The 455,201-nt window shown below is 67.1% G+C and carries 396 protein-coding genes, 6 tRNA genes and 5 pseudogenes (2 of these 407 cut by a window edge); 191 read left to right on the top strand and 216 right to left on the bottom strand.

The genetic code is table 11. The features are described from left to right. The 9 genes from flgG to ACZ50Q_RS03820 all read right to left on the bottom strand — a co-directional run. A protein-coding gene (gene flgG, locus ACZ50Q_RS03860) for a flagellar basal-body rod protein FlgG (RefSeq protein WP_464080614.1) crosses the window boundary here: on the bottom strand, window positions 1-119 show its 5' portion. Its footprint begins 664 nt before the window's first position; 119 of the gene's 783 nt are visible here — the first part of the coding sequence; its start codon is at window positions 117-119; the stop codon falls past the left edge of the window. Window positions 120-129: 10 nt separating this feature from the next. Further along, window positions 130-852, bottom strand: coding sequence for a flagellar hook-basal body protein (locus ACZ50Q_RS03855; protein ID WP_464081945.1), 723 nt, complete (start codon window positions 850-852; stop codon window positions 130-132). 52 nt (window positions 853-904) lie between these two features. Further along, window positions 905-2,986, bottom strand: coding sequence for a flagellar biosynthesis protein FlhA (locus ACZ50Q_RS03850; RefSeq protein ID WP_464080613.1), 2,082 nt, complete (start codon window positions 2,984-2,986; stop codon window positions 905-907). Then, window positions 2,983-4,083 (bottom strand): EscU/YscU/HrcU family type III secretion system export apparatus switch protein, encoded by a 1,101-nt coding sequence (locus ACZ50Q_RS03845; RefSeq protein ID WP_464080612.1) that lies wholly within the window; start codon window positions 4,081-4,083, stop codon window positions 2,983-2,985. The genes ACZ50Q_RS03850 and ACZ50Q_RS03845 overlap by 4 nt, the downstream gene beginning before the upstream one ends. Then, window positions 4,062-4,826 (bottom strand): flagellar biosynthetic protein FliR, encoded by a 765-nt coding sequence (locus ACZ50Q_RS03840; protein WP_464080611.1) that lies wholly within the window; start codon window positions 4,824-4,826, stop codon window positions 4,062-4,064. Before ACZ50Q_RS03840 ends, ACZ50Q_RS03845 begins: the two co-directional genes overlap by 22 nt. Window positions 4,827-4,833: 7 nt before the next feature. Beyond that, entirely contained in the window at window positions 4,834-5,100 is a 267-nt protein-coding gene (gene fliQ, locus ACZ50Q_RS03835) for a flagellar biosynthesis protein FliQ (RefSeq protein WP_464080610.1), read from the bottom strand. After that, entirely contained in the window at window positions 5,090-6,136 is a 1,047-nt protein-coding gene (locus ACZ50Q_RS03830) for a hypothetical protein (RefSeq protein WP_464080609.1), read from the bottom strand. Before ACZ50Q_RS03830 ends, fliQ begins: the two co-directional genes overlap by 11 nt. 163 nt (window positions 6,137-6,299) lie before the next feature. Beyond that, window positions 6,300-6,893 (bottom strand): putative 2OG-Fe(II) oxygenase, encoded by a 594-nt coding sequence (locus ACZ50Q_RS03825; RefSeq protein ID WP_464080608.1) that lies wholly within the window; start codon window positions 6,891-6,893, stop codon window positions 6,300-6,302. Window positions 6,894-7,029: 136 nt separating this feature from the next. Continuing rightward, a complete protein-coding gene (locus tag ACZ50Q_RS03820) occupies window positions 7,030-7,869 on the bottom strand; it encodes an IclR family transcriptional regulator (RefSeq protein ID WP_464080607.1) in 840 nt (279 codons plus the stop codon). Between the two features lie 172 nt (window positions 7,870-8,041). On the opposite strand from ACZ50Q_RS03820, the gene ACZ50Q_RS03815 reads away from it, so the two are divergent. After that, complete coding sequence (locus tag ACZ50Q_RS03815; protein WP_092580911.1) at window positions 8,042-9,031, top strand: Bug family tripartite tricarboxylate transporter substrate binding protein; 990 nt, start codon at window positions 8,042-8,044, stop codon at window positions 9,029-9,031. Window positions 9,032-9,098: 67 nt separating this feature from the next. Next, window positions 9,099-11,450, top strand: a complete 2,352-nt coding sequence (locus ACZ50Q_RS03810) for a cytochrome P450 (protein ID WP_464080606.1) — start codon at window positions 9,099-9,101, stop codon at window positions 11,448-11,450. Window positions 11,451-11,601: 151 nt separating this feature from the next. Here ACZ50Q_RS03810 and ACZ50Q_RS03805 read toward each other — a convergent pair whose 3' ends face one another. The 17 genes from ACZ50Q_RS03805 to ACZ50Q_RS03725 form a co-directional block, all read right to left on the bottom strand. Then, the gene (locus tag ACZ50Q_RS03805; protein WP_464080605.1) at window positions 11,602-12,906 is read right to left on the bottom strand and encodes an ABC transporter substrate-binding protein; all 1,305 of its coding nucleotides are present in this window, start codon (window positions 12,904-12,906) and stop codon (window positions 11,602-11,604) included. A 36-nt stretch (window positions 12,907-12,942) separates the two neighbouring features. Further along, complete coding sequence (locus ACZ50Q_RS03800; RefSeq protein WP_092580905.1) at window positions 12,943-14,067, bottom strand: zinc-dependent alcohol dehydrogenase family protein; 1,125 nt, start codon at window positions 14,065-14,067, stop codon at window positions 12,943-12,945. 14 nt (window positions 14,068-14,081) lie between these two features. Next, window positions 14,082-14,834 carry a glucose 1-dehydrogenase gene (locus ACZ50Q_RS03795; protein WP_076516964.1) on the bottom strand — a complete coding sequence of 251 codons (753 nt, stop codon included), beginning with the start codon at window positions 14,832-14,834 and terminating at the stop codon, window positions 14,082-14,084. Window positions 14,835-14,861: 27 nt separating this feature from the next. After that, window positions 14,862-16,298 (bottom strand): aldehyde dehydrogenase family protein, encoded by a 1,437-nt coding sequence (locus ACZ50Q_RS03790; protein WP_464080604.1) that lies wholly within the window; start codon window positions 16,296-16,298, stop codon window positions 14,862-14,864. 18 nt (window positions 16,299-16,316) lie between these two features. After that, on the bottom strand, window positions 16,317-16,973 hold the full coding sequence (locus ACZ50Q_RS03785) for an ABC transporter ATP-binding protein (RefSeq protein WP_092580901.1): 657 nt from the start codon (window positions 16,971-16,973) through the stop codon (window positions 16,317-16,319). A 3-nt stretch (window positions 16,974-16,976) separates the two neighbouring features. Beyond that, entirely contained in the window at window positions 16,977-17,717 is a 741-nt protein-coding gene (locus ACZ50Q_RS03780) for an ABC transporter ATP-binding protein (protein WP_076516970.1), read from the bottom strand. A 2-nt stretch (window positions 17,718-17,719) separates the two neighbouring features. Further along, the gene (locus ACZ50Q_RS03775; protein ID WP_092580899.1) at window positions 17,720-18,700 is read right to left on the bottom strand and encodes a branched-chain amino acid ABC transporter permease; all 981 of its coding nucleotides are present in this window, start codon (window positions 18,698-18,700) and stop codon (window positions 17,720-17,722) included. Continuing rightward, complete coding sequence (locus ACZ50Q_RS03770) at window positions 18,700-19,605, bottom strand: branched-chain amino acid ABC transporter permease (protein ID WP_464080603.1); 906 nt, start codon at window positions 19,603-19,605, stop codon at window positions 18,700-18,702. Before ACZ50Q_RS03770 ends, ACZ50Q_RS03775 begins: the two co-directional genes overlap by 1 nt. 281 nt (window positions 19,606-19,886) lie before the next feature. Continuing rightward, on the bottom strand, window positions 19,887-20,477 hold the full coding sequence (locus ACZ50Q_RS03765) for an electron transporter SenC (RefSeq protein WP_464080602.1): 591 nt from the start codon (window positions 20,475-20,477) through the stop codon (window positions 19,887-19,889). Beyond that, window positions 20,474-21,853: a GldG family protein gene (locus ACZ50Q_RS03760; RefSeq protein WP_092580895.1), complete on the bottom strand. Its 1,380-nt coding sequence runs from the start codon at window positions 21,851-21,853 to the stop codon at window positions 20,474-20,476. Before ACZ50Q_RS03760 ends, ACZ50Q_RS03765 begins: the two co-directional genes overlap by 4 nt. Further along, window positions 21,850-22,563, bottom strand: coding sequence for an ABC transporter permease (locus tag ACZ50Q_RS03755; RefSeq protein ID WP_076516979.1), 714 nt, complete (start codon window positions 22,561-22,563; stop codon window positions 21,850-21,852). Before ACZ50Q_RS03755 ends, ACZ50Q_RS03760 begins: the two co-directional genes overlap by 4 nt. Further along, on the bottom strand, window positions 22,560-23,519 hold the full coding sequence (locus ACZ50Q_RS03750; RefSeq protein WP_464080601.1) for an ABC transporter ATP-binding protein: 960 nt from the start codon (window positions 23,517-23,519) through the stop codon (window positions 22,560-22,562). Before ACZ50Q_RS03750 ends, ACZ50Q_RS03755 begins: the two co-directional genes overlap by 4 nt. Window positions 23,520-23,528: 9 nt before the next feature. Beyond that, window positions 23,529-24,389: an N-acyl homoserine lactonase family protein gene (locus ACZ50Q_RS03745; protein ID WP_076516983.1), complete on the bottom strand. Its 861-nt coding sequence runs from the start codon at window positions 24,387-24,389 to the stop codon at window positions 23,529-23,531. 322 nt (window positions 24,390-24,711) lie between these two features. After that, window positions 24,712-26,691 (bottom strand): aconitase family protein, encoded by a 1,980-nt coding sequence (locus ACZ50Q_RS03740; protein WP_464080600.1) that lies wholly within the window; start codon window positions 26,689-26,691, stop codon window positions 24,712-24,714. Between the two features lie 10 nt (window positions 26,692-26,701). Then, window positions 26,702-27,676 carry a tripartite tricarboxylate transporter substrate binding protein gene (locus tag ACZ50Q_RS03735; protein ID WP_464080599.1) on the bottom strand — a complete coding sequence of 325 codons (975 nt, stop codon included), beginning with the start codon at window positions 27,674-27,676 and terminating at the stop codon, window positions 26,702-26,704. 147 nt (window positions 27,677-27,823) lie between these two features. Next, the gene (locus ACZ50Q_RS03730) at window positions 27,824-28,726 is read right to left on the bottom strand and encodes a LysR substrate-binding domain-containing protein (RefSeq protein WP_464080598.1); all 903 of its coding nucleotides are present in this window, start codon (window positions 28,724-28,726) and stop codon (window positions 27,824-27,826) included. A gap of 72 nt (window positions 28,727-28,798) precedes the next feature. Continuing rightward, complete coding sequence (locus ACZ50Q_RS03725) at window positions 28,799-32,338, bottom strand: indolepyruvate ferredoxin oxidoreductase family protein (protein WP_464080597.1); 3,540 nt, start codon at window positions 32,336-32,338, stop codon at window positions 28,799-28,801. 113 nt (window positions 32,339-32,451) lie between these two features. Between ACZ50Q_RS03725 and ACZ50Q_RS03720 the strand changes: the two genes are divergently transcribed. The 9 genes from ACZ50Q_RS03720 (at window position 32,452) to ACZ50Q_RS03680 (ending at window position 42,221) form a co-directional block, all read left to right on the top strand. Further along, window positions 32,452-33,357: a LysR family transcriptional regulator gene (locus ACZ50Q_RS03720; RefSeq protein ID WP_464080596.1), complete on the top strand. Its 906-nt coding sequence runs from the start codon at window positions 32,452-32,454 to the stop codon at window positions 33,355-33,357. A gap of 147 nt (window positions 33,358-33,504) precedes the next feature. Beyond that, entirely contained in the window at window positions 33,505-34,440 is a 936-nt protein-coding gene (locus ACZ50Q_RS03715) for a TagK domain-containing protein (protein WP_092580883.1), read from the top strand. 13 nt (window positions 34,441-34,453) lie between these two features. Beyond that, complete coding sequence (locus ACZ50Q_RS03710) at window positions 34,454-35,296, top strand: type VI secretion system accessory protein TagJ (RefSeq protein ID WP_092580881.1); 843 nt, start codon at window positions 34,454-34,456, stop codon at window positions 35,294-35,296. Next, complete coding sequence (gene tssE / locus ACZ50Q_RS03705) at window positions 35,283-35,795, top strand: type VI secretion system baseplate subunit TssE (RefSeq protein WP_076516999.1); 513 nt, start codon at window positions 35,283-35,285, stop codon at window positions 35,793-35,795. The genes ACZ50Q_RS03710 and tssE overlap by 14 nt, the downstream gene beginning before the upstream one ends. A gap of 2 nt (window positions 35,796-35,797) precedes the next feature. After that, complete coding sequence (gene tssF / locus ACZ50Q_RS03700; RefSeq protein WP_464080595.1) at window positions 35,798-37,675, top strand: type VI secretion system baseplate subunit TssF; 1,878 nt, start codon at window positions 35,798-35,800, stop codon at window positions 37,673-37,675. Between the two features lie 2 nt (window positions 37,676-37,677). Further along, the gene (gene tssG, locus ACZ50Q_RS03695) at window positions 37,678-38,715 is read left to right on the top strand and encodes a type VI secretion system baseplate subunit TssG (protein WP_464080594.1); all 1,038 of its coding nucleotides are present in this window, start codon (window positions 37,678-37,680) and stop codon (window positions 38,713-38,715) included. A gap of 14 nt (window positions 38,716-38,729) precedes the next feature. Then, window positions 38,730-39,758, top strand: a complete 1,029-nt coding sequence (locus ACZ50Q_RS03690) for a type VI secretion system protein TssA (protein ID WP_464080593.1) — start codon at window positions 38,730-38,732, stop codon at window positions 39,756-39,758. Between the two features lie 43 nt (window positions 39,759-39,801). Next, window positions 39,802-40,809 (top strand): fimbrial protein, encoded by a 1,008-nt coding sequence (locus tag ACZ50Q_RS03685; RefSeq protein WP_464080592.1) that lies wholly within the window; start codon window positions 39,802-39,804, stop codon window positions 40,807-40,809. Window positions 40,810-40,829: 20 nt separating this feature from the next. Then, window positions 40,830-42,221: a GlcNAc-transferase family protein gene (locus tag ACZ50Q_RS03680; RefSeq protein ID WP_464080591.1), complete on the top strand. Its 1,392-nt coding sequence runs from the start codon at window positions 40,830-40,832 to the stop codon at window positions 42,219-42,221. Between the two features lie 16 nt (window positions 42,222-42,237). On the opposite strand, the gene ACZ50Q_RS03675 is transcribed toward ACZ50Q_RS03680, so the two are convergent. The 19 genes from ACZ50Q_RS03675 to tssH all read right to left on the bottom strand — a co-directional run bounded on the left by ACZ50Q_RS03675 (window position 42,238) and on the right by tssH (window position 69,348). Then, complete coding sequence (locus tag ACZ50Q_RS03675) at window positions 42,238-45,555, bottom strand: DUF6531 domain-containing protein (protein ID WP_464080590.1); 3,318 nt, start codon at window positions 45,553-45,555, stop codon at window positions 42,238-42,240. A gap of 10 nt (window positions 45,556-45,565) precedes the next feature. Beyond that, window positions 45,566-45,838 (bottom strand): PAAR domain-containing protein, encoded by a 273-nt coding sequence (locus ACZ50Q_RS03670; protein WP_076517013.1) that lies wholly within the window; start codon window positions 45,836-45,838, stop codon window positions 45,566-45,568. Window positions 45,839-45,880: 42 nt separating this feature from the next. After that, window positions 45,881-48,271, bottom strand: coding sequence for a type VI secretion system Vgr family protein (locus ACZ50Q_RS03665; RefSeq protein WP_464080589.1), 2,391 nt, complete (start codon window positions 48,269-48,271; stop codon window positions 45,881-45,883). Between the two features lie 11 nt (window positions 48,272-48,282). Next, window positions 48,283-49,023 carry a type VI secretion system-associated protein TagF gene (gene tagF, locus ACZ50Q_RS03660; RefSeq protein ID WP_464080588.1) on the bottom strand — a complete coding sequence of 247 codons (741 nt, stop codon included), beginning with the start codon at window positions 49,021-49,023 and terminating at the stop codon, window positions 48,283-48,285. Beyond that, complete coding sequence (gene tssM / locus ACZ50Q_RS03655) at window positions 49,023-52,901, bottom strand: type VI secretion system membrane subunit TssM (protein WP_464080587.1); 3,879 nt, start codon at window positions 52,899-52,901, stop codon at window positions 49,023-49,025. Before tssM ends, tagF begins: the two co-directional genes overlap by 1 nt. Before the next feature lie 37 nt (window positions 52,902-52,938). Then, entirely contained in the window at window positions 52,939-54,270 is a 1,332-nt protein-coding gene (tssL, locus tag ACZ50Q_RS03650; protein WP_464080586.1) for a type VI secretion system protein TssL, long form, read from the bottom strand. Further along, a complete protein-coding gene (gene tssK / locus ACZ50Q_RS03645) occupies window positions 54,267-55,616 on the bottom strand; it encodes a type VI secretion system baseplate subunit TssK (protein ID WP_464080585.1) in 1,350 nt (449 codons plus the stop codon). The genes tssL and tssK overlap by 4 nt, the downstream gene beginning before the upstream one ends. A gap of 3 nt (window positions 55,617-55,619) precedes the next feature. Next, window positions 55,620-56,159, bottom strand: coding sequence for a type VI secretion system lipoprotein TssJ (gene tssJ, locus ACZ50Q_RS03640; RefSeq protein ID WP_464080584.1), 540 nt, complete (start codon window positions 56,157-56,159; stop codon window positions 55,620-55,622). Window positions 56,160-56,293: 134 nt separating this feature from the next. Next, window positions 56,294-56,776 carry an Hcp family type VI secretion system effector gene (locus tag ACZ50Q_RS03635; RefSeq protein WP_076517027.1) on the bottom strand — a complete coding sequence of 161 codons (483 nt, stop codon included), beginning with the start codon at window positions 56,774-56,776 and terminating at the stop codon, window positions 56,294-56,296. 108 nt (window positions 56,777-56,884) lie between these two features. Beyond that, window positions 56,885-58,387, bottom strand: coding sequence for a type VI secretion system contractile sheath large subunit (tssC, locus tag ACZ50Q_RS03630; protein WP_076517029.1), 1,503 nt, complete (start codon window positions 58,385-58,387; stop codon window positions 56,885-56,887). A 41-nt stretch (window positions 58,388-58,428) separates the two neighbouring features. Next, window positions 58,429-58,965, bottom strand: coding sequence for a type VI secretion system contractile sheath small subunit (tssB, locus tag ACZ50Q_RS03625; RefSeq protein WP_076517030.1), 537 nt, complete (start codon window positions 58,963-58,965; stop codon window positions 58,429-58,431). 149 nt (window positions 58,966-59,114) lie between these two features. Continuing rightward, window positions 59,115-60,620, bottom strand: coding sequence for an OmpA family protein (locus ACZ50Q_RS03620; RefSeq protein WP_464080583.1), 1,506 nt, complete (start codon window positions 60,618-60,620; stop codon window positions 59,115-59,117). Continuing rightward, the gene (locus ACZ50Q_RS03615; protein ID WP_464080582.1) at window positions 60,613-61,140 is read right to left on the bottom strand and encodes a DotU family type IV/VI secretion system protein; all 528 of its coding nucleotides are present in this window, start codon (window positions 61,138-61,140) and stop codon (window positions 60,613-60,615) included. Before ACZ50Q_RS03615 ends, ACZ50Q_RS03620 begins: the two co-directional genes overlap by 8 nt. Beyond that, entirely contained in the window at window positions 61,137-61,697 is a 561-nt protein-coding gene (locus ACZ50Q_RS03610; RefSeq protein WP_464080581.1) for a fimbrial protein, read from the bottom strand. The genes ACZ50Q_RS03615 and ACZ50Q_RS03610 overlap by 4 nt, the downstream gene beginning before the upstream one ends. A 3-nt stretch (window positions 61,698-61,700) precedes the next feature. Next, window positions 61,701-64,391, bottom strand: coding sequence for a fimbria/pilus outer membrane usher protein (locus ACZ50Q_RS03605; RefSeq protein ID WP_464080580.1), 2,691 nt, complete (start codon window positions 64,389-64,391; stop codon window positions 61,701-61,703). A gap of 38 nt (window positions 64,392-64,429) precedes the next feature. Further along, on the bottom strand, window positions 64,430-65,170 hold the full coding sequence (locus ACZ50Q_RS03600; protein WP_231952213.1) for a fimbrial biogenesis chaperone: 741 nt from the start codon (window positions 65,168-65,170) through the stop codon (window positions 64,430-64,432). Between the two features lie 83 nt (window positions 65,171-65,253). Further along, window positions 65,254-65,793, bottom strand: a complete 540-nt coding sequence (locus tag ACZ50Q_RS03595) for a fimbrial protein (RefSeq protein ID WP_464080579.1) — start codon at window positions 65,791-65,793, stop codon at window positions 65,254-65,256. Between the two features lie 231 nt (window positions 65,794-66,024). After that, window positions 66,025-66,669 carry a response regulator gene (locus tag ACZ50Q_RS03590; protein WP_464080578.1) on the bottom strand — a complete coding sequence of 215 codons (645 nt, stop codon included), beginning with the start codon at window positions 66,667-66,669 and terminating at the stop codon, window positions 66,025-66,027. Between the two features lie 12 nt (window positions 66,670-66,681). Further along, window positions 66,682-69,348: a type VI secretion system ATPase TssH gene (gene tssH, locus ACZ50Q_RS03585; RefSeq protein ID WP_464080577.1), complete on the bottom strand. Its 2,667-nt coding sequence runs from the start codon at window positions 69,346-69,348 to the stop codon at window positions 66,682-66,684. 369 nt (window positions 69,349-69,717) lie between these two features. Between tssH and ACZ50Q_RS03580 the strand changes: the two genes are divergently transcribed. From ACZ50Q_RS03580 to prpF, 4 genes are all read left to right on the top strand, one after another. Then, a complete protein-coding gene (locus tag ACZ50Q_RS03580; RefSeq protein ID WP_464080576.1) occupies window positions 69,718-70,410 on the top strand; it encodes a response regulator in 693 nt (230 codons plus the stop codon). 174 nt (window positions 70,411-70,584) lie between these two features. Next, window positions 70,585-71,295 carry a GntR family transcriptional regulator gene (locus tag ACZ50Q_RS03575; RefSeq protein ID WP_092580841.1) on the top strand — a complete coding sequence of 237 codons (711 nt, stop codon included), beginning with the start codon at window positions 70,585-70,587 and terminating at the stop codon, window positions 71,293-71,295. After that, window positions 71,295-73,910, top strand: a complete 2,616-nt coding sequence (acnD, locus tag ACZ50Q_RS03570; RefSeq protein ID WP_092580839.1) for a Fe/S-dependent 2-methylisocitrate dehydratase AcnD — start codon at window positions 71,295-71,297, stop codon at window positions 73,908-73,910. The genes ACZ50Q_RS03575 and acnD overlap by 1 nt, the downstream gene beginning before the upstream one ends. Window positions 73,911-73,980: 70 nt before the next feature. Beyond that, window positions 73,981-75,165 (top strand): 2-methylaconitate cis-trans isomerase PrpF, encoded by a 1,185-nt coding sequence (gene prpF / locus ACZ50Q_RS03565; protein WP_464080575.1) that lies wholly within the window; start codon window positions 73,981-73,983, stop codon window positions 75,163-75,165. 58 nt (window positions 75,166-75,223) lie between these two features. Here the strand turns inward: prpF and ACZ50Q_RS03560 are convergent, their stop codons facing one another. The 3 genes from ACZ50Q_RS03560 to ACZ50Q_RS03550 all read right to left on the bottom strand — a co-directional run bounded on the left by ACZ50Q_RS03560 (window position 75,224) and on the right by ACZ50Q_RS03550 (window position 81,646). Then, window positions 75,224-75,526, bottom strand: a complete 303-nt coding sequence (locus tag ACZ50Q_RS03560; protein ID WP_464080574.1) for a hypothetical protein — start codon at window positions 75,524-75,526, stop codon at window positions 75,224-75,226. A 733-nt stretch (window positions 75,527-76,259) separates the two neighbouring features. Continuing rightward, window positions 76,260-76,739: a hypothetical protein gene (locus tag ACZ50Q_RS03555; RefSeq protein ID WP_464080573.1), complete on the bottom strand. Its 480-nt coding sequence runs from the start codon at window positions 76,737-76,739 to the stop codon at window positions 76,260-76,262. 41 nt (window positions 76,740-76,780) lie between these two features. Further along, window positions 76,781-81,646, bottom strand: coding sequence for an RHS repeat-associated core domain-containing protein (locus tag ACZ50Q_RS03550; RefSeq protein WP_464080572.1), 4,866 nt, complete (start codon window positions 81,644-81,646; stop codon window positions 76,781-76,783). A 464-nt stretch (window positions 81,647-82,110) separates the two neighbouring features. Between ACZ50Q_RS03550 and ACZ50Q_RS03545 the strand changes: the two genes are divergently transcribed. Then, window positions 82,111-83,955 (top strand): methyl-accepting chemotaxis protein, encoded by a 1,845-nt coding sequence (locus ACZ50Q_RS03545; RefSeq protein WP_464080571.1) that lies wholly within the window; start codon window positions 82,111-82,113, stop codon window positions 83,953-83,955. A 48-nt stretch (window positions 83,956-84,003) separates the two neighbouring features. On the opposite strand, the gene ACZ50Q_RS03540 is transcribed toward ACZ50Q_RS03545, so the two are convergent. Both ACZ50Q_RS03540 and ACZ50Q_RS03535 read right to left on the bottom strand, forming a co-directional pair. Continuing rightward, entirely contained in the window at window positions 84,004-84,474 is a 471-nt protein-coding gene (locus tag ACZ50Q_RS03540; RefSeq protein WP_464080570.1) for a PaaI family thioesterase, read from the bottom strand. Between the two features lie 4 nt (window positions 84,475-84,478). Continuing rightward, entirely contained in the window at window positions 84,479-85,279 is an 801-nt protein-coding gene (locus tag ACZ50Q_RS03535) for an IclR family transcriptional regulator (RefSeq protein WP_464080569.1), read from the bottom strand. 167 nt (window positions 85,280-85,446) lie between these two features. Between ACZ50Q_RS03535 and ACZ50Q_RS03530 the strand changes: the two genes are divergently transcribed. The 4 genes from ACZ50Q_RS03530 to ACZ50Q_RS03515 all read left to right on the top strand — a co-directional run bounded on the left by ACZ50Q_RS03530 (window position 85,447) and on the right by ACZ50Q_RS03515 (window position 90,518). Further along, window positions 85,447-87,024, top strand: a complete 1,578-nt coding sequence (locus ACZ50Q_RS03530; RefSeq protein ID WP_464080568.1) for an acyl-CoA synthetase — start codon at window positions 85,447-85,449, stop codon at window positions 87,022-87,024. A gap of 41 nt (window positions 87,025-87,065) precedes the next feature. After that, window positions 87,066-88,211 (top strand): FAS1-like dehydratase domain-containing protein, encoded by a 1,146-nt coding sequence (locus ACZ50Q_RS03525; RefSeq protein ID WP_464080567.1) that lies wholly within the window; start codon window positions 87,066-87,068, stop codon window positions 88,209-88,211. 31 nt (window positions 88,212-88,242) lie between these two features. Next, window positions 88,243-89,487, top strand: coding sequence for a CaiB/BaiF CoA transferase family protein (locus ACZ50Q_RS03520; protein WP_464080566.1), 1,245 nt, complete (start codon window positions 88,243-88,245; stop codon window positions 89,485-89,487). A 65-nt stretch (window positions 89,488-89,552) separates the two neighbouring features. Beyond that, the gene (locus ACZ50Q_RS03515; RefSeq protein ID WP_464080565.1) at window positions 89,553-90,518 is read left to right on the top strand and encodes a Bug family tripartite tricarboxylate transporter substrate binding protein; all 966 of its coding nucleotides are present in this window, start codon (window positions 89,553-89,555) and stop codon (window positions 90,516-90,518) included. 2 nt (window positions 90,519-90,520) lie between these two features. On the opposite strand, the gene ACZ50Q_RS03510 is transcribed toward ACZ50Q_RS03515, so the two are convergent. Then, complete coding sequence (locus tag ACZ50Q_RS03510; RefSeq protein WP_464080564.1) at window positions 90,521-91,939, bottom strand: MFS transporter; 1,419 nt, start codon at window positions 91,937-91,939, stop codon at window positions 90,521-90,523. Window positions 91,940-92,082: 143 nt separating this feature from the next. Between ACZ50Q_RS03510 and ACZ50Q_RS03505 the strand changes: the two genes are divergently transcribed. Continuing rightward, window positions 92,083-92,985 carry a LysR family transcriptional regulator gene (locus tag ACZ50Q_RS03505; RefSeq protein WP_464080563.1) on the top strand — a complete coding sequence of 301 codons (903 nt, stop codon included), beginning with the start codon at window positions 92,083-92,085 and terminating at the stop codon, window positions 92,983-92,985. A gap of 39 nt (window positions 92,986-93,024) precedes the next feature. Here ACZ50Q_RS03505 and ACZ50Q_RS03500 read toward each other — a convergent pair whose 3' ends face one another. Then, window positions 93,025-94,539 carry an argininosuccinate lyase gene (locus ACZ50Q_RS03500; protein WP_464080562.1) on the bottom strand — a complete coding sequence of 505 codons (1,515 nt, stop codon included), beginning with the start codon at window positions 94,537-94,539 and terminating at the stop codon, window positions 93,025-93,027. 137 nt (window positions 94,540-94,676) lie between these two features. Beyond that, window positions 94,677-95,753, bottom strand: a complete 1,077-nt coding sequence (locus tag ACZ50Q_RS03495) for a sensor histidine kinase (RefSeq protein ID WP_092581586.1) — start codon at window positions 95,751-95,753, stop codon at window positions 94,677-94,679. 82 nt (window positions 95,754-95,835) lie between these two features. Here ACZ50Q_RS03495 and ACZ50Q_RS03490 point away from each other — a divergent pair, with 82 nt between their 5' ends. After that, window positions 95,836-96,516 carry a LytR/AlgR family response regulator transcription factor gene (locus ACZ50Q_RS03490; RefSeq protein ID WP_464080561.1) on the top strand — a complete coding sequence of 227 codons (681 nt, stop codon included), beginning with the start codon at window positions 95,836-95,838 and terminating at the stop codon, window positions 96,514-96,516. 14 nt (window positions 96,517-96,530) lie between these two features. Here ACZ50Q_RS03490 and ACZ50Q_RS03485 read toward each other — a convergent pair whose 3' ends face one another. The 6 genes from ACZ50Q_RS03485 to ACZ50Q_RS03460 form a co-directional block, all read right to left on the bottom strand. After that, window positions 96,531-98,999 carry a TonB-dependent siderophore receptor gene (locus ACZ50Q_RS03485; protein WP_464080560.1) on the bottom strand — a complete coding sequence of 823 codons (2,469 nt, stop codon included), beginning with the start codon at window positions 98,997-98,999 and terminating at the stop codon, window positions 96,531-96,533. A 140-nt stretch (window positions 99,000-99,139) separates the two neighbouring features. Beyond that, window positions 99,140-100,132, bottom strand: coding sequence for a FecR domain-containing protein (locus tag ACZ50Q_RS03480; protein WP_464080559.1), 993 nt, complete (start codon window positions 100,130-100,132; stop codon window positions 99,140-99,142). Then, window positions 100,129-100,662: a sigma-70 family RNA polymerase sigma factor gene (locus tag ACZ50Q_RS03475; protein ID WP_083714193.1), complete on the bottom strand. Its 534-nt coding sequence runs from the start codon at window positions 100,660-100,662 to the stop codon at window positions 100,129-100,131. The genes ACZ50Q_RS03480 and ACZ50Q_RS03475 overlap by 4 nt, the downstream gene beginning before the upstream one ends. 145 nt (window positions 100,663-100,807) lie before the next feature. After that, window positions 100,808-101,584, bottom strand: a complete 777-nt coding sequence (locus tag ACZ50Q_RS03470) for an SDR family oxidoreductase (RefSeq protein ID WP_464080558.1) — start codon at window positions 101,582-101,584, stop codon at window positions 100,808-100,810. Between the two features lie 63 nt (window positions 101,585-101,647). Beyond that, entirely contained in the window at window positions 101,648-102,562 is a 915-nt protein-coding gene (locus ACZ50Q_RS03465) for a beta-keto acid cleavage family enzyme (protein ID WP_092581582.1), read from the bottom strand. A 10-nt stretch (window positions 102,563-102,572) separates the two neighbouring features. Beyond that, entirely contained in the window at window positions 102,573-103,790 is a 1,218-nt protein-coding gene (locus ACZ50Q_RS03460; protein ID WP_464080557.1) for an ABC transporter substrate-binding protein, read from the bottom strand. A gap of 148 nt (window positions 103,791-103,938) precedes the next feature. Between ACZ50Q_RS03460 and ACZ50Q_RS03455 the strand changes: the two genes are divergently transcribed. Together ACZ50Q_RS03455 and ACZ50Q_RS03450 are read left to right on the top strand one after the other, a co-directional pair. Then, on the top strand, window positions 103,939-104,733 hold the full coding sequence (locus tag ACZ50Q_RS03455; RefSeq protein ID WP_464080556.1) for a Crp/Fnr family transcriptional regulator: 795 nt from the start codon (window positions 103,939-103,941) through the stop codon (window positions 104,731-104,733). A gap of 224 nt (window positions 104,734-104,957) precedes the next feature. Further along, entirely contained in the window at window positions 104,958-105,920 is a 963-nt protein-coding gene (locus ACZ50Q_RS03450) for a tripartite tricarboxylate transporter substrate binding protein (protein ID WP_464080555.1), read from the top strand. A 68-nt stretch (window positions 105,921-105,988) separates the two neighbouring features. Here ACZ50Q_RS03450 and ACZ50Q_RS03445 read toward each other — a convergent pair whose 3' ends face one another. Together ACZ50Q_RS03445 and ACZ50Q_RS03440 are read right to left on the bottom strand one after the other, a co-directional pair. Next, window positions 105,989-106,786 (bottom strand): flavin reductase family protein, encoded by a 798-nt coding sequence (locus ACZ50Q_RS03445; RefSeq protein WP_464080554.1) that lies wholly within the window; start codon window positions 106,784-106,786, stop codon window positions 105,989-105,991. A gap of 11 nt (window positions 106,787-106,797) precedes the next feature. Beyond that, entirely contained in the window at window positions 106,798-107,862 is a 1,065-nt protein-coding gene (locus tag ACZ50Q_RS03440; RefSeq protein ID WP_464080553.1) for an LLM class flavin-dependent oxidoreductase, read from the bottom strand. A 108-nt stretch (window positions 107,863-107,970) separates the two neighbouring features. Between ACZ50Q_RS03440 and ACZ50Q_RS03435 the strand changes: the two genes are divergently transcribed. Beyond that, on the top strand, window positions 107,971-108,918 hold the full coding sequence (locus tag ACZ50Q_RS03435; RefSeq protein ID WP_092581579.1) for a LysR family transcriptional regulator: 948 nt from the start codon (window positions 107,971-107,973) through the stop codon (window positions 108,916-108,918). Between the two features lie 16 nt (window positions 108,919-108,934). Here the strand turns inward: ACZ50Q_RS03435 and ACZ50Q_RS03430 are convergent, their stop codons facing one another. Beyond that, window positions 108,935-109,813 carry an SMP-30/gluconolactonase/LRE family protein gene (locus ACZ50Q_RS03430; RefSeq protein ID WP_464080552.1) on the bottom strand — a complete coding sequence of 293 codons (879 nt, stop codon included), beginning with the start codon at window positions 109,811-109,813 and terminating at the stop codon, window positions 108,935-108,937. 289 nt (window positions 109,814-110,102) lie between these two features. Between ACZ50Q_RS03430 and ACZ50Q_RS03425 the strand changes: the two genes are divergently transcribed. From ACZ50Q_RS03425 to ACZ50Q_RS03395, 7 genes are read left to right on the top strand one after another with little or no spacing between them, the layout of a single operon-like run. Beyond that, entirely contained in the window at window positions 110,103-110,873 is a 771-nt protein-coding gene (locus tag ACZ50Q_RS03425) for an enoyl-CoA hydratase/isomerase family protein (protein WP_092581577.1), read from the top strand. Between the two features lie 2 nt (window positions 110,874-110,875). Further along, the gene (locus tag ACZ50Q_RS03420; RefSeq protein WP_464080551.1) at window positions 110,876-113,008 is read left to right on the top strand and encodes an acetate--CoA ligase family protein; all 2,133 of its coding nucleotides are present in this window, start codon (window positions 110,876-110,878) and stop codon (window positions 113,006-113,008) included. Window positions 113,009-113,016: 8 nt separating this feature from the next. Beyond that, window positions 113,017-114,222 carry an acyl-CoA dehydrogenase family protein gene (locus ACZ50Q_RS03415; RefSeq protein WP_464080550.1) on the top strand — a complete coding sequence of 402 codons (1,206 nt, stop codon included), beginning with the start codon at window positions 113,017-113,019 and terminating at the stop codon, window positions 114,220-114,222. Beyond that, on the top strand, window positions 114,219-115,163 hold the full coding sequence (locus ACZ50Q_RS03410; RefSeq protein ID WP_464080549.1) for an acyl-CoA dehydrogenase family protein: 945 nt from the start codon (window positions 114,219-114,221) through the stop codon (window positions 115,161-115,163). The genes ACZ50Q_RS03415 and ACZ50Q_RS03410 overlap by 4 nt, the downstream gene beginning before the upstream one ends. Before the next feature lie 9 nt (window positions 115,164-115,172). Beyond that, the gene (locus tag ACZ50Q_RS03405) at window positions 115,173-115,931 is read left to right on the top strand and encodes an SDR family NAD(P)-dependent oxidoreductase (protein WP_464080548.1); all 759 of its coding nucleotides are present in this window, start codon (window positions 115,173-115,175) and stop codon (window positions 115,929-115,931) included. Continuing rightward, window positions 115,931-117,112: an SDR family NAD(P)-dependent oxidoreductase gene (locus tag ACZ50Q_RS03400; protein WP_464080547.1), complete on the top strand. Its 1,182-nt coding sequence runs from the start codon at window positions 115,931-115,933 to the stop codon at window positions 117,110-117,112. Before ACZ50Q_RS03405 ends, ACZ50Q_RS03400 begins: the two co-directional genes overlap by 1 nt. Continuing rightward, window positions 117,100-117,837: a carboxymuconolactone decarboxylase family protein gene (locus ACZ50Q_RS03395; RefSeq protein ID WP_464080546.1), complete on the top strand. Its 738-nt coding sequence runs from the start codon at window positions 117,100-117,102 to the stop codon at window positions 117,835-117,837. The genes ACZ50Q_RS03400 and ACZ50Q_RS03395 overlap by 13 nt, the downstream gene beginning before the upstream one ends. Before the next feature lie 16 nt (window positions 117,838-117,853). Here the strand turns inward: ACZ50Q_RS03395 and ACZ50Q_RS03390 are convergent, their stop codons facing one another. Then, window positions 117,854-119,263: an amidase family protein gene (locus tag ACZ50Q_RS03390; RefSeq protein ID WP_464080545.1), complete on the bottom strand. Its 1,410-nt coding sequence runs from the start codon at window positions 119,261-119,263 to the stop codon at window positions 117,854-117,856. A gap of 27 nt (window positions 119,264-119,290) precedes the next feature. Next, window positions 119,291-120,277, bottom strand: coding sequence for a Bug family tripartite tricarboxylate transporter substrate binding protein (locus ACZ50Q_RS03385; RefSeq protein ID WP_092581570.1), 987 nt, complete (start codon window positions 120,275-120,277; stop codon window positions 119,291-119,293). A 144-nt stretch (window positions 120,278-120,421) separates the two neighbouring features. Here ACZ50Q_RS03385 and ACZ50Q_RS03380 point away from each other — a divergent pair, with 144 nt between their 5' ends. The 4 genes from ACZ50Q_RS03380 to ACZ50Q_RS03365 all read left to right on the top strand — a co-directional run bounded on the left by ACZ50Q_RS03380 (window position 120,422) and on the right by ACZ50Q_RS03365 (window position 124,948). Then, entirely contained in the window at window positions 120,422-121,330 is a 909-nt protein-coding gene (locus ACZ50Q_RS03380; protein ID WP_092581569.1) for a LysR substrate-binding domain-containing protein, read from the top strand. A gap of 171 nt (window positions 121,331-121,501) precedes the next feature. Then, a complete protein-coding gene (locus ACZ50Q_RS03375) occupies window positions 121,502-123,346 on the top strand; it encodes an ABC transporter ATP-binding protein (RefSeq protein ID WP_464080544.1) in 1,845 nt (614 codons plus the stop codon). A 145-nt stretch (window positions 123,347-123,491) separates the two neighbouring features. After that, window positions 123,492-124,094 (top strand): hypothetical protein, encoded by a 603-nt coding sequence (locus ACZ50Q_RS03370; RefSeq protein WP_092581567.1) that lies wholly within the window; start codon window positions 123,492-123,494, stop codon window positions 124,092-124,094. Window positions 124,095-124,399: 305 nt separating this feature from the next. Next, window positions 124,400-124,948, top strand: coding sequence for a helix-turn-helix domain-containing protein (locus ACZ50Q_RS03365; RefSeq protein ID WP_464080543.1), 549 nt, complete (start codon window positions 124,400-124,402; stop codon window positions 124,946-124,948). 374 nt (window positions 124,949-125,322) lie between these two features. On the opposite strand, the gene ACZ50Q_RS03360 is transcribed toward ACZ50Q_RS03365, so the two are convergent. The 5 genes from ACZ50Q_RS03360 to ACZ50Q_RS03340 all read right to left on the bottom strand — a co-directional run bounded on the left by ACZ50Q_RS03360 (window position 125,323) and on the right by ACZ50Q_RS03340 (window position 129,815). Beyond that, window positions 125,323-125,396 (bottom strand) — tRNA-Gly (locus ACZ50Q_RS03360). Between the two features lie 106 nt (window positions 125,397-125,502). Beyond that, window positions 125,503-126,489: a Bug family tripartite tricarboxylate transporter substrate binding protein gene (locus ACZ50Q_RS03355; RefSeq protein ID WP_464080542.1), complete on the bottom strand. Its 987-nt coding sequence runs from the start codon at window positions 126,487-126,489 to the stop codon at window positions 125,503-125,505. A 162-nt stretch (window positions 126,490-126,651) separates the two neighbouring features. Further along, a complete protein-coding gene (locus tag ACZ50Q_RS03350) occupies window positions 126,652-127,602 on the bottom strand; it encodes a hydroxymethylglutaryl-CoA lyase (RefSeq protein WP_464080541.1) in 951 nt (316 codons plus the stop codon). Further along, window positions 127,599-128,792, bottom strand: a complete 1,194-nt coding sequence (locus tag ACZ50Q_RS03345; RefSeq protein ID WP_464080540.1) for a CaiB/BaiF CoA transferase family protein — start codon at window positions 128,790-128,792, stop codon at window positions 127,599-127,601. Before ACZ50Q_RS03345 ends, ACZ50Q_RS03350 begins: the two co-directional genes overlap by 4 nt. A gap of 126 nt (window positions 128,793-128,918) precedes the next feature. After that, the gene (locus ACZ50Q_RS03340) at window positions 128,919-129,815 is read right to left on the bottom strand and encodes a LysR substrate-binding domain-containing protein (RefSeq protein ID WP_092581563.1); all 897 of its coding nucleotides are present in this window, start codon (window positions 129,813-129,815) and stop codon (window positions 128,919-128,921) included. 128 nt (window positions 129,816-129,943) lie between these two features. Here ACZ50Q_RS03340 and trmB point away from each other — a divergent pair, with 128 nt between their 5' ends. The 4 genes from trmB to lysM all read left to right on the top strand — a co-directional run bounded on the left by trmB (window position 129,944) and on the right by lysM (window position 132,668). Continuing rightward, the gene (gene trmB / locus ACZ50Q_RS03335) at window positions 129,944-130,768 is read left to right on the top strand and encodes a tRNA (guanosine(46)-N7)-methyltransferase TrmB (protein WP_464080539.1); all 825 of its coding nucleotides are present in this window, start codon (window positions 129,944-129,946) and stop codon (window positions 130,766-130,768) included. Then, complete coding sequence (pip, locus tag ACZ50Q_RS03330) at window positions 130,768-131,709, top strand: prolyl aminopeptidase (RefSeq protein WP_092581561.1); 942 nt, start codon at window positions 130,768-130,770, stop codon at window positions 131,707-131,709. The genes trmB and pip overlap by 1 nt, the downstream gene beginning before the upstream one ends. Window positions 131,710-131,720: 11 nt before the next feature. After that, on the top strand, window positions 131,721-131,921 hold the full coding sequence (gene thiS, locus ACZ50Q_RS03325) for a sulfur carrier protein ThiS (protein ID WP_056559414.1): 201 nt from the start codon (window positions 131,721-131,723) through the stop codon (window positions 131,919-131,921). A gap of 300 nt (window positions 131,922-132,221) precedes the next feature. Further along, on the top strand, window positions 132,222-132,668 hold the full coding sequence (gene lysM, locus ACZ50Q_RS03320; protein WP_076517132.1) for a peptidoglycan-binding protein LysM: 447 nt from the start codon (window positions 132,222-132,224) through the stop codon (window positions 132,666-132,668). Window positions 132,669-132,914: 246 nt separating this feature from the next. Here lysM and ffh read toward each other — a convergent pair whose 3' ends face one another. Then, window positions 132,915-134,321, bottom strand: a complete 1,407-nt coding sequence (gene ffh, locus ACZ50Q_RS03315) for a signal recognition particle protein (protein ID WP_092581559.1) — start codon at window positions 134,319-134,321, stop codon at window positions 132,915-132,917. A gap of 106 nt (window positions 134,322-134,427) precedes the next feature. Here ffh and ACZ50Q_RS03310 point away from each other — a divergent pair, with 106 nt between their 5' ends. The 5 genes from ACZ50Q_RS03310 to ACZ50Q_RS03290 all read left to right on the top strand — a co-directional run bounded on the left by ACZ50Q_RS03310 (window position 134,428) and on the right by ACZ50Q_RS03290 (window position 139,243). Next, window positions 134,428-135,270, top strand: a complete 843-nt coding sequence (locus ACZ50Q_RS03310; RefSeq protein ID WP_092581558.1) for a cytochrome C assembly family protein — start codon at window positions 134,428-134,430, stop codon at window positions 135,268-135,270. 1 nt (window position 135,271) lies between these two features. Next, window positions 135,272-135,541 carry a PP0621 family protein gene (locus tag ACZ50Q_RS03305; RefSeq protein WP_464080538.1) on the top strand — a complete coding sequence of 90 codons (270 nt, stop codon included), beginning with the start codon at window positions 135,272-135,274 and terminating at the stop codon, window positions 135,539-135,541. Between the two features lie 99 nt (window positions 135,542-135,640). Next, window positions 135,641-136,219 carry a 1,6-anhydro-N-acetylmuramyl-L-alanine amidase AmpD gene (gene ampD, locus ACZ50Q_RS03300; RefSeq protein WP_464080537.1) on the top strand — a complete coding sequence of 193 codons (579 nt, stop codon included), beginning with the start codon at window positions 135,641-135,643 and terminating at the stop codon, window positions 136,217-136,219. 18 nt (window positions 136,220-136,237) lie between these two features. Continuing rightward, window positions 136,238-136,861 (top strand): glutathione S-transferase family protein, encoded by a 624-nt coding sequence (locus ACZ50Q_RS03295; RefSeq protein ID WP_076517141.1) that lies wholly within the window; start codon window positions 136,238-136,240, stop codon window positions 136,859-136,861. A 237-nt stretch (window positions 136,862-137,098) separates the two neighbouring features. After that, window positions 137,099-139,243 (top strand): hybrid sensor histidine kinase/response regulator, encoded by a 2,145-nt coding sequence (locus ACZ50Q_RS03290; RefSeq protein ID WP_464080536.1) that lies wholly within the window; start codon window positions 137,099-137,101, stop codon window positions 139,241-139,243. Window positions 139,244-139,252: 9 nt separating this feature from the next. On the opposite strand, the gene ACZ50Q_RS03285 is transcribed toward ACZ50Q_RS03290, so the two are convergent. Continuing rightward, on the bottom strand, window positions 139,253-140,074 hold the full coding sequence (locus tag ACZ50Q_RS03285) for an IclR family transcriptional regulator (RefSeq protein WP_464080535.1): 822 nt from the start codon (window positions 140,072-140,074) through the stop codon (window positions 139,253-139,255). 275 nt (window positions 140,075-140,349) lie between these two features. Between ACZ50Q_RS03285 and ACZ50Q_RS03280 the strand changes: the two genes are divergently transcribed. The 6 genes from ACZ50Q_RS03280 to ACZ50Q_RS03255 all read left to right on the top strand — a co-directional run bounded on the left by ACZ50Q_RS03280 (window position 140,350) and on the right by ACZ50Q_RS03255 (window position 145,427). Then, a complete protein-coding gene (locus tag ACZ50Q_RS03280; RefSeq protein WP_092581554.1) occupies window positions 140,350-141,357 on the top strand; it encodes a 2-dehydro-3-deoxygalactonokinase in 1,008 nt (335 codons plus the stop codon). Between the two features lie 8 nt (window positions 141,358-141,365). Continuing rightward, window positions 141,366-142,019 (top strand): 2-dehydro-3-deoxy-6-phosphogalactonate aldolase, encoded by a 654-nt coding sequence (locus tag ACZ50Q_RS03275; RefSeq protein ID WP_464080534.1) that lies wholly within the window; start codon window positions 141,366-141,368, stop codon window positions 142,017-142,019. After that, the gene (gene dgoD / locus ACZ50Q_RS03270) at window positions 142,016-143,164 is read left to right on the top strand and encodes a galactonate dehydratase (protein ID WP_092581553.1); all 1,149 of its coding nucleotides are present in this window, start codon (window positions 142,016-142,018) and stop codon (window positions 143,162-143,164) included. The genes ACZ50Q_RS03275 and dgoD overlap by 4 nt, the downstream gene beginning before the upstream one ends. Before the next feature lie 26 nt (window positions 143,165-143,190). After that, window positions 143,191-144,501 carry an MFS transporter gene (locus ACZ50Q_RS03265; RefSeq protein WP_092581552.1) on the top strand — a complete coding sequence of 437 codons (1,311 nt, stop codon included), beginning with the start codon at window positions 143,191-143,193 and terminating at the stop codon, window positions 144,499-144,501. 297 nt (window positions 144,502-144,798) lie between these two features. Further along, complete coding sequence (locus tag ACZ50Q_RS03260; protein WP_464080533.1) at window positions 144,799-145,122, top strand: type II toxin-antitoxin system RelE/ParE family toxin; 324 nt, start codon at window positions 144,799-144,801, stop codon at window positions 145,120-145,122. Beyond that, window positions 145,119-145,427, top strand: coding sequence for a helix-turn-helix domain-containing transcriptional regulator (locus tag ACZ50Q_RS03255; protein ID WP_464080532.1), 309 nt, complete (start codon window positions 145,119-145,121; stop codon window positions 145,425-145,427). Before ACZ50Q_RS03260 ends, ACZ50Q_RS03255 begins: the two co-directional genes overlap by 4 nt. Before the next feature lie 56 nt (window positions 145,428-145,483). Here the strand turns inward: ACZ50Q_RS03255 and ACZ50Q_RS03250 are convergent, their stop codons facing one another. Further along, window positions 145,484-148,651: an autotransporter outer membrane beta-barrel domain-containing protein gene (locus ACZ50Q_RS03250; protein WP_464080531.1), complete on the bottom strand. Its 3,168-nt coding sequence runs from the start codon at window positions 148,649-148,651 to the stop codon at window positions 145,484-145,486. A gap of 251 nt (window positions 148,652-148,902) precedes the next feature. Here ACZ50Q_RS03250 and ACZ50Q_RS03245 point away from each other — a divergent pair, with 251 nt between their 5' ends. Continuing rightward, window positions 148,903-149,604: a PAS domain S-box protein gene (locus ACZ50Q_RS03245; protein ID WP_464080530.1), complete on the top strand. Its 702-nt coding sequence runs from the start codon at window positions 148,903-148,905 to the stop codon at window positions 149,602-149,604. A gap of 102 nt (window positions 149,605-149,706) precedes the next feature. Here ACZ50Q_RS03245 and ACZ50Q_RS03240 read toward each other — a convergent pair whose 3' ends face one another. The 3 genes from ACZ50Q_RS03240 to htpG all read right to left on the bottom strand — a co-directional run bounded on the left by ACZ50Q_RS03240 (window position 149,707) and on the right by htpG (window position 153,434). After that, a complete protein-coding gene (locus ACZ50Q_RS03240) occupies window positions 149,707-150,906 on the bottom strand; it encodes an MFS transporter (protein ID WP_464080529.1) in 1,200 nt (399 codons plus the stop codon). Between the two features lie 153 nt (window positions 150,907-151,059). Beyond that, the gene (locus ACZ50Q_RS03235; protein WP_464080528.1) at window positions 151,060-151,395 is read right to left on the bottom strand and encodes a helix-turn-helix domain-containing protein; all 336 of its coding nucleotides are present in this window, start codon (window positions 151,393-151,395) and stop codon (window positions 151,060-151,062) included. Between the two features lie 140 nt (window positions 151,396-151,535). Then, on the bottom strand, window positions 151,536-153,434 hold the full coding sequence (gene htpG, locus ACZ50Q_RS03230) for a molecular chaperone HtpG (RefSeq protein WP_464080527.1): 1,899 nt from the start codon (window positions 153,432-153,434) through the stop codon (window positions 151,536-151,538). Between the two features lie 200 nt (window positions 153,435-153,634). On the opposite strand from htpG, the gene ACZ50Q_RS03225 reads away from it, so the two are divergent. Beyond that, window positions 153,635-155,026, top strand: coding sequence for a uracil-xanthine permease family protein (locus ACZ50Q_RS03225; RefSeq protein ID WP_076517162.1), 1,392 nt, complete (start codon window positions 153,635-153,637; stop codon window positions 155,024-155,026). A 166-nt stretch (window positions 155,027-155,192) separates the two neighbouring features. Then, window positions 155,193-155,277, top strand: a tRNA-Leu gene (locus tag ACZ50Q_RS03220). A 98-nt stretch (window positions 155,278-155,375) separates the two neighbouring features. On the opposite strand, the gene ACZ50Q_RS03215 is transcribed toward ACZ50Q_RS03220, so the two are convergent. The 4 genes and pseudogenes from ACZ50Q_RS03215 to ACZ50Q_RS03200 form a co-directional block, all read right to left on the bottom strand. Next, window positions 155,376-155,597, bottom strand: a complete 222-nt coding sequence (locus ACZ50Q_RS03215; RefSeq protein WP_464080526.1) for a hypothetical protein — start codon at window positions 155,595-155,597, stop codon at window positions 155,376-155,378. Between the two features lie 67 nt (window positions 155,598-155,664). Beyond that, window positions 155,665-156,105: a lysozyme inhibitor LprI family protein gene (locus tag ACZ50Q_RS03210; RefSeq protein WP_464080525.1), complete on the bottom strand. Its 441-nt coding sequence runs from the start codon at window positions 156,103-156,105 to the stop codon at window positions 155,665-155,667. Then, entirely contained in the window at window positions 156,093-156,836 is a 744-nt protein-coding gene (locus tag ACZ50Q_RS03205) for a LysM peptidoglycan-binding domain-containing protein (RefSeq protein WP_464080524.1), read from the bottom strand. Before ACZ50Q_RS03205 ends, ACZ50Q_RS03210 begins: the two co-directional genes overlap by 13 nt. A gap of 315 nt (window positions 156,837-157,151) precedes the next feature. After that, window positions 157,152-157,333 (bottom strand): annotated as a pseudogene (locus ACZ50Q_RS03200) (transposase domain-containing protein); the annotation flags it as partial. A 48-nt stretch (window positions 157,334-157,381) separates the two neighbouring features. Between ACZ50Q_RS03200 and ACZ50Q_RS03195 the strand changes: the two are divergent. Continuing rightward, window positions 157,382-158,200 (top strand): hypothetical protein, encoded by an 819-nt coding sequence (locus ACZ50Q_RS03195; RefSeq protein ID WP_464080523.1) that lies wholly within the window; start codon window positions 157,382-157,384, stop codon window positions 158,198-158,200. A 232-nt stretch (window positions 158,201-158,432) separates the two neighbouring features. Continuing rightward, entirely contained in the window at window positions 158,433-159,062 is a 630-nt protein-coding gene (locus ACZ50Q_RS03190; RefSeq protein WP_464080522.1) for an HAD family hydrolase, read from the top strand. Here the strand turns inward: ACZ50Q_RS03190 and ACZ50Q_RS03185 are convergent. The 3 genes and pseudogenes from ACZ50Q_RS03185 to ACZ50Q_RS03175 form a co-directional block, all read right to left on the bottom strand. Further along, window positions 159,059-159,365: pseudogene (locus ACZ50Q_RS03185) on the bottom strand (DUF1153 domain-containing protein). The gene ACZ50Q_RS03190 and the pseudogene ACZ50Q_RS03185 overlap by 4 nt on opposite strands. Before the next feature lie 386 nt (window positions 159,366-159,751). Beyond that, window positions 159,752-160,291, bottom strand: a complete 540-nt coding sequence (locus tag ACZ50Q_RS03180) for a hypothetical protein (RefSeq protein WP_464080521.1) — start codon at window positions 160,289-160,291, stop codon at window positions 159,752-159,754. Continuing rightward, on the bottom strand, window positions 160,288-160,926 hold the full coding sequence (locus tag ACZ50Q_RS03175) for a hypothetical protein (protein ID WP_464080520.1): 639 nt from the start codon (window positions 160,924-160,926) through the stop codon (window positions 160,288-160,290). The genes ACZ50Q_RS03180 and ACZ50Q_RS03175 overlap by 4 nt, the downstream gene beginning before the upstream one ends. A 276-nt stretch (window positions 160,927-161,202) precedes the next feature. Here ACZ50Q_RS03175 and ACZ50Q_RS03170 point away from each other — a divergent pair, with 276 nt between their 5' ends. Both ACZ50Q_RS03170 and ACZ50Q_RS03165 read left to right on the top strand, forming a co-directional pair. Next, complete coding sequence (locus ACZ50Q_RS03170) at window positions 161,203-163,368, top strand: laminin G domain-containing metallophosphoesterase family protein (RefSeq protein WP_464080519.1); 2,166 nt, start codon at window positions 161,203-161,205, stop codon at window positions 163,366-163,368. 197 nt (window positions 163,369-163,565) lie between these two features. Continuing rightward, window positions 163,566-164,393, top strand: a complete 828-nt coding sequence (locus tag ACZ50Q_RS03165; protein ID WP_464080518.1) for a hypothetical protein — start codon at window positions 163,566-163,568, stop codon at window positions 164,391-164,393. Between the two features lie 49 nt (window positions 164,394-164,442). Here ACZ50Q_RS03165 and ACZ50Q_RS03160 read toward each other — a convergent pair whose 3' ends face one another. Both ACZ50Q_RS03160 and ACZ50Q_RS03155 read right to left on the bottom strand, forming a co-directional pair. Then, the gene (locus ACZ50Q_RS03160; protein ID WP_464080517.1) at window positions 164,443-164,727 is read right to left on the bottom strand and encodes a hypothetical protein; all 285 of its coding nucleotides are present in this window, start codon (window positions 164,725-164,727) and stop codon (window positions 164,443-164,445) included. Window positions 164,728-165,063: 336 nt separating this feature from the next. After that, a complete protein-coding gene (locus ACZ50Q_RS03155) occupies window positions 165,064-165,273 on the bottom strand; it encodes a hypothetical protein (RefSeq protein WP_464080516.1) in 210 nt (69 codons plus the stop codon). 626 nt (window positions 165,274-165,899) lie between these two features. Here ACZ50Q_RS03155 and ACZ50Q_RS03150 point away from each other — a divergent pair. After that, window positions 165,900-167,084 (top strand): chymotrypsin family serine protease, encoded by a 1,185-nt coding sequence (locus tag ACZ50Q_RS03150; RefSeq protein ID WP_464080515.1) that lies wholly within the window; start codon window positions 165,900-165,902, stop codon window positions 167,082-167,084. A gap of 76 nt (window positions 167,085-167,160) precedes the next feature. Next, complete coding sequence (locus ACZ50Q_RS03145; RefSeq protein WP_092581540.1) at window positions 167,161-167,457, top strand: hypothetical protein; 297 nt, start codon at window positions 167,161-167,163, stop codon at window positions 167,455-167,457. Window positions 167,458-167,898: 441 nt separating this feature from the next. On the opposite strand, the gene ACZ50Q_RS03140 is transcribed toward ACZ50Q_RS03145, so the two are convergent. The 3 genes from ACZ50Q_RS03140 to ACZ50Q_RS03130 form a co-directional block, all read right to left on the bottom strand. Then, on the bottom strand, window positions 167,899-168,585 hold the full coding sequence (locus ACZ50Q_RS03140; RefSeq protein WP_464080514.1) for a 4-carboxy-4-hydroxy-2-oxoadipate aldolase/oxaloacetate decarboxylase: 687 nt from the start codon (window positions 168,583-168,585) through the stop codon (window positions 167,899-167,901). Next, window positions 168,582-169,301, bottom strand: a complete 720-nt coding sequence (locus ACZ50Q_RS03135) for a PIG-L deacetylase family protein (RefSeq protein WP_464080513.1) — start codon at window positions 169,299-169,301, stop codon at window positions 168,582-168,584. Before ACZ50Q_RS03135 ends, ACZ50Q_RS03140 begins: the two co-directional genes overlap by 4 nt. A 66-nt stretch (window positions 169,302-169,367) precedes the next feature. Then, window positions 169,368-170,375 (bottom strand): tripartite tricarboxylate transporter substrate binding protein, encoded by a 1,008-nt coding sequence (locus tag ACZ50Q_RS03130; RefSeq protein ID WP_464080512.1) that lies wholly within the window; start codon window positions 170,373-170,375, stop codon window positions 169,368-169,370. 114 nt (window positions 170,376-170,489) lie between these two features. Between ACZ50Q_RS03130 and ACZ50Q_RS03125 the strand changes: the two genes are divergently transcribed. Together ACZ50Q_RS03125 and ACZ50Q_RS03120 are read left to right on the top strand one after the other, a co-directional pair. Beyond that, the gene (locus tag ACZ50Q_RS03125; RefSeq protein ID WP_464080511.1) at window positions 170,490-171,383 is read left to right on the top strand and encodes a LysR family transcriptional regulator; all 894 of its coding nucleotides are present in this window, start codon (window positions 170,490-170,492) and stop codon (window positions 171,381-171,383) included. Window positions 171,384-171,429: 46 nt separating this feature from the next. Further along, window positions 171,430-172,275: a DMT family transporter gene (locus tag ACZ50Q_RS03120; RefSeq protein ID WP_464080510.1), complete on the top strand. Its 846-nt coding sequence runs from the start codon at window positions 171,430-171,432 to the stop codon at window positions 172,273-172,275. 90 nt (window positions 172,276-172,365) lie between these two features. On the opposite strand, the gene ACZ50Q_RS03115 is transcribed toward ACZ50Q_RS03120, so the two are convergent. Genes ACZ50Q_RS03115 through ACZ50Q_RS03105 form a run of 3 tightly spaced genes read right to left on the bottom strand, consistent with a single transcriptional unit; the run spans window position 172,366 to window position 175,534 of the window. Then, complete coding sequence (locus ACZ50Q_RS03115; protein WP_464080509.1) at window positions 172,366-172,917, bottom strand: GAF domain-containing protein; 552 nt, start codon at window positions 172,915-172,917, stop codon at window positions 172,366-172,368. Further along, a complete protein-coding gene (locus tag ACZ50Q_RS03110) occupies window positions 172,914-174,269 on the bottom strand; it encodes an MFS transporter (RefSeq protein ID WP_464080508.1) in 1,356 nt (451 codons plus the stop codon). The genes ACZ50Q_RS03115 and ACZ50Q_RS03110 overlap by 4 nt, the downstream gene beginning before the upstream one ends. Window positions 174,270-174,304: 35 nt before the next feature. Further along, window positions 174,305-175,534 (bottom strand): metal-dependent hydrolase family protein, encoded by a 1,230-nt coding sequence (locus ACZ50Q_RS03105; protein WP_464080507.1) that lies wholly within the window; start codon window positions 175,532-175,534, stop codon window positions 174,305-174,307. A gap of 200 nt (window positions 175,535-175,734) precedes the next feature. Here ACZ50Q_RS03105 and ACZ50Q_RS03100 point away from each other — a divergent pair, with 200 nt between their 5' ends. Beyond that, a complete protein-coding gene (locus ACZ50Q_RS03100) occupies window positions 175,735-176,676 on the top strand; it encodes a LysR substrate-binding domain-containing protein (protein ID WP_464081944.1) in 942 nt (313 codons plus the stop codon). Between the two features lie 5 nt (window positions 176,677-176,681). Here the strand turns inward: ACZ50Q_RS03100 and ACZ50Q_RS03095 are convergent, their stop codons facing one another. Continuing rightward, window positions 176,682-177,662: a D-2-hydroxyacid dehydrogenase gene (locus ACZ50Q_RS03095; protein WP_464080506.1), complete on the bottom strand. Its 981-nt coding sequence runs from the start codon at window positions 177,660-177,662 to the stop codon at window positions 176,682-176,684. Between the two features lie 192 nt (window positions 177,663-177,854). Between ACZ50Q_RS03095 and ACZ50Q_RS03090 the strand changes: the two genes are divergently transcribed. Then, window positions 177,855-178,841 carry a LysR family transcriptional regulator gene (locus ACZ50Q_RS03090; RefSeq protein ID WP_464080505.1) on the top strand — a complete coding sequence of 329 codons (987 nt, stop codon included), beginning with the start codon at window positions 177,855-177,857 and terminating at the stop codon, window positions 178,839-178,841. A gap of 54 nt (window positions 178,842-178,895) precedes the next feature. Here the strand turns inward: ACZ50Q_RS03090 and ACZ50Q_RS03085 are convergent, their stop codons facing one another. Continuing rightward, on the bottom strand, window positions 178,896-180,020 hold the full coding sequence (locus ACZ50Q_RS03085) for an FUSC family protein (protein WP_464080504.1): 1,125 nt from the start codon (window positions 180,018-180,020) through the stop codon (window positions 178,896-178,898). Between the two features lie 201 nt (window positions 180,021-180,221). Here ACZ50Q_RS03085 and ACZ50Q_RS03080 point away from each other — a divergent pair, with 201 nt between their 5' ends. The 3 genes from ACZ50Q_RS03080 (at window position 180,222) to ACZ50Q_RS03070 (ending at window position 183,958) form a co-directional block, all read left to right on the top strand. Beyond that, window positions 180,222-181,238 carry an amino acid ABC transporter substrate-binding protein gene (locus ACZ50Q_RS03080; protein ID WP_464080503.1) on the top strand — a complete coding sequence of 339 codons (1,017 nt, stop codon included), beginning with the start codon at window positions 180,222-180,224 and terminating at the stop codon, window positions 181,236-181,238. Window positions 181,239-181,357: 119 nt separating this feature from the next. Continuing rightward, entirely contained in the window at window positions 181,358-183,499 is a 2,142-nt protein-coding gene (locus ACZ50Q_RS03075; protein ID WP_464080502.1) for a UvrD-helicase domain-containing protein, read from the top strand. A 177-nt stretch (window positions 183,500-183,676) separates the two neighbouring features. Then, the gene (locus ACZ50Q_RS03070; protein WP_059373949.1) at window positions 183,677-183,958 is read left to right on the top strand and encodes a peptidylprolyl isomerase; all 282 of its coding nucleotides are present in this window, start codon (window positions 183,677-183,679) and stop codon (window positions 183,956-183,958) included. Between the two features lie 94 nt (window positions 183,959-184,052). Here the strand turns inward: ACZ50Q_RS03070 and ACZ50Q_RS03065 are convergent, their stop codons facing one another. From ACZ50Q_RS03065 to ACZ50Q_RS03050, 4 genes are all read right to left on the bottom strand, one after another. Next, window positions 184,053-184,793: an ATP-binding cassette domain-containing protein gene (locus tag ACZ50Q_RS03065; RefSeq protein ID WP_076517202.1), complete on the bottom strand. Its 741-nt coding sequence runs from the start codon at window positions 184,791-184,793 to the stop codon at window positions 184,053-184,055. A 17-nt stretch (window positions 184,794-184,810) separates the two neighbouring features. Further along, window positions 184,811-185,770, bottom strand: coding sequence for a sugar ABC transporter substrate-binding protein (locus ACZ50Q_RS03060; RefSeq protein ID WP_076517204.1), 960 nt, complete (start codon window positions 185,768-185,770; stop codon window positions 184,811-184,813). Window positions 185,771-185,787: 17 nt separating this feature from the next. Beyond that, window positions 185,788-186,729, bottom strand: a complete 942-nt coding sequence (locus tag ACZ50Q_RS03055) for an ABC transporter permease (RefSeq protein ID WP_076517206.1) — start codon at window positions 186,727-186,729, stop codon at window positions 185,788-185,790. A 159-nt stretch (window positions 186,730-186,888) separates the two neighbouring features. Beyond that, entirely contained in the window at window positions 186,889-188,388 is a 1,500-nt protein-coding gene (locus ACZ50Q_RS03050) for a xylulokinase (RefSeq protein ID WP_464080501.1), read from the bottom strand. A 358-nt stretch (window positions 188,389-188,746) separates the two neighbouring features. Between ACZ50Q_RS03050 and kce the strand changes: the two are divergent. From kce to ACZ50Q_RS03035, 3 genes and pseudogenes are all read left to right on the top strand, one after another. After that, window positions 188,747-189,679 (top strand): annotated as a pseudogene (gene kce / locus ACZ50Q_RS03045) (3,5-dioxohexanoate:acetyl-CoA acetone transferase). A gap of 27 nt (window positions 189,680-189,706) precedes the next feature. Beyond that, the gene (locus ACZ50Q_RS03040) at window positions 189,707-190,906 is read left to right on the top strand and encodes an ABC transporter substrate-binding protein (protein WP_092581520.1); all 1,200 of its coding nucleotides are present in this window, start codon (window positions 189,707-189,709) and stop codon (window positions 190,904-190,906) included. Window positions 190,907-190,945: 39 nt separating this feature from the next. After that, window positions 190,946-191,740: an SDR family oxidoreductase gene (locus tag ACZ50Q_RS03035; RefSeq protein ID WP_076517213.1), complete on the top strand. Its 795-nt coding sequence runs from the start codon at window positions 190,946-190,948 to the stop codon at window positions 191,738-191,740. A gap of 21 nt (window positions 191,741-191,761) precedes the next feature. On the opposite strand, the gene ACZ50Q_RS03030 is transcribed toward ACZ50Q_RS03035, so the two are convergent. From ACZ50Q_RS03030 to ACZ50Q_RS03015, 4 genes are all read right to left on the bottom strand, one after another. Beyond that, entirely contained in the window at window positions 191,762-192,691 is a 930-nt protein-coding gene (locus ACZ50Q_RS03030; protein ID WP_076517215.1) for a LysR family transcriptional regulator, read from the bottom strand. 11 nt (window positions 192,692-192,702) lie between these two features. Continuing rightward, window positions 192,703-193,722: a DUF1254 domain-containing protein gene (locus ACZ50Q_RS03025; protein ID WP_464080500.1), complete on the bottom strand. Its 1,020-nt coding sequence runs from the start codon at window positions 193,720-193,722 to the stop codon at window positions 192,703-192,705. A gap of 226 nt (window positions 193,723-193,948) precedes the next feature. Next, entirely contained in the window at window positions 193,949-194,506 is a 558-nt protein-coding gene (locus ACZ50Q_RS03020) for an ureidoglycolate lyase (RefSeq protein ID WP_464080499.1), read from the bottom strand. Next, entirely contained in the window at window positions 194,503-194,736 is a 234-nt protein-coding gene (locus ACZ50Q_RS03015; RefSeq protein ID WP_092581516.1) for an Arm DNA-binding domain-containing protein, read from the bottom strand. Before ACZ50Q_RS03015 ends, ACZ50Q_RS03020 begins: the two co-directional genes overlap by 4 nt. Before the next feature lie 99 nt (window positions 194,737-194,835). On the opposite strand from ACZ50Q_RS03015, the gene ACZ50Q_RS03010 reads away from it, so the two are divergent. Continuing rightward, window positions 194,836-195,216: a cupin domain-containing protein gene (locus ACZ50Q_RS03010; protein WP_076517224.1), complete on the top strand. Its 381-nt coding sequence runs from the start codon at window positions 194,836-194,838 to the stop codon at window positions 195,214-195,216. 14 nt (window positions 195,217-195,230) lie between these two features. Here the strand turns inward: ACZ50Q_RS03010 and ACZ50Q_RS03005 are convergent, their stop codons facing one another. Beyond that, the gene (locus ACZ50Q_RS03005) at window positions 195,231-196,472 is read right to left on the bottom strand and encodes an MFS transporter (protein ID WP_464080498.1); all 1,242 of its coding nucleotides are present in this window, start codon (window positions 196,470-196,472) and stop codon (window positions 195,231-195,233) included. Between the two features lie 260 nt (window positions 196,473-196,732). On the opposite strand from ACZ50Q_RS03005, the gene ACZ50Q_RS03000 reads away from it, so the two are divergent. Further along, window positions 196,733-199,873 (top strand): WG repeat-containing protein, encoded by a 3,141-nt coding sequence (locus ACZ50Q_RS03000; RefSeq protein WP_464080497.1) that lies wholly within the window; start codon window positions 196,733-196,735, stop codon window positions 199,871-199,873. Between the two features lie 2 nt (window positions 199,874-199,875). Continuing rightward, window positions 199,876-202,764, top strand: coding sequence for a WG repeat-containing protein (locus ACZ50Q_RS02995; protein ID WP_464080496.1), 2,889 nt, complete (start codon window positions 199,876-199,878; stop codon window positions 202,762-202,764). Here ACZ50Q_RS02995 and ACZ50Q_RS02990 read toward each other — a convergent pair. Continuing rightward, on the bottom strand, window positions 202,758-203,618 hold the full coding sequence (locus ACZ50Q_RS02990) for an isocitrate lyase/PEP mutase family protein (protein WP_464080495.1): 861 nt from the start codon (window positions 203,616-203,618) through the stop codon (window positions 202,758-202,760). The two genes, ACZ50Q_RS02995 and ACZ50Q_RS02990, sit on opposite strands and share 7 nt — an antisense overlap. 102 nt (window positions 203,619-203,720) lie before the next feature. Between ACZ50Q_RS02990 and ACZ50Q_RS02985 the strand changes: the two genes are divergently transcribed. After that, window positions 203,721-204,611: a LysR family transcriptional regulator gene (locus ACZ50Q_RS02985; protein WP_464080494.1), complete on the top strand. Its 891-nt coding sequence runs from the start codon at window positions 203,721-203,723 to the stop codon at window positions 204,609-204,611. Between the two features lie 6 nt (window positions 204,612-204,617). Here ACZ50Q_RS02985 and ACZ50Q_RS02980 read toward each other — a convergent pair whose 3' ends face one another. The 3 genes from ACZ50Q_RS02980 to ACZ50Q_RS02970 all read right to left on the bottom strand — a co-directional run bounded on the left by ACZ50Q_RS02980 (window position 204,618) and on the right by ACZ50Q_RS02970 (window position 207,242). Further along, on the bottom strand, window positions 204,618-205,433 hold the full coding sequence (locus ACZ50Q_RS02980) for a siderophore-interacting protein (protein WP_464080493.1): 816 nt from the start codon (window positions 205,431-205,433) through the stop codon (window positions 204,618-204,620). A 27-nt stretch (window positions 205,434-205,460) separates the two neighbouring features. Continuing rightward, entirely contained in the window at window positions 205,461-206,234 is a 774-nt protein-coding gene (locus tag ACZ50Q_RS02975) for a PadR family transcriptional regulator (protein WP_464080492.1), read from the bottom strand. 129 nt (window positions 206,235-206,363) lie between these two features. After that, on the bottom strand, window positions 206,364-207,242 hold the full coding sequence (locus ACZ50Q_RS02970; protein ID WP_464080491.1) for a helix-turn-helix transcriptional regulator: 879 nt from the start codon (window positions 207,240-207,242) through the stop codon (window positions 206,364-206,366). 96 nt (window positions 207,243-207,338) lie between these two features. Here ACZ50Q_RS02970 and ACZ50Q_RS02965 point away from each other — a divergent pair, with 96 nt between their 5' ends. Continuing rightward, window positions 207,339-208,793 carry an MFS transporter gene (locus tag ACZ50Q_RS02965; RefSeq protein WP_464080490.1) on the top strand — a complete coding sequence of 485 codons (1,455 nt, stop codon included), beginning with the start codon at window positions 207,339-207,341 and terminating at the stop codon, window positions 208,791-208,793. Between the two features lie 36 nt (window positions 208,794-208,829). Here ACZ50Q_RS02965 and proC read toward each other — a convergent pair whose 3' ends face one another. Next, window positions 208,830-209,636, bottom strand: coding sequence for a pyrroline-5-carboxylate reductase (gene proC, locus ACZ50Q_RS02960; RefSeq protein ID WP_464080489.1), 807 nt, complete (start codon window positions 209,634-209,636; stop codon window positions 208,830-208,832). A gap of 531 nt (window positions 209,637-210,167) precedes the next feature. On the opposite strand from proC, the gene ACZ50Q_RS02955 reads away from it, so the two are divergent. From ACZ50Q_RS02955 to dapA, 5 genes are all read left to right on the top strand, one after another. After that, window positions 210,168-211,595, top strand: coding sequence for an FAD-binding oxidoreductase (locus ACZ50Q_RS02955; RefSeq protein ID WP_464080488.1), 1,428 nt, complete (start codon window positions 210,168-210,170; stop codon window positions 211,593-211,595). A gap of 44 nt (window positions 211,596-211,639) precedes the next feature. Next, window positions 211,640-212,722, top strand: coding sequence for an ABC transporter substrate-binding protein (locus ACZ50Q_RS02950; RefSeq protein ID WP_076517242.1), 1,083 nt, complete (start codon window positions 211,640-211,642; stop codon window positions 212,720-212,722). Between the two features lie 61 nt (window positions 212,723-212,783). Next, window positions 212,784-213,872 (top strand): ABC transporter ATP-binding protein, encoded by a 1,089-nt coding sequence (locus ACZ50Q_RS02945; protein WP_464080487.1) that lies wholly within the window; start codon window positions 212,784-212,786, stop codon window positions 213,870-213,872. Window positions 213,873-213,876: 4 nt separating this feature from the next. Beyond that, window positions 213,877-215,652, top strand: a complete 1,776-nt coding sequence (locus ACZ50Q_RS02940) for an ABC transporter permease subunit (RefSeq protein ID WP_464080486.1) — start codon at window positions 213,877-213,879, stop codon at window positions 215,650-215,652. A gap of 33 nt (window positions 215,653-215,685) precedes the next feature. Beyond that, window positions 215,686-216,588: a 4-hydroxy-tetrahydrodipicolinate synthase gene (gene dapA, locus ACZ50Q_RS02935; protein WP_464080485.1), complete on the top strand. Its 903-nt coding sequence runs from the start codon at window positions 215,686-215,688 to the stop codon at window positions 216,586-216,588. 109 nt (window positions 216,589-216,697) lie between these two features. On the opposite strand, the gene ACZ50Q_RS02930 is transcribed toward dapA, so the two are convergent. From ACZ50Q_RS02930 to ACZ50Q_RS02915, 4 genes are all read right to left on the bottom strand, one after another. Then, window positions 216,698-217,525: an IclR family transcriptional regulator gene (locus ACZ50Q_RS02930; RefSeq protein ID WP_076517249.1), complete on the bottom strand. Its 828-nt coding sequence runs from the start codon at window positions 217,523-217,525 to the stop codon at window positions 216,698-216,700. A 173-nt stretch (window positions 217,526-217,698) separates the two neighbouring features. Continuing rightward, the gene (locus tag ACZ50Q_RS02925) at window positions 217,699-218,469 is read right to left on the bottom strand and encodes a phytanoyl-CoA dioxygenase family protein (RefSeq protein WP_464080484.1); all 771 of its coding nucleotides are present in this window, start codon (window positions 218,467-218,469) and stop codon (window positions 217,699-217,701) included. Window positions 218,470-218,576: 107 nt separating this feature from the next. Further along, window positions 218,577-219,689, bottom strand: coding sequence for an AI-2E family transporter (locus tag ACZ50Q_RS02920; RefSeq protein WP_076517251.1), 1,113 nt, complete (start codon window positions 219,687-219,689; stop codon window positions 218,577-218,579). Window positions 219,690-219,855: 166 nt separating this feature from the next. After that, on the bottom strand, window positions 219,856-220,923 hold the full coding sequence (locus ACZ50Q_RS02915; protein ID WP_076517253.1) for a LysR family transcriptional regulator: 1,068 nt from the start codon (window positions 220,921-220,923) through the stop codon (window positions 219,856-219,858). Between the two features lie 388 nt (window positions 220,924-221,311). Here ACZ50Q_RS02915 and ACZ50Q_RS02910 point away from each other — a divergent pair, with 388 nt between their 5' ends. From ACZ50Q_RS02910 to ACZ50Q_RS02900, 3 genes are all read left to right on the top strand, one after another. Further along, on the top strand, window positions 221,312-222,514 hold the full coding sequence (locus ACZ50Q_RS02910; protein ID WP_175493226.1) for an efflux RND transporter periplasmic adaptor subunit: 1,203 nt from the start codon (window positions 221,312-221,314) through the stop codon (window positions 222,512-222,514). 25 nt (window positions 222,515-222,539) lie between these two features. After that, complete coding sequence (locus ACZ50Q_RS02905) at window positions 222,540-225,755, top strand: efflux RND transporter permease subunit (RefSeq protein WP_092581500.1); 3,216 nt, start codon at window positions 222,540-222,542, stop codon at window positions 225,753-225,755. A 72-nt stretch (window positions 225,756-225,827) separates the two neighbouring features. Next, on the top strand, window positions 225,828-227,306 hold the full coding sequence (locus ACZ50Q_RS02900; protein ID WP_464080483.1) for an efflux transporter outer membrane subunit: 1,479 nt from the start codon (window positions 225,828-225,830) through the stop codon (window positions 227,304-227,306). A gap of 51 nt (window positions 227,307-227,357) precedes the next feature. Here the strand turns inward: ACZ50Q_RS02900 and ACZ50Q_RS02895 are convergent, their stop codons facing one another. After that, window positions 227,358-227,906, bottom strand: coding sequence for a hypothetical protein (locus ACZ50Q_RS02895; RefSeq protein ID WP_464080482.1), 549 nt, complete (start codon window positions 227,904-227,906; stop codon window positions 227,358-227,360). Further along, window positions 227,903-228,838 carry a LysR family transcriptional regulator gene (locus ACZ50Q_RS02890; protein ID WP_076517264.1) on the bottom strand — a complete coding sequence of 312 codons (936 nt, stop codon included), beginning with the start codon at window positions 228,836-228,838 and terminating at the stop codon, window positions 227,903-227,905. The genes ACZ50Q_RS02895 and ACZ50Q_RS02890 overlap by 4 nt, the downstream gene beginning before the upstream one ends. A 183-nt stretch (window positions 228,839-229,021) precedes the next feature. Here ACZ50Q_RS02890 and gtdA point away from each other — a divergent pair, with 183 nt between their 5' ends. The 12 genes from gtdA (at window position 229,022) to ACZ50Q_RS02830 (ending at window position 240,277) form a co-directional block, all read left to right on the top strand. Then, the gene (gene gtdA, locus ACZ50Q_RS02885) at window positions 229,022-230,089 is read left to right on the top strand and encodes a gentisate 1,2-dioxygenase (RefSeq protein ID WP_464080481.1); all 1,068 of its coding nucleotides are present in this window, start codon (window positions 229,022-229,024) and stop codon (window positions 230,087-230,089) included. 43 nt (window positions 230,090-230,132) lie between these two features. Further along, a complete protein-coding gene (locus ACZ50Q_RS02880) occupies window positions 230,133-230,831 on the top strand; it encodes a fumarylacetoacetate hydrolase family protein (protein WP_464080480.1) in 699 nt (232 codons plus the stop codon). Between the two features lie 15 nt (window positions 230,832-230,846). Further along, window positions 230,847-231,485, top strand: coding sequence for a maleylacetoacetate isomerase (maiA, locus tag ACZ50Q_RS02875; RefSeq protein WP_464080479.1), 639 nt, complete (start codon window positions 230,847-230,849; stop codon window positions 231,483-231,485). A gap of 2 nt (window positions 231,486-231,487) precedes the next feature. Continuing rightward, a complete protein-coding gene (locus ACZ50Q_RS02870; protein ID WP_092581496.1) occupies window positions 231,488-231,865 on the top strand; it encodes a chorismate mutase in 378 nt (125 codons plus the stop codon). Continuing rightward, window positions 231,858-232,883, top strand: a complete 1,026-nt coding sequence (locus ACZ50Q_RS02865) for a Bug family tripartite tricarboxylate transporter substrate binding protein (RefSeq protein WP_464080478.1) — start codon at window positions 231,858-231,860, stop codon at window positions 232,881-232,883. The genes ACZ50Q_RS02870 and ACZ50Q_RS02865 overlap by 8 nt, the downstream gene beginning before the upstream one ends. Before the next feature lie 53 nt (window positions 232,884-232,936). Further along, the gene (locus ACZ50Q_RS02860; RefSeq protein WP_464080477.1) at window positions 232,937-234,289 is read left to right on the top strand and encodes an FAD-dependent oxidoreductase; all 1,353 of its coding nucleotides are present in this window, start codon (window positions 232,937-232,939) and stop codon (window positions 234,287-234,289) included. A gap of 19 nt (window positions 234,290-234,308) precedes the next feature. Further along, window positions 234,309-235,544 (top strand): 3-hydroxybenzoate 6-monooxygenase, encoded by a 1,236-nt coding sequence (locus ACZ50Q_RS02855; protein ID WP_464080476.1) that lies wholly within the window; start codon window positions 234,309-234,311, stop codon window positions 235,542-235,544. A 97-nt stretch (window positions 235,545-235,641) separates the two neighbouring features. Continuing rightward, a complete protein-coding gene (locus tag ACZ50Q_RS02850; RefSeq protein WP_464080475.1) occupies window positions 235,642-236,817 on the top strand; it encodes an ABC transporter substrate-binding protein in 1,176 nt (391 codons plus the stop codon). Between the two features lie 61 nt (window positions 236,818-236,878). Further along, entirely contained in the window at window positions 236,879-237,793 is a 915-nt protein-coding gene (locus ACZ50Q_RS02845) for a branched-chain amino acid ABC transporter permease (protein WP_083714200.1), read from the top strand. Between the two features lie 80 nt (window positions 237,794-237,873). Next, the gene (locus ACZ50Q_RS02840; RefSeq protein ID WP_464081943.1) at window positions 237,874-238,836 is read left to right on the top strand and encodes a branched-chain amino acid ABC transporter permease; all 963 of its coding nucleotides are present in this window, start codon (window positions 237,874-237,876) and stop codon (window positions 238,834-238,836) included. Continuing rightward, entirely contained in the window at window positions 238,833-239,585 is a 753-nt protein-coding gene (locus ACZ50Q_RS02835) for an ABC transporter ATP-binding protein (RefSeq protein ID WP_464080474.1), read from the top strand. The genes ACZ50Q_RS02840 and ACZ50Q_RS02835 overlap by 4 nt, the downstream gene beginning before the upstream one ends. Continuing rightward, on the top strand, window positions 239,585-240,277 hold the full coding sequence (locus tag ACZ50Q_RS02830; protein ID WP_076517287.1) for an ABC transporter ATP-binding protein: 693 nt from the start codon (window positions 239,585-239,587) through the stop codon (window positions 240,275-240,277). The genes ACZ50Q_RS02835 and ACZ50Q_RS02830 overlap by 1 nt, the downstream gene beginning before the upstream one ends. A 22-nt stretch (window positions 240,278-240,299) precedes the next feature. Here the strand turns inward: ACZ50Q_RS02830 and ACZ50Q_RS02825 are convergent, their stop codons facing one another. Next, window positions 240,300-240,668, bottom strand: coding sequence for a glyoxalase superfamily protein (locus tag ACZ50Q_RS02825; RefSeq protein WP_464080473.1), 369 nt, complete (start codon window positions 240,666-240,668; stop codon window positions 240,300-240,302). 52 nt (window positions 240,669-240,720) lie between these two features. Between ACZ50Q_RS02825 and ACZ50Q_RS02820 the strand changes: the two genes are divergently transcribed. After that, entirely contained in the window at window positions 240,721-241,080 is a 360-nt protein-coding gene (locus ACZ50Q_RS02820; protein ID WP_464080472.1) for a hypothetical protein, read from the top strand. A gap of 518 nt (window positions 241,081-241,598) precedes the next feature. On the opposite strand, the gene ACZ50Q_RS02815 is transcribed toward ACZ50Q_RS02820, so the two are convergent. From ACZ50Q_RS02815 to ACZ50Q_RS02795, 5 genes are all read right to left on the bottom strand, one after another. After that, complete coding sequence (locus ACZ50Q_RS02815; protein ID WP_464080471.1) at window positions 241,599-242,615, bottom strand: Bug family tripartite tricarboxylate transporter substrate binding protein; 1,017 nt, start codon at window positions 242,613-242,615, stop codon at window positions 241,599-241,601. Window positions 242,616-242,846: 231 nt separating this feature from the next. Then, entirely contained in the window at window positions 242,847-243,587 is a 741-nt protein-coding gene (locus ACZ50Q_RS02810) for an amino acid ABC transporter ATP-binding protein (RefSeq protein WP_056320495.1), read from the bottom strand. A 61-nt stretch (window positions 243,588-243,648) separates the two neighbouring features. Further along, the gene (locus ACZ50Q_RS02805) at window positions 243,649-244,749 is read right to left on the bottom strand and encodes an amino acid ABC transporter permease (protein ID WP_092581488.1); all 1,101 of its coding nucleotides are present in this window, start codon (window positions 244,747-244,749) and stop codon (window positions 243,649-243,651) included. 1 nt (window position 244,750) lies between these two features. After that, complete coding sequence (locus ACZ50Q_RS02800) at window positions 244,751-245,941, bottom strand: amino acid ABC transporter permease (RefSeq protein WP_464080470.1); 1,191 nt, start codon at window positions 245,939-245,941, stop codon at window positions 244,751-244,753. Between the two features lie 169 nt (window positions 245,942-246,110). Beyond that, window positions 246,111-247,127, bottom strand: coding sequence for an amino acid ABC transporter substrate-binding protein (locus tag ACZ50Q_RS02795; protein ID WP_076521832.1), 1,017 nt, complete (start codon window positions 247,125-247,127; stop codon window positions 246,111-246,113). A gap of 292 nt (window positions 247,128-247,419) precedes the next feature. On the opposite strand from ACZ50Q_RS02795, the gene ACZ50Q_RS02790 reads away from it, so the two are divergent. From ACZ50Q_RS02790 to ACZ50Q_RS02765, 6 genes are all read left to right on the top strand, one after another. Next, on the top strand, window positions 247,420-248,175 hold the full coding sequence (locus ACZ50Q_RS02790) for a cell division ATP-binding protein FtsE (protein ID WP_464080469.1): 756 nt from the start codon (window positions 247,420-247,422) through the stop codon (window positions 248,173-248,175). Then, complete coding sequence (locus tag ACZ50Q_RS02785) at window positions 248,172-249,080, top strand: cell division protein FtsX (protein ID WP_076517297.1); 909 nt, start codon at window positions 248,172-248,174, stop codon at window positions 249,078-249,080. Before ACZ50Q_RS02790 ends, ACZ50Q_RS02785 begins: the two co-directional genes overlap by 4 nt. A gap of 359 nt (window positions 249,081-249,439) precedes the next feature. Further along, entirely contained in the window at window positions 249,440-250,327 is an 888-nt protein-coding gene (gene cheD / locus ACZ50Q_RS02780) for a chemoreceptor glutamine deamidase CheD (RefSeq protein WP_464080468.1), read from the top strand. Between the two features lie 64 nt (window positions 250,328-250,391). Further along, window positions 250,392-250,922 carry an RNA 2',3'-cyclic phosphodiesterase gene (thpR, locus tag ACZ50Q_RS02775; protein WP_092581484.1) on the top strand — a complete coding sequence of 177 codons (531 nt, stop codon included), beginning with the start codon at window positions 250,392-250,394 and terminating at the stop codon, window positions 250,920-250,922. 36 nt (window positions 250,923-250,958) lie between these two features. Further along, the gene (locus ACZ50Q_RS02770; protein WP_464080467.1) at window positions 250,959-251,519 is read left to right on the top strand and encodes a 5'-3'-deoxyribonucleotidase; all 561 of its coding nucleotides are present in this window, start codon (window positions 250,959-250,961) and stop codon (window positions 251,517-251,519) included. Window positions 251,520-251,600: 81 nt separating this feature from the next. After that, window positions 251,601-252,938 (top strand): NAD(P)H-dependent oxidoreductase, encoded by a 1,338-nt coding sequence (locus tag ACZ50Q_RS02765; protein ID WP_092581482.1) that lies wholly within the window; start codon window positions 251,601-251,603, stop codon window positions 252,936-252,938. Between the two features lie 25 nt (window positions 252,939-252,963). On the opposite strand, the gene ACZ50Q_RS02760 is transcribed toward ACZ50Q_RS02765, so the two are convergent. After that, a complete protein-coding gene (locus tag ACZ50Q_RS02760) occupies window positions 252,964-253,710 on the bottom strand; it encodes a FadR/GntR family transcriptional regulator (RefSeq protein WP_076517307.1) in 747 nt (248 codons plus the stop codon). Window positions 253,711-253,861: 151 nt separating this feature from the next. Beyond that, complete coding sequence (locus ACZ50Q_RS02755) at window positions 253,862-254,599, bottom strand: SDR family NAD(P)-dependent oxidoreductase (RefSeq protein WP_076517310.1); 738 nt, start codon at window positions 254,597-254,599, stop codon at window positions 253,862-253,864. A gap of 503 nt (window positions 254,600-255,102) precedes the next feature. On the opposite strand from ACZ50Q_RS02755, the gene ACZ50Q_RS02750 reads away from it, so the two are divergent. The 11 genes from ACZ50Q_RS02750 (at window position 255,103) to ACZ50Q_RS02700 (ending at window position 267,243) form a co-directional block, all read left to right on the top strand. After that, window positions 255,103-256,338, top strand: coding sequence for a branched-chain amino acid ABC transporter substrate-binding protein (locus ACZ50Q_RS02750; protein WP_092581481.1), 1,236 nt, complete (start codon window positions 255,103-255,105; stop codon window positions 256,336-256,338). A 146-nt stretch (window positions 256,339-256,484) separates the two neighbouring features. Beyond that, a complete protein-coding gene (locus tag ACZ50Q_RS02745) occupies window positions 256,485-257,426 on the top strand; it encodes a branched-chain amino acid ABC transporter permease (protein ID WP_464080466.1) in 942 nt (313 codons plus the stop codon). Beyond that, entirely contained in the window at window positions 257,423-258,703 is a 1,281-nt protein-coding gene (locus ACZ50Q_RS02740; RefSeq protein ID WP_464080465.1) for a branched-chain amino acid ABC transporter permease, read from the top strand. Before ACZ50Q_RS02745 ends, ACZ50Q_RS02740 begins: the two co-directional genes overlap by 4 nt. Continuing rightward, window positions 258,700-259,452: an ABC transporter ATP-binding protein gene (locus tag ACZ50Q_RS02735; protein ID WP_464080464.1), complete on the top strand. Its 753-nt coding sequence runs from the start codon at window positions 258,700-258,702 to the stop codon at window positions 259,450-259,452. Before ACZ50Q_RS02740 ends, ACZ50Q_RS02735 begins: the two co-directional genes overlap by 4 nt. Beyond that, a complete protein-coding gene (locus ACZ50Q_RS02730; protein WP_076517323.1) occupies window positions 259,449-260,168 on the top strand; it encodes an ABC transporter ATP-binding protein in 720 nt (239 codons plus the stop codon). Before ACZ50Q_RS02735 ends, ACZ50Q_RS02730 begins: the two co-directional genes overlap by 4 nt. A 48-nt stretch (window positions 260,169-260,216) precedes the next feature. Then, on the top strand, window positions 260,217-261,032 hold the full coding sequence (locus tag ACZ50Q_RS02725) for an SDR family NAD(P)-dependent oxidoreductase (protein WP_092581477.1): 816 nt from the start codon (window positions 260,217-260,219) through the stop codon (window positions 261,030-261,032). A gap of 43 nt (window positions 261,033-261,075) precedes the next feature. Then, window positions 261,076-263,259 carry an alpha-ketoacid dehydrogenase subunit alpha/beta gene (locus tag ACZ50Q_RS02720; protein WP_464080463.1) on the top strand — a complete coding sequence of 728 codons (2,184 nt, stop codon included), beginning with the start codon at window positions 261,076-261,078 and terminating at the stop codon, window positions 263,257-263,259. Next, window positions 263,256-263,744, top strand: coding sequence for a VOC family protein (locus tag ACZ50Q_RS02715; protein WP_464080462.1), 489 nt, complete (start codon window positions 263,256-263,258; stop codon window positions 263,742-263,744). Before ACZ50Q_RS02720 ends, ACZ50Q_RS02715 begins: the two co-directional genes overlap by 4 nt. A gap of 10 nt (window positions 263,745-263,754) precedes the next feature. Continuing rightward, a complete protein-coding gene (locus tag ACZ50Q_RS02710; RefSeq protein WP_464080461.1) occupies window positions 263,755-265,074 on the top strand; it encodes a pyruvate dehydrogenase complex dihydrolipoamide acetyltransferase in 1,320 nt (439 codons plus the stop codon). A gap of 8 nt (window positions 265,075-265,082) precedes the next feature. Next, window positions 265,083-266,480 carry a dihydrolipoyl dehydrogenase gene (lpdA, locus tag ACZ50Q_RS02705; protein WP_464080460.1) on the top strand — a complete coding sequence of 466 codons (1,398 nt, stop codon included), beginning with the start codon at window positions 265,083-265,085 and terminating at the stop codon, window positions 266,478-266,480. Between the two features lie 121 nt (window positions 266,481-266,601). Continuing rightward, window positions 266,602-267,243 carry a hypothetical protein gene (locus ACZ50Q_RS02700; protein WP_464080459.1) on the top strand — a complete coding sequence of 214 codons (642 nt, stop codon included), beginning with the start codon at window positions 266,602-266,604 and terminating at the stop codon, window positions 267,241-267,243. A gap of 83 nt (window positions 267,244-267,326) precedes the next feature. Here ACZ50Q_RS02700 and ACZ50Q_RS02695 read toward each other — a convergent pair whose 3' ends face one another. The 5 genes from ACZ50Q_RS02695 to ACZ50Q_RS02675 form a co-directional block, all read right to left on the bottom strand. Continuing rightward, window positions 267,327-268,208 carry a LysR substrate-binding domain-containing protein gene (locus ACZ50Q_RS02695; RefSeq protein ID WP_464080458.1) on the bottom strand — a complete coding sequence of 294 codons (882 nt, stop codon included), beginning with the start codon at window positions 268,206-268,208 and terminating at the stop codon, window positions 267,327-267,329. A gap of 19 nt (window positions 268,209-268,227) precedes the next feature. Next, the gene (locus ACZ50Q_RS02690) at window positions 268,228-269,583 is read right to left on the bottom strand and encodes a type II toxin-antitoxin system HipA family toxin (RefSeq protein ID WP_464080457.1); all 1,356 of its coding nucleotides are present in this window, start codon (window positions 269,581-269,583) and stop codon (window positions 268,228-268,230) included. Between the two features lie 2 nt (window positions 269,584-269,585). Next, window positions 269,586-269,846: a helix-turn-helix domain-containing protein gene (locus ACZ50Q_RS02685; RefSeq protein WP_464080456.1), complete on the bottom strand. Its 261-nt coding sequence runs from the start codon at window positions 269,844-269,846 to the stop codon at window positions 269,586-269,588. 197 nt (window positions 269,847-270,043) lie between these two features. Beyond that, window positions 270,044-271,912, bottom strand: a complete 1,869-nt coding sequence (gene ilvD / locus ACZ50Q_RS02680; RefSeq protein ID WP_464080455.1) for a dihydroxy-acid dehydratase — start codon at window positions 271,910-271,912, stop codon at window positions 270,044-270,046. 162 nt (window positions 271,913-272,074) lie between these two features. Continuing rightward, window positions 272,075-272,974: a LysR family transcriptional regulator gene (locus ACZ50Q_RS02675; RefSeq protein ID WP_464080454.1), complete on the bottom strand. Its 900-nt coding sequence runs from the start codon at window positions 272,972-272,974 to the stop codon at window positions 272,075-272,077. Window positions 272,975-273,132: 158 nt separating this feature from the next. Here ACZ50Q_RS02675 and ACZ50Q_RS02670 point away from each other — a divergent pair, with 158 nt between their 5' ends. Then, window positions 273,133-273,678: a GNAT family N-acetyltransferase gene (locus ACZ50Q_RS02670; protein ID WP_076517349.1), complete on the top strand. Its 546-nt coding sequence runs from the start codon at window positions 273,133-273,135 to the stop codon at window positions 273,676-273,678. Next, the gene (locus tag ACZ50Q_RS02665; protein WP_464080453.1) at window positions 273,675-274,913 is read left to right on the top strand and encodes an MFS transporter; all 1,239 of its coding nucleotides are present in this window, start codon (window positions 273,675-273,677) and stop codon (window positions 274,911-274,913) included. The genes ACZ50Q_RS02670 and ACZ50Q_RS02665 overlap by 4 nt, the downstream gene beginning before the upstream one ends. 171 nt (window positions 274,914-275,084) lie before the next feature. Here the strand turns inward: ACZ50Q_RS02665 and queC are convergent, their stop codons facing one another. Beyond that, window positions 275,085-275,804, bottom strand: coding sequence for a 7-cyano-7-deazaguanine synthase QueC (gene queC / locus ACZ50Q_RS02660; RefSeq protein WP_092581466.1), 720 nt, complete (start codon window positions 275,802-275,804; stop codon window positions 275,085-275,087). Between the two features lie 177 nt (window positions 275,805-275,981). Here queC and ppc point away from each other — a divergent pair, with 177 nt between their 5' ends. The 5 genes from ppc (at window position 275,982) to ACZ50Q_RS02635 (ending at window position 283,166) form a co-directional block, all read left to right on the top strand. After that, complete coding sequence (ppc, locus tag ACZ50Q_RS02655; protein ID WP_464080452.1) at window positions 275,982-278,831, top strand: phosphoenolpyruvate carboxylase; 2,850 nt, start codon at window positions 275,982-275,984, stop codon at window positions 278,829-278,831. Window positions 278,832-278,854: 23 nt separating this feature from the next. Continuing rightward, window positions 278,855-279,253: a VOC family protein gene (locus tag ACZ50Q_RS02650; RefSeq protein ID WP_464080451.1), complete on the top strand. Its 399-nt coding sequence runs from the start codon at window positions 278,855-278,857 to the stop codon at window positions 279,251-279,253. Between the two features lie 705 nt (window positions 279,254-279,958). Then, window positions 279,959-280,894: a 3-hydroxyacyl-CoA dehydrogenase family protein gene (locus tag ACZ50Q_RS02645; protein ID WP_076521833.1), complete on the top strand. Its 936-nt coding sequence runs from the start codon at window positions 279,959-279,961 to the stop codon at window positions 280,892-280,894. A gap of 175 nt (window positions 280,895-281,069) precedes the next feature. After that, window positions 281,070-282,410: a short-chain fatty acid transporter gene (locus ACZ50Q_RS02640; RefSeq protein WP_464080450.1), complete on the top strand. Its 1,341-nt coding sequence runs from the start codon at window positions 281,070-281,072 to the stop codon at window positions 282,408-282,410. 27 nt (window positions 282,411-282,437) lie between these two features. After that, window positions 282,438-283,166 carry an SDR family NAD(P)-dependent oxidoreductase gene (locus ACZ50Q_RS02635; RefSeq protein WP_076517365.1) on the top strand — a complete coding sequence of 243 codons (729 nt, stop codon included), beginning with the start codon at window positions 282,438-282,440 and terminating at the stop codon, window positions 283,164-283,166. A gap of 53 nt (window positions 283,167-283,219) precedes the next feature. On the opposite strand, the gene ACZ50Q_RS02630 is transcribed toward ACZ50Q_RS02635, so the two are convergent. After that, window positions 283,220-284,002: an IclR family transcriptional regulator gene (locus tag ACZ50Q_RS02630; protein ID WP_076517367.1), complete on the bottom strand. Its 783-nt coding sequence runs from the start codon at window positions 284,000-284,002 to the stop codon at window positions 283,220-283,222. Window positions 284,003-284,195: 193 nt separating this feature from the next. Between ACZ50Q_RS02630 and ACZ50Q_RS02625 the strand changes: the two genes are divergently transcribed. From ACZ50Q_RS02625 to ACZ50Q_RS02600, 6 genes are all read left to right on the top strand, one after another. After that, window positions 284,196-284,885 (top strand): 3-oxoacid CoA-transferase subunit A, encoded by a 690-nt coding sequence (locus ACZ50Q_RS02625; RefSeq protein WP_008167144.1) that lies wholly within the window; start codon window positions 284,196-284,198, stop codon window positions 284,883-284,885. Beyond that, window positions 284,882-285,526: a 3-oxoacid CoA-transferase subunit B gene (locus ACZ50Q_RS02620; protein ID WP_076517368.1), complete on the top strand. Its 645-nt coding sequence runs from the start codon at window positions 284,882-284,884 to the stop codon at window positions 285,524-285,526. The genes ACZ50Q_RS02625 and ACZ50Q_RS02620 overlap by 4 nt, the downstream gene beginning before the upstream one ends. A 108-nt stretch (window positions 285,527-285,634) precedes the next feature. Then, window positions 285,635-285,910, top strand: coding sequence for a muconolactone Delta-isomerase (catC, locus tag ACZ50Q_RS02615; RefSeq protein WP_076517370.1), 276 nt, complete (start codon window positions 285,635-285,637; stop codon window positions 285,908-285,910). Window positions 285,911-285,922: 12 nt separating this feature from the next. Further along, window positions 285,923-286,219, top strand: coding sequence for a YciI family protein (locus tag ACZ50Q_RS02610; RefSeq protein WP_076517371.1), 297 nt, complete (start codon window positions 285,923-285,925; stop codon window positions 286,217-286,219). Between the two features lie 52 nt (window positions 286,220-286,271). Continuing rightward, window positions 286,272-287,051 carry a 3-oxoadipate enol-lactonase gene (gene pcaD, locus ACZ50Q_RS02605; RefSeq protein ID WP_092581460.1) on the top strand — a complete coding sequence of 260 codons (780 nt, stop codon included), beginning with the start codon at window positions 286,272-286,274 and terminating at the stop codon, window positions 287,049-287,051. Window positions 287,052-287,056: 5 nt separating this feature from the next. Further along, window positions 287,057-288,097: a cyclase family protein gene (locus tag ACZ50Q_RS02600; protein ID WP_076517375.1), complete on the top strand. Its 1,041-nt coding sequence runs from the start codon at window positions 287,057-287,059 to the stop codon at window positions 288,095-288,097. Window positions 288,098-288,252: 155 nt separating this feature from the next. On the opposite strand, the pseudogene ACZ50Q_RS02595 reads toward ACZ50Q_RS02600, so the two are convergent. The 3 genes and pseudogenes from ACZ50Q_RS02595 to ACZ50Q_RS02585 form a co-directional block, all read right to left on the bottom strand. Beyond that, window positions 288,253-289,419 (bottom strand): annotated as a pseudogene (locus ACZ50Q_RS02595) (PDDEXK nuclease domain-containing protein). Beyond that, window positions 289,416-289,703, bottom strand: a pseudogene (locus ACZ50Q_RS02590) (tyrosine-type recombinase/integrase); the annotation flags it as partial. The pseudogenes ACZ50Q_RS02595 and ACZ50Q_RS02590, both read right to left, overlap by 4 nt. Before the next feature lie 263 nt (window positions 289,704-289,966). Further along, window positions 289,967-290,293 carry a PsiF family protein gene (locus ACZ50Q_RS02585; RefSeq protein ID WP_464080449.1) on the bottom strand — a complete coding sequence of 109 codons (327 nt, stop codon included), beginning with the start codon at window positions 290,291-290,293 and terminating at the stop codon, window positions 289,967-289,969. A gap of 242 nt (window positions 290,294-290,535) precedes the next feature. Here ACZ50Q_RS02585 and ACZ50Q_RS02580 point away from each other — a divergent pair, with 242 nt between their 5' ends. From ACZ50Q_RS02580 to ACZ50Q_RS02570, 3 genes are all read left to right on the top strand, one after another. Further along, a complete protein-coding gene (locus ACZ50Q_RS02580) occupies window positions 290,536-290,886 on the top strand; it encodes an FxLYD domain-containing protein (RefSeq protein ID WP_092582824.1) in 351 nt (116 codons plus the stop codon). Window positions 290,887-291,069: 183 nt separating this feature from the next. Next, on the top strand, window positions 291,070-291,720 hold the full coding sequence (locus tag ACZ50Q_RS02575) for a carbonic anhydrase (RefSeq protein WP_076517384.1): 651 nt from the start codon (window positions 291,070-291,072) through the stop codon (window positions 291,718-291,720). A 112-nt stretch (window positions 291,721-291,832) separates the two neighbouring features. Further along, complete coding sequence (locus tag ACZ50Q_RS02570) at window positions 291,833-292,432, top strand: glutathione S-transferase (RefSeq protein ID WP_464080448.1); 600 nt, start codon at window positions 291,833-291,835, stop codon at window positions 292,430-292,432. A 66-nt stretch (window positions 292,433-292,498) separates the two neighbouring features. Here the strand turns inward: ACZ50Q_RS02570 and ACZ50Q_RS02565 are convergent, their stop codons facing one another. Next, window positions 292,499-293,467 carry an AraC family transcriptional regulator gene (locus tag ACZ50Q_RS02565; protein ID WP_464080447.1) on the bottom strand — a complete coding sequence of 323 codons (969 nt, stop codon included), beginning with the start codon at window positions 293,465-293,467 and terminating at the stop codon, window positions 292,499-292,501. Between the two features lie 102 nt (window positions 293,468-293,569). Here ACZ50Q_RS02565 and ACZ50Q_RS02560 point away from each other — a divergent pair, with 102 nt between their 5' ends. Next, entirely contained in the window at window positions 293,570-294,433 is an 864-nt protein-coding gene (locus ACZ50Q_RS02560) for an oxidoreductase (protein ID WP_464080446.1), read from the top strand. Between the two features lie 125 nt (window positions 294,434-294,558). Next, entirely contained in the window at window positions 294,559-295,140 is a 582-nt protein-coding gene (locus ACZ50Q_RS02555) for a hypothetical protein (RefSeq protein ID WP_464080445.1), read from the top strand. 67 nt (window positions 295,141-295,207) lie between these two features. Here the strand turns inward: ACZ50Q_RS02555 and ACZ50Q_RS02550 are convergent, their stop codons facing one another. Next, the gene (locus ACZ50Q_RS02550; protein WP_076517413.1) at window positions 295,208-296,545 is read right to left on the bottom strand and encodes a DUF3100 domain-containing protein; all 1,338 of its coding nucleotides are present in this window, start codon (window positions 296,543-296,545) and stop codon (window positions 295,208-295,210) included. A gap of 290 nt (window positions 296,546-296,835) precedes the next feature. Between ACZ50Q_RS02550 and ACZ50Q_RS02545 the strand changes: the two genes are divergently transcribed. The 3 genes from ACZ50Q_RS02545 to ACZ50Q_RS02535 all read left to right on the top strand — a co-directional run bounded on the left by ACZ50Q_RS02545 (window position 296,836) and on the right by ACZ50Q_RS02535 (window position 300,269). Continuing rightward, entirely contained in the window at window positions 296,836-297,771 is a 936-nt protein-coding gene (locus ACZ50Q_RS02545) for a LysR family transcriptional regulator (protein WP_092582829.1), read from the top strand. Between the two features lie 211 nt (window positions 297,772-297,982). After that, complete coding sequence (locus ACZ50Q_RS02540) at window positions 297,983-299,725, top strand: nitrite/sulfite reductase (RefSeq protein ID WP_076517417.1); 1,743 nt, start codon at window positions 297,983-297,985, stop codon at window positions 299,723-299,725. Continuing rightward, complete coding sequence (locus ACZ50Q_RS02535; RefSeq protein ID WP_464080444.1) at window positions 299,718-300,269, top strand: DUF934 domain-containing protein; 552 nt, start codon at window positions 299,718-299,720, stop codon at window positions 300,267-300,269. Before ACZ50Q_RS02540 ends, ACZ50Q_RS02535 begins: the two co-directional genes overlap by 8 nt. Window positions 300,270-300,307: 38 nt before the next feature. Here the strand turns inward: ACZ50Q_RS02535 and ACZ50Q_RS02530 are convergent, their stop codons facing one another. Then, on the bottom strand, window positions 300,308-301,102 hold the full coding sequence (locus tag ACZ50Q_RS02530; RefSeq protein ID WP_464080443.1) for an IclR family transcriptional regulator: 795 nt from the start codon (window positions 301,100-301,102) through the stop codon (window positions 300,308-300,310). 102 nt (window positions 301,103-301,204) lie between these two features. On the opposite strand from ACZ50Q_RS02530, the gene ACZ50Q_RS02525 reads away from it, so the two are divergent. From ACZ50Q_RS02525 to ACZ50Q_RS02510, 4 genes are read left to right on the top strand one after another with little or no spacing between them, the layout of a single operon-like run. Next, on the top strand, window positions 301,205-302,194 hold the full coding sequence (locus ACZ50Q_RS02525; RefSeq protein WP_464080442.1) for a Bug family tripartite tricarboxylate transporter substrate binding protein: 990 nt from the start codon (window positions 301,205-301,207) through the stop codon (window positions 302,192-302,194). Between the two features lie 21 nt (window positions 302,195-302,215). Further along, on the top strand, window positions 302,216-303,721 hold the full coding sequence (locus tag ACZ50Q_RS02520) for a class I adenylate-forming enzyme family protein (RefSeq protein WP_464080441.1): 1,506 nt from the start codon (window positions 302,216-302,218) through the stop codon (window positions 303,719-303,721). Then, complete coding sequence (locus tag ACZ50Q_RS02515) at window positions 303,718-304,506, top strand: citryl-CoA lyase (protein ID WP_092582834.1); 789 nt, start codon at window positions 303,718-303,720, stop codon at window positions 304,504-304,506. The genes ACZ50Q_RS02520 and ACZ50Q_RS02515 overlap by 4 nt, the downstream gene beginning before the upstream one ends. Further along, a complete protein-coding gene (locus ACZ50Q_RS02510) occupies window positions 304,503-305,315 on the top strand; it encodes an SDR family NAD(P)-dependent oxidoreductase (RefSeq protein ID WP_464080440.1) in 813 nt (270 codons plus the stop codon). Before ACZ50Q_RS02515 ends, ACZ50Q_RS02510 begins: the two co-directional genes overlap by 4 nt. Before the next feature lie 56 nt (window positions 305,316-305,371). Here ACZ50Q_RS02510 and ACZ50Q_RS02505 read toward each other — a convergent pair whose 3' ends face one another. After that, window positions 305,372-306,364, bottom strand: a complete 993-nt coding sequence (locus ACZ50Q_RS02505) for a Bug family tripartite tricarboxylate transporter substrate binding protein (RefSeq protein WP_464080439.1) — start codon at window positions 306,362-306,364, stop codon at window positions 305,372-305,374. Between the two features lie 66 nt (window positions 306,365-306,430). Beyond that, window positions 306,431-307,528 carry a mandelate racemase/muconate lactonizing enzyme family protein gene (locus ACZ50Q_RS02500; RefSeq protein WP_464080438.1) on the bottom strand — a complete coding sequence of 366 codons (1,098 nt, stop codon included), beginning with the start codon at window positions 307,526-307,528 and terminating at the stop codon, window positions 306,431-306,433. Window positions 307,529-307,633: 105 nt separating this feature from the next. Between ACZ50Q_RS02500 and ACZ50Q_RS02495 the strand changes: the two genes are divergently transcribed. Beyond that, window positions 307,634-308,587 (top strand): LysR family transcriptional regulator, encoded by a 954-nt coding sequence (locus tag ACZ50Q_RS02495; protein WP_464080437.1) that lies wholly within the window; start codon window positions 307,634-307,636, stop codon window positions 308,585-308,587. Between the two features lie 10 nt (window positions 308,588-308,597). On the opposite strand, the gene ACZ50Q_RS02490 is transcribed toward ACZ50Q_RS02495, so the two are convergent. Further along, window positions 308,598-309,392 carry a MetQ/NlpA family ABC transporter substrate-binding protein gene (locus ACZ50Q_RS02490; protein ID WP_464080436.1) on the bottom strand — a complete coding sequence of 265 codons (795 nt, stop codon included), beginning with the start codon at window positions 309,390-309,392 and terminating at the stop codon, window positions 308,598-308,600. A 171-nt stretch (window positions 309,393-309,563) separates the two neighbouring features. Between ACZ50Q_RS02490 and ACZ50Q_RS02485 the strand changes: the two genes are divergently transcribed. Beyond that, entirely contained in the window at window positions 309,564-310,637 is a 1,074-nt protein-coding gene (locus ACZ50Q_RS02485; RefSeq protein ID WP_464080435.1) for a DUF6817 domain-containing protein, read from the top strand. Between the two features lie 19 nt (window positions 310,638-310,656). Here the strand turns inward: ACZ50Q_RS02485 and ACZ50Q_RS02480 are convergent, their stop codons facing one another. The 5 genes from ACZ50Q_RS02480 to hemA form a co-directional block, all read right to left on the bottom strand. Next, the gene (locus ACZ50Q_RS02480) at window positions 310,657-311,217 is read right to left on the bottom strand and encodes a UbiX family flavin prenyltransferase (protein ID WP_464080434.1); all 561 of its coding nucleotides are present in this window, start codon (window positions 311,215-311,217) and stop codon (window positions 310,657-310,659) included. Window positions 311,218-311,225: 8 nt separating this feature from the next. After that, complete coding sequence (gene grxD / locus ACZ50Q_RS02475; RefSeq protein WP_076517441.1) at window positions 311,226-311,552, bottom strand: Grx4 family monothiol glutaredoxin; 327 nt, start codon at window positions 311,550-311,552, stop codon at window positions 311,226-311,228. A 193-nt stretch (window positions 311,553-311,745) separates the two neighbouring features. Next, window positions 311,746-312,579 carry a peptide chain release factor N(5)-glutamine methyltransferase gene (gene prmC / locus ACZ50Q_RS02470; RefSeq protein ID WP_092582839.1) on the bottom strand — a complete coding sequence of 278 codons (834 nt, stop codon included), beginning with the start codon at window positions 312,577-312,579 and terminating at the stop codon, window positions 311,746-311,748. A gap of 10 nt (window positions 312,580-312,589) precedes the next feature. Then, window positions 312,590-313,672, bottom strand: a complete 1,083-nt coding sequence (prfA, locus tag ACZ50Q_RS02465; protein WP_076517446.1) for a peptide chain release factor 1 — start codon at window positions 313,670-313,672, stop codon at window positions 312,590-312,592. Between the two features lie 85 nt (window positions 313,673-313,757). Next, entirely contained in the window at window positions 313,758-315,032 is a 1,275-nt protein-coding gene (hemA, locus tag ACZ50Q_RS02460) for a glutamyl-tRNA reductase (RefSeq protein ID WP_464080433.1), read from the bottom strand. A gap of 330 nt (window positions 315,033-315,362) precedes the next feature. On the opposite strand from hemA, the gene ACZ50Q_RS02455 reads away from it, so the two are divergent. From ACZ50Q_RS02455 to ACZ50Q_RS02445, 3 genes are all read left to right on the top strand, one after another. Beyond that, a tRNA-Phe gene (locus ACZ50Q_RS02455) sits at window positions 315,363-315,438 on the top strand. Window positions 315,439-315,589: 151 nt separating this feature from the next. Then, window positions 315,590-315,665 (top strand) — tRNA-Phe (locus ACZ50Q_RS02450). Window positions 315,666-315,880: 215 nt separating this feature from the next. After that, window positions 315,881-318,343, top strand: coding sequence for a mechanosensitive ion channel family protein (locus ACZ50Q_RS02445; protein ID WP_464080432.1), 2,463 nt, complete (start codon window positions 315,881-315,883; stop codon window positions 318,341-318,343). A gap of 17 nt (window positions 318,344-318,360) precedes the next feature. On the opposite strand, the gene ACZ50Q_RS02440 is transcribed toward ACZ50Q_RS02445, so the two are convergent. Continuing rightward, complete coding sequence (locus ACZ50Q_RS02440; RefSeq protein WP_076517452.1) at window positions 318,361-318,831, bottom strand: Lrp/AsnC family transcriptional regulator; 471 nt, start codon at window positions 318,829-318,831, stop codon at window positions 318,361-318,363. A gap of 194 nt (window positions 318,832-319,025) precedes the next feature. On the opposite strand from ACZ50Q_RS02440, the gene ACZ50Q_RS02435 reads away from it, so the two are divergent. Together ACZ50Q_RS02435 and ACZ50Q_RS02430 are read left to right on the top strand one after the other, a co-directional pair. Then, window positions 319,026-319,670, top strand: a complete 645-nt coding sequence (locus tag ACZ50Q_RS02435; protein WP_092582841.1) for a LysE family translocator — start codon at window positions 319,026-319,028, stop codon at window positions 319,668-319,670. A gap of 48 nt (window positions 319,671-319,718) precedes the next feature. Continuing rightward, a complete protein-coding gene (locus ACZ50Q_RS02430) occupies window positions 319,719-320,624 on the top strand; it encodes an EamA family transporter (RefSeq protein ID WP_092582842.1) in 906 nt (301 codons plus the stop codon). A 45-nt stretch (window positions 320,625-320,669) separates the two neighbouring features. Here the strand turns inward: ACZ50Q_RS02430 and ACZ50Q_RS02425 are convergent, their stop codons facing one another. The 4 genes from ACZ50Q_RS02425 to ACZ50Q_RS02410 form a co-directional block, all read right to left on the bottom strand. Beyond that, window positions 320,670-321,245 (bottom strand): hypothetical protein, encoded by a 576-nt coding sequence (locus tag ACZ50Q_RS02425; RefSeq protein WP_464080431.1) that lies wholly within the window; start codon window positions 321,243-321,245, stop codon window positions 320,670-320,672. A 131-nt stretch (window positions 321,246-321,376) separates the two neighbouring features. Continuing rightward, window positions 321,377-322,360 carry a Bug family tripartite tricarboxylate transporter substrate binding protein gene (locus tag ACZ50Q_RS02420; protein ID WP_464080430.1) on the bottom strand — a complete coding sequence of 328 codons (984 nt, stop codon included), beginning with the start codon at window positions 322,358-322,360 and terminating at the stop codon, window positions 321,377-321,379. A gap of 28 nt (window positions 322,361-322,388) precedes the next feature. Continuing rightward, the gene (gene otnI, locus ACZ50Q_RS02415) at window positions 322,389-323,174 is read right to left on the bottom strand and encodes a 2-oxo-tetronate isomerase (protein ID WP_076517458.1); all 786 of its coding nucleotides are present in this window, start codon (window positions 323,172-323,174) and stop codon (window positions 322,389-322,391) included. Window positions 323,175-323,257: 83 nt separating this feature from the next. After that, on the bottom strand, window positions 323,258-325,282 hold the full coding sequence (locus tag ACZ50Q_RS02410) for a TonB-dependent receptor domain-containing protein (RefSeq protein WP_464081942.1): 2,025 nt from the start codon (window positions 325,280-325,282) through the stop codon (window positions 323,258-323,260). A gap of 489 nt (window positions 325,283-325,771) precedes the next feature. Here ACZ50Q_RS02410 and ACZ50Q_RS02405 point away from each other — a divergent pair, with 489 nt between their 5' ends. From ACZ50Q_RS02405 to ACZ50Q_RS02375, 7 genes are all read left to right on the top strand, one after another. Then, complete coding sequence (locus tag ACZ50Q_RS02405) at window positions 325,772-328,618, top strand: type VI secretion system Vgr family protein (RefSeq protein ID WP_464080429.1); 2,847 nt, start codon at window positions 325,772-325,774, stop codon at window positions 328,616-328,618. Further along, window positions 328,615-333,450, top strand: a complete 4,836-nt coding sequence (locus ACZ50Q_RS02400; protein ID WP_464080428.1) for an RHS repeat-associated core domain-containing protein — start codon at window positions 328,615-328,617, stop codon at window positions 333,448-333,450. Before ACZ50Q_RS02405 ends, ACZ50Q_RS02400 begins: the two co-directional genes overlap by 4 nt. Before the next feature lie 546 nt (window positions 333,451-333,996). Then, window positions 333,997-334,302 (top strand): RHS domain-containing protein, encoded by a 306-nt coding sequence (locus tag ACZ50Q_RS02395; protein ID WP_464081941.1) that lies wholly within the window; start codon window positions 333,997-333,999, stop codon window positions 334,300-334,302. Between the two features lie 418 nt (window positions 334,303-334,720). After that, window positions 334,721-335,005, top strand: a complete 285-nt coding sequence (locus ACZ50Q_RS02390; protein ID WP_464080427.1) for a hypothetical protein — start codon at window positions 334,721-334,723, stop codon at window positions 335,003-335,005. 174 nt (window positions 335,006-335,179) lie between these two features. Then, window positions 335,180-335,620 (top strand): hypothetical protein, encoded by a 441-nt coding sequence (locus ACZ50Q_RS02385; RefSeq protein WP_464080426.1) that lies wholly within the window; start codon window positions 335,180-335,182, stop codon window positions 335,618-335,620. A gap of 40 nt (window positions 335,621-335,660) precedes the next feature. Continuing rightward, window positions 335,661-336,182 (top strand): hypothetical protein, encoded by a 522-nt coding sequence (locus tag ACZ50Q_RS02380; protein WP_464080425.1) that lies wholly within the window; start codon window positions 335,661-335,663, stop codon window positions 336,180-336,182. A gap of 9 nt (window positions 336,183-336,191) precedes the next feature. Beyond that, entirely contained in the window at window positions 336,192-336,809 is a 618-nt protein-coding gene (locus ACZ50Q_RS02375; RefSeq protein ID WP_464080424.1) for a hypothetical protein, read from the top strand. A gap of 92 nt (window positions 336,810-336,901) precedes the next feature. On the opposite strand, the gene ACZ50Q_RS02370 is transcribed toward ACZ50Q_RS02375, so the two are convergent. From ACZ50Q_RS02370 to ACZ50Q_RS02330, 9 genes are all read right to left on the bottom strand, one after another. Next, the gene (locus ACZ50Q_RS02370; RefSeq protein ID WP_076517464.1) at window positions 336,902-337,951 is read right to left on the bottom strand and encodes an ABC transporter substrate-binding protein; all 1,050 of its coding nucleotides are present in this window, start codon (window positions 337,949-337,951) and stop codon (window positions 336,902-336,904) included. An 89-nt stretch (window positions 337,952-338,040) separates the two neighbouring features. Beyond that, window positions 338,041-339,024 (bottom strand): CobW family GTP-binding protein, encoded by a 984-nt coding sequence (locus ACZ50Q_RS02365; RefSeq protein WP_464080423.1) that lies wholly within the window; start codon window positions 339,022-339,024, stop codon window positions 338,041-338,043. Beyond that, window positions 339,024-340,682 carry an amidohydrolase family protein gene (locus ACZ50Q_RS02360; RefSeq protein WP_464080422.1) on the bottom strand — a complete coding sequence of 553 codons (1,659 nt, stop codon included), beginning with the start codon at window positions 340,680-340,682 and terminating at the stop codon, window positions 339,024-339,026. Before ACZ50Q_RS02360 ends, ACZ50Q_RS02365 begins: the two co-directional genes overlap by 1 nt. Before the next feature lie 5 nt (window positions 340,683-340,687). Beyond that, the gene (locus tag ACZ50Q_RS02355; protein ID WP_464080421.1) at window positions 340,688-341,935 is read right to left on the bottom strand and encodes a metal-dependent hydrolase family protein; all 1,248 of its coding nucleotides are present in this window, start codon (window positions 341,933-341,935) and stop codon (window positions 340,688-340,690) included. Between the two features lie 28 nt (window positions 341,936-341,963). Next, window positions 341,964-342,845 carry an ABC transporter permease gene (locus tag ACZ50Q_RS02350; protein WP_464080420.1) on the bottom strand — a complete coding sequence of 294 codons (882 nt, stop codon included), beginning with the start codon at window positions 342,843-342,845 and terminating at the stop codon, window positions 341,964-341,966. 8 nt (window positions 342,846-342,853) lie between these two features. Next, window positions 342,854-343,900, bottom strand: a complete 1,047-nt coding sequence (locus ACZ50Q_RS02345) for an ABC transporter ATP-binding protein (protein ID WP_092576351.1) — start codon at window positions 343,898-343,900, stop codon at window positions 342,854-342,856. Window positions 343,901-343,903: 3 nt separating this feature from the next. Continuing rightward, the gene (locus ACZ50Q_RS02340; RefSeq protein ID WP_464081940.1) at window positions 343,904-344,662 is read right to left on the bottom strand and encodes an ABC transporter permease; all 759 of its coding nucleotides are present in this window, start codon (window positions 344,660-344,662) and stop codon (window positions 343,904-343,906) included. 350 nt (window positions 344,663-345,012) lie between these two features. After that, complete coding sequence (locus tag ACZ50Q_RS02335) at window positions 345,013-346,107, bottom strand: M14 family metallopeptidase (protein WP_464080419.1); 1,095 nt, start codon at window positions 346,105-346,107, stop codon at window positions 345,013-345,015. 2 nt (window positions 346,108-346,109) lie between these two features. Then, a complete protein-coding gene (locus ACZ50Q_RS02330) occupies window positions 346,110-347,453 on the bottom strand; it encodes an MFS transporter (protein ID WP_464080418.1) in 1,344 nt (447 codons plus the stop codon). 186 nt (window positions 347,454-347,639) lie between these two features. Between ACZ50Q_RS02330 and ACZ50Q_RS02325 the strand changes: the two genes are divergently transcribed. Beyond that, entirely contained in the window at window positions 347,640-348,593 is a 954-nt protein-coding gene (locus tag ACZ50Q_RS02325) for a LysR substrate-binding domain-containing protein (RefSeq protein WP_464080417.1), read from the top strand. Here the strand turns inward: ACZ50Q_RS02325 and ACZ50Q_RS02320 are convergent. From ACZ50Q_RS02320 to ACZ50Q_RS02305, 4 genes are read right to left on the bottom strand one after another with little or no spacing between them, the layout of a single operon-like run. Further along, the gene (locus ACZ50Q_RS02320; protein ID WP_464080416.1) at window positions 348,493-349,626 is read right to left on the bottom strand and encodes a hypothetical protein; all 1,134 of its coding nucleotides are present in this window, start codon (window positions 349,624-349,626) and stop codon (window positions 348,493-348,495) included. The genes ACZ50Q_RS02325 and ACZ50Q_RS02320 overlap by 101 nt on opposite strands. A 15-nt stretch (window positions 349,627-349,641) precedes the next feature. Next, window positions 349,642-349,980, bottom strand: coding sequence for a DMT family transporter (locus ACZ50Q_RS02315; RefSeq protein ID WP_464080415.1), 339 nt, complete (start codon window positions 349,978-349,980; stop codon window positions 349,642-349,644). Window positions 349,981-349,982: 2 nt separating this feature from the next. After that, window positions 349,983-350,873 (bottom strand): decaprenyl-phosphate phosphoribosyltransferase, encoded by an 891-nt coding sequence (locus ACZ50Q_RS02310; RefSeq protein ID WP_464080414.1) that lies wholly within the window; start codon window positions 350,871-350,873, stop codon window positions 349,983-349,985. Next, the gene (locus ACZ50Q_RS02305; RefSeq protein ID WP_092576373.1) at window positions 350,870-351,493 is read right to left on the bottom strand and encodes an HAD-IB family hydrolase; all 624 of its coding nucleotides are present in this window, start codon (window positions 351,491-351,493) and stop codon (window positions 350,870-350,872) included. The genes ACZ50Q_RS02310 and ACZ50Q_RS02305 overlap by 4 nt, the downstream gene beginning before the upstream one ends. A gap of 394 nt (window positions 351,494-351,887) precedes the next feature. Here ACZ50Q_RS02305 and ACZ50Q_RS02300 point away from each other — a divergent pair, with 394 nt between their 5' ends. Together ACZ50Q_RS02300 and ACZ50Q_RS02295 are read left to right on the top strand one after the other, a co-directional pair. Continuing rightward, window positions 351,888-352,271 (top strand): SecDF P1 head subdomain-containing protein, encoded by a 384-nt coding sequence (locus ACZ50Q_RS02300; RefSeq protein WP_092576376.1) that lies wholly within the window; start codon window positions 351,888-351,890, stop codon window positions 352,269-352,271. Window positions 352,272-352,455: 184 nt separating this feature from the next. Beyond that, window positions 352,456-354,546: a PhoX family protein gene (locus ACZ50Q_RS02295; protein ID WP_464080413.1), complete on the top strand. Its 2,091-nt coding sequence runs from the start codon at window positions 352,456-352,458 to the stop codon at window positions 354,544-354,546. 163 nt (window positions 354,547-354,709) lie between these two features. Here ACZ50Q_RS02295 and ACZ50Q_RS02290 read toward each other — a convergent pair whose 3' ends face one another. The 13 genes from ACZ50Q_RS02290 to ACZ50Q_RS02230 all read right to left on the bottom strand — a co-directional run bounded on the left by ACZ50Q_RS02290 (window position 354,710) and on the right by ACZ50Q_RS02230 (window position 372,380). Beyond that, window positions 354,710-355,678 carry a glycosyltransferase family 9 protein gene (locus ACZ50Q_RS02290; RefSeq protein ID WP_464080412.1) on the bottom strand — a complete coding sequence of 323 codons (969 nt, stop codon included), beginning with the start codon at window positions 355,676-355,678 and terminating at the stop codon, window positions 354,710-354,712. A 73-nt stretch (window positions 355,679-355,751) separates the two neighbouring features. After that, on the bottom strand, window positions 355,752-356,960 hold the full coding sequence (locus tag ACZ50Q_RS02285) for a pectate lyase family protein (protein ID WP_464080411.1): 1,209 nt from the start codon (window positions 356,958-356,960) through the stop codon (window positions 355,752-355,754). A gap of 11 nt (window positions 356,961-356,971) precedes the next feature. Then, window positions 356,972-358,891 carry a tetratricopeptide repeat protein gene (locus ACZ50Q_RS02280; RefSeq protein ID WP_464080410.1) on the bottom strand — a complete coding sequence of 640 codons (1,920 nt, stop codon included), beginning with the start codon at window positions 358,889-358,891 and terminating at the stop codon, window positions 356,972-356,974. Then, window positions 358,884-359,915 carry a KpsE/RkpR family capsule polysaccharide export protein gene (locus ACZ50Q_RS02275; RefSeq protein WP_172805905.1) on the bottom strand — a complete coding sequence of 344 codons (1,032 nt, stop codon included), beginning with the start codon at window positions 359,913-359,915 and terminating at the stop codon, window positions 358,884-358,886. The genes ACZ50Q_RS02280 and ACZ50Q_RS02275 overlap by 8 nt, the downstream gene beginning before the upstream one ends. A 121-nt stretch (window positions 359,916-360,036) precedes the next feature. Beyond that, window positions 360,037-360,753, bottom strand: coding sequence for an ATPase (locus ACZ50Q_RS02270; RefSeq protein ID WP_076517495.1), 717 nt, complete (start codon window positions 360,751-360,753; stop codon window positions 360,037-360,039). 9 nt (window positions 360,754-360,762) lie between these two features. Next, window positions 360,763-362,100: an ABC transporter permease gene (locus tag ACZ50Q_RS02265; protein ID WP_092576391.1), complete on the bottom strand. Its 1,338-nt coding sequence runs from the start codon at window positions 362,098-362,100 to the stop codon at window positions 360,763-360,765. Window positions 362,101-362,107: 7 nt separating this feature from the next. Continuing rightward, window positions 362,108-363,265 (bottom strand): polysaccharide biosynthesis/export family protein, encoded by a 1,158-nt coding sequence (locus ACZ50Q_RS02260; RefSeq protein WP_076517499.1) that lies wholly within the window; start codon window positions 363,263-363,265, stop codon window positions 362,108-362,110. A 59-nt stretch (window positions 363,266-363,324) separates the two neighbouring features. Further along, window positions 363,325-365,382 (bottom strand): glycosyltransferase, encoded by a 2,058-nt coding sequence (locus tag ACZ50Q_RS02255; RefSeq protein WP_464080409.1) that lies wholly within the window; start codon window positions 365,380-365,382, stop codon window positions 363,325-363,327. Next, a complete protein-coding gene (locus ACZ50Q_RS02250) occupies window positions 365,379-367,859 on the bottom strand; it encodes a hypothetical protein (protein ID WP_464080408.1) in 2,481 nt (826 codons plus the stop codon). Before ACZ50Q_RS02250 ends, ACZ50Q_RS02255 begins: the two co-directional genes overlap by 4 nt. 38 nt (window positions 367,860-367,897) lie before the next feature. Then, window positions 367,898-369,157: a nucleotide sugar dehydrogenase gene (locus tag ACZ50Q_RS02245; RefSeq protein WP_083714209.1), complete on the bottom strand. Its 1,260-nt coding sequence runs from the start codon at window positions 369,155-369,157 to the stop codon at window positions 367,898-367,900. Between the two features lie 684 nt (window positions 369,158-369,841). Further along, a tRNA-Pro gene (locus ACZ50Q_RS02240) sits at window positions 369,842-369,918 on the bottom strand. A 146-nt stretch (window positions 369,919-370,064) separates the two neighbouring features. Continuing rightward, entirely contained in the window at window positions 370,065-371,030 is a 966-nt protein-coding gene (ispB, locus tag ACZ50Q_RS02235; protein ID WP_076517504.1) for an octaprenyl diphosphate synthase, read from the bottom strand. Between the two features lie 180 nt (window positions 371,031-371,210). Next, complete coding sequence (locus ACZ50Q_RS02230; RefSeq protein WP_464080407.1) at window positions 371,211-372,380, bottom strand: fumarylacetoacetate hydrolase family protein; 1,170 nt, start codon at window positions 372,378-372,380, stop codon at window positions 371,211-371,213. 141 nt (window positions 372,381-372,521) lie between these two features. Between ACZ50Q_RS02230 and ACZ50Q_RS02225 the strand changes: the two genes are divergently transcribed. The 5 genes from ACZ50Q_RS02225 (at window position 372,522) to proB (ending at window position 376,696) form a co-directional block, all read left to right on the top strand. Further along, a complete protein-coding gene (locus ACZ50Q_RS02225) occupies window positions 372,522-373,280 on the top strand; it encodes an IclR family transcriptional regulator (RefSeq protein WP_464080406.1) in 759 nt (252 codons plus the stop codon). A 281-nt stretch (window positions 373,281-373,561) separates the two neighbouring features. After that, complete coding sequence (rplU, locus tag ACZ50Q_RS02220; protein ID WP_006216228.1) at window positions 373,562-373,873, top strand: 50S ribosomal protein L21; 312 nt, start codon at window positions 373,562-373,564, stop codon at window positions 373,871-373,873. Window positions 373,874-373,907: 34 nt separating this feature from the next. Then, a complete protein-coding gene (rpmA, locus tag ACZ50Q_RS02215; RefSeq protein ID WP_006389959.1) occupies window positions 373,908-374,168 on the top strand; it encodes a 50S ribosomal protein L27 in 261 nt (86 codons plus the stop codon). A gap of 199 nt (window positions 374,169-374,367) precedes the next feature. After that, window positions 374,368-375,504, top strand: a complete 1,137-nt coding sequence (gene obgE / locus ACZ50Q_RS02210; protein WP_464080405.1) for a GTPase ObgE — start codon at window positions 374,368-374,370, stop codon at window positions 375,502-375,504. 55 nt (window positions 375,505-375,559) lie between these two features. Then, window positions 375,560-376,696 (top strand): glutamate 5-kinase, encoded by a 1,137-nt coding sequence (gene proB, locus ACZ50Q_RS02205; RefSeq protein ID WP_076517508.1) that lies wholly within the window; start codon window positions 375,560-375,562, stop codon window positions 376,694-376,696. Here proB and ACZ50Q_RS02200 read toward each other — a convergent pair. Continuing rightward, window positions 376,693-377,412, bottom strand: coding sequence for a winged helix-turn-helix domain-containing protein (locus tag ACZ50Q_RS02200; RefSeq protein WP_464080404.1), 720 nt, complete (start codon window positions 377,410-377,412; stop codon window positions 376,693-376,695). The two genes, proB and ACZ50Q_RS02200, sit on opposite strands and share 4 nt — an antisense overlap. Window positions 377,413-377,466: 54 nt before the next feature. On the opposite strand from ACZ50Q_RS02200, the gene ACZ50Q_RS02195 reads away from it, so the two are divergent. Further along, window positions 377,467-377,916 (top strand): helix-turn-helix transcriptional regulator, encoded by a 450-nt coding sequence (locus ACZ50Q_RS02195; protein ID WP_175493077.1) that lies wholly within the window; start codon window positions 377,467-377,469, stop codon window positions 377,914-377,916. A gap of 72 nt (window positions 377,917-377,988) precedes the next feature. Here ACZ50Q_RS02195 and ACZ50Q_RS02190 read toward each other — a convergent pair whose 3' ends face one another. Beyond that, the gene (locus tag ACZ50Q_RS02190; protein WP_464080403.1) at window positions 377,989-378,552 is read right to left on the bottom strand and encodes a SecDF P1 head subdomain-containing protein; all 564 of its coding nucleotides are present in this window, start codon (window positions 378,550-378,552) and stop codon (window positions 377,989-377,991) included. 404 nt (window positions 378,553-378,956) lie between these two features. On the opposite strand from ACZ50Q_RS02190, the gene thiC reads away from it, so the two are divergent. After that, window positions 378,957-380,870, top strand: a complete 1,914-nt coding sequence (gene thiC, locus ACZ50Q_RS02185; RefSeq protein WP_076517514.1) for a phosphomethylpyrimidine synthase ThiC — start codon at window positions 378,957-378,959, stop codon at window positions 380,868-380,870. A gap of 467 nt (window positions 380,871-381,337) precedes the next feature. Here the strand turns inward: thiC and ACZ50Q_RS02180 are convergent, their stop codons facing one another. The 5 genes from ACZ50Q_RS02180 to ACZ50Q_RS02160 form a co-directional block, all read right to left on the bottom strand. Further along, window positions 381,338-382,300 carry a Bug family tripartite tricarboxylate transporter substrate binding protein gene (locus ACZ50Q_RS02180; RefSeq protein ID WP_464080402.1) on the bottom strand — a complete coding sequence of 321 codons (963 nt, stop codon included), beginning with the start codon at window positions 382,298-382,300 and terminating at the stop codon, window positions 381,338-381,340. A gap of 88 nt (window positions 382,301-382,388) precedes the next feature. Next, window positions 382,389-383,105, bottom strand: coding sequence for a 3-oxoacid CoA-transferase subunit B (locus tag ACZ50Q_RS02175; protein ID WP_092576418.1), 717 nt, complete (start codon window positions 383,103-383,105; stop codon window positions 382,389-382,391). Window position 383,106: 1 nt separating this feature from the next. Continuing rightward, on the bottom strand, window positions 383,107-383,772 hold the full coding sequence (locus ACZ50Q_RS02170; protein ID WP_464080401.1) for a 3-oxoacid CoA-transferase subunit A: 666 nt from the start codon (window positions 383,770-383,772) through the stop codon (window positions 383,107-383,109). Then, window positions 383,773-384,741, bottom strand: a complete 969-nt coding sequence (locus tag ACZ50Q_RS02165; RefSeq protein WP_464080400.1) for a Bug family tripartite tricarboxylate transporter substrate binding protein — start codon at window positions 384,739-384,741, stop codon at window positions 383,773-383,775. 125 nt (window positions 384,742-384,866) lie between these two features. Next, the gene (locus tag ACZ50Q_RS02160; RefSeq protein WP_464080399.1) at window positions 384,867-385,769 is read right to left on the bottom strand and encodes an NAD(P)/FAD-dependent oxidoreductase; all 903 of its coding nucleotides are present in this window, start codon (window positions 385,767-385,769) and stop codon (window positions 384,867-384,869) included. Window positions 385,770-385,891: 122 nt separating this feature from the next. On the opposite strand from ACZ50Q_RS02160, the gene folB reads away from it, so the two are divergent. Continuing rightward, the gene (gene folB, locus ACZ50Q_RS02155) at window positions 385,892-386,251 is read left to right on the top strand and encodes a dihydroneopterin aldolase (protein ID WP_008164827.1); all 360 of its coding nucleotides are present in this window, start codon (window positions 385,892-385,894) and stop codon (window positions 386,249-386,251) included. Between the two features lie 2 nt (window positions 386,252-386,253). Further along, entirely contained in the window at window positions 386,254-387,222 is a 969-nt protein-coding gene (gene ttcA / locus ACZ50Q_RS02150; protein WP_076517526.1) for a tRNA 2-thiocytidine(32) synthetase TtcA, read from the top strand. A gap of 57 nt (window positions 387,223-387,279) precedes the next feature. Here the strand turns inward: ttcA and ACZ50Q_RS02145 are convergent, their stop codons facing one another. The 6 genes from ACZ50Q_RS02145 to apaG form a co-directional block, all read right to left on the bottom strand. Next, the gene (locus ACZ50Q_RS02145) at window positions 387,280-387,789 is read right to left on the bottom strand and encodes a hypothetical protein (RefSeq protein ID WP_464080398.1); all 510 of its coding nucleotides are present in this window, start codon (window positions 387,787-387,789) and stop codon (window positions 387,280-387,282) included. A gap of 147 nt (window positions 387,790-387,936) precedes the next feature. Then, window positions 387,937-388,896, bottom strand: coding sequence for a D-2-hydroxyacid dehydrogenase family protein (locus ACZ50Q_RS02140; protein ID WP_464080397.1), 960 nt, complete (start codon window positions 388,894-388,896; stop codon window positions 387,937-387,939). 66 nt (window positions 388,897-388,962) lie between these two features. Beyond that, a complete protein-coding gene (locus ACZ50Q_RS02135; protein ID WP_092576437.1) occupies window positions 388,963-389,751 on the bottom strand; it encodes a DsbC family protein in 789 nt (262 codons plus the stop codon). Window positions 389,752-389,887: 136 nt separating this feature from the next. Beyond that, window positions 389,888-391,057, bottom strand: coding sequence for a UbiH/UbiF family hydroxylase (locus tag ACZ50Q_RS02130; RefSeq protein ID WP_464080396.1), 1,170 nt, complete (start codon window positions 391,055-391,057; stop codon window positions 389,888-389,890). Then, window positions 391,054-392,358 (bottom strand): murein transglycosylase A, encoded by a 1,305-nt coding sequence (mltA, locus tag ACZ50Q_RS02125; protein ID WP_464080395.1) that lies wholly within the window; start codon window positions 392,356-392,358, stop codon window positions 391,054-391,056. Before mltA ends, ACZ50Q_RS02130 begins: the two co-directional genes overlap by 4 nt. A 54-nt stretch (window positions 392,359-392,412) precedes the next feature. Further along, the gene (gene apaG / locus ACZ50Q_RS02120; protein WP_076517538.1) at window positions 392,413-392,787 is read right to left on the bottom strand and encodes a Co2+/Mg2+ efflux protein ApaG; all 375 of its coding nucleotides are present in this window, start codon (window positions 392,785-392,787) and stop codon (window positions 392,413-392,415) included. 129 nt (window positions 392,788-392,916) lie between these two features. Here apaG and rpe point away from each other — a divergent pair, with 129 nt between their 5' ends. The 6 genes from rpe to trpC all read left to right on the top strand — a co-directional run bounded on the left by rpe (window position 392,917) and on the right by trpC (window position 398,637). Then, window positions 392,917-393,645 (top strand): ribulose-phosphate 3-epimerase, encoded by a 729-nt coding sequence (gene rpe, locus ACZ50Q_RS02115; RefSeq protein WP_076517540.1) that lies wholly within the window; start codon window positions 392,917-392,919, stop codon window positions 393,643-393,645. A 15-nt stretch (window positions 393,646-393,660) separates the two neighbouring features. Continuing rightward, window positions 393,661-394,368, top strand: coding sequence for a phosphoglycolate phosphatase (locus ACZ50Q_RS02110; RefSeq protein WP_464080394.1), 708 nt, complete (start codon window positions 393,661-393,663; stop codon window positions 394,366-394,368). Window positions 394,369-394,658: 290 nt separating this feature from the next. Then, entirely contained in the window at window positions 394,659-396,179 is a 1,521-nt protein-coding gene (trpE, locus tag ACZ50Q_RS02105; protein WP_092576447.1) for an anthranilate synthase component I, read from the top strand. Between the two features lie 62 nt (window positions 396,180-396,241). Further along, window positions 396,242-396,808, top strand: coding sequence for an anthranilate synthase component II (locus ACZ50Q_RS02100; RefSeq protein WP_076517547.1), 567 nt, complete (start codon window positions 396,242-396,244; stop codon window positions 396,806-396,808). A gap of 12 nt (window positions 396,809-396,820) precedes the next feature. Next, window positions 396,821-397,852 carry an anthranilate phosphoribosyltransferase gene (trpD, locus tag ACZ50Q_RS02095; protein WP_092576453.1) on the top strand — a complete coding sequence of 344 codons (1,032 nt, stop codon included), beginning with the start codon at window positions 396,821-396,823 and terminating at the stop codon, window positions 397,850-397,852. Next, a complete protein-coding gene (trpC, locus tag ACZ50Q_RS02090) occupies window positions 397,849-398,637 on the top strand; it encodes an indole-3-glycerol phosphate synthase TrpC (RefSeq protein WP_464080393.1) in 789 nt (262 codons plus the stop codon). The genes trpD and trpC overlap by 4 nt, the downstream gene beginning before the upstream one ends. 42 nt (window positions 398,638-398,679) lie before the next feature. Here the strand turns inward: trpC and ACZ50Q_RS02085 are convergent, their stop codons facing one another. Continuing rightward, on the bottom strand, window positions 398,680-400,554 hold the full coding sequence (locus tag ACZ50Q_RS02085) for a sigma-54-dependent Fis family transcriptional regulator (RefSeq protein WP_464080392.1): 1,875 nt from the start codon (window positions 400,552-400,554) through the stop codon (window positions 398,680-398,682). Between the two features lie 265 nt (window positions 400,555-400,819). Between ACZ50Q_RS02085 and adh the strand changes: the two genes are divergently transcribed. Both adh and ACZ50Q_RS02075 read left to right on the top strand, forming a co-directional pair. Next, window positions 400,820-402,349 carry an aldehyde dehydrogenase gene (adh, locus tag ACZ50Q_RS02080; protein ID WP_076517554.1) on the top strand — a complete coding sequence of 510 codons (1,530 nt, stop codon included), beginning with the start codon at window positions 400,820-400,822 and terminating at the stop codon, window positions 402,347-402,349. A 76-nt stretch (window positions 402,350-402,425) separates the two neighbouring features. Beyond that, on the top strand, window positions 402,426-402,803 hold the full coding sequence (locus ACZ50Q_RS02075) for a DUF779 domain-containing protein (protein ID WP_464080391.1): 378 nt from the start codon (window positions 402,426-402,428) through the stop codon (window positions 402,801-402,803). A gap of 26 nt (window positions 402,804-402,829) precedes the next feature. On the opposite strand, the gene ACZ50Q_RS02070 is transcribed toward ACZ50Q_RS02075, so the two are convergent. From ACZ50Q_RS02070 to ACZ50Q_RS02060, 3 genes are read right to left on the bottom strand one after another with little or no spacing between them, the layout of a single operon-like run. Continuing rightward, entirely contained in the window at window positions 402,830-403,003 is a 174-nt protein-coding gene (locus ACZ50Q_RS02070; protein WP_464080390.1) for a hypothetical protein, read from the bottom strand. Beyond that, window positions 403,000-403,674, bottom strand: a complete 675-nt coding sequence (locus tag ACZ50Q_RS02065; RefSeq protein WP_464080389.1) for a DsbA family protein — start codon at window positions 403,672-403,674, stop codon at window positions 403,000-403,002. The genes ACZ50Q_RS02070 and ACZ50Q_RS02065 overlap by 4 nt, the downstream gene beginning before the upstream one ends. Then, window positions 403,674-403,949 (bottom strand): DUF2917 domain-containing protein, encoded by a 276-nt coding sequence (locus ACZ50Q_RS02060; RefSeq protein ID WP_464080388.1) that lies wholly within the window; start codon window positions 403,947-403,949, stop codon window positions 403,674-403,676. Before ACZ50Q_RS02060 ends, ACZ50Q_RS02065 begins: the two co-directional genes overlap by 1 nt. Window positions 403,950-404,119: 170 nt before the next feature. Between ACZ50Q_RS02060 and ACZ50Q_RS02055 the strand changes: the two genes are divergently transcribed. Then, window positions 404,120-405,037, top strand: coding sequence for a LysR substrate-binding domain-containing protein (locus ACZ50Q_RS02055; protein ID WP_092576466.1), 918 nt, complete (start codon window positions 404,120-404,122; stop codon window positions 405,035-405,037). A gap of 28 nt (window positions 405,038-405,065) precedes the next feature. On the opposite strand, the gene selD is transcribed toward ACZ50Q_RS02055, so the two are convergent. Beyond that, window positions 405,066-406,127 carry a selenide, water dikinase SelD gene (gene selD, locus ACZ50Q_RS02050; protein ID WP_464080387.1) on the bottom strand — a complete coding sequence of 354 codons (1,062 nt, stop codon included), beginning with the start codon at window positions 406,125-406,127 and terminating at the stop codon, window positions 405,066-405,068. Window positions 406,128-406,266: 139 nt separating this feature from the next. Between selD and ACZ50Q_RS02045 the strand changes: the two genes are divergently transcribed. Both ACZ50Q_RS02045 and ACZ50Q_RS02040 read left to right on the top strand, forming a co-directional pair. Beyond that, window positions 406,267-407,367: a transglutaminase-like domain-containing protein gene (locus ACZ50Q_RS02045; RefSeq protein ID WP_464080386.1), complete on the top strand. Its 1,101-nt coding sequence runs from the start codon at window positions 406,267-406,269 to the stop codon at window positions 407,365-407,367. A 25-nt stretch (window positions 407,368-407,392) separates the two neighbouring features. Further along, window positions 407,393-407,932, top strand: coding sequence for a TlpA family protein disulfide reductase (locus ACZ50Q_RS02040; RefSeq protein WP_464080385.1), 540 nt, complete (start codon window positions 407,393-407,395; stop codon window positions 407,930-407,932). Window positions 407,933-408,214: 282 nt separating this feature from the next. Here the strand turns inward: ACZ50Q_RS02040 and ACZ50Q_RS02035 are convergent. The 7 genes from ACZ50Q_RS02035 to fdnG form a co-directional block, all read right to left on the bottom strand. Next, a tRNA-Sec gene (locus ACZ50Q_RS02035) sits at window positions 408,215-408,307 on the bottom strand. A 12-nt stretch (window positions 408,308-408,319) separates the two neighbouring features. Next, complete coding sequence (selB, locus tag ACZ50Q_RS02030) at window positions 408,320-410,275, bottom strand: selenocysteine-specific translation elongation factor (RefSeq protein ID WP_464080384.1); 1,956 nt, start codon at window positions 410,273-410,275, stop codon at window positions 408,320-408,322. After that, window positions 410,272-411,702: an L-seryl-tRNA(Sec) selenium transferase gene (selA, locus tag ACZ50Q_RS02025; RefSeq protein WP_464080383.1), complete on the bottom strand. Its 1,431-nt coding sequence runs from the start codon at window positions 411,700-411,702 to the stop codon at window positions 410,272-410,274. Before selA ends, selB begins: the two co-directional genes overlap by 4 nt. 24 nt (window positions 411,703-411,726) lie before the next feature. Further along, a complete protein-coding gene (fdhE, locus tag ACZ50Q_RS02020; RefSeq protein WP_464080382.1) occupies window positions 411,727-412,659 on the bottom strand; it encodes a formate dehydrogenase accessory protein FdhE in 933 nt (310 codons plus the stop codon). Window positions 412,660-412,785: 126 nt separating this feature from the next. Continuing rightward, window positions 412,786-413,418, bottom strand: a complete 633-nt coding sequence (locus ACZ50Q_RS02015) for a formate dehydrogenase subunit gamma (RefSeq protein ID WP_092576487.1) — start codon at window positions 413,416-413,418, stop codon at window positions 412,786-412,788. Further along, on the bottom strand, window positions 413,411-414,310 hold the full coding sequence (gene fdxH / locus ACZ50Q_RS02010) for a formate dehydrogenase subunit beta (protein WP_092576489.1): 900 nt from the start codon (window positions 414,308-414,310) through the stop codon (window positions 413,411-413,413). Before fdxH ends, ACZ50Q_RS02015 begins: the two co-directional genes overlap by 8 nt. Window positions 414,311-414,320: 10 nt before the next feature. Then, window positions 414,321-417,389, bottom strand: coding sequence for a formate dehydrogenase-N subunit alpha (gene fdnG, locus ACZ50Q_RS02005; protein ID WP_464080381.1), 3,069 nt, complete (start codon window positions 417,387-417,389; stop codon window positions 414,321-414,323). A gap of 278 nt (window positions 417,390-417,667) precedes the next feature. Between fdnG and ACZ50Q_RS02000 the strand changes: the two genes are divergently transcribed. After that, window positions 417,668-419,218, top strand: a complete 1,551-nt coding sequence (locus ACZ50Q_RS02000) for a DUF1254 domain-containing protein (protein WP_464080380.1) — start codon at window positions 417,668-417,670, stop codon at window positions 419,216-419,218. Window positions 419,219-419,295: 77 nt separating this feature from the next. Then, window positions 419,296-419,802: an acyl-CoA thioesterase gene (locus ACZ50Q_RS01995; protein WP_092576500.1), complete on the top strand. Its 507-nt coding sequence runs from the start codon at window positions 419,296-419,298 to the stop codon at window positions 419,800-419,802. Window positions 419,803-419,894: 92 nt separating this feature from the next. Here ACZ50Q_RS01995 and ACZ50Q_RS01990 read toward each other — a convergent pair whose 3' ends face one another. The 5 genes from ACZ50Q_RS01990 to ACZ50Q_RS01970 all read right to left on the bottom strand — a co-directional run bounded on the left by ACZ50Q_RS01990 (window position 419,895) and on the right by ACZ50Q_RS01970 (window position 425,216). After that, complete coding sequence (locus tag ACZ50Q_RS01990; RefSeq protein WP_464080379.1) at window positions 419,895-420,902, bottom strand: sterol desaturase family protein; 1,008 nt, start codon at window positions 420,900-420,902, stop codon at window positions 419,895-419,897. A gap of 2 nt (window positions 420,903-420,904) precedes the next feature. After that, window positions 420,905-421,669 carry a polysaccharide deacetylase family protein gene (locus ACZ50Q_RS01985; protein WP_092577273.1) on the bottom strand — a complete coding sequence of 255 codons (765 nt, stop codon included), beginning with the start codon at window positions 421,667-421,669 and terminating at the stop codon, window positions 420,905-420,907. A gap of 61 nt (window positions 421,670-421,730) precedes the next feature. Beyond that, entirely contained in the window at window positions 421,731-422,711 is a 981-nt protein-coding gene (locus ACZ50Q_RS01980; protein WP_175493096.1) for a YVTN family beta-propeller repeat protein, read from the bottom strand. A gap of 184 nt (window positions 422,712-422,895) precedes the next feature. Beyond that, entirely contained in the window at window positions 422,896-423,744 is an 849-nt protein-coding gene (locus ACZ50Q_RS01975) for a DUF2950 family protein (protein ID WP_464080378.1), read from the bottom strand. Window positions 423,745-423,767: 23 nt separating this feature from the next. Next, complete coding sequence (locus ACZ50Q_RS01970) at window positions 423,768-425,216, bottom strand: DUF3300 domain-containing protein (protein WP_464080377.1); 1,449 nt, start codon at window positions 425,214-425,216, stop codon at window positions 423,768-423,770. A gap of 242 nt (window positions 425,217-425,458) precedes the next feature. Between ACZ50Q_RS01970 and ACZ50Q_RS01965 the strand changes: the two genes are divergently transcribed. Further along, window positions 425,459-425,896, top strand: coding sequence for a universal stress protein (locus ACZ50Q_RS01965; RefSeq protein ID WP_076517598.1), 438 nt, complete (start codon window positions 425,459-425,461; stop codon window positions 425,894-425,896). 63 nt (window positions 425,897-425,959) lie between these two features. Here the strand turns inward: ACZ50Q_RS01965 and ACZ50Q_RS01960 are convergent, their stop codons facing one another. The 4 genes from ACZ50Q_RS01960 to ACZ50Q_RS01945 all read right to left on the bottom strand — a co-directional run bounded on the left by ACZ50Q_RS01960 (window position 425,960) and on the right by ACZ50Q_RS01945 (window position 430,643). Then, window positions 425,960-426,967 carry a 2Fe-2S iron-sulfur cluster-binding protein gene (locus tag ACZ50Q_RS01960; RefSeq protein WP_464080376.1) on the bottom strand — a complete coding sequence of 336 codons (1,008 nt, stop codon included), beginning with the start codon at window positions 426,965-426,967 and terminating at the stop codon, window positions 425,960-425,962. 11 nt (window positions 426,968-426,978) lie between these two features. Then, window positions 426,979-427,458, bottom strand: coding sequence for a GlcG/HbpS family heme-binding protein (locus tag ACZ50Q_RS01955; RefSeq protein WP_092576512.1), 480 nt, complete (start codon window positions 427,456-427,458; stop codon window positions 426,979-426,981). Window positions 427,459-427,486: 28 nt separating this feature from the next. Next, the gene (locus ACZ50Q_RS01950) at window positions 427,487-428,947 is read right to left on the bottom strand and encodes an aldehyde dehydrogenase family protein (RefSeq protein WP_464080375.1); all 1,461 of its coding nucleotides are present in this window, start codon (window positions 428,945-428,947) and stop codon (window positions 427,487-427,489) included. A 166-nt stretch (window positions 428,948-429,113) separates the two neighbouring features. Continuing rightward, on the bottom strand, window positions 429,114-430,643 hold the full coding sequence (locus tag ACZ50Q_RS01945) for a hypothetical protein (protein WP_076517604.1): 1,530 nt from the start codon (window positions 430,641-430,643) through the stop codon (window positions 429,114-429,116). Between the two features lie 231 nt (window positions 430,644-430,874). Between ACZ50Q_RS01945 and ACZ50Q_RS01940 the strand changes: the two genes are divergently transcribed. Then, on the top strand, window positions 430,875-431,618 hold the full coding sequence (locus ACZ50Q_RS01940) for a sulfite exporter TauE/SafE family protein (RefSeq protein ID WP_464080374.1): 744 nt from the start codon (window positions 430,875-430,877) through the stop codon (window positions 431,616-431,618). A gap of 123 nt (window positions 431,619-431,741) precedes the next feature. Next, window positions 431,742-432,464 carry a GntR family transcriptional regulator gene (locus ACZ50Q_RS01935; RefSeq protein WP_464080373.1) on the top strand — a complete coding sequence of 241 codons (723 nt, stop codon included), beginning with the start codon at window positions 431,742-431,744 and terminating at the stop codon, window positions 432,462-432,464. 95 nt (window positions 432,465-432,559) lie between these two features. Here the strand turns inward: ACZ50Q_RS01935 and ACZ50Q_RS01930 are convergent, their stop codons facing one another. The 4 genes from ACZ50Q_RS01930 to ACZ50Q_RS01915 all read right to left on the bottom strand — a co-directional run bounded on the left by ACZ50Q_RS01930 (window position 432,560) and on the right by ACZ50Q_RS01915 (window position 434,337). Further along, the gene (locus tag ACZ50Q_RS01930) at window positions 432,560-432,904 is read right to left on the bottom strand and encodes a 2Fe-2S iron-sulfur cluster-binding protein (RefSeq protein ID WP_076517610.1); all 345 of its coding nucleotides are present in this window, start codon (window positions 432,902-432,904) and stop codon (window positions 432,560-432,562) included. Between the two features lie 4 nt (window positions 432,905-432,908). Then, window positions 432,909-433,235, bottom strand: a complete 327-nt coding sequence (locus tag ACZ50Q_RS01925; RefSeq protein ID WP_092577276.1) for a ferredoxin — start codon at window positions 433,233-433,235, stop codon at window positions 432,909-432,911. 5 nt (window positions 433,236-433,240) lie between these two features. Further along, the gene (locus ACZ50Q_RS01920; RefSeq protein ID WP_092576526.1) at window positions 433,241-433,540 is read right to left on the bottom strand and encodes a 2Fe-2S iron-sulfur cluster-binding protein; all 300 of its coding nucleotides are present in this window, start codon (window positions 433,538-433,540) and stop codon (window positions 433,241-433,243) included. Window positions 433,541-433,605: 65 nt separating this feature from the next. Further along, on the bottom strand, window positions 433,606-434,337 hold the full coding sequence (locus tag ACZ50Q_RS01915; protein WP_056319353.1) for a TenA family transcriptional regulator: 732 nt from the start codon (window positions 434,335-434,337) through the stop codon (window positions 433,606-433,608). Window positions 434,338-434,582: 245 nt separating this feature from the next. Here ACZ50Q_RS01915 and ACZ50Q_RS01910 point away from each other — a divergent pair, with 245 nt between their 5' ends. Continuing rightward, window positions 434,583-434,798, top strand: coding sequence for a hypothetical protein (locus ACZ50Q_RS01910; protein WP_076517616.1), 216 nt, complete (start codon window positions 434,583-434,585; stop codon window positions 434,796-434,798). A 55-nt stretch (window positions 434,799-434,853) separates the two neighbouring features. Here the strand turns inward: ACZ50Q_RS01910 and ACZ50Q_RS01905 are convergent, their stop codons facing one another. Next, on the bottom strand, window positions 434,854-435,285 hold the full coding sequence (locus tag ACZ50Q_RS01905; protein WP_464080372.1) for a ribosomal maturation YjgA family protein: 432 nt from the start codon (window positions 435,283-435,285) through the stop codon (window positions 434,854-434,856). A gap of 288 nt (window positions 435,286-435,573) precedes the next feature. Here ACZ50Q_RS01905 and ACZ50Q_RS01900 point away from each other — a divergent pair, with 288 nt between their 5' ends. From ACZ50Q_RS01900 to ACZ50Q_RS01890, 3 genes are all read left to right on the top strand, one after another. Then, on the top strand, window positions 435,574-437,703 hold the full coding sequence (locus tag ACZ50Q_RS01900) for a site-specific recombinase (RefSeq protein WP_464080371.1): 2,130 nt from the start codon (window positions 435,574-435,576) through the stop codon (window positions 437,701-437,703). Window positions 437,704-437,835: 132 nt separating this feature from the next. Further along, window positions 437,836-439,245, top strand: coding sequence for an MFS transporter (locus ACZ50Q_RS01895; RefSeq protein ID WP_464080370.1), 1,410 nt, complete (start codon window positions 437,836-437,838; stop codon window positions 439,243-439,245). A gap of 216 nt (window positions 439,246-439,461) precedes the next feature. Next, a complete protein-coding gene (locus tag ACZ50Q_RS01890; protein WP_464080369.1) occupies window positions 439,462-441,084 on the top strand; it encodes a methyl-accepting chemotaxis protein in 1,623 nt (540 codons plus the stop codon). A gap of 111 nt (window positions 441,085-441,195) precedes the next feature. Here ACZ50Q_RS01890 and ACZ50Q_RS01885 read toward each other — a convergent pair whose 3' ends face one another. Beyond that, the gene (locus ACZ50Q_RS01885) at window positions 441,196-441,798 is read right to left on the bottom strand and encodes a HutD/Ves family protein (protein ID WP_464080368.1); all 603 of its coding nucleotides are present in this window, start codon (window positions 441,796-441,798) and stop codon (window positions 441,196-441,198) included. 123 nt (window positions 441,799-441,921) lie between these two features. Between ACZ50Q_RS01885 and ACZ50Q_RS01880 the strand changes: the two genes are divergently transcribed. Beyond that, window positions 441,922-442,212, top strand: a complete 291-nt coding sequence (locus ACZ50Q_RS01880) for a metal/formaldehyde-sensitive transcriptional repressor (RefSeq protein WP_076517629.1) — start codon at window positions 441,922-441,924, stop codon at window positions 442,210-442,212. Window positions 442,213-442,230: 18 nt separating this feature from the next. Beyond that, complete coding sequence (locus ACZ50Q_RS01875; protein ID WP_056319378.1) at window positions 442,231-443,340, top strand: S-(hydroxymethyl)glutathione dehydrogenase/class III alcohol dehydrogenase; 1,110 nt, start codon at window positions 442,231-442,233, stop codon at window positions 443,338-443,340. Here ACZ50Q_RS01875 and ACZ50Q_RS01870 read toward each other — a convergent pair. Continuing rightward, window positions 443,279-444,454 (bottom strand): glycosyltransferase, encoded by a 1,176-nt coding sequence (locus tag ACZ50Q_RS01870; RefSeq protein ID WP_076517634.1) that lies wholly within the window; start codon window positions 444,452-444,454, stop codon window positions 443,279-443,281. The two genes, ACZ50Q_RS01875 and ACZ50Q_RS01870, sit on opposite strands and share 62 nt — an antisense overlap. Then, window positions 444,451-445,449 (bottom strand): hypothetical protein, encoded by a 999-nt coding sequence (locus ACZ50Q_RS01865; protein ID WP_464080367.1) that lies wholly within the window; start codon window positions 445,447-445,449, stop codon window positions 444,451-444,453. The genes ACZ50Q_RS01870 and ACZ50Q_RS01865 overlap by 4 nt, the downstream gene beginning before the upstream one ends. A 339-nt stretch (window positions 445,450-445,788) precedes the next feature. On the opposite strand from ACZ50Q_RS01865, the gene ACZ50Q_RS01860 reads away from it, so the two are divergent. From ACZ50Q_RS01860 to ACZ50Q_RS01850, 3 genes are all read left to right on the top strand, one after another. Continuing rightward, entirely contained in the window at window positions 445,789-446,898 is a 1,110-nt protein-coding gene (locus tag ACZ50Q_RS01860; protein ID WP_092576553.1) for a YcjF family protein, read from the top strand. Between the two features lie 194 nt (window positions 446,899-447,092). Continuing rightward, the gene (locus ACZ50Q_RS01855) at window positions 447,093-449,201 is read left to right on the top strand and encodes a putative bifunctional diguanylate cyclase/phosphodiesterase (protein ID WP_464080366.1); all 2,109 of its coding nucleotides are present in this window, start codon (window positions 447,093-447,095) and stop codon (window positions 449,199-449,201) included. 139 nt (window positions 449,202-449,340) lie between these two features. After that, a complete protein-coding gene (locus tag ACZ50Q_RS01850; RefSeq protein ID WP_092576559.1) occupies window positions 449,341-449,553 on the top strand; it encodes a DUF1059 domain-containing protein in 213 nt (70 codons plus the stop codon). Window positions 449,554-449,654: 101 nt separating this feature from the next. Here ACZ50Q_RS01850 and ACZ50Q_RS01845 read toward each other — a convergent pair whose 3' ends face one another. Further along, on the bottom strand, window positions 449,655-453,041 hold the full coding sequence (locus ACZ50Q_RS01845) for a TM0106 family RecB-like putative nuclease (protein WP_464080365.1): 3,387 nt from the start codon (window positions 453,039-453,041) through the stop codon (window positions 449,655-449,657). A 220-nt stretch (window positions 453,042-453,261) separates the two neighbouring features. Here ACZ50Q_RS01845 and ACZ50Q_RS01840 point away from each other — a divergent pair, with 220 nt between their 5' ends. Next, complete coding sequence (locus ACZ50Q_RS01840) at window positions 453,262-453,420, top strand: hypothetical protein (RefSeq protein WP_464080364.1); 159 nt, start codon at window positions 453,262-453,264, stop codon at window positions 453,418-453,420. Beyond that, window positions 453,417-454,196, top strand: coding sequence for an SIR2 family NAD-dependent protein deacylase (locus ACZ50Q_RS01835; protein ID WP_464080363.1), 780 nt, complete (start codon window positions 453,417-453,419; stop codon window positions 454,194-454,196). The genes ACZ50Q_RS01840 and ACZ50Q_RS01835 overlap by 4 nt, the downstream gene beginning before the upstream one ends. Before the next feature lie 16 nt (window positions 454,197-454,212). Here the strand turns inward: ACZ50Q_RS01835 and ACZ50Q_RS01830 are convergent, their stop codons facing one another. Continuing rightward, a protein-coding gene (locus ACZ50Q_RS01830) for a helix-turn-helix transcriptional regulator (protein ID WP_464080362.1) crosses the window boundary here: on the bottom strand, window positions 454,213-455,201 show its 3' portion. Its footprint extends 64 nt past the window's final position; only the last 989 of its 1,053 coding nucleotides appear in the window; its start codon lies beyond the right edge, outside the window; its stop codon occupies window positions 454,213-454,215.

The raw sequence follows: 455,201 nt of genomic DNA, 5'->3' as shown, positions 1-455,201 counted from the left end.
ACCACGTACGACTTCTTGTAGCCGGTCGTGTTCATGTTGGCCAGGTTTTGAGCCACTACGTCCACGCCGGTCTGCTGAGCGTGCATGGCGGTCGCGCCGATATACAGGGAATCAATCATTGCGGTCCTCTCAGAATTCGCCAAGTTTCTGCACAGCGCGGCCGGTCATCTCGTCGACGAACTGCGCCGTCTTCTGTAGACTTTCAAAGTGACGCATGACCTCGATCATCCCCACCATCTCTTTCGCCGGATCCACATTGGATCCCTCGAGGTATCCTTGCAGCACCGAGAATGTGCCGTCCTGTGCCGTCGAGCCGCGCTCTTTCTCAGCGAGGTAGACGCCGCCGCCCAACCGTTCCATTTTTTCTGGCTCCTTGAACGACGCCATGCTTAGCTTGTCCACGAAGCGACCCTGGTCATAGACGTTACCCAAGTGATCAATGCGCGGCGAGCTCGACACCAGTCGGATTTCTCCGCCCAGCCCCATCACCAGATCGCCCTGTGCGCTCACCAGACGTCCCTGGCTGTCCGTATGCATTGCCCCCTGCCGGCCGTATAGGGTCTTACCCTCACGAGACAATTCGAGAAATACGTTCTCGCCTGTCAGCGCAACATCCAAGGGACGGCCTGTGTATTGAACCCCGCCGAGTCGCAGGTCCGAATAGGATGCCGATGCTGTCGGCGCGGAATCCACGCCCGAAGCGCGCCGCTCCAGCGCATGCATCTGGGCCTCGAAGTCGACGCCATTGACCAATTCCCGCTTGTAGGCGGGAGTGCGGACGTTGGCCAGGTTGACCGCAATCGCGTTCAGACGCGCCTGGTCCACCCCCATTCCCTGCGCAATGAAACTCATGATTTCCAAGATTGGCTCTCCGTTCACTCTGACTGATGGAAGGTCACGCGCGTCAAGCGGCCGCAGCCTCGTGCATTGCCGCGACGGAAATCGCCGAGAACGCCTTGAGGTCAATACTGTTGGGGACCTCGGACATCGACAGCACCCGCAAATGAGGAAGCACACGCTCGGTCAGCATCCGCATATGTCGACGCAGGTCCGGCGAGCACAGCAACACAGGAAGCAAGTTCGCCTTCATCATTCCTTCAGCCTGCTGCACAAGGCTGCCGACCAACTGATCCGCGAACCGCGGCTCGATCGCCAATCGGCCGCCAGTCTCCGAAGATGTTCTCAAGGCATGCCCGATATGCGCTTCCGTCAGCGGATCCAGCGTAATCACGTGTAAGGTGCTGGTTTCGCCGGAAAGCGAACGGCAGATTGCCTGCCCAAGACGCTGCCGCACCTGTTCCGCCAGCAGGCCGGTATCGTGTTGGTGCCTGCCTGCGTCGGCAAGCACCTCCAGAATCGCCTCCAGATTGCGCACGCTGACCTTCTCGCGCACCAGCGCCTGCAGGACTTTCTGCACTTCGGTCGTCGACAGAATTCCGGGGATTAACTCTTCGACTAGCCCAGGTTGATCCTGCCGCACCCTTTCCAGCAACTTGTCTGTTTCTGCGCGTGTCAGCAGCGTGGCAGACTCTCGGCGCAATACCTCGGTGAGATGTGTCATCAGCACGGTCAGGCCGTCGATGAGCGTGTAACGGCCCTGCTGCGCATTCGCCTTCTCGGCCTCCTCGATCCACACTGCCGGCAGGCCGTAGGTCGGATCACGGGTCTCGATCCCGCGCACGGTCTTGGTCACGCCCGCGGGATGAATGGCAAGCCAGCGATCCGCCAAAACGTGCCCTTTGGCCACGGGAACGCCGTGTATCAGGATCTCGTAATCATCGGGGGCCAGACGTGTACTGGCTCGGAAGCGCACAGCGGGAAGCACCAGGCCCATCTCCAGCACGTACTGATTCCGAAAAACGGCGATCCGATCCGAGAAGCCACTATGATCCACCACCGAAGGCAACAGATTCGCGCCTGCCTGGATCTCGATCGGTTCGACCTTCAATGCCTCGTACGGATTCCCGGACTCCGGCGCCACGGGCAGGGCTTCCGATGTATCGGCGGCGCCGACTTTTTCACCCGCAGCGAGCATCGCCCGTCTTGCTGCCCAGCCCACGCCCAGGGCAACCAACGCCAATACGAACGCCGGCAACGCTGGAATTCCAGGCAGCGCCATCAACGCGAACAGCGCGGCACAAACGAGAAACAGCGTCTTCGGAAACAAAGTGATCTGGCGCGCGACTTCCTGACTGAAATTTCCATCGGATGCTGAGCGGGTAACGATAATGCCCGTGGCCACGGCGATCACCAGCGCCGGCACCTGCGTCACGATGCCGTCGCCAATCGTCAGCAAGGTATAGATGCGGATCGCTTCGCTCCAGGGGATTCCAAGCTGCATCACACCGATAACCAAGCCGCCAACGATGTTGATGGCCATGATCAGGATGCCGGCTATGGCGTCGCCCTTGACAAATTTGGACGCGCCATCCATGGCGCCATAGAATGCAGCCTCCTTTTCAAGCGTCTTGCGCCGTAGTTGAGCCTGCTCCTGGGTGATGAACCCCATGTTCAGGTCCGCGTCGATGCTCATCTGCTGACCAGGCATGCTGTCCAGCGTGAATCGCGCCGCGACTTCCGACACTCGTTGGGCTCCGCTGGTCACCACGACGAACTGCACAACGATCAGAATCAGGAAGACGATAAGGCCGATCACGTAGTTCCCGCCCACGACATAGCCGCCGATCGCAGAGATGACGCTCCCGGCATTCGCCTCGGACAGGATAAGCCGGGTCGCCGCGACGTTCAGCGACAGGCGAAACAGCGTGGCTATCAACAGCAGCGACGGAAACGTGGAAAACTCCACCGGACGCGTCATGTAGAACGTCAGCAGCAGGATGAGGAACGCAAAACTGAAATTGGCCAGGATCAGGAAATCCAGGGCCCAGGGGGGAATCGGCAGGAACAGGACGATCAGCACGCCCATCACAACGAGGACCATGATGACGTCCCGGTTGCTTGCCAACCACAGGGATATCCGGTTCATGGAGCACCCCGCAATGCCGTACGCGCATCGCGCTGCGCCAGCAGCCACACCATGACGCGGGCAACGTCCGCAAAGAGCGAGGCTGGAATCGTCTGGCCCATGTCTCCCTGAAAGTACAGGGCGCGAGCCAGTGGGGGATTGCGCACGATGGTGACACCGCAGCGCGAGGCCTCCGTCCGCATCCGCGCCGCCAGCGACCCCGCGCCTTTTGCCAGCATCACAGGCGCCGCCATTTCACCCCGCTTGTACTCCAGCGCGACGGCCAGATGCGTGGGGTTGACGATCAACACGTCCGCTTGGCCAACGTGTCGCACCGATGCAGCCTTCTGCAGCATTTCCACGCGCAGGCCGCGCAGCCGAGAGCGCACTCGAGGATCGCCTTCGCGATGCTTGACCTCGTCCTTGACGTCGCGACGGCTCATGCGCATCTTGCGCTTGAACTCGAATCGCGTGTAGCCCAGATCCAGCAGCGCCAGCATCAGGGCAACGAACGCCAGTTTCAACGCCATCGCCCCCAGCATTGCCATCAGATCGCTCAAGGCATCGAATGGCGAACGCTCGCCCAGCAGATATAGCGCTGGCATGAAGTCCCGCACGATCACATACAGCACCCAGCTCAATATGGCGACCTTGATGACGCTCTTGAACGCATCGTAGATGGTGCGCATCGAGAACAGTCGCTTAAGGCCGGTGACAGGATTGATGCGCGTCAGGTCCGGCTTGAGCGGAAAGAGGCTCCAGACCAGACCTGTCTGCGCCAGGCTGGCCAACAACGCCGCAGCGCCGACGGTCAATGCAAAGGGCGCAACGACATGGAGCGCGCCTGCGCCGATGCGCCCCACCAGCGACACCACTGAAACCGCCGTCAGATCCATGGCCAGGCCCTGTATCAGCGCCGCGCGTGCCAGCGCCATCATCGCCTGCATCGCGTCCCGACCCCACGCGTAGAGCGCCGCGGCAGCGGTCAATAGCGCCACGGCGCCCGTCAGGTCAGGGCTGCGGGCAACCGACCCGCGTCGACGCGCCTGTTGCAGCTTGTAGGGAGTGGCGGCTTCGCTCTTGTCGAATTCCTGCATCAGCGCACCGCCCCATTCCATACGTCTGACGTCAGCCCGAAGATGCGCGACAGGCCAGATGGCATGAATTTCACCCACACGCCCAGAGCGGCCAGCCCAACCATGATCTTGATCGGCAACGCAATCACGAAAACATTCATTTGGGGCAGCCCCCGCGCCAGCACCCCCAAGCCGAGTTCCACCAACAACAGGATCGCGGCGACGGGCGCAATCAGCATGAAGCCGAACGCGTACACGTTGCCCCATGCCGCCAGCACGGCACGCAGATTCACATCCTGAATCGAGAATCCTCCGACGGGGACGACCGTCAGGGTGTAAGCGATGCCCCGCAGCAACGCGTGATGCCCGTCTGTCAGGAAGAACAGCAATACGCCGGCGTAAAGGAAGATGGACGTAATGATGGGCACTTGTGTGCGGCTGACGGGATCGAATACCTGGCCGATGCCGAAGCCGATCTGGATATCGAGCGCGCGGCCCGCGAAGGCGATCGCCGAAAATGCGCAGAATATGCCGCAGGCGAGCAACAGGCCGAACGAGAACTCCAGGGCCGCGCTTTGGATGAATGCACCCGCGGATGAGGGCCCCGGGAGCCCGGCGGCGGGCAATGCCGCGGCGGCCGCGACCGACAACATCGCCACCAGCAGGACCCTGGCGGTTGCGGGAATGGGAAGCATGGTGAACACCGGCGTGAAGGCCAACATCGTCCCGATCCGGATCGAGATCAAGAGGACTGTCGTGACCGCGGATATCTGGAAAGCAATCATGGAAATCTCACCGCAGGCCCGGCACATCGCGAAGCAGCGTCGTTGCGTATTGCATGAGGGTGCGCAACATCCAAGGGCCAAACATCACCATCGCGACAACTGCGGCCACGATCTTGGGTATGAAAGTCAGCGACATCTCCTGGACCTGCGTGACGACCTGCAAAATGCTGATCGCGACGCCGACCGCCAGCGTCAGCAACAAGACGGGCGCACAGATCAGCAGCCCCGTCCAGAACAGTTCGCTCATCAGCTGGATGGCAAGGTCAGGCCGCATGATCTGTCTCCTCCTCGGGCTCGGATACGGCCGGGGAAGCCGTACCCGTCGCCTGATCCGACTCCGGATCCGACGATTCGCCATTGGCGAATATCGACTCCAGCATTCTCGGATAGACATTCGGGTGAATCATTGGATGGCTGTTCATCTCCAGGAGCCAGACCTTGTCGTCGTCGTCGATTACGGCGTCCAGCGTGAACACGGAGTTACGTCGCACGCTTTCAGCAATGCCACGCTGCAGCAGCGGCCCGGCATAACAAAACTGTGCCGCGACCTGGGGCGGCGTCTGATCCCAGACATCGCGATTCTTCAGCGTCACGCGGTCGTGCGGTGTCATGTAGCGAAAGTCCAGCATGACATTGACACCCAGTGGCACGACGTCGTCGAGCTGGTAGCCTTGCCAGGCCAATATCTGGACTGAGTCCTCCAGATTCATCACTACATCGAAGTTTCCGCGCGGTTGTGCAGCGATCTCGCGCAGCGTGCGACGCCCATCTCCTGTGATCTGTGGAGGACTGAGTACTTCCAGAGCCACCGGCTCCCCATTCCAGAACCAGGCCTTGGCGCTGCGGCCGCGAATAAACTGTTCACAGAATTCCCCTCCCCGCAGGGCAGCGCCTTCATTCAGCGGCGCAAGCGGTCCGAACGGCCCACGGATTCCGGCGCCGAAGGATCCAATAGCGGGCTTGATAATGAAATCCGGCGTCAGCGGTTCGCCTTCCGTCCAGCTTGCCGTCACCCTTAGACCGTTTTCCAGCGCGTAAGTCTTGAACAAGGTCTTGTCGGTGGATAAGGGCCAGGATTTAACCGGATAGGGCATCCATCCGATGAAGTCTCCGTCACCCGCAAAATCACGCTGATAAATAGTCCGACCTTCGTATTCGCGAACGAAGCGCGGAATCAACACAACCCGGCGCCCACCGAAATTAATCGAAAGCTCAAAAGTTTCCGGCGCAATCAGCAAGTCAGCGCCATGTGCAAGCGCCCATTCACGGATCGGATGCAAATGCTTGACGGGGCGGAACAGGTAATACATGAATGCGCCGAATGGAAAGCCAAAAGCCGGAAAAGAGATATTCGGCGGAGTTTAGGAGGCCATTTCAAAAATTACAATAAGAAACTAGTAACAACCAAACATTTCATTTGAAACGAAAATGAATCTCAAGTCTCCATAGAAGAAACTCGATTTTTCGGCTGTTTCAGGCCGCTCTTTCGTATTTGACGCTGCCAGCGATCACCCGTCTCGTTACATTATCTGAGTTTGGGGTCGTGTAATGCATCAAGTAGCGGGGGAACATGATCAAATCGCCTTCACGCGGTTGGATAATTTTCACCAACGCATGGCGGGGAACGACAAATCCACCCCGCCCCACCGTTCCTCTCGGGTCCATCAATACCAATTGTCCGCTGCCGTCCCTCGGCATGGTCAGGTAATAGACAAATGCGAGGTCGGAGCCTTCGTGATAATGCGCGTGAACCGCGTCGTTTGCTTCGCCCGAGCGCTGAACTACAAACCAAATCGTATGGTGTCGCTCTGCCTGCCGAATCTGGTCACCGAAGACTTCCTGGGCATAGTTATCGCATTCCGCCAGCAGCAGTTCGCGTATCGCCTTCAGTTGGGGATTCCGGGTACGCTTGAAAATACCCGTGTCGTATCTCGTGTACAACGTTTCGAGCGTCGCCGACCGACGTTCGTCATTCAGCAGGCGGCTTTGATTCCGCTCCGAATACGTCTGCAGAGCTTCATGCAGATCCGCGCCCACCTGGCCGCTTTCGCGCAGGTTGTAGTGCATGATCGGAGTGGGCCATAACCATTGAATTTCGCGAGACATGGATAAGCAGAGGCAGTTGGGCGGCGCGCCTTTCGGCCGCTACATTCCCAAGTTATCCATCCGGCCGCGATCCGGTTTAGGGGTATTTCAAAAAAAATTACCCCGCCACATACCCCAACGCCACACTAGCCGCCAGCGCCTCCCGCTTCACCGCCTCGACCACCGCCCCGTCCGCCGACACGTCGAACCCGCCCGTCGCACCCAACGCGGTCAATACCGCGCAGACCCGTCCGGTATGGTCATACAGCGGTGCGGACACCGCGCTGATGCCGCGCAGATTCGTGTCCTTGACGGTGGCGCACCCCGATGCCCGCACCTCGCGCCGCAGGGCGCCGACGGGGTCGTCGCGGTCCAACAGCGCGCGCTGCTCGGGCGGGGCGTCGGCCAACTCGGCTTGCGCCAGCGCCTGCACGGACGCCTCGTCCAATAGCCCCAGGAACGCGCGGCCCGTCGCCGACCACAGCATCGACAGCACCGACCCGACGCGCACGTTCACGGTGACCGGCAGGCCGGGTTCCTCGAAGCGCACGATGGTGGGGCCTTTGTTGCCCATGACCGCGATGAAGCAGGTGACGGCCAGGCTTTCGCGCAGGCGCACGAGCGCGGGTTCGCCGATGCGCAGGGGGTCGGCCTGGCGCATGGCGGCCACGCCGACATACAGGGCTTCAAGGCCCAGGTGGTATTGCTGGGTGGCGACTTCCTGGTCGACCAGGCCTTCGGCGATGAGGCTCATCAGGTAGCGGTGCACCTTGGCCGGGCTTTCGCCGACGTGGGCGGCCAGGGTGGTGAGGCTGGCGCGGCCGCCCAGGCGGGCCAGGCCCTTGAGCACCGACATGCCGGTTTCGGCGGCCTGCACCCGTTGACGGCGCTCACGCGGGCGGGCGGACGAATCGGGGACGGGTTCGAGGCCGGATTCAGGGGGGAGGGTTTTGCTCATGAGGGGTGCGACTCCAGGACTTCAGGACGGCGCCCGCAGGCGGTCGTCAAGACCCAGCGCCTGGAGCGGCATCAAGGTTAACCCTTCTTCAAAAATTACGCATTGCGTATATGATTTACGCAAACGCAAACAAGGAATGCAGTTTTGACATTCCTCAACAAGGAGACTTCCCATGCGCAGTGTTAAACACCATGTCCTGGCCGGCCTGCTGGCCCTGCCCCTGCTGGCCGGCGCCAGCGCGTTCGCCCAGCAGCCGGCTGCCGACTATCCTTCCAAGCCCGTGCGCTGGATCGTGCCTTACGCCGCGGGCGGCGGGTCGGATTTCCTGGCGCGCAGCATCGGACAGGGGCTGACCGGCCGCCTGGGCCAGCCCGTGGTGATCGAGAACAAGCCGGGCGGCAATACCGCCATCGCGGCGTCGGAAACGGCGCGCGCCCCGGCTGACGGCTACACCATGCTGTCCGCCGACAACGGCACGCTGGTGTTCAACCCCGCGCTCTACAAGAAGCTGTCGTACGACCCGGCGAAAGACCTGGCGCCCGTGACGCTGATGGGACGCTTCCCGATGATCCTGGTGGTCGGCCCCGCCATGAAGGTCAATACCGCCAAGGAATTCCTGGCGGACGCCAAAAGCCGCAAGGAAGGCCTGGATTACGCCTCGGCCGGCGCCGGCAGCCCGCATCACCTGGCCATGGAATTGCTCAAGGTCGAGGCGGGCCTGACGATGACGCACGTGCCGTACCGTGGCGCATCGCCCGCGCTGGCGGACGTGGCGGGCGGACAGGTTCCCGCCATGATGGTGGACCTGGCCGCGGGCGCCGGTTTCATCAACGGCGGCAAGGTGAAGGCGTTGGCCGTCGCCAACCCGACGCGCCTGCCCCAGTTGCCCGACGTGCCGACCTTCGCGGAACTGGGCCTGAAGAACGTGGAAGCGTCCGCGCAAGTGGGCGTGGTGGTCCCGGCCGGCACGCCCAAGCCGGTGATCGACGCGCTGAACAAGCAGGTGGTCGCCACCATCAACGATCCCGCAACGCGCCAGCGCCTGGTGGAGTTCGGCATCGAGCCGGTGGGCAACACGCCCGCCCAATACGCCGAGATGCTGACGAGCGAACGCGCCCGCTGGCAGAAACTGATCAGCGACCTGGGCATCACGCTGGATTGAGCATCGCCCGCCCGCCGCGCGTTGCCCCGCGCGGCGGGCCCGCAAGACGAACACACGGAACATCGCCATGAGCCAAGCAACCGCCTCCCCGCGCCCGACGAGCTGTCCCATCGACCACGCCGCGCTGGCCGCCGCGCAGAGCCCCACCGGCTGTCCGGTCAGCGCGCGCGCCGCCGCCTTCGATCCCTTCGGCGACGGCTATCAGCAGGATCCGCCGGAGTACGTGCGCTGGGCGCGCGAACAGGAGCCGGTGTTCTACAGCCCGCAACTGGGTTATTGGGTGGTGACGCGCTACGACGACATCAAGGCGATCTTCCGTGACAACATCACGTTCAGCCCGTCGATTGCGCTGGAGAAGATCACGCCGACCGGGCCCGAGGCCAACGCGGTGCTGGAATCGTATGGCTACGCCATGAACCGCACCCTGGTGAACGAGGACGAGCCGGCGCACATGCCGCGCCGCCGCGTGCTGATGGACCCGTTCACGCCCGAGGAGCTGAAGCACCATGAACCCATGGTGCGCCGCCTCACGCGCGAATACGTGGACCGCTTCATCGACGACGGCCGCGCCGATCTGGTGGACCAGATGCTGTGGGAAGTGCCGCTGACCGTGGCGCTGCATTTCCTGGGCGTCCCGGAAGAGGACATGGACCTGCTGCGCCAGTATTCCATCGCGCACACCGTGAACACCTGGGGCCGTCCCAAGCCCGAAGAACAGGTGGCGGTGGCGCACGCGGTGGGCAACTTCTGGCAGCTCGCGGGCAAGATCCTGGACAAGATGCGGCAGGACCCGTCCGGCCCGGGCTGGATGCAATACGGGCTGCGCAAGCAGCAGACCCATCCGGACGTGGTGACCGATTCGTACCTGCATTCCATGATGATGGCCGGCATCGTCGCGGCGCACGAGACCACGGCCAATGCCTCGGCCAATGCGATCAAGCTGCTGCTGCAGCACCCGCAAGCCTGGCGCGACATCTGCGAGGACCCGGACCTGATCCCCAATGCGGTCGAGGAATGCCTGCGCCACAACGGTTCGGTCGCCGCGTGGCGGCGGCTGGCCACGCGCGACGTGGAGATCGCGGGCGTTTCCATTCCGGCCGGCGCCAAGCTGCTGATCGTGACCTCGTCCGCCAACCATGACGAAGGCCAGTTCGCCGACGCCGACCTCTTTGACATCCGCCGCGAAAACGCCAGCGACCAGCTCACCTTCGGCTATGGATCGCACCAGTGCATGGGCAAGAACCTGGCGCGCATGGAGATGCAGATATTCCTGGAAGAGCTGACGCGCCGCCTGCCGCACCTGAAGCTGTCCGAGCAGACCTTCACGTATGTGCCCAACACGTCATTCCGCGGCCCCGAACACCTGTGGGTGGAATGGGATCCCGCGCAAAATCCGGAGCGCGCCAATCCGGCCCTGCTGGACGGCATGCATCCCGTGCGCATCGGCGAGCCGTCCTCGCACGCCATCACCCGGCCGATGGTGGTGCAACAGGCGGAGCTGGCCGCCGAGGGCATCCTGCGGCTGCGTCTGGCCTCGCCCGACGGCAAGCCCCTGCCCCGCTGGACGCCGGGCTCGCACATCGACGTGGAGTGCGGCGACACCGGCCTTTCGCGCCAGTATTCGCTGTGCGGCGACCCCGCCGAGACCGGCGTATTCGAGATCGCGGTGCTGCGGGAAGCCGACGGCCGGGGCGGCTCGGCCTGGATGCACGCGCATGCCGTGCCGGGCGCGCGCCTGCGCATCCGCGGCCCCCGCAATCATTTCCGGCTGAACGAATCCGCTGCCCGGCTCATCCTGATCGCGGGGGGCATCGGCATCACGCCGATCAGCGCCATGGCGCGCCGCGCGCGTGAACTGGGCCTGGACTACACGCTGCACTACAGCGGGCGTTCGCGGCGTTCCATGGCGCTGGTGGACGAACTGGCGGCGCTGCACGGCGATCGCCTGCACCTGCACATCAAGGACGAGGGCGGGCGCGCGGACTATGCGGCCCTGCTCGCCCAGCCCACGCCGGGCGCGCAGGTGTACGCCTGCGGCCCGCAAGGCCTGCTGGACGCGCTGGCGGGCTGCTGCGCGGCGTGGCCCGAGGACGCGCTGCGCGTGGAACACTTCCACTCGACGCTGGGCACGCTGGACCCGACCAAGGAGCAGCCTTTCGAGGCGGTGCTGAAGGATTCCGGCATCGTCATCACGGTGCCCGCCGACCAGACCCTGCTGACGGCGCTGCGCGGGGCCAACATCGACGTGCAGAGCGATTGCGAGGAAGGCCTGTGCGGATCGTGCGAGGTGCGCGTGCTGGAAGGCGACATCGATCACCGCGACGTGGTGCTGACGCGCGCGGAGCGCGAGGCCAACAACAAGATGATGGCGTGCTGCTCGCGGTCTTGCGGAGGGAAGCGGGTCGTGCTGGAGCTGTAGACGGTGTCTGACACCCGGCAGCGTTGGCTTCGGGTGTGTCGCGGTGCTTCAGGGGTGTCAGACACCTGAAGTGCGCACAAAAAAACGCCCCGGCGATTCACGCCGGGGCCATCCCTGCACCACACACTGCTGCTTGCTCAATCCTTCCCGATCAGTTCGGGAACACCTTGATCTGGTCGCTCTTCAGGACGTCGGGGGTCAGGCTCTTTTCGATCCAGGCCATCGACGTGTCCGTCACCCCCGGCGTCACCAGCTCGGCCGGCACGATGGTGATGTCGGCCAGCACCTTGAAGGGGTACTTGTCGCTCTTCTTGGTCACGCCGAAGAGCTGCGCTTCCAGCGCCTGGCCGTCGGCGCGGTGCATCTTCACTTCGCGGCCGTAGCCCTTGAAGCTCACGTCATGCATGGCGGCGGCCACCTGTTCGGGCGTGGGCCAGTTGCCGCCGTTGTCCTTGATGGCTTTCTCGTAGCCCGCCTTCAGGCCGTTGATGCCCTGCACCATGTGGTAGACGGAATAGATCGGGTAGGCGCCGGTCTTGTCGTGGAATTTCTTCACGAAGGCCTGGTGCTTGGGATCGTCCTTGGTTTCCGGATGCAGGAAGTAGTGGTCGCCGCGCGCGCCGACCAGCACGCCTTCGGGCAGCGCGTTGCCCAGGCGTTCCAGCGAGCTTTCCGCCAGCGACAGCACGAAGGTCGAGTTCTTGAAGAGGTTGCGCTGCGAGGCCTGGCGCACGAAGTTGTCCAGGTCGCCGCCCCACGAGGTGGAGACGATGACGTCAGGGCGCAGGGCCTGCAGGCGGCTGATTTCCGTGGAGAAGTCCGCCGCGCCGAACTTGGGGAACATCTCGGCCACGACCTTGACGTCGGGCTTGAACTTCTTGAGCGCGGCCAGGAAGATGTCGCGCGAATCGCGGCCCCAGGCGTAGTCCTGGTTGACGATGGCGATGGTCTTGAAGTCGGGCTTGACCTTCATCAGGTACAGCACCTGCGCGACCATTTCGGTGGTGGCGTTGGCCTGCGTGCGCACGACATATTTGTAGTTCTTGCCTTCCAGCGCCTTTTCGGTGCCGCAATCCCACATCACGTTCAGGACCTTCAGGTCCTCGGCCACGGGCGCGACGATGTTGCAGTGGCCGCTGGAAATGGCCGACAGCATGACGCGCGTGCCGCCCTCGGCCAGGCGCCGGTACTCGGACAGCAGCTTTTCGCCGCCGCCGCCTTCGTCGATGTAGCTGGGCACGATCTTCACGCCGTCGATGCCGCCGTTGGCGTTGATCTCTTCGATCAGGATGTCGGCCGCGTCGCGCGCCGGCACGCCGAACACCGAGGCCGATCCCGACAGGAAGGTCGAGATGCCGATGTTCAGTTCCTTGGGCTTGTCGGCGGCGATCGCCAGCGTGGCCAGGCCCGACAGCAGGGTGGCGCCCAGCAGGGCCGCCAGTCGTGAGGTCTTCATGGTGTTGTCTCCAGTGTTGTAGTCGGGTCTGTGCCCTTAGAAAACGATGGCGTCGCGCAGGCTGCCGCCGGTGGCGAGGTGATCGAACCCCTCGTTGATCTGGTCCAGCGAAAAGGATCGGCCCATCATGCGGTCCACCGGCAGCCGCCCGGCCTTGTACAGGTCGATGTAGCGGCTGATGTCGATGGCCGGCACGCCCGACCCCAGGTAGCTGCCTCGGATCTCGCGCTCTTCGCCCACCATCTGCGACAGCGACAGCGGGAAGCTGAACTTGGGATTGGGCAGGCCGGAGGTGACGGTTGCGCCGCCGCGGCGCGTCAGCTTGTAGGCGGTTTCAAAGGCAGGCACCGCGCCGGCCATGTCGAAGCCGAAGTCCACGCGCCCGCCCGCCAGGTCCATGAGGTCGTCGTCGGTCTTGACCTGTTTCGGGTTGACGATGTGGGTGGCGCCCAGTTCCCTGGCCAGCGCCAGCTTGTCGTCGCTGAGGTCGATGGCGACGACGCGGCGCGCGCCCGCCGCCACGGCGGCCAGCAGCGCGCTCAGGCCCACCCCGCCCAGGCCGACGATGGCGGCGGTATCGCCCATCTTGATGCGCGCGCGGTTGATGACCGCGCCCGCGCCGGTCAGCACCGCGCAGCCGAAGAGCGCCGCCTCGCGGTGGCTGAGTTCGACGTTGACCTTGACGCAGGAGCGCCGCGACACCACGGCGTACTCGGCAAAGCACGATACGCCGGTGTGGTGGTTGATGTATTCGTCGCCGATGTGCAGGCGCCGTTCGCCGCCCAGCAAGGTGCCCTGGGTGTTGGCGGCCGCGCCGGGCTCGCACAGGGCGGGACGGCCTTCCATGCAGGGGTTGCAGCAGCCGCAGCTGGGCACGAAGACCATGGCGACGTGGTCGCCGGCTTTCAGGTCCGTGACGCCGGGACCGGTCTCGACCACCTCGCCCGACGACTCGTGGCCCAGCACGATGGGCACGCCGCGCGGCCGGTCGCCGTTGATGACCGACAGGTCGGAATGGCAGAGCCCCGCCGCCTTGATCCTGACGAGCACTTCGCCGAACCCGGGCGGGTCCAGTTCGATGTCCGCGATGGTCAGGGGCCGGGTCTGCGCATAGGGGCCTTCGACCCCCACGTTCCGCAATAGCGCCGCTTTGATTTTCATGCGCAGCCCCTTGCCTAGACGGTGCGGCCGCCATCGACCGGGAATTCCACGCCGGTGATGAACTCGGCCGCATCGCTCGCCAGGAACAGCGCCGCCGCGGCCACGTCGGACGGCTGGCAGAAGCGGCCCAGCGGAATCGTCGACACGAATTTCGCGCGGTTCTCGGGGGTGTCCGGCAGGCCCATGAAGAGCTCGAACATGCCGGTGACGCCCATGACCGGGCAGATGGCGTTGACGCGGATGCCTTCGCCGCCCAGTTCGACGGCCATGGACTTGGACAGCACGTTGACCGCGCCCTTGGACGCGTTGTACCAGCTGAGGCCCGGACGCGGACGGATGCCGGCAGTGGAGCCGATGTTCAGGATCACGCCGCGCTTCTGCTTGCGCATGACGGGCACCACGGCCTGCGCCATGTGGTAGATGGACTTGACGTTGATGTCGAACATGCGGTCGAAGGTGGCCTCGTCCACGTCCAGCATCGGCTGGTTCTTGTGGGTGATGGCGGCGTTGTTGACCACGATGTCGACGGCCCCGAACTTGTCCAGCGCGGCGCGCACCACGTTGTCGATGTCGGCGCGGCTGGACACGTCGGCCTTCACGGCCAGCGCGGCGTCGCCGATGTCCGCGGCCACGCGGTCGGCGGCTTCTTTATTGATGTCGGCGATGACCACCTTGGCGCCTTCCTTGGCGTACAGCTTGACGATGCCCTCGCCAAAACCATTGCCCCCGCCCGTGACGATCGCAACCTTGCCTTGCAACTGGCTCATTTTTTGTCTCCGTATGATGCGCGGCGATCACTCGCCATAGAACTGAATCAGGGTCTTGGTCGTGCTCATTTCTTCCAGCGCGATGAAGCCTTTCTCGCGGCCGTGGCCGCTCTTCTTCACGCCGCCGAAGGGCAGCTCCACGCCGCCGCCCGCGCCAAAGCCGTTGATATAGACCTGGCCGCACTTGATGCCGCGCGCCACGCGCTGCTGGCGTCCGCCGTTCTCGGTCCAGACCGCGCCCAGCAGGCCGTAATCGGTGGCGTTGGCCAGGCGGATGGCCTCGGCCTCGTCCGCGAATGGCAACGCGACCAGCACCGGCCCGAAGATCTCCTGCGTCAGCAGGTCGCTGTCGTGGCTGGTGGCGGCAAAGAGCGTGGGTTTGACGAAGAAGCCGCCCTTGGGCACGCCGTCGGCGATGCCGCCCTCGGCCGCCACCGTCAGGCCCTCGGACAGTCCCTTGGCGATGTAGCCGTTGACGCGGTCGTACTGCGCCTTGTTGACGACGGGCCCGCAGGTCAGGTCCATGTCCGGCGTGCCGGCGCGCACCTTGGAGAACTCCTCGCCCAGCGCCTTCATGAAGTCGGCGTAGATGCCCTTCTGCACCAGCAGGCGGCTGCCCGCCGTGCAGGTCTGCCCGGTGTTGTGGACGATGCCCTTAACGATGGCGGGAATGGCCAGCTTGTAGTTGGCGTCGTCAAAGACGATGTGCGCAGACTTGCCGCCCAGTTCCAGCACGCACTTGACCGCGTTGAGCGCGGCGGCCTGCTGGACCAGCACGCCAACCTCGTTGGAACCGGTGAAGGTGATGAAATTGATGCCCGGATGCCGCGACAGCGCCGCGCCGGCCTCTTCGCCCAGGCCCGTCACAATGTTCAGCGCGCCCGGCGGAAAGCCCACTTCCAGCGCCAACTCGGCCACGCGGATGATGGACAGGCAGGCGTCCTCGGCGGGCTTGACGACGGCGGCGTTGCCCATGGCCAGCGCGGGCGCCACGCTGCGGCCGAACATCTGCGCGGGATAGTTCCACGGGATGATGTGGGCGGTGACGCCCAGCGGCTCGCGAATCAACTGCACCGAATAGTCTTTCTGGAACGGGATGGTCTGGCCGTGCACCTTGTCGGCCGCGCCGCCGTAGAACTCGAAGTAGCGCGCCAGCACGGTGATGTCGCCGCGTGCGGTGGACATGGGCTTGCCGGTGTCGCGCGATTCGAGCTGCGCCAGTTCCTCGTGATGCGCCAGCACGCTTTCGCCCAGGCGCATCAGCAGCCGGCCGCGCTCCAGCGCCGTCATGTCGCCCCAGGCGCTCTCCAGCGCGTCGCGCGCCGCCTGCACCGCCGCGTTGACGTCGGCCTGCTGGCCGCGCGGGATGGTGGTGAACACGTCACCGTCTACGGGGGAAACGACCTCGATCGTGCGCCCGTCCTGGGCGTCGACCTGGCGGCCGCCGATAATCATCTGCGTCATGGAATGTCTCCGTGGAGTTCAGTTCAGCGTGATCGAGCCGCGCTCGATCGTCCATATCTGGTCGGGAATGTCGCCCAGCAACTTGACGTTGGATTCGGTGATCACCACGCACAGGTCGGGCTGCATCTCCTTCAGCCGTCCCAGCGCCTCGGTGTAGTCGCGCGCCAGCTTGGGCGCGAGGCCCTGGAAGGGCTCGTCCAGCATCAGGAGCCGCGTGCCGACCATGACCGCGCGCGCCAGCGCCACCATCTTGCCCTGCCCGCCCGACAGCGCGGAGCCCGAGCGCTTGAGCATGGGCTCGATCTGCGGCACCACTTTCAGCACCGTATCCATGCGCGCCTGAATCTCGGCCTTGGACTGGCCCTGCACCTCGCAGGGCAGATGCAGGTTTTCCTCGACCGTCATGGTCGGGAAGATGACGCGGTCTTCGGGTGCGTAGCCCACTTTCATGGCAGCCCGCCTGTGGCCGGGCAAGGCAGTGAGGTCGGCGCCGTCGAAGGCGATCGTGCCGGAGCGGATGCGCGTCAGGCCCATGATGGTGCGCAGCAACGTGGTCTTGCCCGCGCCGTTGCGCCCGACGATGCCGATGGTGCGCGAGGATTCGAAATTGGCGCTGACGTCGCGCAGGATGCGATTGCCCGCCAGGTCGACATTGATGGCCGATAGATTCAACATGGTTCAGGCCCCCAGCACTTCGCTTCTGATCTGCGGATTGTTCAAGACCTCGTCGGGCGATCCGTCCGCGGCCACCTTGCCCGCGATCCAGGCCGCCACGCGCGTGGCGTAGCGCGACACGATGTCCACGTCGTGTTCGACGAACCAGCTCGTCACGCGGCGTTCGTCCAGCGCATGCATCACGGTTTCCATCAGCCCGAACTTGTCTTCGGACGCCACGCCGCTGGTGGGCTCGTCCATGATCAGCAGCTTGGGCTGCAGCGCCAGCGCCATGGCCACGTCCAGCAGCTTGCGCTTGCCCTCGGGCAGCTCGATGCAGGCCTCGTCGGCGTCGGGCAACAGGCCCACCAGGTCCAGGGTGGCGTCCACCTCGCGCCCGTCGATGGTGCTTTCCAGCGAGCGGAACCAGCTCAGTTCCTTGTTGCGGCGCGCGGCGGCGATCTGCACGCACTGGCGCACGGTGTGCTCGGTAAAGAGCTGCGGAAGCTGGAACGAACGCCCCATGCCCAGCCGCACGATCTTGCGCGGCGCCATGGCGGTGACGTCCTTGCCGTCGAAGTACACCTTGCCCTTGGAGGGCGTGAGGTAGCCCGTGCAGATGTTGATGAAGGTGGTCTTGCCCGCGCCGTTCTGCCCGATCACGGCCAGGCGTTCGCCTTCGTGCAGTTCGAAGTTGATGTTGTCGGCGGCCACCACGCCGCCGAAGGCCAGGTACAGGTCGGTGGTTTGAATGAGGGGTTTCATCGTCAGTTCCTTGCCGCGACCTGCACGGGAGCCTGGGCGCGGCGCTGCGCGCGCTCGCGCGACTTGATGCGCTTGGTGATCTGGCCGACAAAGCCCGTGGGGAACATGAAAATCACCAGGATGAGCGTGAGGCCCAGCAGGAACTGCCACAGTCCCGGGAAATACGCCGCCGAGATCAGCTTGACGGACTCAAAGCCCACCGCGCCCAGGAATGCGCCGGCGGCATGGCCCGCGCCGCCCAGGATGGTGATGAAGACGAACTCGCCGGAGCGCAGCCACGAACCGATTTCCGGCGTGACCAGCCCCTGCATCAGGGCCAGGATGGCGCCCGAGAAGCCCACGACCACGGCCGACAGCAGGTAGCCCTTCCACATGATGAAGTAGGCGGAGAATCCCAGGTATTCGATGCGCGTTTCGTTGGTCTTGATGGCCGACAGCGCCTGGCCGCTGCCTGAGCGGAAGTAACGCTGCACCCACCAGCCCAGCGCCAGCGACAGGACGAGCGTCAGCACCAGCAGCGCGCGTTCGAAGGATTCGCGCTCCATGGCGATGCCGGCCAGGGTCGGACGCACGATGCGCATTCCGTCCGAGCCGCCCGTCAGCGTGTAGAGCTTGCCCAGCAGCGCGAACAGCACCATGCTGAGCGCCAGGTTCAGCATGCCGAAGAAGATGCCGCGGTAGCGCACCACGAACAGGCCGATGACGACGGCGGCGGCGAAGCTGGCAGCCACGCCGGCCAGGATCAGAACCAGCGCGTCCAGGCCCGGCATGGCCTTGGCCAGGAAGGCCACGGTATAGGCCGAGATGCAGGCGAACATGGCGTGGCCGAAGGAAATCTGCCCGGCGCGCGCCATGACCGACACGCCCAGCGCGGCGATGGCGTAGGTCAGCCCGATGACGATGGGCGTGATGGTCCAGGAATAGGTGTAGCCGAGGAACAGCGTGAACAGCGCGGCCAGCAGGCTGAGGACGGGGACTTTCATCAGATCGTCCTCGCTTGGGCAACGGTGAACAGGCCATGCGGACGGATGATCAGCACCAGCACCATGATGATGTAGGGAATCGCCACTTCCAGTTCGGGCGCGGTGTACACGGCGATGGCGCGGATGATGCCGATGAGCAGCGCCGCGATCAGCGCGCCGGTGATCTGGCCCAGCCCGGCGGTGGCGACCACGGCGAACGACAGCACCGTCATGTCCGTGCCCGCGCCCGGCACCAGCGAGGTGGTGGGCGCAGCCAGCGCGCCGCCCAGCGCCCCCAGGATGGTCGCGATCACGAAGGTGACGTAGCCGATCTTCTTGGCATTGATGCCGAGCGAGGTCGCGACCTCGCGGTTGTGGGTCGTGGCCACGGTCTGCTTGCCCAGCTTGGTGTGGCGCAGGAAGTATTCCAGGCACACGTAGGCCAGCAGCGCGGTGACCGGCACCACCACGAGCTGGTAGGTGGTGTAGGTGATGTCGCCGATTTCAATGTTGCCCAGGCGGTTCACGACTTCGCTCGCGCTGTAGGGCTGCGCGCCCCACAGCAGGCGCTGGATGTCTTCCAGCATCAGGAATGCGCCGAAGGTGAGCAGGAGCTTGAGGATGGGGTCGTAGTTCTGGGCGCGGCGGATCAGGACGAACTCCATGATGCTGCCCAGCGCCAGGCCCACCGCGATGGCGGCCAGGAACAGGGCCGCGAACAGCAGGAAGGGAGAGTCGGTCTTGGGCGCCAGGAACATGACGAAGCTGGCCGCGGCATAGCCGCCGAAGGCGTAGAACGCGCCGTGGGCGACGTTCAGGATGCCCATCACGCCGAACACCAGGGTTAAGCCCATTGATACCAGGAACAGCAGACTGGCGTAGGCCACGCCGTCCACCAGGGCGAGAGGCAGTAGATCCAAGGTCAAGCGTCTTCTCCCAATACGCTGAGCACGGGCGCGGCGATGATCGAATGCGCCGCGCGGCGTGCGGGCTTGCGCCCTGGACGCGCCCGGCGCGTCCTTGTCTCGTTGTCAACCTTGCCGTGCCCGCTGCGCGGTGCGTGTATTTGCTGCGTGCTGCGTACTGCGTGCTGCGTGCGCAAAGGGCCGGAAGGCGCTTTATTCAGGCTGTCGGTTCGCCCCGCCAAGTCGCCGGGCAAACCCGCCTGGGTATGTGTGCGAAGTATAGGTAGGGGTTTATCGGCCAGCTATTTATCTTTGTGCAAGGCGGGTTTAACAAGCGGTGGAGTGGCCGCCGGCTGCGGCCCGGCCGCCCCCAATGCGGCCAGGGGCGCCCGCGTCTGATAGTCCGGGATAATCCGGATCTGCGCCTCGTCCGGCAGGCGTACATAACGGCCTAGTCCATCGGGCGCAAGCGCCCCCACGTCCAGCAGGGCCAGGCGTTCGCCCGCGGCGTCGCGCACGTCGATGCGCAGTTGCGGCGGCGCGAGGCCATAGTTCTCGCCTTCCTGCGGCGTCAGCGTGCGGTCGCTGCGGGCCTGGGAAAACAGCGCGACGAAGCCGGCCGCGTCAAATTCCGCCGCCTGCCCGGGCGGCGTGGCGGCCCATCCCTGCGGACCGCGTGTCAATTGGACTGAGCCGGCGGCCGAGGCCAGCGTCACCTGCGCCGCGCGGCCGGCGTCCCAGGCATAGAGCCGTGCGGGTTTGCCGCTGTCGTCATGCAGATGGGTGTGGCCGTGGTGCTGCGCCGGCGATTCCTCGGCCTCGTGCCATTGCCACGCCGACAGCGCGATGCCGGCCGCCAGCAGCGCGGGCCAGATTGCGCGCGCGGCGCTCACCGACGCCTCCACCACAGCAGCAGCCCGGTCAAGAGCGCCAGCAAGGGCAAGGCCACCGTGCTGGTCCAGAACACCGCGCGCATCTGCCGGTTGGTCAGCTCGACGCGGCGGTTTTCGTAGTGGCGCGGGCGGATCGACAGAAGCGCATCCTCGCCCGCCAGCAGCGTGACGGCGTTGGTGAACAGCGCGCCGTTGCCCAGCGTGGCGAAGTGGCGGTTGATCGCGAAGTCGCTGTCGCCCGCCACCAGCAGCGTCGGCCGTGCGGCGCCGTCTTCGCGGGCGGCCTGCGCACTACGCGTGGCCAGCGCCATCAGCGTGTAGCGCGACGGCGGCTGGCCGGGCGGATGGGCCTGGGCGGAGGTCTGCGCCAGCGGCGTCACCACCACGCCGGGCGGCAGGCCGTCGCCCGCCGGTTCCAGCCCCGCGGCCCCCGGAAAGAAGCTCAGCGGCAGGCCGCGCGTCATCTTGTGGCGCGTGTAGTCGCTGACGGCCGGGCTGCCGGGATCGTTGCGGTAATGGCTGCCAGGATCGCTCAGCGCCCCCGGCGCCAGCGCAATCCCGAAATCGGCCAGCAGATCATCCAGGCCGTGCCGCGTGTCGGGCTCCAGCAGCAGGAGCGTCTTGCCGCCCGCGGCGGTCCAGCGGCGCAGCGCCTGCGCGTCGTCCTCGCCGAACGCCGTGCGCGGTCCGGCGGCCACCACCACGGCGCAGCGCGGCAGGGCCTGCGCCAGGCTGCCCGCGCCGACGGCGCGCGTGGAGAACCCCAGCGTCTGCAAGGCGTTGCGCGCCATCGCCATGCCGTGCTGCTCGTGCACCTCGACGCGGGCCACCAGGTTCTCGTCGTGGTCGTGTTCCTCCAGGTCGTCCAGCGAAGTCAGGCTGTCCAGCATGGCCTCGCGGTGGCCCTGCGTGAAGCAGACCGTCTGCGCCCCATTCTGGCTGATGCGGATGAGCGCGTTGGTGAAGTCGGTCTCGGTGCCGCCGTTGATCGTGGTGCGCCGCTCGCCCGAGGCCAGCACGGCGCTGCCCGCGAACTGGATGCCGGCGGCGCGTGCCTCGGCCGGACGCAGGGCGGGATCCACGCCGCGCACGCGGATCAGCGGGTTCTCGCGCTCGTACTGCCGCAGCAGTTCCAGCGCGTCGACCATGCTTTTGTTGCGCAGGTCGTAGAACCACGTCACCTCGACGGGCTGGCGCACCTGGCGCGCAACCTCCAGGCTTTCCGGCGCCAGGCTGTACACCCGCTGCGCGGTCAGGTCGATGCGGCCCAGATGGCGCGACGCCCACAGATTCAGCGCCAGCAGCAGCGCGGCGACGGCCAGCACGGGCAGCCACAGCGACAGCCGCCGCCCGGCGCGGCGCAAGGCGGGGCTCATCGCAGCCTCCAGCGCTTCAGGTTGACCGATGCCACCATCAGGGCCAGCACGGCCACGCTGGCCAGCGTGACGGTCGCGGGCCCGGGCAGCACGCCCCGGATGAAGTCCACGTGCTGGGCCGACAGCGACAAGGCCTGGAAGAACGGCGACAGCGCCGGAAACGCGTCCAGCGCGGCCGGGTAGTCGATGAACCACAGCAGCACCAGAATGCCCCAGGTGGCGCTGGCGGCCACGATCTGGTTCGCGCAGGCGCTGGACACGGCGATGCCGATCGCCAGGAACAGCGCGCCGTACAGGAAGACCCCGATGTAGCCGCCCACGATGGGGCCGTAGTCCGGCTCGCCGTACCAGGCCAGCGGCAGCACCGCCGACATGGTGCCCGCCAGCATCAGCGCCAGCATGGTCAGCCCGGCCGCGTACTTGGCCGCGACCAGCGTGAAGTCCGACAACGGCAGGGTCAGCAACAGTTCCAGCGTGCCCTGCCGCGCCTCTTCGGCAAACGCCCGCATGCTGACCAGCGGCATCACCAGGATCAGCAGGATGGTCATGTTATGGAACGCCGTCACCATCTGGCCGGTGCTGACGAAGAACAGGTTGAAGCTGAACAGGTAGCCCGACAGGGCCCAGAACACCGCGACGACGGCCAGCGCGACGGGCGAGCCGAAGTCGGTGCGCAATTCCTTGCGGTACAAGGCCGCGAATCCTTTCATGCGCGTCTCCGTAGCGGGGGATCGTTGGGCGCCAGCGCCGCCAGCAGGCGGGCCTCGACGGCTTCCTGCGCCGGCAGCACGGCGCGCAGTTCGGCGTGGGCCAGCGCCACGCGCATCGCCGCGTCGCACGCGGCCGCGCCGGCGGCCGGGGATTCCCAGGCGATGCGCCACTTGCTGTGGCCGCCATCCAGCAGGGAAATGTCCACGGTCTTGACGCCCGGGCAGGCGGACAGGGCCGCGTGCAACGGGCCGTGCCGGGCCGTGGGCAGGGCGAGTTGCAGGTGCAGCGCCGTGCGCGATTCGCCCAGCGCCTGGTCCTGCACCAGCAGGCCCTCGCGCAGGATGGCGATGCGCGAACACAGCGCCTCCACTTCCTGCATCAGGTGGCTGCTGAACACCACCGCCCGGCCTTCGGCGCAGCGCCGGATCATCGCGCGCGCCTCGACGATCTGTAGCGGATCCAGGCCGTTGGTGGCCTCGTCCAGCAGCAGCACCGGCGGGTCGTTAAGCACGGCCTGCGCCAGTCCCACGCGCTGGCGCTGCCCCTTGGACAACCGCCCGATCACCGAGCGCGCCACGCCCTGCAGATCGAAGCCGTCGATGGCGCGCTCGATGGCCAGGCGGCGCGCGCGGGCGCCGCCCTGCACCTTGACCCCGGCGCCGAACTCCAGGTATTGCGTCACCGTCAGGGCGTCATACAGCGGCGCGCGCTCGGGCAGATAGCCGATATCGGCATTGCCCCGGCCCGGCGCGGGCGCGCGGCCGCGGATGGTGATGCGCCCGCTGTCGGGCGTGTAAAAGCCCGCCATCAGGCGCAGCGTGGTGGTCTTGCCGCTGCCGTTCGGTCCCAGCAGGCCCAGGATCTCCCCCGGCCTGACGGACAGGCTGAGGGAATCCAGGACCTGGCGCGGCCCGAACGACTTGCAGACCTGGTGCAAGGCGACGGCGGGCTCCATGGCGCGCGCTCAGTCGAAGACTTTGGTCTTGGCGTTCTGCGCGTGCTGCTCCGCGTCGTGGCTGTACCAGAGCTGGCCCTGGCGCGCGTCGCGGATCTGCTTGAGGCGGTCGATGGCCTGCATGGACGCCGCCGTGTTCCAGGTGATGCCGGGGATCACGCCCGCCTCGTTCTCGCCGGTGTAGATGGCGTCCGCCGCCAGCAGCACGGTGCCGGTCTTGGGCAGCTTCACCTGCAGGGACTGGTGGCCCTGCGTGTGGCCCTTGGTGTCCAGCAGCACGATGGTGCCGTCGCCGAACAGGTCGAAGTCCCCTTCCACCTGGATGAAGTCGTAGTCGCGCGTGGTGTCGAAGTCCTTCATCACGTAGGCGGCGCGCTGGAATTTCTCGGGCCACCAGGCTGCGCGCAATTCGGCCTTCTGCACGACGTGCTTGGCCTTGGGGAACATCTTGATGTTGCCGGCGTGGTCCAGGTGGAAGTGCGAGTAGACGACGTACTTCACGTCGCTCACGTCAAAGCCCGCGGCCTTGAGCTGGCGGTCGATGACCTCGTCGCGGCCCTGGATGGAATTGAAGGCGCCGCACAGGCCCTGTCCCCAGTAGTTGGCGCAATTGCCGTCCGCCGTGGCCTGGTTCATGCCGGTGTCGAACAGCACCAGGCCGCGCGGGTGCTGGATCACGTAGGCGGGAACCGGAATCTTGATCTTGGTGCCCACGTCGACCATGGCGGTCATGAAGCCCTTGTCCAGCTCGATCTTGCCCACCGACAACTGCATCAGCTTCACGTCGGTGGGCGGCGCGTCGGCGGCTTGCGCCCATCCGCCCGCCATCACCGCCACCGCCCCAACCATTGCTTTCCAGCTCTTGCTCATTGTTGTCTCCTCGGACCAACAGGGGGAAGCCGCAGCCATGGCGGCGCGGCCAGTCAGCAAGCTCCCGGTGTGTCCCGGGTTCACATCGTCGACAGGGTGTTTCCCGTGCAAGGGCGCCTTGCGGCAGGCCGCAGCGCGCGCGATCGGGGCGCTCGGCCGAAACGGCATCTGGCGGCCGTTTTCTCTGTTGCGCACTCTGACGCAGGCGCGAAGGGCTGCCAATTAAGGATTGATTAAGCAGGGCTTCGCCGCCGGCGAAGTGGGGGGAACCCTAGTAGCCGGACGGCGGGCCCGCGCGAGGCGGGCGGCCAGGAGTCGAAATTCAATCGGCCGCGTGGCGCGCCTGCAATTCCGCGAAGGACACCAGTTCCCCCGCCAGCGCGCTGGCCATGACCGTGGGCGGACTGGCCAGCCAGACGCTGCCCGGTCCCGACCGGCCGGGGAAATTGCGGTTGATGGCGCTGATCGTCACCTGCGAGGCGTCGGTGGACGATCCGGGTCCGCAGTTGGCGCAGGCGCCGCACGACGGCTGCAGGATGCGCGCGCCCACCGCGGCAAAGGTCTTGTCGTAGCCCTGCGCCACGCAGTAATCCCGCACCGCGGTCGTGCCGTACTGCAGGAACAGCGTTACGCCCTCGGGCAGCGTCAGCCCGCGCGCCACCGCCCAGGCCAGGACCTGATGGTAGTGATCGAAGTCCTCGCGCTTGCCGGCGGTACAGGAGCCGCCATAGGCGATGTCGATGCGCGGCCGCGCCGTGAGGGTCGACAGGGGCACGCCGTTGCCCGGATCGCCCGGCGCGGCCACCAGCGGCGACAGCGCCGTGCAGTCCACGCGCAGGATGGCCGCGTATTCGGCGCCCGGATCGCTACGCATCCAGGGTTCGATGCCGGCGTCCACGCCGCGGCGCTCGCGCAGGAAGCGTGCGGTCTCGGCATCCGGCGCGACGATGCCCGTCAGCCCGCCCAATTCGGCGGTCATGTTGGTCAGCGTGGCGCGCTCGTCGATGGACAGGCCGGCGATGGCCGCGCCCGCAAACTCGAACACCTTGCCCACGCCCGCGCCCGCGCGGATTTCCGGCAGGGCCAGCAGGTGCAGCACGATGTCCTTGGCCGTGACGCCGGGCGGCGGCGCACCGTCCAGCTCGATGCGCAGGCTGGCCGGCAGCGTCAGCCGCACCGCCCCCGTGACGAAGGCATTGGCCATGTCGGTCGTGCCCACGCCGAAGGCCACGCAGCCCAGCGCGCCGCTGTGCGGCGTGTGCGAGTCCGTGCCCACCACGACCTGTCCCGGCAGCGCGTAGTGCTCGGCCATCATGGCGTGCGAGATGCCGGCCACGTTGGCGCCACCGTCGCGCGCCGCCTCGGCCTCGGTCAGCGTGCGGTGCTGGCGCAGCGCATAGGCGTCGGCGAAATCGCGCTGCGCCTGGCACATGGCGCGCACGTTGGGGACGATGCCCGCGCGCACGTGGTTCGGGCTTTCGTCGACGTACGAGGTGTGGTCCTCGAACACCACGATCCGTTCCGGGTCCACCAGCCGCAGGGGCCGACCGAACCGCGCATGCAGCATATGGGCGGCCATGCCGGTGTAGTACTCATGGATGAAGCGCCAGTCCGCGCGGATGAAGACGCCCGCGCCCTGCACCGGATCGGTCGCCGTCGCCGGCGTCTGCAAGAGATGGCGCAGCACGATTTTTTCGAACAGCGTGCGCGGCGCCGGCCCTTCCCGTCCAGCCGCGGGCGCAACGTCGCGCAACTGCGCCTGTCCGAAGGCCAGCAGCCCGCCCGCCCTGACGATGGCCGCGGCCAGCGCGTCACGGCCCGCGACGATCTCGTCGACCGTGATGCGCTCGCCCCGTTGCAGGCGCGCCACCAGGCCCATGTCGGTGCTGGTGTAGAGCCCGATGTTGTCGGCGTTCTGGCGATAGATGCGCTCGAAGCTTTCCGCGATGACCAGCCGCACGCCGGCCGACTTCTCGGCCATCGGGCTGTGCTCGCGCGAGGACCCTTTGCCATAGCGCTTGCCCGCGACGACCACGTTGATGCCCGCCTGCCGGACCGCGTCGATGCCGATGGGCAGCGCGCCATCCGCCCGAAAACCGGTGTACGGATAGCGGCCCAGCTTCTCGTCGAAATGCGTCAGGATCGGCACCGGCGTGATCTCGTCGGTGGAAATGTCGTCGCGCAGCGGCGCGGCCGCTTCCTGCGACAGCGCCGCGCCGTCGAGCTGCGCGGCCACGCGGGCCGGGTCTTGCGACAGAAAGAGCAGGCGGGCCGGGGCGTCAAGGATGGTGGCGGCAGTCATGGCAATACGGTCATTCGATGGTGACGCCAGCCGCCTTGACCAGCGCCTGGCTCTTGGTGAGTTCCGCGGCGAGCGTCTGGGCAGCCTCGCTGGCGCTGGTGCCCTGCGCCACGAAGCCCTGCGGCGACAGCGCCTTGAGCACCGGGGCCGACTGCATGGTCTGGCGGGTCGCGGCCTGCAACTTTTGCACGATGTCGGCGGGCAGCCCGGCCGGCCCGATCAGCGCAATCCAGGCGTCGTACGAATAGCCCTTTACGCCGGCCTCGTCCAGCGTCGGCACGTCCGGCAGGACCGCCAGGCGCCCGGGCGTGCTGACGGCCAGCGCCCGCAGCTTGCCGGCCTGCACCTGCGCCAGCACCGAGGGGGTCGCCAGGAAGGCGACCTGGATCTGTCCCGACATCACATCGGTAATCAGGGCATTGCCGCCCTTGTACGGGATATGCATCATGTCCACGCCCGCCTTGGACTTGAGCAGCTCGCCCGCCAGATGCAGGACGCTGCCCGTGCCCGACGAGCCGTAGTTGATCTTGCCGGGTTGCTCGCGGGCGGCCTTCAGCAGGTCGCCCATCGTCTTGTACGGCGAGTTTTCCCCCACCACGACCACCAGCGGCGTGGTGCCGATGACGGAGATGGGCGTGATGTCCCGAACCGTGTCGTAGGGCAGGCTCTTGTACAGGCTGGGATTGATGGCGTGGTTGGACGACACGATGCCCAGCGTGTAGCCGTCCGGCTTGGCCGACACGAGCTGGCGCGTGCCGGGGATGCCGGCCGCGCCCGCGAGGTTTTCGACGATCAGGGGCTGGGCCAGCGCCTTGCCCAGGTTTTCGGCCACCACGCGCGCCACCACGTCGGCGGTCGAGCCGGGCGAGGTGGGCACGATCAGCCGGATGGGGCGGTCCGGATAGCCGGCTGCCGCGGCGGTCGACGCCGCGCACAGGGCGCCAAGTGCGAGCGCACAGCCCGCAAGGATTCTGGTGGGGGTCATGGTGTCTCCGTATAGGACGCAGCGGGGTCTGGATGCCCCGTACCGGCGATGAACGCGCCTTGACTATACGAAGACCGCGGACAATGCCGAAGTGTCATCTCGGCAGTCCCGCCATCGCGAATGGCGACGGCGGCGGGGCGGCGCGGGTCAGCCCTGCTGCGCCAGGAACTTGACGAGGGTGCCCGCGGTGGCCGACAGCTGCGCCTGGCCGGGAAACACGATGCACAGCTCGCGGCGCGCCCAGTCGTCCGACAGCGGCCGCACCACCACATCCAGCGCCTGCAGGTACAGTTCGGCCACCTGCTGCGGCATGACGGCGATGCCCAGGCCGGCGTGCGCCATGCGGCACAGCGCATCCAGGCTCGCCACGCGGATCTTGACCGACAGCGTCTTGCCCAGCGCCGCGGCCCGTGCGGCCAGCAGTTGGGTCAGTGCGCTGTTCTCGCGCAGGCCCACGAAGGTTTCTCCGGCTATGTCCTCCAGGCTGAGCTGGCGCGCCGCCGCCTTGGGATGGCCGGACGGCAGCATGACGGCAAGCCGGTCGCGGCGGTACGGCAGCAGCGTCAGCCCGTCCGCGCCCGCGATCCGGTTGCAGATGCCGAAATCGGCGGCGCGCTCGCGCACCAGGCGCAGGACGTCGGGGCTGTGCTGCTCTTCCAGGTCGATGTCCACATCCGGAAAAAGGCGCTGGAACGCGGCCACGTCCTCGGGCAGGAACTGCACGATGGCCGACAGATTGGCCACCACGCGCACGCGTCCCTTCACGCCTTCGTAGAACCGCGACAGCTCCGCCCCCATGGCCTCGACGTCGCCGATGATCTGCCGCGCGTGGCGCAGCACGGTCTGCCCGGCCGGCGTCACCGTCACGCCGCGGGTGTGCCGGGCGATCAGCGGCAGGCCGATCAGCGATTCCATGTCGGCGATGCGCCGGCTGACGGCGGACGGCGCGATGAACTCGCGCTCGGCGGCCCGCGCGATGCTGTTTTCCTGGCACACCGCCACGAAAAGGCGCAGCGAGGTCAGGTCGAGTTTGCGGAGGATGCTTTCCATGGCGAGGGAGGACCGGGCGGCGGGAAGCGCCCGGCATTGACGGGGGATCGTACACCACGCCCCCCGGCGCGCTCAGGCCGCCCGTTGCGCCGGCGCGGCCCCGCGATACCGCTCCCACAGGGCGGCCTGGCGCACGCGCGCCGCTTCCACGCTTTTCTCCTTGACGTGCCCATACCCGCGGATCGCGTCCGGCACATTGGCCAACTCCAGCGCCGCATCGCGGTTGGCAGCGTCCAGCGTGCGGGCGAACTCCTCGGCCAGCGCGAAGTAGTCGGCCGCGAGCTGGCGCTCCATGCGCCGCTCGGCCGTCCGGCCGAACACATCCAGCCAGGTGCCGCGCAGGCGCTTCATGGGCGCCAGCGCGCGAAACGCCCATTCCATCCACGATCCGTACGCGCGCTTCTGCAGGCGCCCCCGCGCGTCGCGCCGCGCGAACGCGGGCGGCGCCAGGTAATAGCGCACCTGGTAATCGCGGCCCGGTTCGCCCTCGAACTGCGCGCGCAGCCGGTCCTTGAACGCGGGATCGGCGTGCAGCCGCGCCACCTCGTATTCGTCCTTGTAGGTCATGAGCTTGGCGAGGTTGCGCGCGACGGCGCGGGTGACGTCGCCGCGCTTGTCCCCGAGCGCGAATTCACGCGCGCGCACCGCGTCCACGGCGGCGAGGAAACGCCGCGCATAGGCCTCGTCCTGGTACGCCTGCACGTGCGACGCGAGTCGCTTGACCAGGGCATCCAGGGACTCCGGCAGGCTCACCACGCGCTCGGCCGCCGCGGGGCGCAAGGCGTCCACGCCGCGATGCGCCGCCTGCCGGCCCAGCTCGAACGCGGCCAGGTTCTTGTCCACCGACACGCCGTTGATCTCGATCGCGCGGCGCAAGCTGGCGAGCGACAGCGGCAGGCCGCCCTTCTGCCAGGCATAACCCAGCAGCAGCGGGTTGGCGTAGATGCTGTCGCCCAGCAGCGCCTCGGCCAGCGGACCGGCCTCCAGGAAGTCGCAGTTGCCGCCGGTGCTCTGCGTCAGCGCGTCCTGCGCCTGCGCGCCGGGAAAGCGCCAGGCCGGCTGCGACAGGAACGTGGCCGTGGGCGCGGCGCTGCTGTTCACCACGGCGCGACCATGCTCGGGCCGCAGGCGCGACAGCACCTCGGGCGACGCCGACACCAGGGCGTCGCAGCCGATGACCAGGTCGGCCTCGCCCAGCGCCACGCGGGTGGCGTGCAGGTCCTGCGGCCGGTTGGCGAGCTGCACGTGGGACAGCACCGCACCGCCCTTCTGCGCCAGCCCCGCCATGTCCAGCACCGTCACGCCCTTGCCTTCGATGTGCGCGGCCGCGCCCAGCAGCGCGCCGATCGTCACCACGCCCGTGCCGCCCACGCCGGCGACCACCACGCGGTAGGCCGCGCCCGCCGCGATGTCCGCGCGCTCGGGCAGGGGCGCCTCGGGCAGCGCGGGTGCGCCGCCGCCCTTGCCGGGCTTGCGCGGGACCGCGCCCTCGGCCGTCACGAAGCTGGGGCAGAAGCCCTCCACGCAGGAGAAATCCTTGTTGCAGGACGACTGGTTGATGCGCCGCTTGGTCCCCATCGGCGTGTCCAGCGGTTCGACGGACAGGCAGTTCGACTGCACGGAGCAATCGCCGCAGCCTTCACAGACCGCCTCGTTGATGAAGGCGCGCCGGGGCGGATCGGGATACTCGCCGCGCTTGCGGCGGCGGCGCTTCTCGGTGGCGCAGGTCTGGTCGTAGATGAGCACCGTGGCGCCCTCGATCTCGCGCAGCGCGCGCTGCACGTCGTCCAGCGCCTTGCGATGGTGGACGTCCACCCCGGCCGGCAAGGCCTGCGCGCCCGTGTACTTGTCCGGCTCGTCGGTCACGACCACTGTCTTGACCACGCCTTCGGCCAGCATCTGCGCGGCGATCCGGGGCACGGTCAGCACGCCGTCCACAGGTTGCCCGCCGGTCATGGCGACGGCGTCGTTGTAAAGGATCTTGTAGGTGATGCGGGCGCGCGCCGCGACCGCCGCGCGGATGGCCAGCAGGCCCGAATGGAAAAACGTGCCGTCGCCCAGGTTGGCGAAGATGTGGCGCTCGGCGGTGAAGTCCTTCTGGCCCAGCCACGCCACGCCCTCGCCGCCCATCTGGCTGAAGGTGTCGGTGTCGCGGTCCATCCACATCGCCATGTAATGGCAGCCGATGCCGGCCACCGCGCGCGAGCCCTCGGGCACGCGGGTGGACGTGTTGTGGGGACAGCCAGAACAGAACCAGGGCTTGCGCTCTTCCACCAGCGTGGGACGGTTGGCCTCGCGCTCCTTGGCGTCGATCACGGCCAGGCGGGCCGCGATGCGGGCGCGCAGGGCCTGCGAAAGGTCGGCCTTCTCCAGGCGCGCGGCGATGGCGCGGGCGATCAGCGCGGGCGACAGTTCATAGCGCGCGGGCAGCAGCCACCCGCCGCGCGGCGTGGACCATTCGCCGCCGCCGTTCTCGCGTTCGTCGAACTTGCCGTACACGCGCGGACGCACGTCGTCGCGCCAGTTGTACAGCTCTTCCTTGAGCGCGTATTCCAGGATCTGGCGCTTTTCCTCGACGACCAGGATTTCTTTCAGTCCGGTCGCGAATTCGCGCGCGTCCTGCGCGTCCAGCGGCCAGATGCAGCCCACCTTCAGCACGCGGATGCCGGCCTGCGCACAGGCCGCTTCATCCAGGCCCAGGTCGTTGAGCGCCTGGCGCACGTCCAGATAGGCCTTGCCCGCGGTCATGATGCCGAAATGCGCGTGCGGCGAGTCCAGCACGACCCGGTTCAGCCGGTTGGCCCGCACGTAGGCCAGCGCCGCGTACCACTTGTGGTCCAGCAGCCGCGCTTCCTGCGCCAGCGGCGAATCGGGCCAGCGGATGTTCAGCCCGCCCGGCGGCACGCCGTCCTGGGGCAGCACGATTTGCACGCGCGACGGGTCCACGTCCACCGAGGCGCTGGATTCCACGACATCCGTCACGCATTTCATCGCCACCCACAGCCCCGTGTGGCGGCTCATGGCCCAGCCGTGCAGGCCGTAGTCCAGGTATTCCTGCACGTTGGACGGGTACAGCACCGGAATGCCGCTGGCGATCAGCACGTGTTCCGACTGGTGCGCCACCGACGACGACTTCGCGGCATGGTCGTCGCCCGCCAGCATCAGCACCCCGCCATGCGCGGACGAGCCCGCCGAGTTGGCGTGCTTGAGCACGTCGACCGACCGGTCCACCCCGGGCCCCTTGCCGTACCACATGCCGAAGACGCCGTCGCGCTGCGCGCCGGGAAACAGATTGAGCTGCTGCGAGCCCCAGACCGCCGTGGCCGCCAGGTCTTCGTTCAGGCCGGGCTGGAACACCACGTCGTTGGCCTTGAGATGGCCCTTGGCCTTCCAGAGCGCCTGGTCCAGCCCGCCCAGCGGCGATCCCCGGTACCCCGAGACGTAGCCCGCCGTGTTCAGGCCCGCCTGCAGATCGCGCTGCTTCTGCATGAGGGGCAGGCGCACCAGCGCCTGCGTGCCGCTGAGGTAGACGCGGCCGGTGGGCTGCGCGTATTTGTCGTCCAGCGACAGGCCATGGGTATCGGCCACGCCAGGGGGTAAAGGGGCGTTCATGGGGGCTTGTCTCCTGCCATCCGCGGTATGGGAATCGGGTGTTTTCCGCAGTGTAGGTAGGGCCATTGCCATCGTATATTCATATATTCGTGTAACTGGTATCTGAAAAACGCATGGCTAATGACGTCACCCTCCGGCAACTGCGCTACTTCGCCGCCGCCGCCCGGACCGGGCGGTTTTCCATGGCGGCGGCCGACGAGCACGTGTCGCAGTCGGCGGTCACCAACGCGGTGCTGGCGCTGGAATCCCAGCTCGGCGTGCGCCTCTTCGACCGCCACCCGCACGGGGTCACGCTGACGCCCGAGGGCCACAATTTCCACCAGCGCGCGCGCGACGTGCTGGACGCGCTGGACGATGCCCTGCGCGAACCGGGCTTCCAGCGCTATGCGCTGCGCGGCTCGGTGCGGATCGCGGCGTCCTATACCGTGCTGGGGTACTTCCTGCCCGATCTGCTGGCGCGCTTTCGGCGGCGCTATCCGGACGTCGTGCTCGATCTGGTGGACCTGGACCGGCCGGAGATCGAAAAAGCCGTGGCCAGCGGCGACGTGGAGCTGGGCGTCGCGCTGCTGTCCAACGTCGACCGGCGCGAGCGCTTCGGCCATCAGGTGCTGGTGCGCTCCCGCCGCCAGCTCTGGACGGCATCCGGCCATCCGCTGACCCAGGCCGCGGCGCCCTCCCTCGCCGACATCGCGCGCTATCCGTACATCCTGCTCGAAATGGACGAGGGCGAGCGGTCCACCCTGGCCTACTGGAAGACGCACGGCCTGCAGCCCGACATCGCGTTCCGCACGCGCTCGATGGAAGCGCTGCGCGGGCTGGTCGCGCACGGCTTCGGCATCACGATGCTGTCGGACATGGTCTACCGCCCCTGGTCGCTCGAAGGGCGCAAGATCGAGGCCGTGCCCATCACCGACGCCGTGCCGCCCATGGAGGCGGGCCTGCTGTGGCACCCGCGCGCGGCCATGGCCAAGCCGGCCGAAGCCTTCCGGCAATTCATGATCTACGCCTGCGGCGTGTGATCCGGCGGCGCCCCGCCCGGGGAATCGTCCGTCTTTCTGCACATATCAGACAGCGCCGATAGCAGGCGCGCGAGCCCCTTCCTACCATGCGTCATCGCCCACTTTTCCCTCCCCCGCGGGAGGAAGGCCCCGTCTCGCGCCCTCGCCATGAATCAAACCGCCGCCGCCGAACCCGCGCCCGTCGCCTGGGGAATCTGGATGTCCGCCCACGCCGGCCACCCGATCCCGGGCATGCGCGTGCACTCCCTGCACGAGCAGCCCCTGTGCCTGCGCGCGGCGTCTGGCGCCCTCGTCCCCCATCGGGCCGCTGAAGCCGACGGCACCGAGCACTCGGTATTCGGCGTGGGCGAGGACCGCCGCGCCTGGATCCAGAACGCCTGCGCCACGCTGTCCTGCCGCGTGAACGGCGCCGAAATGCGCCCCGGCGAACGCTGGCCCCTGTCCGACCGCGACGACATCACCATCGGCCTGACCCGGCTGTCGGTGGTGCAGGCCGATTCGCCCCTGCAATGGGAAGCCTGGGACGGCTGCCGGCCGGGCGACGCCCTGGACGACCAGGCCGCGCTGCTCGCCCTGCGCGCCCTGAACGACACGGACACGCACGCCGTGCCCTTCCTGCCCGAGGACCGGCGGCACAGCCGCCGCGGGGCCGACCCGGATGTGCTGCCGCAGGACGCCAGCGATCCCCTGGCGTCGCTCGCCACGGAATTCGACCAGGCCATCCAGGGCACGCACCAGGGCCTGCGCGCCTTGCACAGCCCCGCGCCCGGCCTGCCCGGCAGCACCCTGCCCCCGCCGCCCGATCCCTTCGAGGCCCCCGCCGCCGCCCCCGCCACGCGCATGCTGCTGGAGGGCCTGCTGCCCGAGGCCACCGACATCGACAGCATCCTCGCCGACATGAATGCCTTCGACGAATCCCAGTTGTTCGCGCCACCGCCCGCCCAGGACGTGCTGCGCCTGCTGGCGGACCAGGCGGGCGCCAGCGCGCCGTCCCGGACGATCGCCTCGCTGGCCCGCCGCGAACACCACGACCTGTCCATCGACAGCCATTTCCAGCAAGACCTCTCCGAATCCGCGCAATGAGCCGTAGAAAACCATGTTGAAAACCGCCGCCTCCCCTGCCGATCCCCGCGATTCGCTGCGCCAGTTGCTGCGCGGCCGCACGCTGGAGTGCGCCATTGGCGACGCCACCGGCAACATCCAGCGCCAGCCGGCCGACGTCGACCTGCGCTGGGTGCTGTTCCAGCTGCTCTGCCTCAAGGGCGACTGGGTGCGCGCCCTCAAGCAGCTTCAGATCTGGGCCAGCCTGAACAGCAGCCATCTGCGCATGGCCCAGATGCTGCGCGAGCTATTGCGCGCGGAAGCCTACCGCGACGAAGTCATGAAAGGCCACAAGGAACCCGGATGGCTGGATGAGCCCGCCGACTGGTCCAGGCAGCTCACGCAGGCCATCCACGCGCTGGAATCCGGCAATCCCGCCCGCGCGGACGTGTTGCGGCGCCAGGCCCTGGACGTCGCGCCGGAAGTGCCCGGGCACGCCAACCCCGGGGCCGGCTTCGCCTGGATCACCGACACCGACACCCGCTTCGGACCGAACTGCGAACTGATGTTCTCCGGCGGCTACCGCTGGATTCCCTTCTCCCTGATCGCCCGGCTGTCCTTTCCGCCGGTGCAGGGCGCGCTCGACCTGATCTGGCGCCAATGCAAGATCACCCTGCGCGACCAGACCGAGCTCAGCGCCTACATGCCGACCCGCTATCCGCTGCTGCGCGACCAGACCGACGCGCAGAAGCTCGCCACGGTCACCACCTGGGCCGACCGAAGCGACACCACGGTCACCGGCGCCGGCCAGCGCACCTGGCTGACCGATACCGGCGAGATCGCCATGCTCAGTGTGCTCAGCATGCACTTCGAGGGGCAGTCCGTTGAATGCGCGTGAAGCCTTTCCCAAGGTCCGCTACCTGCCCTCGCTGTTCGACCGGCTCCGCGATCACGATCCCCGTTCGCCCCATGAACGGCCGGACGCGTATGCGCCCGATGCGGCGGCCATGCAGCGCCTCATCCAGCGCGACCTGGCCCTGTTGCTGAACACCAGCAACCTGGGCGCGGCGCTGGACGCGGCGCGCCACCCGCAGGCCGCCCGCTCGGCGGTGAACTACGGCCTGCCGCCGCTATCGGGCAGCCTGCGGGCGCAGCACAACGCGTCCAGCATCGAAAAGCTGGTGCGTGAAACCATCGTGGCCTTCGAGCCTCGCCTCATCCCCGAAACCCTGTCGGTGCGCGTCCTGCCCCCGGCGCAGCCGGGCTCCTACAACGTCATCCACCTCGAAATCAAAGCCTTGATGCACTGGTCGCCCTACCCGCTGGAGTTCCTGGTCCAAACCCGGTACGACCTCGAGTCCTCGCATGCGTCGGTCGACGGCCGGAGCGGCTTCTGACCATGGATCCCCGGCTGCTCGACTACTACAACAGCGAACTGACCTACCTGCGCGAACTCGCCGGCGAATTCGCCGCGGCCCACCCGAAGGTCGCCCGCCGGCTCGGCATGCAGGGCGTGGAGGTCGCCGACCCCTACGTCGAACGCATGATCGAGGCGTTCTGCTTCATGGCGGCGCGCGTGCAGCTCAAGCTGGACGCAGAGTTTCCGCGCTTCACGCAGCGGCTGCTTGAAGTCGTCTACCCTAATTACGTGGCGCCCACGCCGTCGATGAGCGTGGCCCGGCTGCACCCCGCCACCCGCGAGGGCGACTTCAGCCGCGGCGTGCGCGTGCCCCGGCACAGCGTCTTTCGCTCGGGCATCACCCCCGGCGAGCAGACCGCGTGCGAATTCCGCAGCAGCCAGGACGTGGTGCTCTGGCCGATCGAGATCGCCAGCGCCTCGCTGACCATCGTGCCGCCGGACCTTCCCGACATGCGCCGCCACCTGGCCACCGGCCAGAACCTGCAGGGCGCGCTGCGCATCCGCCTGCGCACCACCGGCGACATCAAGTTCTCGCAGCTGCGCGGCCTGGACGAACTGTGCTTCTACATCACCGGCGACGAACGCATCACCTCGCATCTCTTTGAACTCATCCACGTCGGCTGCGTGGCCGCGGTGGTGCGCGGGGCCGACGACGATCGCGGCGGCCACGTCATCACGCAGGGCGCCGTCACCCATGCGGGCCTCACCGCCGCGCAAGCCCAGCTGCCCACGACCTGGAACGGCTTTCACGGCAACAACCTGATCCAGGAGTACTTCGCCTTCCGCCAGCGCTTCTACTTCTTCAATGCGACGCAACTGGCGCGCGGCCTGGCATCCGCCGACGGCCAGGAAGCCGAGATCATCCTGCTCCTGGACCGCCTGCCGCAGGCCCTGTCCACGCACGTCAATGCCTCCCGCTTCGCGCTGTTCTGCACGCCCATCGTCAATCTCTTCGAAAAGCGCACGGACCGCGTCGAAGTCGACCGCGCCAAGACCGAACTCCACCTCGTGCCCGACCGCAGCCGCCCGCTGGACTACGAAGTGTTCTCGGTCCAGCGCGTGGTCGGCCAGCAGGCCAAGAGCGCCAGCGAGGTGGTCTTCAATCCGCTTTATCACACGCTGCACAGCGACCTTGGCAACAACGGCCGCTACTTCTCCGTCAACCGCGAGCGCCGCGTCCTGTCCGACAACGCCCGCAAGTACGGGACACGCACGCTGTATGTGGGCACCGAGGTGTACCTGTCCCTGGTGGACCAGTACGAAGCGCCCTATGGCGCAGACATCCGCTACCTGTCCGTCGATGCGCTGGTGACCAACCGCGACCTGCCCCGGCTCATCCCGGTCGACGGCCACAACGACCTGTCCATGCGGGAATCGATTCCCATCGAACGCGTGTCGCTGCTGCACCCGCCCAGCATCCCGCGCGAACCCTACGCGCAGGGCGAAGCCGCCTGGCGGCTGATCCGCCAGCTGAGCTTCAACTACATCCCGCTGGCGGACCTGAACGAAAGCGACGGCGGGCAGGCCCTGCGCAACATGCTGCGCCTGTTCCTGCACGCCGGCGAGACCGATCTTTCCAACCAGATCGATGCCCTGGTGGGCTCGCGCATCACCCGCGTGACGCGCCGCCTGCCGCGCCACGCGCTGATGGTCTACGGCCGGGGCATCCATTGCGACCTCACCGTGGACGAGACCGGCTTCTCCGGCGTCAGCCCCTACCTGTTCGGCCTGATCCTCGAGCAGTACATCGCGCGCCATGTCTCGATCAACGTGTTCACCGAAACCTCGTTGCGCTCGATCCAGCGCGGCGACGTGGCCCGATGGGCGCCCCGCCCGGGCGGCCGCAGCGTGGTCTAGCCATGGAACCGCTTCCCCACCCCGCCCCGCCGGCGCCCGCGCTGCGCGAATGGTTCGACCCGGCACAGCCGTGGAAGACCAGTTTTCTCGGCCTGATGCGCGCGCTGGCCGCGCAGATGTCCGACGCGCCGGTGCCCGGCGCCGCCCTGCTGCCCAGCGAGGAATCGCACCGGATCGGGCAGCGCGCCAGCCTGGTGTTCGCCCCCAGCGAAGTCGCCGCGGTCGAGCACGACGGGGCCCGCATCCACGTGCAGTTGCACAGCCTGGGCATGTGGGGCCCGCAGGGCCCGATGCCGCTGCACATGTCCGAGCAGGCGTACACGCGGGTCGAAAGCCACCACGACCGCACGCTGACCGACTTCGCGGACCTTTTCCATCATCGCGCCCTGTCGCTCTTTTACCGCGCGTGGGCGGCGGGGCAATCGACCGCCTCGCTGGACCGCCCGGCCGAAGAGCGGTTCACGTTCTACATCGGCAGCCTGATCGGGGACGATCCCCGCGACAGCGCCGCGCTGCACCCGGCCACCCATGCCCGCTACGCCGCGGCCTCGCATCTGGTGCGCGAGGCCCGCAATCCCGAGGGCCTTGCGCGCGCCTTGTCCTTCTATTTCGGCGTGGACGTCGAGGTCGAGGAATTCATGCCCAACTGGATTGGGCTGGACCTCGCCGGCCGCGGCATCCTGGGCGTGCCGTCGCCCGCCGCCATTCTGGGCGGGCAGGCCACGCTGGGGCACTCCATTCCCGACTGCCAGCACCGCTTCCGCCTGGTGATGGGACCGCTGACCCTGGAGCAATACCTGCGCCTGACGCCGCACGGCGACGACCTGCCCACGCTGGTGGACTGGGTGCGCACCTTTGTCGGCTACGAATTCGACTGGGAACTGCAACTGCTCATCAAGCCGCGGGCGGCGCCGTGCGCGCGCGCACGGGCCGACCATCGCCTCGGGTACTCCACCTGGCTCGGCGAAGCGCCGACCGACGCGCCCGTGACCGGCATGGTGTTCGAGCCCGAGCACTACCGCGACCCCAAGGCCCCCTGAACGAGCGCAACGCCATGGACACCGCCACGCCCGCCGACCTCGGCCCCGATTCCGACCTCCTGCAGCCGCTGGAAGGCCCGTTGCCCTGCGGCCCGGACCTCGAATACGACCCCGACTTCGTGGTCCTGCACGCCAACGTCGCGCCGCGCGGCGACGCGCAGTACGGCGATTTCGTCGACGCCGCACCCGCCATCAACTGGGCGGACGCCGAACGCGACTGCCGCGCGCTGCTGGCACGCAGCAAGGATCTGCGCCTGCTGATCGTCCTGGCGCGCTGCCGCGTGCGGCAGGCCGGCGCGGCGGGATTGCGCGCGGCGCTTGCGCTGATCGACGCCATGCTGCGCCGCTATCCCGGCGCGCTCAATCCCGTTCCCCTGCTCGATGGCGAACCTGATCCGCTCATCGTTTCCAACGTCCTGGCCGCGCTGGCGGACCCGGACGGCCTTGCGGCGGACGTGCGCGACATCGGCCTGCCCAAGAGCATGGGCACGCCGCTGAGGGTCCGCGACATCGAGCGCGCACTGGCCAGGACCCGCGCCAAGGATGCGCTCTCGCCGGAGGCCGCGACGCGGCTCGTGTCCGACCTGCACGACCGGCGCGATCCCGTGGTCACGGCCCTGTCGAGGGCCTTTGCCGCGCTCGGCCGCATCCAGGACTGGGCCGCGCAGCACCTGGACGGCGCCCGGCCGGACCTGGGCGTGCTGGTCCAACTGCTGCAGCCGTTCCACGCGCCGACGGCCGCGCCGCCGGTGCAGACCGGGCTGGCCGCGGCCCCGGCGCCGTCCGAACCGTCCGCGCCCGGCGCCGCGCTGCCCTTGGACCCGGCCGCGCCGGCCGCCGCGCTTCCCGGCGCGGCCGTCACCCGCTGGGACATGCTTGAAACGCTGCGCAGCGCCCGCCAGTGGTTTGAGTTCCACGAACCCAGCAGCCCGGTCAGCGTGTTGCTCAAGCAGGCCGAACGCATGGTCGGACGGCGCTATGCCGAGCTGCATCGCATGGTTCCGGCCGACCTGCTGGAGCAATGGGACGCCCCGCAGGATTGATCCACGTGCCCTCTCGAATGATGTCGAAACAGGAGTAAGACCCATGAAACGCATATGCGCGGCAGTTGCCCTGGCGGCGCTGTTCCAGTTCCAGAACGCCCACGCCGATTGCCGGAAGATCGTTCCCGGAGACTATGACAATTGGCTGACCATGGAGAATCCGACCCCCGGTGTGATCGACTACAACGCCGAACATGTAGTCACGTTCGGAACCGGTCTCATCGACGTCGAGGCGACGCTCCCTGTCGGCGACACCATCGCGACCGGCGAATCGGCGCCAACGGGACACACCTACATCCTGCGTTGCGACGACAACGTCGGGACGATCCGGTTCGAGCTGACCCCCGATAACGGCGCGAACATCCAGCCTTCGGGTGTGGATGGGATCGGCTACCGCGTCTACTACAAGCGCGCCAGCGGTACGTCGACGCAGCTTCCGTACACCAACAATTGGACCGCGGACCGAACCGAGTATCCCGCCATCCCGGCCGGCAACATCTTCCTGATCGAACTCGTCAAGACCGGCCCCATGCAAAGCGTATCGACCCTCAATCTGGGACAGGTGGCGCGCATTGCCGGCGGCCTCGACGGCGTCACCGCCCTCAAGGTGCTGGCCAACCCGGTCACCCTGCGCGTGCTGCCGCATTGCCAGGTCACCGGCGATAAGCCTTTGCTGGTGGATTTTGGCCAGTTCGGTCCAAGCGAGGTGTCCGCGATCAGCGGCCCGACCCAGCCGGTGACGATCAACGTGGCCTGCGATGGTCCCACCCCGCCCAACACGGTGTCGGCGACGCTGGCGGCGCAGCCCGACCCGATCGTCAGCGATTTCATCAAGAACGACGGCACGGCTTCCGGCCTGGCGATCCGGCTGCGTGACGCCGCCACGCAGGTGGTGCTCAAGCCGCAGATTCCCACCAGCGTGCTGACCCAGAGCTCGCCGGGCTACAGCACCGCCTTCAATCTGGAAGCCTCCGTGCTGCGGGTCGGCGCCGCGGCCGCCGTCCCCGGCACGATCGACGCCCAGGCGGTCGTCACCCTGACTTTCCTCTGACCCCCACCCCCCGCACCCGCATGAGCCAGACGACTTCCACCATCTTCGTCCAGATCGCCAGCTACCGGGATCCGGAACTCATCCCCACGCTGCGCGACCTGATCGGCAGCGCGGCGTTTCCGGACCGCCTTCGCATCGTGGTCTGCTGGCAGCACGGGCCCGACGAACATGTGGGCATCTTCCTTAGCCAGCAATTCCTGCAGTGGGAGCTGCAACCCGGGTCGCCGTTCAACCTGCATACGTTTACGTTCGGGGGTGCGCGCATCGAGCTGATCGACGTGCCCCATGAACAGTCGCAGGGCGCCTGCTGGGCGCGCAACCAGATCCAGCAGCGATACCGCGACGAAGCCTATACGCTGCAACTGGACTCGCATCACCGCTTCGTGGCCGATTGGGATACCGCGGTGATCGGCATGCTGGAACAACTTCGGCCGCGCAGCCCCAAGCCGCTGCTCACGGCCTATCTGTCGTTCTACACCCCCCCTGCGCCCGACACGCCTTTCATCAAGAAAGAGGAGCCTGCGCTCGGCATGCGCTTCGACAGGTTCAGCCGGGGGGGTCCGATCCTGTTCCGCTCGTTCACGCTGCCCAACTGGCAGACGCTGCACGAACCGGTCCCCGCACGTTTCTACAGCGGGCACTTCGCCTTTGCCGATGGCGCATTCGCGCGGGAAGTCCAGCACGACCCGGACTACTTTTTCCACGGCGAGGAAATCTCCATCGCCGTGCGCGCCTTCACGCACGGCTATGACCTGTACCACCCGCACCGCACCCTTGCCTGGCACGAGTACGTGCGCGACGGCCGGCGCAAGATATGGGACGACCACGACAAGACGGCGCGCGACGACGGACGGATCCGCCTCACCTGGAGCGAGCGCAATGACCTTTCGATGGCGCGCAACCGCGTGCTGTTCGGCATGGAACCGGAGGCCGGGGATACGGAACTGTCCAAGAACGATCCGCGCGGCAGCGCCTACGGCTTCGGCACGGCAAGATCGCTGGCGGACTACGAGGTCTACGCCGGCGTCAGTTTTCGCGACCGCGCCGTGCAGCCCGAGGTGCTGGCGCATGCGCCTCCCGACCTTGGCGCCGTGAGGCCCGGCGCGACGCTGGATCGCGCCACGCTGCGCCGCTCGAACGACGTGCGGGTGGTCGCCCATCACACGTCCATCGACGTCGCCGCCTGTCCACGCGCCACGCGCTGCACCGTCCAGGCGCTGCGCGACGACGGCACCGTGATGCACGAAGACGACGCCGACATCGAGGCCGCGCGGCAGCACTGCCATGGGGAATGGTTCGACCGCGACCTGGCGTTCATGAGCGACCTGGGCGTAAAGCCCGCCGCGTTTCGCATCGTGCTGCGCGATGCGCACGGCGAAACCTTGAAGGCATTCACGAGCGCCGTGGGGTAAGGGCGCGCCCGCCCGGCTACGGAATGCGCGCGCCGGGCGGCAGCGCGCCGGCCCACAGGATCGGCGCGCGCTCCGGAATCGTGATCCCCGCGCGCGCGCCGACACCCGGCGCGCCCACCGCCAGGCCGGTGGGGTTGGCCTGCATCGCGGGCGCGCCCACGTAGCGATACGGGCTGACCCCGGGCGGCGCGTCGCGGTCCGGACTCAGGTAGCGGGCGGTGAGCGGGTCATAAAAGCGACGGCCATTCCAGCAGATCGACACGTCCGGGTCCATCCAATGGCCGGCAAAGCCCGGCGGCGCGGGCGTGTCCACCACGGGTGGGCCGATCCGTTCGCCCCAGGCCCGTATGCCGCCAAGCCAGACAACGCCGCCGTCGCCGTCCAGGACCGCGCGCACCCGGCCCGCCGCGTCCACATACAGATATTGCGCCTGCGGCGCGGCCCAGCCGGCCGCTTTGTGGGGCCGCCGCTGGATCAGCCGGGCGACCGGGGCATAGGACAGGCAGCCCGGACGCGCCGGCGCATAGAGGTAGGTGACGCGCAGCAACGGGGTGCGCTCCTGCATCAGGCGCAGCCCGTCCCACACGAAGCGATGGGTCCAGGCATCGCCCGCCTGCGCGAGACGCCGCGCGGCCAGCCGGCCGGCCGCGTCGTACGCATACGCGACGGCCACGCCGTTCTCCCGGGCCTGGATGAGCCGGCCTGCCGCGTCCCACTCGAATGACGCGCGGGACAAAGGGCCGTCGCGCCGCAGCACCCGCCCCCAGGGGTCGTACGCCAGCGCGTGCCGGCCGACCCGGGCGGGACGATGGTCGGGCGCGGGGCTGGGCGGTGCCCACCCCGCGCTGTCCAACGCAATGACGTTGCCGCCCGCATCCCAGGTGGTGTAGACCATGCCGGCCTCGCCGAGGCTGCGGACCAATTGACCACGCCGGTCGTAGTCGTAGAGCCGGCGCCCCAGCGCGTCCGACTCTTCGACCAGCCGCCCCGCCGCGTCCCGCCGTTCGCTCCGGTCGAGACCGTCGATCCGCGTGAAGCCGCCGACCACCCGCGCCGACGTCTCCGACCGCGTCCCCGCCGTCTCGTCGATGACGATGGCGCGCTGCACGCCGCCCGCAATACGCATCGTCTCGCGGCCAGCGCCATCGTAGATCAGCGTGACCAGCGTCACGGTCTCTCCCTCCAGCGCATAGCTCAGTTGCACGGCCCGCTGTCCGGGGTCGCGCGCCGCGTACAGGGCCAGGCCGCAAGGCAGCCGGTACGCGGCCACGTGGCCCTGGTCGTCGATATGCCGCTGCAGCGTGCCGCGCTCGCCGGTTTCCCCAACCACGCGGCCATGGGCGTCATAGGCGAACACCAGGCGGGATGTCTCCCCATCGCCTTCAGCGCGGACCTCGGCCAGCCGGCCGTGGTCATCGTGCTCGAACGCCCAGCGCAGGCCCGCGCGCTCGCGGCTGGCCAGGCGTCCCTGCGCGTCGTAGCCGAACTCGGTGTCGGCGCGCATCGCGCCGGCGATGTCCGCCTGTTTCGTGACGCGGCCCGAGACATCCAGGCGGCGTTCGATGGTCACCCTGTCCGCATCGCGCCGCGCCCACGCGCGGCGCCCCGCGTCCATGATCCAGCGCTGCGTGCCGCCTCCCGGCCCTTGCACCTCGAGGCCATGGCCTGTCGCATCCCGGGCATGGCGCGTGGTGGCGCCCTCTTCGTCCGTGAGCTGCGCCAGCGCCCCTTGCGCGTCATAGCGCCAATGGCGCGTGTGCCCCGCGGCATTGGCCAGCGAGACCAGGCGTCCCCCGGCGTCATACACGGCCAGCCGCGCCCGCGTGCCGTCGCCGACGCGCACCTTGAGATTGCCGACGTCGTCCCGCTCCCGCACTTCCAGCGGATGGCCGGGCCCGCCCCGTGCGCGCAGTTGGCCATCATCGGTCCAGGCGTACCGGAACTGCGCGCCGTCCGCGCCTTCACGCACCAGCAGCCTGCCCGCGTCGTCATGCCCATGGCGGGTTGCGACGCCGTTCTGGCGCACCACCCGCCGTGCGCCGGTTTCCGGGTCATATTCATAGTCCGTGATGACGCCCCCCGGCGCGCGCCGCTGCTGCGGGCGCAGGTGGGGATCGCGCAGCCAGAACCAGTTCCGCGCGCCCTCGCGCGACAGCATGAGGGGAATCGACGTGGAAAAGGCGTAGCCCACGCGCCGCACCCGTCCATGGGGCGCCGTCTCTCGGACCACGCGGCCAAAGCCGTCGTACTCGAATTCGAACGCCCCGTCGGGCGCGTCCACCCGCGCGAGCCGCGAGCCCTTGTCGTAGTGCGCCTTGTAGACGGCCCCCTGGGCATCGCGGTAGGCCACGACCCGCCCTTGCGCATCGAAATGCCAGTGCAATTCGGCGCCGTCCGAGGCCTGCATCCTGACGCGGCGGGCCTGCGGCTCGCGTCGCACCAGCCACATCCGCCCCCCCGGCAGGCGCAATCCGGCCACCTGCGGTCCCGCGTCCGATCCGAGCCAACGGATCGACCGCTCCCCGGCCGCCTCGGCGATGTCGGCAAGCAGGCCATCCTGGTAGCCGTACCGGCCTATCGGCTTGCCGCGGGACGATTCCACCCGCGCCAAGCGTCCGTCGGTCCCGTAGGCATACGCCGCGCAGGGTTCCGCTTGGGGGCCGCGCGCGACGGCGCGTATCCTGCCCGCGTCGTCCAGGTCGAACCACAGTCCCGCGCCGCGCTCATTGCTGACAGACCGGATGGCGCCGCGCGGGTCGCGCGCAATCGTGAATAGCCTGCCGTCCAGGAACTCCAGTGCGTCCAACCGGCACGTGCCCGCTTCGTCCGCGGGCAGAAAGCGCATGCAGGCCGGCCCCGCGTCCGCGATCACATACTGGCCGTCCTCAAGGCAGGCCAGATTGAGCGAGGCCGCGGCAACAATGACCTGGGTGCCGGGTTCCGGCCGCGGCACCGTCAGCGCGCGCCCCCATTCGTCCCGGTAGACGAGCGATTCGCCTTGGACGCGCAGCGTCATGTCCCAGCGCGTCCGCCAACCTGGCCCCAGGCACCCGGCCTCCTCGATCCGGCTGTCGTAGATGCGGTCGAATCCCAGCGCCAACGGCCCCGCCGGCACGACGTCGCGGCGCCGCGAAACATTGCACAGGAGCTGCCCGCTGCGCACGTCGACCCCGCCAGGGCCCAGGCCCGCCAGCGCACTGGCCGGCAGCTTGCGCAGGAACACGCCGCTTTCGCGGCGCCGCCACCAGTCCGGCGCGCGAGGAAGGTCGTCGCCCTCGATCAACCGTCCCGTAAGGCCCAACAGGACCCCCGCCACCCCCGCCACTGCCGTCATGCCGCTGCGCTCACACGCCGATGAACACGTCGAGGGACGCCGTGGCGGCGGGCGAGCCGCAGGACGAACAACTGGCCTTGTGCGCCGCCTTCAGTCCATTGATGAAGACCGTCGGCGCGCCGGAGGCGACCGCCTGCGCCGACACGTGCAAGCCGCAGCAGACCGCCGAGGCCCCGCAGAAGGCCGCGGGCAGTTTATTGATGAACACATCGGGCGATCCGGTCAGGATGCTTCCGCCGTGGGCGATCAGGTCGCCGGCGCGTACCGCGGGAAACGAAGTCATGCAGTCCTCCTGTCATTGGCCGGACGGAACGGGCCGTCTGGGTCAGCCGTCGATCATTGCCGAGAGCTCCGTGGGCCCCGGCGGCTTGGTCGTCGGCGGCGGTGTGACGGGCGGCGTCGGTGGCGGCGGCGTCACCGGTGGCGTGGGCGGCGGCGGCGTCACCGGCGGTGTTGGTGGCGGTGGTGTCACCGGTGGCGTCGGTGGAGGCGGCGTCACCGGCGGTGTCGGCGGCGGTGGTGTCACCGGCGGCGTGGGCTGCGGCGGCGTCACCGGCGGTGTAGTCACCGGCGGTGGCGTCACCGGCGGTGTCGGCGGTGGCGGCGTCGTGGGCCGCGGCACGTGCTTGTCGTGCCCGCCAATCGGCAGCTCGATCGTCGGCAGGAACACCGGCGGCACGCCCGCGCCCAGGCCGAAACTGACGATGTCGCCATCGGCGCACGGATTCAGCTGCAGCGGCTTGCCCTGCACGACCACCTCGTCCGAGCCGATGATCGAGATCTTGTTGCCGATCAGCGCAATCGTTCCGTCGTGCAGCAGGTTGATCCCCGCCTTGCCGCAGGTGATCGCGACGGCGGCCCCCGCGTTCATCAACAGGCCCGCCCCCACGTTCAGGTTGGCCGCCGCCCCCACGTTGACCGCATAGGCGCCGCCCACGTTCAGCGCGCACAGGCCGCCCACCTGGGTGGAGTGTGCCAGCCCGACGTTGTAGGACGCAGTGCCGGCCACGGTGCTGCTGAGCATGCCGCCGACGGCGGTAGAGTGGTTGATGCCCACGGCCTGGCCATAGGTCAATGCCACCGTGTGCATCTCGGCGCCCTTGGTCAACCGCACCATGTCGCGTTCGGCCTGCACGTAGAATTCTTCGAGGCCCGGCTTGTCCTCGAAGCGGATGCCGTTGTAGTTCTCCCTGCCCCCCTCCAGGCTGCGGGTCTTGATGCCGCTCTTGGTGGCTTCGGCCGGCAGGTCCCAGGGCGGGCGGGTCACGCTGTTGTACAGGCCGCCCAGGATGATGGGACGGTCAGGGTCGCCGTTCATGAAACCGACCATGACCTCCTGCCCGATCCGGGGGATATACATCCCGCCGAAGTTCGACCCCGCCCAGGCCTGGTTGACGCGCACCCAGCAGGAATCGGACGCGTCATTGCGCGCGTAGCGGTCCCACAGGAACCGCACCTTGACCCGGCCGAATTCGTCCGTCCAGACCTCCTTGCCTTCCGGTCCCACGACCAGGGCCGACTGCGGCCCGCTGACGACCGGCTTGGGCGTCACCCGCGGCATGCGGAACACTTCGCCGGTCGGCTGCACTTCAACTTCATTGGCGCAGTCGTAGATCACCCCGGTGCCGGTCTCTTCCGGAATTTCCGACAACGACAGGTTCGAGGCCAGCACCAGGTATTCCCGATTGGCCTTCTCGTACAGATGGCCGGTCAGATTGAAGGTCTGGCCGACCGCCACGCCACGGACATTGCCGAAGCCGCGCGAACGCACGCCGCGCGCGCGGCGCTCTTCCATGCGAATCCGGCTGATGAGCGCGCCATGCTTGGCGTCGGTATAGTCGCCGGGCCATTCGAAGATTTCCCCTTCGGCCCAGCTCGTTTCGCGCGGCTGGTGGCTGGACGTGGCCAGCAGCATGCGCGGCCGCGTGAAGTCGAAATCATCCACCACCACCCGCCCGGGAAACAGACGTTCATCGACGCCGAACTGGTGAAAGACATCGCAGTCCACGTGCCCGCCCTGCGCGTGCATGGGAATGTGCTGATAGGCCGGACTGTCCGGCGGACGATGGGCTCCGACGTGGTCGCACAACACCAGCCTGTGGGTGCCTTCGGTGTGCTCGAAGAACCAGTAGATGCCCCACTCCTCCATCAGCCGCTGGATGAAGTCGAAATCCGTCTCGCCGTACTGCACCTGGAAATTGCGCGGCTCGTTGGTGACGCTTTCCGGCAGGATCGCGTACTTTTCGATGTCCAGCCGCTTCTCGACCGGGTACGGATAATCCTTCAGCACCTGCTCGATGATCTGGACCACGTTCTGGTCCTGGAAGATCTTGTAGTCGGTGGTCAGCGTGGCCAGCCACAGCCAGGGGCGCAGCGTGACGCGGTAGAGGTTGTGGTCGCCTTCCTGGCGCACGAACCCGGCCTTCACGACCAGGCCGGAGATCTCGCGGCGGCCGCCATCGGACAGCTGGACCGACACGGTCAGCTCCTTGCCGATCATGCCCGTCAGGTCCAGATTGGCCGACACCGACAGCGGCACCTGCGTGTCGTTAGGCGTGCGCAGGATCACCTCGTAGCTGAACAACTCGCCCATGCGCTCCTGGCCGTCCAGCGACTGCAGCCGCAGCATGGGAAGGCCCATCGCCGACGGCAGGCCCGCCCCCCGGATTTCCACCGTGCGGGCTTGATTCGAAACTGAATTACTCGCAATGGCCATCTTTGACTTCCTCAGGCAAGATCGGCCGGTTCAGCGGCCGTTACCGATAAAAAACTCACATACCCGGCTTGCACATCCTGTTGCCAGTACCAGGCCTGGCTCAGGTCTTCGAACACGGTCGCGGGCCAGTTGCGCCATGGCGCGTGCGGCACGCCCGCCAGGCCGTCCTCGCGGGTGTCGGACGGCCAGCCATCGGCCCATCCGCGCGCGGCGGCGAAGTCCGGCGCGTCCTTGCGGCGCCGCAAGGCGCCCAGGACGCCGGCGCGGCCGGGCCGCCAGAGCCGGTTGATCTGATCCACCAGGGCCGGCCTGCGCGGCGTAGTGAGGCCCGACGCAGTGACGCCCGACGCAGCAACGCCCGACGCAGCGACGCCCGACGCGGCCAGATGCCCATGCAGCAGGCGCGCCAGGCAGAACAGCGGATTGTCATGCGTGCTCAACAGCGCCGACACGCTCGCCGGCGCCAGCAGGAACCACATCAGGAAGGGGTGTTCCCGGCCGAACTTGTCCTGCGATCGGGCGTACACCCCCGCCACATAGCGGTCGCCCGAGAACCGCAGGCATCCAGGCCGCAGCACGAAGCTCCACGGCAGGGCATGGGCCTGCGCCAGGCCCGACGCCAGCCAGGCCTCACGCAGCGGGCCTTCCAGCCACTGCCGCCAGGCCTGCTGCACGTCCAGGGGCGCGCCTTGCCGCAGGAAATCGCCATACGCCGGAAGCTTGCCCCAGTAGGCGGGGCGCGGCAGGTTCATCACGCGCCCCCTGGACAGCGAAAGCCGCGCAACAGCGACCCGGTCAGGAAATTCCCCTTGCGGCCGCCGCCGATCTCCAGCACGGCGTGACGCCCGTCGAAATCGAAATCCACCAGCGCCCTGCCGGACGAGGCCGTGGCGGTGACACGGCCGTAATTGAGCAGGCGCAGCGGCGCCCACGGGCCCGACAGATGCACGCCCGACGACTCCGCGGTAACCCTCGGCCTGGCCGACAACTCCAGGTAGCTGCCGCTGCGCGGCCCCGGCCAGGCGAACGAAAACGGAGAGACCGGGCCATGCATGTAGCGCAGGCTGTCGCCGTCCACATCCAGCAGCAGTTCGGTGATGGCCGGATCCACAGACACGATGCTGCCCGTCAGGCGGTAGTTCAGGCCCTTGGCGCCGCTGCCGTCGAAGAATGCCTTGCGGATCTCGGCGGCGCGCTCGAAGGGCTGCAGATCGGGGCCCTGGATGGGCCGCATGCCGGGGCTGGCCGGCTTGTAGCGCCAGGGACTGGAACTGGTGTCCACGTGCATGGCCAGCGACCGCTGGAACGTCGCGTCGAACACCCCGCCCGCGCCGAAGAGCTGGACGAAGTCGTCCGGATCGACTTCCTGGGACGACTCGGCGAAGGGGAACTTGCCGGAGATGGCCGTGCGGCAGATCCCGCCCACGGCGGCGTTGACCTGTTCGGCCAGCAGCAGTCCGGTCTCGCGTCCCAACTGGCTGGCCGCGCGCTGCGACAGCCCCGCCAGGATGCGCTTGAACGGCGCGGGCAGCGTCTCGGCCGTCAGGAACAAGGCCGCACTGGCGTCCTGCGGCGGCGGCATGCTGGCCGAGGCCAGCGCGCTGCTGGCGACCGCCATCTGCGTGTACTGCTCGTTGATGCGCTGCAGGATCTGCTGCATCTGCGCGCCCGGCTTGACCGGGTCGATGCGCCCGGGGTTGGGCGATCCCGTCACCACTTCGCGCAGCGCCGAGAATCGCTTGTCGACCAGTTCTTCGGCCAGCTTGTCCTGGTCGAAATCCGCCGCCAGCCGGGTCAGCGCGTCGGAGGCGCGCGCCACCGCCGAAGAGCGGCGCTGGGCCGTTTCCGCGGCAAGCTGCGCCGCGGCGGAGTCGGCGGGATTGTCGGCATCCACGTCGGACGAGAGCGTCGTCTGACGGGACAGCGCCACGCCCAACCGCGCCAGCGGCGAATTCGCGGCGGCCAGCGCGCGCAGGGTGGCCACGTCGACCGACAACGGCCCGTCCCCGGCGCCGGCGGTGGAGACCAGCCGGATCTGATCGATGTACCGCTCCCAGCGGGCGGCGTAGTCGCGCAGGAACAGCGTATAGACCTCGCGCTCGATGCGCTCCTTGTCGCGCCAGGCGCGCCGGGCGTCCTGCGCCTCCGACAGCGCGGAGCCGTCGCCGCCCTCGCGCCCGAGCATCCAGCTCTCGCGCGCCCACACCGTATCGATGTACGCCCCCACGCGCTTGCGGAACACGTCGCGATAACCGGCGTGGGTGAAGAGCCCGGGCACGCCCGGGTCCCCGTCGGCCGCCTGATCGCTGAACAGGGCGGCATCGCTCGCGCCCAACACCTGGTGCAGCGTGAAACGCGGCGGCGCCGCGGCCTCCAGCGCACGCATGGCCCGGTCATACATGCGCGTGGCGTCGGGACGCTCCTGCAGCAGCGCGCGGGCCTGTTCGACCACGGCGGCGTCGCGCTCGGCCTCGGGCAGCGGCTCGTAGCCGGTGTCGAACAGCGAGTGCAGGTGCACCGCCAGCTGGGACTTCTCGCGCTCGCTGTCATGGCGGCTGCGCGCCCACTGCCGCTGCACCCATTCGATCAGGACATCGGACTCGAAATAACGCGTGTCGTACAGCGACAGGTACAGGCCCAGCGTCGCATAGAGACCGTCGGCGTCCTTGCGCGCGATCTGCGTGCGCAACGCGCCTTCCAGCGTCTTGCCCACCTGGGGCAGCAGATGCTTGCGCAGCATGCGCGCATAGGTGGCCTGCGCGGCCGCGTCGACGGGAGGCGCGGCATACAGGCCATAGCGGTAGTCCATCGGCGGCGCGTCCAGGTCCAGGCCCTCGACCTGGGCCAGCGTCGCGGCGTCCGTCAGCAGGCGCACGCCCTGTGCATCCAGCACGCCCGCCGGCACGTCGCTGGCCTGCTGCGTCAGCCCGTCGGCCTTCTGGCCGACGGCCCCCAGATACTGCGCGTTGTTCGCGCGGCTGGCCACCATGCCGCTCACCAGCCACACCATCAGGCCCGCCGACGCGAGATGAACGCCCCAGCGCGCCGCGCCCTGCGCCAGGATCCATTTCCGGTTGGGCTGCACCAGGTGCGACTCCGGAATCATGACCTGCTTGAACAGGTTGCGCAGGAAGTAGCTGCGATGCGCCATCAGCGCCGGCTCGCGCCCGCCCGACAGCAGCGCGACATCCTCGCCGCCGTACAGCCGGCCCAGCGTGCGCCGCAGGCGCTCGAACAGCGAGTTCCGGTCGGCATTGACCACCCGTTCGGCCTGCTGGGCGCTGCTCAGATAGACGCCGCGCAGCATGCGCTGGATCTGCACATCGTCATAGCGCGAATCCAGGAACACCTTGGACAGCAGATCGGAAAGCTCCGCCGCCAGGCTGCGGAACTCCTGCGGAAACGGGTACAGGCGCTTGCGCCGGGCCGCGCCGTACTCCTCGACCAGCCGCGCGTTCAGGCCGTCTTCCAGGCGCCGTTCCAGCAACTGGAATTCGCTGGCGAAGCGCGCGCGCAGGTCGAACGGCTGCGCATCGGACTCGCGGCGCGCGTAGTCCAGGGTGAATCCCCAGACCTGCGACCGCCCCTCCGCCGTCATGGCCTGGAAGTACTCGTCAAAGCCCGGCAGCAGATCCAGCTTGGTCACCAGCACATAGACGGGAAAGCGGATGCCCAGCGCCTGGCGCAGGTCCGCCAGGCGGGTGCGCAGAATCGACGCCAGCATGCCGTTGTCGCCCGGCCGCTCCAGCAGCTCGGCCACGCTCACGGCCAGGATCACGCCGTTGATCGGGGCGCGCGTGCGGTGCTTGCGCAGCGCGCCCAGAAAGCCCTGCCATTCGGCGGCGTTCACGCTCGCGGCCTCGGCATTGCCCTGTTCGTCCTGGTCGCTGTATCGGCCAGCCGTGTCGATCAGGACCGCGTCGTTGGTGAACCACCAGTCGCAGTTCACCGTGCCGCCCGCGCCGGGCAGGCTGGCCACGCCCATCTGCTCGGCCATGGGAAAGTCCAGCCCCGAATTCAGGATGGCCGTGGTCTTGCCGGCGCCGGGCGTGCCGATGATCATGTACCAGGGCAGGTCGTACAGATAGCGCTTGCTTTCGAGCAGGCGGCGCCAGCCCTGCGGTCCGCCGCGCAAGCGCTTGAGCTGCCCCACCGCCTTGGACACCACCAGCCGCACGGCCTTCACCTCCGAGGACGCATCCCGCTGCGCCTCGTCGCTCCTGGGAGCCAGGATGCGGCGCAGCAGCGCCTCGTCGGTCCGCAACAGCCGCAACAGCCGGTAGGCCCCGTACAGGGCCGCCAGCAGCACGATGACGGCGATCACGCCGATGCGCACGCCGGCGTCCGCCAGCGGACGCTGTTCCCCGATCGCCGCCATCGGTCCGCCAAACCAGACCAGCGTGCACAGCGCCGCCATCGACACGATCCACAGCGGCCAGCCCACTAGCCAGAACGCCAGCGCCGCGACCAGCAGGCCGATCAGCGCCACGCGCACGACGACGTCCTCCAGCGGCCGCAGTCCGCCCAGGTCGACCATCGGCCCGACCATCCAGACCATCGCCGCAAGCAGAACGCAGACCACGATGGCGCCAAAGCGCCATGAAAACAGAAAGCCCAGCAATCGTTTCATTGTTTGATCATCCATTGCGTGCCGGCCGGCACGCCCATCAGTACGAGGTCACGTACAGTTCGACGCGACGGTTCTGCGCGCGGCCTTCCGGTGTTGCGTTGTCGCCCAGCGGGCTTTGCTCGCCCCGGCCGGCGGCGACCGCCTGCTGCGGCGTCAGTCCGCGCTTGAGGAAGATGTCGCGGACGAACTCGGCCCGCTTCTGCGACAGCGTCTGGTTGTCCGGGAACTGGCGCGTGCGGATCGGCTGGTTGTCCGTGTAGCCCACCACCTCGATCTTGCCGTCCACGCGCTTGACCTCGTCGGCCACGCGCTCCAGCACCGCGACCATCGGGGCGTACACGTCGCTGCGCCCGGACACGAACATCGTGTCGCCCGGGAAGGTGACGAGCGTGCGCTTGGGTTCCTCGCGCAGCTTCACCAGCCCGCGCGCGATCTCTTCTTTCAGCAGTTCCGCCAGGCGCAGCCGCGAGGCGACCGGCGCCTGCGCCGCCACTGCCGGGGTCGCGACGCTTTCCTGGGGCAGCGGGTCCAGTCCGACCTGCAGAATGCGATGCGCCAGGGTGTCGCGCTGCGTGCCGACCTCGTCGAGCAGGTAGCCGAAGACCGCGGCGCAGACCAGGAACGCGAGGGACGCGCTGAGCCAGGCCGGGAACACGCGGCGGGCGCCGCCGGAAATCGGGCCCTCGCCGCGCCAGTTCACCGACAGCTCGCTCGTCGCCGAATCGCGCGCCCGCGCCACCAGGGCCGCCAGGCGCTGCCGGATCTGCTCCAGATGGCGGTGGCCATCGGCCACCACGCTGTAGCGGCCTTCGAATCCCAGGCCCAGAATGTGATACAGGACCTCCAGCGTGCCGGCGTACTCGTCCGGATCGCTCGCCATCCGGCCGATGAGCAGGAAGAACTTTTCCCCGCCATCCACTTCGCCCTCGAAGGCAATCAGCAGGCCCTGCGCCGCCCAGACGCCGCCCGCGCCCCAGGCGCTGCGGTTGGCGGCCTCGTCCAGGGCCGTGCACAGGCAGTAGCGCGCCACGGCCACCTGCTTCCAGGGCACCCCCGCCTTGTCGCACAGGTTCTGGAACTGCCCGATCTCGCGCATCAGCAATTGGCGCAGCGCCAGGATGGCGGTCTGGTCGGGCAGGTTGTCCGGCATGGAGGCCAGCAGCCGCAGCAGCGGCCCGGCCGCCTCGAGCAGCGGATTGTGGGCGGCCTTAACCGCGTCCAGCCGGCTTGCCAGGTCGGCAGCCGCCCCCTCGTCATCCAGCGCGATCTCCACCGCCTTGGGCGGCTCAGGCGGCGCGCTTGCCGGCCTGCCCGCGGCCGTGCCGGTCAGCAGGTCGAACGTCCTGACATCAAATCCGGGCGCATTCATCGGCTTCGAACTCCCCACAATTCAAGTTTCAGTTCGGGAAAATGCCCGGCAATATGCAAGGCCAGCCCGCCTTGCCGCGCGATCTGGTCCCATAGCGGTCCGGAGCGGCTCAGCTCGAAATACACATTGCCCGCGGCGAACGGAATCTGGCGCGGCGGGACCGGCAGCGGCGACAGCCCCACGCCCGGCAGGTGCGAGCGGATCAGCTCGGGCAAGCGGTGCGGGTGCGATATCTTGGTCTGCGACACGAACTGCTGCAGCAGCTGGTCCGGCGCCATCTGCGCGCTGACGGCAAGCACCAGGTTGGCGTAGCCCTGCAGTTCAGACGGCATGAGCGTCGCCGTGCGGATGCCATGCGCCTGCTCCACCAGCGCGATGGGCTGCGCGCTGCGCACCAGCACCTGATTGAGCAGGCTGTGCACTTCGGCGACCAGCGGCTGGATGCTGGGATAGAGTTGCGCATGGTCGTATCCCGGCGCGGGCTGCGGCCGCCGCGACTGCGGCCGGACATAGGTGGCCAGGTCGCCCGCCAGCATCGCCAGCGTGGTGTACAGGGTTTCGGGCGGCGTCTCGCCAACCCGGCAGATGTGATCCATCAACGGGTCGTAGCGGTTCAGGATCTGCAGCAACAGGTAGTCCGACACTTCCGCGGCCGAGGTCACGCTGCCCTGCCCGCTGGACAGCCGGCTGGCCAGCGCATCGGCGCGCAACTTGATCAGCCCCTGCAACTGCTGTCCCCACTGCACGAGGAGCGGGTTGGCCGCGCAGGCGCTGACCGGCGGAATGAAGTCGCCATCGTGCAGGGTCACCGAGCCATCGGCCAGGATCGACTTGACGCGCCCCACCGCCACGCCGATCCACGACTGCGTCAGTTCCTTCTCGGGCAGCAGCCGCAGCTGCAGGTGCGCAAGCTGGACTTCCTTGGGGCCCTGGCCGGTCACATTGCTGTCGGCCATTTCCTTTTGGAATGCCACGTAGCGCGCCATCGATCCCGGATCCGGCCGGAACATCGTTTCGTCCACGTCGGGCAGGCGCAGCGGGACGGCCAGGAAGATGCGCTGGTTCAGATGCTCCGGCAGCACCGTCAGCGGCGCCGGCGGATGCTCGTGGGCGGGAATGTCGAAGGGCGTGCCGTCGGGAAACACGCCCGCCCCCTTTTGCAGGGCAATCTTGCCGAACGACAGGGCTTCATGGTCGATCTCGTACCGCGAGAAACCCCAGAAGAACGGCCCCGCCGGCGCGGCGCGCTTGTGCGCGAAGAACTCCAGGTAGCGTTCCTGCTGCTGGAACAACTGCGGAATGAGGAACAGGCCCTCGCTCCAGACGACTTTGCTGTAGAGGCTCATTGCTCAGTCCGCTTGCGTGACGGCGACGGTGTCGGCGCCGGCCTTGATCCGCACGCGCACCGTCTGGCTGGACGAGCTGTACCAGCTCTGGGCTTGCCGGGGCGGCATCGTGAAGGTGGCGCGCCACACACTGCGCCCCAGGTCGCGGTAGCCGGCCACCACGCCGATGGCCACCGTCTCGGGGTCGGCGCGGCGCTGGATGCGCTTGGCGTCGCCCGGCCGCAGCACCAGGTCGTCGGATTCGGCCAGATCGCCGCCCAGCACCTGGCGCGGCTTGCCCTGCAGCGAAAAGAAGTCGGCTTCCTCGAAGACCGACCGGGACTTCAGCTCGAAGACGCGGACCTGGATCGGCGCCGGGCGGCCCTGCGCATCGGCGTTCACGCGCGCGTCCGCCTCGATCAGGATATCCAGGCTGACCGTCTTTTCGGGCACATCGCCCTGGCTCGCGCACGCCGACAGCGACATCGCGAGCAGCACCGACGCCAGCACGCCCCATGGCCGCGCACGACCGGCCAAACAGCGGAAAATCTCGGTAGTGTTCATAAGCTCAGCAAGCCGGCGAACCGGCGCGCCTTCGCGGGACGGCCCGCAAAGGCGCAATGATCGGTACAAAAAAGGACGGATAACCGCGCGCCCAGGAAGCGCCGTCCGTCCCGTAATCAAGCGTCGCGCCGGCCTCAGGCCGCGTTCTTCTTGATGTCGAAGGTTGCGGTGACGGCGCCGCCGCTGCCGCCCTGGGCGTTTTGCAGGATGTATTCCTGCTTCATGCTGGAGAACGACAGGCTGACGCGTTCACGCGGACGCGACTCGTCGGTGGCCACGCCCTCGGGGTTGACGCGCGTGACCATCACGTCGTTCATGGTCAGCTTCAGGTATTCAAGCGGGTTGCCGCCCGACTTGCGCACCACCAGCTGCGCCTGCTTGATGTGCTTTCCCAGCAGGCAGTACTGGACCAGGTTCGGCGTGGCGCGGTCGATGTAGTGCTCGAATGCCAGATCGTCGACCGTGGCCTTGCCCGCGCCGCCGCCCGACCCCATGTGCATGTTGGACTGTTGCGACACGCCCCAGGACCAGCTCAGCACTTCGATTTCATTCTTGTGCGTTGCGTCCTCGGCCTCGCCTTCGATGCCATCGATCTTCAGGAAAATATCGTGTGCCATTGAAAATCCTTTACATCATTTGTTGTTGCGAAAATGGCCGGACGGTTTTGAAGAGCATTCCGGCCGCCTGCTCCGGCGGAAGATCCGCCACACTCAACCTTTATTCGCCTACGCCGCCGCCTTGACGGTAGGCAGCTTGGCGACCAGGCGCAGCGATACGGTCAGGCCTTCAAGCTGGAAGTGCGGCCGAAGGAAGAACTTGGCCTGGTAGTAGCCCGGGTTGCCCTCCACGTCCTCGACCACGACTTCCGCCGCCGCCAGCGGACGGCGCGCCTTGGTCTCCTGCGAGCTGTTGGCCGGATCGGCGTCGACGTAGTTCATGACCCACTCGTTCAGCCACGACTGCATCTCGTCGCGTTCCTTGAACGAGCCGATCTTGTCGCGCACGATGCACTTCAGGTAATGCGCGAAGCGCGAGCAGGCGAACAGGTACGGAAGCCGGGCCGACAGATTGGCGTTCGCGGTGGCGTCGGCGTCGTAGTATTCGGCGGGCTTCTGAAGCGACTGGGCGCCGATGAAGGCCGCGTAGTTGGTGCTCTTGCGATGAATCAGCGGGATGAAGCCGTTCTTGGAGAGCTCGGCCTCGCGGCGATCGGAAATGGCGATCTCGGTGGGGCACTTCATGTCCACGCCGCCGTCGTCCGTGGGGAACGTATGGCAAGGCAGGTTGTCGACGACGCCGCCGCTTTCGACGCCGCGGATCAGCGTGCACCAGCCGTATTCCTTGAACGAGCGGTTGATGTTCACCGCCATCGCGTAGGCCGCGTTGGACCACACATACTTGCGGTGATCGGCGCCGTCGGTCGCTTCCTCGAAGTCGAACTCGTCGACGGGGTTGGTCTTGGCGCCATAAGGCAGGCGCGAGAGAAAGCGCGGCATCGCCAGGCCGATGTAGCGCGCGTCCTCGGAATTGCGCAGCGCATTCCACGGCGCGTATTCGAGGTTCTGCGTGAAGATCTTGGTCAGGTCGCGCGGATTGGCCAGCTCTTGCCACGAGTCCATCTGCAGCACCGAGGGCGCCGCCCCGGTGATGAACGGCGCATGCGAAGCGGCCGCCACCTTGGCGATCGACCCCAGCAGATCGACGTCGTGCGGCGTGTGGTCGAAGTAGTAGTCGGCCACCAGGCAGCCGTAGGGCTCGCCGCCCAGTTGCCCGTACTCTTCTTCATACACCTGCTTGAAGATCGGGCTTTGATCCCACGCCAGCCCCTTGTAGCGCTTCATGGTGCGGCGCAGGTCTTCCTTGGACAGATCCATGAACCGGATCTTCAGCTTTTCGTCGGTCTCGGTGTTATTGACCAGGTGATGCAGTCCGCGCCAGGCGCTTTCCAGCTGCTGGAACTCCGGATGATGCAGGACCAGGTTGATCTGCTCGGACAGCTTCCTGTCGATTTCACCGATGATGGCCGCGATGCTCTTGTAGGCATCGTCGGACACGCGCACGACATTCTGCAGCGCCTGCTCGGCCAGCGTCTGCACGGCGCGCTCGACGGCGGCGCGCGCCTGATCGGTCTTGGGCTTGAACTCGCGCGCCAACAGGTTGGTGAAGTCAGAATGCCCGGCTTCGGGTTGGGGAGCGACGTTGTCGGCGATTTTTTGCTTGACTGCCATTTCTTGATTTCCCAGTTGCTTACATGCGTTGCGGCGAGCCGTTAATCGGCTTCGGCCTCTTCGGGCGCTTCGGTCCTGGCTTGCGGCTTGGGCGTTTTGGCCAGCGTCTGCAGCAGCGCGGGATCGCTCAGGACTTGATTGATGAGGGTCTCGGCGCCCGCCTTGCCGTCCATGTAGGTCTGCAGGTTGGCCAACTGCGTGCGCGCTTCCAGCAGCTTGGACAGCGGCTCGACCTTGCGCGCAATGGCGGCGGGCGAGAAGTCATCCATGCTTTCGAAGGTGATGTCGACCATGATCTGGCCATCGCCCGTCAGGGTGTTGGGCGCGGCAAACGCCACACGCGGCTGGATCGCCTTCATGCGCTCATCGAAGTTGTCGATGTCGATGCTGAGGAACTTGCGTTCGCCAACGGCGGGCAGTGCCTCGATCGGCTTGCCCGACAGGTCCGCCAGGACGCCCATCACGAAAGGCAGCTCGACCTTGCGCTCGGATCCGTAGATCTCGACGTCGTATTCGATCTGGACCCGAGGTGCGCGATTGCGCGAAATGAACTTCTGTGAACTATTGGAAACCGCCATGTTTTCTCCGACGCAGGCTGAGGGGGTACGAATGCGCACAGCTTATGCAAGGCTTTCTGTGCGAGGAATCAGACTTGTCCTAGTCCGACAGGTTTGTTTGCGCGGACCGCTCCCGCCGCGCCGGCGAATGCCACGTCGACGCATGCCCGTCACCCCGCCGGCGGGGCGTCGCCCCCCATTGCGCCGCACGCGAAATGCGCGGAGGGAAGCGGCGTGAGCGTGATATCCACCCGCCGGTTGCGGGCTCTGCCGGCCGCCGTAGCGTTGTCGTCGACCGGCTGCGACGCGCCGCGCCCCGCCGTCTCGAACTGGGCCAGGGGCGTGCCGCTCATGGCGACGAGCTGGTCGCGCACGGCTTGCGCGCGGGCCAGGGACAATGCGAGGTTTCTTTCGGGGCTGCCCGTCCCGTCGGTATGGCCGACGATCCGCACGTGCAGATCGGGATTCGCGCGCAGCAGCTGCGATGCGGGGTCCAGCAGGCGGGCGGCGCTGGCGCGGATCAGGGTGGCGCTGCCGCTTTCGAACACCGCCATGCTGTCCAGCCGCAATGCCGTCTGCGGCGGCGTATACGCGGCGATCGCTTCCGACATCGCCGCCTGGACCCCCTGTGCGCCAGCCTGGCGATAGATCCAGGATCCGACGCCGTCATCGGCGAGTTTTTTGCCCAGTTGATCGTGCTGGGCGCGCAACTGCAGCAGCGCCGCGCACTTGTCGAACATGCGCGCCGGGGCGATGGCCCCGTAGGCGCGCAGGCCGTCTGCGTAGCGGTCCAGTTCGTCCTTGGCGCGCAGGTACGGCACGCACGCCAGCAAGGCCGGGATCAGCGCCAGCGCCCCCAACATTGCGGCGACGCGCAGACCGCGGGCCCGCGGCGAGCGCGGCGGCGGGACGCTGTCGTTCCAGCCGGGTCCCTGGCGCTGCGCATCGAAGGCCAACGGCGGCAGAGGCAACGCGCCGTGCCGGGGCGGCGGCAGCGACGGGCTCAGCCCCGTGCGTCCGATGAGCCACCGCATCCACCCGGCCATGTCCGGCAGCGTGGTACCCGCGTCCACCAGGAATACGCCCCCCAGGAACAGCGGCGGCGTGTTCGCGATGTCTTCCATCAGGGCCAGCAGCGCGGCTTCCGCCGCCCAGTCCACGAAGGACAGGGCCAGGCGTTCGTGCAAGGTCCCCGCCCCGGGCGGGCGCCGCATCGCGCCTTCGCGCAGCGCGTTGAGCGCGTGGCGCAAGCTGACCCGGCCCTGCCCCTGCGGATCGACGGACAGCCCGCTGCTCAGCGTGACGGGGTCGCCGTGCGCCGGGCCGAGGCACGCATAGACGGCCGCGTAGACCGGAATGGGCCGCTGTCCCAGCACGGCGCAGCCGGCGACGGCGCGCTGCCATTCCCGCCATTCCCGGCGCATCGCCAGTTCGTCGCCGCCCGCGGGCACCAGCGGCAATAGCAGCGCGCAAGGCGCGCCGTCGCGTGGCGCGTCCTTCAGGATGCGCAGCAGGTCGTCGGGACTGGCCGCAAGCAACCATGCCGCATTTCCTCCCCAGCGCTTGCGCGCGGTATCGCGCACCGCGCCGTCGTCCTGCCTGTCGAACAGATGGCTGGCGTTCGGTCCGGCCACGATGACGGTCGCGACGGTGTTGCGCTGCATGGCGTCAGTCACTTCCCTGCTCCTCGCCGCAAGCCCACGGCCATGCTTCGCGCAGCCGTTCGTTCACCTGGCGGCAGCGCTGGATCGCGTCTGGACGCCGCCGCAACAGCCCCGCGGCGAAGAGCCGCGCGTACCAGTTCAGCCAGGCCCCGCCGCGGTCCGGATGGCGCGCCAGGGCGTCCAGGTGCGCCAGCACCACGTCCGCCGCATCGGGTTCGCCCAGTTCGATCCGGCACAGGGTGGCGTCTTGCCATTCCTTGCGCATCGGCTCGGGACAGGAGGCCAGCGTGGCATCGTCCAGCAGCAGCGCATGCGACAGGCGCAGGCGGTGCGCCTGCTCCGGCGTCACGCTGCGCGCCAGCAGCGCGCTATCGACCTCGGCCATCAGGGCGACGCAGCGCGCGCGCCAGGCGTGCAGGGGACCGAGGCGGGCATGCCGGTCCAGCACCGCCAGGTGCAGCAAGGTCTCGTCCAGCATCGGCGTATGCAGGAACAGGTCCGGATCCGCGCCGGCACGCACGGCCTGCGTCATGGAATATCGAGCACGTAGTTCACGTAGGTGCTGACCTGGCCCGCCGTGGCGCCGCCCGTGCCGTAATAGCGCGCGTAGTAGACGAGCAGCAGCGGACCGCTGACGCCGTCGGCCTCGATGGGCGTCACGCTGTCGCGGTCGCCCACCCGGATCACGCTGCCCGATTCGTTCAGCAGCTCGACTTGCACACCCTGCGCCGCGACGCCGGGCGACACGGCCTGCGGGTTCAGGCGTCCGGTCATGTCCGAAGTCGGTCCCGACTGGAAGTACGCGCGCACGGTGGCGCGCGTGCCCACGCACTCGATGGGTATCTCGAACCGCGTCGATCCGGCGGTGTCGCCGGGCGCGGACAGGGACTGGACCGACACCGTGGGCAGGGTCACCGTCATGGTCTCGGCGCCGGCCTGCACGGTGCAGCTCAAGGGCACGTAGCGTCCCGTGAACTTGATCTGCACGTCTTCCGTGGCGGCGCGCGCCGCGTCCGACGCCAGCGCGGCCGTCAACGCCGCTGCGGCCAGCGCGAGCCAGGAACGCATTCCTAACGTTTTCAGTTTCATGGATCACCCTTTCTTGCCTGGCGCCGCGGACACCGCGGCCCCCGATACGCGGCACGCCGCCTGTACGCGCACGATGCTGGCGATGCCCGCCTTGGGCTGCCCCGCGACGGCGGGCGCTTGCGGCGGCAGCGTGTATTCGGCACGGCACTGCTGGTCCGGCGCCTGGCCCCAACGAATCTGCACCGCGCCCTGTTCCGCCAGCCCGCGCACCAGCGCGGCGCCGCCTTGGCCCACCGTGCCCAGGGCGGTGCCGTCCGCCTCCTGGAACACGTCGGCGCCCAGCGGCACGGCTTCGCCGTCCTCGCGGCGCAGCCGCAGCAGCACCGGCCGGCCCTGGGTCGTGCGCATTTCCACCAGCACGATGGCATCCAGCGTGGGCACGATCTCTTCGGAGGTGTTGTCCAGCTCGACGTCCATGCCGAGGCTGGAGGGGTCGAGCATCACGTTGTTGACTCGGTACGGTGTCAGGGACGGCACGAACGCGTAGCCGTTCGCATCGATTTCCGCGCCCTGGCCGTTGATCAGCCGCGCGCCGGTGGCGCCCTTGGCCTGCACCAGCGCGCCGGCGCGGCCCAACGAGGGCCCGGCCGTCAGGCCGCCGCTGTGCGCGACCACGGCGCCGCGCGCACCCAGCCCCACCTGCTTGGACCGGTTGCCGATCGACGCGTTGGCCGTGTAGGTGCCGAACGGCGCGCGGTAGGCGCCGTAGCCGCCCAGGGTGTTGACGCTGGCGCTCGATTCGCTGTTCTGCGCGGTGGTGGCGGTCAGGCCGAACGACACGGGCAGTTCCGTGCCCCCGCTGCCGCTGGCCGACGCCTGGACCAGGTGGTCGCCCCGGGAGCTGCGGCTGATGCTGGTGCTCAGGCTGTTAAAGCCCGGTCCGGCGTCGATCGCGTTGCGGCCCAGGGGAATCGACAGCGTCAGCATGACCTGGTTGCTCATCGTCGCCGACTCGCCGCTGCGGCTGCGCTGCGCGTAGACCGCATAGGTGAGCTGGCGATACCCGCCGCTGTAACCGATCTGGAACTGCAGGTCATGGCCGGAATCCTCGCGCCAGTAGTTCTGGCTGCTGCCGGTGACGAACAGGTTGCCCCGGTCGCCCACGGGCTGCGACACGTTCACCTGGAACCGCTCCTTCACGCGGAAATTACGCCACGCGTAGCCCGGATCGTCCTCGCTGCCGCCACCGCCTTCGCGCGCATAGATGGCATCGCGCAGGGAATAGAAGTTGGAGGTGGAATAGCGGTAGCCGGCCATGGAGAAGCGCGTGCCGGTGTCCTGCAGAATGTTCGAGTAGTTCAACCGGGTGCTCAGGCCCTTGTGCGACGCGCCGCCGATCTGGGTGCGCGCCCCGGTCACGTCCAGCGAGAACGCGCCGATGGGCGTATTCAGGGCGGACCCCAGCATGAGCGAGGCATAGCCCTCGGACGCCTGCGTGCCCGCGTAGGCGGTCAGCCCGTCGGTCACGCCGTACTGGTAGGTGCCTTCGGCCATCCAGGGTTCGCCGTCGGACTCGGCGTTGCGATACTTCCCCACGCCGGCGCTGTAGCGGTGCACGCCCTGGCGCAGCAGCAGGGGCACGGTCGAGAACGGCACGCTGAACGTGCTTTGGCGCCCATCCGCTTCCTGGACGGTCACTTCAAGGTCGCCGCCATAGCCGGCCGCCGGCATGTCGGCCAGCTCGAACGGCCCTGCCGGCACGTTCTGTTCGTGGATGACCCGTCCGCCCTGGCGCACCGTGACGACGGCGTTGGTGTCGGCGATGCCGCGCACGATGGGCGCGTAGCTGCGCAGCGAATCGGGCAGCATCCGGTCATCGCTGAAGAGCCGCACGCCGCGCAGGCTGGACGTGTCGAAGAGTTCTCCGCTGGTGTTGCTGTCGCCCAGCACGAGCTGGCCGCGCCAGGGCGCGATGTCCCGCTGGGCATAGGTCTCGATGCTGTCCCAGCTGGAATTGCCGCGACTGGACCAGCTTTTGCTCGACCGCTGGCGCAGGCGCCACGCGCCGAGATTCACGCCGGACGTCAGGCCAAGGTACAGATTGCTGAAATTCGTGCCTATGGTGTTGGTGCGGCTGGAGTACGCGTTCAGGCTGTAGTCCAGCAGGCCGACGGTGGCGCCCTCGTTCCAGCGCGACGAATCGACCCATCCGCGGACCCGCGTGTGCATGTAGGCCTGCGGCACGCTCAGGTCCAGCAGCAGGTCGCCCAGGTTCATGTCGGCGCGCGAACCGGGCACCGCCACGCTCAGGGGCTCGCAGCCGGCGGCCTCCCCAAGGGAGGCGTCCCGCGTCGGCGGCGCCTCACCCGTTCGGGCGGCCAGCAGCCGCGCGGTGTCGATGCCCAGTTGCTCAAGCTCCATCAGGCTGAAGCAGGGTTCGGTGAAGCCCGCGGCGTCGACCGCCTGGAAACGCACGTCGAACGTGCCCACCCGCTGGCCGTTGACCCTGACGTCGGTCGCGTAAAGGCCCGGCAGCACTGCGTTGCCGCGGCTGAATCTTGCCAGGTCCATCGACGTCCCGAACAGAAAGCGGGGATCGAAATCGACCTGCGCGTAACGCGGCGGTGCCTCGGCCGGCGACGCCGCGCCGGCCGCGCAAGGCAGCATGAGCGCCGTAATGGCCGCCTGCCGCCATCGGCCGCGTCCCGCATTCGCGGCTGTGCCCGAGAGTCCGGCCGCCCATGACTTGTGCATCTTCACGCAACCTCGCAGCATCATTTTTTCCTTTGCACCTAGGGACGCGGCCTGATTTCCGCCTGCGTCTGGACTTCCGCGCCGTAGTCATTGATGACCCCGAAGCGCACCTGATTGGCGGCAACCGGCTGCCTGTCGGCCGCCTTGCCCGCCGCGCGCTTCAAGACCAGCGTGCCGAACGGCGCGACCATGTCCTGCGCGAAGAAGACCTGCGATCCGGCGATGTTGGCCTGCACGCGGCTGAAGGTGACGTAGTACGGGGTGGGATTGCTGACCTGCAGCGCGCCTTTGTCGCCCAACTGCCAGGTCAGGGCCTGAGGCGCCTCCTCGACCAGCGCCGTCAGGCCGCCCGGACGCATGAACAGCTTGAGCCGCGTGCGCACCGCGAGCTGCATGTAGTTCTCGTTTTCCTTGCGCTCGGCTTTGGGCGGGACTTCCAGCACATTCAGGAAGTAGAGGGATTCGCGGTCGCGCGGCAGGTCGGCGCCCACGTAAACGATGCGCAGCGTCTGCCCCTTGCCGGGCTCGACCCGCGACACCGGCGGCGTGACCAGGAAAGGCACGTCCAGCGCGCCAGGGGTGGAATTGATGTTGCCGTCATCGATCCATGACTGGACCAGCAGCGGCTTTTCATCGGCGTTGCGCATCCGCAGGCTGACCTCGCGGCTGCCCTCGGGATACACGACGCGGGTTCCGGTGATGACCACACCGGCATTCACACTTGCGGCAATGCATGCCAGAAGCGCGGCAAGCGCCGCGCGCAGGTAGACGAAGAACACGGTAGTCCTTGATCGGGAAACGCGGATATCGATCCGCCGGGGCGGCACGCCCCGGCGGAAGTTCAAGCTAGGCCAGCCGATGCTTACGGATAGGCCAGCGTGAACTCGGCGAACGTCTTCACGACACCCGAGGTGGCCCCGCCCAGCGAGAAGTACTGGCCGCCGTAGACCAGGGTTGCGCCGCGCGTGGCGCCGGCGCCGGTGACCGGGAACGCAGTGCCCGCCGAGCCCGCCTGAATGGGAGTCCCGTCCGCCTCGAGGAGCTGGACCGTGACGTTCTGGGCGCCAGTGGATTCCAGGTTCTTCAGCGTGCGGTATTTCGGTTCCATGTTGGTGATCTCGAAGTGCGCCTGGACCTCGTCGATGGTGTCGGGGCACTCGATGACGTCGATTTCGAACGCCCTGGAACCCGCCGTATCGCCCTCGGTGATCAGCGATTGGGTCGACACCGTCGGCAGCAGGACGGTCTGGTCCTCCGAAGCCGGAGCGACCTTGCAGGTGTCGGGAATCAGGGTGCCTTCGAAGTTGACCTTGCCCGTGCCGACCTGCTGGGCGCTGGCCGGCAACGCGGCGGCAGCGGCCAGCGCGGCGGCGATGGAGATGCCGAGAATGCGGAGTTTCATCTTAAGTTCCTCTGTTTGGATATCGAAGTGAGAACGCGTGGCCAGAACTCAAAACACGGAAGCGGGATCCGCTGGTCCATCTTCTGACACGACCACGGTCAGTCTAGGTAGCGCCCGCGGGTTCGCACATCAGCGCTGTCCGATACGGAGGAAATAAGCCCGGTGTGATTGCAGTGCGCGGCGACAATAAGACGAAATCCGGCCTTTGCTGCCCGAGCCGGATGTCGCTCATCAGGTCATGCCGTTGCGCACGCCATACCTGACCAGTTCGCTGTCCGAATGCACGTCCAGTTTGCGCATCGCGGCGCGCTTCTGCGCGCTGACCGTCTGCTTCGAGCGCGAGAACTTCTCTGCGATTTCGCCGACCGTCAGGCCGGCGAGAAACAGGCGCACGACCTCGACTTCGCACGGCGTCAGTTTGCTGGCGCGCTCCGCGCCCGCGCCGCCCGTCCCCGCCTCGAGCGCCCCGCGTATACGCGGGGAGCGATACCGGTCGCCGCGCCAGGTGGCCTGTATCGCATGGCGCAGGTGTTCGGTCATGTCGGACTTGCTGACGATGCCCTGCACCCCCAGCCGTTCCACCGCCTGCAGCACCAGCGGACTGTCGATCGACGTCAGCACGATGAGCTTGAGCGCCGGATGCCGCTGCTGGATCAGCGTCAGCATGCCCAGGCCGTCGCCGAAGCTCTCGCCCGACATGACGTAGTCGCTCACGAGCACATCGCACGGCTGGCTCAGCAGCACGCTGAAGAGCTGCGTCGAGTTCTGGGCGCTTGCGACGACCCGGGCATGGCTCATCTCCGCGACTTCGACCTGCACGCCTCTGACGCAGACGGGATGACCGTCGGCCACGATGACTCGGATCGGATTGGACATTGGGCGGCCCCTTCAGTTTGCGTCCACCAGATGCGGTTGAAACGAAAAAGCGGCTTCCGGCGCCGCGTCCTTGTCCTGGACCAGGATGTCCACGCGCGCCAGCGTCTTGCGGTCGGCCATGGCATCCATCCAGAGTGACGCCAGGCGCGGCAGGATGTGCTGTTCGAGATGGCCGATCAGCGCGCGGGCGCCCGTCTGGTCGACCCGGCACGCGGCCACCACATAATCGACCACGTCCTGCTCGTAGGAAAGCCGAGACTTCAATGTTTCGGACATACGGCGCACTACGCGGTCCAGGTGCAACCGCACGATGCTGGCCAGCGCATCGCTGCGCAACGGCGCGTAGGGGATGACGGTCAGGCGGCCCAGCAGCGCCGCCGGAAAGCGCGCCAGCAGGTCGGGCTCGATCGCCTGGCGCAGGCCGTCGAACGCGGGCGGCGCGTCCTCGTCCGCGCAGAGCGTGGCGATCAGCTCGCTGGCCACGTTGGTCGTCAGCAGGATGACCGTGTTGCGAAAGTCGATGTAGCGTCCGTCGCCGTCTTCCATGTAGCCCTTGTCGAACACCTGGAAGAACAGTTCGTGCACGTCGCTGTGCGCCTTCTCGACCTCATCGAGCAGGATCACGGAATAAGGCCGGCGGCGCACCGCTTCGGTCAGCACCCCGCCTTCGCCGTAGCCCACGTACCCGGGCGGCGCGCCGCGCAGGCCCGACACGGTGTGCGCTTCCTGGTATTCGCTGAGGTTGATGGAGATGAGATTCTGTTCGCCGCCATACAGCGCTTCGGCCAGCGCGAGCGCGGTTTCGGTCTTGCCCACGCCCGAGGGGCCGGCCAGCAGGAATACGCCTTGGGGCTTTTGCGGATCGGACAGGCCCGCGCGGGCGGTGCGCACCCGCTGCACGATGCGCTCGATGGGCTGCTCCTGCCCGATCACCCGCGCGCGCAGCGCGCCTTGGAGATTGCGCACGGCCGTGATCTCGTCGGTGAGCATGCGCCCCACGGGAATGCCGGTCCAGTCGGCGACGATCTCCGCCACCGCGCTGTCGCTGACCTCCGGATGCACCAGCGGCGTTTCGCCCTGCTGCGCACGCAGGGCCTGCGCGGCTTGCGCCAGCGCGGACGCCGATTCCGGGTCCGCGCCGTCCGGCCTGCCCTCGAGCGCGGCGGCGCGCCGCTCCAGGAGGGCTTGGACCTGCGCGCGCTGCTCGCGCCAGTCGTGCTCGATGGCCGCCTTCTCGTCCCGCAGCGCCGCCATGCGCGCGTCGATCTCGGCCAGCTCGGCGGCATCGCGCAGGCCGACCGTTGCCTCCGCATCCAGCAACGCGCGCTCGGACTCGCAGGCCAGCATGCGCTGCTGGACGTGCTCGAGCACCTTGGGCGGGGCGTGCTGCGACAGCGCCACCCGGGCGCAGGCGGTGTCGAGCAGGCTGATCGCCTTGTCCGGCAGCTGCCGCGTGGGCAGGTAACGCTGCGACAGGGTCACCGCCGCCCGCACCGCGTCGTCGCGGACCAGCACGCCGTGGTGGCGCGCGAAGCTGGGCACCAGGCCACGCACCATGGCCACGGCCTGCTCGATCTGCGGTTCCGCCACCTGCAGCATGTGGAACCGGCGCGTCAGCGCGGGATCCTTTTCGATGTAGCGCTTGTACTCCGCCCACGTCGTGGCCCCGATCACGCGCAGGTCGCCCCGCGCCAGCATGGGCTTGAGCAGGTTGGCGGCGTCGCCCGTCCCGGCCTGGCCGCCCGCGCCGATCAGCGTGTGCATTTCATCGATGAAGAGGATGGTCATGGCGGCCGAGCGCTTGGCCGCGTCCAGCAGGCCCTTCAGGCGCGATTCGAACTCCCCCTTCACGCTGGCGCCCGCCAGCATGGCGCCGATGTCCACGTTCAGCACGCGCGCGCCCGCCAGCATCGGGGGCACGACCCCCTGCGCGATGGCGATCGCCAGGCCCTCGACCACCGCGGTCTTGCCCACGCCTGCCTCGCCAGTCAGCAGCGGATTGTTCTGGCGCCGGCGCATCAGCACATCGACCATCGCGCGAATCTCGATCTCGCGGCTGAGCACGGGGTCCAGGCCCCCGTCGCGGGCCCGCGCGGTAAGGTCCGTGCAGAACTTGGCCAAGAGGTCGTCCTGCCCGGGCGCGCCGTCCTGCGCGGCGCCGTCCGGCCGTTGCCCTGCCGGCTGCCCCGACGCCGGCCCCGCGGCCTCGGGCGACCCGTCGATCCAGCTGCGCAGGGGCGCCGCCAGGTCGTCCATCGGCACCTTGCGGAATTCGGGCGAAATGCCCAGCAGCACCCGGCGCAATTCGGGGTCGGTGGCCAGCGCGTGGATCAGCCAGCCGCCCCGGATGCGGGAGTCGTTGAACTGCAGGGTCGCGCTGATCCACGCCCGCTCGACCGCGATCTCGACCTGATAGGAGAAGTCGCTGACCGATCCCGCGCCGCCAGGCAATGAGGCCAGCGCCTCGCGCACATGCAGGTCGATGACTTCGGGATCGGCTCCCGCGTGACGCAGGATGCGCTGCAGATCGCCATCCGATTGATTCAACAGCTGATGCAGCCAGTGGACCACTTCCACGTACGGGTTTCCCCGCAATTTGCAGAATGCCGTGGCCGATTCCAGGCTCTGGAACAGTCGTTGATTGAGTTTTCCGAACAGGACGCGTCGAAGAATTGTCATTCGTCTTTTAAGTGGTTGGCCCAAGGATTTTTCCGAGGCTATCCACCATCAATCGACGAAACAATCAGACTAGACAAAAGTTATTTCCGAAGAGATTGCTCGCGGCGCGGCGCCGTTTCCCTGCTTGATCAGGCGCAGTGCGGCCCGCGAAAAGCCGCTGAGCGAACAACTTGTCTTCGCTTTTCGAAATAGTCCTATTCCCAGTGACCCACCGCGCCATAAAAATCCCAGTGACGATCGAACCGGGACTTCTCGATGCGCACGCCGCCGCAGGGCCGCCGGTCTATCGCCGCGGTGTCTCCCGGCCGCTCACCAGGCGGCCGGCATTACCTAATCTTGCAGACAGGCAGAACCCTCATTCCTATGCACATGCACCCGCCCCGCATACGGCTCGGCATCCTGGACAGCCATCCCCTGGTACTCAAAGGTCTCACCGCAATATTCGAAAAATGCACCGACGTCGATGTGCTCGGCACGTACGACGACAGCGTGGCCCTGCTCGACGCGATGTCATCCATGCACACCGAGGTGGTGCTCATGGAATACTTCCTCGACGACTCCCATCACGATGGCGCCGAGCTCATTCCCATCCTGCGACGGCTGCATCCCGACACCCGCGTCGTCATCTTCTCCGCCTCGCAGGACCCCGGCGTTGCCGCCCTGGCCTTGCGCCTCGGCGCCCACGGCTTTGTCAGCAAGTGCGCGCCGGAAGAGGTCGTCCTCACCGCGCTGCGCCGGGTCCACGCCGGGGGGCAATTCATCGACCCCGCGATCCGGCATCTGCTGCCCGACAGCCTTTCTCCCATCTTTCCCGTCGCGGCGCAGCGCATCCGGGCCGGGCGGCGCATCCAGGCCTTGCTCGACAGCGCCAAGCTGTCCCCCAGCGAACGCATTGTCCTCAAGACCTTCGTGTCGGGCATCAACGTGATGGAAATCGCGGCGCGCCTGCATAAAAGCCCCAAGACGGTCAGCTCGCAGAAGGCGGCCGCGTTCCGCAAGCTGGGCGTCTCATCGGATAGCGGGCTGTTCCGCCTGATCAGCAGCACCTCCGAACCCTACTGATCCGTCCCCCGGGCGGCGCCGCGCCCAGGGCGCCAAGGCCTGGGCCGCGCCCCGCCGCAGGCCGCCGGCCCGCTTGCGTCCGCCCCCCGCCCGGGAGTAAATTGTTGACAATTTGGCGCGCCGAGCGCGCTTTTCTGGGATATTTCCCAAGAAAACCTACGGATTGTCGACACCATGAGCAAAGTGCTCACCCTGCCGACGGCGGCGCCGAACGACGGCGAAACCCTGTCGGACCACATCTTCCGCAAGATCCAGTCCGCCATCGTCAAGGGCGAGATCGCCCCGGGCAGCAAGATTTCCGAGCCCGAGCTGGCGCGCATCCACGGCGTCAGCCGCGGTCCGCTGCGCGAAGCCCTGCATCGCCTGGAAGGCCAGAAACTGCTGGTGCGCGTGCCGCACGCCGGCGCGCGGGTCGTGTCCCTGTCGATCCAGGAACTGGTTGAACTCTACGAAATCCGCGAATCGCTGGAAGGCACGGCCTGCCGGCTGGCCGCCGAGCGCATGCCGCCCTCGGAAATCGACGAGCTGCGCGGCGTGCTGGAAGCGCACGAACGCGACGAAGCCTTCCAGGCCGGCCTGGGCTACTACCAGCAGGAAGGGGATTACGATTTCCACTACCGCATCGTCAAGGGCAGCGGCAACCAGATGCTGTTTCGCATGCTCTGCGACGAGCTCTACCAACTGGCGCGGATGTACCGCATCCAGTATTCGACCACGCCCAACCGCCCGCGGCAGGCCTACGCCGAACACCACCGCATTCTCGACGCCATCGCCGACGGCGACGGCGAGCTGGCTGAAATGCTGATGCGCCGCCACATCCGCGCATCCCGCATCAATATCGAACAACAGATCGCGCAAAGCACCCCACAGCGCACGGAGGCATGATGAACAAGTCGTATCGCAAGACCCTGCCCGGCACCCGCCTGGACTACTTCGACGCCCGCGCGGCCGTGGACGCCATTGCGCCCGGCGCGTATGACGGCCTGCCTTACACGTCGCGCGTCCTGGCCGAGAACCTGGTGCGCCGCTGCGATCCCGCGCTGCTCACGGATGCGCTCAAACAGCTCATCGAGCGCCGCCGCGACCTGGATTTTCCGTGGTTTCCGGCGCGCGTCGTCTGTCATGACATCCTGGGCCAGACCGCGCTGGTGGACCTGGCCGGCCTGCGCGACGCGATCGCCGACAAGGGCGGCGATCCGGCCAAGGTCAACCCCGTGGTGCCCGTGCAGCTCATCGTCGACCACTCGCTGGCAGTGGAATACGACGGCAACGATCCGGACGCCTTCGCCAAGAACCGCGCGGTCGAAGACCGCCGCAACGAAGACCGCTTCCATTTCATCGACTGGACCAAGGCGGCCTTCGAGAACATCGAAGTCGTCCCGCCGGGCAACGGCATCATGCACCAGATCAACCTGGAGCGGATGTCGCCCGTGATCTACACGCAGGACGGCGTGGCCTTCCCCGACACGCTGGTGGGCACCGACAGCCACACGCCGCACGTGGACGCGCTGGGCGTCATCGCCATCGGCGTGGGCGGCCTGGAAGCCGAAAACGTCATGCTGGGCCGCGCGTCGTGGATGCGCCTGCCCGACATCGTCGGCGTCGAACTCACCGGCCGCGCCCAGCCCGGCATCACCGCCACCGACATCGTGCTGACCCTGACCGAATTCCTGCGCAAGGAAAAAGTCGTGGGCGCGTACCTGGAGTTCTACGGCGAAGGCGCCTCCAGCCTCACGCTGGGCGACCGCGCCACCATCTCGAACATGGCGCCCGAGTACGGCGCCACGGCCGCGATGTTCTCCATCGACCAGCAGACCATCGACTACCTGCGCCTGACCGGTCGCGAAGACGCGCAGATCGCGCTGGTGGAAACCTACGCCAAGACCGCGGGCCTGTGGTCCGACAGCCTGGCGACCGCGCAGTACGAGCGCGTGCTGCGCTTTGACCTGTCCACCGTGGTGCGCACCCTGGCCGGCCCGTCCAATCCGCATCGCCGCCTGCCGGTGTCCGACCTGGCCGAACGCGGCATCGCCGGCGTGGTCGAAAACCAGCCCGGCCTCATGCCCGACGGCGCCGTCATCATCGCCGCCATCACCAGCTGCACCAACACCAGCAACCCGCGCAACGTCATCGCCGCCGGCCTGCTGGCGCGCAACGCCAACCGCGCCGGCCTGGCGCGCAAGCCCTGGGTGAAGAGCTCGCTCGCGCCCGGCTCCAAGGCCGTGCAGCTCTATCTGGAAGAAGCCGGCCTCACGCATGAGCTGGAGCAGCTGGGCTTTGGCGTCGTGGCGTTCGCCTGTACCACGTGCAACGGCATGTCCGGCGCGCTGGACCCGAAGATCCAGCAGGAAATCATCGACCGCGATCTCTACGCCACCGCCGTGCTGTCCGGCAACCGCAACTTCGACGGCCGCATCCACCCCTACGCCAAGCAGGCCTTCCTGGCCTCGCCGCCGCTGGTCGTGGCCTACGCCATCGCCGGCACCATCCGCTTCGACATCGAGCGCGACGTGCTGGGCGTGGCCGCCGACGGCCGCGAAATCCGCCTGAAGGACATCTGGCCCAGCGACGAGGAAATCGACGCCATGGTCAAGTCCGCGGTCAAGCCCGAGCAGTTCCGCAAGGTCTACGCCCCGATGTTCGGCATCAAGGACGACCGCCAGACCGCCGTCAGCCCGCTGTACGACTGGCGCCCGCAAAGCACCTACATCCGCCGCCCGCCCTACTGGGAAGGCGCGCTCGCCGGCGAACGCACGCTGCGCGGCATGCTGCCGCTGGCCGTGCTGGGCGACAACATCACCACCGACCACCTGTCGCCGTCCAACGCCATCCTGCTGGACAGCGCTGCGGGCGAGTACCTGCACAAGATGGGCCTGCCCGAAGAGGACTTCAACTCCTACGCCACGCACCGCGGCGATCACCTGACCGCGCAGCGCGCCACCTTCGCCAATCCCAAGCTCTTCAACGAGATGGTCAAGAACGCCGACGGCAGCGTGAAGCAGGGCTCGCTGGCGCGCGTGGAGCCCGAAGGCCAGGTCATGCGCATGTGGGAAGCCATTGAAACCTACATGAACCGCAAGCAGCCGCTCATCATCGTGGCCGGCGCCGACTACGGCCAGGGCTCGTCGCGCGACTGGGCCGCCAAGGGCGTGCGCCTGGCCGGGGTCGAGGCCATCGTCGCCGAAGGCTTCGAGCGCATCCACCGCACCAACCTCATCGGCATGGGCGTGCTGCCGCTCGAATTCAAGCCCGGCGTGAACCGCAAGACCCTGGCGCTGGACGGCACCGAAAGCTACGACGTGACCGGCGAACGCAAGCCGCGCGCGGACCTGACGCTGGTCATCCACCGCCGCAACGGCAGCACCGAGCAGGTCCCGGTGACCTGCCGCCTGGACACCGCAGAAGAAGTCTCGATCTATGAAGCCGGCGGCGTGCTGCAACGCTTTGCGCAGGATTTCCTGGAGGCCGCCTCCGCCTCCGGCGCCGGCAAGCTCGCCTGACCGGCCGTCATGCAGACCGGCGGGCGTTGCAGCGCCCGCCGCCCCTATTCCGATATCTCAGGACTGTTTCATGGCACATGCTCCCCAAACCAAGATCGCGGCCACCTACATGCGCGGCGGCACCAGCAAAGGCGTGTTCTTCAAGCTGGACGACCTGCCCGAGTCCGCGCGCGTGCCCGGCGCCGCGCGCGACGCGCTGCTGCTGCGCGTGATCGGCAGCCCCGACCCCTACGGCAAGCAGATCGACGGCATGGGCGCCGCCACCTCCAGCACCAGCAAGACCGTCATCGTCGCCAAAAGCGCGCGTCCCGATCATGACGTGGACTACCTCTTCGGCCAGGTCTCCATCGACCAGCCCTTCGTGGACTGGAGCGGCAACTGCGGCAACCTGTCCGCCGCGGTCGGCCCCTTCGCCATCACCAACGGCCTCGTCGATCCGGCCCGCATCCCGCAGGACGGCACCGCCGTGGTGCGCATCTGGCAGGCCAACATCCAGAAAACCATCATCGCGCACGTGCCCATCACCGGCGGCGCGGTGCAGGAGACGGGCGACTTCGAACTGGACGGCGTGACCTTCCCGGCCGCCGAACTGCGCCTGGAATTCATGGACCCGGCCGAGGAAGGCGACGGCGGTTCCATGTTCCCCACCGGCAACCTGGTCGACAACCTGGAAGTGCCGGGCGTGGGCACCTTCAAGGCCACGATGATCAACTCCGGCATCCCCACGATCTTCCTGGAAGCCGATGCCCTGGGCTACACCGGCACGGAACTGCAGGAAGCCATCAACGGCGACGCCGCCGCGCTGGCGCGCTTCGAGACCATCCGCGCCCACGGCGCGCTGCGCATGGGCCTCATCAAGGACATCGCCGAGGCCGCCAGCCGCCAGCACACCCCCAAGATCGCCTTCGTCGCCCCGCCCAAGGCCTACGTGTCGTCCAGCGGCAAGCAGATCGGCACGGGCGACATCGACGTCCTGGTGCGCGCCCTGTCTATGGGCAAGCTGCACCACGCCATGATGGGCACGGCCTCCGTCGCCATCGCCACCGCGGCCGCCGTGCCCGGCACGCTGGTCAACCTGGCCGCGGGCGGCGGCGAACGCGACAACGTGTGCTTCGGCCACCCCTCAGGCACGCTGCGCGTGGGCGCGCAGGCGCAGTCGGTTGACGGCGAATGGAAAGTCACCAAGGCCATCATGAGCCGCAGCGCGCGGGTGCTGATGGAAGGGCGGGTGCATGTGCCGCGGGAGGGGTTTTGACGGGAGATCAGAATCGCGAGGCAGCAGCCTGCAGTTCTGGGCGGAAAGTTCAGGAGTATTACCTTTCAACACCGCCCGTTAAGCAGGAAGCCCGGCGCAGATCGGAGATGAAAATCCAAAGCGTATTGGGAATTTCGTTGTGACAACGCAGCCCGAGACTAGCAACGTCGACATGGAATTTCACTAATACGCGTTCTCCTCGTTCATGGCGGCGTAGGCCCGATTGCGACTCTACGTTGACGACCAGACCTCGCTGCCCGACCAGTTTCCAGTAATTTTCCGAATCTCGTATTGAGGCGGCGGCCGTTTTTGTTCCGAGAAAGGTCTCTATGACAACGGGATCATTCGGGAAGAAATTCATTAGCGCCTCCAAAATTCTGCCAAACAGTTCAAAGAGCTCGGCTTATCTGGCGCTCACGTCCCGGATAAGGCCCTTTTCGCGGCCTGCGGGCATATCAAGGACGCACCTCGTCCATCGTCGCCAGCAAATGTTTTCGCGCCATTGGCCGGGTCCATCACCGGTGAACGCTCGACCCTAGCAACTTTTGAAGCCGCCGCACTTCCTGCAATAGGCGAGGAACATCCTGCCTTGCGTGAGCGATAAAGTCCTGATCGGCTACAGTCGCCCCGGACAACTCTATGTCCTCATGCCTAGCCCCCGGCGGCCCCGTTCGAATAAAGTTCGAACCGCTCTCGTGGTCTCTACCCTCTATATATGACTGCCATGGGCCGGGCGTTACCGCCTGGCAGCGCGCTTCGATTCGATCTAGTTCTGCACTGTTCATGCTGATTCACCTTGTCACGCTGGGGTTTTTGACCACAGGGGTCATCAATGATTAGGCTTGCTTGCCCGTGATTCAGGAAAGTGTCGCATGATACGGATTACTTCTGGTTGGAGAAGGAACAACATCACCACCTGCCGCTGTCACAGCGCCAACCGTGGTGGTTCCCACCTTGGAGTGCGGAATACTCGCGGTTAGTTCTCCAAGCGACTTACCGTTTGCACTGTTTACAGAGACACCGCTTATCTTCATGCTCATCGTCAATTCCCTCGATTATGACGTGAGCAGGTTCTCACTGGTCATTACATATGCTTAGTCGACCTTGAACTTGTGCATTCGTGTATGTTGCTCTAGATATAGCCGAAAGCTGCGGCAATACTCATGCCCCAGCAAACCAATATCGGCAAAAACAAACCCCAGCATAAAATCTGCCCCATCCTTCGTCAGCGAGGACCTCTCTCTACTAAATAGGGCATATTGGATTATTTTCAACAACACCTGTTCACTCTCTTCAAAATTGGCGTCCTCCCTATTCTTCATGTTTTCTATGCACAATTTGTCCAGCAAGTCCGGACCGTTTTTTTTGGACAGATGATCCCTGATGATGTCAATGTAGGAAGTAACGATGCTTTTGACCCGAGATGAAATACAGAGGCGTGTCCGTTCATGGATCAGGCAGTCCTGAATATAGTCAGTCAGAACGAAGAAAAAGTCCTCATAACTCATCGATTCAATATTGAAGCGCTCTTCAAAGATCTTGTATTGATTCATGCAGTCGCTTGCGTCGCTCATGTTTGGATCCCTTCTCTTGTTACTCATCTACCGTCCAGCGTTTATCTCGTTGGGCAATCGTCTCTGATTCCCAGTTGCCGCTGGACATGGGCGCAAGAGCCACAAGCAGGCATGGGTTTGCCTTTCTTGTCGTTGCGCCAGGTTTGGGAAGATCCGCCTTGAACCAGATCTTTCAGTTCGTCGAGTGTTTCTATCCCTCCGGCATTCGCGGCTTTACTCAACGCGTCCGCTTCGGCGCAAGCTCCGTGATATTCGCTTCGCTCAATCAGCGGAACATTGTCATAAGCTGCCTTAACGGCAGCGTTTGTTATGCCTCTTCCGCCCTCGCCGGAGCTGAGTCCCCATTGCGAACCTCCCGGTATGTTCTGCGCGCGAAGTACACCTCTAGCACCCGCTAGCCCGAGCGGATCCAGCCATTCGATGGGGTTATGGGCATACTGATAAATGTTCAGCCCACCCGAAAATCCGATCGGATCCTTCGATATAAACCGCCCGATCTGCGGATCATAGTACCGATGGCGGTTGTAATGCAGGCCTGTTTCGGGGTCCAGATACTGCCCCTGGAATCGGATCGGATTACGTATCCCTGCCGCGCGGGCGGCATCGCTGATGGCTTCTTTCGCCGCGCCCCACGCGTGGTAGTGCGCGCTCCAAACAATATCGCCTTGCGCGTCGGTCAGTTCCTGCGGCGTGCCCAGGTGGTCGCAGTGATACCAGGCCATGGCGTCCACCGGGTCCGGGTCGGGCGAGGTTGTCCATAGCGGGTCGCGGTCGATGTCGTAGGCACCCGCGTAAACAGGTTGCTGATGCAGCAGCACGGGTTTGCGGCTGATCGCCTGGGCCAGCGGGACGAAGCTGCCGGGTTCGTATAGGTAGTGTGTGGTCTGGTCGTCGCGGCCTTCCCATGCCAGGGTGTCGCCATCCCAGCCGTACAGCGTTGTGCTGCAACCCATCGCGCGATTCGCGCGCGCTTGTTCTTCCCGGATCTGCGCGGGCGTCATGCCAGGCCGTTCGCGCCAGTGCGCTTCGGATTGCTTGAGCAAGCGGCGGCCCAGCGCGTCGTACTGGTAGCTCACTTGCAGGCTGTTGTTGCTGTAGCCCGTCAGGCGGTTGAAGAGATCCCATTCGAAGCGCGAGCGCTGGCCGTTGTGCAGCTTCTCGACGAGGTTGCCGCGCGGGTCGTAGGTGTAGTGGGTGCCGGCGTATTCGCGCAGCAGGTTGTCCAGGCGCACGGAACGCTGGCGGTAGGTGTAGACGGGGCCCGCCATGCCTAGCGTGCTGGCGTGGGCCGGGTCGCTGGACGGGTCGAGGAGATTGCTTGCCGGGTCGAAGGCGAAGGTTTCCTTGCCCAGGCTGCTGGTGGCCTCCAATAGGCGTCCTACCGGGTCATAGCGATACGCCAAGGGGCCTCGGCGGCTGTCCTGGATTGCTTCCAACTGGCCCGCCGCATCGTAGCGGTAGCCGCGGTGGATCAGGCGCTGCGCGCCCCGCGCGATGCTCTGTGCATTCAGGCGCCCCATCCCATCCCACGATTGCGTCTGCGCCAGACCATTGCCTTGCGTGCGGGTGGTCTCGCGATGCAGGTCGTCGCGTTCGATGCTGACGAGTTCATGGTCGTCGAACAGCAGGCCGTGTACGTGGCCCGAGCCATAAGTCAGCACGCTGACGCGATGGCCATCGGAGCGGTGCGTGGCGATGCGTTGGTTCAGCTCGTTGTACTCGTGCTTCCAGACCGCCACGACCGGTTGCGCCAGACGTAGATAGTGCTGGTGTTCGCGGGTCAGGTTGCCGGCAGCGTCGTGGAACCATTGGAGCCGGCAGGCGGCGTTCTCGGCGAGGATCATGCGGCCGTTGCCGTCGTAGGCGTAGCGCTCTGTCTGCGCCTCGACGCGAACCTGCGCTGAGCGTGAGGGCGCGGGTGCTGACGTTTGCGTGGCCGTTTGCGCCGACGTACGCGCCGCCGCTTGTGCTGCGGTCTGCCCCGCCGCTTGCGCTGACGGCGCATACGGCCGCGCCAAACGTTGGGTCACGCGCCCCAGCGCGTCGAACGTGAACTCGATGACCCGGTCGCCATCCTGCGCCGACAGCAACGTACCGCTGTCCGGGTCGTAGCGATATCGGGTGGCCACGTCATCGAAGCCTCGCTCCTCCAGCAGTCGCCCGGCCGGGTCATAGACGAATCTCGCCTGCCGGTCGTTCTCATTGGCGAGCGCCGTGAGCCGACCCAGCTTGTCCCATTCGTATTGGAGCGTCCGCCCCGCCGCGTCCAGGCGCTGGGCAAGGAGCCCCGCGCCGTTGTATGTCCACTGCGTGCGCCGGCCCAGCGCGTCGGTGTGGGCCAGCAGCCGCCCTTCGGCGTCGCGCTCGTAGTGTTCGACCGTCTGGTCCGGGTGCGTGACCAGGGCCAGATGCCCCGCCTCGTACCTGTAGCGTGTGACGTTGCCCGCCGCATCGGTAAAGGCGGTCAACTGTCCCGCCTCGTCATACGCCCAGGCGCTGCGCTTACCCGAGCAATCCGTGTACTGCGTGAGCAGCCCCGCCGCGTTGTAGGCCAGCAGTTTCTCTCCGCCCCGTGCGTCCCGGATCGCAACCGGATTGCCCGCCACGTCATTGGCGTACTCGGTCTTATTGCCCAGCGGATCGATAGCTTCGGTCAGGTACCCACGCGGGCTGTAGTCGCGCTGCCACAGGCCGCCTTCGGCGTCGCGGATCTTGAAGAGCTGGTCCTGGTCGTCGTAGGCGTAGTGGACCGAGGTGCCATCCGCGCGCAGATGTTCGAGCAGATTGCTGCGCTCGTCGTAGGCGTAGCTGTCGATGTTGCCGTCGGGGTGGATGTGCGTGACCACGTTCTTGGCGTCGTCGCGATATAACCATTCCGACAGGCCGTCCGGATGCACGATGCGGTAGGTGTAGCCGTCGATGTCGTAGTAGTGCTCCGTGACATGCCCGAGCGCATCGGTGACGTAGGTCAGGCGGATCTCGGGGTGCCAGCGCAGGCGCGTGTCGAAGCTGCCGTCGTCGGCCCATTCGCGCACGGCGCGCGCCTTGGGGCCTGAACCCTCCCACTCCAGGTTCATGCCGCGTCCGGTGCGGTCGGTGTAGCGGGTGATGAGGTGCTGCCGGTAGTGGTAGTCCCACTGGGCGCCGTGTTCGTCCCGCGCCCGCAGGAGGTCCCCTTGCTCGTCGTAGTCGTAGCCGGCCAATTGCCGCTGCGGCTCTCCGTCCTTGAGTTGCCAGAGCGCCACGATGCGGCCGGCGGCATCGATCTGCGTGCCGACGTGCGTGTGGGGGACATCGTCCAGATACGTCACGAGGTCGGACAGAACGCTGCGCCGTCCCACGACATGCCGATAGTGCAACGCGACGCGCGCGCCGTTGCGCAGGTGGATGCCCGTCAGCCGAAACCGCCGGCCCTCGCGTTGATAGGTCGCGCGCCGCTCGTATCCTTGCGCCACGGTCAGTTCGCTGTCGGAGGTGCGCACTACCGTCAGGTTCTCGACGGGGTCGTAGTGGAACTTGCCGACCGCCGGTAGCGGCCAGGCGTGCGTGCGCCCGTCCTCGGCGTGATAGCGCAGGGTTTCGCGGTCCGCGCCTGCCGTCTTGATGTCGATGCGCGAGGTGTACTCGTTGATCCAGCGTGCGCCGATGACGCCGTTGTCGTACGCAGCCAGGTCCGAGGAATACGTTCGCGCCCAGCGCAGCGCAAAGGGCCCTGGCAACGAGAAATCCACATGCGTGATCCGCTCAGTCCCCATCGCAAAGCTGATGCTGTGGCAGGTGGCCGGACACGCGCCATTCTTGTCTTTATTGGCATTCCGCCGCGCGCGGGCCTGGCGGCGGATGCGCGCCAGGCGCATCGAACGCGCCATCTGCCGGGCCTTGCTCGCCACGGCCGGTCGCACGTTCGCGCCGATCGCGTACCCCTTGCGCTGGCGCCACAGCACCACGGCCACCGACAGTTGCATGAGCAGCGACGCGATGCTGTTGACGTTGTTCTCGTCGGCCAGCGATTGCATGCTGTCATTGACTTGCGGCGCCAGGGCGTTCAGGCGCTGGGCGGAGCGCAGCATCAAGTCGCGCGCCTTGGCGGGCAGCAGGTCCTTGGCGGCGTTGCCGACCGACTGCTTGCTGCCGCGTACGCCGCTACCGAGGCCATCCCAGAGGTCGCGCGCCGCGCCCAGCGGCGAGTCCCACTTCTTGTCCCACGCGGACGAGAGCTGCTCGCCCGCCTTCTCAAACGAGGCGTCCGCGTTTGCCGGCACGGTCAGGCTGACCAGGACATCGGCCAGCGCCCGGATGATTTCTTCTGCCTTGGCCCCCGCATCCTGCAGCAGCCCTTCCAACCGTGCCTGCGCCTGTTGCGCGAAGTCTTCGATGTCGCCGGCGATGTTCTCGCTCAAGTGCGCGGCCAGGGCCATGATGATGGCGTTGCCCAGGCCCGCCTTGGCCTGGCGCGCGACCTCCTTTTGCACGAGAAACAGCGCGGGCCGAAGGCTCATGCGCGCAGCCGCCGTGCCGGGCACGGGCACCACGCCGAACAGGTTGATGCCCAGGCTCACCCAGTCCAGGAATTGGGTGGGATTGCTGTCGACCAATGTCGTGATGTCGCCGATGGCGTCGACCAGCGCCATGAGGTTGCCCAGCACCGGCACCGCGCCCGCGGCCGCCTTGATGCGCGGCAGCGTGACCCAGCCGTCGCTGTTTTCGCGCAGCCATTGGTCAAAGGCGTTCTGGCCAGCCTCGACGTCTTCGGGGGCAATGGTGTTCAGCGGAGCGACGACGCCTTGTGGGCCGTCCAGGTCTTCGTCGCTCCATTGGATGCCGTCGTTCTCGGCTTCGGCTTCCTGGTATTCGGCTTCGGTGTAGTCCTCGTCGACCGGGCGACCCGGCTTGGAGCGGATGGTCATGGCGGGGCGTTGATTGTTGGGGGAAAGGTCGGTGCCGCATGCGGACCGGGCGGTAGCCGTCCCCTATTCGCATGGACGGCGAAAGAGTGTCCGATACATGCGAATTTTTTGCCCTAAGGTTTATTCGAAAACGCAATCTGCGAATGCGATGTGAAGGCTGCGCCCGGCGCTCAGACGCCGTCGCCCCGTAGGGCGGCTTGTCGGAGGCCGCGCGGATTTGCAGCGCACCGATCCGGTGCATTCGCCACTGCGCCAACCCCGAATAGCGCGTCTCCCTGACGCAGAATGGCGCCCGCCCCATGCCTGCGCTGAAAGCCCGCTGAAAACGGCTCCACCGCTCCCATCAAAGTTCTGACCCACCCTAAAGTCGCCGCACGCAAATGCCGTTAGCGGATTGCGGCAGGGGGTTTCCTGGCCGACTAGCAACCCGCCAGCCGCAGCGTTGGCGCACTTTGAATACGAGCATGAAGATCACGTCGCTGCGCAACCGCATTTTGCTTATTACCTGCTTTACGGTGGTCGGGGCGCTTACGCTCTCCGGCTTCATCACCTACCAGATCGTGCGCGACAACATGATGACAACCATCGCCGCGACCCTGGACGCCGTGGCCTCCGGCAATGCCAGCGCCATCGAGCGCTGGTCGGCGGACAAGGCGCAGGCCGTCAACGCCACGGCGCAAGTGGTGGAAAAGGGCGATCCCCGGGGCCTGACGCAGCTCATGGGCCAGACCAACGGCTTTCCCATCACCACGATCGGCTGGTCCGACAAGACCTTTTTTTCCACCACGAAGACCGCGGCCGACTACGATCCGACGGCGCGGCCCTGGTACAAGAGCGCCGTGGCCGCCGGCAAGCTGACCATCACCAAGCCCTACGGCGACTCCACCACGGGCGTGCTGTATGTCGCGTTCACCGCGCCGCTCGTGCGCAGCGGGCAGACGGTCGGCGTGCTGAGCGGCGCGGTGCCGCTGGATGGAGTCAAGGACATCATCAAGGCCATCCACCCCACCCCGTCCAGCAGCGCCTTCGTGCTGGGGACGGACGGGCAGGTGATTTCGCACCTGAATGACAAGCTGGCGCTCAAGCCGTCGACCGACATCGCCGCCGGATTGACCTCGGACGCCGTGGCCGCCATGGCCCGCGACGGCGCCGCGCCGGTCGAACTGGCGCTGGATGGCGCGCAGAAACTGCTGAAGGCGCGCCGCATCCCCGGCACGGACTGGTATCTGGTGGTGGCGCTGGACAAGACCGAAGCCACCGTCGGCCTGACGCAGGTGCTGCACGCGACGCTGATCTCGCTGGTGGTCCTGACGCTGGTGGCCGTGGCGCTGGCCAGCGTGATCACGTCGCGCGCGTTCAAGCGCCTGTCCGCCGTGCGCGACGCGATGGACACCATCGGCTCAGGCGATGGCGACATGACCCACCGCCTGGCGGTGGTCGGCCACGATGAGGTGGCGCAGATCTCATCGTCGTTCAACGCCTTTGTCGACAAGATCACCCACGTCATGCGCGAAGTGCGCAGCGGTGTGCATTCGATGAGCGCCGCCACGCGCGAGATCGACATGGGCAACCGCGACCTGTCGCAGCGCACCGAAACGTCGGCCGCGTCGCTGGAGGAGACCTCGTCGGCGCTGACGCAACTGACTTCCAGCGTGCGCCAGACCGAGGAAACGGCGGAACATGCCACCCGCCTGGCCGACGAAGCCAGCGCCGTCGCGGCGCGCGGCGGGCAGGTGGTGCGCGATGCCGTCAGCACCATGAGCGAGATCTCGCAGTCGTCGCAACGCATCACCGAGATCATCCGGGTAATCGACGGCATCGCGTTCCAGACCAACATTCTTGCGCTGAATGCGGCCGTCGAGGCGGCGCGCGCGGGCGAGCAGGGCCGCGGCTTCGCGGTGGTGGCGGGCGAAGTGCGCACGCTGGCGCAGCGCAGCGCCTCGTCCGCGCAGGAGATCAAGACGCTGATCGAGGCGTCGGTGCAGAACGTGAAGAGCGGCACGGAACGCGTGCAGGCCGCGGGATCGACCATGACCGAAATCGTCGACGGCATCCACCGCGTGCAGCGGATGGTGAGCGAGATCCACGGCGCGATGGCCGAGCAGAGCACGGGGCTGGGTCAGATCGACCGGACGCTCGCCGACATGGACCAGGCCACGCAGCAGAATGCGGCGCTGGTCGAGCAGTCCACGGCCGCGTCCGGCATGCTGAGCGACCAGGCGCGCGTGCTGGCCGAGGCCGTCGCCCGCTTCAAGTTGCGCGAAGAGGAAATGGGCAGCCCCGGCAGGCTGATCGCGCTGCCGGCCTAAGGCGCGGGCCTAAGGCGCGACCCTAAAACGCGACCCTAAGACGCGGCCCTAAGGCGCGGGCGCAACGCCCGCCGCCGCTTCTCCGGCGCCCTTCGGCGCCGGACCCACCTGCTTGAGCACCGCGACCGCCGTGGCAATGGCCTGCCCGGCGGCGCTGATCTCGCCCTGCATGAACACGAGCGAGGACGTGGCCCGCACCACGCGTGCGCGCAACTCCAGGAACTGGCCTTCGCGCGCCGCCGCCAGGAAGTGCGTGTCCAGCTGCACCGTCACGCACGCCCGCCGGCCCAGCGCTTCCCACGCGACCGCGCTGATCCCGTGGTCCAGCAGCGCAGTCAGCAGGCCGCCATGCACCACGCCCGCGGGATTGAGGTGGTCGGCGGTGGCCAGCAGGCCATAGGCCCAGCCCTCATCTTCCTTGCACACCCACAGCGGACCGATCCGGCCCGCGAAACCCGGCAGGGTCTTCTTGCGCCATCCCGGCGGGACGGCGGCGTCAACAGCGGCGTCATCGCTCATGCGTTCAGTTCCTTGCCGCCAGCAGTTGCGACAGCGCGTGCGCTTCGCCCTGCAATTCATGGGCCAGGGACTCGACGCGCGCCGCGTCGAGCTGTTCGGCCAGGCCCGCCGCCACCAGCGCGTGCGTCATGCGCGTGTGGCTGTCCAGGACAGGCACGGCGATCACGACGACGCCGTTGATGTAGTTGTTGCGATCCACGCTGTAGCCCTGGCGGCGCACCGCGTCCACGTCGGCCTTCCAGGCGGAGAACGCCGGCGCTTGGTCCCAGCGCAGGGCCTTGAAGCGGCGCTCCAGTTCCTTGTCCGAAAAGTCCGAGAACGCGGCGACCAGCCGCCCCGTGGCGCTGATCAGCGCGGGAAAGCGGCTGCCGACATCGACGTGCAGGCGGAACGGCGCGTTCGACCGCGATAGCGCCAGCACCACCATGTGGTCGCTGCCCGAGACCTCGACCCCGATCGCGGTGACGCTGGCCGCGTTGGCGATGCGGTCCAGCACGGGCTGGGCCAGCGCGGGAAACGGATTGCTCTCGATCACGCTGCGCGCCAGCGTCAGCATGCCCACGCCCAGGCTATAGCGCTTGGCGCCGGGATCGACCTTCACCAGGCCTTCTTCCACCAGGACGCGAAGGATGTGCAGGCAGGTGCTGGTCACCATGCCCAGTTCCTGCGAGATCGCCTTCAAGGTCATGGGCTCCCCGCCCCGGCCCAACAGGCGAAGGATCGCGATGGACCGCGTCACGGCCGGCACGGGACGCACGCGCGGGCCGGCCGCGGACGCAGGTTCCGGGGTACTGATTTCACTCATCGGTTTCTCCGTTTGCATGGCGGCAAGCATACCGTGCGCGCCGCGTCCCGCAGCGTTCTACCCACCTTCATAATTGTATATATACAATTAACGAACGCCATTGACAATTTATTTTCCGGCGCGCATAGTGGCTTCAACAGGTTGCCGACCCACACAGGTGCGACGAAATGACGAAGCTGACCGACACCCTCTCCTACGCGGACGCCCAGGCGCTCTGCTCCGCCGACAAGCTCTGGGAGCTTTTCGATGGCAACCGCGAATACATGAACATCGCGCACGAGTGCATCGATCGGCACGCCGGCAAGGCCGAGCCGGCGATCATCCTGGTGCGCGCCGCGGGCGGGGACGAGACCTACTCCTTCCGCCAGATTGCCGAGCAGTCCTCGCGCTTTGCCCATTACCTGGTCGAACAAGGCATCCGCCCCGGCGACCGCGTGGCCGTGATGCTGGAGCCGTCGCTGCCGTTCTACGTGGCCATGTTCGGCGCCATGAAGATGGGCGCCATCGCCGTGCCGCTCTTCACCCTGTTCGGCCCGGACGGCATCCGCCTGCGGGTGCAGGACTGCCAGCCGCGCATGCTGGTGACCAACGCGGAAAAGGCGCCCCTCGCCGCGGGCGGCGACGACATGCGCGTGGTCATCGCGGACGACGCATTCGTCGGCGCGCTGGCCGGCTACCCCTCGCACTATGCATGCCGCACGCGCGCCGATGACCTGGCCATCTTCCAGTACACGTCCGGCACGACGCGCGAGCTGCCCGACGCCGTCAAGCACACGCACCGCGCCCTGGTCACCCTGATGCTGGCCGCGCTGTACGGCACCGGCATCCGTCCCGGCGACCGCTACATGTGCCCGTCGTCTCCCGCCTGGGGGCACGGCCTGTGGCACGGCACGCTGGCGCCGCTGGCGCTGGGCGTCACCATCGGCGCCTACGCCGGCAAGTTCAACGCCGAGCGGCTGCTGCAGGCGCTGCAGGAGCACCGCTTCAACAACATCTCCGCCGCCGCCACGCACTACCGCATGATGCGCAACTGCGGCGCGGCCGACCGGTATCGCTATCAGCTCGACAAGGTGTCCTTCACCGGCGAGCCCATCGACAGCGAGACCGCCGCGTTCGTGGAGGCCACCTTCGGCCGCCCGGTCTGCAGCATGTACGGCACGACGGAAATCGGCGTGTGCCTGGTCAACTATCCCGGCGCGCCGGATTTCACGGTCAAGGCCGGCTCGCTGGGCAAGCCCGTGCCCGGACTGCGTGTGGAAGTGCAGGACGCCAACGGCCAGCCCTGCGCGCCCGGCGAAACCGGCGAGCTCAAGCTGTGGCGCCGCGATGCGTGGGTCGCCACCAAGGATCTGGGGCGCGTGGATGAAGACGGCTACTTCTGGCACGGGGGCCGTGCCGACGACGTCATCATCTCGGCCGGCTGGACCATGAGCGCCGTCGAAATCGAAGACGCCATCCTCAAGCACCGCGACGTGGCGGAGGCCGCCGCGATCGGCGTGCCCGATCCGCTGCGCGGCCAGGTGGTCAAGGCCTTCGTCGTGTCGGCCCGGCCCGGGGACGACGCCTTCGTGCAAGAAATCCAGGACGCCGTGCGCAGCCGCCTGGCGCAGCACGAGTATCCGCGCCAGGTGGTGTTCGTGGCCGAACTGCCCAAGACGCCCGCCGGAAAGATCCATCGCAGGAAATTGCGGGAGCAGGAACTTGCGACCGCCGCCCAGACGCCCGCCGGCGCCGCCCACGCCTAGGGCTGCGCCAGCCCCGGCCATCACCACTCCCAGGAGACATCATGCTGACCCAGACCAAGACCGAACGCAGCTTCCCCAAGATCACCGAACGCGGGCTGGACGAGCTGCGCGAGCGCATCGGCGTCAAGATCGGCGCCACGGCCGAGCCGTGGTGCTACGAAGCCACGCGCGACAACATCCGCCACTACGCCCACGGCATCGGCGACGACAACCCCCTGTGGTCCGACCCGGAGTACGCGGCCAAGACGCAGCACGGCGGCATCATCGCCCTGCCCAGCTTCCTCTTTGCCACCAGCCGCATCGTGTCCGGCTACGTGGGCGGGCTGCCCGGCGTGCACGCCATGTGGTCGGGCGCGGACTGGACCTGGCACAAGACGGTCAAGCGCAACGACACCATCTCGACCGAAGCGCACCTGAAGAACCTGATCGAACACCAGACCCGCTTTGCCGGCCGCGCCGTGCAGCAGATCTACCACGTTGACTTCTTCAACCAGGACGGCGACAAGGTCGCCGAGGCCGACAGCTGGTGCTTCCGCACCGAACGCGACCACGCGCGCGAACAGGGCAGCAAGTACAAGGAAGTGCGCGCCCGCGAACCGCGCCACTACAGCCCCGAGGAAATCAAGGAAGCCTACAAGCTGTACGCCCAGGAAGAAGTGCGCGGCGCCACGCCGCGCTACTGGGAAGACGTGAAGGAAGGCGAGGAACTGCCCGTGATGTTCAAGGGCCCGATGACGGTGACCGGCTTCATCGCCTTCGCGCAGGGCTGGGGCGGGCTGTATATCCGCGCCAACAAGCTGGCGTGGCAGCTCATCGACGCCCACCCGGGGGTGGGCATCACCAACCGCTTCGGCATCCCCGACGTGCCCGAGCGCGTCCACTGGGAAGAGGACTTCGCGCTGGAAGTCGGCGCGCCCGGCGCCTATGACTACGGTCCCGAGCGCAACTCGTGGCTGACCCACCACCTCACCAACTGGATGGGCGACGCGGGTTTCCTGCGCAAGTCCACCTGCAAGATCCGCCGCCACAACCCCGAGGGCGACATGCTGTTCTTCAAGGGCAAGGTCGTTCGCAAGTACGTGGAAGACGGCCGCCACCTGGTCGAGATCGAACAAGAGGCGAGAAACCAGGACGACGAGCTTTCCGTGCTGGGTTCCGGTGTGGTCGAATTGCCTACCCGCGCCTGACCCGCGGCAATCTCCCAAAACGAGGTGGGCGATGTCTGATTCATCGGAACATGCTGCACCCGGCCCCGACGCCCCCGCCCGGGGCGCGCTGGAGGGCCTGCGCGTCATCGACCTGTCGCGCGTCCTGGCCGGCCCGCTCTGCACGCAGATGCTGGCGGACCAGGGCGCGGACGTCATCAAGGTCGAGCCCCCGGGCGGGGACGAGACCCGCACGCTGGGGCCGCCGGTCAACGAGGACGGCGATGCCGCCTACTTCATGGCGGTCAATCGCGGAAAGCGCGCGATCGGGCTGGACCTGTCGCGGCCCGAGGGTCGCGAGGTCCTGCTGGCCTTGCTGCAAGAGGCCGACGTCCTGGTCGAGAATTTCGTGCCGGGCACGATGGCCCGATGGGGGCTGGACTACGAAGCGGACCTCAAGCCCCGCTTTCCGCAGCTCATCCATTGCTCCATCACGGGCTTTGGCGAGGACGGCCCGCTGGGCGGCCTGCCCGGCTACGACGCCATTCTGCAGGCCATGTGCGGCCTGATGAGCGTGAACGGGGATCCCGCCAGCGGCCCCACCCGCGTCGGCATCCCCATCGTGGACCACCTGACCGGCTACACCGCGCAATCCGGCATCCTGCTGGCGCTGTATCAGCGCGCGCGCACCGGACAGGGCCAGCGCGTCGAGGTCACGCTGTTCGACACGGCGCTCAGCCTGCTGGTGCCCCACGCCGCCAACTGGATGCACACCCAGCACGCGCCGGGCCTGCTGGGCAGCGCGCATCCCAATATCGCGCCGTATGACCGCTTTGCGTGCCGCGACGGCGAGATCTTCCTGGGCATCGTCAACGACCGCCAATTCCGCCGGTTCTGCGATTACGCGGGTCTTGCGGCATTGGCCGACGATGCCCGCTTTGCCACCAACCGCTCGCGGCTGGCGCATCGCGAGGCCTTGCGCGGCGCCATCGAAGCGGCGCTGGCCGCGCGCCCGCGCGAGGCGCTGTGCGCCGAGCTGATGCGGATCGGCGTACCGGCCGGCCCGGTCAACAGCGTGCCCGAAGCCTTCGCGCAGGCGCACACCGCCCATCGCGGCATGCGCGTCGATCGCGACGGCTATCACGGCATCGGCCCCGCAGTCCGGCTGTCGCGCGCACCCGCCCGCGTGGACCGCCTGCCGCCCGCCTATGCGCAGCATACCGACGAGGTCCTCAGGGAGGCCGGCCTCGCCGATACCCAGATCGCGGCATTGAAGGAGCTGGGCATCCTGCCGCGCTGGCCTCCGCCCAAGCCATAGCGCAGTCCGTGGCGCAATCCGTACCGCAACCCGATGCAGACCTATAAGAAATCCAGGAGACCACCATGAAGACCTTACGCCTGATCGCCGCGCTCGCGGCGCCGCTGCTGTTCGCGCAGCCCGCCGCGGCGGCCGACAGCTATCCCTCCAAACCCGTCAGGATCATCGTCCCCTATCAGGCCGGCCAGGGCACGGACGTTGCCGCGCGCTACCTGGCCGAGTACCTGGCCCGCGACCTGGGCCAACCCGTCATCGTCGAGAACCGCCCCGGCGCGGGCGGCAACATCGGCGCCTCCGAGGCCGCGCGCGCAACGCCAGACGGCTACACGCTGCTGATGGGCACCAACGGCACGCATGTGTTGAACCAATACATGTATGCGTCCACCAACTTCGATCCCGAGAAAGACTTCTCGCCCGTCATGCTGGTCAGCTCGTTTCCCATGGTCCTGCTGACCACGCCATCCTCGCCCTACGCCAGCCTGGCCGACCTGCGCAACCCGGCCAAGGCCAAGCCCGACAGCATCAACGTCGGCATGCCCAGCACCACCGCGCGCCTGGTCTACGAACTGCTCAAGCAGCAGGGCGTGAACAGCCTCCGCGGCATTCCCTACAAAGGGTCGGCCACCGCCACCACAGACCTGCTGGGCGGGCAGGTGCAGCTAGGCATCGACACCGTGAGCGCGGCGCGCTCGTTCATCACCAGCGGCAAACTGCGCCCGCTGGCCGTGACGTCGCTGAAGGAGTCGGCCCTGCTTCCGGGCGTGCCGACCGCGGCCGCGCAAGGGCTGGAGGGCTTTCAGGTCGTCGCGTGGAATGGCCTGTACGCGCCCAAGGGCACGCCGCCGGCCGCAATCAAACGGCTGAACGCCGATCTCGCGAAGATCCTCGCGCGTCCGGAGGTGCGGCAGAAACTGCTGGACCTGGGGCATGAGCCGGGCGGCGGCACGCCAGACGAACTGGCGGCGTTCGCGCGCAGCGAACGGCTGAAGTGGCAGCCGTTGATCGTGCAGGCGGGGTTGAAGGCGGAGTAGCGCTAAGGCTGGACGGCGCGCGGCCGGGTCACGCCGGCCGCCGCCACCGCGGCCGCGGCCAGGACGCACAGCGCCGCCGCCGCAAGGAAGACCGCCCGCAGTCCCGCCGCCAGCGCCTGCGGCGGCGCGCCAGCCAGGTCCGCCGTTCCGGCGCCCAAGGCGAACAATGCCCCCATCGCCGACGCCCCGGTGATCAAACCCAGGTTGCGCGACAGGTTCAACAGCCCCGACACGGCGCCGCGCTCGCCGCCCGCGCCCGCCATCACCGCAGTATTGTTGGCCGCCTGGAACAAGGCGTACCCCGCCGTGATCACGACAAGCGCGATGACGTAGCCCGCCACGCCGAACGCGTCGGACGCGAACGGCAGCGCGGCCGATGCGCCCGCCATGGCGCCCAGCGCGGCCAGCGTCATGGGCCGCGCGCCGAACCGATCCACGCAGCGGCCCGCGGGCACGCCCGCCACCGCGGCCACGAGCGGACCGCAGGACATCGCCAGGCCGACGCGCGCGGCGTCCAGCCCCAGCGCCCCGGCCAGATAGAACGGCCCCACCACGAGGGTCGCCATCATCACCGTGGCAACCAGCGCGCTGGCGGCCAGGCCTGCCGAGCGCCCGGCGTCGCTGAACATGGCGGGCCGCAGCAACGGATGCGCGCTGCGCGATTCCACCCGCCAGAACAGGCACGCGCCGGCGGCCGCCGCCGCCAGCAGGGCGGCATTGAGCGGGCCGAAAGCGCCTTTTCCCAAGGTCATGGACAGCGCGTAGGCGGCCAGAGACACCGTCAACAGCGCACTGCCCAGGCGGTCAAAGCGTACCGGCGCCTGCGTGGCGCGCGGCCGGTCCTGGGGCAGATGCCGCCAGGCCAGCCAGAACGCCAGCAGGCCCAGCGGCAGATTGACCAGAAAGATCGCGCGCCACCCCGGCCCTGCGATCAGCGCGCCGCCCAGCGTCGGGCCCAGCGCGGTGCCTACCGCCGACATCGTGCCCAACAGGCCCATGGCGCTGCCGGCGCGGCCCTTCGGCGCCGCCTCGCCGGCCAGGGCCATGGCCAGCGTCATCAGCACGGCCGCGCCCACGCCTTGCGCGGCGCGCGCGGCCACCAGGCTCCACAGGCCGGGCGCCGCCCCGCACAGCGCCGAGGCGGCGGTAAACCACGCAAGCCCGGCCAGCATCAGGCGCCGCCGGCCGATCAGGTCGGCCAGGCGCCCCGCGCTGGCGACGGCGGTGGTGACGGCCAGCAGATAGGCCAGCACCACCCACTGCACCGATGGAAAGGCGGCGTCGAAGGCCAGCGCCAGCGCCGGCAGGCCGACATTGGCGATGCTGGTGCCCAGCGACGACAGCAACATCGACAGGGCCAGGCAGGCCACGAGCATGGGATCGGGCCGGGAGGGCGGGGAGGAAGGATGGGGAAGAGACATGATGGCATCCAGCAAGGGAACACGGTATCTCAGCGTATGCCCCGATGACGGCTGGCGGAAGACGCAGCATTTGCAGTAAATACCTGCATGAGACGCCATGCCAGGATGTTCCGCCGGCCAGGCCGGCATGCTACGGTTGCCGCATGACCCCGCCCGACCTGAACCTGCTGATCACCCTGGACGCGCTGCTCTCGGAAGGCAGCGTGGCCGGCGCGGCCCGGCGCCTGCGCCTGAGCCCGTCCGCCATGAGCCGCGCGCTGGCACGCCTGCGCGAGACCACGGGAGATCCGTTGCTGGTGCGCGCCGGGCGCGGGCTGGTTCCCACCCCCCGCGCGCTGGCGCTGCGCGGCCAGGTCGGCGGACTGGTCCGGGACGCGCAGGCCGTGCTGGGCCGGGCGCACGAACTGGATCTTGCCGGGCTCGTCCGCACGTTCACGCTGCGCGTCAGCGACGGTTTCGTGGAGAACGTCGGCGCCGCGCTGATTGCCCGGATCGCAGCGCAGGCGCCGGGCGTGCGCCTGCGCTTCGTGCAGAAGGCGGACAAGGACAGCGGGCCGCTGCGCGAAGGCGACGTCGATCTGGAGACCGGCGTGGTGGGCCGGTTGGCCAGCCCGGAGCTGCGCACGCGCGCGCTGTTCCAGGACCGGTACATCGGCGTCATGCGCGCGGACCATCCGCTGGGCGGGCGCAACGTCACGCTGGCGCGTTACCTGGCGGCGCGCCACGTCCTGGTGTCACGCCGCGGGCTTGAGTCCGGGCCCATGGATGAAGCCCTGCAGGCGCTGGGACGCGAGCGCGACATCGCCGCGATTGCCGGCGGATTCTCGATGGCGCTGGCGCTGGCGCGGGGCACGGACCTGATCGCCACGGTTCCCGAGATGCACACCGCCACGCTGCGGGAAGGCATGCGCAGCTTCGCGCTGCCCTTTGCCATGGCGCCCTTCACCGTGTCCATGCTGTGGCATCCCAGGATGGACGGAGACGCCGCGCACCGCTGGCTGCGCGGCTGCGTCCTGGCGGCGTGCGGAACGGGCGCCCCCGGCTAGGCGCCCCCGGCTAGGCGCCGTCCCGCGTGCGGACCAAGGCTATGGCTTCGGCGCGCTGGCCACCAGCGCGTCGAACTGCTTGTCCAGCTCCGCCAGCGACGCGTCGATGTGCGCGCGGCGCTCCTTGATCCACTTGTCCTGCGCGGCGAGCTGCTCGCGCGCCTCCTTGATCATGCGGTCCATTTCCTTGGGCTGGGGGCCGCCGCTGGTGGCGCGGTTCTTGACGATGGCCACCGGGTCCAGGGTCGAGCGGAACTCCGCCTCGCTCATCGGCAGGTCGGTGCCGTACTTGGAATCCTTCATCGCGTCGGCGTAGATGCGGCGCGCCTGCTCATACGGAAAGTCCAGCGGCTTGATGTTGTTGGTCTTGGCGTACGAGACCACTTCCGAGGCGAAGTGATGCCCCGCGCGGAACGGCAGCTTGTATTTGTGCATCAGCACGTCGGCCAGTTCCTGCGACGCCGTCCAGTCGCTGTTCAGTTCTTCGAGCGCCCGGTCGGGGCTGATGACCATGGCCTTGAGGACCCGGTCCCACCGTTTGAGCGCGGAGATGCCGCTGTCGACCATCGCCGAGTTCTGCTTCACGTCCTTGGGGTCGCTCATGCCGGGGGTGATGTTGTGCGTCTGCAGGACCGGCCCCATCGCCAGCGTCACGGCCGTCGACGCGTCGCTGCGCGTGTTGTTGAGCAGGCCCGGATTGCGCTTTTGCGGCATGGCGCTGGACACATAGGTGTTGCCGCCGCCTTCCTCCAGCAGGATCCACGGGCGCGGCTGCGCATATTGCGTCATGACGTCTTCGACGAAGTTGCCGGTGCGCAGCGCGATGCTGGTCACGATGGACGCGACCTCGACCGGCTGGTCCATGGACGATATCTGTGAGGCGTCGTAGGCATTGTCGACCACCGCCGCGAATCCGAGGTACTGGGCCATGCGCTTGCGGTCCAGCGGCCAGCTCGTGCCGTTGAGCACCGTGGTGCCCATGGGCGAGCGATCGATGCGGACATAGGCCTCGCGGATGCGCTGCGCGTCGCGCTCCAAGCCGGCCGCCTGGCCCAGCAGGTAGTGTCCATAGCTGTTGGGCTGCGCGGCCACGCCGTTCGTGTAGTTGGGAACGATGGTGCCCGCGTGTTTGGCCGCCAGTTCCACCAGGGTGGTGGAGGTGGCGTTGAGCTGGTCCGCCAGTTCCAGCAGCTTGTCGCGCAGGATCGCGCTGCGGTAGGTGGCGTGCATGTCCTGGCTGGAGCGGCCCGCGTGCAGCAGGGTGATGTCCTCGCCCGCCGCCTTGATGAGGAGGGGTTCGAAGGTGATGACCGTGGCCGGGCGCTTGGCGCCGGGCTGGTTGCCGTCATTGATGACCTTGGCCACGCCGGCCGCCAGGCGGGGCGCCATGGCCTTGTCCAGTAGCCCTTCGTCGGTGTTGATCACCGTGGTGGCCTTGTTGATCTCCCCGAGCCAGAAGAAGGGATCGCGGGGGGGAGCCGGCTGCGCGGCGGCGGCGTTCGCGGCCAGCGATAGCACCAGGGCGGCGCCCAGGGTGGGTAGAAACTGTCTCATGGCGTTCTCGTTATAGGGATGGCCGGACAGTGTATCGGAGCGGTTTTCCCTCGGACATCCTGAATTTCACGCAGGCGCGGGCCGGGTTCAGGGTGCCCCCTGGTCCCACCCCTACGCCCACCCCCAGGCCCGCCGCGCTACAGCGGCGCCGGCTCGCCCCGCAGCCGGATCTGCGCCACCGTCATCTCCCCGCGCGGTTCCAGCGAAAACGCGTAGCGCTCCGGATACCGCAGCGCCAGGCGCCGGCACAGATTGGCCAGGCCGCCCTTGCCTTGCGCCGGATCGAACGGCGTCTGTAACGCACCGGGGTTGCTCACCTCGATGACCAGTTCCCCGCCGTGCAGGCGCGTGCGGATGTGGATTACGAAGCGCTCGTGCTCGGCGCGCATGCCGTGCTTGATCGCGTTCTCGGCGAGCCCCTGCAGCGTCATGTGCGGGATGTTGATCTTCAGCGTGGCGGGATCGATCTGGCATCGGCATTCCAGCTTTCTTTCGAAGCGCAGCGCCTGGATGCGCACGTAGGCCTGCGCCGCCTCGATGTCCTCTTCCAGCCGGCACAGGCCGCGCCCCCGCCGGTCCAGCGAATAGCGCAGATACTGCGCCAGGCGCCGCGTCATTTCCTCGGCGACGGACGGCCGCTCGGCGATCTCCGCGACGATGGTGTTCAGCGCGTTGAAGAGAAAATGCGGCTCGACCTGAAGCTGCAGATGCTCCAGCTCCAGCTTCAATGACCGGGCCTGCGCATTGATCTTCTGCAGGCGCTCGGTGCGGGCGGCGAGTTCGGCGGACACGCCAAAATAGACCAGCGTCCAGATGGACAGGATCCCCATGTAATAGATGAAGCCCAGCCAGTACTGGTTGTCGGGAATATCGCGGATTCCCGACAGAAACAGGTGGTTGATGGCGTAGGCGATCGTGGCCAGCAGCGCCGACGCGGCCACGCACAGCACCACCGCGCAGGCAAGCACCGGCAGGGGCTCGCGGACCCTGGCCGGCAGGCGTCCGTGCTGCACGGCGGCCAGGCTGGTCAGCGCGAAGGCCAGCGGCTCCAGCGTCAGCGTCAGCCAGAATGCCGCGATGGGGTTGCCGAACGCCGCCAGGCGGATGAAGTAGCCGACGAACGCCAGGAAGACCCAGCCCACGGTCTGCGCGCGCCAGAATCCCGGCGCGGACTCGCCCTGGCTCAACTCCCGGCCGATCGATGTCGCAATCATGGACGTGCCGCCTTATATATCGTTACCCCACGGATTGGATCGAAAGAATACACTCGCCTGACCCTGCTGCCCGAGAAAAACCATGCTGCGTGTGCTGATCGTCGACGATGAAGCCCCGGCGCGCCGCTATCTGCGCCGCCTCCTCGAAGCCGCCCCCGCGGTGCACGTCGCGGGCGAGGCGGCGACCGTCGACCAGGCCCGCAGCCTGATCCAGGAACACGGCCCGGACGCCATCTTCCTGGACGTCGAGCTGGCCAGCGGCACGGGGTTCGACCTGCTCGATGGGCAGGCGAACCAGGCATCCGTCGTGTTCGTCACCGCGCATGACAGCTACGCGCCGCGCGCCTTCGACGTCGAAGCCGTGGATTACCTGCTCAAGCCCGTGTCTCCGGACCGGCTGACGCAGACGCTGGCGCGGTTGCGGCCGCGTTCGAGCGGCCATCTGTCGATGCGCACCAAGACGGGCACGCGCCTCATCAAAGTGCAGGAGCTGACCCTGCTGCAGGCCCAGGGCGACTACGTGCGCCTGTGCAGCGCCGCCCAGGCGAACGAGCTGATGCACATCACCCTCAAGCGCCTGGCCGCGCAGTTGCCCTTTCCCCCGTTCTGCGCCCTGTCCCGGTCCGTCATCATCAACCTGGAACATGTGTCCCATGTCGAGCAGCGGCCCGGCGCGCAATCCGAAGTGAGCTTCAACAACGGCGTCCAGCCTGTCGTGCTGGGCCGCGTCGCGTCGCTGCGGCTGCGGCGGGCGCTGGCCTAGCCGCCCACCCGCCTTCAGAACTCCGTCGTCACCGACAGCAGCACCGTCAGCGGCGCGCCCACCGTCAGGCCTTCGCGCGCCGCGGACTGCCAGTAGTTCCTGTTCAGGACGTTCTCGACCATCGCGCGGATGACCACGGGCTTGCCATTGGCGTTGAAGGCATAGCGGGCGCCCACGTCAAAGCGCGTCCAGCCCGGGATCTCCTGCGTGTTGCTCACGTCGACGATCTGCGAGCTGGTGCTCAGCATCCGCGCGGTCAGGGTAAGGCCCGGGACGAAAGGCGTGTCCCATTCGGCCGCCGCGTTGAACTGCAGGCGCGGCACCGCGGGCGCGCGGTTGCCGTCGTTGACGCCGCCCGCGGTGCGGATCAGCCGCGCGTCGGTATAGGCCACGCCGCCCAGCAGGCGCACCCCGTGGGCCGGCTCGCCCTGCACCAGGAACTCCAGCCCGCGATTGCGTTGCTCGCCGTTGGACACGTAGCGCAGCGAGGCGGGGTCCAGATAGCTGCTCGGGCGTTCAATCTGGAAGGCGCTGAGCGTGGTTTCGAACTGGCCGAAGTCGTACTTGGCGCCCAGCTCGAACTGCTTGGAAATGGCCGGAGCGAACACCTCGCCGGCGTTGATGGCGCCCTCGGGCGCGGTGCCGCCCTGGCTCAGGCCTTCGATGTAATTGCCATAGAGCGACAGGCGCTCGGTGGGCTTGACCGTCAGCGCAAACGCGGGGGTGACGGCGGACTTGTCGTAGTTGGACGTCTGGCGGCCGGTCATCGCGTCGAAGTTGGTGGATTCCACGCGCTGGTGCCGTACGCCCGCAATGAATTGCACGCGGTCCTGCGCCATCGAGATCGTGTCGGCGAGCGCAATGCTGACCAGCCGAGAATCGCTCGCCCGCGGCAGATCCGACGGACGCGCGATGTTCGGCTTGGGCAGGTCCGCGGGGTTGTAGATGTTCGAGAACACCGTGCTGGACCGGATCCGGGCCGCCGAATAATCGATGTCCAGGATGCTGGCGCTCAGCGCGGGCTCATGCTTGAGCGCGCCGGTCTGGAAGCGGCCGCGCACGCCGACCTCGCCCGTCTTGCTGGTGAGCGACTCGTTCAGGCGGGACGGCACCGCGCCGATATCGCCCGCCTCGTTCAGCATGAGCCAGCTCGTCTGCATGCTTTCAAAGTCGTGCTTGCGTGCGCCCAGCGCGCCGTAGACGGTCCAGTCCGGCGACAGGTCATACTCGGCGCGCAGCGCGCCCGACCATTCCTCGGTCTTCCAGTAGGTCCACGACGGGAAGAAATTGCGGCGGGCGTCCGGCGCCCGGCCGATGTCCACGCCCGAGGGCGGCGGGAACAGCAGGCCGCTGCGCGCATCCGTGGTGCGGTTCTGGTAGTTGATGTCGCCTTCGACGCGAAAGCGCTCGCCCTGGTAATCCAGCCCCAGCGCCACCGCGCCCAGGTCCTCGCTGGCCCCGTCCATCGGCAGGTCGCCGCCGCTGCCTGCCACGTTCAGGCGCACGCCCCACTCCTGGTTGTCGCCATAGCGGCGCGACAGGTCGGCATGCGCGCCGAACTGGCTGTCGCCGATGTAGGACACGGTAAAGCGATTCAGCGGGTCGGCGCCCGCGCGCTTGGGCACCAGGTTGATCGAACCGCCCACCGAGCCGTAGGGCGCCATGCCGTTCAGCAGCGCGTTGGGGCCGCGCAGCACTTCAACCCGCTCCACGCCGATCAGCGAACTGGCGTTGCGCGGCGACACGCCGTACAGCCCGTTGAACGACACGTCGTAGTTGAACAGCGTGAACCCGCGGATGTTGAATTCGTCCCGGCCCGCCCCGCGCGAATAGGTATTGCGCACGGTGGGGTCATTGACCAGGACGTCGCCGATGTTCTGCGCCTGCTGGTCCTCGATCAGCTTGGCGGTGTACTGCGTCGCGCTGAACGGCGTGCTCATGTCGTCGCGATTGCCCAACAGGCCCAGGCGCCCGCCCCGCGCCACCTGGCCGCCCGCGTAGACGGGGGGCAGTCCGCTGGACAGCCCGGAGGCGGTCACCGTCACGGCCTCCAGCGTCGCCGCGTCGGAGACGGGCAGCGCACTGAGGCGGTACTGGTTCGGCGCCTCGCGGGTGGCGCGCAGGCCCGTGCCGGCCAGGGCCTGCTGCAGCGCGTCGTGGCTGGAATAGCGGCCGCGCACGCCGTTGCTCTGGCGGTCGGCCACCAGCGACGGCTGCGCGGCCAGCAGGATGCCGGATTCGTTGGCCAGCCGCGTCAGCACCTGATTCAGCGGCGCGGGCGGGATGTCGAAGGTGATCAGGTCGGCCACGCCGGTCGCCGTCGGCGCCGCCTGAGAGTGCGCGGGCGGCCCCCAGACCGTGGAAACCGCCAGGGCCAGCGCCAGCGGCAGGCCCCACGACGGCAGGCGGGCGCGACGGGAAGCCAAGGGGCGCGCGCGGGTCACGGGAAAAGCCGCGGCGACGGGGAGAAGACGGTGGGACATGACGGGACCTGTGCTCTCGTGCGTGGGGTTCGGGAAAGGAGAGCGGCGCGCCAGCCCGGCGGGTTGCCGGGCGCGAGCGGCTCTTACTGTCCTTATTCGAACGAGCCCGCCAAACCCGGAACCGCCCGGCGCATTTTTTTTCAGGCGCGCGGTTCGATGCTGATCCACCAGGGCAGGGTGCGGCGCACCCGGACCGGCAGCACCGAGGCCAGCATGTCCAGCGCGCGGCCGGTGTCCTGGAGCGGATAGCTGCCGAAGACGTGCAGGCGCGCCACCTCCGGCGCCACCGCCAGGTGGCCGAAGTGGTAGCGGCGCAATTCCGCCACCACGTCCGCCAGCGGCGTGTCGTCGGCCACCAGCACGCCGCGCGTCCAGGCCTCGCGCGCCGGGTTCACCGGGAGGATCGCGTCCAGCGTGTCCGCGGTGAACCGGGCCTGTCGCCCCGCCGGCACGATGCCGCTGGCGCGGCTGACCGCCGTGTCGATCCGCACGGCCCCCTCATGCACGGCGACCACCACGCCGTCTTCCTCGCCCCGCACGGTAAAGCGCGTGCCCAGAGCCTGCAGCCGGCCCTGCGCGGTGTCGACCACGAACGGACGCGCGGGGTCCGGGGCGGTGGCGATCAGCAACTCGCCCGCGACGAGCTGCAGGCGGCGCAGCGTGGCGCCATAGTCGACGTCGAAGGCGCTCAGGGCCTTGAGCCAGACCTCGGTGCCGTCGGCCAGGGCGACCCGCCGGGTCTCGCCGATGCCCGCGCGCTGATCCGCGCCCCAGGTCGAGGCCACGATGGGCAGCGGCGTCTGCCGCCACGCGGTCCATCCCATGCCGGCGATGCCCAGCGCGCCCGCCAGCCCCAGCAGCAGTTGCCGGCGCCCGCGCCGCCCGGCCGACGCGGCCTGGCCGAACGCGGTAACGGCGGCATCCCGGTCCGGACTGGATTGCAAAGGCGAAAAACGGCGTCCGATGCGCTCCACGTAACCCCAGGCCTCGCGATGTTCCGCCTTGCGCTCCACCCACTGCTGCCATTGCTGGCGCTCGGCGGCCGAGGCCTCGCCCGAGCGCAGCAGCGCATACCATTCGGCGGCCTGCTGCATGACGCGATGCGAGGGCTCGCGCCCCTGCGCGGCGCTCATGCCGCGCCCGGCTGCGGCTCGCCCGCGAGCCCGCCCGCCAGGCGGGCCTCCAGCTTCATGCAGCAAAGCATGGCCTGGGCGACGTATTTGCGGACCATGCGCGATGACACGCCGAGCACGTCGGCCACTTCCTGGTCGGTCATTTCGCAGGCCACCGCCATGACGAAGGCGTGGGCGGTCCGGGGCGGCAGGCCCCGCAGCATGGCGTCGATCTCGCCCAGCGCCTGCAGCACCATGGCCTGGTCTTCGGCGGACGACACCGTGGGCTCCGGCTGCGCGGCCAGGGCGTCCAGCCAGGCCTGCTCCAGGTCCCGGCGGCGCCACAGGTCGATGCACATGCCGTTGGCCATCCGGCGCAGGTAGGTTCTGGCATGCCGGGCGTTGTCGAACTTGCACGGACGGGTCAGCAGGCGCACGAATGCGTCATGCGCCAGGTCGGCCGCATCGGCCGCGTTGCCCAGCCGCCAGTTCACCCAGGCCACCAGCCAGCCGTGATGATTGCCGTATAGGCTTTCGAAGTCCTGGGACACCCCTTCCGATCCGCTCACGATCCCGCCCGCACGCGACGCCCGTCCGCATCATTAATAATGCGAACGGTTATCAATTAACAAAGCGCAGATTATGGACCGGGGTCACGGGATTTGGCAACGGGGGGGCAACCCGCCCCGCCCGGCATCAGCCCAGATACTCCACGTTGCCACACACCGAGATGCTCTGCCCGCTGATCATCGCCCCCTCGGCCGAACACAGGAACGCCACCTGGTTCGCCACGTCTTCCGGGCGCGTCATGCGGCGCAGCGACACCTTTTCCACCAGTTGCTCGCGCATGGCGTCGTTGCTCACCCCGCCGGCCGCCGCACGGGCGGCGATGATGCGCTCCACCCGGTCGCCCGACACGACGCCCGGCAGCACCGAATTGACGCGGATGTTCGACGGCCCCAGCTCCATGGCCCAGGTCTGGGTCAGGCCGGCCAGCCCGAACTTGCTGGCGCTGTAGGGCGTGCGCAGGGAAAACCCCAGGCGTCCCGCGACGGAAGAGATATTGACGATGGAACCGCCGCCCGCGGCCCGCAGCAGCGGCACCGCGCTGCGCGCGCACAGGAACGTGCCGGTCAGGTTGACCTCCAGCGTGTTCCGCCAGGAAGCGAGGTCCGTGTCTTCGAGACGGCTGGTCGGGCCGGACACGCCCGCGTTATTGACCAGGACATCGAGCGCGCCCCACCGCTGCGCCAGCGCGTCGAACATCTTCAGCACCTGCGCCTCGTCGGAGACATCCGTCAGGCTCGCGCCCAAGGCCGGAAGGCTGGCACGGGCCGCCTCCAGCGCCTGCGCGTCCACGTCGCAGATGTGCACATCCGCGCCCGATTCCACGAACTTGCGCGCCATCGCAAGCCCGATGCCCTGTGCGCCCGCGGTGATCAGGACGCGGGCCCCCTTCAACGATTCGATCATGTCCTTCCCCGATGAATGGGTGACCGGCGGCGCGGCCCCATGCCGCGCCTGCCGGCTTGCTCGTCAGCGCGCGAACTCGGGCCGGACGCCGCTTTTCAGGGGCAGGCCCAGGATCTCGCGCGCCTCGGCGGGCGTGGCGGGTTCCATGTCCATCTCGCGGATGATGCGCACGATGCGCTCGGTGAGCTGCACATTGGTGGCCAGCTCGCCGTGCCGGTAATACAGGTTGTCCTCCAGCCCGACCCGCGCATGGCCGCCCAGCAGCAACGCGCTGATGTTGGCCTCGAGCTGGGCGGGTCCGATGCCGCTGACGCAGAAGATGCTGTTGCGCGGCAGCAGGTCCACCATCATCTGCAGGTGCCGCGGCGAAAACGGCATGGCGTTCTGGAAATTGCGGTGCACGTTCATGACCAGGTTGATGAAGTGCGGCCCTTCGTCCAGGCCCTCGCCGATGAGCGTGGTCACGTCCTGCAGGATGTGCGTGGGGCTGAACACCTCCCACTCGGGCTTGATGCCGCGCGCCTTCATGCCGGCGGCCAGCTCGCGCCCCTTGCTGAGCGGCGTGTTCATCAGGTATTCGCGGTCGCCGAACGCCAGGTTCAGCGTGGTGGCGTCCAGCGTGCACATTTCCGCGCCCGCATCCATGCCCTTGACGCGCTCATCCCACAGGATCTCCCACGTGCCCGGCGAGGTCTCCGCGACCATGTCGCCGTGCACCCCGCCGCCCGTGGAATTGTTCAGCACGATGTCGCAGCGCTCGCGGATGAGCTGGTTCATCTTCCGGTAGACCGCCGCGTCGCAGGTTGCAAGATCGTCCGGCCGCCGCGCATGCAGCGCGACGACGCTGGCGCCCGCGTTGTAGCAGCGGTAGACGTCCTCGGCGATCTCGGCGGGCTGCGTCGGCAGGTGCGGATTCTGGCTTTTCAGCGCCATACCCCCGGTCGGAGCGATGGTCACGATCACTTTGCGTTTGGACATGCCCGGTCTCCTACGATTTCCAGAGGGCGCAGCGGCTTTCGGACTGCTTGGTGAAGGCCTGGTTGCCGTCGATGGTCTGCACGACCGTGAAGTAATCCCAAGGCGCCTTGGACTGCTCGGGGCTCTTGACCTGCAGCAGGTACATGTCGTGCACCACGCGGCCATCGGGCCGCACCACGCCGTCCTTGATGTACATGTCGTTCAGCTTGTTCCCGCGCAGGTAGTCCAGCACGCGGTCCGCGTCGTCGGTGCCCGTGGCCTTGACGGCGCGCAGGTACTGCAGCGCCGCCGAATAGTCCGCCGCCTGCAGCGACGACGGCATGGCTTGGCGCCGCTCGAAGAACTTGCGGCCCCAGGCGCGCGTCTCGTCCGATGCGTTCCAGTACCAGCTGTCGGTCAGGTACATGCCCTGCGCCGCGGGCAGCCCCATGGCGTGGATGTCGTTGATGAACATGATCATCCCCGCCAGCTTCATGGACTTGGTGATGCCGAACTCGTTGGCGGCCTTGATCGAGTTCGTCGCGTCCGCGCCCGCGTTGGCCAGCGCCAGGATCTCGGCCTTGCTGGCTTGCGCCTGCAGCAGGAACGACGAGAAATCGCTGGCGGCGAGCGGATGCTTGACGCTGCCCACCACCGTGCCGCCGCCCGACTTCACCACGGTGGTGGTGTCGGCCTGCAGCGCATGGCCGAAGGCATAGTCGGCCGTCAGGAAGTACCAGCTTTTGCCGCCGGCCTTGACCACCGCCGCGCCCGTGCCGCGCGCCTGCGCGACGGTGTCGTAGGCGTAGTTCAGCGTATAGGGCGTGCACTGCTCGTTGGTCAGCGCGGGCGCCCCGGCGCCCACCACGATGATGGGCCGCTTCTTGTCCGCGGCCACCTTGGACATGGCCAGCGCCGTGCTGGAATTGGTGCCGCCGATCAGCATGTCCAGCCCGCGCTGGTCGAACCATTCGCGGGCCTTGGCCGAGGCCACGTCGGCCTTGTTCTGGTGGTCCGCCGTGAGCAGCTCGATCTTCTTGCCGTTGATCTCGCCGCCCATTTCCTCGATCGCCATCTTGATGGCTTCCGCGCCCCCGGGACCGTCCGGGCCCGAATAGACGCCGGACATGTCGGTGATGAACCCGATGCGGATGACGTCGTCGGAAATCTGCGCCTGGGCGGCCTGGATGGGCAGGAGCGCGGCGGACGCCGCGCAGGCGATGGCGGTGGTGGACAACAGTCGTGGCATTGACAACATACCGGTCTCCTCTTATGGTTTTTGGCCCATGGGGCGTCAACCATTCTGCGGCCCGGCTGCCCCCTCGGACAGTCATCATGTTGACAAAGAACCCTAGGGTTTACCTGAGCCGCATTTCATCTCCATACAGGGAACGACCATGCGCGAACCGCCTGCCCTGATGGGCAACGAATCGTCCACCGCGAACCGCCGGCCCGCGCGCTGCCCCGTGGACAAGATGCTGGACGTGGTGCCCTGGTACAAGGGCCTGCCGGCGCTGGAGCGCGGCGTGGTGCGCGCGGAACTGCGCACGGTGTCGCTGGCGGCGGGCGAATACCTGTTTCGCGCGGGCTCGCGGTCGCTCGGCTGGTATGGCGTGGTCGAAGGCCTGGTGAAGTGGTCGTCACCGGGAACCGACGGCCGCACGCTGTCGCTGGCCGGCTTCAGCACCGGAAGCTGGTTCGGCGAGGCCACCATGATCCGCCGCGAACGCTTCGAGTACGAAGTGGTCGCCCTGCGGCCCAGCCGCATCGTGATCCTGCCGCGCGATACCTGCGAGCGCCTGTGGAACAACAACATCGAATTCACCAAGGCGCTGATGACGCACCTGGCGCAGCGGGTGAACTGGCTGATGGGCTGCTACACCGGCAACGTGCTGCTGGACGTGGACACCACCGTGGCGCGCGCCGTGGCGGCGCAACTGGACGCCGAGGTCCATTCGGGGACGCAGGGGCGTCTGCGCATCTCGCAGGAAGAGATCGCCGGCCTGTGCGGCGTCTCGCGCCAGCGCTGCAACACCGCGCTGACCCGCCTTGCGCGGGCGGGGGTCCTGCAAACGCACTACGGCGGATTGACGGTGCTGGACAAGGACGCGCTGTACCGGTGCGCGAAGATCAGCCGGGAGGCGGCCAGGCACGCGCGCGGCGCCGGCGATGTCCGCGCCGATGCGGCATAATCCGCCACGGCCGCCCATGGCGGGCCGCAGTCATGCTCGCCGCGCAGAACAGTTCTGCATATCGACGGGGTAATCGATCAGGCCGATAAAAATTATGATCGGCTACTGAGACAACCCATGGCCGGCGGCCCGCTGCCGGCCGACCCAGCCACCAGCGCACAACCATAAGAGCCGGCCCGCGCAAGGCACGGCCACGCATGGCGGCGGGAACCAGGAGAGAGACAATGTTCAAGCTCACGCGCCGCGGCTTCATCGCGGCCGGCACACTCATGATGCTCGCCCGGCCGCTGCGCGCCGCGGCCAAGCCCGTGACCCTGATCGTGCCCTACGCGTCGGGCGGCCCCAACGACAACTTCGCGCGCCTGCTGGCCGAGGGCATGAGCGCCGAACTGGGCATCAACTTCATCGTCGAGAACAAGCCCGGCGCCAACGGCATCATCGGCGCGACCCAGGTCGCGCGCGCGCCGGCCGACGGCAGCACGCTGCTGATGGGCGGCTCCGGCCCGGTTTCCCTGAACATCCTGCTGCGCCCCCGCCTGAATTACGGCTTTGACAGCTTCAAGTCGGTGGCCATGATGTTCGACGGCCCGCTGACCATCACCGTGCCGTCCAAGTTGGGCGTGAACTCCATTGCCGACCTGGTCGCCTACGCGAAGCAGGAAAACCGCGCGCTGACCTACGGGTCGCTGGGACCGGGCAGCGTCACCGACCTGTACGGCCTGATCCTGTCCAGGACGCTGGGCATCCCGCTGACCGCCGTGCCCTACAAGAGCACGCCGACCAGCCTGATCGACCTCATCACCGGCCGCAACGACCTCTCGTACATGACGCCCATCGCGCTGGCCGACCATCAAAAGGCCGGCGCGGTGAAAATCCTGGCGCTGACCACCGACCAGCGCGACCCGGCGCTGCCGGACGTGCCCGCCGTCACCGAACTGGGTTATCCACAGCTCAAGGCCAGCTACTGGACGGCGCTGCACGCGCCCAAGGGCACGCCGGACGCCATCGTCCAGGCCTACGCCGCGGCCGCCATCAAGACGGTCCAATCCGAGCGCTTCCGCAAGGTGCTCGTCGCCAACGGGCAGACCGAAAAAGCCGGCGGCCCGCAGGCCCTGGAGGCGCAACTGGAATCCGACCGCCAGTACTGGGGCAAGGTCATCCAGGAAAACCACATCGTCCTTGATTGATCGCGCAGAAAAAAACACAGCCCGCCGTCCGGCGGGCTGTGGCGTTTTGCGGCGGCCTGCGCGGCCCGTTACTGAAGCCGGGCCGGCGCGATGCAGTGGGTGGCCGCGTTGAAGTTGATCACCGGCCGCGCCTCGCGGCAGGCGGTCTTGCGGATCTTGCCCACGATGAGATCGTGCGTGCCCAGCTTTTCGGTGCAGACGATGTCGCATTCGATGCTGGCCAGCGCATCGGGCAGCACGGGCGCGCCATGCTCGTTCAGCACCCAGCCGCCCTGCGCGAAACGCGCCTGGCCCTGCGGCTGTTTCAGAAAGGCTTCGATCACGTCGCCGTGGCCTTCGCCCAGGATGTTGGCGACGAAGCGCCCGTTGCGCAGCAGCGGCTCGCGCGCCGACGAGGTCTGCTGCACGAAGAACCCGACCATGGGCGGATCGGCGGAGATCGACGTCAGGCTGGACACGATCATGCCCGCCATCTCCTCGCCGTCGCCGGTGCTGACGGCGCTGATGCCCGCCGGCAGCGACCGCATGGCCGCCTTGAAATCGTCGACCGACACCACCTCATCGCGCTCGTTGAAGACCATGTGCGCGCGGATGTCGCCACGTTCATCGACCCAGCCGTGGCGCGCCGCGTAATCCACCATCTTCGAGAAGCCGGCCTCCCAGTCCGGGTCGCCGGCGTGCTGCGACAGAAAGCGCAGCACCGACGGCGACAGGCGCACGTGCCGCTCGTCCTCGCGCCGGCCGATCCGGGCGATGGCGCGCTCCAGCCGGTCGGCGGGCTGCGGGTCCGCCATGACATCGAGACGGCCGAAATCCGCCGGGTCGCGCAGCGCGATGGCGCCGGCATTGCTCAAGTAGATACGCATGTCGCCCTCCTTCAGGCAAGCACTGCCGTACTGCCGATTTCCTTGCGGATCGCGGGAATGATCTTGTCGCCCCAGAGCTCGATCTGCTTGAGCATCGTCTTCTGGTCGAAGTCGCCAAGCTGCGTCTGCAGCGCGATGTGCTTGGGCCGCAGGATGCTGATTTCTTCCAGCATCTTGTCGATGACTTCGTTGACCGAGCCCACCGGCAGGTTCTTGCGAAGCTGCTCGAAGGTCGGGTCGGTATCCGAAGGCACTTCCTTGACCATGTAGCCATCGTCGCTCTGCGCGCGGCGGAACTTCAGGCTTTCGGAAATGCGGCGCTGGAAGCGCGCGCAATCCAGATAGGCATCGATCTCGGCCTTGTTGTCCGAGGCGTAGCCGCAGCGCAGGAAGCCGAACTTCACGTCGCGGTCCAGGTCCTTGCCGTTGTCCTCGGCCACCTTCTCCAGCCGGCCGCGCAGTTCCGCGATGGCGTCGTTGCCCTTGAGCAGCGCCGTCACGAACAGGTTGTGGTTCTCGCGCACGCCGCGGCCCAGCGTCACCGGATTGCCCGACGTGATCCACAGCGGCGGCATGGGGTCCTGCACGCAGCGCACCGCGATCGAACTGGGCGGAATCTTCAGGAACTTGCCGTCATGCTCGAAGATCTTCTGCGTCAGCCCCTTGGGGATCACGTCGAGGAACTCGTTGAAGATCGCGCCCGAGTCCTCGATCTGGACGCCGAAGCGCTCGAACTCGAATTGCTGGTAGCCCGATCCCACGCCCAGATCCAGGCGGCCGTTGGACACCGTGTCCACGAACCCGACCTCGGCCAGGAAGCGCGCCGGATGGTAGAGCGGCAGGATGCACACGGCCGTGCCCAGCCGGATGCGACGGGTCTTGGCCGCCGCATGGGCCACCGTCATCAGGGGCGAGGGCGACAGCGAATAGTTGTTGAAGTGATGCTCGGCGTACCAGGCCGCGTCGAATCCTGCCTGCTCCGCCACCACCGTCTGCTCGATGGAGTTGTTGATGACTTGCGTGGAGGACTGGTGGTAACCTCGTTGCTGCGCCAGAATGAATACGCCGAATTCCATATTGTCTCCTCGTTGATGCATGAATCCTTGAGGAAATTCTAGAGGCCGGTAGTCATGGGCTGGAATACAAGAAAAGCGGCGTTCTGTGCTGCATAAAGTGGAGGAATGATGGACAGACTGCGCGCAATGGAGCTCTTTCTGTCGATCTCGAAGACCGAGAGCTTCTCGGAAACCGCGCGCCAGTTCGGCATCTCCGCCACCTCGGTGTCGCGCATGATCACCGACTTCGAAAGCGAGCTCAACGTAAAGCTCCTGCTGCGCTCCACGCGGCAGGTCGTGCTGACCGAAGCCGGCCAGGAATACGCCCGCCAGTTGGAAACCATCCTCTGGAACATCAACGAGGCGCACCGCAACATCACCGAAATCCGCGCCGCGCCCAAGGGCATTCTGCGCGTGCATTCGCGCATGATGTTCGGCCTGGGCGTGCTGCCGCAGCTGGTGGCCGCGTTCCGCGAAGCCTACCCCGAGATCCACATTGAACTGGTGCTGTCGGAAGCCAAGACCGATCTGCGGCGCAACAACTTCGACATCGATTTCCGCATTTCGCCGCCCGTCGAGGCCGGCCTGAAGCGGCGCATCCTGTTCAAGAGCGAACGCTATCTGGTGGCGTCGCCCGCGTACCTGGCGCAGCGGGAACTGCCCACGCAGCCGGCCGATATCGCGCAGCATGCCTGCCTGGCGTACCTGCTGCCCGGCGACCAGTATTGCTGGCGCTTCAAGCAGGGCGAGGCCATCGACGAAATCCTGATCAAGCCGCGGCACGTCAGCAACAATGGCGTGGCCCTGCTGGAACTGGCGCGGCTGGGCGAAGGGATCGCGCTGCTGGACGACTACACCGTGCACCACGACATCGAGCGCGGCACGCTGGTACGCCTGTGCCCGGATTACCGCGTCACCAACACGACCTTCGAAGAAGGCATGTACGCCACCATCCTGGACACGGCCATGATTCCGGTGAAGATACGGCTGTTCCTGGATTTCGTGGCCTCGCACGTGTCGGGCGCCGAGCTGCGCTTTGCGGCCTACGGCAAGCCGGCGGGCGCCAGCGGCGAATGACGCCGGGCCGCGCGGCTCAGGGCCGGATCAGGCAGCGCGGGCGCGGCGCGCCTGCGTAGCCGGTCCCGCGCAGGCGCAGCAGCGCGCCGTCCAGGGGGCCGTGAGCCGACAGGCGGCCGCTGTCGCTGATCGACGTGACGTAAAGGTCGGTCAGGCCGTCACCGCCAAAGCACAACGACGCCGGATGCGCGACCGGCAGGTCGATGCGCACATCCAGCCTGCCCTCCTGGTCGAACCGCGCGATGGCGCCGGCGTGGACCAGCGCGGTCCATAGCCCGCCGTCGCGGTCAAAGCAACAGCCGTCCGGCGCCGAGCCCAGCGCGTCCGTGTCGACGAAGACCTCGCGCGCGGACAGCCCGCCCGCCGCGTCCATCCGGTAGCGGTAGATTTTGCGCGCGGCGCTGTCGCAGACGTGCAGGTGCCCGCCGTCCGGATGCAGGGCCGGACCGTTGACCACGCCCAGCCCCTGCGCGATCCGCGTGAGCTGGCCGCCGGTATCCAGGCGATACAGCCCGCCCAGCGGGGCTTCGCCGGCCTCCCGGTAGATGTGCATGGTGCCCGCCACAAAGCTGCCATCCGGCAACGGCGCGCCGTCGTTCAACCGCAGGTTGGGGTGGCTGTCCTCGATACGGGCCAGCGTGCGCAGGCTGCCATCGGCCGGCCGGAAAAGCGCAAACGACTCCTTCAGCGCCACCACCAGCTCGTCCTCGCCATTGAATGCGAAGGATCCCAGCGGCGCGGGCAACTGCCAGCTTTGCACGCTGCCCGAGTCCGGCGCCACGGCCAGGATCAGGCCCTTGCGGCAATCCGCCATCCACAAGCGCCCGCTCGCCGCGTCCCATGCCGGGCATTCGCCCAGGGCCGCGCGCAGGCTTCCGATACGTTCGATCTGCATCTGCCGATTTGTCTCCTGGCCTCTCGTCCCATAGGTCTTTCAGACGAGGCTTCAGCGCCATGGTATCGGCTGGCGGCGCGGCGGAATATGCGGCATTCCTGCAGAACACAACCACCGTTTTTGGCGTAGATCGACGCATACCCCCTCCCTAAAATCAAAAAAAAGTCCAGCGCCGCAGGGCGCGGACAGCGGACAAGACCGGTCAATCCGACCCGAGGAGACTTACGATGCAGCACGCCCGCGGCGCCCGGCGCCTCTCCCCCCCCACCCTGTCGAACGAGGTGCGGGCATGAGCGATACCCCCGTCAAATTCGAGGTCAGCGAGGGCGTCGCCCTGGTCACGCTGAACCACGCGCCGGTCAACGCGCTCAACCGCGACATGCGCCGCCGCATCGTGGCGATCTTCGACGAGATCTCCGAGCGCGACGACATCCGCTGCGCGGTCCTGACCGGCAGCGGCAAGGTCTTCTGCGCCGGCGCGGACCTGAAGGACCGTCCCGATGCCGACGTCGCGGGCGACTTCCTGGAACACAACCGCATCACCCGCGAAACCGGCAATGCCATCCGCGAATGCGCCAAGCCGGTCATCGCCGCCGTCAACGGCGCGGCGCTGGGCGCCGGCCTGGGCCTCATGGCCGCCTGCGACATCATGTATGCGTCCGACAACGCCACGTTCGGCATGCCCGAGATCAATGTCGGGCTGGCCGGCGGCGCCTCGATGCTGCGCACCCTGTTCGGACGCTCGACGCTGCGCCGCATGTTCTACACCGGCCAAAGGCTTACCGCGCATGACCTGCTGCGCCGCAACGTGCTGGAAGACGTGCTGCCGCCCGATCAGCTGGTTCCCGCCGCGCTGGCGCTGGCCCACGAAATCGCGTCCAAGGCCCCGCTCGCCGTGTTGTACGCCAAGCGCGCGGCCAACATGGTGGACCTGATGCCGCAGCGCGATGCCTATCGCTTCGAACAGGACTTCACCATGGCGCTCGCCAAGACCGAAGATGCGCGCGAGGCCCGCATGGCGTTCCTGGAAAAGCGCCAGCCCCAGTTCAAGGGGCGCTGAGCATGGGCACGCAGCAGCAACGCCCCGGCGCGGGGCTTACCCCCTTTTTCGAGGCAACGGGCATCGCCGTGATCGGCGCCTCCGACGACATCACCAAGATCGGCGGCCGCCCCGTGCACATGCTGATCAAGCACGGCTACCGCGGGGCCGTGTATCCCATCAACCCCAAGGGCGGCGCCATCCAGGGACTGCCGGCCTACGCCTCGGTGCGGGACACGCCCGAGGCGCCCGGGCTCGCGATCCTGGCCGTGCCCGCGGCCGCCACGCCCGCCGCGCTGCGCGACTGCGCCGCGCGCGGCGTGAAGGCGGCCATCGTGCTGTCGGCCGGCTTCACCGAGGCCGGCCCTGAAGGCGCCGCGCTGCAGGCCGAACTGGTCGCCATCGCCCGCGCCCACGGCATGCGTGTGCTGGGCCCGAACTGCCTGGGCACCGTCAACGTGGCCGACCGCCTGATCGGCTCGTTCTCCATCGCCCTGGAGGAAAACATGCCGCCCGCCGGGCACGTGGGCATCGTGTCCCAGTCCGGCAACGTGGGCAGCCACACCATGCAGAGCGTGGCCCGGCGCGGCATGGGCGTGAGCCGTTTCATCGCGACCGGCAACGAGGCCGACGTGGACGCCGCCGACGGCATCGCCGCGCTGGCCGACGACCCGGACACGCGCATCATCCTGTGCTGCATGGAAACCTGCCGCGACGCCGGCAAGCTGATCGAGGCGCTGCGCCTGGCGCGTGAGCAGGGCAAGCCCGTCATCATCCTGAAGATCGGCTCCACCGAAAAAGGCCAGGCCGCGGCCGCCTCGCATACCGGCGCCCTCACCGGCTCGGACGCGGTGATCGACGCGGTGTTCCGCCGCCACGGCGTGCTGCGCGTGCGTTCGGTGGAGGCCCTGATCGACATCGGCCACGCGGCCTCGCTGCTGATGCCCGACCGCCTGCCCCGCAACGACGCGGTGACGCTGGTCGCCGCGTCCGGCGGCTTCGGCATCATGATGGCCGACGCCATGAGCGAGGCCGGCCTCGCGCTGCCCGCGCTCGCGCCCGACACGCAGCGGCGCATCCTCGACGCCGTGCCCACCGCCAGCACCGGCAATCCGGTGGACGCGTCCGCGCAGATGTCCAGCCGCCCCGACATTCTCCTGAAGATGCTGAGCGCCCTGCTGGACGATCCCTCGGCCAGTTCGCTCGCGCTCTTCATGTCGCTGTCGCTCTACAACACCCGGCTGCGCGGCATCTACCTCGAAGCCCTGGCGCAGGTGCGCGCCAGCCATCCGGACCGCCTGCTCATGGTCATCAGCCAGGGCCCGGCCGACGCCGTCGCGCAGATCAACGCGCTGGGCATTCCGGTGTTTTCCAGCATCGACGCGGCGGCCACCGGGCTGGCGGGCCTGGTCAGGCTGGGCCGGTTGCGCGCGGCAACCGCCGCCCCCCTCGCGCCGCCCGCCGTGGCGCCCGTGGACCCGGCCGTATTCCGCAACGAATTCCACGCCAAGCAGGCGCTGGGCAAAGCCGGCATCGACGTGCCGCAGGAATGCATCGCCCGCGACGCCGACGAGGCCGTCCGCGCGGCCGAGGCCATCGGCTATCCCGTCGTGCTGAAGATCGCCTCCGAGGACGTCGCGCACAAGACGGAAGCGGGCGGCGTGCTGCTCAACGTGGCCGACGCCCAGGCCGTGCGCCGCGGCCACGCCCAGATTCTGGCCAGCGTCGCCCGCCACGCCCCCGCCGCGCGCATCGACGGCGTGCTGGTCGCGCCGATGGTCGGCGGCGGCACCGAGATGATCGCCGGCGTCTCGCAGGACCCCGTTTTCGGCCCCATCGTCATGGTCGGCATGGGCGGCATCCATGCCGAGGTATTGAAGGACGTCGCCGTGCAGGCCGCGCCCGTGACCGAGGACGAAGCCGCCGAGATGATCCGCTCGCTCAGGATGTTCCCCATCCTGGACGGCGCGCGCGGCCAGGCCAAGGCCGACGTCGCCGCCGCGGCGCGCGCCGTGGCGCGATTGTCTGAGTTCGCGTCCCGGCATCGCGACGACGTCGCCGAAATCGACATGAATCCCATCCTGGTCCGGCCGCAGGGCCAAGGCGTGGTCGTCCTGGACGCGCTGATGATCCCGCGCGCCGCGCCCGCACACTGAGGACAGCCATGCAAGTTGAACACCACGTCGCGGTGCCCGATCCGGCCGCCGGACCCGATATCTACCGCCAGCATGCGCGCACCTGGCTGCGCGCCAACCTGCCGGACTCCATGCGCGCCGACAGCCTGGACTGGCGCGCCCCCACCCTCGCCGAAAGCAGCGCCTGGGAAGCGGCCATGTACCAGGCGGGCCTGGCCGGCATGACCTGGCCCAAGGCCTATGGCGGCCACGGCCTGACGCTGCGCGAGCACCTGGCGGTGAACAAGGAGATCGGCGCGCTGCCCATGCCCGAAAGCGTCAGCTCCATCGGCAAGGAACTGGCCGGCCCCATCATCATGGCCGTGGGCACCGAAGACCAGAAGCAGGCGTTCCTGCCCGCGATCCTGGCGATGCGCCAGTTCTGGTGCCAGGGCTTTTCCGAGCCCGACGCCGGCTCGGACCTGGCGCGACTGCGCACCAAGGCCGTCCAGGAGGGCGGCCACTGGCGCATCAACGGCCAGAAGATCTGGACCAGCGGCGCGGCCAAGGCCCACTACTGCCTGCTGCTGACGCGCACCGGCACCGTGGCCGACAAGCATCGCGGCCTGCTGATGTTCGCCGTTCCGATGGACACGCCGGGCATCCGCGTCGTGCCCATCAAGTCGATCGACGGCAAGGAATCGTTTGCCGAAGTGTTCTTCGACGACGTGGTCGTGCCCGACAGCGCACGCCTGGGCGCCCCCGACGAAGGTTGGAACGCCGCCATCCGCGTGCTGTCCATCGAACGCGCCACCAACCGCATGTACCGCCCGTGGCGCTTCGAATGCGAGCTGCGCCAGCTTATCGCCGCCTGCAAATCCGATGCGCAGCTCGCGCCCGCCCTGGACGACGGCTACGTGCAGCGCCGCGTGGGCGACCTGGTCTGCGAGATCGACGGCCTCAAGGGCCTGGTCGAACTTACCGTCGCGCGCATGCTGCGCGGCGAAACGATCGGCGCGCGCGGCTCGCTGACCAAGCTCTACTGGTCGGAATGCCACCAGGCCTTCGCCGGCCTCGCGCTCTCGCAGCTGTCGCAGGTCGGCCCCCACTCCAGTCCGCTCGCGCGCCGCGCCCAGCAAGCCTTTACCACCGCCTACCTCTTCTCGCGCGCCGAGACGATCTACGCCGGCACCACCGAAGTGCAGCTCGACGTCATCGCGCAGCGCGTCATGAATCTGCCCAAGGACCTGACATGAGCCATGAAGAACTGCGTCCCGAGGAATTCGCGCAGGCCGCCGACGCGGCCATCGCCGACGCCCTGACCCGCGCCGATCCGCGCGCCATGGCCGAGGTGCTGGCGCAGGCCGGCCTGTGCGGCGTGATGGCGGCCGAGGACGACGGCGGGCTGGGCCTGGACCTCGCCTTCGCGCTGCCTATCGCCCACGCCGCCGGCCGCCTGCGCCTGCCCTTGCCGCTGCCCGAACAGATCCTGCTCGCCCGCGCGCTGGCCGGCACCCCGCAGGCCGCGGCCCTGGCCGCCGGCGAGCGCCTGGCCGGCATCGCCTGGCACGGCAGCCTGCAGACCGGCCATGCCCGCGTGGACAATGGCCTCGCGGACTGGGTGCTGGTGGCGGACGGCGCGGGCGCGGCCCTCATCGATGCCAGCGCGCTGCCGCGCGAGGCGCAGGCCGCGCTGGACCCCGAGCATCCGCAAACCTGGATCGCGCTGGCAGGCGCGCCCGTGCTGGCGCGGCTGGACGAACAGGCCTGGGACGCGCTGCGGCGCCAGGCCCACCTGCTGCTGGCCGAGTTCGCCAACGGCGCGGCCGAAGGCGCGCTGCAGGCCGCGGCGGACTACATGGCCACGCGCGTGCAGTTCGGCCGGCCGCTGTCGGCCAAGCAGGCGGTGCGCCACCTGCTGGCCCGCATGCGGCTGCTGCAGGACGTTTCCAGCGCCGCGATCCGGCGCGCCACGCAGGCCGACGAGTACGGCGCGCCGCGCGACACGCGGCCCGCGCTGGCCGGGGCGCTCGCCAACGCGGCCTTCGTCATCGAGAAGGCCATCCACTTGCACGGCGGCATGGGCTTCACCTGGGAATTGCCGCTGCACCGGGCGCTGCGCGCCGTGCGCAGACTGGACGCCGCCTTCGCAGGCCTGTCGCGCGACGCAGGGCGCGCCTTCATTCAATCGGTATAGGAAGACACCATGGCACATGATCTCGCCGGGCGCGTCGCGCTCGTCACCGGCGCGGGCGCCGGCATCGGCCGCGCCACGGCCCGCCTGCTGGCCGCGCGCGGCGCCACGGTCGGCGTCAACGACCTCAAGCAGGAACTGGTGGACGACACCGTCGCGGCCATCGCCGCCGAAGGCGGCAAGGCCTTTCCCGTGGTGCAGAACGTCGCCACGCGCGAGGGCATCGGCCAGGCCGTGCGGCTGGCGGCCGAACACGCTTCGCGCCTGGACATCCTGGTCAACAACGCGGCCTGGGTCCGCTACCAGAGCGTGGCGGACATCCAGCCGGACACGCTGGAACGCATGCTGGACATCGGCTTCAAGGCCGTCATCTGGGGCATCCAGGCGGCGGCCGAGGTCATGGACCCCGATCGCGGCGGCGCCATCGTCAACGTGGCCTCCACGGCGGCGCTCAAGTCCGCCCCCAGTTCGATGGTGTATTCCGGCATCAAGGCCGGCGTGCTGGGCGTCACCCGCGCCGCCGCCGCCGAGCTGGGCGCGCGCCGCATCCGGGTGAACGCCGTGTGCCCGTCGGCGGTGCCGACCGAAGGCACGCAGCGCAACCGCAACGCCGAGCGCGACGCGCGCCGCATCGCCAGCACGCCGATGGGACGTCTGGGCACGGTGGACGACGTGGCCGACGCCATCGCATTCCTGGCCAGCGACGACGCCCGCTTCATCACGGCGCAGGCGCTGGTGGTGGACGGCGGCATCACGTTCACCACGCTCTGATGGATACGGTCCTGCTCACCGGCGCGGCCAGCGGCATCGGCCGGGCGACGGCCGGGCGGCTCGCGGCCGCGGGCCATCGCTGCATCCTGGTGGATCGCAACGCGTCCGCGCTGCAGGCGCTGTGCGCGGCCCTGCCTGCCCCGGCCGGGCAGGCGCACGTGGCGCGCATCGCGGACCTGACCGACGCCGATCAGATCGCGGCGCTCGCCGACGGCATGCCGCGCCTGGACGCGCTGATCAACAACGCGGGCATGACCGACAGCAGCAACCGCCCCACCGTCGAGCAATCGAACGAAGACTGGCAACGCCTGCTGGACCTGAACCTGCGGGCGCCTGCCCGCATGGTGGCCGCGCTGCGCGACCGGCTCGCGCCCGGCGCGCGCGTGGTCAACGTGGCGTCCGGCGCGGGCCTGCGCGCCATTCCCTGGCGCGGCGGCTACAGCCCGAGCAAGGCCGGCCTGATCGCGCAGAGCCGCGCGCTGGCGCAGGCCGACCCCGACCTGCGCGTCACCGTGCTTTGTCCCGGCTATGCGCGCACGGAGCTGGTGGCGGGTCTGATCGCGTCCGGCCGCCTGGACCCGGCCCGCGCGGTCGCCAAGATTCCGCTTGGCCGGCTGGCCGACCCCGACGAAATTGCCTGCGCCCTGGCCTTTCTGGCCGGCACGCACGCCGCGCCCCTGGCGGGCGGCCTGTTGTGCGTGGACGGCGGCTCGTCGGTGTATGGCGGCAGCCAGGTCTATGGGCCGGCTACCAGCGGCGCCTGCGGCTCCCTGGATACGCCCCTGTCCCTGACCGTGCGCGGCGATTGGCCGCCGGTGCCGGACGATGGCGCACCCGACGGCTATCCGGCGGTCCTGGATGCGACCGTGCTGTCCAGCGCGCCGGGCCGGCGCCTGGCGGCCGCGCTGCAGGCCGCACGCCGCTTCGACCTGGAGGGACCGGCCAGCCTGACCCTGCTGCTGCCCGCCGGCGAGGACCTTTCCTGGGACCATGCCGGCGACCACGCCGCGGCGCGCATGCTCGTGGCCTCGCTGGCCTGCGAGTGGGGGCCGGCGGCGCGTCGCATCAATGCGGTGGAAGTCGCGCCGGGCACGGACCCGGCAACGTTGGCGCCGCTGCTGCGCTTTGTCGCCGGCGCGCGGGCGCAGTACCTCACCGGACAAGTGCTATGCAGCCGCTGAACGACCTGGACTCCATCAAGGCGCGTTTCATCGCCGCGCGCGGCTACTGGCGCCCGTGGACCGACGCGATGCTGCGGGCCAACCCGGGATTTCTCGCCCACTATGCCGAATACGCGGGCCATCCGGCCAGGACCGGACCGCTGACGCCGCGCATGGTCGAACTCATCTACGTGGCGCTGGACGCATCGGCGACGCATCTGTATGAAGCCGGACTGGCGACCCATCTGCGGATGGCGCGCGAGGCGGGCGCCAGCGACGCCGACGTGTTCGACGTGCTGCACCTGGTGACGATGCAGGGACTGAGCGCGGTCCTGCAAGCCGCCGACCTGCTGCACGAGGCCGCGCCGCTACCGGCGATGGACGCGCACGACCCCATGCGGGCGCGCATCGCCGCGCTGTGGCCGGCGCAGGCGCCCAGCCTGTTGCGGCTGGCGGCGCAGGACCGGGGCTACGTCGCCGTCCTGCTCGACTTCCTGGAAGGCGGCGCGCCGGCCGGCGGACTGGCGGCGGCGGAACGCATGCTGGTGCGCATTGCCCTGCACGCCTGCTTCACGCACGGCGACATGGCCGCCACGCGCGCGCTGATCGGCGACGCGCTCGCGCAGGGCGTGTCGCGCCCGGAAATCCTGCAGGCCATCCAGCTGGGCGGCCATCTGGCGGTGCATGGCGCGGCGCTGGGCGCAACCGTCCATGCGCGCTTGCAGGCAGCCGGCACGTCGGGCTGAGACAGGCAGGCCGGGCTCAAACGGTCAGCCGGTCCAGCACCGACCAGCCCGCCCGCGCCTCGATGTCCTCTCCCACGGCCAGGCACAGGTCTTCGCGGAAACGCCCCGCCACCACCTGCACGCCGACGGGCACGCCGTCCGCCATCCCCACCGGCACCGACAAGCCCGGCAGTCCCAGGATCGCCGTCGAGACCAGCGGACTCTGGGCCCGCAGGATATCCGCCATCGCATCCGGCCCCTGCTGGTCCAGATCCACCGGAAATGGCAGTGCGAAGGACACGGGCATCAGCAGCACGGGATAGCGGTCGAAGAAGCGGCCCCATTCGCGCAGGATCGTCGTGCGCATCGCCATCGCCTGGATGAAGCCGTCCTTGTCCCGCTGCGGCGTGTGCGCCAGCATGCTCTGGTAGGCGTTCTGGATCGCACGGTCTCCGGCGCGCTCGATCTCGCGCCGCATGGAACCGGCGGCCTCGTTCATCAACACGTCCAGCCACAGCCGGGCCGCGGCGTCGAACTGCGGCGGTTCCGCGGCCTCGACGATATAGCCTGCGTCCTGCAGCCAGCCGGCGGCGCGTTGCAGCGCGTCGGCGACCGCGGGGTCGGCGCGCCATTGCGCCGTGCCGGTAAAGAGCGCCACGCGCCGCTCACCGGCCGCGGACGCAAACGCCAGCGGCGCCGGCACCCACCACGGGTCCCGCGAATCGCCTGCCGACATCGCCGCCAGGCCCAGCCGCAGATCGGCGACGCTGCGGGCCAGCGGTCCCTGTGTCGCGGCCATCTGCGAGGCCACCGGCCGCTCCGACAACTGGCTGGCGTTGTAGCCCGGCACCCGCCCCTGCGAGGGCCGCAGTCCCGCCACCCCGCACGCATAGGCCGGATACCGGATCGAGCCGCCCTGGTCGCTGCCATGGGCAAGCGGGCCGATTCCCAGCGCCGCCGCCACGGCCGCCCCGCCGCTCGATCCGCCCGGCGTGCGCGCGGCATCGAAGGGATTGAGGGTGCGGCCATGCAGGTCGTTGTCGCTGAACCAGCGCCACGAGAACGCGGGCACGTTCGTGCGGCCGATGACGACGGCGCCCGCGCGGATCCAGTTGTCCACGGCCGGATTGTTCTCGTGCGCGATGAGGTCCCGGTAGGCCGTCACGCCGTTGGTCGTGGCGGTGCCCGCCAGGTCCGCGTTGGCCTTGATCGTCACCGGCACCCCGTGCAGGATGCCCAGGCCGCGCCCGGCGCGCACGGCGGCGTCGGCCGCATCCGCGGCGCGCAGCGCCTGTCCTTCGTAAAGCTCGGTCAGCGGATTGAAGACCGGGTTGACCTCGCCGGCGCGGTCCAGGCAGCTTTGGACCGCTTCGCGGCTGGATATCTCGCCGCTGCGGATGGCGCGGGCAAGGTCAAGCGCGTTCCAGCGCCAGAGTGCGTTCGTCATGGTGTCTCCTTCCTGTTCTAAGCGTATTCAGTCGGCCGACGCGCCCGATTGCCTGACCATCACGGCCCAGCGCGGGATCTCGGCGGCGATGAGGCTGGCGAACTGCGCGGGCGTGGAGGGCGTGGCGTCCACGGACAGGGTCTCGTTCTGCTTGAGCACGGCGGGGTCCTGCAGCGCCTTGGCGATGGCGGCGTTGAGCCTGTCGATGACCGGCTGGGGCACCCCCGCGGGCGTCACGATGCCGCCCCACGACACCACCTCGAAGCCCTTGAGGCCCGACTCGTCCAGCGTCGGCACGTCCGGCAGCACCGGCACGCGCTTGAGGCTGGTCGCCCCCAGGACCTTGACCTGGCCGGCGCGTATGAACGGCAGCACGCCCGCGACGTTGTCGATCATCACGTCGAGCTGTCCGCCCGCGATGTCCACCACCGCCTGCTGGCCGCTCTTGTAGGGCACGTGCAGCATGGTGGTGCCCGTCTCGCTCTTGAGCATCTCGCCGGCCAGATGCGCGCTGGACCCGACCCCCAGCGACCCCACGCTGACCTTGCCCGGGTGCTGCTTCGCATACGCGACCAGCTCCTGCACATTGGCTGCCGGCAGGTCATTGCGCGCGATCAGCACCAGCGCATTGCTGATGGCCAGGCTGACGGGCGCCAGGCTGCGCTGCGGGTCATAGGGCAGCTTCGCATACATGCTTTTGTTGATCGCCAGCGTGACGATGTTGCCGAAGCCGATCGTGTAGCCATCCGGTTGCGCCGCCGCCAGCGCCTGCGTGCCGACGATGCCGCCGGCCCCGCCCCGGTTGTCCACGATCACCGGCTGGCCCAGTTCGCGCCCCAGGGCGTCGGCGATGGGACGCAGCACCACGTCGGGACCGGAACCCGCGGCATACGGCACGATGAGCTTGATCGGGCGCGCCGGCCAGTCGGCCCGGGCGGCGCCCGCGCCGGTCGCGGCGCACAGGACCAGCAGCAGCGACAAGGCGCGGCGGATACGGCTGGGGAAGACTTGCATGGCTTTCTCCTTGAGGGCGGTTCGGACCAGGCTGCGGATCGCGCCCGGTTCCTTGTCGCCTCAAGATTAGGGATCGTCCCCGCTGCGCGGAAGGCTATATTTTTGTTAAGGTGACCACCCCAGGTTGTCAGGGCGGGAGCCCTCATGAAAGACCATCATCTGCGGGCGTGGCTGAAGGTGGCCGAACTGCGCAGCATCCGTGCCGCCGCGCGCAGCCTGCACCTGAGCCAGGCCGCGGTGACCAAGGCCATCAAGGAGCTGGAGATCGAACTGGCTGCCCCGCTCCTGACGCGCAGCCCCAAGGGCATCGCGGTCACCGAATGCGGCGAACATCTCACGGTGCGCGCGCGCCTGGCGCAGGCGCAGCTTGCGCTGGCGCGCCAGGACATCCGCCAGTTGCTCAGCGGCGCGCAGGCGCGGGTGGCGGTGGGCGTGACGCCCATGGTCATGCTGAGCGTGCTGCCGGATGTGCTGACCGAGTTCAGGACCCGCATGCCGGCCGCGCGGGTCAAGGTCTCGGAGGGCCTGCTGGCCGCCGTGCAACCCGCGCTGCGCAACGGCACGATGGATTTCGCGCTGGCCTCGCGCATGAAAGACGGCGGCGGCGGGCACGAATTTGACTTCGAGGAACTGCGGCCGCTGGAATTCATGATCGCCTGCCGCAAGGGCCATCCGCTGGCGCGGGCGCGGCGCTGGGAAGACATCCGGGGCTGCGAATGGCTGCTCAACGTGTCGGGCGGCAGCCACACCGAGGCCTTCCTGCACGGCCTGCGCGCCCACGGACTGCCGGAGCCCGAACGCGTCATCGACTGCGACACGTTCGGCGTCATGTGGAACCTGATGACCCGCAGCGACGCCCTCATCGTCTGTCCGTCGGGCATGCTCAACGTCAAGCCCTATGGCGACGAAGCCCGGCGCATCCGCGCGGACGTGCCCATGCCGGTGGCCAGCATCGGCATCATGACCCTGCAAGGCACCCCGCTGTCGCTGGCGGCGGCCACCATGGCGGACATTTTCCGGCGGCACGTCGCGCGCGGGGCGCTGCGGGGTTAGCGCGGGCGCGCCGCGACCCGCCTGACGAGGGGTGTAATCTTCGTGACGCCCGCCTTTTCGGCTTTTGTCGACGCGACGCGGTATCGCTGACGCACCGCGCCCCCGGCGCTCGCCCTCGGCCCCGGCGCCGTCCAGCTGCCCCGCACTACCCCAGATTTTGGAGTCTCTGCCTTGTTCCGCAGATTTGAAAGCCAGCTCAACCCGTTCCCCTCCGAGAACGTGCCGCCGCCCCCCAAGGGCTTCTTCGCGTTCCTCTGGTTCTGCACGCACGGATCGCGCCGCTACATCGCCGCGCTGGCGGTCCTGAGCGCGGCGGTCTCCATCTATGAAGCGTGGCTGTTCGCCTTCCTGGGCCAGGTCGTCGACATGCTGACCGCCTGGCACGCCGGCGAGCCCGCGTCGGCGCACGAGCGGCGCGTCCTGTGGGGCATCGCCCTCGTGCTGTGCGCCAGCGTCGGCGTGGTCGCGCTGCGCACCCTGGTCCAGCACCAGGTCCTCGCCATCAACCTGCCGCTGCGCCTGCGCTGGGACTTTCACCGCATGATGCTGCGGCAGAGCCTGTCCTTCTTCTCCGACGAATTCGCGGGCCGCGTCACCACCAAGGTCATGCAGACCGCGCTGGCCGTGCGCGAAGTGCTGCTCACCTTCTGCGAAATCGTGCTGGGCATCGCCGTCTACTTCTTTGCCATCGTGGCGCTGGCGGGCGGATTCGATCTGCGCCTGATGCTGCCGTTCATCGCCTGGATGGCCCTCTACGGGCTGACCATGATGTATTTCGTGCCGCGCCTGGGCAAGGTCGGCAAGGACCAGGCGCATGCGCGTTCATCCATGACCGGGCGCGTCACCGACGCCTACACCAACATCACCACCGTCAAACTGTTCTCGCACACCAACCGCGAAGCCCGCTTCGCGCGCGCCGCCATGGAGGACTTCAAGGAGACGGGCTACCGGCAGATGCGCCTGGTCAGCCAGTTCGAGATCTTCAACCAGATCCTGGCCACCGCGCTGATCGCCTCGGCCGGCGGCTACGCGCTCTGGCTGTGGCACGGCAGCGAGATCGGCACCGGGGCCGTCGCCGCCGTCGCCGCCATGGCGCTGCGGGTCAACGGCATGTCGCACTGGATCATGTGGCAGATGACGTCGCTCTTCGAGAACATCGGCACCGTGCAGGACGGCATCGGCACCCTGACCCACCCGCCGAAAGTGCAGGACGCGCCCGACGCGGTTGCGCTGCGCGTCACCCGCGGCGAAGTCGAGTTCGACAATGTCTTATTCAACTACAACAACGAACGCCAGGTCCTGGACGGCCTGAGCCTCACGGTGCGGCCCGGCGAGAAAATCGGCCTGGTCGGCCGCTCCGGCGCGGGCAAATCCACGCTGATCAACCTGCTGCTGCGCTTTTACGACGTGGACCGCGGCGTGATCCGCATCGACGGCCAGGACATCTCCCGGGTCACCCAGGACAGCCTGCGCAGCGCCATCGGCATGGTGACGCAGGACACCTCGCTGCTGCACCGGTCCATCTGCGACAACATCGCCTATGGCCGTCCCGACGCGGACCCGGCGGAGGTCCGCGCCGCCGCGGCCCGCGCACAGGCCGACGAATTCATCGAGCAGCTCAGCGACTCCCACGGCAACAAGGGCTACGACACGCTGGTCGGCGAACGCGGCGTCAAGCTTTCCGGCGGACAGCGCCAACGCATCGCCATCGCCCGCGTCATGCTCAAGAACGCGCCCATCCTCCTGCTGGACGAAGCCACCAGCGCGCTCGATTCCGAAGTCGAAGCCGCCATCCAGGAAAGCCTAGACGAGGTCATGCAAGGCAAGACGGTCATTGCGATTGCGCACCGGCTGTCGACCATCGCGGCGATGGACCGGCTGATCGTGATGGACCAGGGGCGCATCATCGAACAGGGCAGCCACGCGGAACTGCTGGCCTTGAATGGGGTGTATGCGCGGCTGTGGCGGCATCAGAGTGGAGGGTTTCTGGCCGAAGAACCGAGCCAGCCGGTTTGATGTCGGGGCCGGGCCCGCGCCCGGCCATTGCATCGCACGCTAAGGAGCAGTCCCAATTCCCATGACAGGTTTGGTTGCACTTTATTAGGGACACAATAACGGTCCGATCGGATAATCGCCGCGCCATTCGAAAAGGATCTTTATTTTGAAGTTGAAAGCTGCACTCCTCATCTCTGCGCTGACCGCTGTCGTCTTTGCTCCCGCGAATGCCGCGTCCCAGCGTTCGGTCGACCCCCGCACATTTGACGTCGCCGGCGTCAAAACGGGCATGGACTTCGACGAAGCGCTCGCCGCTGCCGCCAAGAACTTTCAGGTTGGCAAAGAAGACATCCGGATTGGCTACGCGACTAACAACCCCGTCACGAACACCAAAATGCCGATGAACTTCAGCTACGAAAAGGACGGCGTCGACTTCATCGTTCATTTCGAGCCGCGCGTGCCCGTCGATAAGCAACGGCCATTGGTGGTGTCGCAGATCCGGTATGAGCTGCCCTGGACTCCCGCCAACAAGGAAGCGATGGGCAAAGCGGTGTTGGAAAAATACGGCCGTCAGTCCAACTATCCCAACGCTTTGAGCCTGGAGTGGTGCCAGAAGCCGAGCACGAACCCCGGCATGGGCTGCTCGACGGACATGACGCAAGCGGTATTGAAATACACCGGCGTCAGCATCCAGATGTATGACCCGGCATGGACGAATGCGCGGATCAAATATGTGGAGCAAAGCCAGTCCCGCAAGCCGAGCTTTTAAGGACATTTGGGATATTGACTGGTAGCGGACCAGCGCCCGCCGCGCAGGCCGGCGGCCTGGCGATGGCGATGGCGCCGCACCACGACCAAAGCAACGAGAGCCCTGTCCTGAGCCGCCTCCCCAGGCAAGACGTCGAGGGAAACATGACAGCCAATATTTTCATTCTTTCATGCTAAAAACGCCACAATATTGGCACTTTTTAGTAGCACGAATTGCATTGGCCTGCGGCGGCATCGTGGACTCAAGCACACCGTAGCGCTAATATTCTTGCTGTTTCCACACAGAAACGCCGGAATATTAGCGTCATGGCAAAGAAAACCGCTCCACTCATGCCCACAACCGAGAAGCTCCTCGCCGAGTTCGGAGAGCGGCTCAAACTTGCGCGACTGCGCCGCCGGATCACGGCCAAGCAAGCGGCAGAGCGCGCCGGCATGTCGCCAATGACACTGCGCTCGCTGGAAGCGGGCGGAGTGGGAGTGACCATAGGTGCCTATCTTTCAGTGATGCAGGTGCTCGGCCTTGAACGAGACCTGGCCCTGCTCGCAGCCGAGGATGAGCTTGGTCGCAGGCTTCAGGACTCACGCCTCGTCAAGGCCAGCCGTCTTGAGCAGGTTCCGCCCAACACCAATAGGAATCTGGGCATTCGGAAATCTCAACCAACCCTGGAATCCAGCAAGCCGCAGGCGCGCAAAGCCAGAGGCCAAGGGATGGCTGATCAAGCCAATGCCTCAAGCCGTAGCACTGATGCCGATCCACCACCAGCATCTGCCAAATCCACTGCGGCCACTTCGGCAAATCTTGCCTCACTCTTGAAACCCTCTTCGAAAAAGAACGAAAAGGGAGCAAAGAGATGACGACAATCGCAGTCTATGCAGATTGGAAAGGCCTTCAACAACCTCAACGGCTGGGATTTCTGAACTCCCGCAGGACGCGCGCGCACGAGACCTTTGAGTTTCAGTATGACCCTGCAGCGCTGGCCGACACCGTGATCGGCCAACGGACACTCGACCCGAGGGATTGTCCGCCAATGGCGAACGCTTGCCAGAAGGCTGGGGCTGCCTGCGCGTGAACAAGAGCGGATGGCTGAGGCTTTTCGTCTCGCGGAGCGCTGACCCAGGAGGGTGCATCCAACATGGACAGAGATCGCCAAGGCCTGCCGGCGGGCGCAACGCCCGACACTTCATCGTGGGATTTAAGTTCCAGGCGGGAACGCTCTGGATTTAAGGAGTGGAGCGGGTGAAGGGAATCGAACCCTCGTATGAAGCTTGGGAAGCTGCCGTTCTACCATTGAACTACACCCGCTCGGGTGTCGTGCCGCGGCCGTGGGCCGGGCAGAGCCGCGATTATAGCGCGGCTTTTTTCGGCCGGGGCGGCTCGAAAAGCCCGCCCCCTGGAAAAGCCGCCGCCATCAATTCGCCGTGATATTCGCCGCCTTGACCACCTTGCCCCAGCGGTCCAGCTCGGCCTGCGTGTAGGCGCCCAGGTCCTTCGGTCCCATGAAGGTCGCTTCGGCGCCCTGCTCGCCCGCCTTCTTGCGGAACTCGTCGGTCTTCATGATCTTCTGGATTTCGCCGGCGATCTTGTCGACCACGGCCGCGGGCGTGTCCTTGGGCGCGTACATCGCGAACCAGGACGACACGATCAGGTCGGGGTAGCCCGCTTCGGCGGCGGTGGGCACGTCGGGCAGCGACGGCAGGCGGGTGTTGCCGGTGACGGCCAGCGCGCGCAGCTTGCCCGCGGCGATCTGGCCCAAGAGCGGCGGCGGGGTGGTGATGGTCATGTCGACGGCGCCGCCCAAGAGATCGTTCAGCGCGGGGCCGGTGCCCTTGTACGGGATGTGCGTGATCTGCGTGCCGGCCATCTGGTTCAGGAGTTCCGTGGCGACCTGTTGCAGCGAGCCGTTGCCGGACGAGGCGTAGTTCAGCTTGCCCGGGTTGGCCTTGGCGTACTCGACCAGTTCCTTCAGCGACTTGATGGGCAGGTCCGGACGCACGACCACCACTTGCGGCGCCGACAGCACGTTGGCGACCGGCGCGAAGTCCTTGATGGGGTCCCAGCCGGCGGCGGGCGTGACGTGCGGGGTGATGACCTGGAAGCCCGAATACTGCAGCAGCAGCGTGTAGCCGTCCGGCTTGGCGCGGGCCACGGTCTGCGCGGCGATGCCGCCCGATGCGCCGGGCTTGTTCTCGACCACGACGCTCTGGCCCAGCGCCGCGCCCAGGGGCTGGGCGATGAGGCGGGCGGCGATGTCGGTGGTGCCGCCGGGCGCGGCGGACACGATCAGCGTCACCGGGCGGTTGGGAAAATCGGCCTGGGCGCTGGCGACGCCGGCGGCGACGGTCAGGGCGAAGGCAGCGCTGGCGCGCAGGGTGTTGGGCAGGCGGGTAAAGGCCATGAGTTGTCTCCTGGGTCTTGTTATCTGTGGGTGATGATCAGGTGCTGCGGGTGCTGCAGGTACTGCGGGTGCTTCGTATGCAGCGGATGCAGCAGGTGCTGCAATCGCTGCGGATGATTCGGTTACGGGCTTCGACGTAAGCGTTCAAGCCACGCCCATGGATCAGTCAGCCGGAAACCGTTCGGCCAGCCAAGCCGGCGGCGCATGCAGGGCCAGCCGCGGCCCCGCCTGCAACAGCGCGTTGGACAAGGTCCGCTGCACCAGTCCAGGCAGGCCCTGCACGATGGCCAGCAACGGTTCCAGCGACACGCCCGTCTCCACGCCCATGCAGGCGAACATGTGGACCAGCTCTTCGGTGTTGACGTTGCCGCTCGCGCCCGGCGCGTAGGGACAGCCGCCAAGCCCGCCGGCCGCCGCGTCAAAGCGCGTGATGCCGGTCTGCCAGGCCGCGATGGCATTGGCCAGCGCCATGCCGCGCGTGTTGTGCAGGTGCACGGTCAGCGCAACGCCGGGCAGGCGGGCCGCCGCCTGCTCGCACAGGCTGGCCACCTGCGTCGGAAACGCCATGCCGGTGGTGTCGCACAACGTGATGCCGGCGGCGCCGGCGTCGACCAGCCGGGCGGCCAGCTCCAGCACCGTGTCGGCGGGCACGTCGCCGTCGAACGGACAGCCGAAGGCGGTCGACAGGGACACGTTGCAGGGCGCGCCGGCCTTGGCGGCGGCCGCGAGCACCTGCGACAGTTCGGCAAAAGACTGGTCGCGCGTCATGCGCAGGTTGGCGCGGTTGTGCGTCTCGCTGCACGACATGACGAGGTTCATTTCGTCGGTGCCCGCTTCCAGCGCGCGTTCCAGCCCGCGGACGTTGGGCACCAGCGCGGTGTAGATCACGCCCGGCTGGCGGCGGATGCGGCGCATGACGTCGACCGCGTCGGCCAGGGCCGGGATCGCCTTGGGCGAGGTGAAGCTGGTGACTTCGATGCGGGCAAAGCCGCAGTCGGACAAGGCGTCCACGAAGGCGACCTTGTCGTCGGTGGACACCAAGGCCTTCTCGATCTGCAGCCCATCGCGCGGGCCGACTTCGTTGATCTCGATGCGGGCGGGACCGTGGTTCATGCAATCACTCCCTTGGCGCGCAACGCGGCGCGTTGTTCTTCGGTCAGGCCGGCTGAGGCCAGCACCGTGTCGGTGTGTTCGCCCAGCGTAGGCGCGCGTTCGCGCACCGCGCCCGGATTGGACGACAGGTAGGGGAACACGGCGGGCATTTCGACCTGCACGCCCGCCGCCGATTCCACCGAGGTGATGGCGTTGCGGGCGCGGTAGTGCGGATCCTTGGCGATGTCGGCGACCGAGTAGATGCGGCCGGCGGGCACGCCCGCTTCCAGCATCGCGGCCAGCACGTCGTCGATGCGGCGTTGCTGCGTCCAGGCACCGATGGCGGCATCGATCTCGTCGACGCGCCGCGCGCGACCGTCGTTGTGCGCGAGCGCCGGGTCCTGTCCCAGGTCTTCGCGGCCGATGCGCGCCATCAGGCGGGTGTAGATGGCGTCGCCGTTGCCGGCGATGAGCACGTAGCCGTCCTGGCACGGATAGGCGTTGGACGGCGCGATGCCGGGCAGCGACGCGCCCGCGGGTTCGCGCACCGCGCCGAACACGGAGTATTCCGGCAGCAGGCTTTCGCTGAGGTTGAACAGGCTTTCGTAGAGCGCCGTGTCGATCACCTGTCCCACGCCGCCGCGCGCATCGCGCTGGTACAGCGCCAGCATCACGCCCAGCGCGCCGTGCAGGCCGGCGATGGTGTCGCCCAGCGACAGGCCGGCGCGCACCGGCGCGCGGCCCGGCTCGCCGTTCAGGTAGCGCAGGCCCGCCATGGCCTCGCCAATGGCGGCAAAGCCCGGCTCGCGCGCCTTGGGGCCGGTCTGGCCATAGCCCGAGATGCGCAGCATGATGAGGCGGGGATTCAGTTCGTGCAGGACTTCCCACGACAGGCCCCATTTCTCCAGCGTGCCGGGACGGAAGTTCTCGATCAGCACGTCGGCCTCGCGCGCCAGCAGGCGCACGATGTCCTGGCCTTCCTGCTGGCGCAGGTCCACGCAGACCGACTGCTTGTTGCGCGACTGGGCCTCCCACCACACCGAGGTGCCCTCGTGCAGCAGGCGCCATTTGCGCAGCGGATCGCCCTGGCCCGGCGGCTCGATCTTGATGACCTGCGCGCCGAAGTCCGCCAGGGTCTTGGCCGCGAAAGGCCCCGCGATGAGTTGCCCCAGTTCCAGCACCCGAATGCCCGCAAGAATCTGCCCTGCCATATCGCCTCCCAGGCGCGTCCAACCGTAAAGATGGACGGCAGTGTGCGCGCAAAGCGCCGCCCGGCGGAATGGACAATCGGGGAAAGGGGCATTCCCGGAACGAGAAACCCCGGGCAAACCCGCGGCTCAGCCCTCGCCGCGCAGGTGCGCCAGCAAGAGGCGCGCGGCCACGGTGAGGGTCTCGGCGTCGCGCACCCCCAGCAGCAGCCAGCGGCGCGCCCACTCGTCGGTCAGCGGAATCAGCCGGATGGGCATGGAGCGCGCATGCGGTTCGGCGGCGATGCGCGGCAGGACGCCCACGCCGCGCGTGGCCGCCACCATGCGGCAGATGGCGTCGAAGCTGCGGACCTGGATGCGCAGGCGCATCGCCCGGCCCATCCGCCCGCTCTCCTCGGACAGGCGCGTCGCCAGCGAGGTCGCGGGGGGCAGGCCGACGTAGTCGTACGCCAGCGTGTCGGCAAAGGCGACCTGCGGCTCGGCGGCCAGCGGATGACGCTGCGGCACGATCAGCACCAGTTCGTCCAGGCGGTACGGGAAGGTCGCGAGACCGTCTGCGGGCGTGCGGTCGGCGAAGACGCCAATGTCCGCCCGGTTCTCCAGCACGGCGGTGACGATGTCGCTGCTGTTCTGCTCCTCGAGGTCGATGCGCACCGCGGGGTGTTCGTCCATGAAGGCGGCCAGGTCCTCGGGCAGGAACTGCGTCAGCGACGACGTGTTGGCGGCGATGCGCACCTGTCCGCGCACGCCCTGCGCGAAGTCCGACAGCGCGCCCGCCATTTGCTCCACTTCCTGCAACACCCGCAGCGCGTGCACCAGGCAAGTCTGGCCGGCGTCGGTGAGTTCCACTCCGGCGGCGTTCCGGTACAACAAGGGGGAGCCCAGCGCAGCCTCCAGGTCCGAGATGCGCTTGCTCGCCGCCCCGACCGCCAGGTGCGACTGGCGCGCGCCGGCCGAGATGCTTCCCTGGCGCGCCACGGAAACAAACAGGGCGAGCGTGACGAGGTCGATGCGGGCAACGTTCATGAAAATGGCCTACGGCACAAGGGGAACCGGGCTGGAACTATAGCCGCAGGGATCCGGGACAAATGCGTCCCTATTTTAGTGCCGATGGCCGACGCCGCGCGGGCAAGGCTGCCACTACAATCCCGCCTATGAATACGAACAACCCCACGAACAGCCCCACGAACACCCCCGCGGACCCGGGCGTGAGCCCTGCCGCAACCCCCGCTTCCGACGCCGCGCCCGCCCCCGTTTCCCCGGAAACCCAGGCCGCGCTGGCCAGCACCGCGCACGCGCCCAACAGCCCCGGCGCCACCCACATCCGCAGCTTCGTGCACCGCCGCGGCCACATCACGCAAGGCCAGCTCGCCGCGCTGGAGCGCCTGATGGGCCAGTGGTCCATCCCCTACGCCCCGCGCCGCCTGGATCCGGCCGCCGCCTTCGGACGGCAGGCCCCGACGGTCCTGGAGATCGGCTTTGGCATGGGCGAAACCACCGAGAAGATCGCGCTGGCCCGTCCCGGCGACAACTTCCTGGGCGTGGAAGTGTTCAACGCGGGCGTGGGATCGCTGCTGCGCCGCATCGAAGACTCCAGCATCCAGAACCTGCGCATCATCCAGCACGATGCCGTCGAAGTGGTGCGTGACATGATCGCCCCGGATTCGCTGGGCGGCGTGCACATCTACTTTCCGGATCCGTGGCCCAAGAAGCGCCATCACAAGCGCCGCCTGATCCAGCCCGCGTTCATCTCGCTGCTCGCCAGCCGCATCGCTCCCGGCGGCTACATCCACTGCGCCACCGACTGGGAAGACTACGCGGTGCAGATGCTGGACGTGCTGAGCGGCGAACCGCTCTTGAAAAACACCGCGGACGGCTACGCGCCGCGCCCCGACTACCGCCCCCTCACCAAATTCGAGACACGCGGCCTGCGCCTGGGCCACGGCGTCTGGGACCTGATCTTCAAGCGAGTCGCCTGATGCTCTATCCGCCGATCGAACCCTACCGCCAAGGCATGCTGGAAACCGGAGACGGCCACCAGATCTATTGGGAAATGTGTGGCAATCCCAAGGGCAAGCCCGCCGTCTTCCTGCATGGCGGGCCGGGCAGCGGCTGCTCGCCCGTGCACCGGCAGCTGTTCGATCCGCAACGCTACAACGTCCTGCTCTTCGACCAGCGGGGGTGCGGCCGTTCCCTGCCCCACGCCAGTCTGGAGAACAACACCACCTGGCACCTGGTCGCCGACATCGAGCGCCTGCGCACCGAAGTGATGGGCGCCGAGCAATGGCTGGTGTTCGGCGGATCCTGGGGATCGACGCTGGCGCTGGCCTATTCGGAAACGCATCCCATGCACACCAGCGAACTGGTGCTGCGCGGCATCTTCGGCCTGCGGCGCGCCGAGATCCAGTGGTTCTACCAGGAAGGCGCGTCGTGGCTGTTTCCCGACCGCTGGGAAGACTACCTGGCGCCGATTCCCGAAGCCGAACGCGGCGACATGGTCGGCGCGTACCACAAGCGTCTGACCGGCAAAGACCCCGCCGAACAACTGCGCGCCGCCAAGGCCTGGAGCAAATGGGAAGACAGCACCATCACGCTGCTGCCCAGCCCGCGCCATCAGCAAAGCCATGCCGCGGACCGCGCCGCGCTGGCCTTCGCGCGCATCGAAAACCATTACTTCTTCAATGCCGGCTTCATGGAAGAAGGCCAGCTCATCCGCGACGCGCACAAGCTGCGCGGCATTCCCGGCACCATCGTGCAGGGTCGCTACGACGTCTGCACGCCCGCGCGCACCGCGTGGGACCTGCATCGCGCCTGGCCCGAAGCGCACTTTCACCTGGTGCCCGACGCCGGCCATGCCTTCGACGAACCCGGCACGCTGGCGCGCCTGATCGCCGCCACCGACGCCTACGCAAAACAGTGAGGAGCCCTGTCATGCACATCACCCTGAACGGAGACGCCCGCGAGTTCCCCCTGGACACGACGGTGAATGAATTGCTCGAAACGCTGGGCTACGCCGGCAAGCGCGTGGCCGTCGAGCGCAACGGCGAGATCGTGCCCAAGAGCCAGCACGCGCAGACCGCGCTGTCGGACGGCGACCAGATCGAAATCGTGGTCGCCGTGGGCGGCGGCTGACGCGTCCGATTGCAGCGCATGTCGCTGTTTTGAGCCCCCCCGAAAGGCCGCTGATGCTCAGCGGCCTTTTTGCATGCAGCCCCTCGCACGAGAGGGCTTACACCCGCAGATACCAACGTCCGACGAAGATGCCAGCATTGTTGCGTAGTCTGGCAAAAGGCTAGCAACCTGTTACACCACAACCCCTCGTCGTAGGGCAAATGAGCGAGTCATAATCGTTTCTGCCGCGCCGCCTTGAACGACGCCAGCGCCGTTACGGCGCGCAGGTTTTCTCACCGCAACATCGATAAAGGAAACACTATGGGTCTGCTCAATTTCATCAAGGACGTTGGAGAAAAACTCTTCGGCGCCAGCGAGGCGAAGGCCGCGACGGCAGAAGAGTTGAAGAAAGAGCTTGATAAGCACGGCCTGAACGCGGATGGCCTGCAAATCTCGGTGGACGGCGACAAGGTCACGGTCGCGGGCGAGGCCCTCAGCACCGAAGACGCCGAGAAGATTTCGCTGGCGTTGGGCAACACCGTGGGCGTCGCGGCGGTGGACAACCAGTTGAAGGTCAAGCAGGCCACGCCCGAAGCCAAGATGTACACGGTGCAAAAGGGCGACAACCTGTGGAAGATCGCCGAGGCGCAATACGGCAAGGGCCAGGGCGCCAAGAACTCGCTGATCTTCGAGGCCAACAAGCCCATGCTCACCAGCCCCGACAAGATCTACCCGGGCCAGGTGCTGCGCATTCCGCCGCTGTCGTAAGCGGCCCGTATTCCGACAATCCGGGGGACACCCATGCGTTCTCCGGCTTGTGTCGCGGCGCGGCGCCCCCTGCCTGCCGCGATTGCTTGGCCAGACGCAATGTCTGGCCATTTTTTTGCGGTGGGGGAAGGTGTCTGACACCCTCGGGGCACGGTCGTGGATTGAAGACCGTCTCGCAAGGGTGTCAGACACCGGCGGGGCAGCCCCCTCGGGGGGCAGCAAGCGAGCGCGGCGTGGGGGCCCTTACTACTTCATCCCGAAGCGGCCCAGCCCCTTCATGCCGCCCATGGCGCGCATCATCTTCGCCATGCCGCCCTTTTTCATCTGCTTCATCATGCCCTGCATCTGCTCAAACTGGGCCAGCAGGCGGTTGACTTCCTGCACCGGCACGCCGGAGCCGGCCGCGATGCGGCGCTTGCGCGAGGCCTTGATCAGTTCGGGCTTGGCGCGTTCGGCCGCGGTCATGGAATTCAAGATGCCTTCGGTGCGGCGAAGCTGCTTTTCGGCCTGGCCGCCCTGCAACTGCCCGGCAGCCTGCTGGAACTGCGCCGGCAGCTTTTCAAGCAGCGAACCCATGTCGCCCAGCTTCTTCACCTGGCCGAGCTGATCGCGGAAGTCGTTCAGGTCGAACTTGTTGCCCGACTTGATCTTGGACGCAAGCTTCTGCGCCTCGGCGATGTCGATGTTCTTCTGCGCCTGCTCCACGAGCGAGACGATGTCGCCCATGCCCAGCACGCGCTGCGCCATGCGGTCGGGATAGAAAGGCTCAAGCCCGTCCAGCTTTTCCGAGACGCCGACGAACTTGAGCGGCTTGCCCGTGACGTGGCGCACCGACAGGGCCGCGCCGCCGCGGGCGTCGCCGTCCAGCTTGGTCAGCACCACGCCCGTGAGCGGCAACGCCTCGGCAAACGCGCGCGCGGTGTTGACCGCGTCCTGGCCCTGCATGGCGTCCACCACGAACAGCGTTTCCACCGGCTTGACCAGGTCATGCAGCGCGCGGATTTCGCGCATCATGGCTTCGTCGATGCCCAGGCGGCCCGCCGTGTCCAGGATCAGCACGTCGTAATGATGGCGGCGGGCATGATCGACCGCGCCGCGCGCGATGTCTTCCGGCTTCTGGCTGGGATCGGACGGCAGGAAGTCCACGCCGACCTGCGCCGCCACGCTCTTCAACTGGTCGATGGCGGCCGGACGGTACACGTCGGCGGACACGACCAGGACTTTCTTCTTGCCGGTCTTGCGGCCGTGCTGCGTATGCTGGCCTTCGGACAGCCAGCGCGCCAGCTTGCCGGTGGTGGTGGTCTTGCCGGCGCCCTGCAGGCCCGCCATGAGGATGACGGCGGGCGGCTGCACGGCCAGCGACAGCTCGTTGGAATCGGCGCCCAGGTCGCCGCCCATGAGCGCGGTCAGCTCCTTGTGGACGACGCCGACCAGCGCCTGCCCGGGGCTGAGACTGCCGGCGACTTCTTCGCCCAGCGCCTTGTCCTTCACCCGCGCGACGAATTCGCGCACGACGGGCAGCGCCACGTCGGCTTCCAGCAGCGCCATGCGCACTTCGCGCAGCATCTCCTGGGTATTGGCCTCGGTCAGGCGGGCTTCCCCTCGCAGCGTCTTGACGACGCGCGACAGGCGTTGAGTTAGGTTATCGAGCATGAGAGGCGTTTCCGCTTAAACTAATTGATTGAACGGTGGCCGCAGGCGCGGATTCTGCGCTTTCGGGTGACGCGCACCCCAAGGCCCCATCCAGACAACGGTTTCTATGTCACTAGGCATTGTATTTCACACAGCGGCTGCCTTGGCGTACGCAGTGCTCGGGGGGTCGCTCTGGATCCGCCTGGCTGGCGCCGGGGAAGTCGAACAGACCGGCAGAATCGCCCGTCTGTGCCTGCTGGGAGCCCTGGTTCTCCATGGAATCGGGCTGCAACAATCGATGCTGGAATCCCGCCATCTTTTCATGGGATGGGCCCTTGCCCTGTCCGCCGCCATCTGGCTGGGCATGGTCGTGTTCTGGCTGGAAAGCCTGCTGGTGCGCATCGACGGCCTGCAATTGCTGCTGCTGCCCGCCGCCGCCCTGGCCAGCGGCCTGGCCGCCCTCTTCCCGCAAGGGCAGTTCGTGCCCCACGCCGACGATCCCTGGCTGCGCGCGCACCTGCTGATCGCCCTGGCCGCCTATGGCCTCATCACCATCGCCGCCCTGCACGCCATGATGATGGCCCTGCTGGACCGCCACCTGCACCGCCCGCTGGACGCTCCCGCGCAGCGCAGCATCGTCGGGCGCGTGCTGGATTCGCAGCCGCCGCTGCTGGTGCAGGAACAACTGCTTTTTCGCATCATCTGGATCGGCTTTGTCGTGCTGACGCTGGCCGTGGGCTCGGGCTCGGTGGCCTCCATGAAGCTGACCGGCAAGGTCCTGCCGTTCGACCACAAGACCGTCTTCACCCTGCTGTCCTGGCTGACCTTCGGCGTGCTGCTGGCCGGCCGCCACATCTGGGGCTGGCGCGGCCGCGTCGCCCTGCGCTGGACCCTGACGGGTTTTGGTTTCCTGATTCTGGCCTACACCGGCAGCCGGTTCGTGCTGGAAATGATTCTGCATCGAGGCTGACGTGGGTAAGTTGCTGTTCTGGATCGTACTGATCATCCTGGTCCTGTTCGTCGCCCGCATCGCCGGCCGCATGGCCGCGCAGCGCCAGGCCGGCGCAAAGCCCGGCCAGAAGAAGGCGTCGCGCAAGGAGCCGCCGCAGCCCAAGCCCCTGGAATCCATGGTGCGCTGCGCCCATTGCGGCATCCACCTGCCCCGTTCCGAGGCCCTGCTGCAGAACGGCCAGACCTGGTGCAGCGCCGACCACGCCCGCCTGGGCCCGGCCAAACGCTGACCCTGGCCGCCGCGGGCGATGCCCCGCAGGGCCGCCGGATGGAGCATCCCACGCACGCACGGCATAATGCATGTCGGAATCCTCACATGCTCCCTCCCTATGCCTTTGCTCCTGGATCGACATGGCTGGCTGGCGCCGGCTGCGGGCGTTTCCCTTCTCCCCTCTCCGAATAGCGACGCGCGGCCCGCGGACGCGCAGGTTTCGCTTCTGGTCCTGCACAACATCAGCCTGCCGCCCGGCAAGTTCGGCGGCCCTGAAGTCGCGGGCCTGTTCCTGAACACGCTGGATTACCGTTCGCACCCCTGGCTGGAACGCCTGCGCGGGCTGCGCGTATCGGCGCACTTTTTCATCCGCCGCAACGGCCGCATCATTCAGTTCGTCTCCACCGACCGCCGCGCCTGGCATGCCGGCGTGTCGCGTTTTGCGGGGCGCGAGCGCTGCAACGACTTTTCCATCGGCATTGAACTGGAAGGCACGGACACGCTGGCCTACACTGACGACCAGTACGCGGCGCTGCGCAGGCTGACCAGGACGCTGCGCACGCGTTATCCCCTGGCCGCCGTCCGGGGACACGAACACATCGCCCCGGGCCGCAAGACCGACCCCGGGCCGGCTTTCGACTGGACGCGCTTTTCGCGCGACAGCGGCTTTGCGCGACGGCACCTGCCGCCCGCCTGACCCTTACAAGGATTGGCTATGTTGAAGATCTGGGGACGCCTGACTTCCGTCAACGTCCAGAAAGTGATGCTGACCGTGCGCGAGCTGGCCCTGCCGCACGAGTTCGTCCAGGCGGGCGGCCCGTTCGGCGTGGTCGACACGGCCGACTACGCGGCCAAGCTCAACCCCAACCGGCTGGTGCCCGTCATCGACGACGGCGGCTTCGTGCTGTGGGAGTCCAATGCCATCGTGCGCTACCTGGCCGCGCGCTACGGCGAAGGGTCGCTGTGGCCCGAAGACGTCTGCCTGCGCGCCGACGCCGACCGCTGGATGGACTGGCAGGCCACCGAATGGCAGCCGGCCATGGTGCCCGCCTTCAAGGGCCTGATCCGCACGCCCGAGGACAAGCGCGACGCGGCCGCAATCGAGAGCTCCGTCAAAAGCGCGAATGCGCGCGCCCTGATCCTGGACCAGGCGCTGCAGGGCCGCGAGTTCATCGCGGGCCGCCATCTCACCATGGGCGACATCGCGCTCGTCGCGGCTGCGCACCGCTGGCTGGGCATGCCGATCCAGCGGCCCGACACGCCCGCGCTGTCGGCCTGGTATCGCCGCGTCATGATGCGCCCCGCCACGCAAGGCGTACTGACGCTGCCGCTGGGCTAGGCACGCGGCCGGGGCCGCCGCGCGGTCCGTTCCTTCCGTACACGGTCGGGACAAATTGCAACATTCATCGTGCTCGATTCGTGCAATTATTGACAACCTCTGGGGCGCCCTGGTTCATGCCTTGGGCGCCTTTTCATTTCCCGGGCCACGGCCCGGGGGACGATCGCCGCCTTGGCGACGCACCTGGAGGAAACCCGCTTGACTCACGAGCCGCCAGAATCCGCAATCCAAACCGCCTTGGACGAAGAGCAGCGAAAAATCCTGCTTCTCATCGCATCGGGTGCGCCTAGCGGGTCGTGCCTGGAAGCGCTCTCCGATGCCGTCGGCCGCCTCGCGCCCGGCACGCGGGCATGCGTGCTCCTGGCGGGCGCCGACCGCAGCAAAGTGGGCGACGCCTACTCGACCCATCTTCCCGCCTCGTTCGCATGCCCCCTGCGCGGGCTGCCGATAGAGCAAGCCCTGTTTGCCGCCGGCGGCCAGCCCGTGGCGCACGACAACCCCGTGGGTTGCGCCGACATCGAACAATCGCCGATATGGGCCGCGCCCTGGCGCGCCATCTGCCGCGACCACGGCCTGCGCGCCTGCCATGCGCGCCCCGCGCTGACGCCTGATGGCACGCCGGTGGGGTGGTTTTTCGTCTGCCTGACGCAGGCGCGCACGCCCACGCCATGGGAACAACGCGTCGCGGAATTCGGCGCGCTGGCCACCAGCATCGTCGTCGAGCGCGATCGCGCCGCCGCGGACCTGAAGAACGAAGTGCACGCGCTCGCCAGACTGCAGGCGCTGAGCGCCGAACTCGTCGGCCCGGGCGAGTTCGAGCCCCTGCTCAAGAAGATTCTGGCCGCCGCCGCCGACATTTCCGGGACCGAGAAAGGCAACATCCAGATCTACGATCCCGCGAAGCACACGCTGCGCATCGCCGTGCATCAGGGCCTGAGCGCGCGCCTGGTGGAGCACTTCGCGGAAGACGGGTGGGTCGCAAGCTGCGCGCAAGCGGCCCAGGACCTGCAACGGCTGGTCGTGCCCGACGTGGAACAGTTGACGGATCTGCAGGGCACCCAGGGACTTGAGATCGTCCTTGAAGACGACATCCGGTCGATCCAATGCACGCCGCTCCTGAGCCGCAGCGGCCAGCTCCTGGGCATGCTCAACAACCACTATCGCTGGCCCGGCGGCCCCTCGCCCGAGGCCCTGCGCTACATCGATCTGCTCGCGCGTCAGGCCGCTGAACTGCTAGAGCGCCACCTGGCGGAATCCGAACTGGCGCGCGAGCGGCGGCGCAAGGACGAGTTCCTGGCGGTGCTGGCTCACGAACTTCGCAACCCCCTGGCCGCGTTGCGCAACATGCTGGAAGTCCTGAAACGCGCCGAGCGCGACCCCGCCATGACCGTGCGCGCCCGCGAGGTGATGGACCGCCAGCTCCGGCAACTCGTGCGGCTGGTCGACGACCTGCTGGATGTGAACCGCATCAATCGCGGCAAGCTCGAGCTTCGGCTCGACGTCCTGACGCTCGACACCGTCCTGCAGCATGCCATCGAGACGTGCCGGCCCGCCCTGGAGCAACACGGCCATCGGCTCCGTCTGGTGCAGCCCGACGCGCAGATCACCTTGCGCGGCGATGCCGAGCGCCTGTCGCAGGTCTTCGGCAATCTGCTGTCCAACGCGGCCAAGTACACGCCGCCCGGCGGCGACATCGAATTCTTCGTGGAACCGGGCGACGATGCCGTCCAGATCGCCATCAGGGACAACGGCGCGGGCATTCCGCCCGACCAGCTCGACCGGATTTTCGACATGTTCACCCAGGTCGACCGGACGCTGGAGCGCGCCCAGGGCGGCCTGGGCATCGGGCTGATGCTCGTCAAGCGCCTGGTGGAAATGCATGGTGGAACGGTCCACGCGCACAGCGACGGCCTGGGCCAGGGCAGCGAGTTCGTCGTCCGGCTGCCCGTCACCGACATTCAGCAGCCCGCGCCGCAGGCGCAGGCCGCGGACTTCTCGACCGTCGCGCGCAGGGTGCTCGTGGTCGACGACAACCGGGATGCCGTGGAATCCCTGGCCGCCGTGCTCGCCCTGGAAGGCCACGAGGTGAACGCCGCATACGACGGCGAAGAGGCCATCGCCGTGGGCGAACAGATACGCCCGCAGGTGATCCTGATGGACATCGGCATGCCCGGCATGGGCGGCCATGAGGCCTGCCGCCGCATGCGGACGCTCGACTGGGGCAAGGACGCGACGATCCTCGCGCTCAGCGGCTGGGGGCAGGAAGAGGACCGCCGGGCCTCATTGGAAGCCGGCTTCGATGCGCATCTGGTGAAGCCGGTCGATATGGATGTCCTGCTGGAGGTGCTGTCCGATACCGGACGCCGCGACGGCAAGCGTTAGCGCCAGGATTCAGCCGCGCTCCACCTTCCAGCCGAGCTCGGCGGAGATCGCCGCCGCCGCGCCCTGCACCACGGGCACCATCTCTCGCATGCGCTCCAGCGACATGTAGGGCACGGTGCTCGACACGCTGATCGCGGCCACGATGCCGCTGGTCGCATCGCGCACCGGCGCGGCCACGCAGCGGATCGACGGCTCGTTGTCTTCCAGGTCGAACGCATAGCCCTGCGACGCGTAGTCGCGCATGCGGTCACGGAACGCCTCCCATCCCTGCTGTCCGCCGGGCGCGCGCGAGGACACCGGCGCGCCGACGCGATGCAGCGCCTTCCATTGCGGCTCGTCCGCGTCGAGCAGCAGCGCCTTGCCCACGCCGGTGGCGGCAAGCGGCATGCGGTGCCCGACCCGCGAGCGCATTTCCAGCCCCTTCTTGCCCGGTATTTTTTCCAGATAGAGCACTTCGTTGCTGTCGCGCACGGCCAGGTGAATCGTGTCGCCCGTCAGTTCCGCCAGACGGTCCAGATACGGGCGGGCCAGCGTCGCCATGGGGAAAGCTTCGCGCGCCTGGAACCCCAGCTCGATCAGCTTGGGGCCCAGCACGTAGCCCACGCCCGGCAAGGCGCGCAGATAGCGCTCTTGCACCAGGCAACTGGCCAGCCGGTGCGTGGTGCTGCGCGCCACGCCGATACGCGCGCAGATCTCTTTCAGGTCGCGCGCGCCGTCGGCCACGGCCTGCACCACGGCCAGGCCGCGCATCAGCGTCTGGGTGCCGGCGGGCGCGGCGGCATCGGGGTCCAGCGGGGACGGCTGCTCGGGAATCTGGGGGGTGACGGTCATGAAGCGATGCGGGTGGAAGTGGGCGGACAGGAATGGCAAGGATACCCGGCCTGAAACACGGCACGGAGACCTCTACAAATTCCCTGTATGTGGGATTTAATTCTATATTTTGAGATTTTTCAAGCACTGATCTAGAATTTTTGCCACCGTTCGCCGCGCGCCCGCGCACGCGCACGGCAGATTTCAGACAACAAGGTCCGCGCATCCCCGCCTCGCGCGCCAACCCGGCGCCGCGACAGCAGCCAGATGCACGGCCAGAGACGAGACAGACTCTGATGATTACCGGATCGCCCGCCCGTGCGGCGCTCATCGCGCTGGACTGGGGCACCTCTTCGCTGCGCGCCTACCGCCTGGACGCCACGGGCCGCACGCTCGATACGCGCCATCTGCCCTGGGGCATCATGCGCCTGCCCCAGCCGCTGCAGGACGGCGCCGCCACCACCGCGTTGTCCGGTTTTGAACTGGCCTTTGAACAGGCCTGCGGCGACTGGCTGCGAGCCGAGCCCGCCCTGCCCGTGATCGCCTGCGGCATGGTCGGCAGCGCCCAGGGCTGGAAGGAAGCCGCCTACCTGGACGTGCCCGTCGACCTGGACCGCATCGGCACGCGCCTGACGGTGGTGGAGCGCCCGGGCGGCACGCCGCTGCACATCGTGCCCGGCCTCATTCAGCGCCACGGCCTGCCCAACGTGATGCGCGGCGAAGAGACCCAGGTCTTCGGCGTGATGTCCGAACAGGCCAGCGCGGACGCGGACAGCGTGCTCATCGGCCTGCCCGGCACCCACTCCAAATGGGTCAACGCGCGGCGCGGCCGCGTCACCCACTTCGACACCTTCATGACCGGCGAGGTCTACGCGGCGCTGCGCGGCCACACCATCCTGGGCCGCACCATGGCGGACGCCGCCAGTCCCGACATGGCGGCCTTCGAACGCGGCCTGAAAGTCGCCGGCGCCCCCGCGGGCCGCGCCGGGGTCATGTCCACCATCTTCAGCACGCGCGCGCTGGGCCTGACCGGCGAACTCGCGCCCGAGTCGCAGGCCGACTACCTGTCGGGCCTGCTGATCGGCCACGAAATCGCGGCCCTGGCCGAGATGCTGCGCCAGCAGGGCGAACTGCCCCGCATCGTGCTCTGCGGCGATCCCGCGCTGTGCCGCCGCTACATCCTGGCCATGCAGCATTACGGCCTGGGCACGCCCGCCCAGGCGCAGAACGCCACCGAGCGCGGCCTGTGGCATCTGGCCGTCAGCGCCGGCCTGGTCCGCGCGTCCACCCCGATCTCAGCCTAGGAGCCCCGATGAACCATCCCGGTCTGCAAACCGCCCTGGCCCACTGCGGCCTGATCGCCATCCTGCGCGGCATCACCCCAGCCGAAGCCGAACCCGTCGGCCAGGCCCTGTACGACGCGGGCTTTCGCCTGATCGAAGTCCCCCTGAACTCGCCCGATCCGCTGGACAGCATCCGCGCCATGCGCGCCGCGCTGCCCACCGACTGCCTCATCGGCGCCGGCACCGTCCTCGATCCCAAGGACTGCGCCCGCATCCAGCAGGCCGGCGGCGAACTCATCGTCATGCCCCACAGCGATCCGGCCGTCATCCGCGAAGCCAAGAAACTGGGCATGGCCTCCTGCCCCGGCGTGGCGACCCCCACCGAAGCCTTCGCGGCGCTGGCCGCCGGCGCCGACGTGCTGAAGATGTTTCCCGCCGAACAGCTTGGCCCGACCGTGCTCAAGGCCTGGCGCGCCGTGATGCGCCCGCCGATTGCGCTGGTGCCCGTGGGCGGCATCACGCCCGACAACCTTTCCAGTTACGCCCAGGCGGGCGCCAGCGGCTTCGGCCTGGGCTCCGCCTTGTACAAACCCGGCCTGTCGGCCGAAGCAACCGGCCAGAACGCGCGCGCTTTCATCGCGGCCTGGCAACGCGCCTATCCTGCCCAGGAGACACAAGCATGAAGATCACCAAGCTCACCACCTACATCGTGCCGCCCCGGTGGTGCTTTTTGAAGATCGAGACGGACGAAGGCATCGTCGGCTGGGGCGAGCCCGTCGTCGAAGGCCGCGCCCATTCGGTGGCCGCGGCTGTCGAGGAACTGTCCGACTACCTGATCGGCAAGGATCCGCGCAACATCGAAGACCACTGGACGGTCCTGTACCGCGGCGGCTTCTACCGCGGCGGCGCCATCCACATGAGCGCGCTGGCCGGCATCGACCAGGCCCTGTGGGACATCAAGGGCAAGCATCTGGGCGTGCCCGTCTCGCAACTGTTGGGCGGCAATGTGCGCGACCGCATCCGCGTGTACTCGTGGATCGGCGGCGACCGTCCCGCCGACACCGCCGCGGCCGCCAAGAGCGCCGTCGAGCGCGGCTTCACCGCCGTCAAGATGAACGGCACCGAAGAGCTGCAATACATCGACTCGTTCGACAAGGTCGAAAAGTGCCTGGAGAACGTCGCCGCCGTGCGCGACGCCGTCGGCCCGAACGTGGGCATCGGCGTGGACTTCCACGGCCGCGTCCACAAGCCCATGGCCAAGGTGCTGATGAAGGAGCTGGACCCCTTCAAGCTCATGTTCATCGAAGAACCCGTCCTGAGCGAACACTACGAAGCCCTGAAAGAACTGGCCCCGCTCACGTCCACGCCCATCGCGCTGGGCGAGCGCCTCTTCTCGCGCTGGGACTTCAAGCGCGTGCTGTCCGAAGGCTACGTCGACATCATCCAGCCCGACCCGTCGCACGCCGGCGGCATCACCGAAACCCGCAAGATCGCCGCGATGGCCGAAGCCTACGACGTGGCGCTCGCGCTGCACTGCCCGCTCGGCCCCATCGCGCTGGCCACCTGCCTGCAGATCGACGCCGGCTGCTACAACGCCTTCATCCAGGAACAGAGCCTGGGCATTCACTACAACGCCGCCAACGACCTGCTCGACTACGTCAGCAACCGCGAGGTCTTCGCCTATCAGGACGGCATGGTCGCGATCCCGCAGGGGCCGGGCCTGGGCATCGAGGTGAACGAGGAATACGTCAAGGAACGCGCCGCAGTGGGCCATCGCTGGCGCAACCCCATCTGGCGCCACGCCGACGGCAGCTTCGCCGAATGGTAAGCCGATAAAACAGAGAGGAGACGCCATTGTCCACCGCCACCCACGCCGCCCTGCAAAGCGGCCAGCGGCCCACGCGCAGCCGCTATCTCATCATGGTGATGCTGTTCATCACCGTCGTCATCAACTACCTGGACCGCAGCAACCTGTCCATCGCCGCGCCCGCCCTCAAGGACGAGTTCGGCCTGGACACCGTGCATGAAGGCCTGATCCTGTCGGCCTTCGGCTGGACCTACGCCGCCATGCAGATCCCCGGCGGCTGGCTGGTGGACCGCGTGTCCCCCCGCGTGCTGTACGCCGCCGCGCTGATCCTCTGGTCGGCGGCCACCTTCTTCATGGGATTCGCCGGCAGCTTCGTCATCCTGTTCGTCCTGCGCCTGGCCGTGGGCGCGCTGGAAGCCCCGGCCTACCCCATCAACAACCGCGTCGTCACCACCTGGTTCCCGGAGCGCGAACGCGCCACCGCCATCGGCTTCTACACGTCAGGCCAGTTCGTCGGCCTGGCGTTCCTGACCCCGGTGCTGGCGTGGCTGCAGCACCACTACGGCTGGCACATGGTGTTCGTCAGCACGGGCCTCCTGGGCATCGTCTGGGGCGTGCTGTGGTTCATGATCTACCGCGAGCCGCGCCAGTTCAAGGGCGCCAACGCGGCGGAGATCGACCTGATCCAGCAAGGCGGCGGCGTCGTCGACCTGGACACGCGCGTCCGGGAAAAGAAGGCGCCGTTCAACTGGAACGACCTGGGCCTGGTCATGAGCCAGCGCAAGCTGTGGGGCGTGTACCTGGGCCAGTTCTGCCTGACGTCCACGCTGTGGTTCTTCCTGACCTGGTTCCCGACCTACCTGGTCAAGTACCGCGGCATGGACTTCATCAAGTCGGGCTTCCTGGCCTCCGTGCCGTTCCTGGCGGCCTTCGTCGGCGTGCTGTGCTCGGGCGTGCTGTCCGACTTCCTCATCCGCCGCGGCGCCACCGTCGGCATGGCGCGCAAGCTGCCCATCATCCTGGGCCTCCTGATCTCCACGTCCATGATCGGCGCAAACTTCACCGACTCCACGCCCTGGGTCATCTTCTTCCTGGCGGTGGCGTTCTTCGGCAACGGGCTCGCATCGATCACCTGGTCGCTCGTGTCGGCGCTGGCGCCGGTGCGCCTCTTGGGCCTGACCGGCGGCGTGTTCAACTTCGTCGGCAACCTGTCGTCGATCTGCACGCCCATCGTGATCGGCCTTTTGGTGTCCAAGGACAACTTCGCTCCGGCGATCGTGTATGTCTCGTCGCTGGCGTTGCTGGGCGCGCTGTCGTACATCCTGCTGGTGGGGAAGGTGGAGCGGATCGAGGCTTGAGGGATCAGCCCGGAGCTTGCGCTTCGGCGTTGATTGAAGGGGCGTCCTGCGGGACGCCCTTTTTCGTTGGTTTCAGTAAGCCCACGGCGCTGCCCAAGCCGGGCACCGACAACATCGCCCCCTCCGGAATGCAAAGGCACTGGCGTGATGAAACGATCACGCCGCCAATTGCGCCGCGTTTCGTTCCCCGGATCATCTGACGCGACACGCTCTACGGGCGTGACGTGACAAACCTACTGAAGCCACAGCCCTTGCTCGGGGGGCTTGACCTGAATTCGTCAATAAACGAATATCCGTATGTACGAAATCGAACATTACCTGGCCCCTGATGGCCGGACGAGTCCCTATCTCGATTGGCTGAGCGGCCTACGAGATAACCGCATCAAGGTCGCCGCCATACGGCGGATTGCAAGGCTGGAACTGGGCAACTTTGGCGACCACCGATTTTGCCGCGACGGCATCTGGGAACTGCGCATCGACGCTGGGCCCGGTTACCGCGTTTACTACACACTGGCCGGACGCCGGGTCGTGCTGCTTCTATGCGGCGGCGACAAGCATACCCAAGCGACGGACATCGCCAACGCCGTCAGTTACCGGAAAGACTGGGAACAGAGACCATGAAAAGCAGATCCCACGACGAGGCGATGGCCGAGTTGTACCGCAAGGACCCCGCGCTCGCTGCCGACCTTATCAACGACGTTCTTGCAGACGGCGATCAGGCCGAACTGCTGATCGCGCTGCGCCAGCTTGCGCTGGCCTTTGGCGGCGTACCGTCCGTGGCCAAACAGGCCAAGTTGAACCCGACGCAACTCTACCGCACGCTGTCCCCAAGCGGAAACCCGGCCCTCAGCAGCCTGACAGCCATCCTGAAAGCGATGGGATTGCGACTGGCGGTGCAGCCGCTGGCGCAGCGTCATACCAGCTAGAACGCGAGCCTTGAGGACGGCAACGCCCGGCATCGGGCGCGCCGTCGGCACGCGCCTTAGAACTGCCAGCGCACGTTCACATTGGCCGAGTGCTCCCGGCTGCCGCTCGCGTACTGGCCGGAATAGCCCAGCCCCAGCGTCGCCGTCCGGGCGATCGCCATTTCCGCTCCCACCTCCACCAGCGCCGCGTCGCGGCCGATGGGCGCGCCCGCTACCGTGAACGGCTGGCTGGCGTCGAATGCCAGGACCGACTCGGGCTTCACGTCGCCGAACACGTGGCGCCATCCCACGGTGCCGAACACCCTGCCCTGGCGGCCGGCGGCATCGAACCCCTGCGCCGCGCGCAGGCCCAGGGTGGCGTGCGTCTGCTGCGTATTCCCGGACTCGCCGGACAGCGCGGCATCGCCGCCGGACTCCGAAAAGCCCCTCGTGCGCAGGTCGCTCCATGCCAGGCCCGCAAACGGTTCCAGCGTGGTGCGTTCGGCCAGCTTCCAGGCATAGGACAATTCGGTGAAGACTTGGCCCGTGCTGGCGCCGTAGTCGGCCGTCAGCGCCGCCGTCTGGCTGTCGGCATAGCGCCGCGTCGAAATTTCGTGCCAGGTGTAGCCCGCACCGGCCAGGAACTGCCAGGCGCCGGGACCGGCGGCAAAGGACTTGCCGCCATAGACCAGCGCACTGTAGCTGGACACATCCGCCTGCGAGGACCGCTCGTCGACACGGGCCTTGCTGTCGGTGTAGCCCAACGCGCCGCCGACCCGCCAGCCGGCGCCCACGGAATGATCGGCGCCCACGAACAGCCCGCCCAGGTGCTGGCGGATCTGCGCCGCGTTGCCGTCGCCATCGATGGTCTGCCAATTGCCCACGACTTCGGCCCAGGCCGGCAGCGCGCCGGACAGCGGCATTTGCGTGGTCGACACCGGCGCGTCCGAGACGCCCGCGGCCGCCGTGGGGCTGCCTGCCCGCGCACTCGCCTGCAGGTTTGCGCGCAGCTTGGCCAACGGCGTGGCGCGCGTCTGGGCGGCAGACTGAAGCAGCGTATTGGAGACGCTGGCGTGCACTTCGCCCGACAGACTGTCGAAGGCTTCTTCCGTCTGGCCTAGCGGCAGCGTCGCCACGTACTGGCGCAGCGCGCTGTCGGCGCTCATGCTGTCCAGGGCGCCGGCCACGGCGCGCTGGTTGGGCGTGCTGGCGCCGGTGGGAAACGCGCGCGTCTGGAGCAGGCCCAGCGTCACGTCCGTGGCGCCGTAGGAAAGCTGGGGATCCAGGAAGGCATAGTTCGACGCCACGCTGTCGAACCGACCCTCTATCGCATTGGCGCTGAGGATGGTGTAGCGCAGATTGGGCGTGAAATTGCCGTCCGGTCCCACGTGCAGCACCGACCCGGCCAGGCGCGCGATGCCGTTGACCACGACGCGGTCGCTGTCGGCGGACGCCGGCGCGGCTTCGACGCGGTAGGTCGAGCCAGGCGCGAAGGTCAGGTCGCCATTGACCGTCAGCGTGCCGATGGAATTGCCGGGGCTCAGGGTCGAGCCGCTGGCCAGCGTCGTCGAACCCACCGCGCCCGAGCCGGCCAGCACGGCGCCCGCGCCCACGCTCACCGGTCCGGCCAATGCGCCATTGACCGTCAGGGAGTTGCCCAACACCGACGTCAGGCCGGTATTGCTGCTGTTGCCGGTCAGGATCACATCGCCCGACAGGATGGTGACGCGGCCATTGCCTTGAAGGCTTCCGCCATAGGTCAGGGCCGGGCCGACAAAGTTGAACAGCATTTCGCCATCGCCCGCCCCAAAACGGACAACCGGGGCATTCAGCACGCCGGCGGGCGCCGCGCCGAAGTCCGCGGGTGTGCCGATGACCAACGTGCCCTTGGAACCGGCGGCGTTCGCGACCACGACTTCGCTCGCGTTCAGCGCGCCGCCGAACATCAGCAGCAGGCGGCCTTCGCCGCCATCGCCCACGGTCACCGGGCCGGTGGACGTCCAGTTGGAACCGTCGTCGGTGATCGTCACGTTGCCATAGGAGCCGGCGCGCCGGCCCACCGTGCCGTCCAGGCTGGACAGTTGGCTGCCGCCCGTGATGCCCACGCCGCCCCGTGCGCCGTCGGCATCGCCGACCACAAAGATTCCACTGCTGTTCCAGGAAGATCCCGCCCCGCCAAGCGAGACCGTACTTACGCTGCCCGCCCCCACGCCGACGAAGCCTGACGTGCCGCTGAGCGTCGCGCCACCATCGATGAACAGCGTGCCGCTGCCCTCGTTGCCGATCTGCACGGGTCCCGAACTGGTCCACGACGAGCCCGCGCCCGTCAGCATGACGCTCCCGGTCGATCCCGCCTTGTCTCCCGCCACCAGGCCGCCGCTCTGCACCCGCCCGGCGTCGCTGACATCGAACACACCGACGCCGAGGTTCCCCACGCGCACGGGCAACGCCGAGTCCAGCACCGTTCCCACGCCGCTGACCTGAACGGACCCGGTAGAAAGCGCCGCGTCCCCGACACTGATCTCGGTGGCCATGAGAGACGCCTGCGCCAGGACGCGCAGGGTACCGCGGGCGCTCGTACTGGCCGGCCCGAACTCATCGCCGCCCACCAGCAACGTGCCGGCCTGCAACATGGAGCCCGCGTCGGTCACCAGGACATCCCCCCATGCATCCCCGCTGCGGCCTGCGGCCAGAAAGCCCGCCTGGACCACGCCCCCATCCTTGATCGTCAGCGCCCCGGTTCCGTACTCTCCCACGATCAACGTCGACAACGCTTCGAGCCGGTTGCTCGCGCCCGACACGGTGACGGTCCCCATGCTGTCGACGCCTTTGGCGATCGTTCCATTCATCGTGTTCCAGACATTGCCGGAGCCAAGCCCCGTCAATACGGCCGACCCGTTCGAGCCTGCGCCGTTGCCCAACACGAAGCTGCTGGTCGTCAGGCTGCCTGCCGGCTGAAACACCAAAGCGCCGGCCGCGGTGTCGCCCACGAGCAGCGTTCCCGCTTCACGCATGCCATCCAGTTGAACAGTCCCCGCCTCGACACGGGCATCGTCCAGGATGCTGGGCGTGGCTCCGCCCCAATTGGCCGGAACGCCCCAGAAATCGCCGCCTGCGCCGCCGACCCAGGTCAGCGTCGCGGCGGCCGCGGGCGCCCCCAGACCGGCAGCCGCGATGGCGATCGCTGCCGATAGCGGGCGCAGGGGAAAGTCGGAAAACGTGTTGGACAAGCGCATGAGGTTCATTCTTGGCATCCAGTTCGAGGGGCTGCCTGTCGTCAAATCCGCAACCCATGGCGACGGCAGTATATGGATTTGCCAGCATCTGAAGCTGAGCAAAGATGAGCGCAAACGCTGAGGAAAAATGCGCGCACGGGCGGCTGTTTTCAGCCTCGCCACAGAAAAAAAATCGCTGCGCGCGGCCAAGTGTGTTTAAACTTTCCGCGCCCGAACCAGGTACGGTTCTACCGGTGTCCCGCTACCAACCAGGAAACCTCATGGTCGCTCCGCCCCCTGCCGACTTGATGCCCATGCTGTTGGACGCTGTCTGCGTCGTGAACGAATCCGGCACCTTTCTCAGCGTGACTGGCGCCTGCGAACAGATCTTCGGCTACACGCCGCAAGAGATGGTGGGGCGCCCCATGATGGAGCTGATCTACGAACCCGACCGCGCTGCCACCCTGGCCGCCGTCGACCGGTTGATGCGCGGCAAACTGCAATACGACTTCGAGAACCGCTATGTGCGCAAGGACGGGCGTGTCGTGCACATCATGTGGTCGGCGCGCTGGTACCCCGACAAGCAGATCCGCGTTGCCGTGGCGCGGGACGTCACCGAGCGACGCGCGCAGGCCGACGCGGAAGTCGCCCTGGCATCGACGTGGCAGCTCTGCAATTCGCCGCCGTGCCTGGTGCCGCCCGGCTCGCCCCCCATCCCTCTGTCTCACCAGGACTACACCGTCCTGGCCACGCTGGCCGCGCACGACAAGGGCGCTAGCCGCAAGGCGATCGTGGAGGCGCTGGGCAAGGACTATTGGACCTACGACCGCCGCAGCCTGGACACGCAGATGCGCCGCCTGCGACGGAAGGTGGAGCAGGCCTGCGACCGGAAGCTGCCGGTAGCGACGCTTCGAGGACTGGGGTATCGCTTCTACGACCCGATCGAATGCCGCCAGCGGGGCGAAGCCCCTCGGGCGGCCTAAGCTGGAAGACCCGCCGATACGGGAACAAAAACCCCGGCGCAATGGCATTGGGCCGGGGTGGGACATTGCGCGGCCCGAGGACCGGAGAACAAGGATCGGGGATCAGCAACCCTGCATCGCCAGCCTGCGCCGACGCTGATTCGTGGCACGCTGCACCAGCACCAGCCCCAACCCGGCCGTCGCGATCACCGCGCCAGCGATCGGCACCGCCGCATAGCCCATGCCCGCCGAAATCACCGCGCCCCCGGCGGCCGCGCCCACGGCGTTGCCCAGGTTGAACGCGCCCACGTTCATTGACGACGCCAGGCCCGGCGCATCGGTCGCGGCGCGCATCACGCCCATTTGCAGGGGCGGCACCACCGCGAACGTCGCGATGCCGAAGATCAGCAGCGAAACCGCCGCGCCAACCGGCGAGGACGCCAGCCACGGAAACGCCAGCAGGTCCACGATGACCAGCACCAGGAAGAAAATCAGCGTGCCATCCAGCGAGCGGTCCGCCATGCGTCCGCCCACGCCGTTGCCCAACGTGAAGCCCAGGCCGATCAGCACCAGCATCCCCGTCACGAAGGCCGGCGACGCGCCGGTGATGTCAGCCAGCGTCGGCGCGATATACGTGTACAGCGTAAACATCGCGCCCGCGCCCAGCACCGTGGTCAACAGCGCCAGCAGCACCGCGGGACTCTTGAGCACCGCCAGTTCGTGACGCACGTTGGGACGGCGGCCCGCCTCGCCGGCCGGCAGCGCCAGCCACAGCGACAGCATCGCGATCAGGCCCAGCACGGCCGTCGCCGCAAACGACATGCGCCACCCGATCACCTGCCCCAGCCACGTCGCGGCCGGCACGCCGCCCACGTTGGCGATGGTCAGCCCCATGAACATCGTCGCCACCGCGCTGGCCTGCTTGTGGCGCGGCACCACGCTGGCGGCCACCAGCGAGCCCAGGCCGAAGAACGCGCCATGGTTCAGACTGGTCACAAGGCGCGCCAGCAGCAGCGTCGTGTAGTTGGGCGACAGCGCGGACAGGATATTGCCGATGGTGAAGATAGCCATCAGCAGAATCAGCGCCTTGCGCCGCGACCAGCGCGAAAACGCCAGCGTCATCAGCGGCGCGCCGATCATCACGCCGATGGCGTAGGCGCTGACCAGCATGCCCGCGCTGGGAATGGACACGTTCACGCCGTCGGCGATAACGGGCAGCAGGCCCATGGGAGAAAACTCGGTCACGCCGATGCCAAACGCACCGACGGCAAGCGCCAACAACGGCGGGCCGGCCTTCACCGGCGGGGTTTCTTGGGGATTCATGCAAGTTCCTTGGGTTCGACGGCGCCGGCAGGCGGTACCTGGGGCGGGCCGGCCTAAATCGGCCGGCGCATCGGATAGACAGGGCTGCAGTATGACGGCCCGATCCTTGCAGAAAAAGCCGTCTGGCGGGCAAACACTTTTGACTTCAGGTCATTAATCGGCTTGCCATCCGTCAAGTCGGGCGCGCTTCCTACGCACTTCGACCTCAAGGCCAAGGAGGTCCAACATGTCCAGCACCTTCTGCAACTGCAGAGTGGGTTTACCGCGCTCCAGATCGACTACAAACCGGTTTCCCGAATTTCCCAAGCCCGCCAGATCCGCTTGCAGCAATCCCTGGGATCGACGCACGGACTTGACCAGCGCGCCCAATTCGGTCGACGTGCGCGCAACCGCCGGAACCACATCATGATCACGCGTCGTCGACATGGCATCACCACCAGAGTTACCGATCGGTAATCCTAAGGCGGTTTTGGCGGCTTGCGCGGTCAAGAATTACCGAGCGGTAATTCACAACAGAAAATCAGACACTCGCCGGCCCGACACCTCTTCGACATTGCCCGCCGTGTATCCAGCAAAACGAAAAAAGGGGCGTCCCACCGGACGCCCCTCGCATCGCGAAACCCCGCCGCTTACTTCAGCAGCAACGCATTCAACCGCTTCACGAACGCCGCCGGGTCCGCAATCTGCGCCCCTTCGGCCAGCAGCGCCTGATCCAGCAGCAAACGCGCCCACTGATCGAACTCGCCATCCTCGGCCGCGCGGATGCGCGCCAGCAGCGGATGCTCGGGGTTGATCTCCAGCACCGGCTTCACGTTCGGCGCTTCCTGCCCCGCGGCCTTCAGCATGCGCAACAGGTGCGGGCTGAGCTCGTTCTGGCCCACCACCACGCACGCCGGCGAATCCACCAGGCGCAGCGTCACGCGCACTTCCTTGACCTGGTCTTCCAGCGTCTTTTGCAGACGCTCGACCAGCGGCTTGAAGTCCTCGGCCACTTCGGCCTGGTGCTTCTTTTCTTCCTCGTCGGCCAGCTCCGCCAGATCCAGGCCGCCCTTGGCCACCGACACCAGCGACTTGCCGTCGAACTCGCGCAGGTACGACAGCATCCACTCGTCCACGCGATCCGACAGCAGCAGGACCTCGATGCCCTTCTTGCGGAAGATCTCCAGGTGCGGGCTGTTGCTGGCGGCGGCAAACGTGTCGGCCGTCACATAGTAGATCTTGTCCTGGCCTTCCTTCATGCGCGACACGTAGTCGGCAAACGACACCGTCTGCGCCTGGTCGCCCGAGTCCGTCGACGCAAAACGCATCAGCTTGGCGATTCGCTCCAGGTTGGCCGTATCCTCGCCCGCGCCTTCCTTCAGCACCTGGCCGAACTCCGACCAGAACGTCGCGTAGTCTTCCGGCTTGTTCTCGGCCATGTCTTCCAGGAGCGACAGGATGCGCTTGGCCGAGCCTTCACGGATGGCGCGCACGTCGCGGCTTTCCTGCAGGATCTCGCGCGACACGTTCAGCGGCAGGTCCGCCGAATCGATCACCCCGCGCACGAAGCGCAGGTACGACGGCAGCAGCTGGTCGGCATCGTCCATGATGAAGACGCGCTTCACATACAGCTTCACGCCATGGCGGCCATCGCGGTCCCACATGTCCATCGGCGCATGCTTGGGCACATACAGCAGCTGCGTGTACTCGCTGCGGCCCTCGACGCGGTTGTGCGTCCAGGCCAGCGGGTCGTCGTAGTCGTGCGACACCGTCTTGTAGAACTCGCGGTACTGCTCTTCCGTCACCTCGGACTTGTTGCGGGCCCACAGCGCGTTCGCCTGGTTCACCGTTTCCAGTTCGTCGGTCTTGACCTGCTCGCCCTTCTCTTGATCCCACTCTTCCTTGGCCATGCGGATCGGCAGCGAAATGTGGTCCGAATAGCGGCGCAGAATCTCGCGCAGCTTCCAGCCATTGAGCAGCTCGTCCTCGTCGGCGCGCAGGTGCAGCGTCACGTCCGTGCCGCGGCCGGCCTTTTCGGCGGCGGCAATCGTGAATTCGCCCTGGCCGTCCGATTCCCACTGGATCGCTTCCGAGGACCCGGCACGGCGGCTCACCACCGTCACCTTGTCCGCCACGATGAACGACGAATAAAAGCCCACGCCAAACTGGCCGATGAGCTGGGCATCCTTCTGCTTGTCGCCCGTGAGCTGCGAGAAAAACTCGCGCGTGCCCGACCGGGCGATCGTGCCCAGGTTCGCGACCGCTTCTTCGCGCGACAGGCCGATCCCATTGTCCGAGATCGTGATCGTGCGGGCCGCCTTGTCGTAGCTGACCGTGATGGCCAGTTCACCGTTGCCTTCCAGCAGCTCCGGCTGGTCGATGGCCTCGAAGCGCAGCTTGTCGCAGGCGTCCGATGCGTTCGACACCAGCTCGCGCAGGAAGATTTCCTTGTTGCTGTACAGCGAATGGATCATCAGATGAAGCAGTTGCTTCACCTCGGCCTGGAACCCCAGGGTTTCGGACGCGGAAGTCGTGGCGGTTTGGCTCATAGTTCTACGTGGCTAGAAAATTAATTAGGGACAAATATCCGGCGACGGGGGCAGCACGCCCGCGCGGTCTCCGGGAAACCCTACTGATGTGGGGGCCTATCGGAACTTTTCAAGGCCGGGTCGCATGAGAGCAACCTGACACGGGGCTGTCCCCGGTAAAATCCCGCACTTTTCTACCCCTCCCCGGCCGGCACTCCGCCATGCAACCCGCCTCCCTCGCCCATCCCGCCCCCAGCAGCGCGCCCCACGACGCCGAACCCAGCCACGACTTGGTCTACGGCCCCGACGACCGCCCCGCGCCCCCCGTCGCCTTCGTCGCCGCCCTGCAGCACCTGCTGGCCATCCTGGTCCCCATCGTCACCCCCGGCCTGCTCATCTGCCAGGCCCTGGGCGTCAGCAGCCGCGACACCACCCTGATCGTCTCCATGTCGCTGGTCATCTCCGGCATCGCCACCTACGTGCAGTGCAAGCGCTTCGGCCCCCTGGGCGCCGGGCTACTCATCGTGCAGGGCACCAGCTTCAACTTCGTCGGCCCGCTGATTGCCGGCGGCTCGGTCATGGTCAAGCAAGGCACCCCGGTCGAAGCCGTCATGGCCGCCATCTTCGGCGTCGTCATCGCCGGCTCCTTCGTCGAAATGGGCATCAGCCGCATCCTGCCCTTCGTCAAGCGCCTCATCACCCCCCTCGTTACCGGCATCGTCGTGCTGCTCATTGGCCTGACGCTGATCAAAGTCGGCCTCGTCAGCATGGGCGGCGGCTTCGGCGCCATGGCCAACGGCACCTTCGCCAGCGCCGAAAACCTCACCCTGTCCGGCCTCGTCCTGGGCACCATCATCCTGCTCAACCGCGTGCCAGTTGTCTGGATCCGCAGCACCGCCCTGGTGCTGGCCCTGGCCGTCGGCTACATCGCCGCCGCCTGGATGGGACGTCTGGATTTCACCGGCGCCCGCGAGGCCGCCCTGTTCCAGGTGCCCGTGCCCCTGCACTTCGGCCTGGGCTTCTCCTGGGCCCTGTTCGTGCCCATGCTGATCATCTACCTGGTCACCTCCCTGGAAGCCATCGGCGACGTCACGGCCACCAGCAAAGTATCCAAGCAGCCCGTCGAAGGCCCGCTGTGGATGCAGCGCATCAAGGGTGGCGTGCTGGTCAATGGGGCGAACTCGCTCCTGGCCGGCGTATTTAACACCTTCCCCAGCTCCGTCTTCGCACAGAACAACGGCGTCATCCAATTGACCGGCATCGCCAGCCGCCACGTCGGCGTGTGGATCGCCGGCATGCTGATCCTGCTGGGCCTGTTCCCGGTCGTGGCCGGCGTCCTGCAAGCCGTGCCCGAACCCGTACTGGGCGGCGCCGCCATGGTCATGTTCGGCGCGGTGGCTGCGTCGGGGATCAATATCCTGGCGGGCATTCAGTTGGATCGCCGGGCACTGCTGATCATCGCGGTGTCCCTGGCCCTGGGCCTGGGCGTGTCGCAGGTGCCGGAAATCCTGTCGCATCTGCCGCATTCCGTGAAGAGCGTCCTGGAATCGGGCGTTGCGACCGGCGGGATTTGCGCGCTGGTGATGAACTGGTTCTTGCCTGAGAAGAAGTAGGTTTTGCGCGCATAGCGTCCGGGATGTGCTGCGTGGCGTGTCCCGAGATCGCGCTGGATACGGCCCGCTCGCCCGGCCGTCGCCTGACAAGATGGAAAAGACCGCATATAATCGCGGTCTTCGCATCTCCCGCAGCACGTCATCTGGACGTGCTCGCGACCTCCTAGCCCGGGTGGTGAAATTGGTAGACGCAGGGGACTCAAAATCCCCCGCCGCAAGGCGTGCCGGTTCGATTCCGGCCCCGGGCACCAGAATTTGAAAAGCCGTTGACGTTTGCCGTCAACGGCTTTTTTCATTCCGGATTACCGGCGGCCGACCTCGACACAGACCGCGGTGAGGCCATGGAGCGCTATCCCTCTGAAGCCCATTCACTCGTGCAAAGTAGATGCGCGGGTATTTCGTCAATTGCGGCTTCCGGCCCCAACACATCCCAAATGTGTTCCCAGCCACCGGTTGAATAATGGACCACGACAACATCTGCGGTCCATTTTTCTAGCCACTGCCGAACCCACGCGGCATCTTTTGATGGAGACTCGTCAAAATCTCCAGCAAATATCGTTGCTTTACGCATTGTCTGCACCATCGAATTGCATTCAGAGTTCAGCACCACGCCTCTTTGAGGTAACGGCCCATAAAAGCTACTTCATTGGGCGATCCGACACCAAGTCGCGTAGCTGAAACGCTCGTCTACTGTTGAGTTCTGCAATGCAAGCGAAACGCCGCATGGCTAGAGCGTTTCCAATTGCTCCTCCGCCTAAAGCTGAAGCGAAAGCGCACTGGCTATCCCGGTACTTGGCGAAATCCTTGGTTGATGCGTTGAATGTAGCCTTGGCTTGGTTCACATACTTGGGGTCCTCATCCCATTGAGCCAGGACATCGATCACCCGCTTTTCTGCGTCTTTTAGATCTACTTCACTTCCTTCAGCCTTTTTTTGGAGGCATTCCCTTACGCCTGGAATTTCATACGCGCATTCTAAGCGCAGCTCACGTTCACTCCGGCCATTGGTGTCGGCGGACGCATTTGAAACCCACGGGAGGATTGCACACCCAACCAAAGCTAATCGCGCTAATTTGTGCATATACGGGACGTTCCTTTGCTGAGTGCGTTTAGGGTGTAGTTGAGCTTCGCTTCGTAAGTTAGATCACCGCCTCCGTTATAGCGCTCCGCGATCGCGACGGCGGAGATACTCCGCCAGCCCGTGATCACACGTCGCACCGACGCCTTTTGGCACTTCAAAACCTGCCCCGGCCGTAAGGTCGCCCCTGTGGGATTTAGCTTCTGCATCAAATCGACTGTACTTCCCTGAGCCTTCGCGATCTTGGCGAGGCTATCGCCTGCTTTAACAGTTATCTCGTAGACTTTGGAATCAGCATCATGGACGCTGTGGTATTCGTAGCGTCCAAGCTTCATCAAGAGATAGCCAATCCCCGCGCGAATGTTGTGGGTGGGAATAGCGCGAGCTGAACTGACTGTAAGTTTTCCTTTCCATGCCGGAGGCAGGATCAGATCCCCCCCTTCGTTGCCAGAAAGCAATGATGACAGTCCAGGGTCCCCGGGCACTCCAATACGCATGGGCCTGGTTTTCCACTCCGCGTCAGATGCCCCAGACTCGACCCACAGAATCGCTTTGATAATCCGCCAGTCAAGCTGGACATAGCCAGCCGTACTGGAAAGATGGCGGTTGTACTCATTGACGGCCATCTGAATCTCGCAGTCCCATTCGTTCCATTTCGGGTCGCCCACTGCCTTATCGATGCCGTCTTGCCACTTCTCGAAGCCTGTTCTTTTTTTCGGTGCCTGAACTGCCATATCAGTCCTTTGGGGTTGAGTTCGGGTGGCGCCCCACCCAACCACCTAAGCGGTATGTCGGGCGTGAGTCCCCAAGGAGGCTAATGGCATCAATTCTTGATGGCTATAGGCGCTGTCTCATACGAGATCGCTGACAAGCCTTCTCATACAATCAGCGTCTTCGTTGCGAGTGGAGACAGGGCATGAACATCTGCGCGGGCAACCCTGTTGGTTGCATCTCATTCCAGACTGGCGGCAAAGGGGCCGGCGCCTAGGGACGTTTCGTCATGACGAGATTTCGTGGGCGCCTGCCGAACACGCCCTTGACTGTGAGTCCTACTTGGCCGGCCGCCACCGATGCGGCAGTAGCTCCGATTTGGCTGTTTGTCTGCGTGGGCAGGCGCGTAAGCACAGCCTTCAGATCGGCACTACGGATCGTGCCCATTCAAGCGCGCCGACTGGATCAGGTTCATGATGGCGGCCGCGCGCTGTCCGCCGAGCAGCGAGCCCGCAAACACGATGGCCAGCATAGAATGGCCGCGCTTGTGTCACATGAAACCTGAAAAATGGGCACTAAGAATCGCCGACTGACCCGATTTCTCGCCAAGAATCCGTTTTGTTGTTATTGCGGCGGGGATACACCCGCGACCACAGAAGACCACTGGCCTCCGCGAACCGTTTTCATCAAACGCGAATGGCCTCAAGGATACGTGTTTCCTGCCTGCGACTCTTGCCAACGCGCCACCTCGAATGTTGAGGGCATGTTTGGACTTATATGCCGTCTCGCCCCGGGAGACGAACACGCCAATCCTGTCGCACAAGAGGAGCTGGAAAAGCAGGTCCGTGGGCAGATGGCGCGCCATCCCGAGCTGATGCAAGCTCTGAAGCTTTCCAACCGCGAGAAACGGACGATCCTTAGAGACTACGGTGCTCAGCCCGAACCGGGCCAGCTTCTGCAAGACGTGCCGATCTTGACTCTTCGCCATCCGGAGACTCGACAACTCATTGAGACCTGCTTTAAGAAGCTCTTGCTCAGCCTGCACTACATGCACACCGAGACCGTATTGCCTAAGCACGGGGTCGGGTATTTGCAGTGGTTTTCCAACGGGCAGAAGATTTCCGAAGAAGCATTTGACGGTGCGATAAGGGGTCTGCGGCATCGAACTGAACTGAAACGCGCGAAGGTCGACTTATCAGCGCAGTTCTCCTACAGGTACGCCGTGTCCAATGACAAATGCACAAGCGCGTTCATTGTAGCTTTCGGCGAGAGTCTGGGAGCGCTGGGCTTCCTCTGCAATGATCGTTCCCAAATATCTGAGTCAACTGGTCGTTGGAAAGTCGAGTTCAGACCTTTCGAGTCGGCGCGGTCCACGGCGCCTGTCTAGGGCTCCGCAAATTGCAGCCAGCACGCTATTCACTTGGTCAGCCCATCGCGCAGCATCCTTTCCCACCTGTTCATATTCAAGCGCAGCCTTCCGGCAGAACGATTGAGCCTATCTGCGACTTTCACTCAAGTTACCTCTACCATCTGGCGACACCGCATTCTCAGCAAAGTCCCTGATGTAAGAGAATGAACCCGCAAACCCGCAATACCTTCCCTGACACCCCGGAGGCCCAATGGCAATCAAGGCAGTCGCATTTGACGTATTTGGAACATTGGTTCGCATAGAGCGGCCCACTCGCCCTTTTCGTAAGCTCGTCCGCCTGCTACACGACGCGGGGCGTCAGCGCCAAAGCGACGATGGGGTCCGGGCAATGAGTAATGCCATTGACCTCAGGCAGGCAGCCAAGCTTTTCGGTGGAATCGTCAGCGAGGACAACTTACGGGCCTTGGAAATAGAGCTGCGTGAAGAAATCCGCTCGATCACGCTTTTTGCCGACGCGGCTCCCACCCTGATAGCCTTGAAAGACCGCGGAATCAAGGTCGCGCTTTGCTCCAACCTTGCCGCTCCCTACGGACCTCCGGTACTGAACTTGTTGCCCTTCGCGCCAGACTTCTGCGCTTGGTCATACGAAGCCCGGGCCGTCAAGCCGCAGCCGGAGATATATCAATACTTGTGTGAGGGTATTGCGTGCCGTCCGGATGAGGTTTTGATGATCGGAGACACCATGGATGCGGATTTGATCGGGCCACGGAACTTTGGCATGCGCAGTTACCACCTGGATCGAAAGACAGCCACGAGCAATCGGACTGACACGCTCTGCTCGCTCAGTGAAGTTCTGGATGTTATTGACCCGTCAGCCTAGCCACGCGCTGTAGCCCGAAGTCGGGCGTAGTTCTTCAAAAGCCGCCCTACGCCGCGCCCCATACCTTGCAGATCCTTGAGCTGATGCTCGTGCTGCTCGCGTACGTCCTGCGGGTTGGCCTGCAGGACGATCTCTATGCCCTGTTTTCCGTCATTGACCCATTGCTCGACCTCCGACGACCAAAGGCCGTACTGCCGGATCGCCTCCGACACCGGCGGTCTTGCACTGAATGATGTCCAGTACCGGCGCGCTCTTGCGCTTGGCCGTCCAGCGTTTGATGTCGTCTTCCATCTTCATGCTCATTGTCCTCGACTATGACGTGAACAGGTTTTCACTGGGTCAATACAGATTTTTCTTGCATATCTTCAGGGCGCGTCGGATATCTGCTCAAAATAGCTGTCAATACCTATCCATCCATCCCCTCTATTGCATGAAACGCGCTTGAACCCGAATGCCTTATCGACGCTCCACTTATCGCCTAGCGCACAAATGTCTCCTGGCTGAAGGACAAAAGCTACCGGGGCGCCATCGGTATCTTCAGCGTAGACGTCAATTGGCGCATTAGCCCTCCATCGCCCTTTGGGCTCATCCGAACAGCCACAGAGGGCCACCACGATTACCAGAATGGCCGGCAGGACTCTCATTTCGCTTTTGGATAGATGTTTGCACTTCAGCCGACACTATCCGCTTTACGACCGGGCATTCGGCACTCGCGGCCAAAACTCGCTTAGTTGAATCTTCATGAGCTTTCCATCGGCTGCGAGTCCTAGCGCCAACGTCGGCGCGATGTTGCACCAGCGGTCAGCCCCCCCCCAACTGAGACAGACAATGCCTTGGGCTGGGTCATACAGCGCTTCTTCAATGGGGGAGCATTCCGCGTCGCCACCATCGTCGAAGGCGGCCTGAATATATGGCTCCATATAACCGGCATCGCCTTGGGCGATGGGCTGAAGAAACCGCTGTGTTAAGTCAGTGCGGATATCGAAGTCGTGAAGACGCCCCTCTGAATCGAGGACCATGGAAAACTCACCACCGACAATCATGCGGCGAGGGCGCGGGAGCGGCCATTTCGCATCCAGAAAATCGCGTAGCGCGGTCGATTCTTGGTCTACGCGCACCTTCTCAGGATACTCAATCGTGCAGCATAGATTCTGGCTGGAGGTTTCCCAGATGACCTCCACTCGAGCTGGCGAAATAGTATGAAGAGGGGTGATCGTGACAGAGCTCATTTTTTTATTTGCTCGTACAAGAAATGCACAATGGTGTATTCACGTTCATAAAGCAAGACCTCCAACTCGTATGGCTTTCCTCGAAACATGACCTTGATCCTGTACATAAAAAATCCAGCAGTTCCTTTTGGATCAGGCGTACGCTTGCCATGCAAAATTGCCAGCCTGAGTATGTGCACGGGAACAAATCGTTCTGCTTTTTTCATATTGGCCGGCGGAGCAGCCATGAAGCGCAGATCTCTTCTTGCCAGCGCAAAATATTTCGCCCGCAAGGGTATCAAGACTGTTTGGCTAACAGTTACACCCGCTCGCGCCAGCACGGCCCCTCGAACCAGCCTGGACCCTAGCTTCCACGCTGTTCCCGCTAGAACGACCGCATCCAGGGGGTCGATCAGCGGCGCTTCCAGGGGCAATTCGTCAATGGATTGCAGCTCCCCCGAAAGATCGTAGGTCCGAAATACGCCGCCAAAGCCTATTCGATACCCAATGATCGCGTCCAGGGCCTCATCGTGAATGGGCTGCGCCCCTTCAGGCACGCTGGGCGGAAAGAATTGAAAATGGGCGGGTGAAAGTGGGGAAGCTCCGTCCCACACATATGAGGGCTCAGCATCTAGAGCGGCTGAATAGTCCGGCATTGGGGCGACCTTACGAAAGCAGAATCACCCATCATTCAAGGACTATCGTCCCCAGCCTATCAGCGGCGTCTGAGACGGTGCTTCGTGCACCCGGTATTGCCAAAGACATCAAGACCGCGCTCGCCGTCACGGCCACGCACGGCATCGGCTGCAGGGCGGCAATCTTCGCCCGCGGCCATGACCATATTTGAATGGTCATCTCCCCAACACCTGAACATTCATCATCCCGTCACCCGCCCTTCCTAAGCTTCCCGCTTTTCCCACAGGGCGACACAGATGGCGCACGACAAGCAAGACAAGCAAGACAAGCAAGACGGCAAACTCGATATTGCCAACACCCCTTCGACACTGCCGGCCGCCACAGATCCGCGGCGGCGCAGTCTGCTCAAGGCCGGCTTCGGCGCCACGCTGCTGCCAGTAGGCGGTTCGCTCCTGCTGTCGGCCTGCTCCAGCGACGACGACGATGACACCTCGACGCCCGAGACGCCCGGACAGCAACCCCAACCCCAGCCCGAACCGCAACCGCAGCCCGTCAACGTTTCCAGCTTCGCCGTCGCCGTACTGCCCGACACGCAGTTCTACTCCCGCTATGCGACGGACGCCGAGAACCAGCAGTTCATGCGCAAGTACGGCAGCGAGCCGTACAAGGCGCAGACGCAATGGGTGGCGGACCATGCCAAGTCGCTCAGCATTCCGTTCCTGGTCCACCTGGGCGATGTGGTCGACCAGCAGGGCAAGCCCGATCAGTGGAAGGTGGCCGACGCGGCGATGGCGATTCTGGAAGACGCCAAGGTGCCGTACTCGATCCTGGCCGGCAACCACGACGTGATCCTGGACCGCGACTACGTCGACGCCAGCAGTCAGGCCAGCGCCACGGATGCCCAGCGCAATCTGGCCGCCGAGCCGTATCTGCAGACCTTCAGCGCCGATCGCGCCAAGCAGCAAGCCACTTTTGGCGGCCGCGATCCCAGTGGCTTTCACGAGTACCACGTGTTCGAAGCCGAAGGCCAGAAGTTCATGGTGTTGTCGTTGTCGTGGCGCATTTCCGATGACGCGCTGACGTGGGCCAATCAGGTCATCCGCGCGAATCCCTCGTTGCCGGTCATCCTGGTCAACCACCAACTGCTGAACATCGATAAAGACGGCGTCACGCCGCTTGAAGTGCCTTACGGGCTGATGCTGTGGGACAAGCTGATCCGCGACAACGATCAGATCTTCATGACGCTCAACGGGCACTATCACGGCGCCGCGCACCTGACCAAGACGAATGCGTTCGGCAACGCCGTCGAGGAAATGGTGGTGGACTACCAGATGGCTTACCAGGGCGGCAACGGCCTGATGCGCCTTTACGAATTCGACCTCACCAACAATGAGATCCGGGTGCTGTCGTTTTCGCCCTGGGTGCCGCAAAAGCCGAAGGAAACGCTGAACACGTTCGACCAGGCCATCCTGACGGCCGCCAATGAGCAGTTCACCATCAAGATGGATTTCGCCAAGCGCTTTGGCGGCTTCAACAAGGAATTCAAGGCGGCCACGCCCTCGCATACCGCGCTGATCGATCAGGCGCGCGCGTTGATTCTTGCGAACTACACGGATCCGGTTGCCGCGGAGCAAAAGCCTGCCGCCGACAGTGAAGACTACCCGCAGGTCTCGGGCACGCTGGCGCACTGGCGCTTCTTTGGCGGCGCCGATGGTCAGCCTGTCCCCGTGGGCGAGTTGATCGCCGACCGCACCGGCATGAACCCCATGCGCCGCGCGCCCTTGAACATCGATGGCGTGGCCGGTGCGCAATTGGGCGACGTTGTGTGGTCCGACGATCACCATTACCTTTCGGCCGCTCCCGGTTCGGTGCGCTTTCTGAACACCGACAAGAACACGGCGCGGATGAGCTACTTCGCCACGGACGCCGCGGCCGTCATCAATGGCCAGACCGCGCCCAACGGCTACACGGTGGAAGCGTTCATCAAGATCGACCGCGATTGGGTCGCGTCCAAGCATGCGTGGATGAACATCATGACGCGCGACGGCAAGCGCGGCGACCTGCCGGGCTTTTCCGGGGGAGACCCGGAGTCGCCGCCGTTGCTGTTCGCGGTGTCGAGCCTGCGCGAGATCCAATGGGAAGTGGTGCCCGATACCGCTGGAACGCGCGGCGCCAAGGCCAACTGGTCTGGCGAGATCATCCCTGACAAGTGGATGCACGTTGCCGTCGTGAACGACGACACCACGCACGAGACCATTCTCTACGTGGAAGGCGCGCCCGTGCTGCGCAACACCTCCGACGCCCCCGGACTGGCGACGCTTGCGGCAAACATGCCGTGGATCATCGGCGCGGGTTCGTGGGACGGCGCACGTGCCGATGGCTTCTTTGGCAGCATCGGTGAAGTGCGTATCGTCGACCGGGCGCTCCAGCCCATCGATTGGCTGACCGCGCGCAAGCGTTGATCGGCGCACGTGCCGGTTGGGGCCAGGGCTAGTCGTATTCCGCAGCGATACCGGCAGGTACCGCGAGGATGTGCACCGACGGCATGGCCACAACCGGCGCGTTTCGTGGCGGCGTAGCTCCCCAACCCCATATTCACTTACACTCCTCGGGTTTTGCCCTCTCAACGCGGACCCGAATGAACGCGATCGCCTTTTTGATGCGTATTTACTATGGGGTGCTGGATCCCATCCTGGTGCGGCGCCGTAAATCGGCGCGCTTGCACTTGTGGGGAGGCACTCCGGCGTCGATGACGCTCGACCTGGAGGCAGGCCGGGCATCGGGATCGGGTTCCGCGCAGGCGCTGACGCGCATGCGGCGCGTGGCGCAGCGCTATGACATGCACGCGCTTGGCCGCGGCGCTACGCCGATGATGCTGGACCTGCAGGCCTGCGGTGATGCAAAGGGACTGGAACAACAGTTGCGAGGCCTGTCTTCGCGCAACATGACGAAAATCCGCCGCGCCGGGCGCATGGGATATCGCGTGCGGCCTTTCGCGCTGGCCAACCACGTCCATGACGTGCACGCCATCAAGACATCGATGGCGGTGCGCAGTGGCGGTCCGGTGCTGGCGCGCTGGCTATTGCGGCCCGAACATATCGGCCGGCAAGCGCTAGAGCTCCAACCTTGGAAACCGCCCGCCTGCGATACCCATTGGACTATCTGGTGGGGCGTCTTCATCGACACGCCCGGCCATCGCAACGGGCCTCTTGAGACGCCCGAGCGGCTGGTGGCCTACACCAAGCTCGCGCGCGCGGGCGAACTGGTCCACTATCTGGACCTGATGGGACACCGCGATTTTCTGGCTGACGGCGTCATGCTGCTGATGCATGCGCACATCGCGCAATGGCTGCTGGATGCCGACACGCCGCCGGCTCACGGCGCACGCGCCATTTGGTATGGGGCGCTGGAACATGGCGGAGAAGGCCTGCTCACCTGGAAGCGGCGCGCGGGGTTTGCGCCTGTGCAGGTGCGGTTGACAGGGTAGATCCATGCTCAGGTGCGCCGACGCGGCTCGACCGGCGGGCGCTTCAGACTTATGGCGGCAGCTCTGGGCTTTGCACAAACTGGCTGTCTGTGGACACCCAGCCCTCCCCATTTGCGCAAGAAACCCGCTTGAACCGGTAAACCTTTTGGTAGCTCCATGCATCGCCCAGCGCACAGAAGTCACCCGGCTGCAATTGAAAGACGACGGGCGCGACATCATCGTTGTCTGCATACACATCAACGGGTGCGATGACTTTCCACCTTCCCGTCGGGGCATCTGAACATGCACCGAGCAAGACTCCAATTATTGCCAAGGCAGCCACCAAGGGTTTCATTTCGTCTTCGGGTAACGTTTCGCTGTCTCATGCGCGGGGACCGCGACACAATGATCAGAACCTCTTTCGGACTTACGGCCGTCGTTGCGGCCGCATCCCACTTAAACCTCGGGTCGTGCGCCAATACGCCAACCATTTCCAACACATCGGCGACGTTGGTTGAACAACTGTTTCCAATGAGGTCGTACGGTGCGTTTGCCGGGCCAAGGAGCATAAAGGCACTCACCCCTTCGCTACCCATCAAAGTCCGCAATCTAGCGAAGATGCCGCGCTGGCAATATCAGCATCGTCCGAAATGTTGACAAGCGCGCAAGCCAGGATGTCTCGTCGACGCTCCTATCCCCCCCGCCGCCAAGCCCACCACACCGCCACCACCGGCATCAGAATCGCGGCCCAAGACACCCCATCCCACACCCCGTCCCCCAACAGCGCCGACACCAGCCCGACAACCGACGCGATGCCCAGCCAGATCGGCACTCGGAACACCTCTCGCGCCGATTGCAGGCGTTCGGTTCGCACGCCGCGTGATGCGTAGGTCTTGTTCATTGCGCGGCCCCCTGGCGATCCCCTTTTTCTACGGGGTATATCTGGATGACGTGGGGGAACACCGTAACGCCGGCCCTCATCCGGATCTCATCCACCTCCTTCAACCTTCTTGTCCATACCAAAAGTTGCCCATACCCAAGCGCTGAACGCAGCCAAATAATGGCTCGCATCAACGCCCAAAAGGCCTAGTCCGCTTCGAAATCCAGTCGCTTCCCATGCCAGGCAAGCCGCCCCTCGCGCGGGCTGCCGGGCGTGGTTACCTGCCCTGCCGGCCACCCCGCGCTTGACTGGGGACACGTCGGCAGGACGCTCCGGCAGCGCCGCACCCAGCCTGTCATCACCCTCCGGGCGCCCCCGCGACATTCCTCTCCAGCCCCGATCCGCAGACTGCCAACCGCAAGGTTCGCTTGCGGAGAGGGGCTGCTTTTATCTGGCCAGATCGGCCATCAACCTCAAGGAGCAATCGAAAGGTCCTTTACACCCAATTGGCCGCCCGCCGCAGTGGCAGTGCAAACCGGGCTTCAAGCGCCAGGCGCGGCTCGAAAAGCCGCGGGGCGACTAATGACCTAATGGAAGTTCTGCACGGTTCTATCTAACGCTTACTCATATAGTTGGAGGACACTGTCATGTCAGGAAAGAACAACAACACCCCACGGGTGGACAACCCGGGCGAAGAAGACGAAGGCGGGCCGGCCACCGGCAAGTCCGCTTCCGGGGCGCCCGAGAACCCGGACTCTAACGCCGCCGGGCTCGAAGCGCTGAGCCAAGAGGCGGAACAACAAGCCGTTTTTGCCGAGGCAGGCGTGTCGGACGACCTGCTGGCGTTGCGAGATGCGATCGAAGCGCAGTTGCTGACCGCGTCCGGCGAATTCCGGACCTTCTCCGAAACCCCTTCGTCCGAAGGCATCGTCGGTGTCGGGATAGGTTTGCCGGACCCGACCAACGTCACGTTTGGCGCGGGCGGCCCCGGTGAGCCTGTGCTGACTATCTTTACCGAAAGCGCCATGCCGCAGGAGGCGGTGCTTGGCCAGGTGGCGCAGGCGGCCGGCACGCGCTCGCTGTCGACCGTGCCGGTGCAGCAGGTGCCGGTGGGCGTCGTGGACGCTTATTCGCACCGCGCGCGGCATCGTCCGGCGCCGGGCGGGGTGTCGGTGGGACACGTGAATGTCACGGCAGGTACGCTCGGAAGCCGGGCGATCGGCCTGACGGCGCCGTGGACCAATCGGCACCTGATCCTCAGTAACAACCACGTGCTGGCCAATTCCAACGTTGCCAGCGTGAACGACAGCATCATCCAGCCAGGCACGGCGGATGGCGGGCGCCATCCGGGGGACCAGATTGCCGTGCTGGCGCGCTGGGTGCCGATCAACTTCGGCGGCGCCGCGAATTTCGTGGACGCGGCCTTCGGCTGGGCCTGGCACGAGCGCATCCGCGGCGAGCAGTACTACCTGTCGGGCGGCAGCGCCGCGTATTACCGCACCGGCACGGCGGCGTTGGCCGCCTCGCTCGGCATGATCGTCGGCAAGAGCGGCCGCACCACGGGGCTCACTCAGGGCCGCGTGACACAGATCGGCGTGTCGGTTAACGTGAACTACGGCGGCGGCCGCGTGGCGCTGTTCCGCAACCAGATCGCCATCCAGTCGGTGAACGCCAATCCGTTCTCGGCGGGCGGCGATTCCGGATCGCTGATCTGGCATTGGGCTTCCGGCGTGCGGCCCGTCGCGCTGCTGTTCGCGGGCGGCGGCGGCACGACGTTCGCCAATCCGATCGCGTCCGTGTTTTCCGCACTGAACATCAGGCTGCTGCCCTGATCGAGGTTCCGGCCGCCCTGTCCCTCACCGGGGCGGCCGATTTACCCGCTTTATCGAAACACGAGGAGTTGGAGCCATGAGCGACATACCAAAACCAGGACCTGATTTCTCCGGCGCCGGCCCTGTCGAATACGCCCCCCCCGAAGCGCAATCGCGCAGCGCGGCAGGGCAGACACTGGCCAGTGCAGAGGCGAGGCTGCTCGCCACGCCGGGCGTGGTCTCGGTGGGCGTCACCACGGGGCGCCCGGGTGAAGAAGCGCTCGCCGTGGGCGTAACGGACGCCAACGTCGCAGCGCACCTGCCCCGGGAAATCAACGGTGTGCCGTTGATCATCACGGTGACGGGGCCGGTGGATGCGCAGGGGCAGCGCTGACGGCAAACAGCCCCAGAGCGCTACTGATACATACGTCTACGCAGACTAACTGCCGCGATCCAGACCACTGTCGTGAACAGGGCAATCAAGATGAATGCAGCGCCCCACAGAACATAAAATTCGACGTCAGCCGCGCCTTCGCAACAGCCAAAGGTCAAGCGCGCCGCCAGCGCCTTCCAGAACCAATCTGGCACCGGATTCCACGCAGAAGGATGACCGGCCCAATGGCGCCCGAGCAATAGGCTGCCCAGGATCAGCCATGAGAACAGCGCTACGTATCGCCAACGACGCATTACGCTCCCTGCCTCCCACACCGGACGACGACTTTTCCATACGCCATGAGCCGGGTTCCCGGAATTGGCTGGGTCTCGAAACAGAATGCCTGAAAGCCCCCATAAGGAAATAGGCGCCGTCCGATACTGAGCAAGACGCGGCTGCGGTCTAGGCGCCGGAGCTGTCCACATAAACCAGCCCCGCCGCCGCCAGCTTCTCGCGCATCCCGTAGATATCCAACCCCAATTCCCCAGCCGCCAGCCGCTTGCGCTTGGCCGCCTCGTTGACCAGCCGCGCGTCGCACCCGTCGGCAACTTCCGCCGCCCGGGCACGCGGCACGATGCACACACCGTCGTCGTCGGCGATCACGACGTCGCCCGGCTGCACCAGCGCGCCCGCGCACACCACCGGTACGTTCACCGACCCCGGGGTGGCCTTGACCGTGCCCTTGGCCGATACGCACTTGGACCACACCGGAAACGGCAAGTCCTTCAGCGCCGCGACGTCGCGGCAGCCGGCGTCGATGACCAGCCCCTGCACGCCGCGCGCGCGCATCGAGGTGGCCAGCAGTTCGCCGAACATGCCGTCTTCGCTGGAAGACGCGCAGGCCACCACCACGATATCCCCAGGCCGGCAGAGTTCAATGGCGACGTGCAGCATCCAGTTGTCGCCCGGCTGGGCCAGGACGGTGACGGCGCTGCCGGCGATGGCCGCGCCGGCGTAGATGGGGCGCAGGTAGGGCTGCAACAGCCCCGTGCGCTGCTGGGCTTCGTGCGCGGTCGCGACGCCGGCCGACGCCAGACGCGCGATGACCGCGCTGTCGGCGCGCGCGATGTTCCTGACGGCGACGCTCATGCCAGTTCCCCGGTGACTTGGGGAAACACGCGCTGGTAGCCTTCGGCGTACTGGATCTTCAAGTTCGAGTTGCGCGAGGCCTGGACGCCGCGCTGCAGGGCGACGCGCGTGTAGTACTCCCACAGGTGTTCCTGCGCGGCCATGGTTTCGAAGGCGCGGCGCTTCTGGTCCCAGACCTCGGAGATGTCCAGCAGGACCTCGGGCTTCCATTCGCATTGTTCGGGCTGATGCGGCTCGAACAGGAACACGGGCGGTGCGCCCAATACCGCCTGTTCGGGATGGTGGCCGTGCGCCTGCGCGATCACGCGGGCTTCCTGCGCGACGTGCGTGGCCAGCGGGTGGTCGAAGTTGTAGGGGTCCTTTTGCGAGTGGGTCAGCACGAATTCCGGTTGCAGCTCGCGATAGACGTCGACCAGTTCAAAGAGTGCCTCGTCCGACACGCGCAGCGGATAGTCGCCGCAATCCATGAAGCGGATGTCGGCGCCCAGGATGCCGGCCGCAAGGCGCGCTTCGTCGCGGCGGTCTGCCTTCACTTTTTCCAGCGTCATGCCGGGCTGCTTCCACAGCTTGGCGGATTCGCCGCGCTCGCCGAACGACAGGCACACCACGGTCATTTTCCAGCCGCGCTTGGCGTACAGGGCGATGGCGCCGCCCGCGCGCCAGACGAAATCCGCGGAGTGTGCGCTGACGACCAGCCCGTTCTTTTGCCGTTCCATTTCAATTCCTCTATGCATGAAAGCCGGCACGCGCCGCCGCGCGGCGCCGTGCCGGCGCGGGCGCGTCTAGTCCGCCTTGATGCCCGCGTCCTGGATGACCTTGGTCCATTTGGTGGTTTCCGCCGCGACGAACGCGCCGAACTGCTTGTCCGTGCCCGGCGTGACGACCGCGCCCATTTCGCCAAAGCGCTTTTTGACGTCGGGGTCCTTCAGTGCGGCCTGCAGCGCGGCGTTGAGCTTGGCCGTGACCTCGGGCGGCAGATCCTTGGGACCGATCAGGCCCCACCACACCGTCGCCATCGCGCCCGGCAAGCCCTGCGAGACCACCGTGGGCACCTCGGGCAGCATGGCGGCCGGTTCGTCGTCCAGCACGGCCAAGGCGCGCAGCTTGCCCGCCTTGACGTGCGAGACGACTTCGAGCGGGTTGATGGACATGAAGGAGATGCGCTGTCCCAACAGGTCCGTGACCGCCGGCGAGCCGCCCTTGTAGGGCACGTGCAGCGCCTTCATGCCGCTTTCGCGCTTGAGCAGTTCGCTGGCCAGGTGGCCCGAGCTGCCGTTGCCCGCCGACGCATAGGTCAGCTTGTCGGGATTCGCGCGGCCGTAGTCGGTCAGGTCCTTCAAGGTCTTGAACGGCGATTGGATGGGCACCACCACGGCCAGCGGCGCGTAGCCGATCGCGCCGACCGGCGTGAAATCGTGGGCGGGATCGAACGTCAGTTTGGAGAACAGGGCGCCGTTGGCGGCCAGTGTGTTGGAGGCCGTCAGCAGTGTGTAGCCGTCGGCCTGGGCACGGGCAACCATGTCCATGCCAATGTTGGTGGCCGCGCCGGGACGGTTGTCGACGATGATGGTCTGCTTCAGGGCCTCGCCCATTTTCTGGCTGACGAGGCGGGTGACGATGTCCACGCCGCCGCCCGCGGCGTACGGCACGACGATGCGGACCGGCTTGTCGGGAAAGGCGGCCTGGGCGGCGGCCGGCAGCGGCGCCAGCGCGGCGGCGGCGAGCAGCGCGCCCAGACCCGCGGCGGTGACCAGGGCGCGGCGGGGCCGCGACGGGACGAAAGCCTTCATGAATGTCTCCTGTCTGTCTAGTTATCGGTGTTGGTATGGCGGCATGATGCGCGGAGTACACTCATATCGTCCAATACCGTTTTTCATGACGATCTATTTGCTTTCCAAATCGATATGGATTTCCGCCAACTGCGCTACTTCGTCGCCGTCGCCGAGGAACTGAGCTTCAGCCAGGCCGCCCGCCGGCTGCACGTCAGCCAGCCGCCGCTCAGCCTGCAGATCAAGGCCCTGGAGGAAGAACTGGGGTCGCCCCTGCTGACGCGCACGAGCCGCAGCGTGGAACTGACACAGGCCGGCGCGCTGTTCCTGGAGCAGGCGCGCCGGGCGCTGGCCCACCTGGAACGGGCCGGCGAAGTCGTGCGGCAATCGGCGCTGGGCGAAACCGGCGAAATCCGCGTGGCATTCACCGCGTCGGTGCCGATGTTCGAGGCATTTCCCCGCATCGTTCACGCGTTCCGCACGGACTTTCCCGGCGTGGGCGTGGACCTGAGCCACCAGTCCACCGGCCAGCAATTGCGCGCGCTGGCGGCCAAGGACATCGACGTGGGATTTCTGCGGCCGTCGATCCTGTTCGTTGCGCCGCCAAACATCGCAACGGTGCCGCTCTGGACCGACCGCCTGATGGCCGCCCTGCCGCAATCGCATCCGTTGGCGCGCCGCAGCGCGCCGCTGTCCATGACGGACCTGGCGGACGAGTCCTTCATCCTGTTTCCCCGCGGACTGGGCTGCGGCCTGTTCGACCACGTCGGCGTGCTGGCCAGCCGCGCGGGCTTTGCGCCGCAGGTGGACCAGGAGGCGCGCGAAGGCGCGACCATCATCGGTCTGGTGGCGGCGGGCATGGGCATTTCCATCCTGCCGGATACCTACATGAAGACGGGCATCCCCGGCGTGGCCTATCGTGAACTGGACACGCCGGACGCCCAAAGCCAGGTCCTGCTGGCGTATCGTTCCGAAGACGGTTCCCCGCTGGTGCAGCGGTTCCGCGAGGCCGCCGTGGCCGTGCGGTAACCGGCGCCGGCAGGCGCCTCGCAGCGGTCATTGGAAGGCCCGCGCCATGACATTGCGCCTTTTCGCCCTGACCCTCTTCGCCATGCTGGCCTTTGCCGGCAATTCCCTGCTGTGCCGGGTTGCGCTTACGCAGACGGCCATCGATCCCACGACCTTTGTCGCCCTGCGCATCGGGTCCGGCGCCATGATGCTGTGGCTGGTGCTGCACGCCCGCCGCGACCGCTCGCGCCTCGAAGGCACCTGGGCGGGCGCGCTGGCCCTGTTTGCGTATGCGCTGGCGTTCTCTTTTGCCTATACGCATATTCCTGCCGGGACCGGCGCGCTGCTGCTGTTCGGCGCGATCCAGATCAGCATGGTCCTGTATGGCTTCCTGATCGGCGAGCGGCTGTCCCCGGTGCAAGGCATGGGCATCACCCTCGCAATCGCCGGCCTGGTGGCCCTGATGTTGCCCGGCATGGGCGCGCCGCCATTGTTCTACGGGTTCCTGATGATCGTGTCGGGCGTCGCGTGGAGCGCGTATTCGCTGCTCGGGCGCGGCACGAAGAATCCGGCAGCGGCGACCGCCGGCAATTTCATCCGCGCCACGCCTGTGGCGCTGGCGCTGTTCGCCGCGCAGTTGGCGGCGTCGCATACCCGCTTCGACGCGACAGGCGCCGCCTACGCCATCGCGTCCGGCGCGGTGACGTCGGGTCTGGGATACATCCTCTGGTATGCCGCGCTGAAACAGTTGAGCGTGACGCGCGCCGCCACTGTGCAGCTCAGCGTGCCGGTGCTGGCGGCATTTGGCGGAACGCTGTTTCTGGACGAGCCGTTGACGGGCGTGCTGGTGATCGCGTCGACGCTGGCGCTGGCGGGCGTGGCGCTGGTGATCCGCAACCCCCGCCCGGCATAAGCCCCGGCTGCGCAAAAAAAAGGGCCACTCGATCGAGCGGCCCCCAAGACGCCGTCACGGCCTTGTGACGGCGCACCACTTTTCAGTCAATCACACGCTGTCCAGCGCCGACCGGTCCACGGCCTCGGCGGCTACCTGCGCGGCCCGCATCTCTTCGATGAAGACCGGGGCGCACAGTCCGCCGATCACGGCGGCCAGGTCGTGGTCGGCGTTGTCATACGCATGGCGGGCGCCCAGCATGTTGAGCGAGCCGATCACCCGCCCCTCATGCCGCACGGGGATATTGAGCGCCGAATGCAGCCCGCGTTCGATCAGCATCGAGGCCTCGGAAAACACCGTGCGCACGTCGTCTTCGTTGCTGGCCACGTAGATCCGTCCTTCCTGCAGCACCAGCCGCGACCACGGGCCGTTGCCGGTGGCCTTGAAGCCGCCCAGCGGACTGATGCTTTCGTCGGACGTATGCAGCCGCTTCATCAGACGGTGCGCTTCCAGGTGGACGAGCGCGGTGAACAGCTTGTGGCCGAAGGCTGCTTCGAGCAATGCCGAGATCGCGTTCCACTGCGCCTGGCGATCTGCGGCCAGGCCCAGCTTGCGGGCATGGGCCGCCAGCGGGCCCAGCGCCAGGACGGATGCCGCCGTCATGCGTTGATCTCCTCGAGCACGACGCCGCGCGTGTTCTTGCCGTAGAACAGGATGCCCAGCCCGCCGACCAGCAGGATGGCGGTCATCATGGCGAACACGCCGGCAAAGCCCAGCACCGGATACGCCACGCCCACGATGGTCGGCGATGCGATCGAACCGATGCGGGCGAAGGCCGAGGCCGCGCCCATGCCGGTCGCGCGGATCGACGTGGGATAGATTTCGGCGGTGTACGTGTACTGGCCGGCGATGACGCCGTTCATGCCGAAGGACAGCAGCATGCTCAGCATGATGATCTGGTGCTCGCCGCTGGCCAGGGCCAGGCCCAGCGCGGACAGGCACGACAGCAGCATGTAGGCCAGGATGGTGTACTTGCGTCCGATCCGGTCGTTGAAGTAGGCGGCCGAGAAGTAGCCGGGGATCTGCGACAGGTAGATCAGGATGGTGTACGAGAAGCTCTTGGTGATCGTGAAGCCGCGTTCCACCAGCAGGCTGGGGATCCACACCAGGAAGGCGTAATAGCAGAACAGCACGGTGATCCAGAACACCCACACCAGCACGGTCGTGCCCAGGTATTGCTGGGAGAACAGCGACGCCAGCTTGGCCATCGCGGTCTGCTGGTCGGCGGGGGTCGCTGCGGCCTTGCGCGTCGCGACCGGCTTGGGCAGCGGACGGCCGGTGCTCTGCTGCACTTCGGCTTCGATGGCTTCGCAGATGCGGTTGGCTTCGACGGTCTGGCCGGTGTGTTCGAGCCAGCGCGGCGATTCGAACAGCGACTTGCGCCACCACAGCAGGAAAATGACGGGCACCGACGCGATGATCATGATCCAGCGCCAGCCGTCATCGCTCATCGGGACGATGAAGTAGCCCAGCAGCGCCGACAGCACGAAGCCGAACGAGAAAAAGCCCGCCAGCGCGCCCGTGAAGCGGCCGCGGTACTTGCTGCTGACGAATTCGGCCAGGTAGGGCGCGATGATGGCGCCTTCGGCGCCCATGCCGATGCCGGCGATCATGCGCAGGATGTAGAACTCGTGATAGTTGCGCGCAAACGCGTTGAAGAACGTGGCCACGCAGAACAGCAGCAGGGCCCACATCATGATCTTCTTGCGGCCGTAGCGGTCGCCCAGGATGCCGGAGAACAGCGCGCCGACGAGGAAGCCGACGTAGGTGCTGCTGGCGATCCAGCCGATCTGGCCGGTGGTCAGGCCCCACTGCGTGCGCAGCGAGGGGATGATGAAGGCAATGATGCCGGCGTCCAGGGCTTCAAAGGCAAGCCCGAGGCCGCCGATCAACAGCAGCCGGAAGTGGAAGCTGCTGAAGGGCAGCCGCTCCAGGCGGTCGGATACGGAATACATGATGGGAATTTCCGGAGTAAAGAAGAAAGTGAACGTCAGCAGGCGTTCTTGTGCAGCAGGCCGCGATTCATGATCAGCTTGATCGAATCGGGTTGGGTGAGCAGCGCGATGTCATCCAGCGGATTGCCGTCGATCAGCAGCAGATCGGCGTAGGCGCCTTCGCACACTTCGCCCAAGAGGCCCTGCTGGTTGAGGATCTCGGCGCCGATCAGGGTCGCCTGCTGGATGACCTTGGCGTTGCCCAGCACGCGGCTGCGCAGCACCAGTTCGTCGGACTGCATGTAGTGGGTTTCGCCCAGCAGGTCGCTGCCGTAGCCCATCTTCACGCCGACGTCGTCCAGGATCTCCAGCGCGGTCAGGCCCTGCGTGCGCACGGTGGCGATCTTTTTCACGGAGTCCAGCGGCAGGCCATAGCGCTCGCCGTCGTTGGCCAGGCCTTCGTAAGTGATCAGCGTGGGCACCATGTAGGCGCCGTGTTCCTTCATCACCTGCGCGGCCTCGCGGTCGACCAGGTTGCCGTGCTCGATGGTGCGCACGCCGCAACGCACGGCGCGCGTGATGGCGCGGGGCGTGTATGCATGGGCCATGACGTAGGTGCTGGCGTTGCTGGCTTCTTCCACGATGGCGATCAGCTCGGCCTCGGAGAAGCCCAGGTTCTGGATCGGATCGTTGGGCGAGGCCACGCCGCCCGAGGCCATGACCTTGATCTGCGTGGCGCCCTTGAGGATTTCCTCGCGCACGGCCAGGCGGCAATTGTCCACGCCGTCGACCACACGGCCGATGTTGCCGATCTTGACCGAGCAGGGGCACGGGTCGAGCTCGTCGTTGCGCTGGCGGAAGTCGCCATGGCCGCCCGTCTGGGACAGGGCCTTGCCCGAGCAGAAGAGGCGCGGGCCGTCGACCGTGCCGTCCAGCACGGCCTGGGCCAGCGCCCAATCCGCGCCGCCCGCATCGCGCACCGACGTGAAGCCGCGGTCCAGCATGCCCTGCATGATGGGCAGCGCGCGCAACAGCGCCAGGGCGTTGGGCAGGGCCGCGACGCGGCCCAGGTTGAACGACGACGCCACCACGTGCACGTGGCAGTCGATCATGCCGGGCATCAAGGTCATGCCCTTGGCGTCCACGACCTGCGCATCCGCCGAGGCGGGCTCATCGCCGCCGATCCGGGTGATCAGACCGTCCTCGACCAGCACGGTCGCGGCGCTTTCGAGGGCCAAGGTTCGGGTATTGAGGATCCTGCAATTCTTGATGACAACCGGCTTCATAATCAACCACGTAAACAGTTCAAAACGCCTGGAAATGACGGCATGCCGAACTCTACCGGTACAATTCGGGGGTCCGATACCGGGTCTCCCCCTATGCGTTCGACACAAATTCGAACAGCCTTATGAGCATTACTCATACCCCCTCCTGATACCTCCGCCTGATACCTCTAATGAGACGCCGCTGCCCCACCCTTTCCGAGTTGAATGCGTTCTCCGCGGCGGCGCGGCATCTGTCGTTCTCGAAGGCGGGCAAGGAGCTGTTCGTCACGCAAAGCGCCATCAGCCGGCACATCGCCACGCTGGAAAGCTATCTGGGGCATGCGCTGTTCATCCGGGGCACCAACGGGCTGCAATTGACGCGCATGGGCGCCACATACCTCAGCCTGATCCGCCCGGCCCTGCATACGCTGGAAAGCGCCACCTCGCAGGTCATGGCGACGCAGCAGTCGGCAAAATCCCTGAACGTTTCCGCCGCGCCCACCTTTGCGGCGCAGTGGCTATTTCCGCGCCTGAAGACCTTCCGCGAGGTCAATCCGGATATCTCGATCAACTTCGTGCGTTATAGCGTCGCCGATTACAAAAGCACCGAACTCGATTTCGATGCCTCTATCCAGTATGGCTACGGCGATTGGCACGACGGGGACGCCAAATACCTGACCGGACGCGAAACCCGGCTGGTCTGCTCGCGGGAATACCTGGAACAGCATCCCATCGGCAGCCTCGAAGACATCAAGCAATGCACGCTGCTGCAGCACATCGAGATTCCGCTGTCATGGGAATACTGGTTTTCGACGTACCTGGGCGATTATGACCGGGCGCGCTTCGGCCCCGGCTTCAATCTGTTTTCGATGATTATCCAGGCGGCATCGTCCGGCTTTGGCGTGGCGCTGATGCCGCACTGCCTGATCGAGAAGGAACTGGCCACCGGACAACTGGTGGACATATTCGATCGCACCTTTGAAAGTCCGCTTGGCTATTATCTGTGCGCCCCGAACTGGCGCAGCAACATGGAAAGCTACGAGCGCCTGAGCCAATGGCTGGCGCACGAGTGCTTTCATGGCCCGGAAGCCAGCGCCACGACGTCAGTCAAGGCGTGCGCCACCGATTGCCCGTATTGCGCCACGTCCGGCCTTCACAAGTAGCGCGGTCACAGCCGCCACTCGCGCAGGTAATCCAGAAAGATGCGATCCACGCGCGCTTCGTTGCCGTCCGAATGGCCGGCGGAATGCGGGGTGACGATGACGTTCGGCAGGTCCCACAGCGGCGACGCGTCATCCAGCGGTTCGTGCGCGAAGACGTCCAGGTAGGCGCCGGCCAGGGTCTTGGCGCGCAAGGCGTCGATCAGATCGGGCTCGTCGACAACCTCGCCGCGCGCCACATTGACCAGCCGGGCATGCGGCGCCATGCGCGACAGCACATGGGCATTCAGCAGGCCGCGCGTGCGGTCGCTGAGCGGGCAGGCCAGCACCAGCCAGTCCGCGCGGCCGGCGATCTGGGCCAGGTCTTCGAAGGCGTGGGTTTCCACGCCGTCCGCCGCGGGCTCTGCGGTGCTGCGCACGGCAATGACCGTCAGGCCCAGCATCTGGAGATAGGTCGCCAGCTCGCGGCCTATCGGTCCCCAGCCCACGATCACGGCGGTCTGCCCGGCCAGGTCGCGCGGCAGCAGGCTGCCGATCAAGGGCGTCCAGGTCCGCGCGCGCTGCGCCTCGAACAGGGTCGGAAACTCGCGCGCCAGCGCCAGGATGCCAGCCAGCGCGGTCTGCGCCACGACCCGCGCATTGGCGCCAGACGAGGTGGTCACGCGCACGCCCCGTTCCTTGAGCTCGCCGAAGATGGGACGGTCGGCGCCCGCCGAATGGACATGCACCCACGCCAGCCGCGGGGACTGGCGCAACGAGCCGTAAAAGGCCTCCAGCGGTTCGAGCACGCGATGCTTGGTCGACAGCCCCGTCACGTCGCGTGAGATGAACGCGACGTCCACATCACGGGGCTCATGGCCGCGCGTCTGCGCCGCGACGACGGGTTCGAAGGCTCGCCGTCCCAGCGCGTGGGCAATGGCGTGGCCTATCCGGCCCAGCGCTTGTTCGGACATCAGGATGCGCAGCGGCGCCAGACCTGCACGGCTCATTTCGGTTTGCTCCTTGGGAACGCGATGGGTGCGGGCGATGTCGCGGGCGATGTCGCCGGCATGACCAGCCGCCCCGACCCGCCGGTCCGAACGAAATTCTAGAAGCGCGGTTTGTGCGCTACAAATTATTAGTTTTTGCCTATTATTCGTTTTCGCCAATAAATCAACGCAAGGCCGTTTTGGAGCGTGACGATGAAGCGCAACATCACCCTGCGCCACTTCCGCTGTTTCGTGGCGGTGGCCAACACGGGCTCGTTCACCCTGGCCGCCTCGCAGCTGTTCCTGACCCAGTCATCGCTCACCGCCACGATCCGGCAATTCGAGGACGCCGTGGGCGTCAAGCTCTTTGACCGCAATACGCGGCGCGTGGCGATGACCCCGGAAGCCGCCCGCTTCAAGGCAGAGGCCGAACGCATCCTCAGCCAATTCGATGGCGCGCTGAGCGACCTTGAATCGCTGTCTCAAGGCCGGCAAGGGCATGTCAGGATCGCGGTGGTGGCCTCGGTCACCAATTACTTCCTGGGCGACGCCATCGCCGCGTTCCGGCAGGCCTATCCCCGAATCACTTTCTCGCTGCATGATGCGGGCTCGGCGCTCGTCGAGAAGATGATCGTCAACGGCGACATCGACTTTGCGATTTCTACGCCGCATCACGGGTACGACGAACTGGTCTACACGCCGCTTTTCGCGGACCGTTATGGCGTGATCTGCGATGCACAGCACGCCTACGCGCACGGTGCGCGTCCGCTGAAGTGGGCAGACTTGGATCCGGCCGAGTACGTGGGCTTTACCGAGGACACCGGCATTGGCGCACATCTGCGCGAGCACGCAGGGAAGCCGGGGTTTTTCGAGCGGCAGCACGACGAGGTATCCCGGACGTCGTCATTGCATGCCATCCTGCGCGGCGGCGGTCGCTATTCGATCCTGCCGGCGCTGGCGGCCAGCTCCATCGTGCCGCCGCTGGCGCCTGGCGCAGCACCGGGTCCGTTCGTGTTCCGTGAGCTGGGTTCGCCGCCGCTGTCGCGAGAGGTCTGCCTCATTACGCGGCGCCTGCGGTCGCTGTCGGCAAGCTCCGAGCTGTTCCTGCAATACATGCGGGACGTCATCCGCGACAAACCCGTGCCGGCGGGGGTGAAGGTGCTGGGCCGCAGGGACAGGAAGGCGCGGCGGGATGCCTAGCCGGCCGGCGTATTGCCGCGACGCGCGCATGACGCCCGCGCCCGGCGCCACCTTTCAGTTCACGCGCCGGGGCAGCACCGCCCGCATCCAGCGCGACAGCAGCGGGCGGATGCGCTGGTTGTGCAGCAGCACGGCGCCCAATACGCCGATGAAGGCGCCGATCGCCGTATCCACGAAACGCGCCTCGATGACGTCGATGGGATAGCCCTGCCCCAGGTGCGGCGCTTCGGCCAGGAAGATCGTCAGCGGGGTGATCAGCACCACCGCGCTGGCGTAGTGGCGCACGACCAGGGTTTCGATGCCGAACGACAGCGCCATCATGATCAGGCTCAGCGTCCAGACGTTCAGCGGCAGGCTGAGCAGCGCCCAGGCCACGCACAGGCCCACCGCCGTGCCCAGGATGCGGTGCAACTGGCGGCTCCAGGCCGCGCGCAGGCTGGCGCCCTGGATGATCGCCAGGCAGCTCACCGGCACCCAGTACGGCCGCTGCAGCTGCAGCAATTCGGCCACCAGCAGCGAGATGCCCACGAAGAGGCCGATGATGACGGAGTCATAGACCACGAAGTCGAAGGTGGGCTTGGGCAATTCGATGGGCGCGGGCGGCGGGGCGACGCGCGTCATGTGCAGCGAATACGCAAAGGCCACCAGGCAGGCGACCAGGCATCCCAGCGCCACCATGCCCACGCGCATCGGCACGTCGTGGACGGTGCCGGGCGTATAGGCGGCAATTGCCGTGGCCATGATGAAGAACAGGCTGCCGGGCGGTCCCAGGCGATAGCAGCGGCACACCATATTCACGACCATCGCGATCAGGGTCAGCGCCGCGATCGTCGCGGTCGGCCAGAACTGGGTCAGCGCGCCCAGCGCGTAGCACGCCACCATGCCGAAGGACGCGGCCAGCAGCATCATCATGCGGATCTGGAGCGAGGCGTTGGGCAGGCTGAGAAACACCATGCCGCCCAGGCTGGACATCAGCCCGTAGTCCATGCGCCCGAAATACGCACCCACCATCAGGGGCAGACCGGACGAGAGCGCCGCGGCCAGGGGCATTTCCCAGGGACGGTCGCTGGCGTTGACCCGGGTCAGCTCGGACCACGTGCCGAGCAACTGGTGCTTGACGAAGGCGTAGGGGCGCCTTGGCTTGTCGTCCCGTCCTGCGGGTGGGTCACGTCGTTTCATAGGAGCTTGGATGAGGAAGCGCCCAGTATGGGCGATCGGTCGCAAGACGGCAAACCGGCGCGGCCGGGCGAGCGGTCCAAATTCCGCCCCCCGGATTTAACGGGAATTCCCTGATTCTCCCCCCCAGACCCGCTGGCTACCATTCGCCGCACTTCAGCCTTCGGCTGATCCATAACATGCGCAATTCCGCGCGGAGACACCATGAAAGCACTCAAACTGGCTGCGGCAGGAACCGCCTTGTTCATCTCGTCCTGGACCGCCCATGCCGGCGCGACCTTCGACGCGGTCAAGAGCAAAGGCTTCGTGCACTGCGGCGTATCGACCGGCGTCGCGGGCTTTTCCGTGAACGACAGCAAGGGCGGCTGGATCGGCCTGGACGTGGACCTGTGCCGCGCGCTGGCCATCGCCATGTTCGGCGACGCCTCCAAATCCAAGATCCAGGCGATCAGCGCCGTCCAGCGCTTCACCGCCCTGCAATCCGGCGAAGTCGACGTGCTGACCCGCAACACCACGCTGACGCTGACGCGCGACACCACGCTGGGCCTGATCGGCGTCGGCGTGAACTACTACGACAGCCAGGGCATCATGGTGAACAAGTCCCTGGGCGTGAAGAGCGCCAAGGAACTGGAAGGCGCCACTGTCTGCGTGCAGCCGGGCACCACCACCGAGCTGAACCTCGCCGACTGGTTCCGGTCGCAGAACGTCACCTTCAAGCCGGTCGTGGTCGAGCGCCTGGACGAGATCATCCGCGCCTTCGCCGTGGGCCGTTGCGATGCCTTCACCGGCGACAAGTCGCAGCTCGCCGCCGCGCGCAGCAACCTGGAAAGCCCCGAAAAATACGACATCCTGCCCGAGAACTTCTCCAAGGAGCCGCTGGGCCCCATGGTGCGCCAGGGCGACGAGCAATGGTTCAACCTGGTCCGCTGGACCATGTTCGCCATGATGGAAGCCGAGGAATACGGCGTCACGTCCAAGAACGTGGACGAGATGCTGAAAAGCACCAACCCCAACGTCCAGCGCCTCCTGGGCGTGACGCCCGGCATGGGCAAGAACCTGGGCGTGGATGACAAGTGGGCTTACAACATCATCAAGCACATCGGTAACTACGGCGAGAGCTTCGAGAAGAACCTTGGCCCGAACAGCCCGCTCAAGCTGGAACGCGGCTTGAACGCGTCCTACCGCAACGGCGGCCTGATGTACGGCTGGCCGGTACGGTAACGCCCCGGGCGGGCGCCCCGGCGGATTCCGGCCCCTGCCCGCCTGGGCAGGGCGCCATCCGCTTACACTGAAGCCGCCGCTGGTCCCAGCGGCCTTCGCTGTCCGCCTGTTGCCTGCCCATGACCACACCTTCCGCTTCCCCCCAGTTCATTCCGGCGGGATTCGTCCCCACCGAAGAACAACGCAAGATCCAGACCTCGCGGAACCGGACCACCCTGGTCATCGCCAATGCGGGCGCCGCAAAAACCACCACCCTGGCCCTGCGTATCGGCGAGGCGCTGACCCGGGGACTGCCGCCCGAAGAGATCCTGGCGCTGACGTTCACCGACGAAGCCAGGCAGGTGCTGCAGACCCGCCTGCAGGAAGTGGGGATCGCCTACAACACCGCCCGGCGCGTCAAGGTCCAGACCCTGGAAGGCTACGCGCAGCGCGTCCTGGCGACCCTCGAGGACGGCACGCCGGAGATCCTGCATTCACGGCGCGAACAGCAGGAACTTGCGCTGGCGGCGCTGGAAAGCGTGGCGCTCAACAACCCGCAATACGCGGACGCGCTCGACATCCGGACCCACAACACGGCCGTCAGCCAGTTCCTGGACAACCTGCTGCGGCTAAAAGCCACCATGGCGGTGTCCGCCGATGGCGCCGACGATCCGGAGTACGCCGCGGCCAGCGCGGGCGTTCCCCTGACCGACTACCTGTGGGCCGTCGAATACGAACGGCAGCGCGTCGACGTGTTCGGCCAGGTCGCCGCCCGCGGCTTCTTCGATGCCAGTTATGACCTGGCGTGCAGGCTCCGGGCAGACCCGGACGCGCGCCACCAACTGCCGCCTTTCAAGCTGATGGTGTGCGATGAATTGCACGACCTCAACGAAGCATCGTTCTGCATTCTTGAGGCGTTGTCGGGCCAGGGCGCGAGCTATGTTGTCGGGGTCGGGGACAAGGACCAGGTCATCTATTCGCACCTGGGCGCGGACGAATCGTTCCTGCAGCACCGCATTGCTTTGAGTTTTCCGGACTGCGTCAAACTCCCCCTGACGATGACGTACCGCCACGGACCCCACCTGGCGTACGCCATGGAGGCGTTCAAGCACAAACCCGTGGACTCCAATCTGCCCCTGCGCACGGAAATCCGCGAACCGACCTACGCAGCGGCCCCGGGCGCATGCGGCGCCGAGGTCGTCCGGGCGGTGCAGCAATGGAAGCAGGACAAGAAGCCGCTGGACGGCTGCGCCATCCTGCTGCGCGACGCGCATCAGTCCATCGAAATCGAGAACGCGCTGATGAACGCGGGCGTGCAGTACCGCACGCTCACGATGCACAGCTACCTGCTGCGCGAAGAGATCCTGTTTTTGCGGGGCATGATCGCCATCGCGCTGGACGATTTCCACCACGTCGCCGCGCCCGCCACGCGCGAGGCGATTGTCGGGGCGCTGGCGACCTTTTCACAGGTGCCGCTGACGCCGCAGGAACTGCGCGAAGCCCAGGCCACGCTGTCGAAGGAGCCGTCGGCGCTGAAGCATTTTTTCGACGGGCAGATCCAGCGCGTGGGCAGCGTCGCCGCACGCACGCGCATTGCCGACGCCGTGTCGCATCTGCGCGCCCTGTCGGCCGACGCGACCGCCCAGGGCGCGCTGGAAGCAGTCTGCCGCATCATGGACATGGAAAACCTGGCCCGGCGGCTGTACATCAACCCCTACGACGCGTCGGTCGTGACCAGGTCCGTGCAGGGCTTCATCACGACCGCCGGGGATTCCGGAAAAGCCCTGCGCCAGTTCTCCGAATGGATCGGCGCCGCCGAAGCCTTTGCCGGCGCGCGCCCCGGCAAGCACACGGTGTTGATCGACTGCATCGCCAACGCCAAAGGCAAGGAATTCGATCACGTCATCCTGCCGTTCATGGAAGCCGGGGAGTTTCCCCATCCGCTTCGGGAACTCGAAGAAGAAAGCAACCTGTTCTACGTGGCAGCGACCCGCACGAAATCGCGCCTGACCTTGATTGCCCCCGAAGCGCCCGAGCGGCGCAGCCCCTTCCTGGCGCAACTGCAGTTAGGCAGCATCCAGGCGCGGGCCGACAACACGCTGCGCCGCAATCAGGCCGCCCCCGCAAAGGCCGTGGGCCACCGCGACCTGAAGGTGGCCTACGCAAACCGGGACGTGGTGAAGGCGCTGGGGGCTCAATGGGACCGGACGCGAAAGGTCTGGTATGTGCCCGCGAATCTGGATCCAGAGCCGTTCAGGGAGTGGTTCGCGGACCGGTCCTAGGGTTAGCCGGAATCACCGCGGCAGGCGGGGACGCAGCAGCGCATCAGTGCAGAAGCGGCCCCGTGGTCTGACTTGGTTACATGCCGGCAGCATGGCCCGTTTATGATGGCAAGGGTGTGAGTACGCCCAAATGCGTTACTCTCCCCTCCCCCAAATCAGTCCGCAAGGAGCCCCCACATGGCACAAGCTTCCGCCCGTCACATCCTCGTTTCCACCGAAGCGAAGGCCAATGAACTCAAGACCGCCATCGAAAACGGCGGCGACTTCGCCCAGCTCGCGAAGGAAAACTCCAGCTGCCCGTCGAGCCGCGACGGTGGCAACCTGGGCACGTTCGGCCCGGGCCAGATGGTCAAGGAATTCGACACCGTGGTGTTCAGCGCGCCGGTCGGCGTGGTCCAGGGTCCGGTGAAGACCCAGTTCGGCTATCACCTGGTTGAAGTGACCAGCCGCAAGGATTAAGTTCCACTGCGGTTTGCAAGAAGGCCGCCGCCGGGGTTACCCGGCGGCGGCCTTTTTATTTGGACTTCCGCCTTCTCACCTGGCGATTGCCCGGTCATTCCTTCCCGGTCATCACCATATGCGCCAGCGCATCCGCATCCAATCCCGCCACGTCGCGCTCGATGACTTTCGTGCCGCTCTTCAGTATCGCAACGCGGTCCGCCAGCGCGACCACATCAGCCATGTTGTGGCTGATCAGGATGACGGTGCGCCCTTCCTCGCGCAGCTTGCGCACCAGGTTCAGCACCAGGGCCGTTTCCTTGACGCCCAATGCCGCGGTGGGTTCGTCCATGATGACGACGCGGGCGTCCCAGCGCAGGGCGCGGGCGATGGCCACGGCCTGGCGCTGGCCGCCGGACATGCGTTCGACCGGACGGTCCATGTCTTCGATGGGCACGGAAAGGCGCTGCAGGTAGCCGCGCGCGTCCTGCGCCATGCGGCGCTTGTCCAGGACGCTGAGAAAGCCCACGCGGCGCGTCAGCTCGGCGCCCATGAAGACGTTTTCCCAGATGGACAGGCGCGGGGCCAGGGCGAGGTCCTGGTAGATGGTGGCGATGCCTTGCACCAGGGCATCGTGCGGCGACGCGAACACGACGGGCTTGCCGTTCAGGGTCAGGTCGCCGCCGCTGGGTTCCTGCGCGCCCGAGATGATGCGGATGAGCGTGGATTTGCCAGCGCCGTTGTCGCCGCAGATGGCCATGACCTTGCCTTCGGGCACGTCCAGGTCGACGCCTTTCAGGGCCTCGACTGCGCCATAGGACTTGCGGATCTGGCGTAGCGACAATGCGGCGGTCATGGCGGCAGGGCTCACTCTTACTTGGCGGGTTGCAGGAATTTCTGGACGTTGGTCTGGTCGACCAGCACCGAGTCCATGAACAGGTACGGGCCGGCGACGACCTTGTCCTTGGGTTCCTTCTTGACGACGATGCGGTCGATGGCGTCGACGGCGCTGACGCCCAATTGTTCGAACGGAATCATCATGGTGGCGGTGATGAGGCTGTTGGGGTCGGCGATGCGGCGATAGGTTTCGGGGCCGCCGTCGACCGACACCAGGGTGATGTCGCCCTTCTTCATGCCCTGGGCCTGCAGCAGGTCGTCGATGACGTAGGCCTGGCCGTCAAACGATGCCCAGACGCCCTTGAACTGGCCCTGATGGCGCAGGAAAAGGGCCTGCATGCCGTTGCGCACGTCGTCGCGCCAGCTTTGGGTGCGGGCCATGCTGAACTTGGCGAGGTCCTTGACGGCGGTGTTCTCGGTCAGGACGGCGTCGAGCATCTTGCCGCGGATGCGGGTGCCGGAGTTGCCGTCAAAGCGCGCGGACAGGATGTTGCCCTGGTAGCCCATCTTGCCCAGCAGGTACAGCACGGACTGCGCGCCGGTGGCGTATTCGTTGACTTCGACGTCGAACAGCATGTGCGGGCTGGCGCCGGACATGACGCCGACGACGGGGATGCCTTTTTCCTTGGCGGTCTGGAGCTGGGCGTCGGTTTCCACCGGTTTGCCCATGGCCACGACGATGGCGTCGACCTTTTTGTTGACCAGCGTGTCGAGCTGTTCGGCCAGCTTGGGCAGCGAGCCTTCGGCGTTGAGCTGGGTGACGGTCCAGCCCTTGGCGCGGGCGGCCTCGGCCGCGGCGTTGGCGACGCGGGCGTGGGTTTCGGACGACATCTGGAATGCGACGATGCCGACGTCGAAGGCGTGGGCTGCGCTGGCGGCCAGCGCCTGGATGGCGAATGCGCTGGCCAGCAGCGAACGCTTGACGAGCTTGTTCATGTGTTTTCCCCTTCCGGTCAGAATTTGAAGGCCGCTTTCTTCAGCACGGCCGATGACACCGCGACGGACGCGATCATGATGAAGCCCAGCACGATGTCCTGCACGTAGTATGGCGCGCCCATCAGGACCAGGCCGTTGCCCAGCACCTTGAGGATCAGCGCGGCGACGAGGGTGCCGGGGATGTTGGCATGGCCGGGATTGAACATGGTCATGCCCAGCAGGACGGCGGCGATGGCGTACAGGAAGTAGTCCCCGGCCATGTTGGGCGCGGCGGACGACAGGCTGGAGGTCAGCAGGATCGCGGCCAGGCCCGCGCACAGGCCGGACAGGGCCAGGCCGATGCTCTTCATGGCGCGGATGTTGATGCCGGCCAGGCGCGCGGACTCTCCGGCCTCGCCGGTGGCGGTCATGCGGGCGCCGGTGCGGGTCCATTTGATCAGGAACCAGGCCAGGAGCACGGCGGCCAGCATCCAGAGCACCAGCGCGGGAATGCCGAAGGGCTTGGCGCGCGCAAGGTCGGTGAAGCTGGCGGGCCAGCGGCCCACGTAGGACACGCCGTCGGTCAGCATGAACGCAAAGCCCCGCGCCATGGCGGCCATGCCCAGCGTGGCGATCAGCGAGGGCACGCGCAGGCGGGTGACGGCCACGCCGTTCACCAGGCCGCACAGCAGCCCCACGCCCAGGCCCGCGGCGATGGCCATGGCAATGGGCTGGCCGGTGTGCACGAGGGCGCCGGTCACGACGGCCGCGAGGCTGGCGACGTCGGCGACGGACAGGTCGAGTTCGGCAGTGACCAGCGCCAGCGTGAAGCCGATGGCGATGATGGCCAGGAAGCTGGTTTCCTTGGCGATGTTCAAGAGGTTGGTCGGGGCCGCGAAGTTCGGGGCGCCGATGGCGAAGAAGGCCAGGAGGAGGAGTCCCGCGATTGCCGTGCCGTACTTTTCCAGGATGCCGCGCATCGAATCAACCCTTGCTGCGTTCGAGTTCTTGTGTGTGCCAGGGTGATCCACCGCCTGCCGCGCGACCACGCCTTGATGGCGTAGCAGTGTATACCCCGGAGCGGTCCGGCAGTGCCGCAACGTGGAGACGCCGCGACAGGGTTTTCTCGCCCTGCCGCATCAGACCCGGATGCCTGCCAGCACATGCGACACCGGCGCCAGCGCGGCCTCGGCGGCGCGAAACTGGGCGTACATGCGGCGGTAGGCGTGGGCGCGCTCGGGCTGGGGTTCGTAACGCTGCGCGGGGCGCGCCAGCGCGTCCTGTCCGTCCGCAAAGCTGCCGTGCTGGCCCAGCGCGGTCCAGGCGGCGACGGCGGCGCCCAGGATGCCGGGCTGGTCGGCGTGGCCGACGACGACGGGCCGTTCGCAGATGTCGGCTTTCACCTGGCACCACTGCGCGCTGGACGCCGCGCCGCCGCCAAAGCGGATTTCGGAAACGGGCGCGCCCAGGGCGGCCTCGGCGCGCTCGAGCACGATGCGGTTCAGGAAGGCCACCCCTTCCAGGACCGCCCAGGCGAGGTCTCCCGGACCATGTCGGCGGTTCAGGCCCAGAAAGGCGCCGCGCAGGTGCGGATCCCAGTACGGCACGCGCTCGCCTTGCAGGTAGGGCAGGAAGAGCGCCGGCTGACGGTCGCGCGGCGCGTCCAGGAGTTCGTTCATCGCCTCGCCCACCCCCGCCATGCCGTCTTCGCCCAGGCGGCCCAGCAGGGGCAGCAGCCACGCGACGGTGTCCGCGCCGTTCTGGCCCGGGCCGCCGATCTGGTGATGGCCCCCGCCCCAGTCCACGGTCATGAGGCCCTGCGCTTGCACGGGCTCGGCGCCCACGGCGCCAAACACTTCCGTGGTGCCGGAGATGTTGTAGGCGTAGCCCGGACGCAGTGCGCCCAGGCCGGCGACGGCGGCCCAGGTGTCGTTGGAGCAGGCGACCACCGGACGTCCGGCCAGTCGGGCCAGAGCGCCGGGCAGGCCGGCCTGGACCGGCCCGACAGTGTCCAGGGGATCCAGCAGCTCGGGCACCCATGCCGGGCTGGCGCCCACCGCGGTCAGCAGGTCGGGGCCCGATGCGTGAGGCTGGGCCGCCGCGTGCAGGCGGGCCATGGACACCGTGTCGCTGGCCATGCGGCCGGTCAGCCGGAAGTTCAGGTAGTCCTTGGGTTCCAGCACCGCCTTCACGCGGGCCGCGTGGGCGGGTTCCGCATGCAGCAGCCATGCCACCCGGGCCCAGGGGTGAAAGGCGTTGATCTGTCTGGACTCGGGGTGGGACGTCGGCATGGATGCGAGCCACTGCGAGACGTCTTCCGCCGCCCGCGCGTCGCGCCAGGTGATGGCGGGACGGATGGGCTCGCCCTGACCGTCCACGAAGATCTGCGTGCGCGTGACGCCACAGACCGCCACGGCCTGCACGGCGTCGAAGGCCGGGCCCGCCTGCGCGGCCAGGGTGTCGGCCAGCGCCTGCAGGCCGCGCCACCAGGCATCGGCGTCGATATCGTCCCAGCCGGGACGCGCGCTGGCGCCGGCGGGGCTGTCGATGTGGCAGGCATGGGCAACATGCCCCGCGCCGTTTACCAACGCGGCGCGAAAGCGCGTGCCGCCGAGGTCGAGCGCAAGCACACAGCTCATGGCCGAACCTCCGGATGACGGATCCGGACGCGCGCGGACGACATGCGCCGCGCGGGGCGGGAAGGCAGGATGTTGGACATGGAGCAGCTTCTGGCGTAAGCCTGTTTGAGGCCGAAACAGGTATTTCGGCATGCCGATATTGTATTTCAGCGCCTGGCCGGCGGCGCGCTTTCGTCGGGCCGGCGCGCCCTTTTCAACGCTGCACCGCAGCACCGGATTCCCTATCAATTGATAATTTCTGTTCAGGTGACAGGCACCGGAAGCGTGCGACAGAATGGCCCACACCCGGAGGAGACAGCCGGGGCCATAAATATCCAACGCGATTCCAACGCGATTACAACGCGCACCCCAGAGGCCCATGAAAAAGTCCAGAAAGGTCATCATTACCTGCGCCATCACCGGCTCGGTCCATACGCCGTCGATGTCGCCTTACCTGCCCGTTACCCCCGCCGACATCTCGCAGTCCGCGCTGGACGCCGCCCAGGCGGGCGCGGCCATCGTCCATCTGCACGCGCGCAAGCCCGATACCGGCCAGCCGACGCAGGATCCGGCGCTGTATGCGCAGTTCCTGCCGCGTATCCGCCAGGAATCCGATGTGGTGGTCAACATCACGACGGGCGGCTCCCCCGTGCTGCCGATCGCCGAACGCATGGCGCCGGCGCTGCAGTTCAAGCCGGAGGTCGCATCGCTGAACATGGGGTCGATGAACTTCGGCATGTATGAACTGCTGGAGCGCTTCAAGGAGTTCAAGCATGCCTAGGAAAAGCCCTACCTGGAAGGCAGCAACGACCTGATCTTCCGGAACACGTTCAAGGATATCGAGCACATCCTGTCGTCCTGCGGCGACAACGGCACGCGGTTCGAGATCGAGTGCTATGACATCGGGCACCTGTACACGGCGGCGCACTTCGTGGACCGCAAGCTGCTCAAGCCGCCCTTCCTGATCCAGTCGGTGTTCGGCATCCGCGGCGGGATCGGCACGCATCCGGAAGACGTGATGATGATGCAGCGCACGGCCGACCGGCTGTTCGGCGACGACTACATCTGGTCCGTGCTGGCCGCCGGCCGCAAGCAGACACCGCTGGCCACGATGGCGGCGACGATGGGCGGGAACGTGCGCGTGGGCCTGGAAGATTCGTTGTGGGACGGGCCGGGCGAGCTGGCCAGGTCGAACGCGGACCAGGTGCGCCGCATCCGGCGAATCCTGGAGGACCTGTCCCTGCAGATCGCCACGCCCGACGATGCGCGCGAGACGCTGCAGCTGAAAGGACGTGGCAACGTCGCGTTCTGAAAAATCCAACCCAGTGGGGAGACAACCATGAAAAAGACATTGTGCGCGGCGGCCTTGGCCGCACTGTTTGGCATGGCGGGCGCGGCGCAGGCCGACGAGGGCGTGATCCGCATCGGCTTCATCACGGACATGTCCGGCCTGTCGGCGGACGCCGACGGACCCGGCGGCGCCGAGGCCATCAAGATGGCGATTGCGGACCTGGGCGGCACGGTGGCGGGCAAGAAGGTGGAGGTGCTGGTGGCGGACCATCAGAACCGCGCCGACATCGCGTCGTCGCGGGCGCGGGAATGGCTGGACCAGCGCGGCGTGAACATGCTGATCGCCGGCGCGAATTCCGCGGCGGCGCTGGCGATGGCCAAGGTGGCCGAGGAAAAGAAGACGCCCTTCTTCGTGGTGAGCGCGGGCGCCTCCGAGTTGACGAATTCGCAGTGCACGCCCTACACGGTGCATTACGTGTATGACACGGTGTCGCTGGCGCGCGGCACGGCGCGCGCCATGATGAAGGAAGGCAACAAGGACTGGTTCTTCCTGACGGTGGACCATGCCTTCGGCCACGCGCTGGAACGCGACGCCTCCAAGGTGGTGCAGGAAGACGGCGGCACCGCCAAGGGCAGGGTGCGGCATCCGCTGAACACGGCGGATTTCTCGTCGTTCATCCTGCAGGCGCAGGCGTCGGGCGCGCAAGTGCTGGGCCTGGCCAACTCGGCCAGCGACACCAGCAACGCCGTGAAGGCCGCCAATGAATTCGGCCTCACGCCCAAGATGAAGATCGCGGGTTTGCTGGTGCTGATCACGGACGTGCACGCGCTGGGGCTGCAGGCGGCGCAGAACATGTACCTGACCACGGCATGGTACTGGGACCAGGACGACGCCTCGCGCAAGTGGGCCTCGCGCTTTGAATCCGTGATGAAGAAAAAGCCGTCCATGCTGCAGGCGGGCGATTATTCCGCCGCCACCACCTACCTGAAGGCGGTGGCGGCCACCCAGAGCACCGACGGCGAGACCATCATGAAGTGGCTGAAGGCAAACCCGGTCAACGACTTCTTCGTCAAGGACGGCAAGATCCGCGCCGACGGCCTGATGGTGCACGACATGTTCCTGATGCAGGTCAAGGCGCCCGCCGAATCGAAGGCGCCGTGGGACTACTACAAGCTGGTGGCGCGCGTGCCGGGCGACCAGGTGTATACGTCGCCCGCGGAATCGACCTGCCGCCTGATGAAGCAATGACGCTGAAGCAATGACGCCATGAAAAAAACGGAAACCCTCATGAACCCTGGCGCCCTGCCCGTGGACCTGTCCGGCAAGCGGGTCATCGTCACCGCGGGCGCGGCCGGCATCGGTGCGGCGCTGGCCGACGCCTTTGCCGAGCGCGGCGCGCGCGTGCACGTGTGCGACGTCGACGACCAGGCCCTGGCCGGCTGCCGCCACGCGTGGGCGCGCGCGGACGTGGGCAGCCGCGACGAGATCGACCGCTACATGCAGACCGCGCTGTCGCACCTGGGCGGCCTGGACGTGCTGGTGAACAACGCCGGCATCGCGGGTCCGACAGCGGGCATCGCCGACATCACGGAAGAGGAGCTGGCGGCGACGCTGGACATCAACCTGGCCTCGCAATTTCACACCGTGCGCCACGCGCTGCCCGCGCTGCGCCAGGCGGGCGGGGGCAGCATCATCAACATCAGTTCGGTGGCCGGCCGGATGGGGCTGCCCATGCGCACGCCCTATGCCGCCACCAAATGGGGCGTGGTCGGACTGACCCGTTCGCTTGCGGTCGAGCTGGGGCCGCTGGGCATCCGGGTCAATGCGCTGCTGCCCGGGCTGGTGGCCGGACCGCGCATCGAACGGGTGATTGCGGCGCGGGCCAAGAACATGGGACTGTCGGTCGAGGAACAGACCCGGCTGGAACTGTCCGGCGTCAGCCTGCGGCAGTTCGTGCGCGCGGCGGACATCGCGAACATGGCGCTGTTCCTGGCCAGCCCTTTTGGGGCGATGGTCAGCGGGCAGGCCATCAGCATCGATGGCGACCTGCAGTCCCTGCCCTGGCAGCCGCCGGCGCAATGACACCGCTTGCAGGCCCGGCGTCTACGCCAGCAGTTCGATGGTTTGCGCGTAGACGCCCTGGCGGCGCGCCTGGGCGGTGGCGCGCAGGGCGTCCAGCAGCCGTGCCGTCAGGTCCTGGTTGCGCGATTCCGTGCGGGTGATGAGCAGGAAGTCGAACCACTGCCGCGACGCCAGCGGCAACGCGACCAGGTCGGGGAAGGACGCCACGATGTCCGACGCCGACAGCGCATTGACCAGGCTGATGCCCTTGACCGCGCGCACCGTGCCCGGCACCAGCGACATGTGGGCCTGCATGCCGGAGCGCAGCAGCAGCGAGTCCGCGATGTCGCCCTGCGCCACGACGTAGTCGGACCACAGCGGCTTGACGTAGGTGTCGGGCGGGATGTCCGCCACGGCAACCGTATCGTGTCCGGCAAGCGGATGCTCGCGATGCGCGATCGCCATGACGTCCGCGCGCAGGAATGGGGTGAAGCTCAGTCGCGTGCTGTCGCGCCCCACCGCGCCCAGCCCGAAATCCGCGCGCATGGTTTCCACCGCGCTGATCACCTGCATGGACGACTCGACGTCAATGGAAAACGGCCGCGTGCCGTTGGCGTCCAGGTAGCGGCGCACGGCGTCGGGCGCGTAGCCCAGCGCCAGCGCGGGCGACGACGCGATGCGCAGGCCGCGCCCGCCGAACTGTTCGATGCTGTGCAGGGCTTCGTCGATGCGCACCAGCTCGTCCAGCACGAACTTGGCCTCGCTGTACAGGTATTGGCCGGCCTCGGTGGGACGCAGGGTCTTGTGGGAGCGGTCGAACAACTGCACGCCCGTGGCGCTTTCCAGCCGCGAGATCGCATGGCTGATCGCGGGCTGGGTCAGGTGCATGGCATGGGCCGCCTGCCGCGTCGAGCCGGTCATGACGACGGCGTAGAAGATGCGCAGGTCGTGGATGTTGAAGTTGCGCTTCATGCGGCGCGTGCCTAGTTCTTCCTGGCCGGCGCGGGCGGCGCGCTGCCGCCGCCGAAGGCGAACAGCCCCATCTGCGCGCCGGTGGCGCGCGACAGGTAGTCATTCTTGAGCGCGTCGCGGTTACCAAAGAGCCCGTCGGTATCCGTGCCTTTCGCCGCGCGGTTCTTGTCGATGTCGTTTTGCGCGTCGTGCATGCCCTCTTGCAGGGCGCGACGCAGCGCGGGGTTGAGCGTGGCGGTCTCGTAGGGTTCGCCGGGACGCATGCCGAGGCTGGCCATGCGCTCGCGCAGCCCCTTGTCGGACGCATGGGCAGGCGCGAATTGCAGCAGGAACGCCAGTTCGTCATAGAACGCGAGCGAGGCGTACATCTGGGCGCGCGGGACCGGCGCCGCCCCATCCACCGGCGCCGGCGCGGGCGCGGCCCGCTTTTGGAATGCCGAAAGGGGCTGGACCTTGTAGCGCATCTGGATGCGCCGCGCGTTGTCCTGGTCCGCGGGAGTGAAGCGCTGCGTGCGGCCCACCAGCGTGGCAAGTTCGGTCTCGGACCGGAACACCTTGGTGATGCCGGCGGGTGTCTTGCCCTTCCAGGAGGGGCCGGCGATGAGGAACGTGCCGCCGCCGATGCCGGACGAGCCAAGTCGGGCGAGGCGGTACGTGTACAGGTCCATCAACTGCAATGAGGCCTCGCGCCGCTTTCCGATGCGCGGCACGGTGATGACCACGGGCTCGGCACGCAGGTCCAGGGCGGCATACGAGTACAGGTACCCCGGATCCAGGTTCGCCGCGGCTGCGGCGGCGGTGCCGACCGGGTTGATCGTGTTGGGCGGGCCCTTGTAGTGCGCGCCGGTCTTGTCGAGGCTGTAGGCGTACATGGCCTGGTAGCTGGCGACCATGGGCGCGCCGTAAAGATAGGCCTCGCGGGCAATGCTGCGCGCCTGTTGCCCGGTGATGCCCTCGATGCCGACCGATTGCGCGCCCGCGGCATCAGGCGACGTGACGCTGCATCCTGGCAGGAAAACCGCCAATGCCATGGTTGCGGCCAGGCTTGCGAGCCGGGCTGTGAGTCGTCCTGTGACCCGTCCTGTAACCCGCCCCGCAACGGGGCGGCAGGCGGCGCGGCAAAATCCGTTGCTACTCTGGCGGTGGCGCATTCAGGGCTCCGGCATGGCGGGATGGCTCAGGCGCCCGGATGACGACGGGGGGTGCGCCCGGCTCGAATCCGGGGGATTCTGGCATATTTCCCCCTCATGCAGGGGCTCAGGCGCTCTGGGGCAGATCCTGCGGCACGTCGAGCCGATGCGCGGGGATGGCCACGATGGCGCTTTCCGTGGCGCTGGCGTCGGTGGTCAGGTGCTGGATCAGGTCGATCGTGGTGGAGCGGCGGGTCAGCATCAGGCAGGTGACCTCGGCGTCCGTCACGCGGGTGGCATGCCAGCAGCCCGGCCGCATGCACACCCCCTGCCCTTGCGCCACCCGAAAGGCGGCCAGGGTGGACAGGTCGGGGCTGCCGTCGTCGGCGCTGCGCGCCACCACCTGGATGATGCTGCCCGTCAGCGGGACGATGGCCTGCTGCGTCAGCAGGTGCTTTTCCAGGCTGGCGATCTCCGTGGACTGGCTGCGGTAGTTGACCCACAGCACCTCGGCGTCGCCACCCGCCCCGGTGTTGAACAGGTGCTCATGCCAGAAGTCGGTGGCGGGGTTTGTGTACAGCGGCACGCCGTTGCCGTCCGGCATGGGCTTGCCCAGCATCCAGCCGAAGGCACTGAAGGCCTCCGGCGTGAGGTCGTTGATTTCAATCTGCGTGTTGCTCGTCATGCAGAATCCTGTGATGGCTTGCCGCCGCGTTTGGGAAATTCGGCGTCGTAGTCGAAGTCGCCCCGCGCGATGGCCTCCAGGATGGCGGCGCGACGGTCCGCGGCGCGCTTGAGGTTGGCGGCGGTGGGCTTGACCCGGATACGCTCGACACAATGCCGGCCGTCAAAGAAGAAACCGATCTCGATGGACGACTCGGACGCGGGGCGCACCCCTTCGAATCCCTTGCTCATCGCGTGCTCCCCTGTTGCCGATGGCCCACATGATAAACGCATCGATATGACGGCAGCGCTGGCATACACTGCCCGAATCCCCTTTCCGAGGAGGCGCAAATGGCTACTGACCTGACGTCGCACTACGTGTATCTGGACGCCAGCGGCGCCGCCGCCGTCGTGACGGGCGGCGACGCATTCTGGTCGCAGTCCGGCGAAGACCTGGAGAAGTACGGGCGCGGCTGGCTGGTGTCCGAATACGAATTCACGTCGGACTGGCCGCAATGGGAGATGCATCCGGGCGCCGACGAAATCGTGCGGCTCATGGCCGGCGCCGCGGAGCTGCACCTGGAATGGCCTACCGGCATCCAGCGTGTGAAGATGCTGGCCGGGGACGCCTACGTCATCCCCAAGGGCGCATGGCACACCGTCAAGGTCATCGAGCCCTGCCGCATGCTGCACATCACCATGGGCGCGGGCACGCAGCACCGGCCCGCCTAGCGCCGCGCCGCGCGCTACCCCGCCGCGCCGGCGGGGCGCACGCGTTGGATCTCGCGGTCGTCGATGGGCCAGTGCAAGGCGGCCGACAGCACGCCCAGCGCCATCGCGCCCAGCCAGATCAGGTCATAGGACCCGGTGGCCTCGAACACGACGCCGCCCAGCCACACGCCCATGAACGAACCCAGCTGATGGCCGAAGAACACGAAGCCGAACAGCGTCGTGATGTAGCGCACGCCGAACACCTGCGAGATCAGGCCATTGGTGAGCGGCACCGTGCCCAGCCACACAAAGCCCATGACCGCCGCGAACGCATACACCGACCAGGTCGACAGCGGCAGCAGCACGAATAGCGCGATGGCCGCGGTGCGGACGAGGTAGAGGCCGGCCAGCAGGTATTTGCGCCGATGGTGCGCCCCCAGGATGCCGCAGACATAGGTGCCCATGACGTTGGTCAGGGCGATGATGGCGAGCGCGGCCACGGCGTCCGACGCGCGCAGGCCCTTGTCCATCAGATAGGCGGGCAGGTGCGTGCCGATGAAGGCAAGCTGGAAGCCGCAGGCGAGAAAGCCCAGGTTCAGCAGCCAGAAGCCGGGCCGCGTGAACGCCTCGCGCATGGCGTCGGTCAGCGACAGGTTTGCGTCGGGCGCGCTTGCGTCGCGCAGCCGGCCGGCGGGCTCGCGCAGCGGAAACGCCAGGGGCAGCAAGATCAGCAGCGCAACGGCGAATCCCAGCAGCGCCGCGACCCAGCCCCAACCGCCTATCAGCCATTGCGCGGCCGGCACCATCGTGAATTGGCCCAGTCCACCCACCGCCCCGGCCACACCCAGCGCCCAGCCGCGCCGCTCCGGCGGCACCAGCCGGCTGAGCGCGCCGTAGATGGCGGCAAACGCGGTGCCGGACAGCGCAATGCCGACACAGACGCCGGCGGTCCACATGAAGCCCGCGGGCGTGGTGGCGTAAGCCATGCCCGCCAGTCCAACCGCATAGAACACCAGGCCGCCGGCGATCACCTTGGCCGATCCAAAGCGGTCCGCGATCATGCCGGTGAAAGGCTGCGCGACACCCCAGGTCAGGTTCTGCACGGCCAGCGCGATGGCAAAGGTCTCGCGGCTCCAGCCCCGGTCCATGGTGACGGGCAAAAGGAACAGGCCCTGGACGTGCCGCACGCCCAGGGCCAGGCCCATGATGGCGCCGCCGGCCAGCACCAGCAGCCAGAGCTGCGATGCATCCAGGGAAGATTTTTGAGGGATGGACATGGTGGACCTCTCGCAGGGAACGTCGCCCCGCAGCAGGCGGGCGCCGGCTCTATTACAGGGGCGCCGCCCTGGCGCTTCAACCGATTAATTTTTGCCGGCTGCATGCGCGGGCGGAATGCGATCCGGGCGCCCCCTCGGACCGGACGGCGGCCGCGGACGTTAACGCTTCGTTTTCTATGGTTACATCTAAGGCGATCCGTCCCTGGTAACGCTGGTTACAGTGCTGCCTTCTCCATTCACCTCGGCAGGCATCGACTCATGTGGCACGCCCGGTCTGGCACTTTCACTTCCGCGGTTCCTGGCCGCGCCCGCAAACCATGACGGCGGCGCCGTTCTTCAGGCCCCTGGCGCTCGCCGCGGCGCTGGCCGGATTGGCGCTGCTGGCGCCCGCCGGCGCGCACGCGCAGCCCGATTGGACGCAGCAATGCGGCCTGAACTACGTCGGCGAAGGCGCCGGCACGCCGTGCAATCAGCCCTACCAGGAAGGCCTGGCCGCCGTGCTGGTGGGCACCGCCGATGGCGAATCGGCCGCCTGGGGCTATATCGACAAGCAGGGCGCCATGGCCATCGCGCCCGCGTACTCGGACGCCCGGCCCTTCCAGAACGGACTGGCCGCGGTCAGCCGGGACGACCTCTGGGGCTACATCGACCGACAGGGACGCTGGGCCATCGAGCCGCGGTTCTCGGAAGCCACGGGGTTCAACGCGCAGGGGACGGCCTTGGCCGAGGAAAACGGCCAGGACGTACTGATCGACCGCCACGGCAAAGTGCTCAAGACCTTTGCGCTGGGCACGCGCACGTCGGGCTTTGCGCCCGGCCAGACGCTGGCGGCCATGGAGATCCCGACACCGCCCAGCCTGTTCAACACCACGACCGGCAAGCCGGCCGCGCTGCCCGAGGACGTGATGGCGCTGGCCGCGCCCAGCGGCGGCTATCTGCCCGCCCAGGCGCGCGGCTCGCGCTACGGCGGCTGGTGGGGGCTGCTAGACCGCCACGGCGCATGGGCGGTCGCCCCGCAAACCTTGCGTTCCTTCGCCCCGCCGCTGCGCGACGGCGACGTGGTGGCCGTGAATCGCGAGCGCGCCTGGGAATTCGTCGACCTGCGCGGCGAGCCGCTGTCGACGCAGCGCTACACCAGCGTCCAACTGCTGGCGCCGGGCGTATGGCTGGCCAAAGCGGGCGCCAACGGCGGCACGTCGCTGCTGGACGGAGAACTCCAGCCCCTGCACGTGTTTCGCGACGACTACCTGGGCGTGGCGCAGCGCGAGGGATGGCGCATCGCCTCCGAACCCGGCATGACGCTGCTGATCGACCCCGCAGGCGGCGTGCAGCTTCTGGCGCTGCGCAACGGCGAGGTGAAAGTCCACGACGGGCGCGCGTGGGTGTACGGCGCGCCGGCGGGGCCGGCGGCGGACTCCACCGCCGATACGATGCATGCGGCCGATGCGGCGCAGGCCGGTGGGGACGCGGCTGCGGCCAAGGAGGCAGAGGCAAAACCCGAGGCAAACCCAGAGGCAGAGGCCGCTGCGGACGCGATGCAGGAGGCGTCAGCGGCCGAAACCGCAGCCGCCTTCGTGGACCCGCCAGTGGCGGCCCAGGCCGGCGATGCCGCGACGCAAGCCGCCAGCGACGCCGCCACGGCTGCCAGCGACGCCGCCACGGCCTCCTACGACACCGCGCAGGACGCGGCCCTTGCCGCCGACGATGACCTATCGCTCTACCAGATCTACGCCCGCGACGGCCGCGCCATGCTGGATGAGGCCACCCTCTCCCGCCTGCGCGGCTACGACGTCAGCGAGTTCCATTACCGACGCGAAGCCGTCGGCAATGCCGACGCGCCGCTGGCGCTGCTGCGTCCCCTCGACTATGACAAACCGCTGGGGGTGCTGACCGCCGCGGGCACCATCGTGACCAATCCCGAGTGGGACAGCATCGACACCTACGACGTCGCGCTGCCGATCGTCGCACGCACCAGGCAGTACCAAGTCGGCGCAATCGGTCCCGACGGCGCGTGGGCCGTCGAGCCGCGGTACGCGGAGATGCGCCCTTTCAAGGGCGCCTACACCTGGGCCCGCACGAAGGACATGGACCGCCGCGAAGCCGACTTGATCGATGCCCGCGGCCAGAAGGTGCCCGTCCCGGCCGAGGTGCTGGAAGAGGCGTCGCGCATTGATGGCGACCTGCTGCATTACCGCGCCATGAACGAAAACCGCCAGCGCCGCTGGGGCATCTGGAACCTGCGCAAGGGCGCGCCGATGCTCAAGCCGGTCTACGACCAGATCGAGGAATTCGAGGACGACTGGGCCAAGGTGCAGGACCAGGGCCGCTGGGGCGTGGTCAACCGGGAGGGCAAGTGGGTGCTGCCCGCCCGGTACGACGGCGCGTACGACCTGGAATACCTGGGCAACGGCCTCATGCTGGTGGATGCGCCCGACGCCAAGCGCGAGCGCGGCGGCTATCGCGAAAGCGCCTACCGCGTGATCAACCTGCGCACGGGCAAGGCGAGCGAACCCGTGATCGGCAAGCCGCAGAAACTGCAGGACGGACGCTACCTGGGCGAGCTGGCCGACGAGAGCGCCGTGCTGTTCGACGCGCAGGGCGCCGCCCTGCGCGTCTCGAACGGCCGCGCGGCGCGCACGCAGCAATACGGGGAGTGGATCCACGTCGAATACGACGAGCGCGAAGGCGCCATCGACGCGCGCGGCAACCTGAAGGTGCCTGCGCGCTATGGCGAATTCAATCCGTTCTTTGCGCAGCCCGAAGGCCTGGCGCGCGCCTACCTCGGACCGGGCTACCGCGTGATCGACCAGACCGGCAGGACCGTGCTGGAAAAGTGGGGCGACGGCACGCCGCTGGCGTCGATGCGGCGCGTCGTCTTCAATGACAGCGAGGATTCGTCCAGCATCATGGTGGACCTGCAGGGCCGCGAGATCGCGCGGCTGCCGGGCCGCTACGCGTTCGACGCCGACAAGGCCAGCGAAGGCGTGGTGCCCTACAGCGATGCCCGGAACAAGTACGGGTTCATCGACGCGGACGGCAAGCGCGTCGTGGGCGCGCACTTCGACTATCTCGGCCCCTTGAAGGACGGGCTCGCCCGGGCCCGCCGCCTGGCGCGCACCGGCAAGCAGTACGGCTACATCGACCTGACCGGACGCTACGCCATCGCGCCCGCGTTCACGTGGGCCGACGACTTCCACGAGGGGCGCGCGCTGGTGCGCCGCACCCGACTGGTCGAATACATCGACACCAAGGGCAAGACCACCGCGCTGTTCGGCCTGCTGTGCGGCACGATGGTGATCGTGGACGCCCAGGACAGGCAGAGCTGGCCGCCGCGCAAACTCGACTGCCCCGAGGCCGCTGGCATCACCCCTCCCGCAACTGAACAAGCCAACGCAGAATGATCATGACGTCACGTGTGCTTCGCACCACCCGCATCGCCTGCGCCCTGGCCGCGCTGGGCGCGTCCCTGTCCGCGCAGGCGTATTCCGGCCATGTGTACTGCCTGGGCGAGGTCTTCTACGAGGCCTATCCCGCCGCCGACGACATCGCCTCGCGCAGTCCCTTCGGCAACGGCTGCATCCGGGACCTGCACGACGAGCGCGCCGCGGTGCTGCTGCCTTCGGCCGTCGAGAACATCGACCGCGTGCCGCGCGACTTCTCGCTGCGCCGCCATGCCTGGGGCTTTCTGGACGCCGATGGCCGCGTCGCGATCAAGCCCATCTTCGAGGCGGTGCGCGACTTCCGCCATGGACTGGCCGCGGTGCAGTGGCAGGGAAAATGGGGGTTCATCGACACCAGGGGCCGCATGGCGGTGCGGCCGCGCTATGACGCGGTGCAGGACTTCGTCGAGGTCGGACTGGCGGTGGCCACCCTGGACGGCAGGCCCATGCTGATCGACCGCCAGGGCAAGCCTGTCGGCCAGCCGTTCGAGGAAGTCGTGCGCGACGTGCGCCTGTCCGACGGCGTGCCCGCGCGGGCGACCGTCCAGTACCGGGAAGAGTACCGCTCGGCCTCCGGCGAACGCCGCTACGGCGGCGCCGGCGTCGTGATCACGCGGCCGCTGGGGGACAAGGGCCTGTACATTGCCTCCGATGGCCAGGCGAAGTACGGCGTGGTGGACAAGGACTGGAACTGGGTCGTGGAGCCGGTGCTGGACGACATCTACGTGCAGGAGGGCGCCGGCGTGGCCACCGGCTACGGCGCCGAGGGCTCGATGATGGTGACCGCCGACGGCAAGCTCATCGGCGCCGGCCAGCAGTACGAAAGCATGAATCCGGTGGGCACGGCGTTCTTCAGCGCGGCGCTGCCGCGCCAGGCCGGCTTTGCGGTGCTGGACCGCGATGGCACGGTCGTCGCCACCCTGACGCAGGACGAAGGCCACGCCTCGCAGCGCCATGCCGACATCATTGTGTACCCGTCTGGCGACCAGCTTGTGGCGCTGGTCCCGGGACACAAGACCCCCGTCACGCTGGGCCAGGGCTTGTCGGTGACAGACGAGATGGAGGGCTATGTGCTGTTCGTGGATGGCTCCAGCCGGGCCGCCGGCCTGCTGACGCCCTCGGGCGCCTGGCTGCACGGCGCCAGCGCGCCTGCCTGGCTGGCAGACGCCCGCCGCATCGCGGTGCGCGAGGGCAATCTGTGGCTGTCCGGCGCGCAGGACGAGCTGCTCAACGTGGTGGACCGCGAGGGCAAGGCGCTGCTCAAGCCCGAGACCGTGGCGGCGCTACGGGACCGGCCGCTGACGCCGCTGCCGGGCGGCGTGCCGGGCGGTCCGCTGGGCCTGCTCGGGCAAAGCCATTGCCAGTGCGATGACGTGGAGGTGGGCCTGCTGCTGGCGGACGGCAGCATCGTGACCGATGCCTCGTGGTCTGCGGTCACGCCGCTGGACGATGCCGGCGGCCAGGCCGATGCCCCGATCAAGGCGGACCCGTTGCGCTACGCCGCCGAGACCGACGAAGGCATGGTGCTGCTGGATGCGCGCGGCAAGGCGCTGGACCTGCCCGTTCAGCAGCACATCGGCATGTTCCGCCACGGTTACGCGCAGGTCTATGGCGATGGCGTGGTGCGGATGATCGATCGCGCGGGCAAGACCTACGCGCTGCCGGAGAACTTTGATTCGCAGGTCGTGGCGCCCGGCGTGGTGCGCTTCCTGAAGACGGCGGCCGACGGCGCGCCGTGGGGGCTGTACGACTTCGTCGCCGGCAAGGAGCTGGCCGCGCCCGCGTTCAGCCGCATCGGCGACTTCCACAACGGCCAGGCGGTCGCCGCGCTGGGCGCGGGCCGCGTCGGCGTCATCGACATGCAGGGCCGGTGGATCCTGCCGGCCAGTCATCACGACGTCGAACGCGTGAACGAGATGCTGTGGCGGGTCTCGCAACCCGGCAAGCAGGAGTTCGAATCCGACCGCCCCGCCGCCGTCTTCAATGCGCAAGGCAAGGCGCTGACCGCCTTCATGCCCGGCCTGCAGATCGGCGACTTTGGAGATGGCTCGCTCAGCGCGGGCAATCGCGAACGCCGCTGGATCATCTCGCCGGACGGCTCGGACGCGCTGGACATGAAGGACGCCGACTACATCCGCCTGGGCGACTGGATGGAGATCCGCCGCCCGAACCGCCAGGGCTACCTGAACGCCAGCGGCGCCTGGCAGATCGAACCCGCGGCCTGGACCGCAACCGATTTCCGGGGCGCGCCCGCGCGAGCCCTGGCGATGGACGCCGCCGGCACGCGCATCATCGACGCCAACGGCAAGACCCTCGCGACCTTGCCCAAGGGCGAATGGGTCTGGCCGCGCCGCTCCGACATGCTGCTGCGCCATTACTCGACGGACCGCGGGACCCGGACCGACTACACCGACCTCTCGGGCAAGCCCCGGCTCACGGTCGACGGCCTGGCATCGGCGTTCTCGGACGGCCGCGCCGTGACGCAACTGTCCGGCGGCGGGGTGCGCTGGGTGGACACCCGGGGCGCGCTGGTGGGGCCCGCCTTCGACGCGCTGGGCGCGATGCGCGAAGGCCTGGCGCCTGCCCGCAAGGACCGCAGCTATGGCTACGTGAACCGCGAGGGCGAGTTCGCCATCCCGGCAGACTTCCAGGCGTTGTCGGGCTTCTCGCAACAGCGCGCCGTGGTCTCCACGGATGACGTGTCGCAGATCATCGACGACACCGGCCATCGGCTCGCCTACGTGCAGATGCAGTGCGGCATCCGCACGCTGTACGGCGCCGCCGGGCAGCGCCTGTGGCCGCTGCGCATGCCCCGCGGCTGCAAGGACCGTCCGCAGGCCAGCGCCTACTGAGTATCCAGCGCCAGATAACGGCGGGTCTGCACGATTTCTTCACGCTCCTTGAAGCTGGTCAGGCGGTCCGCCAGCGCGCTGCTGTCGCCCGTCTGCCGGATGGCTTGCAACGTGGCCTGCATCGCATGGATGGCCGCGCGCTGCAGGTCCGACGGAATGATCGCCAGGCGATAGCCCATGGCGGCCAGGTCCGGCAGCGGCACCAGCGGCGTCTTGCCGCCGTAGAACATGTTGATGAGCTTCAGGCCGGGCAGCCGCTCGGCGATGGCGCGGATCTGCGCCAGCGTCTCGGGCGCCTCGACGAAGATCATGTCGGCGCCCGCTTTCAGGTAGCGCTCGGCGCGGGCGATGGCCGCGTCGAAGCCTTCCACCGCGATCGCGTCGGTGCGCGCGATGACCAGCGTGTCCGCGTCGGCCAGCGTCTGGCGCGCGATGTGGACCTTGCGGCACATCTCGTCGGCGTCCACCAGGCTCTTGTCGTCCAGGTGGCCGCAACGCTTGGGAAAGGACTGGTCTTCGATATGGAACGCGGCCACGCCCGCGCGTTCCATCAGGCACACGGTGCGCTCCACATTGGCCGATCCGCCAAACCCCGTGTCCGCGTCCGCCACCACGGGCAGGCCGCTGGCGTCGACGATCTTTTCCACGCGGTCCATCACCTCCGTGAAGCTGAGCAGGCCGATGTCGGGATAGCCCGCCGCGCGGGCGATGGCGCCGCCGCTGGCGTAGACGGCCGAAAAGCCCGCCGCGGCGACCAGCCGCGCGGACAGGCCGTCGTAGGCGCCGGGCGCGACGACGATGTCTTCAGACAGGCGCTGGCGCAGCAGCGCGCCGGGATTCGGGGTGGCGGTCATGGATTTCCTTCGGTGCGATTGACGATGCAGGCATGATCGGCGCGCGCGACTAGAATGTCCAATATATGAAAACTTGCTGATCAGTACTTTTTAGGTATCTGTATGGAACTGCGCCATCTCCGCTATTTCGTCGTCACGGCCGAGGCCCAGCATTTCACGCGCGCGGCCGAGCTGCTGGGCATGGCGCAGCCGCCGCTCAGCCAGCAGATACGCCAGCTTGAACAGGAAGTGGACACGCCGCTCTTTGACCGCACGGGGCGGGGCGTCGCGCTCAACGACGCGGGCCGCGCGTTTCTTGTGTGCGCGCAAGACATCCTGCAACGCGCGGACGCCGCGATGCGCACGGCCCGGCGCGCGGCACGCGGCGAGGTCGGCGAACTGACATTGGGATTTACCGAGTCGGCGTCCTTTAACGGCGTGGTGACCGAACTGATCCGCCAATACCGCGAACGCTACCCGGAAGTCGAGATGACGCTGTCGCAAGGCGACAGCGAAACGCTGGTGGCGCGGCTGCGCGAAGGCGCGATAGATGCCGCGTTCGTGCGGCCGCCGTTCGCGCTGGAAGGCGGACTGGCGTTCACGCAACTGGTTGAGGAACCGCTGGTGGTGGCGCTGCCGCTGGGACATGCGCTGGCGCGCCGCAAGCGCCTCGCGCCCGCCGACCTGGCGCGCGAGCACTTCATCCTGTATTCGCGCAAGTCGGGCTACGGGCTCAGCGCGGACATCATGGCGGCGTGCCGGCAGCAGGGCCTGAGTCCGCGCATCGGCCAGCAGGCGCCGCAGTTGTCATCGGCGGTGAATCTGGTGGCGGCGGGGATGGGCGTGGCGATCGTGCCGGCATCGCTGCGGCACCTGCGGCCCGATGGCGTGGTCTACCGCCCCTTCGCGCTGGACGGGCCCCGGGCGGTGCTGGGGCTGGCGCTGCGCCAGCACGCGCCCGGGGCGCGGGCGGCAAACCTGCTTGCGCTGGCGCGCGAATCCCGCAGCCGGTGACGCCCCTCAGTCGTCGTGCGATTCATGCACGGCGACCGCGCCGCGCTTCCAGTAGCTGGCGGCGCGGATGCGGCCCTTGTCGATGCCGTGCTGCGCCACCATGATCTCGCGCACGGCCTTGGCGGTGGAGGATTCCGCCGCGACCCACACATACCCCTCGCCCTGCGGCAGCGCCAGGTCACGCGCGGCTTCGAGCAACAGCGTGCTGTAGCCCGGCGCGGTGCCGTTGCGGTGCAGCCAGCGCACCGAGGCCTTGGCGGACGTGGGCAGCGGGATTTCATTGGCCTGCGCCGGGACTTCGATCAGCACCAGCGCCTGCGCCGTGGCGGGCAGTTCTTCAAGCCGGCGGGCGATGGCGGGCAGCGCGGTCTCGTCGCCGATCAGCACATGCCAGTCGAACGCCTTGGGCACCACGAACGAACCGCGCGGGCCGCCGATGCCAAGCTGCTGGCCCGGCCGGGCCTGCTCGGCCCAGGTCGAGGCGGGGCCGTCGCCGTGCAGCACGAATTCGATCTCAAGCTCCTGGCGCGCGGTATCAAAGCGGCGCGGCGTGTAGTCGCGCGCGGCGGGCCGCGGCACGCCCTCGGGGAACTTGATGCCGTCGGGCCCGGCGGTGGGCAGCACCGGCGCCAGCGCGGGATCGGCGGGGAAAAAGACTTTCACGTGGTCGTCGAAGGACGCGGACACGAAGTCCTGCAGGTCCTCGCCGGTGAAGGTGATGCGCGCCAGCAGGCCGGCGATGCGCTCCACGCGCGTCACGGTCAGCAGGCGCATCTTCAGGGGGTGGCGAACGCGCTCGACGTTCAGGTCGCTACGGGTCATGGAAACTCCAGAGTGTGGGGGACGCGATCAGTTGCCGGTCTTGCCGGTGATTGCGTCGGTCGCACGCGCCAGGATGGCGGCGATGCGTCGTTGTTCGGCGGGGGAGGCGTCGGTGCGGTCCAGCAGCGCGCGCTTGAGCGCCTGGCGCGCCGCCACGAATTCGGGCAGCCAGCCGGTGCGGGCATCCTCGCCCTCGGGACCGGTGCTGCGCGGCTGGCCGCTCCAGGCCTGGCGCATCCAGTCCATCTTGCGGGCCACGTGCTTGAGCTTGTTGAACATCAGCTCCAGGCGCTCGCGGTTGGCATCCAGGTGCGCGCGGCCGGGCTCGGACAGGTGGTAGCGCTTCTTGGTCCCCTCCTGCTCGACCGTGGCGTAGCCCAGTTCTTCCAGATAGGTCAGCGCGGGATAGACCATGCCGGGGCTGGGCGTGTAGAAGCCGTTGCTCAATGCGCCCAGCGCCTTGATGAGTTCATAGCCGTGGCTGGGGTTCTGTTCCAGCAGGCCCAGCAGCATGAGCTGCAGGTCGTCGCTGGACACCTTGCGGCTGCGGGTGAAACCGCGGCCGTCGCCCCCGAAGCCATCGGCGTCGCCGCGGCCGTCCTGGGCCCCGGAGAACCAGTCGCCGCCCGCGCTGGCGTGACGGGGGTGAGGACGCGCGCCGTGGGGAGAGGCAGGATGATGGCACTCGAGCCCGTGCGGAAGCGGGCCGTGAGGGTGGGAATGGCCGTGGCGTCCGTGGCTGCGGCGGCCCTGACCCTCGAGGGCGCGTTGGAACGCGGCGATGAAATGGGAATGGCGCATGGTGGGCTCCGGCGATGTATCTGGCGATGCATCTGACGATGTATCTGACGTTGTATCTTAAGATATAGCTCGTACGATATATCTACAGACTGGTTGCCGTCAACCCCGCCAGACCCCCGCGCAACCCGCCTACCCCGCCGGGCCACCCGACGCCGGCGGGCTGGCTTGCACCCAGCGGGCGAAGTCCGCCGCCTTGGGCTCGTCCGGCGCGGGCGCGTAGACGACCAGCCGCAGATGGCGGCTTTCATCGACACTCAACGTGGCGTGCTCGAACGCGATATCGCCCAGCGGCCCCACGTGCAGGCTGCGCAGGCCCATGCAGGCGCCATGCACGTCGTGCTCGCGCCACCATGACTGGAAATCGGGCGAGACCCGTTCCAGCTCGTCGACCAGCTCGGCGATGTCGGACACGCCGGCGGCGCTGGCGAAATCGCGCCGGAACGAGGACAGCATGCGGGGCGCCTGCGCCGCCCAATCCACGAAGCGGGTGCGCATCGCAGGGTCCACGAACAGCATCCAGAGCAGGTTGCGGCGCCCAGGCGCCTGCGCTGAAAAACCGAACACCTTGTCCGCGGCGGCGTTCCACAGCACCACGTCCCAGCGCAGGTTCAGGATGTAGGCCGGACGCGTGGGCAGGTCATCCATCAGGCGGCGCACCTGCGCGGGCACCGTGCACCACGTGCGGCCGGTCTCGGCGGGCGGACGCTGGTGCGCCAGCAGGTACAGGTGGCGGCGCTCCGCATCGTCCAGCCGCAGCACGCGCGCCAAGTTTTCCAGGAAGGCGGCCGACACGCTGATGTTGCGGCCCTGTTCGAACCACGTGTACCAGGCCAGTCCGACACCCGCCAGCGCCGCGACCTCCTCCCGGCGCAGTCCGGGCGTGCGGCGGCGCCGGCCGGGCGGCAGGCCGAGGTCGGCGGGGCTGAGGCGTTCGCGGCGCAGCCGCAGGAATTCAGACAGGTCGGCGCGCGTGCGTGCCAACCGGGGGGAAGGGGCAGGTGCTGTCATGGACATATTGCAGGCAGTAATAGCATAAGCAGCTAAATTGTATAAGGCTAAAAGCCCGCCCAGAATAGCGCCGATCTGAACTTTCCTGGCGCTTTCATGACGACATCCACCCTCCCCTCCGCCTGCCAACCCGCCCCCGCCGCGCACGCCGCCTCCCCGGCCCTGGGCCGTCTCGGCCTGGCCGTGCTGCTCTCCGGCGGCTTCATCACGATCTTCGACCTCTTTGTCGTGAACGTGGCCATACCCAGCATGCAAGCCACGCTGTCGGCCAGCTTCGCGCAGATCAACTTCATCATTGCCGCCTACGAATTGGCGTACGGGGTGCTGCTGATCGCGGGCAGCCGGCTGGGCGACCGGCACGGCAGGCGCCGGCTGTTCATGCTGGGCATGGCGGGCTTTGCGTTGGCGTCCGCGCTGTGCGGCCTGGCGCCCACGCCCGGCACATTGATCGCCGCGCGCATCCTGCAAGGCGCGGCCGCGGCGATGCTGTTCCCGCAGGTGTATGCGCTGATCCGCGTCAGCTACGACGGACACGCGCGGCGGCGGGCGTTCGGGTTGCTGGGCATGACGCTGGGGCTGGCCGCCATCGCCGGACAGGTACTCGGCGGATGGATCGTCCATGCCGATCTGTTCGGACTGGCGTGGCGCGCCATCTTCCTCGTCAACCTGCCCTTGGGGCTGCTGGCTTGCTGGCTGGCTCGCCATATGCCCGAGTCCGTCGAGCCCTCGGGCGCGGCGATGGACTGGCCTGGCGCGGCGCTGGTGGGGCTGGGACTGGCGTTGCTGCTGCTCGCGCTGATCGAGGGCCCCGCGCGCCAATGGCCGGCCTGGACACTGGCCTGCGGCGCGGCATCGGCGGCCGCGCTGGCGGCCTTCGCGCGACTGCAGCGCCGCATCGCCGCACGGGGCGGCGCGCCGCTGGTGGACATGGCCTTGCTGGCGCAGCCCCGCTTTGCGGCGGGGTGCCTCGTCGTGATGCTGGTGTTCTCCACCGCCAGCACCATGTTTCTTTGCTATGCCTTGCTGGTGCAGACCGGCTTCGGACGCGACGCGCTGACGGCCGGCCTGATCTTCGCGCCGGCCAGCGTCGGATTCGTGGCGGGGTCGATGGCCGCCCCGCGGCTGGTCGCCAGGTACGGAACGCGGGCGATCGCGCTGGCCGCCCTGCTGTACGGCGGGGCCACGGCCGCGCTGATGCTGCAGACGGGCAGCGCCGGCGCCCATCTGGAGCCCTGGTCGCTGCTGCCGGCGCTGGTGTGGCTGGGCGCGGCGCAGGGCGCCGTCAACACGCCGCTGGTGAATCTGGCGATGGGGCTGGTCCAGGACCGCCAGGCCGGCATGGCGGCGGGCGTGGTCTCGACCTTGCAGCAGGTGGGCGCCGCGCTGGGGGTGTCGGCCGCCGGCATGCTGTATGGCGGCACGCTGGAGGCGTACGCGCACGCGAGCGCGGCCGAGCGCCATGCGCACGCGTTCGCCTCGGCCATGCAGTTCAACGTCGCGGCCATCCTGGCGGCGGCCGCTTTGCTGTGGCTGCTGGGCCGGCGACGCTGATGGCCCGGCGCGCCGCCGGGCCGGGCCCTGGGGCCCTTACCCCGCCGACAGTTCGCGCGCGCGTTGCTCGGCCTTGTGCACGGCCTGCGCGATGGCCACGGCCACGCCCGCTTCCTGCATGTGCGACAGCGCGGCATAGGTGGTGCCGCCCTTGGAGGTGACGCGCTCCTGCAATTCGGACAGCGGCACATCCTCGCTGGCTGCCAGTCCGGCCGCGCCGCGGAACGTCGCGACCGCCAGGCGGCGGGCATCGGCCGGCGCGAAGCCCAGCTCCACGGCGCCCTTTTCCAGCGCGGCCATGAAGTGGAACACGTAGCCGGGACCGCTGCCCGTCACCGCGGTGACGGCGTCGATCATGGCTTCGGTCTCGGTCCAGATGCGTTCGCCGACGGCGGCAAACAGCGCGTCGACCCGATCGCGCTCGACTTGGCCGCAGGCCGGCGTGGCGTACAGGCCGGTCATGCCCAGGCCCACCTTGGCCGGCGTGTTCGGCATGGCGCGCACGATGCGCGCGTGGCCGCCAAGCCAGTCCGACAGCGCGGCAAGTTCGACGCCCGCGGCGATGCTGACCACGGTGGCTTCGGCGGGCAAATGCTGGCGCACCTGGCCGCAGGCTTCGCGCAGCACCTGCGGCTTGGTGGCCAGCACGCACAGCGCGGCGCCGGCGATGTCGGCGGTGACGGTCTCCTGGCACGGCAGGCCGCGCGCGGTCAGCGCCTCGCGCGTGGGCGCATAGGGCTCGACCACCAGGAAATCGGTCAGCGCCCGGCCCTGGCCAAGCAGGCCGTCGATGATGGCGGAGGCCATATTGCCGCCGCCGATGAAGACGATCTTTTCACGCATGATGCTTTTCAGTTCCGGAATAGGGATTGCAGGTCGGGTATCTCGCTTGCGCACGGCCTGGGCGTCCTGCGCCCGCCAGGTGCGGCCCCGAGTCTAAGCGGCATTGTCCCGTTCGTCGCGCAGAATCGCCAGGGCCGCGTGGCCGCGTCCCGGCGCGGCGGATAGCCCGTTGCGGCCGTACCCGGATCCGAACCGCCGGCTGTCCGCCCAGGGGATGCCATATAAATTTCATTTCGAGCGATCCAATTGTATTTCGCTCGATCCGGCGGGAGCAATCCGGGTCACCCATTAGACCTCACGACAGCGGCCCCCTGCCGGGACATCCGCGCGCAACCTTGCCAGAATCGCGGGCCGCGTCCAAGTCCTCTTGTGCAGCCCCCGCGTTGACCTGCGGTTTCAACGCCTAGGACATACCCTAAAATCAATTGCATGACGATTAATCAAATCGAAAAGCGATTTAAGTAATCGTATGCTGTGCCTCAATGCGCTGGGGCGTGCACCGACGCGCCAGCTCCATTCGGGACCACAGACATGACCAACGGCATCACCCTGCTAGACGCGTTGACCCAGGCCCTGGGCCAGGACGCCATTCTTCATTCCGAAGTCGACACCGCCAGCTACACCGAGGACTGGCGCGGCCGGTACAAGGGCCCGGCGCTGTGCGTGGCCCTGCCCGGCAATACGCAGCAGGTGTCGGACATCGTGCGCCTGTGCAACCTGCACGGCACGCCGGTGCTGCCGCAAGGCGGCAACACCAGCCTGTGCGGCGGCGCGGTCCCGGCGGCGGACGGCACCCCGCCCGTCATCGTGAACCTGTCCCGCATGCGCAGGATCCGCGGCATCGACGCGGCGAACAACTCCATGCAGGTCGAAGCCGGCTGCGTGCTGGCCACGATCCAGGAAGCCGCCGCCGCGAGCGGCCGTCTCTATCCGATCAGCCTGGGTGCGGAAGGCTCGTGCCAGATCGGCGGCACCATCGCGACCAATGCGGGCGGCACGGGCGTGCTGCGCTACGGCAATACGCGCGACAACATCCTTGGCCTGGAAGTGGTGCTGCCGGACGGCCGCATCTGGAATGGCATGACCGCCCTGCGCAAGAACAACACGGGTTTCGACCTGAAGCACCTGTTCATCGGCGCCGAAGGCACGATGGGCATCGTCACCGCCGCGGTGCTCAAGCTGCATCCGCTGCCCACCGCCCACGCCGTGGCGTGGCTGGCGCCCGACAGTCCGCAGGCCGCGCTGGACATCCTGGGCCGGTTCCAGGATGCCTGCGGTTCGCGTCTGTCGGCCTTCGAGATGATCGACCGCAACCAGCTCGACGTCGTGATGGAACACGTGCCCGGCCGCAAGAATCCGCTGGCCGGGGCGCATCCCTGGCACGTGCTGGTCGAACTGTCCGACACCGGCGACGGCGCCGGCCTGCAGGACCTGCTGCAACAGATCCTGGAACAGGCTTCCGAGCAGGGCCTGCTGCACGACGCGGTGGTGGCCAGCAACGACACGCAGCGCGCCGCGCTCTGGGAAGTGCGCCACAGCGTGTCGGAAGGCAACAAGAAGGCGGGCGTCGGCCTGACCACCGACAGCGCGGTGCCCGTGTCCAGCGTCCCGCGCTTCATCGATGAAGCCACCCTCGCCGTGCGCCGCCTGGTGCCAGACCTGCCCGTGCTGATCGTGGCGCACCTGGGCGACGGCAACGTCCATTTCATTCCTTTCTTCACCTTCGCCGCCTGGGATGCACTGCCCGACCGCGACGCCATGGCCGCCGCCATCCGGCGCGCCGTCAACGACGTGGCCGATGCGCTGGGCGGCACGTTCAGCGCCGAACACGGCGTGGGCCGCACGTCGCTGGCCGAGATGGCGCACTACAAGTCTGCCGTCGAACTGGACATGATGCGCGCGCTGAAAGCCACCTTCGATCCCTCCAACCTCTTCAATCCCGGCCGCTTGCTGCCCTGAGCCGTCGTTCCCGATCCGTCGTCTTTGACCCGCAGGAGTCTTCCATGAAATCGACCTCCCACAACGCCTCGCGCCGCAACGCGCTCAAGACCGTGGCCGCCGGCGCCGCCGCGCTGGCCATGCCCATGATCTGGACGCCCTCGCGCGCCGCCTCCAAGCGCATCGTCGTGCGCGACGACGGCGGGATCTACAGCAAGGCGTATGGCGCGGTGTTCTACAAGCCCTTCTCGGAAGCCACCGGCATCCAGGTCGTGGGCGTGCAGGCCAATGCCGAACCCACCGCCCAGATCCGCAGCATGGTGGATACGGGCAACTACACCTGGGACATGGCCAAGATCAGCCAACCCGCCATCCTGATGCTGACCGAAGGCGGCAAGGTGTACCTGGAAAAACACGGCCTGGAGTCCGATCCGGTCGTGGCCACCATCCCCAAGCAGTACATGTCGCCCTACGGCGTGGGCAACAACGTCTACACCACCGTGCTGGCCTACCGCACGGACGCCTTCAAGGGCCGCAAGGCCCCGGCCTCGTGGGCCGACTTCTGGAACGTGAAGGACTTCCCGGGGCGCCGCGGCCTGCGCAAGCACCCGTTCGACACCATCGAGCAGGCGCTGATGGCCGACGGCGTGCCGACCGACAAGGTCTATCCGTGCGACATCGACCGCGCGCTGGCCAGCCTGGACAAGATCAAGCCGTCCGTCGACGTGTGGTGGAACACCGGCGCGCAGGTCGAGCAGATGCTGGGCTCGGGCGAGGTGGACATGATCGCCACGTGGGTGTCGCGGGCGCAGTCGGCCGCCGCCAATGGCGCGCCGGTGCAGATCGTGTGGGACCAGAACATCTGGGGCTGCGACAACTGGGCGATCCTGAAGGGCTCGCCCAACGCCGACGCGTGCCGCGAATTCATCAAGTTTGCCTCCGATCCCAAGCGCCAGGCCGCGCTGGTGGAGTTTTTCGCCGCGGGCGTCACGCAGCCCGCCGCGTTCGATTACATCAAGGCCGACGTGGCGCGCAATTGCCCCACGCACCCGGACAACATCAAGAACGGCCTGCACATCAATGCGGCGTACTGGCTGGACAAGCAGCGCGACGTGATCGAGCGCTTCAACGGCTGGGTGCTGAAGTAAGCCTGCAACCCGCGCGCGCACGCTGGGCGGCGCGGGGCCAATTCTCTTTGTGTCGAACACCATGTCTTCTTCCAATCTGCAAATCTCGGGCCTGGGCAAACGCTATGGCGAATTCGTCGCGCTGGCGCCCACGCACCTGGACGTCGCCCGCGGCGAGTTCCTGACCCTGCTCGGTCCCTCCGGGTCCGGCAAGACCACGCTCCTGAGCCTGATCGCCGGCCTGGCCCAGCCCGACGAGGGCCGCGTGCTGATCGACGGCGTCGACGTGACCTACGGCGCCCCCTACGAACGCGATATCGGCATGGTGTTCCAGAACTACGCGCTGTTCCCGCACATGACGATCGAGGAGAACATCGCGTTTCCGCTGAAGATGCGCAAGGTGCCGGCGGCCGAGGCCCGCCGCCGCGCGCTCGAGGCGCTGGAAATGGTGCGGCTGCCCCATGTGGCGGCGCGCCTGCCGCGCGAACTGTCCGGCGGACAGCAGCAGCGCATCGCGCTGGCCCGCTGCATGGTCTACCGGCCCGCGATCATCCTGATGGACGAACCGCTGGGCGCGCTGGACAAGAAGCTGCGCGACCAGATGCAGCTGGAGATCAAGCGCATCCACCGCGAACTGGGCACGACCATCGTCTACGTGACGCATGACCAGGAAGAGGCAATGACGATGTCGGACCGCATCTGCCTGATGAACGGCGGGGCCATCGAGCAGCTCGGCACGCCGGCCGACCTGTATTTCCGTCCGCGCACGCTGTTCGTGGCCGACTTCCTCGGCGAATCGAACCTGCTGCAGGGCGTGGTGACGGCGGTCGACGGCGAGACCCTGTCCGTGAAGCTCGCCCATCAGGGCGTGACGGGACAGGCCTTGTCCAACGGCGCGCCCATCCAGGCAGGCCAAAAGGTCACCGTAATGCTGCGCCCGCAGAACCTGCGCGTCGGCGCGGCCGGCGCCGCGGGCGACGCGCTGACCGGCAAGCTGCTGGACGTGATGGTGACGGGCAGCCTGACCAAGCTCTACCTGGACACCGGCGCCGCCGATGCCGGGCCGGTCGTCGTGGCCTACCCCACGCAGCGCCAGGCCGAGCACTACGACATCGGGCAGCCGCTGTCGGTGAGCTGGGCGGCCGCGGATGCGGTGGCCATCGCGGAGTGATCCCATGACAACCCTTGCCAAACCCCGTCAACGCATGAGCCCGGGCCGCCGCCACTTCCTGATGGCCGCGCCCCTGGTCCTGCTGCTGGTGGTGCTGCTGATCTACCCCGTGGGCCAGTTGCTGCTGCTGAGCGTCTTTGGCGAACAGGGCTTCAGCCTGGCGCAGTACCAGAAGCTCTTCGCGTCGTCGGTCTACGTGAATGTGCTGCTCATCACGTTGAAGATCTCGCTGTGGACGACGTTCTTTTCCGTGGTGGCGGGGTATCCCGTGGCCTACCTGATCTCCAGCCTGTCGGCCAGGCGCAAGACGTCCCTGCTGTTCTGGGTGCTGCTGTCGTTCTGGACGAGCTTCCTGGTGCGCACCTTTGCGTGGGTCGTGCTGCTGGGCAGGAACGGCGTGGTGAACCAGTTGCTGCAGGCGCTGGGCATCCTGGATGCGCCCGCCAACCTGCTCTACAACTTCGGCAGCGTGCTGGTGGGCATGGTGCACGCGCTGATGCCGCTGGCAGTGCTGACGATGCTGTCCGTGATGGAGAACATCGACCGCAACCTGCCCCGCGCCGCGTCCACGCTGGGCGCGCGGCCCGGCACGGCGTTCTGGAAGATCTATTTCCCGCTGTCGATGCCCGGCGTGGCCGCCGCGGCGATCATGGTGTTCGTGACCGCCATCGGCTTTTTCATCACGCCCGCGCTGCTGGGCGGACGCAAGGAGACGATGATCACGCAGATCATCATCGACCAGGTCCAGCAGACGCTGAACTGGGAGTTCGCGGGCGCCGTGTCGGTGCTGCTGCTGGTGGTGGTGCTGGTGGTGTTCGCGATCTACGACAAGGTGCTGGGCCTGTCGACGATGGCCGGCGGCGCGTCGACCCGGGTGCGCGCGTCGGGCACGCAAAGCCTGTCGCGGCGCGCGGGCGAGGCGGTGCTGACCGTGCTGGCCAATGTGTCCGATGCGCTGTTCGCCCTGCTGCCCGCACGCCTGCGCCGCTCGGTGTCGGGCACCGGCCAGTCGCGCACGCTGTGGTGGATCGTCCTGCTGGTGCTGGCGTTCCTGGCCGCGCCCGCCTTCCTGATGATTCCGCTGTCGTTCGATTCGGGCTCGGGCCTGACGTGGCCGCCCAAGGGATTTTCGCTGCAGTGGTACGAGCAGATGTTCACCTCGCCCGTCTGGATGCAGGCGATCACGCGGTCGCTGATCGTGGGCGTGGGCACGGGCCTGCTGGCGATGCTGATCGGCACGCCGGCCGCGTTCCTGCTGGTGCGCGCGAACATGCGGGGCAAGTCGGCGATGCTGGCCTTCGTGCTGTCGCCGATCGTGGTGCCGCGCATGATCATCGCGGTGGGCATGTTCTATTTCTTTGCGCGTGTGGGGCTGGTGGGTTCGACCATCGGGCTGATCCTTGCGCACACGGTCGTGGCGGTGCCCTACGTGGTGATCACCATGATGGCGGTGCTGCGCAATTACGATACGCGCCTGGATCTGGCGGCGCAGAGCCTGGGCGCGGGCCCGTGGTCGACGCTGCGCTTCGTGACCTTCCCGATCCTGAGCGCCGGCCTCTTGTCGTCGTTCCTGTTCGCGTTTGCGACCTCGTTCGACGAACTGACGATCGCGCTGTTCGCTTCGGGCGGGCTGAACGCGACGCTGCCCAAGCAGTTCTGGGACGAAGTCACGCTGCAGATCTCTCCGGTGATCGCCGCGGTCTCGACCTGCCTTTTCATCTTCATTGCCGCGCTGATCTGGCTGGCCGACCGGCTGCACCGCCGCAGCCTGGCCCACTGATCCGCGCTCGTTTCACCCTCTAGGATTTGCAACATGCTGAACGCAACACAACTGCGCGGAGTCTTCCCCGCCATCCCGACCCCCGTCCACGCCGACGACACGATCCACGTCCCGGCCGCGCAGGCGCTGATCGCCTATCTGCTCAAGCAGGGCATCAATGGCATCGTGCCGCTGGGCGGCACGGGCGAGTATGGCGCGCTGGCCCGCACGGAACGCATCCGGATGTGCAAGCTGACGGTCGACGCCGTGGCCGGCAGCGTGCCGGTGATTCCGGGCGTGCTGGACCCTGGCTTTCACGATGCGTTGCAGGCAGGCAAGGAGTTCGCGGACGCGGGCGCGGATGCGCTGATGGTGCTGACGCCCTATTACACGACGCCCACGCAGGCGGGCATCCGCGAGTACTTCCTGCGCTATGCGGATGCCTCGCCGCTGCCGGTGATGATCTACGAGATCCCCTACCGCACGCGCATCGCGATCGCGCCGGAGGTGCTGCATGAACTGTCGCGGCACGAAAACATCATCGGGATGAAGGCCTGCAATACCGACATGTACCACTTCCTGCGCACGGTGGCGGGCGTGGATGAGTCGTTTGCGGTGTTGAGCGGAGAGGACACCCTGCTGCCGGTGCATCTGGCGGCCGGCGCGCGGGGCGGGATCGTGGTGACGGCGAGCCTGCTGCCGTCGGCCTGGCGCAAGGTGTACGAGCTGGGTGCTTCGGGGCGCACGCGCGAGTCGATGGAACTGCATCGGCGGCTGATTCCGCTGATGAACCTGGCGTTTGCGGAAACGAATCCGGGGCCGATGAAGTCGGTCATGGATTTGATCGGCGTGAATGCGCCGGCGGTGCTGGATCCGCTGGTGGCGCCGGCGGATGGGTTGCAGGCGGCCTTGCGTGAGGCGCTGACGCCGTTGCTGCGGGAGTTTGAAGGGGTTTGAGGGGGTTTGAGGTGCCTCACCGGGCACCCGTGGATTCAGCTTCCCGGATGCCTGGGCGAATGAGGTGATCGGGCTGATCGGGCTGATCGGGGTGATCGGAAAGCCCCCGTCACCTCGAATAGCCCGAGAACTTCGATTTCGATATCGACGTGGCCGCCACCTGCACGTGCGGCGCCAGCTCGGCTTCCACGCGTGCCACCGTCCACCTCGTCGTCGGCACGGAAATATTGATCGCCGCCACCGCCCATCCCCGATGATCGATCACCGGCGCGGCAACGGAGATATCGCCCAGCACCGTCTCATTGACGATGACCGCGTAGCCCTTTTCGGCCACGCGCTGCACCCGCTCCTGCAGCTTGTCCGGGTTCACTTCGGTGTACGGCGTGATCGGTTCCAGCCGGGTCTGCGCCAGGATTTCGCGGCGATGCTCCTCGGACAGCCGGGACAGGATCGCCGTGCCCGATGCCGTGAAATACGCCGGCAGGCGGCTACCCACGGCGATGTCCACGTTCACCAGGTGGTGGCCGGGAAAGCGCGCGACAAAAACAATCTCGTGGCCGTCCAGTTCCTGCAGGTTGGTCGTCTCGCCCAGCGTGCGGCTGATGTCCAGCAGATAGGGCGACGCCTTGTCGATCAGTTCGTTCGCGCGCACGTAGTTGTACGAAAACTGCAGCACCTTCGGCGTCAGCCCGTAGTTGCGCGTGTCGGGGATGCGGCGCAGGTAGCCCAGGGTTTCCAGCGTGTAGACCAGGCGCTGCGTCGCGCTGCGGTCCAGGCCCGACGCGCGGGCAATGTCGGCCAGGGTCATGTGGCGCTTGGGGCCGTCGAACGCGTGCAGCACCTGGAAGGCTTTTTCGGTGGAGCCCACGAACAGCGACGACCGGGTCTCGGTCGGCGCCTGCGGCGTTTGCGTGTCGTCTGAAGGTGGTGTGCGCACGGGGGCAGCCTATGGAGTGATGATAGGGAGGCGGCGCAAGAATCAGCGCGACACGGGATTTGCCGGGCTCATGTCACATACTGCGGTCACGTACTGCGGTCGCGTACTGCGCTCGAATTAATTGTAATTCAATCACTAATAGCAGATTTCAATTACTTTAATCGCCACGCCATCTAGGCATCCGCCAGCGGCACCCCCGGCTGCGAGGCCGAGCGCGAGCCAGGCAGGGGATGGCAAGAGGCGGGGTGATAGGTATGCACCACCGACAGCTTCACGCGGTCGCTGGCATTGCCCTGCGCGGCGTGCAGCGTGCGGCAATGGAAGAACACCACGTCGCCGGGCTGGAGTTCCGGGCAGACCGCGCGCGCGATCCATTCCGCATTCTGCGGCGCGTCGTCGCGGAAGAACTTCTTTTCGTCGAACTGCGCCGGCGTGAAGGCCGCCGCGTGCGAGCCCGGTATGAACGAGAGGCCGCCATTGGCGCGCGTTTCGTTGCCCAGCGCAAGCCAACAGGACACCAGGTCGGTATCGGAAAACGACCAGTAGCGGATGTCCTGATGCCAGCCCGTCAGGCTGCCGTAGGCCGGATGCTTGGTCATCACGCAGTTGTGGTGCACGGTGGACAGCACCGGCGTTTCCTGGAAATACCGCGACAGCCACTGCGCGATGCGCGGATCGGTGGCCCATTGCGCGAACAGCGGGTCCCGGGCGTAGGCGCCCAGCAGCCGGCGCACGGTCAGCCCGCCCTCGGCAGCGCGCGATTCGGGCGCGCCGGGGTAACGCAGGTCGGCTTCGTATTCGATGGGCGCGACGTGGTCGCGCAAGTGGCGTTCAGCGAGGGCGCGCAGCGCGGCGACCTGCTCCTGGCTCGCGAATTGGCGCGCCACCACAAACCCCTGCTCGCGCAGGACGGCTATCTGTTCATCAGGCAGTAACCCGGACATCTCGATCCTCACAGCCCGCGCCGTATGCGACGCGTCTGCATGCGGGCAGGCGCGCACCGGGCGAGGCGCCGGTCGACGCGGGACGGCTAGATTACCAAAACGCCGGGTCAGGCAGCGGGCGTTTTCCCGGGCTGGCTGGCCGGCGGGTTCAGGCGGGCGGCGTCGCGCTCCTGGACTTCATGGTGCACCCATTCGCGCCACACGGCCACCAGCAGCGCCATCAGCACGGGACCGACGAAGAGCCCGACGATCCCCATGGTCTTCACGCCGCCCACCAGACCGAAGAACGTGGGCAAAAACGGCAGCTTCACGGGGCCGCCCACCAGGCGCGGGCGCAGGGTCTTGTCGACGATGAAGAGTTCGACGCTGCCCCACACCATCAGCGCGATGCCCGCCACCACGTGGCCGGAGCCCACCAGGTACAGCGAAACCAGGGTGAAGGACAACGGCGCGCCGCCCGGGATCAGGGCCATGAAGCCGGTGACCACGCCCAGCAGGACCGGTGACGGAACCCCCGCGATCCAGTAGGCGACGCCCAGGACCAGCCCCTCGCCCAGGGCGATCAGCCCCATGCCGGTGACGGTGGAATTGATGGTGGCCGGCACCACGCGCGAAAAGCGCTGCCAGCGCGCGGGCAGGATGCGTTCGCCCAGGACGTCCAATTGGGCCACCATGCGGATGCCGTCCTTGTAGACGAAGAACAGCGTGATCAGCATGAAGAGGACCGTCAGCAGCAACTGAAAGACGTTGCCCGTGGCGGCCAGCGCCATGCGGTAGATATTGCCCAGGTGTTCGCCGCTGACGGCTTCGACCAGCGCGCCCAGCGCGTGGGGCTGGCCGATATAGGATTCCCAGTATTGGGACAGGCGATCGCCCACCACCGGCAAGGACGAGATCCACGCGGGCACGTCCACCCCGTGGCGGTTGGCCGCGATGGCCCACGCGACGAACGCACTGGCTTCCTTGATGGCATAGGACAGGGCCAGCGACAACGGCACGATCAGCACGACGACGACCACCAGCAACGCCAGCGACGCGGCCACCGCCGTGCGGCCCCCGCATCGGACGACGAGGCGCTGGTAGAGCGGCCAACTGGCCAGGCCGATGATCAGCGCCGCCAGGGCCGGAACCAGGAATCCGCTAAGAAAGTAAACCCCCGCCAACAGCACAAGCAGCAACAGCCAACGGGCGATCAGGTAAGCGGGTAGAACAGGCTGCATAGCGCGATCGACAGTTTAAGGGCGTTGTAGGCTTTGACTGTCGGACTATACAGACGTTTCACCCGATACGAGGGACGCAAGGGCTGTATTTACTACGGGGTTTCCCGTGCTTTTTGCCCATGGCGAAACCGCCGGGCCGCCATGGGGATATCGCGTCGGCGCGTATTTACAGCACGTACTCCGCGGCTTCTTCGCGCGCGGTGCGGCGGCGCGGCGCCATGGCGGGCGCGGCAGGAATCGCGGGGACGTGCGGCTGGGCGGCCATGGGAAGCCCCTGGTTGCGCTGATACACCGCGCAGGACGCCGCGGCCGGATCGGTTTCGTCGCGGCCGCTGAGCAGCGGGCAACCGGCGAAAAGCTCGGCCACCCAGTCGGTGAAGGCGCGCACCTTGGGCGACAACTGCCGGCTCTGCGGGTACAGCACGGATATGGCCGTGGGGCTGGGCTTCCATTGGGGCAGGACTTCAATCAGCTCGCCCGACTGCAGGTAGGGCAGCGCCATGTAGCGCGCCGTCTGGATGAGACCAAAGCCTTTCAGCCCGCAATCCAGGTAGGCGCCGGCTTCGTTCACGGCCACCGTGCCCTTCATGTCCACTTCCTGGTGCTTGCCGTCCACCTTGAAGTCCCAGGCGCAGTTGCGGCCGGTGCGGCTGGAGAAATAATGCACCGCATGGTGGTCGCGCAGCGATTCGATCGTCTGCGGCATGCCGTGGCGGGCCACATAGGAGGGCGACGCGCAGGTCACGGTCTGCAGGGTGCCGATGCGGCGGGCGACCAGGCTGGAATCTTCGAGGTCGCCGGCGCGGATCACGCAGTCCACGGCTTCCTGGACCATGTCGACGGGGCGGTCGCCCAGCCCGAGCACCAGTTCGACGTCCGGGTATTTGTCGTGGAAATCACACAATGAGGGGATCAGGATCAGCCGGCCGATGGAGGTCGACACATCGATGCGCAGCCGGCCTTTCAGGCGCAGGGCGGCTTCCTGGAAGCACGCCTCGGTTTCTTCCACGTCGGCCAGGATGCGCACGCAGTGCTGGTAATAGCCCGCGCCGTCGGGCGTGAGGCCGATGCGGCGCGTCGTGCGGTTCAGCAGACGCACGCCCAGCAGGCGTTCGAGGTTCTGGATGATGGTCGTGACGGTGGTGCGCGGAAGCGATAGGCTGTCGGCCGCCCGGGTGAAGCTATTGGCGTCCACGACGCGCACAAACACCTGCATCGCCTGAAAACGGTCCATGGCAAGGGTGTCCTTTGGGCAAATAAGTCGGGGTGAACGCAGCATAACCCGATTCCGGCGCGGATTAGTCATTATCCACGAATAGTGTTGCCGAGATAGACAGGTTTATCCGTCCGGACAAAACACTCAAAATGCAACCCATCTTGAAGTGCCCTTGCCGCCCGGCGCCATCACAGGGCATGTCAACCCTCAGACTCCGACCCCGCCGCGACCCGCCCTGATCAGGCGCCCGCCGCCGCCGGATACACGACCCCGGTCGATGTTGCACCGCAACATACCCTACCGGCCCCGGATTCTCAGGATTGGCATACCCGTCGCGCCGCCGCCTGCGCCCCAGGCTTTTCGGGCAAGCGCGCTTTCGACCCTGAAAACCACTCAAGGAAACATCATGGTTTCGCGTAATCGTATTGCTGTGCTCGTCGTCTTTGCAGCCGTGCTGGCGGCCGGCGGCGGCTATGCCCTGACCCGCGGCCCCGCGGGCGGCAACGTCGCCATGGCGCAGGGCGCCCCCGCCGCGCCCCCGGTCGAGGTCGCCGAAGTCGTCAACAAGACCATCGTCGATTGGCAGCGCTACTCCGGCCGCCTGGAAGCGATCGACCGCGTCGACATCCGCCCGCTCGTGTCCGGCACGCTGACCGCCGTGCACTTCCAGGACGGCAGCATCGTCAAGAAGGGCGACGTGCTCTTCACCATCGACCCGCGCCCCTACGCGGCCGAGGTGGATCGCGCCGCCGCCGCGCTGACGGCCGCCAAGGCCCGCGCCGCCTACACGGCGTCGGAACTGGCCCGCGGCAAGCGCCTGCTGACCGACAACGCCATCGCCCGCCGCGACTTCGAGGAAAAGCAGAACGCCGCGCGCGAAGCCGCCGCCAACCTGCAGGGCGCGCAGGCCGCGCTGGACTACGCCAAGCTCAACCTGGGCTACACCAGCATCGAGGCGCCGGTCGATGGCCGCGTGTCGCGCGCCGAAGTCACGGTCGGCAACGTCGTCGCCGCGGGCGCCACGTCGGTGCCGTTGACCACGCTGGTGTCGGTGTCCAAGATGTACGCCTCGTTCGACGTGGACGAACAGACGTTCCTGCGCTACGTAAACCCCGCCCGCAACGGCCGCGCCGGTTCGGTGCCGGTGGAACTGGGCCTGGCCAATGAAGACGGCTACTCGCGCACGGGCGTCGTGCAGTCGGTGGACAACCGGCTGGACGCCACCTCCGGCACCATCCGCGTGCGCGCCGAGTTCGACAACGCCGACGGCACGCTGCTGCCGGGCCTCTACGCCCGCATCCGCCTGGGCGGCAGCGAACCGCGTGCGGCCGTGCTGATCGACGAACGCGCCATCGGCACCGACCAGGACAAGCGCTTCGTGCTGGTGCTGGACGACAAGAACCACGCCGTCTACCGCCAGGTGAAGCTGGGCGCCAACCAGGAAGGCCTGCGCGTGGTCGATTCGGGCCTGGCCGCCGGCGAACGCATCGTCGTCAACGGCCTGCAGCGCATCCGTCCTGGCGACGCCGTGACCCCGACCGTCGTCCCCATGGTTGCCGCCAAGCGTGGCCCCGGCAACCCGGTCCAGACCGCCTCGGCGCAAAACTGAGCCGACGCGTCTAACGAGAACGTCCATGAATATCTCGAAATTCTTCATCGACCGGCCGATCTTCGCCGGCGTGCTATCCATCCTGGTGCTGCTGGCGGGCCTCCTGGCCATGTTCCAGCTCCCCATCTCCGAATACCCGGAAGTGGTGCCGCCGTCGGTGGTGGTGCGCGCGCAGTATCCGGGCGCCAACCCCAAGGTCATCGCCGAAACCGTCGCCTCGCCGCTGGAAGAGTCCATCAACGGCGTGGAAGACATGCTGTACATGCAGTCGCAGGCCAACAGCGACGGCAACCTGACGCTGACGGTGAACTTCAAGCTGGGCGTGGACCCGGACAAGGCCCAGCAGCTCGTGCAGAACCGCGTGTCGCAGGCGCTGCCGCGCCTTCCGCCTGACGTGCAGCGCCTGGGCGTGACCACGGCCAAGAGCTCGCCCACGCTGACGCTGGTGGTCCACCTGATCTCGCCCAATGACCGCTACGACATCACCTACCTGCGCAACTACGCGATCCTGAACGTGAAGGACCGCCTGGCCCGCATCACGGGCGTGGGCGAAGTGACGGTGTGGGGCTCGGGCAACTACTCCATGCGCGTGTGGCTCGATCCGCAAAAGGTCGCGCAGCGCGGCATGACCGCGTCCGAAGTCGTCGCCGCGATCCGCGAGCAGAACGTGCAGGTGGCAGCGGGCGTGATCGGCGCCTCGCCCACGGCGGGCGACGTGCCGCTGCAACTGAACGTGAACGCGCGCGGCCGCCTGCAGACCGAAGAGGAATTCCGCGACATCATCCTGAAGACCTCGCCGGACGGCGCCGTGACGTACCTGTCCGACGTGGCCCGCGTGGAACTCGATGCCCAGGAATACGGCCTGCGCTCGCTGCTGGACAACAAGCAGGCGGTGGGCATGGGCATCATGCAGTCGCCGGGCGCCAACGCGCTGGACGTGTCCAGCCAGGTGCGCGCCGCCATGGCCGAGCTGGCCCAGGACTTCCCGCCGGGCGTGGAATACCGCATCGAATACGACCCCACGCAGTTCGTGCGCTCCAGCATTGAAGCCGTGGTGCATACGCTGCTGGAAGCCATTGCGCTGGTCGTGCTGGTGGTGATCCTGTTCCTGCAGACCTGGCGCGCGTCCATCATCCCGCTGCTGGCGGTGCCCGTTTCCATCGTCGGCACGTTCGCGCTGCTGCTGGTGTTCGGCTACTCCATCAACGCACTGTCGCTGTTCGGCATGGTGCTGGCCATCGGGATCGTGGTGGACGACGCCATCGTGGTGGTCGAAAACGTCGAGCGCAACATCGCGGCCGGGCTCAGTCCACGCGACGCGACGTATCGCGCCATGCGCGAAGTCAGCGGCCCCATCATCGCCATCGCGCTGACCCTGTGCGCCGTGTTCGTGCCGCTCGCCTTCATGACGGGCCTGACGGGCCAGTTCTACAAGCAGTTCGCCATGACCATCGCCATCTCCACGGTGATCTCGGCGTTCAACTCGCTGACCCTGTCGCCCGCGCTGTCGGCCCTGCTGCTCAAGAGCCACCACGACAAGCCCGACTGGCTGACCCGCGGCATGAACCGCGTCTTCGGCCGCTTCTTCAACTGGTTCAACAACATGTTCGGCCGCGCGTCTGAGTCCTACGGCACGGGCGTGGCCAGCGTCATCCGCCGCAAGGCGGGCGCCATGGGCGTGTACGCCGTGCTGGTCGCCGCAACCATCGGCGTGTCGTATCTCGTGCCCGGCGGCTTCGTGCCCGCGCAGGACAAGCAGTACCTGATCGGCTTCACGCAACTGCCCAACGGCGCCTCGCTGGACCGCACCGAAGACGTGATCCGCCGCATGAGCGACATCGCCCTGAAGGAACCCGGCGTGCAGTCGGCCATCGCCTTCCCCGGCCTGTCGATCAACGGCTTCACCAACAGCTCCAGCGCGGGCATCGTGTTCGTCACGTTGAAGCCCTTTGACGAACGCAAGAGCGCAAACCTGTCCGGCAACGCCATCGCCGCGTCGCTCAACCAGAAGTTCGCGGCCATCCAGGACTCGTTCATCGCCGTGTTCCCGCCCCCGCCCGTGATGGGCCTGGGCACGCTGGGCGGCTTCAAGCTCCAGCTCGAAGACCGCTCGGCCCTCGGCTATGCCGAACTCGACAAGGCCAAGCAGGCCTTCCTGGAAAAAGCGCGCCAGACGCCGGAACTCGGCCCCACGTTCTCCAGCTACGAGATCAACGTGCCGCAGCTCGACGTCGACCTGGACCGCGTCAAGGCCAAGCAGCTGGGTGTGCCGGTGACCGAAGTCTTCGACACCATGCAGATCTACCTGGGCTCCATGTATGTCAACGACTTCAACCGCTTCGGCCGGGTGTTCCAGGTCCGCGCGCAGGCCGATGCCCCGTTCCGCGCCCACGCCGACGACATCCTGCAACTGAAGACCCGCAACGCCGCCGGCGACATGGTGCCGCTGTCGTCGCTGGTCACGGTCAAGCAGACGTTCGGCCCGGAAATGGTGGTGCGCTACAACGGCTACACCGCCGCCGACATCAACGGCGGTCCGGCCCCCGGCTATTCGTCCGACCAGGCGCAGGCCGCGGCCGAACGCGTCGCCGCGGAAACGCTGCCGCGCGGCGTGAAGTTCGAATGGACCGACCTCACGTACCAGCAGATCCTGGCGGGCAACGCCGGCCTGTGGGTGTTCCCGATCAGCGTGCTGCTCGTGTTCCTGGTGCTTGCCGCCCTGTATGAAAGCCTGACCCTGCCGCTCGCCGTGATCCTGATTGTGCCGATGAGCATCCTGGCGGCGTTGACCGGCGTTTATCTCACCGGCAACGACAACAACATCTTCACGCAGATCGGCCTGATGGTGCTGGTGGGGCTGTCGGCGAAGAACGCGATCCTGATCGTGGAATTCGCCCGCGAACTGGAGATGAACGGCCGTACACCGCTGGAAGCCGCCATCGAAGCCAGCCGCCTGCGCCTGCGTCCCATCCTGATGACGTCCATCGCGTTCATCATGGGCGTGGTACCGCTGGTGCTGTCCTCGGGCGCGGGGTCTGAAATGCGCCATGCGATGGGTGTGGCCGTGTTCTTCGGCATGCTGGGCGTGACCCTGTTCGGCCTGTTCCTGACGCCGGTCTTCTACGTGCTGCTGCGTTCCATCGGCGGCAAGACGCTGCACTCGGCCGCGCCGCATGAAGCGCCCGTGTGCGTGCCCCACGTCGATCCGAACGCGCCGCCCGCCACGCAGCACAACGCCTAGGCCGGCACGCACAAGAAAAGCCAGCGCGTCCCGTCCAGCCGGGCGGGACGCGCGCCAAAGAGAAACGTCATCATGATCAAAAGACTGACCCGAGGATCCGCCCTGCTTGCCCTGCTGCTCGTGCTGGCCGGCTGCGCGGTGGGTCCGACCTACGAACGGCCCTCGGCCGACACCCCCGCGGCCTTCAAGGAAGCCGCCCTGCCCGCGTCCGAAGCCGGCTCCTGGAAGCCCGCCGAGCCGTCCGAAGATGCGCTGCGCGGCGCGTGGTGGAAAGTGTTCAACGACGAAGGCCTGAACCAGCTTGAAGAAGAAGCCCAGCGCGCCAACCAGGACCTGCAGGCCGCCGCCGCGCGGCTGAGCCAGGCCCGCGCCCTGCAGCGCGAAGCCCGGTCCGGCTTCTTCCCCAGCCTGGACGCCGGGTTCGGCCCCAATCGCCAGCGCCCTTCGGCCGTGTCGCAAGGGCTGCCCGACGGCACGTCGACCTCGCCCGTGACCACCTGGCGCGCGCAAGGCACGGTGTCGTACGAGGCCGACCTGTTCGGCCGCGTTGCGTCCACCGTCGACGCCGCCACCGCCGACGCCCAGCAAAGCGAGGCGCTCTACCGCTCCGTGCTGCTGGCCCTGCAGGCCGACGTCGCCACCACCTACTTCCTGGTGCGCGAGCAGGATGCGGAGTCCCGCTTGTACTACCAGACCGTCAAGCTGCGCACGGAAACGCTGCAACTCATCCAGCGCCGCTACGACGCCGGCGACATCAGCGAACTGGACTTGGCACGCGCCAAGGCTGAACTGGCCTCCGCGCAATCCGAGGCCCTGGGCATCGACCGCCGCCGCGCCACCGCCGAACACGCGCTGGCCGTGCTGCTGGGCCGCGCCCCGTCGGAATTCACCATGCCGCCGCAGCCCATCGAGAAGATCGCGCTGTCCATCCCCGCCGGCCTGCCGTCGACCCTGCTCGAACGCCGCCCCGACATCGCCGCCGCCGAACGCGCCATGGCCGCCGCCAACGCCCGCGTCGGCGCGGCCAAGTCCGCGTTCTTCCCGCGCCTGGACATCACCGGGGCCTTCGGCTACGAGTCTTCGGAACTGGGCAACCTGTTCCAATGGTCCAGCCGCACGTTCCTCTTGGGCCCCCTGGTCGGCGCCGCGCTGTCCATGCCCATCTTCGACGGCGGCCGCCGCCAGGCCGGCCTGGACCGCGCCCGCGCCGTCTACGAAGAAGACGTCGCCGTCTATCGCCAGACCGTCCTGAACGCGTTCCGCGAAGTCGAAGACAACCTCGCCAACCTGCGCATCCTGGCGGACCAGACCAAGGCCCAGGACGCCGCGGTCGAAGCCGCCGCGCGCGCCGCGAAGCTCTCGCACACGCAGTACCGCGAGGGGTCCATCAGCTACCTCGACGTCATCGAAGCGGACCGCAGCGTCCTGCTGCAGCAGCGCGTCGCCGTCCAGCTCAGCGCCGAACAGGCCCGCTCCACCGTCGGCCTCATCCGCGCCATCGGCGGCGGCTGGGACAACCCGGTGCCGCCGGAGAAGGTGGCGGCGAAGTAAGCGGAAAAGCGGGGCAACGCCGGGGTGCAACGCCCCGGCGTTGCTCCGCCTTCACGCCTTGCGCGCCAGATACCGCAAAGCGATCCGGTACCCGGCGTACACATAGAACCCGTCGCTGTTCATCACCAGCCAGGCGCCCAGGCCGCCCATCAACGCCACCACCGGTCCCACGGCCTGCACATCGCCCTGGGTCCAGGCGATCACGCCGAACGCGCCGACGATGACCAGCCCGATCGACAGCCACTTCAGCAGCACCAGGCCCGCGGCCTGTCCGGCCATCATCATCACCACGCCGATCGCCAGACCCAGCGCCGTACCGGTGCACACCGCGACCAGCGCGAATGCCGCCAGCGCCGGACCCACGCCGCGCATCAGCAGGCTCAAGACCTCGATCCCGACGCCGAGCCCGCCGCCCATCACCAGCACCGCCAGCACCAGCGGAGACCACGTCCCCGGCGGCGTGCGTCCCGCATCCATCTGCGCCACGAAGCGGTGCATCGCCGCCGACGCGGCGGGATCCCGTCCCTGCGCCTGCGCAGCCTCCAGCCTGCGGCACTGCGCGATCAGGGCGTTCAGGCCGCGGGCGGGAGCGGGCGTCACGGGCGCGTCACTCCCGGCGCATGCTCGGCCACCGTGCTTCGCAACGCCGCCATCGCCTCTTGCACCGCCAATGGCCGGAACCCGTCCTCGCGCCAGTACATGGCCACCGAACCGAATCCCGACAGCCGCACCGGGATGATGCGCATTGCGCGCATCTGCGAAAAGCGCAGCGCGGCGCGGTGCGAGGCCACGCCGATCATGTCGCTGTTGTTGATGAGCGTGAGATTGACCGTGACCGAATTCGATTCCACATGGTCCGGCGGCGGCGCCTGGCCAGCCGCGGCCAGCGCCGCGTCCACGGCGTTGCGGATGGGCGTGCCCTTGGGCCACAGGATCCAGCGGTAAGACAACAGGTCCTGCCAGCTTGGCCGCTCCACGGCGAAGAGCGGATGCCGGGGCCGCGCGACCAGATGGATGGGCTCCAGGTACAGGGCCTCGAAGCGGATGGCCGGGTCATGGTGTTCGGGCGCGGACCGCCCCACCACGATGTCCAGGTCGCCCTGCGCCAATTGCGCCAGCAGACGGTCCGTGGTGCCCTCCACCAGCTTTACCCGCGCCTGCGGCATGCGCTCCAGCAGCTTCATGACCGCCAGCGGCACCGTGTCGGACGCGGACGCCCCCGATGCGCCGATCACCACGCGGCCGCCGCCGCCCTCCCGCAGCGCCGCCATGTCCGCGCTGGCCCGGTCCAGTTGCGACTCCACCCGCTGCGCATGCGCGATCAGCACGTCGCCGTGCGGGGTTGGGCGCAGGCCGCGCGCATGGCGCTCGAAGAGCGGCAGTCCGATATCGTCTTCCAGATCCTTCAGCCATTTCGACAGGCCCGGCTGCGTCGTATTGAGCATGGCGGCGGAATGGCTGATGTTGCGGGTCTGGGCCAGGCTGAGCAGCATTTTCAGGTTGCGCAGCCGCAAGCGGTGGGTCCAGTCCATGCAGGCCCTCGTGGTGGGGAGGTTGTCTCGTAGGTATGTTCTTATTCGTATGGATAATAAGATAAATTCATTTCAAACCGCATAGCTGCTTGCGCATAATCGTCTCCATACCAGGACCAGCCGCGAACCCACGCGGCGGCCGCCCGTAGAAGCCGGCGATAGCCGGACATACCGGAGACAACCATGCACGATGGCCACCCCGCCAGCGCGGACAGCGCTGCCTCGGACCGCGCCCGCTACTACGCGCGCATCGCAAAGAAACACATGTCGCCCCTGTGGGAGTCGCTGCACAACCTGGTGCCGCGCCAGCCCGCGCCGCGCTGCGTGCCTGCCATCTGGAAATACGACGATGTGCGCGACGACGTCATGGCGTCGGGCTCGCTGATTTCCGCGGAAGAAGCCGTGCGCCGCGTGCTGATCCTGGAAAACCCCGGCCTGCCCGGCCAGGCCAGCATCACGCAAAGCCTGTACGCGGGCCTGCAGCTCATCCTGCCCGGCGAAATCGCGCCCAGCCATCGCCACACGCAATCGGCCCTGCGCTTCATCGTCGAGGGCCGCGGGGCCTACACCGCCGTCAATGGCGAGCGCACCACGATGCATCCCGGCGATTTCATCATCACGCCGTCGTGGACCTGGCACGACCACGGCAACGCCGAAACCGTCGAAGGCGGCGAGCCCGTGGTCTGGCTCGACGGCCTGGACATCCCGTTGCTGCGCTTCCTGGACGCCGGGTTTGCCGAAAACTACCCCTCGGCCACCCAGCCGGTCACGCGCCCCGAAGGCGACAGCCTGGCGCGCTTCGGCCACAACATGGCGCCCGTGCGCCACCAGGTGTCCAGCGGCACGTCGCCCATCTTCAACTACCCCTACGAACGCAGCCGCGAGGCGCTGGACGCGCTCTACCGCCACGGCGAGCTCGATCCCTGGGACGGCGTCAAGCTGCGCTACCTGAACCCCGCCAACGGCGGCTATCCCATGCCCACGATGGCCACGTTCATGCAATTCCTGCCCGCGGGCTTTCAGGGCAAGACCTTCCGCACGACCGACTCCACGGTCTACAGCGTGGTCGAAGGCCGGGGCTCGGCGCGCATCGGCGACCAGGAGTTCCTCTTCGGTCCGCGCGACGTCTTCGTGGCGCCATCCTGGATGCCCGTCCAACTGGCCGCGCTGGAAGACGCCACGCTCTTCAGCTATTCAGACCGCCCGGTGCAGGCCACCCTGGGCCTGTGGCGCGAAGAACGCGTCGGCTGATCCGCGCGCTCCCGAATCCCCATCCCGTCTTCAAAGGTGTTCCATGTCTTTTGTGTTTGCTCCCGCCGCCCCCGTCGCCGTGCCCATCGCCGGCAGCCAGGACATTTTTCCCGTGCGCCGCGTCTATTGCGTCGGCCGCAATTACGCCGCCCACGCGCGCGAAATGGGCTTCGACCCCGACCGCGAACCGCCGTTCTTCTTCTGCAAGCCGGCCGACGCCGTGGTCCCCGTCGCCGACGGCGCCACGCTGTCCCTGCCCTACCCGCCTGAAACGTCGAACCTACATTACGAGATCGAACTGGTCGCGGCCATCGGCAAAGGCGGCGCCAACATCCCGGTCGACGACGCGCTGGCGCACGTGTGGGGCTACGCCGTCGGCCTGGACATGACGCGCCGCGACCTGCAAATGAAAATGCGCGAAGCCGGCCGCCCGTGGGAACTGGGCAAGGCCTTCGACCAGAGCGCGCCCATCGGACCGCTCCATCCCGCGCAATCGGTCGGTGGCATCGAGCAAGCCGGCATCTGGCTGCAGGTCAACGGCGCCGACAAGCAGCGCAGCGACATCGGCAAGCTGATCTGGTCCGTCGCCGAGACCATCGCCTACCTGTCCAAATACTTCCGCCTCGAAGCCGGCGACCTCATCTACACGGGCACGCCCGAAGGCGTGGGCCCCGTGGTGCGCGGCGACAAGATGGTAGGCGGCGTGGACGGGTTGGGCACCATCAGCGTCCAGATGGCTTGAGGCCGGGAGTTCCGCATGCAACTGCACAGTTTCTTCAACAGCTCCACCTCCTACCGCGTGCGCATCGCCCTGGCGCTCAAGGGCCTGTCCTATGAGTACCTGCCGGTGAATCTGCGCAAGCAGGAGCAGCGGACCGCGGACTATATGGCCAGGAATCCCTCCGCGGGCGTGCCCCTGCTGATCGACGGCGACATGCAGCTCTCGCAGTCGCTTGCCATCATCGACTACCTGGACGCCACGCATCCCGAGCCGCGCCTGATTCCCGCCGATACGCAGGCGCGCGCCCGGGTGCTGGAGCTGTCCGACGCCATCTCCTGCGACATCCACCCCGTCAACAACATGCGCATCCTGCGCTACCTGCAGGACGTGCTGGGGGCCAGCGACGAACAGAAGAACGCCTGGTACCACCACTGGATCCGCGAAGGCCTGACCGCCGTGGAGGCCCTGCTGGAACGCCACGGCCACGGCGCGTACTGCTTTGGCGACGCGCCCACGCTGGCCGATTGCTGCCTGGTGCCCCAGGTGGCCAATGCCCAGCGCATGGGCTGCGACCTCTCCGCCTATCCGCGCATCCTCGGCGTTTTTGAACACTGCAACGCGCAGCCTGCCTTCCAGGCGGCCGCGCCGGCCCAGCAACCGGACTACACCAAGTGAACATGCAAGAGCCCGACACCCACGGCGCGCCGCTGCGCGAGTACACCGATCCCGGCTATCGGCCGCTGTGCGCCAACCTGGCCGAGGTGCGCGCCAACATCGACCGGCTGGACGACGACATCGTGCGGCTGATCGCCGAGCGCGCCATGTACGTGAAGGACGCGGCGCGCTTCAAGCGCGACGCTTTCCAGGTGAGCGCCCCCGCGCGCCAGGCCCAGGTCTTCGAGAAGGCCAGGAAGCTGGCGGAACGCCACAACCGGGGCTTTGCCAACCTGGAGCAGGTGGTGGACGCGACCTATCGCGCGATGGTCGCCGCATTCATCGCCAATGAGCAGACCTATTTCGACACCATGAAAGACGTGGGAGACACGCATGCCTGATTCTTCGTTCCTGCCCCCGGGCCGCATGCTCGCGCGCCGTCTTGCGGTGCGCGCCGCCGCGCTCGGCCTGGCCGCGCTGGCGCCGCTGGCCGCCGCCGGCACCGCCGAAGCCGCCGACGCGTGGCCCACCCAGCCGCTCAAGGCGGTCGTGCCGTTCGGTCCGGGCTCCAGCCCCGACCAGGTCGCGCGCATCGTCGGCGAGAAGGCCGGCGCGATCCTCGGCCAGGCCATCGTCATCGAAAACAAGCCCGGCGCCAGCGGCAACATCGGCACCTATGCCATCGCCAACGCCAAGCCCGATGGCTACACCTTCGGCGTGTCGATCACCGGCCCGCTGGTGAACAACACGCTGCTGTTCGACAAGCTGCCCTACGCCCCCGCCAAGGACCTGTCGCCGCTGACCCTTGCCGTGCACCAGCCCAACGTGCTGGTGGTCCCCGCCACTGCCGGCATCGACAACGTCGGCCAGCTTCTGGAGGCCTTGAAGAAAAACCCGGACAAGTACAACTTCCCATCGCCGGGGGCCGGCACCGTGTCGCACCTGGCGGTCGAGCTGCTCTTGCAGCAGATCGGCGCGCGCGCCACGCACGTCCCGTATCCGTCCTCGCCCGCGGCGCTGACCTCGCTGCTGTCGGGCGACACCCAGTTCGCCGCGCTGCCGCCCATCGCGGTCATGCCGATGGTGAAGGACGGCCGGCTGAAGGCGTTGGCGGTCACCTCCTCCAAGCGCTCGGCGCTGCTGCCCGAGATCCCGACATTGGCCGAAGTGGGCGTGCAGGGCATCGAGGGATCCGCGTGGATCGGCTTCGTGGTGTCGTCCAAGGCGCCGGCCGACGTGCAGAAGAAGCTGTCGGACGCGCTCATCCAGGCCATCCATGACCCCGAGGTGTCCAAGCGGCTGCAAGCGCAGTACATGGATCCGGTGGGCGACACGCCGGCCGAATTCCGCAGCTACATGGATGACGAGCTCAAGCGCTGGGAGCCCCTCATCAAGAAGCTGGGCATCAAGGGCCAGTAAGACCGACGCGCGGCCGCGCCGCGCGCCGACGGCAACAAAGCAAGGAGAATCAGATGGTCATCAACGAACCCGCCCGCCAGGTGCCGCTTTATGGCGAATACGAGGTCGTCGTCCTGGGCGGCGGCCCGGCCGGCGTGCTGGCGGCCGCCAGCGCGGCGCGCAATGGCGCGCGCGTGCTGCTCGTGGAACGCTACGGCTTCCTGGGCGGCATGGGCACCGCCGCCGGCGTGTCCAACTTCTGCGGACTGCACGCCAACATCCACGGCGACATCCGGCAGGTGGTGCACGGCATGACCGACGACCTGCTCGACCGCATGCGCGCCATGGACGGGCTGAACGACCCGCATCTGATCCTGGGCAAGATCCATGCGCAGGCCTATGACATCTCGGCGTTCAAGTGCGCGGCCGACGGCCTGGTGCAGGACAGCGGCGCGCAGGTGCTGTTTCACGCGCTGGCCACGGGCCTCACGCGCGACGATCAGGGCCGCGTGGACGCGCTCTTTTTGGAAACCAAGTCCGGCCGCTGCGCGGTGCGCGCCAGGATCTTCATCGACTGCTCGGGCGATGCCGACATCGCCCAGTGGGGCGGCCTTCCCTTTGAGAAGGGCGACGCGCACGGCCACCTGCTCTATCCCACCCTGATGTTCAAGGTGGGCAATGTGGACGGCGTGCGCGCGCAAGAGGCCTGGAAGACCATCCCCGTGCTGATGGACGAAGCGGCGGCCAGCGGCGAGTTCACGTTTCCGCGCAAGGGCGCCATCGTGCGCCCCCAAAAGCACGACTACGAATGGCGGGTCAACGTCACGCAGCTTGCCAACGCCGACGGTAGCGCGGCGGACGGCACCGACGCCGACTCGCTGTCGGCGGGCGAACTCGAAGGCCGCCGCCAGATCATGAATTACCTGGCGTTCCTGCGCGCCAAGGTGCCGGGATTCGAGCAGGCCTATGTGCTGGACATCGCCCCGCAGCTGGGTATCCGCGAGACCCGCCGCATCGTGGGCGAGGCCGTGCTCACCCAGGAAGACGTGCTGGGCTGCGCGGATTTTCCGGACAGCATCGGCGTCAACGGCTGGCCGCTGGAAATGCACATGGCGGGCGACGTCAAGTGGCTCTGGCCGCCCATACCCGAATCGCGCGGCTACAACCAGCTTCCGTTTCGCATGATGGTGCCCCGGCGCGGCCCGGGCGTGGCGGACAACGTGCTGGTGGCTGGCCGCTGCGCCTCGATGACGCACGAGGGCCAGTCCGCCGCGCGCGTCAGCGGAAGCTGCTTCGTCATGGGCGAGGCCGCCGGCACCGCGTCCGCCATGGCGCTGCGCGCGGGCATCGCGCCGGGCGACGTCTCCATTGCGGCGCTGCAGGCGCAATTGACGCAACAAGGCGCCTTCCTGGGCGGCCAGGACTGAACCACAGCGAGGACCCGACATGACGACTATCCTGGCAGCAAAACCGAAAGTGCCGACCCAGACCCAGACCGTGATCGTCGTGGGCGGCGGCATCGGCGGCCTGGCCGCCGCGCTGGCGCTCACGCGGCAAGGCATTGCCGTGCAACTCCTGGAACAGGCCGCGCAGATCGGCGAAATCGGCGCGGGCATCCAGCTCGGCCCCAATGCCTTCGCCGCGCTCGACGCGCTGGGCGTGGGCACGGCGGCCCGCGGCCGCGCCGTCTTCACCGACCACATCATCATGATGGACGCCGTGGATGCCAGGGAGGTGGTGCGCATCGACACCGGCGAAGCCTTTCGTGCGCGCTTCGGCGGCCCCTACGCCGTCATTCACCGCGCCGACATCCACCTGTCCATTCTGGAAGCGGTGCAGAAAGATCCGCTGATCCAGTTCCGCACCTCCACGCAGATCGCCAGCATGTCGCAGGACGCCAATGGGGTAGAAGTCGTGGACACGCAGGGCAACCGCTACCGCGCCGATGCCGTGGTGGGGGCAGACGGCGTCAAGTCCGTGATCCGCGAAGCCATGGTGGGCGATCCCGCGCGCGTGACGGGCCACGTGGTCTACCGCGCCGTGGTCGACCAGGAAAACATGCCGCAGGAACTGCGCATCAACGCCCCCGTGCTGTGGGCGGGTCCGCACTGCCACCTGGTGCACTATCCGCTGCGCGGCGGCCAGCAATACAACCTGGTCGTCACCTTCCACAGCCGGGAGCAGGAGGAATGGGGCGTGCGCGAAGGCAGCAAGGAAGAGGTGCTGTCCTACTTCCAGGGCATCCACCCGACGCCGCACCAGATGCTGGACCGTCCGACCTCATGGAAACGCTGGGCCACCGCCGACCGCGAACCGGTGGAGCGGTGGGGCGAAGGCCGCGTCACGATACTTGGCGATGCCGCCCACCCCATGACGCAATACATGGCCCAGGGCGCGTGCATGGCGCTGGAAGACGCCGTGACGCTGGGCGAGGCAATCCGGCAATGCGAGCACGACTTGCCCGCGGCCTTCCGGTTGTACGAATCGGTCCGCATCCCCCGCAGCGCGCGCGTGGTGTGGTCCACGCGCGAGATGGGCAGGCTCTATCACGCGCGCGGCGTGGAGCGCACGGTGCGCAACATGCTGTGGACCGGACGCAGCCAGTCCCAGTTCTACGACGCATTGCAGTGGCTGTACGGCTGGAAAGTGGAGAACTGCCTCGCGCAAGGCATGCCGCAGTGATGCAGTGACGCAGTGATGCAGTGATCGACGTTGCAGGGAACAGGCCGCGTGGCGAAGACCATGCGGTACACGAGCATAAGCAAAAGAGGAGACAACCATGCACCAAAGCACCCTCCGCGGCGCCGCCGCCGTCCTGCTGTCATTGGCCTCGTACGCGGCCAGCGCGCAGCAGAAACCCGTGGACATCGGCTTCATCGGAACCCTGTCCACGCCCGCCGGCTACATCGGCGAAGACGAGCGCGACGCCTTCATGCTGGCCGTCAAGGAAGGCGGCGGCAAGCTGGGCGGCGTGCCGGTCAATGTGCGCGTCGAGGACGACGCGCTCAAGCCCGCCAACGCCAAGCAGATCGCCGACAAGATGGTGCAGGGCGGCGTGCGCCTGTTCACCGGCATCAATTTCTCGAACGTCATGGCCGCCGTCGGCCCCACCGTGCTGAACGCGGGCGCCTTCTACGTCAGCCTGAACGCCGGCCCCTCCAACTATGCCGGCAAGGCCTGCAATCCCAACTACTTCTCGGTGGCGTTCCAGAACGACTCGTACGCCGACACCGCGGGCATGGCGGCCAACGAGCTGGGCGCCAAGCGCGTCGTCATCATGGCCCCGAACTACCAGGCGGGCCGCGACGCCGTCGCCGGCTTCAAGCGCACGTACAAGGGCGAGATCGCCGACGAGATCTACACCAAGCTCGAACAGGCCGACTTCTCGGTGGAGCTGGCGCGCATCCGTTCGCTCAATCCCGACGCCATCTTCCAGTTCCATCCGGGCGGCGCGGGCATCAACCTGACCAAGCAGTTCGCCAACTCGGGACTGGCGGACAAGATCAAGATGATCACGCCGATCTATTCGATGGACGACCGCATGCTGGCCGCCACGGGCACGGCCGGCAAGGGCTTTTACCTGAGCTCGCTCTGGAGCGCCGACCTGGACAACGCGCAAAGCAAGCACTTCGTCGACGCCTTCACCAAGGCCTACAACCGCGCGCCCACGGCCTATGCGGCGCAGGCCTACGACACCGCGAACCTGATCGGCTCCGCGCTCAAAGCAGTGGACGGCGACATCGCGGGCAAGCCGGACGACTTTCGCAACGCGCTGCGCCGCGCGGACTTCCCCAGCGTGCGCGGCAAATTCAAGTTCGGCCCCAACCAGCATCCCGTCCAGGACTGGTATCTGCTGCACATCGAAGCGGGCCCCGACGGCAAACTGGTCTACAAGAACCTGAAGGTGCTTGCGCGCGACCATACCGACGTGCACGCCGTGGACTGCAAGATGTGAGCACACGATCGGCGGCCGTGCGGGGCCGCCATCACCCAGACTCTCCCAAGAAGGAGTCGCAATGCTGATGTTCCTGGAGCAGGTGCTCAATGGCCTGCAATACAGCGCCCTGCTGTTCCTGTTGTCGGCGGGATTGACGCTGGTGTTCGGCATCATGAACGTCATCAACCTGACGCACGGGTCGTTCTACATGGTGGGCGCGTTCTGCGCCGCCAGCGCGGCCGCGTCCACCGGGTCCTTCGCCGCCGCCTTGCTGGCGGCGCTGGCCGGCGCGGCGCTCTACGGGCTGGTGATCGAACTGCTGGTCATCCGCCACCTGTACCGGCGCGACCACCTGGACCAGGTGCTGGCCACGCTGGGGCTGACGCTCTTCACCAATGAACTGGTGACCGTGCTGTTCGGCCGCAGTCCGCCCTTCATGGACATCCCGCCGTTCCTGTCGGGGTCCGTGGCGCTGCTGCCCGGCCTGAACTACCCGGTCATGCGGCTCGCCTTCATCGGCGCGGGCGCGCTGGTCGCGCTGGGCCTCTGGCTGCTGATCTCGCGCACCCGTGTGGGCATGCTGGTGCGCGCCGGCGCCGACGACGGCGAGATGGTCGATGCGCTGGGCGTCAACATCCAGCGCCTCTTCACCCTGATCTTCACGCTGGGCGCCCTGCTCTGCGGTTTTGCGGGCGTGATGGCCGCGCCCCTGCTGGCGGTGGAGATCGGCATGGGCGAACGCATCCTCATCACCACCTTCGTGGTCATCGTGGTGGGCGGCGTGGGCTCGGTGCGCGGTGCGCTGGCGGGCTCGCTGATGATCGGCATGACCGATGCGCTGGGGCGCGCCTACATCCCTTTCTGGATGTCGCGCCTGCTTCCCCCTGAACTGTCGGACTCGGCCAGCTCCAGCCTCGTGTCCGCCAGCATCTACATCCTGATGGCCATTGTGCTGCTGTTCAAGCCGCGCGGGCTGGTGCCGGCCCAGCGCTAGGAACGATATCCATGACCAGACAAATTCCATCGTCTCCGATGCCTGACACCTACGTCCCCGCCCTCGCCAGCCACCGGCGCATCACCCGAAGCGCCCTCGTCAACGCCATCGGCCTGCTGCTGTTCGTCCTGGTGCCGGCCATCGCGTCGGCCACCGGCGAGAGCTTCCTCGTCAACCTCATGACGCGCTTTCTCATCTACGCCATCGCCGCCGTGAGCCTGGACCTGATCCTGGGCTACGGCGCCATGGTCAGTTTCGGCCACGCCGCATTCTTCGGCCTGGGCGGCTACGTGATCGGCATCGTCGGCTTCCACGTCGGACAGGGCGACACCCTGTTCGGCTGGAGCGGCAGCAACGCCGCGCTCGTGATGTGGCCGCTGGCCGTCGCCGTCGCGGCGCTGGCTGGACTGGCGGTGGGCTTTCTGTCGCTGCGCACCTCTGGCGTGCAATTCATCATGATCACGCTGGCCTTCGGGCAGATGCTCTATTTCATCCTGGTCGGCCTGATGGTCTATGGCGGCGACGACGGCCTGGCCATCGACGCGCGCAACACCCTGCCGGGGTTGAACCTGAACGATCCGGCCACCTTCTACTACGTCTGCCTGGCGCTGATGACGCTCTGGATCGTGGTCTGCCGGCGCATCGTGAACTCGCCGTTCGGCATGGCGCTGCAGAGCATCAAGCAGAACCCGCGCCGCAGCGTCGGGCTGGGCCTCGCGCCGCTGGGCTATCGCCTCACCGCCTTCGTCCTGTCGGCCGCGGGCACAGGACTGGCGGGCGCGCTGTGGGCCAACTACGCGCTCTTCGTCAGTCCCGACATGTCGGCCTGGCAAAAGTCGGGCGAACTCATGGCCATGGTGATCCTGGGCGGCATGGGCACGATCTTCGGCCCGGTGCTGGGCGTGGCCGTGTACCTGGGCTTGGAACAGGTCGCCACCGGCTGGACCGAACACTGGATGCTGATCCTGGGTCCGGTGCTGGTGCTGGTGGTGCTGTTCGGCAAGCGCGGCGTGTACGGCTGGCTGGCAGGAGGCAAACCATGACGTCGCATCCCAAGCTGGAAATTCGCGACCTGCGGAAATCGTTCGGCGCGGTGCACGCCACGCAAGGCGTCAACCTCGAAGTCAGGCCCGGCGAACTGCACGCCCTCATCGGTCCCAACGGCGCGGGCAAAACCACCCTGCTGTCCCAGATCAGCGGCGAAATCCTGCCCGACGCCGGCAGCATCTGGCTGGACGGCGGCGACATCACGCGCATGCCCGCCCACAAGCGGCCCGGCGCCGGGCTGGCGCGGTCTTTCCAGATCAGCCAGCTCTATCCCGACTTCACCGCCGAAGACAACGTCGCCATGGCCGTGCAGGCGCACAGCCCCGGCGGCTTCAACCTGTGGAAGAACGCCAGGCGCCTGGCGCGCCTGCGGGAGCCGGCGCGCCAGGCGCTGGATCGCGTCGGCCTGGCCGGCCGCGCCGACGTGCGCGTATCGGCCCTGGCGCATGGCGAAAAGCGCCAGCTCGAATTGGCCATGGCGCTATCGCTCGACGCCTCGGTGCTTCTGCTGGACGAACCCATGGCCGGCATGGGCGCCGAGGAATCGCAACGCATGACCGCCCTGCTGCAAACGCTCAAGGGCCGCTACGCCATCCTGCTCGTCGAACACGACATGGACGCCGTCTTCGCCCTGGCCGACCGCGTCACCGTGCTGGTCTACGGCAAAACCATTTTCACCGGCACGCCCGACGAGGTGCGCCGCCATCCCGATGTGCGCGCCGCCTACCTGGGCGAGGAGGACTGATGCTGCAAGTCAACCAACTGCAGGGCGGCTATGGCGCCAGCAAAGTGCTCTTCGGGGTGGACCTGGACATCGCGCCGCGCCAGGTCGTCTCATTGATCGGCCGCAATGGCATGGGCAAGACCACCACGGTCAAGACCCTCATGGGCATGCTGCCCGCGCAGGGCGGCAGCATCCTGCTGGACGGCAAGCCGATTGCCGGCATGGCCCCGCACCGCATCGCGCAACTGGGCATCGGCCTCGTGCCCGAAGGACGCCGCGTCTTCGGCTCCCTGACGGTCGAAGAAAACCTCGTCGCCACCGCCCGCAACACGCAAGCCGGCTGGCACGTCGGCCGGGTCTTCGACCTGTTCCCCCGCCTGAAGGAGCGCCGCACCCAATCGGCGCGCACCCTTTCGGGCGGCGAACAGCAGATGCTCGCCGTCGGCCGCGCCCTGCTCATCAACCCGCGCCTGCTCATCCTGGACGAAGCCACCGAAGGCCTCGCGCCCCTGATCCGCCAGGAAATCTGGAACTGCCTGCGCCGCCTGAAGGAAGAAGGCCAGACCATCCTCGTGATCGACAAGAACCTCAAGGAAATGGCCACCCTGGTCGATCGCCACCACGTCCTGGAAAAAGGCCGCGTCGTCTGGCAAGGCAGCCCCGCGGAACTGGCCGCGCAGCCGGAACTGGCGCACCGCTATCTGGGGGTGTAGAGGATGCGGCCGGATCCTGGTCCTAGCCCTGGTCCTGCGATTCGCAGAAACTCAAGCGATTCCCGAACGGATCGATCACCGCCATCACGCGCCCCCACGGCATCTCCTCCACGCAGGGCCGCATGTAGGCATACCCCTTCGCGCTGACCTCCGCGTGATACGCATCCACGCCCTGCATCCGCACGAAAACCGCCGAGCCCGGCGTCGCATCGCCGTGGTGCTCGGACAAATGCAGCACAAGGTCGTCGCGATGCACCTGCGCATAGAGCGGAAACCCGGCCTCGAAGCGATGCTCCCAGTCCCAGGTGAAGCCCAGAAAATCCAGATAGAAATCGCGCGCCTTCTCCACCGAGAAAATGCGCAGGATCGGTATGGCGGCTTGCAGGTGCATGGCGGTGCCTTGGTAGTATGCGGAAAATCCAGCATAGACCACTCGCCCATCCATGCCCATCGCCACGCCCGACTCCTGGAAACACCTGCCCGCCCCCGCCCAACGCGAACCGCTGCACTTCCAGGCGCGCTACACCGCCGCCGAATACGCCCGCCTGCAACAAGGCGTCATCCCGCGGGAAATGGAGGACAAATGGTTCATCTACCTGCATGACGGCTGGCTGCGCCTGCACCGGAGCTGGACGGGCAACTGGATCTACGCGCTGCGGCTGGAACAGGACGGCGACGACTGGACGGTCACGGATTCCTGGGTGAACCGCGATCCCGAGCAATACCGGATCACCGACGGCGACTACGACAGGAAATCGCTGCAAGCCATGCTGCAGTGGCTGATCAAGGGACCGCCAGTGTGAATGCCCGCGCGACGGCCGCTGAGGTGCAAGTCAATGCGATGTCTGGCCCCCCCCCGGAAAATCGCGCAGCGTCATCCCCCCGCCGCAAGACACTGCGTAAGCCCCACCAAGCCGCCCGCGCGGCCGCAGTGGGGCGGGCCCCGCAAGACGCTCCAAACCCAAGCAACTGCGGCCAAGAACCTAAAGAAACCCAACTCGCCCCAGCGACCGCCAAGCTCAAGCCACAGAGCCCGGCGTGGCGGCGGCCTGGGGTGCGCGGGGCGTGTAGATGCGCCCGAGGGAATCGGAAGGCAGGCGCCGAAGGGCGCCAACGACGATGACGAAGGGGCAGTCCGGAGCGAAGGCTCCGGACCGCAATCGTAGCCCCGCGCGCCCCAGGCCGCCGACGCGCCGGGCGTCAGAAGAACGCACCGCAACCGCCCGAAGAAACCAAAACGCCCGCCAGAAACAACTCCGACAGGCGTTCAAAAACCACATAGCAACAGGCATCCACCAAAGACGCCCATCGCCAAAAAGCATCAATTCAAGCTAGCACCCGAGATCTTCACAATCTCCTGATACTTCGCCTTCTCGGCCTTCACGAATTCGGCAAACGCCTCCGGCGTCATCGGACCCGCCTCGGACCCCATGGTCAGCAGACGCTGCTTCACATCCGGCTGCGCCATCGCCTCGGCATACGCCTTGTTCAGCTTGGCCACCACCGGCGCCGGCGTGCCGCCCGTCGTGAACACCCCGAACCACGTCCCCAGGTCAAAGCCCTTCACGCCCGATTCCTCGACGGTAGGCACATCCGCCAGCAGCGACGAACGCTTGGCCGTCGTCACGGCCAGCGCCTTCACCTTGCCGTCCTTGATCAACGGCGCCGACGCCGCCAGATTGTCGAACATGAAATCCGACTGGCCCGACAGCAGCGCCAACTGCGCCGGCGCCGCGCCCTGGTAGGGAATGTGCTCGACCTTGATATCGGCCCGCGCCTTGAGCAGCTCGCCCGACAGATGACCCGCGCTGCCATTGCCGCCCGAGCCGTAATTCAGCTTGCCCGGATTCTTCTTCGCATAGTCGATCAGGTCCGCCAGCTTCTCGATCTTGTTCTTCTGGGCAAACTCAAGGTTGATGACCAGCACATTCGGCACCGACGCCACGATCGTCACCGGCGCGAAATCCTTCACCGGGTCGTAAGGCAGATTCGCGAACAGCCAGGGATTGATCGCATGCGTCGCGACGGCGCCCATCACCAGCGTATAGCCGTCCGGCTGCGCCTTCGCCACCAGGTCGGCGCCGATGTTGCCGCCCGCGCCCGAACGGTTCTCCACGATCACCGGCTGGCCCAACGACCCGCGCACCTTCTCGGCCAGCATGCGGGCCATCGTGTCCAGCGGACCGCCGGGCGGGTAGGGAACGACGAAGCGGATCGGCTTGGTCGGGAAATCCGTGGCCTGGGCCAGCGCGGGCGCGCCAAACGGCAGGGTCGCGGCCAGCGCCACGGCGCCTTGCAACAGGGCGCGGCGCGCGGCGCTGCGGGGGGTATTCGTCATGATTCGGTCTCCTCACTCTGGATCATTGGCGGTCAGTAGCATACCCCACGCACGTGAATGCCGTAACAAAGGGATACCGGGAAGATCGGCCGGACTTCCAAGGATTGGCCGCACCGGCGCACGCCCGGTCAGGCCGCCGCACCGACGCCAAACCGCCCCAATGAAACAGACCCCCGGTAGTTGGACTGACGTCCACCCACGGGGGTCCGTTCACAAAAGCGGCTTGGCGGATCAGTGCAAAATCTGGCTCAAGAAAAGCTTCGTCCGTTCGTTCTGCGGATTGTCGAAGAACTCGTCCGGCGTGTTCTGTTCGATGATCTCGCCGCGGTCCATGAAGATCACGCGGTTCGCGACCTTGCGCGCAAAGCCCATTTCGTGCGTCACGCAGATCATCGTCATGCCGCTTTCCTGGGCCAGGCTGACCATCACGTCCAGCACTTCCTTCACCATTTCCGGATCCAGCGCCGACGTCGGCTCATCGAACAGCATGATCTTGGGATTCATGCACAGCGACCGCGCGATCGCCACGCGCTGCTGCTGCCCGCCCGACAGCTGGCCGGGAAACTTCTTGGCCTGCTCCGGAATCCGCACGCGCTCCAGATACTTCATCGCCGTCGCCTCGGCTTCCGCGCGCGGCTTCTTCAGCACCCACATCGGGCCCAGCGTCAGGTTCTCCAGCACCGTCAGGTGCGGGAACAGATTGAAATGCTGGAACACCATGCCCACGTCCTTGCGGATCGTCTCGATGTGCTTCAGGTCATTGGTGAGCTCCGTGCCGTCCACAATGATGTGGCCCTTCTGGTGTTCTTCCAGCCGGTTGATGCAGCGGATCATCGTGGACTTGCCCGAACCCGAAGGTCCGCACACCACGATGCGCTCGCCTGGCGCGACGTCCAGGTTGATGTTGCGCAACACGTGGAACTGGCCGTACCACTTGTTCACGTCCTGCAAACGAATAATGGCATCCGACATGCCTGTACTCCCGTAAGTATCGCTGGGCGCGCCCGCCTGGCGGCGGACGCGCGGCATATTGCTAGCGTGCGTGACCCGTGGCCAGGCGTTTTTCCAGCGCCTGGCTGTATTTGGACATGGAGAAGCAGAAGACGAAGTAGATCAGCGAAATGAACAGATACGCCTCCACCCCGAATCCGCGCCATGCCGCATCGGACAAGGCTGCCTTGGCCGCCAGCGTCAGGTCGAAGATGCCGATGATCACCACCAGCGACGTGTCCTTGAACAGCGCGATGAAGATGCTGACCAGCGGCGGAATCACGATCTTGAGCGCCTGCGGCAGAATGATCTTGCGCATCTGCTGCCAGTAATTCAGGCCCAGCGAATCCGCGCCCTCATACTGCCCCTTGGGAATCGCCTGCAGGCCGCCGCGCACCGTTTCCGCGATATAGGCCGCGGCGAACATGATGATCGCGATCTGCGCGCGCAAGAGCTTGTCGATCGAAAAGCCTTCCGGCAGGAAGAGCGGCAGCATCACCGACGACATGAACAGCAGGCTGATCAGCGGCACGCCGCGGATCAGCTCGATGTACACGACGCACAGCGCCTTGATGGCGGGCATCTTCGAGCGCCGGCCCAGGGCCAGCAGCACGCCGATCGGGAACGCGAAGGCGATGCCGAACGTGGACAGGATCAGCGTGAGCGGCAGGCCGCCCCAGCGCGCGTTTTCCACGTAGGTCAGGCCGAACACGCCGCCCCACATCAGGACCGCCACGGCCGTCAGCCCCACGGTCCAGATGACGGCGAGCTTCCAGTTCCAGAAGCGGCGAATGCCGCTGCAGACGATCACCGCCACCAGGATGAGGGTGGCGATCAACGGCCGCCATTGCTCGTCATACGGATAGGTGCCGAACAGGATCAGCCGGTGCTTTTCGATGATGAAGGCCCAGCAGGCGCCGCCCGAGGCGCGGCACTCCTGGGCGTTGGTCGCGCTGAAGTTGGCCTTGATGAAGGCCCACTCCACCAGCGCCGGCACCGACATCAAAAGGAACCATGCCAGCAGCACCGTGATGAGGATGTTCAGCGGCGACGAAAACAGCCGCGTCTTGAGCCAGGCCCATGGCCCGGTCTGGTTGCTCGGCGGCGGCAGGGCCTCGCTGGGGGTATGCGTAGTGCTGCTCATATCAACGCTCCACCAGCGCGATGCGCTTGTTGTACCAGTTCATGAAGATCGAGATCGACAGGCTGACCGTGAGGTACGCGCCCATGATGATGAGAATCCCCTCGATGGCCTGGCCCGTCTGGTTCAGCGTCGTGTTCACCACCGACACGATGTCGGGATAACCGATGGCGACGGCCAGCGAGCTGTTCTTGGTCAGGTTCAGGTACTGGCTGGTCATCGGGGGAATGATCACGCGCAGCGCCTGCGGCAGGATCACCAGGCGCAGCACCTTGGCGCGCGGCAGGCCCAGCGAGCCCGCGGCTTCCCACTGGCCGCTGCTGACCGCCTGGATGCCCGAGCGCACGACTTCAGCGATGAACGCCGACGTGTAGATCACCAGGCCCGCCAGCAACGCGGCGAATTCCGGCGACAGCGTCAGGCCACCCGCGAAGTTGAAGCCCTTCAATTCCGGCATGTCCAGCTTCAGCGACGCGCCGCTCACCAGCCAGCCGATGACGGGAAAGGCGATCAGCAGGGCGATGGCCGCGCGGCCCAGCGGGAAAACCTGGCCGGTGGCTTCCTGGCGCTTCTTGCCCCAGTGGCCCAGCAGGATGATCGCCACGATGGCCAGCCCCAGGCCGGCCAGCATCCAGTCCAGCGAATTGCCTTCCAGCGCCGGCACTTTCAGGCCGCGGTTGGAGATGAAGACGCCCGGCAGCGGATTGTGCGCCTGGCGCGGACCCGGCATGTTCTCGGTGATGATCGCGTACCAGAAGAACAGCTGCAGCAGCAGCGGCACGTTGCGCATCACCTCGACGTAGACCGAGGTGATCTTGGACACCAGCCAGTTCTTGGACAGGCGGCCGATGCCGATGAGCGTGCCGAGGATGGTCGCCAGCACAATGCCGAGGACGGCCACGCGCAACGTGTTGAGCAGGCCGACCACGATGGCGCGGCCATAGGTGTCCGAGGGAGAGTAGGCAATGGCGGTTTCGCCGATTGCGAAGCCGGCCTCGCGGTCCAGGAAGCCGAAACCCGTGGCGATGTTGCGCACGGACAGGTTATGAAGCGTATTCGATACCAGGAACCACACGGCCCAGGCTACCGCGGTCAGGGCAATCACCTGGTAGACCACGGAGCGCACGCCGGGATCGTTCCAGTTCAGACGCCGTGGGGGTGCCGAAATCGGGGCGTTTTTGTTGGGAGTCGTCATGATGAATCTACAGAAGTCGGACACCGGGTGGCATGCTGCAATCGCCGCGCCACCCACTTCTGCCGCCCGCCCGAAGGCGGGTTAGGGCCTGTCAGGAAATACACGTCCTGTGCAGACAGGCCCTAGGCATGACGGAGAGCCGTGCTCCGCCATGCCAGGCAGCCGCGCGTCAGCGCACCGGCCAGCCGTACATCAAGCCACCTTGCTTGTACGAAGCGTTCAAGCCGCGCTCCAGCTTCATCGCGCTGTTCTTGCCCAGCGTGGCTTCGAAGCTTTCGCCGTAGTTACCCACGTTCTTGATGATGTTGTAGGCCCACTTGTCGTCCACGCCCAGGTTCTTGCCCATGCCCGGGGTCACGCCCAGGATGCGCTGGATGTTGGGATTGGAGCTCTTGAGCATCTCGTCGACGTTGGCCTTGGTGATGCCGTATTCCTCGGCCTCGAGCATGGCGTTCAGGGACCAGCGCACGACGTTGAACCACTGCTCATCGCCCTGGCGGACCATGGGGCCCAGCGGCTCCTTGGAGAAGTCTTCCGGCAGGATGACGAACTTGTCCGGGTTCTCGAGCGTGGTGCGGGTCGAAGCCAGTTGCGACTTGTCGGTCGTGAAGGCGTCGCAGCGGCCGGCCGAGAAGGCGCGGATGATTTCGTCGTACTTGTCGATCACGACCGGCTTGAATTCGATCTTCTGGCTGCGGAACCAGTCGGCCAGGTTCAGTTCGGTGGTGGTGCCCGGCTGCACGCAGACGGTGGCGCCGTTCAGTTCCTTCGCGCTCTTGATGTTCAGGTCCTTGGAGACCATGACGCCCTGGCTGTCGTAGTAGTTCACGCCCACGCCGATCAGGCCCAGCGTGGTGTCGCGGGTCAGCGTGACGGTGGTGTTGCGGGTCAGCACGTCGACTTCGCCGGATTGCAGCGCGGTGAAGCGCTGCTGGGTGTTCAAGGGCGTGAACTTGACCTTGGTGGCGTCGCCGAACATGGTCGAGGCGATGGCGCGGCACATGTCCACGTCGATGCCCTTGTATTCGCCCTTGCTGTCAGCGATGGAGAACCCCGGGATACCCGTCGAAACCCCACACTGGACAAACCCTTTCTTCTTGACGTTATCGAAGGTTGCGCCCGCATTGGCAGCCGAGGATGCGGCAAGCAGGGCAGCGCCAATGGCAGCGAGTTTCAGTACTTTCATCGTGATCTCCGTGTGGGATGAAGCGAATCCAAAGCGCGTGCCGGGTTGGGCCCACGCATTGGGCGGATGGTAGCGTCCGTAAAGCACGCGGCGCATCCGGGAATTCCCTTGAAATATAGGGACACTGGATGAAATGAAACGCTGTTTTTGACGAAAAACAGGGACGCGTTTTCAGGTTTGGGGGCATCCGATTCAGCCTGTCGAACGAGGCCATCGCCTGGACGACGCGCCACGAGGTGTAGGCCACCTTACTGTCCCCGAGTTACTATGGCGGCTTCATCTGACAGCCGCCATGATCGAATTCCAGCACGTATTCAAATCATATGGTCGCGGCCGCAATATCCTGGCCGACATCAACTTCCGCGTGAGCGCGGGAGAGTTCGTTTTCGTATCGGGGCCGTCCGGCGCCGGCAAGTCCACCCTGCTCAAGCTGATTGGCGGGCTTGAGCCCGCCAGCCGCGGCTCCATCCAGGTGAACGGCCAGCGTCTGGACAAGCTGCCCGCGCGCGCCCGGCCCTACCTGCGCCGCGCGGTGGGCGTCATCCTGCAGGACACGCACCTGCTGTTCGATCGCAGCGCGTTCGAAAACGTGATGTTGCCGCTGGCCGTCCAGGGCCATCCCTGGGAATCCGCCGCGTCGCGCGCCCGGGCGGCGCTCGACAAGGTCGGGCTGTCGGGCAAGGAAGACCTCAACCCCATCGAGCTCTCGGGCGGCGAACAGCAGCGCCTGGCAATCGCGCGGGCCATCGTCAACCGGCCCGCCATCCTGATCGCGGACGAACCCACCGCCAACCTCGACCACGACAACGCGCAGCGCATCATGAACGTGTTCCGCGACTTCAACCGCGTCGGCGTCACCACGCTGATCGCTTCGCACGACCAGGAACTCATGGCGCGCTACGCCACCCGTACCCTGCGCATCGATCCGGGCCGGTTCGCCGATTCCCACGGTCCCGCCGCGCCCGCCGACGCCCACGTTGCGCACGCAGCGCCCGCGCGTCCCGGCCGCGCCGAGCCGGGCCTGGGCCATCCGGGAGAATCCGCATGAACGCCTGGCTGCGGCAACACCGCTACGCGCTGCTGGTCACCCTGCGCCGGCTGATCAAGCAGCCCTTCTCCTCGCTCGCCAACCTGCTGGTGATGGCCCTGGCGCTGGCGCTGCCGCTGCTGGGCAGCGCCATCCTGGTCTCCGTGCAGCCGGTGGCGCGGCAGATGTCCGTCACCCCCGAGGTCACGGTTTTCATGCGGGTGGACGCGCCCTCGGGCGCCGCCGCGGACGTGGCCAAGCGCATCAAGGACGAGTACCCGCAAGAGGTGCGCGCCGTCCGTGTCGTGGGCCGCGACAGCGCCCTGGCCGATTTGCGCGCCAATCCGGCCTGGCAGGAGGCGCTGGCCGTGCTGCCGGGCAATCCGCTGCCGGACGCGGTCGTGGTCACCCTGGCCGACGGCGACAACCTCGCCGGACGCGCCGACACGCTGGCCTCGGCCTGGAAGCAATGGAATCACGTGGACCTGGTGCAGCTGGACAGCGCCTGGGTCCAGCGGCTGGAAGCCATCCTGCGCTTTGCCCGTATCGGCCTGGGCTTTCTGGCGGCCTGCGTGGCGGTCGTGGTGCTGGCCACGGTGTTCAACACCGTGCGCATGCAGGCGCTGTCGCAACGCGAGGAAATCGGCGTGGCGCGGCTGGTCGGCGCCACCGAATCGTTCGTGCGCCGCCCCTTCCTTTACCTGGGCGCGCTGTCCGGCGCCCTGGCCTCGGTGCTGGCCATCGGGGTGGCGGCGGTCGCACTGTCCCCCCTGAATGACGCCCTGCTGGGCCTGGCCCGCAGTTACGGCGCCGAGTTCGCCCTGCACCTGCCCGGCGCCCCGGTCCTGATCGGCGCCGTCATCGCCGCCGCCGCGCTGGGCGCCCTGTCCGCGCGCTGGTCGGTCACCCGCAGCACGCGGTTCTAGCCCGGCCGGCCACGCCCGACGCGGGAATCCGGGCGGCCTGCCCGGACCTGCGCCGGGCAGGCCCACGGACCGGCGGGTCTAAAGCTCCGTTTGAACCCCCTTCGTCCCCGTGATCCGGGGAAAGACCGCAAAAAGCCTGTGTAGGATGGCTGCCAGCCCTTCTCGCAGGCGTCGCGCGAGCGGGCGGCATAGGGAAGTTCCAATAAACGACGCTTTGGTCTTGTTTACATAGTTTTCTCCCATGGACTGCCGGGATATGCAAGAATAAAGCGACATTTTTGTACATGTTTTGATACAAACACCGCTTCTTCCTGCATTTCCAGTGTCTCAATCGCCGTTTTTGCCCAGATATCAGTCCAATGGCCGCTCTTGAAGCCCGCGCAACTCGTCACTACTACGACAGCGCGTTCCAATGTCAGGCAGTGAAGGTGCTCCCCAACGAGTACTACGTCACGAATGAAAACCTGATGATCTCGACCGTGCTCGGGTCCTGTGTCGCGGCGTGCATCCACGACCCGGTGACGCGCGTGGGCGGCATGAACCACTTCATGCTGCCCGAGGGCGACATGCAGTCGCCCGCCTCGGCCACCATGCGCTATGGCGCGTTCGCGATGGAAGTGCTGATCAACGAACTGCTCAAGGCGGGCGCCTCGCGCGACCGCCTGGAAGCCAAGGTGTTCGGCGGCGGCGCGGTGCTGGCGGCGATGCAGCAGATGAACATCGGCGAACGCAACGGCGAGTTCGTCCTGAACTATCTCAAGCTCGAAGGCATCCCCGTCAAGGCGCAGGATCTGGGCGACGTGCACGCGCGCCGCATCAATTATTTCCCGCACGACGGGCGCGTCATGGTGCGCAAGATGGCGCCGCATCACCAGCGCGCCGAAGAAATCATCGCCAAGCGCGAACAGGCCGCGGCGCAGAGCGCGGCGGCCAAGACGGCCACGCCGCAGCGCGTCGAACGCTTCACCGCGCCCGGCGTGGAACGCTTCAACCGGCCGGGTGTGGAAAGCAGCCGTCCGGGGGTCGAACGGCTGAACCGTCCGGGCGTCGAACGCTTCGACCGCCCTGCCCGTCCCGGCGTCGAGCGCTTTGATCGGCCGGCGCGCCCGGGCGTGGAGCGTTTCGACCGGCCCGCGGCCGACGCCGCCCAGGCCGCCCCGGCCCGTCCCGCCGTATCGCGTCCTGGCGTCGAGCGCTTCGATACCGCCCTGACCCGCCGGCCCAAGCCCGAAACCGCGGGCAAGTAAACGCGCAGCGGCTGGTTCTGGCCGACGGCGGACGGACCCGCCGCCCGGCCCCTACAATCACCGCATGTCCACGATCCGCCTCTTTTTCGCGCTGTGGCCCTCTCCCGCCCTGGCGGCGTCGCTGGCCGGGTGGGCGGAACAGGCCCGCCTGACCTGCGGCGGGCGCGCCATGCGCACCGAGACGCTGCACCTGACGCTGGCCTTCCTGGGTCCGGTCGACAGCGCGCTGGCCGACGAACTGGCCGCCGCCACGCCTGGACATCGGCTTGCCCCGGGCGAGGCGCCGCTGGAACGGTACGGCGTCTTTGGCCGCCAGCGCATCCTCTGGGCAGGACCGGCGCAAACGCCTGCCGGCCTGCAGGCCGCGCATGACGAACTGTGGCAATGGCTGTCCGGTTACGGACTGGCGCCGCCCCCGCAGCCGTTCCGCCCGCACGTCACCTTGCTGCGCAACATCGTTAACGCCCACCCGCCCGAGGAGCCCCCCGCGCCGCTGGCGTGGCGCTATGACCGCATGGTGCTGGTGGCGTCCGAATCGCTGACGGGAGGAAGCCGCTACCGCATCGTGGCGCAATCGCGCCCGCTGGACGGCTAAGGCACAATCCCAAGGTTGCCAACTCCTGGGTTCACCATGATCATCCTGCTGGATCAAGACGGCGTGCTGGCCGATTTCGAACACGCCTTCATCGATGCGTGGCGCGAGCGCCATCCGGACATCGCGCCCGTGGCCTTCGAGGACCGCAAATCCTTCTACATCCGCGAGGATTACGCCCCCGAACTACGCGGCATGGCCGAGGCCATCTACACGGCGCCGGGCTTCATCCGCAACCTGCCGCCCGTGCCGGGCGCGCTGGACGCGGTCAAGGAACTGCTGGCGCTGGGCATGGACGTGCGCATCTGCTCGTCGCCGCTGTCGCAATTCGAGAACTGCGTCGCCGAAAAATACCTGTGGGTGGAAAAACACCTGGGCCGCGACGCCACCAGCCGGCTGATCCTCACCAAGGACAAAACCCTGGTGCAGGGCCACCTGCTGATCGACGACAAGCCCCACATCGAAGGCGCGGCGCGCCCGCGCTGGAAGCACATCCTGTTCGACGCGCCCTACAACCGCGGGGTCACGGACCGCCCGCGCATCAACTGGCAGAACTGGCGCGGCGTGCTGGCCGGCGAGCTCTATACGGCAGATGCCTGAGTCCGGCTGAGTCCTGTCCAACCGTCATCGTTTGGGACTATCCTGTGGAGTCGTACGCCCCACCCAGGAGGAGCCCGCGCCATGAATCTGTACCGTCTGCTCAAGCAGCGAGAGGCCGACCACAAGCCGTTGCGAGTTGCATTGTTGGGCGCCGGAAAGTTCGGCGCCATGTTCATGAGCCAGGCCCCGCGCACGCCGGGAATCCGCCTGGTGGCGGTGGCGGACCTGATGCCCGACCGCGCCCGCGCCGCGCTGACCCGCGTAGGCTGGCCCGCCAGCGCGCTCAACGCCGGCAGCATCAATGAGGCGTACAAGAACGGCAAGGTCTATTTCTGCGACGACGCGCGCGCCGTCATCGCCAGTCCCGACGTGGACATCGTCATCGACGCCACCGGCCAGGCCGCCGCCGGCATCACCCATGTGCTGACCTGCTGCGAATACGGCAAGCACATCATCATGGTCAACGTCGAAGCCGACGCGCTGGCCGGCCCGCTGCTGGCGCGCCGCGCGCGCGAGGCGGGCATCGTCTATTCGCTGGCCTACGGCGACCAGCCCGCCCTGATCTGCGAAATGGTGGACTGGGCGCGGGCCAGCGGCTTTGAAGTCATGGCCGCCGGCAAGGGCACCAAGTACCTGCCCGAATTCCATACGTCCACGCCCGACACCGTCTGGCCCTATTACGGCTTCACCGCCGAAATGGTGGCGGCGGGAGACTTCAACGCGCAGATGTTCAACAGCTTCCTGGACGGCACCAAGAGCGCCATCGAGATGGCGGCCGTCTCCAACGCCACGGGCCTGTTGCCCTCGCCGTCCGGCCTGCATTTTCCCCCTTGCGGCGTGGACGACCTGGCGCGCGTGCTGCGTCCGCGCGAGGACGGCGGCATGCTGCATCATCGGGGTCAGGTCGAAGTGATCTCGTCGCTGGAGCGCGACGGCCGGCCGGTGTTCCGCGACCTGCGCTGGGGCGTCTATGTCACGCTGGCGGCCGACAGCGACTACGTGCGGCGCTGCTTCCAGGAATATGGCCTGGTCACCGATCCCAGCGGCAACTTCACCGCCATGTACAAGCCCTACCACCTGATCGGCCTGGAGCTGGGCATCAGCGTGGCCAGCGTGGGCCTGCGCCGCGAGCCCACGGGCGCGCCGGCCGGCTGGCACGGCGACGTCGTGGCGACCGCCAAACGCGACCTGCAGCCCGGCCAGATCCTGGACGGAGAAGGCGGCTATACGGTGTACGGCCGCCTGATGCCCGCGCCCGATTCCGTCGAGGAAGGCTATCTGCCGCTGGGGCTGTCGCACAAGGTCAAGCTGAAGAATCCGGTGCGCCAGTCGCAGGCGATCCGCTGGCGCGACGTGGAATACGACGAGCGGTCCACCGCGGTGCAGTTCCGCCGCGAAATGGAACAGACCTTCGCCTAGGCGGCGACGGCGCGGGCGGACCTGCTCAGACCGGCGCCGGCCGCTCGGCCTGGAACAGCCGCAGCCGGTCGGCCGCATTGCGCAGATGTTGTTCCGCCGCGCGGCCCGCCGCGTCCGGATCGCCGGATTCGATGGCGGCGAAGATGGCCTGGTGCTCGCTCTGCACCGCGGCCATGCGCTCGGCATACATCCGCGCCGTGTTGTTGCGCGCGCTGCGGATGACGCGGCGCACGTTGGCTTCCAGGTAATCGTTCAGCGCCACCAGATGCGGGTTGTGCGTGGCCTGCACGATGGCCTGGTGGAATTGGTAGTCTTCCTCGTCGCCCAGCTTGTCGTTGATGAGCGCGTACTCCATGCCCACCAGCGCCTGCCGCATCTTCTTCAAGTCGGGCTCGGTGCGCCGCTGCGCCGCATAGCGCGCGGCGGTGACCTCGATGGACAGCATCAGCTCCAGGATGTGTTCCAGGTCCTGGTTGTCGCCCGGCGTGGGCGCGGCGATGCGAAAGGCGTTTTTCTGGAAGTTGGGGTCGACGAACACGCCGCTGCCCTGCTGCGAGGTGATCAGCCCTTCGGATTTGAGGCGGGCCAGGGCTTCGCGCACGACCGCGCGGCTGACCGAATGCATTTCGGTCAGTTGCTTTTCGGTCGGCAGGCGGTCGCCGGGGGCCAGCACGCCTTGGCGTATCTGCTCGGCCAGGGCCTCCGCCACCGCCGCGGACAGCGAGCTGCGGGGCGCGGCGCGCGTCGGATCGGGTTCTTGACTGGGCTGCATGTGGAATCGTTGGAACGTGAGGGCGGCGCGCGGACGCGGCGGCCGTGGTTATAGGAATGTCTCGCGTGGTGGTCCCGACAGGCTCGTGCGCGGCGGCGTCCCGGAAAATTATAGATTTGCCGGTTTTTCCGGGGCGTCGCGTCTTGGCACTTTACGCGATGTAGATCCCGCCATTGACCTGCATGACCTCGCCCGTCACGAACGCCGCCAGCGGCGAACACAGGAAGGCGATCGTCCCGGCGATCTCTTCGGCGGTGCCAAAGCGGCGCAGCGGCGTGCTTTCCAGCAATTGGGCGCCCTTTTGCCCGATCAGGTCGTGCGTCATGGACGTGGCGATGATGCCGGGCGCGACCGCGTTCACGCGGATCTGCGGCGCCAGTTCCAGCGCCAGGCTGCGGGTAAAGCTCTGCACCGCGCCCTTGGAGGCAGCGTAGGCGGCGTGCGCATAGCTGCCGCGCTGCGCGGCCAGCGACGTCAGCAGGACGATCGAGCCGTCGTGGCGCAGGTGGCGCTGCGCCGCGCGGCACGCGTAGAACGTGCCGTCCAGGTTGATGCGCATCAGCGTGCGCCAGGCCTCGTCGCTGGTGTCCTTCACGAGCTGTTCGGGATAGATGCCCGCGCAGTGGACCAGGTGGTCCAGCCCGCCGAAATGCCGGGCCGCCGCCTCGAAGACCCGTTCGCAATCATGCGAGACCGACACGTCCAGCGCGTGCGTGTAGACGCGCTGCCCGCTGGGATCGAGTTCCGCCGCAACGTCCTGCAGCCGCGCATTGTCGATGTCGGTCAACACCAGCCGCGCGCCATGCGCGGCCATGAGGCGCGCCGTGGCCAGCCCGATGCCATTGCCCGCGCCGGTGATGGCGGCAACCTGCCCTTCGAACGAAATCATCCTGTCTCCTGAAGCTGTTTTGAGTCTGCGCTAAACGCGGTCCGCGGGCTTTTCGCGCACCGCCCCGGTTATCAGATTGAACGCCTGAATCCGTTGCTTGACACGAGAAAAACGCTTGACCTATGATTTATCGGACAACTTTATAAAGTTGCCTGACAACTTGTTCGGAAAGCGTAAATCAACCCGCGCTTCCCGGCAAGTCCGTCAGAAAAACACGGCGTCACGCCGCATAAACAGGCAGGGGACAACCAGGTGAACTTCACCGGCAGCACGACCGCATCCGCGCCATCGGCACGCCCGACGGCGCCTCTCCAGACGCTCCGGCGGCCCCATGCCCTGTCCGGCCGGCACGCCGGCCCGGCGCATCGGCCGCCCGCGGTCCCCGCCGTTCCCGCATCCACGCGCAGCTACACCCCCACGCCCCAACGGCATGCGGGCGTGGCGGCCTGCGCGCCTGCCTGATCAACGTAATCACACACTCCCGTCCCACGGAGGAGACACGCATGAAATTGGCTTTCACCACCGGCCTGCTGTGCCTGGCAGGACTTACCGCAACGGCCCACGCCGCGCCCGTCAAGATCGGCCTGATCGAAACGCTGTCGGGCCCGCAGGCCTCGACCGGCCTGATGTTCCGCGCCGCCGTCAAATACGAGCTGGACCGCATCAACGCGGCCGGCGGCTGGAATGGCCAGCCGCTGGAGCTGGTGGAATTCGACAACCAGGGCGGCCCCGTGGGCGCCTCGGACCGCTTCCGCGCCGCGGCCGCCGAGGGCGTGCAGGTGCTGGTGCAGGGCTCGTCGTCGGCGATTTCCGGCCAGCTCACCGAAGACGTGCGCAAGCACAACCTGCGCAACCCGGGCAAGGAGATCGTGTTCCTGAACGTGGGCGGCGAGGCGCTGGAGCTGACCGGCCAGAAGTGTCACTTCTACCATTTCCGCTTCACCACCAACGCCGACCTGCGCGTCAAGTCGCTGGCCTCGGTCATGTCGGCCGACGGCACGCTGGGCAAGCGCGTGTACGCCATCAACCAGAACTACTCCTGGGGCCAGGACATGGAAGGCGCGACCGAGCGCTTTGCCAAGCAGTACGGCTACGAGGTCGTGGGCAAGACGCTGCACGAGGTCAACAAGATCCAGGACTTCGCGCCCTACGTCGCGCGCATCCGCTCGGCCACGCCCGACACGGTGATCACCGGCAACTGGTCCAACGACCTGCTGCTGCTCATGAAGGCCACGCAGGCGGGCGGCCTGAAGGTGCGCTTTGCCACGGTATTCCTGGACCAGGTGGGCAACCTGGCCAACGCCGGCGAGGTCGCGCTGGGCCACTACATCGCGCACCCGTACAACATCGAGGCGGCCGGCGAGGAAGGCGCGGCGTTCGCCGAGGACTACAAGTCCAAGACCGGCCACTACCCCAGCTACACCGAACCGCAGACCGTGATCGGCGTGCGCTTCCTGGGCGAAGCCCTGAAGCAGGTCAAGCCGCAGGACGGCAAGCTGCCGGTGCCGGCACTGGCCGCCGCGCTGGAGAAGGTCACCTACAAGTCGGCGCTGGGCGACTACACCATGCGCGCCGAAGACCACCAGGTGCAGTTGCCGATGGTGGTGTCCAAGGTCAGCAAGGATGCCAAGTACAAGGCCGACGGCACCGACATGGGCTTTGCGCCCGTCAAGGTGCTGGCCGCGGCGGACGTGTCCTCGCCGGTGCAGGCCACCTGCAAGATGCAACGCCCGAAGTGATGCCCGCGCGGCGATCCCTGCGCTGACCCGCGCGCGGACCGCCGCCGGCACATGACAAGCGCACTCCCGGCGCGGGCCGGGCAAAAACAACGTGCGCAATAGATCGCGGGACGCCCGGCGTCCCGCGCAAGAATCCTGGAGCGGACATGGAATACTTTACCGTCTCGCTGTTGAACGGCGTGATCTACGGCCTGCTGCTATTCATGGTGTCGGCAGGCCTGACACTGATTTTCGGGATGATGGGTGTGCTGAACTTCGCGCACGCCTCGTTCTACATGATCGGCGCGTATGCCGCCTACACCCTCGCGCCCGTCACGGGCTTCTGGACGGCGCTGGTGCTGGCCACGGTCATCGCCGGGGTGCTGGGCATGGGCGTCGAACGCTTCTTCCTGCGCCGCGTGCACAAGTTCGGCCACGCGCAGGAACTGCTGGTGACCTTCGGCCTGGCGTTCATCGTCGCCGAACTCATCAAGCTGTTCTACGGCGACTTTCCCGTCGACTACCGGGTGCCGCAGTTCCTGAACTTCGCGGCGTTCCGCGTGTTCGATGCGGACTATCCGTTCTATCGCCTCTTGATGGGCGGCGTGTCGCTGGCGATGTTCGCCGTGATCTACCTGCTGCTGTCGCGCACCCGCGTGGGCATCGTGGTGCGATCGGCCATCTACCGGCCGCGCATGGCCGAGGCGCTGGGCCATAACGTGCCGCTCGTCTTCATGAGCGTGTTCGGCGTGGGCGCCGCGATGGCCGGATTGGCCGGCGCGGTGGCGGGCGCGTTCTACACCACCAACCCGAACATGGCGCTGGAGCTGGGCGTGCTGGTGTTCGTGGTGGTCGTGGTGGGCGGCCTGGGCTCGCTGGAAGGCGCAATGATCGCGTCGATCCTGATCGGCCTGATCAGCTCGTTCTCGGTCGGCATCGACGCCAGCCTGGCCACCCTGTTCGGCCTGTTCGGCGCCGGGGAATGGGCCGAAAGCGTGGGCGGCCTGATGACCGTGAAGGTATCCAGCCTGGCCGCGACGCTGCCGTTCCTCTTGATGCTGGTGGTGCTGCTGGTCAAGCCGTCGGGCCTGAAGGGAGAGCAGGCATGAGCCATACCGCGACTTCCACGCGCCGCGCCACGGGCGCGCTGCTGTTGATTCTGTGCGTGGCCGCGCTGTGTGCGCTGCCGTGGCTGCTGCCTGCCGGCCAGCTTGTGGCGGCCGTGCAGATGCTGATCGCCGCGCTGTTCGCCTGCGCCTTCAACCTGCTGGCCGGCCAGGGCGGCATGCTGTCCTTCGGCCATGCCGCGTATTTTGGCGTCGGCACCTTCGCCACCATCCATGCGATGAATGCGCTGGGCGGCGCGGGCCTGCTGCCCACGCCATTGATGCCGCTCGTCGGCGGCGTGGCCGGGCTGCTGTTCGGCGTGATCGCGGGCTGGTTCGCCACCATGCGGTCGGGCGTGTACTTTTCGATGATCACGCTGGCGCTGGCCGAGCTGCTGCACGCGCTTGCGCCGCACCTGAAAAGCGTGTTCGGCGGCGAAGCCGGCGTGTCCGCCATGCGCATGCCGGCCTGGGGCTTCACGTTCGGGTCCGACATCGAGGTGTATTACCTGGTGCTGGCCTGGGTGCTGGTGTCGCTGGCGGCGCTGTATGGGCTGACGCGCACGCCGCTGGGCCGGCTGACGCTGGGGCTGCGCGAAAATGCCAGCCGCCTGCGCTACCTGGGCTACCGGCCGCATGCGCTCAAGACCATGGTGTTCGCGCTGTCGGCCATGTTCGCCGGGATCGCGGGCGGCCTGCAGGCGCTGAACATCGAAGCGGGCAACTACGTGCTGTTCGAGGTCAAGCTGTCCACGGATGCGGTGCTGTTCGCCTACATCGGCGGCGTCAACGCGTTCCTCGGACCCGTGCTGGGCGCCTCGATCCTCACCTTCCTGTCGCAGACGCTGGCCGACATCACGCGGTCCTGGCTGCTGTACCAGGGCATCCTGTTCGTGCTGGTGATGCTGTTCGTGCCGGACGGCCTGGTCGGGCTGGTGCAACGCGCCGCCAAGTCGCTGCGCGAGCGCGGGCTGGCCAACTGGCTGCCGCGCGCCGCAGTGTCGGTGGCCGGCGGCCTGCTGCTGACCGGCGCCACGGTCTTCACCGTGGAGCTGCTGCAACGCATGTTCGCGCGCGATTACCGCGCCCTGCTCGCCATGAACCCCGAGGCCGGCTGGCCCGCCATCCCGCTGTTCGGCCACGACTGGGAGCCGCTTGCCGTATCGACCTGGCTGGTGCCGCTGGCCCTGTTCGCCGCCGGCCTTGCGGCCTGCCGCTGGGCGCTGGCCCTGTGGCGCGACGCCGGCGAAGCCGCCCCCCTGCTGGAGCCCGCCCAATGAGCCACGAGATCCTGACCCTGACCAACGTGCGCAAGTCCTTTGGCGACGCGCAGATCATCCGCGGCGTGAACCTGGCCATCGAAGCCGGCGAACGCCACGCCGTCATCGGTCCCAACGGCGCGGGCAAATCCACGCTGTTCCACCTGATGTCCGGCTCGTTCGCACCGACGTCGGGCGACATCAATCTGCGCTCTCGTTCCATCGGCGGCCTGGCCCCCGAAGCCATCAACCGGCTGGGGCTGGCGCGCTCGTTCCAGATCACCAACGTGTTCCCGCGCCTGTCCGTGCGCGAGAACCTGCGGCTGGCGGTGCAGCGCATGCATGGCCTGGTCTACAACTTCTGGCGGCCCATCGCGCGCAACCGCGCCGTGAACGAGGACGTGGACCGCCTGCTGGAAAAGGTGCGGCTGACGGCCAGGCAACACACTGCCGCCGGCGACCTGAACTACTCCGAGCAGCGGTCCCTGGAAATCGGCATGACGCTGGCCTCGCGTCCCAAGGTCATCCTGCTGGACGAGCCCATGGCCGGCATGTCGCAGCACGAGGTCGACTACACGGTCGAACTGATCAAGGACGTGACGCGCGACTGCACGCTGCTGATCGTCGAGCACGACATGCAGGTGGTGTTCTCGCTGGCGGACCGCATCAGCGTGCTGGTCTACGGCGAAATCCTGGCGACCGGCACGCCCGCCGCCATTCGCGGCGATGCCCGCGTGCGCGAAGCCTACCTGGGAGAGGAAACGGTATGACGACGCAATCCCCCCTCTTGTCGCTGCAAGGCGTGCATGCCCATTACGGCAAGAGCCACATCCTGCACGGCATCGACCTGTCGATCGGACGCGGCGAAGTCGTCAGCCTGCTGGGCCGCAACGGCGCGGGCCGCTCCACCACCATGAAGAGCGTCATGGGCCTGGTGGACGTGACCGGCGGCCGCATCGCCATCGAAGGCCGCGACATCACCAACAAGCGCCCCTTCGAGATCGCGCGCGCCGGACTGGCCTTCGTGCCCGAGGAACGCGAGGTCTTCGCCAACCTGACGGTGGACGAGAACCTGCGCATGGGCGAACAGCCCCGGCGCGACGACGCCCCGTACTGGACGGTGGCGCAGATGTTCGACTACTTCCCGCGCCTGAAGGAACGCCGCGACACCCGCGCCGGCAACCTGTCGGGCGGCGAGCAGCAGATGCTGACCATGTGCCGGTCGCTGCTGGGCAACCCCAAGGTCATCCTGATCGACGAACCCACCGAAGGGCTGGCGCCCAAGATCGTCGAGGTGATCGCCGATGTCATCCGGGATATCCACAAGCAGGGCGTGTCGGTGGTGCTGGTGGAACAGAAGCTGACGATCGCGCTGAAGGTGTCCACGCGCGTCAGCGTGATGGGCCACGGCCGCATCGTGTTCGAAGGACCGCCCGCGCAACTGCATGAGCGCCAGGACGTCGTCCAGGAATGGCTGGCGGTGTGAGCCGCGTCACGTACTCATCCCCGTATTCATCCCCTACAGGCACACATCGTGGACAACACCACTGAAGTCATCCATGCCGAGCTGCGCGGCCGGGCGGTCGTCATCACCGGCGGCGCGAAAGGCATCGGCTACAGCACCGCGCAGGCGTTTGCCCGCCAGGGCGCGCGCGTCGCGCTGCTGGACACGGACGCGGACGCGCTGGACGCGGCTGTCGCGCGTCTTCTTGCAGCGGGCAGCGCGGGCAACGGCGCGGGCACCGGCGCGCAGGCCATGGCCGTGCAGGCGTCCGTCACCGATGCCGACGCCGTCGAGCGCGCCTTCGCCCAGGTCGAACAGGCCTGGGGCGGCATCGACGTGCTGGTCAACAACGCCGGCATCTCGGCCAACAAGCCCACGCTGGACGTCACCGTGGACGAATGGCGCCGCGCCGTGGACATCAACCTGACCGGCGTCTTCCTGTGCGCGCAGGCCGCGGGCCGGCGCATGGTGCCCGCGGGCGCGGGCTGCATCATCAACCTGGCCTCCATGTACGGCGTGGTGGCGGCCCCCGACCGCGCCGCCTACTGCGCCACCAAGGGCGCGGTGGTGCTGCTGACCGAAACACTGGCCGTGGAATGGGGCCCGATGGGCGTGCGCGTCAACGCGCTGGCGCCCGGGTACGTCGAAACCGACCTGGTGCGCGACCTGGCCGCGCGCGGCCGGCTGGACCCCGAACGCCTGAAGCAACGCACCCCCCTGCGCCGTCTGGCGCAGCCGGCCGAAATGGCCGACCTGGCGGTTTTCCTGGCCTCGCGCCAGGCCGCCTACATCACCGGACACACCCTGGTGGCCGACGGCGGCTGGAGCCGCTACAGCTACCTCTGACGCTAACCGCACCGACGCACAAAAACACTCTGGAGATTCACTCATGGCCACCTACCAACCGCTCGAGCCCCAGGCGACCTGGCGGCAACTGACGGCCGAGGCCTCGGACTGGCAGCAGGCGGACCCCGCGCTGCTCGGCACGATGCTGACGCAGCTGCACTGGATCCGCGCTTTTGAAGAAGCCGTGCTGGAACTGGCCGCCGAAGGCCTGGTGCACGGCCCCGCGCACTCGTCGGTGGGCCAGGAAGGCGGCGCCGTCGGTTCGGTGCTGGCCCTGGGCGCCGGCGACCAGATCAACGGCTCGCACCGCGGCCATCATCAGTTTTTGGCCAAGGCGCTGCAGCATGTCGCGCCGCAGGGCCTGGACCCGCGCAACCCGCTCACGCCCGCCATCGACGAGGTCCTGCACAAGACCCTGGCCGAGATCATGGGCCTGGCGGACGGCTACTGCCGCGGCCGCGGCGGCAGCATGCACCTGCGCTGGCTGGAAGCGGGCGCGCTGGGCACCAACGCCATCGTCGGCGGCGGCGTGCCGCTGGCCGCCGGCGCGGCCTGGGCGCACAAGCACGCCGGCACCGACCGCGTGGCCGTGACCTACTTCGGCGACGGCGCGGTGAACATCGGCTCCGTGCTCGAAACCATGAACCTCACCGCCGCGTGGAAGACGCCGCTGTGCTTTTTCATCGAGAACAACCGCTACGCCGTGTCGACCACCGTGGAGGAATCCACCGCCGAACCGCGCCTGTCGGCGCGCGGCCTGGCCTTCAATATCCCGTCCTGGAAGGTCGACGGCATGGACCCGCTGGCCGTGCACCTGGCCATGTCCGAAGCCGTGGCGCACATGCGCGCCGGCAAGGGCCCGACCATCGTCGAAGTGGACGTCTACCGGTTCTTTCACCAGAACGGCCCCTTCCCCGGCAGCGCCTTCGGCTATCGCACCAAGGACGAGGAGGCAGCGTGGCGCCTGCGCGACCCGCTGGACCGCATCGCCTCGGAAATGATCGCCCGCAAACTGGTGACGCAGGCCGACGTGGACGCGCTGCGCCAGCGTTGCAAGGACGTGATGAAAGACGTGTCCGGCCGCCTGACGGAAGCGGCGGACGGCGGCAAGCGCCGCGTGCGCGCCGACCTGTGGCCCAGCCCGGACTTTCGCGACGTGGGCCTGCGCAGCGACGGCGCGGAACTGGACGGCCTGCGCTACCAGGAGGCCGCGGACCACACCGGCGCAATGGTCGAACGCAAGTTCGTCGATGCGGTCGCCGACGTGCTGGACCGCCGCATGGAAACGGACCCGGGCGTCGTCGTGCTGGGCGAGGACGTGCACCGCCTGAAGGGCGGCACCAACGGCGCCACGCGCGGCCTGAAAGACAAGTATCCCGACCGCGTGCTGGGCACGCCGATTTCCGAGAACGCCTTCGCCGGGCTGGGCGGCGGGCTGGCGATGGACGGCCGCTACCGGCCCGTCGTGGAATTCATGTACCCGGACTTCATGTGGGTCGCGGCGGACCAGATCTTCAACCAGATCGGCAAGGCGCGCCACATGTTCGGCGGCGACATCGACGTGCCCTTCGTGCTGCGCACCAAGGTCGCGATGGGCACGGGCTATGGCTCGCAGCATTCGATGGACCCGGCCGGCATCTTCGCCACCGCGCCCGGCTGGCGCATCGTCGCGCCCTCCACGCCCTACGAGTACGTCGGCCTGATGAACACGGCGCTGGCCTCCAAGGACCCGGTGCTGGTCATCGAGCACGTGGACCTGTACGCCTCGTCGGGCGAGGTGCCCGACGGCGACCTGGACTACGCCATTCCGTTCGGGAAGGCCCGCGTGCGCCGCGAAGGCGGCAAGGTCACCATCCTGACCTACCTGTCCATGGTCAGCCGCGCGCTCGCGGCCGCGGAGCAGGCCGGCGTGGACGCGGAGGTCATCGACCTGCGCACGTTGGACCGCGCCAGCCTGGACTGGGACACCATCGGCGCCAGCATCCAGAAGACCAACAACGTGCTGATCGTGGAGCAAGGCGCGCGCGGCACCTCCTACGGCGCCATGCTGGCCGACGAGATCCAGCGCCGCTACTTCGACTGGCTGGACCAGCCGGTCAAGCGCGTCACGGGCGGCGAAGCCTCGCCCAGCATTTCCAAGGTGCTGGAACGCGCGGCATTCGCCGACACCGATGAAGTGGTCGCGGGCCTGGCCGACGTGCTGGCGGACCTGGGAGAACAGGCATGAGCGCCCTCTCGATGACCGTGCCGATGGAGGTCGGCATCTGCTGCGCGGACCTGGACGCGCAGCTTGCGTTCTACACCGGCGTCATGGGCCTCGCGCTCGTGAACCGCGTGACCGTGCCGGCCGACAAGGCCCGCGCCACGGGCCTCACGCAGCATGGCTACGACGTGGCGCGCCTGCAGACGCCGTATGGCGAGCGCATCAAGCTGCTGCAACCGGCCGTCGCTCCGGAGCCCGCCGTGCGCGGCGCGGCCATCCTGGACCGCCAGGGCGCCGCCTACCTGACCTTCATCGTGCGCGACCTGCCCGGCGTGGTGCGCGCCCTGCAAGCGAAGGGCGTCGTCTTCGACAGCGCCCCCGCGCCGATGGAAGTGCGGCCGGGAACCTGGCTCGCCTTCTTCCGCGACCCCGAAGGCAATGTGCTCGAACTGGTCGAATACGACGACCCCGCCGCCTACCGGCCCGACCTGGCCGGCGCCGCTGAATAGGAAGAACATCGTGGCATATCTCATCAAGCTCCCCTCCGTTGCCGCCGACGCCTCGGGCGGCGTCCTGCACCAGTGGCTCAAGCAGGAAGGCGACCGCGTCGCCGTGGGCGATGCGCTGGCGGAAATCGAAACCGAAAAAGCCATCGTCGAGATCAACGCCGAGCAGGCGGGCGTGCTGGGCCGCATCGTGGTCCAGGCCGGACCGGCGACGGTGCCCATCAATACCGTGATCGGCGTGCTGGTCGCGGACGGCGAGGACGCGGCGGCCATTGACCGCGCGCTGGCCGAGCAAGGCGGCGCGGCTGTCGCGGCTTCGGCTGCCGGGGCACCGGCTTCCGCAGCGCCGGCTGTCGCGGCACCGGCCGGCGGGAGATCGCCTGACCGCGCCCCCGCGCCGGCCGTGGCGCAGCAACCGGCGGGAGCCCCATCGTCTGCGGCGGCGCCGGCCAAGGCCGCCAGCGCGCCGATCCCCGGCGGCCGCCTCTTTGCCAGCCCCCTGGCCCGCCGCCTTGCCGCCCAATGGCACGTGGACCTGCTGGGCGTCACCGGCACCGGCCCGCACGGCCGCATCGTGCGCCGCGACGTGGAAGCCGCGCGCGACCGCGCACCCGCCGCGGCCCTGCCGGCCTCGTCGACCGCCGCCCGCCCCGCCGCGCGCCGCGTGCCCCATACCGGCATGCGCCGCGCCATCGCCCGCCGCCTCACCGAAAGCAAGCAGCACGTGCCGCACTTCTACCTGACGGTCGATTGCCGCATGGACGCGCTCCTGGCCCTGCGCGCGCAAGCCAATCACGGCGGCGCCATCAAGCTGTCGGTCAACGACTTCATCGTGCGCGCCGCCGCGCTGGCCTTGCGCGAGGTGCCGGAAGTGAACGCCTCCTGGCACGACGACGACATCGAGTTCCACGCTGGCGCCGACATCTCGGTGGCGGTGGCGACCGACGGCGGCCTGGTCACGCCCATCGTGCGCGACGCGGACGTCAAGCCGCTATCCGCCATCTCGGGCGAAATCGCCGAGCTGGCCGGGCGCGCCAAGGTCAATCGCCTCAAACCCGAGGAATTCACCGGCGGCTCGCTGACGGTCAGCAACCTGGGCATGTACGGCATCAGCCAGTTCGCCGCCATCATCAACCCGCCGCAGGCCGCGATCCTGGCCGTCGGCGCGGCCGAGCGCCGGCCCGTGGTGGACGAGGACGGGCAGCTCGCCGCCGCCACCGTGATGACCGTGACGCTGTCGGCCGACCACCGCGTGGTGGACGGCGCCGTCGGCGCGCGCTGGCTGGCCGCCTTCCGCGCGCTGATCGAAAGCCCCGTGCGCATCCTGTTGTGAGCCAGGCCATGACGAAGACGAATTTTGATCTGGCCGTGGTGGGCGGCGGCCCCGGCGGCTACGTCGCCGCCATCCGCGCCGCGCAGCTTGGCATGTCGGTGGCGCTGGTGGAACGCGCCGAACTGGGCGGCATCTGCCTGAACTGGGGCTGCATTCCCACCAAGGCCCTGCTGCACAGCGCCACGGTGCTGCGCGCCTGCCGCGAGGCCGCGCACTATGGCGTGGCGGGCGCGGGCGAGGCACGTCCCGATCTGGCCGCCATGGTCGCCCGGTCGCGCAAGGTCGCCGGCCGGCTGGGCCAGGGCGTGGCGCACCTGATGAAGAAGAACGGGGTGACCGTGTTCGCCGCCAGCGCCAGGCTTGCCGGGTCCGGCAAACTGGCGCTGGATAACGGCGCCACGCTGTCGGCCCGCCACATCATCCTGGCCACCGGGGCGCGCGCCCGCGAGCTGCCGGCGCTGCCCGTGGGCGAGCGCATCTGGGCCTACCGCCAGGCGCTGGTGCCCGCCGAGATCCCGGCGTCGCTGCTGGTGGTGGGCGCGGGCGCCATCGGCGCGGAGTTCGCCAGCTTCTACCGCGCGGTCGGCGCCGACGTCACGCTGATCGACATGACGGCCGACATCCTGCCGCAGGAAGACGCGGAAATCTCGCAGCTCGCGCGCAAGGCCTTCGAAAAACAGGGCATCCGCGTGCTGACCCGCTGTGCGGTCACGGCGTCTTCGCACACCGCCACGGGCGTCAAGGTGACGCTGCAGCATGACGGCAAACCGTCGGACCTGGAGTTCGACCGCGTCATCGTCGCCGCCGGCATCGTCGGCAACGTCGAGAACCTGGGGCTGGAGCAGACCCGCGTCAAGGTCGAGAAATCGCACATCGTCACCGATGGGCTGTGCCGCACGGGCGAGGCGGGCGTCTATGCGATCGGCGACGTGGCCGGCGCGCCCTGGCTTGCCCACAAGGCCAGCCACGAGGCCGTGCTGTGCGTGGACGCCATCGCCGGCCTGCCCGCGCATCCCATCGACCCGCTGCGCATCCCGGCCTGCACGTATTCCTATCCGCAGGTGGCCAGCATCGGCATGACCGAAGCCCGCGCCCGCGAACACGCAAAGCAGACGGGCGGCGAGATCCGCGTGGGCAGGTTCACCTTCGCCGGCAACGGCAAGGCCATCGCCATGGGCGAGGACCAGGGGCTGGTCAAGACGGTGTTCGACGCGACATCGGGCGAACTGCTGGGCGCGCACATCATCCATCCCGAAGCGTCCGAACTCATCACGGGCTACGGGGTCGCGGCGTCGCTGGAGGCTACCGAGGAAGACCTGATGCACACTGTGTTCGCGCATCCGACGCTGTCGGAAACGCTGCACGAATCGGTGCTGTCGGCATTTGGGCGGGCGCTGCACGCGTAGGGCGGAATTCGAAACTTTTCGATGCCATCGGACCCACCGCTGGGACACCATTACCTGGTTTTCCTGCGTTTCCGATCCTGCGCACGCGAACGTCCCTCTCTCAGGATCCCCGAGATCCTGAATGAATCAAGCCACCGCAAGACCCGCCTCCCGACCGGGCGCATGGGCAGGCCGACTGGCCGCCTACCTGGGCCTGGCAATCACGGCGGCCAGCGCAATGGCGCTGGCCGCCGACCCGTATGCGGACTTCCTCCACGGGGCGCACGTCGGCATGTGGGCAGGCACGCTGCTCTTCGCGCCCGCCGCCTGTTTCGCGGCATTTGCCAGACTGGGACGCCGACCCTGGCTAGCCGCCTGGGTCGGCTTTCTGTTGCCCCTGGTGTGCTGGCCCCTGTACTTCCAGCAGCGATTCGCCACCCCGGACGCTGACCAGGTCTACGACTACTGGGTGCTCGAAAGCGTCGAGTACCTGCCCATCAAGCGTTGGGCCACGCGCCGCCAGCACCTGGACCATGCGGGCGCGCTCGTGTGGAGACACTACATCGCCCAGGAGACGCGCAGGGTTCCGGTCGACACCCACGGAATGCCGGTAGCCGAAGACACCCCTTCGCAGCACGCGTCCCATCAATCCTGGACGTGCCCGGTCTGGAACGTGACGTACTTCGGGCCGTTCGTCGTGACCCACCATCACTGGACCACGCGCTACCTGCCCAACCACCGCGAACTCCCCGTGGATCTTGCAGGCTGCACGCGCGACGAGTGATGCGCCTGGGATGTGCCTGGATTGATGTGCCCAAGAAGTGGCGGGACGGCGCGGCGGCAGCCCCGCCGCGCCTCGCGCAAGGCTCAAATCCTTTCCACGTAGAAATCCAGGAAACACGCAATGCGCCGTGAAAGCTGCGTGTTGCGGTGATAGACGGCGTGCATGGGCTGCAGCTGATCGGTGTATTCGCTTTCCATCACCTTCACCAGGCGGCCAGCCTGGATGTCCTCCCGCACCACGAAATCCGACAGGCAGGCGATGCCCACGCCGCGCAACGCAAGCTGCCGCTGCGTCTCGCCGCTGGACGTGGCGAGCGTCGGCGTCGCCTGGTAGCTGGTGCCGCCGGCATGGCGCAGCGGCCACGCATTCAGGCTTTCCGGCTGGGTGAAGCCCAGCAGCTCATGATCCGCCAGCTCCTCCACCGTCCTGGGCACGCCGCGCCGGGCCAGATAGTCCGGACTGGCCATCAGCCAGCGCGGAGATGGGCGAAACACACGCGCATGCAGCGTGGAATCCGTCAACGGCCCCATGCGCAGCGCGACATCGGTGCGATGCTCCATCAGATCCACGATGCGGTCGTTGCTGGTCAGTTCCAGCGAGATCTCGGGATAGGCTTGCCGGAACTCGGCAACGTGCGGCACCACGCAGTGCAGCATCACCGGCACCGACGCATCCACGCGCAGCCGCCCGGCCGGGCGCTGATGCACCATGCGCATGCATTCCTCGGCCTCTTCAAGCGCCGCCACGATTTGGCGCGCCTTCGGCAGAAAATGCCGGCCCTCTTCGGTCAGCTCCATGCGGCGCGTGGTCCGGTTGAGCAGCGTGACGCCCAGGTCTTCCTCCAGCCGATGCAGGCCACGGCTGACGCCCGACGCGGTCTGGCCGAGCATTTCGGCGGCGGCGCTCAAGGATCCGGCGTCGACCACGCCGAGGAAAAGACGCAAGGCTTCGGAGTTCAGGGACATGGTTTAGCGCTCCTTGCGGCTAATTCGCCAGGCTGTCGGCCGCCGTCTGCAAGCCGCCCAGGATACTGTCGGCCAAATGCTGGGGGAATTCCGGGGGCAATATCGCGCGGACACGGCGCACGACGTCGGGCGTGCGCGACACCAGATCGTCGACCACCGCCTCCGCCCCGCGGCCGTCGGGCGTCACGACGCCGTGTTCGGCCCCCACGGCCAGCCAGTGCCGCCTGAGAATATCGCGCATGACCCAGTGGGCGTTCTTGGTTCGCACGGCCATGGCCATGCGTGCCTTGAACGGCGACAGCTGGTTGGCGCCGGTACCGATGACGGGATAGGCGGACAGTACGTCATACAGCGGCGTGAGCTCGTACGCGCCGCCGGGACGCAGGAAAATGCTGAAGTTTTTTGCGTGGCCATCCGTGGCGCGCAGCATCCAGAACAGGACCTGCGACTGGAAAAACATGCGCCGGTCGCGATCGGGCTGGCGCGAGGTGCCCAGCAGTTTCATGATGCTGCGCACGCCGGGCCCGCCGTCGGATTCGTACTTCAGATGCGGCGGCGTTCCCGTGGCCTGGCACATGTCTTCCTGCGGCAACCGGATCAGCCAGCGCTTGCCATCATCGTCACGCCACCACGTCCGGTCGAACCGCTCAACCGCCAGCACCTTCATGTCCTCGAACATCAAAGGCTGGGTGCGGGCCACCGGCAGCCCATAAGCATGGAGGATCTCGGAACACAGCCACTCGTTCTCCACCGAGTGGCTCATGTCGAACTTCAAGTTGCCGACGAGGCCGAGCGGCATCTTGAAGATATGCGTCGTCGGCGTGGCGCCGTGAGGCCTGTACCAGCGGCCATCGAGCCACAGCATGGCCGTCTTTTCCTGCGCCCCGGCGATCGAGATGCGGAACCCGTCATCGTCGTCCGCATTGCGGCCGGCCAAGGGTCCGGACGTCAGGGTGCCGCGCAGCGCCTGAGCCACTTGCGCATCGCTGAGCGCAATGGCGTCGACCTGCGTCACGGGCCCAGGCGCGACGCCGCCGGGCATGACCTGAACAGCGCCCACACAATCCCGGCCAACTTCGGCCAACAACGAGAACGCATCGGTGGAACCCACCTGGAACCGCCGTGCGACACGTTCGCGAATGTTCTGGCTGTCGGGCAGCAGGTTCTCGAAATAGCTGCGCACGGCTTGCCCCCGATGCGGCGGGTTGCCCGGCATGAAGGGGAGCGACAGCGAGAGCGGCCGCCCCCGGTCGGAGGCGACCCATGCCGCGTCGTATTGGAGGCTCTCGCCAATCTGGGGCTGGACGCTCCAGACGCCCACGAAGTCCCCGTTCATCCAGAGATCCAGCGCGCGGTGGTGCGAACGTCGGCCCATGGCTACCAATCCGGTGTGGCCGATGTTTTGGACGCGGGGGACTTTGCACGTTGGCGCAACACGACTTCCACGCCCAGGATGCCGAGAATCTCCAGCAACCTGTCAGCGCCAAGCTTGCTGGCATTGCGCTCAAACGCCGAAAGCGTTTGCTGCGTGACGCCCAGACGCAGGGCAGCCGCAGCCTGGGTCAGGCCAGCCTGTTTGCGGAAGGCTCGGAGCAAGGCGGGGAGCTGGTCCGCCGTGCGGACGGTGAAGTCGGACATGCCAACCCTTGATGGTGGAGGTTTACATATTCTAGGTTGTAAAACCGAGATACGCAACGTAGGCTGTACTTCATGAATACAATTTATAAGCTGTATTTTCACATTACAGCCCGGAACCTGTAAGCGGAATATGCCTTCCAAAGAAAAAAGCGGCGCACGAAGTGCGCCGCCTTTCACATCAACCCGCCATCAAACGATCAGCGCTTGCCCTTCAGCTTGAGCTGCGACAGATCGCGCACCGCGCCGCGATCCGCCGACGTGGCCAGCGCGGCATAGGCCTGCAGCGCCTGCGACACCACGCGTTCGCGGCCCACCGGCTCCCAGCCGTCGGCGCGCGCGTCCATCGCGGCGCGGCGGCGGGCCAGTTCGTCATCAGACACGGCAAGGTGGATCTTGCGGTTGGGGATGTCGATCTCGATCGTGTCGCCTTCTTCGACCAGGCCGATCGTGCCGCCTTCGGCCGCTTCCGGCGAGGCGTGGCCGATCACCAGGCCCGACGAGCCGCCCGAGAAGCGGCCGTCGGTAAAGAGCGCGCAGGTCTTGCCCAGGCCCTTGGACTTCAGGTAGGACGTGGGATACAGCATTTCCTGCATGCCGGGGCCGCCCTTGGGTCCTTCGTAGCGGATCACCACCACGTCGCCCGCGACGACCTTGTCGCCCAGGATGCCTTCGACGGCGTCGTCCTGGCTTTCGAAGACGCGCGCGCGGCCCGTGAAGACCCACTGCGACTCGTCCACGCCGGCCGTCTTCACGATGCAACCCTTTTCCGCCAGGTTGCCGTACAGCACGGCCAGGCCGCCGTCCTTGGAATAGGCGTTTTCCTTGCTGCGGATGCAACCCGTCTTGCGGTCGGTGTCCAGCGTCAGGAACGTGGCGTCCTGGCTGAAGGCCACCGTGGTCGGGATGCCGCCGGGCGCCGCGCGGTAGAACTTCTGCGCGGCTTCGCCGGCGCCGCCGGCCACGTCCCATTGCTGGATGGCGTTGCCCAGCGTGCCGCTGTGCACGTTGCCGCAGGACAGGTCCAGCAGATCGGCGCGCGCCAGTTCACCCAGGATGCCCAGGATGCCGCCGGCGCGGTGCACGTCTTCGATGTGGTACTTGTCGGTGGCGGGCGCCGCCTTGCACAGGCACGGCACCTTGCGCGAGATGCGGTCGATGTCGGCCATCGTAAAGTCCACGCCGGCTTCCTGCGCGGCGGCCAACAGGTGCAGCACGGTGTTGGTGGAACCGCCCATCGCCACGTCCAGCGCCATCGCGTTCTGGAACGCGCTCTTGGTGGCGATGCTGCGCGGCAGGACGGATTCGTCTTCGTCGACGTAGTAGCGGCGGCACAGGTCCACGACCAGGCGGCCGGCCTGCTCGAACAGGCCCTTGCGCCACGCGTGCGTAGCGACGATGGTGCCGTTGCCCGGCAGCGCCAGGCCGATGGCTTCGGTCAGGCAGTTCATCGAGTTGGCGGTGAACATGCCGGAACAGGAGCCGCAGGTCGGGCACGCGCTGCGCTCGACTTCGGCCACCTCGGCGTCCGACACGTTGGGGTCGGCGGCCTTGATCATGGCGTCGACGAGGTCGATCTTGGCGATGACCTTGCCGTCGGTGGGCGACTTGACCTTGCCCGCTTCCATCGGACCGCCCGACACGAAGACGACCGGGATGTTCAGGCGCATGGCGGCCATCAGCATCCCCGGGGTGATCTTGTCGCAGTTGGAGATGCAGACCATGGCGTCGGCGCAGTGCGCGTTGACCATGTACTCGACCGAGTCCGCGATCAGTTCGCGCGAGGGCAGCGAATACAGCATGCCGCCGTGGCCCATGGCGATGCCGTCGTCCACGGCGATGGTGTTGAATTCCTTGGCGACGCCGCCGGCGGCCTCGATTTCCTTGGCCACCAGCGCGCCCAGGTCGCGCAGGTGCACGTGGCCCGGGACGAACTGCGTGAACGAGTTCACCACGGCGATGATCGGCTTGCCGAAGTCGCCATCCTTCATGCCGGTGGCGCGCCAGAGGGCGCGGGCGCCGGCCATGTTGCGGCCGTGGGTCGAAGTGCGGGAACGGTAGTGCGGCATGATCTGTCTCGGGCTGGTGCTGTTAGCTTGGGCGGCAAAACGGTAAATAATACGCTGGATCCGGCGCCGGCCGCCTCGCGGCCGCCCTGAAAAGGACGATTGGCCGTCAGGCGGACGCCACGCCGCGCACCGCCCAAGCGCTGGCCGCCGCTCGCTGCCCCATCACGGGGTGCGGGGCCGCAGCGCCAGCAGCGCGTCCTGCAGGTGTCGCAACCCGCGGCTGAGCGGCTTGTCGCGGCGCAGGACGATGGCCAGGTCGCGCGACAGGCGCGGCGTCAGGGTCCGCACCGCCAGCGCCTCGCGCCGGCCCGCGCCCGATACGGCCAGTCCGGGCAGCACCGCGCACCCCAGCCCCGCTCCGACGATCTCCTTCATCGCTTCCGTGCTGCCCAGCTCCATGATCGGCTTGGCCGCCACGCCCGCGGCCTCGAACCAGTCGTCCACGAGCCGCCGCGTGCGCGCGCCGGGCTCGAACAGCACGAGCGGCAGCCGCGCCAGCGACTGCGGCGTCACGACATCGGGAATGGCGGCGGCGTCGCGCGCCGGGAAGATCGCCACGAACTCGTCTTCCATCACGGTCGTCGCCTGGAACATGCGGCCCGGCGCGGGCAGCGTGATCAGGACGATGTCCAGCGTGTTGGCCTCCAGCCCGCGCAGCATGTCCGCCGTATTGCCTGTGCTGGCCACGATATCCAGCGCCGGAAACCGCTGGCGCAGGTCGGCCAGCACTGGCGGCAGCAGATAGGTGCAGGCCGTGGCCCCCGTGCCCAGCCGGATGCGCCCGGACACCTGCGACGCATGCGCGGTCATGGCCTGTTCGGCCTGCGCCAGCGCGCCGTCGATCACGCGGATATGGGCCAGCAATTCCAGCCCCGCCGCCGTCGGTCCCGCGCGCCTTCCCACCCGCTCCACCAGCTTCAGTCCGAAGCGCCGCTCAAGCTGCCGGATCTGCAGGCTGACCGCCGGCTGCGTCACCCCGCCCCGCTCGGCGGCGGCGGAAAAACTGCCCAGTTCGACGACCTGTGCGAACGTGCGCAAATGGTCCAGGTTCAGGCCACGCATGACTCAATCCAAAGTTTTCCTTATGAAAATCATAATAGACCAAAGCTTTATTAATGAAACGGCTTGGCCCACACTGGCGCATGTCCGTAAGAAATCCAGACGGACCGATCCTGAACCGCCCTTTCACCGCTCAATCCGCACTGACCCGCCGGCCGCCCATGTCGCCCCATTCGCCCACCGTCCTCATCCGCGACAGCGCGGAAGCTGATCTGCCCGCCATCAAGACCATCTACGCGCACCACGTGGAGCACGGCACCGCCTCGTTCGAACTCGAGCCGCCCTCCATCGCCGAGATGCGCCAGCGCCGCGCCGGCGTCCTGGAAAAGGAAATGCCCTACCTGGTCGCTGAAATCAACGGCGAAGTCGTGGGCTACGCCTATGTCACGCCTTATCGCCCCCGCCCGGCCTACCGGCACACCGTCGAAGACTCCGTCTACGTCAAGGCCGGCCGCGCTGGGCTGGGCATCGGCGGCAAGCTGCTCGCCGAGCTGATCGCGCGCTGCACGGCCGCCGGGTGGCGCCAGATGCTGGCCGTGGTCGGCGACAGCCGCAACGCCGCCTCGCTCGCCCTGCACGCCAGCCAGGGCTTTCATCCGGTTGGCACGCTGCGGTCCGTGGGTCACAAGCACGGCGAGTGGCGCGACACCGTCCTCATGCAGCGCAGCCTGGGCGAAGGCGACACCACGCCGCCGCAGCGGCCATGATCCGAGCGCGCGCCGTCGTCTGCCTGGGCCTGACCCAGCTCGTCGGCTGGGGCGTCACCTTCTACCTGATCGGCGCCCTGGGTCCGGCCATGACCGCCGACCTGGGCTGGAACACCGCCACCGTCTACGGCGGCTTCTCGGCCGCCATCGTCGTGATGGCGCTGGTCTCGCCCGCCGCGGGCGCTGCGGTGGACCGCTGGGGCGGGCACCGCGTCATGCCCGCCGGCGCCGTGCTGTCCGCCTTGGGCTGCGCCCTGCTTGCCATCACGCACACCCACGTCCTCTACTTCGCGGCCTGGGCGGCGCTGGGCGTCGGCATGCGCCTGTGCCTGTACGACGCCGCCTTCGCGGCCCTCGCCCGCGCGGCCGGCCCCGCCGCGCGCCGGCCCATGTCGCAGATCACCCTGTTCGGCGGCCTGGCGTCCACCGTCATGTGGCCCGTCGGCCACTTCCTTGCCGAATGGCTCGGCTGGCGCGGCGCGGCCTTGTGCTATGCCGCGCTCGCCCTCGCCACCCTTCCCCTCTACCTGGCCCTGCCGCGCCGCCGCTACACCGCCCCCACCGCCGCCCCCGGCACGACCGCCACCGGCCTGACGCGCACCGCGCGCGAACGCCGCCTCGCCGGCATCCTGTACGCCGTCATGGCCATGCTGACGAACTTCCTGGCCGCCAGCAACGCCGCCCACCTTTTCTCCCTGCTCACCGGCCTGGGCCTGGCCGCCGCGGCCGCCGTCAGCGTCGCCGCCCTGTGGGGCATCGGCCAATTCGCCGCCCGCCTGGGGGATGTCCTCGTGGGCGCCCGCCTGCACCCCTTGACCCTCAATCTGGCGGTGGGCATTGCGCTGCCGCTCTGCTTTCTGCTGCCCTTGATTCCCGGCGGCCACCTCTACGCCACCGCCGCCTACACCCTGCTCTACGGCGCCTGCAACGGCCTCATGACCATCACGCGCGGCACCCTGCCTTTGGCCCTCTTCGACTTCCGCAGCTATGGGGCGCTGGTCGGCTCCCTGCTGATCCCCAGCTTCCTGCTCACGGCCGCCGCGCCCGTCGCCTACGCGTTCATCATCGAATGGCAGGGCGCACGCGCCGCCCTGCTGATTTCCGCCACGCTCGCCGCCTTCATCGCGGCCGCGGCCATTGCGTTGAGATGGAAGTTCATTGGGCGGGTGAATGAGGCAGCGAGAACAGAAGCCGCAGCGCCCGGCGCCGCGTCGGCTGCGCAAGACACCGTGTGAGGCGCACGATCACATGGCGCGGTGTCAGACACCCATGACACGCCGGCGCAAAATGAACAGGCGAATCTCAACGCAGTCAGGCACCTGAAGAACCGTCACCGCAGCCACACGCGAAGCGTCATCGTCAGACGCAAGATAGCTCACAACCAAGAAACGCAAACCGACAGCGACTCACCCCTCGGCAGCAGACGCCACCACCCACTTCTCCCATCCGATCTTCCTCAGCTTGCAGGCTGGGCATTCCCCGCAGCCGTACCCCCAGTCATGCCGGGCCCCGCGCTCGCCCAGGTAGCACGTATGGCTTTCCTCGACGATCGTCTCGACCAGCGCATCCCCGCCCAGCGCATGCGCCAGCGCCCAGGTCTCGGACTTGTCGATCCACATCAGCGGCGTCTCGATCGTCACCCGCGATCCCAGCCCCAGACCCAGCGCCACTTGCTGCGCCTTGATCGTGTCGTCGCGGCAATCCGGATAGCCGGAGAAGTCCGTCTCGCACATGCCGCCCACCAGCACATCCAGTTGACGCCGATAGCCCAGCGCCGCCGCCAGCGTCAAAAACAGCAGGTTGCGACCCGGCACGAACGTATTCGGCAGTCCGTTGGCCTGCATCTCGATTGCCCGGTCGCTGGTCATCGCGGTATCGCCCACCTGGCCCAGCACCTTCAGGTCCAGCAGATGGTCCTCGCCCAGCCGCGGCGCCCAGTCGGGGAAGTTGGCGCGGATCTCGCGCAGCACGTTCAGCCGCGCGGAAAGTTCGATGTGATGGCGCTGGCCGTAATCGAACGCCACCGTTTCCACATGGGCATAGCGATCCAGCGCCCAGGCCAGGCAAGTGGTGGAGTCCTGGCCGCCCGAAAACAGCACGAGCGCGCGACGTTGATGATTTTGCATAAAGGGGGCTTCTGGAATGACGAAGGGACAACTGGAACTTTAACCGAGCAAATGGGCTTGCCCGTAAGGAACGCTGCGTAAAATCGACCGATCGATTTCCAGGTTTGTCCCTAAGGTTCACCGCAACGCCCCCTTCGACCTTTCCCCTCCAACGGCCTACAGACGGATCTCCGCACGATGAATGCCAAGCGCACGCAGTCCGATTCCGCAGCACCCTTGCGTCACGATATCCGGCTGTTAGGCCGACTGTTAGGAGAGGTCATCGAAGAATGCGAAGGCAAGCGCGTCTTCGACACCATCGAGACCCTGCGCCGCACCGCCGTCAAGTTCCGCCGCGAAGGCGACGACGCCGACAGCAAGCTGCTCGAACAGCGCGTCAAGCGGCTGCAGGGCAGCGACCCCAACTCCGTCGCGCGCGCCTTCAGCTACTTCCTGCACCTGGCCAACATCGCCGAAGACCGCGACCAGAACCGCCGCCAGCGCGAACGCGCCCTGACCGACGCCACGCCCGCGCGCGGCAGCCTGCGCGAAGCCATCCAGATCCTGGGCGGACAAGGCGTCGGCGTCGCGCGCATCCGCCGGCTGCTGGCCGAAGCCTGCGTCATGCCCGTGCTCACCGCGCATCCCACCGAAGTGCAGCGCAAGAGCACCCTGGACGTGCACCGCGAGATCTCCACCGCGCTCGCGCAGCGCGAAGCCCAGCTCACGCCCGACGAGCTGGCCGAGCTCGACACCGCCCTGCTCGGCCGCGTCGCCACCCTGTGGCAGACCCGCATGCTGCGCTACACGCGCCTGACGGTCGCCGACGAAATCGAAAACGCGCTCTCGTACTACCGCAGCACCTTCCTGCAGGTCATCCCGCGCCTATACGGTGACCTGTCCAAGCTGCTCAACCGCGAATCCGCCAAGCCCTTCGCCGCGCCGGCCCCGCCCCTGGAGCCCTTCCTGCGCATGGGAAGCTGGATCGGCGGCGACCGCGACGGCAACCCCAACGTCGACGCCGCCACCCTCGAACGCGCCCTGCTGCGCCAGGCCACCGTCCTCTTCGAGCACTACCTGCAGGAAGTCCACGCGCTGGGCGCCGAACTGTCCATCACCACCCTGCTCATCGCCGTCGACCCGCAACTGCTGGCGCTGGCCGAGCGCAGCGGCGACGACTCGCCGCACCGCCGCGACGAACCCTACCGCCGCGCCCTCGTCGGCGTCTACGCCCGCCTTGCCGCCACCGCGCAGCGCCTGACCGGCCAGAACCTCGCCCGCCGCAGCACCGTCGCCGCGCCCGCCTATGACGCGCCCCAGGAGCTGGCGGCCGACCTGGCCATCATTGCCGCCTCGCTTGCCGCCCACCACGGCGCCCCCGTCGCCAAGCTGCGCCTGTCCGGCCTGCAGCAGGCCGTTGAAGTCTTCGGCTTTCACCTCGCCACGGTCGACCTGCGCCAAAGCTCGGACGTCCACGAAAACGCGCTCGCCGAACTCTTCTCCCGCGCCGGCGTCACGCACGACGGCAAGCCCCTGGACTACCTGGCGCTGTCCGAAGACGAACGCGTCGCGCTGCTGCGCGCCGAACTCGCCCAGGCGCGCCCGCTCGCCTCGCCCTGGATCGCCTACAGCGAAGACACCACCCGCGAACTCGCCGTCCTGCGCGCCGCCGCGGCCGGCCGCGCGCGCTACGGCAAGCAGGCCGTGCGTCAGACCATCGTCTCCCACACCGAGACCCTGAGCGACCTGCTCGAAGTCATGGTCCTGCAAAAAGAAGCCGGCCTCATCGCGCCCGCCGGCCAGGACATCCTCCCCGAAGACGGCCTCATGGTCGTGCCGCTCTTCGAAACCATCCCCGACCTTCAGCGCGGCGCCGACATCATGGCCGCCTGGCTCGACCTGCCCGAAATCCGCCAGCGCGTGAAACGCGCGCAGAACGGCGCGCAGGAAGTCATGCTGGGCTACTCGGACAGCAACAAGGACGGCGGCTTCCTCACATCCAACTGGTCGCTCTACCAGGCCGAACGCGCGCTCGTCGACGTCTTCTCCAGCCGCAACGTGCGCCTGCGCCTCTTTCACGGACGCGGCGGCTCCGTCGGCCGCGGCGGCGGCTCCAGCTTCGACGCCATCCTCGCCCAGCCGCCCGGCACCGTCGCCGGCCAGATCCGCCTGACCGAACAGGGCGAAGTCATCCAGAGCAAATACAAGGACGCCGAAGTCGGCCGCTGGCACCTTGAACTGCTGGTCGCCGCCACCCTGGAATCCAGCCTCGCGCCCCGCGCCGAAGCCACCAGCGCCGAAGACGCCCACATGGCCCACCACGGCCCCGCCATGTCCTTCATGTCCGAGACCGCGCAGCGCACCTACCGTGGCCTCGTCTACGACACCCCCGGCTTCGCCGACTACTTCTTCGCCGCCACGCCCATCAGCGAAATCGCCGGGCTGAACATCGGCTCGCGCCCCGCCTCCCGCAAGAAAGGCCAGCGCATCGAAGACCTGCGCGCCATTCCCTGGGGATTCTCCTGGGCCCAGTGCCGCCTCATGCTCACCGGCTGGTACGGCATGGGTTCCGCCATCGAGGCCTACCTGGAAACCGGCGCACCCGACGCCCCCCGCTCCCGCCGCAGCCGCCTCGCGCAACTGCGCGAAATGGCCCGCGACTGGCCCGCGTTCCGAACCTTGCTCTCCAACATGGAAATGGTCCTGGCCAAATCCGACCTCGCCATCGCCGCCCGCTACGCCCAGCTCGTGCCGCAACGCGCCCTGCGCGAACGCATCTTCGGCGCCATCAGCGCCGAACACGGCCGCACGCTCGCCATGCTCAAGCTCCTGACGCAGCGCGAACTGCTGGCCGACAACCCCACGCTGCAAGCCTCCCTGCGCGAACGCTTCGCCTACATCGACCCGCTGAACTACCTGCAGATCGACCTCATCCGCCGCCACCGCGCCGCCCAGAAGAACCCCGCCGCCGAGGTCGACAAGCGCGTGCAGCGCGCCATCCACCTGACAATCAACGGGATCGCGGCGGGGTTGAGGAATTCGGGGTAAGGGTCCCACGCAGGAATACCAAAATGTTCTCGCACATCTTCGTCAGCGTCAGCGACTTCGACCGCGCCCTGCGCTTCTACAGCGCCATGTTTGAAACCCTTGGGGTCGAATCGCGATTCTGCGATAGAGACCGGCCGTGGGCCGGATGGCAAAGCAGCGGCCAGCAGCGCCCGTATTTCGTGATTTGCAGGCCCCACAACGGTTTGCCGCATGAACCGGGCAATGGGCAGATGGTCGCGTTCATGGCCGATTCCCGGGAGGCCGTGCGGCGGGCGCACCAAGCCGCCCTCGAGAACGGCGGCACCTGCGAGGGCCCGCCGGGTCTTCGGCCCGAGTATCACGCACATTACTACGGCGCCTACTTCCGCGATCCGGATGGCAACAAGCTATGCGTGGCCTGTCATAGCGCCACTGAAGCGTAGCGCCGCCAAACCCACGACAACTTCCGCCCCACCGCCGCAAGCGCGCAGCGTCCCCGCTCCGACGCAAGACACCGCGTAAGCCCCACTAGGCCGCCCGCGCGGCCGCCGTGGGGCGGGCCCCGCAAGACGCTCCAAATCCACGCCGCCGCAGAAAAGAACCTAAAGAACCCGTCTCGCCCCAGCGGCCGGCAAGCTCAAACCACAGAGCCCGGCGTGGCGGCGGCCTGGGGTGCGCGGGGCGTGTAGATGCGCCCGAGGGAAACCGTAGGGAGCCGAAGGCGGACGAGGTTGACGAAGGGGCAGTCCGGAGCGAAGGCTCCGGACCGCAATCGTAGCCCCGCGCGCCCCAGGCCGCCGACGCGCCGGGCGTCAGAAGAACGCGCTCCCGCGCCAGCCGCCGGCCCAGCGCCAAAAGAACGCACCCCCGCGCCAGCCGCCGGCCCGGCGCCAAAAGACCTCACCCCTAAGCCAGTCCCTCACCGTCCACCCACCGAACACCCCCCATCCCCCATTTGTCCACCCCCAGCGACTTTTAGTACTATCCCCGACAGAAATTCTATATACGCACAAATGTTCGCATATAGAACAAAACGATTTTTCTGGCCGAGCGCGCACAGAAAGGCACCCCTGGACGAGACAGAGTTCACCCTGATCCCCCGCGTGCCCGCCTGCAAGCCGCCCGCCGCAAGCATCCAGCGAGCCATCATGGAAACTCCCCTCAAGAACGTCGCCATCATCGGCGCAGGCGCCATGGGCAGCGGCATCGCCGCGCTGTTCGCCTCGAAGGGACTCGACGTCGTCCTCATCGACCCGATGGAAGGCGCCCTCGAGCGGGCCTTGAAAACCATCGACCGCCAGTTGAACGTCTACGCCCCCGGCCAGGTCCAGCAAGCCATCCAGCGCATCCGCCTGGAACCCGGCCTTGAAGCCGCCGCCGCCAGCGACCTCGTCATCGAAGCCGTCCCGGAAAACCTGGACCTCAAGCGCGGCATCTTCACCAAGCTCGACGCCCTGTGCCCCGCGCACACCGTCTTCGCCACCAACACCTCCGGCCTGTCCATCAACGCCATCGCCAGCGCCGTCCTGCGCCGCGACCGTTTCGTCGGCGCCCACTTCTTCACGCCCGCCGACGTCATCCCCCTCGTCGAGGTCGTCCGCAACGACGACACCTCCGAAGACACCGTCGCCAAAGTCATGGCCACCCTGCGTTTTGCCGGCAAGCGTCCGGTCCTCGTGCGCCAGGACATCCCCGGCTTCATCGCCAACCGCATCCAGCACGCCCTCGCCCGCGAAGCGATCTCGCTGCTGGAAAAAGGGGTCGCCAGCGCCGAGGACATCGACGAAGTCGTCAAGTGGAGCCTCGGCATCCGCCTCGCCCTGTCCGGCCCGCTCGAACAGCGCGACATGAACGGCATCGACGTCCACTACGCCATCGCCAGCTACCTCTACAAAGACCTCGAAAACCGCACCGAACCGTCCGACCTGCTCAAAAGCAAGGTCGACAGCGGCCAGCTCGGCGCCAAGAGCGGCCAGGGCTTCTACACCTGGAGCCCCGAACGCCGCGAGCGCGTCCTGCGCGAAAAAAGCGCCGCCCTGGGCGAACTGGCCGCCTGGCTGAACGGCAAGGCCGGCGACTCCTGAGCAGCGGCACGCCCCGATTCCAAATACAAGGCGCTGCGGCCATGACCGATCGCGCCACCGGGCCACGAGCCCAGCCACACAAAGAAAAGCAATCGTCCGGCGCGCCCGCACCGTCACCCGATGACGCGCGCCGCCGGACACCAGAGAACCGCCTTACGGAGTTGTTGGAGGCACCATGAATAAATTGGCTTCATTCTTTACCGAGTTGATGCGCAAGTATCTGCCCGATCCGTTCGTCTTTGCGATCGCGCTGACCCTGCTCACCGTGCTGCTCGCCATGGGCATCGAAGGCCAGGGCATCGGCGACGTCACCCGCGCCTGGGGCAAAGGCTTCTGGAGCCTGCTGGCCTTCACCACGCAAATGGCCGTCATCCTCGCCATGGGCTACGTGCTGGCCACCGCGCCGCTGACCGACCGCCTGCTCAACCGCATCGTCAGCCACGTCCACAAGCCGCACACCGCCATCATCGTCGCCACCCTGGTCGGCGGCGTGGGCAGCTACCTGAACTGGGGCTTTGGCCTGGTCATCGGCGGCATCGTCGCCAAGAAACTGGCCCTGAAGGTCAAGGGCGTGCACTATCCCCTGATCATCGCCGCGGCCTATAGCGGCTTCACCATGTACGGCCTGGGCCTGTCGGCCAGCATCCCCGTGCTCGTCGCCACGCCTGGCCATCCTACCGCCAAGCAGATGGGCACCATTCCGCTGTCGGAAACCATCTTCTCCGTGCCCATGCTGATCACCAGCCTGGTCATCATCATCACGCTGCCGCTGCTCAACGCCTGGCTGCACCCCAAGAAGGGCGAAAAGATCGTCGAGGTCGACCCCAACATCGACCGCGACGCCAACGCCAACAGCGCCGCCGACGACCTGCTGGAAAAAGGCACCCTCGCCTCCAAGCTCAACAACAGCCGCCTGCTCAGCCTGCTCATCGGCGCGCTGGGCGTGGCCTATGTCGTCTTCCACTTCATGGACGGCGGCTCGCTGGACCTGAACCTCATCAACTTCATCATCCTGTTCCTGGGCATCATCCTGCTGGGCACGCCGGCCGCCTACGTCGCCAAGCTGACTGAGGGCATCAAGACCATCTCCGGGATCATCCTGCAGTATCCGTTCTACGCCGGCATCATGGCCATCATGGCCGCGTCGGGCCTGGTCACCTCGATCTCCAAGGTCTTCGTCGACGTCGCCACGCCCGAAACCCTGCCGTTCTGGGGCCTGATCAGCTCGTTCGTCATCAACTTCTTCGCGCCGTCCGCCGGCGGCCACTGGGTCATCCAGGGACCGTTCATGATCGACGCCGCCAAGGAAATCGGCAGCGCGCTCAACCAGACCACCATGGCCGTCATGCTGGGCAACGCCTGGAACGACCTGGTGCAGCCCTTCTGGATCCTGCCGGCGCTGGCCCTGTCCAAGCTGAAACTGCGCGACGTCATGGGCTATACCGTCATCATGATGCTGTGGGTCGGCGTGATCCACATCACCGCCGTCCTCGCATGGGGCTATTTGACCCATTGAGTTCCTGAACACTGAACGGAAACCGATATGACCAAACCCACCGCATATCTCGTCACCGGCGGCAGCGCCGGGATCGGCGCCGCCATCATCCGCATGCTGCTCGATGCCGGCCACAAAGTCGTCAACATCGACTACAAGCTGCCCGAGAATCCCCCGGCGGGTCTGGTCTCGTATCAGGCCGATCTGACCGATGAGGCGCGCACCCAGGAAGTCGCCCGCGAAGTCACCAGCGCCTACAACATCGTGGGCCTGGTCAACAACGCTGGCGCCACCCGCCCCGGCACGGCCGACACGGCCACGCTGGCGGACCTGGACTATGTGGTGAACCTGCACCTGCGCACCGCGCTCATCCTGGTGCAGGCGGCGTTGCCCGCCATGCGCGAAGCCGGCTTTGGCCGCATCGTCAACATGTCGTCGCGCGCCGCGCTGGGCAAGCCGGACCGCGTCGTCTACTCGGCCACCAAAGCCGGCCTCGTCGGCATGACGCGCACGCTCGCCATGGAACTGGGCGGCGACGGCATCACCGTCAACGCCATCGGCCCCGGCCCCATCGCCACCGACCTCTTCACCAAGAGCAACCCGGCCGGCGCGCCGCAGACCGAGCGCATCATCAACAGCATCGTCGTCAAGCGCCTGGGCACGCCCGAAGACGTGGCGCGCGCCGCGATGTTCTTCCTGTCGCCCGACAACGGCTTCGTCACCGGCCAGATGCTGTACGTCTGCGGCGGCACGACGCTCGGCGTCGCGCCCATCTGAGCGCGGCCGCCATGTCCGTCCGGCCCGACCTCGCCGCCGCCCGCAGGCGCCGTCTAGCGGCGCAGCAGCGCGTGGTTGATCTGGTCGGCCGCGCGGCGCAGCGGCGGCAGAAAGGCCTCCAGCATCGCCTCGCGCGAGAACCGGTTGGCGTGGCCGCTGACGTTCATCGCCGCGATCACGCGGCCGCTGCGATCCAGGATGGGCACCGCCACGGATTGCAGGCCCGGCTCCAGTTCCTGCGCCACGCACGCGTAGCCATCGGCGCGCACGCCGGCCAGCACGCGCTTGAGCTCGGCAACGTCGGTCACCGTGTGCTCGGTGTAGGCCCGGATCTGGCTCATCGCCAGCACCCGGTCCAGTTCCGCTTCCGGCAGGCCGGCCAGCAGCACGCGGCCCATCGACGTCACCCATGCCGGCAGGCGGCTGCCCACGGCCAGGTTGATCGTCATGACTTTATGCGTGGACAGGCGCAGGATGTAGACAATGTCGGCGCCTTCCAGCACCGACACGGAGCAGGACTCGCGCGTCAGCTCGGCGACTTCTTCCATGTAGGGCAGCGCCAGGTTCCACAGCGGCGTGCCCGACAGATAGGCGTAGCCCAGTTCCAGGATGCGCGGCGTGAGCGCGAACTTGCGGTCATCGACCGTGACGTAGCCCAGGTGCTCCAGCGTCAGCAGGATGCGGCGCGCGCCGGCCCGGGTCAGGCCCGTCACCGCGGCGACCTCGGACAGCGTCATCTGAGAACGTTCCGGACCGAAGGCGCGGATCACCGACAGCCCGCGCGCGAAGGATTGCACGTAGCTGTCGCTGGGTTGCTGGGGATCTTGCTCGGCCATCCGTCTGGTTCCAAGAGTAAAAGGCCCGCCCCGGCGAGCCTTGCGTCGCCCCTTGCGGACGACTCCGAACGATGGAGAGTGCGGTGTGCGGCATGCCTTGACGCCTTCGCATTCCCCATGAAACGATGTTCTTCAGAAGAACGAAAGTTCTAATGAAGAACAAATTATGACACGCCACCTATGAGCGAACATCATGATCTCTAAGCTTGTTGCAAGCGCTGCCGCCGCCCTGGCGGACGTCCCTGACGGCGCCACCGTCATGATCGGCGGCTTCGGCACCGCCGGCCAGCCCATGGAACTGATCGACGCCCTGCTTGAACAGGGCGCCAAGGACCTGGTCATCATCAACAACAACGCCGGCAACGGCACCACGGGCCTGGCCGCCCTGCTGGGCGCCAATCGGGTACGCAAGATCATCTGCTCGTTCCCGCGCCAGGCGGACTCGCAGATCTTCGACGGCCTGTACCGCAGCGGCAAGCTGGAACTGGAACTGGTGCCCCAAGGCAACCTGGCCGAGCGCATCCGCGCCGCCGGCGCCGGCATCGGCGCGTTCTTCACGCCCACCGGCTACGGCACGCCCCTGGCCGACGGCAAGGAAACCCGCGAGATCAACGGCCGCCAGTACGTGCTGGAATATCCGCTGCACGCCGATTACGCGCTCATCAAGGCCGAGCGCGGCGACCGCTGGGGCAACCTGGTCTATCGCAAGACCGCCCGCAACTTCGGCCCCATCATGGCCAGCGCCGCGCGCGTGGCCGTGGCCCAGGTGCGCGAAGTCGTCGAACTGGGCGAGCTGGACCCCGAAACCGTCGTCACCCCCGGCATCTTCGTCAAGCGCGTCGTGCAGATCGCAGGCCAGCCGGCCGCCAAGGAGCAGCAATGAGCACCAAACTGACCCGCGACCAGATCGCCGCCCGCGTCGCGCAGGACATCCCCGAAGGCGCCTACGTCAACCTGGGCATCGGCCTGCCCACCCTGGTCGCCAACCACCTGCCGGCCGGCCGCGAAGTCATCCTGCACACCGAGAACGGCATGCTGGGCATGGGCCCCGCGCCCGCCAAGGGCGAGGAAGACTATGACCTCATCAACGCCGGCAAGCAGCCCGTCACCGAACTGCCCGGCTGCTCGTTCTTCCATCACGCCGATTCGTTCGCGATGATGCGCGGCGGCCACCTGGACATCTGCGTGCTGGGCGCCTTCCAGGTCTCGCAGCACGGCGACCTGGCCAACTGGCACACCGGCGCGCCCGACGCCATCCCCGCCGTGGGCGGCGCGATGGACCTGGCCATCGGCGCCAAGGACGTCTTCGTGATGATGGAACTGCAGACCCGCGAAGGCCAGAGCAAGCTGGTCGAGACCTGCACCTACCCGCTGACCGGCGTGCGCTGCGTGTCGCGCGTGTACACCGACGTGGCGGTGTTCGACATCAACGCCAACGGCGTGACGGTCACCGACATCTTCGGCGACACCACCGCCGACGACCTGCTGCGCCTGACCGGCCTGCCGCTGAAATTTGCGAACTGACGTTTACCCGCTGAAGTTTTCCGATTGAATCGGCGCGCTGGACCGCCAGCCGCCAATGTTGCCGATACACCGCCCCGCGCGCCGGGGCGGCATCATGGAGAGTCCATCATGTTGTTCATGGTTCAAATGCAAGTCAATCTGCCCGTCGACATGCCCGCCGAGCGCGCCGACAAGCTCAAGGCCGACGAAAAGGCCCTGGCGCAGCAACTGCAGCGCGACGGCAAATGGAAGAGCCTGTGGCGCGTCGTCGGCCGCTACGCCAACGTCAGCATCTTCGACGTCGACAGCAACGACGAACTGCACACGCTGCTGTCGTCGCTGCCGCTCTTTCCGTACATGGATATCGAAGTCACCGCGCTTGCGCGCCATCCCTCGGCGATCTGACAGGAGCCTGGCATGCCCTACATCATCGAAACCTTCGACAAGCCCAATCACCAGGAAGTGCGCCAGCAGCACCGCGCCAAGCACCTGGAATACCTGGACGCCAACAAGCAGCTCCTGCTGGCGTGCGGCGCCAAGCTGCAGGATGACGGCAAGGATGCCGGCGGCGGCCTGTACATCGTCGACGTGGAAACGCGCGACGCCGCGCAGCAGTTCATCGACGCCGACCCGTTCGCGCAAGCCGACCTGTTCGACCGCGTGACCATCACCCGCTGGCGCAAAGCCTACGTCGACGGCGTCTGCCACCTGTAATACCCGCGCGGCCGCCCCACGCGCGGCCGCGGCTTTCCCCGAGGAATCCCACATGTCTTATGCCGATCTCAGCCAGGCACGGCTGTTCTACGTCATCGATGGCCCCGCCGACGCGCCGGTGCTCGTGCTCTCCAATTCGCTGGGCACCTGCTCCGACATGTGGGCCCGCCAGATCCCCGAGCTCACCAAGCACTTCCGCGTCCTGCGCTACGACACCCGCGGCCACGGCAAGTCCTCCATCCCCGAAGGCGAGTACAGCTTCGAACAGCTGGGCAACGACGTCGCGGAACTGCTGGCCCACCTGGACATCAAGCGCGCGCATTTCTGCGGCCTGTCCATGGGCGGCCCGACCGGCCTGTGGCTTGCGCTTGCGCGGCCCGAACTCGTCGGCAAGCTGATCCTGTGCAACACCGCCGCGCGCATCGGATCGGCCGAAGGCTGGAGCGCCCGCATCGCCGCGGTCGCCGAGCAGACGCTGGAAAAGATGGCGCCCACGCTCGTCGAGCGCTGGCTGACCGATGGCTACCGCGCCGCGCAACCGGGTCTCACGCAAGTCCTGATCGACATGCTGCGCCGCACGCCGGACGCCGGCTATTCCGCAAATTGCGCCGCGCTGCGCGATGCCGACTTCCGCGAGCAGGTGGCGTCCATCACCGCGCCCACGCTGGTCATCTCCAGCACGCACGACCTGGCCGCCACGCCCGCGCAAGGCCGCGAACTGGCCGCCGCCATTCCCGGCGCGCGCTATGTGGAACTGGACACCTCCCACATCTCGAACTGGGAACAGCCGGAAGCCTTCACCCGCGCGGTCGTCGACTTCCTGTCGGAGTGAGCCGCATGCAACGCTGGAAGCAACGGCCCGAAGGCTCCAACTGGGGCGACTTCGGGCCCGACGACCAACTCGGCCGCCTGAATCTCATCACCGAAGAACAGGTCCTGAAAGGCGCACGCGAGATCCGCGCGGGCAAGACCTTCTGCCTGTCCCTGCCGCTGGACCTGCCGGGCGGCAACGTCCTGAACCCGCGCCGCCATCCCCCGCGCCTGAGCCCCACGACGCTCAAGGACACCCCATACCTGAACTTTCCGCTGAAGAACGTCAACCCGGACGCGCTGGACGTGCTGAGCGATGACCAGGTGCTGCTGTCCATGCAGTATTCGACGCAGTGGGACGCGCTGGCGCACGTGGGCGCCCTGTTCGACGCCGATGGCGACGGCAAGCCCGAGCTGCGCTACTACAACGGCTTTCAGGCCGGCGTGGACGTCGTCGGCCCCGCCGATGGCGACCACACCGGCTGCGGCTGCAACAGCGGCGGCCCCTCCGCCGCGCTCAAGCTCGGCATCGAAAACCTGGCGCAGAAAGGCATGCAGGGCCGCGGCGTGCTGGTGGACCTGTTCCGCCACTACGGCCCGGGCCGCACACTGATCGGCCACGCCGAACTGATGCACGTCCTGGAAACGGACCGCATCACCGTCGAGCCCGGCGACATGCTGGTGCTGCGCACCGGCTACGCCGAAGCCGTGGTCGCCATGAACGGCACGCCGGACCCCGACGTGCTGCACACCTATGGCGCCGCGCTGGACGGCACCGACGACGCGCTGCTGCAATGGATCACGGACAGCGGCATCGCCGCCCTCTGCGCCGACAACTACGCGGTGGAAGCCTATCCCGCCCGCGAAAAGGCCGGCGCGCGCCCCATGCTGCCGCTGCACCACCATTGCCTCTTCAAGCTGGGTCTGCCGCTGGCCGAACTCTGGTATCTGAAGGACCTGGCAGCGTTCCTGCACGCCAACGGACGCCACCATTTCATGCTGACCGCGCCGCCGCTGCGGCTGCCGCACGCGATCGGATCGCCGGTCACGCCGATCGCGACCGCTTGACGCCCCTGGTGTGGGTGTCTGACACCCACACGCCATCCTGAACCGGCGCCAAGTGGGTGTCAGACCCCCCTGTAACGCCGGAAATCTCTACTTCTGATCCGGACTAATTCGGGGTTAGGGTCACGAGCCCGACGGCGGTAAGCCGAGACGTATAACTATGGCTTGTCGTCCTTGAGGGACAGCGTTCCGCGAGATTCGAGCAGCCGCCGCGTGTTCTCCAGTTCCTTTTGCAGCAACTCGGCGTCGGGCAACACTGTCCGGTAGTTGGCCGCCATCACCTTGGTCGGCAGACCATCCAATGCATACCGCGCCAGGGCATGGCCCTTGTCAGCGCACAGGATCAGGCCCACCGGCGGGTTCTCATCCGGGTAGGCCTAATGCTCCTTGGCATAGTTGCAGTACATATGCATTTGTCCTACATCGGCATGGGTCAGGCTGCCCAGTTTCAGGTCAATAATGACCAGGCAGCGCAGCTTGCGATGGAAGAACAGCAGATCCACCCGATACCAGGTTTGGTCGATACGTAACCGACGTTGCCGCCCGACGAAGGTGAAGCCTTCGCCCAGTTCCAGCAGGAAGTCTTCCAGCCGCTGGATAAAGGCCGCTTCCAGGTCGGATTCCGAATACTCGTCCTTGAGGTCGAGGAACTCCAGCACATACGGGTCTTTGATGGCGTCATTGGGCGCGACGGCATCCTCTGGCTTGGCCACCGAACCCTTGACCAGCATCGCCGCCTTGTCTTTTGACAAGGCCGTGCGCTCGTAGAACTGGCTACCGATCTGCCGATCGAGCTGGCGCACGCTCCAGCCCCCACGCAGCGCCTCGGCCTCGTAGAACTGACGGGCATGGTCATCCTTGACCGACAGCAGCCGGACATAGGCCGACCAGGGTAGCGTGAAGACCTGGGCCAATTCGGAGAGGTCGAATTTCCGAGACACTGTCTCGGAATTCTCGATGGGCAGTCCGTCTCCAGATTTCCGAGACAGTGTCTCGGAAATTGCCTCAAGGGGGTAAGCGACGAAGAAACGCCGCATGTTCTCCAGGTTGTCCGGGCTGAACCCGCGCCCGAACCGGGCCGTCAGGTCGGCGGACAACCGCGCCATCAACTGCTCGCCGTAACCGGCCCGCCGCCTCCCTTTCTGCTCGGCTTCGACGATCCGTCGGCCAATCTCCCAATAGCTGGCCGTCATCAGCGCGTTGACACTGCGCGCCGCCGCCTGGCGCGCCGCGTCCAGCAACTCGACGATGCCGCCGTGGATGCCGGCATAGCCGGCCGGTAAGGCAGCGGGTTTCCGCGCTGCCACGGGCGTCTTCCTTGTCATGCTGTCACCTCCATAGAACGGGACGCCCCGGTAATCGCCAGCCGCCGATTCGCCACCAGTTCGGCCACATCCCGTACCGGCTTGTCCTCGGCATGAACATAGTGCATACACATCGCCACGGTCTTGTGACCTGTGAGCTTCATGCCCACCTTGGTCGGCACGCCCGAATTGGCAATGTCGGTCGTCGCCCGGTGGCGGATGCCATGCGTGCCGACATGCGGCACATCAGCGGCCTTGAGCACGCGCGTCCAGCCGCCGTAGTGTTCGCCGTGGGTCATGTGCCGCATCGACTACGGACTTGGTGAGCTTGATTTTCGCCATGATGACTCCTCGGAAAGCCCGGTTTCCAAGAGCCGCATGGGAGCCACGCGAAGGGAAGCCGGGTCAAGTTCCGGAAAGCACCGGCATATGTTGAACTCGCCTAAGTGATTGATAAACCCGATGTATCTAGCCTTGGCGTAGTCCAGCGAATTGCAGTACTAGAGTCATCGTGAAACAAAAAAAAAGCGCCAGACAGCAATCTGGCGCTTTCTTCCTTCCCGGGCCATCAGCCCTTCAGGCAGTTGCTCATGAACGTCTTGCGCCCATCGCCGGTGAGTTTCTGCTCGGCGGCCTTGGCGTTGCAGTCCTTCATCTTCTGCTGCTGCGGCGTCAGTTGCTTGGCGGGCTCTTCGCCCTTCAGGCAACTGCTCATGAAGGCCTTGCGGTCATCGCCCTTCTTGCCCTCCGCGGCCTTGTTGCAGTCCGACATGCGCTGCTGCTGCGGCGTTGGCGTCTTGGCGGTTGACGGGGTGGCGGGGGTCTGCGCCTGCGCGCCGGCGAAACATGCGGACAACAGAATGGCCGAAGCCAGCTGGCTGATACGGGAAAGCATGAATTCCTCCCTTGAGCGCCCACGAGCGTGAGGGCACGCGCAATGCGGGCGGCACGGTCCGCCGGCCAAGGCGCCGGCCCGGTCATCATCGGACAATCCCCGCGCCTTCGCAACATCCGCCGCAACCTGTTACCCATTCATCCGTCTGGCCCGTTGTCTCCCCGCCCGGAAAGGAGTGAGATACGCATAACCCGCGCCGCGCCATGCCACGAACGCCAGACCGCGCGCCTCAGGAGACAACCATGAAGCCACTCGTCCTTGCCACGCTGGCCCTGCTGGCCGGCCTGACCGGCCTGTCCGGCGCCGCCGGCGCGCAGAGTCTTGCCTACGGCATCACGCTCGGCAACGTCCAGGCCGTGCGCGACACCACCCGCAACGTCTCCACCATCACCGGGTTTCTCGCCAACCAGTCCGACCGCGCCGTCAACAGCGTGCTCCTGACCTACGTCCTCTACGACGCGCAGGACCGCGAAGTGGGCCGGGTGCGCGAGGACGTCGTCGGCCCCCTGGCGCCCGGCCAGATCAAGGTGGTCAAGGCCATCACGCCCCTGGAATTCACCCGCGTCAACGCGCTGGACGTGGCCGCCCGCTAGCGCCGGCGGCGCCCGGACGGATCAAAAAACCCTTTTCGAATCAGGGTCTAGACAGGCGGCTATCAGGCCAGTTATGGGAAAATCCTGGCTGCCGGCTCGATAAAAGGGGCTTCCACACGAAGCCCCTTCGTGCGTCTGCCGGCGCGCCAGCAAGCCTGGCCTCGATACTAGGAAGTGAAGATCATGTTTCCCAAAAGACTCTCTGAAGGCTACCAATCTTTCCTGGACGGCCGCTTCCAGACGGAAAGCAGCCGCTATCAAAAGCTGGCCGAAATCGGCCAAAGCCCGGAAATCCTGATCATCGGCTGTTGCGACTCGCGCGTGTCGCCCGAAGTCATCTTCGACGCGGGCCCCGGCGAAATGTTCGTGGTGCGCAACGTGGCCAACCTCGTTCCGCCCTGTGATCCGGACTCGGAATCGTCGTACCACGGCACCAGCGCCGCCATCGAATTCGCGGTCAGCGGCCTGAACGTCAAGCACATCGTCGTGCTGGGCCACGCGTCCTGCGGCGGCATCCGCTTCTTCTTCGACGACGCCAAGCCGCTGGCCAAGGCCGACTTCATCGGCAAGTGGATGTCCCAGATCGAACCCGTGGCCAAGCGCCTGGACCGCGGCACCGGCGACCGCCAGGCCAACCTGAAGCGCCTGGAACTGGCCACCGTCGAGCACAGCCTGAACAACCTGATGACGTTCCCGTCCATCCGCCGCCGCGTCGAAAAGGGCGAACTGGAATTGCACGGCACGTACTTCGGCGTGGCCACCGGCGTGCTGTTCCTGCGCGACCCGGCGACGGGGGAATTCAATCCCTGCGTGGAAACGGGCGTCACGGAGTAAGCGGCGCGCGGCGATTGCATGTTTCCTGTCTTCCCGCTCGTCATCCACAGACGGGCTGGACAGTGTTCGCTCCCATGCGCAACACTGACGCCTCTCACAGACAGGGAACCCCATGAAAATCTTCTTCTCGCCAGCTTCCCCCTTCGTCCGCAAATGCATGGTCATCGCCCACGAACTGGGCCTGGCCGACCGCATTGAAAAGCTCCCCAGCGCCGCCGGTCCCGTCGCTCGCGACCAGACCATCATCCCGAGCAATCCGCTGGGCCAGGTGCCCACCTTCATCACCGATGAAGGCCAGGCGCTGTTCGACAGCCGCGTCGTCTGCGAATATCTGAACGACCTGGGCGGCGGTTCGTTTTTCCCGGCCGGCAAGGACCGCTGGCAGGCGCTGACGGAGCAGGCCATGGCCGACGGCATGCTGGGCGCGGCGCTGCTGGCGCGCTATGAGGCGGTGCTGCGTCCCGAGGCGTTGCGCTGGGACGCCTGGGTCGAGGGCCAGTTGGGGAAGGTGCGCGACGGCCTCGCGCTCATCGAGAAGAACGCCGCGGGCCTGGACGGCCGGGTGGACATCGGCACCATCACCATCGGTTGCGCGCTGGGCTACCTGGACTTCCGCTTTCCGGACCTGGACTGGCGCGCGTCGCATCCGGCCGCCGCGGCCTGGTACGCAAGCTTCAGCCAGCGCCCCTCGATGCAGGCGACCAAACCCTGATCGAACGCGCCAGCGCCACCGCGTTGCATCAAAGCCCCTGGACCGCATGGACAGGGGCTTTTTTGTTCAATGCGACGACACGAAGGTCGCGTCCGCGAACGGCGGCAAGGCAAAGCCCAGCCGCATGCGCCGGGCCTCGGCCGCGGGCGTCAGGCCGAACAGGCGCTTGAACTCGCGGCTGAACTGGGACGGGCTGGTGTAGCCCACGGCCAGGCTCGCCGTCTCCGCCGTCAGCGCCTGCCGCACCATCAGCAGGCGCGCCTGATGCAGGCGCGTCGATTTCACGTACTGCATGGGTGACGCCTGCGTGACCGCCTTGAAGTGGCTGTGAAAGCTCGGCACGCTCATGCCCGCCTCGGCCGCCAGTCGCGCCACGTCCAGCGGTTGCGCGAATTCCGCGTGGATGAGACGCAGGGACCTGCCGATACGGCCAAATGCCCCCCGCATGGCCAGCGCTTCCCGCATCGAACTGCCTTGCGGGCCGGTCAACACCCGGAAATAGAGTTCGCGCAGCAGCGCGGGACCCAGCACTGCGGCCTCCAGCGGCCGGTTCAAGGCCTCGATGAAGCGCAACACCGACGCACGCATCCGGTCGTCCATCGGGGTCGACATCATGCTTTGCGGCGCCTGGGCGGGCGCCGCCGATCCGGCGTCGTCGATCTGCGCCATCAGTTCCGCCGCCAGCACGAAGTCCAGGTGCAGGTAGAGCGCGAGCAGCGGACGTTCGGGCGTGGCGTCGGTCTCCATGCTGAAGGGCACGGGCACGGACACGGCCAGGTAATGCTGCTCGTCGTACAGATATTGGCGATTGCCGAAGTACCCGCGCTTGCGGCCTTGGCAGACGATCACGATGCCGGGGTCGTAAAGCACGGGCGTGCGCGCCAGCGGACCGTTGGCGCGCAGCACGCGCACGCTGGGCAGGGCGGTGAGGTTGTAGCCCTCATTGGGGGCCAAGTCGCGCAGCAGCGCCACCATGGGGGTGACCGCGCAAGGCGGGGCCCCGGCGCCATCCTCGGCCGCAGCGTGAACGGACATAGTTTTGTGCAAGAAATTTAGGGAAATCTGGCTTATTCAGCGCCATCGGCAAGACTAGCATGCACTCTCCTATAGACATCACAGACATTAGAGAGAAGATCGATGGCATCCCCCAAAACCCTGCTCATCACAGGCGTCAGCAGCGGCTTTGGCCGCGCGCTCGCCGAAGAGGCCCTCGCAGCCGGCCATCAGGTCGTCGGAACGGTGCGCACCGTCCAGGCCCGGCTCGCGTTCGAAGCCCTGTCCCCCAGCGCCGCGATCGGCCGTGTGCTGGACGTGACCGACTTCGATGCCATCGACCGCGTCGTGGCGGAGATCGACGCCCAGGTCGGCGGCATCGACGTATTGGTCAACAACGCGGGCTACGGGCACGAGGGCGTGATGGAAGAATCGCCGCTGTCGGAAATGCGCCGCCAGTTCGATGTGAACGTGTTCGGGGCGGTCGCGATGATGAAGGCGGTCCTGCCCTTCATGCGTCAGCGCCGGCGTGGCCACATCCTGAACATCACCTCCATGGGCGGCCACATCACCATGCCCGGCATCGCCTACTACTGCGGCAGCAAGTTCGCGCTGGAAGGCATTTCCGAGGCGCTGGGCAAGGAGGTGCGATCCCTGGGCATCGCCCTGACGGCCGTGGCGCCGGGATCGTTCCGCACCGACTGGGCTGGCCGGTCCATGGTGCGCACGCCGCGCTCGATTGCGGACTATGACGGCATCTTCGACCCCATCCGCCAGGCCCGCGAAGCGAAAAGCGGCAGGCAACTGGGCGATCCGCGCAAAGCGGCGCGCGCAATGCTTGCGGCCATCGCCGCGGAGCATCCGCCCACCCATCTGCTGCTCGGCAGCGACGCCCTGGCCCTGGTGCGCGACAAGCTGTCCGCCTTGAGCCAGGAAATGTCCGCCTGGGAGGCGCTGACCGTTTCCACGGACGGGGGTGGCATGGACGAGGTCTCCGCGCGCCGTTGAACGTCGCAAGCGACCGGTCGGGTATACCCCGACGCAGGGCGCGGGCAGCTCCCACCTCTGTTACATTGAACTTGTAACTCGCTGGACGGACCAACTTTCAGGCCAACCACGATCAGGAGCCCCGCATGAATGTTGCTGCGATCTCCGCTGTTTCCGGCGCTGCCGCGCCCTACCCCGCGCGCGCGTCGATGCTGGATGAAAACCGCCCCGCCTGGGAAGCCGAACAGGCTGCACGGGCCCACGCTGCCCAGCAGGCCCAGCGCACGGCACGGGCCCAGGACGCCTGGGAAGCCCGGCGTATCGAACAGGCCGAGGCCGCCAGATCGGTCCGCGCCGATCAAGACGCATCGGCGGTCCGCGACCGGGCGCGCTCTCCGGCTTCGCCGCTCGTGCTCGCCGCCCCGGCGCTCAACGTCGACGAATTGCGCGATCTCTACGCCGAATCCCGGATGCGGCGCGCCGTCGAGGAATTTTCCACCCGCCCGGATCCGCTGGCGCAGCGCGCCGACACCGCCAATGACTGGGGCACCATCGAAGGGCTGGCCCCGTTGCAGCCCTACCGCGTCGCGATGGGCAATCCGCAGGTCGAGCTGCAGGCGGCCGCGGCGCTGAAGGCTGCCGGCATCGGCGTGCCGAAGGTCGCCAATATCGGCCCCACCGAGAACGCCACGGACAACGCGCGCTACCGGCCCGGCGCGGCGCCCTGACCTTCGCATGGCGCACCAATGACAAAGCCGCCTGCAAGAGGCGGCTTTGTCGTGAAGCGCGGGGTGATCAGTGGAAGAATTCCGCGATCATCGTGGCGCCCATGAAGGTGCCGGCGTTTGCTGCCAGCGACACCACCACGATCTTCCAGCCCAGCTTGCGGAACGCGGGCAGGTCCTTCAGGATCGACAGGCCGGCCATGGCCAGGATCACCGTGGTGAACGGCAGGAAGTTGACCTTGCCGACCAGCGCGATGATCTGATCCGAGTAGGGCAGCACGCCGGGGCAGCCCGCGGTCATGGCGATCAGCGACAGCACGAACACGGCGGGCAGCTTGGGCACGACGCGCAGGATCAGGTCGGTGACGACGACCAGCAGGATGATGATGCCCATGCCGGGCAACGCATCCAGGAACGGCACCTTGTAGCCCAGGCTGTTGCCCACCAGCGCGAACAGACCGCAGATGACGTAGGCGGTCAGGCGGTCGCCAAAACCCATCTTGGCGCTGTGCGCCGGGACGTCTTCGGACACGCTCTCGTCCACGACGGCCTCGCCGGACTTGCCGCGCGAGAAGCGGCCCAGCACCGGTTCCAGCTTGCCGTACAGGAAGATGGTCGTGGGCAGCGAGATGAACAGCGTGAAGTACACGCCCACGACCGTGGTGAGCAGGTTCGCGGCGGCGGCCAGGGCGGCAACCTGATGCGCCATCTCGGGCGTCTGCTGCGAGGCGATGGCGCCCACGCCGGCGGCCATCATGCTGCCCGAGCCCACGCCGGCGCCCATGGCGAGCGAGCGCGGATCGAAGATGTTCAGGCTGGTGATGAAGCCGGCCATCAGCGCCACGAACAGCGCGCCGATCACGGTGCCGGTGATGTATTCCGCCATGACGCCGCGGCCTTCGGGCGAGTTCATGCCGTAGCGTTCGCCAATGATGGCCAGGCTGGGCTCGCGGCCCACCGAGAACGTGGCGCCGATGGCTTCGCGCTTGATGCCCAGCAGCAGGGCCAGCGGCAAGCCGATCGCCATGGTGCCGAAGAAATGGCCGAACTCCTGGAACACGAGCGCCCAGCCGGCCTCGCGCACCTGCGGCAATGCGCCGCCCACCATCAGGCCCAGCTTGGCCAGGAACGGCAGCAGCGCGTATTGCAGGTAGCCGCTGATGCGGGTCTGCATGGCCTTGTCGATGCCGGCGCCCGCCGGCAGGCGCTGGCCAAACGCCGCGACGACGGCGCCGATAAAGATCGCCCACAGCATGGGCTGCAGAACGATCTTGCCCGGACCGACCGAGAAGGTGACGCTGCCGATCGCTTCGGAAATGATCACCACCAGCAGGATGGCGGCGAGCATGCGCACGCGCCCCGATAGCGGCATGGAAGGCAGGGCCAGGCTGGCGCTGGCGTGAGACATTGGTTTTCCCCTGATGACGTGAATCGTTTGCGTGCTGGCGACCCGGAACGCGCCGGGCGGCTCGTGCAGCGCAGCCGGGCATGAGCGCCATCGGCGCCCTGCCGGCGTGCGCAATTTTCGCTCGCCCCTTCCGCGGGCAACCATGACATCCAATGCCGATAAACGTTGCGTAAAATGCAACGGATGCCGATTTACTGGGAAAATTTTGCACGGGACAGCGTTTTGCTAGGGTAAACCCTTAATTCTCATCGTGGAAAATCAGCCGCAATCACGTCACGGGACCTGACGCCATGGACGAAAAACTCGACGCCCGCCGCACCCACTATTTCATGCAGGTCATGAGCCGGGGTTCGGTGCGGGGCGCCGCCGAAGCGCTGGAGATGGACCCCTCCGCCGTCAGCCGGGCCATCGCCGCGCTGGAGCGCGACTGTGGGATGGCGCTGTTCGAGCGTCGCGGCCGGGGCGTGGTGCCTACCGACGCTGGCCACATCCTGGCCCGCTACGTGAAGCGCCAGCAGGACATCCAGGAGAGTTTTTTTTCCGAGATCGACAGCCTGCGCAAGGCCGAGCGCGGCCACATCGACCTGGTGCTGGGCGAGGGCTTCGTGGAACTGATGTTCGACCGCGTCCTGCCCGGCTATTGGCGCAGCCATCCCGAAGTGACGCTGGACATCGATGTGGCCCGCACGTCCGAGATCGTGCAGCGCATCGTGGACGACCGCGCCTATATAGGACTGGTCTTCCAGCCGCCCACCGACGCCCGCCTGCGCACGCATTACTCGCGCCCCGAGCCCATTCGCGCCATCGTGCGCCAGGACCACCCGCTCACGCGCCTGGGCCGCCCCCTGCTGCTGACCGACCTGGCCGATTATCCCGGCGCGTCGATGCAGGAAGGGTTTGGCGTGCGCCAGCACATCCAGGCCGCCGAGATCAGCGAACAGGTCCGGCTGCGCAACGTGCTGACCACCTCGTCTTTCAAGGCGCTGTGGCAGTTTGCGGCGGCCGGCATCGGCTACGCGCTCACGCCGCCCATCGCGGTCACCGCCGACATGCAGGCCCAGCGCCTGGCCAGCCTGCCGCTGGCCAATCCCATCCTGAACCAGGGCAGCCTGCATGTGCTCAGCCGCGCGGGCCGGCACATCTCGCCCGCCGCGCGCGAGCTGCTGGAACACATCGTGCGCGGCATCGGCGCGCACGCGGCCGCGGCCACCGATACGGTCGGCTGACGACGATCTGCTTTTGCCTGGCCCAGGGAGCCGCCCAAGGCGAATCCGCGGACATGGCGCCGGGCCCTTCCCGAGCCCTTATTTCTTTATTACCAGAATGACTTAGACGCCCGCGACGGGTGGCTGTTACGGTTATGAATCCCGTTTTGCCGGCGCCCTGCGCCCGCCCCGCCGTGGGGCTCAGATCGAAAAGACTTCAAGGGCAGTAGACATGTACGTGTATGACCCCGTCGACCAACAGCTCGTCGAGCAGCGTGTGGCGCAATTCGCCGACCAGACGCGCCGCTTCCTCGACGGCCAGCTGACCGAAGATGATTTCCGCGTCCTGCGCCTGCAGAACGGCCTGTACATCCAGCGCCATGCGCCGATGCTGCGCGTCGCCATTCCGTACGGCATGCTGGCGTCGCGCCAACTGCGCACCCTGGCCCACATCGCGCGCAAGTGGGACCGCGGCTATGGGCATTTCAGCACCCGCCAGAACATCCAGTTCAACTGGCCCAAGCTGGAAGACGTGCCGGCCATCCTGGCCGAACTCGCCACGGTGCAGATGCACGCCATCCAGACCAGCGGCAACTGCATCCGCAACACCACCACCGATCACTTTGCCGGCGTCGCGCCGGACGAGCTCGTCGATCCGCTGGTCTGGTGCGAAATCATCCGCCAGTGGTCCACGCTGCATCCCGAATTTGCCTTCCTGCCGCGCAAGTTCAAGATCGCGGTCAGCGGCGCCGTCGAGGACCGCGCGGCCGTGGGCGTGCACGACATCGGCCTGCAGGCCGTCGAGCGCGACGGCAAGCTGGGCTTTCGCGTGTGGGTCGGCGGCGGCCTGGGCCGCACGCCCATCGTCGGCAAGCTGATCAATCCTTTCGTCGAGTGGCAGGACCTGCTGACCTATCTGCAGGCCGCCTTGCGCGTCTACAACCTGCATGGCCGCCGCGACAACAAGTACAAGGCGCGCATCAAGATCCTGGTCAAGGACCTGACGCCCGAGGTCTACGCCCAGCAGGTCGATGAAGAGTGGCAGCGCATCAAGGGCGGCCCGGACACCATCACGCAGGAATTCGTCGACACCATCAAGTCGCGTTTCGTCTGGCCGCAATACGACGCCAGCGCCGCGTCCGACATCGACAACACCGCGGCGCTGGCCGCGGCCGACAAGCGCTTCGCGCGCTGGCTGCGCACCAACGTGCATGCCCACAAGGTGGCCGGCTATGCCGCGGTCACCGTCTCGCTCAAGCCCACCGGCGTGCCGCCGGGCGACATCACCGCCGACCAGATGGATGCCGTGGCCGACCTGGCCGACGACTTCGGCTATGGCGAACTGCGGGTGTCGCACGAACAGAACCTGATCCTGGCCGACGTGCGCCGCGCGCGCCTGCACGAACTCTGGCTCAAGCTGGAATCGCTGAACCTCGCCACGCCCAACATCGGGCTGCTCTCGAACATCATCGCCTGTCCGGGCGGAGACTTCTGCGCGCTGGCCAATGCCGTCTCCATCCCCGTGGCCGAAGCCATCCAGCGCCAGTTCGACGACCTGGACTACCTGTTCGAGATCGGCGAGCTGGACCTGAACATCTCGGGCTGCATCAATTCCTGCGGCCATCATCACGTCGGCCACATCGGCATCCTCGGCGTCGACAAGGCCGGCGAGGAGTGGTATCAGGTCACGGTGGGCGGCCGCCAGAACGGCGCCGCCAAGCCCCTGCCCGACCTGGAATCCACCCATGGCGGCGGCGCGGCCATCGGCCGCATCATCGGCCCGTCGTTTGCGCGCCATCAGGTGCCCGGCGTGGTCGACCGGCTGATCCGCACCTATCTGGGCCTGCGCGACAGCGAAGCGGAGCGCTTCATCGACGTGGTCGACCGCGTCGGCATCGATCCCTTCAAGCAGGACGTGTACGCGGACCCTGCCTTCGCCAAACCCGCCCCGGTCGCGGAGGCCGCCCATGTCTGAAATCTACGCCCACGACGCTCCCGGCCCGCACCTCATCCGCAACGGCCGGCTGGAAGCCGACACCTCGCGTCCGTTCGTGCCCGAACCCGAAGTCCCCGCCGAAGGCCAGGTGCCCGCCGACGAACCCGGCTGGATCGTGCCGCTGTCCGTCTGGAAAACGTCGCGCGCCACGCTGCGCCGCCACAAGCATCCCGTCGCCGTGCTGCTGAACCCCGACGCCGACCTGACCGACCTGGCGGACGACGACGGCACGCTGCACCCCGAGGGCATCGCCTTCATCGCCGTGGACTTTCCGGTCTACACCGACGGCCGCGGCTATTCGCTGGCGCAGTTGCTGCGCACGCGCTATCAATGGCAGGGCGAGCTGCGCGCAGTCGGCGACGTGATGATCGACACCATCCACTACCAGGCGCGCGTGGGCTTCGACAGCTTCCTCGTCAAGCCCGGCCACGATCCGCACAAGGCGCTGGACGCGTTCAAGACGTTCACGGTGCATTACCAGAAGACGTACCGGGCGCCGACGCCGGCCGCGGCCACGGCCTGACGACATCCAGACAGTCCTGACATGCGGCGCCCCGGGCATCAGCCCCGGCCGCCCGGCGCCCCCCCGTGATGCATGCCGAATCCGCTCTGCGCCAGTTGCGCGCGGATCAGGTCGGCAATGCTGCGCTGGCGCGGGGCCTGCATCCGGCTGATCAGGCTGGACACGCTGACCGCCAGCCGCGGATAGCCCCCCGCGTCGCATAGCGCCACCCCCACCCCCAGCACCCCCGGCACCGCCGCGTTGCCCACCACCGCCCAGCCCCGGTCGCGCGTGTTCTCGACCAGCCGGCGCATCTGCGCGACCGTCATGCCGCCGTAGGCGCGCAGCGCCTGCTCGTTCTGCACCACCACCTCGTCGGCCTCGGCGGCGGGCAAGGCGCCCAGCAGCGCCAGCCCCGCCGCCCCCACGCCCAACGGCTGGCGGTGCCCGACCGTGACGGCCAGCACCTGCACCGGATAGTTGCCGACCTCGCGATGCAGGCACAGGGAATCGTTGGCCGCCCGGCAGATGAGAAACGCTGAATCCCCGCTGACATCGCTGATCTGGCGCAGCAGCGGCCGCAGGCTGCGCACGGCCTGCGCGTGCGGGTCGCCGGCCATCATCACGCCCAGCTCGGCCACCCGCCAGCGCGGCGCATCCGATTCGCGCAGCGCATAGCCCTCTTCGACCAGCACGTCCAGGTAGCGGTACACGGTGGATCGCTGCATGTCCGCCGCCCGCGCGATGTCGACCACGTGCATGCCGGCCGCGCCGGCCTGGCGCAGCACGCCCAGCACCCGCAGCCCGCGCCGCAGGATGCGCGGACCAGAACCCTCGGAATCCGGTTTGTTCAATTTCTGGACACCTTGCGTTGATGACGCCCCCATCAAAGCCGAATATGAAGGCGGACAGACAGAGATTTGTCCAATTATTAGACAAACAGGACGGAGACAACAATGAAGACATTCGGCAAGCGCTGGACCGCTGCGGCGGTGGCCTTGAGCGGCAGCCTGCTGGCCGCCGCCCCCGCCTGGGCGGCCAACCCCTACCCCGAACGCCCCATCACCCTCGTGGTCGGCTACGCCGCGGGCGGCGCCACCGACATCGTGGCGCGCCTGATGGCAAAGTCGCTCTCGGAAGAGCTGAAGCAGACGGTCGTCGTCGAGAACAAGACCGGGGCCAACAGCAACATCGGCGCCGAGATCGTCTCGCGCGCGGCGCCGGACGGCTACACGCTGTATGTGGGCTCCATCGCCAACACCATCAACCGCACGCTGTACAGCCAGCTCAACTACGACTTCGTCAAAGGCTTCGAGCCGGTGGGCCTGCTGGCGACCATCCCGAACATCCTGGTCGTCAATCCCAAGCTGCCGATCAAGACCGTGCAGGAGTACATCGCCTACGCCAAACAGCATCCCGGCAAGCTGACCTGCGCCTCTTCGGGCAGCGGCTCGTCCATTCACCTGTCGTGCGAACTGTTCAAGATGAAGACCGGCACGGACATCCTGCACGTGCCCTACCGCGGCAGCGGTCCGGCGGTGGCGGACCTGCTGGGCGGCCAGGTCGATTCCATGTTCGACAACCTGCCCTCGTCGCTGCCCCACGTGCAGGCGGGCAAGCTGCGCGCCATCGGCGTCACGTCGCCCAAGCGCCTGCCGGTCACGCCCGACGTGCCCACGCTGGACGAGTCCGGCCTGCCCGGCTTTGACGTGGAATCGTGGTTCGGCCTGGTGGCGCCCGCCGGCACGCCGCGCCCCGTCATCGACCGCCTGAACCAGGCGGTGAACAAGGCGCTCGCCAGCCCCGAGCTGCAGGCGTCGTACAAGCAGGGCGGCTTCTTTGCCCCGCAACAGCCCAACACGCCCGAGACCTTTGGCAAGAAGATCGCCAGCGAGATCGACAAGTGGGGCGCCGTCGTGAAAAGCGCCAATCTCAAGGCCAACTAGCACTCGCATCAAGGAGCACAGGTGTACCCGATCGACTTTTTCTTCCGCGCGGCTGAACGCCATCCGGACCGCGTGGCGCTCGACGGTCCGCAGGGCCCGGTCACTTACGCGCGGCTGGCTGCCGACACCCGCGCGCTGGCGGCGGCCCTGCAGGACCTGGACCCCGAGCCCCAGACGCGCGTGGCGATCTGCGCGGGCAATTCCGCGCGCCACATCCTTGCGCTGCTGGCCGTGCTGGCCAGCGGCAAGGTGTGGGTGCCGCTCAATTACCGCAGCACCGCGCGGGAGATCGGCCGCATCCTGGACGCCACGGAACCGTCCATCGTGATCGTGGACAGCGTGGGCGCGCCGCTGGTGCCGGCGGGGCCGGCGCGGCGCATCAGCCTGGACGACGACGCCGAGGCACCGACGCTGGCCGGCCTGCTGGCGGGCTTCGCGGGACGCGAGCCGGTCCGCCACGCGCTGCCGCGCGACGCCACGCAGGCCATCAAGTTCACGGGCGGCACCACCGGCCTGCCCAAGGGCGTGATGCAGCCGTATCACGCCTGGAACGCCGGCATCATCAACCAGATCATGCACTGGGGGCTGACCGCCGAAGACCGCTATGTGGTGTCGGCTCCCATCACGCATGGCACAGGCACCTACCTGCTGCCGGTGCTGGCACAGGGCGGCTCCCACCTGCTGCTGGACCAGGTCACCCCCGCCACCATCACCGCGGCGTTTCGCGAGCGCGGCGGCACGCTCAGCTTCATGCCGCCCACCCTGATCTACATGATCATGGCGCAGCCCGGCGTCTCCCGCGCCGACTTCCCGCGGCTGCGCAACCTGATCTACGGCGGCGCGCCCATGCCCGTCGAAAAGATCGAGCGCGCGCGCGCCTTCTTCGGCCCCGTGCTGGGCACGACCTACGGCCAGACCGAGGCGCCGCAGATCGTCACCGTGCTGCGGCCCGCCGACCTGGAAGCGCCGGAGAACCGCGCCTCGGTCGGCCGTGTCACGCACCTGTCCGACGTGGCCATCATGGGCCCGGACGGCGCGCTGCTGCCCCGCGGCGAGATCGGCGAGGTCGTCGTGCAGGGCGACCTGGTGATGACCGGCTACTGGCGGCTTCCGGAAAAAACCGCCGAGACCGTAATCGACGGCTGGCTGCACACCGGCGACACCGGCCTCATCGACGCCCGCGGCTACCTGTTCCTGAAGGACCGGCTGCGCGACGTCATCATCACCGGCGGCTTCAACATCTATCCGGTCGACGTCGAAAACGCGCTGTCCGCGCATCCGGCCGTGTACGAGTGTTCCGTGTTCGGACTGCCCGACGACAAATGGGGCGAAGCCGTCCACGCCGCCGTCCAGCTGCATCCCGGGGCGCTCGCCAGCGACGACGAACTCAAGGCCCACGTCCGGGCGCTGCTCGGCCCTGTGGCCACGCCCAAGCAGATCCATTTCCACGACAGCCTGCCGCGCTCCAGCGTGGGCAAGGTACTCAAGAACGCGGTGCGCGACGCCGCCCTGAAGGAAACGCCATGAAGCAACCCGAAACCCGCCTTTGCGCCCACCACCTTACCGGCATGTCCTATCGCGACGTGGACCTGGTGGAAGACCTGATCGGCAAGAAGTCCTTCACCGAGGTCATGATCATGCAGATCCTGGGCCGCGATGCGCGCCCCGTCGACATGCGCATCGTGGACGCCGTGCTGGTCACGCTGATGGAACACGGCATGACGCCCAGCGCGATCGCCACGCGGCTGATCTACATGAGCGCGCCCGAGAACCTGCAGGGCGCGGTGGCGTCCGGCCTGATGGCCGTGGGCAGCCAGTTCGTCGGCACCATGGAGAACTGCTCGCGCCTGCTGGACCGCATCCGCCAGGCCGCGGACGGCCCGGCCGAAGCCCTGGCGATCGCGCGGGAGTTCCGGTCCACGCGCAGCGCGCTGCCCGGCTTTGGCCATCACCTGCACAAGCCGGACGATCCGCGCGCGATCAAGCTGCTGGCGCTGGCCGAGGCGGAAAGCGAACTGGGCGGCCAATCCATCCAGGCGCTGCGCTGGCTGGCCAGCGCGGTGGACGAGACCTACGGCAAGCACATCACCATCAACGCCACGGGCGCCGTGGCCGCGCTGCTCAGCGAGATCGGCGTGCCCACGGACCTGATGCGCGGCTTTGCCGTCATCTCGCGCGCGGCGGGTCTCGTTTCCCACGTTGCCGAAGAACAGCAGAGCCCGTCGGGCCGCTACATCTGGGAAACCATCGACCACGCCATCCCCTACGTGGGCAAGGGCAAGAGCCACCAGCAAGGCGGCGAGCCATCATGACGGGCGGCACCGGCACACGGTTGGCCGGCAAGGTGGCGCTGGTGACGGGCGCGGGCACGTCGGCGCCCGGCTGGAGCATCGGCAAGGCGAGCTGCGTGACGCTGGCGCGCCAGGGGGCCGCCATCGTCGCGCTGGACGCCAGCCTAGCCGCTGCCGAAGAGGCCGCGCATGAGGTGGCCCTGGCCGGCGGCAGCGCGCTGCCGGTGCAGGCCGACGTCGCCGACCCGGCCGCCATGCAGGCGGCGGTCGACGCGGCGCTGGGACGGTACGGCCGCATCGACATCCTGCAGGCCAACGCGGGCATCGGCAAGGTGGGCGGCCCCGAGGACATCTCGCTGCAGGACTGGGACCGCATCCAGCAGGTCAACGTGACCAGCCTGCTGATCGCCACGCGGCTCCTGGCGCCCCTCATGCGCGCGCAGGGCGGCGGCGCCATCGTGGCCGTGTCGTCGATCGCGGGCATCCGGTACACCGGCTATCCGCATCTGGCCTACAGCGTCAGCAAGGCGGCCGTCATCCATTTCGCGCGCATGGCCGCGCAGCAGTATGCCGCCGACCGCATCCGCGTGAACACGGTGATTCCGGGGCTGATCGACACGCCGCGCGTCGCCGGCAACGTCGCGCGGATGTTCGATGCGAACGACCTGGACGCCGCGCGCGCGGCCCGCGACCGGCAGGTGCCGTTGGGGCGCATGGGCACGCCCTGGGAAGTCGCCAACGCCGTGGCGTTCCTGGCGTCGGACGAGGCTTCCTACATCACCGGAACGGAACTGGTCGTCGATGGCGGACTGACCGGCAAGTACGCCTGAGGCGCGCCGGCGCCGCTGGTCCGCCCGTCTGGTTTGCCTTTGTTATTCCGCCCTTCTTATTCCGCCTTGATGTTGCCGCGCTGGATCACGCCCGTCCACTTGGCCACGTCGTCGCGGATGCGCTGGGCGAATTGCGCCGGCGTGCTGCCGACCGGCTGAAAGCCCAGTCCGGCCAGCTTGTCGCGCAACGCGCCATTGCGCACCGAATCGGCCAGCGTCTGCGACAGGCGCTCGATGATCGGTTCCGGCACACCGGCCGGCGCGACCAGCCCGAAGAGCGGCGAGATATCCACCCCCGGCAGGCCCGCCTCGGTGAAGGTCGGCACGTCGGGCAATTGGCTGACGCGCTGCGGGCTGGTGACCGCCAGCGCGCGCAGGCGTCCCGCCTTGATGTGTTCCAGCAGCGTGGGCACGGTGGCAAAGGCGAACTGCACCTGGCCGCCCAGCAGGTCGGTGATCACGGTGCCGCCGCCGCGGTACGGCACATGCAGCACGTCCACGCCCGCCTGCTGCCGCAATTGCTCGCCGGCCAGATGCGGCCCGCTGCCGACGCCGGCCGAGCCGAACGACAGCGTGCCCGGCTGCGCCTTGGCCAGCGCCACGAAGGCGGCGAGATCGGCCGCCTTGACGGACGGATGCACCACCATGACAAAGGGCGCCGTCGCCATGAGCGAGATCGGCGCAAAGTCCTTGATCGCGTCGTAGGGCTGGCGGTCGCCCAGCAGCGCCGGATTGATGGTGAATGTGGAGTCCACCATGCCGATGGTGTAGCCATCCGGCGCCGACACGGCCAGGGCGCGCGTGCCGATGGTGGTGCCGCCGCCGCCACGATTTTCCACGACGAAAGGCTGGCCCAGCGCCTCGGCGTACACCTGCCCCGCCATGCGGCCCAACGTATCGGTGGCGGCCCCCGGGGGATAGGGGATGTACAGGCGGACCGCCTTGTCCGGATACTGTGCGGCCCGCGCCGCGAAGGTCCAGGGCAGCATGGCGCCGCCCAGCGCCATGGCCGTGCCGTTGATCAGGAACGCTCTGCGCGATGAATGCATGTCTTTGTCTCCAGGTTTATGTTCTTGGCGGGCTCTTTGGACCCTTGACGCCACGGCGCCGTGCCGTCAGGTGCTGAACCGGCCCTCGGCAAGCGCCGCTTCGGGGTCCGCGCCCAGTCCCGGGCCGTCCGGCACGCCGACCCAGCCGTCCACGATAGGCACGCTGTCGCCATAAGGCACGTGCGCCAGTTCAACGTACAGGCGTTCAAGCGACACCTCGGCCTGCTGCGCCGCGATCAGGTGCAGGCTGGCCAGGTAGCCCGGACCGAAGAACGCCACCTGCGGCGCGCACACGACGCGCGTGTCCGCACACTTTTGCGCGATGCGCCACGCGGCGGTCAGGCCCAGCTTGATGACGCTGGGCTGCACGTACTGCGCCGCTTCGCTGTCCACGATCCGTTCCAGGTCCGTCGCGCTGCTGGCGTTCTCGCCCACGGCCAGGGGGATGCCGCAGGCGCGCTTCAGTTGCGCCAACGCGCGGTCGTCCTCGGGCGGCCACAAGGGCTCTTCGATCCAGAACGGATCATGCGGGCGCATGGCCTCGATGGCGGCCTCGGCCTCGCCGGGCAGCCAGGCGCAATTGGTGTCCACCATGATGGGCACGCCCGGCCCCGTGCTGCGGCGCACGGCGGCCAGCGCATCGGCGGTGCGCTCGTGCAGCTTGATCTCGGCATAGCCTTCGTTCAGCGCGCGCGTGGTCACGGCGTCCAGGCGTTCGGCGTTGCCGTAGTACTGGAGCAGCGACGCATACACCCGCACCCGCTCGCGGCGCTTGCCGCCCAGCAGCGCGTACAGCGGCACGCCCGCGCGCTTGGCGCGCAGGTCCCACAGCGCGATGTCCAGGCCGGCCAGCGCGTGCACCACCGGCCCCGACCGCCCCAGGTTGTGCAGCGTGCGCTGCATGCCGGGCAGCAAGGTGTCGTCGTCCGCGTCGCGTCCGCAGGCCAGCGGCGCGATCAGGGTCTCGAAGATGGCGGGCAAGGCGCGCGGCTCGACGCAGTACGACTCGCCCCAGGCCACCGTCCCGTCTTCGGTCTGTACCCGGACCAGCGCGCTATCCAGCTTGTCGCGAGGACGGCCGGCAAACAGCGGCGCCGGGCTCCAGTGATGGAACGGCAGGCGCAGGGGGACGCAGGTGACGGAAACAATGGTGTTGGCGGGCATGACGGTGCGGCAGATAGCAGGAAGCGGGATGCGATGGCGCTATTCTGGCGGCCGCCCGTTCATATGGTCAAATAGATGAATTGACTATTTCCATATGAATTTCATATGTTCAACCGGCGAGAACTTCTGCTGTTGCGCGCCATGTACCGGCACGACACGGTCACGGCCGCGGCCGCCTCGGTCAACATGACGCAGCCCGCCGCCAGCGCGCTGCTGCGCGACATGGAGACGCGGTTGGGCTTTGCGCTGTTCAGCCGCGAGAACCGCCGCCTGCATCTCACCAGTCAGGGCCGCGCCCTGATACCGGAAGTGCTCAATGCGCTGGCCGGCATCGAGTCGGTGGACCGGCTTGCCGTCGACATCCGCCAGGGCGCGCTGGCGCGGCTGGACGTGGGCGCCGTCGCAATCGCGGCGTCCAGCGTGCTGCCTGCGGCCATGGCCGGCATGCGCCGCGCGCATCCCGCGGTGGCGGTAACCGTGCGGGCCGGCACCGCGCTGGAAATCATCGAAATGGCCGTGGACCACCGCATCGACCTGGGCATCATCATCGGCTCGCCGCCGGACATCGACAGGGTGTCCAGCCTGCGGCTCGCGCCATTGGGATTGCATGCGGTCATGCCCCCGGATCATCCCTGGGCGCGGCAGCCCGCGCTGACGCTGGAAGAAGTGGCCGCAGCCGGCCCCATCGTGCTGGCTACCGCCCTGCCCGCGGGCCGCGCAACGCGCCTCGCGCTGGAGGCGCGCGGCCTGCCCTATCGGCCCATCATCGAAGTGGCGCAGTCGTCAGCCGCCTGCGCCCTGGCCGCGCAAGGCCTGGGCGTGGCCATCGTCGAAAGCCTGGGCGCGCACTACGCCGAACGCCAGGGCCTGGCCGCGCGCCATCTGCTGGCGCTGGAGGACCCGGTACTAGCAGTGGTGTGGTCGCGCGACCGCGCCATGAGCGCGCCGGCGCGCCTGCTGCAGGAGGGATTGGCGGAGCAGGCGCGGATGTGGCTGTCGCGGCCCGATGCGGCGCCGCCGGCGCGCAGGCCGGCACGCGCGCGCGGGAAGCCAGGCTGAGCCCGCCGCCTTACCAGGACGTCGAGTAGGCGCCCGGAAACTGCTTGGCGACGAAGGCCTTGACCTCGTCGGACTGGTAGGCCTTGATGAAGCGCGCGATGCGCGGGTCGTCCTTGTTGTCTTCCCGCGCCGCGATCACCACAGCCGCAAACGGCGCGTCCTTGCTTTCCAGCGCCAGCGCGTCCTTGGCGGGCGACAGGCCCGCCGGGATCGCGTAGGCGGAGTTCACGGCGGCGGCGTCCACGTCCTTGAGCGAGTGCGGCAGTTGCGCGGCCTCGATCTCGATGAATTTCAGGTTCTTGGGATTGTCGGCAATGTCGAAGATCGACGCCGTGACCGTCACGCCATCCTTCAGCTTGATCAGCTTGGCGGCCTGCAGCACCAGCAACGCGCGCGCGCCATTGGTCGGATCGTTCGGAATGGCCACCTTGCCGCCTTGCGGCAGTTCGTCCAGCGACTTCACGCGCTTGGAATAGATGCCCATCTGCTGCACCACGGCAGTCGCCACCGGCACCAGCTTGTAACCGCGCGCCTTGTTCTGCGATTCCAGGAAAGGCCGGTGCTGGTAGATGTTCACGTCCAGTTCCTTGGCGTCCAGCGCGGCGTTCGGCTGGATGAAGTCGCTGAACTCGATCAGCTTGACCTTCAGGCCTTGCTTGGCGGCGACCTGCTGCACGACCTCGCCGATCTGCGCATGCGGACCGACGGTCACGCCCACTTTCAGTTCGGCGTCCTGCGCCATCGCCGAGGTGCCGGCAAATCCAATGAGGGTGGCAAGAACGGCCAGGGAATAGCGAAGGCGCATGGGAAATCTCTACAGGTAAGAAGAATGACCCCGGATTCTAGTGAGCGTCCTTCAAAACCGGAAGCGATGATTATTCATATTGATATGTGCAATCCGATATGAGCCGCGCGATGACAGCGCCGGCGCATGCGGCCACAATAGAGCCTGCTTTCATTCCTGCTTGCGCCATCCATGTCCACCAACCCCGAACTCCATCCGCACGCGCGCGCGCTGCTTGCCGACCACTACGCCGCCGTCGACCCCGACCTGCCCGACCTGCTGGATCTGCTGTTTGCGCGCAGCGCCGGCGAAGACTGGCACAAGGCCGGCACGTTCAAGCATCATCTGCTGGGCGTCTACCGCACGCTGGCGCTCTGGAACCAGCCGCGCGAAGTGCGTCTCCTGGGTCTCTTCCACAGCGTCTACGGCAACGAATACGTGGACCTCACCCTGTTTGACCGAGAACGCGAGCGCGACACGCTGCGCGGCGTGCTGGGCGCGGAGGCCGAGGAATGGGTCAGCCTGTTCTGCGCCATGCCGCGCACGAAGTTCGTGCAGGCCATCCTGCAAGGCCAGGGCACGGGCGCGGCAGGCCTGACGCTGGAAGGCGCCGACGGGCGGGTCTACACGTTCACGCCGCGCCAGGTCGCGGCGTTCACGGTCGTGTCCGCCGCCGACATCGGCGAGCAATGGCATAGCTGGCAGGACGAGATCTTCGCTGGCTATCCCCAGCAGCAGCGCCGTGACCTGAAGACAAACTGGGCGTCGTCGCTATGGCCCGGGCCGCTCAAGCCGCCGTCGAACATCCTGTCGATGCTGTCGCACCTGCTGGCGCCGCTGTCACGCATGCCGCAGGACACCGGCATTCCCATTCCGCCCGCCTTCGACCATTGCCGCGCCACGCTCAGCCCGCGCGACGAAGCCGCCGCCAGCGCGCTGTACTGGCAAGTCATCACGCGCATGCATCCGCTGACCGAAATGGACAGCGCCCGCCACATGCTGGAAGCGGCGGTCGAGCACAACCCGTGGGTGGGCGAGCCGCGCCTGCTGCTGGCGCAACTGGCGCTGACCGCGGAAGACTTCGATGCCGCCGAGCGCCACGCCGCCGCCGGGCTGGCCGCGTTGCAGGCCTGGGGCACCGCATGGGACAAGCGCATCGAATGGGCCGGATGGATGGCCTGGGCGCGCATCGAACTGCAGAATGCCCGCGCCCGGAAGTGGCCGGAAAACCTGGCCGCGCTGAACGGTCAGGGGCTGGTGGAATAAGCCCGGCAGCAATGCCGGCCTACGTGCCTTCCCAGTGCGGGCCCGGAACGACGATATCGAAAAGCTCCAGCACGCGCGCCACGGTATGGTCCACCATTTCCTCGATGGACGCGGGCCGGTGATAGAACGCCGGCAGCGGCGGAAAGACGATGCCGCCCATTTCGGTCACCGCCGTCATGTTGCGCAGGTGCGCCAGGTTGAACGGCGTCTCGCGCACCATCAGCACCAGCCGGCGGCGCTCTTTGAGCGTGACGTCCGCGGCGCGGGTGATGAGGTTATCGGACAGGCCGTGCGCCACCGCCGCCAGCGTGCGCATCGAACACGGCACGATCACCATGCCCGCGGTCTGGAACGCCCCGCTGGCCAGGGTGGCGCCCACGTCGCGCACGCTGTGGACGTGATCGGCCAACGCATAGACGTCCTGGCGGCTGACATCGAGTTCGTGCTTGATGTTCAGCACGCCCGACGCCGACACCACCAGATGCGTTTCGACGTCTTCGACGTTGCGCAGCGCCTGCAGCATGCGCACCGCATAGAGCGCCCCGGTGGCGCCCGTGATGCCGACGACGAGCCGCCGCATGACGGCCTTTATGCCGTGGCGCCGGATTGCTCCAGCAGCGTCTTCAGCTCACCGGACTCGTTCATTTCATTCATGATGTCCGAGCCGCCGATGAACTCGCCCGACACGTAGAGCTGCGGAATGGTGGGCCAGTTGGAGAATTCCTTGATGCCCTGGCGGACTTCGTCGTCCTCCAGCACATTGACGGTGACCAGCTTCTTCACGCCACAGCCCTTCAGGATCTGAATGGCCTTGCCGGAAAAGCCGCATTGCGGGAATTGGGCGGTGCCCTTCATGAACAGCACGACGGGGTGCTGGGTCACGGTTTCGCGGATGAATTCTTGAACGTCGCTCATGGTGGTCTCTTGGACTGGCAAAACGGAATTGCTCAATTATAGGTACACCCGGGAAAACGGCCCGGATTACCCCGGCGCGGCGCCGGTTTATCAGGGCGATTCCAGAGGCGGCGCGATGTAACAGACGCGCGTCCGGGCGGCGGCCTGCCGGTGCCTGACGCCCGCTACAGAGACGCCCCTCGCCCCACAGGCGTCAGGCGCCCGCCACCGGCAGCCGACCGCCCGAGATCCGCTCGATGCCCGCCAGGTCCTTGCGGCTGTGCACGCCCTCGAACCCGGCCTGGACCAGCATGTCCCGCACGGCCTGCGCCTGATCCCAGCCATGCTCCATCCACAGGGCGCCGCCTGGCTTCAGGTGGGCGTCGGCGCCCTGGATGATGCGCGCCAGGTCGTCCAGCCCGCCCGCGCCGTCCGTCAGCGCGCCACGCGGTTCGAAACGCACGTCGCCCTGCTCCAGGTGCGGATCGTCGCTGGCCACATAGGGCGGATTGGAGACGATCAGGTCAAAGCCCTCGCCGGCCGGCACGGCCTCGTACCAGCTGCCTTCGACGAACCGCACGGCGGCGGTCAGATCCCAGGCGTTGCCGGCCGCCACGGCCAGCGCGGCCGCGCTGACGTCCGACGCCATCACCCGCGCGTCGCGGCGCGCCAGCGCGATCGAAATGGCGATCGCCCCGCTGCCCGTGCCCAGGTCCAGCACGGCCGGCCCGGCCACGCCGGCGACGCATTCCAGCGCGGTTTCGACCAGCACCTCGGTGTCGGGACGGGGAATCAGCACATCGGGCGTCACGCGGAACATGTGCCCCATGAACTCGCGCCGGCCCAGCAGGTAGGCCATGGGTTCGCCGGCCAGGCGGCGCAGCGCCAGGGCCTCGTACGCCGCGGCCGCCTCGGGCGCGAGCGCATCGGTATCGTGCGCCAGCAGCCATGCGCGCGGCTTGTCCAGCACGTGCTCGAGCAGCATGCGCACCTCCAGGCGCGGCAGCCGCGCGTCGAGCAGCAGGCTCTTGATCTGGGGCGCGGTCATCGCATCGGCCTCAGATGTCGTCGCCCAGCGCGGCGAGCTGTTCGGCCTGGTGCTCGGCGATCAGCGCGCCGGTCAGTTCCTCGAGGTCGCCTTCCATGATCTGCTGCAGCTTGTACAGGGTCAGGTTGATGCGGTGGTCGGTCACGCGGCCCTGCGGGTAGTTGTAGGTGCGGATGCGCTCGGAGCGGTCGCCCGTGCCGATCAGGCTCTTGCGTTCGGCCGCCTCCTTGCTTTGGCGCTCGCGCTCTTCCTTGTCCTTCAGGCGGGCGGCCAGCACCTGCATCGCCTTGTCCTTGTTGCGGTGCTGCGAGCGGTCGTCCTGGCATTCCACCACCAGCCCGGTCGGCAAGTGGGTGATGCGCACCGCCGAGTCCGTCTTGTTGATGTGCTGGCCGCCCGCGCCGCTGGCGCGGAAGGTGTCGATGCGCAGATCGCTGGGGTTGATGACGATCTCGGACATCGCATCGGCTTCGGCCATGATGGCGACCGTGCAGGCCGACGTGTGGATGCGTCCCTGCGCCTCGGTCGCGGGCACGCGCTGGACGCGGTGCGCCCCCGACTCGAATTTCAGGCGGCCATACGCGCCGTCGCCATCGATGCGCGCGATCACTTCCTTGTAGCCGCCCAGCTCGGACGGGCTTTCCGACATCAGCTCCACGCGCCAGCCGCGCTGTTCCGCATAGCGCGTGTACATGCGCAAGAGATCGCCCGAAAACAGCGCGCTCTCATCGCCGCCCGTGCCCGCACGGATTTCCAGGAACACGCTGCGCCCGTCGTTGGGGTCGCGCGGCAGCAGCAGCAACTGCAGCGCGGCTTCCAGCGATTCGAGCTTGCCGCGCCCGGCCTTGATCTCGTCTTCGGCCATGGCCTTCATTTCGGGATCGGACAGCATCTCCTGCGCGGCCGCGATGTCGTCTTCGGAGCGGGTGAAGGCCGTGAAGGCTTCGACCACCGGCTCCAGTTCGGCGCGTTCGCGGGAAAGCTTGCGGAAGCGGTCCATGTCGGACGCGGTTTCCGGTTCGGCGAGCAGCGCGTCGACCTCGATCAGGCGATGGCACAGATGCTCCAGCCGGCTGCGCATGGAAGATTTCATGAGGGGATGACCAAAGGAGAAGACAGGAAAAGCGGGCGCCCACAAAGCGAACGCCCGCCATGAGGCGGGGCGTGGGGCAGAGCCGCTAACGGCGCGCGTCGCGGCCGGGGAACAGGCGCGGCATCCAGGCAAGCAGTCGCTTGCGTTCCTCGCCTTCGCTGCGGTTCAGCGCCGCCAGCGGGCCGTGCAGGTACTTCTGGGTCAGGCCGTGGGCCAATTGCTCGAGCACGGCCTCGGGCGATTCGCCCCGCGCGAGCAGGCGCCTGGCGCGTTCGAGTTCGGCGGCGCGTACGTCCTCGGCGGCCTGGTGCAGGTCGCGGATGACGGGCACCACTTCGCGCGATTGCATCCAGTGCATGAAGCCCTGGACACGGGTTTCTATGATGGCCTCGGCCTGCACCACCGCGGCGCGGCGAGCGTCGGAACCGGTCTGCACCAGCCGGCCCAGATCGTCCACCGAGTACAGGTACACGTCGTCCAGGCGGCCGACTTCGGGCTCGATGTCGCGCGGAACGGCCAGGTCGATCATCACCATCGGGCGGTGGCGGCGCAGGCGCGTAGCCCGTTCCACCATCCCCAGGCCGAGGATGGGCAGGGAGCTTGCCGTACAGGAGACGACGACGTCGAATTCGGATAAGCGGTCGGTCAGGTCGGACAGCTTCATCGTGCTGGCCGAAAACCGGTTGGCCAGCAGTTCGGCGCGTTCGGCCGTGCGGTTGGCCACGACCATGCTGCGCGGACGTTGCGCGGCAAAGTGCGTGGCGCACAATTCGATCATTTCGCCCGCGCCGATGAACAGCGTGCGGGCCTGGTCCAGATTGCCGAACACGCGTTCGGCCAGGCGCACGGCCGCGGCGGCCATGGATACCGACTGCGCGCCAATGGCGGTCTGCGACCGCACTTCCTTGGCCACCGAGAAGGTGCGCTGGAACATCTGGTGCAGCAGGGTGCCAAGCGAACCGGCTTCACCGGCCGCACGCACCGCGTCTTTCATCTGGCCCACGATCTGGGTTTCGCCCAGCACCATGGAATCGAGCCCGCTGGCCACGCGGAAGGCATGACGGACGGCGTCGTCCTGATGATGGCGATAGAGATGCGGGTGCAGCGTGCCGGCGTCCAGGCGATTGTGGTCGGCCAGCCAGGCGGGCAATTGATCGGCCACGTGGCCATCGGCCGCGCAGTAGATCTCGGTGCGATTACAGGTGGACAGGATGGCGGCTTCGCGGACCGATCCGCCGAACGCCGATCGCAGGCCTTCCAGGGCGGGCTTGACCAGATCGACGGGCATGGACACGCGTTCGCGGACCGACACCGGCGCGGACGTGTGATTCAGACCGAAGGCAAGGACAGCTACCGACATGTTTGAGGGATGGCTGGCGCCATCCGCGGCTGAGCGTTAAGTACTGCCACTATAAGAACAATGCGTCGCATCCGGCTTGTCGCGCATCAAAGGCGGCAAAGCGTCCGGCTGCAACAACAAACCGCTGACGATTATACCCCTGCGGGTTATCCCCAAGCCACTCCCGTCCCCAATCTCGGCCCCTTTGCACCCCTTCCCGACGCATTCGTGGCGAATATCGTGCCGTACAGCCAACAGTTGCCGCTTTCGCCCGCCCACGCAAAAAAAGCGACGCGTCGGGCTCGCGGCTGGCACAAGTCCAAAAATTTGTGTATAGTTGCGGACTTCGTTGGCCTGGTAGCTCAGTCGGTAGAGCAGAGGATTGAAAATCCTTGTGTCGGTGGTTCGATTCCGCCCCAGGCCACCAAAAGAATTTTCGGGAGCTTCGGTTCCCACAAGAAACCCAGCCCCAAGCCCAGCCCAAGCGCTGGGTTTTTTGTTAGCGCGGCGCGTTGCCGGAAATTGCTTGGCAGCGCCCCACCAGCCCCGACATTTTGTGTATAGTTGCGGGCTTCGTTGGCCTGGTAGCTCAGTCGGTAGAGCAGAGGATTGAAAATCCTTGTGTCGGTGGTTCGATTCCGCCCCAGGCCACCAAGAATCCATCAAGGCCCAGCCCGCTTCCGGCTGGGCCTTTCGCTTTAGGGTCCCCCGCCGGGTCATCCGCGGGCGCGCGCCCGGCCTCGGCACCCCAACACCGGGTATCGCCTCTCTTCTTGCCCGCGGCATTTCGCGATATCGTGACTCGCCGCCGTCCCGCAGCAGATTCCGCCCCGTTGCCGCAAATCCGTACCCCAGAACGGAGTCAACCTATGCGCCCCCGCGCACGAATCCTTTTCTGCCTCTTCGGACTGGCCCTGGCCTGGGCGCGCGTGGCGTTTGGCGCCGATGGGCCGGCGCCCGCCACGCAGACGCCGGCCGTGATCCAGATGGCTGAAATCCCGCTGCGGGCGGACACGGATCTGCGCTTTGCGGAAAACGTGCTGCAACGCGCGGCCGCGGCGGACCCCGTGTCCGCGTTCATGCCGCAGCTGGATGCGATCGCCAAGTCCGCCGACGAAAAACTCTACGAATTCCAGCCGTCGCGGCTGCGCAACTTTCCCATCATGCGGCTGGAGAGCCTGGAGCGGCATTGGCTTTTCGACGTCCGCCGGCTGGCCCGCTGGCGGGACACCATGCGGCAGGCGACCGCCTGGTATGCCAACGATGCCGCGGAGCTGCTGCGGCGACGCACGGCCTGGCAGGCGATCAAGGAAGCGCCGGGCGCGGCGGGCCTGCCGGCCGCGCTGGCCGACCGCATCGACGCGGTGATCGCGCAGTTGTCGGCGGCCGGCCAGGCGCTGTCCGGCCCGCTATCCCGCCAGGTCGAACTGGAGCAGCGCGCCAATACCATCGAGGAACAGATCAAGGCCGGCCAGCGCCAGGTGATCGAGGCAATCAACGACGTCGACGCGCGCCTGCTGCGGGTGGACTCCCCGCCGCTCTGGAATCTGGACTGGGCCAAGACTTCCGACGAAAACACGCTGTCCCTCCTGCGCGACGGCCTGGACATCGAAGCCCGCTTCGCCCGCGACTACAGCGCCGCGGGCGCCGGCAACCAGCGCGCCCTGCACGCCCTGCAGCTGCTGCTGCTGCCGCTGCTGCTCTGGCTGGCCCGCAAAAGCCGCAATGCGATCCGCAGCGGCATCATGAATGAAACCTCCGCGGGCGTGCTGGGCCGGCCGGTGTCCACCTGGGTGCTGCTGTCCATGCTGGGCGTCCTGGCGCTGGAGCCGGACGCGCCGTTGATGGTCCAGCAGATCGCCCTGGTGCTGTCGACCATACCCGTGCTGCGCCTGCTTCCGCCCTCCAGCCGGCGGCAACTGGACCATTGGCCCCGGGTGATCACGGCGCTGTTCCTGGCCGAGCGGCTGGGCTTCCTGTTCCTGGCGAACACCCTGGTCTACCGCCTGTCCACGGTGGTGATGGCGACGACGGCGCTCGCGGCCATTCTGTGGCTGCTGGCGCGCGGCCGGCGCCAGACGTATCCGCCCGGCTCCCAACGCCTGGTCCGCGCCCTGCGCGCCGTGGCCTGGAGCGCGGCCACGCTGTTGGGTGTATCCCTCGTCGCGAACTTGATCGGCAATGTGTCGCTGTCCGAAATGCTGACCAGCGGCATCATCGGCAGCGGTTATTTCGGGCTGATGCTGTACGCCGGGGTGACCGTCATCATCACGCTGCTGCAGCTTCTGCTGGCGCGACAGGGCATCTCGCGGTTCCGGCTTGCGCGCGAACATGCGCCGCCGCTGGTCCAGCTTCTGATACGCCTGCTGATGGCCGCCGCGGTGGTGGGATGGGCGATCTACACGATGGACCGCTTCCGCGTGCTGCGCTCGACCTACGCCGTGGTGACGCGGGTGCTGGCTTACACGCTGGAATTCGGCCAGATCTCCATCAGCCTGGGCAACATCCTGATCTTCGCGATCTCGGTGCTGATCGCATTCTGGGCCGCGCGCACGATACGGCTCATCCTGCACGACGAGGTGCTCACGCGCATGTCGCTGCCGCGCGGCGTGGGCAACAGCATCGCCTCGCTGTCGTACTACCTGGTGCTGCTGCTGGGCCTGGGCATCGCGCTGTCCGCGGCAGGCTTCCAGACCAGCCAGCTCACCCTGGTGTTCGGCGCCCTGGGCGTGGGCATCGGGTTTGGCCTGCAGGGCGTGGTGAACAACTTCGTATCGGGCCTGATCCTGATGTTCGAACGCCCGATCCAGCCGGGCGACGTGGTGGAAATCGGCGGCACGTCGGGCCAGGTGCGCGATATCGGCATGCGCGCCACGCGGATCAAGACCTTCGAAGGCGCCGACGTGGTCGTGCCCAACGGTACGCTGCTGTCCGACAAGCTGACCAACTGGACCATGCTGGATCGCAGCCGCCGCATCGAAATCAGCATCGGGCTGGCCTATGGCACGGAGCCAAGACAGGTGCTCGAACTGCTCGATGGCATCGCCCGCCAGACGCCTGGCGTCGTGACCGAACCCGCCCCGATGGCGCTTTTCATGGGATTTGGCGCCAGCACGCTGGATTTCAGCCTGCGCGCGTGGACCTACGACTTCGACCGATGGATCGAGATCCGCAGCGACCTGCTGGCGCGGATGTACGACGCGCTCAGAGAGGCGGGCATCAACATCCCGTTTCCGCAGCGGGACCTGCACCTGCGCAGCGTGTCGGACGACGCCAGCCGCGCGCTCTTTGCCGCCAGGCCGCCCGCGCCGGATCCGTCCCAGCCCGGCTGACGCCTGGCCGGGACGCCTCACGCGCCGGTCGTCACCGGCACCGTCAACCCGTTTTTGACCCGGCTCATCACCACCAGCGTGGAAAACCGCTTCACGTTGGGATTGCCCCAGAAATGGCGCTGCGCGAACACCTCGTACTCCGCCATGTCGCGCATGGTCAGCGTCAGCACGAAATCGACCTCTCCCGTGACCGACAGGCACTGCATGATCTCGGGCGCGTTGCGCATGGCGCGCTTGAACTGGTCCAGCTTGTCGGCCCGTTCGCTTTCCAGCGACACCAGCACGACCATCGTGATCCCCCGCCCCACGGCCGCCGGATCCACCACCGACACGTCCGCCGTCACCACCCTGGATTCGCGCAGCCGCTTCATCCGTCGCAGGCAGGACACCGGCGACAGGTTCACGCGTTGCGCGACTTCCTGGCTGGTGCGCTGGTTGTCTTCCTGCATGCTTTGCAGGATCTGCAGGTCGAAATCGTCTAATTCCATGAGGCTTCCGGAAACGCCTGGGCGGCGGGCGGGATATCGCTATCGGCAGATTCTAATCTTGGCCGCGACGCAAAACTGCGCCATTTCGACGGGAAACTTCATTTCGGGCTCGGTGGACGCAGGAATTAATCGGGCGCCTTCCTTACACTGGGAGCCCTCCGCCCGCACCGCGGGATTTCCTGCCGCACCCTGCAATGCCCTCACTCCAGCTTTTTCTGCTTTTCCTGGCCGCCGATGCGGCCCTGAAGCTCACGCCCGGCCCGGACATGGCGCTGACGCTGTCGCGCGGCATGACTCAGGGATTCCGGCCCGCCTTCCACAGCGTGCTGGGCAACGTGGCGGCAGGCTTTATCCAGGTGCCCGCGGTGGTGTTGGGCCTGGCATCCGTGCTGCGGACCTTTCCGACGCTGTTCGTCGGCATCAAGGCGGCGGGCGGCCTGTACCTGGGATACCTGGGCATCAAGGCGATGATCCGGTGCGCCAAATCCGCCGAGGTGACCCTGGCGGCGCGGCCGGGCGATGCGCGCGATGCCTTCTGGCAAGGCTTCATCACCAATCTGCTGAATCCCAAGGTCCTGCTGTTCATGATCGCCTTCCTGCCGCAATTCACCTCGCCGGACCACGGACCGGTGTGGATACAGATGCTGGTGCTGGGCGTCACCATGAAGGCGCTCAGCCTGCCGTACGGCGGCCTCTTCGCCTACGGCGCGTCGCGCATCCGCGGCTGGGTGGGGCGCAATCCCTGGTTCCTGCAGATGCAGCAGGGCCTGCTGGGCGCGATCATGCTGGGACTGGCCTTCTATGTGCTCTACGCCTCGGCCGTGCATCCGCAGCCCTGAAGCCCCCTTTCCCAAACCGCCCCACGCATTGCGCAACTTCCGCCACCCATGACCGCCGCAACCTTGAACAACGGACACACCGACTCCCCGTCCACCCTGCTTCCCACCCTGTCGCTGATCGGCGCCATGGCATCGCTGTGCGTGGGCACGTCGTTTGCAAAATCGCTGTTCCCGGAAGTGGGCGCGCAGGGCACCACGGCCTATCGCATCGTCATCGGCGCGATCATCCTGCTGGCTTTCTGGCGACCCTGGCGTTTTCCGCTGACCCGCGCCAACGCGGCCAGGATCGCGCTGTATGGCGTGACGCTGGCCTGCATGAATCTGCTGTTCTACATGGCATTGCGCACCCTGCCGCTGGGCGTGGCCATCGCCATCGAATTCACCGGGCCGCTGACGCTGGCCGTCGTGCTGTCGCGGCGCGCCATCGACTTTGTCTGGATCGCCTGCGCGCTGGCCGGCCTGATCCTGCTGATCCCGACCGGGCAGTCCATCCACGATCTCGATCCCGAAGGCATCGCCTACGCGCTGGGTGCGGCCGTGTGCTGGGCGCTTTACATCATCTTCGGCAAGATGGCGGGACACGTGCACGGCGGGCAGGCGACGTCGCTGGGACTGCTGGCGGCGGCCATGGTCGCCCTGCCGGTGGGCGCGGCGCATGCGGGCATGGCGCTGCTCGATCCCAAGCTGGTGCTGGCCGGCGTGGCGGTGGGCATCCTTTCCAGCGCACTGCCCTATTCGCTGGAAATGGTGGCGCTGCGCCGCCTGCCGCAAAAGACGTTCGGGGTGCTGCTCAGCATGGAGCCGGCCATGGGCGCGCTGGCCGGCGTGGTCGTCCTGAACGAGCACCTGTCGCGGACGCAATGGCTGGCCATCTGCGGCATCATCGTCGCCTCCGCGGGCTGCGCGGCGACGGCGCAGCGCAGCCGCAAGGCGCCCGTGCCGGCGCCCGACTGAACGCCGACCGCACGCTGCGCCCTTGCGCCGAAAGCCCCGCCGCGATCACCCGAAGCCCGGTTCGCGCTGCGGCAGCGACAGCGGATCGAAGTCTTCCCAATGATTGTTGCGCCAGCGGCCGTTGGCGTGCTCCACGTCCGCGCCGCCGGCGTCGCGCAGGATGCGGCACGCCAGCATCTCGCGCTGCGGCCGGGTGCGCACCGCGACCATGACGCCGGCCTGCCGGACCTCGGCATGGGCGTCGGGATTGAAATGGCCGTGCCGGGTCGCGCCATGGCCGGTCACCCAGAGCGCACCAAATAAAGAGCCCAGGTAGGCGCCCACGCCCGCCGCGGCCAGGATGGCCGCCGTGGATTCGCTGAGTTCCGCCGCGACAAACCCGCCAAACACCGCGAACACCGCCCCCACGCCGCCGGCGCCAAGAAACGCGCCGATATCGGCGCGCCCGGAATCGGGGTCCGAACGCCGGTCACCGCCATACGGGAAGCGGCCGTGCTCGCCGGCGGGATTGACGTAGAAAGTGTGGATATCCCAGTCGGGAAAGCCGCTCATGGCAAGGCGGCTGGCCGCCGCCTTGGCGGCCTCGAAGCCCTCGAATCGGGCAGCGACGATCAAAGACATGGCGACCTCCCCGCCCAGCGTCCGGGCCGGATGCACATGACTTCATCGTACGCCGGTGCGGACGCGATGGATGCGCCCGTTACACCTTGCCGCGCCCGTTGCGCCTTGCCGCGCCCATTGCGCCGGCAAGCTCAGTCCGCCGAAAACCCCTTGGCCTGGATGACAGCGCCCCACCGCTGATGCTCCTGCCCCGCGTAGGCGCGGAAGGCATCCGGGGTGCTGCCGGTGGGCTCCATCCCCTGCACGCTCAGTTGCCGCACGACATCGGGCGATTGCAGCGCATGCCGGATCGCCTGGCTCAGCTTGTCCACGATCGGGGACGGCGTGCCCGCGGGCGCCACCACACCCTGCCACGCGGCAGCCTCGAAGGCCGGACCGCCCGCCTCGGCAAAAGTCGGCACGTCGGGCAACTGCGCCGACCGCGTCGCGGCGGGCACGGCAATGGCCCGCAACCTGCCCGCCTGGATCAGCGGACGGGCGGCGGCCAGGTCCGCCATCATCACGGGCACCACGCCGGCCGCCACGTCCTGCAGCGCCGGCGGCGTCCCCTTGTACGGAACCGCTGTCGCCGTGCCCCCGATGGTCTCCATGAAAAGCGTCATCGCCAGATGGTGCGGACTGCCCACGCCCAGAGACGCAAAGGTGCCCGGCTGCTCGCGCCCCAGATACGCCTTGACGTCGTCCAGCGAGCGCAGACCGGAATCCGGCGCCGCCACCAGCACGATGGGCAGCGCCACCAGACTGGACACCGGCGCCAGGTCCTTTTGCGGATCGTAGGGCAGATCGCGATACAGCCACGGGTTGAGCGCCAGCGTGCTCATCCCCGCGGTCAGCACCGTGTAGCCGTCCGGCTCGGCGCGCGCGGCTTCCTGCGCGGCGACGATCGTGGCGGCGCCCGGCCGGTTCTCGACCACCACCGCCTGGCCCAGCGTCTCGGCGACGTGGCGGGCGACGATCCGGGTCGCAAGATCGCTGCCCCCGCCCGCGCTGAACGGCACCAGCCAGCGAATGGGACGGTCGGGATAATCGGCCGCCAGCGACGCGGCCGGCAAGGCGGCCAGCGCCGCCGAACACAGCATGCGCAGCACGCCCTTGAACATGACGAGAACTCCCATGGAATATCGATGGCCCGCGCGGGGCCGGTTATGCGCGCGCGGCGCTCAGCCAGCGCAGGCCGGCGGAGGTTGAGCCCGCGGGGCGGTACTCGCAGCCAATCCAGCCGCTGTAGTGCAATTCGCGCAGCACGCCGAAGACCCAGCCGTAATCCAGCTCGCCGCGGTCCGGCTCCTGGCGCAGCGGCACGCCGGCGATCTGCAGGTGGCCCACCCGGCCGGTGGGCAGGTACTCCCGCAGCTTCATGGTGACGTCGCCCTCGACGATCTGGCAGTGGTACAGGTCCATCTGCACTTTCAGGTTGGGCGCGTTGACGGTTTGCACGATGGCGTGGGCCTCGTCCTGGCGGTTCAGGAAGTAGCCCGGAATATCGCGGGTGTTGATCGGCTCGATGAGCAGGGTCACGCCCGCCGAGCGCGCCTCGCGGGCCGCCCAGTCTAGATTGGCGCAATAGCAGTCCCGCATCGCCTCACGCGATGCATCCGGCGGCGCGATGCCCGCCATCACATGGACATTGGAACAAGACAGCGCGGTCGCATAGCAGAGCGCCTGCTCGATGCCGTCCTGGAACTCGGCCTGCCGGCCGGGCAGGGCCGCCAGGCCGCGATCGCCCTGGGCGGTGATGCCCGGCGGCGCATTGAAAAGCACCTGCGCCACGCCCGCGGCATCCATGCGCTCGCGCACGAATGCCGCGGGCGCTTCATAGGGAAACATGCATTCCACGCCCGCGTAGCCGTCCGCGGCCGCCGCCGCATAGCGGTCCAGGAACGCATGTTCCGTGTACATCATCGACAGATTGGCGGCGAACTTCAGCATGGCGGGCTCCTGGCGCATTATGCCGCCGCGGGCGGCGGCACCCGGCGAAATTATCACACCCGGGCGCCGCGCCCCAACAGGAATCAATACGTCATGCGCACGCCCAGCAGCACACTGCGTCCCGGCAGCGGCGCCACCGTCGAAATGAACGAAGCATGGTTGTAGGCCAGCTTGTTCAGCAGGTTGGTGCCGCGCAGGAAGACTTCATAGCCCGTCGCGCCGTACTGCCCCCGATAGGCCACGACGGCGTTGACCATGTTGTAGCCGGGCGTCGTGTCTTCGTAGGCCGCGATGTCCTTCTGCGCGAACACGCGCGCGTACTCGACGCCACCCGACCACTGCTGCCACGTCACGTTGCCGCGCACGCCCGCGCGCCCCGCCGGAATGCGCGGCAGATTGCCGTCGCCGCCGGTCAGCTTGCCGCGCACATAGTCGCCGAACACCGCCGCCGAGAAGATCGGCGTGAACTGGTGCCGCAGTTCGCCTTCCACGCCCGTGAACTCCGCATCCTGCTGCGTGTACTCGATCAGGCGGAAGTCTTCGTAACGGTCCAGCGTATTGGCGTAGATGTAGTTCTTCACGCGGTTGTGGAACACGCTGGCCGAGAACGTGGTCGCGCCCGAATGCTTGCGCAGCGTGAGGTCGATGTTGTGCGACGTTTCGCGCGTCAGGTCCGGATTACCCAGTTCATACGTATTGGTCGCCAGGTGGATGCCGTCCGCATACAGCTCCTGCGCGTTCGGCAGGCGCTGCGAACGCGACAGCGACAGCGCCACGGAATACTGCGGCGCAAAGTCCCAGATCGCCGCGGCCGACAGAGACGTTCCCGACAGATTGCTGCGCGGCTCGCCGCCCGACGGCGAAATGCGTTGCCAATCCTGGCGCGCGCCCAGTTCGAAGCGCCAGTCGTTCAACTGGTACTCCTCCAGCACGAACAGGCCGTTCGAGCGCGTCTTGCTGGGCGGCAGGAACGCCTCTTCCCCTTCGGCGCTGAAGTCGCTGTACGCGTTCTGCAGGCCGATCACGCCACGCCAGCCCGCGATGGGCTTGTGCTGCAGTTCCACCCGCACGTCGTAGCCCTTGTTCTTGAAGCGCGTGCCGACCTCACCGCCTTCGATCTCGTCGTGCTGATAATCCGTGAGGCCGCCGCGAAAGCGGATCTTCTCGAAGCCGGCGAACGGCTCCTGGTACTCGGCGCGCAGATCCATCCGGTTGCTGCGCAGCTTCACGTAGGGCACGCCGCCATGCTCGTGCTCATGGTCGTGGTCGTGGCCTTCTTCGCCCTCTTCGCCTTCTTCGTCATGATCATGACTGCCGCAATGCAGGTGCGTGCCGTGCGGGTGGCAGCCTTCGTACTCGTGGTTGTGGCCCGGCAGGCCGTACTCGCTTTGCAGGTGCGTGAAAGCCACGCCCACGTAGCCGCGCGGCGTGATCCACGACATGCCGACCGAACCCTGGGTCGACTCGCTGTATGAGCCTTCCAGCTTGCCGCCCGGCCAATCCGGCACGTCATAGTCGCTGGTGCGGCGCTTCATGCCTTCGACCCGCACGGCGAACTGTCCATCACCCGCCGTGATGCCGACCGCGCCGGCGCGCTCCTTGGTCCCGGTCGCGGCACGCAGTTCCGCCTCGGCCGCGATGCCCTTTTCCGGCACTTCGGTCGGGATCTTCTTGTCGACCACGTTGACGACGCCGCCGATGGCGCCGCCGCCGTACAACAGCGTAGCCGGGCCGCGCAGCACTTCGATGCGCTCGGCCAGCAAGGGCTCAACCGTCACCGCGTGGTCAGGGGAAATGGCCGACGCGTCCATCACCTCGGACCCATCCGAGAGCACCTTCACGCGCGGCGCGGTCTGACCGCGGATCACCGGCCGGCTGGCGCCGCCGCCGAACGTGTCGCTGTTCACGCCGGGCAGGTTCTTGAGCGTCTCGCCCAGCGTCCCGTTGCGCTGCTCGACCAGCGCATCGCCTTCCAGCACCGACGCCGGCAGGGTAGTGCTATTCAGATCCAGTCCCAGCGGATTCGCCGACACCGTGATGGGCGCGACGGTCTGGGTCCGCGCCGATTCGCCTTCGGTTTGAGCCTGCGCAAGGGGCGCCATCAGCATCAACGAACACACCAGCGGCTTCAAGGGCGCGCGGCGATACCCGTGGCCTCGCAACGCGCGACGGCGTTCTTTCCCTATCCCCTGCTTCTTACCTTTCATCTTTAACCTCGTAGATGTTATATCATTACAAATTACAGCCTGAATGATATAACATTTCATAACAGCCGCGAAAACGCGGTGGTCGGACAGCGGGCCAGATTTGACCCGCCCGGGCCAAATCTGGCCCGATATGTTTTCTTATTTATCAATAACTTATCGATGATCGGGTCAAATTTGGCCCGATTTTTCGTTCAGATCGCGGCTTTTCACGGGCCGCGATGCCGCAAGGCAGGCTGATTCGTGCCGGATTCAGCCCTAAGCCTCTGATTTCTCATTGCTTTTCCACGCGCCACGCAACCTGGCACGGATTTCGCATATGTCGCCGCATTCCCTCAACCGGAATGCCTTGGGCCTCGTCTTCGGGCCTTGGCGTCGACACCGGACTCCGTCATGCGAAACCTGCGCGGCACCCACGCCCATCACGCTCCCCGATCATCGGATCTGCGGTTCACGTTTTCTCCGTCCGGCGCCGGCGTGGAATTCGATGTCATCGAGTTCACGCTGGACGAAGCCTTGTGCGAGACCTTTCTCTTGCGCGTGGAGTTGTCCAGCTTCGACGCGGCCGTGGACTTTGGCGCGCTGCTGGACCAGCCTGCGCTATTCACGATCTGGCGCGGGGATGCGCCGGTGCGCCACGTGCACGGCATCGTCACGGGGTTTGAACAGGGCGACACCGGTTTCCGGCGCACCCGCTACCGGGCCGTCGTCGAACCGGCACTGGCGCGCGCGTCGCTGTGCTCCGACTGGCGCATCTTCCAGCAGCAATCGGTGCCGGAGATCCTGGATCAGGTCATCAAGTCCCATGGCATCACAGACTATGAACAGGTCACGACCCACGAACACCTGCCGCGCGAGTATTGCGTGCAGGCGGGCGACACGGACCTGCAGTTCCTAGACCGGCTCGCGGCAGAGGAAGGATTCTTCTACCGTTTTGCTCACACCGACAAGGGCCACCGCCTGATCCACGGTGATCGCATCTACGTCCATGGCGCGATCGATGGCGGCCCGGTCATATACAACCCCACATCAGGTGGAGACCAGCCCGAACCGGCCCTGCGCCGCTTCACCTATGCCGAACACGTGCGCACCGCGCGCCAGACGCAGCGCGACTACACCTACACCCACCCGCAATACGACCAGGAGCATTCGGCTTTAGCGCGCGAACTGGACCACCAGGATTCCCGCTACGAACGCTACGACTACCCCGGCCGCTACAAACGCGACGAAGCCGGCAAGCCCTTCACCCACAGCCGCCTCCTCGGCCTGCGGCGCGACGCCCGCATGGCCCGTGTCGAAGGCGACGACGCGCGCCTCGTACCCGGCGTGGCCTTCGACCTGACCGGCCACCCGCGCGAAGACTGGAACCACGGCTGGCGCCCGGTGCGGATGCAACACCACGGCATCCAGCACACCAGCCAGCAGGAAGAAGGCGCCGACGCCGCGCAAGGCACCCAATACCGCTACACCGCCGACATCGTGCCGGACAAGGTCGACTGGAAGCCGGCGCCTGCCCCAAAGCCCCGCATCGACGGCCCGCAGATCGCCTCGGTCGTGGGACCTGCCAACGAAGAGATCTACTGCGATGCGTACGGCCGCGTGAAGGTCCAGTTTCCCTGGGACCGCCTGGGCAGGAACGACGAGCACAGCTCCTGCTGGATCCGCGTCTCGCAGAACTGGGCGGGCGCGGCGTGGGGCCACATGGCCATTCCGCGCATCGGCCAGGAAGTGATCGTCGACTTCCTGGATGGGGATTGCGACCAGCCCATCATCACCGGGCGCACCTATCGGGCGACCAACCTGCCGCCCTACGCGCTGCCCCGCCACAACATCCTGAACACCGTCAAGACCAAGGAGCACAAGGGCAGCCGGGCCAACGAACTGCGCCTGGACGACACCTCGGGCCAGATCAGCGCCGCGCTGATGAGCGACCACGCGGCCACGGCGCTCAACCTTGGCTATCTCACCCACCCCAGGCCATCGGGCGGCGTGCCGCGCGGCCAAGGCTTCGAATTGCGCACGGACGCGCATGGCGTGTTGCGCGCAGGCGGCGGCATGCTGCTCACCACCGAGATGCGCGCCAATGCCGGCGAACATCACAAGGACTTGCCCGAGACCGCCGAGCGCCTGTCCGTCGCGCGCGAGCAGCAGGACACCTTCGCCACGCTGGCGCGCGACGTGATGGCGCAGGAGCCCGGCGATCAGGACGGCGTGGCCAGCGCCTTGCAGGCGCAGCACGCGCAGATACAGGGGCAAGGCCCCGCCAACCCGCAGGCCAACCATTACCCCGAACTCAGCGCGCCGCACCTGGTGCTCGCCAGTCCGGCCGGCATCGCCACCAGCACGCCGGGCTGCACGCACATCGCCAGCGGCGAACACATCGCGCTCTCCAGCACCGGACACACCAGCGTCTCGGCGGGCAAGCGGCTGCTGGCCAGCGCCAGCCGCGGCATGCGCTTCTTCGTGCAGAGCCTGGGATACCGCCTGATCGCCGCGGCCGGCGACATCGACATCAAGGCGCTCAAGGACAGCATCAACGTGCTGGCCAAGCTGAACGTCAACATCAGCGCCAGCCGCATCACGATCAGCGCCAAGGAAGAAATCGTGATCAATGCCGGCGGCAGCGGCACGACCTACAACGCGGGCGGCATCACGCATGCGACCGGTGGCGCGTACAAGGTGCATTCGGCGGGAGCACGGTTCACCGGGCCGAAGAGCCAGGCCGGGACGTTTCCGGATGAGCCCAAGCCATCCAAGGGGAACCTCGAGCTCTACAACATCTACGCCAACCGCAAGGGATTCAAGGCCGGCGAGTTTCGGGTGGAAGACGCCTTGGGCAAGGTGTACACCGGCGCGCTAGACAGCCAGGGATTCGCGGCCGTCTCCGGCGCCGCACCGGGCCCGGCCTCGGTCTCCTTCGGCAAGGATCCTTCAGACACCTGGGACATGGCGAACTACACGCCGGGCACGGCGTGGACCGGCCCTGCATGGAGCGGCGCGGCAAGCGCGGCGCCCGCTGCGCCCGCGCAGGTCCAGTCGCTGGCGACCCGGATACTCGGCGCCGCGCAGCAGGCGTTGCAGACCGCGCAACAGGCGTCCACGGCGATGCAAACCCTGCGCGACGCGCCCCATCGCCTGATCCCGCTCGCCGCCCCCTCCATCAAACCGCCATCCGATTCGACGCCGGGAGCGGGCCTGGCCAACGTTCTCATCAAAAATAAACGAGAACCCCAGCCATGACGACGCGCACAGGTCCCCCCCACGTCCCGGTCGACGAGCACTACACCGACGCCGAGTACCAAGAAGCCGAAGCCGAGAACGACGGCATCGAATGGAGCGACGAAGACCTGGACGGCCCGCAAGGCGTCGTCGCCCCGCTGAACACCATTTCCCCCGAAGACGTCGAGGCCGGCCAGAACGCCTTCGACCAGTGGCTGCGCGAGAACAGCGACGGCTGGGTCACCCTGCCGCGCATCAAGGCGGCCGCGGGCGCGGTGCCGGTGCTGGGCAACCTCATGGCGCTGGTGGACGCCATCGGCGACATCACGACATTGGTCGACAGCAATCCCACCCAATTCCTGGATTGGGTGAGCCTGGGCATCAACCTGTTCGGCGTGGTTCCCGTGCCCGGCACCGCCGCCGCGCGCATGAGCCTGCGGCCTGCGCTGTTTCTCGTGCAAAAGGAGGTCGCACGCCAGGCCAAGGCGGGCCTGGGCAACGCCATCATCATGGCCCTGGCGGCTCACCTGAGCGAGAACATCGCCGGCGACATCGAAGACTTTGCGCAACAGGCGCAGGCCCGGCTGGAAGGGCTGCTGCAGGATGCGGGGGCCAAGGCAGAAGAAATCATCAAGGCGCTGGCCGATGTCCTGGTCAGCCTGACCGTGCCCGCCAACGCGGACGCCTCGTTTGAGAAGGCGGGCGAGCAGCTCTCGTCCGCGTGGGACAAGAAGTGGGATTCGCCGCTGGGCGCCGCGCGCGACCTCTGGGATGGTCTGGGGAGCGGCGTGCGCGGCAGCAAGCAGTCGGTCGGCAATGCCGCTAAGGACCTGCTGCCCGCCAAGGCGCGCGACTTGATGCTGCGCTCCGCCCAGCGCCTGAACGCCCTGGCGCCGCAAGTCAATGACAGCATGCAATCGCTGGCCGACGAGAACAACGTCAACAGCATCGCGTCGCTGCTCATGCAACTGTCGGTGGCCGTGGTGCTGTGGCGCCAGCGCAAGGGGTACGCGATCGGCGCGAACGTGCGACCGGCCGTGGCGAGCAAGGCCCGGCAGATGGCGCGTTCGATGCGCCTGGCGCGCATCCGCCGCCAGGCCCGCGCGCGGCGGAATGCCAACCCGGACAAGAACGGCGCGTGCCCGGCCACCTGCCACAGCATCAGCTTTGCGATGGGGACCGAGCGGATCACGCATGTGGATTGCTCGCTAGCCGGGCCTTTTCCACTGCGCTGGGCGCGAACGTATTCGTCGGATCTCGCTGCGTTTGATAGGGGGCCGCTGGGCGCGCGCTGGATCAACGAGTACACCACACGCATCGACATCAAGACGGCAGGCGCGGACCGCGAAACCCTGCGCTATCACGCCGAGGACGGGCGTACGCATGCCTGGCCGTTACCGGCCGTCGGCAAGTTCCACTACGACCCCGTCGAGAACCTGACGGTGGTTCGCACCTCCGACATCGAACTGACCGTGGCGCAAGGGTACGAGCGGCGCGCCACCTATCAACGCGAGGGCCGGCGGTTTCGCCTGACGGGCATCCACCTGCGCAACGGCGCGCGCGTCGCGTTGCACTACCGGCATGTCGTGGGACGGCGCAGCGTTCTGTCCGACCTCGTCACGTATCTGGACGATGTCCCCCACACGCACGTGGGCACGCAGATCGACGCCGCCGGCCGCATCGTCGCGCTCTGGCAGCTCAAGGACGGAGAGCCGCAGCGGCAGTTGGCGGGCTACGACTACGACGAGCAAGGGGACCTGCTGCAAGCACGCGACGAGCATTGCGCCCAGTGGGACTACCACTATCGCCAGCACCTCATCACCCGCTACACCGACCGCACCGGACGCGGCATGAACCTGGAGTGGGAAGGTTCAGGTCCCAAGGCGCGCGCGATCCGCGAATGGGCCGACGACGGCAGCTTCGACACGCGCCTGCGCTGGCACCCCGAGATCCGCTTGACCTATGTCACTGACGCGCTGGGCCATGTCACGGAGCACTACTACGACATCGACGGCTATACCTATCGCATCGTGCACCCGGACGGCCTGTCGGAATGGTTCTACCGCGACGACGCCAAGAACGTGGTCACGCACATCCACGCCGACGGCAACATCGACAGCTACGCCTACGACGAGCGCAGCAATCTGCTCGAACACCTGCGCGCGGATGGCACCTCGGTCCACTACGCCTACGACGACCAGGACCAGCTTTTCAAGATCCGCGACGCCGAGGGCGGCCTGTGGCAACGCGACTACAGCCCGCGGGGGTACCTGATCGAGACGATCGATCCGCTGGGCAACAAGACCGAATACGCCTATGACGCGGCGGGCAATCCGGTTGCGATCCGGGACGCCCGCGGCAGAGAGAAACTGCTGGCCTACAACGCGGCGGGGCTGCTCACGCAGTACACGGATTGCTCGGGCAAGCGCAGCGCGTGGGCGTATGACGAGGCGGGACAGTTGACCGCCTTTACCGATGCGGCGGGCAACGTCACACGCTACAGGTACGAGGCGGGGCATCTGGCCCTGGTCACGCACCCGGACCAGACGGTCGAACACTACGAGCGCGACGCCGAAGGGCGGCTGCTGGCCCACACCGACGCGCTGGGCCGGCGCACGCAGTGGACATACAACGGCGCGGGGCTCCTTGCCCAGCGCCTGGACGCGGCGGGGCGGACGCTCCAATACGAATGGGACAAGCTGGGTCGGCTCACGGCGCTCGCCAATGAGAACGACCGGCAGGCGAGATTCGTCTATGACCCGGCCGGGCGACTGCTGGAGGAGCGAGGCTTCGATGACGTGGCCACCCGATATCGCTACGACCCGGACAGCGGTACGTTGCTGTCGGCGCAGGATGGCGACCGGGTCATCGAGTTCACGTTCGACGCGCTGGGGCGCGTGACCCAACGTTTGGCGCGGCCGTATGCGCCGTCAGCGCAAGCGGCGGGGCAGACCGCAGCACAAGCGGCGGCGCGTACGTCGGCGCAAACGGCCACGCAAACGTCAGCACCCGCGCCCTCACGCTCAGCGCAGGTTCGCGTCGAGGCGCAGACAGAGCGCTACGCCTACGACGGCAACGGCCGCATGATCCTCGCCGAGAACGCCGCCTGCCGGCTCCAATGGTTCCACGACGCTGCCGGCAACCTGACCCGCGAACACCAGCACTATCTACGTCTGGCGCAACCGGTCGTGGCGGTCTGGAAGCACGAGTACAACGAGCTGAACCAACGCATCGCCACGCACCGCCCCGATGGCCATCGCGTCAGCGTGCTGACTTATGGCTCGGGCCACGTACACGGCCTGCTGTTCGACGACCATGAACTCGTCAGCATCGAACGCGACGACCTGCATCGCGAGACCACCCGCACGCAAGGCAATGGTCTGGCGCAGACGCAATCGTGGGATGGGATGGGGCGCCTGAATGCACAGAGCATCGCGCGGGGCGCGCAGCGCCTGATCCACCGCGGCTACCGCTACGATGCGGCGGGCCAGTTGGAAGCAATCCAGGACAGCCGACGAGGCCCCCTCGCGTACCGTTACGATCCGGTGGGACGTCTACTCGAAGCCACCAGCAGCCTGGGCAAGGAAACCTTCGCCTTCGATCCGGCGAACAATCTCCTCGACCCGTCCAGCGACCCGGCGTACGCCAGCACGCTAGGCATGGCCGGCCCCGTCTACATCTACCGCCAGCGCTCGGCGCACCTAGACAACCTGCTGCGCGAATACGCGGGCACCCACTACACCTACGACCCGCGCGGCAACCTCGTTGAAAAGCTGCACAACGGCCAACGTGCGCGCCTGCAGTGGGACCTTTTCAATCGCCTGACGGGCTACAGCAACAACAGCCTGCATGTGACCTACCAGTACGACGCGCTGGGCCGCCGCCTGCTCAAGCAATCCGAAGCGCACTGGCGCGAACGACCTGGCATGACGCCCGCGCAGAGCCAGGAAGAACAAGCGCGCGCGAATCGCGCGATGGGCTGCAGCACGACTCTCTACGGCTGGGATGGCGACACCCTGGCATGGGAAGGCCACGACGACCAGACCACGCACTACCTCTACGAACCCGGCAGCTTCGTCCCGCTGGCTCAGGCAATCAGCTGCAAACCCATTCTCCTGCACCAGCAACCGGAGTACGCCGGCGCCTATGACATCGACCGCGATCCGCTATGGACGACCTCGCCCGACCCGGACCTGGTGGACGCCATGGCCTGGTATCACTGCGACCACCTGGGCACGCCGCAGGAACTGACCGACGCGCAAGGCGAAATTGCCTGGAGCGCGCAGTACCACGCTTGGGGTGAAGCAAAAGAGGCCATCACAGATGCCGCCCGCGCGGCGGGAATACGTAATCCGATCCGATTTCAGGGGCAGTATCTGGACCGGGAAACAGGCCTGCATTACAACCGGCATCGGTACTATGATCCGCAGATCGGACGGTTCATTACGAAGGATCCGATCGGGTTTGCGGGTGGGTTGAATGTTTACCAGTATGCGGATAACCCGGTGGGGTGGGTTGACCCATATGGGCAATCTGGTCGAAAGCTACCCATTCCACGTATTGAAGCGGGCAATGAAAGGGAAGGCTGGCAGCACATCGATGAGCGACACATTGGCGGCACGCATGCTGATGGCCCTGGCGATCTGTTCCCAAGAGGAACGACGCGAAGCCAGATTCAGCAAGCATGTGAATGCTTAGTCAAGCATGGAACGCGGATCAGTGACCCGGCCAGAAGACTTCAGATTTTCGAGATGCGCATGAAAGTAAATGGGCAGGTTGGCCGCGTACGCGGAGTCTTTGACTCTCACGACAACAATCGAACGATAACTGTATTTCCAGTTCGGAGTGAGTGAAGATGTTGATATTCCATGCCTGCAGGGTGAACCGCGGGCCCGCCTCAGGGTTCGATATGGGCGATATGACGTTCACCTTGCATGACAATGAATTATCGTCGAAGCAGCACCCTAGATTTCGCATGATGATATATCTATCGATAGTATCCCTTTTAGATGGGCTATTGTCGATTAATGATCGAAAGCATTTTGAGTTTATTGCAGTTGATTCATCTTTTACGCTGACATTCTCTCTGAGAACGGGGCACGTATTTATAAAATCAGGAGCGGAAGAGTTCGGTCCATTTAACCTAAAATCGCTATTAGTAGCGGTTTTAAATGGCGTCGAAAGTTTCATGACCCAAGAAAACCAGCTTCAGGAGAATGACCCAGTGTACGCAGACCTTGGTAATGCCCTTGCGGACATGAGAGTTGTTACAGCGCGAGAATTCTAAAGCACGAGCAGGAAGACTTAGTGCCGCTGGCGCAGGCAATCAGCCGCAAACCCATACTGCTGCACCAGCAACCGGAGTACGCCAGCGTCCATAACATCGCCGGCGATCCGCCCTGGACGATCTCGCCCGACCCGCACCCGGTGGACCCCTGGCCTGGTATCACTACGATCACTCGGGCACGCCGCAGGAACTGACCGACGCCCAAGGCGACATCGTTTGGAGCGCCCACTACCACGCGTCGGCCGCGGCGAAAGAGGCCATCACCGATGCCTCCGCGCGGGGAGATACGTATCCGATCGGATTCCAGAGGCAGTATCTGGACCCAGATCCAGCCTGCATTACAACGGGCACCGGTACTAAGATCCGCATATCGGGCGATTCATCGCGAAGGATCCGATTGGGTTTGCGTGCGGGTTGAATGTTTATCAATATGCACCCACCCAATTTCATGGAGTGATTCTCGGGGCTTGGCGGCCTCCGCTGAGTTGCCGCAACTTAAAGGAATGTCATTATCCCAAATTACTCGGCTTATTAGCGACTCCGGGGACATCCAGGTCAAACAGAAAAGCACAGGTAACCAAACGTGGAATCATCATGCTGGACCGCAAGTTCGCATCGAACCATATGGAAATATGAGCATGACGACGAAGAATTTTCTGCCTCTTTCAAAATCTGGCGCGAATGCTCACGTTCACAAATATGACCCCGGCAAGGTGGCCTAAACGATTGAGGGACTTCGAGCGTAAATCATGATGAGACACATATTGGGATATGCAACCCAAAGGACTATCCAATCAAGCGAGGTCGCCCTCACGGATGTGGATCATAGGATAATCATGAGCACTGAATATATCATTAATGCTGAAAAAATCAGCCAAGAGGCTATTGATTCAATCAATCGTTCTATAAATGCGAAGTTCCCAAATTCGCACCAAGCCGGTCACGATTGCCTCTGGATTCCAAGCATAAACCCGAAGTGGGTGAACTTCTCTATTGAGAAAATTGACGACGGCCTTTTCGTCGTCAGCAATCTTAACGGAAAAGATTTAGAGATAATTCTCGGCATCATTGACAAGGTTCTTACTGATTTCGGAGTCAGTTATTCGGTTCGGGAGGTATAGCGGTAAGGTGCCTCCCAGACGCCATTTTCGTATTGGATTCATGGCCTACCTGCTCCAAGCGCAGCCTTAACTCGCGGGTGGGGTGCTCGTCGATAGAGTCAACGCCGATCATCTAAGAAACGAGCTAGAGAAGAACTTCCTGCGCAAACGTATTAGGCCAATTTGGTGTAGACCATGATTGACGGAAACTCTATTTACAAGAAAATCAAATACTACCTAAAGGAGAATTCAAAAGAAGAGTCTGATATCGCGCTGATGCAGTTCCTGTGTCTGTGTTTCGAATTCATTGAATCGGACCGCGAGATTCCGGATATTGGAAAGCGGACCTTTAGCGTTGCTCGAGAGTATTGGGGCGGTCACATTAACAACGCCGATGAATTGGAAAAAATGAGAGTGGCTTGCTGGGACTTCCTGGATAGCAAGCAATTTAAAGCGGCGCCTTCCGGCAGGGCGGAAGCGATAGTGCGAGCGCTTATGTGCACAACATATCCGGAGCCAATTGATGAGGATTTGCTAAAGGATTGCTTTGAATGGTTTTTCCAAATGTTCAACAGGTTGGGAGACTTTTCAGGAAAGGTGCAAAGCGTCATGAAAATGAAAGGGTACTCTGCATAATCGAAGTTGACGAGATGACCTGCACAAGGCAAAGAACCTCATGAAATCCTTCATTACTAACACGCTGCAAGCAGGGAAGCACATATTGCCGTTTCAGGTGGAAGGACCAAATAACGGAGATTTGAAATCAATTTTCCATCAGTCTCGCATCCAACTTTATGGCCTTCCCCCGCAGCACTCGCTTAGCGCCGCATGGCCGTTCAGAATCGTGCTGGACAGGGGATGGATCGTTGATTTTTCATCTGCGACCAATTCAGTTGGAGGCTGGCAAGAAATCGGAAGCCTAAATATACACTTCTCAATTTCACTCTCTTCTGAAGAAGATCCACAATTTATTATGACGGACGTGCACAATTTCACCATCTTGAAATGTGAACGCCTTACGTATAACGAGCCTGATATCTATGCAGAGTGCGGAATAGTATTCACAAGCCAAACCGGCAGTGAGCTGCTCGTAGCCGCAGGGACTTCGCCAGGATCCGTCTCAATACGCCCCCCCTTTTCATCCGACCCATTCGCTCCGGAGTTTGAAATGGATAAATATAAACGGCACGAAATATAGCCGTTTCTGATGCGCGTATTGTTCAAGCTCACCAACGCAATTCAGAGAAAATACATGGGGATCTCAAGGATCAAGAAAAAACATAATTCATTCGACATTGACGATTTTAAGCGGCACGTGATTGAAGCGTATGGCAATCTCGAAAATCCGAAATACACATTCACCCATCAGTTCTTCGAGCATTCAAAATATCCAGAATTCATAGAATACCTTAGGTCGAATTTTCACGTCGTTGAGGACACCGAACCCAATACGGATGTGAGCTATGGCTATATCGTTTGGATAGAAGGAAAGCAACACCTTCTCCGGCTATCTTTGGTAGGCCCATACTTCTACGTGTCAGTTATCCTTCCGGACGGAAGCCAGCAAGAGCCGCAGGAAATTTTGCCTGAGGAAGATGTTTCCTTGTGCCTACGAAAGGAGGCGATCTCGCGCGGCTATATATTTACACCAAAAGCCGTTCTAAAAAAATTCGCTTTGGCGGAAAGCTGGCGACTCTTTATTCCATTATTTTCACTTATGAGGACGAACCCGTCTGGGTCTGTAAATGAATTGCATATTTGCCGCAGGGCCCAGGGCACGAGCACGTCGCTCACGCGGGAACATGTAATGCCCGCTCACAGTTGAGACGGCGTCTCCCAAACTAGAGTGCGTGAGCCACATCCCCGATTCAAGCTCATGCCAAGCCCCCCATCAACCCAGCATGAACCCCCCCCGCCTCACCCCGCCTTGAACTCCTTATTCCAAAACTCCAGAATATCCGCCTTCTTCTCCGTCAGCCCCTTCAGGTCATACGCGTGCAGCAACTTGACCTCGGCCTCACTGAACCCCACGCGCTTTAACGCCTCCGGCAGCGACGCATTGGTCACCGTGGGCGCGTAGCCCATTTTTTCGGCGAAGCCGATCTGGCCTTGCGGGTCCAGCATGGCGTTGAGATATGCCCATGCGGCGTCCTTGTTGCGGCTGTTCTTGGCGACGGCGGCTTCGAAGGACACCGGCACGGAGCCTTCCTTGGGGATGACGAAGCCCAGCGGCAGGCCGCTGTCCTTCCATTGCAGCGCGCGGGCCTTCCACATGACGGCGATGGCGATTTCGCCGGATTTGAAGGCGGCGGCGACGGCTTCGTTGGAGGGGTAGATGCGCGGCTCGTTGGGCTTGAGTTTGGCGAGAAAGCGCTTGCCCCCTTCGAAGTCCTTGGTGGTTCCGCCCGCGCCCAGGCCCACGAAGACGGAGTTATAGAGATACAGGATGTCCGAAAAGCCCACCTGTCCTTTCCATTTCGGATCCAGCAGGACCTGCAGCGAGTCGGGCGGCGTGGGGAATTTTTCGGTGTTGTAGACCAGCGTCATCGCGCTGAAGATGTGCGGAATGGAGTACGGCGTCTTCAGCGTTTCGATGGCGTGAGCCAGGTTGGGCAGCTTCTTGGCATCGATGGGCTCCAGGGTGCCGGAGCGCTCGGCGTCGTACATGTCGACTTCGCCCAGCAGCGCAACGTCCATGCTGCCGCGACGCGAGTTCTTCTCGGCGCGCAGTTTGGTGACGCGGCCCACCGCGTTGCCCGTGTCATAGACCACCTTCACGTCTTCTTTGGCGACGATGGGGTTGATGATCTGTTGCAGCAGGTTCTGGTAATCGCCGCCCCAGGTGCCCACCACGATTTCCTTTTCGGCGGCGTTCGCCATGCCGGGCAGCCAGCCCAGGGCCGGCGCCAGGGCCAGGCCGGAGGCCGTCTTGATGAAGCCACGGCGATTCAGGTTTTTCTCTTGCATAACGACCTCGTATCGAAAGGAACTGACGACTTGCTACGATGCGCCGCGCAACAGGCCAGTGCGCTGCGCGGCGTTGGGTTAAACGGTATTCAGACCAGCATCCGCACCGGCGCGGCCGGTGCCGATGCGCGGATCTCGTCGGCCTCGATGTCGCGCGCGATCACGATGATGGCGTCGCGTGCATCGGGCTGCCGGGTCAGGCGCTGCGGCGCGCTGAAGGTCGAGCCGACCGACTGGATCAAGATGGGCTCCTCGCAATCGCTGACGCGCACCACGGCCTTGACGCGCAGCAGGCGCTCGCCGCAAAGGCCGGCCAGGTTGTCCAGCCACTCGGAGAAATCGGTCCAACTGATGCCGGGCTCGGCGCGCGCCGCCATCACGCGGATGCGGGGATGCGCCCCGCCCTGCCCGCCTGCCGCCAGCATTTGCGCGGCCAGGCCGGCCAGGTCCGCGACGCCTTGCGACGGGGCAAAAGCGGCCTGCACGGCGCGCCGCCGGTCCGTGTCGGCAACGATGACCGCCAGCGGGTTCAGGGCCGCGGCACGCGCGGCGCGGCGTGCCAGCGCGTCCGGCGCCGCCGGCAATAGATCAGTCTTGGTGAGCACGATGCGATGGGCGGCGCCGAACTGCGCCATGGCTTCGTCCATCTCGGCCAGCGCATCGGGATCGCGCGCGCAGTCGTCGGTGCAGACCACCGTCAGCCGCAGGCCGCGGCTCGCCAGCTCGGGATCCGCCAGCGAGGCGATGATCGGGCCGGGCCGCGACAGGCCGCTGCATTCCAGGATGACCCGGGCCAGCGGGCCCGCCCCTTCCGGCCGCGGCGCATCAAGCAGCGCGCTCAACGTGAAAACCAGGTCACTGCGCAGCGAACAGCAGACGCACCCGTTGGCCATCAAGGTCATCGGCACGTTGTCGCTGTCGTTGGCCACGATGGCGCCGTCCACGCCGACCTCGCCCGCCTCGTTGACGATCACACCCGTGTCCCGCGATTCCGGATCGCGCAGGTAATCCACCAGCAGCGTGGTTTTGCCGCTGCCGAGGAACCCGCACAACAGGAACAGATCGACGGCCATCAGGACGCGTCCTCGCCGGCATCGCAGGGCGAACCCGCGGGGGCCCCGCCCGTCGGCGGCCGTTCGCCGTCCGGATCGTCAGCCCAGCTGTCCTTGACCAGGGCGCGCACGTCCGCCAGCAGTTCGGCGGTGTCATACACCACGCCGGATTTGATGGTGGTGCGCAGGCAACGCTGCCACTCTACCTTGGCCGTATCGTCGTTCAGGCGCATGGCGCCAGTGCCGAACAGCAACTTGAAGTCGGTCAGCGGATTCTGGTCGTGAATCAGCAGGTCGGCGCGCTTTTGCACGTCGATGGAACCGGTGTCCTCGTCGATGCCCAGCAGCGCCGCGCTGTGCGACGTGGCGGCGCGCAGGACCTCGATCGGATGAAAGCCCGCTTCCTGCAGCAATTCCAGTTCGCGGATGAAGCCGAACCCGTAGATCTGGTAGATGAATCCCGAATCGCTGCCCGCGCAGACGCGTCCGCCCAGGTTCTTGTATTCGTTGATGAACTGCATCCAGATCCGGTAGTTCTGCTTCCACTCGATCTCGTTGGTGGTGCTCCAGCGATACCAGTAGGCGCCATGGCCGCCGCGCTGGGGCTGGAAGTAACGCCACACCGCCTTCCAGGTGTATTCATCGTGCCAGTCGGCGCGGCGCGCGCGCATCAGGTCGCGGTTGGCGTCATAGATGTTGAAGGTGGGCACGAAGGTGTGGCCCAGCTCCAGAAATTCGTCCATGACTTGGCGCCACTTGGCCGAACCGGGCTGGGCGGCCTGCATGAAGGTCTGGCCCGCCACGGCGAAGCGGTAGTACTCGTCGCTGTAGTTGTAGTCCGTGGGAAAGGACTGCACGACGCGGTCTTCAAAGAGCGCCTCCGGCAGGCCGTAGTAATGCTCGGAACTGGTGAGCCCCCAGCGCGCGGACTTCAGCGCGTTCACGCGCGTCACCGCCATCTGCGCGTGATGGCAGCCCGAGCGCAGGCCCACCTTGGCGGCCTCGTCCAGCGCGGCTTCCATGATGGCGGGCGGCGCGCCGAAGAACTTGATGCCGTCCGCGCCGCGCGCGGCCAGCTTGCGCACCCATTCGCGGCCCTGCTCGGGCGTGTGGATGGTCTTGACGCGATCATTCACCGCCGGGAACACCGAGTGCACGATCATGCGCGGCGCGGCGATCTTGTTGGCGGCGGACAGCTCGCGCTGTTCCATCGTCCAGCCCAGCCCGCCCATCGCGCCCATCTCGCGCACGGTCGTCACGCCGTGGGCCAGCCACAGCTTGTAGATGTAGTCGGCGGGCGGCACGATGCCGCTCATGGCGTGATAAGGCGTGCCGATGTGGGCATGCGCGTCCACGAAGCCCGGCGTCACGAACTTGCCGTGGCAATCGATCTCGTGGTCGCCCGGCCCGGGCCGGCGCTTGGGGTCGATGGCCTTGTGCGGCGTGCCCACATTGACCAGCGCCGTGATGCGTTCATTCTCGATGACGATGTCGACCGGCCCCCACGGCGGCGCGCCGGTGCCGTCGATGATCGTGGCTCCGCGCAGGATCAGCCGCGGAAACGGCCCGAGGCCGCGGTCGCGGGGCGCCGGTGCCGAGGGCGGATGCCAGCCCTTGGCGGCATTGACGTCGCGCGACTCTTCGCCGACTTCCGACTGCGAAAACGTGGGATCGCTCATGGCCCCTACACCCCCAGTTCGTTGTGTTCGATGACCCCGCCCTTCATGATCAGGCCGATGTGCTCGCCCTGCCCCAGCAGGCAGGACAGATCGCGGTAGGGATTGCCGTCGACCAGCAGCACGTCCGCCAGCGCGCCTTCCTGGATGCGGCCCAGTTGCCCGACCTGGTTAAGCACTTCGGCGGCGGTCGTGGTCGCGCACTGGATGACTTCCTGCGCGGACAGCACCTCGCTGCGGATGCGGAATTCGTCGCTTTGCAGGCGCTGGGACGGACCCAACAGGTCGGAGCCGTAGCCGATCTTCACGCCCGCCTTTTTATAGATCTCCAGCGAATGCAGGCCGGCGGTGCGCACCGTGGCGATCTTCGCCACCGAATCGGGCGGCAGGCCATAGTCGGCGCCTTCGTTGGCAAGCGCCTCGTAGGTGACCAGCGTCGGCACCACGAACGCGCCCTTCTCGGCCATGAAGCGCGCCACGCGCGCATCGACCAGGTTGCCGTGCTCGATGGTGCGCACGCCGTTGCGGATGGCGCGCTCGATGGCGTCGGCGGTATAGGAATGCGCCATCACATAGGTCTGGCGGCTGGCGGCCTCGTCGACGATGACGCGGATCTCTTCTTCCGAATAGCCGAAGGACGCGATGGGATCGGTGGGCGAAGCCACGCCGCCCGAGGCCATCATCTTGATCTGGTCCGCGCCCATCTGCAGTTCCTGGCGCACGGCCTTGCGCACGTCGTCGATGCCGTCCGCCACCCGGCCGATGTCGCCGGCGCGAAAGCAGCAGCCGCAGAAGCTCATGGGGCGCAGGTGGTCCGAACGCGGCCGCGGATCGCCGTGGCCGCCGGTCTGGCTGATGGCGCGCCCCGAGATGAACAGGCGCGGCCCCTTGACCGTGCCCTCATTGACGGCGCATTTCAGGCCCCAGCCCGCGCCGCCCGCGTCGCGCACCGTGGTGAAGCCGCGGCGCAGCATCGCGGCCATGATGGGCACCGCGCGCATCATGACCAGCGCATCGGGCAGCACGCCCTGGGTGCTGAGATTCAACTGCGTGGCCAGCACGTGCACGTGCAGGTCGATCAGGCCCGGCATCAGCGTGCGGCCCGCGGCATCGATCACGCGCGCCGAGGATGCGCCGATCGGCTTGTCCGACACTTCCTTGATGACGCCGTCTTCCACCAGCACGTGGTGTCCCTCCAGCAGATCGGGCTGCAGGGGATCGAGCAGGTTCGCGTTCTTGAACAATACAGCGGACATGGTGAGTTCCTTGTGGGTGGCGTCGCGGTCAGGACGCCATGGTCTTGATATAGCGGCGGTGGATCAGCCAGTTCGAAACCAGCGCGATGATGAGCGTGCCGCAGACCAGGATGACCGCCAGCGCGGCGCCGAACGGCCAGTTCGAGGCCTTGGTGATCTGGTCGTACAGCGCGGGCGCCATCATCGTCAGGCCCGACCCGCCCAGCAGCACCGGCGTGGCGTAGGCATTCATGCACAGAATGAACACCAGCATCGTCCCCGCCGCCACGCCCGGGGCGGCGATCGGAAGCACGATGCGGCGGAACGTGGTGAAGAAGCTGGCGCCCACGTTGCGCGCCGCCTCTTCCACCGACAGGTCCATGCCTTCCAGCACGCTTTGCAGCGTCAGGATCAGATAGGGCATGACGACAGCGGTGGTGCCGATCACGACGGCGGTGGGCGTGTACATCAGGGTCAGCGGCTTCTCGATGATGCCCAGCCCCTGCAGCACCGCGTTGACGACGCCGGCGTTGCCCAGCGCGACCATCCAGCCCGCCGCGCGCACCACGTTGCCCACCATCAGGGGAAACACGAGCAGGATCACGAACAGGCTCTTGAACCGGCTCTGCGTGCGCGCCAGGAAGTACGCCACCGGAAAACCCAGCACCAGGGCCAGCACGGTGCACAGCGCCGCGATGCCCAGCGTGGTGAAGAAGATGTCGCGATAGTAGGGATCGCCAAAGAACTTGGCGTAGTTCTCGAAGGTGAAGGCCGTCTGCATCATCTCGACCGGGTCGAAATGATTGAAGCTGTAGCGCGCCAGTTGGAGGATGGGGATCATGATGATCACCAGCACCACCAGCGAAGCCGGAAATGCCAGCCCCGGACCCAGCCAGCGGCTGGGCCGCCCGTCCTGCGTTGCGGTCGTCATGTCGCCTCCTATTGCGTGAAGGCCACGCAGTCGTCGGGCTCGAAGCACGCGTAGACGCGCGCACCGGCGACGGGCGGCGCGGCGCGTGCGCCGCCATTGACGACCTGGCTGATCATGCGATCGCCCCCATCGAGCTGCACCCGCACCTCCAGCACCGACCCCAGGTAGAGCGACGATTCGACGACGCCCGCCAGCGCGTTGCCGCCCGAAGGCTGCGACTGCAGCCGCACCCGCTCGGGCCGCACACCCACATGCGTGGCCTTGCCGCCGCCGGGCGCGGCGATGCGCTGGCCGGCCTGGGTCTGGAACTGGTCGTCGGCCTGGCCGCGCCCCGTGAAGACGTTCATCTTGCCCAGGAAGTCGGCCACGAAGAGATTGGCCGGCCGCTCGTAGAGCGTGTCGGGCGCGCCGACCTGCTGCACGATGCCGTCATGCATGATCGCCATGCGGTCCGCGATGGCCAGCGCCTCTTCCTGGTCGTGCGTCACGAAGACCGTGGTCAGGCCCAGGCGCCGCTGCAGGGCGCGGATTTCCTCGCGCACCTCCAGGCGCAGCTTGGCGTCAAGATTGGATAGCGGTTCATCCAGCAGGAACACCTTGGGCTCGATGGCCAGCGCGCGGGCGATCGCCACGCGTTGCTGCTGGCCGCCGGAAAGCTGGCGGGGATAGCGGTCGCGCAGCTCGGTCATGCGCACCATGTCCAGCACCCGGCGGATCTTGGCGTCGCGGTCGGCCTTGGGGACTTTGTGCATCTCCAGGCCGAACGCCACGTTCTCGGCCACCGTCATATGCGGGAAAAGCGCGTAGCGCTGGAACACCATGCCGGTGTCGCGCTTGTGCACGGGCAGCCTGGTGACGTCCGTTTCGCCGATGCGGATCCGCCCCGCCGTGGGCGTGATGAAGCCGGCGATCATGCGCAGCGTCGTGGTCTTGCCGCAGCCGCTGGGGCCCAGGAACGTGACCAGCTCGCCTTCGGCGATCTCCAGGGAAAAGTCGGACACCGCGACCGCCGCGCCGAACTGCTTGCGGATGTTCTCGATTGAGACCTTCGCCATTTCTTACACCACCTGACTGAGTTTCACATAGCGGTCGGTCACAAGCATGATGATGCCCAACAGCAGGATTTGCACCGAGGCCACCGACGCGATCGTCGGGTCCAGGTTGAATTCGAGGTACTGCATGATCGCGATCGGCAGCGTCGTGCGTCCGGGCCCCACCAGCGACAGCGACAGTTCAAGGTTCTCGAAAGACACCACGAAGCTGAACAGGGCGGCCGCGACGATGGAGGGACGCAGCATGGGCAGCGTCACGCGCAGAAAGGCCTTGGGAGCGCTGGCGCCCAGGTTGCGCGCGGCCTCTTCGATGGAACCGTCCAGGCCGGCCATGCCGGCCGTGACGAGGCGCACGGTCCACGGGATGGTGAGGCACACGTGGGCGATGACCAGGCCGCCGAAGGTGCCGACGAGGTCCTGGTCCAGCACGTTCTCGGCGCGCAGGTAAAAAAGATAGATCCCCACGCCCGCGACGATGCCGGGGATCAGCAGCGGCGAGAGCAGCAGCGTGTTGACGCCCTTGCTGCCCGCGAAGCGATAGCGCGCGATGGCGACCGCCGCCAGCACGCCCATGACCACGCCGATGAACGCGGCCACCAGCGACACCTGCAGGCTGAAGATGAAGCCATTGGCGAACGCAGGGTTCTCCCAGGCTTTCACGTACCAGGACAGCGTGTAGCCCGACGGCGGGAAATAGAGGATGGCGTCCTTGAAGAAGCTGAGCCAGACCACCAGCACGATGGGGCTGAGCATGAACGCATACATGAGTACCACGAAAACGCGGTGCAGCCACGTGGCCCACGGGATCACGCGCAACGGCTTTTCCCGCGAGACCGCGACGGCTGGGTCCAAAGGAGGTGCATTCTGCAAATCCGGATCCTTTCAGCAACTGCCGGCTCGGTTCGAAACTCCTCCGGAGACTCTTCGGCCCCTACGGTTAACCAAGCATATCTAGCGGTTGCTGCGCGGCTCAAGTAGGGATAACCCACGACACGACAAAAGTCGCGGGTTATCCCTGCGGTAGCCCCACAACCGGTGCAACCTGCCGTAATGCAACGGCCGGGCAGGTGCAACCCGACGCCCGCGGCCGCAGCTACCGGGCAGCTACCGGGCAGCTACGGCGCCGCCTCCAGGCCGCACAGCGCCTGCAACACCGCCACGCGGCTCTGGCCCAGCACCATGCCGTGCCAGTCTTCCTGCCCGCAATAGAACGCGTCCTTCGTGGCGCGCAGGATGTCGCGGCGCAACGCGTCGTGCGCATCCGGATGCGCACGCAGCCAGTTGCGTCCGCGCAGCGCGTGCACCACCTCGTCCCATCGCAGCGTGCCGAATTCCAGCGCCATCAAGGTGGGCTCGGACGCCGGGCAGGCGTCGTAGATCAGCCCCGCCAGATGGCCCGTGATGTCCACCGAGGCCGAACTGCCCTGGTAAGGCACCGCGAGGTCGCTGCCCCACCACTGCCGCGCGCGCGCCACTTGCACGTCGTCGCGCCGCCCGGCGTAGATCTTCTCGCCGTGGCCGCGCGGACCCAGTCCGGTGTGCACGTCGATCCAGCCAATGCGCGCGTGCCGGCTGGCGTGGGTCCGCAGGATCTGCCGCAGGTTGAGCAGCGACGGCGCATGGCGCGCGCCGCCGTAGAACAGGCCATCGGGATGCGTGTATTGACCGCGCGACACCGCCTGCGTCGTGGCGGCCAGCCCGTGCTCGTCGATGTGGCGCGCGATGGCCTGCCGGTTCTGCTCGGTCGGCGGCCACGTCTGCGGCAGCAGCAGGTCATGGATGTCGCCGTAGCCGGGATTGGCCGGCAGCGGCCCGCCGTCGAACGGCTGGGCATTGCGGTTCAGGTCCACATTGTCCTCGTCCGTGCGGGCGATCCAGGAAAAGCCGTAGGGATTCACCGCATGGACCAGCAGCAACGCCACGCCCGCCTGGCGCGCGCGTTCCAGCATGGGCGCGTCATCCAGCAGCGCAAGCTGGCAGCCCGATCCGCAGAAGCCTTCCACGCCATGCGTGGCCGACGTCATGATCAGCAGGCGCTGCGCGTCGGCATCGCCGATCAGCGCCACGTCCGTGGCCAGCGGTTCGCCCTGGCTGCCCGTCGGCGCGATGGCGTAGGACTGCACATGCGAGGCCAGCGGCGCGGCCGCGGCCAGGAAGCGCTCGCGCGCCTGCGCGTAGCTGTCGGAAAAATAGCGATTCGGCGATGGCATGATCAGGGCTCCTGGCTGTCGATGTCGTGGCCGGTGCGGTCCCGTATCCAGAACAGCACCACGGTGGAAAGCGTAACGGTGACCATCAGGTACCAGGCGGGCGCCATCGGGTTGCCGGTCACGTGCAGCAGCCACGTCACGAAGAACTGCGCGAACCCGCCGAAGACGGAGATGCCCAGCCCGTACACGACCGACATGCCCGTGGTGCGCACGGACTTGGGGAACAGTTCGGGCAGCATCGTGATCACCGGCGCGGTCTGCATCGCGAGCAGCACGGCCAGCAAGGCGATGACCGTCATCAGCCGGCCCGTGCTGGGCGCGGACACCAGCCATTCGAAGCACGGCAGCAGCGCGCATACCGTGACGGCGCGCGACCAGAAGATCACGCGCTTGCGGCCGACCCGGTCGGCGAGCATGCCGACCATGGGCGCCAGCACGAAGCCGATCGCACCCAGCACCACGCTGGCCAGCAGCGTGGACGTGGCGGGCAGCCCGAGTTCCTTGGTGGCGTAGGCCGGCATGTAAAAGCCGATGATCTGCGCGCACACCATCCCGCCGATCACGAGCAGAATACCTTTGGTGACCGTGCCCTTGTGCTCGGCAAACACCCGCCGCAGCGGCTGGTGGCCCGCCACGGCCGCCCGCCGGTCGCCGGTAGCGGGCTCGGGCGCGGGCGCGGGTTCCAGCGTTTCTTCCAGGTTGCGCCGGATGTACGCGCCCACCGGCACCGTCAGGATGCCGATCACAAAAGGCACGCGCCAACCCCAGTCCTGCATCTGCGCCTTGGTCAATGCCGCGGTCAGGACGGCCACGGTCAGCGCGCCCAGCATCACGCCGAGCGACTGGCTGCCGAACTGCCAGCTCGAATAGAAGCCCCGCTTGCCGGGCGGCGCGTGTTCGACCAGAAGCGTCGTCGACGCGCCCACCTCGCCGCCCGCCGCGAACCCCTGGATCAGCCGCGCCAGCACCATCAGGACCGGGCCCAGCACGCCCATCTGCGCGTGGGTGGGCGCCGCCGCGATGAGCGCGCAGCCCAGGCCCATCAGCCACAGCGTCAGGGTCATCGCCGCGCGCCGCCCATGCCGGTCCGCATACGACCCGATCAGCATCCCGCCGACGGGCCGCATCAGGAAGCCCACGCCGAAGGTGGCAGTCGTCAACAGCAACTGGCCGTACGCGGACGCCGCCGGAAAGAACAGCGGCCCGATGACCAGCATCAGGAAGGTGAAGACGGTGAAGTCGAAGAACTCCAGCGCGTTGCCGATGGTGGTGCCGGCAATGACCCGGCGGCGCATCGACGGCGCGTAAAGCGCATGACCGCCCGATGCGGCGATGGCAATAGACATGTTTTCCCCTTGATGTCCGGTCGGGGCTGCCCGTCCGTGGCTCCGGACGCTTTGCCTGCCCCATCGCCGTGAATATACGGATGGCGCACGATAAGAAAAAGACAGTATTTTTGTTCTAGTGAATACTTTTCTTTATATGGTCGCCGCCCCTGGCCGCGGGCGGCCCGCAACCGGACCGCAACGCCCATGAACCTGCGCCAACTTCGCGCCTTCGTGCTGATCGCCGAGCATCGCAGCATCCGCGCCGCCGCGCGCGCGCTTTTCGTCACCCAACCTGCCGCCACCCGCAGCCTGCGCGAACTGGAGCAAAGCGTGGGCGCCGAACTGGTTCGCCGCAGCGCCAAGGGCGTCGAGCTCACCGCTTACGGCGAGGCGCTGTACAAACGCGCCGTCCTGATCCTGCAGGAAGCGCGCAAGGCCCAGGAAGAAATCGGCCAGATGCGCGACGGTGAAGGCGGCACCCTCAACCTGGCCATCAGCTCGGCCGCGCTGACCGTGCTGCCTGCCGCGCTGGCGGCGTTTCGCGCGCGCATGCCGCGCGTCGCGGTGGCCTTCAACGAAGTCGCGCCGCCCTACAGCCATGAGCAGTTGGAGTCGGGCCGCTACGATTTCCTGGTCCAGACCGAGTATGACGGCGAGATCGACGACGGCTTTGCACGGACCACCCTGTTCTCGCTGCCGCTGGCGGTGGGTGCGCGCGCGGGCCATCCCTTGCGCGGCGCGCGCAGCCTGGCGGACCTGGGCGACGCGCTATGGCTGCTGCCCGGCAACATCCAGGCGCCCGCCAACCTGCTGCGGCTGGCGTTCGACGCGCACAAGCTGCCGCCGCCGCGCGACGTCATTCCCTGCCAGTCCATCGCCGTGGCGCTGGCGCTCATCGCGGAAAGCGACGCGCTGGGCATCTTCGTGCGCAATCTGTTCGACCACCAGCTGCTGCCCCGCGGGCTGCGCATGGTGCCGCTGGATCATGCGCTTCCCGCGGCACGCGTCTCCATCCTGACGCGCGCCGGCTCGCCGCCCACCCCCGCGGCGCAGTGCTTCATCGATTGCCTGCGCGAGGCGCAGGCGCTGCCGCGCCGCGCATCCACGCGGTCAAGGCCATCGCCATCAGCACCAGCAGCGACGGATACAGCATGCTGAGGTTGCGCATCTCGCCGGGCGAACAGAACAGCAAGAACAGCGGCAGGTTGATGCACAACGCCACCCGCGCGTGCCCGCGCAGCGCTGGCGGCAGCCCCGCACATCCGTTGACGGCGATGCCGGCGAAAGCCAGCACGGTCACGATGCCGAAGCCGCGCGGCAGCAGGACGCCGTAGGTGCTTTCGGTGCGCAGCCAGTTGCCCGGATCGGCGTAGTAGCGCAGGTTGTCCCACAGCTGGTAGTCAACGGTCGAGCCGGGATTGCCCGCGTAGCGCATCCGCAATGCGAGGTAGACGCTGCCGCAGACCAGCAGCAGCACGGCCACCAGGGCGGCCGACTGCGGGCGGGGCAGGTTCCGCCGCAAGAGCGGGTACAGGGCGGGCGTGAAAAAGAAAAAAGACTCCTTGTTCCAGGTCGCCAGCCCCGCCAGCGCCACCAGCCCGGCGAGCCTCATCGGTGTCTGACGCGATCCCCCCAAGGCCAGCAGCACTGCGCTCATCACGAAAAGCAGCTCGACGAAGTCGTAGAAATACCCGCCCTCGGTAAGGAAGAACGGCAGCATCAATGCCAGCACGGCCGGCGCGGCGGTCGAGGCGACCGCCGTGGCGCCGGCCTGCAGGCAGAGCCGCCGCATGACGAAGAGCGACGCCAGCAGGGCGACGAACGTCAGGTAATAGACCAGGTGATAGCGCAGGGTGACAGCGGGGAGCAAGGCCTCGGACCCCGGATAGCGCATCGCCAGTCCCGACCGGCTATTCACGCGCCGCGGCTCGGACAGGCGTTCGGACAGGCGCGCGACGGTCGCCGGCGGCAGCAGCGCCTGGACGCCGTTGGCGAGCGCCGGAATGAACTGGCGGTACACGTAGGGGCGGTGGGCGGTGCCTTCCACCATCTGCGACAGGCCCAGGGCGGGATGGCCGTCGTTGAGCCGCCATTTGGTGTAGAAACCGTTCATCACCGCGGCGGCAACCACGACATACGCGCAGCACAGCAAGAACCAGCGGTAGCCTGCGCTATGGAAGAATCGCTTCATGGAGTGCTCGCACGCCTATTTCGAGATGAGAAAGACGCCGAGGGCGATGAACGCCGCGCCCGCCATGCGCAGGGCCGTGATGGTCTCGGTGCCCGACACCAGCCCATAGACGAACACCCCCGCGATCGCGAACGCCACCATCAGCGGGTAGGCCAGCGTCAGATCGAGCTGGCGCAACGCCAGCGCGTAAAAGCCGAATCCCAGGCCGTAGGCGCCAATCGCGCCCAGATAGGGCCATGCCTGTGCCAGCAGCGACGGCGCGGCCGCCTGCGCGGACGCGGCCCCCGCCAGCTTGAGCGCCACGCTGGCCGCCACGCTGCATGCCCCGCTGAGTATCAGCCATACATATGCCATCTTCACGTCCTTACGAGCAAAACCACCACCGCCACCCACACCAGCACCGCAATGCGTATCGGGGTGTCGGCCAAGAGGTCGCGGCCCGGTTCCTCGCCCGATCCGCCCTTGTGCAGCAGGTAGATATAGCGAAAGACGCCGAAGGTCACGATGGGCAGCGTGATGACCAGATGCTGCGTGCCATGCAATGCCGCGGTCTCCGCGTCCACCGTGTACAGGCCGTAGGCCAGCAGCGTCGCACTGGCGGTGATGGCCACCAGGATGTCCAGCAATTGCGGGGAATAGTGCCGCAACACGGTGCGCGTGCCGCCATTCGCGGCGGGTGCATCGATGGGCGCCGAGGCGAATTCGGCGCGCCGCTTGGCAAAGCCCAGGAACAGCGTCAGCATGAAGCTGCACAGCAGCATCCATCGCGACGGAATGATGCCGACCGCGTAAGTGCCGCAGGCCAGCCGGATCATGAAGCCGGTGGCAATGCAGAACACGTCGACCAGCACCTTGTGCTTCAGGCTCAGAGTGTACGCAATGTTCAGCAGCAGATAGGCAGCGACGGACAGCGCCACGGGCCACAGCCCGCAGGCGAGCGGCAGGCCCAGCGCCGCGACGGCCAGCACGGCGATCAGCGCGCGGGCCGCGCGCAGGCCGACCCTCCCGCTGGCGATGGCGCGAAGCCGCTTCTTGGGATGGACCGCATCGACGGCGCGGTCGTGATAGTCGTTCAGCACGTACACCGCGCTGGACGCCAGGCAAAACGCCACGAAGCCCACGCCCACCGCAAACACCAGCGCCGGGTCCGACCACCTGTGGCTGAATATCAGGCCGATCAGGACAAAGCCATTCTTCAGCCATTGCTGAGGCCGCAGCAGAGATATCAGGGCATGGATGGCATTCATGGCTTGACCGCCTGGCCGCGATACCACGCATGGCGGGCGGCATCGATCAGCCACTGGTCGCCGCGGCTGTCGCCATAGGCATGGAGCTCATACCGGTCCGGCTCGCCAAACCGCTCGACCAGCCGCCGCAGCTTTTCGGGACCCCAGCAGTTGGGGCCCTCGAAGCCGCCCGTCAACCGGCCCTGCGCGTCAACCGCCATGCGCGTGCAGAGGAGGTCGTCAAACCCCAGGTAGCGCGCGACCTCATCCAGGTAGATATCGGGCGACGCGCTGACCAGCACGCAGCGGTCTCCGCGCTGCTGATGCCAGCGCAACCGCTCGATGAGGCCCGGACGCAGCGGGATGGTGTGCACCCATGCGCGCGCGATGTGCGCCAGTTCCGCGCGCGAACGCCCTTGCAGCGCGGCCCGGCACAGCGCCATCTTGGCGTGGTCGTTGCTGCGCAGGCCCAGGGCGAATGCCAGCAATGCGGGCGACGTTCGGACCGTCGACGCGAGCAATCGGACCCAGGACAGATGGGCCAGAAACGGGATAAATGTGTCGCGCTGGGTCAGGGTGCCGTCGAAGTCGAAGGCCGCGATCACGTGGGTGGGGGATGGAATCTGCGGTTGTATAGCCATGCTGCTATCGCGAGGGAGCGGGGCCGGGGCCTAGCCGTCACAAACTATGCCGGAAAATGTGCAAACGCCCAAGGCGCGAATGCGAGTTGTCAGACGCGGGCGTGTCCGGATGCAAACCAGACGCAAAGAAAGCCCACGCTTTATGTCAATATTTATTTGGATGTAACAGAAAAACATCCGATGATACTCCGGCTTTCGCCGCGCAAGGCGGCAAGAACCGTGTCATTCCTGCCCCTCTTCTCGCGGTCCTCCGGCCTTGCCCGTGCGCCGTGGCCGGCCGCCTGTGAGCGCGATGCGTTCGGCCATCGACGAACGCATCGCGGCGCGGGGTGCGCCTGGCGGCGCCTCACGATCGTATAGGATGGAGGCGTCGTCCCACAGAAGGAGCGTTCCCATGCCAACCCTGCGACATTACGCGCTGGCCGCGGCGCTGGCCGTCGCCCTCCCCCTGGCCGCCCACGCCGAATCCGTTGTCCTGCAAGTCGAGCAGGCCACACCGGGCGCCGATCCCCACACCAACGCCCGCGTCGTCGACATCAAGCTCAAGCCGCAAAGCACCCAGGCCCTGGCCGCCTTCACGCGCGAGCGCGTGGGCCAGCGCATCCAGCTTCGCTCGAACGGCATCCTCTTGTCCTCGGCCACCTTGAAGAGCCCGCTGGAAGGCGACAGCCTGCGCATCACGGCGGGCGAGCACGGCTTTGCCGGCAAGTCGGCCGAAGAAATCGCGCAAAGCATCATGAAGGAAGGCGGCTTGACCATGGACGACGAGAACCGATAGCCACGCCCGCAATCCTGGCAGTCCCGGGCTGGCGCCGCGAAAGCGGCGTCAGCCTTTTGTTTGCGGCATCGCGCGCGTGTCGGTCAACCGCCAATCGGTTTCAACCATCTGTCATTAACCTTTCATTTCGGACTTCTAGTATTGCTCGTCCCGATCGGGCACAGACCCAAAGCCAGGAGTTCCAATGAGCAAGTCCATCTCCGACAAGACCGTCCGCAACCCCAGCCAGAGCACGCCATTCAGCGAGATCCTGGAAAAGAACATGTCGCGCCGCATGGTGATGCGCGGCGGCCTCGCCGCCGCCTTCGCCACCGTGACCAGCCTCGGCCTTGCCGGCTGTAATGGCAGCGACGACGATGACGACGACGTCGACGGCGGCGGCCAGAACCCCTCGCCCGAAGTGCCCGGCGGCGAGCAGCCCGCCGCGCCGGTCAAGTTGGGATTCGATTCCTTGGCTCCGTCGATGACCGACGCCTGCGTCGTGCCGGCCGGCTACATCGCCCACGTGTTCGCACCGTGGGGCACGCCGTTCAACGACAACGCAAACCCCTGGGATCGCAACGGCAACAACAGCTCGACCGACCTGCTCAATTCCACCGGCATGCACCACGACGGCATGCATTTCTTCCCGATCAACGGCAGCTCCACCGAAGGCCTGCTGGCGGTCAACCACGAATACATCGACCAGCAGGCGCTGCATCCCAACGGTCCCACCACCGTTGCCGGCAAGCGCCCCATCGAAGAAATCCGCAAGGAAATCAACGCGCATGGCGTGGCGATCCTGCATGTGCGCCGCGAGAACGGCCGTTGGAACATCGTCCACAACTCGCGCTACAACCGCCGCTTCACGTCGGCCACGCCCATGAAGCTGGCTGGCCCGGTGGCCGGCACGGACTGGGTCAAGACCCCGTATTCGCCGAACGGCACGATGGTGCGCGGCACCAACAACAACTGCGGCAACGGCTTCACGCCGTGGGGCACCTACATCACCGCCGAGGAAAACTGGGCCGCCTGCTTCGTGAACACCGGCACCCAGCCCGCGCACCAGCTGCGCGTCGGCGTGCCCGCCACCGCCGGCCGCTACCAATGGGAAACGGGCGCCGCCGATCCGCTGGAGGTCCAGGGCGAGTTCGCGCGCTTCAACGTCACCGAAACCGGCGCGGACTTCACGCAGGACTGGCGCAACGAGGTGAACGGCTTCGGCTATCTGGTCGAGATCGATCCCTACGACGAAAACAGCATCGCCACCAAGCGCACCTCGATGGGCCGCTTCGCGCACGAAGGCTGCGCCTACGGCAAGCCCGAGGCCGGCAAGCCGCTGGCCTTCTACAGCGGCGACGACTCGCGCTTCGAATACATCTACCGCTTCGTCTCGGAAGCCGTGTGGGATCCGAAGGACGCCGAACGCACGGACCGCCTGGCTGTCGGCGCCAAGTACCTGGACAAGGGCACGCTGTACGTCGCGCGCTTCGACGCCGACGGCTCCGGCGAATGGATTGCGCTCACCGGCTCGACCGTGGGCGCAGGCGGCCGCACGCTGGCCGACGAGTTCGGCAGCCAAGAGAACATCATCATCAATACCCGCGGCGCGGCCGATTTCGTGGGCGCCACGCCCATGGACCGCCCGGAATGGACGGCGACGCACCCGACCAACGGCGACATCTACCTCACGCTGACCAACAACTCCAGCCGCAACGCCAGCAAGGGCACGAACCCGGCCAACCCGCGCCTGAACAACGTCAACGGCCACATCGTGCGCTGGCACGACGAGCCGGGCTCGACCAAGTTCAAGTGGGACATCTTCGTGTTCGGCTCGGACGCCGGCGCCGACGCCGACACCAACCGCTCGGGCCTGACCACGCTGAACCAGCTCGCCAGCCCGGACGGCCTGAGCTTCGACGCGCGCGGCATCCTGTGGATCCAGACCGACAACGGTATCGACGGCGGCCGCAACAACAACGTGGCCAAGGCGACCAACGACCAGATGCTGGCCGTGATCCCGGGCGCCCTGGCCGACAGCACCGGCACGGGCCCCGCGATCAATGCGTCCAACCAGGCCGACCTGCGCCGCTTCTTCGTCGGCCCGAACGAAGCCGAAGTCACTGGCTTCGCGTTCACGCCGGACTACACCAGCATCTTCCTGAACATCCAGCACCCGGTGAACTGGCCGGCGTACGACACGGATGATGCGACCCAGGCCACCACGGGCGTCGTCCGCCCGCGTTCGTCGACGGTGGTGATCCAGCGCGCCGACGGCGGTCCGATCGGCGTGTGAAGGCGTGGCGTCCAGGGTGATCCGCCTGCCCTGACCGCGGAATCAGCGCTGCACGCTTCGTGAACCATGCCCCGGGAGGTCGGAGAAGATCCGACTTCCCGGGGCATTCGCATTGATGCGTGTCACCCGGACCGCGAGACACTGTCCGTTGAAGTCCGCTTGCTCAGGCGTTGGGCGAAGCCTGAAGAGGGACCGGGTTGTTCAGCGAGCGATGCGCTGCCTGGGCGACACGGTCACAAGACGATCGTGACTTGGGATCGGCAAGCACTGCCATGCACGCCTCGAGCACACGCGCCGGCGGGATCGAGTTGATGTCCGAGGACCCCGCATCGGGCACGACATCCCGGGTATAGTCGCGCGCCCAGAACCACTCCGGATTGGGTTCGTTGAACACGCCCACGTAGGGCACGCAAAGCCCCTGGCCGATGTGGGACGGACCGCAATCGTTTGCGACGACCAAACGGGCGTCCTGCATCAGCGCGACCAATTCGGCCACCGACCGACCGCTTTCCAGCCGAAAGTCCGGACGGTTCAGATGTTCCAACCAGGCGCGCTCGGCCGTCTCGGCCGGTCCCAGGACAAACGAGAACACCGCGTCGCCGCCCAGCCGGGTCTGCAGCAGATCGGCCAGCGCGACGTAATGCTCAACCGACCACCGTTTGAACGGTCCCTTGCCGCCTCCCGGAATCATGACGATGTCGGCAGGCTTCACCTTGCCGGCACAGGGCCGCGCGATCTCCAGGAAGCACTCGCGCGCGATGGCCTCCGGATCGTGCGGCTGTATCTTCGCCAGCAGCCTCAGGTTCGCCAGCCCGATGTACTCGCGGATGTCCTTGATGTGGGAATGCGTCCAGACGCAATCGCCAATCCTGCGGTTATTGAAGCCCAGCCGCAGCGCGGGCCGACGCAACAGATTGAGCAGCGCAAAGCGTTCGCTGGAATGATGCAGCGTCAGCGATGCGCTGGCGCGTCGGGGGAACGCCCTGACCTGGTCGCTGAATGCGTCGGCGCGGACGAACTGGTCCACCCACGGCAGCCGCGTGTAGAAATCGCCTACGTCGAACCGGGAGACCACGCGCACTTGCTTATCCGGCCACAGTTTCTTGACGAGATAAAGCGCGGGAAACGCCACGATCTGGTCGCCGTATCGCGACTTGCTACGAACGAATACAACGATATCTGCCATGGCTACTTAAATGATGAAATCACGGTGGACAACCGGCGCCAGTCCGCGACTGCGGCAGCGGTGTGTCCCCCGACGTATTGCCCGCGAACTTGCGGATCTTCTCGGCCAGTTCCGGCGTCGCCTTTTCGTAGCCGTAGCAGTAAGGCGGCGCCGGGACCGCGTCCGGGCGGTAGTCCTGCAGCACCGGCTTCGCGTCGCCCAGGTACAGGTTGTCTTTCAGACGCAGGAAGGCCTTGTAGTCGCGAGTGTAGCCGTGTTCGTCCTTGCGCGTTTCGTACGCGCCGCGGTCGGACTCGCCGTTACCCAGCGCACTGCGCTGGGGCGCAATGGGGATGTAGCGGCAGTAGTTCACGTTGATACCTTCCACCGTGGGAAAGAACTCGGGCTCCACGCACTTGCGCTGCGCGTCGTTGTTGAAGATGTTGCCTTCGACCAGGGCCTTGGCCTCCAGGCTGAAGCTCATGCCGTAGAAGTCCCAGTTCTCGACCAGGTTGTTGAAGAGGTGGAAGGTGCCGAACTGCGCCCGGGGGTTGCGCTGCACGGTGTTGAAGAAATAGTTGTGGTGCAGCGTCACGCGCGCAATCGCATCGCGCTCGTAGTTGTGAAAGAGGTCCTTGGACGTGATGTTGTTCAGCAGCATGACCTTGTTCGAGTTGTGGAACTTGGTCCACGAGATCGTCACGTCGGTCGATCCGTTCTTCACATTGAGCAGGCGGTCCGACATCCGGGACAGGTCCATATGGTCGACCCACACGTCCCGGCTGCCATTGGCCACGTTGACGGCCTGGGTCAGCCGGTTCAGGCGCCCGTCGATGGTCAGATGCGTCAGGATGACGTTCTTAACGCCATACACGCCCAGGCCATCGTCGATCAACGCCACCCGCCTGCCGCGCCCGTCGATCGTCGTGTTCGACGGCACGCGCAACTGCGATTCCAGCACGATGGTCATGTCGGACGCGAAGCGGATCCACGTCGGCCCCTTCTTGGCCTGCTTCAGGGCGGCACGCAGCGTGCCCGGTCCCGAGTCCTGGTCCGAGGTCACCTCGATGAATCTGCCGCCCAGCCCGCCCGTGGCCTTGGCGCCGTAGCCTTCGCGCTGTTGCAGCAGTTCGGATACGAAGGGGCATTGCGCCGTCGGCGCGCCGCACCGCTCGTCCGCGACGGCGGCGCTGCCATATAGCGCGACCAGCGCCGCCAGCCAGGCCATCACTTTCTTTCGTGCAAGCATCCCGCGTGCTCCTATTCTTGCGCGGTCGGGTCCGCGGCCGTCACATGGCGCCAGATACCCCCGCTCAGGCGCAGGTTCTCCGGCGGACCGGCCAGGTGGTTGCGCAGGTGTTCGAGGTACGCCTTCTGCCAGCGAAGCGCGTACGCCTGCGCGTCCTCGCCCGGATTGGCGGCCGGCAGCATTTCCAGCGTGTAGGCCACCTGGCCGTTTTCCCAACGCGGCGCATAGAACACCGAGGGCACGTTCATCCGATGGGCCAGATGGGCCGCGAAGCCCGAATAGGTCACCTCCTGCCCTTCGAAGGTCGTGCGCGGCGCGGCGGGATTCGCCGCGCCATCGATGGCAAGGCACAGCACAAAGCCCGAATTGATTGCCCGCATGCACGACTTGGCGACCTGCGCCTCGGTCTGGTCGGCGGTGGAAATCAGCGCCTCGGCATAGCTGCTGCGGGCGATGCTGGGCGCCGATGCCAGCCAGCGAGACGGGATGCCGACCAGTTCCAGCGCCATCAGCCCGGCGTACATCGGACCGACATGCGCCGTGGCGACCACGACGCCGCGCCCCGCCGCCAGCAGCGGCGCAAAGAAGCGCTCGCCGGTGTCCAGTTCACCCAGCATTTCCATCGCTTCCTCGACCCGCTCCTCGCGGCATTCCAGCCAGTCGAAGAGCAGATGGTCGATCAGGTGGCCCCAGCGCGCGCGGCGTTCCCAGGTGGCGCGGTCGATGGACGTGTCGCCGCGCATCGACCAGGCCCAGTCCAGGCGCGCCTTCGGGATCGGCGCGGAATCAAGCTGTTCTTCCATGCGCGCCAGGGCTTCCTGGAACGTCTCGGGCAACTTCGCGCCGCGCTTGGCGACGTACTGCAGGAACATCGCCTCGGCCTCTTCCTTGCGGCCCGCCTGCGACAGCGCGCCAATGGCGGACCGCTGCCACAGCAGGTTGTCGGGCGACTTTTCCAGCAGCTTCATCATCTGGTCGGCCGCATCGTCGTACCGCAAGGTGTAGCGCAGCGCGCGGGCGTACAGGCCGCGTGTCTGCTCCAGGTCGGGCGCCAACTCGATGGCGCGCTCCAGCGGCGCCACCGATTCCTTGTAGCGGCCGGCGCGCAGCAGGGTTTCGCCATGGAGCGTCAGCAGCCGCACGTCGTCCGGCGCCGCCTGCAGACCGGCTTCGAAATGCGCCAGCGCGTGCGTCTTGCGGTCGTCTTCCGCGCCGCGCCGCAGGTGTGCCAACCCCAGCGACGAACGCAGCGCCGCGCAATCGTGGCCCGCGCGCAGCGCACCGTCGCCCAGGCGGATCGCCGCGGCGGTGCGGCCGTCGGCCAGCAGGGCGCGCACGGCCATCGTCGCCACCCGTTCATTGGGCAGCTTGTCCGGATCCAGCGCCGCCGCGATGCCGGACGCCTCGGCGACGTCGCCATTGCGCACGAAGGCCATCAACCAGGCATACGCGTCCTCGGGCGCGCTCTGCGCGAGCGGCAGGGTGGTGCGGGCGACTTCTGCCGCCTGGTCCACGCGGCCCGCCTGCACGCGCAGTTGGATGCGCGCGGCATGCAGCGCCGTATTGCCGGGTTCGATGCCGGCGGCGGCGTCGGCTTCGGCAATGGCCCTGTCCCACTGCTCCAGGCGGCCCAGCAGGCTGGCCAGCAGGCGTCGGTCGTCAGCGCGCGTGGGATGCGCGGCGATCAGCGTCTCCAGCGCGGCGACGGCGGGCACCAGCCTGCCCTCTTTCACGTAGGGCGAAACCAGCAGCCGCCGAACCTCGCGCCACCCGTCCCTGGCCTGCCGCAGCGCGGGATCCAGCGCCGCCATGTCGCGTTCGGGCTGGGCCGAGGCCCGGATCTGTCCGATCACATCCCGCAGGCGCGCGGTGGCGTCCTGCGGCTCGGCGCCGGCGTCGAGCCGGCGGCTTTCGATAGCGGTATCAACCATGACGCAGACCCCTCAACAATGCCATCGCCACCCGAGCGATGAACATGAGCACAAAACCCAGCGCCAGCGCCTGCAGCAGCAGGATGCCCGCGCGCGGGCTGCTGGGCCGGTCCGTGGGTACCGGTTGCGCGATGATGGACAGATACCGCTGCAGGCGCAGCGCGTCCGTCATCGCCTGCTGGTAGGACTGCTGCGCCAGCGTCAGGTTCGAATCCGCAAACACCTGGGCATTGCGCAGCGCTTCGTATTCCTTGAGCTGCTTCGCTTCCGTATTGCCATCGCCGCTCAGGCGCTGGCGCACGGACGCGAGCCGCTTTTTCAGCGCCGCCACCTGCATCTGGGCCGGCTTGAGCATGAAGTGGTCCTTGTTGTTCAGGGCCCGGATCTTGTCCAGGTTGATCTGCGCGCTGCTCAGCTCGCCTTCCAGCTGGCTGGACAGGTTGAGCAGCATGGACACCGTCGCGCTCGGGTCGATGTTGCCGTGCTTCGTGCGCCACGTCGTCAGGGCGTCCCGCGCCGCCAGCGCCTTCTCCTCGGCAAACTTGACCGACTCCTCGCTCACCTTCAGCTTGTCGGCCACGCCCTTCTCGTTCATCGAGCTGACGAACTGCTCGGCCAGGCCGATCAGTTCCTTGGACAGCGTGGCCGCGTCTTCCGACGAGAACGCGCTGACCCGCAGCACGTCGATCTGCTCCAGCGCGTTGAACGACACGTGCACCGACGCCTGATAGGCGCGATACAGGTCGTCTTCGCTGGAATCCTCGGCCAGGCGGTTGAACGGATCCAGTCCGTCGTTCGTCAGATAGCGGCGCAGGCCGACTTTCCTGTCCAGTTGCTGCATGCTGTCGCGCGATTTCAGGAAGTCAGCCACGGCCCACCCGTCCACGAATCCGCCCAGCATGCCGCCCGAGTTGCCCGTCGTGAGCAGGCTGGCCGCCGCGCCGCCGCCACCCTGCTGGCCGGACGCCGACTGCACGAAGAACCGCGACTCGGCCTCATAGCGCGGCGTGGCGACAAACGACAGATAGATCAGCGCCAACACCACGGGCACCAGGACAATCAGCGCATTGATCCAGCGATGGCGGCGCCGCTCGCGCAGCGCCGATTGCCGTTCGCGGCGCCGGCGTTCGATCTCGGATCCGCCTTCAGAACCCGAGCTGGCCTTCGTCGAAGCCGCCTCCGAGGACGTCGTCGCCTGTGCCGGAGTCGCTCCGTGATCGTCGCGGGGGATACCTGCGGAGGCACTGGTCGAGGTCGTCGTCGATGCTGAGCGCGCTTCGTTCATAGATCAAGCCTTTGAAGCAATAATCCGCCAACTGATTCTGGCGATAACTGGAAAAAATGAGTGTCCGGCCCACCAGCCGCTCTTCGAAAAGAGCCAGCCAGAGCCGGGTGAAACGGCAAGGCTCGAAGGGGATGCTCCCTTCGATCACGTAGACATCGAACGCGGGCGCCAGCGCCAGCGCGAACGAGAACTCCTGCCGCACGTAAAGCGGCCAATGCTCCATGGGCTTGGCCAGCATCTTGGGATCGCTGATCAGGTCCGCGACCAGTTCGTACGTTGCGCCGGGATCGATCTCGTACATTTCGCTGACGAAGTCGATCATGCTCAGGCCGTTGGCCTTGCCGCGGATGAAGCCTTGCCGGCCGATGGCCCACGAGACGTTGCCGTCGTGCTTGACGAAGCCCTGGCGCGGCGGACGCAGGCAGCACAGCACGTCCACCAGCTGACGGTGCATTTCCGGCGTGGGCGACAGCAGCGCATAGCGCCCGGCCGGAATGTCGAGCGTGGCATTGGCAAGCAGGGGCTGCCGGCTGCCAAAGGCATAGGGTTCGTCGGTTACGCCATTCAGATGGATCATCTTCTTGCCTCACATCGGCTGGACATTGGGACGGGCCAGGCGCTCGGCCACCAGGGCGATCACCATCATGAACACCAGCGAGGTCAGGAAATACCCCAGGCTGGCGTCGTGCGACTGGTACGCCTGGAAGTACGCCGAGCGCAACAGCTGCATGCCATGCGCCAGCGGCGACCACAGCAACCACGGCCGCAGTTGCTCCGGAAACTGCTCCGACACGAAAAAGACGGCGGCGAAGATCTGCAGGCCGCGCTCGATGATCGGCGCCAGCCGAAGAAAGAAGTGCCAGTACGTCGCAATCGACCCGAACAGCACGCCCATCGCGGCACCGGCAACCCCCATCAGCACGACGAAGGTGATAAAGCCGGCCCAACTCTTGGGCAGCGTGATGAGGCCGATCGCGTGGCCCGCGGTGATCAGCACCGCGAACACCACCAGGTACACCGAGACATAGATCATGGCCTGCACCAGCGCGCACATCAGCGGGGTGACGCCCTGGAAATTCAGCAGGCCGCGCGCGGAGACATACGCGGTGCTGCTCCGGAAGGCGATCTGGCGGAACATGATCCAGGTCGTCGCGCCCAGCAGCGAGAACGTCTGCACGTCCATGCCCAGGATGTAGTGCGTGCCCATCAGGATGTACAGCGACGAAATCAGCGTCAGCAGCACCACGGGCCCGACCAGCGCCCACACCAGCGCGATGCGGCTCTCGCCGTGCATCACGCGCAGCTGATAGATGAACATCGCCATCAGCGTGCGGCCGATCGGCCGGTGGCCGGCCGTATCCTGCGAATGCCCCTCGTGCAAGTGGCGCAGCCGGTCGCGCAGGATCGCCAGGTCGCCCGATTCACTTTGCGCGACCTCGATCTCCAGCGCGATGTCGTTGCGCGACGCATGACGCCGCGCTTCGCGTGCCTCGTCCTGCTTGCGCCGCTCCACGCGGCGCGCATGCGCGGCCGCCAGCCGCTCGTCCTCGGCCACCAGCTTGGCCGGCACGTAGCCCGGCGCGAACACTTCCACGCCCGCGCGGATGTCCTGCTCCAGCAGCCGAACGATGATGCGCAGGCGGCGGCGGGAGAAGTCGGCCACGGTCTCATCGACCTTGCCGCGCTCGATCTCCGCTTCCAGCTCCGCCTGCACGGCCTCGTACACCGCCCGCCGCGCCGCCACGGAATCGTGCGGCTCGCCCTGCAGGCGGGCAAGCAGCGGCTTGAACAGGACCGCCGGCGGCGCCTTGGCCTCGAACAGCGCGGCCGGATCCAGCCGCCAGTTGGCGACGCCGGACCCCACCGTGTAGTTGCTTGCTTTCCGGCGCGAGCGCCAGCCCTTGATCCGGTCCTCGTTACTCATGGACACGCTATTGGGAAACGCCGGTCGAACTTCCGCCCGAATCGCTGTCGATGGCTCGCGTGGCGCTGAAGCCGGCGCTCATCGTGACGCGGAAGGCCGACAGCACCTTCTGCACCTGCGTGAACGGCGCATCCGAGATATAGATGGCCTGTCCTTCATGAACCGTGAACTCGCGCGCCAGCGCCACCTGCTCCGGTCGCGTGAGGTCAAACTGGTAAACCACGGGCAGCATGTCCGGCTTGCCCTCGGCCCCGGCCTTCGCGGGCGTGAACAGGAACACCGAACGCGGATCGGCCAGCTTGTCGTCCAGGCCGCGGGAATCGGCCAGCGCGTCCAGCACGCTGTAGTTGCGCTTGCTGATCTCAACCCGGCCTTGCTGGCCGGCCGCGCCCAGCACGGTCAGGAATTCCTTGGCATCGTAGGCGGTGATGACATCGCCCGAGCGCAGCAGGATGTCGTTGTTCTGGTTGCGGTAGATGTCCGCCAGCCGCACCGAGGCCACCTGGTTGTCGCGGCGCAGGCTGATGATGAGCTGCTCGGGATTCGTCTGCACCGGCGCGGCCTGCGCCAGCGCGCTGCTCAGGCGCTGGGCGGTCTGCGTGATGGGATACATGCCCGGCTTGGTCAGGTTGCCCTGCACCGTCACCATCTGTCCGCGCGCGTCGGCCGCGCGCGTGACGCTGACGTCGGCGCCAACCACGAGCTTGCTCAAGCGCGCCACGATGGCGTCATGCAATTGCCCCAGCGTCATGCCCTGGGCCCGGAACTTGCCGATGATCGGAAACGTGATGTTGCCGGCGCTGTCGATGTCCTGGTTGCCCAGGTCGCTCACGCCGGACGGATCCGCGGCGAACACGCCCAGTCCGCCGCGTTCCCACACTTTCACGTTGATGCCGTCGCCCGGCACGAGCTTGTCGAATCCCGCCTGTGTCAGGTCGCGATAACGCACGGGAAAATCGGCCACCTCGGGAACCCTGCTCTTTTGCGCGAGTTCGCGCGACACGGGCATCACGATGACATCCTTGTCATCGTGAGCGCCGGTCATTTCGCTGAGCATCGGGCCGGACCGTGGGAGCTGGCAACCCGAGAGTGTCAGCGCTGCAAGCAGCAGCATGGCAAGCGTCGCGTAGCGCCGCGCGCCCAGGGCCGGGACGTTCATTAGCATAGGTTCCTTCAGCTTCAACACTATAAAAAAGAGCGACTGCGTGTCACGGTGTCACGGTGTCACGCCAGCATCCGGCGCTTGGGCGCCACGTCGATGCGCTCGTCGTTGTCGGACTCGGTCATGGCGGGCATGCAGATGCTCATGAACTTGGTGAGCATCGCGTCCAGCGAGAACAGCTTCTGCGCCCGCTGGCGGCTATTTGCCCGCATGTCCGCATTGCTGCGCACCTGGTCCACCATGTTCAGGACCTTCTCGCATGCCTCGTGCATGTCGGGATGATCCACGCAGCTGAGCAGGTGGCCCGTCTCGTCCTCGACAAAGCACTCTTCCGCGCCGCCGGCCGGCGTGGAAATCACCGGCACGCCCAGCAACTGCGCCTCGATCAGCACATTCGGCAGGCCTTCGTAGCGCGACAGCAGCACGCTAGCGTCCATCTTCGAATACCAGAAGCCCACGTGATTCGACAGCCCCACCAGCAACAGGCGTTCCAGCACGTCGTGCTCTAGCGCCAGCGCCTCGATGTTCTCGCGCAGGCGTCCGTCGCCCACGAGGAAAAAGCGCGCCTGCGGCCGCTCTTTCAGGTAAAGCGCGGCCAACTTGATGAAGAGCTGCGGACGCTTGTCCGGCTCCAGGCGGAACACGCCGCCGATCGTTTCCGTGGCGTCCTTGGTGCGCTCGTGGAAGGCTTCCCATTTTTCCTTGTCGGCGTCCGACGCATCGGTCGCCAGGTCGGGCACGCCGTTGTACAGGATGTGGAAGCGCGCGAGCGGCAGGTCCAGCCACTCGGCATACGCTTCAGCGGCCTTGCGGCTGTTGCTGACGAACACCACGCCCGGCACCTGAGCCAAGGCCTGGAACAGCTCCGGATACTCTTCGCGGAAACGGTCCTTGCGGATGTTCGGCGGCAGGCCGCGGAACACCAGGTGGATCGTCGGCGTGCCGGCCAGCAGCGCGGCCAGCGCGCCAAAGAGGCACGTGCCGTCCTGCCACAGGCTCACCACGTCGAACCGGTTGGCGCGCAACACCGGCGCCAGCCGCGTCACGCCGTAGTGAACCGGCGGGGGCAGTTGTTCCAGCCGGCGGCCCAGGTTGCCTTCGGGCACGGACTGGTGCGCCACCGAGATCGCCGGCAGGCGGTTGATCTCCGTGACCGGAATCTGCGCCTTGGTGAGCACCGGCAGGAAGAAGTCGTCCTGCTTCTTGGGCGACCCGGACGGCTCGGTGTGCTGCTTGACCAGCACTTCGACCTTCTTGGGCCGCATCAGGATGTCGGGCGGCTGCAGTTCCGGCGACGCCGCCAGACGGGTCAGCTCGCCCGCCAGGCGGGTCAGCTGGCGCTCGGCGCCGCCGGGTCCCAGGCTGCCGGTGACCAGCGCCACCGACACCGGCTTTTCCGGCGCGTTCTCCGCGATCTTGCGATTGCGAAAGTGCAGGATCGCGTGCTTCATCGACACGATGCGCACGTCCTTGCCCGCCAGCCCCTCTTCAGATTCGAAGCGCTGATAGAACGCGTAGTCACTGGCCAGCCCCTCGGCCAGTTCGGCCGCCTTGCTCCCCGGCGTCAGGTGCTTGGCGACGGGCGCGATCGCGTCCCACGCGTCGGCCAGCAGCCCGCGCTTGCGCAGGCGCTTGGCGAACTCCACGCGCATGTTGCGATCCGTGTGCTGCGAGATCAGACGCCGGAACAGCGCGTCGGACTGCTCGTGCGCGCGGATGTCGCTCAGCAGCTTGGCCCGCGAGAACAGGCGGTCCGGATTCGTCGTATCGGGCGGCAGGTGACGGTCGACCAGCGCCATGGCTTCGTCCAGGTGCCGTTCCTTCACCAGCCGCGTCGCGCAATAGCGCACGATCTGCAGGTCATCCGGGCATTCCTCGAGCAAGGTCGCCCATTGCTCGGCCATGCCCTCGTTCAGGCCCGCCGACTCCTGCAGGCGAAGCAGGAGAAAGCGGACCTTCGAGTCCTCCATGTGATCGCGGGCCAGCGCCTTGGCCCGCGCCAGGTTTTCCTGAGCGACTTGAACCCGCCCCGATGCCGCAACGATTTCCTCCAACTGCGCTTGAACTTGCTGAAGATCGGACTTGGCGTCCGCTCGCTCGGTAATCAGAGGAGGATTCATGCCGCCTTTCTCCGGTTGAGCTTCTCGATCCAGACAAGGCAGCGCTCGATGTAGTGGTCGTACTGCGACGGGTTCTCGGAACGCTCCTGCAGTTGCTTCCAGTACGGCAGGGCCTGCTCGAAGCGATGCAGACGCATGGCGCCGACCGCGGCCAGGCGCAGGCCGATGGGATCGTCAGGCACGAGCGACACGATGCGTTCGCCCAGCGCCAGGCGCTCGGTCGTGCTGGACGGTTCCAGGCCGCGCGCTTCGGCGTACAGATAGGCCAGGATGCGGCGCTTTTCGTGCTCCACTTCCGGCATGCCAGGCCACGACTGCGCCACGCGATCCAGCAGCCTCCACGCGGCCTGATGCTCGCCGTTGGACAGAAGCTCGCGGGCGCCGCGGATGGCGCGCGGTCCAAGCCGGCCCAACTGGCGCTCGGCCTCGTCCTTGGCGCTCTGGTCTGCGCCCGGGTGGGCCAGCACGTCCTTGTACGCGTCGATGGCTTCACCGAACCAGCCGCCATTGAAGGCCACGCGCGCAAAGTGCAGCTTGGCGCTGAACGGCGCGGCCTCGCCCGTGGCAGCCACTTCCAGGTGGCGCATCGCCGTCTTCTTGTCGCCCAGCGCATCGGCTGCGCGGCCACGCATGGCGTGCAGCTCGGGGAAGTCCACGTTGGTGTCGATGGCCAGGTTGGTCAGGTCGATCACTTCCTTGTGGTTGCCGGCCACCAGCGCGGCACGCACGCCCAGGCGCATGGCACGTTCGAACGCGCGCTGTGCCCGTGCGCCAGCCAGCGCGTCGGGGTTGAGCAGCCGGTGCGCGCAGATGCGTTCGGCCGCGTCGCGCAGGCGTCCTTCCTCCAGCGCGCGGTTGCCTTCCTCGGCCCAGGTCGCGGACTGCGCCTGCAGCCATTCGCCGATGGGCTCTTGCTCGCTCTTGGCCAGGCCGCACGAGGCCGCCAGCGTCGCCGCGGCCATGATGCAACCGCGCCACGAGGCTTCCTTGACCAGTTCCAGCGCGGCGCCGTCGTCCAGCGAAGGATGCTCGGTCGCCAGCTCGCGCAGCGCCTCGCGGTCGCCCGCCAGCAGGCGGTCGCGCCACAGCACCGCGAAACCGCGGCCGTAGCTCGGGATCGCCGCGCGGACCTCTTGGACCCAGCGGATGGCCGCTTCCATGTCGCCGCCCGTCTGCAGCAGCGAAAGCACCGTGTCCGCGGCTTCCACCGCCATCGCGTCGTCCGCGTCGCTGATGCGGAACAACTGCTTCCAGTTGCCCAGGCTTTCCTCCACGTACCCCAGGTGACCCGCGGATACCGCCGCGATGCGCACGATTTCCGGCGTTTCGATCTCATCGCCCAGCAGGCCGGCCGCAAGCGAGTACGCCACGTCATAGCGGCCCAGCTTGAACTGGTTGCGCATCAGGATCTGTTCGGCCTTGCTGCCCGAGGCCAGGGCGCCATCGGCGGTGCCCAGGAGCGCGAGCGAGCCTTCGTAGTCGCCCAGCTCTTCCTGGAAGCGCGCAAAGAGCAGTACGTGGTCCTGCAGCCCGGGAAAGCGGCGCAGCACGTCGCGCACGCGGCGCGAGGCCTCGCGCAGCTCGCCCGATTCCCAGAGCTTCTCGATGCGCTCGGCGCTGTCTTCGGCGCCCAGCTTGGGCGCGGAGGGTTGCGGCGTCGCGGAGCCCATCCGCGGGCGGATGAAATTCTTGAACCAGTCGGTATAGAGGCGCTCGGCAAAGACCGGGGTGTAGTGAGTCAGGTCCAGTCCGCCGTTTTCCATCGCGTCGGCCTGGCCGATCTTGTTCATCAGCGGCGTCGGGTCGTAGCAAGGCACGCCGATGCGCTGGGCGGCGGCGGTGATCGCGGATATCAACTGCTGGCGCTGTTCGATGGGCACGTTGTCCGGCGTGTGGGCGTTGACGTGCGTGACGAAGACGACCTTGTCGCGGCCCAGCAGCTCGACGAGCTGGCGCATCTCTTGCTCGATCTCCTCGTCCGTCTGGTCGCGCTTGACGATGCGGGCCAGCAGGTCGCGGTCGTCCGGGCTCAGGCTCTTGAAGACCGGATCCTGATCGAGCAGCGCGCGGCGCTCAGCCAGGCGCTCGGCCGAGGCCATCGACCAGAACGAGCGGGTGCGCGCACGGTCGGCGAAGAACTCACTGAAATAGCGGCCCAGGTAATTGGACTGGATGGGATAGCCGTCGATCGCCAGCAGCTTGCGCGAGGACAGTTCGACCATGTACAGGTCGGCCGGCTTGTGCGTACCGTTGCGGGCCTGTTCGCCATTCGAGGGCCGGAAGATCAGGCGCTGGACGTCGGCGGGGATGTCGCCCTGGCCGAACATGAAGCGGGCCTGCTGGAGCGCTTCGGCGGCCGTGTGCACGAAGCCGTAGTTGCGGCCCAGTTGCAGCTTGATGGGGTAGCGTCCCACGGCATCGCGCAGCGGCGTGTGGATGCGGCAGGTTCCTATCGGAGCAATGGTAAATGCAGTCATTCAGGGTCTCTCCTGGATTGATGGATTGCGCGCCTGAACTAGAGCGTCCAGTACAAGAGGTCGGCCGGAAGCCGTTTGGCATCCAGGACGGACTTCAAGTCGCACACCATGCCGCCGTTCTTGACCAGTTGCGGCAGGTCTTCCCAGATGGTTTCCATGGTTTCGCGGTGCGGCACCGCCAGGATCAGGACGTCCATGTCGCGGAACTGATCGCGCTCGACGAGCTTGATGCCGTACTCGTGCTCCATCTGCTCCTGATCGACCATGGGATCGCACGCGATCGGGGTGATGCCGTATTGGCCCAGGGCGTTGTAAAGATCGACGATCTTCGAGTTGCGGATGTCGGGCACGTTCTCCTTGAACGTCATGCCCAGGATGCCGACGCGGGTGGACGCGTTCAGGCGGCCGTTGCGGGCCAGGGTCTGCACCACGCGCGACGCGACGTGGGCGGCCATGCCGTCATTGATCCGGCGGCCCGACAGGATGACTTCGGGGTGATAGCCCAGTTCCTGGGCCTTGGACGTCAGGTAGTAAGGATCGACGCCGATGCAGTGCCCGCCCACCAGCCCGGGCGTGAACTTCAGGAAATTCCACTTGGTGCCGGCGGCGGCCAGGACTTCCGACGTACGGATGCCGACCAGGTCGCAGATCTTCGACATTTCGTTCATGAGCGCGATGTTGATGTCGCGCTGCGTGTTTTCCAGCACCTTCGCCGCCTCGGCGACTTTGATGGAGGAAGCGCGGTGCACGCCCGCGTCGATGATCTGCTCGTAGACGCCGGCGATGACGTCCAGCGATTCGGCGTCCTGGCCGGAAACGATCTTGACGATTTTCTCCAGCGGGTGTTCGCGGTCGCCCGGGTTGATGCGCTCGGGGCTGTAACCCAGCTTGAAATCGACACCGCAGCGCAGGCCGGACACTTTTTCAAGCTCGGGGCCGCAGATTTCCTCGGTGGCGCCGGGGTGGACGGTCGATTCGAATACCACGATGCATCCGGGACGCAGCACCGGGCCGATCGATTGGCATGCCCGCACCAGCAGGGAAAAATCGGGGTTGTTTTTCTCGTCGACGGGCGTCGGAACGGCAACCACGAAAAAGTCGCACCCTTCCAGTTCCGATATCTTGTCGGTGAACTGCATCGGGGAAGCCAGCAATACGTCGCGCTCGATCTCGCCGGTCCAGTCATCACCCTCTTTCAGCCGTGCGATTCTCCGCTTGTCCACATCAAAACCGATGACATCAAAGCGCCTGGAAAATGCCACTGCCACGGGCAGGCCGACATATCCAAGGCCACACACTGCGATTCTCTTTACCACGGGGGACCTCACTGTTTTCGTCGTGTCGCAGACACTAGAAATCGACGCCCGCCGACAAACGAAATCGACATGAAATCGAAATACGTTTGCCGTATCAGGGCGGACATATTGCTGGGATTTATTACAACTCGATACCTAAACAGGCATGCCAAGTTTCGAGCCAACGAATCGTAGATGGGCAGAACAGCAAACTTTTTTCTAAAAATTATTATTGCTGTGGAAATGAGTCAGACCGGCCCGTAATAAACCCGGGAATTCCCTCAAAGAATTACATTCATTACACAAACTGCAACACTGGATCCGGGCTTAATTGTGAGCAAATATTAAAAGTCGTTTTTCTTGTTCCGGTTTAACCAAACTGAAAAAACGCATAATCCATTTCCGAGGTTATTTATTTATCGCTCGGGGCAATATGAAACCTTCCGGACACGATCTGGAAATGTTCCGGAAATGCTCTGGAAATGCTGTGGAAATGTTTTCAGGTGCATTTTTTTGGGCGGCGTTTTTCTGAATTTCGCTTTCAACAGCAATCAACAGCAATCGCCATGCCGCTGCGCCCATTTTGCGTCCGAAGGCCCAAACGCAAAAAAGCCGGTACGCTTGCGCGATACCGGCTTTCAGCCAAAGGTGTCGGGAAACACCTTCAAGAATTCGACCACAGATAAGTGGTCGGGGCGAGAGGATTCGAACCTCCGACTCCTGCGTCCCGAACGCAGTACTCTACCAGGCTGAGCTACGCCCCGATTTTTACTACTTGCTCTTTCAAGCTACATACCGCGGCGCTCAGTACCGTCGGAACGTTTTTACTGCTGTTGCTTTTTACTGCTGCTTTCCGCAGTTGCGTTCTACCGCCACTGCTTTTCGCTTTGAAGTTTCGCTGCCGTTTTGGTCAACGATCTCTATTCACCGCGAAAGCGCAGAATTCTAACAGAGAATTTTGAAAAGGGGAAATGGGGTAGATCGAAAGGGCTTGGCGGGCCAGGTCAGCCTCGGCCACGGCGGCCAGGCGGGCGTGTTCCAGGGCGTCCGTGGCCTGGATGGCGGCGGCCACGGCGGCGAAGTCGGCGTCGCCCGTCTTGATGGCGTCGCGGATCAGTTGCTGCTGCTCGGGCGTACCGACTTCCATGACGCGGATCAGCGGCAGGGTCGGCTTGCCTTCGCGCAGGTCGTCGCCGACGTTCTTGCCCAGGGCGGCGGCGTCGCCGCTGTAGTCGAGGACGTCATCGACCAACTGGAACGCGGTGCCCACGTGGCGGCCATAGGCGGCCGCTGCGGCCTCCTGCTCGGGGGTTGCGCCCGCCAGCACCGCGCCGACCTGGGCGGCGGCCTCGAACAGCTTGGCGGTCTTGTAGCGCACGACCTGCAGGTAGCGCTCCTGGGACACGTCCGGATCGTGCACGTTCAGGAGCTGCAGCACTTCGCCCTCGGCGATCACCGTGGTGGCTTCGGACAGGATGCTCATGATGCGCATCGAGTCGGCCTCGACCATCATCTCGAACGACCGCGAATACAGATAGTCGCCCACCAGCACGCTGGCCGCGTTGCCGAATACGGCATTGGCGGTTTCGCGGCCGCGGCGCAGGTCCGATTCGTCCACGACGTCGTCGTGCAGCAGCGTGGCCGTGTGGATGAATTCCACCACGGCGGCCAGAAGCTGGTGATGCGTGCCTTCGTACCCCAGGGCGCGCGCCACCATCAGCACCATGGCCGGGCGCATGCGCTTGCCGCCGGCCCCAATGATGTAGTCGCCGATCGTGCGGATCAGGACCACATCGGAATTCAGCCGCTCGCGGATAACCGCGTCGACGGCTTTCATATCGTCAGCAATGGGGGCAATGAGCGCGGGGAGATTCAAGACGTATCCGACAAGTGTGAAGCGAGCCGCGTGACGGCTCTTACCGCTGGGCCCGCCAGCGGTCGGCGGGGGATTCGACCACGGATTATACGGGGAGTGCGTGGGAAATCCGGGCACGCCCGCCACGCACGGCAGGGCCCGCCGCCGCGCGCCCTGTCCGGGTCGGATCCGCTGGCCGGATCAGCGCCCGTGGGGCAGCAGGCCGCGCGCCGCCAGATTGGCGTAGAGGGCGCGCACCCCGAAAGTCCAGGGCGGGATGGCGCTGGTCGATTGCACCTCGTTGACCAACGCGCCCAGGCGCTCCGAGGCGATGACGACGCGGTCGCCCGGCAGATGGGTGAAGCCCGTGCCGGGGCCCTTGCGGTCCTTGGTCGGTGAAAACATGGTGCCCAGGAACAGCATGAAGCCGTCGGGATACTGGTGGTGGGCGCCGCAGGTCTGGCGCACGAGATCCAGCGGGTCGCGGCTGATTTCGCGCATGTGGCTGACGCCGTCCAGCTCAAAACCGTCCGGGCCTTCAATACGCAGAGACACGTCGGCCTGCCGCACGCTGTCCAGCGTGAAGTCGCCGTCGAACAGCCGGATGAACGGGCCGATGGCGCACGAACCGTTGTTGTCCTTGGCCTTGGTCAGCAGCAGCGCGCTGCGGCCTTCGATGTCGCGCAGGTTCACGTCGTTGCCCAGGGTGGCGCCGGCCACCTCGCCCCGGCTGTCGACAGCCAGCACGATCTCCGGCTCCGGGTTGTTCCACAAGGACTCGGGCAACACGCCGATACGCGCGCCAAACCCCACCGAGGCCATGGGCGGCGTCTTGGAAAAGACTTCGGCGTCGGGGCCGATGCCGACCTCCAGGTATTGGGACCACTGGCCGGCCTCGACCAGTTGCGCTTTCAGGCGATTGGCCTCGGGCGATCCGGGACGCAGCCGGGACAGGTCGGAGCCGATCAGCCCCTGCATCCGTACGCGGATCTCTTCCGCGCGACTGGCATCGCCGCCGGCTTCTTCTTCGATCAGGCGTTCCAGCAGGCTGATCGCGAAGGTGACGCCCGCCGCCTTCACCGGCTGCAGGTCGCAGGGCGCCAGCAGGCGCGGCCCTTCCTGGCCCTGCAGGGTGGCGGACATCAGCGCGCGCACGTCGCCCAGGGATTCGCCCCTGGCCTCGCGCGCCAGCGCCACGCGGTCGGGGCGGTCCAGCAGGTCCGACACCGTGGGCGCCATGGCGGTGATGTCCATCACCTCGCCGTCCCGCACCAGGACCACGCTGGGCCCATTCACCGGGCCGGGCCGCCAGACGCGGCCCACCAGCAAGGCCTGGGACAGATCGGCCGGCAGCATATTGTGTTCGTTCATGACGTCTCCTCGCTTGCTTATATAGGCTTAATAGGTCATCGCCATGGTGGCGGATCCACTGCTGCGGGCCAGTCTAGGGGACTTCATTTATCATGTCCAATATCTTGTTTTTTGGTCCAATATATTGGAATCCCAGCCGCCATGGCCAACGATTACGACGTCCCCGCCGTCCGGCGCACGCATGACATCCTGCGGGTTTTGTCCAGCCGCCCCACGCCCGTGAAGGCTGCGGAACTGGCGCAAGCCTGCCAGCTGCCCAAGAGCACGCTGTACCTGCTGCTCGATTGCCTGGAACAGCGCCGCTGGATCGAGCGCCAGGAGGGCGGCTACATCATCGGACTCGAACTGATGGCGCTCGGGTCCGCCTACCTGCGCCACGACGGATTGCAGGCCGCCTTTCACCAGGCCGCCAGCGCGTTCGTGGGCCGCTGCAACGAGGTCGTGCAACTGGCCGCGCTGGACGGCTTTGACGTGGTCTACCTCGCGCGGGAAGACGCGCGCCGGCCGGTACGGCTGGTGTCCGACCTGGGCCTGCGGCTGCCCGCGCATGCCTGCGCGCTGGGCAAGGCGCTGCTGGCCAGCCTGCCGCCCGAGGAGCTGGCCGCCCGCCTGCCCCAGACCCTGCCCCGCGTGACGGACCGCACGATTGCCGACGCGGCGCGCCTGCATCGCGAACTGGACGCCGTGCGCCGGCAGGGCCTGGCCGAGGACCAGGAGGAAGTCGCCGCCGGCCTCGTGTGCTACGCGGCCTTTGTCGGCGTCACGCCGCTGGGCAAACGCGTGGCGGTCAGCACGTCCATCCCCGCCGACCGCCTGGACGACGCCCACCGCCGCGAAGCCACGGAGGGCATCCGCCGCGTGGCGCGCGACATCGCCCTGCGCGTGATCCCGGGCGCGTGAAGCCTCGACGCCACACCTAAGCCCTTAGCCTGCAACAGCTTTTTGACTTTCGGAAAGTCCCGGGCTAATATCTCGGATTCGGTCAGCAATGGCCGAATTACGTCGGTTGTTTACGCAAGCTACTTGCAAGCCATTTGGCGAAACGGTGCCCAGATTCTCTGAGCCCAACGCGCTTTGAGTCCATCTCATTGAGCCCGCCATTTGAGCCCGCCAAGACGGCATCCATGCCCAGCAGGGCTGGCAGCGTGAACGAACCCATTTACCTATTTAAGGAACACCCCATGTACGCGGTCGTAAAAACCGGTGGCAAGCAGTATCGCGTTGCCGCTGGCGAAAAACTCAAGATAGAACAGATACCGGCTGACATTGGGCAAGAAATCACCCTGGACCAAGTGCTGTCCGTGGGCGAAGGCGACCAACTGAAAGTTGGCACGCCCCTCGTCTCCGGCGCCGTGGTCAAGGCAACGGTTCTTGCGCAAGGCCGCCACGACAAGGTCAAGATCTTCAAGATGCGCCGTCGCAAGCACTATCAGAAGCGTCAGGGCCACCGTCAGAACTACACCGAAATCCGCATCGAAGCCATCACGGCTTAAGAAGCGACTCGGTACCACTTAGCAGGAGCTAAACATGGCACAGAAAAAGGGCGGCGGCTCTACGCGGAACGGACGCGACTCAGAATCGAAGCGTCTGGGCGTCAAGGCATTCGGCGGCGAATTGATTCCCGCTGGTTCGATCATCGTGCGTCAGCGCGGCACTCGCTTCCACGCTGGCGTGAACGTCGGCATGGGCAAGGACCACACCCTGTTCGCGCTGGTCGACGGCAAGGTTCAATTCGGCTTCAAGGGCGCGTTGAACAAGCAGACCGTTTCGATCGTCGCTGCCGAGTAATCGGATAGCAGCCCGCGGACGGCAAGTCCGCGGACGCATACGGTCAGGGACGCGGTCCGCCGCGTTTCCGAACGGCAAAAGCCCTGTCGCGTGCGGCAGGGCTTTTTTGTTTTAAGGCAATGGGCGAGTAAGCTCTCCCATGCCCCCCGGCGGCGCCCGAATCGGGCATCCGCCCTCACCCACTACACGCGCAAACACCATGAAATTCGTAGACGAAGCCACCATTGAAGTGGTCGCCGGCAAAGGCGGCAATGGCGTGGCGAGCTTTCGCCGCGAAAAATTCATTCCCAGAGGCGGCCCCGACGGCGGCGACGGCGGACGCGGCGGCACCATCTATGCGGTGGCGGATCGCAACATCAACACGCTGATCGACTACCGCTACGCGCGCCTGCACCGCGCCAAGAACGGCGAAAACGGCCGCGGCTCGGACCAATACGGCGCAGCCGCCCCCGACATCACCCTGCGCGTGCCGGTGGGCACGGTCATCCATGACGCCGAGACCGGCGAAGTCCTGTTCGACCTGAGCACCCACGACCAGAAGGTCGTGCTGGCCGCCGGCGGCCAGGGCGGCATGGGCAACATCCACTTCAAGTCCAGCGTGAACCGTGCACCCAAGCAATGGACGCCGGGCAAGGAAGGCGAACACCGCTACCTGCGCATGGAACTGAAGGTGCTGGCCGACGTGGGCCTGCTTGGCCTGCCCAACGCCGGCAAGTCGACGCTGATCACGCGCATTTCCAACGCGAAGCCCAAGATCGCCGACTATCCCTTCACCACGTTGCATCCCAATCTGGGCGTGGTGCGCACGTCGCCGTCGCGCAGCTTCGTCGTGGCGGACATTCCCGGCCTGATCGAAGGCGCCTCCGAGGGCGCGGGCCTGGGCCACCTGTTCCTGCGCCATCTGGCGCGCACGCGCGTGCTGCTGCACCTGGTGGACGTGTCCACGCCCGACCCGGACGCCGATCCGGTCGAGCAGGCCGTGGCCGACGCGCGGGCCATCGTCGAGGAATTGCGCCGCTACGACCCCGAGCTGGCTGCCAAGCCGCGCTGGCTGGTGCTCAACAAGCTGGACATGGTGCCCGATCCCGAGGACACCAAGCGCCGCTTCATCGAGCTCTATGACTGGAAGGGGCCGGTATTCGGCATCTCCGGGCTGTCGGGCGAAGGCACGCAGGACCTGATCTACGCGCTGCAGGACTACCTGGACGCCGAACGCGAGAAAGAACAGCTTGCGCAGGACCAGGCCGATGGCAGCTACGTGGCGCCGGACCCGCGCTTTGACGACAAGCGCACCGACGCCGACAAGCCCGCCGCGCCGCGCGGCGACGACGAATAAGCCATAATCGCAGTCCCTACGATTACGCTTTTTTTCGCCGCAGCCGGCCGCCATCATGTCTGCTGAATCACCCGTCGTTTCCGTCGTCACCCACGCCCAGCGCATCGTCGCCAAAGTCGGCTCGTCGCTGGTCACCAACGAAGGCCGAGGCCTGGACCGCGCCGCCGTCGCGCACTGGGCCGCGCAGATCGCCGCCCTGCACAAGCAGGGCAAGCAGATCGTGCTGGTTTCCAGCGGCGCCATCGCGGAAGGCATGGCGCGCCTGGGCTGGCGCAAGCGCCCGTCCGTCATGCACGAACTGCAGGCCGCGGCGGCCGTGGGCCAGATGGGACTGTGCCAGGCCTACGAGGCCGCCTTTGCCGAGCACGGGCTGCGCACCGCGCAGATCCTGCTGACGCACGAGGACCTGGCCGACCGCCACCGTTACCTGAACGCGCGCAGCACCCTGTTTGCGCTGCTGCGGTTGGGCGTGGTGCCGATCGTGAACGAAAACGACACGGTGGTCACCGACGAAATCCGGCTGGGCGACAACGACACGCTGGGCGCCCTGGTCACCAACCTGATCGAAGCCGACACGCTGGTCATCCTGACCGACCAGCGCGGGCTCTACGATTCCGACCCGCGCAAGAATCCGCAGGCCACGTTCATGTCGCACGCCCAGGCGGGCGATCCGGCGCTGGAAGCGATGGCCGGCGGCGCGGGCAGCGGCATCGGCACCGGCGGCATGCTCACGAAGGTGCTGGCCGCCAAGCGCGCGGCGCACAGCGGCGCGCACACCGTCATCGCGTCGGGCCGCGAGCGCAACGTGCTGACGCGGCTGGCCCAGGGCGAGTGCATCGGCAGCGAACTGCGTGCGGTGCTGCCGGTGTGGTCGGCGCGCAAGCAGTGGATGGCCGACCACCTGCGGTTGCGCGGGCGCGTCGTGCTGGATGACGGCGCGGTGCAGGCGCTGCTGCGCGAAGGCAAGAGCCTTCTGCCGATCGGCGTCACCGACGTGGAAGGCGAGTTCGGCCGCGGCGACGTCGTGGCCTGCGTGGACAGCCAGGGCCATGAATGCGCCCGGGGCCTGATCAATTATTCGTCTGCCGACACGCGCCGCATCCTGCGCCAGCCGTCGTCGCAGATCGCGCGCATCCTGGGCAGCATGACCGAACCCGAGCTCATGCACCGGGACAATCTGGTCGTGCTCTAGCCCTTGTCCGCCCCGGCCGGCGTCCTGGCGACGCCCTGGGGCAGCAGGATGTACCCCCACCCCCGCACCGCCAGCACAGGCAGTTCGATGTTGAACCGGCGCGCCTTGCTGCGCAGCCGCGACACGACCACGTCCACCCGGCGCGCACCGTCCAGCGGATCGCCCGCGGCGCCAGGAAAGAAGCTTTCGCGATGCAGGCAGTGGCCCGGCGCATTGAACAGCCGTACGAGGATGGCGCGCTCGCGCACGGTGAGCGGCAGACGCTCGCCGGCAGGACCGACCAGCACGCGTGCGGGCGCGACAACGCGCCATGCGCACATGCCGCGCCGCGCCCGCCGGTACAGGCTGCGCAGCAGGGCATCCCATTCCAGCGGCTCGGTGGTGGCCGGCGCGCACGCGTCGACCCCCGCGTCCAGGGCGGCCGCCCGCTCGGCCGCGGACGCGCCGCAGGCCTGCCACACCACCGAAGCGCCCGGCGCGACGCGGCGCAATCCGACGATGAGCTCGGGCATGGCCGCGCAGGGCCCCCGCAACACGAGGAGGTCGGCGGGGTGGCGCGGCAGGGTTTCCTGCAGCGCCGCCAGCGAGTCGAAGACGCGGACGTCCCACCGGAACTGACGCAGCGCAGCGGCAAGATTCTTGCCGGCTATTTCATCAGATTGCACGACGAATACGACGCCCCGCTCCAGCATGAAGTTGCCCTTGCCAGTTATCACCTAAGTAATACTTATAGCCACCAAAGTGACAGATCAGCAAGCTTCAATCGCCTTGTGAAAACATTCTCAGACCGACTGAAGCACGCGCGTCTTTTACGTGGCCACACGCAGAAGGCGCTCGCGCGTCTGGTGCGCATCTCCCAAAGTGCAATCGGCAGCTACGAAAGCGGTTTGCGGCATTCCAGCCGATCCGCGCGCAAGCTGGCGCAGGTGCTGAAGGTTGAGGTCGAATGGCTGGAAACCGGCAAGGGTCCCATGGAGCTTCCCATGGACGGCTACGACCTGAGCAACACGCTGCCGGTATCGGGCGTGGCCGAATCGGCGCCGCGTCCCGGCGGCCGGCCCCGTCCGATGGCGCCCTGGCCCTACCCCAATATCTCGCCTTCGCAGTTTGAGTCGCTTACGCCGGAAGACCGCGCGATGCTGGAGGCGCTGACGCAGACCTTTATCGAAACGACCTTGCTTAGGCGCGGCATCAAGCCGCGGGGCCGCAAGCCCGGCTGATCGCGCCGCGCGCAAGTGGCACCCCTGGACGAAAAAAAACCCGGCAAGCCGGGCTTTTTTGCGTGGCCCCGATCAGGGCTTGGCGGCGGGCGCCGGGGCGGCGCCACCGGCCGCGGGAGGCGTGACCGCATCGCCGCGGATGCGCGCGGCGATTTCGGAGGCGGCCTGGGCGGACGGCACGCCGAATGCCAGCACGCCGCGGTTGAGCGGTTCGCCGATGAGCGGGGCCGCAACCAGTTCCTGGTCGATCACCAGGGCAAGCACGCTGCCGACGTTGGCGGTGCTGACCGCGGTGAGCTTGCGCGTGCCGGCCTCGGAGAAGCGCAGGCCCACGAAGTTCTGACCCTGGCGATCCACCAGCGCAGCGGCGTCGGTCAGGTCGGCGCGGGTAAGGACGGGCGTTTCCTGAAGATAGAGCTTGCCGTCGGGCAGGTTGACTTCACGCAGGCCGGGGCCGGGTTCGCGCTTGGCCAGGTAGAAATCCACGCGCGTCGCGGTGGCGGGGGCCGTCGATTGCTGGCCCGCCTGGGGAGTGGCCGCGGCGTCGGACGTCTTAGTCGGGGCGGTCTTGCAACCCGCTAGCGCCAATGTCACGACTACGAGGGCGGGCGCCAATGTGCGTAGGTTCAGTTGCATGCTCGATTCCTTCTTAAGTGGGCTGATGCCGGACGGTAAGACTCTAAGACTGTACACGCGGCGTGTGGAAAAAAGTGTACCGAACCTGAATGACAGTGTCTGCCGAGACTGAATCCAAATGTAAAGCAGTAATACCAGCATGCTTGGCGGCACGCTTTCCGCGCCGATTCGCGCCGGGCGGAACGCAGTACGCAGGTTGATGGATGCACGGCGTCGTCTTCGCTCTATACTTCGCGTTCACGCAGGGGTACTCGTCCCGCTCTTCAGGCGGCGACGTGTTGAGAGAGTCCCTTCGTACCAGTACGGATAATGCCGATGCTGGGAGCGTATTCCCGCCACGCGTCTTCGCACGCCCAGGCGGGAGTCCATCCCGATCGGCTCCAACCACTCGCTTGGAGCTTTCCATGAACGCCAATCCCAAATTCCTGGCCGCCACCGCCGAAGTCGACGCGGCGGCCGTCGCACCGCTGCCCAAATCCCGCCGCGTGTATGAAGTGGGCTCGCGCCCCGACATCCGCGTGCCGTTCCGCGAGATCGAGCAAGACGACACGCCGACGATGTTCGGCGGAGAGAAGAATCCGCCGTTGACGGTGTACGACTGTAGCGGTCCCTACACGGACCCCGAGGTCAAGATCGACATCCGCCGCGGCCTGCCGGCATTGCGCCGCGCGTGGATCGAGGAACGCGGCGACACCGAGGTGCTGGCCGGCCCGACCAGCGACTACGGCAAGTCGCGCCTGACCGATCCGAAGCTGACGGCGATGCGCTTTGACCTGCAGCGCCCCCCGCGCCGCGCGAAGTCCGGCGCGAACGTGTCGCAGATGCACTATGCGCGACGCGGCATCATCACGCCGGAAATGGAATTCGTGGCGATCCGCGAAAGCCTGCGCCGCGAACACTATCTGCAGACGTTGCGCGACAGCGGCCCCGACGGCGAGAAGATGGTCAAGCGCCTGCTGCGCCAGCATCCGGGCCAATCTTTCGGCGCATCCATTCCCGCCGCCATCACGCCGGAATTCGTGCGCGCCGAGATTGCGCGCGGCCGCGCGATCATCCCGGCCAACATCAATCACCCGGAAGTGGAGCCGATGGCGATCGGCCGCAATTTTCTGGTGAAGATCAACGCGAACATCGGCAATTCCGCGGTCAGCTCAGGCATTGGCGAGGAGGTGGAGAAGATGACGTGGGCCATCCGCTGGGGCGGCGACACGGTGATGGACTTGTCCACCGGCAAGCATATCCACGAGACCCGCGAATGGATCATCCGCAATTCGCCAGTGCCGATCGGCACGGTGCCGATCTATCAGGCGCTGGAGAAGGTGGACGGCAAGGCGGAGGATCTGACCTGGGAGATTTTCCGCGACACGCTGATCGAGCAGGCCGAGCAAGGCGTGGACTATTTCACGATCCACGCGGGCGTGCGGCTGCCGTTCATCCCGATGACTGCGGACCGCATGACCGGCATCGTCTCGCGCGGCGGCTCGATCATGGCGAAGTGGTGCCTGGCGCACCACAAGGAGAGCTTCCTGTATGAACGCTTTGAAGAGATCTGCGAGATCATGAAGGCGTACGACGTGAGCTTTTCGCTGGGCGACGGGCTGCGGCCGGGCTCGGGCTATGACGCGAACGACGAGGCGCAATTCGCCGAGCTGAAGACGCTGGGCGAACTGACGCAGGTGGCCTGGAAGCACGATGTGCAGGTGATGATCGAAGGCCCGGGCCATGTGCCGATGCAGATGATCAAGGAGAACATGGATCTGCAGCTGGAGCATTGCCACGAGGCGCCGTTCTACACGCTGGGGCCGCTGACGACGGACATCGCGCCGGGCTACGACCACATCACCTCGGGCATTGGCGCGGCGTTGATCGGCTGGTATGGCACGGCGATGCTCTGCTATGTGACGCCCAAGGAACATCTGGGCCTGCCGAACAAGAAAGACGTCAAGGACGGCATCATCACGTACAAGATCGCGGCGCATGCGGCCGACCTGGCCAAGGGTCACCCGGGCGCGGCGATCCGCGACAACGCGTTGTCGAAGGCGCGCTTCGAGTTCCGCTGGGATGACCAGTTCAACCTTGGGCTGGATCCGGACACCGCCAAGGAGTTCCACGACGAGACCCTGCCGAAGGACTCGATGAAGGTGGCGCACTTCTGCTCGATGTGCGGGCCGCATTTCTGCAGCATGAAGATCACGCAGGATGTGCGGGACTATGCGGCGGCGCAGGGCGTCAGCGAGAAAGAGGCGTTGCAGAAGGGGATGCAGGAGAAGTCGGTGGAGTTTGTGCGGAAAGGGAGTGAGGTTTATCAGCGGCAGTGATTTTTTTGAGGGGCTTTGTTTGGGGCTATTTTTTGGCTTCGGATTGCGTTCTTGCGACGCCCGGCGCGGCGTGGGCCTGGGGTGAGCGGGGCTCCGGTTGCGGTCCGGAGCCTTCGCTCCGGACTGCCCCATCCTCATCCTCGTCCTCGCCTTCGGCGACTCCTTCGGATTCCGTCGGGCGCACCTGAACGCCCCGCCCACCCCAGGCCCACGCCACACCGGGCTTTGGTGGTTTCAGCTTTGCGGGCGCTGGGGCGGGTGGGGTTCTTTAGGTTCTTGCCTGCGCTGGTTGGGGGTTGGAGCGTCTTGCGGGGCCCGCCCCCGGCCGGCCGCGCGGGCGGCCTTTGGGGGCTTACGCGGGGTCTTGCGTCGTTGCTATGACGCTTCGCGTGTAGGTGGGCTGCGTTCTGGGTTTTTTTGGGGCGGAGTCTTACATTCGCGCGGCAATGTCGACAGCGCGTTAGCCCTCAATTCACCTTGGCCCCGGAAACTTCAACCGCTTTCTTCCAAGCGCCCAGTTCGCGGTCGATGTGAGCGCCGAATTCCTCGGGCGTGGATCCGACCACTTCGTAACCGTATCCCGATAGCTGCTGTTTCACCGTCGGCGCGGTCACCGCCTGGGCGATTCCCTTGCTCAAGGCGTCGACGACCGACTTTGGGGTGCCCGCGGGCGCCAATATCCCGTACCAGCCATTCACGACGAAGCCGGGCACGCTCTCGGCCACGGTCGGAACATTCGGCAGCAGGGGCGAGCGATGTTCGCCGGTGACGGCGATGGCTTTGAGCTTGCCGGCCTGCACTTGCGGGAGCGACGTCGAAATGCTGTCGAACATCAGTGACACTTCGCCGCCGAGCAGCGCGACGACGGCGGGGCCGCTGCCTTTGTAGGGCACGTGCATCATGTCGGCGCCTGTCTGGTGCTTGAACATTTCCGCGGCCAGGTGGCTGGTGTTGCCGTTGCCGGCCGAGGCGAAGCTGAGCTTGCCGGGGTGGCTTTTGCCGTAGGCGATGAGTTCGGGAATGGTGTCGGCGGGCGTGGCCAAGGGCGCGGCGACGAGCATGGGCAGGGTGGCGACCAGGGAGACTGGTGCGAAGTCCTTGCGCGTGTCGTAGGGCAGCGAGGGGTACAGGCTGGGGTTGATGGCGTGGGCAGCCAGCACCATCAGCACGGTGTAGCCGTCGGGCTTGGCGCGCGCGAGCTGGGCCGAGGCGATGGCGCCGCCGGCGCCCGGCTTGTATTCCAGGACGACCGGCTGGCCCCATTTCTTCTGGAGCTCGGCGCCCAGCGGCCGCGCGAGCATGTCGGCGCTGCCGCCCGGCGGATAGGGAATGAGCAGCGTGATCGGCTTGTCGGGATAGCCCTGCGCGGCGTGCGCCGCCCCCAGGCACAGCAGGCTTGCCGATACGGCGGCCAGGAACGATCGGATCATGGAGACTCCTTTGCCCGGGACCGGGCGCAAGATTTCGGGCGCGGCGGGAATCGCCGGCGTCCTGTATCACCGCATTCGGAGCCCGGCATCAGCCATCGCCGCCCCCGGATTCGTATCGCGGCACCCCGGCCCCATCGACCACGATGGTGCGCGGCGCGGCCGGAAAGCCAAGCGGGGCGCCGGTAACCGAGCGCAGGAAGTCTTCGCTGATGCCTGCCTTCATGGCATGCACCTGCAGGCCCGTGGGCGTGACGTCGATGACGGCAAGGTCGGTGTAGACGCGCGACACGACGCCCCGGCCGGTCAGCGGATAGGTGCATTGCCTGAGCAGCTTGGGCGTGCCGTCGCGGCCGCGGTGTTCCATGGTGACGAGCACCTGCTTGGCGCCCACGGCCAGGTCCATGGCGCCGCCCACGGCGGGGATGGCGTCGGCGGCGTCGGTTTTCCAGTTGGCCAGGTCGCCCCGCTCCGATACCTGGAAGGCGCCGAGCACGGCGTAGTCGAGATGGCCGCCGCGCATCATGGCGAACGAGATGGTGTGTTCGGTGATGGACGCGCCTTGCAGCAAGGTGATGGGCTGGCGGCTGGCGTTGATGAGGTCGGGGTCCGTCTGCTCGCCGGCGGCGGCGGGGCCCATGCCTAGGATGCCGTTTTCGCTGTGCAGGAGGATTTCGCGGTCCGGCGGCAGGTAGTCGCCGACGAGCGTGGGCATGCCGATCCCCAGGTTGACGATGGCGCCGTCGGGGATGTCGCTGGCCAGCAGTTGCGCGATCTGTTGACGGGTCAATCCGATGATGTCCTGCATGTCAGGCCTCCACGCGCACGACGGATTTCACGAAGATGCCCTGCGTCATGATCTGTTCCGGCACGAGGGAACCCAGCGGCACGATTTCGTCGACCTGCGCGATGGCGTGCCGGGCGGCCATGCACATCACGGGATTGAAGTTGCGCGCGGCATGGCGGTACATCAGGTTGCCCCAGCGGTCGCCCAGGTGCGCACGGATGAGGGCGTAGTCGCCGCGCAGGGGCTGCTCCAGCACGTAGCCGACGCCGTCGATGATTTCCTGCCGGCGGCCTTGCGCCAGTTCCGTGCCGTAGCCCGTGGGCGTGTAGAACGGGCCGAGTCCGGCGCCCGCGGCGCGCAGCCGCTCGGCCAGGGTGCCTTGCGGCACGCATTCCAGCTCGACCTCGCCGGCCCGGTAGGCGCGTGCGAAGGCCTCGGAGTTGGGCGGGCGCGGGTGCGAGCAGATGATTTTTTTGACCTGCTTGCGTATCAGCAGCGCGGCGATGCCACGTTCAAACGTGCCGGCGTTGTTGGAGATGATGGTGAGGTCGCGCCGGCCCAGATCGGCCAGGCATTGCAGCAATTCGTAGGGCACGCCCGCTTCGCCGAAGCCGCCCACCAGCACCGAGGCGCCGTCCGGAATGACTGCCACGGCCTGCGCCATGGACGCTTTAATCTTGTCGATCACTCATTGCTCCTGCGCAAGGCCCGCGGCGTCCACGATGCTTTTCCAGCGGCCGCGTTCCTGGTCGATGAAGGCCGCGAACTCCGCGGGCGTGTTGCCGCCGGCCTGGCCGCCCATGGCCCTGAAGCGTTCGCTGATTTCGGGACTGCGCACGACGTCGCGCGTGGCGGCGTAGAGCGTGTCGATGACGTCGGGCGGCGTGCCGGCGGGCGCGACCAGTCCGAACCAGGCGGTGACGACCATGTCTTTCACGCCGGCTTCGGCCATGGTCGGCACGTCAGGCAGTTCCGCCAGGCGCTGGGCGCTGGTGACGGCCAGCGCGCGCAGCTTGCCGGACTGGATGTACGGCATGGAGCTGGGCAGGTTGTCGATCATGAACGTGAATTGCTGGCCCAGCAGCGCGGCGACGGCGGGACCGGCGCCCTTGTAGGCCACGTGGGTGCCGGGAATGCCGGCGCGCTGCTTGAACATTTCGGCGGACAGGTGCGGCGACTGGCCGGCGCCGGAGCTGCCGAACGACACCTTGGAGGGATCCTGCCGGACCTGCGCCAGCAGCTCCGCCACGCTGCGGGACGGCGAGGCCGCGTTCACGACGAGCACGTTGGGCACCGAGATCACCAGCGTCACCGGCGAGAAGTCGGCGGGCTTGTAGGGCAGCGTCTTGTACAGCGCGTAGTTGATGGCGTTGGGGCCGATGTTGCCCATCAGCAGCGTGTAGCCGTCGGGCCGGGCGCGCGCCAGCGCCTGCGCGCCGATGATGCCCGCGGCGCCCGCCCGGTTCTCCACGATGACCTGCTGGCCCAGCTTGGCGGACAGCTTGTCGGCGATGAGCCGCGCCGAGATGTCGGTGGTGCCGCCGGGCGCGGCCGGGATGATGAGGGTGATGGGCCGTTCAGGCCAGGCCGCCTGGGCCGGATTCGCCATGGCGATCGCCACCGCGCCGGCTGCCAGCCAGCGATGCGCACACATCATGCTTGTCTCCCTGCGTGACCATTGATTGGTCAACTAATGCGCATGAGTGTGGGCGCGGCGCGGACAAATGCCTATTCTGGAATCCGGAGGTGTGGCTTCGCGTGGGCTGAAGATCAGCGCAAACCCTAGGCGCCCGCGCGCTCCCAGCGCCGCTGGATGGCCTTGGCCGCCACCACCCCGTCCGCCATGGACGTGACCACGCAGGGGTGCATGCGGTGCGCGACCTCGCCGATCGCGTAGATGTCCGGCACGCTGGTCTCGGCGGTGGCGAAGTCGGTGCGGATGTAGCCGCGCTCGTCGCGCGCCAGCCGCAGGTCGTCGGCGAACGCGGCCTGCGGTTCCCAGCCGTAAAAGACCAGGATCAGGTCGTATTGCCTTCCGTCCACGCTGCGGGCAGCCGGGTCCACCTTGTAGGGGCCGATGTGCACGCCTTCGACGCCCGCGCGCGTGACCCATTGCTGCTGGGCCCGGACGCTGCGGGCGTAAAGATGTACGGTGCGCGCGCCCCGGTTGCGCACGTAGACGTAGTTTTCGAAGGCGTTGTCGCCCCCGCCCAGCACGGCCACGGACAGGCCCGAATAGTCCTGCGCCACGATGGGCGAGCCCGGGCCGATCAGCACGCCGGGCCAGGACGAGCCGGCGGGGTGGTCGGGCAGGCCCTTCGCGCGCACGCCCGACGCAATGACCAGGGTGCGCGCGCGGGCCAGGCTGGTTTGCCCGGCCGGACCCGCCAGCGTGGCCTCGATGCCGCCCTTGCAGGGCCGCACGCCGGTGACGCGGGTTTCCAGGCGGATGGGCACGTTGGCGGCGCGCACGCTGGTGTCGATGTTGGCCGCGACCTGCTGGCCCGTCACGCCGGGCAAGACGGCGATCCAGTCGTCGGCGAACGGATTGTCATTGCCCAGGCCGCCCAGGCGGGCGCTGGCCTCGACCAGCAGCGGGGACAGACCCAGCCGGGCCAGCCACAGGGCGCAGGAGGCGCCGGCCGGGCCGCCGCCTACAATGACCGAATCGTGCATCTGTTGCATTTCACCCCTTATTGACAGCGCCGGCGCCTCGCGGGCGCCCGGACATGGCCGGATTGTAGCCAGCGCGCCCCCCTGTCCCGCCGCCGCCTTACAATTCCGGCTATTCCACCCAGGTTTTCATCATGCCCACTCGCCGCATCATTCTTTCCGGGCTTGCGCTCGACGCCCGCATCGGCATCCTCGAGCACGAGCGCCGCGCCACCCAGCCCCTGCATGTCGACGCCGACTTCGACGTGGACATCCAGCGCTCGGTCGACGACCACGACATCCACAGCGTGCTGGACTATCGCCGCCTGCGCGAGGCCATCGTCGAAGAATGCACGCAGGCGCACGTCAACCTGATCGAAACCCTGTCCGAACAGGTCGCCGCGCGCCTGCTGGCCGATTTCCAGGAAATCCGCGCGCTGCGCCTGCGCATCAGCAAGCCCATGGCCTTCTCCGACTGCGCCGCGGTGGGCGTGGAAATCCAGATCACCCGCTGACCATGAACGATATCGCTCCCCCCGGCGTGCAGTTCCGCACGCCCGCCGACGAAAAGGCGCGCTTTGAAGCCAACAAGCTGACCAAGCGCCTGGCGCGCGAGACCACGCGCGCCCTGTCCGACTACAACATGATCGAAGACGGCGACCGCGTGATGGTCTGCCTGTCGGGCGGCAAGGACTCGTATTCCATGCTGGACATCCTGCTCCAGCTCCAGAAGCGCGCGCCGTTCAAGTTCGAGCTGATCGCCGTGAACCTGGACCAGAAGCAGCCGGGCTTTCCCGACCACATCCTGCCGCAGTACCTGAAGGAACTGGGCGTGCCGTTTCACATCGAGACGCAGGACACGTACTCCATCGTCACGCGCGTGCTGGAAGAGGGCAAGACCATGTGCTCGCTCTGTTCGCGGCTACGCCGGGGCATCCTGTACCGCGTCGCATCCGAGCTGGGCGCAACCAAGATCGCGCTGGGCCACCACCGCGACGACATCCTGGCCACGTTCTTCCTGAACCTGTTCTACGGCGGCAAGGCCAAGGGCATGCCGCCCAAGCTGGTGTCCGACGACGGCCGCCACACCGTGATCCGCCCGCTGGCGTATATCCCCGAGACCGACCTGATCGCCTACTCGGAACTCAAGCAATTCCCCATCATTCCGTGCAACCTCTGCGGTTCGCAAGAGAACCTGAAGCGCAAGGAAGTGGGCCGCATGATCAAGGAATGGGACAAGCAGCACCCGGGCCGTTCCTGGAACGTGTTCAACGCGCTGTCGCGCGTGGTGCCCTCGCACCTGATGGACCGCGACCTGTTCGATTTCGTGGGCCTCAAGCCCACGGGATTGCCGGACGCCAATGGCGACACGGCGTTCGACGCGGTCGATCCCGACGAGGATGCGGACGAGGCCTGCGGGGATACGCCGCAGGCAGCGGAGCCGGGCGGGATTGTGGAGAAGAAGGTGGTGTTTTCGCGCGGGTGATGGCGCCGTATCCGCAGCGTGATGCGCGGGCGCCTGCCCGCGCGGTTCCAAGATGACCTAGGGCCTGAATCCGTAGTATTCGAAGGGCAGGCAGACGGCAGGCGCCTGACGCGACTTCAAATAATCGGCCAGGCAGGCAATGTTTGCCTTGACCTGGCCTTTTTCACGCTCGGACAAGGTGCCCAGCACCTCGTCCGCGGCCATGACGGACAGGTAGTGCCGCAGCGCGAAGTCCATATCCCCATCAAGTCCGAGCGAGGTAGCCCCGTTTCTGGTCCGGATCTCGCCCAACATGTGAAGGTTCGCGGTTACGTACTCTGCCAGGACTTGCGGACTTGGATGCCGAATGGCGCTCTCGCCGAAGGACTTCGCGGCGCCGGACCAGTCCTTCCTGCCCTTTTGCTCCAGACCCGCTTGGTAAGAGAGGGCGGCCTCCCTTTCTTCCACGCCTGCAGGATGCAGCCGGAGCCATGCGGAGACGATTTCCGGCTTTGACAACTGCATCTGCGTCAAGACCCGCGCAGGCATGGGGTCGGCATGAGCGCGCGCCATCAACGCCACGAGCATGCCGTGAACCAGCCACAGCAACCGTGCCGACCGCATTCTCATCGCCGTCCCTCCCCCGTCACCAGCAGGACTGTATAGCGCCACGCAAATAAGTCTATAAGCGTTGTCTGAGCGCGGGTCGAAGACAGGCGAGCAGTCAGCGGCCGTCTACGCCGCGTTCAGCACCCGGATCGGCTTGCCCGCTGCCCACGCCTTCACGGCTTCCAGGCAGTTCTGGTAGAAGGCTTCGAAGTTCTCGCGGCTGACGTAGCCCAGGTGCGGGGTCAGGATCACGTTGTCCAGGTCGCGCACGGAGTCGGTGGGCGACAGCGGTTCTTCGGGAAAGACGTCCAGGCCGGCGCCGGCGATGCGGAATTTCACCAGGGCGTCCATCAGGGCTTCCTGGTCGACCAGGCCGGCGCGCGAGGTGTTGACGAGGTAGGCGGTGGGTTTCATCGCGGCCAGGGCGGTGGCGTCCACGACGTGGCGGCTGCGGTCGGACAGGATCAGGTGCAGGCTCACGACGTCGGACGTGGAGAAGAGTTCGTGCTTGTCCACGCGAGTGACGCCGGCGGCCTGCGCGCGCTCGTCGGTCAGGTTGGGGCTCCAGGCCACCACGTCCATGCCGAAGGCCAGGCCCACCTTGGCCACGGCCGCGCCCAGCTTGCCCAGGCCGACCACGCCCAGGCGCTTGCCCGCCAGCGGTTCGGGCATGGCCGTCTGCCACATGCCGCGGCGCATGGCCGCGTCTTCGGCGGGCAGATGCTTGAAGAGGCCCAGGATATGCGCCCAGGCCAGCTCGGCCGTGGCGGTGTTGGCGTCGGCGCTGCCCGGCGCGCCGGAGACGACGATGCCCTGCTCGGCGCAGGCCTGCATGTCGATCGCGTTGTTGCGCATGCCCGTGGTGACCAGCAGGCGCAGCTTGGGCAAGGCGCGGATGCGCGACGCGGGGAACGGCGTGCGCTCGCGCATGGCGACGATCACGTCGAAGGATTCAAGCGTGGGCTCGACCTGATCGTCGGGAATGAAGTTGTTGAAGATCTGGACCTCGGCGTCACCGCCCAGAGAGGTCCAATCCGCATAGCGCCGGGCTACGTCGTGGTAATCGTCGAGTATTGCGATTTTCAAGTCTGGTCTCCGGGTGGGGTGGCGCGTGTTGCGCCACCCCACCCGGGCCGGCGCAACGTGCGCCGGTCAGTTCAAACGGGCCTTGAGCTGGTCCAGCGGCAGCGCGCCGCTGATGCGCGAACCGTCGGCAAAGAACAGCGTCGGCGTGCCGCGCACCATCAGTTGCTGGCCCAGCGCCAGCAGCTTGTCTTCGGGCACCTCGCAATCGGCGGCGGGCGGCGTCTTGCCGCGCAGCATCCAGTCGTCCCAGGTCTTGCCCTGGTCTTTGGCGCACCACACGTTGCGCACCTTGACCTTGGAATCGGGCGACAGGATGGGATAGAGGAAGGTGTAGACGGTGAGGTTGTCCACGCCCTCGAGCGTCTTGCGCAACTGTTTGCAATAGCCGCAATTGGGGTCTTCGAAGATCGCGACCTTGCGCGAGCCGTCGCCCTTGACCTGCTTGATCGCCAGATCCAGCGGCAACTGGTCGAACGTGACGGCGCTGAGCTTTTCCTGGGATTCGCGGGTGACGTCGCGGCGCGTCATGGCGTCGATCAGCGGACCTTCCATGACCCACGTGACGCCCTCGTCCGTGTAGATCAGGTCCATGCCGAGCTGCACTTCGAAGAGGCCATAAGGGGTGCGGCGCACGGTCGTGACGTTCATGCCGGAAAAGCGCTGCTGGAAGCGTTCTTTCACGGCAGCCGACTGCGGGTCGAGCTCGGTGGTGGAGACGCTTTTCTCGCCCTTGGCCGGCTGTCCCACGGACTGCGTGGAGACGGACTTGCCGTCCTGGGCCTGGGCGGAGGCGGACAGGCCGATGCCCGCCGCCAGGAAACAAGCCGCCAGGGTGGGGGAAATGCGGAATTTCATCGGTGCTCCTGTACGTGTCTTCGTGTGCTCAGCCGGACAGCGTAACCGATCCGGCAGGCGCGGCCCCGGCGCAAGGCCAGGGTCCGATAGCTATCAGACTTCCGCGCGCCGGCGCGGGTTCCGCCGGCCTGCTGGTTCAGTTGGCGGACGCCCCGGCAATCAGGCGGCGCTTGACCAGCGGCGCCCGGTCGACCCAATGCATGCCGGCGTTGCGCAGCCAGACCAGCGGGGTCGCCCTGGAGGCGAACAGCTTGTGCAGGCCGTCCGTGGCCAGCCGCATGGCGAGGACCGGCTCGGCCCGCGCGCGCTGGTAGCGGTGCAGCACGCGCAGGTCGCCCGCCTGGCGGAAAGGTTCGCGCCCCGCGACGATGCGGGCCAGCGCCTCGACGTCGCCCAGGCCAAGGTTCAGGCCCTGCCCCGCCAGCGGGTGCAGGCGATGCGCCGCGTCGCCGGCAAGCGCGATGCCGGGCGCCACCATCTGGGCGCGTTCCAGCGTAAGGGGGAACCCATGCAGCTTGCTGCGGACCTTCAGCCGGCCCAGCCGGCCTTCGGCGGCCTCGGCGAGCAGGGCCTCCAGCCGCGCGGCCTGGGCGTCCGGCGGCAGGTCCAGCAAGGGCTGGGCGAGCTCGCTGCGCATGGACCAGACCATGGAGACCTGCGGGCCGTCCGCGGTGTCGGGCAGCGGCAGCAGGGCCAGCACGCCGTCGTCGCGGAACCATTGGAACGCGGTGCCGTGGTGCGGCAGTTCCGCGTCCAGGTGCACCACCAGGCCGGTGTCGCCGTAGGATTCGGCTTCGTGCTTCAGGCCCGCGGCGGCGCGCAGCGGCGAGGTGGCGCCGTCGGCGCCCACGAAGAGCTCGGCCTGGATGCGCGCGCCGCTGTCGGTGTCGACCGCGCCATCCCGGTAGCCCGTGCAGCGGTCTTCCAGCCAGGCGATGCCGAACATGCGCACGGCCTGGATCAACACACGCTCGATCTCGCCGGACTCGACGATCCAGGCCAGTTGCGGCAGCGCCGCCTGCCAGGCGTTCAGGTTCACCTGGCCATCGGCGTCGCCGTGGATTTCCATGGCCTGCACGGGCATGAGGCGGGACGCGGGCATGGCGTCCCACACGCCCAGCTCGGCCAGGAAACGCTGGCTGGCGGGCGAGATGGCGTAGACGCGCGGGTGATAGCGGTCGGGGTCGGCAGGCGGCACGGCGGCGCGCGGCGCCAGCACGGCCACGCGCTGGCCGCGGCGGGCCAGCGCCAGCGCGGTGGACAGGCCGACGATGCCGGCCCCGCAAACGACGATCTGATGGCTCATCTTGCGGAAGGCTCCCCGGCCTGCTTGGGCCACAGCAGCCACATCTGGCCGCGTTGTTTCATGCGGCCGGCCAGTTGGCCGGCTTCTTCACCGTAACCCCAGTAGAAGTCGGCGCGCGCCGCGCCCCGGATGGCCGTGCCCGTGTCCTGGGCGAAGACCAGGCGCTGCAGGGGCCGGTCGGAGGCCGGATAGGTGGTGGACAGGAACAGCGGTGTGCCCAGCGGCACGAAGGTCGCGTCCACCGCCACCGAGCGCCGCGGCGCCAGCGGAATGGCGTAGGCGCCCTTGGGGCCCTGTTCGGGGTCGATGACGGCCTCTTCGCGGAAAAACACCACGGCCGGGTTGGCATTGAGCATTTCAGGCACGCGCTTGGGATTGCGCTGCGCCCAGGCGCGGATGTTCTGCATGGACGCCTGGTCGGCGGTGAGCTCGCCGCGGTCGATCAGCCAGCGGCCGATGGACACGTAGGGCTGGCCGTTGTGGTCGGCATACGCGACGCGGATGGTCTTGCCGGCATCGGGGCCGTCGGTCAGCAGCACGCGCCCCGAGCCCTGCACCTGCAGGAAGAAGTTGTCCACGGGATCGTCCACCCAGACCACGACGGGCGGACGGCGGCCCGACGAGGATTCGATGGCGGCGCGCGTGTCATAGGGCACGACGCGCTTGCCGTCCAGCTTGCCGCGCACGCGCTTGCCCGCCAGATCGGGGTAGACCGAGCCCAGGTCGATCGTCAGGAGATCGGCGGGCACCGCATACAGCGGCCATTGGTAGACGCCGCCCTGCCGGCGCGAACCCCGCACCAGCGGCTCGTAGTAACCCGTCACCGTATTGGCCGCGGGCTTGCCGTCGGCCGCGTTCAGGCGCCAGGGCTGCAGGTAGGTCTGCAGGAAGCGGCGCACGCCTTCGCTGTCGCCAGCGGCCGGCGCGCGGGCCGGATCGGCGGCGGCGGCGCACACCGGTTGCCAGGCGCGCGGCGTGGCCCGCGCGGGGGCCGCCAGGTTGCCGCTGGTCGGCCGCATCAGGCCCTTGCAGTTGCGCAGGAAAAGGGGCCAGAACTGCGACAGGTCGTCGGCGCTCCAGCCGGGCAGTTCGGACCAGTTGGCGGGCTTGAGCTTGCCGGCCAGCGCGCGCGGCGCGGAGTCGGGCAGCGCGGACAGCGACGGCACCACGAGCGGGCCGTCGGCCGCCGGGGCGCGCACGCCGGGCGTACCCGGCAGGCCGGCATCAGGGGGAATATCCGAAGGGGTGGAACATGCCGCCAGCAGGACCGACAGCACGGACAGGCTAAGAATGCGCTTCATGAGCAGGGGGAAAAACGCAGAGGGAAAAACGTGCAACAGATAGCCTGACCATGCTCAGTGCAGCGTGCGCGGCATGGCCAGGACGAATTCGGAGATCGGGACTTCAAACGGGATGCCGTTCTCGCCGACGCAGTGATAGATGCCGCGCATCGTGCCCACCGGCGTGGGCAGGGGACAGCCGCTGGTGTATTCGAAGGTCTCGCCCGGGGCCAGCAGGGGCTGCTGGCCCACGATGCCCAGGCCGCGCACTTCCTGCACGCGCTGGTTGCCGTCGGTGATGATCCAGTGCCGGCTGATCACCTGGGCGGGATGTTCGCCGGTATTGGTGATGCGGACGGTGTAGGCGAACACGAATTGCTGTTCGCCTGGGTTGGACTGTTCTGGCACGAAGCGCGGAGAGACAGAGACGCTCAGGTCGTAAGGTTTCACAGTCCTTCCCTGTGTGGCTGCACGCAGGCGGCCGGATGCCGGCGCCGACGCTTGAAAAGACGAAGAATTCTGGCGCGTCACACCGGGACGTTCCCGATACCCCGCCTCAAACTGCAATAATGGCACATTATGCCCTTCCCGACCCCGAACATCATGTCCAAGCAAACGGCCTCCACCCGCATTACTCCCAGCATCCTGTCGGCTGACTTCGCCCGGCTGGGCGAGGAAGTCCGCAATGTCGTCGCCGCGGGCGCCGACTGGATTCACGTGGACGTGATGGACAACCACTATGTCCCCAACCTGACCATCGGCCCGATGGTGTGCGCGGCGATCCGCCCCCACGTGCAGGTGCCCATCGACGTGCACCTGATGGTCGAGCCCGTGGATGCGCTGGTGCCGCAGTTCGCCAAGGCCGGCGCCGACTACATCAGCTTTCACCCCGACGCGAGCGCGCACGTGGACCGCACGCTTTCCCTCATCCGCGAAAACGGCTGCAAGGCCGGCCTGGTGTTCAACCCGGCCACCCCGCTGTCCTACATGGACTACGTGATGGACAAGATCGACCTGGTCCTCATCATGTCGGTGAACCCGGGCTTCGGCGGCCAGAGCTTCATCCCCGCCGCGCTCACCAAGCTGCGCGAGGCGCGCGCCCGCATCGACGCCTGGATGCAGGCCGGCGGCCAGGAGATCGTTCTGCAGGTGGACGGCGGCGTCAAGATCGACAACATCGCCGAGATCCGCGCCGCCGGGGCGGACACCTTCGTGGCGGGTTCCGCCATCTTCGGCAAGCCGGACTACGCCGGCATCATCAAGGCCATGCGCGAGCAGATCGCCATCGGCGAAACCACCGCCGTCTAAGCCCAAGGAATCGACATGACCGCATTTCGCGCCGCGCTGCTGGACCTTGACGGCACCCTGCTCGACTCCATTCCCGACCTGGCCTTTGCCGCCAACGCCATGCGCGTCGAGCTGGGCATGATCTCGCTGCGCGAGGACGTGGTGGCCACGTTCGTGGGCAAGGGGGTGGACAACCTGGTGCGCCGCAGCCTGGCCGGCTCGCTGGACGCCGCCGACCCGTCGCCCGAGGATTTCGCGCGGGCCCGCGAAGCCTTCTACCGCCATTACCACCTGGTCAACGGCGAACGCGCGCAGGTCTATCCCGGCGTCATCGACGGCCTGAAGCTCATGCGCGACCTGGGGCTGAAGCTGGCGGTGGTCACCAACAAGCCCACGGAATTCACCCTGCCGCTGCTGCAGCGCACGGGCCTGGCGGGCTTTTTCGAGGCCGTGGTCTGCGGCGACACCTGCGAGCGCCGCAAGCCCGATCCCGACCAGGTCCACCATGCCTGCGACCTGCTGGGCGTGGCCGTCGGCGAGGCCGTGACCATCGGCGATTCCATCAACGACGCGCAGGCCGGCCGCAGCGCCGGCACGCAGGTGCTGGTGGTGCCCTACGGCTACAACGAAGGACGTGACGTGCGCGAGCTGGATGTCGATGGTATAGTTGACACGCTTGTTGACGCCGCCCAGTGGGTTGCGCTCTGGAATCAAAACCAGAACGCGGCGAAAGTATCCGCCTGAAACCCCGTACCCGCCTGAAAACCCGGGACTGAACGGCGCAACAACGATTACCCCGAATCCACCGAATACCCATCAATGAACGTTTCCATCCAGAACCAAATGCTCGGCGCCTCGTGGCGTTGGTGGCGTTTGTCTTCCGGGTGGCGATGATTCCCTTCCCGGCCCTAGACGCAACCTTGCCGCCTAGCGCCGATTCTGTGTAAACAGAGCCAAACCCGGAACCAGTTAACTGGACCGGGTTTTTTGTTGCGTGCCCGGTCCGAAAGCAGACACCGCTTACGAGACCCGACATGACCGAAATCGAATTCAAGGCCCTTGCGGCACAAGGCTACAACCGCATCCCGCTGGTGGCCGAAACCTATGCCGACCTGGACACCCCGCTCGGCATCTACCTGAAACTGGCGCATTCGGGCCCGCTGGCCGGCCGCATGACCTGCCTGATGGAATCGGTGGTGGGCGGCGAGCGCTTCGGCCGCTACTCCTTCATCGGCCTGCCCGCCCGCACGGTGATCCGCGCCAGCGGCACGCGCACCGAAGTGCTGCACGACGGCAAGATCGTCGAAACGCATGACGGCGATCCGCTGGCCTTCATCGAGCAATACCAGAGCCGCTTCAAGGTCGCCCTGCGTCCGGGCATGCCGCGCTTCTGCGGCGGCCTGGCCGGTTATTTCGGCTATGACACGGTGCGCCACATCGAGCCCTGCCTGGGCCCCGCCGTCAAGCCGTTTCCGGCCGGCATGGAAGGCGGCACGCCCGACCTGATGCTGATGCACGTGGATGAACTGGTCATCGTGGACAACCTGGCCGGCCGCATCTACCTGATGGTGTACGCGGACCCGGGCCAGCCCGAGGCCTACAGCCGCGCGCAGCAGCGCCTGACCGATCTGCGCGCGCGCCTGCGACGCCCCGTGGAGATTCCCTACAGCCACGCCAGCATGCAGACCGAGGAACGGCGCGACTTCAAGAAAGAGGACTACCTGGCGGCGGTCCTGCGCGCCAAGGAACACATCGCCGCCGGCGACCTGATGCAGGTGCAGATCGGCCAGGTCATCGCCAAGCCCTTCCGCGACTCCCCGCTCTCCCTCTACCGCGCCCTGCGGTCGCTCAATCCCTCCCCCTACATGTACTTCTGGAACTTCGGCGACTTCCAGGTCGTGGGCGCGTCGCCCGAAATCCTGGTGCGTCAGGAGCGGACCGTGGAGAACGGCGAGCCGAAGTCGCAGATCACCATCCGCCCGCTGGCCGGCACCCGCAAGCGCGGCGGCACGCCTGAGGAGGATGCCGCGCTGGCCGCCGAGCTGAAGGCCGACCCCAAGGAGATCGCCGAACACGTCATGCTGATCGACCTGGCGCGCAATGACGTCGGCCGGGTGGCGCAGGTGGGCTCGGTGAAGGTCAGCGACACCATGGTCATCGAACGCTATTCGCACGTGATGCACCTGGTGTCCAACGTCACCGGCACCCTGAATCCCGGCATGAGCAGCATGGACGTGCTGCGCGCGTCGTTCCCCGCCGGCACGCTGACGGGCGCGCCCAAGGTCGAGGCCATGAAGATCATCGACGAACTGGAGCCCGTGCGCCGCGGCATCTACGGCGGCGCGGCCGGCTACCTGAGCTACGGCGGCGAGATGGACGTGGCCATCGCCATCCGCACCGGCGTCATCAAGGACGGCACGCTGTACGTGCAGGCGGCCGCCGGCATCGTGGCCGACTCCAACCCCGAAGCCGAATGGGCCGAGACCGAAGCCAAGGCCCGCGCCGTGCTGCGCGCCGCCGAGCAGGTGCAGCACGGCCTGGACGAACCCATCTGAGACTGGCGGCAACCGCCCCCCGCTTACCGCCCGGGCCGCAGGACGGCCCCGAGGAGAAAAAAATGCTGTTGATGATCGACAACTACGATTCCTTTACCTACAACCTGGTGCAGTACTTTGGCGAACTGGGCGTGGACGTGCGCGTGGCCCGCAACGACCAGATCACGCTGGAGGAAATCGACGCGCTCAATCCCGACCAGATCTGCGTGTCGCCCGGCCCGTGCTCGCCGGCCGAGGCGGGCATCTCGGTGCCGCTGATCCAGGCCTATGCCGGCAAGAAGCCCATCCTGGGCGTCTGCCTGGGCCACCAGGCCATCGGCGCGGCCTTCGGCGGCGACATCGTGCGCGCGCAGACCATCATGCACGGCAAGACCATCCAGCTCTCGCACACGGGCACCGACCTGTTCCAGGGCCTGCCCACGCCGTACACTGTCATCCGCTACAACTCGTTGACGATCGACCCGGCCACCCTGCCGGACTGCCTGGCCGTCACCGCGACGGCGCCCGACGGCGACATCATGGGCGTGCGGCACAAGACCCTGCCGCTGTACGGGGTACAGTTCCACCCCGAATCCGTACTGAGCGAGCACGGCCACGCCCTGCTGCGCAATTTCCTGAACCTCGCCTAAGAAGGACGCATCGTGACGATTTCCCCCACCGAAGCGCTGACGCGCTGCATCGAACACCGCGAAATTTTCCACGACGAAATGCTGCACTTGATGCGCATGCTGATGCGCGGCGAGATGTCGCCGCAGATCGCCAGCGCGCTGCTGATGGGCCTGCGCGTCAAGAAAGAGACCATCGGCGAGATCACCGCCGCGGCCCAGGTCATGCGCGAATTCGCCACGCCCGTGGTCACGCCCAACCCGAGCGAGCTACTGGACATGTGCGGCACGGGCGGCGACGGCAGCCACACGTTCAACATCTCGACGACCGCCATGTTCGTGGCCGCCGCGGCCGGCGTGCCCATCGCCAAGCACGGCAACCGCAGCGCCTCCTCGTCCAGCGGCAGCGCCGACGTGCTGGAGGCGCTGGGCGCCAACCTGGTGCTGACGCCGGAACAGGTGGCCGAGTGCATCCAGCAGACCGGCATCGGCTTCATGTTCGCGCCCGCCCACCACGGCGCCATGAAGAACGTGGCGGCCATCCGAAAGGAGCTGGCCGTACGCACGATCTTCAACATCCTCGGTCCGCTGACCAACCCGGCCGGCGCCGCCAATCAGTTGATGGGCGTGTTCCACCCCGACCTCGTCGGCATCCAGGTGCGCGTGCTGGAACGCCTGGGCTCGCGCCACGTGCTGGTCGTGCACGGCAAGGACGGCATGGACGAGGCCTCGCTGGGCGGCGCCACCATGGTGGGCGAACTCAAGGACGGCGTGGTCCGCGAATACGAAATCCATCCCGAGGACTACGGGCTATCCATGATGTCCAACCGGAGCATCAAGGTGTCCAATCGCGAGCAGTCGCGCGAGCTTGTCATAGAGGCGCTGGAAAATGTCGAGGGCGCGGCCCGCGACATCGTCGCCCTGAACGCCGGGCTCGCCATCTATGCCGGCAACAAAGCCGATTCCATTCCCGAAGCCTTGGCGCTAGCATTTGAACTAATTTCCACCGGCGCGGCACGAGCCAAGCTGGAAGAATTCTGCGCCTACACCCGGACATTCCAGAAATGAACGATATTCTTGCGAAGATCCTCGCCGTCAAGGCCGAGGAAGTCGCCGCCGCCCGCCAGATGCGCAGCGAAGCCGAAGTCCTGCGCGAAGCGCAGGCGCGCCAGGACGTGCGCGGCTTTGCCCAGGCCATCGAAGACAAGATCTCGCAGGGCAGGCCCGGCGTCATCGCTGAAATCAAGAAGGCGTCGCCCTCCAAGGGCGTCATCCGCGAGGGCTTCGCCCCCGCCGAGATCGCGGCCACCTACGCCGTGCACGGCGCGGCCTGCCTGTCGGTGCTGACCGACGTGCAGTTCTTCCAGGGCTCGCACGACCACCTGCGCCAGGCCCGCGCCGCGTGCTCGCTGCCGGTGCTGCGCAAGGACTTCGTGATCGATCCCTACCAGATCATCGCCGCGCGCGCCATGGGCGCGGACTGCGTGCTGCTGATCGTGGCCGCGCTCACGCCCTCGCAATTGCGCGACTACGAAACGCTGGCGATCGAACTGGGCATGGACGTGCTGGTCGAGGTGCACGACGCGCAGGAACTGGACGTCGCGCTCACCCTCAAGACGCCGCTGCTGGGCATCAACAACCGCAATCTGCGCACCTTCGAGACCAGCCTGCAGACCACGCTGGACCTGCTGCCCCGCATTCCCGCGGGCAAGCGCGTCGTGACCGAAAGCGGCATTCTCAAGCCGGAAGACGTGAAGCTGATGCGCGAGCACAAGGTCGACGCGTTCCTGGTGGGCGAGGCATTCATGCGCGCCAAGGACCCGGGCGCGGAGCTGGCGCGGTTGATGGGGTGACGGGTTGATGGGGTGACGGGGTGATGCCCGGCCGCGCCGAGGTCAGCGCGGCCGTGTCAAACCCAGCGCCGCCGCCCGCCGATAGACGGTGCTGCGGTGCACACCGAGCGCGCGCGCCGCGCGGCTGACGCTGCCGCCGTGCGCATCCAGCGCGTCGCGAATCGCGGCGTCGGTCATGGCGTGCAGATCGGGCGCGCCGGCCAATGGCGGCGCCGCGCTTGCCGCGCCGCGCAACTCCGCGGGCAGCATGTCCGCGTCCACCCTGCCCGCCGGCCCGGCCAGCACATGCAGGGTGCGCAGCACCGACACCAGTTGCCGATAGTTGCCAGGCCACGAATACGCGGCCAGCAGGGCTTCGATGGCGGGCGGCAGCGCCGGCCCCGCGCCTTGCGCGGCCCACAGGCTGCGCAGCAGCTCCAGCCGGTCCGCCCGCGCGCGCAGGGGTTCCAGGGTGACGGTGTATTCGGCGATCCGGAAGTACAGGTCCGGCCGCACCGGCGCATCCGGACCCTCATGGGCGAGCGGCCGGTGCGTCGCGCACACCAGCGCGAAGTCCACCGGCACGGGCCGCGCCGCGCCCAGCGGCGAGACCTCGCGCGTCTGCAGCACGCGCAGCAGTCGCGATTGCAGCAACAGCGGCATGTCGCCGATTTCGTCCAGGAACAGCACGCCGCCATGCGCCTGGCGCAGCAGCCCCTTGCTGCCCTGGCGGCGCGCGCCAGTGAAGGCGCCGTCTTCGTAGCCGAACAATTCCGATTCGATCAGGCTTTCCGGCAGGGCGGCGCAATTCACCGCCACGAAGGGGCCAGCCGCGCGCTTGCCTCGCGCATGGATCTGCCGCGCAAAGACTTCCTTGCCCACGCCCGTTTCGCCTTGCAGCAGGATCGACACGCCCGCATCCGCCAGATGCACCGCCCGCGCCAGCGCGCCCAGCGTGGCGGCATCGAAGCTGGCGGCGGGCGTGTTTGAAAGGGCGCCGGTCGGCCGGGCGGGCGGCGCGCAGGGCGGCTGCGGGGGCCGGCCGCGGGGCCAGCGCAGCCGCGCGTGATAGACCGCCCCCGTGCGTGTGTGCACCCGGCCCGCCGCGTCGGGGCAGCGTTCGATGGCGCCCTCGAAGACATCCGCGTAGCGGTAGACGCCCAGCGCGGTGGCCGCCAGACCCAGCGCCTGCAGCGCGCGCCGGTTCGCGCCGATCAGCAGGTCGCCCTGGAACGCGAGCAAGGCCTCGCCCGGCTGGCCCAGTCCGGAATGGTCCGCGTGCAGGCGCAGCACGGCGCATTGTTCATAGGCGTCTTCGAACATCTGGTGTTCGATGCGGTCCACCGCCAGGCGCACCAGCGCCAGCACGTCGGGGCGCACCTCGCGGGCCTGGCTGGACAAATCCAGCACGCCCAGCGTGCGGCCTTCGCTGTCGGTAATGGGGACGGCCGCGCAGGTCAGGATGCGGTTGGGTTCGAAATAGTGTTCGGCGCCGTGCACGGCGATGGGCCGGCCTTCGACCAGCGCGGTGCCGATGGCGTTGGTGCCCGCGGCGGCTTCGTCCCAGGGCGCGCCGGGCATCAGCGCCACGCGCGAGGCGCGATGCGCAAACCCCGCATCGCCGTCCGACTCCAGGACCAGGCCCTGGGCGTCGGACAGGATCACCAGGTTGCCGCTGCCGCCAGCCTGGCGGCGCAGATAAGCGATGGCCGGTTCGGACATGCGGCGCAGCGCCTCGTTGCGCTGCTGGGCCTCGCGCAGTTCGCCCTGCGTCATGAGCTCGGCGCGGCGCACGCCGCGCATGTCAAAGCCCAGGTCGGCGCAGCGGCGCCAGGACCGCAGGATGGGTTCGGCGACCATGCCGCCGGGCACCGCGCCCTGCTGGTTGAACAACAGCCGCGCCTGCGTCAGCGTCTGCCGACGGGAGTGAGTGGCCATGCATGTCTCCTAGGACCGGCGTTCTGCGACGCCTGTTCTGCGACACCTGTTCCGCGACAACGTCGCAGATTGCGACAGTGTGGCGTCAGGCGGGGCGGCTTGCCACCCCTGGGGCGCTGACTTGCCCAGGGTCAACCCGCAACCGGAAATCTACTTTCGCACGCGAGGCGCGGCGTGTCCAGCCGGGATGCCCCGACTGGCATGCGTTTTGCTTGATGCAAGACAGGCAGCCCACTGCCACCATCCCAACGATACGGAGACAAGCATGGACATCGCGACCCGCGTTACCCCGGAAACCTATGGCACGCGCCTGGACCTCAAGACGCAGTACGACAATTTCATCGACGGAAAATGGCAGTCGCCCGCGGATGGCGAATACTTCGACAACGTCACGCCGGTTACCGGCCAGACCCTGACGCGCAACGCGCGCTCCAAGGAGCGCGACATCGAACTGGCGCTGGACGCCGCGCATCGCGCCGCGCCGAAATGGGGATCGACCCCGGCCGCCGAACGCGCCCGCATGCTGATGCAGATCGCGGACGTGATGGAAGCCAACCTGGAACGCCTGGCCACGGCGGAAACCTGGGACAACGGCAAGCCCATCCGCGAAGCCCGCGCCGCCGACATTCCGCTGGCCATCGACCACTTCCGCTATTTCGCCTCGTGCATCCGCAGCCAGGAAGGCGGGCTATCCGAGATCGACCACGACACCGTGGCCTACCACTTCAACGAACCGCTGGGCGTGGTCGGCCAGATCATCCCCTGGAACTTCCCCATCCTGATGGCCGCATGGAAGCTCGCGCCCGCGCTGGCCGCCGGCAATTGCGTGGTGCTCAAGCCGGCCGAGCAGACGCCGCTGGGCATCCTGCTGCTGATGGAACTGATTGGCGACATCCTGCCGCCCGGCGTGGTGAACGTGGTGACGGGCTTCGGCCTGGAAGCGGGCAAGCCGCTCGCATCCAGCAAGCGCATCGCCAAGATCGCCTTCACCGGCGAAACCACCACCGGCCGGCTGATCATGCAGTACGCGTCGCAGAACATCATCCCGGTCACGCTGGAACTGGGGGGCAAATCGCCCAACATCTTCTTCGCGGACGTGGCCGCGCAGGACGACGACTTCCTGGACAAGGCCGTCGAAGGCTTCGTCATGTTCGCGCTGAACCAGGGCGAAGTGTGCACGTGCCCCAGCCGCGCGCTGATCCAGGAATCGCTCTACGACAAGTTCATGGAACGCGCCTTGAAGCGCGTGGCCGAAATCAAGCAGGGCAACCCGCTGGACGCGGACACCATGCTGGGCGCGCAGGCCTCCACCGAACAGCTCGAAAAGATCCTGTCCTACCTGGACATCGGCAAGCAGGAAGGCGCGGACGTCCTGGCGGGCGGCTCGCGCGCGCAGATGCAGGGCGCGCTGGAAGGCGGCTATTACGTGCAGCCCACGGTGTTCAAGGGCCACAACAAGATGCGCGTGTTCCAGGAAGAAATCTTCGGACCGGTCGTGGCGGTGACGACGTTCAAGGATGCCGACGACGCGCTGGCGCTGGCCAACGACACGCTGTATGGCCTGGGCGCCGGGGTGTGGTCGCGCGACGCCAACACGTGCTACCGGATGGGACGCGCCATCAAGGCGGGCCGCGTGTGGACCAACTGCTATCACGCCTATCCCGCGCACGCGGCGTTCGGCGGCTACAAGCAGTCCGGCATCGGACGCGAAAACCACAAGATGATGCTCAACCACTACCAGCAGACGAAGAACCTGCTGGTGAGCTATTCGCCGAAGAAGCTGGGGTTCTTCTGAGTCCCTTGTCCCGAGCCGCGTGACGCGGCCATTTTGCGCGCCGGGTCCGCCCGGCGCGCCCGCGAGGAATCCAGCCATGGCAGAGCACACGCCACGCGTGGTCGCGACCGACGAGGCGCGCCATCTCATCGACACCCTGCGCGCCAAGCACGGCCCGCTGATGTTCCACCAGTCCGGCGGCTGCTGCGATGGCAGCTCGCCCATGTGCTATCCGCTGGGCGAGTTCATGGTCGGCGGCTCCGACGTGCTGCTGGGCGACCTGGAGGGGTGCCCGTTCTACATTGGTGAAGACCAGTTCGCGTACTGGGAGCACACCCAGCTCGTCATCGACGCGGTGCCCGGGCGAGGCGGCGCCTTCTCGCTGGACAGCGCCGAAGGCAAGCGCTTCCTGCTGCGCTCGCGCCTGTATTCCGACGAGGAGTGGGCCAACGTCGCGCCGGTCAGCAAAGGGTAACCAGCCCGGGGTAACCAGCCGGGCGCTCAGCCGCGCTTGCCGTGGCCCCCGCTGCTGGCCAGGCTCTGATCCTCGTGCGCGGCGCGCTCGGCCTGCTTCCATTGGAACGACACCCGCCGGATGCGGGCGGCGCGAAATTGCGTGAACGAACGGCCGCCCGGCATGGGCGCGCCGCGATAGGCGCTGCTTGCGTTTTTCATTGCTGATGATGCAGTGACGAGAAATCTTGCGATGCGCGGGGGGCCGGCGTGGCGGGCGCGACGCGGCGGGCCCAGTCCAGCGCATCCTCCAGGCGGTCATTGCCCCAGAACATTTCGCCTTCCACGAAGAACGTCGGCGCGCCGAAGAGGCCCAGGTTGCGCGCGCGGTCGACCTGCTTGCGCAGCGCCTCCTTGGCGGCCTCGGTCTTGGCGCGGGCGATGAGCGCGTCGGCATCCAGCGACAGGCCCGTGAGCAGATCGTGCACCACGTCCTCGGACTGAATATCCAGGTCATGCTGGAAGTTGGCGCGGAACACCGCCACGCAGAAATCGCGGCCCCAGGATTCGTCCTGGCCCAGCAGCGCGATGCGCGCGGGCAGCACGCTCATGCGGGGAAACAGCCGCGGGCGGTTGTAAACCACGCCGTACTTTTCGGCCAGGCGGGCGATGTCGCGCATCATATAGGCGCCCTTGCCCGGGAACAGGCGGAACGGCGAATCGTTCCACCCCTGGGCCTGGAAGATCGGGCCCAGCAGAAAGGGCCGCAGGGCGACCTTCACGCCCGCGTTCCGCGCGAGGCTGTCGATGCGCTCGATCGCCAGATAGCTGTAGGGACTGGCGAAATCGAACCACATGTCGATGCGGGGCGTATCGGACGAGGACGCGGTCATTACAGGAACTCCGGTTGGCCTGCATGGCTGGGCGGGGCGCAGGCCAACCGCGCCTCGCACCGGCCCTGGGAAAGTAGCGCGACCTGCGCATCCGGCAGGCCGCTGATGACGACGTCGCGATTGCTGTCCACGGTCAGGGATTCGCCCGCTTGCAGCACGCTGTCATCGAAGCGGCGGTATTCGGATATCCACAAGGTGCCGGCGTGACACACGATGCGCACGCCCGAAGCGCGCTTGAGCAGCATAGTCGAGCCGCCGGCCAAACGGAATGACATTCCCGCAGTGCAACATAACTGGATCATGGCGTACCTCCCGGCCGCGGCAGCGGCTATCGCGGCGGATGACCGGGATTTTGTCCCGGTCACCCAACGCCTGAGTCATATTGGACGCCGCGGCGTACTATTGCTCAAGCGACATTTCCGTCCGACTCGCATGAGTTTTACGAATGCCATACCCTCTAGCGAAGCTCCCCCCGCTTGATCTCGTCCGCGGCTTCGTCGCCGTCGGCCGACGCATGAGCATCACGCTCGCCGCGCAGGACCTGCACGTCACGCAGTCCGCAGTCAGCCGCCAGATCCGCGCGCTGGAAGCGCACCTGGGCGTGCCGTTGCTGGTGCGCGGCTTTCGCAGCGTGACGTTCACGTCCGAAGGCGCGCAACTGTTTCGCATGGCCGACGTGTGGCTCAGCCAGCTCGGCGACCTGACCGAACAACTGCGCGCCCCCGAGCGGCGCACGCCCGTCACGGTCACCACCACCATCGGCGTGGCCTCGCTGTGGCTGTTGCCCAGGCTGGGGGATTTTCAGGCGGCGCATCCCGACATCGACGTGCGCGTGGCCGCCGACAACCGGCTGATCGACATCGACCGCGAGGCCGTCGACATCGCCATCCGCTACAGCGTGCGCGACACCGTGCCGGACGGCGCGGTCTGGTTGTTCGGAGAATCGGTGGTGCCGGTTGCGCACCCGTCGCTGAAGGCGCGCGCGCTCGACGCGCGCGAGCTGCAGCGCCACGTGCTGCTGGAATTCGACGATCCGACGCGGCCGTGGCTGCAATGGTCCGAATGGCTGAGCGCGCGCGGCCTGGGCCGGGTGCGCGCCAAGGGCATGCTGCGGTTCAACCAGTACGACCAGATCGTCCATGCCGCGCTGGCGGGCCACGGCATCGCGCTGGGCAGGTTGGCGCTGATTGCGCCGATGCTGGCGGACCAGCGGCTGGCCATCGTCGGCAGCCAGGAGGCCAGCGCCACCGAGCATGCCTACTGGCTGGTGCGCAACGCGCGCCGCAGCACGCCCGACGCGGACGTCGTCACGCGCTGGCTGACGGAACAGGCGGCGGCCACCGCCCGCGACCTGACCGGCTGATTGCGCGCGCCGCCATCAGGCGGACCGGTCAGTCCACCACGACCTGCGCGTCGCCGGCGACCATGTCGCCGACCACGGCGGCCTGCCCGAATCCCTGTTCGTGAAACACCTTGAGGACCGCATCGGCGACCTCCGGCGCGCACGCCACCAGCAGGCCGCCCGAGGTCTGCGGGTCGGTCAGCAACGCGCGCTGCGTGTCCGAGACGCGCGCCCCCAGGCGCACGGATTCGCCATACGACGCCCAGTTGCGGCCCGAGGCCCCCGTGATCACGCCGTCCGCGGCGAACGCCTGCACGCCGGGCAGCAACGGCAGCGCATCCAGCCGCAGGCGGGCCGTCAGCCCGGCCCCGCGCGCCATCTCCAGCGCATGCCCCAGCAAGCCAAAGCCAGTGACGTCGGTGATGGCGTGCACGCCGTCCAGCGCGGCCAGCGCCGGCCCGGGACGGTTCAGGCGCGTGGTCGTGTCTATCATCACGCGGTAGCCGTCCACGTCCAGAAGGTTCTTCTTCAAGGCCGCCGACAGGATGCCCACGCCCAGGCCCTTGCCCAGGATCAGCACGTCGCCCGCGCGCGCGTCGGCATTGCGCTTGATCCTGCCCGGATGCACCAGTCCCATCGCGGCCAGGCCATAGATGGGCTCGACCGAATCGATGCTGTGGCCCCCGGCCACCGGAATGCCTGCGTCCGCGCAGACCGATTCGCCGCCCCGAAGGATCTCGGCAATGACGCCGTGCGGCAGCACGTTGATCGGCATTCCCACGATGGCAAGCGCCATGATCGGCGTGCCGCCCATCGCATACACGTCCGACAGCGCGTTGGTCGCGGCGATGCGGCCGAAATCGAAGGGATCGTCCACGATGGGCATGAAGAAATCGGTGGTGGCGATGAGCGCCTGCTCGTCGTTGAGCCGGTACACCGCCGCATCGTCGGCGGTTTCCGTGCCCACCAGCAGGTTCGGATAACTGGCCGCCGGGCCAAACCGCGCCAGCAGCGCCGACAGCACGCCGGGCGCGATCTTGCAGCCGCAGCCGCCGCCATGCGACAGCGAGGTCAAGCGCGGCACATTCGTGGACGCTACATCCTGGGTCATCTCGGTCTCCGTAAGTCGGTCGAAAAAGGATAGCACCGCCCCCACGATTGGCCCTATGATCAATCGCAGCATGCAGCAACGGACGGCCGCCCGGCCACGGGCGCACCGACAGCCAATCTTCACCGTGCGTGGGGGCTTTATGGACCGCCGACACTTTCTCCGTTTCTCGGGCGCCCTGTGCGCCGCCACCGCCGCGCTGCCTCATGCCGCGCGCGCCCAGCAAACCCCCGTCGCCACCGCGTGGCGCACCTACGAGCTGACCACTACCGTCAGCGTCAACGAAGCCGCCCCCCATACCCGCATCTGGCTGCCCGTGCCCTACGCGACCGACACGTCGTACCAGCGCGGCGTGCAGAACACCTGGCAGGTCAGCGCCGGCGGCGTCGCGGCGCTGATGCAGTCTCCGGGCTATGGCGTCCAGATGCTCGCCGTCCAATGGCCCGATGCGCAGGGCCCGCGCACCGTCACGCTGACCAGCCGCGTCCAGACCCGCAACCGCCGCGTCGACCTGACCCAGCCGCCGCCCGCCGATGCCGCGCGCGAAAGCCCCGCCGCGCTGCGCGAATTCCTGCAGCCCACCGCCCTCCTGCCCACCGACGGCATCGTCAAGACCACCGCCGACCGCATCACCCAGGGCCACCAGGGCGACCTGGCGCGCGCCCGCGCCATCTACGACTGGGTCGTCGTGAACACCTGCCGCACGGCGTCCACGCGCGGCTGCGGCACGGGCGACGTGCGCTACATGCTCACGGCCAACGACCTGAACGGCAAATGCGCGGACATCAACGCGCTCTTCGTGGCGCTTGCCCGCGCGGCCGGCATCCCGGCGCGCGACGCCTACGGCGTGCGCGTGGACAACTCGCAACTGGGCTACAAGAGCCTGGGCAAGGCCGGCGACGTGACCCGCGCCCAGCACTGCCGCGCCGAGTTCTATGCCGCCGGCCATGGCTGGATTCCGGTGGACCCCGCCGACGTGCGCAAGGTCATGCTTGAAGAGCCGCCGGGCGAACTGCCCCTGACCGACGCCAAGGTGCGCGCCGCGCGCGTCATGCTGTTCGGCGCGTGGGAAATGAACTGGGTCGCCTACAACCACGGCCACGACGTCGTGCTGCCGGGCACCGCGCACGGCCCCGTCCCTTTCCTGATGTATCCCAACGGCGAGACCGCCGCGGGCCGCCTGGACAGCCTGGACCCCGACAGCTTCAGCTACCGCATCACCGCCAGGCCCATCGCCATCTGATCGCCAGGCCCGCCGGAGTCCGCCCGTGATCACCCGCCGCCGCCTCCTGCAAACCGGCCTGGCGCTCGCGGCCCTGCCCGGCTGGGCCGGCGCCGCCAGCGACTCGGCCCTCAAGACCGCGACCGGTCCGGACTGGGCGCCCTGGACCGGCCCCACGCCGCCGCTCGTCCTGCCGGATCTGTCCGGGCGCGAACAAAAGCTCTCGGCCTGGCGCGGCAATGTGGTCATCGTGAGCTTCTGGGCCACGTGGTGCGACCCGTGCCGGGATGAAATCCCCATCATGTCCACCATGGCCAAGCGCCACCGCGAAGAAGGGCTGCGCCTCATCGCCGTCAACGTCGGCGACTCGCCCGCCAAGATTTCGGCGTTCCTGAAAAAGTGGCCGGTGGCCGGCACGGTGCTGCATGACCGCAACAGCACGGCCTCCAAGAAATGGGATGCCGCGGGCCTGCCGGCCAACTACCTGGTCGACCGTGGCGGCACGGTCAGGTACTGGCACCTGGGCGAACTGGATTGGAAGTCTCACACGGTGGGCGGCGTGGTGACGCGCATGCTGCGCAGTTAAAGCCTGCAGCATCACGACGCAAGACGCCCCCCCAACAGAATGCCAAGCAAACCGCCCTCCCCAGCAATCGCCCGATCCCTCACCGCCCCAGCACGTGGCGGCGCGGGGTCCGTGTTGCGGGCCGTTTAGATAGCGCCCGGCGGAATCCGAAGGGAGCCGAAGGCGGACGAGGATGAGTACGGGGAAGGCCGGAGCGAAGGCTCCGGACCGCTATCGGAGGCCCGCAACACGGACCCCGCGACGCCGCGGGCGGCAGAAGAACCCCAACGGCAAAAAAACCGGCGGAAGGCAGCAGGAGTCGAACCTACCTGGGAACGTCTGACGCCCCCAACCGGGTTTGAAGCCCGGCCGTGCCGCCGGGCACGGATGCCTTCCCTGGCGGACCGCCTATGATACCGGCTCGGCGGACGGCTGCGACGCCGCGTACGCGCTTTCACCGCGCAGCACATGCGTGTCCCGCACCCGCCGCGTATACCCCACGCGGTCGAAGAACTCCAGGATCTGGATCGCGCGCTTGCGCCCCAGCCCCGTCGCATCCCGGAACACCGCCGCATTCAAGCCTGGCGGCTGGCCGGCCAGGTCCGCCGCCAGCGCCGCCAGCTTGCGCACCTGATCGCGGTGATAGAACAGATCCTTGACCACCTGCGCGACGTCCCCGCGCCGCACCAGCTTGCGCAGCAACTGGCGCACGCCGTCCTCGGACGCGTTCTGCATCTTCGCCAGGTCGCGCACCCACGGCGGATCGAACGCGCCTTGCGCCAGGAGCGGCAGCAGCCGCGCCGCCAGCGCGGACTCCGCTTCCGCCAGCGTCGCCGTGTGCGACGGCAGATGCAGCCACGGCCCATTGCGCGCGACACGTCCGTCGCGCTGCAATTCGTCCAGCAGCGACGTCCAGAGCGCCTCCGGCATCGCCGGGATCGCGGGGTTCGCCATCCGGCGCAAGCGCGCCCCATCCGGACCCGGCTCGTCCGGCGCCCCCTGGTGGAACGCCGCCAGCGCCTGCTCGACCCGTTCGCGCAGCGCCTCCCAATGCGCGCGCCGAATCAGCGTGCGCGGCGCCTGTGCATTGCGCGACGCGATCCACAGCGCGCCCTCGGGCGCCGCGATCTCGCTCACCGGCCTGCCCGTCAGCCGCTGCAACGCCGCCTCGTCCAGACCCAGCGGCGCCTGCGCCAGCACCGGCGGCAGGCCGGCGCCGTCCAGCATCTCGGTCAGCGCCTGCAACCCCGCCAGCCGCGACGCCGCGCGGCGCTTCCTGTCCGGCGCATTCGGATCCAGCACCCGGCCGCCGCCGACCGTGCGCGTCGCCTGCGCATTGCGCACGATGTAGCGGTCGCCCGGCATGGCGCAGACCGGCTCGTCGAACACCAGTTGCACCCAACCCGACTGCCCGGGCGCCAGCGACTCCGCGCTGATCGGCACCGCGTGCGCCACATGGTGCGCCGCGCCGATGTGCACGTGCAGCGGCGCCCACGCGCGCACCGGGGCATCGGCCGACGGCAGCAGCGTCAGCGCCACGTCCACATGCCGCGACGGCAGGAAACAGCGCGCGTCCGCGATCCAGTCGCCGCGCGCGATCGCGCTCTTGTCGATGCCGGCCAGGTTCAGCGCGCAGCGTTGCCCGGCCGCGCCCGTCTCGCTGGGCTGGTTCTGCGCGTGGATGCCGCGCACCCGGACCCGCGTGCCGGCGGGCATCAGCCGCAGGTCGGCCGCCTCGTCGTCCGCGCGGACCAGGCCGGCATGCGCCGTGCCGGTCACCACCGTGCCATGGCCCGACAGCGTGAACACGCGATCCACCGCCAGCCGGAACAGGCCCGACGCCTCGCGCCGCGCCACCGCCTGGGCCTGCGCGTGCAGGTAGGCCTTCAGTTGCGCCACGCCCGCGTCATCGGGCTGCGCCGCGTTCGTGCCGAACACGAGCGCGTCTTCCAGGAACGTGCCCGCCGCCAGCGCCGCGATCTCGCCGCGCACCGCGGCCAGTTGCGCCGCGTCCGCGCGGTCCGTCTTGGTCAGCGCGACCGCGCCGCGCGCCACGCCCAGCATCGACAGGATGGCCAGGTGCTCGCGCGTCTGCGGCATCACGCCGTCGTCCGCGGCCACCACCAGCAGCCCAAAATCGATCCCGCTGGCGCCGGCCGCCATCGTATGCACCAGTTTTTCGTGGCCCGGCACGTCGATGAAGCCCAGCACGTCGCCATTGGCGAGCGGCGTGTAGGCATAGCCCAGCTCGATCGAAATGCCGCGCGCCTTCTCTTCCTTCAGGCGGTCCGTGTCCACGCCCGTCAGCGCGCGCACCAGCGTCGTCTTGCCGTGGTCGATATGCCCCGCGGTGCCGACGATCATGCCAGCGGCTCCGCCAGCTGCGCCGAAAAGTCGGCCTCGTCGCGCGCTTCCAGGCAGCGCAGATCGAGCCACAGCGCATCATCGGCGATGCGCCCGATCACGGGCACCGGCAGGCGCCGCAGCAGCGTCTCCAGCCGGTCCAGATGGCGGCCCGGGCGGCCGCTGCCCGCGTGGCGAACCGCCAGTCCGTAACTGGGAAGCTGGTCGATCGGCAGCGCGCCGCTGCCGATCTGGCTGAACATCGGCACCGCCTCCACCGCGTAGCCCGGGCCCGCCGCATGCGCCAGCACGCCGCGCAGCCGTTCGGCCTGCGGCTGGATATCGCGCAGCGGCCGCGTCAACAGGCGCAGCGTCGTCAGCCGCTGGGCCAGGAACTCGGGCGCGCGGTACAGGTGCAGCACCGGCTCCAGCGCGGCCAGCGTCAGCTTTCCCACGCGCAGCGCGCGCTTGAGCGGATTCTTCTTGATCTTGCGGATCAGGTCGGCGCGGCCCACCAGCAGGCCCGCCTGCGGTCCGCCCAGCAGCTTGTCGCCGCTGAAGGTGACCAGGTCGGCGCCCGCGGCGATGGTCTCGCGCACCGTGTCTTCCTTGGGCAGCCCGAACTGCGTCAGGTCCACCAGCGTGCCGCTGCCCAGGTCCACCGTGGCGGGCAGGCCGCGCGCGTGCGCCATCGCCGCCACCTCGGCGACCCCCACGCTCTTGGTGAAACCCGTCACCGCGTAATTGCTGCAATGCACCTTCATCAGCATCGCGGTGCGCGGGCCGATGGCGTTCTCGTAGTCCGCCGCGTGCGTGCGGTTGGTGGTGCCGACCTCGACCAGCCTGGCGCCCGCGCGCTTCATGATGTCGGGGATGCGGAACGCGCCGCCGATCTCGACCAGTTCGCCGCGCGACACCACCACCTCGCGGCGGTCCGCCAGCGCGTTGAGCATCAGCAGCACGGCCGCGGCATTGTTGTTGACCACGGTCGCGGCCTCGGCGCCCGTCAGCTCGCACAGCAGGTCATCGATGAGGTCATCGCGGTCGCCGCGCCCGCCGCTGTCCAGGTCGAACTCCAGGTTGGCGGGCGTGGTCAGGGCGCGCAGCACCGACGCCACCGCCTCGTCGGGCAGCAGCGCGCGCCCGAGATTCGTGTGCAGCACGGTCCCGGTCAGGTTGTAGACGGCGCGCAGGCGCGGCTGGGCCGCCTTGTCCAGCGCGGCCGACGTGCGCGCCGCCACCGCGGCGGCATCCAGCTCGTGGCGCGGCAGCTCGCCGTCCAGTGCGCGCCGGCGCAACGCATCGAGTTCGCGGCGCAGCGCGGCGACCACCTGGGTGCGGCCATGCGCGTCCAGCGCCGGGCGCAATGCCTCGGCATTGAGCAGGCGGTCCAGCGAGGGAATGTCGGACGCCGCGGCCCGGCTGGCGCCGGACAGTTGATCTGCCATGCGAGACTCCGTCATCGAGACGCCCTAGTCCTGGGCGCCGTGCCACAGCAGCGGATTGCCGCTGGACCGCGAATAGCCCGCCTCGCCCACCAGCACGTCCAGCATCAGGCTGGCCAGATCGTCGGCCACCGGCTCCACGTACAGGTCCTTGTCCTGGTAGAAGATCTTGCGGTAGGTATGGCAGTTGTCACAGGTCTCGGCCTTGATGGCGGGCGTGCGGCCTTCGATGGCCTGGTACGCGACCTTCTCCACGTCCTCGCAGTGCGAGCACTTCACGCGCACCATGTGCCACTGCGTCGCGCACAGGCTGCAGCACAGATAGCGGTAGCCCTCGTATTGGCCGCCCACGCGCACGATGCTGGCGACCGGCAGGCTGCCGCACACCGGGCACACCCCGAACGGGCTGGCGACGGGAAGCTGCCGGGGATCGAAGCGGCTGGCCAGGTCCGTCCAGTAGACCTGCAGCGCCGCCATGACGAACGGCGCGGCGGCGCTGTCCACGCCCTGGTCCTGTTCGGACAGCACGGCCTGGGCCAGGTCTTCGAGCGATTCGGTGTCGGCCTCGCGCGCGCGGTTCAGCGCGGCGCAGACATCGATGGCCTCGGCAGGCACGCCCGGCGCACGCGCCACGTCGTCCAGCAACTGACCCAGGATGCGGCGCCATAGCGGGTCGCGCGGCCAGCCCACGGCCTGCAGCGGCGGCATGCCGTGCGCCTGGGCCAGCGCGATGCGGTCTTCGGTGGCTTGCGGCGCCGCGCAGTCCTTCAGGGCGCGATGCTGGGCATCGACCAGGTGCGCCATCAGCAGCAGGTAGTCGCCCACCGGATTGCCCTCGGCAAGCTGGCGCAGACGGGTGGCCCGCACGGCGAAGACGGAATCCCGCTCCGGCAGGGTGATGCGGGGAATGGCGTTATGGTCTAGCGCTTCGATCTCGCCACGCGGAAGAATTCGCTGCAATTCTCGTCTCCAGAGAAACAAACACGGCTGCCAGCCTCCGGGGAGGATAGCAGCCGTGCGATCACGACATGCCGGCCCTGAAAAAAGGGCCGAGTGAGGCAGGGAGCGACCGCGCCGCGCGCGGGACTACTTTTTCACCTGCTCCCGGAACCAGGCGCGATGGTGCTTCCACGCCCAGCCGGCGGTGACGTAGCCGCGCAGCATCGCCGTGAGCGACCCCTTTACCCAGATCGCCGCGTAAATATGCACAATGATCGCGCAAATCAGCACCAGCGCACAAACCGCGTGCACCACGGACGCGGCGCGGACCACCCAGATCGGGAAATAAAACGCGAAGTACTCGCGCCAGATCACGATGCCGCTGACCATCAGCCCCAGCATGCACAGCACCAGCACGAAGAACAGGAGCTTCTGGCCGGCGTTGTATTTGCCGACCTCGGGCAGCTTTTCCTCGCGGTTCTCGACCACGTCGTCGAGCTGCCTGAGCCACTGGCGGTCCGCGCGGGTCAGCAGGTTGTGGCGCCACATGTGTCCGGCGAACACCGCAAAGCAGGCGAACATCACCACCCCGATGAACGGATGCAGGATCCGGGTCCAGGGACCGCCCCCGAAGAGGTTGGTGAGCCAGTACATGGACGGATGAAAGAGCGCCAGCCCGGACAAGGCGAGCAGGATGAACGTGAGCGCGATGATCCAGTGGTTGGTGCGCTCGCCGGGCGTGTAGCGCTTGATCAGGCGATAGCGGCGGTCTTCATTCATGGCGAACCTCTTCTTCGGCCCTGCGTTCGTCTTCCTCGGTCACTTCGTTGCGGCCGACCCGCGCATAGTGGAAAAAGCCCGCCAGCGCGGTCAGCGCCATCATGGCCAGGCCCAGCGGCTTGGCCAGGCCCTTCCACAGGGACACCATGGGACTGACCCGCGGATCGGCGGGCAGCCCGTGGTAGAGCCCCGGCTGGTCGGCATGATGCAGCACGTACATGACGTGCGTGCCGCCCACGCCCGCCGGGTCGTACACCCCGGCCTGCGCAAAGCCGCGCGACTTCAGGTCCTCGACGCGCTCGGCGGCATGCTGGTGCATGTCGTCCTTGGTGCCGAAGACGATGGCGCCGGTGGGACAGGCCTTGACGCAGGCCGGCTCCATGCCGACGGCCACGCGGTCCGAGCACAGCGTGCACTTGTATGCCTTGTGGTCTTTCTTGGAAATGCGCGGCACGTTGAACGGACAGCCGGTGATGCAGTAGCCGCAACCGATGCAGTTTTCTTCGTGGAAGTCCACGATGCCGTTGTTGTACTGGACGATGGCGCCCGGCGAGGGACAGGCTTTCAGGCAGCCCGGCTCCGCGCAGTGCATGCAGCCGTCCTTGCGGATCAGCCATTCCAGGTCGCCGGCGGGATTCTCGAACTCCGAGAAGCGCATGACGGTCCAGGAATGCTCGGTGAGGTCGGCCGGGTTGTCGTAAACGCCCACGTTGACGCCGATCTCGTCGCGCAGGTCGTTCCACTCCATGCAGGCGCTCTGGCACGCCTTGCAGCCGATACACTTGGAGACGTCGATCAGCTTGGCCACCGAGCCCGTGACGGGCTCACGGATGCCGGGCGGCGGCGTGGTGGTGGCGGAGCGCCGCTTGATGTCTAGGGATTGCATGGACATGTCGGTTCTCCTATACCTTTTCGACCTTCACCAGGAACGACTTGAATTCCGGCGTCTGGGAATTGCCGTCGCCCACGAATGGCGTCAGGGTGTTGGCAAGGAAGCCCGGCCGGGCGATGCCCACGAAGCCCCAGTGGATGGGAATGCCGACCTGGTGCACCGTCTTGCCCTCGACGGTGAGCGGACGGATCCGCTTGGTGACGAGCGCCACGGCCTTGATGTAACCGCGGTTGGACGTCACCTTGACGCGCGATCCGTTGGGGATGCCCAGTTCCTTGGCCAGCGCCTCGCCGATCTCCACGAATTGCTCGGGCTGGAGAATGGAGGTGATGCGGACGTTCTTGGTCCAGTAATGGAAGTGCTCGGTCAGGCGGTACGTGGTGGCCACGTAGGGGAAGTTCTCGACCGTGCCCATTGCCGCGAGGTCATCCTTGAAAATGCGCGCGGCCGGATTGCTGGTGACGCCCTTGGCCTTCGGGTACAGCGGGTTATAGCCCAGCGGGTTTTCGAAGGGCTCGTAGTGTTCCGGGAACGGCCCTTCGGCCAGGCCCGCCCGCGCAAAGAAGCGCGCCACGCCTTCGGGGTTCATGATGAACGGCCCCATGCCGCCAGCCGGGTTTTCGTCGCCCTTGAAGTCGGGGATGTCGGCGCCGGCCCAGATCTTGCCGTTCCAGGCGATGAGCTGGCGCCGCGGATCGAACGGCTTGCCTTCGAGGTTGCACGAGGCGCGGTTGTACAGGACGCGGCGGTTGGCCGGCCACGCCCAGGCCCAGTTCAGGGTCTGGCCGATGCCGGTGGGGTCGCTGTTGTCGCGGCGCGCCATGAGGTTGCCGCCCGGCCCCCAGGCGCCGGCGAAGATCCAGCAGCCGCTGGCGGTGGACCCGTCGTCGCGAAGCTCGGCAAAGCCCGCGAGCTGCTCGCCGCCGCGGCGCATGATCTTCGTGGGGTCCTTGGGATCGGCAAGGTCCACCAGCGCACGGCCCGTGTATTCCTTGGCCAACTCCTCGGCCGTCGGGTTCTGCGGGTTGGAATATGGCCACGACAGGTTGACGATGGGATCGGGGTACTTGCCGCCTTCGTCCTGGTACATCTTGCGCAGGCGCGTGAACAGCAGCGCCATGATCTCGATGTCGCTCTTGGCTTCGCCCGGGGGCTCGGCGCCCTTCCAGTGCCACTGCAGCCAGCGGCCGGAATTGACCAGCGCGCCGTCTTCCTCGGCGAAACAGGTGGTGGGCAGGCGAAAGACCTCGGTCTGGATCTTGGACGGATCCACGTCGTTGGCTTCGCCGGCATTGCGCCAGAACTCCGAGGTCTCGGTGGCCAGCGGGTCCATGATGACCAGGAACTTGAGCTTGGCGAAGCCATCGTTCAGCTTGCCCTTGTTGGGCGCGGCGGCCAGCGGGTTGAAGCCCTGGGCGATGTAGCCGTTCATCTTGCCCTGCACCATGAGCTCGTAGACCTGCAGCATGTCGTAGAGCTTGTCCAGCTTGGGCAGGTAGTCGAAAGCCCAGTTGTTCTCGGCCGTGGCCGCGCCGCCCCACCAGGCCTTCATCAGGCTGACGTGGAACTTGTGATAGTTCTGCCAGTAGCTGAGCTGGTTGGGACGCAGCGGCTTGAGCGTGCGCGTGTCGATGTACTTGGCGTAGTCCTGCTCCGGCTCGTTGGGCAGCGTCATGTAGCCCGGCAGCAGGTTCGACATCAGGCCCAGGTCGGTCAAGCCCTGGATGTTCGAGTGCCCGCGCAGCGCATTCATGCCGCCGCCGGCGATGCCGATGTTGCCCAGCAGCAGCTGCACCATCGCGCCGGTGCGGATCATCTGCGAACCGATGGAGTGCTGCGTCCAGCCGAGCGCGTAGAGGATGGTGGCGGCGCGGTTGGGCGCGGCCGTGGACGCCAGCAGGTCGCACACGGTCAGGAACTTGTCCTTGGGCGTGCCGCAGACGCGTTCGACCATGTCGGCCGTGTAGCGCGAATAGTGCTTCTTGAGCAGTTGGTAGACCGTGCGCGGATGCTGCAGCGTGGGGTCGGTCTTGACGTAGCCGTCCTCGCCGCGCTCGTAGTCCCAGGATTGCTTGTCGTAGGTGCGTTTTTCGGCGTTGTAGCCCGAGTACAGCCCTGCATCGAACGCGAAATCCTCGCGCACGAGGAACGAAAAGTCGGTGTAGTTGCGCACGTACTCGTGCTGGATCTTGTCGTGATCCAACAGGTACTTGATGACGCCACCCAGGAAGATGATGTCGGTGCCGGTGCGTATGGGCGCGTAGAAGTCCGCCACGGATGCCGAGCGCGTGAAGCGCGGATCCACGACGATCAGCTTGGCCTTGTTATGGGCCTTGGCTTCGGTGACCCATTTGAAGCCGCACGGGTGCGCCTCGGCGGCATTGCCGCCCATGATCAAAACAATGTCCGCGTTCTTGATGTCGACCCAATGGTTCGTCATCGCTCCACGGCCAAACGTCGGGGCAAGACCTGCCACCGTCGGGCCATGTCAGACACGGGCTTGGTTATCGAATGCCAGCATCCCCATGCTGCGCACGGTCTTGTGCGTGATGTAGCCGACCTCGTTGCTGCTTGCCGAGGCCGCCAGCATGCCGGTGGTCACCCACCGGTTGACGGTCTTGCCGTCCGCGGTCTTCTCGACGAAGTTCGCGTCGCGGTCGGCCTTCATGAGCTTGGTGATGCGGGTAAGGGCTTCGTCCCAGGACATCCGCACCCACTTGTCTGAACCGGGCGCCCGGTATTCCGGGTACTTCAGGCGGTTGGGACTGTGGATGAAGTCGATCAGGGCCGCGCCCTTCGGACAGAGGGTGCCGCGGTTGACGGGGTGGTCGGGGTCGCCTTCGATGTGCATGATGCTGGCGCGCGCGTTCTTCGAGCCATCGCCCAGGCCGTACATCAGCAAACCACAGGCCACCGAACAGTAGGGACAGGTGTTGCGCGTTTCTGTCATGCGCGCAAGCTTGAACTGGCGCACTTCGGCCATGGCCGTACCGGGGGCTACCCCCAGCATGGCCAGGCTGGAGCCTGCCAGGGTTGCACCGGTCACCTTGAAGAACTGGCGGCGATTCATGTTGACCATGAAGCACTCCTCTCCGGGTGTATGAAGGAAGCGGGAATTTCCTGGACGAAAAGCCCTACGGCTTCCAAGGGAATTTGAGCAAGTATAGGCCTACGAATTGGGCGCGTCATGCTGCGCGCAGCGCGCGGTTTTGGCGTCGGTCCGAGATTTGGCGCGTAAATGCGCCTTCTTCGCGGAATTTGCGGCACTGCAGCGCTGCTACGATGGCCGGCGGCCGCGGTGTTCCCGCGGCCCACGCTGCCGCCTTTCATTTGTTCCGCATGACCGTTGGAGCGCCGATGCGCCGCCTTGCCCCCCTGGCCCTGTTGCTGGCCGCCGCCCACTTCGCCCTGATGCCGCCGGACACCGCCCTGGCGGCCCCTGCCAAGCCGACGCCGGCCGCCGCCGCGACCGAGGCGGCCCAGCAGGCGGCGATGGAAGGCTATCTGTATTTCTACCCGCTGGTCACCATGGACCTGACCCGGCGCCAGTTCACCCACCCGGCGCGCGGACAGGCCGGCGCGCCGGCCAACACGTTCCTGCATGGGCGCACCTTGCCCCGCGCGGGCGACGCCGCGCCGTGGGCCAATCCCGACATGCTGCGCAGCACGGGCTGGGTCGACCTGACGGCCGGGCCCGTCGTGCTGTCCGTGCCCGACACGCAGGGCCGGCGCTACACGCTGACGCTGCTGGACATGTGGACGGACGTGTTCGCCACGCTGGGTTCGCGCAGCACCGGCACGGCCAAGGGCAATACCGCCATCGTGCCGCCGGGCTGGCGCGGCGTGCTGCCCTCCGGCATGGCGCGCATCGACGCGCCCACGGTCCACGTCTGGGCCAGGACACTGATCCAGGCCGACGGCCCCGCGGACCTGGCCGCGGCCAACGCGCTGCAGGACGGTTTCGTCCTGACGCCGCTGGCGCAGTGGAACCTGCCCGCGCAGGCGCCGCGGTCGAAGGCCGACCCGTCGCTGGACCTGAACATTCCGGTGCGCGAGCAGGTGGACGCGATGCCGACCGACGCGTTCTTCACCTACGCCGCGGAATTGCTGCGCAAGCACCCGCCGCACGCCACGGACCAGCCGGTGCTGGCCCTGCTGCGGCGCGTGGGACTGGTGCCCGGCAGGCCCTTTGATTTCGACAAGCTCGATCATTCCGCCAAACAGGGAATGCGCCGCGGCGTGCGCGCGGCGCGCGAACGGATGGAGGCCGCGGCCGGCCAGTCGTTGCGCGGCGCGAACGGCTGGCTGCGGGAGACGGCCAGCGTCGGCGTCTACGGCAACGCATGGCTGCAGCGCGCGCTTGCCGCGCAGGCGCAGCCGGGCAGCGGCCTGCCGGAAGACCTGACCGTGCTGGTGCTGGCCGCCGACAGCGATGGCGCCCTGCTGGACGGCGCGCACCGCTATACGCTGCATTTCGACGGCGACCAGTTGCCCGGCACGGGCGCGCTGTGGTCGCTGGCTGCCTATGACGCCCAGGGCATGCCCGTGCCCAATCCGGTCGACCGCCACGCGCTCGGCAGCCGCGACCCGCTGCGCGTCAACGCGGACGGCTCGCTGGACCTGATCTTCAGCCACGCCGCGCCGCCGCCCGAGGACCAGTCCAACTGGCTTCCCATCCCCGGGGCGGGTCCGGTGGGCATGCTGCTTCGCGTCTACGCGCCGGGCCCGGCGGTGCTGGACGGCTTGTGGACGCCGCCCGCCGTGCGCCGCGACGTCCCCGAGGCGGCGGCGCAGGCCGAGGGCGGAGCCGCCCCGCAGGCGGCGGACGCGACGCCCGCGCCCGCTTCGCCCCCGCAACCCGCGCCCGCCACGTCGGATCCGGTTGCGCCGCCCGCCAAGAAACCCTGAAAGGCGCGCCGCTTAAGGCCTCATGTCAGCCGCCAGCCGCTACCATAGACGTTTTATTCACGAACGAGCCGCCCGCCATGGACGACGCCTTTAGCCACCAATTGTCGATGACCATCCTGATGACGCCAGACATGGCGAACTTCTCAGGAAACGTACACGGCGGAACCATCCTCAAGTATCTGGACCAGGTGGCCTACGCCTGTGCCAGCCGGTACGCCGGCCAGTATGTCGTGACCCTGTCGGTCGATCAGGTGGTGTTCCGCGAACCGATCCACGTGGGCGAGCTGGTGACGTTTCTGGCGGCAGTGAACTACACCGGCCGCACGTCGATGGAAATCGGCATCAAGGTGGTCACCGAAGACATCCGCAAGAAGCTGGTGCGCCACACCAACAGCTGCTATTTCACGATGGTGGCGGTGGACGACAACGGCGCCCCGACCGCGGTGCCGCCGCTGGAACCCCGCACGCTGGAAGAAAAACAGCGCTTCAAGGCGGCCGGACTGCGGCGCGAGCTGCGCCAGGAAATGGAACGCCGGCACGACGAAATCAAGCGCGAAACCACGCACGACGCGCCCGGCGCCTGACGGTTGCATCGCGGCCCCATCGCGGCCGGCAAGCCGCCCTCCGGCCCGCGCCAGATTCCCCCGCCTTCAGGACACCCTGCGGCGGGGGTTTTTCATGCGCGCTCCACGCCGGCCGGCGGCGCGGGCGGCGCGGCGGCGGGCTCGCGGTCGCGGCCAACCATGCGCTTGAGGCCCAGCCATTGCTGCGACCAGAAGCCCTGGCCGTAGTCGCGCGCGCCCAGTTCGGCCTGCTGGTCATGGATGCCGGTCGGGCCGTAGCCCACGCCAAAGCGCGCGGTGCGGAACAGCACGTCCCAGATCGGAAACAGCGCGGCGAAGTTGTAGCCGCCGACCGGGCCCGGCGACGAGGCGTCGTAGGCGATGGAATGGTGGTGCCGGTGAAAGCGCGGGCTGACCAGCAGGCGTTCGCCCAACGCGCCGAAATGCATGCGCAGGTTGGCGTGCGAGAAGCTCTGCGCAAGCTGGGTGATGGCGACCACCATCACGAACTGCGCCGGCGGCACGCCCACGAGCTGCGACACGAATACGACGAGCACGTCGCGCAGCATGTCGTCCAGCAGATGGTTGCGGTCGTCGCTCCAGATGGTCATCTGGCGCTGGCTGTGATGCACCGCGTGCAGCGCCCAGAGCCAGCCGTAGCGGTGCTGCGCGCGATGGTAGAAGTAGTCGACCGCGTCGAACAGCAGCAGGTAGATGATGAGGCTGACCCAAGCCTTGTCGGTCACGCCGGGCCAATACTGGTCCAGCTGGAACGGCGCGAAGCCCCACACGTGGAGCTGGCCGAAGATGCTGTCCCAGAACGGATCGATGGTGAAGAACAGCAGGAGCCGGAACGCGCCCAGGCGGTGGATCAGCGTGTACAGCACGTCGATGCCGATCTGGCGGCGGTCGGTCACCGGCTCCACGGGCCGCAGGCGCTGCAGGGGGCCGAAAACCAGCACCAGCACCGCGACCTGCAACAGCCCCACCAGCAGCCACATGGTGGCGTCGTAGCCGTCTTCGATGAGGTTGCTCATGCCCAGGTGGAACAGCGCGGGCTGAATCGCCGTCTCGAAGAGCCATTGCTGGCAGTCCCCGAAGAGTTGGCTAAGCGTATCCATGTTCAGTGATGCGTGGCGATCCAGTCGCGATAGGCCGGATGGGTGTTCAAGGTAGCGAAACAATAGCCCTTGCGCTGCAAACCTTCAATCAGCGGTTCCAGCACGGCGGGCGCCCAGGGATCCTGGCGCGACCAGATGCCCAGGTGGGCCAGCAGGATGTCGCCGGGCTTGATGGTGCGCAGCGCCTGGTCCAGCAGTTTGGCGTTGGGGTATTTGTCGCTGGGCAGCTCGTCGCCCAGGAACCCGGCCGGCGACCAGCCCACGTGCTCGAAGCCGCAGGCCTTGGCCGCCTTGAGCAGCGCGGGTGAGGTCTTGCCGCCCGGGGCGCGGTACAGCGGCAGCATGTCCTTGCCCGTCATCTGGTGGAACCGGGCCACCGGACGCTTGATCTCGGCGCAGTACTGCTCGGCCGTCCATTCGGCGCGCTTGCCGGCGTCCGGGCCGGCGCTGGGCTTGACGCGGAACTTGCCGCCCGGCAGGTCGCCCTGCCAGTAGACGTGGTCGTAGGTGTGCGAGGCGAAGGCGTGGCCTTCGGCGGCGCGCGCCTTCCACCAGGGCGCCCACACGTCGTCCAGGCTGGCGCCGTCGGTCAGCGTGCGTTCGTTGGCCAGAAAGAAGGTGACCTTGACCTGATGGCGCTTCAGCACGTCGGCGATCAGCGGCGCCACGCCCATGTGGCCGGTGTCGAAAGTCAGGTACACCGGCTTGTCGCAGGTGGCGGGCGGCGGGGCCGCGCCAACGGCCGAGGCCGACAGCGCGAGGCACAGGACCGCGCCGGCCCGGGCGCGCCAGGGCGCGGGCCGGCGCGTGCGCGCGGCGTGCGGACGGCTACCGGGTCGGCGCATGATTCAGCGTCCAGACGCCATGGGGCGACTTGCCCACCGGCACCTGATTGACGACCTTTTTCTGTTCCAGGTCCACCACGGTGAGCTTGCGCGCCCAGCGCGACGTCACCAGCAGCGTCTTGCCGTCGGCCAGCACGTCCATGCAGTCCGGGCCGCCGGGCACCGGGAAGGTATCCACGACAGTGAGCGTCTGCAGGTCGATGCGGCTGATGGAATTGGCGGTGCGGTTGCTGACGAACAGGTGGCGGTGGTCGCCCTGCGCGCGGAAGGCGTGCGCGCCCGCCGCGGTCTGGATGCGCTTGACCAGCTTGGCAGGGCCGTTGCTGACGTCGTAGGCTTCGACGTAGGAGTCGCCGGTCAGCGCCACCAGCAGCGTCTTCTGGTCAGGCGTCAGGAAGACGTCGGCAGGGGTCTTGCCCACCGGCACCGTCCACTTGGGCGTCTGCGTGGCCAGGTCGATGGCGATGAGCTGGTCGCTGTCCTGCAGCGTGACGTAGGCCGTCGTGCTGTGCTTGTCGATCATGATGTGGCTGGGCGTCTTGCCCGCCTGGATGCGCTTGACCAGCGTGAGGTCAAAGCCTTTTTCCAGCGGCTTCCAGGCATAGATGTCGATGTGGTCCAGGCGGTTGGCCGCCGTGACGAACCACTTCATGTCCGGCGAAAACTGCAACTGGTAGGGATCGACGATGCCGGTCAGCGTGCGCTGCACGTCGCCCGTCTTGGGATCCATCAAGGTAATGGTGTCGCCGGTGGCGTTGGCCACCATGAGCGACTTTTCGTCGGGCGTCAGGTACAGGTGGTGCGGCTCCTTGCCAGTGGGCACCCGTCGCAGCTCCTTGTAGGTGGCCGGGTCGATGATGCTGACGTTGGCGTCCAGGGAATTGAGGACAAAGATCGGGGCGGAAGCCGCCGCGGCGCTAAGCGCCATCCCCACGCCGAAAACGGCGCAGCGGACGAAATGCATGGGGTTCAATTTGAGGATCCGGCAAGGAGAAAACGGGCGGGCGCCCGATGCTCGCCATTTTAGGCACAGCCGCCTGACAAAAGGGCCACGCGCGGGGCGCGCCGGCGGCTTTGGCGACAAACGCATACGCCTGTTGCGACCCAGCAACAGGCGCGCGGAGAACGCGCCATACGGCCCCGAAAACCTACTTCGCGGGCATGGGCTGGCCGCTGGCGTCGACCCAGTTTCCGTCGCGCAGGTCGCCCTCTCGCAAGGCCGCAGCGCGCGTCGCGGAAGACGGCCCCAGATCGCTTTCCAGCACGCCGCCTTCGGGGCCGACCACGAAGGTGCCGATCCCTGTCTGGCCGTAGCGCGCGGGCCAGGCGACGATCCGGTACGCGTTGCCTGCCGCGTCCGGCATGACCTTGTAGCGATAACCGAAATAGGCATCGTCCGCCGGCACGTCCGGCCCCATCGCCAGGGCATCCGGGCCGAAGGCTTGCGGCGGCGCGTCGGGCAGCTCCGGCCAGTAGAGGCCATCGCGTTCGCCGGGCCGGCTGACCAGGCGCATGGCGTAGCGTCCCTGCCCGACGCCCTGCCGATAGCGGGTCTGCGCGGCCTGAAGTTCCTGCAGGGTTTCGATGGCGGTCAATTCGTTGCGGTCGATGGCGCGACGCCGGATCTCGGCCTTGCCCGTCACTGGGTCGAAACGCCATCCCTGGCCGGCGCGCACGAGCGGCACCGGCAGCGTCCATCCGGAATCGCCCACCGCCACCCAGGAGCGCCCGTCGTCGGCGACGATCTCGTGCTTGCGCACCCACGCCGCCAGATAGCGGTAGATGTCTTCCTGGTCGACGCCCCCCGGCACGAGCTGCCGGTGGTTCGGCCCCAGCACCTTTCTCAGGGCATCGACGTCATTCAAGGCCAGCGCGTCCGTGAACGCCTGCGCCGCCGCCTGGGCGCTGGGATAGACGGCCTGCGACCAGGCCGGGGCCGCGACACCGAGCGCCAGCGCCGACGCGGCGCACAGCACGCGCAAACGAGCAATCGTCATGGGAACTCCGCTGTTCATGGTGCTTATCTCCGGCCGCCGCCGCCCCGGCCGCCGCCACCGCCGCCGCGGCTCGGCGCACCGCCTCCGCGATGCGGCGCGCTGGCGCCGGTGCTGCGGTGGGGGGCTGCGCCCCGGCTCACGTCACTGCGCTGGTTCTGCTGCCGCATGCGGTTGCCGTCGCCCGCGCCGCTCAGGGCGTTGCTGGTGTTGGTGGCGCGCGCCCGGTCGCGCGCGGCGGCCTCGTCGGCGCGCTGGCGCTGCGCCGCGGCCTGGCGGTCGTGTGTCGATACGCTGGAGGCGCGGTCCGGCTGGCGGTCCTGCGTCGAAACGCCGGAAGACCGGTTCTGCTGCCGGTCCTGCGTGGACACGCTAGCGCCGCGGTCACGGGCGCCCTGGCCGCCCTGCGGACCTTGGCCTTGCGCGCGCCCCGCCGCCCCGTCGCCCCGGCTGCCCTGCTGCCCGCGGGCGCCTGCGTTCCCGGAGTGTCCGGCGATCGGCTGGCCGGTGCGCCCTTCGAAAGACTGCGCCGCGCGCTCGCGCGCCGCGTCGCGCGAACCCGCCGCGGCGGCGCCTTGCCCCGCCTGCGCGCGGTTCTGCAAGCCGGCCTGCCGCTGGCTGTCGAACCGCTGGCGGCTGGCCTGGTCGGCATACGGCGCATTGCCGCGATTGGCGGCGTTGTGCTGCCACGTGGACCGGTTGTTGTTGACGTTGGTGCGGTCCAGGCGATTGTTGACGTTGATGTTGTTGTAGCGATCCACGTCGATGTCGATGTCGCCGCGTCCCCAATCGGCGTCGCCCCACATCGAATTGATCGCCGCGACCCCCAGCCCGAACCCGATGCCGGCGACCAGCGAAGTCGCGAACATCGACCCTGGCGGCGGCGGGTAGTAATAAGGGGGATACGAGGGGTACGCCCAGGTGCCGTAGACCACTGTGGGGTTGTAGCTGGGCACGTAGACCACCTGCGGATCGGCGGGCTCGATCACCACGACGGTCTTCTCGTTCTGGGTGGTGGTCTTGACGGTCTGCTCGGGCGTGGTTTTCAGGTTGCCAGCCTTCTGGGCCTGCGTACGCAGCCGCTGGACGGAATCCATGACGGCTTCCGGCTGCGCGAGAAAGGCATCGCCGACGGATTTCACCCAGGTCGGTTCGCGTCCCATCATGTCCATGACCGAAGGGAAGGCAACGAGCGACTTGACGCTGGGATCCCAGGATTCGGACTCGACCGCCCTGACGGCGTCGTCGCCGGACTGCGAGCTGTGCGCGGCCGACCATTTGGCGGCCGCCGCGATGTCGTCCGGATAGGTCGACCCCATGAGGATCTGCGACAGCAGCGCATCCGGGTACAGCGCCACGGGCGCCATCAGCTGGTCCAGCTGCGCGTTGCTCAACTTGGTCTGCGCCCAGGCGGGAAAACAGACGGACAGCCCCAGGCAGATCAGGCCGATGAACCACGTTTGCACTCGCCGCATTTCCGTTCTCCGCAAGCAAAGCATCAGCCACAAGCCAGGAGGGAACCGCCGGATCTCGCAAAGACAATATATGCCTAACCCCGCCGGCTTGGAAGCGCCGGCGCAGTGCGCCTTGCCTGCGCCTTTCGGACTACGCCCTCGCGGCGGACGAGACCGCCGCAGGCAGACTGGATTGCGCCCACGGCCGGGCCTATACTGGATTCGCCGTTGCTGGACAGTCCTTTTCCTAAAGGAGAGGCAACATGTACAGGCACTTGCTCATCGCCGTGGACGGTTCGTTGCTGTCGGAATCGGCATTCAAGCGCGCGCTCGTCTTCGCCAAGGAAATGGGCGCCACCCTCACCCTGCTGCGGGCCATCCCGGAAGACCATCTGCTGGTGTATCAAGCCGAGATGCTGGGCTCCACCGAAGGGCATTACACCGACCAGGCCCGCAAGAACGCGCAGGCGTATCTGGAAGGGCTGGAGGCCGAGGCGCGGCACGCGCTCGTGCCATGCGAGGCCATCGTCACGGTCAACGACCACCCGCACGAGGCCATTGTCGATACGGCGCAAAAGCTGGGGTGCGACCTGATCGTGATGGGATCGCACGGGCGTCACGGCATGACCGGATTCCTGCTGGGCAGCGAAACACAGCGCGTGCTGGCCCGCACACGGTTGCCGGTGCTGGTGTACCGCTAGGGACGCGGGGCGCGCTGGCAACGCCAGGTCCGCAATGTGCGTGACCGCGGCCGGCGGGCCGGGTCAGGCCGCCGCCAGTTCGTGCTGGAAGGTGAAACTGTCCGCATACATGTGGTCCAGGCTGGCGCCGCGCTCGGCCAGCAGGTGCTTGGCCTGCCGGATCATCTCGGGCGCGCCGCACAGGTAGAAGGCATGCTCCGACAGGTCCTGGTGATCTTCCAGGACGGCGTGCTGCACGTAGCCGCGTCGTCCCGTCCACGCCTGGCCCGCGCGCGACAGCACCGGCACGAAATTGAACTCATACAGGCGGCCGGCCCAGCGCGCGATCTCGTCGCGCAGGTACAGGTCGGCTTCGGTGCGCATGCCCCAATACAGCGTGACGGGCGGGCAGTCCTCGTTGTCCAGCAGGGATTCGAGGATGGCCTTGATCGGCGCGATGCCGGTGCCCGTGGCCATCATGATGAGCGGGCGCCAATCTTCCTCGTGATAGCTGAAGACGCCCAGCGGCGCTTCGATTTCCACCGGCGCGCCCGCGCCCGCCTGTCCCAGCCACTGGTCCGTGCAGCGCCCGCCCGGAATGCGCCGAATGTGGAAGTCGATCAGGTTGCCGGCGGGCGCCGAGGCCATGGAGAAGCTGCGCGTCGCGCCGTCCGGGAACACGACGTTCATGTACTGGCCCGGCACGTAGTCCAGGCCTTCGCCGGGCAGCGCCAGCGTCAGATGGATGACGTCGTCGCAATAGGCCTGGATGCGATGGATCGTGGCGGGGATGCGGCGCGGCTCGGGGAACGCCTGCCGGCTGCTGGCGACGCTGATGCACAGGTCGCCCGTCGGGCGGGCCTGGCACGCCAGCGCGTAGCCCTGTTCGGCCTCTTCGGGGGTGAGCGCCATGGGGAACTCGTCGTAGCGCACGGCGCCGGACGCGAGCTTGATGCGGCAGGTGCCGCAGCCGCCGAAGGTGCATTCGTGCGGCAGCTTCACCGCCGACCGCTGCGCGCCTTCCAGCACGGATTCGCCCGCTTCGACCTCGAAGGCCTCGTCGGTTTCCAGGATGTGCACGCGGTATGCCATGGCGCCCTCGCTTATTTCTTGATGTCCGCTTCGACCAGCACCTTCATGCCGCGCGGTTCCAGCAGTTCGGCCAGCGCGGCCAGCGCCGCCAGGCCGGCTTTGGTGTCCTGCTCGCCGTTGCCGCCGCTCAGGCCCACGCCGCCAATCACTTCGCCGTTCACGACGATGGGAAAGCCGCCGACGAACACGGCGAACTTGCCGTCAAAGCTCCACTGGATGCCGAAGGCTTCGTTGCCGGGCAGCGCCGGACCGTTGGGCGGGGTGTTGAACAGGTGCGTCGAACGCTTGTGCCCCGCTGCGGTGAAGGCCTTGTTCCAGGCGATCTGCGGGCCCGTGATGCGCGCGCCGTCCATGCGTTCGAGCGCGATCGGATAGCCGCCGTCGTCCACGACGCAGATCGATTCCAGGACGCCGATTTCCTGCGACTTGGCGATGGCGGCGCGCACCATGACGCGCGCTTCTTCGAGTTCCAGGCGATAGATCTGTTTCATTGCAAAGCCTCTGGTGGTGGGTTGGCCGTCAGCCGGCGCGGTAGACGGTCTTGATCTGCGTATAGAACTCCAGGCCCACGCGGCCCGATTCGCGGAACGTGGACGTGCTGGAGTGTTTCAGGCCGCCGAACGGCGCATTGATGAGGTTGCCGGTGGTGGTGCGGTTGATCTTGACCGTGCCGGCCTGGATGTCCCGCGCGAAGCGGTGCGCATACCGCGCGTCGGTGGTGGCGATGGCGGCCGACAGCCCGTATTCCGTGTCGTTGGCCTGCGCGATGGCGTCTTCATAGCCGTCGACCTCGATCAAGGCGATGACCGGGCCGAAGATTTCCTCGCGCGCGATGCGCATTTTCTGGGTCACGCCGGCAAACAGCGCTGGGGTGACGTAATAGCCGCGGTCAAAGCCCGGCCCCGTCAGGCGGTCTCCGCCGTGCAGGTGCGTGGCCTCCTGCTTGCCCAGTTCGATGTAGCCCAGCACATTGTCGAGCTGCCGGGCGGTCGCCAGGGGACCCAGGTCGAAGTTGCCCTCCAGGCCGTTGCCGATGGTCAGCGTGCGGATTCTGGCCAGCAGCTTGTCCGTGTAGGCCTGGCTGACCTTGCGGTCGACCAGCACGCGGCTGGTGCCGGTGCAGGCCTGGCCGCTGAGCGAAAAGCCGCCCTTGACCGCCAGGTCCACCGCGCGGTCCAGGTCGGCGTCGGCCAGCACGATCAGCGGATTCTTGCCGCCTAGTTCCATCTGGGTGCGGGTGGTCAGGCCCGCCGTCCGGTGGATCTGCTCGCCGGCCGCGGTGGAGCCGGTGAACGAAATGGCGCGCACCTGGCTGGCGGCGGTGATGGCCTGGCCCACCGCGCCGGCGGGGCCGGTCAGGAAGTTCAGCACGCCTGGGGGCAGGCCGGCCTGCACGAAGGCTTCCGTCAGACGGTAGCCCGACAGCGGCGCGTCCGACGACGGCTTGAACACCACCGTGTTGCCCGTGATCAGGGCCGGCGCGATCTTGCGCGCGGGGATGGAGATGGGGAAGTTCCACGGGGAGATCACCGTCACCACGCCGAGCGGCTCGCGCTGGCTGTAGACGATCATGTCCGGATCGTCGTTGGCGAAGGTTTCGCCCGTGAAGGACTGGCCCTCGACGGCGTAGAAGCGGATCGTCTGGGCGGACCGCAGGACTTCGTCCTTGGCGAGGTTCAGGCCCTTGCCCTCTTCGCGGGTCAGTTCGCGCGCGATGGCGTCGGCCTGGTCTTCCAGGTGCTGGGCCGCGCGGAACAGGATGGCGGCCCGCTTGGAGATCGGCATGTCGCGCCACGCGGCGAAGGCTGCGTCGGCCGCCCGGACCGCCTGCGCCGCGTCCTCGGCGTCCGACACCTGAAACAGTCCGACCACGTCGCGGGTGTCGGCCGGGTTGAGGTTCGGGGCCGTTTTTCCCGTGCCGCTGGGCATCCAGTTGCCGCCGATGTAGTTCATGAACACGTGCTGCGAGAGATCTTCCACGGGAGCGCTTCCTTGGTCGGGGCCGGCGTGGCCGGGGTGAGGCGTCTGAGCCAGGTTCAGAACATTGTATACTTTAATCACTTTACGACGATCGGTGGAAACCCCACCCGCGCGTCCAGCGAAAAGGCTCCCTCCCGGGAGCCTTATGCCTGGGAGGCCGGCGCCATCAACTCCAGATCAGCACCGCGCAGATGGTCGACACGGACAGGGCCAGCAGCACCGGCAGCAGGAGGGCGCGGACCAGGGACAACACATTCACCCGCGCAAAGCCCGCCACCGCGATCAGGGAGGACCAGGCGATCAGCGTGCCGCCTCCCGTCCACACGGCGCCCATCTGGCCGACCGCCGCCAGCGTGGCGGGGTCCACGCCCACCACCGGGCCGAGGGCGCCGGACAGCGTGCCGGTCAGCGGCAGGCCGGCAAAGCCCGAGCCGTCGATGCCGGTGATCATGCCGACGAGCAGCACGCCGAACGCGACCAGGAAGTGGTTTTCGGGGATCAGGTGCTGCGCGGCGGAGATCACCTCGAACAGCAGCCCGGGCGCCTGCGCTGCGGGCACGCCCAGGATCTGCGCGGCCGTCTCGTTCGCGCCCACGAAGAAGAAGCCGGCGATCGGCAGCACGGAGCCCATGGCCTTGAAGGCGAAGACAAAGCCGTCCGTGACGTGTTCCGGACAGACGTCCAGCATCTTGCGCGGGCCTTCGGCCGCCAGCGTCACCAGCATCATCACCACGAAGGCGACGCCGCCCACCAGCGCCGCCGCGTCGCCGCCGCGCAACGCGGGCAGGGACGGGAACAGCCGGGGCAGCACCATCACGCCGATCACCGCCAGAAAGGCCAGCGGCGTCACCACCGCGAAAACCTTGGACCAGCGGATGCGGCGCGCTTCCTCGCCCAGCGCCGGGCCGTCGGGCAGCGCGGGGTCCGCGCCCATGGTGCCGCGGGCGAGCTCCGCCTTGTCGAAGGAACCGGCCTGTTCGATCCGGGCCAGGCTTCCATCCTGGGCGCGCGCCTGCCAGGCCGACAGCAGCGCGGCATCGGCGGGAACGATCTGGCGGCGCACCAGCAGGTACGCCGCCGTCAGCGCGATGGCGCCGGTGATCAAGGACAACACCAGCGCGCGGTCGGCCACCACCGCCGCGCTGACCGCCGCGCCGGCCGCCTTGGCGCTGATGCTGGGCGCCACGCCGATCACGTAGTCCGAGGACAGGGCCATGCCCTGGCCGGCGATCGCGATGGCCATGGCGCCGGCCAGCGGCGGCAGTCCCGCCGCGATGGCGGCCGGCAGCAGGATGGCGGACACCAGCGGCACCGCGGGGGTCGGCCAGAAGAACAGCGAGATCACATACGTACAGAGGGCGATGATCAGAAAGGACGAATGCCCGCCGCGCATGATGCGGCGAAAGGGCTGGACCATGCGCACGTCCGCCTGCAGCGTCTTGAGCGAATTGAGCAGGGCCGTCATGAAAGTGATGACCAGGAAGATGTTGAACAGCTCCTTGGCCGCGACGAAGCTGGCGGAAAAAATGCCGATCAGCGCGCTGATCGGATTGCCCGTGATCGCCAGCACGACCAGGAACGTGCCGATGACGGATGGCACCACCACATTGGCCCGCAGGATCATCGTCAGGATGATGGCGGCGACGCTGATCAGGTACATCCAATGAGCGGCATTGAGCACGACGTCGGATTGCATGCGCTATTCCCCTTGTATATGGGTGGCTGTTGGGTCGCCACCATCGGTATACTATATTTCGTTTGCAGGCATACCAACCGAAATATGCATCGCCTAGGGAAAGCGATAGGACCAGAAATGGCCTGAATAATGGCTTAAAAACAGGGGTTTACCCTGATTTGTTGGGATTTTGCGGGCGCGGCGTGATTTCATGGATAGACTATCGTATACATAATTGACTTGTGACGCGGCATGCTGTCTTCGTTGGCTTTTCCCGACCTGTGGCATTACGCCGCCATGGCGGCCGTGGTGTTCGGCGCCGCGGTGGCGCAAGGCGTGGGCGGCGTGGGCTTTGCCATGTTTGCCGCGCCCGTGGCGGCCATGTTCTTCCCCCAACTCGCGCCCGGCCCGCTCCTGACCCTGGGCGGCTTCATTTCCCTGCTGACCGCGCTGCGCGAACGGGCCGCCATCGACTGGCCGGCCGTCTCGTATGCCCTGGCCGGGCGCGCCGTGGGGACCCTGATCGCGATCTATGCCATGGCGCGTTTCGCGCCGCAGGCGCTAGGCGTGCTGTTCGCCTGCATGATCCTGATCGCGGTGGCGCTGAGCGTGGCCGGGCTGCGGTTTTCCGCCACGCCCGGTCGCGTGTCGGGCGCGGGCGTGGCCTCCGGGATCATGGGCACGATGACCTCGGTGGGCGCGCCGCCCATCGCGATCGTGCTGCAGCATGCGGCCCCGGCGCGGTTGCGCGCCACCCTGGGGATGGTGCTGTTCCTGGGTTCGATCTTTTCGCTTGCGATGCTGGCGCTGGCCAAGCGCTACACCGGTTACCACGCCGGACTGGCGCTCAGCCTGGCGCCTTTCCTGCTGGCCGGTTTCGCGGTCTCCAACCGGCTGCGCACCCTGCTGCCGCCCCGCGCCGTGCGCGGCGTGCTGCTCACGGCCTGCGCCATGGGCGCGGTGGGGGTGCTGGTGAAAGCCTTCTGGACGCAGTGAAGCCTGGATGCCTGACCTGATGCCTGACCATCTGCCTCGCCTGATGCCCGCCGCCGCCCGCGACGACCGGCTACACCCGGTAATACAATGGCGACTGTATCCATTACGCCAAATCTGCTCGCCATGACAACTTCTCCCGTCAGCCCGCAAGCCGTAGAGACGCAGCACTCCGCCTCGCTGAAGATCGGCGAGCAGCATCCGCAGCTGTTTGCCGTCATCCGCGACAAGCTGCGCGAGCGTATCCTCAGCGGCGAATTCACGCCCGGCGACCGCCTGGTGGAAGGCCGCTTATCCGAGGAGATGGGCGTCTCGCGCATTCCGGTGCGGGAGGCGTTGCGTGCGCTGGCCGCCGAAGGCCTGGTCACGATCGAGCCGCGCCGTGGCGCTTCCGTGTCGGTGCTTTCCGACGCGGTTGCCTATGACATGGTGGAGGTTCGCGCCACGCTGGAAGGGCTGAACGCCAAGCTGGCGGCGCAGCGCCGCGACGAAAAGACCGTGGAACGCCTGCAGGCGTTCCTGCGCGAGGGCACGGAAGCGGCGCGCGACGAGCAACTGGACAAGTTCCTGGCGCTCAATTCGCAGTTCCACGAAATGCTGGCCACGATCGGCGGCAATGTAGTGCTGACCGACCTGATGCGTTCGCTGCGCGACCGCACCGCCCTGCTGTTCGCGCCCAGCAACATGCGGCGCGCCAAACAGAATTGGGACGAACATTCCCAGATCCTGAACGCCGTCATTGCCGGCAACGGCGATCTGGCGGCGCTGCTGGCCAGCCAGCACGTGCATAACGCCGCCAAGGCCTACACCGAGGCGCAGCAGCCGGCGCAACAGGCGTCGGTGGCCTGAGGCCGCACCGCCAGAGGGGCCGGCCGCCGGTTGCGCCGGCCGCCGGATACGCCGGCCGCCGGATATGCCAACCGCTGGTTATGCGCCGGCCGCCGTCAGGTCGCGGCGGCTTCCACCGGGCCGGGTGCGGCGCCAACCACGATGCCCTTGCCGTTCTGCACCACCCACGACACCTTGACGTCGCCATTGACGAAGGTCTGGCAGGCCATGCGGTAGCCGGCCTCGAAATCCTCCGGCCGCAGGTGCTTGCGCTCCTTGGGCTTGATGGCGTCGGTGTTTTCCAGCCCCTCTTCGATCCGGCACTTGCACGTGCCGCACAGGCCGCCCCCGCATTTGAACGGGATGCCGCCCTTTTCCTTGAGCGATACCCGCAGCAGGTTGCTGTTCTCCGGCGCGGTGGCGACCTTGCCGCCATTGGAGATGAACGTGATCTGGACCATGGTTTCAGTGCTCCGTGGCGACGGCGTTGGACCGCAGCGTCAGCGTCGATTCCATGCTGCCAAAACGCGTCAGGTGCGCCAGTTCCTTGCGGGCGGCGTCCACCGACGCAAACTTCTCCAGGAACTTGGACGGCACGTGATTGACCACGTAAGGAGGCGTCTCCTCGGTGACGACCAGCTTGATGTCGCGGTGCAGGCAGGCAATGCTGAAGACCGCGAGCGCGCGCCCGTAGAACACGTAGTCGTAGGTTTCGATGATGTCCGCCCCGTCCCCCGCCTCGGTGCGAAAGACGCCCGGCTTGGAGGTCAGGATCACATAGGTCGATGCCATGGCCGTCATGCCTCCAGGTCCTGGACCAGTTCGATGTCGCGATTGAGCCAGAGCTGGCACGCCAGCCGGTACCCCTGGTCGATGCGGTCGCCGAGCTGCTTCTTTTCCTTCCAGTTCACCGGCGGCAGATGCTCGGCCCCGGCGATGATCCGGCAGGCGCACTTGGCGCATTTGCCCATGCCGCATTCGTAGCGCAGGTGCGGAAACGGAAACTGCTTGATGCCGGCCCGCACCACCAGGTTGGTGTTGTCCTTCACCACATCGGTGTAGGTCTGGCCGCCTTTATGAAACACAACGGTAGGCATGAGGTCTTCATCCAGGTTCTGCGATGCGGCGGCCGCCCGGCGCGGGCCGGGCGGCGTGGCGGAAATCAGGCGGCAAGGCCCAGTTCGGGCAGCTTGATTTCGTCCTGCACGTAGTCGGTGTAGAGGGCCGTGGTGTAGAGCAGCCGCATCTGCGCGCCGATCTCGCAGATCTTCAGGCAGCGCTGCTGCAGGTCCACCGTGTTGGCGTGTTCCAGCACGATCTGGTAGCCGCGTTCGCCGTGGATCTCGTCGGACACGATGTGCAGATCGAAGAATTCCACTTCCTCGTCGGTGAAGCCGTACTTCTCGCGCAAGGTCGGCGTCTGTTTGCGGTAGATGGACGGCACCTGCGATTCCAGGCCCACCACCAGGCCGGCCACCGCCACGATCGGGTCCTCGCGCATGGCCACGGCGTAACACCAGCTCTGCAGCGCGCGCGTGGTGGGCGACATGTTGTCCGGATTGGTGACCCGTTCACGGGTGGTCCCGCAGGCTTCGGCAAAGCGGATCAGCAGGTCGGTGTGGCGGTCGCCCCCGATTTCCTCTTCGTACATGTTGGCCAGCAGGAAGTCCTTGGCCTCGGTGTAGGTGTCCGGCGTGCGGGCGTACAGGTAGCCCAGGTAATCGGCGAAGGGGCCGACATAGTGATAGTGGTTCTCGGCCCAGCGCGACAGGTGCTCGCGGCTGAGCTTGCCTTCGGCCCATGCAATCGAAAAGGGCGACGCGTTGGCGCTCTTGCCCTTGATCGCGTTTTCCAACGCGGTGCGGAATTCATCTCGGTTCATCAGTTCTGCCATGGCGCGCTCCAGGTCCGGTGGGAAGAAATTCCAGGCCTGTGGCAGCCCGGGATTGATGAACATTGTATACCGTCTACTGTTTTGATCTGCTAGGGCTATCCCGGAGTGAAGCTGCCCAAAGAGGGACGCACCAGCAATATCAGGCACTTGGCGCGGTTAGCGGGAGCGGGGCGCAACGAGGCGGCTGGACCGTGCCGCGGCAAGGACGTACAATGAATACACTTTCACTGCAATACGGACATACCATGAACACCCGCCATCCCCTCGGCGACGCCCCGATCGGCCAACAGCTTCTGGTCCACTACGCCCGCCGCGACGCCGTGCGGCACGCGACGCCCCTGTTTCCGTCGTCCTGGGCCGAATTGCTGGCGCCGTTCCGCAATGCCCGCCTGCGGCCGCTGCGCGCAGCCGCGCCCGCCGGTCGTGCGCAACGCGACGACACGGTCTGCCAGGCGGGTTGATCCGGAGCAAACGCCCAGGCGCGGAGCCGGGCGGCGTGGGACAGGCGGGCGCTTGCTAGCGCCTTGCGCGCAGGCTGACCTGCAGCCGCGCATTCCGCTGCGCCGCGCTGCGTTGGCGGCGCGCATTGCCGCCGGCCAACAGCAGCACGACGGCAAATCCCACGGTGTACGCCAGCACGTCCCACCAGTCCGGCACGCTGCCGAACACGACGCGCAAAATCGGCTGTTCGATTGTCCAGCCGGACTGACGGGCAAGGTACTGGCCCAATTCCACCGCATAGCCCGACAACAGCGCCGCGACCGCCAGCGGCAGCACGCCCGCGCGGATGAAACTGCGATACAGCAGGTAGGCCCAGCCCACGGCGACGGCGTCGCCGACGAAACCGCGCAGGAAGGGATAGGGCGCGCCGACGGTGGCGATCAGGGCCAGCACCGCGGTGACGGCCAGCAGGGCGGCGAATGCGCGCCCATTGAAATTCAGGGTCATTTGAATCAGCAAACGTAAATGGTGCAACAGGGCCCCGTTCGGCGCCTCGGGGCGCCGGGCCGGCCACGGCGGCCGCAGCCGCGCGCAAACGTGCGGACCGCCGTGCAGCCCGCGCCCCCGGCCCGTAACAAGGCCAGCGCGCAGGTTACCGGAAAAGCGCCGGCCGCCTCCAACGCCGCAAGGCTTGGGCGTACCATTGAGCGGCCCGGACCACGCTCGATATGGGCGAAGCGCTGGGCTTTTCATTGCGCCGCAATCCCGAATCCCGATGAAACGCGAGGCCCGACCATGCTTACCTCTCTCTGGCGCAACTGGCGGGCCTCGCGGCGGACAGGGCTGCAGCTCGACCTGATCCTGGCCAATGCCGACCCGCAGGCTCCGCTGGCGGACCGGAACCTCTGGCTGGCGGACGTCTTTGGCTGGCTGAACCGGTCCGGCCAACGGCCGCCCCGTCAGGACGAAAGCAACGATGAGGACCAGGACGGGGACGGCAACGATCCCCGCCACGCGCGCCTGCGCTACCTGCTGCAGGTGCTGGATAACAACCCCGAGGTCGCGGGCCGCGCCGCGGCGACGCTGCGCTCGGTGCTTGCCGACAACGATGCCACCGCGCTGCTGTGCGACACCGGCGTCGCGTCGCGTCCCGGTTTCTGGGGCGAGTTCTGGCGCCGTGTGGTGGCCTGGATGTTGCCGCCGCCCCCGAACCGCGGCGACATGGCGGGCCTGTTCACGCGCGTCTTTCGCCGACCGGACTACGCGGCGTGGATGGAATCGCTGGACGACGCGACGCTGGCGCGCATCCGCGCGCTGGTGCGCCGGGAAGGCGGCGACGCATCTAGCAACGCATCGCGCGACCCATCATCCGCCCCATCATCCGCCCCATCTTCCGACGCCCTCTTCCTGCGCCTTGAACAGACCCTGATCCGCAGCATGCAGGTGCTGGTCAGCCAGGTGCGCGCGGTCGGGCTGGGCCAGGATATCCGCTCGCGCCTGCCGGGGCCCGTGGACGAGACGCCCTTCTTCACGCTGGAGGCCGCGGCCTCGGCGCTTTTTGACAGCCCGCCGGGCACGCCGCGCGACGTCCTGGGGCAGCGGCTGAATGTGTTCCGCGCCTTGCTGGACGACTGCCGGGCCGCCGGGGACGCCGTGTACGAAGAGCTCAAGCGCAACGGCGTGGCGGTCGACGTGGTCTACCAGATCGAGAGCATGAAGCTGCGCGTGGCGCGCATCGAGCTGCTGCTGGGCGTGTGGATCGACCCCACGCAGCGCCACCGGTACGTGCACCTGATCGCCGAACTGATTCGGTCCACCCAGGCGCGCGGCAGCATCCGCCACCTGGCGGCCTCCTCGTTTGCCCACCTGGCCCGCCGCGTGATGGACCGCAGCGCGGAAACCGGCGAACACTACATCGCCCGCGACTCGCTGGAATACCTGGACATGCTGAAGGCGTCGCTGGGCGGCGGCTTCATCGTGGCGTTCACGGTCTACCTGAAGTTCTTCATCGTCTCGCTGCACCTGGACAAGTTCCTCGAAGGGCTGCTGAATGCGCTGAACTACGCGGGCAGCTTTCTCGTGATCCAGTTCGCGCATTTCACGCTGGCCACCAAGCAGCCGGCCATGACGGGCCCGGCGCTCGCCCGCCGGCTCGACGCCGCCTACACCCCGGACGGCCGCGAGGCCTTCGTGGACGACACGCTGGCGATGTTGCGCTCGAACGCCGCGGCGATCCTGGGCAACCTGGCCGTGGTGCTGCCGCTGGCCTGGGCGATCCAGTGGACGGCCATGCGCGTGGCGGGGCATCCCCTGATCGACGCCGACAAGGCGCAGGACACGCTGCATTCGCTGTCGTTCTGGGGGCCGACGCCTCTTTATGCGGCCCTGACGGGCGCGCTGATCTGGCTGTCCAGCCTGATCGCCGGCTGGGCCGACAACTGGTTCGCGCTGCATCGCGTGCATGACGTGATGGCCTACGGCCGCCGCACGCGCCGGCTGCTGGGCGAGCGCGGGGCCGTGCGCTGGGCGGGCTTCTGGGAGCGCAACGTCTCGCAGATCGCCGCCAACGTGTCGCTGGGCCTGATGCTGGGCCTGCTGCCGGCCCTGGTGGACGCCCTGGGATCGACCCTGGAAGTGCGGCACGTGTCGCTGAGCGCCGGCCAGATCGCCGCCGCGGTGGCCACGCTGGGCTGGGATCTCGTGCATACGCAGGTGTTCTGGCTGGCGGTGGCGGGCACCGCGGCGACGGGCGCGCTGAACGTGATCGTGAGCTTCGCGCTCGCCTTCAATGTGGCGCTCGCCTCGCGCGACATGCGCCGCGACGACCGCGTCTCGCTGACGGCTGGCGTGCGCCGCCGCATCCTGCGGCGGCCGGCGTCGCTGTTCTGGCCGGTCAAGCCGCGGCCCGCGCCCGCGCAGTCCTAGCGCGGGGCCGGGGGGCCGCGTTCCTGCCGCCCCGCGCTAGGACTGTGCCGGGGCGAAATCCGTAGCCGCATTAGAATCAGTCCCTACGATTCCGGACTTTCCGTCCGGACGCCCTCGCAGCGCAGCCCATTCATGCTCTCGTTCTCCCGCAGCACCGTCTATCCGGCCGGGGTCGGCCTGCCCGCCGCCGAACGGCTGGGCGCCCTGGTGGCTGTCATGCTGGCGGTCTGCATGGCCAGCCTGGACACGGCCATCGCCAACACCGCGCTGCCGACCATCGCGCGCGACCTGCAGGCCAGCGAGGCCGGCTCCATCTGGGTCATCAGCGGCTATCAGCTCGCGATGGTGGCCGGACTGCTGCCCGCGGCGGCGCTGGGCGAAATCCTGGGGCACCGGCGGGTCTACATCGTCGGGCTGGCGGTGTTCACCCTGTCTTCGCTGGCCAGCGGCCTGGCGCCGTCGCTGCCCATGCTGGTGGCCACGCGCATCCTGCAGGGGCTGGGCGCGGCGGGCGTGATGAGCGTGAACGGCGCGCTCCTGCGTTTCATCTATCCCTCGCACATGCTGGGCCGCGGCCTGGGGCTCAATGCCATGGTGGTGGGCCTGTCCTTCGCCGGCGGACCGACCGTGGCGTCGGCCATCCTGCTGCTGGGGTCCTGGCACTGGCTGTTCCTGGTCAATTTCCCCATCGGCATCCTGGCCGCGATCCTGGCCCTGCGGGGCCTGCCCGACACCACGCGGGCGCGGCACGGCTTTGACGGCATGGCCGCGCTGCTGTGCGCCATGACGCTGGGACTGCTGGTGCTGGCGACGAACGAACTCGCGCACGGCGCGCCGTGGCCGCGCGTGGCGCTGGAAGGCGGCGTGGCGGCGGTCAGCCTGTGGCTGCTGATGCGGCGCCAGGCCGGCCATCCCGCGCCCATCCTGGCGGTGGACCTGCTGCGCCGCCCGCTCTTCGCGCTGTCGGCGGCGACCGCGGTGTGCGCCTTCGCCGCCCAGGCCCTGGCGTTTATCTCGCTGCCCTTCCTGTTCCAGTCCGTGCTGGGCTACACCCAGGTCGAAACGGGCTTCCTCATCACGCCCTGGCCGGTGGTGGTGGCCTTCATGGCGCCGATCGCGGGCCGCCTGTCGGACACGTATCCGGCCGGCATGCTGGGCGGGGTGGGCCTGGCCCTGCTGGCCCTGGGCATGGCGCTGCTGGCGCTGCTGCCCGCCGATCCGTCGATATTGGATATTTCGTGGCGCATGGCGATCTGCGGCGCCGGTTTCGGCTTTTTCCAGTCGCCCAATCTGCGCGCCATCATGACTTCCGCGCCGGCGTCGCGGGCCGGCGGCGCGAGCGGCATGATCGGAACGGTGCGCCTGCTGGGGCAGGCGAGCGGCGCGGCCCTGGTCGCCGCCTGCTTCAACGTGTCGACCACGCACGGCGCCGTCGCCGCGTTGTGGCTGGGCGGCCTGTGCGCCGGCCTCGCATGTATCGCCAGCTTTACGCGCCTGCGTTTCGACGCGAGCGAACCGGGGCAGACGCCGGCCTCGCGCTGAGTCGGCAATGTGCAGCCGGCAACGCGGCGCCGGCAGGTTCTTGAAATAGGAACTGACCCCGTATTGACACCGGTATCCGCAACATTATTGCCGTTCATATCGAAATATTCGAAACGTCTTTCGACATATTCGTAAGATGTGCAACATCGGCTAAATAAAGGATCCGGCGGGGCCGTTGTCCATGGTGCAGGCTTGCTGCATTTTGGGACGACGCGTATGACACAGCTTTTGAAAGACATCACGATCCGCCGCATGATCCTGGGGACCTTGCTCCTGATCAGCGCCTTCATCGCCGGCCTGTCGGCCATCAGCGTCCAAGGGTTGCGCAGCGCCGGCGAAGCGCTTGCCACCGGCAACGAACTCCTGCACGAAGTCTCCACGCTGTCCCGGGTCAATGACCAGGTCATGCGCGCCCGGCTGCGGCTGGCGCGCCAGCTTGAATACGCGGCCGAAGGCCAGAAAGACAAGGCCGCCGAAGAGGGGCGCAGCATCGACGCCGCGCTGTCCGAGGCCAAGAAGCATCAGACGCGGTTCATCGAACTGGCCCGCCGCGCGGCGCCGCCCGCGCTGCTGGACGCCATGCGGTCCGGCTTCGACGCGCTGGCGGACGGGATCGCCGTGCAACGCCAGCATCTGGCCGACGGCGCGATCGACAAGGCGCGCGCCCATGCGGCGGGCCCTGTGGTCACCGCCAGCCGCAGCTTCGGCAAGAGCATGGAACAGTACGAAGCGTATGCCCAGGCGCGCGAGTTGCAGCTGTGGACGGACGCCGAGACCAACCGCCGCCAGGCCTATATCGGCGTGGGCATCGTGCTGGGCATCTGTCTGCTGCTGCTGGCGCTGGGAGACCGCTACGTCGTGATGTTCGTGAAACGTCCGCTGGACGGGCTGAAGGACCACTTCCAGCGCATCGCCAGCGGCGACCTGACCGCGCCCATCGCGCCGTTCGGCAAGAACTGCGTGGGGCAGATCATCCCCTACCTGCAGGAAATGCAGGCCAGCCTGGTGCGCACCGTGCATGCGGTGCGCGACGGCGTGATCGAGATCAACACGGGTTCCAGCGAAATCGCGGCCGGCAACCAGGACCTGTCCAGCCGCACCGAACAACAGGCGGCTGCGCTGGAAGAAACCGCCGCCAGCATGGAACAGTTGCTGTCCACGGTGACCAGCAACGCCGACAACGCGCGCTTGGCCAACGAGATGGCGGCCACCGCGTCCGAGGTGGTGCAGCGCGGCGGCGAAGCCGTGCAGGCGGCGGTCAGCACGATGCGCGAAATCGCGCAGGACTCCAACCGCATCGAAGACATCGTCGGCGTCATCGACGGCATTGCGTTCCAGACCAACATCCTGGCCCTGAACGCGGCGGTCGAAGCCGCGCGCGCGGGCGAGGAAGGCAAGGGATTCGCGGTGGTGGCCGCCGAGGTCCGGTCGCTCGCGCAGCGCAGCGCCGGCGCCGCCAAGGAGATCAAGCAATTGCTCGAAGCCTCCGGCGCCACGGTGCAGGCCGGTTCCGCGCAGGTAGAGGCGGCGGGCCTGACGATGACGGAAATCCTGGAGACCATCGATCGGCTGACGATGCTGGTCAACGGCATCGCCACCGCGTCGAACGAGCAGGTGACCGGCATCGACCAGGTCAATACCGCCGTCACCCAGATGGACCAGGTCACGCAGCAGAACGCCGCGCTGGTCGAGGAAGCCGCCGCCGCGGCGTCGTCACTGGCGTCGCAGGCGCAGCGGCTGCAGGCCGCCGTCAGCGCCTTCCGCCTGCCCCCGCGGGATCCGGCCACGGCCCAAGCCCCGGCCCAGGTGCGCGGGCGGCCCACGCTGCTGACCGCCTGATGGGCCAACCCCGGCCCTAACCCCGGCCCGGCCCGGACCCCGCTCCGGGCGCGGGACCGGGCGCAGAGCGGGGTCCGGGCCTGTTTCCGCCCTCGGCGGCATCCCCCGCGTTCAGGCCGTGCGCGGCAGCAGCTCGATCACGCAGGCGTCAATGCCGTCCGCCGCGCTCAGGCAATAGCGGGCCAGGCCGTCCCGCCCTTCGACGTGCAGGCAATCGTAGCGAGCGGGCAGCAGATGCTGCGCGCCGTCCAGCTCCAGCGACAGGGCGCCGCCGGCCGTCAGCACCAGCACGCTGCGCGCGCTGCTGTGAAACACCCAGGGCGCCGCGCCGCGCACCCATTGCAGGCGGGCGTGGAGCCGGTCAGGCGCATAGATCAGATTGAAATCGCGGATCGGGCCGTCGAGCAGGCGGCACGACACGGCCGCGTCGCCCGAGAACGCGTAGGCCTCGCGCGGCCCCAGGGGACGCTGCGTCCGGCCGTCCACGGTGAGTTCCATGCCGCCGCCTTCCAGCACGCTGATGATGCGCTGATAGCCGCCAAAGGCCGAGAAGCCGCCGTCCTGCGCGACGTCGGCCAGCGACAGCCGCCAGTCGAACGACGCGGTATGGCCGCCCGGGTTGCAGGCGACCTCCTGGGTGGTGCCGCCGCCGTTGCGCCAGGGCATGCGCGGATAGTCCGCGGCCCGGTAAAGCCGCACATCGGATGGGTTCATGGCCAAGAGTAAGTCCTTCAGGGTGGCGGAATTATAGGTCTGGGAGACCCGCGCCGCCCCCGCGCCTGGACGGCCGCGGTTCAAGCCCTTATACTCCCCCCCTGTATCGAATCGGAGCCTGCCGTGCCGCACTCCCCCCAAGAAAAGAAACGCGTTGTCACGCGCCTGCGCCGCATCCAGGGGCAGGCGTTAGCATTGGAACGCGCGGTGAACGAAGGCACGGAATGCGGCGCGCTGCTGCAGCAGCTGGCTGCGCTGCGCGGCGCCACGAACGGCCTGATGGCCGAGGTGCTGGAAAGCCACCTGCGGGAAACTTTCCTGCAGTCCGCCCAGGGCAATCCGCCGGCCCCCAGGCCCGAGACCGAATCGCAGATCGATGAGCTCATGCGCATCGTCCGTTCCTATCTGAAATAACCCATCTGGAGCATCGCTATGAAATCACGCGCAGCCGTCGCATTCGGCCCCGGCAAGCCGCTGGAAATCGTTGAAATCGACGTCGCGCCCCCGCAGCGCGGCGAGGTGCTGGTGCAGATCACGCACACCGGCGTCTGCCATACGGACGCCTTCACGCTGAGCGGCGACGACCCCGAGGGCCTGTTCCCGGCCGTGCTGGGCCACGAAGGCGCCGGCGTGGTGGTCGAAGTGGGCGAAGGCGTGACCTCGCTCAAGCCGGGCGACCACGTCATTCCGCTCTACACGGCCGAATGCCGCGAGTGCAAGTTCTGCCTGTCGGGCAAGACCAACCTGTGCCAGAAAGTGCGCGCCACGCAGGGCAAGGGCGTCATGCCGGACGGCACGTCGCGCTTCAGCTACGAAGGCAAGCCGCTCTACCACTACATGGGCTGCTCCACGTTCAGCGAATACACCGTCGTCAACGAGATCTCGCTGGCCAAGATCAATCCGGCCGCCCCGCACGAGAAAGTCTGCCTGCTGGGCTGCGGCGTGACCACCGGCATTGGCGCGGTGCACAACACCGCCAAGGTCAAGGAAGGCGACACGGTCGCCGTGTTCGGCCTGGGCGGCATCGGCCTGGCGGTCATCCAGGGCGCGGTGCAGGCCAAGGCCGGCCGCATCATCGCCGTCGACACCAACCCGAACAAGTTCGTGCTGGCCAGCGCCATGGGCGCGACCGACTGCATCAACCCCAAGGACTACGACAAGCCCATCCAGGAAGTCATTGTCGAACTGACGGACGGGGGCGTGGACTTCTCGTTCGAGTGCATCGGCAATGTGCACGTGATGCGCGCCGCGCTGGAATGCTGCCACAAGGGCTGGGGCGAGAGCATCATCATCGGCGTGGCCGGCGCGGGCCAGGAGATCAGCACGCGCCCGTTCCAGCTGGTGACGGGCCGCGTGTGGCGCGGTTCAGCCTTTGGCGGCGTCAAGGGCCGCACGCAGCTGCCGGGCATGGTGGAAGACGCGATGAGCGGCAAGATCGACCTCGATCCCTTCGTCACGCACACCCTGCCCCTGGACCGTATCAACGAAGCCTTCGATCTGATGCATGAAGGTAAGTCGATCCGGACGGTGATCCACTACTGACGTAGGCGTTCTCGCGGTAGACGCGCTCGGTATTGCCGACGAAGGTCGCCAGCGAGAACTCCTTGAGCGCCGTGCTGCGGGCGTCCACGCCCATGGCCTGCAGCACGCTGCGGTTCCGCAGGATCTCCGACACCGTCCGGGCCACCGTCTCCGGGGACCCGGGCGGCACGATCCAGCCGTTGCGGCCCTCGGTGACGTTTTCCGTCAGGCCGCCCACGCTCGTCACGATGACCGGCTTGCCCGCGGCCATCATCTCGCGGCAGGCGAAGGAAATCGTCTCCAGGCGGGACGACAGCACAAAGCCCACGTCCAGCGCCGCCAGCACCGGCTCCACATTGTCGAGCAGCCCGGTGAAGACCACCTGGTCCTGCATGCCCAGCGCGGCGACTTGCCGCAGCATCTCGTCGCCCGGCATCTCGCCGGCGATCAGCAGGGCGATCTGGTCGCGCTGCGCCTGGGGCAGCCGCGACACGGCATCCACCATGTCGATCCAGCTCTTGTAGTCCGCCGTGCCGGCATTGCTGCCGATCACCAGCCGGTCGCGCAATGCGGGCGGCAGGAAGCGGGCGCGCGCCTGCGCGGACTGGGTGCGGCAGGCGGGACGGTATTTCTCGGTGTCCACGCCGTTGTGCACGACGCGCAGGTCTTCGTCGCGGAACACCGACTGCTTCATGCGCCGGAACGTGTGGCTGCACACGCAGATGACGCGGTTGGTGCCCCACTTGGCGCGCAGCCGCGCGCCCAGGCTGACGGCGTTGCGGTCGTTGTGCTGCGTGTACACGATAAAGGGACGCCGCGCGCCCATGCCCATCGTCGCCAGCATGCACAGCCGGTGATCGGCCGACCCGTTGACGTGGATGACGTCGAACTGCTCCTTGCGCAGCAGCGCGCGCAGGCGGCGCAGCGCGCTCAGTTGTTCGAGCACGTTGCCCTTGAATTCCAGGTCGATGGTGCGCAGGCCGGGCACGGTCCGCGCTTCGGCCAGCAGGCGGCTCTTGCGCGGCGCGCCGACCGTGACCTGCGACTTCTGGCACAGGATGCGCGCCAGCGACATCACGTAGGTCGTGTGACCGCCGCCATCGCCCTGGTGGAAATTCGTGTAGAGGATCTTCATTGTTCAGGACTCGTCAGCGGTTGTGCGGCCGGCGCCAGCAGGCAGCTCCAGTGACGCTTTTCAAAGATGTCGTCGCCCAGCCGGCTCAGCACCGACAGGTTGTAGACCTTGATTCCCCGCGCGCGCAGCAGTTGGCTGGCCTGCCGGAACGCGGGTTCGATATGTCCGGCGTACTGCCGGTCCAAAGCGGTGGGCAATTGCGCGCCAGCGCTTTCGTAAAAGCGCGGACCCGCCGTGGCCGTCAGGTCCAGCCCGTGCAGATAGACCGTCCTGGCGCCCAGCCAGGCCAGGAACTGCAGCGACGTGTAGGCAACCGTTCCGCCGCCGAACAGGCCACGCGCCGCATCCAGGCTGAATCCGTGCGCATGCATCGGGTGGTGCGCGTCGAACAGCACCAGTTCGGGATCGGCGCCCAACTGCGCCTCCAGCTCCTCGGGCCTGGCGCGCGGCTGCTGGGCGCGCTGGTGCACTTCCTCGAACAGCGCGATGCGGCAGCGCACCGTGCGGTTGTCGAACAGCAGCGCGATCCAGCGATACACCTCCGGCGTCACGAACAGCACCAGGTCCTGGGCCAGCACCTGGGCCACCAGGTCCCGCCGCCGTTTGACGAACCCCGCATCCAGCATCGCGTAATAGTCAAAGCGCAGCGCGGGATGCCGGGCGCGCAGGGCGATCGAACCGTTGACGCCCATGACCGTGCTCATGCGGCACTGGTCGTAATCGATCTGCGCCACGGAAGGGCCGCTCAGGATCAGGTGCGCGTCGCCGCCGATGCCGCGCGGCAAGCGATCCAGCGGGACCGTCGCCGGCCCGCGCACGCCATGCAGGTCGCAGCCCGACAACCGGCCCTGGCCATCGCGGCGGACCGTCACGAACGGCCACAGCGTTTCGTTGTGCCGATCCGCCCTGGGCCGCGTGTAGCGATACAGGTAGCGCAGGCCCTTGGTCAACGGGCGCGAGCGCAGCAAGCGGGGGACGAGCGCAAGACGGGGCATGAGGGGTTGCGCGTGTACCGCGGCGTAGCCTGACAACGACCTGATTCTACGCAGCGCCTCCTGGCAAAAGCGCGAGTGGATTATGTGAGATGTAACCCTTTGAAGAACCCACTTATCTGCCCCCAAAATTTCCCTCGCACAAGCCGCCGGCGTCCTGGGGTTTCACCATATGGAAAACGCTGCCGCCGCCCGCGAAGCCGCGCGATCATATCGGCGCCGCATGTCATTCTCATGGCGTCGGCCGGATGACGGGGTCCGTCACCCCCCGATTACGTTTTGCGCCAAAGAAGTCCTCGTCTGATATCGTTCCGGCATCCCCGTCCGCTTCCCACCTGTCCAATGAGCGCAATCCGCCCCGACCACCCCGACCTGCAAGACGCCATCGCCGACGCCATCAGCACGGCCACGCGCGGCGCGGGCCGGGTGAACATCCTGGTCGCCGGCAAGACGGGCGTGGGCAAGAGCACGCTCATCAACGCCGTGTTCCGCGGCGAGCTTGCCCGCACGGGCGCGGGCAAGCCCGTCACCCAGACCACCCAGGAATTCACCCGCCCGGGCCATCCGCTCACCATCATCGACACGCGGGGCCTGGAAGTCGGCGACTACGAGCGCTCGCGCGCCCAGCTTGCCGACCTGATCCAGGAACGCTCGGCCTCGGACGACCAGGACCGGCATCTGCACGTCGCCTGGCTCTGCATCCAGGACAGCAGCCACCGCGTCGAAGACGCCGAGATCGAACTGTGCGACATGCTGGACAAGGCCGGCATTCCGGTCGTCGCGGTGCTGACCAAGGCGCGCAAGAACAGTCCCTTTCTTGACGAGGCCCGCAAGCTGTTGCCGCGCGCCCGCCAGGTCGTGGCCGTGCGCGCGCTGCCCGAATGGATCGACGAACTGGACGCCGAACTGCCGCCCATGGGGCTGGACGGGCTGATCGAAGTGACGGCGCAGCATGTGCCCGAAGCGCAGCAGCGCGCGTATGCGAACGCGCTGTCCACCCGCAACAAGAAGGCCCTGGAAGTAAAAAAAAAGCGGGCTGAGATCGAGGTGAACGTCGCCGCGGGCCTGGCCGCCTCGGCCGCCGCCGCGCCCATCCCGTTCTCGGATGCCTTTGCGCTGGTGCCGATCCAGGTCGGCATGATCGCCAAGATCGGCATCACGTTCGGCATGGAACTGGACACGACCGCGATCACCACGCTGGTCACGTCCACGCTGGGCGCGTCGGCCGCCACCCTGATCGGCCGCTCGGTCGTCTCGGGCATGCTGAAGTTCATTCCGGGCGCGGGCAGCGCCATTGGCGGCACGATCGCCGCCACCACGGCGGGCGCCATCACCAAGCTGCTGGGCAACGCCTACATCGCCGTGCTGTACGACTTCTGCCTGAAGCATCCGGGCAAGGACATCGACATTCCCACGATCGCGCAGGCGCTCAAGGCGCGCGTCAGGTTCTGAAGTGTTCTGAAGCGCCCTGCCGATGCAATGAAATGACTTCGTGCGACATGATTCGATAGATTGGTCTTTTTCGTGACAGTACGGTAAATATTGCCCGCTTCACGCCGTAAATCCGTACAACCCCTCGTCCTTCAGGGCAGATCCGCGCAGGCGCGTTGACGCAACGCGGCCGGCGCGCAAGCCCGCCGCATCCCATGATCATCGCCAATTCCGACGTCATGTACCGCCACCTGGTGCAAGGCGTCGTCGACTACGCCATCTACATGCTCAATCCGGATGGCATCGTCGCCAACTGGAACGCCGGCGCGCAGCGCGCCAAGGGCTACACGGCCCAGGAAATCGTCGGCCGGCACTTCTCGTGCTTCTACACCGAGGAAGACCGGGCGCGCGGCGTGCCGCAGCGCGGCCTGGCCACCGCGCGAGAAACCGGCAAGTTCGAAGCCGAAGGCTGGCGCGTGCGCAAGGACGGCACGCTGTTCTGGGCCCACGTCGTCATCGACGCCATCCACGACGACGCCGGCGAGCTGATCGGCTTTGCCAAGGTCACCCGCGACAACACCGAGCGCCGCGAGCGCGAGCAGCAGCTCCTGAAGGCCAAGCAGTTGGCCGAGCACTACAACGGCGAACTGACCTCCATGTCCAGCTTCCTGCAGGCGGTGGTCTCGCACATCCCCTCATGCGTGCTGGTGCTGGACGCCGTGTCGCGCGAGTTCCTGCTGGCGAACCGGCAGGCCGAGGAAACCTTCGGCGGCAGCCCGGGCGGCCTGCAGGGCAAGACCGCGCAGCAATGCCTGCCCGAACTGGTGTGCGCGTTCTTCGACCGCCTGACGAACGACGCGCTGCGCTCGGACGGCGCCATCCGCGAAGAGGAAGAGGAACTGGCCACGGCGCGCGGCCCGCGCACGCTGCGCACCAAGACCCTTGCGTTTCACAGCAACGATCCGCGTTCGCGCTATGTGCTGCTGATCGCGGACGACGTCACCGACGAAAACGCGGCCCATGCGCAGGTGCGCTACATGGCCCACCACGACACGCTGACGGGCATGCCCAACCGCCGCCTGTTCCGCGACCGCCTGCTCAGCGCGCTGGCCGCCAGCCGCGATCGCTCGACCGCCGTGCTGTACCTGGACCTGGACAACTTCAAGAGCGTCAACGACACGCTGGGCCACCAGTCCGGCGACGAACTGCTGCGCCTGCTGGCCAAACGCCTGCCCAAGCACCTGCGCGAACAGGACACGCTGGCGCGGCTGGGCGGCGACGAGTTCGCCGTGGTGCTGCCCAACATCGCCGAACAGGACGACGTGCGCAAGCTGGCCGAGCGCCTGATCGAGGCCGTGCGCCAGCCTTTCGAGATCGCGGGGCATACCGTGCCGGTCAGCGTGAGCATCGGCATCGCGATGTCGGAAGCGCAGTCGCTGTCGGCCGACCATCTGCTGCGCTACGCCGACATGGCGCTGTACGAGGCCAAGCGCAATGGCCGCAATTGCCTCACATTCTTCGAGCCGGAAATGGAAGCCGCCGCGCTGCGGCGCCATGAGGTGGAAATGGACCTGCGCCAGGCCATCATCTCGCACCAGTTGCAGTTGCATTACCAGCCCATCATGGACGTGAGCCACGTGCGCATCGTGGGCCGCGAGGCGCTGATGCGCTGGCAGCATCCCCGCAAGGGCCTGATCATGCCGCAGGACTTCATCCCCATCGCCGAGGAAACCGGCCTGATCCACGAGCTGGGCGCCTTCACGCTGCACGAGGCCTGCGTCGAAGCCATGCGCTGGGACGACCACGAAACGGTGGCGGTCAACCTGTCGGCCAGCCAGTTCACCAACGGCGCGCTGGTGTCGCTGGTGGAATCGGCGCTCGCCAAGTCCGGCCTGCCCGCGCGGCGGCTGGAACTGGAGATCACCGAGTCGGTGCTGCTCACCAATTCCGCCGGCAACCTGGCCACCCTGCACCGTCTGAAGGAACTGGGCGTCAAGGTGGCGCTGGACGACTTCGGAACCGGTTATTCGTCGCTGGGCTACCTGCGCACCTTCGAGTTCGACAAGATCAAGATCGACAAATCGTTCACGCAGGACGTCGGATCCAGCCGCGAGGCCTTGGCCATCGTCCGCGCGATCAACGGCATCGGCCGCAGCCTGGACATACCGACCACGGCGGAGGGTGTGGAAACACCGGAGCAGCTGGAACGCCTGACGGCCGAGGGTTGCTCGCACTTCCAGGGCTACCTGCTGGGACGCCCCGTGTCGCACGCGGGCGCGGCAAGCGACCCGGCGCGCGCCCGCCCCCCGGCCCCCTCGAAATAAGCCGACTGCCCGGCGCGCGCCAGTCCTATACTGGAAACACACCGGCCGCGATGCGACGCGCCATCGCGCCGGTGCAGTCCGTCCGGCGCGTCTGATGTTCATGCACGCAGCCTTTGCTGGCCTGCGCAGGGAGAGCCCCATGACACGCAAGTACATCGATTGCCGCGAGTACCCGAGCGAGATGAATTGCTCGGTGGCCTTGTCCGCGGACTCGGACGAGGAATTGCTGGAAGCCGCGGTTCAACATGCGACCACGGTCCACAAGCACGCTGACTCGCCCGAACTGCGCTCGCAGCTCAAGTCCCTGTTCCATAACGGCACGCCGCCCGCCGAAACGCCCCCCCGGGCCTGACGGCGCCGCCTGCGGGCGTGCGGGGCCGGCCCCGCACGCCCGCCTGTTTTCCCTGTTGCGATGCGCGCCCTGGCTGGATGAACCACGGCGCGCGCCACGTGCTAGGCGTGTTGACCGGCTTCGGCGACCCAGCACAGCGTATTGACCAGCGCCATCTGCTCCGGCGTCTGGCAGCGCACCGACAGCAGCGCGGGGCTGGCGACCAGGATCGCCAGCGACTTGGCCCGCGACACCGCCACGTTCAGGCGGTTCTTGCTGAAAAGGAATTCCATGTCGCGCGGCATGGTGTCGCCGCTGGACGTGGCCATGGAAATGATCACCACCTGCGCCTCCTGCCCCTGGAACTTGTCGACGGTGCCCACGCGCGCGCCCTCGGGCAGCGCCTGCCTGAGCGTATTGACCTGCACGTTGTAGGGCGCCACGACCAGCACGTCGTCGGGCGTGAGCGGGACCGCGCGCCCCTGCTTGTCCCGGTAGCGCTGCTGCATGAGGCTGGCATACAGCGCGGCGACCTCGCGCGCCTCTTCCAGGCTGGATTGCGCATTGCCCTCGTGCTCGACCGGCACGTAGCGGATGCCGCTGGCGGCCAGCGCGCCGGCCGCGTTCTCGCCCAGCACCAGCCCCTGGGCGGCTGCGGACGCCGCGGCCCGCAACCGGCCGTCGTAGATCGCGTCGGAGATGAAGCCGCAGATCGCCGGATGCATGCGATAGGAGGTGTCCAGGAAAATGCCGCGATCGGCCGCGATGGTGGCGTGGCCGTTCAGCAGGTATTCCAGCGTCGATTCGCCCGAACGGCCCGGATGCGTGCCCTTGGTCGGCTGTCCCAGTTGCATCTGATCGCCCAGCAGCACGATGTTGCGCGCGCATTGGCCCAGGGCCACCAGGTTCGCCAGGCTGACCTGGCCGGCCTCGTCCACGAACAGGTAATCGAATTGCTGTTCGAATTCCGCGCGGCAAAAGAGCCACGCCGTGCCCGCCACCAATTGATGGCGGGCGAGGTCGATCTTGTCATTGCCGAAGACGTCTTCGATGAATTCCCCGTTGAAACAGGAATCATCGCCGGCCTGCCCCGACTTCTTGGCGCCGGAAAACCGCAGGCCCGCCTCGCGCGCCGCGTCTTCCAGCCCGGCCAGCAGATTGTTGATGGCGTGGTGGCTGTTGGACGTGACCGCGATGCGCTTGCCCTGGCGCAACAGGTGCACCAGCACGCGCGACCCCGTGTAGGTCTTGCCCGCGCCCGGCGGTCCCTGCAGGAAGAGGGTGGTCTCGTCCATGCGGCCCACGATGTCCACGACCTGATCCAGCAGATTGCCCGCGGGATCGGCCAGCGCCTGCCCCGGGGCCATTCCGGCGATGCGCGGCGGCGCATGGCGCAGCAGCGCATCCACCGCGCGAAACCCCGTGCCGCCGCCATCGGCCGACGCCAGCAGGGCATCGCCATAGCGGAACATGGCGTTGGCCAGCTCGTCGATCTTCACCGGCCTGCCCGGCCCGAGCGACAGGCGCGGCGGCGGCGTTTCCTTGCGGTTCATGGTGAACGTGGCGATGCCGGCGGCGGGATCCACGGTCAGCCGGCCGATCGCCGGTCCGCCGCGCACATTGGTACAGGACGCGCCCGTGCGCAGCTTGGTCTGCTGCGCGGAAAAGCGATAGGTGTAGCGCAGCGACTGCGCCACCGGCTCGGGCGCCACGGTCTCGTCGCGCACCAGGCCGCCCAGGCATTCGTTGTCTTCGATGAGCTCGGCGTCGGTCGCTTCCATGCGGGCGAACATGGCCCACCATTCCGGCTTCTGTTCGCGGCGGTGAAAGTCCAGCAACTGGTAGACCAGCGCGCGATACCGGTCTCGGTCCGACCAGTCCAGCTCGTCGGCGGGCAAGGGCCCGAGCAGCGCGTCGCGGTAGGGCTCCAGGCGCAGCTCCGCGGGGGTCTTTTCCCCGACCTGGAACCGGGCGGCGTCGATCTGCTGCTGCGTGTCGCGGCGATTGGCCCAGGGCATGCCGGCCGGACGCAGCGCGCACAGCCATTCCCGCAGCTTGTAGGTGGACAGCACGTCATCGCGGTTGTAGTGGGCGATGTCCTGCAGGAGCTGCGCCTCGCCCGTGCGCTTCCAGCGTTCGTAGTAGACGATGCTGGCGCCCGCGTTGGTCACGCCGCCCTCGCGCTGCGGCAGGTAGAAGTGCTCGATGTTCTTGATCGAATAACCGGGCTCGGACACGCGCACACCTTCGCGCACCACTTGGTACAGATCGACCAGTTTGTCCAGGCGCAGCAGGTTGTCGACCTCCGCCTCGCGCGTGGCGTGCACCGACATCAGCTTCTTGATCGCCGTCGCCTCGTAGGGCGCATAGTGGTAGACGTGGGCGTCCGGGTAACGGTGCAGGCGCGCCACGACATAATCGATGAACGCCTCGAAAGCCTGTTTCTCTTCCCGGCGGTTGTGCGCCCAGAAAGGGATAAAGCGCTCCTGGCCGTCGTCGATGACGTACAGGCCAAACAGGTATTCCAGGCCGCCTTCCTCCAGCGGATCGCCTTCCATGTCGAAGAACATGTCGCCCGCGTCCGGCTGCGGCATGCGCTCGAAACCCCGCAGCGCCGGATCGCCAGGATCCTTGGCGACCAGGTCCCAGTGCCTGCCGCCATCGGTGCGGGCGCGCAACTGCAGGGCCGCCTGCGACCGCAGCCGCTGCAGGACGGCGGGCTCGATACGCGCCACGGCCGCATCCGGCGCAAGCGTGCCCAGCTGCGCCAGCGTGCGGATGCCCTGGCCGTTCAGCCTGCGGATCTGCTGCCGCGTGATGTTGGCGACCTGGGACAGGTGGTCGTCGGCCGCGCGGCGCGACCTGCACAGCGGATCCCACCGGCACTGCGCGCATTTCTCGCAGGGATCGGGATAGGTGTCCGCGCCCGCGCGCGGGTCGACGTGGGCCTCGAAGCGGCGCATGACCTGGCGCAGGTAGTGCGCATAGTCGGCCACGCGCAGCGCGACCTCGCGGCCGCTGCCCAGCACCACGTGCATGTGCAGCGGCGCCGCGCCCTGCTCCCGTCCCAGGAGCCATGAATAGAACGAAAGCTGGACCACGAATTTGGCGCGCGCCGAGCGCGCCAGCTTGGTGTCGCTGGCCTCGTAGCTGTAATCGCCCAGGCGCGATGGGCGCCCGGTCTTCAACAGGAAGTCGGCATGGCCGACGTAGCGGCCGTCGCTGAACGCCGCCTGGTAGATGACGTCGGCGCCGCTCTGCATCGCCTCGCGCGTGCGGGCCAGGCGCTGGGCCAGCCCGCTGCCCGCCTCGCTCACATCCACCATCCGTGCGCCGCCCGCGCGCAGCCGTTCCAGGTATGCGCGCTCATGGTCCAGCCCCTTTTGCTGGATCAGTTCGAGCTGCTCGTCCTCTTGCGCGGCAGGCAGCGGCGATTCCAGATTGAGCCGGTCGAGCGTGGTGAGATGTTCGCATTCCAGGAACCCGACCAGATCGGATGCGGAAAACAAAAGGCGGTCGCCGTTTTTTTGCATGGTACGGAAGGGGCCGGGCGCGATGGCGGGGCCCAAGAATAGCAAAGTGGCAATTCGGACATTATCTGGGCGAATATTTCCGAACCCTGCGCAATACTGTCACGATTAATTCAACCCGATTTTGTCCGAATACGCTTTCAGAATCCCGGCAGATTCCCTGGTTCCCTGATTCATTGATTCAGCAACGGAAAGCGACATGCCTGGTTTGTTCGAAAAGATTATTCTCAGCCTTGATCGCGCCGGATATTCCGGCCTTACCCGCGATGACCGGCGGCTGGCCGCCTGTCCCGGCACGCCGGCGCAGGCCGGGCGGTGCCGGACCGCGGCGCTCTCGCAAGCGGGGCGGCTCGCATGAAACTGCGCAAACTCGATTTACCCGATTCCCTGGTGCAGACCCTGCGCGCGGCGCGCAATATCATCGTGCTGACCGGGTCGGGCCTGAACCCCGCCAGCGGCCTGCCGCAGTGCCGGGACGGCATGCGCGGCCTGTGGGCGCGCTACGACGCGGCGGCGCTGGCCACCGAAGCGGGCTACAGGAATGACCCCGCGCTGGTGTGGGCCTGGCACGAGGAAAGGCGGCGCCGGGCGTTGCTGGCGGCGCCCAATGCGGCGCATCGGGCCATCGCCGCGCTTGCCGAGCGCGCGCCCGGCACCTTCGTCGTAACGCAGAACGGCGATACGCTGCACGAGCGCGCGGGCAGTCCGCGCATCCTGCATCTGCAGGGCCGGTTCGACCAGCCGCGGTGCACCGCCTGCGCCATGACCCACACGCTGACGACGCCTCCGGCGCGGCACGCCCGGCACGGCCCCTATCCCCAGCCGCCGGCCTGCCGCATCTGCGGCGGCGCGGTGCGCCCCGGCCGGTTGTGGCACGGCGAGGCGCCCGCGCCCGAGGTCTGGCGCATCGCCAAGGGACTGGCCGCCAGCGCCGACCTGCTGATGACGGTGGGCACGTCGTGCCAGACGCCCGCGGCCGCCGAGCTCTGCTACGAGGCCATGGCGCGCGGGGCGCAGCTCGTGCAGATCAATCCGAACCCGACGCTGCTGGATCGCGTGGCCAGCCACGGCGTCCGGGGTCCGGCCGAGAAAGTGCTGCCGCTGCTCCTGGCGCGCGCGTGGCCGGGCCACTGACCGCGCGCCCCCGGCGCTAGAGGTAGCGGCGCGCCAGTTCGCGCGCCTCGTGAACGAAGCGTTCGCGGATGTCCTCGGGCTCCAGCACTTCGATGGAGGACGCGTGCCCATGCAGCAGTTGCCACAACATCACGGACGGGCGCACGGTGGCGGTCAGGGTGAAGCCCGCATCGTCCTCGTCGATCGTCTGGTCGGGCGACAGCCAGAACTCGCGCAGCGGATGGCGGCGGCGGCGGCCGTCCTCCATCATGGGTTCCGCGGCGTGGAGCCGGATGCGGGTTTCCCCGCCCGGATCGAAGTTCAGGGCTTCCTCGCGGCGCACGTAGTCGTGCAGGTCGAACGTGGGATCCGGGTCCGCCGCCTCGTCCAGCAACCGGACTTCGGACAGGCGGTCCATGCGAAAGAGAAAGCGCCTGCCCGGCTGGCGCGCGCCCCAGGCCACCATATACAGCACGCCGGCGCGGTCCACCATCGCCAGCGGCGTCATCACGTAGACCCGCTCGCTGGGCGTCTTTTCGCCAAAGGGCGTGTTGCGGAACGTCAGCTTGCGGTTGTAGTAGAGGGCGCCGCTGACCTGGCGGTAGACCTCGGACGGCACTTCGGGCAAGACGGTGGGATGGGTGCCGTCGATGCGCAGGATCTTGCGCGACCAGTCGTGCGCGGGCGCGATCCCGGGCTGCGCCTGGTGGGTTTCGAGATAGCGCAATGCGCCGTCGAACGTGGCCGCCAGATCGTCCAGCACAACGGCCGGCAGATGGCGGTCCGCCACCTGCTTGAGCGCGCACATGGCCATGGCCATGTTCGCATTCATGTTGCGGATGCGGAAATCGGTGCGCTGTAGGGTGCGATACCACAGCTTGCCGCGCGTGGCGCCGAAACTGCCCACGCTGTCCAGCTTGAGCAGCGTGCGCCGGATCTGTTTGTCGCCGGGCACCGGATTCTGCAGGGCGGCCAGCTTTTCGCGTATTTCCGCCATGCCCATGCCCATTACCATCGCGTCGGCTT

The organism is Achromobacter sp. T5-5, assembly GCF_055397965.1.
The sequence above is the reverse complement of the archived record's forward strand: the minus strand, read 5'-3'. Positions and strand labels throughout refer to the sequence as shown.

Coding starts and splice junctions, on each gene's coding strand:
- ACZ50Q_RS03855 (WP_464081945.1), bottom strand. CDS start 852: ATGAGTTTCATTGCGCAGGGAATGGGGGTGGACCAGGCGCGTCTGAAC.
- ACZ50Q_RS03850 (WP_464080613.1), bottom strand. CDS start 2,986: ATGAACCGGATATCCCTGTGGTTGGCAAGCAACCGGGACGTCATCATG.
- ACZ50Q_RS03845 (WP_464080612.1), bottom strand. CDS start 4,083: ATGGAATGGGGCGGTGCGCTGATGCAGGAATTCGACAAGAGCGAAGCC.
- ACZ50Q_RS03840 (WP_464080611.1), bottom strand. CDS start 4,826: ATGATTGCTTTCCAGATATCCGCGGTCACGACAGTCCTCTTGATCTCG.
- fliQ (WP_464080610.1), bottom strand. CDS start 5,100: ATGCGGCCTGACCTTGCCATCCAGCTGATGAGCGAACTGTTCTGGACG.
- ACZ50Q_RS03830 (WP_464080609.1), bottom strand. CDS start 6,136: ATGTATTACCTGTTCCGCCCCGTCAAGCATTTGCATCCGATCCGTGAA.
- ACZ50Q_RS03825 (WP_464080608.1), bottom strand. CDS start 6,893: ATGCACTACAACCTGCGCGAAAGCGGCCAGGTGGGCGCGGATCTGCAT.
- ACZ50Q_RS03820 (WP_464080607.1), bottom strand. CDS start 7,869: ATGAGCAAAACCCTCCCCCCTGAATCCGGCCTCGAACCCGTCCCCGAT.
- ACZ50Q_RS03815 (WP_092580911.1), top strand. CDS start 8,042: ATGCGCAGTGTTAAACACCATGTCCTGGCCGGCCTGCTGGCCCTGCCC.
- ACZ50Q_RS03810 (WP_464080606.1), top strand. CDS start 9,099: ATGAGCCAAGCAACCGCCTCCCCGCGCCCGACGAGCTGTCCCATCGAC.
- ACZ50Q_RS03805 (WP_464080605.1), bottom strand. CDS start 12,906: ATGAAGACCTCACGACTGGCGGCCCTGCTGGGCGCCACCCTGCTGTCG.
- ACZ50Q_RS03800 (WP_092580905.1), bottom strand. CDS start 14,067: ATGAAAATCAAAGCGGCGCTATTGCGGAACGTGGGGGTCGAAGGCCCC.
- ACZ50Q_RS03795 (WP_076516964.1), bottom strand. CDS start 14,834: ATGAGCCAGTTGCAAGGCAAGGTTGCGATCGTCACGGGCGGGGGCAAT.
- ACZ50Q_RS03790 (WP_464080604.1), bottom strand. CDS start 16,298: ATGACGCAGATGATTATCGGCGGCCGCCAGGTCGACGCCCAGGACGGG.
- ACZ50Q_RS03785 (WP_092580901.1), bottom strand. CDS start 16,973: ATGTTGAATCTATCGGCCATCAATGTCGACCTGGCGGGCAATCGCATC.
- ACZ50Q_RS03780 (WP_076516970.1), bottom strand. CDS start 17,717: ATGAAACCCCTCATTCAAACCACCGACCTGTACCTGGCCTTCGGCGGC.
- ACZ50Q_RS03775 (WP_092580899.1), bottom strand. CDS start 18,700: ATGAAAGTCCCCGTCCTCAGCCTGCTGGCCGCGCTGTTCACGCTGTTC.
- ACZ50Q_RS03760 (WP_092580895.1), bottom strand. CDS start 21,853: ATGAGCCCCGCCTTGCGCCGCGCCGGGCGGCGGCTGTCGCTGTGGCTG.
- ACZ50Q_RS03755 (WP_076516979.1), bottom strand. CDS start 22,563: ATGAAAGGATTCGCGGCCTTGTACCGCAAGGAATTGCGCACCGACTTC.
- ACZ50Q_RS03750 (WP_464080601.1), bottom strand. CDS start 23,519: ATGGAGCCCGCCGTCGCCTTGCACCAGGTCTGCAAGTCGTTCGGGCCG.
- ACZ50Q_RS03745 (WP_076516983.1), bottom strand. CDS start 24,389: ATGAGCAAGAGCTGGAAAGCAATGGTTGGGGCGGTGGCGGTGATGGCG.
- ACZ50Q_RS03740 (WP_464080600.1), bottom strand. CDS start 26,691: ATGACTGCCGCCACCATCCTTGACGCCCCGGCCCGCCTGCTCTTTCTG.
- ACZ50Q_RS03735 (WP_464080599.1), bottom strand. CDS start 27,676: ATGACCCCCACCAGAATCCTTGCGGGCTGTGCGCTCGCACTTGGCGCC.
- ACZ50Q_RS03730 (WP_464080598.1), bottom strand. CDS start 28,726: ATGGAAAGCATCCTCCGCAAACTCGACCTGACCTCGCTGCGCCTTTTC.
- ACZ50Q_RS03725 (WP_464080597.1), bottom strand. CDS start 32,338: ATGAACGCCCCTTTACCCCCTGGCGTGGCCGATACCCATGGCCTGTCG.
- ACZ50Q_RS03720 (WP_464080596.1), top strand. CDS start 32,452: ATGGCTAATGACGTCACCCTCCGGCAACTGCGCTACTTCGCCGCCGCC.
- ACZ50Q_RS03715 (WP_092580883.1), top strand. CDS start 33,505: ATGAATCAAACCGCCGCCGCCGAACCCGCGCCCGTCGCCTGGGGAATC.
- ACZ50Q_RS03710 (WP_092580881.1), top strand. CDS start 34,454: ATGTTGAAAACCGCCGCCTCCCCTGCCGATCCCCGCGATTCGCTGCGC.
- tssF (WP_464080595.1), top strand. CDS start 35,798: ATGGATCCCCGGCTGCTCGACTACTACAACAGCGAACTGACCTACCTG.
- tssG (WP_464080594.1), top strand. CDS start 37,678: ATGGAACCGCTTCCCCACCCCGCCCCGCCGGCGCCCGCGCTGCGCGAA.
- ACZ50Q_RS03690 (WP_464080593.1), top strand. CDS start 38,730: ATGGACACCGCCACGCCCGCCGACCTCGGCCCCGATTCCGACCTCCTG.
- ACZ50Q_RS03685 (WP_464080592.1), top strand. CDS start 39,802: ATGAAACGCATATGCGCGGCAGTTGCCCTGGCGGCGCTGTTCCAGTTC.
- ACZ50Q_RS03680 (WP_464080591.1), top strand. CDS start 40,830: ATGAGCCAGACGACTTCCACCATCTTCGTCCAGATCGCCAGCTACCGG.
- ACZ50Q_RS03675 (WP_464080590.1), bottom strand. CDS start 45,555: ATGACGGCAGTGGCGGGGGTGGCGGGGGTCCTGTTGGGCCTTACGGGA.
- ACZ50Q_RS03670 (WP_076517013.1), bottom strand. CDS start 45,838: ATGACTTCGTTTCCCGCGGTACGCGCCGGCGACCTGATCGCCCACGGC.
- ACZ50Q_RS03665 (WP_464080589.1), bottom strand. CDS start 48,271: ATGGCCATTGCGAGTAATTCAGTTTCGAATCAAGCCCGCACGGTGGAA.
- tagF (WP_464080588.1), bottom strand. CDS start 49,023: ATGAACCTGCCGCGCCCCGCCTACTGGGGCAAGCTTCCGGCGTATGGC.
- tssM (WP_464080587.1), bottom strand. CDS start 52,901: ATGAAACGATTGCTGGGCTTTCTGTTTTCATGGCGCTTTGGCGCCATC.
- tssL (WP_464080586.1), bottom strand. CDS start 54,270: ATGAATGCGCCCGGATTTGATGTCAGGACGTTCGACCTGCTGACCGGC.
- tssK (WP_464080585.1), bottom strand. CDS start 55,616: ATGAGCCTCTACAGCAAAGTCGTCTGGAGCGAGGGCCTGTTCCTCATT.
- tssJ (WP_464080584.1), bottom strand. CDS start 56,159: ATGAACACTACCGAGATTTTCCGCTGTTTGGCCGGTCGTGCGCGGCCA.
- ACZ50Q_RS03635 (WP_076517027.1), bottom strand. CDS start 56,776: ATGGCACACGATATTTTCCTGAAGATCGATGGCATCGAAGGCGAGGCC.
- tssC (WP_076517029.1), bottom strand. CDS start 58,387: ATGGCAGTCAAGCAAAAAATCGCCGACAACGTCGCTCCCCAACCCGAA.
- tssB (WP_076517030.1), bottom strand. CDS start 58,965: ATGGCGGTTTCCAATAGTTCACAGAAGTTCATTTCGCGCAATCGCGCA.
- ACZ50Q_RS03615 (WP_464080582.1), bottom strand. CDS start 61,140: ATGACGCAGGCCGTGCGTGCCGGCGCGGATCCGGACCTGTTCCTGCAT.
- ACZ50Q_RS03610 (WP_464080581.1), bottom strand. CDS start 61,697: ATGAAACTGAAAACGTTAGGAATGCGTTCCTGGCTCGCGCTGGCCGCA.
- ACZ50Q_RS03605 (WP_464080580.1), bottom strand. CDS start 64,391: ATGCACAAGTCATGGGCGGCCGGACTCTCGGGCACAGCCGCGAATGCG.
- ACZ50Q_RS03595 (WP_464080579.1), bottom strand. CDS start 65,793: ATGAAACTCCGCATTCTCGGCATCTCCATCGCCGCCGCGCTGGCCGCT.
- ACZ50Q_RS03590 (WP_464080578.1), bottom strand. CDS start 66,669: ATGTCCAATCCGATCCGAGTCATCGTGGCCGACGGTCATCCCGTCTGC.
- tssH (WP_464080577.1), bottom strand. CDS start 69,348: ATGACAATTCTTCGACGCGTCCTGTTCGGAAAACTCAATCAACGACTG.
- ACZ50Q_RS03580 (WP_464080576.1), top strand. CDS start 69,718: ATGCACCCGCCCCGCATACGGCTCGGCATCCTGGACAGCCATCCCCTG.
- ACZ50Q_RS03575 (WP_092580841.1), top strand. CDS start 70,585: ATGAGCAAAGTGCTCACCCTGCCGACGGCGGCGCCGAACGACGGCGAA.
- acnD (WP_092580839.1), top strand. CDS start 71,295: ATGAACAAGTCGTATCGCAAGACCCTGCCCGGCACCCGCCTGGACTAC.
- prpF (WP_464080575.1), top strand. CDS start 73,981: ATGGCACATGCTCCCCAAACCAAGATCGCGGCCACCTACATGCGCGGC.
- ACZ50Q_RS03560 (WP_464080574.1), bottom strand. CDS start 75,526: ATGAATTTCTTCCCGAATGATCCCGTTGTCATAGAGACCTTTCTCGGA.
- ACZ50Q_RS03555 (WP_464080573.1), bottom strand. CDS start 76,739: ATGAGCGACGCAAGCGACTGCATGAATCAATACAAGATCTTTGAAGAG.
- ACZ50Q_RS03550 (WP_464080572.1), bottom strand. CDS start 81,646: ATGACCATCCGCTCCAAGCCGGGTCGCCCGGTCGACGAGGACTACACC.
- ACZ50Q_RS03545 (WP_464080571.1), top strand. CDS start 82,111: ATGAAGATCACGTCGCTGCGCAACCGCATTTTGCTTATTACCTGCTTT.
- ACZ50Q_RS03540 (WP_464080570.1), bottom strand. CDS start 84,474: ATGAGCGATGACGCCGCTGTTGACGCCGCCGTCCCGCCGGGATGGCGC.
- ACZ50Q_RS03535 (WP_464080569.1), bottom strand. CDS start 85,279: ATGAGTGAAATCAGTACCCCGGAACCTGCGTCCGCGGCCGGCCCGCGC.
- ACZ50Q_RS03530 (WP_464080568.1), top strand. CDS start 85,447: ATGACGAAGCTGACCGACACCCTCTCCTACGCGGACGCCCAGGCGCTC.
- ACZ50Q_RS03525 (WP_464080567.1), top strand. CDS start 87,066: ATGCTGACCCAGACCAAGACCGAACGCAGCTTCCCCAAGATCACCGAA.
- ACZ50Q_RS03520 (WP_464080566.1), top strand. CDS start 88,243: ATGTCTGATTCATCGGAACATGCTGCACCCGGCCCCGACGCCCCCGCC.
- ACZ50Q_RS03515 (WP_464080565.1), top strand. CDS start 89,553: ATGAAGACCTTACGCCTGATCGCCGCGCTCGCGGCGCCGCTGCTGTTC.
- ACZ50Q_RS03510 (WP_464080564.1), bottom strand. CDS start 91,939: ATGTCTCTTCCCCATCCTTCCTCCCCGCCCTCCCGGCCCGATCCCATG.
- ACZ50Q_RS03505 (WP_464080563.1), top strand. CDS start 92,083: ATGACCCCGCCCGACCTGAACCTGCTGATCACCCTGGACGCGCTGCTC.
- ACZ50Q_RS03500 (WP_464080562.1), bottom strand. CDS start 94,539: ATGAGACAGTTTCTACCCACCCTGGGCGCCGCCCTGGTGCTATCGCTG.
- ACZ50Q_RS03495 (WP_092581586.1), bottom strand. CDS start 95,753: ATGATTGCGACATCGATCGGCCGGGAGTTGAGCCAGGGCGAGTCCGCG.
- ACZ50Q_RS03490 (WP_464080561.1), top strand. CDS start 95,836: ATGCTGCGTGTGCTGATCGTCGACGATGAAGCCCCGGCGCGCCGCTAT.
- ACZ50Q_RS03485 (WP_464080560.1), bottom strand. CDS start 98,999: ATGTCCCACCGTCTTCTCCCCGTCGCCGCGGCTTTTCCCGTGACCCGC.
- ACZ50Q_RS03480 (WP_464080559.1), bottom strand. CDS start 100,132: ATGAGCGCCGCGCAGGGGCGCGAGCCCTCGCATCGCGTCATGCAGCAG.
- ACZ50Q_RS03470 (WP_464080558.1), bottom strand. CDS start 101,584: ATGATCGAATCGTTGAAGGGGGCCCGCGTCCTGATCACCGCGGGCGCA.
- ACZ50Q_RS03465 (WP_092581582.1), bottom strand. CDS start 102,562: ATGTCCAAACGCAAAGTGATCGTGACCATCGCTCCGACCGGGGGTATG.
- ACZ50Q_RS03460 (WP_464080557.1), bottom strand. CDS start 103,790: ATGCCACGACTGTTGTCCACCACCGCCATCGCCTGCGCGGCGTCCGCC.
- ACZ50Q_RS03455 (WP_464080556.1), top strand. CDS start 103,939: ATGCGCGAACCGCCTGCCCTGATGGGCAACGAATCGTCCACCGCGAAC.
- ACZ50Q_RS03450 (WP_464080555.1), top strand. CDS start 104,958: ATGTTCAAGCTCACGCGCCGCGGCTTCATCGCGGCCGGCACACTCATG.
- ACZ50Q_RS03445 (WP_464080554.1), bottom strand. CDS start 106,786: ATGCGTATCTACTTGAGCAATGCCGGCGCCATCGCGCTGCGCGACCCG.
- ACZ50Q_RS03440 (WP_464080553.1), bottom strand. CDS start 107,862: ATGGAATTCGGCGTATTCATTCTGGCGCAGCAACGAGGTTACCACCAG.
- ACZ50Q_RS03435 (WP_092581579.1), top strand. CDS start 107,971: ATGGACAGACTGCGCGCAATGGAGCTCTTTCTGTCGATCTCGAAGACC.
- ACZ50Q_RS03430 (WP_464080552.1), bottom strand. CDS start 109,813: ATGCAGATCGAACGTATCGGAAGCCTGCGCGCGGCCCTGGGCGAATGC.
- ACZ50Q_RS03425 (WP_092581577.1), top strand. CDS start 110,103: ATGAGCGATACCCCCGTCAAATTCGAGGTCAGCGAGGGCGTCGCCCTG.
- ACZ50Q_RS03420 (WP_464080551.1), top strand. CDS start 110,876: ATGGGCACGCAGCAGCAACGCCCCGGCGCGGGGCTTACCCCCTTTTTC.
- ACZ50Q_RS03415 (WP_464080550.1), top strand. CDS start 113,017: ATGCAAGTTGAACACCACGTCGCGGTGCCCGATCCGGCCGCCGGACCC.
- ACZ50Q_RS03410 (WP_464080549.1), top strand. CDS start 114,219: ATGAGCCATGAAGAACTGCGTCCCGAGGAATTCGCGCAGGCCGCCGAC.
- ACZ50Q_RS03405 (WP_464080548.1), top strand. CDS start 115,173: ATGGCACATGATCTCGCCGGGCGCGTCGCGCTCGTCACCGGCGCGGGC.
- ACZ50Q_RS03400 (WP_464080547.1), top strand. CDS start 115,931: ATGGATACGGTCCTGCTCACCGGCGCGGCCAGCGGCATCGGCCGGGCG.
- ACZ50Q_RS03395 (WP_464080546.1), top strand. CDS start 117,100: ATGCAGCCGCTGAACGACCTGGACTCCATCAAGGCGCGTTTCATCGCC.
- ACZ50Q_RS03390 (WP_464080545.1), bottom strand. CDS start 119,263: ATGACGAACGCACTCTGGCGCTGGAACGCGCTTGACCTTGCCCGCGCC.
- ACZ50Q_RS03385 (WP_092581570.1), bottom strand. CDS start 120,277: ATGCAAGTCTTCCCCAGCCGTATCCGCCGCGCCTTGTCGCTGCTGCTG.
- ACZ50Q_RS03380 (WP_092581569.1), top strand. CDS start 120,422: ATGAAAGACCATCATCTGCGGGCGTGGCTGAAGGTGGCCGAACTGCGC.
- ACZ50Q_RS03365 (WP_464080543.1), top strand. CDS start 124,400: ATGGCAAAGAAAACCGCTCCACTCATGCCCACAACCGAGAAGCTCCTC.
- ACZ50Q_RS03355 (WP_464080542.1), bottom strand. CDS start 126,489: ATGGCCTTTACCCGCCTGCCCAACACCCTGCGCGCCAGCGCTGCCTTC.
- ACZ50Q_RS03350 (WP_464080541.1), bottom strand. CDS start 127,602: ATGAACCACGGTCCCGCCCGCATCGAGATCAACGAAGTCGGCCCGCGC.
- ACZ50Q_RS03345 (WP_464080540.1), bottom strand. CDS start 128,792: ATGGCAGGGCAGATTCTTGCGGGCATTCGGGTGCTGGAACTGGGGCAA.
- ACZ50Q_RS03340 (WP_092581563.1), bottom strand. CDS start 129,815: ATGAACGTTGCCCGCATCGACCTCGTCACGCTCGCCCTGTTTGTTTCC.
- trmB (WP_464080539.1), top strand. CDS start 129,944: ATGAATACGAACAACCCCACGAACAGCCCCACGAACACCCCCGCGGAC.
- pip (WP_092581561.1), top strand. CDS start 130,768: ATGCTCTATCCGCCGATCGAACCCTACCGCCAAGGCATGCTGGAAACC.
- thiS (WP_056559414.1), top strand. CDS start 131,721: ATGCACATCACCCTGAACGGAGACGCCCGCGAGTTCCCCCTGGACACG.
- lysM (WP_076517132.1), top strand. CDS start 132,222: ATGGGTCTGCTCAATTTCATCAAGGACGTTGGAGAAAAACTCTTCGGC.
- ffh (WP_092581559.1), bottom strand. CDS start 134,321: ATGCTCGATAACCTAACTCAACGCCTGTCGCGCGTCGTCAAGACGCTG.
- ACZ50Q_RS03310 (WP_092581558.1), top strand. CDS start 134,428: ATGTCACTAGGCATTGTATTTCACACAGCGGCTGCCTTGGCGTACGCA.
- ampD (WP_464080537.1), top strand. CDS start 135,641: ATGCCTTTGCTCCTGGATCGACATGGCTGGCTGGCGCCGGCTGCGGGC.
- ACZ50Q_RS03295 (WP_076517141.1), top strand. CDS start 136,238: ATGTTGAAGATCTGGGGACGCCTGACTTCCGTCAACGTCCAGAAAGTG.
- ACZ50Q_RS03285 (WP_464080535.1), bottom strand. CDS start 140,074: ATGACCGTCACCCCCCAGATTCCCGAGCAGCCGTCCCCGCTGGACCCC.
- ACZ50Q_RS03280 (WP_092581554.1), top strand. CDS start 140,350: ATGATTACCGGATCGCCCGCCCGTGCGGCGCTCATCGCGCTGGACTGG.
- ACZ50Q_RS03275 (WP_464080534.1), top strand. CDS start 141,366: ATGAACCATCCCGGTCTGCAAACCGCCCTGGCCCACTGCGGCCTGATC.
- dgoD (WP_092581553.1), top strand. CDS start 142,016: ATGAAGATCACCAAGCTCACCACCTACATCGTGCCGCCCCGGTGGTGC.
- ACZ50Q_RS03260 (WP_464080533.1), top strand. CDS start 144,799: ATGTACGAAATCGAACATTACCTGGCCCCTGATGGCCGGACGAGTCCC.
- ACZ50Q_RS03255 (WP_464080532.1), top strand. CDS start 145,119: ATGAAAAGCAGATCCCACGACGAGGCGATGGCCGAGTTGTACCGCAAG.
- ACZ50Q_RS03250 (WP_464080531.1), bottom strand. CDS start 148,651: ATGAACCTCATGCGCTTGTCCAACACGTTTTCCGACTTTCCCCTGCGC.
- ACZ50Q_RS03245 (WP_464080530.1), top strand. CDS start 148,903: ATGGTCGCTCCGCCCCCTGCCGACTTGATGCCCATGCTGTTGGACGCT.
- ACZ50Q_RS03240 (WP_464080529.1), bottom strand. CDS start 150,906: ATGAATCCCCAAGAAACCCCGCCGGTGAAGGCCGGCCCGCCGTTGTTG.
- htpG (WP_464080527.1), bottom strand. CDS start 153,434: ATGAGCCAAACCGCCACGACTTCCGCGTCCGAAACCCTGGGGTTCCAG.
- ACZ50Q_RS03225 (WP_076517162.1), top strand. CDS start 153,635: ATGCAACCCGCCTCCCTCGCCCATCCCGCCCCCAGCAGCGCGCCCCAC.
- ACZ50Q_RS03215 (WP_464080526.1), bottom strand. CDS start 155,597: ATGCGTAAAGCAACGATATTTGCTGGAGATTTTGACGAGTCTCCATCA.
- ACZ50Q_RS03210 (WP_464080525.1), bottom strand. CDS start 156,105: ATGCACAAATTAGCGCGATTAGCTTTGGTTGGGTGTGCAATCCTCCCG.
- ACZ50Q_RS03205 (WP_464080524.1), bottom strand. CDS start 156,836: ATGGCAGTTCAGGCACCGAAAAAAAGAACAGGCTTCGAGAAGTGGCAA.
- ACZ50Q_RS03195 (WP_464080523.1), top strand. CDS start 157,382: ATGGGCACTAAGAATCGCCGACTGACCCGATTTCTCGCCAAGAATCCG.
- ACZ50Q_RS03190 (WP_464080522.1), top strand. CDS start 158,433: ATGGCAATCAAGGCAGTCGCATTTGACGTATTTGGAACATTGGTTCGC.
- ACZ50Q_RS03180 (WP_464080521.1), bottom strand. CDS start 160,291: ATGAGCTCTGTCACGATCACCCCTCTTCATACTATTTCGCCAGCTCGA.
- ACZ50Q_RS03175 (WP_464080520.1), bottom strand. CDS start 160,926: ATGCCGGACTATTCAGCCGCTCTAGATGCTGAGCCCTCATATGTGTGG.
- ACZ50Q_RS03170 (WP_464080519.1), top strand. CDS start 161,203: ATGGCGCACGACAAGCAAGACAAGCAAGACAAGCAAGACGGCAAACTC.
- ACZ50Q_RS03165 (WP_464080518.1), top strand. CDS start 163,566: ATGCGTATTTACTATGGGGTGCTGGATCCCATCCTGGTGCGGCGCCGT.
- ACZ50Q_RS03160 (WP_464080517.1), bottom strand. CDS start 164,727: ATGAAACCCTTGGTGGCTGCCTTGGCAATAATTGGAGTCTTGCTCGGT.
- ACZ50Q_RS03155 (WP_464080516.1), bottom strand. CDS start 165,273: ATGAACAAGACCTACGCATCACGCGGCGTGCGAACCGAACGCCTGCAA.
- ACZ50Q_RS03150 (WP_464080515.1), top strand. CDS start 165,900: ATGTCAGGAAAGAACAACAACACCCCACGGGTGGACAACCCGGGCGAA.
- ACZ50Q_RS03145 (WP_092581540.1), top strand. CDS start 167,161: ATGAGCGACATACCAAAACCAGGACCTGATTTCTCCGGCGCCGGCCCT.
- ACZ50Q_RS03140 (WP_464080514.1), bottom strand. CDS start 168,585: ATGAGCGTCGCCGTCAGGAACATCGCGCGCGCCGACAGCGCGGTCATC.
- ACZ50Q_RS03135 (WP_464080513.1), bottom strand. CDS start 169,301: ATGGAACGGCAAAAGAACGGGCTGGTCGTCAGCGCACACTCCGCGGAT.
- ACZ50Q_RS03130 (WP_464080512.1), bottom strand. CDS start 170,375: ATGAAGGCTTTCGTCCCGTCGCGGCCCCGCCGCGCCCTGGTCACCGCC.
- ACZ50Q_RS03125 (WP_464080511.1), top strand. CDS start 170,490: ATGGATTTCCGCCAACTGCGCTACTTCGTCGCCGTCGCCGAGGAACTG.
- ACZ50Q_RS03120 (WP_464080510.1), top strand. CDS start 171,430: ATGACATTGCGCCTTTTCGCCCTGACCCTCTTCGCCATGCTGGCCTTT.
- ACZ50Q_RS03115 (WP_464080509.1), bottom strand. CDS start 172,917: ATGACGGCGGCATCCGTCCTGGCGCTGGGCCCGCTGGCGGCCCATGCC.
- ACZ50Q_RS03110 (WP_464080508.1), bottom strand. CDS start 174,269: ATGTATTCCGTATCCGACCGCCTGGAGCGGCTGCCCTTCAGCAGCTTC.
- ACZ50Q_RS03105 (WP_464080507.1), bottom strand. CDS start 175,534: ATGAAGCCGGTTGTCATCAAGAATTGCAGGATCCTCAATACCCGAACC.
- ACZ50Q_RS03095 (WP_464080506.1), bottom strand. CDS start 177,662: ATGAGCCGTGCAGGTCTGGCGCCGCTGCGCATCCTGATGTCCGAACAA.
- ACZ50Q_RS03090 (WP_464080505.1), top strand. CDS start 177,855: ATGAAGCGCAACATCACCCTGCGCCACTTCCGCTGTTTCGTGGCGGTG.
- ACZ50Q_RS03085 (WP_464080504.1), bottom strand. CDS start 180,020: ATGAAACGACGTGACCCACCCGCAGGACGGGACGACAAGCCAAGGCGC.
- ACZ50Q_RS03080 (WP_464080503.1), top strand. CDS start 180,222: ATGAAAGCACTCAAACTGGCTGCGGCAGGAACCGCCTTGTTCATCTCG.
- ACZ50Q_RS03075 (WP_464080502.1), top strand. CDS start 181,358: ATGACCACACCTTCCGCTTCCCCCCAGTTCATTCCGGCGGGATTCGTC.
- ACZ50Q_RS03070 (WP_059373949.1), top strand. CDS start 183,677: ATGGCACAAGCTTCCGCCCGTCACATCCTCGTTTCCACCGAAGCGAAG.
- ACZ50Q_RS03065 (WP_076517202.1), bottom strand. CDS start 184,793: ATGACCGCCGCATTGTCGCTACGCCAGATCCGCAAGTCCTATGGCGCA.
- ACZ50Q_RS03060 (WP_076517204.1), bottom strand. CDS start 185,770: ATGAACAAGCTCGTCAAGCGTTCGCTGCTGGCCAGCGCATTCGCCATC.
- ACZ50Q_RS03055 (WP_076517206.1), bottom strand. CDS start 186,729: ATGCGCGGCATCCTGGAAAAGTACGGCACGGCAATCGCGGGACTCCTC.
- ACZ50Q_RS03050 (WP_464080501.1), bottom strand. CDS start 188,388: ATGAGCTGTGTGCTTGCGCTCGACCTCGGCGGCACGCGCTTTCGCGCC.
- ACZ50Q_RS03040 (WP_092581520.1), top strand. CDS start 189,707: ATGAAAAAGACATTGTGCGCGGCGGCCTTGGCCGCACTGTTTGGCATG.
- ACZ50Q_RS03035 (WP_076517213.1), top strand. CDS start 190,946: ATGAACCCTGGCGCCCTGCCCGTGGACCTGTCCGGCAAGCGGGTCATC.
- ACZ50Q_RS03030 (WP_076517215.1), bottom strand. CDS start 192,691: ATGAAGCGCAACTTCAACATCCACGACCTGCGCATCTTCTACGCCGTC.
- ACZ50Q_RS03025 (WP_464080500.1), bottom strand. CDS start 193,722: ATGGCATTGGCGGTTTTCCTGCCAGGATGCAGCGTCACGTCGCCTGAT.
- ACZ50Q_RS03020 (WP_464080499.1), bottom strand. CDS start 194,506: ATGACGAGCAACACGCAGATTGAAATCAACGACCTCACGCCGGAGGCC.
- ACZ50Q_RS03015 (WP_092581516.1), bottom strand. CDS start 194,736: ATGAGCAAGGGATTCGAAGGGGTGCGCCCCGCGTCCGAGTCGTCCATC.
- ACZ50Q_RS03010 (WP_076517224.1), top strand. CDS start 194,836: ATGGCTACTGACCTGACGTCGCACTACGTGTATCTGGACGCCAGCGGC.
- ACZ50Q_RS03005 (WP_464080498.1), bottom strand. CDS start 196,472: ATGTCCATCCCTCAAAAATCTTCCCTGGATGCATCGCAGCTCTGGCTG.
- ACZ50Q_RS02995 (WP_464080496.1), top strand. CDS start 199,876: ATGACGTCACGTGTGCTTCGCACCACCCGCATCGCCTGCGCCCTGGCC.
- ACZ50Q_RS02990 (WP_464080495.1), bottom strand. CDS start 203,618: ATGACCGCCACCCCGAATCCCGGCGCGCTGCTGCGCCAGCGCCTGTCT.
- ACZ50Q_RS02985 (WP_464080494.1), top strand. CDS start 203,721: ATGGAACTGCGCCATCTCCGCTATTTCGTCGTCACGGCCGAGGCCCAG.
- ACZ50Q_RS02980 (WP_464080493.1), bottom strand. CDS start 205,433: ATGACCCGTAGCGACCTGAACGTCGAGCGCGTTCGCCACCCCCTGAAG.
- ACZ50Q_RS02975 (WP_464080492.1), bottom strand. CDS start 206,234: ATGCGCCATTCCCATTTCATCGCCGCGTTCCAACGCGCCCTCGAGGGT.
- ACZ50Q_RS02970 (WP_464080491.1), bottom strand. CDS start 207,242: ATGACAGCACCTGCCCCTTCCCCCCGGTTGGCACGCACGCGCGCCGAC.
- ACZ50Q_RS02965 (WP_464080490.1), top strand. CDS start 207,339: ATGACGACATCCACCCTCCCCTCCGCCTGCCAACCCGCCCCCGCCGCG.
- proC (WP_464080489.1), bottom strand. CDS start 209,636: ATGCGTGAAAAGATCGTCTTCATCGGCGGCGGCAATATGGCCTCCGCC.
- ACZ50Q_RS02955 (WP_464080488.1), top strand. CDS start 210,168: ATGACCAACGGCATCACCCTGCTAGACGCGTTGACCCAGGCCCTGGGC.
- ACZ50Q_RS02950 (WP_076517242.1), top strand. CDS start 211,640: ATGAAATCGACCTCCCACAACGCCTCGCGCCGCAACGCGCTCAAGACC.
- ACZ50Q_RS02945 (WP_464080487.1), top strand. CDS start 212,784: ATGTCTTCTTCCAATCTGCAAATCTCGGGCCTGGGCAAACGCTATGGC.
- ACZ50Q_RS02940 (WP_464080486.1), top strand. CDS start 213,877: ATGACAACCCTTGCCAAACCCCGTCAACGCATGAGCCCGGGCCGCCGC.
- dapA (WP_464080485.1), top strand. CDS start 215,686: ATGCTGAACGCAACACAACTGCGCGGAGTCTTCCCCGCCATCCCGACC.
- ACZ50Q_RS02925 (WP_464080484.1), bottom strand. CDS start 218,469: ATGTCCGGGTTACTGCCTGATGAACAGATAGCCGTCCTGCGCGAGCAG.
- ACZ50Q_RS02920 (WP_076517251.1), bottom strand. CDS start 219,689: ATGCAGCCTGTTCTACCCGCTTACCTGATCGCCCGTTGGCTGTTGCTG.
- ACZ50Q_RS02915 (WP_076517253.1), bottom strand. CDS start 220,923: ATGGACCGTTTTCAGGCGATGCAGGTGTTTGTGCGCGTCGTGGACGCC.
- ACZ50Q_RS02910 (WP_175493226.1), top strand. CDS start 221,312: ATGGTTTCGCGTAATCGTATTGCTGTGCTCGTCGTCTTTGCAGCCGTG.
- ACZ50Q_RS02905 (WP_092581500.1), top strand. CDS start 222,540: ATGAATATCTCGAAATTCTTCATCGACCGGCCGATCTTCGCCGGCGTG.
- ACZ50Q_RS02900 (WP_464080483.1), top strand. CDS start 225,828: ATGATCAAAAGACTGACCCGAGGATCCGCCCTGCTTGCCCTGCTGCTC.
- ACZ50Q_RS02890 (WP_076517264.1), bottom strand. CDS start 228,838: ATGGACTGGACCCACCGCTTGCGGCTGCGCAACCTGAAAATGCTGCTC.
- gtdA (WP_464080481.1), top strand. CDS start 229,022: ATGCACGATGGCCACCCCGCCAGCGCGGACAGCGCTGCCTCGGACCGC.
- ACZ50Q_RS02880 (WP_464080480.1), top strand. CDS start 230,133: ATGTCTTTTGTGTTTGCTCCCGCCGCCCCCGTCGCCGTGCCCATCGCC.
- maiA (WP_464080479.1), top strand. CDS start 230,847: ATGCAACTGCACAGTTTCTTCAACAGCTCCACCTCCTACCGCGTGCGC.
- ACZ50Q_RS02870 (WP_092581496.1), top strand. CDS start 231,488: ATGCAAGAGCCCGACACCCACGGCGCGCCGCTGCGCGAGTACACCGAT.
- ACZ50Q_RS02865 (WP_464080478.1), top strand. CDS start 231,858: ATGCCTGATTCTTCGTTCCTGCCCCCGGGCCGCATGCTCGCGCGCCGT.
- ACZ50Q_RS02860 (WP_464080477.1), top strand. CDS start 232,937: ATGGTCATCAACGAACCCGCCCGCCAGGTGCCGCTTTATGGCGAATAC.
- ACZ50Q_RS02855 (WP_464080476.1), top strand. CDS start 234,309: ATGACGACTATCCTGGCAGCAAAACCGAAAGTGCCGACCCAGACCCAG.
- ACZ50Q_RS02850 (WP_464080475.1), top strand. CDS start 235,642: ATGCACCAAAGCACCCTCCGCGGCGCCGCCGCCGTCCTGCTGTCATTG.
- ACZ50Q_RS02845 (WP_083714200.1), top strand. CDS start 236,879: ATGCTGATGTTCCTGGAGCAGGTGCTCAATGGCCTGCAATACAGCGCC.
- ACZ50Q_RS02835 (WP_464080474.1), top strand. CDS start 238,833: ATGACGTCGCATCCCAAGCTGGAAATTCGCGACCTGCGGAAATCGTTC.
- ACZ50Q_RS02830 (WP_076517287.1), top strand. CDS start 239,585: ATGCTGCAAGTCAACCAACTGCAGGGCGGCTATGGCGCCAGCAAAGTG.
- ACZ50Q_RS02825 (WP_464080473.1), bottom strand. CDS start 240,668: ATGCACCTGCAAGCCGCCATACCGATCCTGCGCATTTTCTCGGTGGAG.
- ACZ50Q_RS02820 (WP_464080472.1), top strand. CDS start 240,721: ATGCCCATCGCCACGCCCGACTCCTGGAAACACCTGCCCGCCCCCGCC.
- ACZ50Q_RS02815 (WP_464080471.1), bottom strand. CDS start 242,615: ATGACGAATACCCCCCGCAGCGCCGCGCGCCGCGCCCTGTTGCAAGGC.
- ACZ50Q_RS02810 (WP_056320495.1), bottom strand. CDS start 243,587: ATGTCGGATGCCATTATTCGTTTGCAGGACGTGAACAAGTGGTACGGC.
- ACZ50Q_RS02805 (WP_092581488.1), bottom strand. CDS start 244,749: ATGAGCAGCACTACGCATACCCCCAGCGAGGCCCTGCCGCCGCCGAGC.
- ACZ50Q_RS02800 (WP_464080470.1), bottom strand. CDS start 245,941: ATGACGACTCCCAACAAAAACGCCCCGATTTCGGCACCCCCACGGCGT.
- ACZ50Q_RS02795 (WP_076521832.1), bottom strand. CDS start 247,127: ATGAAAGTACTGAAACTCGCTGCCATTGGCGCTGCCCTGCTTGCCGCA.
- ACZ50Q_RS02790 (WP_464080469.1), top strand. CDS start 247,420: ATGATCGAATTCCAGCACGTATTCAAATCATATGGTCGCGGCCGCAAT.
- ACZ50Q_RS02785 (WP_076517297.1), top strand. CDS start 248,172: ATGAACGCCTGGCTGCGGCAACACCGCTACGCGCTGCTGGTCACCCTG.
- cheD (WP_464080468.1), top strand. CDS start 249,440: ATGGCCGCTCTTGAAGCCCGCGCAACTCGTCACTACTACGACAGCGCG.
- thpR (WP_092581484.1), top strand. CDS start 250,392: ATGTCCACGATCCGCCTCTTTTTCGCGCTGTGGCCCTCTCCCGCCCTG.
- ACZ50Q_RS02770 (WP_464080467.1), top strand. CDS start 250,959: ATGATCATCCTGCTGGATCAAGACGGCGTGCTGGCCGATTTCGAACAC.
- ACZ50Q_RS02765 (WP_092581482.1), top strand. CDS start 251,601: ATGAATCTGTACCGTCTGCTCAAGCAGCGAGAGGCCGACCACAAGCCG.
- ACZ50Q_RS02760 (WP_076517307.1), bottom strand. CDS start 253,710: ATGCAGCCCAGTCAAGAACCCGATCCGACGCGCGCCGCGCCCCGCAGC.
- ACZ50Q_RS02755 (WP_076517310.1), bottom strand. CDS start 254,599: ATGATTTCGTTCGAAGGGCAGGTTGCCGCCATCACCGGCGCGGGCAAT.
- ACZ50Q_RS02750 (WP_092581481.1), top strand. CDS start 255,103: ATGAAATTGGCTTTCACCACCGGCCTGCTGTGCCTGGCAGGACTTACC.
- ACZ50Q_RS02745 (WP_464080466.1), top strand. CDS start 256,485: ATGGAATACTTTACCGTCTCGCTGTTGAACGGCGTGATCTACGGCCTG.
- ACZ50Q_RS02740 (WP_464080465.1), top strand. CDS start 257,423: ATGAGCCATACCGCGACTTCCACGCGCCGCGCCACGGGCGCGCTGCTG.
- ACZ50Q_RS02735 (WP_464080464.1), top strand. CDS start 258,700: ATGAGCCACGAGATCCTGACCCTGACCAACGTGCGCAAGTCCTTTGGC.
- ACZ50Q_RS02730 (WP_076517323.1), top strand. CDS start 259,449: ATGACGACGCAATCCCCCCTCTTGTCGCTGCAAGGCGTGCATGCCCAT.
- ACZ50Q_RS02720 (WP_464080463.1), top strand. CDS start 261,076: ATGGCCACCTACCAACCGCTCGAGCCCCAGGCGACCTGGCGGCAACTG.
- ACZ50Q_RS02715 (WP_464080462.1), top strand. CDS start 263,256: ATGAGCGCCCTCTCGATGACCGTGCCGATGGAGGTCGGCATCTGCTGC.
- lpdA (WP_464080460.1), top strand. CDS start 265,083: ATGACGAAGACGAATTTTGATCTGGCCGTGGTGGGCGGCGGCCCCGGC.
- ACZ50Q_RS02700 (WP_464080459.1), top strand. CDS start 266,602: ATGAATCAAGCCACCGCAAGACCCGCCTCCCGACCGGGCGCATGGGCA.
- ACZ50Q_RS02695 (WP_464080458.1), bottom strand. CDS start 268,208: ATGTCCCTGAACTCCGAAGCCTTGCGTCTTTTCCTCGGCGTGGTCGAC.
- ACZ50Q_RS02690 (WP_464080457.1), bottom strand. CDS start 269,583: ATGGGCCGACGTTCGCACCACCGCGCGCTGGATCTCTGGATGAACGGG.
- ACZ50Q_RS02685 (WP_464080456.1), bottom strand. CDS start 269,846: ATGTCCGACTTCACCGTCCGCACGGCGGACCAGCTCCCCGCCTTGCTC.
- ilvD (WP_464080455.1), bottom strand. CDS start 271,912: ATGCCGCACTACCGTTCCCGCACTTCGACCCACGGCCGCAACATGGCC.
- ACZ50Q_RS02675 (WP_464080454.1), bottom strand. CDS start 272,974: ATGCGTGGCCTGAACCTGGACCATTTGCGCACGTTCGCACAGGTCGTC.
- ACZ50Q_RS02670 (WP_076517349.1), top strand. CDS start 273,133: ATGTCGCCCCATTCGCCCACCGTCCTCATCCGCGACAGCGCGGAAGCT.
- ACZ50Q_RS02665 (WP_464080453.1), top strand. CDS start 273,675: ATGATCCGAGCGCGCGCCGTCGTCTGCCTGGGCCTGACCCAGCTCGTC.
- queC (WP_092581466.1), bottom strand. CDS start 275,804: ATGCAAAATCATCAACGTCGCGCGCTCGTGCTGTTTTCGGGCGGCCAG.
- ppc (WP_464080452.1), top strand. CDS start 275,982: ATGAATGCCAAGCGCACGCAGTCCGATTCCGCAGCACCCTTGCGTCAC.
- ACZ50Q_RS02650 (WP_464080451.1), top strand. CDS start 278,855: ATGTTCTCGCACATCTTCGTCAGCGTCAGCGACTTCGACCGCGCCCTG.
- ACZ50Q_RS02645 (WP_076521833.1), top strand. CDS start 279,959: ATGGAAACTCCCCTCAAGAACGTCGCCATCATCGGCGCAGGCGCCATG.
- ACZ50Q_RS02640 (WP_464080450.1), top strand. CDS start 281,070: ATGAATAAATTGGCTTCATTCTTTACCGAGTTGATGCGCAAGTATCTG.
- ACZ50Q_RS02635 (WP_076517365.1), top strand. CDS start 282,438: ATGACCAAACCCACCGCATATCTCGTCACCGGCGGCAGCGCCGGGATC.
- ACZ50Q_RS02630 (WP_076517367.1), bottom strand. CDS start 284,002: ATGGCCGAGCAAGATCCCCAGCAACCCAGCGACAGCTACGTGCAATCC.
- ACZ50Q_RS02625 (WP_008167144.1), top strand. CDS start 284,196: ATGATCTCTAAGCTTGTTGCAAGCGCTGCCGCCGCCCTGGCGGACGTC.
- ACZ50Q_RS02620 (WP_076517368.1), top strand. CDS start 284,882: ATGAGCACCAAACTGACCCGCGACCAGATCGCCGCCCGCGTCGCGCAG.
- catC (WP_076517370.1), top strand. CDS start 285,635: ATGTTGTTCATGGTTCAAATGCAAGTCAATCTGCCCGTCGACATGCCC.
- ACZ50Q_RS02610 (WP_076517371.1), top strand. CDS start 285,923: ATGCCCTACATCATCGAAACCTTCGACAAGCCCAATCACCAGGAAGTG.
- pcaD (WP_092581460.1), top strand. CDS start 286,272: ATGTCTTATGCCGATCTCAGCCAGGCACGGCTGTTCTACGTCATCGAT.
- ACZ50Q_RS02600 (WP_076517375.1), top strand. CDS start 287,057: ATGCAACGCTGGAAGCAACGGCCCGAAGGCTCCAACTGGGGCGACTTC.
- ACZ50Q_RS02585 (WP_464080449.1), bottom strand. CDS start 290,293: ATGCTTTCCCGTATCAGCCAGCTGGCTTCGGCCATTCTGTTGTCCGCA.
- ACZ50Q_RS02580 (WP_092582824.1), top strand. CDS start 290,536: ATGAAGCCACTCGTCCTTGCCACGCTGGCCCTGCTGGCCGGCCTGACC.
- ACZ50Q_RS02575 (WP_076517384.1), top strand. CDS start 291,070: ATGTTTCCCAAAAGACTCTCTGAAGGCTACCAATCTTTCCTGGACGGC.
- ACZ50Q_RS02570 (WP_464080448.1), top strand. CDS start 291,833: ATGAAAATCTTCTTCTCGCCAGCTTCCCCCTTCGTCCGCAAATGCATG.
- ACZ50Q_RS02565 (WP_464080447.1), bottom strand. CDS start 293,467: ATGTCCGTTCACGCTGCGGCCGAGGATGGCGCCGGGGCCCCGCCTTGC.
- ACZ50Q_RS02560 (WP_464080446.1), top strand. CDS start 293,570: ATGGCATCCCCCAAAACCCTGCTCATCACAGGCGTCAGCAGCGGCTTT.
- ACZ50Q_RS02555 (WP_464080445.1), top strand. CDS start 294,559: ATGAATGTTGCTGCGATCTCCGCTGTTTCCGGCGCTGCCGCGCCCTAC.
- ACZ50Q_RS02550 (WP_076517413.1), bottom strand. CDS start 296,545: ATGTCTCACGCCAGCGCCAGCCTGGCCCTGCCTTCCATGCCGCTATCG.
- ACZ50Q_RS02545 (WP_092582829.1), top strand. CDS start 296,836: ATGGACGAAAAACTCGACGCCCGCCGCACCCACTATTTCATGCAGGTC.
- ACZ50Q_RS02540 (WP_076517417.1), top strand. CDS start 297,983: ATGTACGTGTATGACCCCGTCGACCAACAGCTCGTCGAGCAGCGTGTG.
- ACZ50Q_RS02535 (WP_464080444.1), top strand. CDS start 299,718: ATGTCTGAAATCTACGCCCACGACGCTCCCGGCCCGCACCTCATCCGC.
- ACZ50Q_RS02525 (WP_464080442.1), top strand. CDS start 301,205: ATGAAGACATTCGGCAAGCGCTGGACCGCTGCGGCGGTGGCCTTGAGC.
- ACZ50Q_RS02515 (WP_092582834.1), top strand. CDS start 303,718: ATGAAGCAACCCGAAACCCGCCTTTGCGCCCACCACCTTACCGGCATG.
- ACZ50Q_RS02510 (WP_464080440.1), top strand. CDS start 304,503: ATGACGGGCGGCACCGGCACACGGTTGGCCGGCAAGGTGGCGCTGGTG.
- ACZ50Q_RS02505 (WP_464080439.1), bottom strand. CDS start 306,364: ATGCATTCATCGCGCAGAGCGTTCCTGATCAACGGCACGGCCATGGCG.
- ACZ50Q_RS02500 (WP_464080438.1), bottom strand. CDS start 307,528: ATGCCCGCCAACACCATTGTTTCCGTCACCTGCGTCCCCCTGCGCCTG.
- ACZ50Q_RS02495 (WP_464080437.1), top strand. CDS start 307,634: ATGTTCAACCGGCGAGAACTTCTGCTGTTGCGCGCCATGTACCGGCAC.
- ACZ50Q_RS02490 (WP_464080436.1), bottom strand. CDS start 309,392: ATGCGCCTTCGCTATTCCCTGGCCGTTCTTGCCACCCTCATTGGATTT.
- ACZ50Q_RS02485 (WP_464080435.1), top strand. CDS start 309,564: ATGTCCACCAACCCCGAACTCCATCCGCACGCGCGCGCGCTGCTTGCC.
- ACZ50Q_RS02480 (WP_464080434.1), bottom strand. CDS start 311,217: ATGCGGCGGCTCGTCGTCGGCATCACGGGCGCCACCGGGGCGCTCTAT.
- grxD (WP_076517441.1), bottom strand. CDS start 311,552: ATGAGCGACGTTCAAGAATTCATCCGCGAAACCGTGACCCAGCACCCC.
- prmC (WP_092582839.1), bottom strand. CDS start 312,579: ATGACCGCGCCCCAGATCAAGAGCCTGCTGCTCGACGCGCGGCTGCCG.
- prfA (WP_076517446.1), bottom strand. CDS start 313,672: ATGAAATCTTCCATGCGCAGCCGGCTGGAGCATCTGTGCCATCGCCTG.
- hemA (WP_464080433.1), bottom strand. CDS start 315,032: ATGTCGGTAGCTGTCCTTGCCTTCGGTCTGAATCACACGTCCGCGCCG.
- ACZ50Q_RS02445 (WP_464080432.1), top strand. CDS start 315,881: ATGCGCCCCCGCGCACGAATCCTTTTCTGCCTCTTCGGACTGGCCCTG.
- ACZ50Q_RS02440 (WP_076517452.1), bottom strand. CDS start 318,831: ATGGAATTAGACGATTTCGACCTGCAGATCCTGCAAAGCATGCAGGAA.
- ACZ50Q_RS02435 (WP_092582841.1), top strand. CDS start 319,026: ATGCCCTCACTCCAGCTTTTTCTGCTTTTCCTGGCCGCCGATGCGGCC.
- ACZ50Q_RS02430 (WP_092582842.1), top strand. CDS start 319,719: ATGACCGCCGCAACCTTGAACAACGGACACACCGACTCCCCGTCCACC.
- ACZ50Q_RS02425 (WP_464080431.1), bottom strand. CDS start 321,245: ATGTCTTTGATCGTCGCTGCCCGATTCGAGGGCTTCGAGGCCGCCAAG.
- ACZ50Q_RS02420 (WP_464080430.1), bottom strand. CDS start 322,360: ATGGGAGTTCTCGTCATGTTCAAGGGCGTGCTGCGCATGCTGTGTTCG.
- otnI (WP_076517458.1), bottom strand. CDS start 323,174: ATGCTGAAGTTCGCCGCCAATCTGTCGATGATGTACACGGAACATGCG.
- ACZ50Q_RS02410 (WP_464081942.1), bottom strand. CDS start 325,282: ATGCTGATGGCGCCCCTTGCGCAGGCTCAAACCGAAGGCGAATCGGCG.
- ACZ50Q_RS02405 (WP_464080429.1), top strand. CDS start 325,772: ATGCGAAACCTGCGCGGCACCCACGCCCATCACGCTCCCCGATCATCG.
- ACZ50Q_RS02400 (WP_464080428.1), top strand. CDS start 328,615: ATGACGACGCGCACAGGTCCCCCCCACGTCCCGGTCGACGAGCACTAC.
- ACZ50Q_RS02390 (WP_464080427.1), top strand. CDS start 334,721: ATGAGCACTGAATATATCATTAATGCTGAAAAAATCAGCCAAGAGGCT.
- ACZ50Q_RS02385 (WP_464080426.1), top strand. CDS start 335,180: ATGATTGACGGAAACTCTATTTACAAGAAAATCAAATACTACCTAAAG.
- ACZ50Q_RS02380 (WP_464080425.1), top strand. CDS start 335,661: ATGAAATCCTTCATTACTAACACGCTGCAAGCAGGGAAGCACATATTG.
- ACZ50Q_RS02375 (WP_464080424.1), top strand. CDS start 336,192: ATGCGCGTATTGTTCAAGCTCACCAACGCAATTCAGAGAAAATACATG.
- ACZ50Q_RS02370 (WP_076517464.1), bottom strand. CDS start 337,951: ATGCAAGAGAAAAACCTGAATCGCCGTGGCTTCATCAAGACGGCCTCC.
- ACZ50Q_RS02365 (WP_464080423.1), bottom strand. CDS start 339,024: ATGGCCGTCGATCTGTTCCTGTTGTGCGGGTTCCTCGGCAGCGGCAAA.
- ACZ50Q_RS02360 (WP_464080422.1), bottom strand. CDS start 340,682: ATGAGCGATCCCACGTTTTCGCAGTCGGAAGTCGGCGAAGAGTCGCGC.
- ACZ50Q_RS02355 (WP_464080421.1), bottom strand. CDS start 341,935: ATGTCCGCTGTATTGTTCAAGAACGCGAACCTGCTCGATCCCCTGCAG.
- ACZ50Q_RS02350 (WP_464080420.1), bottom strand. CDS start 342,845: ATGACGACCGCAACGCAGGACGGGCGGCCCAGCCGCTGGCTGGGTCCG.
- ACZ50Q_RS02345 (WP_092576351.1), bottom strand. CDS start 343,900: ATGGCGAAGGTCTCAATCGAGAACATCCGCAAGCAGTTCGGCGCGGCG.
- ACZ50Q_RS02340 (WP_464081940.1), bottom strand. CDS start 344,662: ATGTATGCGTTCATGCTCAGCCCCATCGTGCTGGTGGTCTGGCTCAGC.
- ACZ50Q_RS02335 (WP_464080419.1), bottom strand. CDS start 346,107: ATGCCATCGCCGAATCGCTATTTTTCCGACAGCTACGCGCAGGCGCGC.
- ACZ50Q_RS02330 (WP_464080418.1), bottom strand. CDS start 347,453: ATGTCTATTGCCATCGCCGCATCGGGCGGTCATGCGCTTTACGCGCCG.
- ACZ50Q_RS02325 (WP_464080417.1), top strand. CDS start 347,640: ATGAACCTGCGCCAACTTCGCGCCTTCGTGCTGATCGCCGAGCATCGC.
- ACZ50Q_RS02320 (WP_464080416.1), bottom strand. CDS start 349,626: ATGAAGCGATTCTTCCATAGCGCAGGCTACCGCTGGTTCTTGCTGTGC.
- ACZ50Q_RS02315 (WP_464080415.1), bottom strand. CDS start 349,980: ATGGCATATGTATGGCTGATACTCAGCGGGGCATGCAGCGTGGCGGCC.
- ACZ50Q_RS02310 (WP_464080414.1), bottom strand. CDS start 350,873: ATGAATGCCATCCATGCCCTGATATCTCTGCTGCGGCCTCAGCAATGG.
- ACZ50Q_RS02305 (WP_092576373.1), bottom strand. CDS start 351,493: ATGGCTATACAACCGCAGATTCCATCCCCCACCCACGTGATCGCGGCC.
- ACZ50Q_RS02300 (WP_092576376.1), top strand. CDS start 351,888: ATGCCAACCCTGCGACATTACGCGCTGGCCGCGGCGCTGGCCGTCGCC.
- ACZ50Q_RS02295 (WP_464080413.1), top strand. CDS start 352,456: ATGAGCAAGTCCATCTCCGACAAGACCGTCCGCAACCCCAGCCAGAGC.
- ACZ50Q_RS02285 (WP_464080411.1), bottom strand. CDS start 356,960: ATGCTTGCACGAAAGAAAGTGATGGCCTGGCTGGCGGCGCTGGTCGCG.
- ACZ50Q_RS02280 (WP_464080410.1), bottom strand. CDS start 358,891: ATGGTTGATACCGCTATCGAAAGCCGCCGGCTCGACGCCGGCGCCGAG.
- ACZ50Q_RS02270 (WP_076517495.1), bottom strand. CDS start 360,753: ATGATCCATCTGAATGGCGTAACCGACGAACCCTATGCCTTTGGCAGC.
- ACZ50Q_RS02265 (WP_092576391.1), bottom strand. CDS start 362,100: ATGAGTAACGAGGACCGGATCAAGGGCTGGCGCTCGCGCCGGAAAGCA.
- ACZ50Q_RS02260 (WP_076517499.1), bottom strand. CDS start 363,265: ATGCTAATGAACGTCCCGGCCCTGGGCGCGCGGCGCTACGCGACGCTT.
- ACZ50Q_RS02255 (WP_464080409.1), bottom strand. CDS start 365,382: ATGAATCCTCCTCTGATTACCGAGCGAGCGGACGCCAAGTCCGATCTT.
- ACZ50Q_RS02250 (WP_464080408.1), bottom strand. CDS start 367,859: ATGACTGCATTTACCATTGCTCCGATAGGAACCTGCCGCATCCACACG.
- ACZ50Q_RS02230 (WP_464080407.1), bottom strand. CDS start 372,380: ATGAACGAACACAATATGCTGCCGGCCGATCTGTCCCAGGCCTTGCTG.
- ACZ50Q_RS02225 (WP_464080406.1), top strand. CDS start 372,522: ATGGCCAACGATTACGACGTCCCCGCCGTCCGGCGCACGCATGACATC.
- rplU (WP_006216228.1), top strand. CDS start 373,562: ATGTACGCGGTCGTAAAAACCGGTGGCAAGCAGTATCGCGTTGCCGCT.
- rpmA (WP_006389959.1), top strand. CDS start 373,908: ATGGCACAGAAAAAGGGCGGCGGCTCTACGCGGAACGGACGCGACTCA.
- obgE (WP_464080405.1), top strand. CDS start 374,368: ATGAAATTCGTAGACGAAGCCACCATTGAAGTGGTCGCCGGCAAAGGC.
- proB (WP_076517508.1), top strand. CDS start 375,560: ATGTCTGCTGAATCACCCGTCGTTTCCGTCGTCACCCACGCCCAGCGC.
- ACZ50Q_RS02190 (WP_464080403.1), bottom strand. CDS start 378,552: ATGCAACTGAACCTACGCACATTGGCGCCCGCCCTCGTAGTCGTGACA.
- thiC (WP_076517514.1), top strand. CDS start 378,957: ATGAACGCCAATCCCAAATTCCTGGCCGCCACCGCCGAAGTCGACGCG.
- ACZ50Q_RS02180 (WP_464080402.1), bottom strand. CDS start 382,300: ATGATCCGATCGTTCCTGGCCGCCGTATCGGCAAGCCTGCTGTGCCTG.
- ACZ50Q_RS02175 (WP_092576418.1), bottom strand. CDS start 383,105: ATGCAGGACATCATCGGATTGACCCGTCAACAGATCGCGCAACTGCTG.
- ACZ50Q_RS02165 (WP_464080400.1), bottom strand. CDS start 384,741: ATGATGTGTGCGCATCGCTGGCTGGCAGCCGGCGCGGTGGCGATCGCC.
- ACZ50Q_RS02160 (WP_464080399.1), bottom strand. CDS start 385,769: ATGCAACAGATGCACGATTCGGTCATTGTAGGCGGCGGCCCGGCCGGC.
- folB (WP_008164827.1), top strand. CDS start 385,892: ATGCCCACTCGCCGCATCATTCTTTCCGGGCTTGCGCTCGACGCCCGC.
- ttcA (WP_076517526.1), top strand. CDS start 386,254: ATGAACGATATCGCTCCCCCCGGCGTGCAGTTCCGCACGCCCGCCGAC.
- ACZ50Q_RS02145 (WP_464080398.1), bottom strand. CDS start 387,789: ATGCTCGTGGCGTTGATGGCGCGCGCTCATGCCGACCCCATGCCTGCG.
- ACZ50Q_RS02135 (WP_092576437.1), bottom strand. CDS start 389,751: ATGAAATTCCGCATTTCCCCCACCCTGGCGGCTTGTTTCCTGGCGGCG.
- ACZ50Q_RS02130 (WP_464080396.1), bottom strand. CDS start 391,057: ATGAGCCATCAGATCGTCGTTTGCGGGGCCGGCATCGTCGGCCTGTCC.
- mltA (WP_464080395.1), bottom strand. CDS start 392,358: ATGAAGCGCATTCTTAGCCTGTCCGTGCTGTCGGTCCTGCTGGCGGCA.
- rpe (WP_076517540.1), top strand. CDS start 392,917: ATGCCCTTCCCGACCCCGAACATCATGTCCAAGCAAACGGCCTCCACC.
- ACZ50Q_RS02110 (WP_464080394.1), top strand. CDS start 393,661: ATGACCGCATTTCGCGCCGCGCTGCTGGACCTTGACGGCACCCTGCTC.
- trpE (WP_092576447.1), top strand. CDS start 394,659: ATGACCGAAATCGAATTCAAGGCCCTTGCGGCACAAGGCTACAACCGC.
- ACZ50Q_RS02100 (WP_076517547.1), top strand. CDS start 396,242: ATGCTGTTGATGATCGACAACTACGATTCCTTTACCTACAACCTGGTG.
- trpC (WP_464080393.1), top strand. CDS start 397,849: ATGAACGATATTCTTGCGAAGATCCTCGCCGTCAAGGCCGAGGAAGTC.
- ACZ50Q_RS02085 (WP_464080392.1), bottom strand. CDS start 400,554: ATGGCCACTCACTCCCGTCGGCAGACGCTGACGCAGGCGCGGCTGTTG.
- adh (WP_076517554.1), top strand. CDS start 400,820: ATGGACATCGCGACCCGCGTTACCCCGGAAACCTATGGCACGCGCCTG.
- ACZ50Q_RS02075 (WP_464080391.1), top strand. CDS start 402,426: ATGGCAGAGCACACGCCACGCGTGGTCGCGACCGACGAGGCGCGCCAT.
- ACZ50Q_RS02070 (WP_464080390.1), bottom strand. CDS start 403,003: ATGAAAAACGCAAGCAGCGCCTATCGCGGCGCGCCCATGCCGGGCGGC.
- ACZ50Q_RS02065 (WP_464080389.1), bottom strand. CDS start 403,674: ATGACCGCGTCCTCGTCCGATACGCCCCGCATCGACATGTGGTTCGAT.
- ACZ50Q_RS02060 (WP_464080388.1), bottom strand. CDS start 403,949: ATGTCATTCCGTTTGGCCGGCGGCTCGACTATGCTGCTCAAGCGCGCT.
- ACZ50Q_RS02055 (WP_092576466.1), top strand. CDS start 404,120: ATGCCATACCCTCTAGCGAAGCTCCCCCCGCTTGATCTCGTCCGCGGC.
- selD (WP_464080387.1), bottom strand. CDS start 406,127: ATGACCCAGGATGTAGCGTCCACGAATGTGCCGCGCTTGACCTCGCTG.
- ACZ50Q_RS02045 (WP_464080386.1), top strand. CDS start 406,267: ATGGACCGCCGACACTTTCTCCGTTTCTCGGGCGCCCTGTGCGCCGCC.
- selB (WP_464080384.1), bottom strand. CDS start 410,275: ATGATCGTCGGCACCGCGGGGCATATCGACCACGGCAAGACGACGCTG.
- selA (WP_464080383.1), bottom strand. CDS start 411,702: ATGGCAGATCAACTGTCCGGCGCCAGCCGGGCCGCGGCGTCCGACATT.
- ACZ50Q_RS02015 (WP_092576487.1), bottom strand. CDS start 413,418: ATGAATGAAGACCGCCGCTATCGCCTGATCAAGCGCTACACGCCCGGC.
- fdxH (WP_092576489.1), bottom strand. CDS start 414,310: ATGTCCATGCAATCCCTAGACATCAAGCGGCGCTCCGCCACCACCACG.
- ACZ50Q_RS02000 (WP_464080380.1), top strand. CDS start 417,668: ATGCGCCGCCTTGCCCCCCTGGCCCTGTTGCTGGCCGCCGCCCACTTC.
- ACZ50Q_RS01995 (WP_092576500.1), top strand. CDS start 419,296: ATGGACGACGCCTTTAGCCACCAATTGTCGATGACCATCCTGATGACG.
- ACZ50Q_RS01990 (WP_464080379.1), bottom strand. CDS start 420,902: ATGGATACGCTTAGCCAACTCTTCGGGGACTGCCAGCAATGGCTCTTC.
- ACZ50Q_RS01980 (WP_175493096.1), bottom strand. CDS start 422,711: ATGCATTTCGTCCGCTGCGCCGTTTTCGGCGTGGGGATGGCGCTTAGC.
- ACZ50Q_RS01975 (WP_464080378.1), bottom strand. CDS start 423,744: ATGACGATTGCTCGTTTGCGCGTGCTGTGCGCCGCGTCGGCGCTGGCG.
- ACZ50Q_RS01970 (WP_464080377.1), bottom strand. CDS start 425,216: ATGCGGCGAGTGCAAACGTGGTTCATCGGCCTGATCTGCCTGGGGCTG.
- ACZ50Q_RS01965 (WP_076517598.1), top strand. CDS start 425,459: ATGTACAGGCACTTGCTCATCGCCGTGGACGGTTCGTTGCTGTCGGAA.
- ACZ50Q_RS01960 (WP_464080376.1), bottom strand. CDS start 426,967: ATGGCATACCGCGTGCACATCCTGGAAACCGACGAGGCCTTCGAGGTC.
- ACZ50Q_RS01955 (WP_092576512.1), bottom strand. CDS start 427,458: ATGAAACAGATCTATCGCCTGGAACTCGAAGAAGCGCGCGTCATGGTG.
- ACZ50Q_RS01945 (WP_076517604.1), bottom strand. CDS start 430,643: ATGCAATCCGACGTCGTGCTCAATGCCGCTCATTGGATGTACCTGATC.
- ACZ50Q_RS01940 (WP_464080374.1), top strand. CDS start 430,875: ATGCTGTCTTCGTTGGCTTTTCCCGACCTGTGGCATTACGCCGCCATG.
- ACZ50Q_RS01935 (WP_464080373.1), top strand. CDS start 431,742: ATGACAACTTCTCCCGTCAGCCCGCAAGCCGTAGAGACGCAGCACTCC.
- ACZ50Q_RS01930 (WP_076517610.1), bottom strand. CDS start 432,904: ATGGTCCAGATCACGTTCATCTCCAATGGCGGCAAGGTCGCCACCGCG.
- ACZ50Q_RS01925 (WP_092577276.1), bottom strand. CDS start 433,235: ATGGCATCGACCTATGTGATCCTGACCTCCAAGCCGGGCGTCTTTCGC.
- ACZ50Q_RS01920 (WP_092576526.1), bottom strand. CDS start 433,540: ATGCCTACCGTTGTGTTTCATAAAGGCGGCCAGACCTACACCGATGTG.
- ACZ50Q_RS01915 (WP_056319353.1), bottom strand. CDS start 434,337: ATGGCAGAACTGATGAACCGAGATGAATTCCGCACCGCGTTGGAAAAC.
- ACZ50Q_RS01910 (WP_076517616.1), top strand. CDS start 434,583: ATGAACACCCGCCATCCCCTCGGCGACGCCCCGATCGGCCAACAGCTT.
- ACZ50Q_RS01905 (WP_464080372.1), bottom strand. CDS start 435,285: ATGACCCTGAATTTCAATGGGCGCGCATTCGCCGCCCTGCTGGCCGTC.
- ACZ50Q_RS01900 (WP_464080371.1), top strand. CDS start 435,574: ATGCTTACCTCTCTCTGGCGCAACTGGCGGGCCTCGCGGCGGACAGGG.
- ACZ50Q_RS01895 (WP_464080370.1), top strand. CDS start 437,836: ATGCTCTCGTTCTCCCGCAGCACCGTCTATCCGGCCGGGGTCGGCCTG.
- ACZ50Q_RS01890 (WP_464080369.1), top strand. CDS start 439,462: ATGACACAGCTTTTGAAAGACATCACGATCCGCCGCATGATCCTGGGG.
- ACZ50Q_RS01885 (WP_464080368.1), bottom strand. CDS start 441,798: ATGAACCCATCCGATGTGCGGCTTTACCGGGCCGCGGACTATCCGCGC.
- ACZ50Q_RS01875 (WP_056319378.1), top strand. CDS start 442,231: ATGAAATCACGCGCAGCCGTCGCATTCGGCCCCGGCAAGCCGCTGGAA.
- ACZ50Q_RS01870 (WP_076517634.1), bottom strand. CDS start 444,454: ATGAAGATCCTCTACACGAATTTCCACCAGGGCGATGGCGGCGGTCAC.
- ACZ50Q_RS01865 (WP_464080367.1), bottom strand. CDS start 445,449: ATGCCCCGTCTTGCGCTCGTCCCCCGCTTGCTGCGCTCGCGCCCGTTG.
- ACZ50Q_RS01860 (WP_092576553.1), top strand. CDS start 445,789: ATGAGCGCAATCCGCCCCGACCACCCCGACCTGCAAGACGCCATCGCC.
- ACZ50Q_RS01855 (WP_464080366.1), top strand. CDS start 447,093: ATGATCATCGCCAATTCCGACGTCATGTACCGCCACCTGGTGCAAGGC.
- ACZ50Q_RS01850 (WP_092576559.1), top strand. CDS start 449,341: ATGACACGCAAGTACATCGATTGCCGCGAGTACCCGAGCGAGATGAAT.
- ACZ50Q_RS01840 (WP_464080364.1), top strand. CDS start 453,262: ATGCCTGGTTTGTTCGAAAAGATTATTCTCAGCCTTGATCGCGCCGGA.
- ACZ50Q_RS01835 (WP_464080363.1), top strand. CDS start 453,417: ATGAAACTGCGCAAACTCGATTTACCCGATTCCCTGGTGCAGACCCTG.